The organism is Jatrophihabitans sp. sgz311053 (assembly GCF_056135305.1).
The window spans coordinates 848,242-1,300,263 of record NZ_JBWAXP010000001.1; the positions used below are offsets into that span (position 1 = coordinate 848,242).

Below are 452,022 nucleotides of genomic sequence, written 5' to 3' on the forward strand. Positions count from 1 at the left end.
CGCGACGAGGCGCGACTCGTCCTTGACGAGGTCGGTCCCCAGCAGCAGCGTGTCGCCGGGCCACATCGAACCGGCGAGAGCGGCGAAGAAGCGGGCGCGCTGCGCCGGGTCGAGATTGCCGATGGTCGAGCCGAGGAAGGCGATCAGCCGCGGCGAGCGCCGGGGCAGCGTCGCCAGGTGCCGTTCGAAGTCGCCGACGACGGGCTCGATCTCCAGGTCGCCGAAGCGCTCGGCGACGGCGGCCGCAGCGTCCTTGAGCACCGCCGGGTCGACGTCGAAGGGCACGTAGTGCTCGAGCGTCCCCGCCCGGTGCAGGGCGTCGAGGAGCAGCTGCGTCTTCTCCGACGTCCCGCTGCCCAGCTCGATCAGCGACCGCGCGCCACTGGCGGCGGCGATGTCGGCGGCGCGTTCGCGCAGGATGTCCCGCTCCGCCCGGAACGGGTAGTACTCCGGCAGGCGGGTGATCTGGTCGAAGAGCTCGCTGCCGTGCGCGTCGTAGAAGTATTTCGAGGGCAGCGTCTTCGGCGTCGCGGTCAGGCCCTCGCGGACGTCGGCGGCCAGCTGCGCGCTCAGCGCACCCGGGTCGAGGTGGATCGCGGTGTCGTTGACCGGCACGGGTCAGCCTTCCAGGTCGGTGACGGTGACACCGTGCGGCGTCACCTCGATGAGGTGGTGGTCGGGGACATCGGTCCATCGCGGGTCGTCGTCCCAGGGCTCGCTGGCCACGGCGACGCCGTCGGGCTCGACGAGGTAGCTCAGCTCGTCACCCCAGGTCACGCCGAGGATGCGGGCGCCGTCGGTGAGCAGCACGTTGAGGTAGGCCTCGGGGTCGCGCGCCGCGACGCCCCGCAGGGTCGCCACGACCTGCTCCGGCCCGGCGGCGAAGACATGAGCGGCCAGCAGCGCCGAGTCGCAGACCGACTCCGCCCCCGGTGCCGGCGGGACGGCGTCGCGGGAGACCTTGCCGTTGTGCGACAGCAGCCATCGGCCGCCGTCGCTGAACGGGGCCGCGGCGGTGGCGTCGGCCGGCATGCCGACGGTCGCCGACCGGACGGCCGCGAGGACCGACCCGGACGACAGCACCGGCGCCAGCGAGGCGAAGGAGGCGTCGTTCCAGAGCGGCCGGTCGGACCGCCATCGCCGCACCTCGCCACCGGCGTCGTGGAAACCCACACCCCAGCCGTCGGCGTTGAGCAGTCCCCGCTTCTGCCGCCGCGGCGCGTAGGCCTGCGTCTGCAGGCCCGAAGGCGGGTCGAGCAGCAGCGCCGCCAGCGTCCGCGGCGCGCCCAGCCAGGCGAGGTGCCTACACATGGTCGGTCCGGTCCCAGGCCAGGCGGACGCCGGTGAAGATCTGCCGACGGATCGGCAGGTCCCAGTTGCGGAACGACGGCCGCAGCGAGCTGCCGCTCACCGCCCACGAGCCACCACGCAGCACCCGGAACTCGTCGTCCCGTCCGAAGAAGGGCGCGCTGTACTGCTCGTAGAGCATCGGCGTGAAACCCGGGTAGGCGGTGAAGGGCGAGGACGTCCACTCCCAGACGTCCCCCATGAGCTGCTCGACCCCGTAGGCCGAGGCGCCGGCCGGATAGGCCCCGACCGGTGCCGGCCGTAGCGAATCGCCGCCGAGATTGGCCAGCGACGGGGCGGGGTCCGCGTCACCCCACGGCCAGCGACGCCGACGCCCGGTCGCGGGATCCCAGGCGCAGGCCTTCTCCCACTCCTGCTCGGTGGGCAGCCGCGCCCCGGCCCAGGCGGCATAGGCCTCGGCCTCGAAGAAGGTGACGTGCTGCACCGGCTCGTCGTCCGGGATGGCCTCGACGACGCCGAAGCGGCGCCGCGACCCGTCGGCATTCCAGAACAGCGGCCGCTCGAGGCCGGCAGCGCGGCGGTGGGCCCAGCCTGCGGCGGACCACCAGCGGGGCTCGTCGTACCCGCCGTCGGCGACGAAGCGCCCGTACTCGGCGTTGCTGACGGGGACGCGGCCGATGCGGAAGGAGGGCAGGTCGACGACATGCGCCGAGCGCTCGTTGTCCAGCGACCAGGGCTCCTCGCGGCCGTCCACCCCGAGGACGAACTCGCCAGCGGGTATCAGGACAGCCTCCTCGAGGCCACCGGAGACCGGTCGTCCCGAGGGCAGCGGCGTGCCGGGACCGAGCAGTGGGACACCGTCGCGCAGCTGATGGGTGGCGAGCATGGTCTCGTCGTGCATCTGCTCGTGCTGCTCCGCCATGACGTAGGGGAAGAGTCGTTCCCCGGTGAGGTCGTCGTCACTGAGCGTGTCGAGGCGGTCCAGACTGCGGCCGCGGACGTCCGACAGGTAGGTCCTGGCCTCGCGCGGCGAGAGCAGTGGCAGCGTCGCGCGGATGGCGCGCGGGTTCTCGAAGGCGTTGTAGAGCCGCTCGACCTGGCAGGAGAGGAGCCCCTGCCGTGCCGGGTCGCCGTCGCGCAGCAGCCAGAGATCCTCCTGCTGGCCGATGTGGGCGAGGTCCCAGACCAGCGGACTCATGAGGACGTCGTGCTGGGTCGTCAGCTCGTGGTCGTCGAAATCGGTGAGCCGCAGCGTGCGTTCACGTGCGGCGAGCAGGCCGGCGGCGGCGCGGTCACGCACGGGCCGCCTCCTGCAGCAGCCGCAGCGGCCCGTCGGCGTCGGCGCGGACGCGGAGCTCGTCGCCGGGGGTGTGGCCGGAATCGACGAGCTCGGCCAGCTCGGTGAGCTCCTCCCGGAGTCCGGTGGGGGCATGGCTGAGGGCGAGCTCTACGGCCCGGACCACCGCGCGCCGCAGCGCCGCGTCGCGCAACCCGTGCCGCGCCGCGTCGGCCCAGCGCCCGGCGACCGGCTCGGCGAGCTCGGCGGCCGCATCGGCGGCCGGGCCGTCCACCAGCGTCGTCACGACGGCGGCCACCGCGGGCCACCAGCGGTCCGGCAGTGCGTCCAGGCAGCGGATCTCCACGTAACCGCGCGGCCGCACCGGCGGGAAGAGCGTGGTGAGGTGGTAGTCCAGGTCGGCTCGGGTCGGACGGCGCTCCACCGGCGCCGTCCCGGCCAGCCAAGCGGCGAACGGGACGCGTTCGGTCACGGCGGAGGCCGACCCGTCCTCGCCGCGAACCAGCATCACCGGCGCGTCCAGGGCGTAACCGGCCCAGGCGTGGGTGGGGTCGGTGGCGCCGGTGACCGGGTCGCTGCGGCCGTGGTCGATGCCGTGCCAGATCTGCTGCCGCATCGAATGCCAGCCGGAACTCTCGCCGGCCAGCCAGGGGGAGGCCGCCGACAGCACGACGAAGACGGGACCGAGCGCGGTGATGAGCGAGAGCCGGTCCCGCCAGCCGGCCTCGGGGCCGGCGTCGAGGTTGACCTGGAGCGCGGCGGTGCCGGTCATCATGGCGCGGCCCGGTTCGGCGCAGCCCAGCGCGCCGAAGTGGGCCTCCATGGCGACGTAGCGCTCGGCGGGGTTGATGCGGCGGGTGGGCCGGGCCGGGTCGGTACCGAGGGCGGCGGCGCCGAAGCCCTGCTCGGCCAGGCCGGCGCGCAGCGTGGCGGCGTCGGCCCGCAGCGCGGTCACCGAGTCGACGATGCCGTCGGTGGGCGGGGTGGAGAGCTCGATCTGGCCCCCCGGTTCGAGGGTGACGCTGCTGCCGTGCGGCATCGGCGGCAGTGCCGCGGCGGCGGCCGTCACCGCGGACCACTCCGGCCGCCGCGCCGGCCGGGCGAGGTCGACGAGGTGGAGCTCCAGCTCCAACCCCACCTGCCCGATGCCGGACGGGCGCAGGGCGGTGGCGTGGATGTGCTCCCGGGCGCGATCGAGGGCGCCCACCGGGTCGGTGAAGTCAACCGGGTCGGTGGCCAGTGAGAAAGTCTGAGCGGTCAAGATCCGCCCCCTCCAGGTCCGGACCGGCCGCTCGTGAGAGCGACCGCGGGTCGGTGCGGGGGCGGCCGTGGTTGGACCGTCCTCGTAATGCCGTGCTCATCCAGTGTTGCCCAGAGGTCTGACAACGCCAAACTCGCCGGCGCCGAAGCCCTCCGACGTACGCTCTGCCGATGCCGCCGGTCACCACTGCCGCCGCCATCGCCGCCGCCGTCCGTGACGGCAGCTACACCGCCCGTGAGGCGGTCGAGCGGACGCTGCGTCGGATCGCCGAGGTCGACGACGGCATCGGGGCGTACCGGGTCGTCCGCACCTTCGCCGCGCTGCGCGAGGCCGACGAGGTGGACGCCCGCCCCGACCGCCACGCCCTGCCGCTCGCCGGGGTGCCGGTGGCGATCAAGGACAACGTGCCGGTGGCGGGCGAGACGATGCGGTCGGGTTCGCTCGCCACCGCTGACACCCCGCAGCCGGCCGATCACGAGATCGTCCGACGGTTGCGGGCCGCCGGCGCCGTCGTCGTCGGGCTGACCCGGACTCCCGAGCTCTGTGTCTTCGGCACCACCGACGGCGCCGACGGCGTCACCCGCAACCCGTGGAACCCGCGCCGGACGCCGGGTGGCTCGTCCGGTGGTGCGGCGGCCGCGGTCGCCGCGGCGACCGTCCCGGTGGCGCACGGCAACGACGGGATGGGGTCGATCCGCATCCCCGCCGCCTGCTGCGGCCTGGTCGGGCTCAAGCCCGGCCGCGGGGTGGTGCCGTCCGAGCTCGGGGACGGCTCGTGGTTCGGCATGGCCGAGAACGGGCCGCTCGCCACCACCGTCGCCGACGCCGCGCTGGTCTTCGCCGTCCTGGCCGGCCGACCGGTGAGCACGCTCGAGCCGCCGGCATCGCTGCGGGTGGCGCTCTCGCTCCGGGCCCCGGTGCCGCTGACGCCGGTCCATCCGCGGTGGGCCGACGCCGCCCGGGCGGCCGCGGCCTCGCTGGCCGCGTCGGGCCACCGCGTCGTCGCTGCCGAGCCGCAATACGGGCTCAGCCTCGGCCCGTCGCAGCTGGCTCGCTGGACCGCCGGAGCCGCCCGCGACGCCCGGCTGCTGCCCCGGCCGGACCGGCTGCAGGCGCGGGTACGCCGGCACGCGGCGGCCGGACGCCTCGTCGCCCGCGCCGGCTTCCCGCGCGAGGGCGGACGGTCGGCGTGGCTGCGCCGGGCCGAGCGATTCTTCACCGATCACGACGTGCTGGTGACCCCGGCGCTGGCGCAGCCACCCGTCGCCGCCGCGGCCTGGGCGGAGCGGGGCTGGCTGCGCAATCTCTGGTCCAACGCGCGGTACGCGCCCTTCGCGGCTCCCTGGAACGTGGCGGGCTGGCCGGCCATGACGGTGCCGGTGGGCGGCGCCGGTCCCGGCGGGACCCCGCTGGCGGTCCAGCTGGTCACCCGAGCCGGGGCGCCGGGTGAGGGGGAGGAGCTGCTGCTCGCCGTGGCCCGGCAGCTCGAGATCGCGCTGCCCTGGCGCCGCACCGTCGACGACCTCTGAGCAGGCTGGACGGGCGGTTCAGCGCTGGTTGCCCGGCGCGTCCGGGTGCGCTGGCTCGGTCTCGGCGGTCTCGGCGGTCTCGGCGGTCTCGGTGGGGTCGAGGTCGACGTCGGCGACCTCGTCGGTGTAGCCGTTCGTCTCGCCGGAGACGGCAGGCTCCGGCCGCAGCGTGTGTACGTGGACGTCGGCGACAACCTGCTGCTCGGTCAGCTGCTGCCGCAGGATCTTCAAAACCTGGTCGGCGACGAGGCGACGGGTCAGTCGCGGGGCGAGCGAACCGGCCAGCCCGGCGAGCCGGCCCCGGGTCGCGGCCAGCTCGATCGGGTTGAGCACCTCGATGGTGATGAGGCGGCGGGTCCCTCGGCCGGCGGGAGCCGCGGCGTCCAGCGCCCGGCTGGCGGCCGGGTCGGGGTGGCGCGGCGCGGGCTGCCGGCCGCCGTCGACGAAGCGATAGAGCCAGACCAGCGCCGCCGCCGTGAGCAGGTTGGTGACGACGAGCAGGACGACCAGGATCACCACGGCGTCGTCAGAAGGCGCTCGGCGCGTCGGTGTGGCCGGCGCGTGCCGCGATGACGCCGGCCTGGAAGCGGCTCGACGCCCCGACCTGGGCCATGTAGTCGGCGATGTGGCGGCGGCAGGTCCGCACCGAGATGGAGAGCCGGCGCGAGATGGCCTCGTCCTTCTCCCCCTCGGCCATCAGTCGCAGGATCGCCGCTCTGGTCTGGTCGAGCTCGGTGTCGTCGTGCTGCCGGTTGATGACGTCCTCCAGCGGCGAGGCCTCGGCCCAGAGCTGCTCGAAGGTGGCGATCATCCAGGTCAGCACGTTCGGCTCGCGGACGATGGCCAGGCCGTGCCGTCCCCGGTCGTCGGTGGGGATCGGCAAGAGCGCCACCTTGCGGTCCACGACCAGGCTGCGACCCGGCACCGACGAGGCGAACCGGATCGTGGTGCCGTTCTGGGCCAGCTCGTTGAGGTACGAGCGTGTGGCCCGGTCCCGCAGTGCGGTGTGCTGGTAGAGCGCCCGGGTCTTGATGCCGCGGCGAGCCGAGTAGACGTTGGCCACCCGGGTTCGTCCGTCGATGCGGGTCCAGGGCAGCCGCCCGGGCGCGACGGACATCAGCTCCTGCTCGCACTGACCGGCGTAGTGCATGAGGATGTTGGCCATCGCGCTCTGGTCGTTGATGACTTCGACGGCGGTCTCGTTCATCGCGGTCGTGGAGAACGCGGTGTTCCACTCCGGCACGAGACGGCGGATGGTGTCGCGGCGCTGCTCCACGGCTGCCCGGCGGGCGCCCAGCTCCAAGTCCTCTGCGCCCAGGACGGTCGCCTCGGCCAGCATCGGGCTGACCGCGCTGACGCCGCCGTCGTCGCCGTGTCGCAGCAGCCCCAGCTCCGCGAGCCGTGCGATCGCCTTGTCGACCTCGTCGGTCGTCACGGCGAGCGTCGTAGCGAGCGAGGTGACGCCCTGGCCGGGGGTGGTGAGCACAACGCGGTACAGGGCTGTGTCCGTTTCGGTGAGTTCGCCGAAATCGCCCATGTTTGACCGCCGTAAATTGGTGACAGGCAGCTACCTGCCACGCTCCGAAGTTGAGAACTCGTGGCCCCGCCTCGAATCTTAATGTCAGCCCCACGTGTGGTGTCACGCCGAGAGTGACTGCTCAGCCATCCCGAAACGGACAATGGGGGAGGAATGAGGACAGAATGCGCAAGGCACTGACGAAGGCGATCGCCGGGCTGGCTCTCGTCGCCGGCATCGGGGTGGCAACTGTGGCGCCCGCCACCGCCGCCGCGCCGAAGGCGGGCACCGCGACGGGTGCGGCCAGCAGTTCTGTCTCGACCGTGAAGCTCGGCGGCATCTCCGGCGGCAAGTCCACCCACGACTGGTGGCTCTGAGCACTTCTCCGCGGGTCACCCGCGACGCACTGGACCTCATGTCGGGGTCGTAGTCCTGGCGGCCCCGACGAGCCCGAACCCGATCCCGCCTCCCACAGCAGCGGTGCCGTCCTCGTGACGGTGCCTCGGGAGGCGGGATCGGTGTCGTCGCGGGGTCCGGGAGCGCGCCTGCGAGGATCACGGTCGTGAGCGACATCCCCGCCGGTCTGACCCACGTGCACAGCGGCAAGGTCCGCGATCTCTACCGCGCCCCCGACGACCGGCTGGTCATGGTGGCCAGCGACCGCATCTCCGCCTTCGACTTCGTTCTCGACAGCGTGATCCCGGACAAGGGGCGCATCCTGACCGCGATGTCGGTCTGGTGGTTCGAGCAGCTCGCCGACCTGGTGCCGAACCACGTGCTGGCGGTCGACGATCAGCTCATCCCCGCGCAGTGGCGGGGCCGGGCACTGGTCTGCGCGCCGCTGTCCATGCTGCCGGTCGAGGCCGTCGCCCGCGGCTACCTCACCGGCTCCGGCCTGCTGGACTACCAGAGCACCGGGTCCGTCTGCGGCGTCGCGCTGCCGGCGGGGCTGGTCGACGGCGACCGGCTCCCCGAGCCGATCTTCACGCCGGCGACGAAGGCAGCCGTCGGCGAGCATGACGAGAACGTCTCCTACGAGGCGGTCGCGGCCACCGTCGGTGAGGCCACCGCGGCCCGGCTGTCGGAGCTGACGCTGCAGGTCTACGCCCGCGCCGCGGAGATCGCCCGGCAGCGCGGCATCATCCTGGCCGACACCAAGTTCGAGTTCGGCCGCCGGGCCGGCGCGGGCGAGGACGGTGAGCTGGTCCTCGGCGACGAGGTGCTCACCCCGGACTCGTCCCGCTTCTGGCCGGCCGACGAGTGGCAGCCGGGACGCACGCAGCCCTCCTTCGACAAGCAGTACGTCCGCAACTGGCTGCTCTCGGCCGAGTCGGGCTGGCAGCGCGCCTCGGGTGAGGCGCCGCCCGCGCTCCCCGACGAGGTCGTCGCCGCCACCCGCGAGCGCTACGTCGAGGCCTACGAGCGACTCACCGGACTCTCGTTCGCCGACTGGCCCGGCTGAGCCCTGTCACCCGGCCGATAGGGTGACCCGGTCGTTCCGCCCATCCAGTCGGGAGTAGCCCATGGCCCGCGTCGTCGTCGACGTCGTCCTCAAGCCGGAGATCCTCGATCCGCAGGGCCAGGCCATCCTGGGCGCGCTGGGCCGGCTGGAGATCGCCGGCGTCGAGGCCGTCCGGCAGGGCAAGCACTTCGAGCTCGAGGTCGCCGACGCCACCGACGACGCCACGCTGGAGCGCATCGCCGACACCCTGCTCGCGAACCCCGTGATCGAGAACTACACGATCACCCGCGCCTGACCGCGAGGCGCCGGGGCTCGCCGGTAACCTTGCCGCGTGCCAGCTCGCGTGGGTGTCGTGACCTTTCCCGGCAGTCTCGACGACCGGGATGCCCTCAAGGCAGTCCGGATCGCGGGAGCCGAGGCCGTGCCGCTCTGGCACGCCGACCCGTGGTTGCACGACGTCGAGGCGGTGATCCTGCCGGGCGGCTTCTCCTACGGCGACTACCTGCGCTGCGGCGCCATCGCCCGCTTCGCGCCCGTGATGGAGTCGATCATCGCCGGAGCGCGTGACGGCATGCCGGTCCTCGGCATCTGCAACGGCTTCCAGGTGCTCTGCGAGTCGCACCTGCTGCCGGGCGCGCTCATCCGCAACGCCCGGCAGCGCTTCGTCTGCCGGGACCAGGGGCTGCGGATCGAGAACAACCGCACCCGCTGGACGTCGTCCTACCGCGAGGGTCAGGACGTGGTCATCCCGATCAAGAACATGGAGGGCGGCTACGTCGCCGCCCCCGAGACGCTGGACGCTCTCGAGGCCGAGGGCCGCGTCGTCGCCCGCTACGTGGACGGCAACCCGAACGGCAGTCTCCGCGACATCGCCGGCATCACCAACGAGGCCGGCAACGTCGTGGGACTGATGCCCCATCCCGAGCACGCCGTCGAGCCGCTCACCGGCCCCGGCACGGACGGGCTCGGCTTCTTCCTCTCGCTGACCGGAGTGGCTGTCTGATGCTCGATACCGTCACGCGTGCCGGCCAGACCCCGGAGCAGCCGCAGCCGTTCAAGGAACTGGGCATGGCGCCGGACGAGTACGCCCGGGTCCGCGAGATCCTCGGCCGCCGGCCGACGAGCTCCGAGCTGGCGATCTACTCGGTGATGTGGAGCGAGCACTGCTCCTACAAGTCGTCCATCGTGCATTTGAAGCAGTTCCGCGAGAAAGCGCCGAAGACCGACGCGCTGCTCGTCGGCATGGGCGAGAACGCCGGCGTCGTCGACGTCGGCGACGGCTGGGCGGTGACCTTCAAGGCCGAGTCGCACAACCACCCGTCCTTCGTGGAGCCGTACCAGGGCGCGGCGACCGGGGTCGGTGGCATCGTCCGCGACATCCTCACCATGGGCGCCCGTCCGATCGCGGTGATGGATTCGCTGCGCTTCGGTCCGCTGCAGGCGCCGGACACCGGTCGCGTGCTGCCGGGCGTCGTCGCCGGTGTCGGTGGCTACGGCAACTGCCTGGGCCTGCCGAACATCGGTGGCGAGGTGGTCTTCGACGAGAGCTATATCGGCAACCCGCTGGTGAACGCGCTCTGCGCGGGCGTCATGCGCGCCGACGGCATCAAGCTCGCCAAGGCCGACGGCCCGGGCAACAAGGTGGTCCTCTTCGGTGCCCGCACCGGTGGCGACGGCATCGGCGGGGCATCGGTGCTCGCCTCGGCCACCTTCTCCGACGGCGACGCCAAGCGCCCCGCGGTGCAGGTCGGCGATCCGTTCGCCGAGAAGGTGCTCATCGAGTGCTGTCTGGAGATCTTCGCCGCCGACCTGGTCGTCGGCATCCAGGATCTCGGCGCCGCCGGCATCTCCTGCGCCACCACCGAGCTCGCCGCGGCCGGCACGGGAGGCATGGACGTCCAGCTCGATCTCGTTCCGCTGCGCGACGCGAAGCTCGCTCCCGAGGAGATCCTCATGAGCGAGTCGCAGGAACGCATGATGGCCGTGGTCACCCCCGAGAAGTTGGACGAGTTCCTCGCCGTCTGCGCGAAGTGGGACGTCCTCTCGACCGTCATCGGCACCGTCACCGACACCGGCCGGCTGCGCATGACGTGGCACGGCGAGCAGATCGTCGACCTGCCGCCGACGACGGCCGCGAACGACGGTCCGGTCTACGAGCGGCCCATCGAGCGACCGTTGGACCAGGACATCCTCGTCGAGCACGACGGCGCCGCGCTGCCGCGGCCGCGCCGCGGTGAGGACTTGCGTAACACCCTGCTGCGCCTGGTCGCGTCGCCGAACCTCGCCGACAAGTCCTGGATCACCGACCAGTACGACCGCTATGTCCTCGGCAACACCGTGCTCGCGCAGCCCTCGGACGCCGGCATGGTCCGCCTGGACGAATCCACCGCGCGTGGCATCGCCATCGCCACCGACGGCAACGGCCGCTACACCCGGCTCGACCCGTACACCGGCGCGCAACTCGCGCTCGCCGAGGCGTACCGCAACGTCGCCACGACGGGCGCGACGCCGCTCGCGGTGACCAACTGCCTCAACTTCGGCTCGCCCGAGGACCCCGGTGTCATGTGGCAGTTCAGCGAGGCCGTCCGCGGTCTGGCTGACGGGTGCCGGCAGCTCGGTGTCCCCGTCACCGGCGGCAACGTGAGCTTCTACAACCAGACCGGGTCGACGCCGATCCTCCCCACGCCGGTCATCGGTGTGCTCGGGGTCATCGACGACGTCGCCCGGCGGGTGCCGCACGGGCTGCACTCCGACGGCGCGGGACTGTTCCTGCTCGGTGACACCCGCGACGAGTTCGGCGGGTCGGAGTGGATGTACACCGTCCACGGCTTCCTCGGCGGCAAGCCGCCGGTGGTGGACCTCGATCGCGAGAAACTGCTCGCCGACGTGCTGCTCGCCGCGGCGGGCGACGGCCTGCTCGACTCCGCCCATGATCTCTCAGACGGCGGGCTGGCCCAGGCCCTCGTCGAGGCGTGCCTGCGCGAGAACCTCGGCGCGCGCGTGACGCTGCCCGGCGACGACCCGTTCGTGGCGCTCTTCAGCGAGTCGGCCGGCCGGGTCCTGGTGAGCGTCACCCGAGGCGACGAGGCGGCCTTCACCGCGCTCTGCGCCGAGCGTGGTCTGCCGTGCGTCAAGATCGGCTCAGCCGACGTCCTCGCCAGCGATCTCGAGGTCGAGGGGCAGTTCCGGGTGCCGCTGCGCGAGCTGCGCGCCGCGGCCGGCGGCACGTTCGCGGCGCGTTTCGACCGGTGACCCGCGCCGGGCGGCCGAGGCTCGCGGCGGTCCTGGGCGAGTACGCCGCGCAGGCGGCGGTCCTGGCCGACCGGCTCGAGGGGCTGCCCCCGGACCGCGCCGGGGCCGAGTCGGTGCTGCCCGGCTGGTCGGTGCGCATCCTCGCCGGGCACGTCGCGGGCAGCATGGCGGGCCTGGCCCACCACCTCACCGAGCGTGCCGCGCCGCCGGCCGTGCCCGTGGCCGACTACGTCCGCGCCTACGCCCCGGCCGCCGCGGACATCACCGCCGCCAGCGTCGAGGCGACCGGCAGCGACGATCTCGCCGCGCTCGCGGCCCGGCTCCGCGCCCCGCTGCCGGAGCTGCCGGACCTCGCCGACGCCACCCTGCTGGCCGGGCCACGCGGCCCCATCACCGCGCTGGACTTCGCCCGCACCAGGGTGCTGGACCTCGTCGTCCACTGCGACGACCTCACCCGCTCGCTGCCCGACCTCGAACCGGTGACACTGCTGCGCCCTGGGCTGGCGACCACTGTCCGGCTGCTGGCCGAGATCCTCGCCGCCCAGGCGCCCGGCCGGTCAGTGGAGGTCCGGGTGCCGCCTTTCGTGGCGGTCCAGGCGATCGCCGGGCCCCGCCACACCCGCGGTACCCCGCCGAACGTCGTCGAGACCGACGCCGTCACCTGGCTCCGGGTGGCGACCGGACGGGTGGGATTCGCTGCCGCTGTCGAGACCGGCGCGGTCCGCGCCACCGGACCCCGCAGCGACCTCTCGCCCCACCTCCCCGTCCTCGCCTGATCCCCTCACCCCGCCCGCTCTCACCCCCCGCGGGCCACCCGGGACCCCCGGGTCACCCACCCCACCCCCGGGTCACCGCCACCCCCTCTGGCGCCGAGTGGTCGATTTCCGGTCCCGGTGGTCGCTTCCGTGCGACCACTCGACGCGGAAATCGACCACTCGCGGGTGCCGGGGGTGGACGTGGGACGCAGGGCGGGGGCGACTCGCGGGTGCCGGGGGCGGACGTCGGACGCGGGGGCGAGGGGAAGGTCGGACGCGGCCCCGGCGTTGCACCTGCATGCTCATCGAGATCTGGTCCGACGTCGTCTGCCCGTGGTGCTACCTGGGTAACAACCGGCTGCAGCAAGCGCTCGCCAGCTTCGAGCACGCCGACGAGGTGGAGGTCAGGTACCGGGCCTTCGAGCTGGACCCCGCCGCGACCTCCGAGGGCAAGCCCGTGGTGGACGTCCTGGCGAGCAAGTATAACCTCACCCCCGAGAAGGCGGAGCAGGCGCAGGTCGACATGACCAAGCGCGCTGCCGCCGACGGGCTGACCTTCCGCATGGCCGATCTGGTCAACGGCAATACCCGCGACGCCCACCGGCTGCTGCAGTACGCCCGGGAGCAGGGCAGGCAGGCCGAGCTGGCCGAGGCGCTGCACCGCGCGTACTTCACCGAGCAGCGCTCGGTCTTCGATCACGAGTCCCTCGTCGCGATCGCGGCCGAGCAGGGTCTGGACGCCGCCGAGGCGCGCGCCGTCCTCGCCGGTGACGACTACGCCGACGCCGTGGTGACCGAGGAGGAGACGGCCCGCGACCTCGGGGTCCAGGGCGTGCCGTTCTTCGTCTTCGACCGGAAGTTCGCGGTCGCTGGCGCCCAGCCGGCGGAGGTGCTGCGGACCGCGCTGCAGAAGGCGCACGCCGAGGCCTGACAGCGCGGCCGCCACCGGGGTAGGCCGACCGGATGAGCCTCCACCAGATCCCGGTCCGCGGCGCCGCGCTCGCCGTCGACGTCCTGCCCGGTGACACCGAGCCGGTCCTCGCGATCCACGGGCTGACCTCCAACCGCCGGCTCTGGAACTGGCTGCGGGCCGAGGACCGCGGCATCACCCTCGTCGCGCCGGACCTCCGGGGTCGCGCGGACAGTGTGGCGATCGACAAGGTGGCGGCACCGCACTGCTCGGTCGACCAGCACGTCGAGGACCTCGTCACCGTGCTCGACGTCCTCGGCATCAGGTCTGCCGTGGTCTGCGGCATGTCGCTAGGCGGCTTCGTCGGGGTGGCGCTGGCCGCGCGGTACCCCGAGCGGGTCGCGCGACTCGTCCTGGTCGACGGTGGCCTGCCGATGGCGACGGCGCCCGGTGGCGGGGCCGGCCCAGCGGACGAGACCGCGATCCGGGCCGCCCTTGCCCCTCAGCTGGAGCGGCAGCGCCAGCGGTACCCGAGCGCGGCCGACTACGTCGCCGCCACCGCCCCCGGCCTGCCGCTGCTCCCGGCTGACGACCCGCTGCTGGCCGACTGTCTGGGCCACGACCTGGACCCGACCGGGACGCCCCGGCTCGACGCGGACGTCGCCCTGGACGACGCCGTCAGCGTCTTCGTCGACCACGCGGGACTGCCCGAGCTCACGGTCCCGACCCGGCTGATCCACGCCGAGTGGAGCGTCGGCGCGGATTCCCCGCCCGCCTACCCGGCCGACCGGGTGGACGAGTTCCGCACCCGGCTGCCATCGCTGCAGCACGTCGAGCGGGTCGACGGCAGCGACCACGCGGCCGTCGTGATGAGCCGCGCGGGCGCTGCCGTGGTCGCCCGGCATCTGCGGGCCGCTCTCGACGAGGTCATCGCCGACGACAACGGCGAGTACGACGAGGCGCAGCGCGCCATCGAGGACGACGACAGCTCCCACGGCGGCACCCCCGAGTCCGATCTGCCCGGTAAACGCTGACGGCCGGGTGAGGAGACCGGTCACAACCGCACCGCCGGGCTGGCCGCGCCCCGCGGGATCCGTACACTCGTCCACGTGGCTCGCGGTGACGGCAGGCTGACTCACGATCTCCATCCCGACGACAAGCGGCCCCAGGACGCCTGCGGCGTCTTCGGGGTCTGGGCTCCCGGCGAGGACGTCGCCAAGATGTCGTACTACGGCATCTACGCCCTGCAGCACCGGGGCCAGGAGGCCGCCGGCATCGCGGTGAGCGACGGCAGCTCGCTGGTGGTCTACAAGGATCTCGGCCTGGTCTCGCAGGTCTTCGACGAGGCCACCCTGGCCACTCTCCAGGGGCATATCGCGGTCGGCCACACGCGATACTCCACGACTGGCTCGGTGACCTGGGAGAACGCGCAGCCCAGTTTCCGCACCACGCCGGCAGGCACCGGACTCGCCCTCGGCCACAACGGAAATCTCGTCAACACCGCCGAGTTGGCCGAGGAGGCGCGGGCGGCCGGGGTTCGAACCAGCACCATCGGCGCCACCACCGACTCCGAGCTGCTCACCGCGCTCCTCGCCGCGCACCCCGACGTCAGCGTCGAAGAGGCGGCGATGCAGGTGCTGCCGCGGCTGAGGGGCGCCTTCTCGCTCGTCTTCATGGACGAGCACACCCTCTACGCCGCTCGCGATCCGCAGGGCGTCCGACCGCTGGTGCTGGGGCGCCTGGAGCGCGGCTGGGTCGTCACCTCCGAGACCGCGGCGCTGGACATCGTCGGCGCCAGCTTCGTCCGCGAGGTCGAGCCGGGTGAGCTCGTCGCCATCGACGAGGACGGCCTGCGCTCGGAGAGCTTCGCGACGCCGAAGCCCAAGGGCTGCGTCTTCGAGTACGTGTACCTCGCCCGCCCGGACACCACCATCTCCGGTCGCAGCGTGCACTCCACGCGTGTCGAGCTGGGCCGCCGGCTGGCGCAGCAGCACCCGGCCGAGGCAGATCTGGTGATCCCGGTCCCGGAGTCGGGTGTCCCTGCGGCCATCGGCTACGCCGAGGAGTCCGGCATCCCCTACGGCCTCGGCCTGGTGAAGAACTCCTACGTCGGACGGACCTTCATCCAGCCGTCGCAGACCATCCGCCAGCTCGGCATCCGTCTCAAGCTGAACCCGCTGCGCGACGTCATCCGCGGCAAGCGGCTCGTCGTCGTGGACGACACCATCGTCCGCGGCAACACCCAGCGGGCGCTGGTCCGCATGCTCCGGGAAGCCGGAGCGGTGGAGGTGCACGTCCGCATCTCGGCCCCGCCGGTGAAGTGGCCCTGCTTCTACGGCATCGACTTCGCCTCCCGCGCCGAGCTGGTGGCCAACGGCCTGGACCTCGACGGCATCCGGCACTCCATCGGCGCGGACTCGCTCGGCTACGTCTCGCAGGAGCACATGATCGCCGCGACCGAACAGCCGAAGTCGCGGTTGTGCTGCGCCTGCTTCGACGGCAGCTACCCGATCCCGATCCCCGAAACCGTGGGCAAGCACGTGCTCGAGGGCATCGGCCGCGCCGTCGCCGCGCCGCAGCTGCTCGGCCGCGAGCCGGAGCGCTCCGCCGGCTGGGCCGGCGACGCGCTCACGCGGCCGTGAGCGCGGCCCGATGACCGACGCCTACGCCGCCGCCGGGGTCGATGTCGCCGCGGGTGACCGCGCCGTCGAGCTGATGAAGGACGCGGTCCGCCGCACCAACCGCCCCGAGACGCTGGGCGGGCTCGGTGGCTTCGCCGGGCTCTTCGCCCTCGACCTCTCCCGGCACCCGCAGCCGATCCTCGCCAGCTCCACTGATGGGGTGGGGACCAAACTGGTCATCGCGCAGGCCCTCGACCGGCACGACACCATCGGCATCGACCTCGTCGCGATGGTGGTGGACGACCTCGTCGTCGTCGGCGCCGAGCCGTTGCTGCTCACCGACTACATCGCCACCGGCAAGGTGGTGCCGGAGAAGATCGCGGCCATCGTCTCGGGCATCGCCGAGGGCTGCGTCCAGGCCGGATGCGCGCTGGTCGGGGGCGAGACGGCCGAGCATCCCGGTGTCATGGACCCCGACGACTACGACATCAGTGGCACCGGGGTCGGTGTGGTCAACGCCGACGCCGTCCTCGGCGCGGAGCGGGTCCGTCCCGGCGACGTGCTCGTCGCCATGGCCTCCAGCGGCGTGCACTCCAACGGCTACTCGCTGGTCCGTCGCGTGCTGCTGGACGACGGCGGCTTCAGCCTCGCCGACACCCCGCCGGCGCTCGGTGGCGCCACGCTGGGGGAGGAGCTGCTGACACCGACGCGCATCTACGCCAAGGACTGCCTCGAGCTGGCCGCGACCTGCCAGGCGCATGCCTTCGCCCACATCACCGGCGGTGGCCTGGCCGGCAACCTGGGCCGGGTGCTGCCGGAAGGGCTCGTCGCCACCGTCGACCGGGCGACCTGGGCGCCGCAGCCGATCTTCGACCTCGTGGCGAGCACCGGTTCGGTGTCACGTGCCGACCTGGAGATCGCCTTCAACCTCGGCGTCGGCATGGTTGCCGTCGTCCCGGCCGAGCGCGCGGAAGACGCCCTCGGCCTCCTCGCCGATCGGGACGTGCCGGCCTGGACCCTCGGCACGGTGCGTTCGGAGCCGGGCGACGTCAGCAGCGCAACGTCGGGACCCGACCGCCGCGTGACCATGGTCAGCGACTACGTCGGTACCGCCGCAAACTGGTCATGACGGTGGCGGCACCCGCCGCAACCGTCTGATTCGTGCCATGAGGCTTACTCAAACTGCTGGCACGAATCAGACGACTACGCACGAGTTCGTCTGAGGACGAGAGGTTTGGACCACTGCGACGTGGTCGCGGTGGCCGGCCCGGTCAGCGACTGGTGCCGGTCCATTGGTCGTAGTCGTCGTCGTCGACGTCCGACTCCTCGACGCTGCGCTCGGTGCCAGGGGAGGAAGTCCCGAGCTCCTGGCGAAGGGCATCAAGATCGGTGAAGTGAGTGCTGTACTTCAACTCACGGGCAACTTTTTGCTGCTTTGCCTTGGCACGGCCTCGCCCCATGGCTAGACCCCCTCGCTCGCGCGCTCATCCGGCACCGGGCCGCAGACGCTTCGTCAGCGGGCATAGCGGGCCTCACCGGGGTGCTTGTCATGTCGTAAACACAGCGTACCTCGCGAACAAGTGGCCTCGCACGCCGGTGAAGAACGCCGCACAGATGGCAGCAACGTGTCCGGAAGTGTCCAGATTGGCGAGGTTTGTTGCCCGGAGATATCGGACAGGCAGTTGCTGCATGGCACAGAGTGGACAGTTGAGCGCTTTGCTATGGCAACCAACCTCACGCCCGGCATACTCGATAACGACTCACGAGGAACAGGACTCCCCGTGACAATCCCCCTGAAGGGCGGCACAACTATGACGACGGTTCGCGTTCGTCCCGAGACCGAGGCTCTGCTCACCCCCTCCGAGGTGGCGACCCTCTTCCGCGTCGACCCGAAGACGGTCACTCGCTGGGCCAAGGCCGGCAAGCTCACCTCCATCCGCACGCTCGGCGGCCACCGCCGCTACCGCGAGTCCGAGGTTCGCTCACTGCTCGACGGCAACACCGCCGCTGTCGAGGCCTGATCGGTCTCCGCCACTGCGGCTTCGACGCCGCACCGGAAGCGCTGCTGCTGCGCTCCGGTGCGGCGTCGCCGTTTAAGCGGACGGCTCTGCCGTTAACAATGTGACGGGCACCACCTAGCGTGGCCAGGGTGACGACGCAACCACCCGGAACCGGACAGTCCTACGCCAGCGGCCCGTCGACGATGCCGTTGCTCGGTCAGACCATCGACGCGAACCTCAAGCAGACCGTCGCGGCCCACGGCCGGCGTGACGCCGTGGTCGACGTCGCCGCCGGGCGCCGATTGAGCTACACCGAGCTCGACGCTGAGGTCGAGGCGGTGGCGCGCGGTCTGCTCGGTCGCGGGGTGGCGCGGGGAGACAGGGTGGGCATCTGGGCCCCCAACTGCCTCGAATGGTTCCTGGTGCAGTTCGCCACCGCCCGCATCGGCGCCATCCTGGTCAACGTCAATCCGGCGTACCGGACGCACGAGCTCGAGTACGTGCTGCGCCAGTCCGGCGTCTCCGTGCTGGTCTCGGCCGTCGCCTTCAAGACCAGCGACTACCGCGCCATGGTCGACGAGGTCCGGGGCGGGCTCGCCGCGCTGCGGGAGGTCGTCTACATCGCCGACCCCAGCTGGCAGCAGTTGCTCGACGCCGGCGCCACCGTCGGGGCGGTGGAGGTGGCCGAGCGCGCCGCGCAGCTGTCCTTCGACGACCCGATCAACATCCAGTACACCTCCGGGACGACCGGCTTCCCGAAGGGCGCGACGCTGTCGCATCACAACATCCTCAACAACGGGTTCTTCGTGGGTGAGGGGATGGGTTACACGTACGAGGACCGCGTCTGCGTGCCCGTGCCCTTCTACCACTGCTTCGGCATGACGATGGGCAATCTCGCCGCCACCTCTCACGGCGCCTGCATCGTCATCCCGGCGCCGGGCTTCGACCCCGCCGCCACGCTGCAGGCGGTGCAGGACGAGCGCTGCACCTCGCTCTACGGCGTCCCCACGATGTTCATCGCCGAGTTGGCGCTGCCCGACTTCGCGACCTACGACCTCAGCAGCCTGCGGACCGGCTGCATGGCCGGCTCACCCTGTCCCGTCGAGGTCATGAAACGGGTGATCGCCGAGATGCACATGGACGAGGTCACCATCGCCTACGGCATGACCGAGACCTCTCCGGTCTCGACCCAGACCCGCAAGGACGACTCGCTGGAGCGGCGTACCGAGACCGTCGGCCGGGTCCACCCGCACGTCGAGGTCATGGTCGTCGACCCCGAGACCGACCTGCCCGTCCCGTACGGCGAGCCGGGCGAGCTCTGCACGCGGGCGTACTCGGTGATGATCGGGTACTGGCAGGAGCCCGAGAAGACAGCCGAGGTGCTGCGGCAGGGGTGGATGCACACCGGCGACCTCGCGACGATGGACGCCGACGGCTACGTCAGGATCGTCGGTCGCATCAAGGACATGGTCATCCGAGGCGGCGAGAACGTCTACCCGCGTGAGATCGAGGAGTTCCTCTACACCCACCCGGACATCGTCGACGCCCAGGTGATCGGGGTGCCCGACGCCAGGTACGGCGAGGAGCTGATGGCGTGGGTCCGGCTGCGCGACGGGGTGGAGACCCTCACGGCCGAGCAGCTCCGGGCGTTCTGCTCGGGCAGGCTCGCCCACTACAAGATCCCGCGGTACGTCCACGTCGTCGACGAGTTCCCGATGACCGTTACCGGCAAGGTGCGCAAGGTCGAGATGCGGGAGCGAGCCCTCCGCCTCCTGGCCGCGGATGATCACTAGCTGAGATCGGGCGAAACCCGGTTGAGGCGGCGGACTCCGGGGGTAGATACTTGACCTCAGCAACTAGTTTCCTGTGTCAAGTAGTGGAGCAGTCGATGACCGATGTCGCCGCCGCACCGGCTGCGGCGCGTTTCGACCAGATCGAGGCGCTCGCCGACAGCCTCGCCGGGCTCAACCGCACCCTCAACCGGGCTCGGGCGCAGTGGCTGGCCAAGGCCGAGCGCGACGTCGAGTGGTCGGCCCACGCCGTGCTGAAGGTGCTGCGGGTCGAGGGTCCGATGCGGGCCGGCGCCGTCGCCGAGGCGCTGCAGTTCGACCCCTCCACCGTCAGCCGGCTCACTGCCGCGCTCGTCCGGGACGGACTCATCGAGCGGCGGGCCGACCCCGAGGACGGCCGCGCCACGGTCCTGGTGCCGACACCGGCCGCCGATGCGGTGCTGGCCGATCACCGCAAGGTCCGTGTCGGCTTCTTCGCCGAGATGCTCCACGACTGGACGTCCGAGGACTTGACCACCTTCGCCGCGATGCTGCATCGCCTCACCGCGGCCTACGACCACGCCACGGCGGTGCGTCCCGACGCCGCCCGCACCGAAGTGAAAGGCACCCACACCTGATGTCCGTCGACACCGTTAAGACCTCCGCGCCACCCGCGGCCGACGGGGGCCTCAGCCACCGCCAGATCATGAGCATCCTCTCCGGACTGATGATCGGCATGTTCCTCGCCGCGCTCGACCAGACCATCGTCACCACCGCGATCCGCACGATCGGTGACGACCTCAACGGCCTCTCGGTGCAGGCGTGGGTCACCACCGCCTTCCTCATCACCTCGACGATCTCCACGCCGCTGTTCGGCAAGCTCTCCGACATCTACGGCCGCAAGCCGTTCTTCATGCTCGCGATCGTGATCTTCGTCGTCGGCTCCGCCCTCTGCGGGCTGGCGCAGTCGATGTACATGCTCGCCGGCTTCCGCGCGCTGCAAGGCATCGGCGCTGGCGGCATCATGCCGCTGGCACTGGCGATCATCGGCGACATCATCCCGCCGAGGGAGCGCGCGAAGTACCAGGGCTACTTCATGGCCGTCTTCGCGACCTCGTCGGTGCTCGGGCCCGTCATCGGCGGCTTCCTCGCCGGTCAGTCCAGCATCCTGGGCTTCTCCGGCTGGCGCTGGATCTTCTACATCAACGTGCCGCTGGGCGCCCTCGCCCTCGTCGTCGTGACGAGGGTGCTGAAGCTGGACCACTCGCGCCGCAACCACCGCATCGACTGGTCCGGTGCCGCCGCGCTCGTCGTCGGGCTGGTGCCGCTGCTGATCATCGCCGAGCAGGGCCGGGAGTGGGGCTTCCTCTCGGTGGGCGCCTTCGTCTGCTACGTCATCGGTGCCCTCGGCATTGCCGCCTTCATCGCCAACGAGGCCAGGGCCGGGGACGACGCGCTGCTGCCGCTGCGCCTCTTCCGCGGTCGCAACTTCGCGGTGGGCTCGACCCAGTCGATGATCATCGGTCTCGGCATGTTCGGTGGCCTGGCCGCGATCCCGCTGTACCTGCAGATCGTCAAGGGCGCCTCGCCGACGGAGTCCGGGCTGCTGCTGCTGCCGCTGGTCGGCGGCATCATGACCGCGTCGCTGGTGGCCGGCCAGATCACCTCGCGAACCGGCAAGTACAAGATCTTCCCGATCATCGGCTCGGCCCTCATGATCGTGGGGCTGCTCCTGCTCACCCGCACCGCGGCCGACACGCCGCTGTGGCAGACCGACATCTACATGGCGATCTTCGGTGCCGGCCTCGGCATGAACATGCAGAGCGTCGTCCTCGCGATGCAGAACGCGGTGGAGCCGCGGGACATGGGTGTCGCGACCTCCAGCGTGACCTTCTTCCGACAGGTCGGCGGCTCGCTCGGTACGGCGATCTTCCTCTCGATCCTCTTCTCGCAGGCGGGGCAGAACATCCCGCGCGAGCTGGCCGAGAGCGGACAGCAGCTGCCGGCCAGTGGCGGTTTCAACCTGAACGACACCAGCGGGCTGAGCAAGCTGCCCGAGGCGGCGAAGCAGCCGATCCTGGTCGGTTTCTCCGACGCCATGGACACCGTCTTCCTCGTCGGCGCGCTGGTGTTGATCATCGCCTTCGTGCTGTCGCTGCTGCTCAAGGAGATCCCGCTGCGCACGATGTCCGGGCAGCAGGCGGCCCGCGCCGCGGCCGAGAACGTCGGCGCCGGACCGGCGTCCACCCCGGCGCTCGACCCTGCCGCCACCGCAGCGGCGGCGGTCTCGCCGGAGTCCGAGGGCGGCCGGCACGAGGCTGACGGGGTGTCGGACGCCGACGGGTACGGCCGGCACGAGCGGGGCCGGCACGAGGCGGACGCCCTCCCGGATCGCTGAGCCCGGACGAGGAGCAGGACGGGCGCGCCCGGCACGGATTCACCGCGCCGGGGGCGCCCGTCCTCACTAGGGTGGGGTGACGTCCGACAGGCGGGCACCGGTGCCCGCCCGAACCGATGGAGACCTCATGGCCGGTGGTGGCGAGAAGCGCGAGCTGGTCTCGACGCTGAGCAAGTACGACACGTTCAGTCAGTGCAGCAAGGACGACATCACCGCGCTGGTCGAGGCGGGCAGCCGCTTCACCCTCCCCGCCGGCTGGCCGCTGGTCCAGGAGGGCATCCCCGCTGACGCCTGTTACGTGATCACCGAGGGCAGCGCGCTCGTCTTCCACCAGCGCGAACAGGTCGCGGAGATCGGCCCCGGCGATCTCGTGGGGGAGATGACGCTGCTCGGCGGTGGTCAGCGGCGAGCCACGGTGACGTCGGCGAGTCGCATCGTCGGGCTCCGCATCGAGAACGAGGCGCTGCGTCCGGTGCTTGCTCGACATCACGCCATCGCCGACGCCTTCAAGGCGGTCTACGAGGCGCACAGCGGCTGACAGCCGCGGGATCGGCCGACTATTTGACCGATCCCGCGGTCAGCCCGCCGACCAAGTGCTTCTCGATGCCGGCGAAGAGCACCACCACCGGCACGATGGCGATGAGCGAACCGGCGAAGAGCAGGTCCCAGTGCTGCTCGTAGCCGGTCACGTAGCTGTTGATGCCGACGGTGAGCGGCTTGCGGTCGTCGTCCTGCATGAGCGTCAGGGCGACGACGTACTCGTTCCACGCCGCGATAAAGGTGAAGACGACCGCGGTCACCAGTCCGGGCTTGATCAGCGGCAGCATGACCCGCCAGAGCGTGCCGAACTGCGAACAGCCGTCGAGCTCTGCGGCCTCCTCCACCTCGCGCGGCACGGCCGAGAAGAAGCCGTGCAGGATCCAGACTGCGAAGGCCAGGTTGAAGGCGGAGTTGGTGAGGATCAGCGCCTGGTACGTATTCACCATGCTGAGCTCGAAGAACTCGCGGTAGATGCCCACGACCAGCGAGGTCGGCGAGAACATCTGCGTCACCAGGACGAGGAAGAGGAACGCCGTCCGACCGGGAAACCGGAAGCGGGCGGTGACGAAGGCGGCCGGGACGGCGGCGACCAGCACCACCACCGTCGACGCCCCGGCGACGAGCAGCGAGGTCTTGAGCCAGTTGCGGAAGCGGTCGTCGCCGAGGACGTCGCCGAACGACGAGAAGCGCCACTCGCGTGGCAGCAGGGTGGTCGGCGAGGCGAGGACGTCCGCACTGGGGCGCAGCGCGTCCAGCAGCATCACCAGATACGGCGAGAGCAGGACGAGTGCCAGCACCGCACCGGCGAGCGGCAGCACGATGCGGCGCCATCGGCGCCAACCCTGTGGCCGATGGTGCAGTGCCGTGGCGGTGGTCATCGGGCCGGCTCCTCCTGCCACTTGACCGTCTTGAGGTAGATGACGACGACCACGAGGATCAGCAGCACGTTGAAGACACCGGTCGCGGCCGACATCCCCACGTTCAGCTCGGCGCTCTTGAAGGCGAGCTTGTACATGAAGGTGATGGTGGTGTCGTGGTCGAAGCCGGGGTTGCGCTCGTTGAGGGTGTAGACCACCGGGAACGAGTTGAAGACGTAGATGATGTTGAGCACCGTGGCCACCAGCAGCGCCGGGCGGAGCAGCGGCAGCGTGACGTGCCGATAGCTCTGCCAGCCCGAGGCGCCGTCGATGCGGGCCGCCTCGTGGACCTCGTCCGGGATGCCGTTGAGCCCGGCGAGGAAGACGTACGCGGTGAAGGGCAGTGAGACGAAGACGCCGACGACGATCATGGACGGCATGCCCCAGCTGTCGTCGCCGAGGAAGTCGATCGGCCGGTCGAGCAGGCCCACGCCGACGAGCACCTTGTTGACCAAGCCGTGGTAGAAGTCCAGCAGCAGGGTGAAGAGCCGCGACGTGATCACCAGCGACGCCGCCCACGGCACGATCAGCGCCCAGCGGACCAGCCTGCGGCCGAAGAACTCCTTGGCAAGGAACTGCGCGAGACCCAACCCGAGGAGGATGGTGATCGAGACCGTGGCCACCACCCAGACGGCGGTGTTGACCAGCACGGTGCCGAGGTCCGGGTGCTCGATGACCTTGCGGTAGTTGTCGACGCCGACCGAACCCGTTTCCAGTCCCGTGATGGAGTAGGACTTGGTGGAGGCCTGGACCAGCGCCACGACGGGATAGATCACCACCGCGCCGATGAGCAGCAGCGCCGGCGACAGCCAGAGCAGCGCCTGCCACCAGGGGGTTCGGCCGCGGGGACGCCGCCGCCGGGCCGGTCCGCGACGCGCCGGGTGGGCGGACGTCGCGACGACCGGGCCGGGTGGCGCCGTCGGTGCTGCCGTCACGATCAGCTCGACTCGGCCGTCTGCTGCAGGTCGTCGAGCACGGCCTTGGGGTTGCCGTCCGAGGCGACGCCCTTGCCGATGTTCTGCTGGACGGCGAGCAGCACCTTGTCCCAGGCGGGGTCCTGCGTCGGGGCGAGCTTGATGTTGGGCAGCGTCTGGATGTAGACGCTCAGCGCCTTGTCGCCGGCGAAGGCTTTCAGCCCGGACTTCGTGACAGGCAGGAAGCCCTCGTTACGGACGAACGTGTTGACCTGGTCGGGCTGGTAGTACAGCTCGTAGAAGTCCTTGACTGCCTGCTGGTTGCCCTTCTTCTTGAAGGCGTTGAGGTAGTCGGTGACGCCGTAGGTCGCGGGGGTTCCGCCGCCGTTGACCGGCATCGGGGCGATGCCGTAGTCGACCTTGCCCTGCTTGTCGAGATCGCCGGAGAGCGGGCTGAAGCCGACGATCATGCCGGCCTTACCGGAGGTGAAGAGTGGGAAGGCGCCGTCGGTGCGGTTGGTGCGGCCGGGGTTGTTCTGGGTCACCTTGTCGGAGACGGCGAGCTTGCGCAGGAAGCTCAGCGTCTCGACGTTCTTCGCGGAGTTGATGGTCCACTTGCCCTGGCCGGACTGCCACTGAGCCCCGTTGTTGAAGGCCCAGATCGAGTACTCGGCCTGGGCTTCCTCCTTGCCCAGCGGCATGGCGTAGCCGATGGTGCCGTTGCCGAGGGCCTGCAGCTTCTTGGCGTCCGCCTCGAACTCCGCCCAGGTCGTCGGCGGGGCGGCGATGCCGGCCTGCTTGAAGAGGGTCTTGTTGTAGAAGAGTGCTCGCGCCGACGAGACGTCCGGGAAGCCGTAGAGCTTGCCGTCGAAGGTGCCGCCGGCGGTGAAGGCGTCGATCAGGTCGGAGCGGACGGCGGCGGGCAGCACCTGGTCGGCGTCGTAGAGCAGCTTGTCCTTGGCGTAGCTGGAGAAGTAGTTGATGTTGAGGATGTCCGGCGGGTTGTTGTTCTGGATCATCGTGCGGCTCTCCTGCGCGATGTCGTTCCAGCTGATCACCTGCACGTCGAGCCTGATGCCGTACTTCTTCTGATAGGTCTTGGCGAAGGCGTCCCAGAAGGGCTTGGTCTTCGACGAGTACTCCGCGGCGACGAGCTTGATCGACGAGACGCTGCCCTTGCCGGTGTCGCTCTGGTTCGCGTCGTCGGCGCCGGTTCCGCCGCCGCACGCGGCGAGGGTCAGCGCGGTCGCCGCGAGCAGGCCCGCGGTCATCCTCCGAAAGGTCATGCGCGGACGGTAGTACAGATCACCCGAATGGACTAGACCAGTACAGAGAACGCGAACCGGACGTCCTGCCCTCGTCGTCGGTTGTGGCGGCAGCCGCTCCGATGTGAGCGGCTGCCGCCACAACCGGGAGGGCTCAGTGCCCGGTGACGTGGGCCGAGAGGATGGCCTGCACCTGGTAGACGTCCACGTGCTTGTTGAACTCGAAGCTCATCGGCTCCGGACCGTGGCCGAGCCAGACGCGCAGCTCGGCGTCGAGGTCGAAGTGGCCCGACGTCTCGACGGCGAAGTGGCTGATGGTCCGGTAGGGGATCGAGTGGTACTCGACCTTGCGGCCGGTGACGCCCTGCTTGTCGATGTTGATCATCCGGCTGTTGGTGAACAGCAGTGCGTCTCGGACGAATTGGAACGCGGCCTGGATCTGTTCGCCCTGCGCCAGCAGCCGGCCGTACTCCTGATTGGCCTGGCCGAGGTCCATCGGGCCGGCGTTGCCGGTGATGCTGCTCATGATGCCCATGCGGGAACTCCGTGAGTTTAGTGTGAGGTGGGGGCGGCAACCCTCCCACGGCACCCACGGCCGCACCAGGTCAGGTGGTCCCGTCTGCGCCGATCTCGGCATCTGCCACCAGCGGTTCGACGGTCAGACCGGGATGATTCTGGACAACCGCGCGCAGCCGCCAGCGGGTGGTGAAGACGGCGATCAGCTCGCCGTCGCCGTCCCGGCGGAGCACCTCGACGCCGGAGAGCCCGGCAAGCTCCGTCGCGCTCTGCGCGTCGGTGCGGCGAGCGATGGTGTACTCGAGGTGGTCGAGGGCAACCGGTGAGTTGAACTCGTGCTCGAGCCGGTGCGCGACGACGTCGAACTGCATCATGCCGACGGCGGCGAGCATCGGGGCGTGGTCGCCGCGCAGGTCCGAGCGCAGCACCTGGATCACGCCCTCCTCGGCGAGCTGCTCCAGACCGCGGCGGAACTGCTTGAACCGCCCGGAGTCCTTCGCCCGCACCACGGCGAAGTGCTCCGGGGCGAAGCTGGGGATGCCAGGGAAGCGCACCGGGTCGGACTCGAAAAGGGTGTCGCCGACCTGCAACGCCGTCGCGTTGACCAGGCCGATGACGTCGCCGGGGTAAGCGGTGTCGACGGTGCGGCGGTCCTGGCCGAAGGCCGAGTGGGCGTACTTCGTCGCGAAGGGCTTCCTGGTGCCGGCGTGGGTCGCGATCATGCCGCGCTCGAAACGTCCCGAGCAGATCCGCATGAAGGCGATCCGGTCCCGGTGCGAGGGGTCCATGTTCGCCTGGACCTTGAAGACGAGCCCCGAGAACGGCGCGTCCACGGCGCGTGGGACGCCGTCTTCGGCCAGCCGCGGCCGAGGCGACGGGGCCAGTTCGACGAGGGTGTCGAGCAGCAGGCGGACGCCGAGATTGCTGAGCGCGGCACCGAAGAGCACCGGTGTGGAGGTCCCGGCGAGATAGGACGGCAGGTCCAGATCGGCACCGATCTCGTCCAGCAGTCCGCTCTCCTCGACGGCAGTCGTCCAGGCCTCGCCCTCGAGCTCGGCGGCGGCCTCGGGAGTCATCCGCTCCTCGTGCGCCGCGGTCGCCCCGCTGGTCGTGCGCTCGTAGCGGATGTACTCGCCGGTGCGCCGGTCGATGACGCCGCGGAAGTCGCCGCCGATGCCGACCGGCCAGGTGAGCGGCGTCGGCCGCAGCCCGATGCGCTGCTCGATCTCGTCCAGCAACTCCAAGGGCTCGCGACCGGGGCGGTCCCACTTGTTGACGAAGGAGATGACCGGGATGCGGCTGTGACGGCAGACGTCGAAGAGCTTCAGGGTCTGCGGCTCGAGGCCCTTGGCAGCGTCGAGCAGCATCACCGCACCGTCGACCGCGGCCAGCACGCGATAGGTGTCCTCGGAGAAGTCGGCGTGGCCGGGGGTGTCGAGCAGGTTGATGACGGCGTCGCCGAACTCGAACTGCATCACCGCCGAGGTCACCGAGATGCCACGGGCGCGCTCCATCTCCATCCAGTCCGAGGTCACGCCGCGACGACCGGCCTTGCCGTGGACGGCGCCGGCCTCGGTGATCACCTCGGCGTGCAGCGCCAGCGCCTCGGTGAGGGTCGACTTCCCGGCGTCGGGGTGGCTGATGACGGCGAAGGTCCGCCGGCGGGCTGCCTGCGTCGCGACGCTCTCGTCGAGGGATCTGCCGTCCATGATGGTGGCCAGGGGCGGGGTCGAACCGCCGACCTACCGCTTTTCAGGCGGTCGCTCGTACCAACTGAGCTACCTGGCCGTGCGGGGCAAGACTACCCGACGTCCTCACGTGCCTTGACCGCGTCGTCGTATCGGCGCCAGACGAGCTCGACGAGCGCCGGGTGGACGCCGAGCGGCGGGGCGATCGTCGTCTCGCCGTCGGCGGCCCGGCGCAGCTTGTCCACGAAGTACCCCTCGGCCAACAGGTAGGTCGCGACCGAGAGCGGTCGGGGTAGCGGGGCGAAGCCGGCGGCGAGGTCGTCGGCCATGGTGAGGACGGTGACCTCCCGCTGCGCCCGCTCGCCGAGGCGGGCCGCAACGTCCGCGAGCTCCGCTGCGGCCTCGTCCCGGCTCGACCCGGCACCGACGAGGGCGACGGCGGCGCCGGGCGGCCCCATCCGGTCGAGCAGGGCGTCGACGAGCAGGTCGTCCGGCCCGAGGTGGCGGGCCACCGTGGTCGCCGGAAAGGCTGCGACGGCCTCGGGTATGTCGGACTGCACGTGGTAGCCGGTGGAGAGCAGCAGCGGCACGGCGACGGTGGGGGTGCCGTCGAGGACGTCGGGCAGCCGCGGCTCGACGACATCCAGGAAGCAGAGGTCGACGCGCACGTTGCGGCTGTCGGCGATCGCCGCGACGAGGGCTTCGACAGTGGATCGGCCCGCGACCGAGGCGGTGCCGTGTGCCACCACGAGGAGACGTGGTGGCTGATCGTCCATGGTGGCGACCCTGACGGGACTTGAACCCGCGACCTCCGCCGTGACAGGGCGGCACGCTAACCAACTGCGCTACAGGGCCTTGCTGGTGGTACTTGTTGTGCTGGTCTTGCTGTGCCCCCAACGGGATTCGAACCCGTGCTACCGCCTTGAAAGGGCGGCGTCCTGGGCCTCTAGACGATGAGGGCGTCGAAGCCGCTCATCATGCTAGCCCCGCTGGTGGACGTCACCATCATAGGGGACGGCGCGACCGGCTCTGACCACCGGTGTGCTCAGCGGCGGTAGCGCCCCGAACGCGGCCGGTACAGCAGCCGGAAGACGATCAGCACCAGGACGCTGCCGACGACCGCGCCGATGAAGGTCTGCGACTTGCGCAGGTCGAAGCGGTCGAGGAAGAGCACCGCGTAGAGGCTGCCGCCGGCGTAGGAGCCGATCATGCCGAGCAGCGCGGTGCCCAGGCAGCCGAGCCGCGTCGGGCTGCTGACGAAGAGCCGGGCGATGGCGCCGGCGAGCAGGCCGATGACGAAGAGTCCGACGATGGTCCAGAACATGCGTCGAGTCTGCCCTTCGGTGGTGTGGCTTCGGTGGTGTGGTTTCCGTGGTGTGGCTAGCGGTGCCGGCCGACGATCACCCGGTAGTGCAGCGGGGTCCCGTCGGTGAGGTGGCGGTGCAGAAAGCGCTCGTCGACCAGGAACTCCGCGCTCCCGGCGAAGTCGGTGCGTGCGGCGTCGGCGTGCTGCTCGGGGCAGGTGAAGGCCAGCCAGGAACCCGGCGCGAAGGCCGCCCAGACAGCGGCGAGGGTGGCGGGTGCGATGTGCCCGCCGGTGAGCGCCCCTGCCCCGACGAGGGCGGTGAGACGGTGTCGGGCGACCAGGCCGCCGGGGTCCACGTCGGCGAGCCCGCCCACGACGTACTCGTCATAGGTGCCGGGGCGGTCGCGCGTCACCGCGTCGCGGGCGGCCGCGCTGATGTCCAGACCCACGACGGGGGTGAGCCCTGCCGCGCGGAGCGCCTCGCCGGAGACGCCGTTGCCCGCGCCGACGTCCAGGCAGCGCACGCCGTCGAGCGGCTCACCGGCCGCGGCGACGCAGCGGGCGAGCGCGGCGGCCAGGGTCTGCGGCGACGTGCAGCCGAGACGCTCCTGCACGACATGCTCGTAGAGGCCGGGGACGGCGTAGACGTCGTCGTAGTCGTGGATGCGCAGGGTGCGCCGCTCGCCCTCGCGCACCAGGACGAAGGTCTCCTCCCCCTGCGCCACCGGTGTGCCGGCGTCGATCTCGACCTCGTACTCCGCGGGGTGGCCCATGCGCCCATTGTGGCGTCGGGTGTTCTGCACCCGAATTCGGGAGCAGAACACGGGGCCGAGAAAAGCAGCGTCAGTCGACGGGTCGCATGCCCAACAGTCGGACGCCGTCGTCGTCGCGCAGCACCGCGGTGATCCACCCGCCGGCGCGGCCGTGAGCCACGAGGGACTCCGAGACGGTCGGCACCTCGACGGGTTCGAACCGCCGGTGCTCCCAGTTCGTGCGGGCGGCGTGACCGGCGGTGGCGAGGTCGAGCACGGACCCACCGCCGGCGAGCTCGTCGCGGGCCGAGGTCAGGTGCGCGATGGCGTCGTCCAAGGCGGCGACGAGGGCGGGATTGCCGTCGCACCAGGAGCTGACCAGTCCCGGCCGGGTGCGGGCGACGCGGGAGCCGGACTTGTACGACCCGGCGGCGAGCGAGAGTCCCAGCGGCCCACCGGCGAGGCCGGTGAGGGCCAGCGCCTCGGCCAGCACGTGGGGCAGGCCGATCACCCGGGCGACGGCGGCGTCCTGATCGGCGGCCGCCACCGGGACGGGACGGGCGCCGAGATCGCAGACCAGACCGGCGAGCCGCAGCCACGCCGTGAGCGGGGTGTGGGGTTCGAGCGCGAGGGCCCAGGGCGAGTCGCGGAAGAGGGTGGCGTCCGAGGCGGCCCACCCCGTCTCCTCCACGCCGGCGAGGGGATGCCCGCCGACGAAGGTGGCGTGCGGGGCGTGGCGGGTGACGGCGTCCAGGACGGGCTGCTTCAGCGTCCCGACATCGGTGAGGACGCAGTCGCGGCCGAGGTGGGGCGCGAGGTCCCGTACCGCGTCGGCGACCTGTGGCAGCGGCATGGCGAGGACGACGAGGTCGGCCCCGTGAACAGCAGCGGCGGGGTCGGGGGCCACCGGGAACCCGGCCGCGCTCGCCGCGGCCGTCGCTGCGGGGTCGACGTCGTATCCGACGGTCTCCACCTGCATGTGCCGCAGGGCCTGCAGCAGCGAACCGCCGATGAGGCCGAGCCCGAGGACGGCGACCCGGCGGAAGGGGGGCACGTCCCGGATGACGGTGCCGGCGGCTGAGCTGGACGCGGTCACGGCGCGACGCTATCGCCCGGTGCCGGAGGGTGTGGCGGGCGCCTCGGGCGAGGACTCGCTGAGATCGCTTCCACCGCTGCTGCCGTCGTGCCACGATCGCAGTGCACACGAGCTCCGGGTCGAGGCGGGTGAGACAGGTGACGCAGCGAGGTTTCGGGGTCGCGGCGTTCCGTGACGGCGCCGAGTGGCGGATGGATCCGCTCCCTCCGTCAGTGCTCGACGATCTCAGCGCGTTGGTCTCGGCGCTGCGGGCGCAGCCACCCGAGGGCGGCCCCTTCGTGGTGGCCTGCGTCGAGGACGAGTTCTTCGTCATCGCACGTCAGGACGGCCGACGGATCTCGTTGCTGCTGTCGGACCTCACCGCCGCCGTCGAGTTCCCGCTGGCGGAGCAGGCGATGACGCGGCTGGGGGAGGAGCCGCCGGCCGACGACGAGTTGGACGAGGCCTGGCCCGTCGGCGACCTGGACCTGTTCGACGACCTCGAGCTCGCCGAGGACGAGGTCGAGGATCTGCTGGAGGATCCGGAGCTGCTGCCGGAGGAGATGCTGGAGACGATCATGGACCGCCTGGATCTCGGCGACCTCTACGGTGAGACCTTGGAGCTGGCGGGGGTGCACTGATGTCGTACTTCGCTGCGGTGCTGGCGCGTCGCGACGACATCTGGTCGGCCGAGGAGGTCGATCTCACCGACTGCGAGTCGCTCGAGGATCTCGGCGACGTGCTGCGGGACGTCAAGGGAGAGGTCCGGCTGCTGCTCATCGAGCAGGACGACGAGTACGCCGCCATCGTCAGGCTCGACGACTCCGAGGACGAGCCGCGGGCCTTCCTCACCGACGGTCATGCCGCCGACGAGTTCCCCATGGCCGCCGTGGTGGCCGAAGATCTCCCCGAGATCGGCGGCGACGAGCTGGACGGTGACGAGGACGCGCCGCCCGCCCACGACTCGGCCCCGTTTGGCGATGCCGAGCTCGTCACCGATCTGGGCACGTCGCCGGACGAGCTGCTGGCCCTCTGCGCACACGAGGGCACGCTGCCCGTCGACGTCCTCCTCGCGGTCTGCGAGAAGGCCGGCTGCGGCGAGGCCTTCGACGAGCTGCGAGGGTGATCGCCACCGCGTCCGACCTGGACGCGGTCGGCAGGGCCCTCGAGCTCGCCCGATCGGTCGGGGACGCCGGCGACGTCCCGATCGGGGCGGTGGTCCTGGGCCCGGACGGCGCGCTGCTCGCCGCCGGGGTGAACGAGCGCGAGGCCAATGACGACCCGACCGGCCACGCCGAGGTGGTCGCGCTGCGGCGAGCCGGCGCCGCCCACGGCAGCTGGCAGCTCACCGGCTGCACGCTCGCCGTCACCCTCGAGCCGTGCCCCATGTGCGCAGGGGCGATCGTGCTGTCCCGGGTGTCTCGTGTGGTCTTCGGCGCCTGGGATCCGAAGGCCGGCGCGGCCGGGTCCGTCTGGGACCTGCTGCGCGACCGGAGGCTCAACCACCGACCCGAGGTGATCGGCGGCGTCCGTGCCGACGAGTGCGCCACCCTCCTCGACGACTTCTTCGCCGGACGACGCTGGTAGTGTTCCGCCCGGTGGCGTGTCCGAGCGGCCAAAGGAGCACGCCTCGAAAGCGTGTGTGGGTAACACCACCGTGGGTTCGAATCCCACCGCCACCGCCATACAGGCCCCAGAACACGGGGCCTCTACAGCTTGGCCAGTTAGTTGCCACCCGGGCATCAAGCCGGGGTGGTAGCCATTTGGTAGTCAGCCGAAATCGAACTTGGACGGTTCTGGATGCCCGCCCCGACGGGCCCCGTCGAACGCGTAGCGGCAAACAGGCCTGCCCATCCCGCAGCCCCGTACCCGGATGAGCGTGCCTCGTCTGCGCGCACGCCCGCATCCGCTCGCACCGTCCTCGGCTTCGATGGACGTTCCTGAGCACGCGGTCCTTGGGCTGGTTCGTTATCTGGCCCATCAAGCCGGAGTACGGGTCATGAGCCGGGCCAGTGCTGGCCACGGGTCGGTGTTCCGCAGCGCCGACGGCAAACGGTGGGAGGGCTGCGTCAGCCTCGGCCTCGACCCGGTCAGCGGCAAACGCGTGCGCAAACACTTTCGCGGCCGCACCAAATCGGAGGTACAGCAGAAGGTGGATGAACTCATCAGTCTGGGCAGCGCAGCAACGATGACGCTCGACGCGCGCACCACCTTGTCCCGATGACTCGATGCATGGGTCGAGGAACGCAAGAGCGCCGTCCGACCCAGCACCCTGTCCGCGTACCGCACCGATCTGCTGTACGTCAGCCGGTCAGGGATCGGAGGAGTCGCCTTGAACCGGCTGCACGAGCGCAACCTGGATCGGCTGTTCGACTGGGTCGTGGCCTCCGGCTGCAACCGCGGAACCGTGCAACACCTCAAACGGACATTGAACCCCGCACTGAACACCGCGGTGGCCCACGGCCACCTGCGCCATAACCCACTGCTGCGCGTCGCGGTGCGGGGCGAGCGCGGCCACGTCGCAACGCCCTACGACTTCGAGGAGATCGCACGCCTGCTCCTGGCCGCCCGGAACCGGCGCAACGGAGCCCGCTGGGACCTTGCGCTGCTGGGACCGCGGAGAACTACTAGGGCTGCGGTGGGCCGATGTCGACCTCGACAAGGCAGAACTGAACATCCGCAGCAGTCTGCGGTGGCAGACATGGCAGCACGGGTGTGTGGTCGACGCTGACGGCCGCCCGGTCAGTGGCGAGAGCTGCTGCACCAAACGCTCCCGATGGTGTCCAGGGCGCCACGGCGGCGGGCCCGAGTTCGCCGAGGTCAAGACCACCGCAGGGGTGCGCACCCTCTCACTGCCCGAACCGCTCGTCGCCCGTCTCCACGAGCACCGCGAACGGCAACAACTTGAGCGCGTCGCCGCGGGTTCGGACTGGCAGGACCACGACTGCGTCTTCACGACGTCCACCGGCGCGCCGATCGATCGCACCAGTGACCGCGAGGAATGGCTGGAGCAGGTCGACGCAGCCGGCGTTCGGCGGCTGCGCATCCACGACCTTCGATACACCGCCGCCACCGCACTGCTGCTCTTGGGCGAGGACAGTCGAACCATCATGGCCGTCATGGGTTGGAGCGCACAGTCCCTGGTCGCCCGCTACGCCCGCGTCGTCCCTGAACTACGCCGGCGCGTCGCAGCGAAACAGGCCGCTCTCTACGCGCCGGGACCTCTTCTCGCCGGGCAAACCCAGCCGGTCGCCGCCGTTCACGGGGGTGGCGGCGGCGACCGTCCAGGGTCACCGCATCGTCCGAGCGCCCGCAAGAAACGTCGGTGACGAGCGACGGCGACTCCCACCTCCCACGCTGGGAACAGCGCATCGAAACGGTTCAGCACGTGTGCTCGGTCCCGTGCCTACGCATCTGCCGGGATCAAGCCTCGGTCGCGACTGAGCCGCCGTCCAGGTCTGTCTTAAGGCCGAGTCAGCGGTCGGCTGACTCGTCGTCCAGACGCGGTTGACGTCCACGGCCCATAGCGGCCGTGAGCCGCTTCTCGGCCCCCTCGATGTACTTGGCGCTGATGTCGAAGCCGACGCACTGCCGACCCAGATGAGCGGCGGCCAAGGCTGTGGTTCCCGAGCCGATGAACGGGTCCAGCACGAGGTCACCCTCCCGGCTGGTCAGCGTGATGCATCGACCCGCCAACGCAAGTGGGAACTCCGCGCCATGGCCGTTCTGGCCCGAGGAACTGGCCAGGTGCCAGATGTCGGTCAACTTGGTTCTCGACTCGTACGGCGGGTTCGCGCCGCCGTACCGCGCATCCAGTTCCTGCCAGGCGCTGCGGTCGAAGAAAGGCGTCCGGCTCACGGACAAGTGAAAGATGTACTCGCTCTGCCGCGACACACGGCTCTTCACGGCCTCCGGGGTCGAGGCCAGCTTGCGCCAGGTGATCGAGCTCTTCAGCTTGTACCCGATCCGCGACGCGCGCTCGGCAATACGGGGCGGGATCGAGCTCAGCTCAGCGTCGTCGAGATACATGTGGCCCGCGCTGTGGCGACAAGCGTCATGTTCGGTCCAGCCCTTACGGCTGCCGGCCTTCTCGCTCATCGCGTCGAGCCGTTCACGGGCGTTGATACGGATCGGAGTGCGGGTGTTGTAGGTGTCGCTGATGTTCCACCACACGGATCCGTCGTCGGTGAGCGCTGGTTTCAGCAGATACATGAGTTCGACGGTGTGCCGGATGAACCCCTCAGGGGTCTGCTCGAATCCGTACGGACAGAACTCGTTGTCAGCCCAGCGGATGTTGCGTTGATTGTCGTAGACCCGCATGCCCCAGTAGGGGGAGGAGGTGACGACGCATTGGACCGAGGCAGGGGTGAGAGTCCTCAGCAGATCCCTGGCGTTGCCCACTTCGAGCCGAACATCGCCGATGATCTTGGTGGTTTGTGTCAGAGCGGGGATCTGGGGCGGAGCTTCACCGGCATCTTTCAGCAGGTACCCGGGGATGCGGCTGCGAGGGACGAACGTCTCCTGAAACCCGTCGACCTCGAGCAGGGCGAGGACGTCTCGAAGCTGGATCGTTCTGGGACGCGATCCAGGCCGTTTGAGTGCGCGAGCGATGAAGGCCCGACTCATCCCGACCACGGCGGCCACCAGTTCGGCGTCGAACTCGGTGTCCAGCTCTCGCTTGCTGTACTTCCTACGCGTCAGGTGAGTGATGGGGGACTTCGGAATGATGTCTTTGATCATGACCCTCGGCGCTGCCTCACCGGGTGAGAATACTCAGGCGCCGCAGGCACCCGGCGACATCGTCGACGGTCAGGCCGATGGCACGGAGCCCCCGTCGAGCTCGGTGGGCCGCGCGCCCGAACCTGCGCCAGCGGCCGGCTGCCTCGCGCCGGGCAGGAGCTCGGCGATGAGCCATTCCCGGATGCGGTCCCACTCGGGCTGGGGTTTGCGCTTGTTGGTCCGACGGTCGTCCTGCAACCTCGCGATGCCGTCGACCAGATCCTCGGCACGCGCGAAGAACGCCGAGCGCCCGCTCAACGCCGTACGCGCCTGTTCGAAGGGGACGTAGGGGCCGAGATCGTCGATCTTGTAAGGAGCCAGCCCGGCGGCCTGGATCAGTGAACGCAGCATGACCTTGCCATCGGGATCGACCTGAATCTTGGGATCGTCACCGGGGCGGTACCTGTGCAGTGTTACGTCGAACATCGGCGTGTAGGACTTGCCCGTCGAAAAACGCCATTCCTGTGTGAAGTCCAGGTCGGCGCTCGTCGCGTCCCAGGGCCGTCCGGTCACCGCAGCGACCGCATCGTGCACGCTGGTGACAAGGTCGTCGGTGAGCCGCGCAGCGTTGCTGTTGATCGCGATCAGCACGCGGTTGAGCGGCGTGTCGATCCGGTTCGCCGCTTTGCCCTCCTCCTTGGAGATGTATCGGGCGTACTCGATCTCCAAGCCCAGTTCGGTGGCTGCCTGGCAGCGTGCATGGCCATCGACGATGACGCCGTCGGAGTACTTGACGACGGCGAACTGCCTCAAGAAACCGTGGTCGCGCATCGACTGCACAAGCACGCGGTATGCCCTGGAGTCGGGCTCGGTCGCGATGCTCGGAACGTGCCTGCGTACGTCGAACTTCGACGTACGCAGGCGCTCGTTGTCGCGGTCGAGCCGCTCGCGTGCGAGCTCGAGTCCGGCCGGGTAGGTGCGCAACGGTTGGCCCGCTCCGGGGTAGCGGATCTGCGGCGGTTGATCGGTCACCGTTAGGATTCGGCCGCCCGGGCTCGCTGCGGCCGCGACGATCCCCGCGTCGAGACACACCTGGATCTTGTCCTGGAGATACGTCTTCTCCCCGGCGACATGCAGCTCGCGCGGCACCAACACTCGCAGCCGCGGGATTACACGCGCAAACAGCTCGTCCTCGGTCAGTCCGGCGACGGCGCCCTCGTCGGCCGCCTGCGCGGCATCGTGGAGCACGTCGAAGATGGCCAGCCGGGTCGCGTTGTCCGGCGGCAGTTCGTCAACGGCCTTGGGCTTCGGGACGGACATGATCGTGTCACCTGTTCATCTGGGACGTCGGCGTCGTCTGCAAGGGATGCCAGCGCGGCGGTGTCAGCGCGGCGGTGTCAGCGCGGCGGTGTCAGCGCGGCGGTGTCAGCGCGGCGGTGTCAGGGAAGCGTGGTCGGGTGACCGTTCGGTGTCGGTCATGGCAGGCAGCGGATCGTCGAGGCTCCACTCGGTTCGAGCGCGCGAGAGGGTCTCGTCGATCTGCTGCCGCAGTCGGCTCAGTTTGGCGTACATGTCAGTTTGCTTGTCGGGCGCCACGTCCATGAAATCGGCAACGTCATAGCGCAGCAGACCGCCTAGGTGCATCGCGCATCCGGCGCTACGGCGGCGAGGAGCCTTGAAACCAGCTGCCAGGGCCTTGATCTTCTCGGTTCGGTCCGCACGGGCCTGCGCCACCAGGGCGAGCGCGGCAGATTCCGATGCTGCCGCGTTCGCCCCCGCGACAATGGGGCGCAGTTCGCTCGCGGACAGTCGAGCGTCGTTGGCCAGAGCCGTGGCGTGTTCAAGAACGCTGCTCAGCTTCGCGACCTGCAGTGCTGCACGGACGCTGTCGGAGAGGTTGATCCAGCTTTCCTGACTCAGCCCGCACTGACGCGCCCTCATCTCGAAATGCTTGACAGCCAGCCAGCGCCCCAGCGTGGCCGCCTTTACCCCGGTCATGCGGGCGTAGGCCTTGGCATCGAGGGTTTGACCCTCTTCGGCCGCGCTGGTCACGAAAGCCCGGAGCTCAGACTCGGTCATAGACAGACCGTGGGACTGGTTCAGCTCCACTGACAACGATCGAGCTTGCAGCGCCGAGATGCCCGAACAGACGTAGGCAGCGATCGCGGACCTCTTGTTGCGCTGCGCGGCCATCCACCGGCTGTTGCCGTCAACGATCTCGAACCGCTCGTTGACGACGATCGCAGGGAAGATGGCCCCCGCTTTCATCTGCTCGGTGTATCGCTGGACCGTGAGCTTCGGAGCGCGGTGTTCGGACAACCTGACCTGGTTGCCCTCGACGTCGCGAATCAGATCGATGTTCAGGTTCGGCTCGAACTCCCACAGCACGTGACGTGCGGTCAGCTTGGCCTCGGTCTGGGCCGAGGTTGACGGATGCACGCCCGTGGGTGCAGCGGCGCTGTCGGAAGGCATCGCTCTACCTCGCGTCCACGACGGCCGTGCCCGCCATGTCGGCCGTGTCTGCGGACTGCGTATCGGTGGACGCCGTCTCGATCATCGGCTCTGCGTCAGTCGCATCATTCTCGAGCTCGTCGGCAACAGTTCCGAGATCGGCTTTGTCGCCGGCCGCAGCACCGTCCGGCTGCTCCGGTGGCGGTGTCAGATCCCAGTCCTGCTCGGCACGTGTCACCACCTCGGCGAGCCGATCACGGAGTTCCTTGAGCCGCTGAAACGTGTCGAACTGACGGTCCGGGGCAACATCGAGCAGGTCCTCTGTCTTGAAGCGGATCAGCCCGCCGATGTGCTGAGCTGACCCCTTCGACCTTCGATTGTCGCGCGGCGCGAAACCGGAACCGACGGCGCGGATCTCCTCGATGCGCGCAGCACGCTCGGCGTCGACGATCGCCATCGCGTCGGCCTCCGATGACGCAGCATTCGTCTGCGCGACGAGCTTCTTGACCGCTGCAGCAGGAATTCGGGCCTCGGCTGCCAGCTTCGCCAAGGCGCGGAACACCGCGGCCAGACGCGTCGCCTGCAGGGCGGCACGGGTGCTCGGCGGCAGCGCGCTGATGTGCAGCTCATTGATCCCTTCGCGCTCAGCTCGCGCCTTGAACTGGGCCTCGGCGACCCAACGGGCGATCTTGCTGTCGCGGACGCCGGTCATCCTCGACAGGGTGCGCAGGTCAGCGTGTTCACCCTCCTGGACGGCGGCATCGACGAAGTTGCGGATCTCCTCTTCCTTCATGGCCAAGCCGTTGGACTGGTTCAGCTCCACCGACAGCGACCGGGCCTGCAACGGGGTCAGGTTGTGGCAGATGTAGGCGGGGATGGTCTCCTCGCCGTTCTTCACGGCGGCTGCGAGCCGCGTGTTGCCGTCGATGCGTTCAAGCTGGTCGTTGAGCACGATGGCGGGGAAGGTTGCGCCGTTCTTCATCGCAACCGCGTACTTCGCCACCTGGTCCTTCGGTGCGCGGTTGTGCAGCAGGCGCACCTGATAGCCCTCGGCGTCCCGGATCTCGGCGATGAGCACGTTGGCCTCGAAATCGAAGTCAATCGTGCGGGACTGCAGCATCTGCTCGATCTGCTGCGAGACCGCGGGGTGCGCGGTACGTGAGTTCCGGACAGCCATGCGGCACTTCCTTCGATCGGTGAATGTTGCCGAAACGCTAGCAGATTGTGAGTCCGGCACGCCACCCAGAACTTGACTGACTCGTGTCGCAACGGTCGAGATAGAGCGCGTCGAGGGACAGCTGCCAGTCGCGCAGGTGACCGCCGGCCCGATCGAAGTTCCGCATCTAGTAGACGCTGCGTCGCTGAACCGCTCAAGCTTAGAGGATTGCAAAGACGCGTGCTTTTGGCGCGTTCACTTAGCCGAGACGACATGAGCTGCTAGGGTGACGGTGCGGCTGGGCCGTCGGCTAACTGGCAAGCCACTGGGCCGTCACCCAGACGATGAAGGTTCGAGTCCTTCCCGCCCAGTCGCACCCGGTTCGCTAGACTCGAGCGGACGGCCCAGTGGTTTGCTGTGCAAACCAAACAGCAAGCCCCGCCCTCTGGCGGGGCTTGCTTGCTTTCGTCAGTCCCGACCCGCTCGCCTACAAGTTGACGACGGATGGCGTGCCTGTGTACGCTTACTGTGTAGCTGTAAGGGTCGCAGCGCGTATCTGTTCACGACATACGCGTATGGGACCGATTCGGTACGGGCGCCGCGAACACGGACCACTTCGGCAACGAGGGGTGGTTGCCAGTCGCGTGAAGAGCACACGTTCGACCGAGGGTCAGTTGTTCAGTTACTCCTCTGGATCATCTCCACGCTGGCGATGATCTCTGTCTTCGTTCGAGGAGTAGCCCCGTGTCAGACCGCGCCGACCCCACCCGCGCCGACCTAGTCGACGAGACAGGGGCTGCTCCCGAACCCAACCGCGCAGAAGAAGCCGCCGGCCGGCCGAGCAGCCTGCAACCAGGTCATCCTTTGCCGGCCGACCCCCGAGACCGGGATGCTGCCCGCGCCCTGCTCGTTCACATCGTCACCGCGCAGCGCGACTCCGGACACGCGCAATCAACCGCAGCCGGGGTCAGCTCACACATGCGGGCAGCGTCGCCAACGTTCAACCACGCCGCCTTGGACTTCCGGTCCTTCCGCGACTTCCTCAAAGATGCAGCCGAGCACGGCGCTGTCACCGTGACCTGGCCAGAACCCGGAAGTGGGTTGGACGCCTACATCTGGCTGCCTGGGGAGGAGCAGCGCCGACCGGCGACGCGCCGCGCCGAGCGGCCACCGCGGGTCCGCCCGCAACTGTGGCGAGCGTTCATGAACTGGGCCCCCGCAGTCGATCGCTACTGGGACCAGCAACATCAAGAAGTCGTTGAGCAGACCGCCGGGACCGCCGCCACCCGCGACCTCGTGCCCATCACAACAGTGTCGATCGAACAGCAGATCGAATGGATGCACGCGTTCACAGACAACCTCGACGCCACCGCAGGCGAGCGACCGGCGCTGCAGTCCGCGCTGCAGACCGACCGACCCGCTGCCGCATTCGCTGCCGTGATCCGGCAATTTTCCGCCACCGACAACCAGTGGCGCGACACCCTCGTGCGCCATGTCGCCGACATCATCGAAGCATGGAAGGCGACCCACAACGTCGCCGTCGATATCTTCGAGACCGATGGACCCAAGCCCGTTCCGTCGCAACGAGCAGGTCGTGCGCCGCGGGGATCAGGAGAGCTCAGCGACGGAGAGGTGCGCGAACGCGTGATCGCCGCCGTCCGCGCCATGCCGATGGCCGAGGTTCTCCAGCTGCGCATCCCGGTCGAGTACCTGCTCCGGCAATGACTGCTCCTGCGAGCGGCGGTCACCTGCGCCGACTCGCAGACAACGTCAGGATGCTGGCCGAGGTACCGCCGGCAACCGGGCTCCACCATCCGCTGGGCCTCGGCATCGCAGAAGCCCACCGGTGGACGTTCGGCGCTGCCGGTGACGTGGTGTTGCCGACCAGTCCGGCGGCGTTGATGCAGCTTGCGCAGACCGTCGGCACCCCCATATTCGGGCTGGGTGAAGACGACCGTGAAGCGGCATGGCGTGCATTGCTCACCACGCCGACCCTGGGCTACCTGCTGCCGGGCCCGGACCTGACGCTGTGGGGCACGCGGGGCGTCTCGGCACCGGCACACGTGACGCAAGCGCTGCGCCACATCGTGCTCGCCTGCGCCGTCGCGCGAGGCCGGCCCGACATCATCGACGGCGTGCTGGACTACGAACCCGTGGTCGGGATCGCCGAGCTGCTCATCGCAACAGACCCCGCTGCCACCGGTGCAACACACGCCTGGATCAATGCCCAATGGTCGACATCGGCTGCCGACACCATCGCAGCGCTCGAGTCGGTGCATGCCCAGCTGGCCCAAGCACACGGGCTCACCGTCGGCAGGTCCACGCGCCGCCGGCGTGGAGCGCCCAGTCAGCCGCGCCTGGCAGACCCGATGTCGATGACCATCGTGATGCCGTCGGCGGCGAAGTCACTGCTGGACACGACCGACCTGGCCGCCCGAATGCAGATCGCTGCCGCCATCGCGGGATTCGACGCCACCGTGAGGCGCGTCGGTCCCCGTGGGTCGCGACCGACCCGCATGCTCATCGAACGCCTCACACAGTCGCCGCCGTCGGTCCTGATCGTCGCCGACGTGGCGCTGGACGACGCTGCCGAAGCGATCGGTGCCCACGCGCGATCGGCGACCAATGCACGTATGTTCCCGCTTGCCTACGAAACCGGTGGCGCGGCGTTCCTGCCGCGCTTCCGCGCACTGCTGAGCGCTCTCGCCGGCGTCTCCGCCAACCACCTGCCCCTGAGCCCGAACCGAGCGGTCGCCCCCTCCGCTGCCCCAGCGCCAGCTCGTAACGCCGCCCCAATGCCTGTGACCAGCGTTGCCAAGACGATGGTGCACGCCACCTGGGGTGCGTTCGAGAAAGATGCAGAAACCGGTTATTGGTACTCGCGGGACCGAGCCAAACACGCTGAGCGCAGTGACGACGCGGGTCCCGCCGGCCAGTTCAAGCGGTTCGTCGAAACGGCAACCGGCCTCAGCTGCGACGCAACCGTCGACAGCGCAGGTCGCCCGCTGAACGGGAAACACGAGAGCTACATCGGCAAGTTCATCCCCTGGGGGGATCTGCATGGGTGAGCCGGAGGATGCGTCTGACCGGGCCATCTGCGGCGCAGAGGTCACCAGCACCGCAGACGCGTTCTGCACCGCGGGTCAGCTCACGTGGCGCGCGACGGCCGATGCAGCGGCGCGTGACGGCGATGCTGACAGCAGATGGGCATACCGTCTTGACCCGCAGCCCGTCCCAGCCTGTGGCACGGTGCGGTCCGCAGTCGGTACGGCGTCAGCAATGGAGGTAGGACGTGGCACGCCTCCGACGCATTGAACAGATGGTGGTGCGCGAGCGAGAATCTGTCCGCGAACTCGACCTGTCCGCGGTGCGCTGGCTCGATCCACTGCATCTGGTGTCAGCAGCCGCCGTCGCGCACCAGGCCCACCTCGACGGCGTCCGCTTCGTCCTGCGCGGACTCGACGATGCCCAGGCCGGATACGCCGCCCGCATGCACCTGGACCACGTAATGGAGGAGTTCAACTTCCCGCACAACCTGACACCACGAGGTCGAGAACACGACCGCAGCGACAGCCTGCACGAGCTGCACATCATCCGGACGCCCACGGACGTCCGGACCTTGGCCAACCTCGTCCACGACCGAGTAGCCGGCCACGAGCCGGACACCGCGGCGGCGCTGCACACCGGCGTTGCCGAGATCGGCGGAAACGTGTGCGAGCACTCGCAGGCCCAGGTCGGCTTCGTCGCCGCGCAAGCGATCGAGTCACTGTTCCAGCTGCGTTTCGCGGTGGCCGATGCCGGTGTCGGGCTGCTCGCGACGCTGGTCGGCCGCGGAGCGGCGAACGAGCGGGCCGCACTCCGGATGGCTTTGAACGGCACCAGCGGAACCGGCCGTCGCGGACACGGCACCGGACTGCCATCGACCGTTCGAGCCGTCACCGGCCTCGGCGGAAGCGCCGTGCTGGCCTCCGGGGACGCAGCAGCATTGATCACCACCCAGGGACGTCGCCAGTACACCGCCAGCCGAGCGCTACCGGGAACGCTGTTCGAAGGGCGCTTGCCGATCTCCACAGGCCGACACCATCAACGGACATCGGCCGAATAGCAACCCCGTCTGTGGGTCGGACGGTGTACGCGCCGCCGGGAACATGAAACAATGTCCATAGGTTGACCTAGGTAGGTCCGTGATGGTAGGAGGCTCAGATGGCGAGTAAGAAACTCGAGCTTCCTCGGCTGGTGGCAGGCCGGGACTACGCAGACGAGATGGTCGACACCAATCTCGCGGACATCGCGGGCGACTCGATTGTCATCGACGCGTCCCGTCTGATGAGCGGCACGTCATCATTCGCGGCCCAGCTCGTCGAGAAGATCCTCGTCGACGGCAAAGCCACCGACCTGGTGCTGTCGCAGTCACCGGCGACGTTCGCCGAATACGTCATGCAAGCCGCTCGCGCGCTCAACGTGACCGACAAGGTCGACGTCGTTATGCCCGCGGACGCGCAGTTGGCAGCCAGCTAACCGGTCAGCGGTTGCGCCGCCGCCATCCCCGACGTCGAGGTTTGGCCCGGGCCACTTCGTCGGCTGCAGCAGGAAGACCGTCCTTCGACACCAAGGCCCGACCAATCACGGCGTTCATCGTGTCCCACCGGTCGCGTTCGGTTGCATCGTTGACCGACTCGCCCACCTGAGAGATCGACGCGATCTGCGCAGTGTCACGCCAACTCGCCAACACCCGGAGAACCTCCGGGGAATCGACTCGCGTGATGAGCACATCCAGCAGCGATGCCGCGTCCTCGAAGCGGGCCTCGGCGTCGATGAAGGCCTCGGTGCGCTCACCCCGATCACGCCGACTCACCCGCCCGTAGGTCCGCAGTGCATCCCGTAGCTGACGAGCCGCGTCGTGCGCCTCGTTCAAGGCGACACGTCGGCGCTCATACTGCCGCGCGATGTCCTCTCGTTGCGCCAGGAACCACTGGCTGATCGCGGTGACCACCAAAGACACCACCGCGGCGATCAGCGCTGGTTCCAGCGAGCTCACACGTACTCCCAACGTGCACATGCGCAGGTGTATACGGTCATCGACGGGCCCGCGCCGCCCAGCGACGTACCGAACCTAGCCTTCGTCGACCGTCTCGTTGACAAAGCCTGGACGACCCCATGACTGCGGCACAAGCCTCGTGCGGAGTCTCCGCGCGGATCTTCGCACCGGAGCTTCACCACTGCGGGTAACGCGTCGCGCGGCCCGCGTCAGCGTGCGGCCAGCACGACTCGGACCGCGGCGGCGTCCTCGCTCGTCAGATCTGTGCGCTCGGCGACGCGCTGCAGCAGAAGTCGAGCGGCCGCACCGGTTGCCGCGTCGTCGTCCAATGCGAAGCGCAGCAGTTCGGTGACCACGATCGATCGGCGGGCCTGCTCGTGCGAACCGAACCACTCATCAGCGCTAGCACGCATGCGACGCATCCTGACCCCACTTCGGAACGACCCTGAGCCACCCGGCCTGGGTGGGCTCGCAGGCCAGTGTCGTCGCACCGGCGTCGTCACATCAGCACCGTTGCACCAGCACGGATACCCCAGCACGGATACCCCAGCACGGATACCCCAGCACGGATACCCCAGCACGGATACCCCAGCACGGATACCCCAGCACGGATACCCCAGCACGGATACCCCAGCACCGTGCGCCAAGCAGCGTGGCTGCATCAACCAGCGTGGCTGCATCAACGTCGACGTCCGCACATCGATCCGTCGGCGTCAGTAGGGCACCGTGCCGTCGTNACCAGCACGGATACCCCAGCACGGATACCCCAGCACGGATACCCCAGCACGGATACCCCAGCACGGATACCCCAGCACGGATACCCCAGCACGGATACCCCAGCACGGATACCCCAGCACCGTGCGCCAAGCAGCGTGGCTGCATCAACCAGCGTGGCTGCATCAACGTCGACGTCCGCACATCGATCCGTCGGCGTCAGTAGGGCACCGTGCCGTCGTGAGGCCGATGCGACCCCCCCGCCGAGACGCGGCGATGCCAGCCTGCGCGGTGGCCGCCTGCGACACCACGGCGTGAGGGGACGTCCTACTGCCGATGCTCGATGCGGGGCTGCACCGGCAGCGGACGCTGCGCCATCTCATGTTCGCCAGTCAGTACGCCGCCCGGAAGATCAGCGGCACGCAGCAGCGAGTCGTACTCCACCCGCACGTACGTGTCGCCCACGGCGGGAATACGGCGCCTCGCGATCGGGGGTGACCGAGCCACCGTGCCCTCCCGCGTCGGGCGGTGTGGCTCGTGCTCGAAGTGGCTTGCTTGCGCTTTAGAAGACTCGATGTGATCGAAGCCGCAGCCCACCGCGGATCCTAGCTAGTCAATGCAGGTGCCCGCTGGTAGGGCGCCAACGAAGCCCCAGCATCTGGTCGCTCAACGGCGACATGCGGCAGCAGCCGGTTGACTCAGTGCTCCGCGTCGTACGCCTCTTGCACCGATTGTGCGATTCGGCGAGGTCGTTTCGGGACCGCTTCGTCTGGGATGCAGCGGTGTGCGACCGCGGCTCGGCGTGGCCCGAACTTTGCGGGCGGCAGCGACGTACGGCTGAACAGCTTTCTCGAACGCGCTGATGTTCTTCTTCGAGAGCTCCAGCTCGTAGTTGATGCCGTCGACGCTGAACGAGACCGTCCGCTCGGACCTGGAGCCGTCGAGGTCGTCAGTGAGCGTGACGATGGTTTCGGTCTTTTTTGCCATGTTCCGGACCTTCGCCGGGCATGGCGCGTCTGGCCGGAAAGCTCGGCCAGGTTGAAGCATGGGTCCTCGGCAGTAGCTGCGCCTGTCGGTCGGCGACGTCGACGCGTCCGTGTCTGCGCGGGGGCCGGCCCTGCTCGGATCGGTCGGGATAGCGTCCGTACAGTCGAGGGCTCCGTGTTGGCGCGTTCGGGGGCTTCGTTATGTCTAGTGTGATCACCACTTGGACGCCACTTGTTCTGGCCGTAGTGGCCGCTTCGGCGCTCGTGGTGAATCTGTTTCAGATGCGCCTGACGCGGCGGTCACTGCGAGCGGCCGAAGAATCGATCCAAGAGGCACGCCGTGCTCGTATCGATGCGCTCGCTCCGCGCGTTGTTATCACCGAAGTTCCACCGCCAGTCTGGCCCCCGCGGAGGCGCAACCCGTCGTGACTGGGGCGCGAAACAATCTTCAGTCGGGCACCCGGTACGACCTCCCAGGCCATGCGGACAGGAAACTGCTGATGTCGACGTACGTGTGCGTCACGAACGAATCGGCTACCTCGGCATTCGTGACCCTGCCGCCAGGCGGCATCGTGGTAGCCGAGCGCGGTGGGCGCCCGGAGGCAGCGGGCGTAGAGGTTCTTCGATGGTTCGGCCAGCAGCCAACTACTTTCAGGCTCTGCCCTCACGAGGCGGCGTGGATTTTACTCGAAAATGGTCACACAGTCTCCGAGTGGGCGGCGCTTTGGAAGAAGTTCGAGGGTCGTATTGACGCTGCGTGTTTGGAAGAAGGCGAGACTGTTCCTGGGATTCAGTTTCGTATAGAGGTGCGCTCGCAGTCGCTTCCGGGATGGTGTGACAGCCTCGCCGTCAGTGTCCTCGGCTTCCCGATATCCCCGCGCGAAGGTGCGATGGGCGCTTGGGATGCGGTGACGCATGTGCGGACGACCCTTGAGTCTATAGCGTCCACGCACGTCACCTTTGTCGGCCGCACTTACACCCAACTTGCAGCGCGACATTGCTTTCCGGCAGGTAGGCCTAGTTATGCGTAAGGGAATAGATTCCGGCTTTTCGCTGCTATGCGATTAGGAAGTCGCCAAGAGCGGTGAGCGGGCGATCTCGACGGGAGTCGTCTAGCTGCCTCGGGGCCAGGCTCGTCAGCCGCTCGGTGTTGACACCTCCTTCGTGCTGCCAGGCGCGAAGCGGCGCGGAACACCGCCAGCGCGGTTGGGGTTCCGGCCCGTCATTGCCTACAGCTGAGCGGCAGTCTCAGAACGCGACGCGTCGATCGTGATCTCCATGGTGGTCTGCCACGACTCGCTCAAATGTTTCGTCGTCGCTAGCGTCAGATCACTGCTTCGACCTCGGGAGGTTGCTGTGCCGGTTGAAATGGCACTCTGGCGTATCGGGGACACGCCGCTGCGACTTCGGTCCGCCGGTATGCCCACCGAAGAGCGGCTCGAAGAGCTGATCGAGCAGGACCCGAGCATCCTGGGCACTCGCCTGATGATCGTCGGCCGGCAGGTCAGGACCGACTTCGGTGGGCGCATCGACTTGCTCGCAGTCGACGGCGACGGCGATGTCCACGTCCTCGAGCTCAAACGGGACAGGACGCCACGCGACGTCGCTGCCCAAGCCCTGGACTACGGGCTGTGGGTCAAGGGACTGAGCAACGACGCCGTACGACGAGTCTTCGACGACTACGTGCACCGACCCGGCTCCTTCGACGAACACTTCGAGACCACCTTCGGATACGCGCCTCCTGACGACATCAACTCCACCCACTACCTGACGGTCATCGCCAGCGAGGTCGACGCCGCCACCGAGCGCATCGTGGAATACCTCGCAAGCTACGCAGTACCGATCAACGTGCTGTTCTTCAGGTACTTCGAAGACGGCGACCGCCAGTACCTTGCGCGAACACTGCTTCTCGACCAGGAGCAGTCGGCCGCCTCCCCGCTCAGCACAGCGAACAAGACCAAGGAACCGTGGAACGGCATCGACTGGTACGTGTCGTTCGGCGAGTACGCCGAAGGTCGCTCCTGGAGCGACGCCGTCAAGTTCGGCTTCGTCTCCGCCGGCGGCGGCGAATGGTTTTCCCGAACGTTGCGCAACCTCCCCATCGGCGGCCGAGTGTTCGCATTCATCCCGAAGGTCGGATACGTGGGAGCCGGCATCGTGCACGCACCCGCAGCCCGCTACGACGAAGCCGTCCTGGACGTCGACGGGGCCATGCGACCGTTTGCTGGTCTCCCACTCGAAGGCACCTACGTGCATCCCAACGGCGAGGCCGAATGGGTCGTGGGCGTGCAGTGGATCGCGACACGCACCCGAGATGACCCGATCCGGTTCCCGGCAATGTTTGCCAACCAGAACAGCGCGGCGCGCATGCGAAGTCAGACCACCCTAAAGCGCCTCTATGAAGCCTTCGGGATCGACGATTCCACGGACTGAACTACCGGCGTCACGATCGGCCGGTCGCCGACACGCCCGCCTCGACCGGATCATCGATGCGGACGAAGCTTGACACTGACCATCGGCTAGCGAGGCTTCTTGGTGGCGCCCCGCCACCAGTTGATCAACGCTCCACGCGCCAGATACGCGAAGGTGTGCAGATACATTGGGATGTCCTTCCCTGACCACTGGTTGGCACCGGTCCCGGCCCATGGCCAGGTCGGCACCTCCTCGGGGGGTCCCTCCCTACCGAGCACAGGCAGCAGCGGCGAGCACATCGGATCAGGGAACGGCAGCCCGGCGTGCAGTGCTCGGGAGCGGTAGTTATAGACCTGCGTCAACCGTTCGCGGTAGTCCGACCAATCCAGCTGCGCATCCACTTCCGGGCGCACTGTGGGCGGGCCCGACCGGTACTTGTCTAAGAAGTTCAAGAAGCGGTCGGTCACCCTGACCATTTGGGCCAGCTCTTCTCCGACCTTCTCGGCATGGTCACTACCGCCGGCCGCAAGCAGTTCCTGCCACACCGTCGGGAAGTGTTCGGCGAAGCGCGCGGCCACGGGCTGGGTGCCCCTGGTCTCCGGACGACCATCGATCGCGGCAGCCTCGATGGCCGAGACGAAGTAGATCCACGCCTGGTTGGGGTCGCTGTCAGCTACCCATGTTCCGTTCGAGAACAGCCGCGCAGCCCGAACCAGCGTGCGGGCGTTCGTCCCCGTCAACTGCGGGAACAGGTCCAGCAGGTCGGCCACTCCGCCGATGTCGACGCTGTCTGGAACGGAGTCGAAGAGAATGGTCCTCGTCCGCGGCGCAGGCCCGACCCAGACCGGTTCACGGTGGTTCGCCTCTAGCGGCAGGCCGAGCGCGTCCCTGCCGCTTTGAGTCCAGAGTCTTGTCATGCCGCCGGATCGAAGCCGGGCACCCGTGGCGAGGCAAAGGAGCGCAGCAACCTCATCCTCGCTGCCACCGCCGTGGAAGCCGGCGTCGAAGGTCTCACCCGTTGGCGGAGAGGCCCCGCGCTCGGACATGGACTGCGACTCAGCGATCCGGATCACCGCAATCCGCCTGACTTGGCCAGGAACGCGGTCGACCATAGTCGGGATCACCGAAACGGGAGAGTTATCTGCTGTTAGGCCGCTGTCGAGTTCGCTGTCGGAGTATAGCGAGAACTCGCAACGCTCAGTCACGACGCGCGGATCGAAGCGTCGCCACGCCCTCCACAGAGTGGTTCCTTCTCCGTCTGCGACCGGATTCGCCGGCTCAGTCTGTTCAGGCACGTCAAAGACGATGCCATAACGGCGACCCAAACCGCAGACGCTGCTGTCTCGGAGAGCGCCAGCCGGGTGATGTACGAGATCGTACGAGGTGCGAAAGCGCGCCATCTGCGGTGCGGCAACTCTTGAAGAGTCACCGACCAAGCGCAGAGCCGCCGCGGCGAGCCGGCGGGCCCATGCCAGCTAGACGGGTAACGTAGCGCACGCGGCGGCCTCGGCCTGCCGAGTAGCCGTGCCATACGGAGATCTGGTCAGCCAAGAAGAGGTGTCAAGTGTTGACCACAAGTTTTTGGCGGGTTTTTCTGCACCGATGCCGCGGCTTGTTCACTGCGTGGAGTCCAAGCCTACAGAGGGCGACCAGGCGTTGTCATGAGGGCCAGCGGGTCGAGGCATCCGAAGAAAGGGCTTAAAGCCGACCCAACTCCAGTAGGTTCCTCGTCAAGAGACTAGCGGCGTCGGCAGAGTCTCGTCGTTGGGCGGGTCCTTTCGCAGCCCGTCTCCCAGCCAAGTTGCCAGCGCTGCGCCCTGCCGCCTTCCCAGCGCCTCCAGTGACCGCTCCCACCGCGAGCCCAAGTAGAGACCCTGTTGCGGCGGGAAGCGCCATTGTCAGGACCGCGCTTCGAGAACGGATCCGGTCCAACCTAGCGAGGCAATCCTTGAGAAGGTCCTTTGACGCCTCATTCAGCTCGCGTCGATACTCGGCCCCCGAACCGTTAGGCACGATCGACAGTATTTGGTTCAGCGCGGATCGAAAGATCGCGAAGACCTCCTCATCGGAGCGAACGCGCAATGCCAACGACAGGTCGAGGTCTAGCCTCGGGATGGAAAGGGTCGACGTGAATTCTTCGCCGGTCATCACCTTGTCTGCGTAGCGAGCGTACGCAGTCCCGTACGCCGAGGTGAACAGAGGGACCATCCCGCTCGTCCGAGCAAGATCGTCGATTGCAATGATCCGTTCGAACTCGTCGATATTCACCTTGCCGATTGTTGCGGCACTTGCGCTTCGCCAGGGGTCGTCGCCTCCCATTAACGATTCCCAGTAGAGCAGGGCGTCAGAAGCCGTCGGATTCTCCTCGTTGATCCAGCTGTCCAGCCCGATAGCCTCCCTCACCACCGGATTGTCGATCATCACCGATGGCGAAGAGTACTCACGTGTGCCCAAGTCGGGACGTGGCACAAACTGGAGGGTTCCATCGCGCACCAGCGGCATGAGTTGCACTAGGTCCGCGCAGGTGAACGCCAGGAGGTCGCGTGCTGCGACGAGTTGCATACTATGTGCGTCGATCGGACGATGCGAGATGGTCCTCCCGTGTTCGACGCGCAGCCGCATTAGCGGATCCGGCATCGCAAGAGCTTCGCCATAAAGAACAAAGTTGGGGAGGCCCGCGGCCTGTCGGATCGGCTCATCTCCATCTTGCTCGAGAAGCCAGGGATCAGGCGCACCATCGGCTCGGAGCAGCTCGACAGCCATTTGTGTCCATCCGCCGAGGGGGGCCGTGTACCTCAGTCGATCCAGGAGTTCCTCGATCTGATCCAGCGGGTCACGGATATCCGAGTGGCGAGGTCCCGGGACAGAGCCTCACCATAGAAGTCCTCAACGATCACATGGCCGCTGATCCATACCATTTGAGACTCCAGTCGGACTACGCCCAGGCACGAGTTGAGGTGCCATTTCCTATGATGCTGCACGGCGCAACAGCGTCCGCCGTACCGATACCGCCGCGCAGCCGTACATCCGGCCGAGGCGCTCGTAGCTCCAGCCCTCGGCTCGGAGGGTGCGGGCTTCGTCGAGGCGATCAAGTGGGATAGAGCCCTTGGGTGGACGAATGGTGACGCTATGCTGGCGGAGGCGGATGGCTGCTGTTTCTTGCACGACGCCGTAGCGGCGGGCCGCAGCTGCGATGCTCATACCGGCTTGGTAGTCAGCTGCCATCTGCTGGACCTGGTCGTTTGTGAGGCGGATTTGGACTTGACGGGGCTTCGGGTGTGTCGAGATGGTGTCAGGAACGGATGACACCATCGTCTCGGCGGATAGCTGCATCGCCTGACCCCAGACCTTTTTGTTCCAACGTTGCGTCAGTTGGGCCGCCAACTGATCGACGTGAGAACCCCCGGACGCTGTCATGCGGTCGGGGTTTTTGTCTTGGTCGGCGGCGACATCGAGGTGAGGCCGCCGCACGGTCGAGCGGGCGGCTCTGGTGCGCTCACCAACGTGTCTCGGCATACCGTGATCGCATGTCCTTCGAGGTCTCCGGCATCGACCACGTCGTCCTCAACTGCGCCGATGTCGAGGTGACAGCGCGCTGGTACGAGAAGGCCCTCGGGGTGCGGGTCGAGACCTACGGCGAGGGACGTACCGCGCTCACCTTCGGAAACCAGAAGATCAATCTGCGTCCCGTGGGAGCGCCGCAGTGGGAGACCGCCAGGGTCGAGGCCGCCGGCAGCCTCGATATCTGCTTCGTCACCACTGCCTCGCTCGACGAGGTGGCAGCGGCGTGGCGCGCGGCGGGGATTGCCGTCCACGAGGGACCGATCGCACGCAGCGGGGCCCGCGGTGCCATCACCTCGCTCTACGCGGTGGATCCGGACGGCAACCTCGTCGAGGTCGCCCGCTACGCATGATCACCTGATGTGTCCGGCCCCACCGTCTGCGCTGCGACGAGTCGTGCGAGAGGAGCTCAATGGCGCAAGACCTCCGAGGTTTCCGAAGCCTGCCGGTTGCGACCCGACTGGCCGTGTACCGGGCTGCGAAGGCCGGGCAGCGCTATCCCGATCCGGTCGTGGCGCAGAAGGCATGGGCGTGGGCTCAGGCGCGAGCTACCCGGCGCGGTCGCATCCGCTTCGTCGTCGATGTCGTGGTCATCACCCTGCTTTCGGCCGCGGCGGGACACGTATCGGATGAGTTCGGCCAAGGCTGGTGGTGGCGCGAGGGTCGGACCGCTATCTATCTGTGCCGCATGGGACCCCCGTGAACGCCGGCCACCACGTTCCGCAGAGGCGTTCCGCCACATCGCGGCCCAAGCCGCGCCGCGACTGACCGTCAGGCGGGGGTGAGGGCGGCGCCCACCCAGGTCGCCATCGACGTCATCAGCCGACGTGCCTGCGCCTCCCCGGCGCCGTGCAGGAAGTAGTGATCGACCCCCGGCGCGATGACGTGCTCGACCGGGACGTCGGCCTCGGCGAGGCGAGCGGCGTAGCGGTCACCCTCCCGCCGCAGCGTGTCGTGCTCGGCGGTGGCGATCATGGTCGGCGGCAACCCGGCGACGTCCGGGGCGAGCAGCGGCGACGCGACGGGGTCTCGGCGGGCGGTGACATCGCGGAAGTAGGTCTCGCGCACCAGCGTGAGCAGCCGGGTGTCCACCATTCCGCCGGGGTTGCTGCGCACCTTCTCGCCGGCGTCCTCGGCGACATCGAGCGACGGGACGCCGAGCAGCAATCCGCGAAGCGGAGGCCCGTCCCACCGCATCGCGACCGAGGCAGCCAGGTTTCCGCCGCCGCTGAAGCCACCCACGACCAGGGGGAGATCGGCGAGGTGGCCGGCGACGTCGAGCATCTGGTCGTGGGCGATCGGGAACCGGGCCTGCGGGGCCACGTCGTAATCGGGCAGGACCACCTCGACGCCGGTGGTGGCGACGACGAAGCGGGCCCAGAAATCGTCCATCTGCGGGTACCGGGTGATGAAGGCACCGCCATGGAGGTGGACATAGCGCGCCGGCCGGCTACCGCCGTAGACCAGGCACCGCACCCGGCCGTGGCGGGTGGCGATCCTGATCCGCCGCGGTGCGGGGAGCTCGTCGCCGGCGAGCACGAGCGATCGGCCGTACCGCGGCCGGCTCCGCTGCGCGACGAGCGCGGTGAGGTCATGTCGCAGGCCCATGCCCGGCGTTCGTGGCGGGACACCGCCGCAGATTCGACGAGACGGGAACGGGGGACACCTTCAGCCCGGGACGTGACAACCGTCACTCAGCGAGGCAGACTCATGAACTAACGAAGATTTCACATTGATCGGAGGTCGCCATGCTTCATCATCTGCTCGGCCGGGTCGGGCGCCGACGTGCCTTCTGTCATGGTCGACACCTGTGGACCGACATGGCCATGCCGCCGGCGTGCGTGCGCTGCGGGCGGTCGAAACTGCGCTGACGGACCAACTCCCACGGCGGAGCCCAGCTGCCTCAGCGCTCGCTGCGGAGCAGCCCCGGCACGGCCAGGGCGTCGGCCAGGTCGTCCGGCGTGGCGAGGAGGGCGACGGCGACGCGGGCCATGGTGCGCCGCGCCCAGGCGAGATCCACCGCATCGCCGGGCTCGGCCAACGCGACTCGGAACCCCACGTACTCGAAGGTGTTGAGCAGGGTGTCGACGTCCTCCGGCGGGGGCGGGGTCCGGCCGAGGCGGATGAAGCGGGTGATGAGGCGTTCGCGCAGCAGGGACAGTGTCCGCTCGCGGTGCGGCGACACCGGCGACCCCGGGTCGTGCAGCTCGCTGAAGAGTGGTCGCAGCGCCGGACCGTGGCTGCGAGCCCACTCCAGGTAGGCGTCGATGCCGGCGATCACCATCTGGACCTCGTCGTCGGCGCTGTCCAGGGCCGCCTGCAGGCCGTCGGCGAGTGCGAGGTCGGACTCGTCCAGGATCACCTGCAGCGGCTGCTCGGCGTTAGCGAAGTAGCGGTAGAAGGTGGGGCGGGCGATGCCGGCGAGCTCGATGATGACGGCCACGCTGAGGCCGTGGGAGCCCCGCTCGGCGAAGGCGGCTCGGGTGGCGGCGACGATCCGGGCGCGGACGGCTTCGGCGTCCGCCTCGCTCTGCGGCGGCCGTCCACGTCGCTTGACACCACTCGTCACGGCATTAGGCTAACAGCACTGTTCACTGAACATCACCGTTCAGGTAATTGTTTGCGGAGGCTTCGGTATGACTGCCAGCGTCGATCAGCGTCCCGAACCGCGCCCGCAGCGGCGCCGCAGCGACCGCATCGGTGCCGCTCTCTCGCCCGAGCGGGTGGCCGAGCTGGTCGCGCGCGCGACCGCCGGCGGCGCTCCGGCCGTGACGACGCATGCCCCGGCGACCGGCGCGACGATCGCCGACCTGCCGCAGTCCTCGGCCGCCGACATCGACGACGCCTTCGTCCGTGCCCGCGCCGCCCGGCACGAGTGGGCCGCCCGTCCGGTCGCCGAGCGGGCCAAGGTGCTCGGCAGGCTGCACGACCTCATCCTCGCCCGGCAGGGCGAGATCCTCGACATCCTGCAGACCGAGACCGGCAAGGCTCGCGCGCACGCCTTCGAGGAGGTCGCCGACGTCGCGATCAACGCGCGGTACTACGCCCGGACCGCCGCCTCGCACCTGCGGCGGCACGACCGCGCCGGCGTCCTCCCGCTGCTCACCAGCGCCCGCGAGATCCGCCGTCCCAAGGGCGTCGTCGCCGTCATCTCGCCGTGGAACTACCCGCTGGCCCTCTCCGTCTCCGACGCGCTGCCCGCCTTCGTCGCCGGCAACGCGGTGGTGTCACGGCCGGACAACCAGACGGCGCTCACCACGCTCTGGGCCCACGAGCTCGCCGAGCAGGCGGGGCTTCCGGCCGGGCTCTGGCAGGTCGTCCTCGGCCGGGGCCGCGATGTCGGCGGCCCGATGATCGAGCGCGCGGACTTCGTCGACTACACCGGCTCCACCGCCACCGGCCGTGACATCGCCTCGCAGGCGGCGGCGCGGCTCATCGGCTGCTCGCTGGAGCTCGGCGGCAAGAACCCGATGCTCGTCCTGCGGGACGCGAACCCGCGCAAGGCCGCCGAGGGGGCGGTGCGGGCGTGCTTCTCCTCCGCCGGCCAGCTCTGCGAGTCGATGGAGCGGCTCTACGTCCACACCGACGTCTACGACGAGTTCGTCGACGAGTTCGTCGGCCGGGTGAAGCGGATGCGCCTCGGCGCGGACCTGGCCTTCGACTCCGACATGGGGACGCTCACCTTCCCGCGGCAGCTCGAGACGGTGCAGGCCCACGTCGAGGACGCCGTCGCCAAGGGTGCGACCGTCCTCGCCGGCGGCAAGCCCCGCCCGGACCTCGGCCCGTACTTCTACGAGCCGACCGTGCTGACCGACGTCACCCCGGAGATGCTCGTCCACGGCGAGGAGACTTTCGGCCCCGTCGTCTCGGTGTACCGCGTCGCCACCGACGACGAGGCGATCGACCGGGCCAACGACACCGCCTACGGGCTGAACGCGAGCATCTGGACTCGCGACGCCAAGCGCGGCCGGGCCCTGGCCGAGCGGATCAACGCCGGCGCGGTCAACGTCAACGAGGGTTACACCGCGGCGTGGGCGAGTGTGCAGGCGCCGTGCGGCGGGCTCGGCGACTCGGGTCTCGGCCGCCGCCACGGTGCCGAGGGCATCCTCAAGTACACCGACACCCAGACCGTCGCGGTCCAGCGGCTGCTGCCCATCGCGCCGCTGCCGGGCATGTCGGATGCTGTGTGGGCCAAGACGATGACGGCGGCGCTGTGGGCCTTCCGCCGCGTCGGGATGAAGTAGAGGAGCGGGTAGTGAAGTCGGTAGCCGGCAAGAACGTTCTCGTCACCGGGGCGGCACAGGGGCTGGGCAAGCTCTTCGCGACCCGCGCCGTCCGGGAGAAGGCGGCCAGCGTCGTCCTCTGGGACGTCAACGAGGCCAAGCTCAAGGACACCGCGGCCGAACTGGAGGCCGCCGGCGGCGCCGTCCACACCTACGTGGTCGACGTGTCGGCGCGGACCAAGGTCCAGGCCGCAGCCAAGCAGGTGAGCACGGAGGTCGGTGACATCCACGTCCTCATCAACAACGCCGGCATCGTCCGCGGCAACGGGTACTTCTGGGAGAACGACGTCAAGGACATCGAGGCCACGATGTCGATCAACTCGCTGGCCCCGATGTACACCACTCGCGAGTTCCTGCCGGCGATGATCGCCTCCGGCCAGGACTGCCGGGTCGTCACCATCGCCTCGTCGGCCGGGCTGACGTCGGTGCCGCGGCTCGCGGTCTACTGCGGTTCGAAGTGGGCGGCCACAGGCTGGTCGGACTCGGTGCGCCTCGAGCTGGAGAAGGCCGGGCACAAGCACGTCCGGGTCACCACGGTCTGCCCCACCTACATCAACACCGGCATGTTCGATGGTGCCAAGGGCATCCTCTTCACGCCGATGCTCGAGCAGGACGACGTCGTCGACGACACCTGGAAGCAGATGCTCAAGGGCACGCCGCAGCTGATCCTTCCCTGGACCTCACGCCTCAGCAAGGCCGTCACCGGCGTCCTGCCGACGAAGGCCGCGGACGTCTGGCTGCAGCGCACCGGCGTCTACGACTCGATGGCCAAGTTCACCGGTCACGGTAAATAGCGCGGAGGCGCGCGAACGGCCCGTTCCCCTCGTCGGGGAGCGGGCCGTTCGCGTACGAGCCGGCGGTCAGGCGTTCTTGATGGCCGAGATCTCGAGCTCGAGGGTGATCTTGTCGCTGACCAGCACGCCGCCGGTCTCGAGCGCGGCGTTGAAGTTCACGCCGTACTCGCTGCGGACGATCTGGGTCGAGCCCTCGAAGCCGATGCGGTCGTTGCCGAACGGGTCCTTGGCGGCGCCGGTGAACTCGAGCGGGAAGGTGACCGACTTCGTCGTGCCCTTGATCGTCAGGTCACCGGTGACCTGGAAGTCGTTGCCGCCGTCGTGGCTGATGGCGGTGGAGACGAAGGTCAGCTCGGGGAAGTTCTCGGCGTCGAGGAAGTCGTTGGTGCGCAGGTGGCCGTCACGCTGCTCGTTGCGGGTGTCGATGCTGGCGACGCGCGCGGTGACCGAGACCGAGGAGGCCGACGGGTTCGCGCCGTCGATGGTGGCGGTGCCGTCGAAGTCGTTGAAGTTGCCGCGCACCTTGGTGACCATCGCGTGGCGCGCGACGAAGCCGAGACGGCTGTGCGCGGGGTCGATGGTGTAGGTGCCGGTGAGGGTGGCGAAGTCCGTGGTGGCGGTGGTCATGACGTGCTCCCGAGTGGTTGGTTGAAGTGTCAACGAAGAAGCTACGACGACAAGGATGATGTGTCAACCATGCGGTAGGGTGGGTCTCATGACGAGTGGCGAGCAGACCGGGACGGACGAGGTCCGGTGGCTCACCGACGCCGAGCAGAGCGCCTGGCGCGCCTACCTGGACATGCAGGCTCTCCTCTCCGCGCAGATCAACCGTGACCTGCAGGTGGCGTCCGGGTTGTCGAGTGCCGACTTCACGGTGCTGGTGACGCTCTCCGAGCACCCGGACGGTCGCGTCCGCGTCCTGGAGCTGGCCCGCGGCATGCAGTGGGAGAAGAGCCGGCTCTCGCATCAGCTCTCCCGGATGCAGCAGCGCGGCCTGGTCGAACGCTCGCAGTGCGATGCCGATCGGCGCGGCGCGTGGATAGTCCTGACCGAAGCAGGCCGCGAGGCACTCGAGGCCGCGGCGCCGTCCCACGTGGCGGGCGTCCGGCGCTATCTCTTCGACGCACTGACCCCGGAGCTGATCACCTCGCTCGACGTCATCGCCCGCGGCACGGCCGAGCGGATCACCGCGGCTCGCGAAGCCGACGGCTGCCCCGGTGAGTGCGGCGAGGGCTGACCCACGGCGTGCCCGGCGCGAAGCCGGTGTCCCCTGCCCGCAGCCACGCCGGGTGTAACGGGAGTTAGGGCCCTGTTCCGCTCCGGGCGTCTCGCTAAGGTCGGAAGACCGGCGAGCCGAGGTGAGGAGACACGGGGTGCAACCCTCCGAGTCCGGCATGCTCGATCTCGCCGACGCCCGGATCCTGCTGGTCGAGGACGACCACGGTGACGCCGTCCTGATCTTCGCGGCCCTGGACGAGGCCGGTGTCGCCGACGCGGCCGTGACGTGGGTCCGCACCCTGGCCGACGCGCTGACCGCCCCGCCGGCGGCTTACGACTGCGTCCTGCTCGACCTCGGTCTGCCCGACGCGGCAGGACACGGTGCGGTCCACAAGGTGGTGGACGCGGCTCCGGACACCGCCGTCGTCGTCCTCACCGGACGGGTCGGCAGCGCAGCAGCCGACGACGGCATCAACGCGTTGGCCGTCGGTGCCGAGGACTACCTGGAGAAGAACTCGGCCTCCGGCTCGCTGCTGGGCCGGTCGCTGCGCTACGCGATCGAACGCAAGCGGGCGCAGCGAGTACGGGAGCAGCTGCGCGAGATGAGTCTCAGCGCGGCCGAGCAGGCCCGCCTGGAGCGGGGGCTGCTGCCGCGGCCGCTGCTGCAGACCGAGCGGGTGCAATGCGTGACGCACTACCGGCCGGGGCGCGACGACGCGGTGCTCGGCGGCGACTTCTACGACGTGGTCGAGATCCGTCCCGGCGTGGTCCGCGCCGTCATCGGTGACGTCATGGGGCACGGCGCGGACGAGGCGGCGCTGGGGGTTCACCTGCGCGTGGCCTGGCGCTCGCTGCTGCTCGCCGACGTCCCCGACGCCGAGATCCTCCCCATGCTCGGCCGTCTCTTCGAGGCCGAGGACGAGCGCCGCGCCCGCTTCGCCACCGTCTGTGACCTCACGATCGCCGACGGCTCGGTGACCACCCGGGTGGCCGGGCACCCGGCGCCGATCGTGATGTCGGCGGGGTCCGCGGAGTATCTGCCCGTGCAGGTCGGGGTGCCGCTGGGGGTGCGCGGCCTCGGCGCCGCCGTCACCGGCTGGCCCGACACCACCGTCGCCCTGCCCGCCGACGCGGCTGTCCTGCTCTACACCGACGGGCTGCTGGACGCCTTCGCCGCCGAGCACCGCGGTTCGCTGGGGACCGACGAGCTGCTGGCCGCCACCGCCGCCGCGCCGGTGCGAGACGTGGTCCCGGAGTGGATCGGCGACCTCCTCGGTGCCGCACCTCGTGCCTCGATCGACGACACCGCCATCGTGCTGCTCGGCGGCGCTGCTTGAGCGACTCGGAGGCGCCACCGTCCGGCGGCGTACGTGACTGGACGCTGCGTGGGCGGCTCGGCCTGGCCTTCGGCGCCCTCGGGGTGCTGGTGCTGCTGCTGGTCGCCGCCGTCGCGATCGCGGCGACCCTCTTCACCCGAGCGGGCAACGAGGTCATCTACCGGTGGCAGCCCGCGGCGACGGCGGTCGCCAGGGTTACCGGGGATCTCGTCGATCAGGAGACGGGCCTGCGCGGCTACGCGCTGACGGGTAATCGCACCGCGCTCCAGCCGTACCTTCGGTTCGAGGCCGAGCAGCGTCGGGATCGGGCCGACCTCGCCCGTCACCTCGGCGACGACGCCGAGCTGCGGGCCCGGCTCGCCGCGCTGGACGCCGCCATCGCACGTTGGCGGGCGGACATCGCCGCGCCCGTCATCGCCGCCCTCGATCGTGGCGCGAGCGCCATCGCCAGCCGGACGGCGGCCGGCGACGCTGCCCGGTCACGGTTCGACGCCATCCGGGCGCGGGCTGCCCAGCTCACCGACGGGGTCTCCGCCCGGGTCGAGGATGCCCGGCACCGCCGTCAGATCGACGGCACGGTCTTCCTCGTCTGCGGGATCCTGCTGGTGCTCGTGGTGGTGGCCGCCGGGGTCGTGCTGCGTCGCGGCCTGGACCGCTGGGTGCTGCGACCGGTGAGCAGTCTTGCGCGGCAGACGCGCCTGGTCGCCTCCGGCGAGACCGACCGGACCATCACCCCCGAGGGGCCCCGCGAGCTCACCGCGCTGGGCGACGACGTCGAGGCGATGCGGCGGCAGATCGCCACGGAGCTCTCGCGGATCCGGCAGGTGAGCGATGAGCTGCGCGAGCGCGGTGCGGAGCTGGCGCGCTCGAACGAGGACCTGCAGCAGTTCGCCTACGTCGCCTCGCACGACCTCTCCGAGCCGCTGCGCAAGGTCGCGAACTTCTGCCAGCTGATCGAGCGGCAGTACGGCGGCCAGCTCGACGACCGTGGGCACCAGTACATCGCCTTCGCCGTCGACGGTGCCAAGCGGATGCAGGTGCTCATCACCGACCTGCTCGCGCTGTCGCGGGTGGGTCGGACCACCGAGACCTTCGAACCGATCGACCTCGGGCGCAAGCTCGACGTGGCACTGGGCAATCTCGACCAGGTCGTCGAGGCGAGCGGGGCACAGGTGCGGCGGCTGACCCCGCTGCCCACCGTGCCGGGCGACCGTGCGCTGCTGGTCTCGCTGCTGGAGAACCTGGTGGGCAACGCCATCAAGTACCGGCGCCCGGAGGTCGCTCCCGTCGTCGAGGTCTCGGCCGAGCGGGGTCCCGACGACGGCATGTGGACCATCACGGTCGCCGACAACGGCATCGGGATCGACCCGCAGTACGCCGAGCGGATCTTCGCCGTCTTCCAACGCCTGCACCTGCGCGACGAGTACGGCGGCACCGGCATAGGGCTGGCCCTCTGCCGCCGCATCGTGGAGTTCCACGGCGGGCGGATCTGGCTAGCTACCGTAGAGTCGGACGACGAGACGGTCGGCGCGTCGAGCGCGGGTCCGGCAACCCACACCGGTGCGACTTTCCGGTTCACCCTTCCGGAGGACGATCGTGCCCAACCGCGTGACAGAACAGCCGCGAGCATCGCTGGACGTGCTCCTGGTCGAGGATGACCCCGGCGACGTCCTCATTGCCGAAGAGGCGCTGAAGGCGGGCCAGCTGCAGTCCCGGCTGACGGTCGTGCCCGACGGCATCGAGGCGATGGCCTACCTGCGTCGCGAGAACGGCTATGCCGACGCCAGTCGACCCGACCTCGTCCTGCTCGATCTGAACCTGCCCCGCAAGTCCGGCCACGAGGTGCTGGCCGAGATCAAGGACGATCCGAGCCTGCGGCAGATCCCGGTCGTCGTCCTGACCACCTCCGGCGCCGACGAGGACGTCGCGCGCAGCTACGACCTGCACGCGAACGTCTTCGTCACCAAACCGGTCGACTTCGACCACTTCGCCGAGGTCGTGCGCGAGATCGACAGCTTCTTCCTCCGGGTCGCCAAGCTTCCGCACGAGTAGCGCGTCCGAGCCGCGACCCCGTCCGGACGGCGTGACTCGAGGTGTGCGAACCATAGGAGCCGAGACGGGATCGGCAGCATAGGCAAGATCCTCGTTTAGAGGGGGGATGCCGGGGGAATGGTGCTGCACATGACAGCGCGCGTAGGCACCATGTCCGTCGACGGCACCCCCATCTCGGCGACCGACCTGGCCCGCATCGAGGCCGAAGAAGTTCTGCAGTCCCAGCAGCGCCGCAGTGCGGCCAAGGTGATCGCGGCGTCGGCCACCGACGCCGAGGACTGCCGGATGCTGCTGTCGATCCTGGGGTTGGACGACGCCACCGTGCGCGCCGCTCGCAGCGAGCTGGCCGCCGCGAAGGCGCCGGCGACTGCCGCGGTGAAGCGGCCGCGCAAGCGCCGCGCTGCCTGATCACGTCGCCGGGCCCGCCCTCGGGTCACAGCACCATCGGGTCCGCGCCAGCTCGGCATGACCCCGTCCCCGGGAAGCAGACCCGATGTCCGACGGCCTCCGTCACGAAGCGTTGCCCTATGACGCGCAGCAGGGTTTCGCAGCAGCGTGCCGGGGCGTCGTCCACGAGGGGCTGGCGCGCGACGAGCGCATGATCGTGCTGGCCGGCTCCGGCAAGCTGGCCGAGCTCGCCGACGACCCCGGTATCGACGCGGCGGACGTGACGCTGGTCCCGCTCGATCACCACGGTCGTAACCCCGGTCGGCTGACGACGCTGCTCGCCACCTTTCTCTTCGGTGGCGACGGCCGCCGATGCTGCGGCGTCAGCGAGTCCGTCGTCGCCACCCGCTCGCCAGCGGCGCTGGCCGAGGCGCAGCTCACCGAGTTCGTCCTCAACGAGGCCGCCGTCGCCATCTGGCCGCTCACGCTCGTCTGTCTGTACGACACGGCCAGCCTGCCGCCGAGCGCGCTCGAAGTCATGTCCCAGAGCCACGCCGTGGTGCGGGGCCGGGAGAGCAACCCCGCCTTCGTCCCCGGCCGCGCCGGCGAGCTGCACGCCGGGGGGTTGGACGCGGCACCCGTGACCGCCTCCCGCGTCATCGTCGACGGCGTCGATCTCGCCCCGTTGCGTGACCTCGTGCGGTGGCGGTCCGGCGTGGCCGGCCTGTCGGCCGAGCGCATCGACGACCTCGTGCTGGCCGCCAACGAGATCGTCACCAACAGCATCCGGCACGGCGGCGGCCGGGCGGAGGTCGCGCTGTGGAGCACCGAGGTCGGGATCATCTGCGAGGTGCGCGACGCCGGTGTGGTGGCCGATCCGCTCGTCGGTCGACTGGCCCCGGCTCCGGCGTCGGCCACCGGCCGCGGCGTCTGGCTGGCTCACCACCTCTGCGATCTGGTCCAGTTCCGCTCGTCGGCCGGCGGGACGACGGTCCGGCTGCACGTCGAGCGGTGACGGCCCGGGCGTAGATTTCGACCGTGACCTTCTCGTCGCGGACCGTGCACGCCGGCGGTCACGACATCGCCTACCTCGAGGCAGGCCCGGCCGACGGCCCGGTGGTGGTGCTGCTCCACGGGCTGGCCTCGGACAGCCACACCTGGGACCGTGCGATCGAGCCGCTCGCCGATCACGGCCTGCGCGTGCTGGCGCTGGACCTGATCGGCCACGGCCGGTCGGACAAGCCGGACCGCAGCTACCTGCTCTCGGACTTCGCCGACTCGCTGCGCGCGCTCTTCGACGAGCTGTCGGTCGCCTCGGCGACGGTCTGCGGACACTCGCTCGGCGGCGCCATCGCCGTCCACTTCTGCTCGAGGTTCCCCGAGCGGGTCGAGCGCTTGGTGCTGGTGTCGGCCGGCGGTCTGGGGCGCGAGGTCCATCCCGTGCTGCGCGCCGCGGCCCTCCCGGCGGCACCGACGGTGCTGCGGCTGGCGACACGACCGGCGCTGCGCCGGCTGTACCGCAGTCCGCGGCTGCACCGAGCGCTGCGGCTCACCCCGGACAACCTCGTCAACCTGCGGCGCGCCAGCCGCGCGCTCGGCGATGCGGCCGGCCAGGCGGCGTTCTTCGCCGCGCTCCGAGGGGTCATCGAGCCCGGCGGGCAGCGCGGCAACTTCATGGACATGGGCACCCTCGCCGCCCACGTGCCGACGCTGCTGGTGTGGAACGAGGGGGATCCGGTCATCCCGTTGCGCCACGCCCGCGCCGCGCACGAGCACCTGCCGGGGAGTCGTCTCGTCGTCTTCCCGGACAGGACCCACGAGCCGCACCGTGCCTCCGCGCAGCGCTTCGCCGACGAGGTCGCCGACCTGATCGCGAGCACCAGTCCCGCAATGTGAGATCACATTCTCCCCAGGTGAGAACGGGCGTACGGTGACGGAATGCCGGGGCGCCGCTGGACCATCCTCGCGGTGGGGACGCTCGCGCAGGCGGCGACCTGCTCGTTCATCTACGGCATGCCGATGCTGGTGCCGGCGCTGCGGACCGAGGGGCTGACCCTCTTCCAGTCCAGCCTCGTCGTCTCGGCCCCGGTGACTGGTGTGCTGCTGACGCTGATCGCCTGGGGGGCGGCGGCGGACCGGCACGGCGAGCGGGTCGTCATCGCCACCGGCGTCGGTCTCGCCGGAGTCGTGCTGCTGGCGGCCGGTGCGCTGCACGCCCCGCCGGCCCTCATGGCCCTGCTCGTCCTGGCCGGCGCGGCCGGCGCATCGGTCAACGCCGCCAGCGGACGCATGGTGATGGGATGGTTCCCGGCCCACGAGCGCGGGCTGGCGATGGGCACGCGGCAGACCGCGCAGCCGCTCGGCGTGGCGATCGCGGCGCTGGCCCTGCCGCCGCTCGCGCGGGCGCACGGTCCCTACCTGGCGCTGCTCTTCCCGGCCGCCCTCTGCCTGCTCACCGCGGTGGCCACCCGACTGCTCGTCGCCGACCCGCCCCGACCGCCGCGTGCCGCAGGTGTGGCGCCGGCCGGCTCGCCCTACCGGGGTTCGCGACATCTGCTGCGGGTGCACCTGGCCAGCTCGCTGCTGGTCGTCCCGCAGTTCGCGGTGGCCTCGTTCACGCTGGTCTATCTCGTCGACGTCCGGCACTGGGATGCGGCGGCGGCGGGGCGCCTCGTCTTCGCCTTCCAGGCAGCGGGCGCTGTGGGACGCATCCTCTCCGGGGTCTGGTCGGACCGCGTGGGCAGCCGGCTGCGGCCGATGCGCCAGCTCGCGGTGATGTCCGCAGGGTTGATGATCGTCATCTCGCTGGGGGCGTGGACGCAGCTGTGGTTCGTCCTCGCCGGGTTGGCCCTCGGCGCGGTCGTCACCGTCGCCGACAACGGGCTGGCCTACACCGCGGTCGCCGAGCTGGCGGGTCCGGAGTGGTCCGGCCGGGCGCTCGGGGTCCAGAACACCGTGCAGAACATCGCCGCCGTCGGCACCGCGCCGCTGCTGGCCCTGGTGATCGGGGACTCGCGCTACGCCCTCGGCTACGCCCTCGTCGCGATCGCGCCGCTGCTGGCCATCCCGCTCACGCCCGTCCGAGCGGAGCGGCGCGCGACGGCGGACCGGGCCCGGGATGTGGCACGGGCCGCGCGGGCGTGATGCCCGCGCGGCCCGCGAGTGCGGAGGATATGGGATTTGAACCCATGAGGGGTTTCCCCCAACCCGCGTTCCAGGCGAGCGCCATAGGCCACTAGGCGAATCCTCCGTGGAACAGGATACGGGTCGGGTCCAGCCCGCGTGCACCTGCGTAGACTTCCGGGCAGACCCCCCGTGTGGCGCTCACCCTGCGAACCTCCCCAGGGCCGGAAGGCAGCAAGGATAAGCAGGCTCTGGCGGGTGCGCGGGGGGTCCTCTGCTGTCCGGGTACAGCGGCTCAGTCGGCGGCGCGCGGCAGGCTGACCGTGACGGTCGTGCCCACCCCGAGGGTGCTGTCCAGGCGGACGGTGCCGTCCTGGCGCTCGACCAGGTGCTTCACGCTGGCCAGCCCCAGTCCGGAACCGCCGTCGTCGGCCGAGGCCAGCCGGCCGCGGAAGAACTCGGTGAAGATGTTGGGGATGTCCTCGGCGGCGACGCCCCGGCCGTGGTCGACGATGCGGATGACCGCCCGGTCGTCGACGGCGCGCGCGATGAGGTCGATGGGGGAGCCGTCCGGCGAGTACTTCGCCGCGTTGACGAGCAGGTTGGCCAGCACCCGCCGCAGCGCCACGGGGTCGGCCATGGCGACGACATCGTCGTCGTCGACGGTCACCTCCCGGCCGGTGAGCAGATGGCCGTTCGCGGCCACGATCTCGCGCAGCGCGGGACCGAGCGGCAGCGGATCGGGGTAGATGGCGACGACGCCGGCGCGCAGCCGTGCGTGGTCGAAGAGCGTCCCGATCATGGACTCCAGCTGCTCGGCCGAGTTGAGGATGCGCTCGGCGTACTCGTGGCGCGTCTCGCGGTCCAGGTCGGCGATGAGCCCGGCGTGGATGCCGATGGCGGTGAGCGGCTGGCGGATGTCGTGCGACATCATCGCGAAGAGCGAGCTCTGCAGCTCCTCCAGCCGGTGCTGGTCGGTGCGGTCGCGTGTCACCTTCGCGAAGCCGGTCGGGGTGCCGTCGTCGTCGTGCAGGGCGGTGATGACGACGTCGCCCCAGAAGCGGGTGCCGTCCTTGCGGACCCGCCAGCCGGTGTGGGCCGAGCGCCCCTCGGTGCGGGCGATGTCGAGCAGCTCGTCCGGCAAGCCAGCGTCCCGGTCGTCCGGGACGTAGAACATCGAGAAGTGGCGGCCGATTGCCTCGCTCGCGGCGTAGCCCTTGAGCTGCTCGGCGCCGGCGTTCCAGGAGAGGATCACCCCGTCGAGGTCCAGGGCGATGATGGCGTAGTCCGTCACCTGCGACACCAGCACGCGTAGCCGCGTCTCGCTCTCGGTCAAGGACTGCTGCAGCTCGTGCTCGGCGGTGCGGTCGCGGGTGACCTTGGCGAAGCCGCGGACCGACCCGTCCTCGTCGTGCAGGGCGGTGATGACGACGTCACCCCAGAACCGGGTGCCGTCCTTGCGGACCCGCCAGCCGGTGTTCGTGACCCGTCCCTGCCGGCGTGCGGTCTCGAGCAGCTGCTCCGGCAGCCCGGCGGCGCGGTCCTCGGGGGTGTAGAAGAGGCAGATGTGGTGGCCGGTGGCCTCGTCGGCGCTGTACCCCTTGAGCAGCTGTGCGCCAGCGTTCCAGGAGCGGATCACGCCGTCAGCGTCGAGGCCGATGATGGCGTAGTCCACCACCTCGGAGACGAGGTCGAGTGTGCGGTCGGGACTCAGCCCCGTCGCGCCCCCGGATGCGTCGGAGAGAGACACAGCGCGCAGCGTAGCCGCAAGTCCGTGTGATCGCCTGTTCGTGGCGGGCTGTCATCCCCGCTCTATAGGGTCGCAGCGTGACCAGCGCTGCGACAGAATCCGCCCCGTCAGGGAGCTCGGCGCCCAACCTCGCGCTCTACCGCAAGTACCGGTCGGCGTCGTTCGCCGAGGTCATCGGCCAGGAGCACGTCACCGAGCCGCTGCGGGCCGCCCTCGCGGCCAAGCGCATCAATCACGCCTACCTCTTCAGCGGTCCTCGCGGCTGCGGCAAGACCTCGAGCGCGCGCATCCTCGCCCGCAGCCTGAACTGCGCCCAGGGTCCGACCCCCGATCCCTGCGGCGTCTGCGACTCTTGCCGTGAGCTCGCTCCGAACGGCTCCGGCTCGATCGACGTCATCGAGATCGACGCGGCCAGCCATGGCGGCGTCGACGACGCCCGGGAACTACGCGAGCGGGCCTTCTTCGCGCCGGTTCGGGACCGCTACAAGGTCTACATCGTCGACGAGGCCCACATGGTCAGCACGCAGGGCTTCAACGCGCTGCTGAAGCTGGTGGAGGAGCCACCGGATTTCCTGGTCTTCGTCTTCGCCACCACCGAGCCGGACAAGGTGCTCACCACCATCCGGTCGCGGACGCACCACTACCCGTTCCGGCTGATCCCGCCGGCGGCGTTGCGCGCGCACCTGGAGCACATCACCCGGGCCGAGGGCATCGCTGTCGAGCCCACCGTGCTGCCGCTTGTCGTCCGGGCCGGGGGTGGTTCGGCGCGTGACTCGCTGTCGATCATGGATCAGTTGCTCGCCGGCGCCGGCCCGGAGGGCGTCACCTACGCGCGGGCCGTCGCGCTGCTCGGCGTCACCGACGGTGCCCTGCTCGACGACATGGTGGATGCGCTCGCCGCCGGCGACGCCACCGCGGTCTACGAGACAGTGGATCGCATCGTCGAGGCCGGGCACGACCCGCGGCGCTTCTCGGTGGACCTGCTCGACCGGTTCCGCGACCTGATCCTGCTCGATGCCGTCCCCGACGCCGGCGAGCGCGGCCTGATCGACGTCCCGGAGGACCAGCTCGGTCACATGGCCGACCAGTCGCTGCGCCTCGGCGGCGCCACGCTGACCCGCTACGCCGAGATCGTGCACACCGCACTGATCGAGATGCGGGGCACGACCTCGCCGCGGCTGGTGCTGGAGCTGCTCTGCGCGCGGATGATGCTGCCGGATGCGTCGAGCGATTCCGCGGCGGTCCTGCAGCGGCTGGAGGCTCTCGAACGGCGCATCACGGCAGGCGGCGGCGCCACCACGCCGGTCGCCGCCGTCGCTGCTCCGGTGCGCCGGCCGCCGGCCGAGACGGCCGCAGCCGCGCCGCAGCAGCGACCGGTGACTCAGGGGCGGCCGGTGACTCAGCAGCGGCCGGCGAATCAGGAGCCGGCGAATCAAGAGCCGGCGACCCAGGAGCGGCCGGCGGCGGCTGCGTCTTCCTCGGCTGCCGACCCCGCCGCCGAACGGGCACACGACCACCAGCCGACCGCCTCGGTCCGCCCGGTGGTCGAGCAACGCCCCGCAGCCACCGTCGCCGCCGACCGGGATGCCGCGGCGGAACGAACCCGTGCGCCCGTGTCCCCGCCGGAGTCCGAGCCCGGTGCGTCGCCGGCCGCGCCGGGTGTCCTCGACTCCAACGCCTTGCGGCGGCTCTGGCCGGAGGTCCTGGAGGCCGTCAAGCAGACCAGCCGCCGTACCCGGGCGCTGCTGGACAACGCGCAGATCACCGATGTCGCCGGGGAGCTGCTCACGCTGTCGGCGCCCACGGCGCTGGCGAAGATGATCGCCGAGGACAGCAACACCACCGTCCTGCGGGAGGCGCTGACCAAGGTCGTCGGCGGGCAGTGGAAGGTGGCCGTCGGTGGTGCCGCCCGCCCCGCCGCGTCGCCGGCGCCCTCGTCGTCGCCGGGGAGTATCCCGCCGCCGCCCGAGCCGGACCCCCGCGACGACGAGCCCGAGCCGGACGAGACGGGTGGACGCGGTCCCAGCCGACCGGTGGTCAACCCTGAGGCGGACGCGATCCGGTTGCTCAGCACCGAGCTCGGCGCCCGCCCCGTCGACGGCTGAGCCCTCCGCCTGCCCGCGCGCCCGGCCTGCCGCGCGCCCGGCCTCCCGCGCGCCCGGCCTGCCGCGCGCCCGGCCTGCCCGCGCCCGGGCTCCCGCGCGCCCGGCCTGCCCGCGCCCGGGCTCCCGCGCGCCCGGCCTGCCCGCGCCCGGCCTCCCGCGCGCCGCTGCGCTTGCCCGTGACGGCCCGCCGGGGTGGTTGGCCCCATGCCTGCGCGGTCCGCGACCTCCGCGAGGCGCGCTCAGGTGGGGCCAACCCCGGACGCGAGCCGCGCTCAGGTGGGGCCAACCCCGGACCCGAGGCGCGCTCAGGTGGGGCCAACCCCGGACGCGAGGCGCGCTCAGGTGGGGCCAACCCCGGACGCGAGCCGCGCTCGGGTGGGGCCAACCCCGGACGCGAGCCGCGCTCGGGTGGGGCCAACCCCGGACGCGAGCGCGGACCCGCAGGCCGTCAGCGGTTGCGGAGCCAGGCGAGGATGCCGGCGGTGACAGCGCTGGCGATGCGGGCCCGTCCCGAGGACGAGGAGAGCAGCGCGGCGTCGCCGGGGTTACGCATGTTGCCCAGCTCGAGGAACGTCGTGGGGCGCGTCGCGAGGTTCAGGCCGGCGAGGTCGGAGCGGAAGTAGTAGCCGTCCCGCCCGATGTAGGTGGAGGGCACGAGCCCCGACGAGCGTTCGAGCGTCCGGTGGATCGCGCGGCCGAGGGCCAGGGACTGCGCGGCGACGGCAGCGGTGGCGCCGTCCGGCCGGCGGGAGTCCTGATTCACGTGAAACCCACGTCCGCTCGCCGGGGCGCCGTCGGCGTGCAGCGACACGCTCGCCGTGACATCGGCGCGGTTGCCGATCGCGGCTCGCCGGTTCACGCACGGACCGACGCCGTCGTCGCTGTCCCTGGTCAACCGCACCGTGATACCGGACGCCTCGAGGCCGCGACGGATGCGCTGGGCGAGATCCCAGGTGAAGGCGTGCTCGGGATAACCGGCGTCAGTGTTGGTGCCGGTGGTGTCGCAGGCCTTGCGCTGGCCGTAACCCGCGGGGACCTGCCGATTGATCTCGGCGGGGTGCGAGGCGTTGCCGCCGTTGTGACCTGGGTTGAGGACGATCACCGTGCCACGGCGGACCGGCGGCGCCGGATTGGGGGCCGGCTGTCGTGAGGTCGGCGTGGCCCTGCTGCTCGTCGGCGTCCCGCTGCTCGGCCGTGGGGCGACGGTGGTGCCGGACGCCGTCGCCGACGACGGGGATCGCGGCGCCGACGACGGTGGGACGGACGGCGACGACGGCGCGCTCGTCGTCGCATCCGCCGAGCCGACGGGCGCGCTCGTTGCCGCCGGCTGTGGCCGTGCGGAGCACGCGGCCGGCAGCAGCAGCAGGGCTGTCAGGCCCGCGGCCAGGTGTCGGGAGGGGCGGCGCACCGCCCCACCCTCGCACGTCGCCGGGCAGATCCGGCGTCGGACGGGCCGGTTAGGCTGGGACGGTCCGCGAGACGACCCGTCCGTCGACACCGTCCACGATCGTTCCGAAGGGGCCCACGTTGAGCCAGCGCGGCGCAGGATTTCCCGGCGGCGGCCAGCCGAACATGCAGCAGCTGATGAAGCAGGCCCAGAAGATGCAGGAGCAGCTGCAGGCGGCTCAGGCCGAGCTCGCCGAGGCCACCGTCACCGGCACCGCCGGTGGGGGCCTGGTGACGGCCACGCTCACCGGCTCCGGCGAGCTCACCGCGCTGGACATCGACCCCAAGGCCGTCGACCCCGACGACGTGGAGACGCTGCAGGATCTCGTCGTCGCCGCCGTCCGGGACGCCCACCGCGCCGTGGGCGAGCTCGCGGCCGAGAAGATGGGCCCGGTGACGGGCGGTCTCGGCAGCGGTCTCGGCATCCCCGGCCTGTAACCCGGTTCGGCGTCAGCAGCGGTGTACGAAGGCGCGGTCCAGGACCTCATCGACGAGCTCGGCCGACTCCCCGGGGTCGGCCCGAAGAGCGCGCAGCGCATCGCGTTCCACCTGCTGGCCGCCGAGCCGACGGATGTCGAGCGGCTCGCCGCGACGCTGCTCCGGGTTAAGAACGAGGTCAAGTTCTGCACCGTCTGCGGCAACGTGGCCCAGGACGACATCTGCCGGATCTGCGCCGATCCGCGCCGCGACCCCGCCGTGATCTGCGTGGTCGAGGAGCCGAAGGACGTCGTCGCCATCGAACGGACGCGGGAGTTCCGCGGCCGCTACCACGTGCTCGGCGGCGCCATCAGCCCCATCGACGGGGTCGGCCCCGAGGATCTACGGATCCGGGAGCTGCTCGGCCGGCTCCGCGACGGCGTGGTCACCGAGCTGATCATCGCCACCGACCCGAATCTCGAGGGTGAGGCCACCGCGACCTACCTCGCCCGGCTGCTGCAGCCGATGGGGCTGGCGGTCACCCGGCTCGCCAGCGGCCTGCCGGTCGGTGGCGACCTGGAGTACGCCGACGAGGTGACGCTCGGCCGCGCCTTCGCCGGGCGCCGCCGGATGGACTGAGACGGCTGGTCGCAGGTGAACGCAGCGGCTCCGTCGGCGCTACGCCGGGTCCTCTTCCGGTTCGGCATCGTGCTGGCCGTCGCCCTCGTCGCGGGCGGGGTGCTCATCGCGGTCCGCGGCTGGCTCGCCACCGCCGGTCCCGGCGGCGCGGTCCGCGGCTACTTCGACGCGCTGGCGCGAGGCGATGCGGCGACGGCACTGGGCTACGGCACCATCCCCGGCGGTTCGCGAGCGCTGCTCACCGGCGAGGTCCTGGCCGAGCAGCGCCGGGTGGCCCCGCTCGCGGACATCCACGTCCGCGGCGTGCAGGACGACGGCACCCGAGCGCGGGTGAAGGTCCGCTACGTGCTGCAGTTCCCTGACTCGCCCCGGCTGGTGGAGACCACGGTGGGCGTCCGCCGGGTGGACGGGCAGTGGCGGCTGGACCGCGTCGCCGCCGCCACCCAGGTGCTGATCGCGCAGGCCTCCGATCGCGCCACCTTGGCCGGGCGCGCGGTGCCGGACGGGACCACGCTGCTCTTTCCCGGCGCGGTGCCGGTCCGATTCGACACGCCGTACCTGCGCGTCTCGTCCGCCGACGGCTCCGTCCCGCTGGACGCCGGGCCGTCGACGCAGGTCGGGGTCGAGGCCTCGCCGGCCGGACGCACCGCCGCGCTCGCCGCGCTGCGCCGCGCCCTCACCGGCTGCCTCAGCCGGGCCGGCGACCCGCGCTGCCCGCTGCCGAGCGAGCGCTACGTCCCCGGCAGCGTCCGTGGCACCGTCACCACTCCGCTCGCCGACGCCGTGAAGGTCTCGGTGGGGGTGGCCGACTCCGGCGAGCTCGAGCTCGACGGGTCGGTGACGGTCACCGGGCGGTTCGTCCGCCTCGAGTTCGACAACCGCCGGACCTCCCGGACCGACGCCACCTTCTCGCTGCCCGTGCACGCCAGCGCCTACGCGGTCTCGCCGCTGGTGCTGCGCTGGGATCGCCCGTCATGAGGCGCACCGCGCTCCTCGCCTCGGGGCTGGCCGCCGCCCTGACGGTGCTGCTGCCGGGCGGCCCGGCCGCGGCGGCACCCGGACCGCCGGACGCGCCGCAGTACTACTTCGACGACTGGCGGGTCTACGACCTCTGGAACGACGGCGCCCGCGGTCAGGGCATCACCATCGCCGGGATCGACACCGGCGTGAACGCCGACCTGCCGGAGCTCAGCGGACGGATCCTGCGCGGCACCGACCTCGGTGACGGCGGTGACGGACGCGTCGACCGTGAGATCAACGAGTTCGGTCACGGCACCGCCATGGCCTCGATCATGGTGGCCCGTCCCGGCCTGCTGGACATCACCGGTCTCGCCCCCGGTGCCAAGATCCTGCCGGTGGCGGTCCCGTTGAACGGCACCACGGACGCGGCCAAGCCGGATCGGCTCGCCGATGCGATCCGGTACAGCGCCGACCACGGCGCCAAGATCATCAGCATGTCGCTCGGGGGCAAGCGCAGCCCCGGTGAGGACACCGAGTCGTGCCCGGACGACGAGCAGGCCGCCGTCTTCCACGCCATGGCCAAGGGGGCCATCGTCATGGCGTCGGTCGGCAACACCGGTCCGCGCCGCAACGTCATCGAGGAGCCGGGCGTCTGCCTCGGCGTGGTGTCGGTCGGCGCCGTCGACCGCAGCGGTGACGTCGCCGACTTCTCTGCCCGTCAGCCGTACCTGACGCTGACCGCACCCGGCGTCGACATCCCGTCCCTCGGCCGCGTGCCGCGCAACGCCTACAGCGGTGACGGCACCAGCCAGGCGACGGCGGTCGCCTCGGCCGTGGCGGCGCTGGTGTGGTCGCGCTACCCGCGGGAGTCGGCGCGGCAGATCGTCACGCGACTGCTCGCCACGCTGGACACCCGGGGGGTCTCCGGTCACAGCAACGCCTACGGTTACGGCCGTCTCGACGCGTACCGGGCCGTGACTGCGAGCGTCCCGACCGACGCCCCCAACCCCGTGTACGCCGCCGCGGAACCCTTCCTGCGCCGGGCGGCCGCCTTCGACCAGCGCGGTCCTGCCGCGCCGAGACCGGTCGCTGCCGGACGTGCCGACGACGGCGCGGTCGAGGTGGGCGACGCCTCGCGGTTGACACCGCAGGTGCTGCTCGGTGCGGCCGCCGCCGCGGCGGGACTCCTGCTGCTCGCGGTCCTGACCGTGGTCGGGGTCCGTGGCCGTCGCCGGCGGGCCGCGACGGTGCACGGCTGGCCGATCGAGGCCTTCGACGGGACCGGGACGGCCGGGATGTCAGCGCCCTCGGGTCCGGTCGCGGACGGGGGAAGGGCGGAGCGGGAGATGCCCGGATGACCGACCCCCCAAGGCGGTCACCCGGGCGCGCCCAGCCTGCCGCGGTCTCAGGGAAGACCATCGGATGTTGCGGTGGCGACGATTGAGGAGGGGCGCACGGCCCGCGTCGATGTCGGTGTCGACACAAAACCCCCCGGCGACGATGTCGTCGCTTCAGGTGGCGACGTCCCTCGGTTGCTCAAGCCATGGGTCGTCGGCACGTGCGCGTCTCGATCTGGCGAGACGTTTTCCCCTCCTCAATCGACACCGTTGCAACAACGGCGTGATCGAAAACTAGGTGGGGCCCACCCTGCTTGCCGATACGCAAGCGGTGTCACCATTGCCACCCGATGCCGTAACACCAGCCCGGGACCAGGCCGGTGAATTCCTGACGGCACGCGCCGGGATCGGCGCCGAACGACCGATCCGGCTCCGGGAATTCGGCATCGATGACGTCGGCGACCGAGTACCACCAGGCCGTGGCCGGTCGTGCCGCCGGATCGAAATCGACGGCGAGGGAAAGGTGCTCATAGCCGCGTTCTGCGTGAAAACGCGCAAAAGGGGCCGCGGCTTCGGTGCTGTCGACCGACACCCGGATGGTGAGCTCGTGCGGGTCGGCGTCGGCCACCGCCAGGACTCGGTCCAGCTCCACGAACATGCCGATGGCGCCGGTCGGGCTCTTGCGCTGCACGGCCACCTCGCCACCGCCGAGGGCGCTCACGGCGAGGACGCCGGGTCGGGGATCCGAGGGATACGCGTAGCCGGCGTAGAAGAACCGGACGTCGTCGGAGCGCGCACGCAGCGAGTAGGTGCAGACCAGCTCGCGGATCTCCCCGTGGCGTCCCATCATGAAGTGCGCGGTCTGGGACGGGACGACGTAGTGGCGCTGCACCGCCTCCCGATGGAGGTCCGGGGTGACCTGGTGCGGTGGCCGTTCCGGCAGGCTCTCGGTCTTCCCGGCCCGGCGGGCGCGTCCTGCCGCCACCGACGCCTGCACCGCCTGCGCGTAGAGGGCGTTGAGCTCGGCGCCGTTGCCCCCCAGCGTGGCGTACACCTGAACCAGCTCCGGTGAGGCGGCGGTCCGTCCCTGCTCCACCAGGGAGATGTGGCCGGAGCTGAAGTGCGCCTGACCGCTGTCATCGCTGCGGGGGACGGAGCGGGTGTTGAGTCCCGCATCCGTCCGTGCCCGGCGGAGTGCCTCCCCCAGTCGGCGGTGCGCTTCGCTGATGGCCCGATCGTGCGACGGCATCACGTCCCCCTTCCGTGCTTGCCAATACCAAAGCAGCATATTCGGGCGGGGCGCCGGGCGAGGAATCGCCGTGGTGCCCCGCCCGAACGCTCTTGCCGTCGGCTCGCCGAAAAGGGGATTAGGCTCAGTTCGGCGCACGGTTTACCGGGTGCTGATTGCGCGGTTCGTGGGTCTTGGTCTGGAATCCTCCGGCCCGCGTTCCGTCAATCAGAACCGGCCACCGAGACGCAGCACCAGTCGAACGATGTGCCAGTTCATCTGCTCCTCCTTTCGTGGGACGCCGTGATATGACGTGCCGTGTTGCCTCCCGTCGATGACCGGCGACACCATCGGCACGCGCTCATCAGACGCCCTGTTCCGCGGTGTTCCGCGGGCCGCGGAACCGCTTTGCGAGGGGAAATGGCGATGACGCTCGAGGGGGCGCGCCGGCAATTGCGCGCCGCCTGCGCGAGGGCGGTGGCCGCGCTCGCCGCGGCGGGATTCAGCGGTGGCCAGGTTGCCGTGACGGTGGGTGTGCATCGCTCGGTGATCGCCAAGCTGACCGCCGACGGAGACCTCACCGGGTGGCGTCCACCGTCGCTGCGCACCTGCGAGCTGGTCGACGATCTCTGTGAGCGCAAACTCGGGCGCAGCTTCGAGCTGGCCGGGTTGCGGACGGCCTACGACCGGGCCGGCGGGGGCGTGCAGGGCCGGGCCCGTGTCGACGCCGACGCCCTCGACGGCTATCTGCGGCAGCTGACCGACGTCCTCACCCGAGCGCCGCTCTGGACGCCGTTCGCGACCCTGGGGGAGGGCTTCCAGGACAGGCTGGTGCAGGCGAGCGATCAGCTACGGGCGCCGACGCCGGATGCGGGTTGGCAGGCGGTGCCCCGTGGCGAGGTGCCGTGGTCCGCCGCCCTCATCGAGGCCTCGGTGGTGGTGGTCCTGGGCGACGCCGGCTACGGCAAGACGTGGCAGAGCCGCAACCATGCCGCCGAGCTGGCGAGCCGCGCGATCACCGACGACGATGCGCCGGTCCCGCTCTGGATGCACGCCGCGGACCTCGCCGAGGCCTGGGGGCGTGCGCCGGAATCCGAGGCACTCGCCTCGGCCGCCCTGCGGGTGCTGGGGCGCGAAGGCGTCGACACCTCGATCGCGCACGCCGCCCTCACCCGCCACCTGGACAGCGAGCGCGGCACCGTCGTCATCGTCGACGCCTACGACGAGGTGATGGCGGCGACCCCGCGCGCGATCACCGGTGCGGCCCTGGCCCGGCTGGCCGCGGGCGCCGGGGCCGGCCGGGGCCGGCAGCTCCTCGTCACCTCGCGCGCGGCGGGCTACGACGGCGTGGTCCACGGCGGCGTCGGCCACGGCGGCGACGAGCTCGGCCACACCGTCTTCGTCACGCTCGGCGGCCTCGACGAGTCACAGATCAGGGCCCTCTGGCGGGCATGGTTCGCCCGCCGCCGGCTGCCGGTGCCGCGGGAACGGCTGGACGCGGTGCTCGCGCCGGGGTCGACGCTGCGGCAGTTCGCACGGGTGCCCCTGGTCGCGGCCTTCTGCGCCTGGGTGGCCGAGACCGACACCGTCGCCGCCACCCGGGCCGGCCTCTTCGCGCAGGTCGTGAACCGCTTCCTGGCCCGCGGCTGGAAGAGCCAGGACGACGCCGCTGCCGCCCTCTTCACCGTCGACGACGGCGCTCGGCGCCGGCAGTTCGGCGCGGCCCTGGCGGAGCTCGCGTGGACCATGGCGGTTCGGGACGGCTGGGCCGAGAGCGTCGATGTCGTGGTGGCCGAGGAGGTGCTGCGTCGCCGCGGACCCGGCCCGATGCCCGGCCACAGTCTGGTCTTCGAGGCCGTCCGTGGCTGCGGCGTCCTCGCGCAGGCAGGCGTGGTCCGGGACGCCTTGCCGGGCGACGGGCCGGTGACCTGGATCCACCGCAGCGTGCAGGAGTACCTCGTCGCCACGCATCTGCGGGGCGTCTCGGACGAGGAGCTGGAGGAGTTCGTGCGGCGCAGCTGGTGCCGCCCCGCGGACGCCAATGTCCTGGACTTCGCCCTCGGCTCCGGGGATGCGCGAGTGCATGCGGCGGTCGCCAGGCATGCCCGGCGCGATGACCCACTCGCCTTCTACACCAGCCTGCTGGCTGGGGCGGCGACGGCGTCACCGGTCGATCGCGACCAGCTGCGCGCCGCCTTCGACTGCGGGCTCGTCTCGGCCGAGATGCTGGTGGCCGGAGCGGCCGCGGCCGACGACGCCGAGCGGTCGAGCCTGCTGCAGCCGATCGTCCGGTCGCTGCGCCAACTCGGCCGGCCCGCCGACACCGACCCGTACCGCGCGCTCGTCCGCTGCGGCTCGGCCGGGGTCGAGTACGTCGCGGCGCTCGTGGCCCGCGGCGCCGACCACGCGGCGGCAGCCTCGGAGCTCTTCGACATCGATCCGGCGCGCGCGACCCGGGCGGTCGAGGAGCGGATCGACGCCGGCCTGGACGTCTCCACGGTGGACCGCCGCTGCCTGCGACAGCTCGGTGCCGCGGCGCTGCGACAGCTGCTCGACGCGGTGCTCGCCGACCCGACCTCGGTGTCGGCGGCGCGGGCCCTCGGCCGCACTGGCTCGCCGCTCGCGCTCGGCCAGCTCTCCGCGGCCCTGAACGCGGACGACAGCCGGGTCCGGCACGCGGCGGCGGCCGGCGTGACGAGCTGGTACGGCAACGCCCTGACGCCGGATGCCTTCGAGCAGCTGAGCCGGTTGGCGCGCGAGGACCCCGAGCCCAGCCTGCGGCTCGCCGTCCGTGGCGGCCTCTACGCGGCGAGCCTGAGCCTGCCGTGGGTCCGCCGGGCGCTGGAGGAGCAGTTCGAGGATCTCCACGCGGACCGCAGCGGAGCGCCGCTCTCCTCGACGGCGGATCTGGCGGCCGGCCTGTGGCCGGTCGGCACGGCCACCCACAAGGTCGTCGTCATGTTGGGTGAGGAGCCTCGGCTGATGTCAGCGGCGCTGGACGAGCCGCTGCGTCGGCTGGAGCAGCGGGCCCTGCTCGGGGGTCTGGACGTACCGCTGACCAAGGATCTGATCCGGCTGCGGGGTCGTGATCTGCTGGAGGCTGCGCTGGACGTGCTCAGGCCGCCGAGCCATCTCGCGACCGATGCCCGCGACAACCTCGCCGTCGGCGTGGCCTTCGCCGCGGGCGCCGATCCCGAGGTCTTCGCCGCGCTGCTGCAGGTGCAGGCCGAGGCCCCGACGCTCATGCTGGAGGCCGCGCTGACCGCCTCCTCGCTGGGCGCGGCGGAACGGGTACGGCTCATCGTGCGCGCCGAGCTCGCGTTGACGGCCGAGGACCCGCGCTCGGTTGCCGCCGTCCGCGCCTGGACGCCGATCATGCGCCGCCTGCTGCTGGCCTGCGGTCAGGACGACAGGGACGCCCTGCGCGCCGAGGTCAGCGCCGCCACCCGTCATGTGCTGACGCTGTCGCGGCGCTGACCGTCGGTCCGTCAGACGCGGCGGCGGCGTGCCATCCGGTTCACGGCGCCGACCACGGCCCGCAGCGAGGCCTGCGTGGTCGACTCGCTGATGCCGACGCCCCAGAGCACGGTGTCGCCGATCTCGATCTCCAGGTAGGCGGCCGCCTCGGCGTGCTCGCCGCTGGTGAGGGCGTGCTCGGCGTAGTCCAGCACGCGGACCGGCAGCCCGCCGAGGCCGAGGTCGATGCCGGAGAGTGCGTCGCAGAACGCCGACACCGGACCGTTGCCGATACCGGTGACCTCGTGCTCGTTGCCCCGTGCCCGCAGCGTGGCGGTGATCCGCTCGGTGCCGCCGTCGGAACTGGACGAGGTGCGCACCAGCTCCACCAGGCCCGGCTCCAGGTACTCGGCGGAGAAGATCTCCCACATCAGGGCGCCACCGACCTCGCCGCCCTCGCCGTCGGCGTGCTGCTGGATCACGTGACTGAACTCGATCTGCAGCCGGCGCGGCAGGTCGAGTTTGTGGTCGGACTTCATGATGTAGGCGACGCCGCCCTTGCCGGACTGCGAGTTGACCCGGATGACGGCCTCGTAGGAGCGGCCGACGTCCTTGGGGTCGATGGGCAGGTACGGGATGTGCCACGGCATCTCGCCGACCGGCCGGCCCGCCTCGGCGGCCTGCCGGGCCAGGTCGTCGAAGCCCTTTTTGATCGCGTCCTGGTGCGAGCCGGAGAACGACGTGTAGACGAGGTCGCCGGCGTAGGGGTGCCGCTCGTGGACGCCGATGCGGTTGCAGTACTCGGCCGTGCGCCGGATCTCGTCGATGTCGCTGAAGTCGATCATCGGGTCGATGCCCTGGCTGTAGAGGTTCAGCCCCAGCGTCACCAGGTCGACATTGCCGCTGCGCTCGCCGTTGCCGAAGAGGCATCCCTCGATGCGGTCGGCCCCGGCCAGGACGGCCAGCTCGGCGTCGGCCGTCGCGGTGCCGCGGTCGTTGTGGGTGTGCACCGAGAGCGCGATGTGCTCGCGCCGGGAGAAGTTCCGGCTCATCCACTCGATCTGGTCGGCGTAGACGTTGGGCGTCGACCGCTCGACCGTGCAGGGCAGGTTCAGCACGATCTCGCGCTCGGCGTCGGGCTGCCAGACGTCCATCACCGCCTCGCAGATCTCGAGGCTGAAGTCGAGCTCGGTGTCCATGAAGATCTCGGGCGAGTACTCCAGCCCGAAGGCGGTGTCGCCGAGGTGGATGTCGGCGTACTTCATGATCGCCTGGACGCCGTCCACGGCCACGGCGCGGCACTCGGCACGGCCGTCGCCCTCGAAGCCGAAGACCACCTTGCGGAAGACCGGCGCGGCGGCGTTGTACATGTGGACGGTGGCGTTGGGCGCACCCACGAGCGAGGTGATGGTCCGCTCGATGAGCTCCTCCCGCGCCTGGGTCAGCACGGAGATGCGGACGTCGTCCGGGATGCGGCCACCTTCGATGAGGGAGCGGACGAAGTCGAAGTCGGTCTGGCTCGCGGCCGGGAAGCCGACCTCGATCTCCTTGTAGCCCATGCGGACCAGCAGGTCGAACATGGCGTTCTTGCGGGCGGCGTTCATCGGGTCGATGAGGGCCTGGTTGCCGTCGCGCAGGTCGGTCGAGAGCCACCGCGGTGCCGCCGTGATGCTCTTCGACGGCCACTGCCGATCGGGGAGGTCGACGGCGGGGAAGGGCCGGTAGCGGTGGCAGGGCATGCCGGAGGGCTGCTGCGGGCTGGGGATGGTGCGGGTCATGACGGTCGCTCCTGATGGCGAGGGGGAGCGGTCGGCGCAGAACAACGGCCCGCGACGAGGGGCCGACCGGAGTGAGTTACCGGGCCTCGCCGCGGCTACCAAGAAGCAGCGCACGGGTCATGATGGCTTCAGGCTAGCCGGACCTCGGAGGAGTGGCCAACCCCGGGGCGTCTCGTCGCGCTGCCGGGCGCGGGGCCAGGAAGCGGTGGCGAGCCCGTCCCGGAGACTCGCCCGCGAAGCCAAATCTCCGCTGAGTCTTCCTTCGGGAACTCTCAGCGGTTACGTTCCGTCCCGCACGGCTGTCCGTTATAGGAGGAACAGTCGGCGTGTCACGGGCGGGGGCCTCATACATGCAGTGGCGACGTTGGACGGCCGGAATCGCCGTCACCCTCACGGCCGGAGCGATGGCCGCGGCCCTCGGCCCGGCCGAGGGGGCGCAGGGTCGGCAGGTCTCCGCGACGCCGGCGCGGGTGGACCCGGCGCTCGGCAACGGGCTCGGCCGCCTGGTGCCGTCCTCGGTCGCCCGGGCCCGGATCGCCACCGGCGGGATCAGCATCGACCAGGGACGGTTGGCGATCCGGGACGCGAAGAACCGCGTGCTGGTCGACACCACGCCGGCCGCCGGTGTGGACCGCGCCGCCTTCCGCGCCCGCGCCGCCGCGGCCGGTCTCGCGGTGACCGCGACCGACGCCGCCAGCGGAACCCTCGAGGGCTACGTGGCGACGTCGGACATCCGCGGCGTCGCCGCCGTCGCCGGCACCGGCACGATCAAGCTGGTGCCGCGACCGAAGTCCTTCACCGGCTCCGTCCAGTCGCAGGGTGTCGCCTTCCAGCGCATCGACAAGGTGCTGGCCAAGGGCATCGACGGCAAGGGGATGACCGTCGGCATCCTCTCCGACTCCTACGACACCGCCACCGAGACGGTGAGCGGCGATCCGCTGACCATCCACGAGAAGCAGGACGTCGCCTCCGGCGACCTCCCCGGCAAGGGAAATGCGAAGTACCCGACCCCGGTCGTGGTGCTCGAGGACCTGCCGGCCGCCGGCAACGGCCATGACGAGGGCCGCGCGATGGCGCAGATCGTCCACGACATCGCACCGGCGGCCAAGCTCTGCTTCGCCACCGCCTTCTCCGGCGAGATCCAGTTCGCCGACAACATCCGCAAGCTCGCCGACCCCAAGGGCCGATGCAAGGCCGACGTCATCGTCGACGATGTCGGTTACTTCGACGAGCCGGTCTTCAGCGACGGTCCGGTGGCGCAGGCCGTCGACGACGTCGCCGCGCAGGGCGTCTCGTACTTCTCCTCGGCTGGCAACGCCGACCGTCCCGGCTCGTGGGAGTCGAAGCTGAAGCTGGTCCCGGCCGAGCGTGCGGCCCGCGGCAGCAACCTGAACCTCGACGAGGTCCCGCCGGCGCTGCTCAGCGGCGGCCTGCAGGACATGGACCCCGGCAGCGGGGTGGACGTTGCGCAGTCGGTCACGCTCGGCGACTCGGGCAGCATCGCGCTGCACTGGGACGACCCGCTCGACCGCAACGGGACGACGTTCGGCTCGCCGATCTTCCACGCCGAGGGCGAGCTCACGGCCACCACGCGCTCCGTCGACTACTCCTTCACCCCGGCCGCCGCTGACATCGGCAAGCAGGTCTCGGTCAAGGCCGACGGGGTACCCAGCGGGTCGACCGACCTCATCCTCACCGTGACCCGCCCCGACGGCTCGCAGGTCGGCCCCATCGACACCGGCAGCTCGCCGGAGTTCGCCGGGCTGACGCTGACCCAGTCGGGGACCTACACGATCACCGTCGCCGGCTTCGACTCCTCGGTCGGCGGCTTCACCGTCGACGTGCTGCCGGTGACGAGCCTGTCGAAGGTCACCACGGACTTCAACGTCCTGCTCTTCACCGAGGACGGCGAGTTCGTCGGCTCCAGCGGTGACGACAACCGGCTCACCGGCCTGCCTGTCGACATCCTGTCGCTCGCCGGTCCGGCCAAGCTGCAGATCGCGATCGCCAAGCAGGGAACGGCACCGACGAAGGTGACCCACCTGAACTACATCGCGCAGGACGACTTCTACCAGACCGAGTACTACCGCTCGCTGGCCAACACGATCTACGGTCACCCCGCCGCGGCGGGCGCCAACGCGGTGGCGGCCTACGACCCGTTCAAGCCGTACCTGCCGGAGAGCTTCACCTCGCCGGGCGGCAAGCTGCCGTTCTACTTCGACCGCAACGGCAACCGGCTGCGCAAGCCGGAGGTCCGGCCCAAGCCCGACATCGCCGCCACCGACGGTGGCAACACGACGTTCTTCGTGAGCGACTCGGTGCTCGACCCGGACAGCACACCCAACTTCTTCGGCACCAGCGCGGCCGCGCCGCACGCCGCGGGCATCGCCGCGCTGATGCTGCAGCGGGCGGGCGGACGGAAGTCGCTCACCCCGAAGCAGGTGACGGCGCGGATGAAGCGTGCGGCGTTCCGGCACGACCTGGACCCCGACCACGCCGGCGGATCGGCCGGGGGCGTCACGCTCACGGCGGACGGTCCGCAGGGCAGCGAGGCCGACACGGTGCCGCGCTCCATGAACGACCCCCGGTTCTTCACGCTGCGCTACACCGGCAGGGTCCCGCTGCGTTCGATCACGCTCTACGGCGAGACGGCGAGCCCCTCCGCGCTCGGCAAGCTCGACCCGCCGACCTCGGACGGCATCGTCTTCGACCCGCGTCCCTTCACCGGGCAGGCGCCGTTCACCAGCCAGGGTTATCCGTTCACGGTGGGCTCGGCGACGAAGGTGCGGGCGTCCTCGGTGACGGCCAGCTACGGCGTGCCGTACGGGACCACGGGGACCTACCGCCACCTGCGGGTCAACTTCACGCAGGGGCTGGGCAAGGGTGCCGTGCTGCGCTTCGGCGTCGACCGTGACCTGGCTGTCCCCGCCGGCGGCCTCGCGCCCTCCGGCGGCAACGGCGCCGACGAGCTCGGCGGCGTGGTCTTCCTGCCGCAGGGCAACGCCGTCCGGGGCGGCCTCACCTTCCAGGCCGTCCGGGCCGACGGCTCCGTCGTCCGGGGCACGCTGGTGAACCGGCTCGGCACCGGGTGGACCCCGCTGGACGGCCACGGCGTCGTCAACGCCCAGCAGGTGGTGCTCGGCCGCTAGACGACCTGACCACCGGACGGCCCGTCGCTCTTCCAGCGGCGGGCCGTCCTGTCGCTGGCGTGCCGTCATGACGCCGTCGATGTGAGTGGACCTGGTTTCTAGTCAGGCGCCACACCCATGGTGGGGCCAGAGGCTTACCGCCGGTGCGACACCGATCACGGCGCAGGGTGAAGGTTGTGTCGCAAGGAGAGCTTTGGCTGTGGGTGTTGCCGCCTCGGCTAATTCAGATGTCGGCGGCTGCGTGGGCGCGGAGGTACTCGCGCAGGAACGGCAGCGCGAAGTCGACGTAACCGCGCCGGGTCGGATGGATCAGCTCGGCAGCGATCAGACGGAGCCGGTACTGACTGACGTAGTTGACGTCGACGTTGAGGCGCTGCTGGATGTCGGCCATTTTGGAGGGCCCGTCGTCGTGGGACATCGCGAGCAGGAACGACTTGTCGATGTCGGAGGCGGCACCCAACGCAGGCTCATGGATCAGAGACCCGAGTCGGCGACGTGCGCGCGTGACGCCCTCGATGGCGTCGGCTTCGGTGATCTCTTCCTCGTTGGGGTGCAGCCGCCAGGTCTGTGCGCCGACGAGCTGCAGCAGGAACGGATAGCCGGCTGCGCCGTCGACCATGACCTGCAGGGCCGCGTCGCCCACCTGGCGTCCGGCTGCCTCGATGGGTTCGCGGAAGCCTCGTTCGACGTCGGCTCGGGCAACGGAGCCCAGCGAGTGACGTTCTGCGCGGCGGAGGAATGTGAGGACGTCGTCGTTGACGACATCGCTGACACTCGCGGCCAGGCCGGCGCCGGCGAATGCGAGCTCACGACCCTCGCGGAAGGCGTGCTGGACGGTGGCGGCCAGCTCGCGCAGCTCGGGTAGCTGCTTCTGGTGGATCTCGTCGAGGGTGATCAGGACACCGGTTTCGTGCTCGGCGAGCAGTTCGGTGAGCACCGCGAGCTGATTCCGCAGCCCGGCCTCCACCACGTGGCGTTCGACGGTGTCCCAGTCGAGTCGGCCCAGATTCATCGGGGCGGTGGCACCCTTCACGCGCCGCTGAACGGCCTGCGGGTCGAAGTCGCGCAGCAATCTGGGCAGATGCTGTCGGGTCATTCGTTCCACGAAGCCCGGCGTGGCGGTCTCGCTGATGATCACCCAGCCACGCTCGCGGGCGCGGTCTTCGACCGCGTTGAGCATCACCGTCTTTCCCGCACCGCGGGCGCCGGTGTACAGGGTGGCCCGACCGGATGAGCCCGGGCCGTCTTCCAGAGCTTCGACGAATTCTTCGAGCACCGCTTCACGCCCGACGAGCAGCGGGGGACTGACCCCGAAGCTGGCATGGAACGGGTTCGTCACTCTCACACCGTAGCATCGTCCACTAGAGCCGTTTAGAGTTTTTAGACTCCGCTAGTCGAGTGGGATGGATGCTGCTGGCCTAGTGGTATGCCACGACGGACGGTCCCACCCGTGGTGCGCCAGAGTGGCTCCGTTTCCCCCGGCGGGTCCTCGCGTTGGTGGCCCGGCCCGGGCACGGAAGGGATGTGCCGGCCGGGGCGTGGGTGAAGGTAACACCGACGCTCCGAGCTGCGGCAGTTAGCGGCACGCGCAGCTGCGCGCCCGAGCAAGCGCGGATCTCGACGCCGTGTCGGTCGAGGTCAGCTGGCGTGTTGCAGGCGGTGGCCTGTGAGTCCGGCTCGTGTCGCGCGGAGGACGGCGCCTGTGTCGTAGGAAATGAAGTGGACTGGCTTGCCGGTCAGGGCCTGCAGCGCTTGGCAGCGGTCGACGAGTTCGTCGTCCGGGCGGGGGAGCCGGACGTGTCGCGGGTCGTCGAGGAGCAGCTCTACAGCGACAACGCCCTGGCCCGCTGACCGGTCTGCCGGCCGCAGGACGCTGGGGCGCTCGGGTTCGCGGGCGAAGTGGGTGTAGATGCTCTTCAGCGTGGTGCGCGCCCGGGAACGCACCCGGTCGCTTTTGGCGTCGTCGAGCTCGTCGACGACGAGCATCGGAATGACCACAGCGATCTGGTCCGTCCGCCGCGCCTCGTCTTGCAGGAGTCGGTGCCAGTCGAGTTCGTCGAACGGTTCCTCGTGGTGCAGCCAGACGTTGGTGTCGGCGACTGCGATCAGGCGTGGCGCGTTGTGCGGCTCCCAGCGTTCTACCGTGGCCCTGAGGTCGATGATTGCGGCGCTCAGTTCTATCTGACGCTGCATCACTTCTTCGCCGACGGCAGCATTGGTCACCCCGCTGGCCGCGGGGTTGTTCAGGGTCGCCCAATAGCGGGGGGTGAGCACCAGACGGTCGAGATCCTCCTGCCGCATGACCGCGCGCAGCTTGCTCACCGAGTTGTTCACCCAAGTCAAATACGAGTTGATGACGCTCGAGGTGTCCGACGGAGACGTCGACATTCGATGAACTTCTAGGAGGGCGTCCAAAAGGGTGCGGCCAGATGCGCCGGCCCGCGGGTATAGCGGCATGCACGTCAGCATGCCATTGAGCGTTTGATCGTTCGAGAGTCGATGTGACCTGATCCCAACGGGCTTGTCACCCCAGCGGGACGTCACCTCACGAAACTGTCGCAACTTGTCACGAATCTCAGCTACTAGGTCACCGCGTCACCTTCGATGAGACAGGAGAGCGGGACAGGAGGAGTTCGCTTCTGCACTCATATTTCCCTACGCCGCACCTCCGCAAGATGACATAAGTTTTACTATCGGCGCTCCCACGTTGGGGCGCCCGGGCCAGGGAGTCGAGACCGCACTGCGGGCTTGAGCGCCATCTGCTTGGCCGCACGCCTCGGCAGTCGACCACAGCGGCACCGTCGTGTGGTCGAAGTGGCTATCCGTGGCGGATCCTGGTTTTCCTGTTGGCAACCTCTAGGAGCGCGAGCCGCGGTCGGTTATCGTTTCGCCCACATTGACGCAGAAATCGCCTTGGGGGCCGTTATGCAACGCTTGAAGATGTTCGGTGTGGCAGCCTCTGTGATCGTGGCGAGTGCGGCGTTTGCCCCGGTGGCCGGGGCGGCCGACCCGGCGTCGGCTTACGACTACACCGATCCGAGCGCGACTGGGTGCTCCACCGGTGCGTTTACCTATTGGAGCAAGAACATCATCAGTCCCTCGACCGGTGCCGTGTTGGGCATTCTGGAGTTGCGGGTCTCCAACGCGTGCGGCACTAACTGGGTGCGGGTGAACAACAACGTTGCCGGCGCTACCGCCGAAAAGACCATCGTCCGGTATCGGCAGTACCTGCCCCAGGGCGGTTCTGTCCCGTACGCGGTCGACCAGACCAACGATGCCGGCACTGGCGTGAGCTACGGACTGCAGCTCTACGCGCCTGCCGGCGTCTGCGTCCAGGTAGGCGCCGTGTTGCGGATGTCGGACGGCTCCGTCGCCGGCAACACGGGTCAGTCGCTCAACCAGGTGTGCTGAGCGGCGCTGGCGGCACTTCCCAGGGAGCTGGTCACCGGCGGGTCCGTTTGGGGTAGCGGGGGCCGCACCAGCGCCACCCGTCGGGTGGGTCGAGCTGGCGATCGGCCTCGAGAAGGCCGTAGTGGCCGAGCCGCGATGTCGGCGGCGGTCCCGGCCACCAGCGCCGGTCCGCATCGAGACGCACCCTCGGAACCTGGCTGTAAACCTGGTCCCCGACCTCGCGGGCGGCGGTCCGGCCGGTGCACCACGCCTGCACCGGGTCCTCGAACCGCCTGGCCATCCACCGCTCCCACGTCACGAGCGGCCCCACGAGCCGGCCGGGTCACTCCCCCGCGCCAGCGTATGCACGTCGTGGGTCGGCTGAACCGCCAGCAGAACGTCCGGCGGCCCCCACTCCAGTGTCGAGTCTCAGGACTTCGCTGACGGATTGATGTCTCGGGACATCGCTGACACCTGATCTGCTGTGGGCTGTTGTCCATGGCGCGGAAGGTGACCTCAATGGACGTGCGGATGGCGGCTGCCCTGGCTCAGGGTGTCGACGACGTGGCCGAGTTCTGCCGGGTGCAAGGCATCAGTCGGCAGAGCTACTACAAGTGGAAGAAGCGGTTCGCGATCGAGGGTTTGGACAGGCTGTCCGAGCGCTCCCGCCGCCCGAGCGCTCCCGCCGCCCGAGCGCGACGCCGAACGCGACACCGGTCGAGGTCGAGAACCAACCACGGCCGCTACCGCACCCTCGCCGCGCTCAACCGCGACCTGCAGATCTTCGCCCAGCACTACAACACCCGACGACCCCACCGCGCTCTCGGCGGACGCACCCCCGCGGCAACGTTCGCCGCGACCGTGAAGGCCAGACCCGTCGACCGGCCACTGCCCGACAAAGCCCGGACCTACCACTGCCACGTCTCCACCGGCGGCAGCATCGCCGTCAGCGGGCCACCCGGCGCCGTCACCAACCAACTTCGCGTCCACCTCGGCGGCCGCTACAAACAACTGCCCGTCACCGTCATCCAAGACGGCCTGCGAGTCGCAGTCGTCAGCGGCAACGAACTGATCCGCGCCCTCGACCTCGACCCCACCAAGCACTACCAACGACTGCACCCCTAGACACCGCCCTCAACCAGTCGGCACGCTCTGCTGTCAGCGATGTCCTGAGACATCCCGTGCCAGCGATGTCCCGAGACACGACACGGGCCCTAGTCCATCACCTAGGACTAGAACGTGTATTCGATGATGCTCGTGTGGCGTGCGGAAGGATCTGCGCCTCTGCGTGCGGTCAGGTGGTGTCGTTGCTCCTGAGGGCTGGGTAGTGGCCCGGAGCTGCTGGACCGGGCGCCGAACAAGGTGACCAGCAAGGCTCCCACCAGTGAGCGGCGGCCGGAGGGAGACTCGTAATACTTCGTGATGTGGTGGCGGACCGCGCACCGGCGGGCACCGATCAAGAACGGACGGCCTGGTAATGGCAGATGGAAGCGCGATTGAGTGGACCGAGGCGACCTGGAACCCGACGACGGGATGCGACCGGGTCAGTGACGGTTGTGATCACTGCTACGCGCTGACGCTGGCCAAGCGGCTCAAAGCGATGGGTGCTGCGAAGTACCAGATCGACGGCGATCCGCGCACGAGTGGACCGGGGTTCGGGGTGACGACCCATCCGGGGGCGCTGCAGGTCCCGTACCAGTGGCATCAGCCCCGCCTGGTGTTCGTGAACTCGATGAGCGACCTGTTTCACGCCCGGGTTCCGGTCGCGTTTATCCGCGAGGTTTTCGCGGTTATGGCCGACACTCCGCAACACACGTACCAGCTTCTGACCAAGCGGGCTGCGCGGTTGCGCAAGCTCGCACCATCCCTGGACTTCCCGTCCAATCTGTGGGTCGGGGTGTCGGTGGAATCGATGGAGGTCGTTGGCCGGGTCGAGAACCTGCGCCAGGTGCCGGCAGCGGTGCGGTTCTTGTCCTGCGAACCGCTGCTCGGCCCGCTGGACGGTCTTGAGGTCAGCGGCTTGGACTGGGTGATCGTGGGCGGAGAATCCGGTGTTGGGCACCGCCCGATGGACGTTGGCTGGGCCCGCGGTGTACGGGACAACTGCGATCGGGCAGGTGTGCCGTTCTTCTTCAAACAGTGGGGTGGGCGGACTCCGAAGGCCGGCGGGCGGGAGCTTGACGGCCGCACCTATGACGGCATGCCTGTGCGGCATGCGCCGGCAGCAGTATCAGCATCGGTGTCAGCGGCGCAGGACGTGAAGCGGCGGCCGCCGTCGTCGCCGGGTGCGGCTTCTGCTGGCGTGGTCGCCTAGTTGGCCGGTCGCCTAGCTTGGCAATCCGACGACGGCGCTGATACGAACGTGCCCGGTCTGGTTGTCGTGGCGGGCCAGTTCGCCAGTTTCGACCATTTTATTGACGGCGGCGCTGGCCTGGGCCTCTTTGTAGACGGTGTGCAACAAGGCGAACTGGCGCAGCGCGTACACGGTCGCTCGGTGGTCCGGCTGCTCGCGCAGATGTGCCAGCAGCAGGCGGCGTAGCGGGCCAATCTGGGGGTCCTCCTGGATGAACAGCGTTTCCTGGTTGGGGTCACGAGGGTCGCGGTAGCCGGTGCCATTGACGGGGTCGACACCCCACATCGCGTTCTTCATCACCGTCACTCCCCGGGGATGGCTGGTTCCGAATACGAGGTAGAGGGCCTGACCGCGGTTGTCGATAAGTTCGAAATCGAGGACGTATTGAAAACCGCACTCTTCGATGGTCTGTCGGTAGCGGTCCCGCAGCCACGACGTCTTGCGTGCCGACGGCTGTTTGGCGACGTCACGCCATGTTGTGGAACCGAACACGCGGTCGCCGTTGTCGATGTTGTCGACCTCGGCAAAGCGGGAGAAGTACTGCGGCTGCACGGTCACGATGACTTCGCTGCCGGGGTTGTCGGCGATGCGTTTGATCAGCGAGGCCGACACTCCGCCGCCCCAGGTGTCCAGCACCGCAAGGATTGGATGCCCCCAGGCCTGCTCCTCGGTGAGCAGCTGTTCCAGGGTTGGCTCGCACTTGCCTTTTCGAACCCTCACGCGGACGCGTTCCTCTTTCCAACGATCGAGACTCCGGTGCACGACATTGGGCTCGGCGCTGGGGATGGCCTCGACGAGGCGGCGTTGCAGCAGATCGGTGCAACGCTTGTCGCCGTCGACGAACAGCAGCCGGGCCGGGTTCACTTTCGTGCGCAGTGTCTCGTCCTGAATCAGCGCACGGAACGCGAGGACGGGTGAGCCGGCCTCGCCTTTGTCGTAGACGCCGGGGCCGGCGAACCCCTCGGCGTAGGTGACGTTTCCGCTCCAGCCGCGGACCATGATCGGCCACCACTCGGTGAGGTATTTCTTGTAGATGGCGTGCTTGGCCGCGGTGTGGGGGTCCCGTGGCCAAGGAACCTTTTTCGGCCCCGTCATCGACCGACACCTGACATGCACGCGTCAAAAGAGCACAGAGTCGCTGAGGCGGTCGGCCAGCCGGCCGGCGAGGTGAAAGCGGGTATCACTGCCCTAGCGTGCCGCCAACCGCGGCTTCAATCGAATCCGACACGCGTGGTAACTACGACAACGCGGGGCGGACAGCTCACATGCAGCGGCTCACGAGTGACTTGTCTACCGACCGGTGATCGGTCACAACCATCCACTGTCGGGTTGAAGTTTCGCGACCCGGCCGCAACGGGTGTCAATTGGTGGTCTCAGAACTGCCTCACACCTGACGCGGAGGGACTGGCTGCCCGGCGACCGGTTGACGAAGTGGGGCCGATGACGTCGCAGCGGCATAGACCTGCAGCCGACGTTTAACGACGTCGCCCCTGGTCATAGGAGCGACGCTGATCCACACTTGGACAACAGTTGGTAGTCGCGGGCGGCTGAACGTGACTTCGACCGCATGCAACCAACACCGAAGGGGACCATTCTATGCCGCAGGTATTTTTATCGCACTCTTCCCAAGACAACCACTTCGTCGGCTTCTTATTGGCGCTACTAGAGGCGCACCATGTCGACGTATGGGCAGACTCCCGATTGCAAGCCGGTGATAACTTTATCGAAGAAATTGAGAGCGCCCTGCGCGAGTCCGAAAATCTCCTACTTGTCATATCAATAAACTCGAAAGCATCCGTGCCATGGATTACAAGAGAGATTGCGACGTTTCGCGCATTGCGGCCGGACGGGAAGGTAATTCCGCTGGTCCTAGACGAAGGGGTCGATGTAGGTGAAATCTTCGAAGGGCTGAACCTAGTCAATCAGTTGCGCAGCTATTCTGATTTATTAGGGTCCATGAAGAAATTGCTTGCGCTTCTTGATCGCGAATTGTTCCCAATGGTGGAACGTCGCACCGTGGAGAGAAGAAAGACTTTAGAGGATCGTCGGCGTCCCGAGGCCGTGGCGCGAAGGATGCGAAAAGGACTGACGGACGGTTACCTGACTGAAAGCAGACTCAGAGAGTTCGATCACATTGAGTGGATGTCGGACTTGCACCCTCTGGTGCGATACGTGACCGGAATGAAATCCCCGCTACGCGAGTTCTCCTACCGTTTAAGGCAAGACAACTCGATTGTCGAGTTCCACGATTTGCCGCTCGAAGAGCTTGTAGTGGAGGCGTGGCAAGGCGCCATGAGGCAAGGAAAAGCGGCAATCGTCTACACCTTGGACGGTATTGTTCAATCGCTAATAAAACAGTACGAGGTGGCAAACCTGAGCAGGCGAAGACTGCCCGATAGGCGGGGCTCAAGGTCGTCCGACTCGTAAAGAATTGCACCAATGTGTCTAGAAAAGAATGTGGCGGCTTGCCATCATTCGATGGAGCTTTGGCCAAAGATGGGCGACAAATCAGCCGCGCGATGGGACACCGCCGCGAGCGTGTGCGCTGGCCGCTCGGCAATGTGGAAGCGGATCATATTCGAGGTGACGAGTCTGGAGGAGGCCGTAGTTGGCCACGCCGCGGGACTAGACACCGCCCGAGACGGCTGAGCTGGTCGAGGCCAGGAAGAAGATCGCCCAGCTAGAACGGGCGCTGGGTCGCAAGACCTACGAGCTCGACCTGGCGTTGGGGAAGCATTGCGGAGCTGGGAGTGAACGAGCGCGTCGCCCGGTCCCGCGCCCTGATCGCCAAGGGCCACCGGCCCGTGGTCGTGACGCGCGTGCTGTAGGTGTCTCGCCAGTCGGTCTACCGGCCGATCAGCCGGCGACCTGCCGGTGCTGGTCCCGGTCCCCGCCGTGGCCGACCGGGTGACAAGTCGATCGTCGAGGTGGCGAAGGCGAATCCGACTGACTGCACCCGCATGGTTGCCGCGCCAGCCAGTCGCGACTTGGGCGAGGCGGTGAGCCGCAAGCGGGTGCAGCGGGTCATGCGCGAGCACCGCCTGCTGCAGCGCACCCGCAACGCTGACCGCCGCCGGCCGGGATTCTTCCGGGTCACGCGGCTGCGGCACCGATATGGACAGGCAGAGCATTGCTTTCAGCGCTGGACGTAGAAGTTACCGCGGGTAGGGCCGTGCGGTACTGATGCTCGGCCTGCTGTTCCGGCGCGGCGCTGATGGGTGGTGTGCGGATGTGTGGTGTGCGGATTGGCATGAGTTCGTCCCAGATGAACGCTACGCACAGGGCGATGACGGAGAGGTCTCGGATGTTGCTCAGTGACGGCCGCTTCATGGGGCCAGGTCCTTCCTCGAGGGACTGGGGTTGGTGTTCGACACGAAGATCAGGGATCGGTGATCGTGGCGGGCTGGCCGTAGTTCCAGCTGCCGGCTGTTCGCTGAACGCCGCCCTGGATGGTGATTCGCGCGTGCTTGCCGCAGACGAGCGGCCAGGTGTGTGCGGTGGCAGTGGCGCCGGGGCCGACGATGAACCGTCCGCTGACGGCGCCGGTGACGGTCATGACCATCTTGTGCTTGCTGGCGTTGCGTGCCGGGGTGATGGTGCCGTTGACCTGGCGTCCGAGGACGGCGGTGAACGATGCGGCGCGGCAGTCGTAGGAGATCGCCGCGGCGATCGGCGGGGCGGCGGGGAAGTCAACGACGAAGGTGCCGGCGGCCGCGACCGGAGCGGTCCACCCCTTGCTGGTGCGGAACTGCCACTTCGCTGTGACACGGATTCCGTCGGCGAGAGTGACGGTGCGCTCGAGCAGGTCGACTTCGTTCGCGAGGGGAAGGTGACGCTCTTCGAACCGCCGGGCCACGTGTAGGTCAGACGCGAGGCGAACGAGCTCGGCGGCGCGCACGCTCGCAACGTGCCGGCCGGGTGACCGTTGCACTGCGAGCTGCACCTGCAACTGTTGGGCGTGCTGATCTTGCTGCCGTGGGTGAGCGTGACGGCCGTGACTGCGCCCGTCCGGTAGCGCTGACGCTGCCCGTGCACGTGCCGGATTGGCCGGGGCAGCGCGTCTCAGCGCAGGCTCTCCACCGGCAGCGGACCGCGGCTGCGGACGGTGCGGATCGCGAAGGTGCTCAATGCGGTCGTCACCGGCCCGATCGCCAAGACGTGGTCCAGCAGCAGGCTCTCGTAGGACGCCAGGTCGGGGACTGCCGCCTCCAGGAGGAAGTCCGCTTCGCCGGAGACGGCATGGCACGCCACCACGGCGGGGATTGCCAGAAGCGCCTCCTCGATCCGGTGCGACGTCGCCCGTGAGTGCTGCTCGACGCGCAGTGACATGAAGACCGTGAGACCCAGGCCGAGGCGCTGACGGTCCAACTCGGCGCGATAGCCGGCGATGACCCCGGCCTCCTCCAGTGCCTTCGTCCGGCGCAGGCACGCCGAGGGCGAGAGCTTGACCGCCTCGGCCAGCTCGACGTTGGGGATACGTCCGTCCAGTTGCAGGCGTTCCAGGATGGCGCGATCGATCCGGTCAAAGGTTGGCGGCACAGAATGCAGTCTAGAACTTGATGCACCGCAGATTATTGCTTGGAACGCCTGGCGCGACGCAATCTTCGGCAGCGCATGCCGCACGCCTTGGGTCATCGTTGCGACCATGGCGACGCAACTCGGCACGACTCGCGCAGTGGTGCTCTACGTCGGGGCCCTGCTCGGCCCCGGCGTGCTCATCGTCCCCGGAGTCGCGGTGGAAGCCGCCGGTCCGGCGTCCGTCCTGGCGTGGCTGGGGCTGCTCGGCCTCTCCGGTCTGCTCGCCTGGATGTTCAGTGCGTTGGGCACCCGGTTGCCGGACCGTGGTGGCGTCGCCGGCTACGTCGCACACGCCTTCGGCGCGCGCTGGGGGCGGGTGGCGGCGGGGTGCTTCGTGGCCGGCGCCATCCTCGGCGCACCGGTCGTCTGCCTCGTCGGTGGCGGCTACCTGGCCGAAACGGTGGGAGGCGGCCGGGTGGCGACGGTGGCCGCTGCCTTGCTGATGTTGCTCGTGGTCGTCACGCTGACGGTGGCAGGTGCCCGCGTCTCGGCCACGGCGCAGCTCGCGCTGGTCGCCGTCCTCGTCGCCGTGATCGTGATCGCAGTGCTCGGGGCGGCTCCCGCCGCCGATGCGTCGGGATGGGAGCCGTTCGCTCCTCACGGCTGGCTGGCGGTCGGCCGAGCCGCGGCGCTGCTGATGATGTCCTTCGTCGGCTGGGAGGCCATCGCTCCGCTCGTCGGGCGACTGGCGGACCGGCAACGCCGGCTGCCGCGGGTCATCGGGATCTCCTTCGCCGTCACCGCGGTGCTCTACCTGGCGCTGGCCGTGACGACGGTCGGCGTGCTCGGGCCAGCCGCCGCGAGTCATACGCCGATTGCCGATCTGCTCACCGTCGCTCTCGGGGAGGGCGCGACCGTGGTGGCCGCAGTGGCGGCTGTCGCCCTCACACTGGCCGCGGTCAATGCGTACCTGGCCGGCGCAGCGGCGACGGTGTCCGCCGTCGCCCCCGCCGCGGGGCGTCTCCTGCCGCTCGGCGTGGCAGCCGTGGGGATTGTCGTCCTCAGCGGGGTCGCGGTGGGGTGGTGGAGCGCCGAGGACCTCATCACGGTGCCGACCGCGTGCTTCATAGCGGTCTACCTCGGCTGCGCGGCGGCGGGGGTGATGTCGCTGCGCGGCGGCGCCCGGCGCGCCTCCGCCCTCGCGGGTCTGTTCGTGCTGATCGTCGCCGGTTTCACCGGACCGGCAATGCTGACCCCCGCGCTGGTGACTGCGGCGGTTATGAGCCGTGGCGCGATCCTGCGCGGATTCCGTCGCCGGCGACCACGCATAGAACGAAATCAGTTGTTGAGTGCAGCTGCCGGCACGGCTAGCGTGGCGATGTGGCCGACAAGCGCAAGGTGCAGAACTTCATCGACGGCAGCCTCACCGACGCCCGGGACGGTGGCACCACCGACCTGATCGATCCCACGACCGGCGAGGTCTTCGGCTCGGCGCCGCTCTCGACGCAGGTCGACGTGGACGCCGCGTACGCCGCGGCGACCAAGGCTGCCGAGAGCTGGCGGGACACCACCCCGAGCGAGCGGCAGCAGGCGTTGCTGAAGTTCGCCTCGGCGCTGGAGGATCGCGCCGAGGACCTCATCGCCGCCGAGTGCCAGAACACCGGCAAGCCGGTCGAGCTGATGCGCAGCGAGGAGATCCCGCCGGCCGTCGACCAGCTGCGCTTCTTCGCCGGCGCCGCGCGCGTGCTCGAGGGTCGCAGCGCCGGGGAGTACATGACCGGCTTCACCAGCTACGTGCGCCGCGAGCCGATCGGCGTCGTCGGCCAGGTGACGCCGTGGAACTACCCATTGATGATGGCGGTCTGGAAGTTCGCGCCGGCCCTGGCCGCCGGAAACTGCGTCGTCCTCAAGCCCTCGGACACCACGCCGGTGACGACCTCGATGATGGCCGAGATCGGCGCGGAGTTCCTTCCCGCCGGCGTCTTCAACGTCGTCTGCGGCGACCGCGACACCGGCCGCGCCCTGGTCGCGCACAAGACGCCCGGCCTGGTGTCGATCACCGGGTCCGTCCGCGCTGGCTTCGAGGTGGCCAAGGGAGCCGCCGAGGACCTCAAGCGCGTCCACCTCGAGCTGGGCGGCAAGGCGCCGGTCGTCGTCTTCGACGACGCCGACCTCGCCGACGCGGCCGAGAACATCGCGATCGCCGGGTACTTCAACGCCGGGCAGGACTGCACGGCGGCGACCCGCGTGCTCGTCCACGAGCGGGTGGCCGACGAGTTCGCCGCCCTGCTCGCCGAGCAGGCTCGCAACACCAAGACCGGCGCGCCGACGGACGCCGACGTCCTCTACGGCCCGCTGAACAACCAGTCGCAGTTCGACCGTGTGGCGAGCATGGTGGGACGGCTGCCCGACAGCGCCGAGCTGCTGGCCGGCGGCGAGCGCGTCGGCGAGCGCGGCTACTTCTGGGCGCCCACGGTGATCGGCGGGCTGACGCAGCAGGACGAGCTGAGCCAGACCGAGATCTTCGGCCCCGTCATCACGCTGCAGACCTTCACCGACGAGGACGACGCGGTCCGCTCGGCCAACGGCGTCGACTACGCCCTGGCCTCCTCGGTGTGGACCAAGGACCACGGCACCGCGATGCGGATGAGCCGTCGCCTCGACTTCGGCTGCGTCTGGGTCAACTGCCACATCCCGCTGGTCGCCGAGATGCCGCACGGCGGCTTCAAGCACTCCGGCTACGGCAAGGATCTGTCGATGTACGGACTCGAGGACTACACCCGTATCAAGCACGTGATGCACGCGATCGGGTGAGGCGGAGCGCGCGTCTGCGGGCCCGCCGGGCGATCGGGTGTTCAGCCGCGGAGTGGGGATTATCAGATCCGCCGCTGAGTCCTAGGCTCAGCACATGACCCACCCCATCGTCGCCGAGCTGGTCGGCTCGGTCCTCTCTGTCTCGGTCGAGGTCGGCGATCCCGTCTCGGCCGGCGACACGATCCTTCTCATCGAATCCATGAAGATGGAGATCCCCGTGCTGACCGAGGAGGACGGCGTCGTCCGTGAGATCAAGGTCCGGCAGGGTGACGTCGTCCAGGAGGGCGACGTCATGGCCGTCGTAGGGTGAGAGATGTCGAATCAGGATATTGAGCAGAAGCGCGCGATCGTCACGGAGATCCCGGGACCGCGCTCGAAGCAGCTGCAGGCGCGCAAGCAGGCGGCGGTGTCGTCCGGCGTCGGCACGACGCTGCCGGTCTACGTCGAGCGAGCCGGTGGCGGCATCGTGGTGGACGTCGACGGCAACCAGCTCATCGACCTCGGCTCCGGTATCGCGGTCACCTCGGTGGGCAACAGCAACCCGCGCGTGGTCGAGGCGGTGCGCGACCAGGTCGGCGACTTCACCCACACCTGCTTCATGGTCACGCCGTACGAGGAGTACGTGGCGGTGGCGGAGCGGCTCAACGAGCTGACGCCGGGCGACCACGAGAAGCGGTCGGCGCTCTTCAACTCCGGCGCCGAGGCGGTCGAGAACGCGATCAAGGTCGCCCGCTCGGCCACCGGCCGTCCCGCCGTGGTCGCTTTCGACCACGCCTACCACGGCCGGACCAACCTCACGATGTCGCTGACGGCCAAGAACATGCCCTACAAGCACCGCTTCGGGCCGTTCGCCGGCGAGATCTACCGGGTGCCGATGGCCTACCCCTACCGGTGGCCCACCGGCCCGGAGAACTGCGCCGACGAGGCGTTCGAGCAGTTCGTCTCACTGCTGCACACCCAGGTGGGCGAGGAGAACACCGCCGCCGTCATCGTCGAGCCCATCCAGGGTGAGGGCGGCTTCGTCGTCCCGGCTCCGGGTTTCCTCGCCCGGGTGGCCGAATGGTGCGCGGGCCACGGCATCCTGCTCATCGCCGACGAGATCCAGACCGGCTTCTGCCGCACCGGCGACTGGTTCGCCTGCGAGGCCGAGGGCGTGGTCCCGGACCTCATCACCACGGCCAAGGGCATCGCGGGAGGGTTGCCGCTCGCGGCCCTCACCGGACGGGCCGAGCTGATGGACGCCGTCCACGCCGGCGGCCTCGGCGGCACCTACGGCGGGAACCCGGTCGCCTGTGCCGCCGCGCTGGCGGCGATCGAGAGCATGCAGGCCGACGACCTCTGCGGCAGGGCCCGTCACATCGAGGCGGTCATGCGCCCGCGGCTGGCGGCGCTGGCGGCGAAGTACCCGGCCATCGGGGAAGTCCGGGGCCGAGGCGCGATGCTCGCCCTCGAGCTCGTCGAGCCCGGCAGCCGCGAACCGAACCCGGCGCTGACGGCGGCGGTGACGGCGCACTGTCACCGCAACGGAGCCATCGTGCTCACCGCCGGCAGCTTCGGCAACGTGCTGCGCTTCCTGCCGCCGCTGGTCATCGGCGACGAGCTGCTCGACGAAGGGTTGCAGATCATCGAGGAGGCTTTCGCCGCGCAGGCCTGACGCCGAGCCGGTAGGTTTCGTCCTGCCGGCTCGACGAACGGATCCCGCCATGCGCTTCGCCTTCCTGCAGACGGGCATGACCGGCTACAACGACGCCTGCCTGCGCGCGCTGAAGGCGCACGGCCAGGAGATCCTCAACGTCTTCCCGTCCGGCGAGAAGAACTACGCCTTCGACACCGCGTCCTTCACCTCCTACGGCCGGACGATCACCTGGGACGGCGAGCCGGACCAGGCCGTGCTGGAGCAGGCGATCGACGACTTCGCCCCGGACGTCGTCGTCATGGTGTCCTGGACCCAGCCCGCCTACAAGGCGATCATGAAGCGGGTGCAGGGCAGGGCGCTGCGCATCCTGGTGTCCACCAACGTGTGGGAGAGCCGCGCCCGGCAGTGGCTGGGGCGGGCCACCCACAAGGTCTACATCGACCCCTACTACGACGCGGTCCTGGTCCCCGGCGACCGCTCCGAGTGGTTCGCGCGGCGGCTGGGCTTCACCGCCGAGCAGGTGATCCGGGGCGCCAACACCGCCGACGTGGAGGTCTACGACCGCGGTCCGCGCGACCCGGCCGAGCTGGTCTCGGCCAAGCGGTTCCTCTTCACCGGCCGGCTCATGACCTACAAGGGCGTTGCCGTCCTCGCCGAGGCCTACGACCGTTACCACCGCACCGAGACCGCAGCCGGACGCGAGCCGTGGCCGCTCGACGTCGTCGGGATCGGCGAGCTCGACGATCAGCTGCGCAGCCTGCCCGGCGTGACGATGCACGGCTTCGTCAGCCCCGCCGAGCTCTCCGATCTGATGCACCGGACGACCTGCCTGGTGCTGCCGTCCTTCATCGACTTCTTCGGCGTCGTCGTGCACGAGGCCGCACTGTCGGGGCAGGTGCTGCTCTGCTCCGACGGCGTCGGGGCCACCCCCTACCTGCTGCAGGACGCCTTCAACGGCTGGACCGTCGCCACCGGCAGCGTCCGGTCGCTCGCCGACGGATTGGGGCGGGTCAGCGCGCTGCCGGACGAGCGGCTGGTCGCGATGTCGCAGGGGAGCCGGGCGCTCGCGTCCCGCTTCAGCCCGCGGCAGTGGGCCGAGAACCTCACCGCCGAGGCCGAACGTCGCCTCGCCGCCGGGGACCACCGCCGGTGAGGCACGGGGTGGTCGTCGTCGGGCCGGTGCCGCCGCCGATCCACGGCGCGGCGCGGGTGACGGCGCTGGTGGTGGCCGAGCTGCGCGCCGCGGGTGCGGAGCCCACGGTGATCGACACCAGTGGGACGGCCTCGGGCATCGGCTGGCGGCACCACGCGCTGCGGATCGGGTTGCACCTGCGCGCCGCGGTGACGCTGCTGCTGCGGCGACCCCGAGCCGTCTACGTCACCGGCGCCGGCGGTCTCGGCCTCTGGTACTCGCTGGCGGTGATCGCCGCCGCGCGCCTCGCCGGCAGCCGGGTGGTCTTCCACCATCACTCCTACGCCTATCTGAACGATCCGGCCCGGGTCATGCGGCTCATCACCACCGTGGCCGGGCCGCAGTCGCTGCACGTAGTACTCGCCGAGCGGATGGAGCGCGACCTGCGTGCCCGCTACCCCGCGGTGGGAGAGGTCCTGGTCTGCTCGAACGCCGGACTCTTCCCGCCGCCCGAGATCTCCGACGACGACGATCGGGCGGGGGTGGTGCTCGGGCACCTGGGCAACCTGCACCTGGACAAGGGCTTCGCCGAGATCGTCGACACGCTACGGGCGGTCCGTGCCGCCGGTACCGACGCGCGTCTCGTCCTCGGCGGTCCGGTCCGTCACGACGCGGCGCAGCGACTGCTCGACGCCGCGCAGAGCGAGTTCGGCGACGCCGTGGAGTACGTCGGCCCCGTGCCCCCGGATCGGGTGGACGACCTCTACCGCCGCTGCGACGTCTTCCTGCTGCCGAGCCGGTGGAAGAACGAGGCCGAGCCGCTGGTGGTCCTGGAGGCGGCCCGGCTCGGAGTGCCGTCCATCGCCTACGACGTCGGATGTCTCGGCGATCTCGTGGCAGCCGACGCCCTGATCGACACCGATGCCGACTTCGGCGCCGAAGCTGCGAAGTCGATCATGACCTTGGCCGACATCGATCGCGCCGGACGTCGTGCCGAGGCGGCCCGCCGCTTCGCCGCCCGCCGGGACGGTGCGCTCGCCGCGCAGCGCAGCCTGATCCGGGAGCTGACCGGCTGATGCGGACCGTCGTCGTCGAGCCCAACCCCGCCGGCCACCGCTTCCAGGCCGCGGCCAATGTCGCGTCGCGCGCGCTGCGCGACGGTCCGGTCACGCTGCTCACCGCGGTGGGCGCGCGGCAGCGGACGGAGTTCGCCGAGTACGTCGGTGACCTGGATGTCAGCGTGGCCGAGGCCTTCACCGAGCCTGAACCGGCCACCGCCGTCTTCGTCGCCGAGATCGTGGCGGCGGCGCGTCGCACCGGCGCAACCCGGCTGGTGATCATGGACGGCGACATCGCGCTGAAGCAGTGGTGGCGGGTGGCGCGGGCACCGCTGCGCTCGTTGCCGGGTCGGGTCAAGGTGATCTTCTTCCTCACCCGCTACCCGGCTCGTCTCGAGCTGCGCGAGCCGGGCGATCTCGGTTACTGGAAGGTGCGGCTGGCCAAGGCAGCGCTGCTGCTGCTCTCCCGTCTCACCGGCACGATCCACCGCGCCGCCGGCTTCGCCGCGCGGGACGACGCCACCGTCGGCTGGCTGGTCAAGCGGGCCCGTGACCCTGCGGTGTGCCTCGCGCATTCGCGGGACCGAGCCGCGCTGCGCACCGAGCTCGGCCTGCCGGCCGACCGCCGGCTCGTCGGGATCTACGGCGGGGTGAACGCCCGGAAGAACCCGCAGCTCTGCCTGGCGGCGGCCGAGGCGGCGGGCGAGCAGGTGGATCTGGTCTGCGCCGGCCCCGTCGCCGAGGACATCCGGGACTGGCTCGACGGACTCCCCGCCGAGCGGCGTCGCCGGGTGCACGTGGACGCCGGGTTCCTGTCCAACGAGCGGCTCGACAAGCATCTCGCCGCGGCCGACGTGGTGGCACTCGTCATGACCCTGGAGGGGCCGAGCGGGATCCAGGGCAAGGCCATGGCGGCCGGCGTCCCAGTGGTCACGGCCGGGTCCAAGACCCGCGCCAAGGAGCTCGCCGCCCTCGGCGACGGCGTCGCCGTCGACCCGACCGTCGAGGCGCTCGCCGCCGGTATCCGCAGTGTGCTCTCCGGTGCCGCGCGGCATGCGCCGGGGACGGAGCGGCTCGCGCTGCCCACCGGGGAGACCTTCGCCGCGGCGGTGCTGGGCTGAGTCACGAGCGCTCACGACCCCACCCGTCCTTCTCTTCGGTCCCGCTCCGCCCCTGCCTTCTTTTCGGTCCCGCTCCGCCCGTCCCGTCGAGTGGTCGATAGTTCGGCCGAGTGGTCGCGAATCCGTGACCACTCGGGCTCGACGTGACGGGGCGGGGCGTGACGGGGCGAGGCGTGACGGGGCGTGACGGGGCGAGGCGTGACGGGGCGGGGCGTGACGGGGCGAGGCGTGAAGGGCGAGGCGTGAAGGGCGAGGCGTGAAGGGCGAGGCGGGGCGGTCAGCGGACGAAGGTGAGGTTCCACCCCTCCATCCGGACCAACGCGTACCCGGCCGCGGCGAGGGAGCGGCGGGCCGCGACGATCTTCCGGATCGGGGCCGGTTGGTCGAACTCCACGCAGAGGACGCGCGGCAGCGGTCCGTCGCGCAGCAACGACTCGATGACGCGGTACTCGGCTCCCTCGATGTCGATCTTGAGCAGGTCGACGCGGGGATCTCCACAGGCGGCGACGATCTCGGCCAGCGGCTGCACGTCGGCCAGGAAGTACTCCGCCGTCCCGGCGATGTTCACCGCCGAATGCGAGACGCCGTCGCCGGCGGGCCGGTAGAACCGCAGCCGGTCTGATTCGTCCCAGAGACCGATGGGCAGGAACTGGAAGCGGGGGTCGTCCGGTGCGTGCCTGGTGACGTGGTCGATCGCGCGGGGCGTGGGGTCCAGCGTGCGTACCGTGCAGCCGGCGCGGAACAGCGCGAGGTCGAAGGAGATGTCCTCACCCGCTCCTGCGCAGTAGGCGATTGTCCCCGCCGCCAGCACCGACCGCGGCACCCACCAGCCGCCGTACGCGGTCCCGAGCCGCACCAGCTCCGGTCCCGGGCGCGGTCGGAGCCGTCGTCGCGCGATCTCGCGTCTCGCCCGCCCGACCACACGGGTGCCGAGACTGCGGGCGGGCGCGAGGGGGTTGGTGCTGTACGGCGGGACGCCGATGACCCTCGCGCCGAAGACATCCCCGGCGGGCCCCGCGTCGGTGTCGCCGGTCAGCACCCGTGGCGCCGTGACGACCCAGGGCGGCGCGGTGGTCGGTGCCTGCGCCGGGACCACGGCCACGATCCGGTGAGCGGTGCCGGTGAGTCGCGCGGCCAGCAGCGGCCGGGTGTCCCGGGGGAGACCGTCGGCCAGCAGCAGGACGGTGCGGGGTCGATGCGGCAGCGTCGCGTACCGGCGGCGGGCGGCACGTGCCCACTCGGCGCCGATCTCGCTGCCGTGGCAGACGAGGACGTGCTCGACATCGGGATGGCCACGGCAGAAGTCGGCGACAGCCGCCGCGGTGCGCTCGGCGTCACGCAGGTTCGCGCTTGGCGTCGCCAGCACCTCCACCGGCCCCAGCCGCCACGCCAACCGGACGAGCGGCGCGACGAGAGCACGGCGCTCGCCGGCCGGCTGCGGCTCGACGACAAGGGTGGTCGGCACGAGATGGATCATGGAACGGTTCGGGCCGGACCGCCTCTCGAGAGCCGCTGCCGGCCGGATTCGGAACGCCTTCCCCGCTCGACGAGGAGGAACCGATCGCGAACGCCGCGCGCGCCCCGAGCTTCAGCCGGCCTCGACCCGGGTGAAGTAGGCCGCCCGGCTGACCCAGACGTCGGAGACGAAGAAGACGCCGGGATGGTCCTCGAAGAGCTCCCGCAGCCCCGCGACGACGGCGTCGGCGGCGTCGTCCGGCAGCACGGTGAGGACGAGGGCGAGGCCGTCGGTCTCGTTGAAGAGGAACCGTCCCTCGCGGTGACCGTGATGGCCGAAGCCGGAGACCCCGCTGACGTTGGTGTAACCGGTCGCCCCGGATGCCGTGAGCAGCGCGGTGACGACGTTCGTGTCCGAGCCTCGGACGACGACCTCGAGCTTGGTCATCCGGGTGAGGTGGTCGCGGTTCATACGGTGGCCTCCTGGCCTCGTGCGGTGATGGATGGGGTGGCGGTCGTGACGGCCGGCTGCCAGGGCTCCCAGCCCCCCTCAGGGGTCCGCCGCTGCCACGGGCGTCCGGGTCCCTCGCGCACCACGAGCCCGAGCCACTGGCCGTGGAACCACTGCTGCAGCACGGGGTTGCGCCCGATGACCTCGTCGACCCGCGCGAGCGGCGCCTCGATGACGTAGAGGGCACGGACGGGTTCGTGGTGCAGCTGCTCGCCGACCGCCACCGACTGCCAGGGCAGGCCGAGTCGCAGATCCCCGCTCTGACCCTGCAGCACCCCGATGTCGGCGACGACGTTGTGCAGCGTCTTGTCCCCGGCACCGAGGACGTCCGGGGCGACCGTGGAGAAGTAGTACTGCGCGTTGATCCACTGCACGACCAGCCCGGGCGCGGTGAGGATCGTCTCGAGCACCCGGGCGTCCGGGTCGGCGGCGGAGTCGTAGCTGTGCAGGAAGGTGCGGGTGCCCAGATCGAGACCGCGCACCAGCGACGACGGTCCGATGACGAAGGCGGTGTGGCGGGCCAGTCCCCACTCCGGACGGACCTGCGCCCAGTCGCGGGCGCGCCGGTGCGGGTGGTCGCCGCCGGGCAGCAGTCCGGCCCGCTCGGTGGCGAGCGCCTGGCCGGCGTCGGCGAAGGCCGCCTCCAGCCGGGCCAGGGCCTCGCGATGCCGCTCCGAGACGGCGTGGCGGTCCAGCACGGTCACGACATCGGTGGCGGTGTCGTGCTCCGCAGCGAGGAAGAGGGTGTCGTCGCCGATCACGATGCCGCGGCGCGCGAGCCCGGCTCGGACGTCGGAGCGGTTCAGCACTGCGCAGGCGGCGCGGGCGTTGGGGCCACCGTGCTGTCCGCCGCAGGCGCCGCAGTCCAGGGCCGCCTCGAAGGCGTTGTTCTCCGTCCGGCTGCCGTGCCCGCAGAGGACGACGAGCGGGGCGAAGCCGTCCAGCAGGCCCATCGACCGCAGTGCGAACTCGGCCCAGTCGACCTGCTCCTCGGTGTCGCGACCGGCACCCGCGGCATCGACGACCACCTCCGTCGCGGTGGGACGTAGCCGATCGGAGAGTCGACCGCGCAGGCCGGTGAAGCTCCGCGGCGCGACGGTCTTGGCCAGGGCCAGCGGACCTGCGACCCATCCGGCGGCCTCGGCGAGGGCGAAGGGTGCGGCGAGGTCGTCCTTGGCGGCGTGGAAGGACTGCTGTGCCGCCACGGCGTCGCGCCGGCCGGCACGTGCCGCCGCCACCGACGCCGCGGCGTCCGCCGTCGGCCGCTCCTCGGCGGTCCGGGACGGTGTCAGCGGGACGGGGCAGAGCCGATCCACGAGCGGACTGTCGAAGGCGCGATAGCGCGCGGCGAAGTGGAAGAAGCCGGGGAAGCCGAAGGTCTCGAACGGGCCCCGGCCTTCGAGGTGCCGGCGCAGCCCCTCGGAGCGGGCGTCGATGCAGAAGGCCGCCTGCGCCAGCGCGCCAGCGCGCACCGGTGGCGGCGCCGGCCGGTCGAGCGTGGCGAGCAGCGTGTCGCGCTCGTGCCACTCGTAGGCGTCGAGCCAGACGAAGCCGCGCTGGTTCTCCGGCAGTCGCGTGAGCACGCCGGCCACCGCCGCGGCGGCGCTGCCAGGTGCGTCGAGGGCACGGAGCACCGCGTCCACCCGCAGGCTCGGGTCGGCCGTGGGCCGCGGGGTGGCCGTGCGCCGTGCCACCTCGGCCCGCAACGCGGTCATCCCGCCGGCGAGGTCGGTGACCGCGCGTTCGACGAGCAGCAGCTCGTAGGTCAGGCGGATGGCGAGCAGGTCGACGAGGTCGGCCGGCAGCGCCACCTGATCGGGGTGCTCGGCGCGCCAGCGGATGTGGGCCGCCCAGCCGGGCGTGCGCACCAGCTGGCCGCGGAACTCGGCCCGCCGCGCCTCCTCGGGCACGCGGAGCGCCGACAGCGCCGCGATGAGCGCGTCCTCGGCGCGGTCGGGGAGGGCCCGCAGCCGCGCACGCCCCACCCGCAGCCGCCGGAGCGCGGGGTCGTGCCGCACCAGGCGTCGCCACGCCGACCACAGGCCGTCACTGCCCCCCGGCATCGACCAGGCGGCGGCACCGGCGCCACAGAAGGCGGTGAGCCACTTGCTCACCTGGTCGTCGGTCGCCGCCGCGACGGTGGTGCCCAGCACCGCGTCGCACCACTCACCAGCCCCCCGGGGCGGGATGTCCGGTGCGCCGGACTCCACACCGTGGAGCAGATCGGCGCGCAGGACGTCGACGGCTCCGACGGTGCGCTCGTCCAGCCGGAGGTCGCCGACCGCGTCGAGGTCGGGCAGCCGCCGCCGGAGCGCGGCGTCGAGGTCGGCGTCCCGGACGCGTCCCCGGGCGTGCTCGGCACGGAACCAGGTCAACGAGCGGTGTCCGGTCGTGCCGTAGAGCCCGCCGGCCAGCCGCACCGCCTCGTCGAAGGGGTGGTCCTGCAGCCCGCCGAGGGGATTCACCGCCACGAAGGTCGACAGCGGCCAGGTGGTCGCTACCACCCGGGCCGCCGACGCCACCTGGGCGCGGATGGTGGCACGCTCGGCCGCCGACGGGGGCGCGGACCGGCGCCGGCTGCCGACGGGGCCGGCGGTGGGGGTGCGGTCCATGGCGGGGTGCTCCGTGGTGGTGTGGCTGGTCATCAGTGGGCTCCAACGGTCGGGCGCGAGACGGACGTCGCGGGGTGAGCGGTGACGGGGCCGGCCGGCCACGTCCCGCGTCGGGGCGGGGCGGCGACCGGAACGTGACCGGAGTCCAGGGCACGGACCCATGCCCGGGCACGGAGCCGGCCGAGCCAGTCGGGGCCTGTCGCGGATCCCGACAGCGCCACGGCGACGGCGAGGATCAGCACCAGGACGGCGACGGCTGCCGGCGCGGCGATCGGATGCGCCGCGTCCCGCACCACCGGCGCGAGCAGCTGCGTGGCGGCGGCGAGCAGCCCGGCGTAGGCGACGGCGGCGCCGGTGAGGGCGAGCAGCCCGGCGGCGGCGCGGGCAGGGGTCGCGGCCAGCCAGCCCCACGCGGCTCTGGCGGTGGTGACCCCGGCGAAGGCGACGAGGACGACGGCGCCGGGGTGGTCGAGGGCAGCACCGGCGAAGGTCGCGAAGGCGACGCCCAGCCCGACGGCCGGGACGGCGAGTGCGGCCAGTGCCCGGACCGGGCGCGGCAGTCCGGCGCCCGCCTCGACGCCCGGCACCCGCTGCCGCCACTTGCCGGTGTGGACGACCGAGTCGGCGCCGAGGAAAAGCGTGGCCTTGTAGAGGCTGTGGCCGACGAGGTGGACCATGGCCGCCGCCGGGGCGCCCATCGCGCAGGCCATGACCATGTAGCCCATCTGCGCCGTCGTCGAGTGGGCGAGGGCGCCCTTGACGTCGGGACGGGTGAGCATGGCGGCCGTCCCGACCGCCACCGTCGCCGTGCCGGCGGCGAAGGCCAGCAGCGTGGCGGCGGAGCTCGACCCGAAGATCGCGCCGGTGCGGACGAGCAGGATGCCGCCACCGTTGACGAGGCCCGCGTGCAGGAACGCCGACACCGGCGTCGGCGCGGTGAGGGTCGCGGGCAGCCAGCGGGGCAGCGGGAGCAGGGCGGAGCGACCCGCGGCCGCCACCACCAGCAGGCAGGCGACGACGGTGCTCATCGCGATCTCGGCGCCGCCGAGGTGGATCCGGTGCGCGGCGAGGGCGGCGTAGCCGGCCCCGGCATCGCGCAGATCCACCTCGCCCACGGTGGCGCGGGTCAGCACGGCTGCGGCGACGAGCGCACCGTCGCCGATCGCCATCGCCATCGCCGTCCGCCGCAGCCCGAGCCGGGCGGCGGGGAGGTCGGCGCGGTGGGCGAGCAGGGCGAGCAGCCCGGCGCTGCTGAGCAGCCAGCCGACGACCAGGCTGCTCAGCGTCGCGGCCGCGACGGTCACGGCCACCGCAGAGGTGGTGAGGCCGAGCAGGGTCAGCAGCCGCCGGCGGCGCGGATCGCCCGAGAGGAGCCGATCGGCGTACAGCTGGACGACCGCGCTCACCCCCAGGACGAGCAGGAGCAGGGTCGCGGTGAGCCTGTCGGCGACCAGACCGGCGACCGCCCGGCCGCTCGCCCCCGCCACGACCGCCGAGACCGGACCGCCGGCGACGGCCGAGCCCAGCAGGACGGCGGCGCCGGCCGCGGCCAGTGCCGTCACGACGGCGCCGAACCGGCCGGCCTCGCCCGCCGGCCGCCACGCGATGCCGAGCAGCCCGGCCAGCGCCGGCAGTGCGACGACGAGCACCAGCAGGACGGTCATGTCGACGCGCCGATGATCAGCACTGTCTGCGGGTCAGCGACGGGCTGCACGTCCAGGCCGGCCCGTCGCGCGGCCACCGTGACCGCATCGGCAGTCCCGGTGCCGCCGAGGTGGACGGGCAGGGGATGGACCAGCGCGCCGTCGGCGTCGAAGCAGCGCGCCTCGTCCTGCTGCAGCCAGAAGGCGCAGGAGCCGTCCCCGTCGGGCCACCGCAGCCGCAGTCGCTGCTGCCAGCGGTCGCGGACGGCACCTGCCTCCGCTCCCGATGCCGGCCCGGCGGCGATGGCGTAGCGGCGCAGCACCGACGAGGCGATGTCCAGGCGGGCCCGATCGGTGATCGTGCTTCCCGCGGCGACCATCGGTGGGCTGTCCAGGTCGAGCAGGAACCCGTCGTAACCGGGTTCGTCTGTGTGCGTGAGCGACATCGTCCGCCTCCTCCTCGGCGCCTCCTTAGCGCCTCTCCAGCAGCAAAGCACGAACTCAAAGACGTGTCTAGATATTCATGTAGTGTGATGCACGTGACGTTGTACGCGAATGATGAGGCGTTCTACAGCGGGGAGCGGATCGCGCTCGGCACGCGCCACGGCAAGCAGCGTCAGATCGCTCCGGCCTTCGCAGCGCGGCTCGGAGCGGAGGTCGTCGTGCCGCCCGACCTCGACACCGACTGCTTCGGCACCTTCAGCGGCGAGCGGCCACGGAGCCTCACCGCCCCGGACGCCGCCCGCGCCAAGGCGCGGCTGGCCATGGACGTCCTGGGCCTGGACAAGGGGTTGGCGAGCGAGGCGAGCTACGGCCCGCTGCCCGGCCTGGGCTGGTCCGGCCACGAAGAGCTGCTGCTCTTCGTCGACGACGGTCGCGACATCGAGGTCGTCGAGGGGATCCGTGGCCTGGCGGTGCCGGGGGTGCGGCAGGTGGTGCACGACATCGCCGAGCTGCGCCTCGAGGCGCTCGGGTGGCCCGGACAGGCGCTGATCGTGCGCCCGGCATCGGCCGTCGAGGCGGCGAGTCCCGGCAGCGCTGCAGCCGCTACCGGTCCGGCCGTCGTCACCAAGGGCATCTCATCCCTCGAGCGGCTCGCGGTCGCGGTGGCGCGGGCCGCGACGACGGATCCAAACGGTCGCGTCGCCGTCGAACCCGATCTGCGGGCCCACCACAACCCCAGCCGCCGGGCCGTCCTCGTGCAGCTCGCCGAACGCCTCGCCCGCCGGCTGGCCACCGCCTGTCCGGCCTGCCGGACGCCGGGCTTCGGTCGCATCGGTGCGGAGGCGGGACGGCGGTGCGGGGCCTGCGGCAGCGCCACCGATCAGCCGCTGGCCGACGTCCACGCCTGTCTCCGCTGCGAGCACCGGCAGCTGCTCGGCCGGCAGGACGGTCCCGCCGACCCGCAGTGGTGCCCGCGGTGCAACCCGTGAGGTGGCGGCTCAGTCCGCCTGGCGGGCGCGGCGGGACGAGCCGGTCACGGCCCGCAGCAGATCGCCGACGCTGTGCGGCTGCTCGACCGGATGCCGCACCGAGCGCTGCTCGTCGATCGTGTACTGGTTGCGTCGACCGACCCGTTCGCGACGGACGTAACCCCCCGCCACCAGGTCGGCGACGATCTTCTGTGCCGCCCGCTCGGTGATTCCGACCTGCGCCGCGATGTCCCGGGCCCGGATCCCCGGGTCCTTGGCGATGCAGACGAGGACGTGCCCGTGGTTGCTGAGGAAGGTCCATCCCGAGGCGGCGGTCCCGCCCGCGGCGACACCGTCGTCGTCCGGCATGCGACGACACTACAAGGGACGGTGACGGACGGGCCGTCATTCGGGCCGGCCCCACCCGATGGCCGGCCTGATCGCGGACGAGCCCCCGCTGAGAGCGACACGGAAAGTCGTCAGCGTCCGACCGGTAATCTGAATGCTGCCCGCACACCGAACCGATGGGACTGCGCCGTGTCGTTGGTCGTACAGAAGTACGGCGGCTCGTCCGTCGCCGACGCCGAGCGCATCAAGCGGGTGGCCGAGCGCATCGTCGCCACCAAGCGCGAGGGGCACGACGTCGCCGTCGTCGTCTCGGCGATGGGCGACACCACCGACGAGCTCATCGACCTCGCCGAGCAGATCGTCCCGGTGCCGGGTGGCCGCGAGTTCGACATGCTGCTCACCGCCGGCGAGCGCATCTCGATGGCGCTGCTGGCCATGGCCATCAACTCGCTGGGGTACAAGGCCGAATCCTTCACCGGCTCGCAGGCCGGTGTCATGACGACCTCCGTGCACGGCAAGGCCCGCATCGTCGACGTCACCCCGGGACGGATCGAGAACTCGATCGCCGAGGGCAACATCGCGATCGTCGCCGGCTTCCAGGGCTTCTCCAAGGAGACCATGAACATCACGACGCTCGGCCGTGGCGGCTCGGACACCACCGCGGTGGCCATCGCCGCCGCCCTCAAGGCCGACGTCTGCGAGATCTACACCGACGTGGACGGCGTCTACACCGCCGACCCGCGCATCGTCCCCAATGCCAAGCGGCTCGAGACCGTCACCTTCGAGGAGATGCTCGAGCTCGCCGCGTGCGGCGCCAAGATCCTGCACCTGCGCAGCGTCGAGTACGCGCGCCGGTACGGGCTGGCGATGCACGTCCGCTCGTCCTATTCAGCCAAGCCAGGCACTCTCGTCACCGGATCGATGGAGGACCTCCCCGTGGAGCAGGCGATCATCAGCGGCGTCGCGCACGACCGCTCCGAGGTGAAGGTCACGGTCGTCAACGTGCCCGACAAGCCCGGTCAGGCGTCCGCGATCTTCTCCGAGCTCGCCGCGGCGGAGATCAACATCGACATGATCGTGCAGAACATCTCGACCGGCGGCACCGGCCGGACGGACCTCTCCTTCACGCTGCCGGCGACCGACGGTCCGACGGCGCTCACGGCGCTGAAGCGGGTGCAGGAGAAGATCGGCTTCACCGATCTGCTCTACGACGACCACATCGGCAAGCTGTCGCTGGTGGGCGCCGGTATGCGCTCGCACCCCGGCGTCTCGGCCCGCTTCTTCACCGCCCTCGCCGACGCCGGCATCAACATGGAGATGATCTCGACCTCCGAGATCCGCATCTCCGTGGTGTGCCGCGACACCGACCTGGACAACGCCGTCCGCGCCATCCACGACGCCTTCGAACTCGGCACCGATGAGGAAGAGGCCGTGGTCTACGGAGGCACGGGAAGGTAGTCCGGCGTCATTACGCTGGAAGTGCAGTAGACGTCACCATCCACGCGATGAGCGCTCGCGCGAAGAGCCTGGCCGCCGCGACGCGGCACCCGCCGGAGGCGGGTTGAGGGTCTCCGCCGGGCCCGAGCGCAGCGAGCGGCCCACAGGAGGACCGAAGCATGGCCAGAGTAGGAATCGTCGGGGCCACCGGCCAGGTCGGCGCCGTCGTCCGCAAGCTGCTCGCCGAGCGGCGGTTCCCGGTGGACGAGATCCGCTTCTTCGCCTCGGCGCGCAGCGCCGGCAACACGCTGCCCTGGGAGGGCGTGGACGTCCGCATCGAGGATGCTGCCACCGCCGATCCCGCCGGCCTGGACATCGCGATCTTCTCCGCCGGCGGTGCGACGTCGAAGGAGCTCTCGCCGAAGTTCGCCGCCGCCGGCGTGGTCGTGATCGACAACTCCAGCGCCTGGCGGATGGACCCCGACGTCCCGCTGGTGGTGGCCGAGGTGAACGGCGCCGCCGCGCAGCACCGCCCCAAGGGCATCATCGCCAACCCCAACTGCACGACGATGGCGGCGATGCCGGTGCTCAAGCCGCTGCACGACGCCGCCGGGCTGCGCCGGCTGATCGTCAGCACCTACCAGGCGGTCTCCGGCGCCGGGCTCGCCGGCGTCGACGAGCTCGACGGCCAGGTGCGCAAGGTCGCCGACCAGGCGGCCGCGCTCACCCACGACGGCGACGCGGTGGCCTTCCCGGAGCCGAACAAGTTCGTCCGTCCCATCGCCTACAACGTCCTCCCGCTCGCGGGCTCGATCGTCGACGACGGCGACTTCGAGACCGACGAGGAGAAGAAGCTGCGCAACGAGTCGCGCAAGATCCTCGACCTCCCCGAGCTGCTGGTCTCCGGCACCTGCGTCCGCGTCCCCGTCTTCACCGGACACTCGCTGTCGATCAACGCCGAGTTCGACCGGCCGCTCTCGGTGGCGCAGGCGATCGAGCTGCTGCGCGGGGCGCCCGGGGTGGAGCTGAGCGACGTCCCCACGCCGCTGCAGGCGGCTGGCAAGGATCCGTCCTACGTCGGCCGGCTGCGTCCCGACCCCGGCGTGCCGGACGGCCGCGGCCTGGCGCTCTTCGTCAGCAACGACAACCTGCGCAAGGGCGCGGCGCTCAACACGGTGCAGATCGCCGAACTGCTGGTCTGACTCACCCCACCGGGCGCGCCGGCACCCCCACCACGGAGGTGCCGGCGGGGACGTCCTTGGTGACGACGGCGTTGGCGCCGATGCGCGCGCCGTCGCCGATCGTCACGTTGCCCAGGACCACCGCGTGTGCGCCGAGCACGACGTCGTCGCCGACCGTCGAGCTCGCCCACGTGCCGCCGCCGACGTGCACCGGCTCGCCGAGGGTGACGCCCTGGTGGACGCGGGCCCGCGCGCCGATGACGACGTCCGGCCCGATGACCACGCCGGTGGAGTGGACCAGGTGCAGTCCCGGACCGATGGTGGCGCGGGGATGGATCTCGGCACCGGTCCGGCGTACCGCCCGCGCCCGCAGCAGCATCGCCAGCGGGCCGAGGCCGCGCTGCGCCAGCGCGTGAGAGATCCGATAGGTGATGACGGCTCGCAGGTTGGGGCTGACCGCCAGCTTGGCCAGCACCCGTCCCCAGTAGGCGAGCGGGCCGTAGAGCTTGAAGTTGGGGTGGGTGGTGGCCTCGACGTCGGAGCGGACCAGCGCGACGAGCGAGGCCCGACTCACGTCGCGTTCCACTCGAAGGGGTCCATCTCGCGCAGCACCTTCCGCTTGCGGTTCCGCGGCAGGTGGTCGACGTAGAGGATCCCGTTGAGATGGTCGGTCTCGTGCTGCAGGCAACGGGCGAAGTAGCCGGTGCCGGTAACGGTGATGGGCTTGCCGTCCTTGTCCAGACCGGTGACCGTGGCCTCGGTCGGCCGCTCCAGCTCGTGGTACGGGCCGGGGACCGAGAGGCAGCCCTCGTCGCTCTCCTCCTTCGGCCCGGCGGTGGTCAGTACGGGGTTCACCACGTGACCGCGCTGCCGCACGCCGGAGTCGTCGGGACAGTCGTAGACGAAGACCCGCAGCCCGACCCCGATCTGCGGGGCCGCGAGGCCGACGCCGTTGGCGACCGCGAGGGTGGCGAACATGTCGTCGATGAGCTCGGCGAGCTCGGCGCCGAAGTCGGTGACCTCGCGGGCAGGCTCGTGCAGCACCGGGTCGCCGTACATGACGACCCGTCGGATGGACGCGGGCACCTCGGGCATGCGCTACAGAATAGTTCGGCGGGAAGCGGCGGCCCGGCACCACTAGCATCGCCGCCATGCCGTCCCTCGACACCGGCCGCGCCCGCGAGTACCTCAAGCTCGGCGTCCGATCCGTCCTGCACCGCCGGGGACTGGACCTGGTCAGGGATCCGTTCGGGGTGCGGGTCGCCACCATGCTCAACTGGCTGCCCGCGGCGGCGGTCCTGGACGTCGGGGCCAACATCGGTCAGTACGGCAGCGCGCTGCGCGCCGGCGGCTACCGGGGTCGCATCGTCTCCTGCGAGCCGCTGTCGGACGCCTATGCACACCTGGAACGACGCTCCTCGCGAGACGCCTCCTGGACGGCGGTGCGCACCGCGGTCGGTGACGTCCCCGGCGAGACGACGATCAACGTGTCGGCGAACTCGTACTCCTCCTCGCTGCTGCCGATGACGTCCGCGCACACCGACGCCGCACCCGGCTCGCACTTCGTCCGGACCGAGACGGTGAGCGTCACGACCGTGCGTGACCTCGTCACCGCGCACGGGGTCGACCCCGCCCGGTCGCTGCTCAAGATCGACACGCAGGGCTTCGAGTCGGCCGTCCTCGACGGTGCCGGGGACCTCGTCGGCGACTTCGCCGCGCTCGCCCTGGAGCTCTCCTTCGTCCCGCTCTACGAGGGGCAGGCCCTCTACGACGATCTGGTCGCACGGCTGCGGGACGCCGGGTATGCGCTCTACGGCCTCGACGCCGGGTTCGGCGATCCGGCCACCGGGCGGATGCTGCAGTGCGACGGGCTCTTCCTGCGTCACGATCTGCTGCCCTGAGGCTGCTGCCCGGTTCAGCGGGGGTAGGGCAGCGGGCGTCGTCGGATCAAACCGAGGGACCGGGCGACGATCCGGACCGCCGCCGCGATCTCGGCGACGGACCGGGCCGCGGCCTCGTCGCCGCGTCGGTAGGGGTCGGCGATGTCGTCGGCACCGGTCGGAACGGCCGCCACCCGGCCGCGCCGGGCGGCGACCGCGGCCACGGTGCCGGGCGTCGCGGATCCGGCCGCGTCGATCACGTCGGTCGCGAGCCGCGCGTACTCCTTGAGGGTGAAGACCCGTCGCAGCGCCTGCGGGACGTCTCGGAGCACGGCTGCGGCCTGGGCCTGCGTCGCGGTGAGGACGAGGTCCGCGCGCAGGGTCATCCCGGCGTCGTACTGCCGGCCGCGGTGAGCGCTGAGCGGGACGCCCCGTGAGCTGAGGGCGGCGGCCACGGCGGCGTCCAGGGGTTGGTCCACTAGGGCGGCCAGACCGGCGCTGCGGACCGTGATCGGTGCGCCCGGTGGCAGCGTGGCGGCGAGCAGCAGCTCGGCGGCGGGAGACCGGCAGACATTGCCGGTGCAGAGGAACAGCACGCCGAATGACATGCCCGTCAGTATTCAGCGTGAGGTGGGTCACGCTGGGTGGTGAAGAGTGTTCGTGACGAGCCGGCTAATTTCCGAAGATCGCCGCAACCTCACGCGGGGGGCCTCGTTGCTCTCGATATGCGTGTCAACGTCCACGACTTCAGCGGTCACCCGTTCCAGGTGCAGCTGTCCCGTGAGCTGGCCGCCCGCGGGCACGACGTCCTGCACGAGTACTCCTCCCAGTACGTCTCCGGGCACGGCCGGCTCACCGTCCAGGCCGGCGATGCGCCGACGCTGCGGATCGAGTCCGTCACCGCCGACCGCGAGATCAACAAGTACGAGCCCGTCGGCCGCACCCGCTTCGAGCTCGCCTACGCGCAGGCCTGGCAGCGCCGGCTCGAGACCAGCGAGCCCTTCGACCTCGTCGTGGCCTGCAACGTGCCGCTCTTCGCGCTCACCGCGATGGCCCGCTACTTCGCCCGGACCGAGCAGCCGTGGGTCTTCTGGCACCAGGACATCTACAGCATGGGCGTCGGCTCGGAGATCGACCGCAAGCTGCCGCGCCCGGCGGCCAAGCCGCTGCGCCGCTGGGTGGAGACGCTCGAGCGTGCCCAGGTCCGTCAGGCCGACCGGGTCGTCGCCATCGGTGAGGCCTTCGTGGCGCAGTACCGCGAGTGGGGGCTCTCGACGGCGCATGTCAGCGTGCAGCCGAACTGGGCACCGCTGGAGGATCTGACGCCCGGCCCGCGGGACAACGCCTGGGCCGCCGAGCAGGGACTCTCGCCCGAGCGGCTCCGCTTCCTCTACTCGGGCACGCTGGGCCGCAAGCACAACCCGCTGCTGCTGCTCGACCTGCTCGACGCCGCCAAGGCCCGCGGCATCGCCGCCGACCTCGTGGTCTGCTCCGAGGGCGAGGGTGCCGACGACCTCGCCGCGGCTGCCGGCGAGCGCCCCGATGTCCGCATCCTCGGCTACCAGCCCGCCGAGCGCTTCGCCGAGGTGCTGGCCAGCGCGGACCTCATGGTCGCGCTGCTCGAACCCGAGGCCGCCGCCTTCTCGGTGCCGAGCAAGGTGCTGAGCTACCTCTCCGCCGGCCGCCCGACGATCGCGCTGCTGCCGGCCGGGAACGCCGCCGCCCGCGACGTCCTCGCCGCCGGCGGCTTCGTCGGGGCGCCCAGTCGTGACGGCGCCGTCGCCGCCGCCGACTGGTTGGCGGCCACCCTCACCGACGACCTCGCCCTTGCCCGGATCGGTCATCGGGCCCGCGCCCTGGCCGAGCAGCTCTTCGACATCGAGGCCATCGCCGACCGCTTCGAGCGGGTCTTCCACGACGCCGCCGGCCTGCCGCGGCCCGTGCGACTCCCGGCCCGCCCCGCCGTCCGGCCGAGCACCCCGACGCAACCGCGCACCGCGACCGGCTCGGCTCCCGCCACGCGCGAGCTCGTCTCGTGACGCGCATCGTCTCCCGGCTGGCGGCGACGGAGCTCGACGGCGACGCCGAGGTCACGCTCGCCGCGCTGCGCGATGCGGCGCCGGCGCTGCGCGCCGTCCCGGAACACGCCACCGAGGCACAGCGCGTCGCCGGCCGTCAGACGGTCGCACAGTGGACCCGGACCGTCGTCACCCGCTTGGTCGTGGCCGACTCGCTCTGCGCTGCGGCGGCCGCCGGGATCGGCTTCGGGCTGCAGATCGCGGTCGGCTCCGCCTATCCCGTCGGCACCTACGTGACTACCGCCCTGCTCGTGGTCTTCGGCTGGCTGCTCACGCTCTCGGCCCAGGGCGCCTACGAGATCCGTCGCATCATGACCGGCACCGGCGAGTACCAGCGGGTGCTCCGCTCGGCCGCGACGCTGCTCGGTGCGGTGGCGGTGATCTGCTACCTCTCCAACGCGGTCGTCGGACGGATGTTCGTCGCCATCGTGATCCCGACCGGTGCGGCGCTGATGCTCGTCGCGCGCTTCCAGCTACGGCGGGTGGTGGGCGCCCGACGGCGGCGCGGGGAGTGGTCCAGCACGATCCTGGCCGTCGGCACCAGCGAGTCGGTCGAGCACCTGGCCCGGCTGACCCAGCGCGTCCCGGAGAGCGGCCTGATCGTCGTCGGCGCCTGCGTCGAGGACGCCCGTGAGGGTGACGAGCTGGCGCCCGGCGTCCCCGTGGTCGGCGGTGTCGCCCACGCCGCGCTGCTGGCCGAGCGGCTCGACGTCGACGTGGTGGCCGTCGCCGGCAGCGGCCTGGGTCCGCGCCGCATCCGCGAGCTCGGGTGGGCGTTGGAGGGCACCCGGCGCAACATGGTGATGGCGCCGGGCCTCACCGAGGTGGCGGGCCCGCGGGTGCACGTCAGCCCGGTGGACGGCCTGCCGCTGATGTGGGTGGACCAGCCGCAATTCACCGGAACCCGGCGCGTCGTCAAGCGGGTCATGGACGTCGCGCTCGCCGGCCTCGCCCTGCTCGTCGCGGCCCCCGTCCTCATCCTGCTGGCGTTGGCGGTCCGGCTCACCAGCCGCGGTCCCGCCATCTACCGCAGCACCCGGGTCGGCACCGAGGGGCGCGAGTTCACCGTCTACAAGTTCCGGTCCATGTACCTCGACGCCGAGGCCCGTCGCGCCGAGCTGATGGCCACCAGCGACCAGGACGGCGGCGTCCTGTTCAAGATGCGGCACGACCCCCGCACCACCCCGGTGGGCCGGTTCCTGCGCAAGTTCTCCCTCGACGAGCTGCCCCAGCTCTTCAACGTGCTGCTCGGCTCGATGTCCTTGGTGGGACCCCGGCCGCCGCTGCCGGAGGAGGTCGCCAACTACGACAGCGACGTGCACCGCCGCATGCTGGTGACGCCCGGCCTCACCGGACTGTGGCAGGTCAGCGGCCGCTCGGATCTCTCCTGGGAGGAGGCGGTCCGCCTCGACCTCTACTACGTCGAAAACTGGTCGCTCACCTTCGATCTCGCCATCATCGCCCGGACCGTGTGGGCCGTGCTCGCCCGTCGCGGCGCGTACTGATCGGCGCCTGACGTGAGGATCCCTCGATGACCGAGCCCGACCGACCGCGCCCGCGCCCGCAGGCACCGACCGAGGTGCCCGACGGCGGCATCGCCGTCGCGCTGCCGGCCGCCCGTCCCGCCTCGGCCGCCCGGTCGCATCGCAAGCGGGGCCGGGTGCGCCGCTTCCTCGCCACACCGCGCGGCAAGTGGAGCGTCGCGGCCCTCGTCGCCGTTCTCGCCCTCGTGCTCGGACTGCTCTCCCAGGGCTACTTCTCCTCGCCGGCGCCGCCCCTGGCCGACGCCACCACCGAGCCCGGCGACGGCAGCGAGCTCAGCTCGGTGGCGCCGTCGCCGACGGCATCGGCCTCGGCGGCCGCTGCCGGTCCGGCCACCGCCCAGGACGTGAAGCGTGAGCTGCAGGCGCGCGCCGGGGCGCTGAACAACCCGCTGAACCGGCTCCGCTCGCCGGGCGTCCACACCGTGGCGATCACGGCGTCGTCCTCGCAGCCGCTGTCGGCACCGGTCGGCTACCTCATCCCCACCAGCATCGACACCCGCAACGCCTACGGCACGGTGAAGACGAAGGCCCGCTCCTTCAGCCTCAGCACCAGGGCGGTCGGCCCCGGCTACCTGGCGCTGATCTTCGTCCAGGCCGGTCCCACCGGCGCGCCGGTCACCTGCACCGTCACCATCGACGGCAAGTCCACCAGCACCGAGAGCACCGCCGGGCCCTACGGCCGGCAGGTGTGTCTCGGCTGATCGGCGACACCCGTGCCCGCTAGCCTGGCGCTGCCATGTCCTCGCCCCTGACGCCGGTCCAGCGCCTGGCGCATCGCGCCCGCGTGGCCGTCTACCGCGCTGGCTTCGAGGTGCGCCGCGAGACCTTCAAGCGCCATTTCGTCCACTCGCTGCACCTGCACGGCATCGACACCGTGATCGACATCGGCGCCAACACCGGCCAGTTCGCCCACGAGCTGCGCCGCAGCGGCTTCGCCGGCCGGATCGTCTCGGTCGAACCCCTCGCCGAAGCCTTCGCCGAGCTCTCCACCGCGGCCGCCGCTGACCCGCGGTGGACGGTCGAGCGGGCCGCCGTCGGCGCCGAGTCCGGCACGCTCACCATGAACGTCGCCGGCAACTCGACCAGCTCGTCGGTGCTGCCGATGATGCCGCGGCACACCGAAGCCGCGCCGCACACGGCCTACGTGGCGACCGAGGACGTCCCGGCCATCACGGTGGACGACCTTGTCGCGCGGGAAGGTTTGCCGCCGGCGACCACGCTGCTCAAGATCGACGTCCAGGGCTACGAGGCCCCGGTCCTGGACGGCGCGACCGAGACGCTGGCCTCGGTGGCGGCGGTCCGGACCGAGATGTCGCTGGCGCCGCTCTACGAGGGCCAGGTGCTGTTCAGCGACATCCTCACCCGCTTGGAGGGGTTGGGGTTCGAGCTCTGGTCCCTCGACCCCGGTTTCGTCGAGCCCGGCACCGGCCGGTTGCTGCAGGCCGACGGAATCTTCTTCCGCGCGCCCGGAGAGGTCTCCCATGACTGAGCTGCAGTCCCGCCCGGCACCCGCCCCGTCGGCCAAGCAGCGCGCGCAGCGGCTGCTCCCCGGCTTCGTCGTGGCGTACCTGGACCGTCTCGTCTTCGCGGCGCGGCGGGCGCGCGTGCGCTGGACGCTGCGGTTCTTCGCCAAGCTGGGCTTCACCGTCGTCAAGCGCGCCGACTACTACTCGGTGCTGCCCAACCTCGACGAGATCGAGAAGACCCGGGCCCGCTGGGACAGGCCGAGCGAGCTCGTGGGGGTCTCGGTCGACCTGCCGGCGATGCGCGAGCGGCTCACCGCGCTGGCCGACGCCTGGGAGGACGAGTTCCTCGCCACCGCCGGTGATCACGTCACCAACACCCGCGCCGGCTTCGGTCCCGGCTATCCGCGCTTCGACGCGCGCACGCTGTACTACATGCTCCGCGAGCACCGCCCCGGCAAGTACCTGGAGATCGGCTCGGGCCTGTCGACCTACTACGCCACGCTCGCCGGCACGCGCAATGCCACCGACGGCGCCCCGCTGAGCGTCACCTGCGTCGAGCCGTATCCCTTCGACGCGCTGAAGTCGCTGCCGAACTTCGAGCTGGTGCAGAGCTTCGTCCAGGACGTCCCGCTGTCGCGCTTCGAGGCACTGGACGCCGGCGACGTCCTCATGATCGACTCGTCGCACGCCTTCAAGATCGACAGCGACGTCGCCTTCCTCTTCCTCGAGGTGCTGCCGCGGCTGAAGCCGGGGGTGCTGGTGCACATCCACGACGTGCACTTCCCCTACAACGGTCCCTACCCGGCCGACACCTGGCTCTTCGGTGAACGGTGGCCGGTGTACTGGAACGAGGCGATGGTGGTCCAGACGTTCCTGGCCTTCAACAGCGCCTTCGACGTGCTGCTCTCCACGCCGATGCTGCGCCACGACGACGAGTCGTTCCTGCGGGACCGCTTCGCCGAGTACACGCCGGTGGCCGACGACCCGAACCCGCCGTCCTCGCTCTGGCTGCGCCGCCGCGACTGACGTTGCCGGGGCTGCACCCGCGGGACGCCGCTCACGCCGCGTCCTGACGTGTCTCAGTCGCCGGCCGGCCGGCGAGGACGAAGACGCCGATCGCGGCGATGGCGAGGATCGCCGCCCCGACGAGGGCAGCGCGGTGGTAGCCGTCGAGGGTCGAGCTCGCCGCCGTGGCGCCAGTGGCGGCAGCGGCGGTGGTGGTCGCGGCGATCGCGCCGAGCAGGGCCAGGCCGAGCGAGGAACCGACCTGCTGGGAGGTGCTGGCGACCGCACCTGCAACGCCTGCGGCGGGGCCGGCGCGGTGGGTGGCGGCGCTGTTGGCCGCGGGCTGCACGCATCCGGTGCCCAGGCCGAGCAGGACGAAGACGGGCAGGACGCGTGTCCAGTACGACGCATCGGGTTCGAGTCGAGTCAGGACGAGCAGTCCGGCTGCGAGCAGGACAAGTCCTGCGGCGAGGAAGACGCGCGGAGTGACCAGCCGAAGCGCGGGCCTGACCAGGCGCACGGTGACGAGGATCGCTGCGGTGTAGGGAAGGAAGCCCAGGCCGGTGAGCAGCGGGCTGAGCCCGGCGATCTGCTGCAGGTACACGCTCAGGAAGAGGAACGCGGGCAGGATCGCCACGCCCCAGGCGAGCATCGCGGTGAAGGCCGCGGACCTGAGCCGTTCGGCGAACAGCGACAGGGGCACCAGCGGCTGGACGGCGGTTCGCTGGCGGATCGCGAATCCGCCCAGGACCAGGACGCCTCCGGCCAGCAGGCCGATCGTGAGCGGGGACCCCCACCCCGACGACTCTGCCGTCGTCAGGCCCAGGGTCAGCGCGGTGAGCCCCACCGCGCTGAGCGCGCCCCCGATCAGGTCGACGCGGCCCCGACCGCGCGCATCCGCCGTGAGGGACCGGAGCAGTCCTGTCCCGGCGGCCAGGGCGAAGGGAACGTTGATCAGCAGCGCCCACCGCCATCCCCAGGAGTCGGTGAGCGCGCCGCCGAGCAGGACGCCGATGCCCGAGCCCGCACCCATGATCGTGCCGAACACCCCGAACGCCTTGGCGCGATCGACGCCCTCGGGGAATGTCACCGAGAGCAGGGCCAACGCCGATGGGGTGACCAGCGCCCCGAAGACGCCTTGTGCGGCGCGGGCGGCGATCAACAGCTCTGCCGAGCTGGCCAGCCCCCCGGCGATCGAGGCGAGGGTGAACCCGGTCAGCCCGATCAGCAGAGCCCTGCGTCGTCCGACCAGGTCCGAGACCCGTCCGCCGAGCAGCAGCAGCGACCCGAACGCCAGCACGTAGCCCGTGATCACCCACTGGCGCTGCGCATCCGACAAGCCCAGGTCCTGCTGGGCGGAGGGCACCGCGATGTTCATCACCGTGCCGTCGACGACCATCATCAGCTGGGTCACCGAGATCCACCCGAGCGCCCACCAGCGCGCGACGCCCGAGTCCTGGTGCTGTCTCCCGTGTGCCATCCTCGCTCCACATCGTTGGTCTCACCAATGTTGGTGCGACCAACGGTAGCAGATCGTTGGCCAGGCCAACGGTCCTGATAATCTCGGCGGTGTGGCGGACAGGGCGGGCGGCAGCGGACAGCAGCCGGCGCGACTGCGGCGGACGCCGAGCTGGCTGATCACGCAGACCGCCACCCTGACCCACCGGCTCGTCTCGGCGGCGCTGGTGGACGTGGGTGCCACTCGCTATCACTACGCAGTGCTCGCCGCCCTCGACGAGTTCGGACCGACCAGCCAGGCGGAGCTCGGGCGCCGGTGCCACATCGACCGCAGCGACGTCGTTGCCACCATCAACGCCCTGACCGCGGACCAGTACGTCGAGCGCCGTCAGGACCCCGCCAACCGGCGCCAGAACCTCGTCACCGTCACCGACACCGGCCGGCGCCGACTGGCCGAGATCGCTGGTGTGCTCGACGGCGTCCAGGACGACCTGCTCGGCCACCTGAGCACGAACGAGCGCGACACCCTCGCGACGACGCTGCGCCGCATCCTCGATCAGCAGGCAGTCGAACCGGACGACGCCCAGTAGGCACGTCGATCGGCGAGCACGTCAGCGCTTGACGGCCTCCACCGCAATCTGCGCGCCGCCCTCGGACTTGCGCTGATCGTGGCCGCGGAACTCCGGGTGCTCACTCTCGCCGAGGGCCACCCGGACGACCTCCCTGAAACCGGCGCGGGTCAGCTCGGCCGCCAGCGTCTCGAAGTCGTAGACGTAACCGGTGTGGTGCCCGAAGGAGCCGATCGGGATGCGGACCAGGTCGATGGGGTGCTCCACCACGAGCCCCGAGCTGCGGTAGTGCTCGGCCTCGGGTGAGGTGAGCGACGACTGGCCGGCGAGGTAGAGCTCGACGTGGCCGCGGATGTCCGGGGTGACGATGCGGATCAGTCCGCCCGGCTGCAGGCAGCGGTAGGCCTCGGCGAGCATCGTCCGCCCCTGCGCGAGCGTGATGTGCTCGATCACGTTGTCGCTGAAGACGTGCGAGCAGGCGGCGTCCTCCAGTGGCCAGCGCACGGTGCAGTCCAGGTAGTTGCGGGTGACGGCTCCGACGTTGGTGACGACCCAGCCCGGCCGCTCCTCGATGCCGCCGATCTCCAGCTTCATCGGCCGCGGCGCCTCGGCGAGCACCTTTCCGGCACGCGACTTGGCCAGCGGCGTGTTGACCGCGCTGACGGCGCCGCGCACGACCTTGTACAGGGCGGGGCTGCGGCGGTGGAGCTGATCGCGGAGTGCGTTCACGGCGGTGGCTTCCTTCTCGGCGGGTGCGGCGTCAGGACGGGCGGTGGTCACGGGGTCGGCGGAACGGCGCGACCGGTTGCAGCTTGGCGGTCGGCGATGGCGGCGGGGGCTGCGGTGGGTTCGGTGGCTCGTCGGTGACGTCGGTGGTGGCGCCGAGTCCCGAGGCACCGGACAGTGCCGTGGCCAGCGCGGTGGCGGCGGCGTCCGGACCCGACGGCGAGGAGGCGTGTCTTGGCGCCGCCGTCGCGATGCCTCGACCCGGCCGCGGGCGGGGCCGGGGACGGTCCGCGACGGGCGCGACCTCCGCGACCTCCGCCTCGACGCGCCGGTGCGATCCGGCCCGGGCCGGCGCGGTGGCCGCAGGGAAGGAGCGATAGGGCTGGATCGCCGGCACCTCGCTGGCCGGCACCGGCGGCGTCGACGGCGTCTCGGCGGCGGGGACCGCCTCGTCCGGACCGTAGTCCCCGCGGCGCTGTCGCCGCCGGCTGACGACCAACCCCGGCAGCGCCTGCACCAGCACCCCGACCAGGCACGAGGCCAGCAGCGGCCCGGGCGCGCCGAGGTGGTGGCCCAGCACGATCGACAGGCCGATGTTGAGCGGCAGCGCGATCACCGTGCACCACACCACGACCTTCAGGCCGGCCGGGTACATCAGGCTCATCGCGATCGGCTGCGACAGCGCGGCGGTGAGGACGCCGAGCGCGCCCGCGACGGCGAGCAGCGGCGAGATCTGGACCTGCGACCCCGCCACCAGTCGGGCTACGGGTCCGGAGAGCAGCGCCAGCACCGCGCCGACGGCGATCCCCGCGGCGGCGAAGAGGACGGCGATGCGGACCACGCTCGGTCCCCGCCGCCCCGCCGCGCGGGCCTGCGCCCAGATGGGCCACAGCGGCTGTGCGGAGGCGGCCACCAGCACGAGCGCGGGTCCGAAGATCTGCAGCGCGACCGAGTACTCGGCGACGGCATCGGCGGTGGAGACGTGGCTGAGCACGATCCGGTCGCTCTGCAGCGCGATCGGGGTCGAGAGCGTCAGGATCAGCACGGGTCCCGAGATCGACCGGATGCTGGCGCCCGGGAAGCGGCGCGGCCGCGGCATCCGGCGCGCGATACGCCACCACGAGATGCGGGTGGCCCGGCCGGCGAGGGCGGCGGTGACGAGGTTGACCAGCAGCAGCGAGGCGCTCGGCACCAGCACGATCGGACCGTCGCCGGCGCCGGTGAGGACGATGACCCCGACGAGCAACGCGTTGAGCGGGTTGAAGAACGTCTGGACCAGGATCGTGACGTGGTTGCGGTGGACGCCGAGCAGCATGCTCTGGCCGAGACCGGGCAGGAAGGTCAGCGCGTAGACGACCAGGGCGAGCCCCACCCACAGCTCCGGGCCGGAGGACTCGCCGAGCAGCGGCCGCCAGAGTCCGAGCGCCGAGAGGGCCAGCGCTGCGATCGCGGTCACGGCCGAGGAGATGGCCAGCACCCGCGACGCGGTGAGCACCGTCCGCTCGGCGCGGGTCGAGCCGGCGCCACCGGCGGCGAGGGCGGAGGTGATCGCCGCCCCCACACCGAGGTTGTTCAGCGGGATGAGGTTGATCAGCGACAGGATCAGCGCGAACGAGTTGAAGGCGAGGATGCCGTAGTTCTCGATGATCATCCGGCTCGCGAGCAGCGTCGCCAGGGCGGTCGGGATGAACGAGAGCGCCCGAGCGCCGAAGCTGCGCGCGACGGCGTTCACGGCCGGCGCGGAACCCGTCGGGTCAGCACGTCAGGCCACCGTCCAGGACGATGACCTGCCCGGTCATGTAGTCGTTGCGCGGGTCGGCGAGGAACTGCACGGCGCGGGCGATGTCCTCGGGCTCGCCGAGCCGGCCGGCCGGGGTCCGCCGCACGATCTGCTGCAGCTGTTCGGCGTCCAGGCCGTGGCTCATCTCGGTGCGCAGGTAACCCGGCGCGATGCCATTGACCACGATGCCGCGGGAGCCGAGCTCGCGGGCCATGGCGCGGGTGAAGCCGTCCAGTGCCGCCTTGGTCGCGCTGTAGACCGAGAGGCCGCGGTAGCCGGAGCGACCCACGATGGAGGAGATGTTGACGATGGCGCCACTGCCGCGCGCGAGCATGCGGCGGCTCACCAGCCGCGTCATGTAGACGGTGCCCTTGAGGTTCAGGTCGACGACGACGTCGACGTCCTCGTCCGGGACGAGCGCCAGGATGCCGTCCCGCGCGACCCCGGCGTTGTTGACGAGGACGTCGATCTGCCGCCACTGCGCGACGACGGCCTTGACGAAGGCCTCGGCGTCGGCGGACTTCGACAGGTCCGCCGGGACGAAGAGGAACCGGTCGGGGTACTCCTCGCTCCACGCGTCGGTGTTCTCGGTGGCCGTCCGGGAACAGGTGGCGACCCGGTCACCGGAGGCGAGGAAGGACTCGACGATCCCCGCGCCGAGGCCACGGCTGCCCCCGGTGACGATCACGACTCGGGACTCCGACGCGGTCATGGCGTCCTCCTGACGATCTTGGCACCGGTGGTCGCCACCGTGTCGACGAACCTGATGCTGCGGGGCCGGGCGGCCGGGGCGAGGTCGGCGCAGGCGGCGCGGATCGCCGTCTCGATCGCACGGTGGTCGGCACCCGGCGACGCCACCACCTCGACGGCGACAATGGCGCCGGTCATCGCGTTCGGTCGGCCGTAGACACGCGCCATGTCCACGCCGGGGACGCCGCCGACGCGCTCCTCGACGGGCAGCGGGTGCACCTTCACGCCGCCGACGTTGATCACCTCGGAGGTCCGGCCGCGAAAGTGGATGCGGTCGTCGACGACCTCGACGAGATCGCCGGTGGCGCGCCAGCCGTCCGGGTCGACCGGCTCCTCGCCGTAGTAGCCGAGCATGCCGACCCGCGAGCGGACCCAGAGCTCGCCGTCGACGATCTTCATCGCGACGTCGGCGTCCTCGCCGCGGTGGAGGACGTCGGTCGAGAGCCCGCTGCGACCGTCGCGCTGCGAGCCGCTGGAGCCGAACTCGCTGGCCGCATAGACCTGCGAGACGCGGGTGCCGGGGAAGGTCCGCGCCAGCTCGGGGAGCAGCGGCGCGGGGATGGCCTCCCCGCCGAGCGTGATCTGGCGCAGCGCGGGGACGGGACCGCCGTCGGCCCGCAGCTCGGCGAGCAGGAAACGCCAGTAGGTCGGCGTCGCGCTGGCGTGGGTGACGCCGTGCTCGCGCATCGCGGCGAGACCGTCGGCCGGGCGGCGCGGGAACGGCGCGACGAGCGTGGCGGCCGAGGCCATGACGTGCAGCAGCACCTGCAGCCCGGCGAACTGGTGCGGCCCGTAGGCGAGCAGCCAGCGCTGCTCCGGTGCCGACGTGATGCGACGGGTGGAGCGGACCAGGCGCGTCCAGTCGTGACGCACGCCTCGCGGCGCGCCGGTGGTCCCGGTGGTGAGGACGAGGTGCGGCCGCTCGACCGGCGGGGTCGCGGGCGCGTCGGCCGCGTCGGCGGTGCCGAGCTCGTCGACGGTGATCACCGGCAGCTCGCCGAGGTCGGTGCGACCCGTGACGATCACGTCGTGGTCGAAGCGGGCGGCCAGTGCGGCGACCTCGGCCGGGTCGGCCTCCGGCGGGTACTGGCACGCCTCGACGCCCGCCAGCGAGGCGGCGGCCAGCAGCGTCAACACCTCGATCGCCGCCGGCTCCACGATGCCGATGCGGGTCAGGCCGCGCGAGGCCAGCCCGGCTGCCACGCAGCGGCTGCGCTGCAGCAGCTCGACGTGTCCGACCGACCGGTCGCCGGTGACGACGGCGGCGCCCGCCGCGGTGCCGGCGGCGCGCTCGAGAAGCTCGATCACCGCCGGATCAGGCGGCCGAGTCGGCGCCGCTGTAGAAGCTCAGGATGTCGCCGACCGTCTCGGGCATCTCGGCGGCGCTGTTGAACGGGTCGGTGCCGAACTCGTCCTCGAGCAGCGCAGAGAGCTCGGCAGTCTCGAGTGAGTCGATGCCGAGGCCGTCGGCGAACAGCGGCGTGGTCGCGTCGAAGTCCGACGACTTCTCCACCCGCTCGAGGAACGAGCTGATCGCGGCGGTGACGGCCTGGTCGGTGGCGGCGTCGGACATGGCTGCGCGTCCCCTGATTCGGTCGAGATCGGGTCGGGACCGAGGGCCCCGGGGCATGGAATTCCGGCGAAACCGAGGCTATCCCAACCGGGGCGTTCCCGCGCGCCGACCGCGAGCCGACGGTCTCAGGCCGGCGGCACTCCCGCGGGCTGGGCTCCCGCCGGCTCTGCCCCCGACTGCGGCGCCCCGGCCGGTTCGGCGAGAAGCCGGTTCAGGACGTCGGTGACGGTGACCACGCCCCGCAGCCGACCCTCCTCGACGACCACCGCGAGCTGCGCGCCGGTGCCCTGCATCCGCAGCAGGGTGTCGTGCAGCGTGGTGTCGTGCGGCAGCGTGAAGGCCGGCCGGACGAAGTCGTCCAGCGGGGTGTCGGCGGGCTCGCCGAGGGTGTCGCGGACATGCACCACGCCGGGTACCGAGCCGTCGCCGGTGACGAGGATGCGCAGGTGCCCCGAGCGGCGGGCTGCGTGCCGGACGTCGGCCACCGTCGCGCCGGCCGGGACCGCCGTCGGCGCAGCGCCGGAGACGAGCGAGCCGACGGGCGCCACGTCGAAGTCGAGCACCGTGGTCAGGGCCGCCGACTGCGAGCGGTCCAGGGTGCCGACGTCACCGGAGTGGGCGACGAGCTGCCGCAGCGCGTCGGGGTCCTGGCCGGTGGCGACCTCGTCGACCGGTTCGACGCCGGCTCGTCGCAGACACCAGTTGGCGGCCCCGTTCAGCACTCGCAGGCTGGGCCGGGTCAGGGCCATGAAGGCGCGCATCGGCAGCGCCAGCATGATCGCCGAACGCTCCGGATGGGCGATCGCCCACGACTTCGGCGCCATCTCGCCCACCACGAGGTGCAGGAAGGTGACGATGAGCAACGCCACCACGAAGGCGACCGCGTCCGCGGCCCAGCTGACCAGCCCCCACCCCTCGAAGGTGGGGGTCAGCGCGTAGTGCACCGCGGGCTTGGTGATGGCGCCCAGCGCCAGGGTGCAGACGGTGATGCCGAGCTGCGAGCCGGCCAGCAGCAGCGTCAGCTCCGAGGCGCTGCGCAGCGCGGCCCGCGCCGAACGGCTGCTGGCGGCGGCGTCCTCGAGTCGGTGCTTCTTCGCCGCGATGACGGCGAACTCGACGGCCACGAAGAAGGCGCTCAACGCGATGATCAGCACGCTGATCACCACGACCACGACAGGGTTGCTCATCGGTTCTCCGCCGTCTGGACGGCCGGCATCCCGGCCTCGTCGGTCTGCTCGGCCGGGGTCTGCTCGGCCGGGGGCTGCTCGCGGCGCAGCTGCAGGCCGAGGCGGTGCGGCACGTGGTGGCTGATCTCCTCGACGGTGACGTCGAGGAAGCGGCGAGGTGGCTCGTCCAACAACAGGTCTGCCGGCGTGGCGGCGAGCGGGATCGTCACGGTCTCGCCGCGGGCCGGGAAGCGTCCCAGCACGGCGACGGCCAGCCCCGCGACCGTCTCGTAGTCGCCCTCGGGCAGCTCGACGCCGAGGGTTCGTTCCAGCTCGTCCAGCGGCGCCTCGCCGGGGCTCTGCCAGCCGCCGTCGGCGCGGCGCACCACCATGGCCGGCGTCTCGACGTCGTGCTCGTCGGTGAGCTCGCCGACGATCTCCTCGGCGAGGTCCTCCAGGGTCACCACGCCACTGAACGAGCCGTACTCGTCCAGCACGCAGGCCAGCTGCTCGCGGGCGGCGGTCATGGTCCGCAGCGCCACCGGCAGCGACATGCTGGTGGGGACGACGCAGGCGGGGCGGGCGAGGGCGCCGGCGGTGGTGTCGGGGTCGTCGTCGGCTGCGGCCAGGACATCCACGAGCCGGACCACGCCGATCACGCCCCCCAGCTCGTCGAGGACGGGGTAGCGGGAGTGCCCGGTGCGCATGATCGTGACGAGTTCGGCGACGCTGGTGGTGGCGGCGACCGTCCCGACCCGCGACCGCGGCACCATGGCGTGCCGGACGGTCTCGGTGGGGAAGTCCAGGACGCGGTCCAGCAGCATCGACAGCGAGGCGGGCAGGTCACCGCTGACGCGGGACTCGGCGACGATGCGCTCGAGGTCCCGGGCGCTGGCGGCGTGCTCGACGTCGTGGACGGGCTCGATGCGCAGCAGCTTCAGCAGGGCGTTGGAGGAGGCGTCGAAGACCTTGATCAACCAGCCGGTGACGGCGAGGTAGAGCAGCGTCGAGCGCGACAGCGCCCGCGCCACCGGCTCGGGGCGCGAGATCGCGAGGTTCTTGGGGAAGAGCTCGCCGAAGATCATCTGGACGAAGGTCGAGAAGGCGAGGGCGACCACGGTGCCGATGGCGATGCCGACACCGCTGGGGACGGCGACGCCGCCCAGCAGCGTCCCGATGGACTGCCCGATCAACGGCTCGGCGACGTAGCCGACGACCAGGCCGGTGACGGTGATGCCGAGCTGCGCGCCCGAGAGCATGAACGAGGTGCGACGGGTCACCCGCAGCGTGCGCGCGGCGGCCTCGTCCCCGGCCTCGGCGCGCGACCGCAGGGTGGCGCGGTCGACGGCCATGTAGGCGAACTCCTGGGCGACGAAGTACCCCGTGGCCGCGGTGATGGCCAGGACCACGACGACACCGAGCAGCAACGCGAGAACGGCGGTCACTCGGGCAGCCATCCTTTCCGTGGCGCCGGTGTCAGCCGTGCGCCGTCGAGGTGTTGGCAGTGATGTTCCCGGGTCGGGGTGGTCTCAGTCCGTGTGTCCGCTGAGCGCTGCATGTGAGGGAGTGTCGCCGTAGGCTCTCGCGCGTGACGAGATCGACGGCTCGCGACCGGATGGTGGCGGTGCGCGGCAGGCTGCAGCAGGCCGCCGCCCGCAAGGTGCGGAACTGGGCTTTCGGGGCGGAGCTCAACTTCCCCGGTGATCCCGGCCGGCCCATCGAGATGGACCACACCGTCACGGCCGACTGCCGCGTCGTGCGTTACGGCATGGACGCCGACGCCAAGGTCACCATCGGCCGCTTCTCCGGCGTCACCCAGACCGCGATCCTGCTCCCCGGCGGGCAGCACCGCCCCGACTGGGTCAGTGCCGTGCATGCCTACCGCCGTCCCGAGGGGTGGACATTCGCCGAGGGTGCGCTCCACTCGCGCGGCGGCATCCACATCGGCAGCGACGTCCTCGTCGGCTACGAGGCGATGATCTGCGCGGGCGTGACCATCGGTCACGGCGCGATCGTGGCCTCCCGCGCGGTGGTGATCAAGGACGTCGAGCCGTACTCGATCGTCGGTGGCAACCCCGCCAAGCTCATCAAGTACCGCTTCGACGAGGCGACGCGCGCCGCGCTGCTGCGGATCGCCTGGTGGGACTGGTCGGACGAGAAGGTGCTGGCCCACCGGCACGAGATCGACTCGCCCGACGTCGCCGGCTTCATCGCCCGCCACGACCCGGCGGCGAACTCCTAGCGTTTGTGGCTGCCGACCCGTCGGGCCGGGGCGCCGAAGACCACGGCGTCGTCCGGGACGTCGGAGAGCACCACCGAGTTGGCGCCGACCACGGCGTTGCGACCGATCCGCACCCCGCCGACGAGGACGGCGTTGGCGCCGATGGTCGCGCCGTCGCAGATGGTGGCGAACTCCTGCGGCGCATCGCTCTCGTCGTAGGAGCGGGCGGCGGCGGTGACGCCGCCGGCGAGGGTGACGCCGTCCCCGATGACCAAGCCGTAGCCGATGTTGACGCCGATGGGGTGGGCCAGCAGCAGGCCGGTGCCGACCCGCATGCCGGGTCCGAAATCGGCCCCCAGCAGCACCGTGCTCACCGTCCGCAGCATCGCCGCCGGCCGCAGCCTGCCGGCGCGGAAGAGGCACTGCTGCGACCGGAGCACCAGCGAGGCGATCATGCCCGGCGTGGTGAGGCAGAGCGCCAGCACGCGCAGCCAGCTCGGGGCGCCGGGGCGGTGCCGCGCGAAGTCCGAGAAGACCAGGTCACGCAAGGGCAGCCGGGAGCTGTCGTCGGGGGACGTCACGGCCAAAGCGTAGTGGCCGGACGGGCCTTCGCTCGTTGATAGTGTGCCGAGGCCGCACGACGAGAGGACGACAGTCCGATGCCGACCCCCCTGCCGCTGCCGATCCGCGTGCTCGTCAAGGGCGCGTCGACCGTCGGCTGGTCCTCGCCGATGGGTGACGCCCGCGAGAACCTCTTCTTCCCGCGGGTGATCGAACGCGAGCTGCTGCGCTCCGGCCGTCCGGCGCTGGTGCAGACGATCTCGGTGCCCTCCGAGCGGACGAAGTCCACCCTGCGGCACTGGGAGGACGAGATGATCGGGTACTCACCCGACGTCGTCGTCCTGGTCTACGGCCACTACGAGACGATCCACCTCTTCCTGCCCTGGTGGCTGGAGCGGCACGTCAACAGCCTCAAGCAACGCCCCGGCCGGGTCGGCGCGTGGTACCGCAAGCACGTGCTGCGGCCGATCTGGATGTCGCTGGCCAAGCTGCAGGCGCGGCTGGATCCCCGGTACGCGACCATCCGGCGGCACCGTCCCGAACGGGTCGCCGCCGACCTGGAGCGGCTGATCGGACACATCCAGACGCTGCACAGTCCGCTCGTCTACTGCTTCGAGCTGCTGCCGCCGGCCAAGCGGTTCCAGAGCTGGTTCCCCGGCATGGCGCAGCGCATCGAGGTCATGAACGACACGCTGCAGGCCATGGTGAAGCGGATCGACAAGCCGGAGGTCCGCTACTTCCGGGTCGCTCCGATCGCCGACGAGGTGGCCGGCGGCGATCTCGACACCGCCACGCCGGACGGCTTCCACTACTCCGTCGCGATGCACCGCCGCATCGGTGAGCTGCTGGCGGCCGACATCGCCGCCTGGGCCGAGACCCAGCCGCACCTGGAGCTGCCGGCGGAGCCGGTCGCCGCTCCGCGCCGTCCCGCAGCCAAGACCGCGCGGACCGCACCGGCCGCCAAGACTGCCACCAAGGCGGCTGCCGGACCGGCCGCCAAGACGCCGGTGAAGAAGGCGGTCAGCAAGGCCGTGCGGAAGGCGGCGAAGAAGGCCGTCACGCCCGACCCCGTCCCGGAGCGGCCCGACTCGGCCGGGTGACCACGGTCCGGGCTCGTGATCGGCGGCAGACGCGGCCTGTCCCCACCGCCCGCCCGTCATCACGGCCGGCGCGGCCTGTCCCCAACCCCCGACTCGTGATCAACTTGTCCTTTCCGTCGTCCTGACGGCAGAAAAGACGAGTTGATCACCGATGGCGACAGGCGTGGGAGATGCGACGGGGCACAGGACGTGGCCGGACGGAGGTCACCGGAGGTCCTCTGCCTCGTCCAAGAGCTGTGCCAGCGCGACCAGGTCGACATCGATGTCCCGGACGATGGTGGCGCCGCGGCTGAGGGTCCGGCCCCGGGGATGCGGGCGTGAGAGGTAGCGGTACCGCAGACCGGGGACGCCCGAGGCCAGCCGCCAGAAGTCCGGGAGCAGGCTGCCGGCCGGGAAGAGTTCGATGACCGTTGCGCCCGGCGAGGCGAAGGCAAGATTGGCCAGAGCGGCGCCGTGCGGCGCGACGATCACCGACGCCGAGGCGAAGGCGGTGATCTGCTGGGTCAACGACATGGCGCCGGGGTCGATCGCCTCGAAGCCGCGCCCGGTGAGCAGTCGCAGCACCTCGTCCTCGTTGCGGACCGAGCGATTGTTGCCGGAAGGCCCGCGGGTCACGTACAAACGACGGGTGCCCGGCGCCACCGGCAACCCCGCGAGCAACTTTTCGCGCAGAAATGCGATAACCCACGGCGGGTTCTTCTCCGTCATCGCCGGCGGCCCCGGCACCACCAGCGTCTCGGCCCGGACGTGCAGGTGCTCGGCGGCATCGACGATGCGGTCGGCGAGCCCCAGCAGGGCCACCGCGTCGCGCTGGAACCGGGTCGCAGCCGGCACGTAATAAGCGTCGGGCGGGGCCACCGAGGGTGCCTGTTCCAGCACCCCGAGGCGGGGCAGGACGTCGAAGAGGAAGTGGTAGTAGTTCGAGTCCGCCCGCGAGGCCAGGACGGCGAGCCGCCCCGGCACCTCGAGGGGTGCCGGCACCGAGGGGTGGAGGAAGAGCGGGTGCTGACGGGCCCGCGTCGTCCCGAAGTAGCGGCTCACCTCGTCCACGAACCGCCCGCGACCGGTGACGACGGCGCGGTGCGGCCCCAGCACGCGTCCACCGGGGAACTCGGCGACGGCGACGCGGTCCACGTGCTCGCCGTCGCCGGGGTCGGAGAGCGGCAGATGGGAGGGCAGGCCGATTATGTGCCCGCGGTCGATCACCTCGGCGGGGCGGGCGATGACGCAGCGGCCGCCGTCGCGAGCGGCGTCTTCCAGGGTGCTGGCGACGCCGGTGGGCAGCCAGCCGTCACGCCGCGAGCTGAGCTGCCGGGTCACGGGAGCCACCACCCCGGTAGCCCTGCTGTACAGCGGTTTGAGGTACGGAAAGAGCGGGCGGAGCCGGGGCGGGAGCCGGACCACGGCCGGTCAGGGACGCGGCAGCGGGTCGCGCGAGAGCCAGACGCAGCCGTGCGAGCCGGCGAAGTCCTCGTCCTGCTCGACGAGCCCGACACCGTCGAAGAAGGCGCGCAGCTCCGGCCACGAGTGCCCCTCGACCGGATGGTGCTCAATGACGACGCGCCGCACCGACGCCCAGTCGGCGGGGTCGGACTTCAACACCAGGTCGTACTCGCCACCCTCGCAGTCGATCTTGATCACGTCGACGCTGCCGCCGGCGCGGGCGATGGCGTCGGCGAAGGAGACCGTCTCGACCTCGGTGGCGGTGCCGGTGGTGGTGGCACGGGCCGAGACCAGGCCGTTGAGGCCGCTGCCGGCGCCGTTGTCGTCGAAGACGGCGGTCCCGGACTCGCCCGAGAGCGCGGCCTGGACGACGGTGACGCGGTCACCGACGCCGTTGTGGGCGACGTTGCGGCGCAGGTAGTCGGCTGTCGTCGCCGACGGCTCGAAGGCGGTGACGGTGGCCGAGGGGTGCAGCTGGGTCAGCCGGCAGGTGAACGTGCCGACATGGCCGCCGATGTCGATCACCGTGAGCGGTTCGCGCAGCAGCGGGCCGAGGAACCACTCGAAGCGGTAGGTGTCGTCGGCGAAGACCTCGTAGACCGGCACCCGCGCGCCCGGCCGGTTCGGGGTGTCGATGTGCATACCGGAGCGGGTCCGGAAGGTCAGCGTCTCGGGACCCTTGCCCGCGCGACCCAGCGCCATGTCCTTCAGCACGCCGGGCCAGTTGGCGAAGGTGCGCGGGGTCTGGACCAGCCGGCGCCCCCAGTAGACGCCCTCGCGCAGGGTCTGGTTCTCGATTCTCACTCAGCGGGCCTCTCGGGTGCGGCGGGGGGAACGGCTCAACCAGGCAGTGCCGGTGCGGGGGGCGACGGCCTCGTGACGGACCACGTGCAGGCCGGTCTCGGCGAACCACGCGCCGAGCTCGTCCCAGCTCTCGCCGTCGACCCGGTGGTACTCCATGACGACGCGCTCCACGGAGTCCCACGACGACCGCGACGAGGCGTACACCAGCGGGTACTCGCCGCCCTCGCAGTCGAGTTTGACGACGACGGGCGGTGCGGTGGCGGCGGCGACCACGTCGTCGAAGGTCGTGGTCGGGACCTCGACGGTGTGCCGGGTCTCCAGCGAGTCGGTGCCGTCGACCATCCGGTCGCCGGAGCCCTGCACCAGCCCGTTGTGGACGCTGCCGCCGCTGTTGTCGTCCAGCAGCGCGGTGCCGACGGTGTCCGACAGCGCCGCCTCGTGGACGGTGATGCGGCTGTCCAGGCCGTTGGCGGAGACGTTGCGACGCAGGTAGGCGGCGCTCTCCGGCGACGGTTCGAAGCACTCGACGGTGGCGAGGGGATGCAGCCGGGTCAGGTTGATCGCGAACGAGCCGACGTGCGCCCCGATGTCCAGGGCGTGCAACGGCTGCTGCAGCAGCGGGGCGAGCAGCTCCGGCAGCTGGTAGCTGTCGTCGGCGAACTGCTCGTAGAGCGCGAGCCGCGCGCCGGGCACGTTCGGCACCGTCATCGTCGGCCCGTTCTTCACCCGGAAGGTGAGCTCGGCGGCACCCCGGCCGACGCGCTGCGCCGCCATCTGCGTGAGCAGCTCGCTCCAGTTGTCGAAGGTGGTGGTCGTCTGTCCGACCCGGCGCGCTTCGTAGCGCAGCGTGTACAGCTTCTCGGCCAGGCTCATCGGCTCACCATGATCGTTCGGGGCTCGGCGTCGGCAGGCTCGGCCGGTCCCTGGTAGTCGGGCGCGAACTCGTCGTCGGTGCCCGGATCGCGCTGCGGCAGCAGGACCGCCAGCATCGCCACCAGCAGCGCCTCCTGGACGTAGTAGAGCCGGTCGGTGAGGCTGGTCTCCACGAAGTTCATCGGGATCTTCGAGATGACGGCGGCGCAGACGGCGGCGGCGATCGGGGTGCGCGGAATCAGCCGGAACGACGTCCACGCCGCACCGAGCAGGTAGACCGACATGATCACGAAGAGCAGCAGGCCGCCGGCCGCGAGCTGCTGCAGGTAGACCTGCGAGGCGTCGGTCGAGGACTGCATGCCGATGCCGATGAGCGGCGAGTGGTGGAAGTCCGCCACGCCCTGCGCCGCGACCCAGTCCCGGACGGTGTCGCTGCCGGAGGTGGTGGCGTTGCCGTAGATCCGGGTGACCTTGAGGATCTGCAGGCCGAAGGACGGGAAGATCACCGCGACCACGCCCGAGGCTGCCAGCGTGCCCAGCAGGATCGCCGGTGTGTGCGGCCGGGTGCGGGGCAGCAGGATGAAGGCCGCGGTGATCGAGATGACGATGCAGACGGTGCCGCCGCGCGACCCGCTGGCATAGACGCCGAGCACGGTCGAGGCGAGGACGGCGGCGCCGGCGAGCCGCTCCCACCTGACCCGTGAGGTCAGCAGCCAGCAGGCGAAAGGGGCGGCGAGGACGAGCGCCTCGGCGAGGAAGTTGGGGTGGGTGGTGAAGCCCGCGGTCCGGTCGCTGACACCGGTGACGCGGGTGATGAAGTGGCTGAGGTTCACCACGCCGGTGTGGTCGACGAAGGCCGAGAAGCCCGACAGGCCGGTGCCGAGGGTGAAGGCGAGCGCCAACCAGCGCACCATCCGTCGATCGATGCGGGCCGCCGCGGCAAAGGCGACGGGGATCAGCGCGATGGCCACGATGAACTTGGCGATGATCGAGACGTTCTGGGTCGCGATGTTGCTGTAGTCGACGTGGATGAGCGCTCCGCCGGCATTGCGCACGAGCCGCGAGTTCAAGTACTGCTGCGTGGCCGGGAAGAGCACGGTGAGCGTCAGCAGCAGCACCAGGCCGTAGACCAGTTGCTTGATCCACCACGGTGGCGCCCGGAAGGCCAGCCCCGGCGCGCCGACGAAGAAGCAAGCCAGCGCGAGCAGCGGCAGCACGTCGCCGGGGCGCGCGGGGCCGACGTACCAGCCGTTCCACGTCAGGGTGAAGGCCGACAGCAGCGTGAAGCCCAGCCCGACCTTCACCAGATCGGCGCCGGAGGCGATCACGACGACGAGCAGGCCGCCGACGACACCGAGGACGACCAGGCCCATCGTCTGCGCCCGGAGCGCGAAGAACTCGAGGGCGACCATGGCGAGCAGCGCGACGGCGACGCCGACATTGCTGCTCGTGCTGCTGGTGCGCATGGCGTCCCCGGACGTGGGCTGGCTCGTGGCTCGTTCCGCGAGCGTCGGCAAGTTGGCGGCAAAGGCGGCGATCGGCGGCACCGGCGCGCCACCCGGCCCGGACGATACCGTCCCGACGCCGCGTGCGCGCGTTGACGAGGAGCCCTTCGACGCCCGTCCGCTGAGCCCGTCCACAGCCTCGCGGGATCGGCGAGAAATCGGCGTTCGGAGCGTAACCGACAGCCTTCGCGGCAGTTAACATCTGCGACACCAGGGCTCGCCGGGGCCCTCGCGGCGCTCGCCGCTCACACGTATTGGACGGTTCTCCGTGACGCTTCGTGCCTATCTTCGGATCCTGCGAGAGCGATGGATCACCATCGTCGCTTTCGTGGTGGTCGCCACGGGCGCCGCCGTCGTCGTCACCTTCCTCACCCCGAAGTCCTACGAGGCGACCGCGCAGGTCCTGGTGCAGTCCAGCACCCAGGGCGAGGGCGCGGTCGAGAACCAGGCGAACTCCTTCGTCGCCTACCTGGTGCCCACGTACGCCAAGACCATCAGCGCCCCCGAGGTCGTCAAGTACGTCCAGCAGGATCTCCACCTCGGCCTGTCGGACCGCGCGCTGAAGGGCAAGATCCGCGCCAGCGCCGAGACCGGACAGGCGCTGATCAACGTCACCGCCACCGACGCCGACCCCGATGTGGCCGCCAAGCTGGCCAACTCCGCCGCGAACGGGTTGAAGTCCGCGGTGCAGGGGTTCACGAACTCGGTGAAGCTCTTCGTCACCGGACCCGCCGACCAGCCCGACAGTCCCGTCAGCCCCAAGCCACTGCTCAACGTGCTGCTCGGCCTCGTCCTCGGCCTCGTCTTCGGTGCCGCGGTCGCGGTGATCCGCGACCTGCTCGACAACCGCGTCAAGGACACCGAGGGGCTGGCCAAGCTGGCGTCGGCCCCGGCGATGGGCGTCGTCGTGGACGACCCGAAGACCGAGCGGCACCCGGTCGCCGGCCGGTCGGGGATGAACAACATCCGCGCCGAGAACTTCCGGCAGCTGCGCGCCAACCTGCAGTTTGCCAACGTCGACGACCATCCGCGGGTCATCGCCGTCACCAGCTCCATCCCCGGCGAGGGCAAGACGACGGTCGCGGTCAACCTCGCCTCGACGCTGGCCGAGGCGGGCTTCAGCGTCTGCCTCGTCGACGCCGACCTGCGCCGTCCGAGCGTGGCCTCGGTGCTGGGTCTGTCGGGGGCGGTCGGTCTCACCAACGTGCTGATCCAGCAGGTGAGCCTCACCGACTCGCTGCAGCAGGCCGGCACCAACCTCTATGTGCTGGCCTCGGGTCCCACCCCGCCGAACCCGAGCGAGGTGCTGGCCTCGACCTACGTCCGCGACGCCGTCCGGGCCCTGCTCGAGACGATCGACTACGTCATCATCGATACCGCGCCGCTGCTGCCGGTGGCCGACGGCTCCGAGGTCGCCGCGCTGGCGGACGGGACGCTGCTGGTCGCCCGTCACAGCGTCACGACCGACGCCCAGGTCAAGCACTCGGTGCAGGCGCTGAGCCGCGTCGACGCTCGGATCCTCGGCGTGCTGCTCAACCGCGTCCCCGTGAAGCGGGGCAACCAGGACTACGGCTACGAGTACTACCGGAACCCCGAAGACGATCACTCGTTGCACCAGGACGAGACCCCCTCCGAGAACGACAAGGTCGTGGCAGGCAAGGGCCGCGGCATCGGCAAGCGGGCCAAGCACCGCCCCGCCGACGGGGACCCCCACTAATCGGAAAGGTTCGACCGACGTGACCAGTTCCAGCTCCAGCCGCCCTGTCGACGCGCTCGTCACCGGTGCCGGTGGCTTCATCGGTGGCCACCTCGTGGCCCGACTGCTCGCCGAGGGCAAGTCGGTGCGCGGTGTCGACGTGAAGCCCTTCGACGAGTGGTACCAGGTGCATCCCGACGCCGAGAGCGTGCAGGGTGACATGTCGCTGCTGGAGCCGGCGCGCGACGCCGTCCGCGGCGCGCAGGTGGTCTACAACCTCGCCGCCGACATGGGCGGCATGGGCTTCATCGAGAACAACAAGGCGCTCTGCATGCTCTCGGTGCTCACCAGCACCCACGTGCTGCAGGCGGCCAAGGAGTTCGAGGTGGAGCGCTACTTCTACTCCTCCTCGGCCTGCGTCTACGCCGCCGAGCACCAGACCTCGCCGGGCGTCGTCCCGCTGAAGGAGGCCGACGCCTACCCGGCACAGCCCGAGGACGGCTACGGCTGGGAGAAGCTCTTCAGCGAGCGGATGGCGCGCCACTTCCTCGAGGACTACGGCGTGCAGACCCGCGTCGCCCGCTACCACAACGTCTACGGCCCGGAGGGCACCTGGTCCGGCGGCCGGGAGAAGGCGCCGGCCGCGATCTGCCGCAAGATCGCGACCGCCGCCATCACCGGCGAGCGCAAGATCGACATCTGGGGTGACGGTCACCAGACGCGCACCTTCATGTACATCGACGACTGCGTCGAGGGCACCCGCCGCATCACCGACAGCGACGACCCGCACCCGGTGAATCTCGGCAGCGACGAGCTGGTGACGATCAACGGCCTCGTCGACATCGTCGAGAAGATCGCCGGCATCACCGTCGAGCGCGAGCACGACCTCACCGCGCCGCAGGGCGTCCGCGGCCGCAGCAGCGACAACACCGAGATCAAGCGTCGCTTCGACTGGGAGCCGACGATCACCCTCGCCGACGGGCTCGAGCGGACGTACCGCTGGGTCTACGACGAGGTCAAGAAGTCCCTGGGCTGATGAGCTCGCCCTCCCCGTGGCCGGGTTCCGGTCACGACCGGCGCCCGGCCACGGGGAGGAACCGACGGCGCTCGCCCTGGCACCGGCGGCTGCGTCGCACGCTGCGCCGACGGCGGCGCGGGCTGCGTCGCTGGACGGTGCTGCACCAGCGCCGGCTGCGGATCGGCTTCGGTGTGGTGGGGGGCCTGCTGCTGCTCGGTCTGGTCTGGATCGCCATCACGGCCTTCCTCGCCCGCAACGCGCTGGAGGACCTGGACAACCGCTACGACCGGCTGCGGACCCTCGTCGCCGCCGGTGATCTCGACGGCGCGCGCCGCGTCGCCGCCGACATCCCCGCCGTCGCCCAGCGGGCGGAGGACCTCACCAGTGGCCCCGCCTGGTGGACCGCAGCGCAGCTGCCGTGGGCGGGTGAGCCGGTCGAGGTCACCCGCGCGCTGGCGCAGTCCGCCGGGCAGATCGGCACCCGGGTGGTGCCCGAGCTGATGAACGTGGCGACGGCACTGGACCCCGCCACGCTGCGGGCCGGCGGCACCTCGCTGCGGCTGGCTCCCCTGGCCGACGCGGCGCCGCAGCTGCGCCGTGCCTCGGTCGCGGTCCGGGCGGCGGTGGCGCGGCTGCGCGACGTCCCGGCCGGCACCTGGCTCTCGCCGGTGGATCGGGGCCGGGCCCGGATCGCCCAGACCATGGTCGACCTCGACGGCTACGTCCAGGCGGCGGCGCGGGTGAGCTCCGTCCTGCCGGACATGCTCGGAGCGCAGCGACCGCAGCGCTACTTCATCGGACTGCAGAACGAGGCCGAGCTCCGTGGCACCGGCGGGCTGCCCGGCGCCTTCGCCATCGCGGTCGCGGACAAGGGCGTCCTGCGTTTCACGAACTTCGAGAGCAACGCGCGGCTCGACCCGCCGGGTCCGGGCAACATCCTGCCGACCGGACTGCGCTTCGGCTCCGGTTACCAGGCCGCCTACGGCTCCTCGCTGCCGACGTCGTCGTTCGTCAACTCCAACGTCAGCCCCCACTTCCCGTACGCGGCGCAGATCTGGGCCGCGATGTGGCAGAAGGTGAGCGGCCAGCGCATCGACGGCGTCCTCGCGCTGGACCCCACGTCGCTGTCCTACTTCCTCGCCGCCACCGGACCGGCCACCGTCCCCGGCGGCATCACCGTCGACGCGACCAACGTCGTCTCCCTGCTGCAGCGTGACCAGTACTCGCTCTTCGCGACGAAGTTCCTGCAGCGCAAGCAGTTCAACGTCGACGTGCTGCGCGCGGCGTCGAAGAAGCTCGAGGCGGGCGCCGGCACGGGACTGGCGCTGCTGCAGGCGGCGACCCGGTCGGCGCAGCAGCAGCGGCTGCTGGCGTGGAGCCGGTACCCGTCGGTGCAGCGGGCCATCGTCGCCACGAACTACGCCGGGGCGCTGCCGCCGACGGACCGGCCCTTCGCCGGGGTGGTGCTCAACAACGCCTCCGGCGGCAAGATCGACTTCTACGTCACGCGGTCGCTGGACTACGTCCGCACCGGCTGCGGGTCGACCCGTGACGTGGTGGCCACGATCAAGATCACCAACAACGCTCCTGCGGGCGGTCTGCCGGCCGAGGTCGTGGGACGCGCCGACGTCCCGCCGCCGGGGGCGAGGCCGGGGGACGTCCACGAGCTGCTGGACTACTACGCCAGCGCCGGCGCGCAGCTGCTCAGCGTCGAGGTCGACGGCCGGCTCGCCGCCGCGGGACAGGAGAGCGACCTGGGCCGCCCCATCTTCCGGCTCGACCTGCAGATCCCGCGCGGGACGACCAAGACGATCGTGCTGCACCTCACCGAGCCGGCCGGTCGGGGCCCGGCGGTGATCTGGCGGCAGCCCGGTGTCACGCCGTTGGACGTGGTGTCGCGGCAGCAGCCCTGCGGCTGAGGGTCGGCGGTCAGGAGGAGATCGTCGGCAGCGCGAGCGTCGCCGGCGACGCTCGCGTCGAGGCGGCGAGGATCTGCGCCCCGGCCGGGTTCAGGCCGGTGTAGCGGGGGTCCACGGTGTCGATGACGAGGACGAGCCGGTGGCCGCTGGGCAGCGTCCACGCGATCGGCTGCATGTCGATGGTGACGGGGCGCAGTTCGTTACGTCGCAACCCCGTCAGCGAGTACGGCTGCACCGACATCAGCCGACCCTTCCCGGTGGTGTCGAGGTCGTAGAGGTAGGCGACGACGGTGGCGCGGGAGCTGGTCGAGCCGAGGTTCAGCGTGACCTGCGGGGTGCCGGCGAAGGTCCGTGGCTCACCGGCGGCGGGCCCGGTCCAGACGAAGGCGAACTGCCGCTGGATGTCGAAGAGGTTCGCGGTGGGGGGCGAGTAGTCGCCGAAGGGCGCGACCAGCGGTCCGCTGGTGGCGACGGTGTCGGTCCCGGTGCCGATGCCCGAGCGCCAGGTCGTGGCCCGTCTCGCACCGGTCTGCGCCTTGGAGTTGGGCGCGCCGAGTCCGATCGTCGCGGCCGCGCTCGGTCGGGGCCAACGCTGCAGCGTGTGGACCGCGCCGGTAGCGGCGTCGGAGAGGACGATCGGAGCCTCGTCGGCGATGCCGTTGTCGGCGCCGCGCAGGAAGTGGTCGAGCCAGGCGTCGGCGGCCGTCGTCACCAGCGTCTGCCGGCCCTGCAGGGACGCCGCCTCCGGGCTGCCGTGATCGCCGCCGGCCAGTTGTAACCGCTTCTGGCCGGAGAGTGCCTGGTAGAAGCTGACGAGCTGCTCCGAGCCGAAGAGCGAGTCCTGGTAGGCGTTGCCGATCATGATCGCGGTCTTGTTGCGGTTCAGCTCGTCGACGTAGCTCGCCGGCGAACGGGTCGGCGACAGCCTGCGCAGGAACGGACCGACGGCGGCCGGGTCCTTGCGCAGCAGGCTGCGGAGCCGGGTGACGTCGGCGTCGCCGCGCAGGGCGGTGTCGCCCGAGCCGCTGCCGAGCAGGGTCGCGACACCTCGGGTGCTCGGCGTCCCGTTCGGGTCGTAGGAGGCGGCGAGGTCGGTCCAGGTCGAGAGCGCGACCACGGCCTTGACGCGGGGGTCCTTGGCCGCGGCGAGCAGCGAGACGCCGGCGCCGTAGGACATGCCGTAGAGCCCGACCCGCTTGGGGTCGGCGTCGGTGCGCCGCAGCGCCCAGGTGACGACGCGGCCGACATCGGCCTGCGTCGCCGCGCCGGCGAGGTCCACGGTCCCGCCCGAGCCGCCGAAACCGCGCTGCGCGTAGGCGACGACGGCGAAGCCCTCGGCGGCCAGCTGCCGGGCGATGGGCCGGTACTGGGTGGCCGGCTGCCCCCAGCTCGCCGGCATGACGACAAGCGCGGGCCTGTCGGTGTGCTTCGGGGTGACCACCAGCGCCGACAGCGTCGTCCCGGCCGAGTCGATCCGCACCGACCGCTCGCTGGCCACGCCGCCGGACGAGGTCTGCTCGCTGTTGCCGTTGGCGACGACGAGAACCGCGCCCACGAGCACCAGCACGGCGGCGACGGCGAGCAGCGACAGCCGGGTGCGGGACATGTCGATCAGGGTATGGGCCGCCGCGACGAGCTGTCCCGGTGAGCGTCGGCCGTGCGCAGCCCGGCCTCAGCTCTCGCCGGTCGCGTTCCCGAGTTGCGGGAAGTCCGTAGGTACCTAGGCTGGCCCGACACGTCGTCAGGCCGCGCGGACGCGCGCGGAGGCAGGTGGGTGGACCATGCAACAGACGTTCTCGCGGCTCCTTGCCGCCCTTGCCGCCCTTGCCGCCCTCGTCGTCTCGCTGCTGAGCGTGGCTCTGGTCGGGGCGGCCGCGCCGGCCGGCGCCGTCGCGCCGAGCTCGGCCTGCCTCGGCTCCCGCGGGTATCCCGTCGAGCCCGCGGCGACCGTCCAGGTCAGCTCCACCGGTCCCCGCGTGGACGAGGTCATCGAGGTCTCCGGTGTCCGCTTCTGCGCCGACGAGACCATCGTCATCACCTACCAGGGCAGGCAGGTCGCCACCGCTCGCACCGATGCCACGGGGAGCTTCGACCCGCCGGTGAAGGTCGCCGGTCCGGCCGGACAGAAGCAGATCTGCGCGCGGGGCGAGACCGACATCGCGCAGAACCGCGACTGCATCACCGTCACCTCCCGCGCCGGCGGCGACGACGGCAACCGCACCCCGGACAGCGGGACCACCGCATCGACGGGGACGAATCTCTGGCTCTACGTCGTGCTCGCCCTCGTCCTGCTCGCCGCCGGCGCCATTGCGGTCGCCGCGGGACGACGGCGCCGCCACGCGCTGCGCTGATATCGGCGCTGCGGTATATCGCGGCGCCGGCTGCATTGTCGCCCGCTCTTTCCTCGGCAATTCGAGGTAAATCTCGTCACGAGCGTCGGCCGTGATAACCAGGTAAACTGCACACAATTCAATTGGTTGAGTCAGAGGTGCGGTCCACGGTTCACCGTTGTCGGGGTTAGGTCCGACCGACGGGGGTGGCGCCTCGACCGTCAGCCACGGGGTGTGACGTGAGGGGCTGTGGTGGAGGCTTCGATGGCGCAGCGGCGTGCCGCCGCCCTGGCCGAGCTCGACGTGCTGGACGCGCCCACCGAGGAACTGTTCGATCGCGTCGTCGCCCTTGCCGCGTCGTTGACGCATCGCAGCATGGCCGCGGTGAGCCTGAGTGACGCCGGCCGGCAGTTCTTCCTGGCCGAGATCGGTCTCGGGGTACGGGAGGTTCCCGGCCACCTCGCCTTCTGCCGAGTCGCGGTCGACGGTGACACCGCCGGGACCGAGATCCCGGACACCGCCCTTGACGACCGTTTTCGTGACAGCCCGCTGGTGGTGCACGACCCCGGGATCCGCTCGTACACCGGCGTGCCGCTGCTGCTGGACGGCGGCGTCCCGATCGGCACGCTCTGCGTCATGGACACCGCGCCGGGGGCGCTCAGCGCCGAGCAGCGGCTCACGCTGCGGACGCTGGCCGACGTGGTGACGCAGCTGCTGGCGACCCGCAAGGTGGCCCGCGATCTGGCGGCGGGTGTCGAGGAGCGGGACCGGGCCCTGGAGCGGCAGCAGGTCGCCATGGCGCAGCTGACCGCGACCTTCGACGGTGCCCCCACCGGCATGGTGCTCACCGACGCCAGCGGCGGCGTGGCGCGCGTCAACCCGGCCTTCGCAGCGCTGGTCGGCGGCGAGGCTGCCGACTACGCCGGCCGCCGGTGGTCCGATCTCGTCAGCGAGGGCGACCGAGCCGGCGAGCGAGCCCACTTCGATGATCTGCACGGGTCGCGGCGCGCCGCCGCGGTCCGCGAGATCACCCTGATCGGCGATCACGGTGAGAGCTGCCTGGTCCTCGCGTCGTCGACGACGGCCCACCGATCCGATGGCAGCATCGCCAACGTGGTGACCCGGGTCGAGGACATCCGCGCTCGCCGGCAGGCCGAGATCGAGCTGCGCGAGTCGCAGTCCGCCCTGGACGGCATCATCACGGTCGACGGCACGGCGTCCATCGTGTCGTGGAACGAGGGGGCGACCCGGCTGCTGGGCCACGACCGGCAGTGCGCGATGGGCAAGAAGTTCTCGATCATCGTCCCCGACCGCGATGCCGAGGCATACGCGCGGGGCTTCGCCCGACTGCACCGCGACGGCGACACCCGGCTGCTCGGCAGGATCGTCGAGCTGGAGGCGGTCACCGCTGCGGGGCAGCTGCTGCCGATCGAGCTCTCGCTGTCGCGGTGGTACCGCGGCGACGAACCGTTCTACACCGCCGTGATCCGCGACGTGACCGAGCGCAAGAGGCACGAGGCGGAGCAGCAGTGGCGCGCTAGCCACGACGTGGCGACCGGGCTGCCCAACATGGCCGAGCTCGGCCGGTGGTTCGACGAGCAGACGGCCGACCTCCCCGACGGCCGACCGCGTGCCGTCTTCTGCTTTCAGCTCACCAACCTGAGCAGCGTCTCGGCTGCGCTCGGTGCCGAGGCCGCCGCCGACCTGCTGCAGCGGATCGGCAGGCACTTCGCACTGGTCGGTAAGCAGGCGGACCTCGTCGTCGCGCACCTGCGCGACACCCATTTCGGCGGCGCCGCGGTGCTGGACGAGCAGGCCGGCGCTGCGCTGCCCGACCGTCTCGCGGTGCTGGCTCACGCCGTCGTGGATGCGGGAATCGGGCCGTACCTGGTCGAGGGCATCAACATCGAGATGCAGCTGCAGATCGGGATCGTCGCCACCCGCCGCGCGAACCTGACCTTCGTGGAGCTGCTGCGGCACGCGGAGACCGTCCGCGACAGCAGCGCCCGGCAGATCAACATCGGGGCCGAGATCTTCGGTGCGGCGAGCCCGCTGGCGATCTGCGACCTGACCGTCCTCTCCGAGCTCGCCGAGGCCGTCCCTGCCGGGCAGCTCGAACTGCATTACCAACCGCTCACCGAGCTGCAGCCGCGTCCGATGTCGCGCGACGGCCGTGCCGCGGAGCCGCCGCCGCAGTCGGTCGAGGCCCTGCTGCGCTGGCGCCATCCGGAGCGCGGCCTGGTGCCGCCCGGAGACTTCATCGCACTCGCCGAGGGCAACCGGGTGATCTCCGGCATGACCGAGTGGGTGGTCCGAGAGGCCATGCGTCAGCAGGTGCGGTGGGCACGAGCCGGACTGGACGTCCGGATCTCGGTCAACATCTCGCCGACGGTCCTGCTCAACGACGACGTGGTCGCCATGGTCGCTGCCGCCCTGCGCGACACGGGTGCGGCCCCCGGCCGGATCAAGGTCGAGATCACCGAATCGGCGATCGTCGACGATCCCGAGCAGGCGCGGAGCATCGTGCTGCGGCTGCGCCAGCTCGGCATCCACGTCTCCCTGGACGACTTCGGCACGGGGTACACGTCGCTGCGGCTGCTGCGCGATCTCGCCGTCGACGAGATCAAGCTCGACCGCCTCTTCGTCGCCAACGCCACTGCCAACCCGGCCGACGCCGCCATCGCCAACGCTGTCGGCCAGCTCGGCCAGCGCCTGGGGATCCACACCGTCGCCGAGGGCATCGAGGAGCCCGAGACCCGGAGCCTGTTCCGCGCGCTCGGCTACGACTACATGCAGGGATACCTGGACTCCCGGCCGCTCCCCGCCGAGCTCGCCACCGCGTGGCTGCGTGAGCACGACGTCCGGAACGCGCCGGCAGCCGCCTCGGCTTGAGCCGGGTCGCCATTCGGCGCTGCGCGCCTACGACCCACTCCTGGGCCTCGGGCGAAGGGAGCAAGCTCCCTCGCCTCTCGACCTGCGTCGGGGTGACAGGATTTGAACCTGCGACCTCTTCGTCCCGAACGAAGCACGCTACCAAGCTGCGCCACACCCCGGTGTGACCGTCGTCGAGCATACCTGGCTCGTGAACGGGGTTGCGCCGGTGGGGTCAGCCGGTCAGGACCGCGGGACGAGCGTGAGCAGCGAGGCCTCCGGACGGCAGCAGAAGCGGATCGGCGCGTAGGGGTTGGTGCCGAGTCCGGCGCAGACGTGGAAGTACATCGGCTGGGCGGCGGCGCCACGGGTGACGTCGTCCCAGCGGTGCAGCCAGCGGGCGCGCGTCCGCTCGATGCCGCAGTTGGTGACGAGCGCGGGGCCGAAGGGGATGCGGACCTGCCCGCCATGGGTGTGGCCGGCCAGGGCGAGGTCGTAGCCGTCCTCGGCGAAGGCGCCGAGGACGAACGGCTCGGGGGAGTGCGTCACCCCGATGCGGACCACCGCGTCGGGCTCGGCGGCACCGGCGATGAGGGAGTAGTCCGCCTTGCGCAGGTGCGGGTCGTCGGTGCCGGCGAGGGCGACGCGCGAGCCCCCGGCGGCGAGGACGGTCCGCACGTGCGTGAGGTCCGTCCATCCCGCGCCGGACATCGCCGCCGCCATCCGCGGCCACGGCAGCGGGATGCCGCGCTGCACCGGCCCGGCGGTGGGGCGAAAGTAGCGGGTCGGTGACTTGGGACGCGGCGCCCAGTAGTCGTTGTTGCCGGGGACGAAGGCGCCGGGGAAGGCGAAGAGCGGCTCGAGGGCTTGCATCACCGCGTCGATCCCGTCGACGGCCGACAGGGTGTCGCCGGTGTTGACGACGAGGTCCGGCTGCAGCTCGGCCAGCCGCCGGATCCACGCCTGCTTGCGGCGCTGGGCCGGCGTGATGTGCAGGTCCGAGACGTGCAGCACCCGGATCGGCGACGCGCCCGGAGGCAGGACGGGGACGTCGAAGCGGCGCAGCACGTAGGCATTGCGCTCGATCACCGAGCCGTAGAAGACCGTGCCGGCCCCGAGCGCGCTCACGGCCAGAGCGGTGCGTGCGACGGTCCCCACCGGGTCAGCCTACGGGCCACCGGTGCGCGCTCCGGCGAATCCACGAGCGAGCGCCGATACCGTGGCAGCCATGGCCACCCTCAAGTCCCGACTGCACGACGACCTCAACACGGCGATGAAGGCGCGCGACGAGCTCACCACCGCCACGCTACGGATGGTGCTCGCCGCCGTCACCACCGAGGAGGTGGCGGGCAAGACGGCGCGGGAGCTCTCCGACGACGAGGTGCTCAAGGTCCTGGCGCGTGAGGGCAAGAAGCGCCGCGAGGCGGCTGAGGCCTTCGACGCCGCCGGCCGCGACGAGCTGGCCGCGCGCGAGCGTGCCGAGGGCGGGGTCATCGAGACCTACCTGCCGGCGCAGCTCTCCGACGACGAGCTCGCCGAACTGGTGGCCGCCGCCGTCGCCGAGGCGGGCGCGACCGGACCGCAGCAGATGGGCGCCGTCATGAAGCTCGTCCAGCCGCGGGTGGCCGGGCGGGCCGACGGCAAGCGCGTCAGCGACGAGGTGCGCCGCCGGCTCGCGCAGGGCTGACGGTCACCTCCGGTGCGGAGTGGTCGCCGCCGGGGCGTCCACTCGGCACTGTTCGTCGCCTTCCGTCGCGAGAGCGGGAGCCGGCTCGATCAGCCGCCGGGACGGCTGGGAGCGCCGCCGCCGGGACGGTTGCTGCCCCCGCCGGGACGGTTGCTGTCGCTGCCGCCGCCGTTGCGGCCGCCACTGCCGCGGGTGGAACCGCTGTCGCCGCCGTTACGGCCACCTCGCCCGCTGCGACGGTCGTTGTTCCCGCTGTCGCGCTGCCGGGTCCGCGGGGGCGGCGGCGGGCTGTAGACCTCCGGCGCCACGCCGCTGCTCTGGCAGGCGAGGATGGTGGTGCCGACGGGCGCCTTCTCCGGGCCGTAGTAGCCGATGTCCTCCAGCGGCTCGGTGGACGGGCACAGCACCTGGCTGTCGGCGCCGAAGATCTTCAGCTTGAAGCCGGCCTCCTCCAGGCGTGCCTTGGCGCCGGAGACGCTCAGGCCCTTGATGTCCGGGACGTCGACGCCCTCGACGTCGCCGGGCTGGGGCCACGTCCAGGACTGGCCCTTCAGCGTCGGGCGCAGTGCCTTCAGCCAGACCTTCGCGGCGTACTCGCCGTAGGCCTGCCCCTTCTTCGCGCCGGGCAGGCCGGTGTTCGGACGCAGCGGCTGGTCGAAGTCGATGAGCGCCGCGGTGGCCGCCAGGTCCGGCGTCATGCCCGCGAACCAGATGGCGCCGTTCTTGTTCTTGCCCGAGGCCAGCGCCGTCCCCGTCTTACCGGAGATGTCGCTGCCGCCGTCGGCGTACCAGCTCTGGAACTGGTCGGCCGACGTGCCGCCGGACTTGGTGTCACCCTCCAGGACGCTCACCGCGCGGGTGGCGGCCTGCGCCGAGACGGCCTGCACCGCGGCCGGACGCTTGATGTTGATGGCGTTGCCGTCGCTGTCGTAGACCATGGTGACCGGGGCGGGGGCGTTGAACTTGCCCTGGTTGGCGACGCCGGCGTAGGCGCCGGCCATCTCCAGCGGGCTGGTCTCCACCGAGCCCAGGACGTAGCGCAGTGCCTGCTGCTTGCCCTCGATGTACTGCGCAACCGTCTGGGTCGAGGTCTCCTTCTGGTTGAGCGCGTTGACGCCCAGCCGCTGCGCGATGTTGACCATCTCGTCCAGGTTGCAGCTGAAGAAGGAGTCGGCCAGCGCCACGAAGAACGTGTTGGACGACTTGGCCGCCGCCGACTCCAGCGACTCGTTGCGGGTGAAGCCGGACTCGTCGACGTTGTTCTTGGCCGTCGGCTTGTTGGTCAGGCAGTTCTGGATCTTGTAGCTGTCGTCCGCGCTGCCCCGGGTGGAGTCGAGCAGCTGGTCCCGGTCGACGCCGAGCTCCAGGGCGTTGAGCAGCGGGAAGAGCTTGTACGTCGAGGCCGGGAAGGCGGTCCGCAGCGTGAAGAGCGGCTGCTCGGTCTGGTTCTTGCCGCTGCCGAAGGTCTTGCTGGCGGCCATCGCGAGGATGTTGCCGGTCTTGGGCTCCACGACCGGCAGCACCGCGGTGTACGGCGAGGCGGCGGGGACGCTCTTGGCGATGCCGGCCTGGGTCGAGTCCTGGATCTTGGGGTCCAGCGTGGTGATGATCTTGTAGCCACCGGTCTGCAGCTGCTGGTCGGTGAGACCGGTGACGTTCTTGAGCCAGGTCCGGACGTAGTCGCAGAAGAAGCCGACGTTGGCGACATCGGTCTCGGAGTTGGCGCAGCCCTGCCGCACCGGCGGCGGACCGTCGCTGGCGAGCTGGATCGGCATCGCCTTGTACTTGTTCGCCTCGGCCTGGGTGTACTTGCCGACGGCGACCATGTTCTGCAGCACCTCGTCGCGGCGCTCCTTGGCCGCCACCCGGTTCACGAACGGGTCGTAGGCCGACGGGGCGCGCAGCATGCCGACGAGCAGCGCGGACTCCTGCGGCTGCAGCTGCGAGGCGTTCTTGTTGAAGTACGTCTTGGCCGCGGTCTGGATGCCGTAGGAGTTCTCACCGAAGAAGGCGATGTTGAGGTAGTTCTGCAGGATCGTCTTCTTGGACTCCTTCAGCGTCTCCTCGATGTAGATCGCGCACTTGGCGTCCTCGATCTTGCGGTTGATGTTCTGCGCGATCGCAGCGGCCTGCTTCTTCGGGTCGTCCCCGGCCTCGTAGTAGCGGACCTGCTTGACGTACTGCATGGTCAGCGTGGAGCCGCCCTGGGTGTCGCCGCTGGTGGTGCTCACCGCCGAGCGAAGCAGGCCGCGCATGTCCACGCCGTGGTGGCTGTAGAAGCGGCGGTCCTCGGTGGCGACGAGAGCGTCCTGCAGCGACTGCGGGATGTCCTTCAGCCCGACCTCGACGCGGTTCTGGCTGAAGAGCGTCGCCAGCACGGTCTTGCCGTCCTTGGCGTAGAGCGTGGTGCGCTGCGGTGGCTTGCTCTCCTGCAGGTTGCACCGGGTGTTCTGGAACTTGTCGGCCTCACGTCCGGCGACGAGGCCGAGGCCGCCGACGTAGGGGAGGGCAAGTCCGGCGACCAGGACTCCGGCGGCCACGAGCGCGGCCACCAGCTTCCCGATCGTCTGCCAGGTCTCTGCGCGGGATGCTGCCACGAGGGGCAGGGTACGTGGGTCGCCTGTAAGGGCTGAGTTCGTCTCAGGACGTGAGCAGGCGCCCGATCTCGCGCAGTCCGTCCAGATCGTGCACATCCGTCGGCAGCGCGGGGACCGCGACGAGCGGGACCTCGGGGTGCGCGGCCGAGAACCGGCGGGTCATCCGGGCGTCGTGCTCGGCTGCGGTCGCCACCTCGACATGGACCCGCAGCGCGGCGACCGCGAGCTCCGCCCCCGCCTTCTCGGTGGCGGCGTCGGCCGCGACCAGGGCCTGCGCGGCGGTGAGCGGCTCGGCCTTGGCCACCGGCGCCAGCTGGTGGGTGCGGTTGACGACGATGCCGGCCAGCGGCATGCGTTCGGCGCTGAGCCGGTCGACGAAGTAGGAGGCCTCGCGCAGCGCGTCCGGCTCGGGCGCGGCGACGACGACGAAGGCGGTGCCCGGTGCCTTGAGGCGCTGATAGGTCTGGTCGGCGCGCTCCCGGAAGCCGCCGAACATCGACTCCAGGGCGCTGACGAAGGTCGACAGGTCGTTGAGGAGATCTCCGCCGATGACCTTGGTGAAGACGCGCGCCACCATGCCGACCCCGACGGTGACGACCTTCAGGTAGGCACGCCCGCCGGCCTTGGCCGGGGCGGAGAGCAGCTTGATCATCCGGCCGTCGAGGAAGCGGCCGAGCCGGTTGGGGGCGTCCAGGAAGTCCAGGGCCGAGCGTGACGGCGGGGTGTCGACGACGACGAGATCCCACTCGTCGGTGGCCACCAGCTGCCCGAGCTTCTCCATCGCCATGTACTCCTGCGTCCCGGCGAAGGAGGAGGAGAGCGACTGGTAGAAGGGGTTGGCGAAGATTTGCTCGGCGCGTTCGGGAGTCGAGTTCTCCAGCACGACGTCATCGAACGTCCGCTTCATGTCCAGCATCATGGCGAAGAGCCGACCCTGCGACGCCTCGCCGAGGCCCTTCACCTCGCGGGGGGTGTTGTCGAGCTCGACGAGCCCCAGCGACTGCGCGAGGCGCCGTGCCGGGTCGATCGTCAGCACGACGGTCCGACGGCCGGCCTCGGCGCCGGCCAGGGCGAGTGCCGCGGCGGTGGTGGTCTTGCCGACACCGCCGCTGCCGCAGGTGACGACGACCCGGGTGGCCGGGTCGCGGACCAGCGCGACCGCGTCGAAGGCGGGGGGCTCGGGGCGGCTCGCCGGCGTGGTCACGAGGCGGCGCCGGTGACGAAGCGGGCGGCGAGATCCTTCAGCTCGCCGAGGGCCACCGGCGGGTTGAGCTCCGGCAGCTCGATCCGGGGCAGGTCGAGGGCGTCCAGGCGGGCGACGTTCTCGTCCTGCACCCGCTGCCGCGCCGCGTACTGGGCCATCTCGGCGGCCAGGGCGGGCGCATGCGCCACCGGGACGCCGGCCTTACGCAGCGAGGCGGCGAGCACCTTGGCGTCGACGCCACCGTCCGCGCCGAGGTCGGCAGGGTCCAGCAGCGCGGGACGGGCGCGGTTCACGACGACGGCCCCCAGCTGGAAGCCGAGCCCGGCGAGCTCGCCGGCGGCGTCGATCGTCTCCTGCACCGGCATCTCCTCGAGCAGCGTGACGATGTGGACGGCGGTGCGGGGTCCGTGCAGCAGGTTGATGACGCCGTCGCTCTGGCTGCGGATCGGCCCGATCCTGGTCAGCTTCGCGACCTCCTGCGTGGCGTCGAGGAAGCGTCCGATCCGTCCGGTCGGGGGTGCGTCGAGGACGACGGCGTCGTAGACCGGCTGCTTGGCCGAGTCGACGCGGACGACCGACTCCTTGACCTTGCCGGTGAGCAGGACGTCGCGCAGGCCCGGCGCGAGCGTGGTGACGAAGTCGACGGCGCCGAGCTTCTTCAGCCCCTTCCCGGCGCGCTTGAGGCCGTAGAACATCTCGAGGTACTCGAGCATCGCCTCTTCGGGGTCGATGGCCAGGCCGAAGAGCTCGCCGCCGTTGTCGGTGCCGGTGAGGCGCTCCTCGCCGTAGGGCATCGGCGGGCGGTCGAAGAGCTGAGCCAGGGCCTGTCGGGACTCGACCTCGACCAGCAGCACCTTCTTGCCCTGCCCGGCCAGCGCCAGCGCCAGCGCGGCGGCGACGGTGGTCTTGCCGGTGCCGCCCTTGCCGGTGACGACGTGCAGCCGCGCCTTCGAGGCGCGGGCGAGGGCCGGGACCAGCGCGCCCGGTGGCGCGGCGGTGGACGAGGGCATCATTGCAGCGTATGAGATGTGTCGGGGCCGGCGCCGCTCGGCAGGGATACGGTCACATCATGGTCTCGCCCTTGGCCCGCCTCTCCGAACTCGGTATCGAGCTGCCGGGTGTCGTCCCGCCGCTGGCGTCGTACGTGCCCGCCCGGCGCAGCGGCACCCTCGTCTTCACCGCCGGTCAGCTGCCGATGGTCGACGGGGTGCTGCCGGCCACCGGCAAGGTCGGTGCCGGGGTGGACCCGGCGGTCGCGACGGGGCTGGCCCGCGTCGCCGCGCTGAACGGATTGGCGGCGATCCACGAGCTGGTCGGCCTCGACAGCGTCGCCGGCGTCGTCAAGGTCGTCGGCTACGTCGCCTCGGCGCCGGACTTCACCGGCCACCCCGCCGTGGTGAACGGGGCGAGCGAGCTGCTCGGCGAGGTCTTCGGCGACAAGCACGCGCGCTCCGCGGTGGGCGTCGTCGCGCTGCCGCTGGACGCCCCCGTCGAGATCGAGCTGATCGTCGAGCTGAACCCGTGAGCGAGACCGACGACGTCCCGGTCCGCGACGCGGCGACCGTCGTCCTGCTGCGCGATGGCGAGCAGGGTCTGGAGACCTGGCTGCTGACCCGGGTGCACCAGCTGCAGTTCGCGGCGGGGATGAGCGTCTTCCCCGGCGGCCGGGTCGACGTCGGCGACGCCGACCTCCCGACGACCGGCGCCCTCCCCGACGGGGCCGCGCGGCTCGCCGACGACCCGGCGACGGTGCGGGCGCTGCTCGGCGCGGCGGTCCGCGAGACCTTCGAGGAGACCGGGGTGCTGCTCACCTCGCCACCGGCGGAGCTGCCGGACCTCGTCGCTGACGTCGAGGCCGGGCGGGCCGCATTCGGCGACGTCCTGCGTGAGCACGGGCTGACGCTCGACGCGGCTGCGTTGCGACCCTGGTCGCGCTGGGTCACCCCGCGTGGCGAGGTCCGCCGCTACGACACCCGCTTCTTCGTCGCCGCGCTGCCCGCCGGGGCGACGGCGCGCGACCTCACCAGCGAGTCCAGCCGCGCCGACTGGGTGCCGGTGGCCGAGGCGCTGGAGCGGGGGGAGCGGCAGCTGCTGCCGCCCACCGCGCTGACCCTGGCCTCGCTGCTGGAGTCGACCACCGTCGCCGAGGTCCTGGCCGCGGCGGCGGGACGATCGCTCGAACCGGTCCGGCCCACCCTGGAGGTCGGCGACGACGGTTCGGTCACCGTCGAGCTCCCGGAGGGCCGGCGCATCCTGCTACGGCCGGGGCGCTCGTGAGCAGCCACCCCGCCTACGGCGAACTCAGGCAGGTGCTGCCGCAGGCACGCGTGCTGCTGCAGCGCAACCCCGGCGTGATGACCCTGGACGGCACCAACACCTGGCTGCTCGGCTCGCCGGAGGCCCCGATCATCGTGGATCCGGGGCAGTCGTCCCACGACGGCGAGCCGCTGGCCGACGGCCACCTCGACCGGCTGCTGGCGGCAGCGCCGCACCCGTCGCTGGTCCTGCTGACCCACCGGCACCACGACCACACCGAGCTCGCGGCCGCGGTGCACGAACACACCGGCGCATCGGTGCGCGGCTTCGACCCCGAGCACTGCCGCGACGCCGAGCCGCTGAGCGACGGTGAGGTGATCGCGCTGGGGGACGTCCGGCTCGAGGTTCTCGCCGCCCCCGGCCACACCTCCGATTCCGCGGCCTTCGTCCTGGACGAGGCGGCGGTCCTCACCGGTGACACCATCCTCGGCCGCGGGACCACCGTCGTCGCCCACCCGGACGGCGACCTGCGGCGCTACCTGGCCTCACTGGACCGGTTGCGGAGCTGTGGTGACTTGATGGCATTTCCGGGTCACGGCCCCGAACTGCCCTCGGTGGCGCAGGCGGCGGCCTTCTACCTGGAGCACCGGGCGCAGCGCCTGGACCAGGTCCGCGCCGCCCTGCACCAGCTCGGCGCGGCGGCGACGGCGCGACAGGTCGTCGAGGCCGTCTACGCCGACATCGACCCGGCCCTCTGGCCGGCGGCCGAGCTCAGCGTCGACGCGCAGCTGGCCTACCTGCGCAGCTGACCAACGCACGCTCACGGGCGTCGACAGCGCTGATCCGTCGGAGCCTGTGAGGAGTCGAACGCTCCGCGGTGCTCAGGATCGCGGGCGGCCAGCCGATGAGTTCTCAGTAACCGAGACGCCGCACCCGCGGCGTCGACTGAGGAGTCGTCATGCCCCATGCAGCGTCGGACGAGCGCCGCCACCGCGCGCCGCGCGCATCGGGGTGCAACGGCTGCTCCTGCACAAGCGTCACCAGCCCCACGGGCAATCGGGTGTTGTTGGCCACCGGGATCGGCCACATCGTGGGAGAGCTGCGGACCCTGCTCAGGCACGGCGGCGCCTCGGTCACCCAGCTCGTGCCGGGGTTGCTCGAGGTCTGCGCGGACGATCCGGCTGCCGTCCTCGCCGGCGTGCAGCGCGCGATGTCGAGCGTCGAGACCGCCGAGATCCGGGCGCTGGTCGTTACCGACGACGACCCCGACGCGCTGCTGCTGGCCGCACTCACCGCGCCCACGCTGGCGCAGTACGGCGCGCGCGCCGAGCACGCCGACCTGGTGCCGTTGTTCGGCGACGAACTGAACGCGTTCCATTCGGTCTACCAGCCGATCGTCTCGTTGCAGGCGGGTGCCGGCGATGCGGTCATCGGTTACGAGGCGCTCTTGCGCGCCACGTCGCCCAGCGGGCCGGTGATGCCCGACCAGCTCTTCCACGCCGCGGCCCGAGCCGGGTGGCTGCCCGTCCTGGATCGGATCGGCCGGACCACGGCGCTGCGCTGCGCGGCGGAGTGGCTCGCGGACGAACTGCTCTTCATCAACTTCGTGCCGAGCGCGATCTACCGTCCCGACGTCTGCCTGCGCACGACCGAACAGGCCGCGATCGAGGCGGGACTCGACCTGCGCCACATCGTCTTCGAGGTGACCGAGAGCGAGCAGATCGTCGACATCGACCACCTGGCGCGAGTCTTCGACTACTACCGCGAACGCGGGTGCCAGGTGGCCCTGGACGATCTCGGATCAGGGTTCAGTTCGCTGAACAAACTGGTGCGGCTCCGGCCTGACGTGGTCAAGCTGGACAAGGAACTCGTCCAGGCGCTGCCGGATGCCGTCAGCCGAGCGGTCATCGAAGCGATCGTGAGCATGACGCACAGCTACGGCGGACGGGTACTGGCCGAATGTGTCGAGACCCGCGACCAGGTCGAGGCAGCCAGAGAACTGGGTGTCGACCTGGCCCAGGGCTGGTTCTTCGGCCGGCCGGAGGCGCGTCCGGCCGGGCTCGGTGACCTCGCAGTCGCCTGACCCGGCCGTCGCCCGACCTGGCTCGGACATCGACCGAACGGTCTGACGACCGCACCGGTTGCTGCAGCAGAGCGGCCGGGGCGCTACCGCGCGCGGCGGGCCAGCCGCTCGCGGTCCAGGATGACGACGCTCTTGCCTTCCAGGCGCAGCCAGCCGCGGGAGGCGAAGTCGGCTAGGGCCTTGTTCACCGTCTCGCGGGAGGCGCCGACGAGCTGGGCCAGCTCCTCCTGCGTGAGGTCGTGGGTGACCCGCAGCTGGCCGCCGTCGATGGAGCCGAAGCGCTGCGCGAGCTGCAGCAGCTGCTTGGCGACGCGACCGGGGACGTCGACGAAGATCAGGTCGGCGAGCATGGTGTTGGTCCGCCGCAGCCGACGGGCGACGACCCGCAGCAGCTGCATGGCGATCTGCGGCCGATCGGTCGCCCACTTCTGCAGGGCGGACTTCGGCAGCCGCGCCAGCCGGGCGTCGGTGACGACGGTGGCGGTCGCGGTGCGGGGACCCGGGTCGAAGAGCGAGAGCTCGCCGAACTGGTCGGAGGGTCCGTAGATGGCGACGAGGTTCTCCCGCCCGTCGGGTGAACGGCGCCCCAGCTTCACCTTGCCGCTGAGCACGATGTACAGGCTGTCGCCCGGCTCGCCCTCGTTGAAGAGCACCTGGCCACGGCCGGCCTCGATGATCTCGAACTCACCCGACAGGGCCTCGACGTCGTCGGGGTCGACCCCCTGGAACAGCCCGGCCCGGCGCAGAATCTCGTCCACAAACGCTCCTCGAACGGCCCGCATCACCTCGGCGGGGATGCGAACCACGTCACAGTCGGGGGAAGTCTAGGGCACGCCACAGGATTCGCTGCGCCGAAGGGCTCCGGCGGGGGCTAATCCGAGGCCTTGCGCCAGCCGCGACGCAGCCGGCCGAGGCCCAGCCGGGTCCGGAACCGGGACAGCGCCGAGTCGGTGCCCTCGCGGACGAAGGTGTCGAGCTCCTCGGGGCTGGCGTCGTCCAGGAACTGCTCGATCTGCCGCTCGACGGCCACCGAGCTCAGCGGCTCCTCGACGCGCTGCATCAGCAGCGTGAAGCCGAGCAGCAGGAACGGGAAGAGGAGCAGCGCGAAACCGATCATGGTGCCGGTGATTCTGCCACCCTGCCGCGGTCTCGTCCCGCCACGACATGTCAGCGGCCGGCCGTAGTCTCGGAGCCGTGCCTGCCATGCCTGACGAGACGCCGCTGGCCCTCACTCGCCGTGCGCGCCGCATCAACCGTGAGCTCGCCGACGTGTACCCGACGGCGCACTGCGAACTGGACTTCACCACCCCGCTCGAGCTCTCGGTCGCGACGATCCTGTCGGCGCAGTGCACCGACAAGCGCGTCAACGAGGTGACGCCGGCGCTCTTCCGGCGGTACCCGACCGCCGCCGCCTACGCGGCCGCCGACCGGGACGAGGTCGAGGCGCTCGTCAAGCCCACCGGCTTCTACCGCAACAAGACGACCTCGATCATCAATCTCGGACAGCAGCTGGTCGAACGCTTCGACGGCGAGGTGCCGCGGACGCTGGCCGAGCTCGTCACCCTGCCCGGCTTCGGCCGCAAGACCGCCAACGTCGTGCTCGGCAACGCCTTCGACGTGCCGGGCCTGACCGTGGACACCCACTTCGGGCGGCTGGTCCGTCGCTGGGGGTGGACCGACGAGACCGACCCGGTCAAGGTCGAGGCCGTCGTCGCCGAGCTGATCCCCAAGAAGGAATGGACCATCTTCAGCCACCGCGCCATCTGGCACGGTCGCCGGATCTGCCACTCCCGCAAGCCGGCGTGCGGGGCCTGCCCCATCGCCCGGCTCTGCCCGTCCTACGGCGAGGGGCCGACCGACGCCGAGACGGCCGCGAAGCTCGTCAAGTCCGAGGCGCAGATGGTCGCCGGGAAGTGACAGCCCAGCCTCCCGTTCACCTCCCGGAGTGGCTGCGGACGCTCGACGACGCGGCGGCGCGGTTGCAGGGCACCGATCTCTCCCGGTTCCTGCCCCCCGACGACGGCTCGGGACGACCGTCGGCCGTCCTCATCGCCTTGGCCGACACTGACCGGGGTCCCTCGGTGCTGCTGCTGGAGCGGGCCGCGGATCTTCGCCAGCACGCCGGGCAGACGGCCTTCCCCGGTGGTTCGCTGGATCCCGAGGACGACGGTCCGGCCGCGGCTGCGCTGCGCGAGGCGCAGGAGGAGGTCGGCCTCGACCCGGCCTCGGCCGTCGTGCTGCACGAGCTGCCCTCGGTCTTCATCCCCGTCACCCGGTTCGTGGTGACGCCCGTGCTGGCGTGGTGGCGTGAGCCGCATCCGGTGGCGGCCGTGGATCCGGTCGAGACGGCCCGGGCCGGGCTGGTCCCGCTCGCCGAGCTGGCCGAGCCGGCACATCGCTTCACCGTCTCGCACCCGTCGGGGTTCGTCGGCCCCGGTTTCGAGGTGGACGGCTTCTTCGTGTGGGGCTTCACGGCCGGGCTGCTGGACCGGTTGCTCGTCTTCGGCGGCTGGGATCGGCCCTGGGACCGTTCCATGCGGCGCGAGCTGCCACCGTCGGTGATCGGACGGTGAGAAGCGGTCCGGCCCCCTCAGCCGGGCGCAGGTACGGTCGGGGCATGGGTGTGCGGCTGGGTCGACTCGTGGGCGGGGGCGCGGCCCTGGTCCTCCTCCTCGCCGGCTGCAGCAACACCCAGGCGCCGGCGGCCAGCGGACCGCACAGCGGCACCGAGACGGCGAGCTCCGCCGACGGCGTGCAGACGGTGACCCTCACGACCGGCAACGACTACCGGTTCCACCCGTCCACGATCGTGGTGAAGCCGGGCCGGGTGAAGATCATCCTCAAGAACACCGCCAGGTCCGGCGCGCCCCACAACCTGCAGGTCACCGACTTCCCCGCCGACTTCGTCCCCCTGGCCGGCGCCCGGCAGACCACCACGGCCACCTTCACCGCACCCGCGCCCGGCCGGTATCGATTCGTCTGCACGATCCACGTGCGGCAGGGTCAGACCGGCACCCTGATCGTCCAGGGCTGAGTCGAGGGGCAACGGGGTCGTGAACTGGCTGGACCTCATCATCATCCTGGCCGCGATCGGCTACGGCATCAGCGGTTTCCGCAGTGGTGCGCTGGTCGGCGCCTTCTCCCTGGTCGGCTTCTTCGGCGGCGCCGCGATCGGCGCCCAGCTGGCTCGCCCGCTCGGATCACGGCTCGCCGACGGGCGGGCGCAGATCCCGATCGCCATCGTCTGCGTGCTGCTGCTGGCCATGCTCGGCCAGCTGCTCGGTGTCTTCATCGCCGGCTACCTGCGGCAGCGGTTCATCCGGGCGCGCGGCCGACCGTGGGACTCCGCGCTCGGCGCGGTCCTCGGGGTCCTGGCCGTCCTGCTGGTGTCGTGGATGGTGGCGCTGCCGCTGGCCGTCTCGGCCTATCCGGCACTGGCCTCGCAGGCCAGCCAGTCCCGCATCGTCCGCGGCGTCAACGACGTCGTCCCCGACCCGGTCCGCGGCCTGTACGCCTCGCTGCGCAACTTCTTCAACCAGAGCGGCTTCCCGCCGGTCCTCGGCGATCTGCCCTCGACCTCCGTCGTTCCCGTCGCGCCGCCGCCGGCCGATCTGCCCGCCGAGGTCGCCACTCGCGTCGCGGAGTCACGACAGTCGATCGTCAAGGTCTACGGCCAGGCACCGAGCTGCGGCCGGGGTATCGAGGGGTCGGGCTTCGTCTACGCCCGCAACCGGGTGCTCACCAACGCGCACGTCGTCGCCGGGACCAGCTCGGTGCAGGTAATCCGCTCCAGCAACGGCGCCTCGGTCAAGGCGCGGGTCGTGGTCTTCGACCCCGATCGGGACATCGCCGTGCTCGCCGTGCCCGGCCTGGACGTCCCCGCGTTGCGGTTCGCCTCGAAGCCGGCGGCGCAGGGCACGCCCGCCGTGGTGGTCGGCTATCCCCAGGACGGTCCGTACACGGTGCGCTCGGCGCGCGTGCGGACGCAGACGACGGTCCGCGGCTCGAACATCTACGGCAACGGCGACGTGCAGCGCGAGATCTACTCGGTGCGCGCCATCGTGCGCAGCGGGAACTCGGGTGGGCCGATGCTGGACTACAACGGCAACGTCCTCGGCATGGTCTTCGCCACCGCGCTTGACTCGCGCGACACCGGCTTCGTCCTCACCGACAACGAGGTGCGCGGCCGGGCCGATCAGGGGCGCACCGCCCGGCAGGCCGTCAGCACCGGGGCCTGCACGCCGGAGTAGGGCGTGTCTGACACTCCCGTGCTCGGCTGCGCGGGGCCCGGGCACGCACGCTGCGGCGTTGTCGTCGTCGGCCGTAGCAGGCTACGACCGTCCTCCTCCGCCTTGCATCGCGCGCACCCGACCGCCGCTCGCGACGAGCGAGAACTGTCAGACACGCCCTCGGGCTCAGTGGGTCTTGGCCCAGCGGATCAGCTCGCCGCTGATCAGCTCCGGCGCCTCGTCGTGCGGGAAGTGCCCGACCCCGTCGAGGACTCGCCACTCGTACTCGCCCGAGACGTACTGCCCCGATCCCTGCGCGGTGGCCGGTAGCACGCAGGTGTCCAGCGCGCCGTGCAGGTGCAGCACGGGCGCGGTGATCGGCGTCCGCATCGTCTCGGCGTAGGCCCGGCCGTCCGCTCGCAGCAGCGAGCGTGCCGTCCACCGGAAGTGCTCGGCGGCGCAGAAGGAGACCGGATGGATGCGCATGGCCTGCGCATAGCGCTCGACCTCGGCGACGTAGCCGGAGCTGCGCTGCCACTGCGGCCCGGACCACCGGTCGTAGAGGCTGCGCACCCACGCCGAGTCCCGCGACAGCAGGTGCTCGGGACGCCGCGGCACCTGGAAGGTCCGTAGCGCATAGGCCGAGGCGTGGCGCTGGGCCTTGCCGGCGCCGGGCTTGAGCGCGGCCCGCATCCGCAGCGGGTGCGCCGCGCCGAGGACCACCGCGCTGCGGACCACGCGCGGATGGGCGGCGGCCATGGTCCAGACGAAGCCGCCGCCGATGTCGTGGCCGACGACCATGGCGTCGGCTTCGCCGAGCGAGCTCACCAGCGCGGCGAGGTCCGCGGCGAGGGTGGCGGAGTCGTAACCGCGGGGCGGCTTGTCACTGGCCCCGTAGCCGCGCAGGTCGACGGCCACCGCCCGGTAGCCGGCATCGGCGAGGTCGACGAGTTGCCGGCGCCACCCCCACCAGAACTGCGGGAAGCCGTGGACGAGCAGCACCAGTGGTCCGGTGCCGAGCTCGGCGACGTGCATGGCGATGCCGTTGCCACGGACGACGCGGTGCGTCCACGGCCCCTCGACGAGGACGACCGAGCTGTCCGGCGCGCCGGGCAGCGGTCCGTATCCCATGGCGCGACCCGCTACCCGCGCGACTTCTTGAGGTAGTCGACGGTCTCCTTGGTCGTATCGATCGTCTGCTTCGGCGCCTTCACGCGCTTGACCTTCTTGATGCCGACGACGACGAAGGCCGCCGCGAGCAGCACCAGGAAGGCGAAGACGATGAGGAAGGACAGCCAGCGGTAGATGCCGAGCGCGGCCAACCCCTCGGCGAGGGCGAAGAAGCCGAAGGTCAGCGAGAAGACCAGCACCACCGCGGCCGCGGCGAAGAGGCCGACGCCGGTGCCGGCGTTCTTGACCGACGAGCGCAGCTCCAGCTTCGCCAGCGCGATCTCGCTCTGGATGAGGGTCGAGACCGCCGTCGAGGCGGTCGAGACGAGGTCGCCGATGCTCGGCTCGGCCGGTTCGGCGCCGCCGGCGGCGGCGTGCTTGCCGGCGCCGGCCGTCGCGGCGGCGGGCGGGGTAGCGGGCTGCGGGGTCACCGTCACGCTGGGTCGTCTCCTCATGCTGCTACTGCGGATGACCGTGCGATCCGGTCGGACCCATCGTGTCAGACGTCCGTCCCTGCGCGCCGTGTCGCGGCCGGATGCCCACTGTCGACGACTTTTAACGCTTACGTCCCATTTTCCTCGTTCATCCCTTACTGTTCTCTCAGCGTCACCCACCGGTGACCGTTCGCGAAGGAGAGCACGTGAGACGAAACCGCACTGTTGTCACCGCAGTCGGCGCCGCCACCGCGGCACTGGCTGCGTCCGTCCTGGCCGGCGTCACCCCCGCCGCAGCCGCCCCCGTCACCGGCGTGAGCCGGGCCGCGCTGATCGGCGACGCCCGCGCCGACGCCGCGAGCGTCGCCGGCTCGCTGGGGCTCGCCTCCGGCGAGAAGCTGGTGGTCCGGGACGCGATCCGGGACGCCAACGGCACCGAGCACATCCGCTATGACCGCACCTTCGACGGGCTGCGCGTCCTGGGTGGCGACCTCGTCGTCCACCGCACCGCGAAGGGCGCGACGCAGGTGTCGCGGACCGGGCCGAAGTCCGTCGCGCTCGCCTCGGTGACGCCGACCCTCTCGCGGACCGCCGCGCGCGCCAAGGCCGACGGCGTCCGGCCGAGCCTGGCCGGCGCGCAGTCCGCGCCGGGTGAGCTGGTCGTCTACGCCGGCGGCGCCAAGCCCCGTCTCGCCTACGACGTCGTGACGCGCGGGACCCGCGCCGACCAGACGCCGTCGGTGCTGCACACCGTCGTGGACGCCAAGAGCGGCAAGACCCTCACCTCGTGGGACGAGGTCAAGAACGGGTCGGGCACCGGCATCTTCGTCGGCCAGGTCAGCATCGGCACCACCAAGGGCACGAGCAGCTACTCGCTGCGCGACACCCACGGCAACTACACGACGGATCTGAAGAACCGCACCTCCGGCACCGGCACCACCTTCACCGACGCCGACGACGTCTGGGGCAACGGCAGCAACAGCGACCGCGCCTCGGCCGGCGTCGACGCCCACTACGGCGCCGAGAAGACCTACGACTACTACAACTCCGTCCTCGGCCGCGCCGGCATCTGGAACGACGGCACCGGCGCCCGCTCGCGGGTGCACTACGGCAACAACTACGTCAACGCCTTCTGGGACGGCACGCAGATGACCTACGGCGACGGCGCGAACAACAGTGCGCCGCTGGTCGAGCTGGACGTCGCCGGTCACGAGATGAGCCACGGCGTCACCGAGAACACCGCGAACCTCAACTACAGCGGTGACGCCGGCGGCCTCAACGAGGCGACCTCGGACATCTTCGGCACGGCCGTGGAGTTCTACGCCAACAACGCGAGCGACGTGCCGGACTACCTCATCGGCGAGGAGATCAACATCAACGGCAACGGCACGCCGCTGCGCTATATGGACAAGCCGAGCAAGGACGGCTCGTCGCAGGACTGCTGGACCACCGGCACGAAGAACCTCGACCCGCACTACTCGTCGGGTCCGCTGAACCACTGGTACTTCCTGGCCTCGGTCGGCTCGGGCGCCCGGACGGTCAACGGCGTCTCGTACAACAGCCCGACCTGCAACGGCGCCAGCATCACCGGCACCGGACACCTCACCGTCGAGAAGATCTGGTATCGGGCGCTGTCGGTCTACCTCACCTCGGGCAGCACCTACCTCACCGCCCGTGACGCGGCGATTCAGTCGGCCAAGGACCTCTACGGCGCCGGCAGCTCGCAGTGCCAGACCGTCGCGGCCGCCTTCAGCGCGATTGCGGTGCCGCAGCAGAGCAAGACCTGCTGATCATGGTCGGACGTCGCGTTCTCGCGGCGACCACCGCGGTGCTGGCCGGCGCGATCGTCGTCGCGTCGGCCGCACCGGCGGTCGCCCGTCCCGCCTCCGCTCCCGCGGCTGCCCGCCAGGCTGCGGCGCCGGCGGCGGGCACGCTGGAATCCACCATCGCGCTGAAGAACTGCTCGGCGTCGCTGGTCCGGTACCCCTCCTCGCAGAGCTCCGACCGAGCGCTGATGCTCACCAACGGTCACTGCTACGAGGGCGGCTTCCCGGCGGCGGGTGAGGTGCTGCAGAACCGCAGCAGCAGCCGCACCGGCACCCTGCTCACCGCCTCCGGGGCGAGCAGCGGCACCGTCCGGGCCGATCGGCTGCTCTACGCCACCATGACCGGAACCGATGTGGCGCTGTACCGGCTCACCGAGACCTACGCCGCCCTCGCCTCGCGCACCGGCCGCACTCCGCTGACGCTGGCGGCGAGCGCGCCGGCGGCGGGGACATCGCTCGCGGTCGAGTCCGGCTACTGGAAGCGGGTCTGGACCTGCGCGGCCGAGACGACGGTCGCCACGGTCCGGGAAGGGCAGTGGACCTGGCACGACTCGGTCCGCCACACCCGGCCGGGCTGCGAGATCATCGGCGGCAGCTCCGGTTCGCCGGTGGTCGACACCGCCACCGGGAAGGTCGTCGCCGTCAACAACACCATCAACGAGGACGGCGAGTCCTGCACCGTGAACAACCCGTGCGAGGTCAACTCCTCGGGTGGCACCACGGCGACGCAGGGCTACGGCTACGCGCAGCAGACCTACTGGTTCACCACGTGCCTGACCTCGTCGCGCACGCTGGACCTGTCGGTCAGCGGCTGTCGCTTGACCAAGCCGCAGTAGGACGGGACGGCGGTCACAGGCACCGGGCTCTATAGCCTGCTGCCTGTGACCGCCGATCCGCTCGCCCCCCTGCTCGACCTGCCCGGCGTCGCCGACGGCGTCGGCCGGGCGCGGACCGCGGTGGACGCGCTGCTGGGCAACCGCATGCTGCGCCGCCGCTCTGCCGACGTCTCGTCGGAGTCGTCGCTGCGCGGCGCGTGGGCCTCGGCGGTGCTCTCGGGTTCCGAGGTGAGCCTGGACGAGGTCCGCAGCGGTACTGCGACGGCGGACCCGCTGGTCCAGGGCGCGCTGCGGGCGCAAGCGGGGCTGGCCTCGCTCACCGACACCTGGTCGCACGCGCCGCGGCAGGCGCTGGCGCGGCTGCACGTCCTGGCTGCGGCCGACCTGGTGGAGGACACCGAGGCGCTGGGACGCCCCGCCGCCGGAGCCGCCGAGCGGCTCGACATCCTCGCCGCCGTCCTGGCCGAGACGACCGTCCCGGCGGTGGTGGTGGCCGGCATCGTCCACGGCGAGGTGCTCTCGCTGGACGCCTTCGCCCCCACGTCGGGCATCGTCGCCCGCACCGCGGTGCGGCTCACCCTCATCGAGCGCGGGCTGGACCCCAAGTCGCTGGTCGCCCTCGAGGCGGGCCACTTGGAGTTGCGTGCCGACTACGAGGCAGCCCTGGCGGCCTACCGGACCGGGATGCGGGAGGGGATCGGGCAGTGGCTGGTCCACTGTGCCGACGCCGTCGCGGCGGGGGCGCTGGAGACGACGGCGATCTGCCAGGCGCTGGCCCGCGGCTGACACAGGACGACGGCGTCGTCCGGTCGCGGGCGACGCCGTCGTCGCACGGACGGGACGGGTTACCAAGCGTGCCCTGTGCGGAAGCGTCAGACGCGGTCCGCTCTCGCAGATCCGCGCCGACTCACCTGTGCGTGGTGGGATCGCCGCGTGGGTGCCCGTTCGTCCGTGCCGGACGGATCCCGGCGGGTGCGTCACCGCTCTCGTCGTGCTCCGTTCCTTGCCTGATAGTGGACACCTGTGTGACGGCGGACACAACCCCTCCTCGGCGTGTCCGCGACCGCGCTTCGCGGGTGCACAGCCGGCTGGCCGTCAGGCGCGGGCGCGGCGTCGCGCGAGGTACCACGCCAGGCCGGCCGCGCTGATGCCGGCGCCCATCACCCCGGCCGAGATGACGGGGTGCTCGGGCTTCAGCCCGGAGATGCGCTCGCGCAGCGGGACGGCGTTGCTGAAGGTGAGAACGGGCCAGTCGCGCTCGAGGGCGATCTTGCGCAGTGCCCGGTCGGCGTTCACCGCGTAGGGGTGGCCGACGGCCTCGAGCATCGGGAGGTCGGTGGCCGAGTCGGAGTAGGCGTAGCAGTGCTCGAGGTCGTAGCCGCGTTCGGCGGCGAGCTCACGGATCGCGACGGCCTTCTCCGGGCCGTAGGTGTAGCGGCTGATCTCGCCGGTGTAGCGGCCCTCTTCGACGACCATCTGGGTGGCGACCACGTGGTCGGCGCCGAGCATGGCGCCGATCGGGGTCACGACCTCCTCGCCGGAGGTGCTGACGATGACGACGTCGCGGCCGGCAGTCTGGTGCAGGCCGATGAGGTCGACGGCCTCGTTGTAGACGATCGGGTCGATGATCTCGTGCAGCGTCTCGGCGACGATCTCGCGCACCTGCGCCACATCCCACCCGGTGCACATGCTCGTCAGGTAGGCGCGCATGCGCTCGATCTGGTCGGAGTCGGCACCGGCCAGGGCGAAGACGAACTGCGCGTAGGCGCTGCGGAGCACGGCTCGCCGGTTGATCAGGCCGCCCTGATAGAAGGGCTTGCCGAAGGCGAGGACGCTGGATTTGGCGATGATCGTCTTGTCCAGGTCGAAGAACGCCGCTGTCGGACGACTGTCGGGCGCCGCGGTCACGGCTCCGAGGATACGGACAGCGGGTCTGGCGGTCGCGGGTCTGGCGGTCGCGGGTCTGGCGGTCGCGGGTCTGGCCGCGGGTGTGGCGGCGGTGGTCCGAGCCGTGTCAAGCCGGTCGTCCACAGTCGGGCGTGTCGTCCACAGGCGGGCTCCGGACAGTCCGGCCGGGGCACCCACGGGCCAGGGTCATGGTGTGAGCGCACGAGGCGGCCCGGTGATCGGCGTGATCGGGGGATGCGGCGGTGTCGGGTCGTCCTCGCTCGCCGCTGCCCTCGCCCTCGCGGCCGCGCCGTCGGTGCTGGTCGATCTGCAGCGCTGGAGCGGCGGGGTCGACGTGCTGCTGGGGCTCGAAGCCGCGCCGGGGGCGCGGTGGTCCGGGTTGCGACTCGCCGGTGGCCGGCTCGATCCGGCCGAGCTGCGCTCCGGCCTGCCAGCGATGGACGGCTGCGCGGTGCTGGCAGCTGATTCCGCGGAGGTGGAGCCGGCGGCCGTCGCTCAGGTGATCGGGGCGGCGCGGACCACGGGAGCGGTGGTCGTCGACCTGCCGAGCGCGGATGTCGAGCTGCGCACGGCGTCGCTGGGTCTGCTCGATCTTGTCGTGGTCCTCGTCCGCGCCGACGTCGCCGGCCTGGTCGCCGCCCGTGCCGTTGCCGGGACCGTCGGGGAGGTCCCGGCCGGTGTGGTGGTGCGCCGCGGTGAGATCGGCCCGGCCGAGGCGGCGCGACTGGTGGGGTTGCCGCTGCTCGGGGAGGTGGCCGGCACCGGACGTTCGGTCCCCGACGCGCGCCGACCGACGCGGGCGGTGCTGCGGGTGGCGGCGGGGGTCCTCGCCGGCGTGCCGGCGGCTGCTCCCCGAGGTCAGCGGAACGGGGAGAGCGCGTGATGTCGCGCCCGACGGCCGGGGTGGATCCGGCGCTGGTCGCCCGGGTCCGGGAGCGGGTCGCCTCCGGGCGGGGCGACGTCGCTGCCGCGCTCCGCGCGGAGACCACGCCGGGATCCGGGTCGGTTGTGACCGCGCCGGTCGGCATCGTGGACGACACGGTCTTCGACCGGCTGCGGCGCGACGTCCAGGCCGAGCTGCACGGGGCTGGCCCCCTGGAGTCGCTGCTGGCCCTCCCCGGCGTCACCGATGTGCTGGTCAACGGTCCCGACTCGGTCTGGCTGGACCGTGGACACGGCGTGGAGCCGGCTGCCGTCAGCTTCGCCGACGCGGCGGCGGTCCGGGCGCTGGCGCAGCGTCTCGCGGCGACGGCCGGACGGCGCCTCGACGACGCCATGCCCTTCGTCGACGCGGTGCTGGCCGACGGGACGCGACTGCACGCGATCCTGCCGCCGCTCGTCGCGGCGACGACGATCTCGCTTCGGGTGCTGGCTCGTCGGCGGTTCGGCCTCGGCGATCTCGTCGCTGCCGGGACGCTGCCGCCCGCAGTCGCCGAGACCCTGCGGGAGATCGTCGCCGCCAGGCTCGCCGTCGTGATCGCCGGGGGGACGGGGACGGGAAAGACCACGCTGCTGGGCGCACTGCTCGGTGAGACCGGGCCTGCCGAGCGGCTGGTGCTGGTGGAGGATGCCCCCGAGCTGGTCGTCGATCACCCGCACGTGGTCCGCCTGGTGACGCGCTCGGCAAATGTCGAGGGCGCCGGCGCCATCGGACTGCGTGAGCTGGTGCGGCAGGCGCTGCGGATGCGCCCCGATCGCCTCGTCGTGGGGGAGTTCCGCGGCGCCGAGAGCGTCGACCTGCTCGTGGCCCTCAATACCGGGCACGAGGGCGGAGCCGCCACGCTGCACGCGAACTCCGCAGCCGACGTCCCGGCCCGCTTCGCCGCGCTCGGCGCGTTGGCGGGGCTGCCGGTACCGGCGGTGAGCGCGCTGGTGGCCAGCGCTGTGGATGTCGTCGTGCAGCTGCGTCGGGAACGCGACGGCCGGCGGCGGCTGGTCGAGATCGCGCTGCTCGACCGGGTGGGCGACGAGCTGGTGTCGGCGCCGGCCTGGCGCGCGACAGCCGGTGACGGCCCTGCAGCCGACCGGCTGGAACGCCTGCTGCGCGAGCGGCGGGCCGGGTGACGCCCGTGGTCTGGCTCGCCCTCGCCGGAGCGGCGTGCTGCAGCGCCTTGCCGTCGCCGGTGCACGTGCGTGCCGCGGCGCTGTCGGCCGGGGGTCGGCTGGCAGCCGCGAGGGGGCGTACCGGGATGGGCGGACCGATCCACCCCCGCTCGGCGTCGGCGCAGCGGTTCGGCGTCGCCCTGACGCTGGTGGCGGTGCCGGTGCTGGTCTGCTGGCGTGGGGGTGTCGCCCTCGGGGTGGCCGTGGCCGCGCTCGTCGGTCTGCTCGGACTGCTCACGCGGGACGCCCGCCGCTCGCGGCTGGAGCAGCGCCGCCGCCGGGAGCTGGTGCTGGCGGTCCGGCTCCTCGCCGGTGAGCTGGCGGCCGGGACAGGGCCGGCCGAGGCGCTCGGCGCGGCGGCCGCCGCCGGTCCGACCGTGGCCGCGGTCTTCGGCGACGCCGGGCAGGAGCAGGCGCGAGGCGGCGACGCCGCAGCCGTGCTCGACAGCGCCGGGGGGAGCGAGCTGCGCGGCCTGGCCGCGGCGTGGCGCGTCGCCGACACGACGGGCGCGCCGTTGGCGGAGGTCGTCGACCGCGTCGCGGCCGATCTCGCCGCCGCCGACACGCGCTGTCGCGCCGTCGCCGTCGTTCTCGCCGGGCCGCGGGCCTCGGCGGCGCTGCTGGCGGGCCTGCCGCTGCTCGGCATTGCGCTCGGCACCGCCATGGGCGCCGAGCCGGTGAGGCTGCTTGCCGCCGACCCTGCCGGACGCCTCCTCTGCTGTGCCGGGGTGCTGCTGGACGTCGGCGGCATCCTGTGGATGCGGCGGATCATCCTGCGGTCGCAGCGGCCGTGACCGTCCTCTGGTTGCTGTCGGCCGCCGCCCTGCTCGGGCTCCCGTCGGGGTCGCGGCAGGTGGCGCGGCGAGCTCGTCTGGTTCGGCGAGCTCGCGGGCAGCGACCTGCCGGCGCTGGTCCGCTGGCCCCGATGGCGGCCTGCGCCGCCGGAGCCGCCTGCCTCGTCCAGGTGGACCCGCCGGCGGGAATCGCGCTCGCCCTCGTGGTGACGCCGCTCGCGTGGTGGGGGCTGCGCCGTCTGCTGCGCGCCGAACCCCGGCGTGACGTTGCGGTGGCCGAGCTTCCGCTGGTGCTGGACCTCTGTGCCGCGTCGCTGCGGGCCGGTCGACCGCCGTCCGACGCCCTGGCCGCTGCGGCACCGGCCGCGCCCGAGCCCGTTCGCGCGGCACTGGACCAGGTGGCGAGGCTCATCCGCCTCGGTGCCGAACCGGAACAGGCCTGGTCGGTGTTGTCGCGAGACGGTCCGCTGGGCGAGGTCGCGGCGGTGGCTGTCCGCAGCGCCACCAGCGGTGCGCGCCTCGCCCTGGCTTTCGAACGGCTGGCGGTCGAGATCCGTGCCACGCTCGCCACCACTGCCGAGACCCGCGCCCAGCGAGCCGGGGTGGTGGCGCTGGCCCCGCTGGCGGCCTGCTTCCTGCCGTCCTTCATCGCGTTGGGCGTCGTCCCCGTGATCGTCGGTATGGGACGTCAGGTTCTCGACGGTGGACTGCTCTAGTCATCGAGGCGACGAGGGTTCGCACCGCCGCTGCCGTGCGCGGGTTAGCGCGCTGGTCAGTGCGGAGCGGTCCGTGCCCGGCCGAGCTCGACATCGGTAGTGGTGAGCTCGACCAGCGGCGCGTACCGGGCCATGACGTCGAGGGCCTGTCGATGGGCCGTGTCGTCCGAGCCGGCACAGGCGTCGATGACGACGCGCACTGGAATTCCCGCGTCCGCTGCGGCCAGCACGGTGGAGAGGACGCAGCAGTCGGTGGCCACCCCGACGACGACGAGTTCCTCGCCGATACGTCCGGCCAGCCGAGCGTCCCACTTGCCGAAGGTGGGGTAGTCCAGGGCGGATCGTCCGGTGAACGGGGCGACGAGATCCCACAGCTCGGAATTGCGCGGTTGGCGCGCAAAAGACCAGGCGCGGTAGTAGTCCTGCCACGCGCCGTGCGGCTCCTCGGGTGCGACGAACCGGGTCAGCACGGTCGCCTCGTCGGGCGTCGCCGCGGTGAGCGCGACCACCCTGGGCAGGATCTCGGCGAAGCGAGGCGCTGCCCATGGACTGTCGTGGTCGCCGAAGACCCGTTGCATGTCGACGACGAGCAGCGTCACGAGAACTCCTGGTGCCGCACCGCGGCCCGGCTGCCGACAGCGGTCAGCACGAAGCCGATCGCCAGCGAGACCAGCACCCCCAGCCCGGCGGCGGCCCACGGGCCGGTCTTCCCGCCGAGACCCAGTGGCCCGAGCAGGTAGCCCTGCCAGGCCAGCCAGCTGGCCGCGGTGTTCGTCACCAGGCCCCACCCCGCGACCGAACCGAGCACGAGCGAGACCATCGGCAGCACGCGGATGTCGCCGTACCTACCGCCGACGTCGAAGAGCGCGGCCGGGTCGTAGTCGCGGCGTCGCAGGGCGATGTCGGCGAGCATCACCCCGCACCAGCCGGCGATCGGGACGCCGAGGGTGATGAGGAAACCCTGGAACTGGGTCACGAAATCGGCGGCGAAGAAGACGACGTAGATCGAACCGACGATCATGACCGCGCCGTCGACGAGGGCGGCGAGTGGGCGGGACAACCGCACGCCCGCCGCGAGCAGGGCCAGTCCCGAGGAGTAGATGTCGAGCACCGCCCCGCCCACCAGGCCCAGGATGGCGACCACCAGGAACGGCACCAGCGCCCAGGTGTCGAGCAGGCCCGCCAGCGCCCCCACCGGATCGACGGAGATGGCGTCCTTCAGATCCGTGGACGACCCGGCCAGCAGCAGACCGAAGACCAGCAGCAGGATCGGCGCCAGCGCACCCCCGAAGGTGGTCCAACCGACGACACCGGCGCTGGACGAGCGCCGCGGCAGGTAGCGCGAGTAGTCCGCGGCGGCGTTGACCCAGCTGATGCCGAAGCCGGTGAGGAAGAGGACGAAGCAGCCGACGACGGTCTGCCAGTTGCCGGCCGGCACTGCACTGACGGTGGCCCAGTGGATGTCGCTGGCGACGACCACGAGATAGACGACGGTGAGCACGGCGGTGACGACGGTGATCACCGTCTGCATCCGCATGATGACGTCGAAGCCGGCGAAGCCACCGGCAATGATCAACAGCGCGACGACGACGAGAGCGATGATCTTGGTCGCCACCCCCGAGCTCCAGCCGAGCTCGTCGAAGACGGTGGCCGTCGCCTTCGTGGCGAGGATCGTCAGCGCGGTCTCCCAGCCGACCGTCAGTACCCACGACAGCGCCGCAGGCACGCGATTGCCGCGGACGCCGAAGGCCGCCCGGCTGAGCACCATCGTGGGGGCCGAGCCCCGCTTGCCGGCGAGGGCGACGAAACCGCAGAGCAGGAAGGACGCCACGACGCCGAGCGTCCCGGCGATGAGGGCCTGCCAGAACGACACCCCCAGGTAGAGGCCGAAGGAGCCGTAGCTCAGGCCGAAGACCGAGACATTCGCGCCGAACCACGGCCAGAAGAGGCTGGCCGGTCGCCCTTTCCGCTCGGCGTCGTCGACGATCTCGATGCCCTTGGTCTCGATGCCCTTGGTCTCGATGCCCTTGGTCTCGATGCCCCTGGTCTCGATGCTGCTCGAGGTGGCGAGCGGCGTCACGACGCCCTCGGGTTGCTTGCTCATCGATGTCATCGCTCACCTCGGGCGGACGCGGAGTGCTGGGTGGAACGGGTGGACGTGTGGCGGGGCAGACCTGCCGTCGGGCCTCCGGACGATCTGCCGTCGGGCTCGGGCACGGAGGACCCCGCCGCACCGTAACGCCGCGTCCCGACATTGCGGGCCCCCGCGTCCACAACCCGGTGTGTCGTCCACAGTGCGGCCGCGATCGGCTCCGCTGACGGTCATGCCCGACGAGGCTTCGGGCATGACTCCTCGTGCCCTGCCCGGCCGACTCCGGCCCGTCCTGCCCGTCCTCCTGTCGGCCCTGTCCGTCACGGTCCTACGTCCGACCCTGCGCCTGTCCCGCCGCGTCCGCGCGAGCGTGGATGCGGGCATGTCGACCGCCGAGTACGCCGTCGGCACCGTCGCAGCGGTCGGCTTCGCCGTCGTGCTCTACAAGGTCGTGCGGAGCCCTGCGGTCTCCTCGGCGCTCGCCGGCATCGTGAAGTCGGCCCTCAATGTCCTCTGAGTCATGGTCCGGTCGTCCGGCCCGCCGCCCACGCCGGCGCGGCCAGCGCCGCGACGACGGCATGGCCACGGCCGAGCTCGCCGCCTGCCTCCCGGTCCTCGTCCTGGTGCTCGTCGCCGCCGTTGCGGCCGTCGCCGTCGTGTCGGCCCGGGTCCGCGTCCAGGACGCGGCACGCGAGGCTGCCCGGTCGGCGGCCCGCGACGACACTGCCGCCGGCTATCGCCTCGCCCGTTCGGCCGCACCCGGTGCCAGGCTGTCGTTCAGTCGCGATGACGAGGACGTGACCGCTCGGGTCAGCCTCGCCGTCGAGCCCCTGGGGGGACTCTTCCCGGCTGTCACGGTCACCGCCGTCGCGGTGGCCGCGGTCGAGCCCACCGCGGCGGGGTCATTGCCGTGAGCGGTGACAGGGGTTCTGCCTCGGTGTGGGTGGTGGCCGTCGCGGCGCTGCTGTCCGTGGTCGGCGCGGTCGTGACGATGCGGACCGCGGCCGTGGGCATCCGACATCGGGTCGAGACCGCAGCAGATCTCGCCGCGCTCGCCGGAGCCGGCCGTATCGGGGTCGCCGGCGACCCGTGCGCAGCTGCGCAATGGACGGCTGCCCGCAACGGTGCGACGGTCCGAGGTTGCCAGCTGCAGCTGGCGGCCGACGGGCGCAGCGGCACGGTGACGGTGACGGTCTCGGCCACGGCGCGGTTGCCCTTCGGCGGGGGCACGGTCCGGGCGGCGGCTCGAGCCGGTCGGCTCGCGACGACCGGTCAGGGGCTCGACAGTGCTCGGAGGACGACATCGAGCAGGGCGACCGCGCCCGCCTTGTCCAGCGGCTCGTTGCCGTTGCCGCACTTGGGTGACTGCACGCAGGACGGGCAACCCTCGGGACACTCACACGCCAGGATGGCCTGCCGGGTGGCGCCCAGCCATGCCTCGAGGGCGGCGTGACCCCGCTCGGCGAAACCGGCGCCACCCGGATGCCCGTCGTAGACGAAGACGGTGGGCTGTCCGGTGTCCGGATGCAGCGCCGTCGAGACCCCACCGATGTCCCAGCGGTCGCACACCGCGAAGAGCGGGAGCAGGCCGATCGCGGCGTGCTCCGCGGCATGCGCCGCGCCAGGCACCGACACCTGCTCCAGGCCGACGTCGTCCAGCGCCCCCTGCTCGACGGTGTACCAGACCGCGGTGGTGCGCAGCTCCCGCACGGGCAGGTCCAGTTCGACCTCGTCGATCAGCTCTCCGGTGCCGAGGCGCCGCTTCAGATAGCTCACGACCTGGTTGCTGACGTCGACGGCGCCGATCGACACCCGGACCGGACCGTGCCGGGTGCCGATGCGTTCCTCGACGATGGCGATGTCGGTGACGTCGCGAGCGGAGGTGGACCACGGTGGCGACTCGCTGTGGACGAGCGCCACGCCGCCGCCGGGCCGGTCGTCGTCGTCGAGGTGAAGCTCGTCGACGACGTAGGAGCGTCCCTGGTGCAGGTACACCGCGCCGGGGTGGACGGTCGCATGGGCGGCGCCGGCATCGACGGTGCCGATGAGCGAGCCGGTGGCCGCATCGACGACCGAGACCGGGGCGCCGCCGGTGCCGCGGATGTCGGCCTCGGGTCGCCGGTGCTGGGTCCAGTACCAGCCCGAGCCGCGTCGGCGCAGCGAGCCGTCGGCGACCAGCCGCTCCAGCGCCGCCGTCACCGGTGCGGCCTCGGCGTCCGGTGCGGCGGCGAACAATGCCGGCTCGTCGGCACGGATCGGCAGTTCGGCCGCGGCGCAGCTCAGCTGCGGGCCGAGCACGTAGGGGTTGGTGGGATCGAAGACCGCCGCCTCCACCGGCCGGCCGAAGACCGCCTCGGGGTGGTGGACCAGGTAGGTGTCCAGTGGGTCGTCGCGCGCCACGAAGATCACCAGCGAGGCGTCACCGGCCCGCCCGGCGCGACCGGCCTGCTGCCACAGCGAGGCGAGGGTGCCGGGATAGCCGGCGAGCACCACGGCATCGAGGCCGGCGATGTCCAGGCCGAGTTCGAGCGCGTTGGTGGCGGCGACACCGAGCAGCTCCCCCGACGACAGGGCGGCCTCCACCGCGCGACGCTCCTCGGGGAGGTATCCCGCCCGGTAGGGCGCCACCCGACTGACGAGCTCGTCGAGTCCCGTCTCGCGCAGATGCTGCACGGCACCCAGCGCGGCGAACTCGGCGCCGCGACGGGATCGCACGAAAGTCAGGGTCCGTGCCTGCTCGACCACCAGATCGGCCAGCAACCTGGCCGCTTCGGCGCCGGCGGCGCGACGCACCGGGGCATCGTGCTCGCCGCGGAGCGCTGTCAGCGGCGGTTCCCAGAGTGCGAAGGTCTGCGGCCCGCGGGGCGAGGCGTCCTCGGTCACCGCCTGCACCGGCAGGCCCACCAGTCTGGTGGCGGACTCGGCCGGTCGCGCCGAGGTTGCCGAGGCGAGGACGAAAGTCGGGGTCGCGCCGTAGTGCGCGCAGATCCTGCGCAGTCGTCGGAGGATCTGCGCGACGTGCGAACCGAACAGCCCCCGATACGCGTGACATTCGTCGATGACGACGTACCGCAGCCGCCGCAGGAAGGACGCCCACCGGGCGTGGTGGGGCAGCAGGCTCCGGTGCAGCATGTCCGGATTGGTCAGCACCCAGTTGGCATGGGCACGCACCCAGTCGCGCTCGGTCATCGGAGTGTCGCCGTCGAAGGTGGCGGCGCGCAGCGCCGGCAGCGCGAAGGTGCCCAGGGCGCGGAGTTGATCTCCGGCCAACGCCTTGGTGGGCGAGAGATAGAGGACTCGGGACCGATCGTCGCCCAGGACGGCGGTGAGGGCCGGCAGCTGATAGGCCAGCGACTTGCCCGACGCCGTGCCGGTGGCGACGACCACCGACACCCCGGCGTGCGCGAGGGAGGCAGCCTCGGCCTGATGCGTCCACGGTGCCGCCACGCCCCGGGTCGCGAGCCGGTTGCGCAGCAGGTCCGGCACCCACTGCGGCCAGGTCGTCGTGATGCCCTCGCGAGCGGGCAGGTCGCGTGCGTGGGTCACCGGCGAGTCCCCCGGCGCGGTGCCTGCCAGCACGCGGTCCAGCAGGTGCTGCGGTCGCGAGAATGCGCCTGTCGAGACATCCACCCGCCGACTCACCTCCGGGTCCTGTGGCATTCTTTGTGCGGCACGGTCCAATTGCCAGTGAACCTGTCGTGTCCGACAACCTTCACTGGGACCCAACGGAAAGGTGACGCGCGTGGAGCTTGCGGTCTCACGCCAATCGGTCGGCGGCTTCCCGGTCGTCTCCGTCAGCGGCGAGGTCGACGTCTACTCGGCTCCGGCTCTGAAGGACAGCCTCACCGAGTTGCTCCAGTCAGGCGTCTCGACCGTCGTCGTCGACCTCACCTCGGTCGCCTTCCTGGACTCGACCGGCCTCGGCGCCCTCGTGGAGGCCCGCTCGGCCACGACCGAGGCCGGTGGCGCACTGCCCCTGGTCTGCAACCAGGAGCGCATCCTGAAGCTCTTCGCCATCACCGGGCTGGACGGGGTCTTCTCCATCCACGCCACCGTCGACGACGCGGTGACCGCGCTGCAGGGCTGACCCTGACCGCTGCGCGAGCAGTGAGTGCTGCATCACGTTGCGCTGATCACACCCCGGGGCCGCGACGCTCTCAGCGGCGGCTAAACTCCGCCTCGTCCGCGCCGGACGTCGCAAAATGCGCACATTGTCCGGCGCACCTTCACGTCATCGACTCTGTCGACGCGCGGTGCTCGGCAGGGACGTGAGCTGAACCAGGGGAGTCGTATGGGTTCGCACAGCAGTGCCGTCCTGGTGGCCGCCGACAGTGATGGCCTCCCGGCCATCACCAGCGGTCAGCGTGGTTTCGTCTTCGTCATCGCCGCCCTGTCGGTGTTGGCGCTCGTCTATGCCTTCGTCCTCGTCCGCGAGGTGCTCGCGGCCGACACCGGCACGCCGAACATGCAGAGCATCTCCAAGGCGGTGCAGGAAGGCGCCTCGGCCTACCTCAACCGCCAGTTCCGGACCCTGGGGCTCTTCTCGATCCTGGTCTTCGTCCTCTTGCTGATCTTGCCGGTGAGCGAGGGCGGGGCGAGCGTCCGGGTCGGGCGCGCCATCTTCTTCCTCGTCGGAGCCGCCTTCTCGGCGGCCGTCGGCTACATCGGCATGACGATGGCGACGCGCGCGAACGTCCGGGTGGCCTCGGCGGCCCGCGGCGGCAAGGGCGAGCGTGGCTTCCACCTCGCCTTCCGCACCGGTGGCATCGTCGGCATGCTCACGGTCGGTCTCGGCCTGCTCGGCGCCTCCATCGTGCTCATCGTCTACAACGAGCACGCCCCGACCGTGCTCGAGGGCTTCGGCTTCGGTGGCGCCCTGCTGGCCATGTTCATGCGTGTCGGCGGCGGCATCTTCACCAAGGCGGCGGACGTCGGCGCGGACCTCGTCGGCAAGGTCGAGGCCGGCATCCCCGAGGACGACCCGCGCAACGCCGCCACTATCGCCGACAACGTCGGTGACAACGTGGGTGACTGCGCCGGGATGGCGGCCGACCTCTTCGAGTCCTACGCGGTGACGCTGGTGGCGGCGCTCATCCTCGGCCAGATCGCCTTCGGCGCCCAGGGGCTGCTGCTGCCGCTGATCATCGGCGGCGTCGGCATCATCAGCTCGGTGGTGGGCATCCTCGCCACCAAGCTCCGTGGCAGCGACCGCAACGGCCTGGTGCCGATCAACCGCGGCTTTCTCATCTCGGCCGTCGTCTCGCTGATCCTAGTGGCGATCGTCGCCTTCACCGGATTCCTGCCCGACAACTTCGCCGACTTCAAGGGGGGCATCGCCTCCGACGCCGATCCCCGCGTCATCGCCTTCGTGGCGGTGCTGATCGGCATCGTGCTGGCCGTCCTGATCCAGCAGCTCACCGGTTACTTCACCGACACCATCCGCCGGCCCGTCCGGGACGTCGCCAAGACGTCGCTGACCGGCCCCGCCACCGTGGTGCTCTCCGGCATCTCGCTGGGTCTCGAGTCCGCCGTCTACACCGCGGTGCTCATCGGCCTCGCCGTCTTCGGCGCCTTCCTGCTCGGCAGCGGCTCGCTCTTCGTCGCGCTCTTCGCGGTGGCCCTCGCGGGCTGCGGCCTGCTCACCACCGCGGGTGTCATCGTCTCGATGGACACCTTCGGTCCCATCAGCGACAACGCCCAGGGTGTCGCGGAGATGTCCGGCGACATCGACGAGGCCGGCGCCCGCGTCCTCACCGACCTCGACGCCGTCGGCAACACCACCAAGGCCATCACCAAGGGCATCGCCATCGCCACGGCAGTGCTCGCAGCGACGGCGCTCTTCGGCTCGTACACCAGTGCCGTCGCCCGCGCCGGTGCCGATTCCAACGCCGGGATCGGTGCGCCCGGCGACGGCGCGTTCGACAAGTTGTTCTCGATCTTCTCGCCCAACCTGCTCGTCGGCGCCATCATCGGTGCCGCCGCGGTCTTCCTCTTCAGCGGCCTGGCCATCAGCGCTGTCGGTCGTGCCGCCGGCCGGGTCGTCTACGAGGTGCGCGAGCAGTTCCGCACCAAGCCGGGGATCATGGACTTCAGCGAGAAGCCCGACTACGCGCGTGTCGTCGACATCTGCACCAAGGACTCGCTGCGCGAACTGGCCACGCCGGGCCTGCTCGCGATCTTCGCGCCGATCACGATCGGCTTCGCCTTCGGTGTCGGCCCGCTGGCCGGCTACCTGGCCGGCGCCATCGCCGCCGGTGTGCTGATGGCGGTGTTCCTGGCCAACTCCGGTGGCGCGTGGGACAACGCCAAGAAGATGGTCGAGGACGGCGAGCACGGCGGCAAGGGCAGTGAGGCCCACGCCGCCACCGTCATCGGCGACACCGTCGGTGACCCGTTCAAGGACACCGCCGGCCCCGCCATCAACCCGCTGATCAAGGTCATGAACCTCGTGGCCGTCCTCATCGCTCCGGCCGTCGTGCAGTTCAGCATCGGCGAGGACAAGAACAACGGCGTCCGCGCCGTGATCGCGATCATCGCCTTCCTGGTGATCGCCGGGGCGGTGATCGTCTCCAAGCGACGCCAGGTGTCGATGGGCGACGCCCCCGCCGCCAGCAAGGCCTGAACCGCCAGCTGACACGACGACGGCCCCGGTCCGAGTGGACCGGGGCCGTCGTCGTCTCGCCACCGGGGCGGACGTGCTGGCGCGAATTTGTGCACTTTGCCCGCTAATGCCGCCGGGGAGGGGTCCCCTCCCCAACCGAAATCGATCTTCTCAGCTTGATGGGTGTAAGGGCCGCTGCCAATCTGGGCACACCTTGAACCGCGCCGGGCCACCGGATCTCCGGCGACCCTCCGACGACGAAGAAGTGAGCCAGACATGACCGACTACCCACCACCGCAGAACCCCGGCCAGGGTGGCCAGGGTGACCAGTACGGCCAGCAGGGCGGTTACGGCCAGCAGGGCGGACAGCCGGGCGGCGACCAGTACGGCCAGCCGGGGCAGCAGGGTGGCTACGGCCAGCCCGGCCAGCAGGGTGGCTACGGCCAGCAGGGCGGGCAGCCGGGTGGCGAGCAGTACGGCCAGCCGGGGCAGCAGGGTGGCTACGGCCAGCCGGGTGGCGAGCAGTACGGCCAGCAGGGCGGTTACGGTCAGCCCGGCCAGCAGGGTGGCTACGGTCAGCCCGGCCAGTACGGTCAGCCGGGTCAGTACGGCCAGGGTGGTGAGCAGTACGGCCAGGGCGGCTACGGCCAGCCGGGCCAGTACGGTCAGCCCGGCCAGTACGGCCAGCCGGGTCAGCCCCAGTGGGGCGGACCGCCGGCGCCGCCGAAGAGCAACCGTCGCAACGCGATCATCGCCGCGATCGTCGCGGTGGTCGTGATCGCCGGCGGCATCATCGCCCTCGTCGCCTTCACCGGCGACGATGACGACAAGACCGCCGGCCCGGCGCCGACGGCGTCGCAGAGCGGCTCGCCGACCAGCGACTTCCCCTCCGGCTCGCCCACGACCGGGTCGTCCAGCTACTCGCTGCCGTCCTCGTCGAGTTATTCGCTGCCGTCGTCCTCGGGCGTACTGCCCAGCTACGCCAAGGCGACCCCGTACCTGGCGGCGTCCTCGTACTTCAGCGCGCTGCGCAACAAGAACCTGCCGCAGGTGCAGGCGCTGGTCTGCTCGGGCGTCCCGGTGAAGCTGACTCAGGCCGACCTTGCGAAGATCCAGTTCGCGTACGCCACCGGCACCGCCAACCAGACCGGCAGCACCGCGACCGTCGACGGCCGCGTCACCCTCACCGACGGCAGCCGCTTCGAGCTGGTCGTCACGGTCCGGCAGGAGGCCGAGCGCAGCTGGTGCCTCGTCAAGGATCAGCGCAAGTAGCAGCCGAGGCCGGGCGCGACGCCCGGATCACGACGAGCCATGGTGCCCGACGAGCGAGCTCTCGTCGGGCACCATGTCGTTCGTGACCCAGTTCTCGCTCTTCGGCGCGGCCGCCGCGGCGCCGGGCATCGGCGACCTGGACGGCCTGCTGCTCGCCGGGGGTGGCTGGGTCCGCGGCGCCGGTGGGGCCAGGGTCTCGGTGGTGGTCGCCGATCGCTGGCGGGCCGAGGCCCTCTGCGGCGTCTTCGCCGAGCTGGCGATCGCGGCCGAGGACCCGATCGTCGAGGCGCCGAGCGGCCTCGGCGTCCGAACCGCCTTCTCGCCGTTGCTGGTGCCCCACGCCGAGCGCTGGACCCGCGGCGCCAACCAGGGCCTGCCCCGCCCCTTCGAGCTCGGCCCCGGCGGGTTGCGGGTCTGGGCGATGGCGGCCGGCCGTCGCGACGAGGCGGGATACGTCCTGGCGACGGCCGAGCACCAGCATCCGGACGAGAACCCGGTGCATCAGGCGGCGGGGGCGCAGCTGGCCCGGCTGGGAGTGGCCGCGGTGTCGCTGGGGCGTCGCGGCGGGCCCGGCTGGCGGGTCACCTCCGCCCGGCGCCTGCGTCGCCTGGTCGAGTTGCTCGGCCCGGCGCCGGAGGGCGGTGCGGCGCAGTGGCCGGCGCCGATCAGCTGACACGGCGGTAACTCGGGAAGTGGCGCGTTGGCCGCCGTCCTGTACCGTCCGCCGTTGGACAGCCCGACGAGCGACCGGGCGCGAACGGAGATCACGTGGCAGGCAAGAACGGACAGACGGGCACCAAGCTGGTGATCGTCGAGTCCCCTGCCAAGGCCAAGACCATCGGTGGTTACCTCGGCAAGGGATACGTCGTCGAGGCGTCCATCGGGCACATCCGCGACCTGCCGCGCAACGCCGCCGACGTCCCGCCGAAGCACAAGGGCGAGTCGTGGGCGCGCCTCGGTGTCGACACTGAGCACGACTTCGAGCCGCTCTACGTGGTGAGCGCCGACCGCAAGCAGCAGGTCACCAAGCTCAAGTCGCTGGTCAAGGACGCCGACGAGCTCTACCTCGCCACGGACGAGGACCGTGAGGGCGAGGCCATCGCCTGGCACCTGGTCGAGACCCTCAGCCCGAAGATCCCCGTTCGCCGCATGGTGTTCCACGAGATCACCCCGCAGGCCATCGCCGCCGCCGTCGCCAATCCGCGCGAGATCAACGACGCCCTCGTCGACGCGCAGGAGACCCGCCGCATCCTCGACCGGCTCTACGGCTACGAGGTCAGCCCGGTGCTGTGGAAGAAGGTGCTGCCGGGGCTGTCGGCCGGGCGCGTCCAGTCCGTGGCCACCCGCATGGTCGTGGAGAAGGAGCGGGAGCGGATGGCGTTCCGCTCGGCGTCCTACTGGGACGTCGTCGGCACCTTCGCCCCGCAGCAGCCGAAGCAGGGCGACCCGGAGACCTTCACCGCCACCCTGGTGAGTGTCGACGACACCCGATTGGCCACCGGCCGGGACTTCGACCCGTCGACGGGGCGGGCGCCGTCCAACGTCATGCACCTGGACGAGTCCGGGGCCCGGGGTCTCGCCGCCCGTCTCGAGGGACGTGCGTTCTCGGTCCAGGGCGTGGACGAGAAGCCCTACCGCCGCCGGCCCTACCCGCCGTTCATGACGAGCACGCTGCAGCAGGAGGCGGGACGGAAGTTCCGCTGGTCGGCGCAGCAGGTCATGCGCACCGCGCAGCGGTTGTACGAGAACGGCTACATCACCTACATGCGGACGGACTCGACGAACCTGTCCGAGACCGCCCTCACCGCGGCCCGCTCGCAGGCGCGTGACCTCTACGGCGACAAGTTCGTCCCGGCCGAGCCGCGGACGTACACGCGGAAGGTCAAGAACGCGCAGGAGGCGCACGAGGCGATCCGCCCCGCCGGCGACAGCTTCCGCACGCCCGGCCAGGTCGCCAACGAGCTCTCCAGCGACGAGTTCCGGCTCTACGAGCTGATCTGGCAGCGGACGCTCGCCTCGCAGATGGCCGACGCGGTGGGCACGACGGTCACCATCCGTCTCGGTGGCGTCTCGGCCTCGGAGGAGGCCGTCGTCTTCACCACGTCGGGCCGGACCATCACCTTCCCCGGTTTCCTCCGCGCTTACGTCGAGGACACCGACGAGGCGGCCGAGAAGGACGACGCGGAGAAGCGGCTGCCGCAGCTGACCCGCGGCGACGGCCTGGACCCGCGCGAGTTCGTCCCCACCGGCCACACCACCTCGCCGCCGGCCCGCTACACCGAGCCGTCGCTGGTCAAGGCGATGGAGGAGCTCGGGGTGGGGCGGCCGTCCACTTACGCCTCGATCATGCAGACCATCCAGGACCGCGGCTACGTCTGGAAGAAGGGGCCGGCTCTGGTCCCCACCTGGACGGCCTTCTCGGTCATCGGCCTGCTGGAGTCCTACTTCAGCCGGCTCATCGACTACGGCTTCACCGCCTCGGTGGAGAACGACCTGGACGAGATCGCCAACGGCGAGCGGTCGCGGATCGAGTGGCTGACCAAGTTCTACTTCGGCTCCGGCGACGACGAGAAGGACTCGGCGCGGATCTCCGCCCAGGGCGGGCTGAAGCGGCTCATCGCCCACCGGCTCGAAGAGATCGACGCCCGCGGCGTCAACTCCATCCCGCTGCGCGACGTCCCGGACACCGTCGTGCGCGTCGGCCGTTACGGGCCCTACCTGCAGGAGGGCGAGGGTGATGACAGCCGTCGGGCGTCGCTGCCCGAGGACCTCGCCCCCGACGAGCTGACTCCCGAGAAGGTCGAGGAGCTGCTCTCGGCGCCCTCGGGTGACCGCGAACTCGGCCTCGGCGCGGACGGCCTCATGATCACCGCCAAGGCGGGGCGATACGGCCCCTACGTCACCAACGGCGAGAAGACGGGCTCGCTGTTCAAGTCCATGAGCCTCGACACCGTCACTCTCGAGGATGCCGAGAAGCTGCTGACGCTGCCGCGCACGCTGGGTCAGCTCGACGGCGAGGACGTCACCGCACAGAACGGTCGTTACGGCCCCTACATCAAGAAGGGGACGGACTCCCGCTCCATCGAGTCCGAGGAGCAGCTCTTCACGATCACGCTCGAGGAGGCGCAGGCCATCCTCGCCCAGCCGAAGCAGCGTGGCCGTCGTGCCGCGGCCGCCCCGCCGCTGCGCGAGCTCGGTGTCGACCCGGTCTCGCAGGCCAAGATGGTGATCAAGGACGGCCGCTTCGGCCCCTACGTCACCGACGGCGAGACCAACGCCTCGCTGCGCAAGGGCGACGAGATCGAGTCGATCACCGACGAGCGCGCCTCCGAGCTGCTCGCCGACCGGCGCGCTCGTGGCCCGGCCAAGAAGTCGCCGCGCAAGGCGGCCAAGAAGGCCGCGAAGAAGGCGCCGGCGAAGAAGGCGGCCGCGAAGAAGACCGCGGCCAAGAAGGCGGCGGCGAAGGCCCCGGCCACGAAGGCTGCGGCGAAGGCCCCGGCCACGAAGGCTGCGGCGAAGAAGGCGGCCGCGAAGGCTGCCCCGCCACCGGGCGACCCGGCCTGAGCGATCGCCGGGAAGGGCCGGTCCCGCGCGGCAGCCGGAAACGGAGGCGGCGCCACCGATACACTGCCGCGGTGCCTCAGGACCTCCGTCCCACCGCCGTGGCGGTGACGTGAGCTCCGCGTCGTCGGCCGACAGTCCGGACGGCACCTCGCGGCCGCGGCGGGAGAACGCGCTGCTGACCCTCGCGCGCATCCCCGTGGTGCGGCGCCTCTGGGCGGCCATCACGCTCTCCAGCCTCGGTGACTGGCTGGGGCTGCTCGCGAACACGGCGCTGGCCCAGCAGCTGACGAGGGAGGAGTCCAAGCTCGCGCAGGGGGCGGCCATCTCCGGCGTCATCCTCGTCAAGCTGGCCCCTGATCTGCTCTTCGGGCCCATCGCGGCAGCGGTGGCCGACAAGCTGGACCGTCGCAAGATCGTCATCATCGGTGACACCGCAGCGGGGATCCTCTACGCCTCGATCGCCTTCGGCTACAACCTGATCTGGCTCTACGTCGCTCAGTTCGTCATCGAGGCGATCGGGCTCTTCACCCAGCCCTGCAAGCAGGTCATCCAGGTCTCCGTCGTCCCGAAGCGGCTGCTGGCGACGGCCAACCAGATCTCGCTCTTCTCCGTGTACGGCACCGTGCCCGTCGCCGCGGGGCTCTTCGCCCTGCTCTCGGCCGTCAACCGGCTCATCACCGAGAAGTCGACCGTCGATCCCGGCGACGTGAACGCCGCGATCGTCATCGCGCTGCTGATCAACACCGTGACGTTCTTCGTCAGCGCCGCCAACATCTTCTACAGCCGGCACGACATCCCCGGTGTCCCGGCGGAGCGAGAACGCGGACAGAGCATCCCGGGACTGCTGCGCGAGGGCATCTCCTACGTCCGCGGCAACGACCTCATCCGCGGGCTGTACGTCGGCATCATCGGCGCCTTCGCCGCCGGAGGTCTCACCGTCGGCGTCGCGCAGTTGTGGGTCCAGACCCTCGGCGGCGGCGACGCCGGCTACTCGATTATGTTCGGCACGGTCTTCACCGGCCTGGCGGTGGGCATGCTCGTCGGGCCGCGGGTGCTGCCGTCCTATGCCCGCAGCCGGGTCTTCGGCATGGCGATCGGCGCCGCGGGGCTGTCGCTGCTGACGATGTCGCTCATCCGGGACTTCACCCTCGCCGCCGTCTTCGCCGCGCTGGTGGGCCTCTTCGCCGGCATGGCGTGGATCATCGGCTACACGATGATCGGCCTCGAGGTCGACGACCGGCTGCGCGGCCGCATCTTCTCGTTCGTGCTGTCGTCGGTGCGGATCATGCTGCTGCTGACGATCGCGGTCGGCCCCGTCCTGGCCGGCCTCATCGGCTCGCATCGCTTCAAGGTGAGCGCGACCTCGTCGCTGCGTTTCTCGGGTCCGGGGTTGACGCTGCTGCTCGGCGGCGTCCTCGCCCTGGCGGTGTCGTTCTACGCGACGTCGCGGGCCGGACAGTCGCGCAAGCGGCTCCGGGACATCGTGCGGCAGCGGGTGCTCTCCAGTGCACCGGTCCGCTATGCCGACCAGCGCTCGGGCCTGCTCGTCGTGGTGGACGGTCTCGACCGGGAGGCCACCTCCCGCTACGCGGCTCTGCTCGCCGAGGCCGCCCGCGGGCTGAACCTCGTCGTCGTCGAGACCGCCGAGCCGAGCAACACCGCGCCGGGGCGACGGATCGCCGAGATGCTCGCCGCGCCGGAGGTGCACGCGCTCGAGCCGGAGACGACGGCGTTGCTGTCGGCCGCGGACCGCGCCGAGCACGTCGCACTGCTCATCCGTCCCGCCCTGGAGCGCGGTGAGGTCGTGGTCTGCGACCACTTCCTGCTGACGTCGCTGGCCGTCCACGGTGGTGGCCGGGGGGCCGACACCGACCGCATCCGCGAGGTCAATCAGTGGAGCACAGGTGACCTGCGCGCGGACCTCAGCGTCATCGTCGATGTCGGCGACATCTCCCGGTTCGCCGGCGCGTTCGGCGACATCGACCTCGACGGCGTGCGCCACGTCTACGACGACGAGCTGGAGGCGCACCCGGGCAGCACGGTGCGCTGCACCGTCGCCGCTCCCGAGGTGCTGCCCGAGCCGGTCCGGCAGCGGTTGGAGCGGCTGGTCCGCACCCGGGCCTCCCTGCTCGCCCCGGCCGGTGCGGTAGCCGCCGAGGACGACCCCGCCGCCGCGACCCCGTGACCGGGCTGTTCGTCGCCTTCGAAGGCGGGGAGGGCGCGGGCAAGTCCACCCAGATCCAGCGGGCCGCCGCCTGGCTGCGGGCGCGGGGTCGCGAGGTGGTGACGACCCGCGAGCCCGGCGGCACCGATCTGGGGTCCGAGCTGCGCCGACTGCTGCTCGACCCTGACGGCCATGTCACGCCGCGCGCCGAGACGCTCATCTACGCCGCGGACCGGGCCCACCACGTCGACACCGTCATCGTCCCGGCGTTGGCACGGGACGAGGTCGTCCTCACCGACCGGTTCGTTGACTCGACGCTGGCCTACCAGGGCGCCGGGCGTGGGCTGGGTGACGGCGCCCGCGGGGTCACCGAGTGGGCCACCGGCGGGCTGCTGCCGCACCTGACCGTCCTGCTGGATCTCGATCCGGAGGTGGGGCTGGCGCGGGCGGGAGCGCGGGCGAGCCTCGACCGGCTGGAGGCGGCGTCGCTGGAGTTCCATCGTGCGGTCCGGGCCGGTTTCCTCGCCCTCGCGGCGGCCGACCCGACGCGCTATCTCGTCCTCGACGCCACGCTGGAGGCCGACAGCCTCGCCGCCCGGGTGCAGCAGGAGCTCGCTCGCCGGCTCTGACGAGACTCTCTCGGCGTCAAGAGATATGCGAGCATGGAGTGATGGGTGAGCCGGCGGACGAGGTCGACGCGATCGTCGCCGCCTGGCAGCGGGAACGCCCCGACCTGGACGTCGAGCCGCTGCAGGTGCTCTCCCGGCTGGACCGGCTCGCCGGCCTGCTGGCCGAGCGCCGCTCCCGCATCTTCGCCGGGCACGGCCTGCGCACCCACGAGTTCGACGTGCTGGCGGCGCTGCGGCGCGAAGGCGAGCCGTTCCAGCTCACCGCCGGTGAGCTGGCAGCCCGGACGTACGTCACCTCCGGGACGATGACCAGCCGGCTGGACGGGCTCACCGAGCGTGGCCTCGTCACCCGGGCGCCGGACCTCACCGACGGCAGGCTCGTCCGCGTCGCACTCACCCCCGCCGGCCGCGAGCTGGTCGACGACGCCTTCCGCGGCCTGCTCGAGGCGGAGCGGGAGCTCCTGACGCCGCTGCCCGAGACCGCCCGCGGTCCGCTCGCTGCGGCGCTGCGCACGCTGCTCCTCGCCGCCACCAACCCGTCGTCGGGGGCGTCGGCGAGAATGGGCCGATGAGCGTCTGGGAGCAGCTCGTCGGCCAGGACGAGGCCGTCGACACGCTGCGGCAGGCTGCCGTGGCCGCCTCGCAGGTGACCGCCGGGGACGCCGCCCCGGCCGGTGCGATGACGCACGCGTGGCTCTTCACCGGGCCGGCCGGTTCCGGCCGGTCGGTGGCGGCCCTCGCCTTCGCCGCCGCGCTGCAGTGCGAGCGGACGGGCGCCTACGGCTGCGGCGAGTGCGCGCAGTGCCGGACGGTCGCCGCCCGCACCCACCCCGATGTCCGCACCGTGGTGCCGCAGGGGCTGTCGATCAGCGTCGCCGACATGCGCGAGACGGTGAGTCGCGCCAGCCGCCGGCCGCAGCTCGGCCGCTGGCAGGTGATCGTCATCGAGGACGCCGACCGGCTCACCGAGCAGGCCTCCAACGCCATCCTCAAGGCGATCGAGGAGCCGCCGCCGCGGACGGTCTTCCTGCTCTGCGCACCGTCGCTGCATCCTGACGACGTCATGGTCACCATTCGATCGCGCTGCCGACTGGTCACGCTGCGGACGCCCTCGGCCGAGGCCGTCGCCGGGGTGCTCCGGTCCGAAGGCTTCGACGCCGACACCGCGACCTGGGCCGCCGCCGCCGGGCAGGGCCACGTCGGTCGGTCGCGCCGCCTGGCCCGTGACGCCGACGCCCGCGATCGACGGGCTGAGGTGCTGGCCATCCCGGCCTCGCTCACCTCGCTACGTGCCTGCCTGGAGGCCGCCGACCACCTCGTCGGCGCCGCCGAAGCCGAGGCGAAGGCGCTCTCGGCCGAGCGGGACAGCGTGGAGACCGAGGAGCTGCAGGTGGCGCTGGGGCAGGGCGCCACCGGCAAGGGCGTCGCCACCTCCGTCCGCGGCTCGGCCGGGGTGCTGAAGGAGCTGGAGCGGCGGCAGAAGTCCCGTGCCACCCGCACGCAGCGCGACGCCCTCGACCGGGCCCTCGTGGATCTCGCGGCCTTCTACCGGGACGTCCTGCTCGTGCTCGCCGGCTCGCCCGTCGCGCCCGCCCACCCCGATTTCTCCAGGGACGTGCACAGAGTCGCCGCCGTCCTCGACGCTCCCGCCGTGCTGCGGTGCCTCGACGCCGTCCTGGGCTGCCGGCAGGCGATCGAGGAGAACGTCAAGCCCCGCATCGCGGTCGAGGCCATGACCGCGCGGCTACGGTTGGGTGAGTGACATGCCCATGATGTGCGCGGTGGTGTTCCAGCCGCAGGGACGGTTGTACTACGCCGACCCCGGCACCCTCACGCCCGCCGTCGGCGATCACGTGCTCTACCCGACCGACGACGGCGCCGAAGTGGCGCAGGTGACCTGGGCGCCGGAGTACGTCGCCGACGACGTGGCCGGACTGCCGGTACTCGTGGGAATGGCGACGGCTGCCGATATCGAGGCGGCCGCCGCCTCCCGGCGCCGGCGGGCGCACGCGCGGGTGGCGTCACGTCGGCTCATCCGTGAGCACGAGCTGCCCATGAAGGTCGTCGGCGTCGATCACGTGGCGGCCGAGAACCGGACGACGATCTACTTCACCGCGCCACAGCGGGTGGACTTCCGCGCGCTGGTACGCGATCTCGCCGCGACCTTGCACGGCCGGGTCGAGCTGCGGCAGCTCTCCGCCCGCGACGAAGCGCGGCTCACCGGCGGCGTCGGCAGCTGCGGTCGGGAACTCTGCTGCTCCACCTTCCTCGTCGACTTCGAGCCGGTCACCGTGCGGATGGCCAAGGACCAGGACCTCCCCGCCAACCCGATGCGCATCTCCGGCGCCTGCGGCAAGCTGATGTGCTGCCTGAAGTACGAGCACCCGCTGTACCAGGACTTCGCCGAGCAGGCGCCGGCCGTGGGGGAGCGGGTCGACACCCCGGACGGCCCCGGCACCGTCGTCGGGCACGACGTCCCCCGCGAGAACGTGGTGGTCAGGCTCGCCGCGGACGGCCGCCGGACCCCGTGCGCCCTCGCCTCGGTCTGCAGCAGCCGGAAGGCCTACGAGTCGCGGTAGCCGGCATGGTTACCGCAGCACCGGCTCGTCCGCGCCGTAGGTGTCGGGGGAGTGCCACTGCCCGCGCGCGATGAGGACCTCGCGCAGCAGGTCGGGACGGTCGGTGATGACGCCGTCCACGCCGTGGTCGAGCAGCCGGTGCATGGTGTCGGCGTCGTTCACCGTCCAGACGACGAGGCGGACGCCGGCGTCGTGGGCGCGGGCGACGAGGTCGTCCCGGAAGACCGGGATCCGCCCGAGCCGCAGCGGGAGGTGCGCGAAGCCGGCCGTCCCGTAGGCGCGACGGGACCGGGTCGAGGTGAGCAGCGCGAGCTCACGCCACGACAGCGCCGTGGAGAGGTCCGGGCCGACCGCCTCGGCGAGGCTGCGCAGCCACGAGCCGCGCGCCCCGGCGACGCAGACCCGCCGAGCGAGGTCCCCGGTCTGCAGCAGTTCGGCCAGCGCCGGCACGGTGGCCGGATCCTTGACGTCGATGGTGAAGCAGGCGCCGGGGTAGCCGGCGAGCAGGTCGGTCAGCGGCAGCACCGTCCCGCCGCCGAGGACGGGGAGCCGGGTGAGGTCGGCCAGGGTGAGGCTGCGAACCCGGCCGTGCGCCGGGGTCACCCGATCAACGCGGGAGTCGTGGAAGGCGACGAGGTGGCCGTCGGCGGTGCGCTGGACGTCGGTCTCGAGGTAGCGGACGCCGAGGGCGTAGGACCGGTCGAAGGCCTCGCGGGTGTTCTCGGCCGCCAGCCCTGCCCCGCCGCGGTGTGCGACGGCCAGCGGTCCGGGACGGTCGCGATACGGATGACGCGCGCTCACCGGTCCAGGGTGGGACGTGGGCACTGAGAATGCGTCACATCGGGTCAGCGTTCACTCAACCTTCGCCGCCGGGCAGCCCAGCGTCCCGTGCTGGTCGTCCGCTGTTTCCGCTGCGCCCCTCCCGGCTGCTGCCGGTGGCGTCGACCCGATAGACTCGGCAACCGCGTGCGGCTCGACCCGCGCACGCCGCCTTAGCTCAGTCGGCAGAGCACCTCACTCGTAATGAGGTTGTCCGGGGTTCGATTCCCCGAGGCGGCTCCATCCTTCAGTCGGCGCCTGCGCCGGCCACCGCGGCGGCGCCGAGGAGCGCGGCCCGCTCGGAGTCCGGCGAGCGGATGAGCTCGACCGAGTCGTCCAGCCCCGCCCGCAGTGCGGGCGCGACGAGGTCCCAGGACCGCGCGATCGAGCCGCCGACGACGAGGGCGGTGGCGCCGAAGTCCCGCAGCGACGGTCGCAGCACCTCGCAGAGTCCGGTGAGCGCGCCGGTGATGACCTCGGCGGCGACGGGGTCGCCGCCGCGGGCGAGCTCGGCGATCTCGCGGACGTCGTACCCGGTCGCCGTCGGTACCCGCCCCGCGTAGCCGCGCAGCAGGGCGCGTCGCGACATGATCTCCTCCAGTGGCACGCCGTCGCGGGTCAGCGTGTAAACCTCGGCGTCGCGCGGAACCCCCGGACCGGAGTTGACGAGCCGGCCGTCGACGACGAACGCCGAGCCGACGCCGGTGCCGAGGGTGATGCCGACGCAGCGTCGGTGACCGGCGCACCGTCCGGCCGCGACCTCGCCCAGCAGTGCGGCGTCAGCGTCGTTGACGAAGCGGATCGAGGTGGCGCGCGCGCCCAGTCGCTCGCGCAACGCGACACCGACGTCGACCCCGTTGAGCGACTCGAACTTGCCCACGCCGTGGTAGCGCCCGACGCCGGTCCGATAGTCGAAGGGGCCGGGCACGGCCGCGCCCCAGCTCGTTGACTCGACCCGCACCGTCGACATCGCCTCGGCGAAGCGGTCGAGCAGCTCGGCTGCGGAGGTGAGTCCGGCCAGGCCCAGGGTGGTGCTCTCGGCGACCTCCGGACCCGCCGGGTCGACCGCGGCCGCGGTGACGTGCGTGCCCCCGATCTCGAGGACGGGGACGAGCTGCGGGGTCAGGACTCCTCGACCTGGAGGACACCCACCAGGCCGGTGGCGGCGAGGACGCGCTGGACCTGGTGCTGCAGGTTGCGCAGGCGCAGCGAGACGCCGACGTCCTGCGCCTGCTGGTTCAGGCCGACGAGGAAGCCGATGCCGACGGAGTCGAGGAAGCTGACCTGTTCGAGGTCGACGACCAGGACGTCGGGCTTCTCGGCGGTGAGGGCATCGGTCACCTTGGTCTGGGCATCCGAAGCCGTACGGATGTCGATCTCACCCGCGAGGTGGACTGTAGTGACACGAGGCGAACTCACTTGATCGACACTAACGGTCCGGGAATCCCCCGGACAGGGCCGGGGGACGGCGTCCGACAGGGTCGAATGTCCTTCATTCGGCCAGCGTGAAGTCGGCGAAGACGAAGCCCGGACTGACCACGCACGCCACCAGCACCGCCTCGTCACCGGCCGGACGGGCGGTCTGCCACTCCTCCGGCGCCACGAGCTGCTGCCCGCCGACCGAGAGTGTGTGCTCCGCGGCGGCGATCGGGGTCGATCCGGTGCCGCCGAGGGTGAGCGTCACCGGACCACCGCCCTGCCAGAGCCAGAGCTCGGCCGAGGCCACCCGGTGCCACGCGCTCACCTGACCGGGCTCGAGCAGGAAGGCGACGCAGGTGGCCAGGGCGCGCGGACCGCGCGGAGTCTGCAGCGTCTCGTCGTGCCGCCAGGTCTCGCGATACCACCCGCCCTCGGGATGCGGCTGCATGCCGAGAGCGGCGGGATCGAGGCCGACCGGATCGGCGGTCATCGCTTCACGACGACGCGCGTCCCGACGTCGACCCAGCGGTAGAGGAACGCGACGGCGCGCAGCGGCGTCCGGACGCAGCCGTGGGACCCGGCGGTCCGGTACTTGCTGCTGCCGTAGGCGAACGTCTGCCACGGCGCATCGTGCATGCCGTAGCCGCGGTAGAAGGGCACCCAGTACTTCACCTTGAACGCGCCGCCCGTGCTCGGCCGGAGCGTGGCGTTGCGATGCTTGGCGTAGACGCGCCACCGACCCGTCGGCGTCGCGGTGCTCCTGGCGCCGGTGGTGACGTAGGTGGCACGGATCTGGTTTCCGTTCGAGCACATCCGCGCGAACTGCGAGCTGATGTCGACGACGAACGTCTTCCCGCCGCCGCGGGGGCACGCGTTGCCGGTGCGCGTGTTCCACACCAGCAAGCGCGCGGCTCGCAGCGCGAGGACTCCGTCGTTGCCGAGAGTCAGCCGGACCCGGCCCGCGCCGGCCGTCCGTGAGGACCAGTACGTCCGCCGGCCGTCGGTCAGCCGGAGGTTGCCACTGCGATCGAGCTGGACGGACGTGGCCCCGGTGGACGTGCGGCCGCTGGCCCACACCGTCCGCCCGGCCTTCGTGGCGATCACCAGCCGGCCCCGGGACAGCTGCGCCTGGTAGGCGCCGTTCGGCGAGCTCGCGATCGCGCGGGGCGCGGGAGCAGCCGTGGCCGGGCTCGCCACCGCCAGTCCGCCGGCCAGCAGCGTGCCCGCCACCGCCAGTACCGCGCCGGATCGTGTGGTCGGCATGTCAGCCCCTCTCGGTCCGGTGAAGTCTAGGTGCTCGCGGGCCGCCGCATCGGGGTGTGCGGGATACCGTCCTCGTCGTAGTCGGCGCCGTCGCGGACGAAGCCGAAGCGCGCGTACCAGTCGTAAAGGTGCGCCTGCGCACCGAGGACCGCCTCGCGGTCGCCGACGAGCTCGAGGGCTCGCCACATCAGCGCGGCCGCCAACCCGCGGCCCCGCGCCGCCGCGGCGGTCGCGACCCGGCCGATCCGCAGCACGCCGTCGGGCTCGGTGAGCAGCCGCAGCGTCGCCACGACCTCGCCCGCCTCCTCGATCCACAGCTGCCGCGCGTCGGGCTCGAGATCGCGGCCGTCGGGGTCGAGGTAGGCACAGTCCTGTTCCAGGACGAAGACCTCCGACCGCAGTGCCACGATCCGGTAGAGCGTCGCCGCGTCCAGGTCGGTCAGCACGGCATCACGGACGTCCACGCCGTCACCGTATCGCCGTCGTATCGCCGTCGTGTTGGATGGGAGTCATGACCAAGCCTGTGATCGAGTACCCGGGCGGCGAGCCGCCGGCCGACCTCACCATCTCCGACATCACCGTCGGCGACGGCGCGGAGGCCCAGCCGGGCGACCGCGTCGAGGTGCACTACGTCGGTGTCGAGTTCGAGACGGGCGAGGAGTTCGACGCCTCGTGGAACCGCGGCCAGTCGATCGAGTTCCCGCTGCAGGGGCTCATCCAGGGCTGGCAGGAGGGCATCCCCGGCATGAAGGTCGGCGGTCGCCGCCAGCTCACCATCCCGCCGGCCAAGGCCTACGGTCCCGCCGGGGCGGGCCACCGACTGTCGGGCAAGACGCTGGTCTTCGTCATCGACCTGCTCGACGTCAAGTAACCGCCAGCCGGTCCTCCTCGACGAGGGCGTCGGCCTGCTTGATCTGCCGGGACACCGGGCTGATCGCCAACGCCTGCACGCCGGGGATCGCACCCACCTGATCGGTGGCGAAGCGGTACAGGTGCTCGATGTCGCGGCAGACCACGCTCGCCATCAGGTTCTGCGCGCCGGTGATCGCTCCGGCGAAGCCGACCTCGGGGCAGGCCGCCAGGCGTGACCCGGCCTCGTGCAGGTGCGCCGGCGGGACGGCGAGCCAGAGCAGCGCCGACACCTCCAGCCCCAGCGCCCGGGTCGCGATGTCGACGTCCAGGTAGGCGGCACCCTCGGCGACGAGGGCGCGGAGCCTTCGCGCCGCGCTCGTCTCCGTCGTCCCCGCCGCCGCGGCCAGGGCAGAGAGCGGTGCCCGGCCGTCGCGCGCGAGGACCTCGAGAAGCTCGGTGTCGCCGGGTCGGAACTCCATCCTCCGGTCCTCCGCGCAGGGGATCAGCGTCATCGTCTGTGTCACCGCGCGGTGCTGCTCGTCGTCGAGTACCCCCGCCAGCTCGGCCCAGTCGTCCGACGGGCTCTGTCCCGGCCCGACGAAGCGGTGCAGCAGCATCGCCGCGCTGATGTCCAGCACCGGCGCCGAGCGGGGCAGCCGCTGCATCAGCAGGTCGTCGCGGGATTCGCGGGAGCGGGCCCGCAGCACGCAGACGACCTCGGCGCCGCCCGAGGTCACCGTGACCCAGCTGACGTCGTCGCGCTGGGCGAGCGCTCGGGCGAGCGAGGCGGAGCCGCTGGGCCGGCACTTGACCCGGAGCGCCCAGTTGGTCTGCCCGAAGGCGGTCGGACGCAGCACCGCCGTCACCCGGATGACGCCGTCGCGGACCAGCCGGCGATACCGGCGTGCCACGGTCTGCTCCGAAAGCCCCAGGATGTCGGCGGCCCGGCGGAACGGAATGCGCGGCGACAGTTGCAACACTCGAATGATCTGAGCGTCAGCGGCGTCGATGTCGGCGGATTCCTGCAACACGTCGCCAATGATGGCGGATGCCTGCGGCCATCGCCGCAGACGCTCCTGTGTGTCAGACCCGGGGTTCACAGTGGCAGCGAACTCGCACCCGGAAAGTGAGAACCCCTCATGCGTAAGTGGCTGCCCCTGCTGACCGTCTGCCTCGGCACCTTCATGCTCCTCATCGACGTGACGATCGTGAACGTCGCGCTGCCGGACATGGTCACCGATCTCGACACCTCGTTCGCGTCTCTGCAGTGGGTTGTGGACGCCTATGCCCTCGTCCTCGCCGCGCTGGTGCTCGGCACCGGCTCGATCGCCGACCTCGTCGGCCACCGCCGCGCCTACGTGGCCGGCCTGCTGCTCTTCGCCGTCGCGTCGCTGGTCTGCGGCCTCGCGCCGAACGCCGGCGCTCTCATCGCCGCCCGGGCGGTGCAGGGCCTCGGCGCGGCCGCCATGTTCGCGACGACCTTCGCCCTGCTCAACAGCAACTACCAGGGCCGCGACCGCGGCGTCGCCTACGGCATGTGGGGTGCGGTGGCCGGCGCCTCCGCGGCGATCGGCCCGATCCTGGGCGGACTGCTCACCCAGGGCGTCTCGTGGCGATGGATCTTCTTCGTCAACCTGCCGGTGAGCGTCGTCGCCGTCGCGCTCTGCCTCGCCGTGCTCAGCGACACCCAGGCCCCGGTCCGCGCCCGCGTCGACCTCGCCGGCATCGTCCTGTTCACCGGCGCCGCTGCCTCGCTCACCTACGGCCTCATCGAGTCCAACGAGCAGGGTTGGGGTGCCTTCGGCAGCTGGGGCTGGCTGGTCGCCGCGCCGATCTTCCTGCTCGTCTTCGCGGTCGTCGAGCGGCGCCTCGCCAGCCCGATGCTGGATCTCGACCTGCTCCGGAACCGCTCGTTCAGCGGTGTGCTGCTGGCCGCCTTCGCCGTCAGCCTCGCGGCGTTCGCGGCGCTGACGTACACCACCATTTGGCTGCAGTCGGTGCAGGGTCTGAGCCCGATCGAGGCCGGGTTGACCGGCCTGCCGCTCTCGCTGGCCTCCTTCGCCGTCTCGGCCGGCATCGGACGCTTCCTGCATGACATCGCCCCCGGCCCGGTGATCGGTGGCGGACTGCTGCTGATCGGTGCCGGTGGTCTGGTCGGCTTCGCCCTGGTCCACGGCGGCGCCGGCTGGCCCGCGCTGGTCCCCGGCTTCGTCCTCATCGGGATCGGGGTCGGGCTGGCCACCCCGACGCTCAGCTCGGCAGCGATGGGGGCCGTGCCCATCCAGCGTGGCGGCATGGCCGCCGGTGCCGTGAACACCGCTCGGCAGCTCGGCTTCGCCCTCGGCATCGCCGCGCTGGGCTCGGTCTGCGCGGCGCGGGCGTCGCACGTCCTCTCCGAGCGTGGCGTCCCGGCGCCCGACGCCGTGGGCCAGGCGGTCTCCGGCGGCCAGGCCCGCGCCGTCGTCTCGGCCGCTCCGGAGTCGGTGCGCCAGAGCCTGACCGACGCCGTCCACGCCGCAAGCGTCGGGGGAGTGCAGTGGACCCTGCTGGTCAGCGGCCTGCTCGGCGTCGTCGCCGGCCTCGCGGTGCTGTTCCTGGTCCGCCCGGCACGGCAGCCCGAGCGGAGCGACGCCACCCCGGAGCTCGCCACCGCCTGACCACCCACCTCCGGCGACGCCGCGGCTCGCAGACGGGCTCGAATGACGCCGCGGCGTCGCCGGATGTGGGCGCGGAGCAGGGTCCGACCACGCTGAGACGCGGCGTAGAGTGAGACCGAACGCTCGTGAATGCGTTCACAAAGTCTTCCGAGCCGCGCAGGAGCCGTGCATGTCCGTGCCGACCGCCGCCGTCCGTCCCGACACCGAGGCCGCCGACTCCGCGAACACCGCGGACGTCGTGGTCGTCGGCGCCGGCCCGGCGGGCAGCAGTGCCGCGTACTGGCTGGCGACGGCCGGTCTGGACGTTGCGCTCGTCGAGAAGACCTCCTTCCCCCGCGAGAAGGTCTGCGGCGACGGGCTGACCCCCCGCGGGACGCGGGCGCTGGTCGACATGGGTATCGACGTCAGCGAGGCCAACGGCTGGCTGCACAACCGCGGGCTGCGCGTCATCGGCGGCGGGCAGCGGCTTCACCTGGACTGGCCCGAGCTCACCAGCTTCCCGCCCTTCGGGCTCGTCCGCCCCCGCGCGGACCTCGACGCGATGCTGGCCAACCAAGCCGTCAAGGCCGGTGCCCGGCTCTACGACAACACCAGCATCACCGACCCGATCGTCGAGAACGGTCGCGTCGTGGGCGTCACCGGCAAGACGACGGACAAGCAGCCGGTCAGCTTCCGCGCGCCGCTCGTGCTCACCTGTGAGGGTGTCAGCGGCAAGCTGGCCCAGAAGCTCGGCGTCCACCGCAACGACAAGCGGCCGCTGGGCGTGGCGGTGCGCCGGTACTACACCAGCCCCAAGACCCACGACGACTACCTCGAGTCCTGGCTGGAGCTCTGGGACGGCAAGCCCAACGAGTCGCAGCTGCTGCCCGGCTACGGCTGGATCTTCGGCATGGGCGACGGGACGGTCAACGCCGGCCTCGGTGTGCTGAACTCCAGCGCTGGCTTCGGCAAGACCGACTACCGCGCCATGCTCACCCGCTGGCTGGACAACACTCCCGAGGAGTGGGGGTTGCGGGAGGAGAACGCCACCTGCCCGACCCGCGGTGCGGCGCTGCCGATGGGCTTCAACCGCACCCCGCACTACGTCGACGGCCTGCTCATCGTGGGCGACTCCGGCGGTTCGGTGAACCCGTTCAACGGCGAAGGCATCCCCTACGCCATGGAGTCGGGCAAGTTCGCGGCCGAGGCCGTGGTCCAGGCCCTGGCCCGCCCCGAGGGCGCCGGCCGGGAACGTGCCCTGCAGCAGTACCCGGTGCGGATGCGCGAGGAGTGGGGCGCGTACTACCGCCTCGGCGGTGTCTTCGTGAAGCTCATCGGCAACCCGGCGGTGATGCGGGCCTGCACCCGGCATGGGCTGCCGCACCCGCGTTTGATGCGTTTCGTGCTCAAACTCCTCGCCAACCTCACCGACCCGTCGGACGTCTCGCAGCGGGACCTGTCGGACCGGGTGATCACCACCCTCACCAAGCTCACCCCCGCGGTGCGGTGATAAGGCATGCCTAAGCCCCAGTGGTGTGCAGGTGCGGGGATAGCCTGTGAAACGCGCCCAATCTGTCTGTTGTCGAAGGGAGTGCAGCGCTAGATGCTCGCGCCCTATCTGCCGATCGTCCTGCTGTTCGCGCTGGCGTTCGCGTTCGCGTTCTTCTCGGTGGCCATCGCGCCGTTCACCGGACCGCGTCGCTACAACAAGGCCAAGCTCGACTTCTACGAGTGCGGCATCGAGCCGACGCCGCAGCCGCGGGGTCCGCAGCGGTTCCCGATCAAGTACTTCCTGACGGCGATGCTCTTCATCGTCTTCGACATCGAGATCATCTTCTTGTACCCGTACGCGGTATCGAACAAGTCGCTGGGGCTCTTCGGCCTCGTCGAGATCATCCTGTTCATCGTCGTCGTGTTCTCCGCCTACGCCTACGTCTGGCGTCGCGGTGGACTGGACTGGGACTGAGAATCCAGTGAGCGAACGAAGTGAGCGAACCAATCGACGCAGTCAATTTCGGGCCCCGTGTCAGCCCGGAGCGAAGCGAGGACTGACATGGGTCTAGAGGAAAAACTTCCGGACGGCGTCCTGCTCGCCTCCGTCGAGAAACTCGTCAACTGGACGCGCAAGTCGTCCCTCTGGCCGGCCACCTTCGGGCTGGCCTGCTGCGCCATCGAGATGATGACGTTCGGGGCGCCGCGCTTCGACTCCGGCCGCTTCGGCATGGAGGTCTTCCGGCCGTCGCCGCGACAGGCCGACCTCATGATCGTCGCCGGCCGGGTGAGCCAGAAGATGGCGCCGGTGCTGCGGCAGATCTACGACCAGATGCCCGAGCCCAAGTGGGTGCTCGCCATGGGTGTCTGCGCCTCCAGCGGTGGCATGTTCAACAACTACGCGATCGTGCAGGGCGTCGACCACGTCGTCCCGGTGGACATGTACCTGCCCGGCTGCCCGCCGCGGCCGGAGATGCTCATCGACGCGGTGCTCAAGCTGCACCACAAGATCATGAACGAGCCGCTCGGCCCGAAGCGTGCTGCCAAGCTGGCCGACCAGAAGGTCGAACTGGTGCCCTCCTCGTACAAGTACGGCCGCTAGTGATGAGCGCTTGCGCGAAGAACCATGGTCACAGTGAACTTCGAGCCTCATTGGCGCCCGGAGCGAAGCGAGGACGTCAATGAGTAGCCCGACCGAGCGCCCCGTCCCGGAGGACAGCACGCCCGAGCAGGCGGCCTCCGACGTCGCACGCGCGACCGTGGGCACGGGCAGCGCCTACAAGGCCGACTCGCCGTACGGCGTCGAGCGGCACGGCATGTTCGGTGTCGCCGGCAGCGGCGACACCTCCGGCTTCGGCGGCCTGGTCCGCGAGCCCTGGACGCCGCCGACCGCCGAGCGGCCGTACGGCAGCTACTTCGACGAGATCGTGGACGCCCTCTTCGAGGCCTATCCGCAGGCGGCCGAGGGCGTGCTCAAGGTCGTCGTCGACCGCGGCGAGCTCACCCTCTACATCGCGCGCGAGCACCTGATCGGCGTCGCCACCGCGTTGCGCGACGACGAGAATCTGCGCTTCGAGCTCTGCTCCAGCGTCTCCGGTGTCGACTACCTCGGCTCGGTGAACCGGCTGCACTCAGTGGCCCACCTGACCTCGATGACCTACCGCCGCCGGGTGCGGCTCGAGGTCGCGGTGCCGGTGGACGACCCGCACGTGCCGTCCCTGACGCCGCTCTACCCGACGGCCGACTGGCAGGAACGCGAGACCTGGGACCTCTTCGGCATCGTCTACGACGGCCACCCCGCCCTCACCCGGATCCTCATGCCGGACGACTGGGACGGCCACCCGCAGCGCAAGGACTACCCCCTCGGCGGAATCCCCGTGCAGTACAAGGGCGCGACGATTCCCCCGCCGGACACCCGGAGGGCCTACAAGTGACGAACGTTCGCAACGACGAGTACGCGCCGTCACGGTCGACGACCGAGGGGCGTGTCTACAACCTCACCGGTGGCGACTGGGACCAGGTCTTCGGCGGCACTGACCCGATCTCCGACGAGCGGCTCGTCATCAACATGGGCCCGCAGCATCCGTCCACGCACGGCGTGCTGCGGCTGGTGCTGGAGCTCGAGGGCGAGACCGTCACCGACGCCCGGGTCGTCATCGGCTACCTGCACACCGGCATCGAGAAGAACACCGAGTACCGGACCTGGACGCAGGGCGTCACCTTCCTGACCCGCGCGGACTACCTCTCGCCGATGTTCAACGAGACGGCCTACTGCCTGGGTGTCGAGCGGCTGCTCGGCATCGAGGCGCCGCCCCGCGCGCAGCTGATCCGCGTGCTGATGATGGAGCTGAACCGGCTCTCGTCGCACTGGGTGTGGCTCGCCACCGGCGGCATGGAGCTCGGCGCGCTGACCGCGATGACCAACGGCTTCCGGGCCCGCGAGCGCTGCCTGGACGTCTTCGAGGCCGTCACCGGCCTGCGCATGAACAACGCCTACGTCCGCCCCGGCGGCGTCGCGCAGGACCTCCCGGACGGTTACGAGGAGATCTTCCGCGAGTTCCTCAAGGGCCAGAAGGAGGAGCTGCTCGGCGTCGACCGCCTGCTGCGCGGCCAGCCCATCTGGATCAACCGCCTCAAGGACGTCGGCTGGATCGGCGTCGAGGGGTGCATCTCGCTGGGCATCACCGGGCCGCTGCTGCGCGCCGCCGGCCTGCCGTGGGACCTGCGCAAGACCGAGCCGTACCTGGGTTACGAGACCTTCGACTTCGAGGTCCCGACCGACGACCGCGGCGACTGCTGGTCGCGCTTCGTGGTCCGCGTGGCCGAGATGCACGAGTCGATCAAGATCATCGAGCAGGTGCTCGACCGGCTGGAGCCGGGCGAGACGATGCACGACGACCCGAAGATCGCCTGGCCCGCCAAGCTCGCGCTGGGTCCCGACGGCATGGGCAACTCGCTCGAGCACGTGCAGAAGATCATGAACACGTCGATGGAGTCGTTGATTCATCACTTCAAGCTCGTCACCGAGGGCTTCCGCGTACCGCCGGGTCAGGTGTACTCGAAGCTCGAGTCGCCGCGCGGCGAGCTGGGCGCCCACGTCGTCAGCGACGGCGGCACCCGGCCCTACCGCGTGCACTTCCGCGAGCCGAGCTTCATCAACCTCCAGGGCGTCGCGGCGCTGTCGATCGGCGGCCAGGTCGCCGACGTCATCGCCTCCGTCGCCTCGATCGACCCCGTCATGGGTGGGTGTGACCGCTGATGAGCCCCGACTACACGCACGAGACGTTCGGCGGCGCCGCACCGGCGTCCGCGCCGACCAACTCGGCCTCCGAGCGGACGAACTTCCGGACGTCGGTGATCAATCTCGAGCGCCCCGGCGACCCGTCGGTCTTCAGCGACCGGACTCGCGCCGACGCCGCCGAGCTGATCTCCCGCTACCCGGCCGGACAGTCCCGCTCGGCGCTGCTGCCGCTGCTGCACCTGGTGCAGGCCGAGCAGGGTTACGTCTCGCCGGACGGCATCGCCTTCTGCTCCGACATCCTCGGCATCACCAAGGCCCAGGTGGCGGCGGTGGCGACCTTCTACACGATGTACAAGCGGCACCCCACCGGTGAGTACCTCGTCAGCGTCTGCACCAACACGCTCTGCGGCATGCTCGGCGGCGACGAGATCTTCGAGGCCGTCAAGGAGCAGCTCGGCGTCGAGAACAACCAGACGACGCCGGACGGCAAGATCACGATCGAGCACGCCGAGTGCCTCGCCGCCTGCGACTACGCGCCGGTCGTCACCGTGAACTACGAGTTCTTCGACAACCAGACGGTCGGCTCCACCCGCGCGCTGGTGAGTCAGCTGCAGTCCGGTGAGCGGCCGCACCCGACCCGTGGCGCCCCGCTCTGCTCGTTCAAGCAGATCGAGCGGCAGATCGCGGGCATCTTCGACGAGGCTGACGAACACCTGGACGCCCCCGCCAGCGGCGCCCCCAGCGAGGCGGGCGTCAAGCTCGCCCTCGAGCGGGGCGAGACCGCGCCGTCCTACGCAGTGGACAGCTCCACAGGCGGCGGACAGGCGCAGGCCGCCGACAAGGTCACGCGCGGCCAGACCGAGGGCCCGAGCGAGAGCGATGCCCCGCTCGAGACCGCCGAGTCGGACAGCGCGAACACCACCAAGCCCGCCGGCCAGACCGAGAAGGGGGACTGATCGTGAGCTTGAGTCCTGTTCTCACCAAGCGCTTCGGCACCTCGCAGCCGTGGCTCATCGACAACTACGAGCGGCTGGACGGTTACATCGGCCTCCGCAAGGCGCTGACCCTGGAACCCGACGCGATCGTCGGGATGGTCAAGGACTCCAACCTCCGCGGTCGCGGCGGCGCGGGCTTCCCGACCGGCATGAAGTGGTCCTTCATCCCGAAGGACAACCCCAAGCCCACCTACGTCGTCGTCAACGCCGACGAGAGCGAGCCGGGCACCTGCCGTGACCTGCCGCTGATGATGAACGACCCGCACTCGATGATCGAGGGCATTATCATCGCCTGCTACGCGGTACGCGCGAACCAGGCCTTCGTCTACATCCGCGGCGAGGCGGCTCACGCCATCCGGCGGGTGCACGCCGCCGTCCGGGAGGCACGGGCCAAGGGTTACCTCGGCACCAACATCCTCGGCTCCGGCTTTGACTGCGACATCGTGGTCCACGGCGGGGCGGGTGCGTACATCTGCGGCGAGGAGACGGCGCTGCTCGACTCGCTCGAGGGGCGTCGCGGCCAGCCGCGGCTCAAGCCGCCGTTCCCCGCCACCAACGGCCTCTACGACTCGCCGACCGTCGTGAACAACGCCGGCACGCTGGCCAACGTCCCCTACATCGTCCTGGGCGGTGCGGACTGGTTCAAGCAGATGGGTCCCGAGGGCTCGCCCGGTCCGTGCATCTACTCGCTCTCCGGACGTGTCGCCAACCCCGGCCAGTACGAGGCGCCGATGGGCACCACGCTGCGGGAGCTGATCGCCATGGCCGGCGGCATGAGCCGCGGCAAGGAGGTCAAGTTCTGGACGCCGGGTGGCTCGTCCACCCCGATGCTGACCGCTGAGCACCTCGACGTCCCGCTCGACTTCGACGCCGCCGTCAAGGCCGGGTCCATGAACGGGACCTCGGCGCTGATGATCTTCGATGAGGACGACTGCGTCGTCCGCGCCACCAAGAAGTGGTCGGAGTTCTACCGGCACGAGTCCTGCGGCAAGTGCACGCCCTGCCGCGAGGGCACCTACTGGTACGTCGGCATCTACGACCGGCTCGAGGCCGGCCAGGGCACCGAAGAGGACCTGCAGACGCTGCTCGACCTGTCGGACAACATCCTGGGCCGCTCGTTCTGCGCCCTCGGTGACGGTGCCACCAGCCCGGTGTCGTCCTCGATCAAGTACTTCCACGACGAGTACGTCGCCCACATCCAGAACAAGGGCTGTCCCTTCACCGGGGCCAAGGCCCTCGCCGGAGCGCACTCATGACCGAAGCCCCTCCGAAGCAGGACCTCGTCACCGTCACCATCGACGGCATCGAGGTCTCCGTGCCCAAGGGCACGCTGCTGATCCGCGCGGCCGAGCAGCTCGGCATCTCCATCCCGCGCTTCTGCGACCACCCCCTGCTCGACCCGGCCGGTGCCTGCCGGCAGTGCCTGGTCGAGGTCACCGACATGGGCAACGGCCGCGGGATGCCCAAGCCCGCGGCCTCGTGCACCACCACGGTCATGCCCGGCATGGTGATCAAGACGCAGCTCACCTCCCCGGTCGCCGACAAGGCGCAGCAGGGCGTGATGGAGCTGCTGCTCATCAACCACCCGCTGGACTGCCCGGTCTGCGACAAGGGCGGCGAGTGCCCGCTGCAGAACCAGGCCATGAGCAACGGCCGGGCCGAGTCCCGCTTCCACGAGACCAAGCGCACCTTCCCCAAGCCGGTGGCGATCTCGTCCAATGTGCTGTTGGACCGCGAGCGCTGCGTGCTCTGTCAGCGCTGCACCCGCTTCTCCCTGCAGATCGCCGGTGACCCGTTCATCGACCTGCTCGAGCGCGGTGCGCAGCAGCAGATCGGCACCAGCGAGGAGGTGCCGTTCCAGTCCTACTTCTCGGGCAACACCGTGCAGATCTGTCCGGTCGGTGCCCTCACCGGTGCCTCGTACCGGTTCCGGGCTCGCCCCTTCGACCTGCAGTCCACCGACTCGGTCTGCGACCACTGCTCGTCGGGCTGCGCCCAGCGCACCGACTGGCGGCGCTCCAAGGTCACCCGTCGCCTCGCCGCGAACGACCCCGAGGTCAACGAGGAGTGGAACTGCGACAAGGGTCGCTGGGCCTTCCACAACGCCGAGCAGCGTGACCGCCTCACGGCGCCGCTGGTCCGCAACGAGGCCGGCGAGCTCGTCGAGACGAGCTGGCCCGAGGCGCTCGAGCGTGCCGCCCGCGGCCTCGCCGAGGCCCGCGAGCGCGGCGGTGTCGGCGTGCTTCCCGGCGGACGGCTCACCGAGGAGGACGCCTACGGCTACGCCAAGTTCGCCCGGCTCGCCCTCGGCACGAACGACGTGGACGCCCGCACCCGGCCGGTCTCGGCCGAGGAGCTGGACTTCCTCGCCGCGCACGTGGCCGGCGTCGGCCCCGCCCACGTCGCCTACCGCGACATCGAGGCTGCGCCCGCTGTCCTGCTCGTCGGCTTCGAGCCGGAGGAGGAGTCGCCCATCGTCTTCCTGCGGCTGCGCAAGGCGACCCGCGACCACGATGCCCGGGTCTTCTCCGTCGCGGCGTGGGCCTCGCGAGGCCTCACCAAGCTGGACGGCGCGCTGCTGCCCACCGTTCCCGGTGCGGAGGCCGAGACCCTGGAGTCCCTCGACGGCGACATCGTCGGCGCCCTGGGACAGCCCGGTGCGCTGATCCTCGCCGGTGAGCGGCTCGCCTCCTCACCCGGTGCCTACCGGGCCGCCGCCGCCCTGGCCGGCGAGACCGGTGCCAAGCTCGCCTGGGTGCCGCGGCGCGCCGGTGAGCGCGGCGCGATCGACGCCGGCGCCGTCCCGTCGCTGCTGCCCGGCGGTCGCCTCGTCACCGACGCCGCCGCCCGCGCCGAGGTCGCCGAGGCGTGGGGCGTCGAGAGCTCCGCTATTCCGGCCCAGCCCGGCCGGGACATCGACGCGATCCTGCAGGCCGCCGTGGACGGGGCGATCAGCGCACTCGTCGTCGGCGGTGTCGACCCCGCGGACACCGCGGACCCGGCGCTCGCCGGGCAGGCACTGGCCGCCGCGGGCTTCGTGGTGAGCCTGGAGATCCGGCGCAGCGCCGTCACCGAGCACGCCGATGTCGTGCTGCCGGTGGGGCCGCAGGCCGAGAAGGCCGGCCGGTACGTCACCTGGGAGGGGCGCCGCCGGCCGTTCGAGCTGACGATCCGCGGCACCGGCGCCCTCCCCGACGCCCGCGTCCTGGACGCGCTGGCCGAAGAGCTGGACGTCCAGGTCGACCTCAACTCCCTCGACGGCGTCCGCAGCGAACTGCTGCGGCTCGCCCCGAGCGGTCGCCGTCCGAAGGTCGCCATCACCGCGGCGCCGAGCCGCAGCGCCGTCCCCGGCGACGGCGAGGCGGTCCTCGCCACCTGGCAGGAGCTCATCGACGCCGGCCGGATGCAGGACGGTGACGAGCACCTGGCCGGCACCGCCAAGCCGGTCTTCGCCCGCCTCAGCGCGGCGACCGCCGCCGGTGTCGGCATCGCCGACGGCGAGCTGCTCTCGGTGAGCACCGCTCACGGCAGTGTCGTCGTCCCCTCGCGGGTCGAGACCATGCCCGACGGCGTCGTCTGGCTGCCCACCAACGCCCGGGAGTGCGCCGCGCGGCGCACGCTCGGCGCCGTGGCCGGCGACGTGGTCACCCTGACGCGCGGAGAGGACAGCTGATGGACGTTCTTGCCTCAGGGCAGAACCTGCCCGGCTTCGGCGACCTGCCGATCTGGCTGGTGCTCATCAAGGTGCTCGGCGTCTTCGTCTTCCTCGTGGTGATGACGCTCTTCACCATCGTCTTCGAGCGCAAGGTCGTCGGGCGGATGCAGAACCGCATCGGCCCGAACCGCGTCGGGCCGTGGGGTGTGCTGCAGTCGCTGGCCGACGGCGTGAAGCTGGCCTTCAAGGAAGAGATCATCCCCGTCCTGGCAGACAAGCCGGTGTACTACATCGCGCCGATCGTCTCCGCCGTGCCGGCCTTCCTCGCCTTCTCGGTCATCCCGTTCGGGCCCGAGGTCTCGATGTTCGGGCACAAGACGCACATCCAGCTCACCGACCTGCCGGTCGGCACGCTGGTCGTCTTCGCCTGCTCGGCGCTGGGCGTCTACGGCATCGTGCTCTCGGGCTGGGCGTCGGGCTCGACGTACCCGCTGCTCGGCGGCCTGCGTTCGGCGGCGCAGATGATCTCCTACGAGGTCGCGATGGGACTCTCCATCGTCGCGGTCTTCCTCTTCTCCAACACCATGTCGACCTCGGGGATCGTCGCGTCGCAGCACGATCTCTGGAACGTGGTGCCGCTCTTCGTCTCCTTCGCGATCTACTCGGTGTCGGTGGTCGGCGAGACCAACCGGGCGCCCTTCGACCTCCCCGAGGCCGAGTCCGAGCTGGTCGGTGGCTTCCACACGGAGTACTCGTCGTTCAAGTTCGCGATGTTCTTCCTGGCCGAGTACATCAACATGGTGACCGTCTCGGCGCTGGCCACGACGCTCTTCCTCGGTGGCTGGCGGGCACCGGCGCCGCTCTCCTTCTGGGACGGCGCGAACTCCGGCTGGTGGCCGATGCTCTGGTTCACCCTGAAGGTCATCGCCATCCTCTTCGTCTTCGTCTGGCTCCGCGGCACGCTGCCCCGGCTGCGCTACGACCAGTTCATGGCCTTCGGCTGGAAGGTCCTCATCCCGATCAACCTGGTCTGGATCCTGGCCGTCACCGCCATCCACGTCCTGCGCGATCGCGGTTGGCCGGCCTGGCAGGCCACCGGAGTCCCGCTGGCCATCGTGCTCGTCGTCATCGTCATCCCGGCCCTCATGGTCTGGGAGGGCGCCTCGGCCCGGCGTGCCGCGCTGCTGGAGGACGACGAGGACGAGGCCGCCACCTACGAGCCCACGTTCCCGACGCCCCCGCTGGACCTCGTCGTCCCCACCCCGCCGCGCAGCCTCGCGTCGGCGACCGCGGGCCGGCGTCCCGCCGAGATCGAAGGCGAAGACTGACATGACCGACGAGAAGTTGCCCGTACCGGCGCCGACCGCGAAGGAGCTGGCGTCGACGGTGCCCAAGAAGTCCGCACCGCTGCACGAGCCGCAGGGCAGTGCCGTCGGCTTCGCCAAGGGCTTTGGGCTCACCTTCGCGACGATGTTCAAGAAGGTCTACACCGAGCAGTACCCCTTCGACTATTACGGCACCAAGCCGCGGTACCACGGCCGGCACGTGCTCAACCGGCACCCGGACGGCCTGGAGAAGTGCGTCGGCTGCGAGCTCTGTGCCTGGGCCTGCCCGGCCGACGCGATCTACGTCGAGGGTGGCGACAACACCGACGAGGCCCGCTTCTCGCCGGGCGAGCGCTACGGCGCGGTGTACCAGATCAACTACCTGCGCTGCATCTTCTGCGGGCTCTGCATCGAGGCGTGCCCGACCCGGTCGCTGACGATGTCCAACGAGTACGAGCTCGCCCTGGACGACCGACAGCAGCTGATCTACACCAAGGAGCAGCTCATGGCCCCGCTGCTGCCGGGCATGGAGGCTCCGCCGCACCCGATGCGCCTCGGCGACGACGAGAAGGACTACTACACCGTCCGCTCGCAGGCGCCGCTGCAGCAGGGCGAGCCGCAGAGCACCGCCAACGTCGCCGGACGTCCCATCACCGGCGTCGCGAACCGAACGGGGCACCACAATGGCAGTTGAGGTGGTCGCCGCCCCGCTGATGAACGGCACCGTCCCGCTCGGCGAGGCCGTGGCGTTCTGGATCCTGGGCCCGCTCGCGCTCGCCGGCGGTATCGGCATGGTGCTGCTGCGCAACGCGGTGCACTCGGCGCTGTCGCTGGTGACGACGATGATGTGCCTGGGCGCGTTCTACGTGATCCAGCAGGGGCCCTTCCTGGGTCTGGTGCAGATCATCGTCTACACCGGCGCGATCATGATCCTGTTCCTCTTCGTGCTCATGCTCGTCGGCCGTGACTCCTCGGACTCCATCGTGGAGACGCTGCGCGGGCAGCGGACCGCGGCCGCGCTCTTCGGGCTCGGCTTCGCCGCCCTTGTCGCCATCGGCGTGGGCAAGGCCTTCGAGGGCGACCAGACGCCGGTCAACCTGGACATCCCCAACGCCAACGGCGGCAACGTCCAGTCCATCGCGCGGCTGCTCTTCACCAAGTACCTCTTCGTCTTCGAGCTCACCTCGGCGCTGCTGATCATCGCCGCGGTCGGTGCGATGGTGCTGGCCCACATCGAGCGGGAGGGCCGCAAGCCGACGCAGAAGACGCTGGCCCGCGAGCGGATCCGCAGCCGCCGGCCGCAGCCCTTGCCCGGCCCCGGCGTGCTGTCGACGGGCAACTCGATCGGCACCCCGGCGCTGCTGCCCGACGGCTCGATCTCGCACGAGTCGACCATGGTCGGCAACGAGGAGTTCCCGCCTTACACGGGTATCCCCGGCGTCCTCGAGACCTCGGACTACGACGACAGCGAGGTTCGTTCATGAACCCGAGCTACTACCTGATCCTCTCGGCGGCGCTCTTCACCATCGGAGCCGTCGGCGTCCTCGTGCGACGCAACGCGATCGTCGTCTTCATGTCCGTCGAGCTGATGCTCAACGCGGTGAACCTCTCGCTGGTCACCTTCTCGCGCATCAACGGCGATCTCGAGGGGCAGGTGATGGCCTTCTTCGTGATGGTCGTCGCGGCCGCCGAGGTCGTCGTCGGGCTCGCAATCATCATGGCCATCTTCCGCACCCGCAGGTCCGCGTCGGTCGATGACGCCAACCTGCTGAAGTACTAGGAGACGTGTCGGTGACCTCGACGTCACTCGCCGAAGGCGCGCTGGATTACACCAGCGCCTCCGGCATCCAGTCCGGCGTGTGGCTGCTGGTGGCGATCCCCGCCCTGTCGGCGCTGATCCTGCTGACGGTGGGCAAGCGCGGCGACAAGTGGGGCCACCTGCTCGGCACGCTGGTGCCGATCGCCCTCTTCGTCTACACCGTGATGCTCTTCTTCTCGGTGCGGGATCTGCCGGGCGAGCAGCGTCATGTCGCTCGTGACCTCTTCAACTGGGCACCGGTCGGCAACTTCGAGATCAAGGTCGGCTTCCTGCTCGACCCGCTCTCGCTGACCTTCGCGCTGCTCATCACCGGCGTCGGCTCGCTGATCCACATCTACGCCATCGGCTACATGGATCACGACGCGGGACGCCGTCGCTTCTTCGGCTACTTCAACCTCTTCATCGGCGCGATGCTGCTGCTGGTGCTGGCCGACAGCTACCTGCTGCTCTACATCGGCTGGGAGGGCGTCGGTGTGGCGTCCTACCTGCTGATCTCGTACTACTTCACTCGCAACGAGGCGGCGACCGCCGGCAACAAGGCGTTTTTCGCCAACCGCGTCGGCGACGTCGGCCTCTCCATCGCCATCATGCTGATGTTCACCTTCACCGGGACGTCGGCGTTCAACACGGTGCTCGGGACGAATTTCTCCACCGGTGCGGCGACGGCGATCGCCCTGATGCTCGTCCTCGGCGCCTGCGGCAAGTCCGGACAGTTCCCGCTGCAGACCTGGCTGCCGGACGCCATGGCCGGCCCGACCCCGGTCTCGGCGCTCATCCACGCCGCGACGATGGTCACCGCCGGCGTCTACCTCATCGCCCGCTCGGCCCCCATCTTCGACGCCTCCGAGGCGGCCCGGACGGTCGTCACCATCATCGGCGCGATCACGCTGCTCTACGGCTGCATCGCCGGCTGCGGCCAGGACGACCTGAAGAAGGTGCTGGCCAACTCGACGGTGAGCCAGATCGGCTACATGTTCCTCGCCGTGGGTCTCGGCCCCGGCGTCTACGCGATCGGCATCATCCACCTGCTGGGTCACGGCTTCTTCAAGGCGGCGCTCTTCCTGTCGGCCGGCTCGGTCATGCACGCCATGAACGACCGCATCGACATGCGTCGTTTCGGCGGGCTGGCCAAGGTCATGCCGATCACCTTCGGCGTCTTCCTCTGCGGCTACCTCGCCATCCTCGGCATCCCGCCGTTCACCGGCTTCTTCACCAAGGACAAGATCATCGAGTCCGCCTTCGACAAGGGCGGGACCTCAGGCTGGATCCTCGGCATCTGCGCGCTGCTCGGCGCCGGCCTCACCGCCTTCTACATGACCCGAGCCCTGTGCATGACCTTCTTCGGCAAGCGCCGGTGGGAGGACGACGTGCACCCGCACGAGTCGAAGCCGATCATGTGGGCGCCGATGGCCGTCCTGGCCGTCCTCGCGCTCGCCGGCGGGTTCGTGATGTACCTCGGCAGCGGCGTCCAGAACTGGCTGGAGCCCTCCGTCGGCCCGGCCGAGGAAGCCGGCATCCACACCATCTCGCCGGTGGTGCTCTCGATCATCACGGTGATCGTGGTGCTCTTCGGCGCGGCGGGCGCCTTCGTCGCCTTCGGTCGCAAGCCGGTGCCGATCGAGCAGCCGCCCGGATCGCCGGTCACGGTGTTCGCGCGCAACAACCTGTTCGCGGACAGGTTCAACGAGACCTTCCTGATGCGTCCCGGGCAGTGGCTCACGAGGACGCTGGTGTATTTCGACAACCGAGGGGTGGACGGGGCAGTGAACGGACTCGCGGCCGGACTCGGCGGCAGCTCGTCGCGGGCCCGGCGGACGCAGACCGGCTTCGTGCGGAGCTACGCGCTGTCCATGCTCGCCGGAACCGTCGCGATCGTGGCCGTGCTGCTGGCGGTGCGGTTCCAGTGAGCAACAACTACTCGCTGCTGATCCTGGTCCTCATCCCGCTGGTGGCCTCCGTCGTCATCTTCTCGATGAAGGAGGCGCAGGCGAAGCTGGCCAAGGTGGTCAGCCTCGTCGTCTCTCTCGGCGTCGTCGTCTACGCGCTGATCCTGCTCTTCGGCATGAACACCGACATGCCGAAGACCGCGGCCCAGCGCTACCAGTACGGCTTCGAGGTCGACTGGATCAAGGCCTTCGGCGTCCACATCGCCTTCGGCGCCGACGGCATCGCCATGGTCCTGGTGGCGATGTCGGCGCTGCTCGTCCCGGCGGTCATCCTCGCGTCCTGGAACGCACTGGACAGCAAGACCGGCGCCGAGGAGAACGTCGCGCCGAAGCGCTCGGTGAAGAACTACTTCGCGCTGCTGATGCTGCTCGAGTTCTTCATGATCGGCGTCTTCACCGCCACCGACGTCTTCCTCTTCTACGTCTTCTTCGAAGCCATGCTGGTGCCGATGTACTTCATCATCGGCAGCTTCGGTGGTCCGCGGCGCCAGTACGCCGCGATGAAGTTCTTCCTCTACTCCCTCGTCGGCGGGCTGCTCATGCTCGCCTCGGTGATCGGTCTCTACGTCACCAGCGGCAGCCGCAGCTTCCTGATGACCGACCTCATCGCCCACCCGCTGCCCAACGACGCGACCCAGAAGTGGCTCTTCCTCGGCTTCTTCATCGCCTTCGCGATCAAGGCGCCGCTGGTGCCGTTCCACACCTGGCTCCCCGACGCCGGTGCCGAGGCCCCGGCCGGTGGCGCGGCGCTGCTCGTCGGCGTGCTGGACAAGGTCGGCACCTTCGGCTTCCTGCGCTACTGCCTGGTGCTCTTCCCTGGCGCGTCGAAGTTCTTCGCGCCGACGATCCTGGTGCTGTCGGTGATCGGCATCCTCTACGCGGCGTTCCTGGCCATCGGTCAGCGCGACATGAAGCGGCTCGTCGCCTACACCTCGGTGGCCCACTTCGGCTTCATCGGTCTCGGAATCTTCGCCTTCACCACACAGGCGGGCTCCGGCGCCGTGCTCTACATGGTCAACCACGGCTTCTCGACCGGCGCCCTCTTCATCGTCGTCGGCCTGCTCATCGCCCGTGGCAAGAGCCGGAACGTCGACGACTACGGCGGCGTCGCCAAGGTGGCGCCGCGGCTGGCGGGACTCTTCCTGCTCGCCGGACTCTCGGCGCTCGCGCTGCCGGGCATGAGCACCTTCATCAGCGAGTTCCTCGTGCTGGTGGGTGTCTTCAGCCGCTACAAGGGCTACGCCATCATCGCGACCACCGGCATCATCCTCGCCGCGATCTACGTGCTCTACCTCTATCAGCGGACCTTCCAGGGCACGGTGAGCGAGAAGGTCACCAAGTTCCGTGACCTGAACGCCCGCGAGGTGCTCTCGGTCGCGCCGCTGATCGCGATCATCGTGTTCCTCGGCGTCTACCCCAAGCCGGTGCTGGACGTCATCAACCCCGCCGTCAAGGTGACGCTGCAGCAGGATCTCGGCAAGACCGATCCCACGCCCAGCTACCAGACGGCCAACGGAGGTCAGAAGTGATCGGCTCGCTGGCCGCGGCGCCCGACCTGCCCACCATCGACGCGCCCTCGCTGTCGTACGCGGCGCTCTCGCCGATCCTCATCGTGCTCGGCGCGGCGATCCTCGGCGTCATCGCCGAGGCGGTGCTGCCCCGCAACGACCGCTACGGTGCGCAGGTCGGCATCTCGCTGCTCGGCATCGTCGGCGCCATCGTCGCCGTGGGGGTGAACCACGACGTCAAGGTCGCCACCCCCTCCCCGTCGGGGACGAACACCTTCTTCTCCGGTTCGCTGGCCATCGACTCCACCGGGCTCTTCATCCAGGGGACGGTGCTCGCGCTCGCCCTGATGGCCGTCCTGCTCATGGCCGAGCGCAGCGTCGACCGCAGCCCGATCGTGGCCTCCGCCGCCATCGTGGTGGGCTCGCCGGACGACCGCCGGCTGGCCCGCAGCGACCGGATGCAGACCGAGATCTTCCCGCTGATGATGTTCGCCGTCGCGGGCATGCTGATCTTCCCGGTCGCCAACAACCTGCTGCTGATGTTCGTGGCCCTCGAGGTGCTGTCGCTGCCGCTCTACCTGATGGCGGGCATGGCCCGCCGGCGTCGCCTGCTCTCGCAGGAAGCCGCGGTCAAGTACTTCCTGCTCGGCGCCTTCGGCTCGGCGTTCTTCCTCTACGGCGTCGCGCTGCTCTACGGCTACGCCGACTCTGTCGACCTGCCGCAGATCCTCGCGGCCACCCGCAGCTCGACGAAGTCGGACATCCTGCTCTACGCCGGGCTGGCGCTGCTGCTCGTCGGCCTGCTCTTCAAGGCCGGCGTCGCGCCGTTCCACTCGTGGACCCCCGACGTCTACCAGGGTTCGCCCACCCCGGTCACCGCCTTCATGGCCGCCTGCACCAAGGTCGCCGCCTTCGGCGCGCTGATCCGCGTCCTCTACGTCGGCTTCTCGACGACGTCCTACGACTGGCGGCCGATCATCTGGGGCGTCGCCATTGCCTCGATGGTGGTCGGCGCGATCTTCGGCCTGACCCAGACCGACATCAAGCGGATCCTCGCCTACTCGTCGATCGCCCACGCCGGCTTCATCCTCGTCGGCTTCCTCGCCATCGACCGCAACGGCCGGCTCTCGGCCGACGGCATCTCGAGCATCCTCTTCTACGTCCTGACCTACGGCTTCACTACGCTGGCGGCCTTCGGCCTGCTGATGGTGGTCCGCGACTCCGAGGGTGAGGCCACCCGGCTCGCCCAGTGGTCCGGCCTGGCGAAGAAGAGCCCGGTCGTCGCGATCACCATGACGCTGCTGCTCATGTCGATGGCCGGCATCCCGCTGACGTCCGGCTTCACCGGCAAGTTCTTCATCTTCCGGGCCGCCTACAGCGACGCCGGTCCGCTGGTGGTCATCGCGCTCATCAGTTCGGCGGTCGCGGCGTTCTTCTACCTGCGCATCGTCGTGCTGATGTTCTTCGCCGAGCCGCCCGAGAACGCGCCGACCATCGCCATCCCCGGCTGGTCGACCTCCATCGCGCTGACCGTCGGCGTGGTCGTCACCGTGGTCCTCGGCGTCTTCCCGCAGCCGATCCTGGACCTCGCGACGAACGCCGCCCAGCTGGTCGGCTGACGGCCGCGGTGCGATGACGTCCACCACGCCGGCGTCGCTGTCCGTCGAGTTCCACGACGCGCAGTTCGAAGCCTCGGTCCGGGCCGGCCTCGCCGCGGTCGAGGCCTCGCTGCACGAGTCGGTGCGCGCCGACGACGGCCTCGTCGACGACGTCGCTCGGCACCTGGTCGACGCGGGCGGCAAGCGGTTCCGGCCGATGGTGTCGGTCCTCGCCGCCCACTTCGGCGACCCGAGCCGACCGGAGATCGTGCCGGCGTCGGTGGTCTGCGAGATCACCCATCTGGCGACGCTGTACCACGACGACGTGATGGACGAGGCGCCGGTGCGACGGGGGGCTCCCTCGGCCAATGCCCGGTGGACGAACACCGTCGCCATCCTCACCGGCGACTTCCTCTTCAGCCGGGCGTCCAACATCCTCGCCGACCTCGGCCCCTACGCCGTCCGGCTGCAGGCCCGGACCTTCGAGCGGCTGGTGCAGGGGCAGATCCGCGAGACCGTGGGTCGTGGGCCCGACGACGACCCCATCGAGCACTACCTGTCGGTGGTCGAGGACAAGACCGGGTCGCTCATCGCCGCCGCCGCTCAGTTCGGCAGCTACTTCGCCGGGGTGGACGACCACCACATCGAGCTGTTGCGTCAGTTCGGCGAGCAGATCGGCGTGGCGTTCCAGCTCTCCGACGACATCATCGACGTGGCCTCGGAATCCGGCGACACCGGCAAGACGCCCGGCACTGATCTGCGCGAGGGGATCCCGACGCTGCCCGCGCTGTACGCGCTGCGGTCCGGCTCCGGCGCCGATGCCCGGCTCCGGGAGCTCGTCTCGCGACCGTTGCCGGACGACGACGAGCACGCGGAGGCACTGGCGCTGCTGCGGACCTCCGAGGCCATGGTCGAGGCACGCCGGACACTGGCGGGTTACGCCGACAGCGCTCGCGCGACGCTCTCCGGGCTGCCGGCGGTCCCGGCCCGCGATGCGCTGGAGACCCTCACCGAGCTCGTCATCGCCCGCACCGGCTGAGACCGCCGGATGGGCTGTACGGGGTTGGTCCTGGTCGGCCTGCTCGCACTGGCCGTCCCCGCCTCGATCGCGCCGGCGAGCCTCGTCGGGGCGCTGGTGGTGATCGCCCTGCTCGCCGTCTTCGCCGTGGCCGGTGTGGTTGCGCGGGCGCGGCAGCGTCCCGGCAGCGCTGACGGGGGCGGCGCTGACGGGGGTGACGCCGACGGGGGTGACGCTGACGGGGGCGGCGCTGACGGGGGCGGCGGCGGGAACGGCCGGACGGTGCGCTCCCGCATCACGCTCATCGTCGCGCTCGCCGCCGCGTACGCGGCGATCGTCGTCGGGATTCACGCGGCGACATGAGGTGGCGCGCGTCGGGCGAGGTGAGTGCGCGCCGGTAACCGAGCCCCGCCCGCGTCCGCTGGCGGACAACCGGCTGCGGTGCAGCGCTGCGATGCGTATCCCTCTCTCGTCTCCCTTTTTCGTCCCCGTGTTCTGCACCCGAATGTGGGTGCAGAACACGGGGAGCAAAAGTGGGAGTTCCGGGCGCGCGCCTCGTACGCCGGAAATGCTGCCACCGGGCGCACCGGCCCGCCCACGGGCGACGGCGGTAGGGACCTGGGGCGCGCGCCGGTTGTAGGGAACTGGCGCGGGCGCCGGCGGTAGGGAGCTGGGCGTGCGCCGGCTACGGGGAGCCGGAGCGCGTCGGTCAGGGGTAGAGCAGCCGTAAGCCCCTCGGCGGCGTGAACGGCACGGCACCCGGCTCTGGTTGCGCGAGGCGGTCGGCGACGAGCCAGAGCGTTGCGGGGTCGGCGCCGAAGGCGAGGTGTGCGCAGCGGACCTCGACGTTCTGGTGCCACTCGGACTCCGGTTCGATACAGGTGCGCCAGTGCACGACGCCGTCGCGGCGGGAGTAGACCGCGGTGGAGGGCACCGGGATGGGGCGTGCCGTCTTCAGGCTGGGGCCGGTGCTGGCGACATGCTGGCGCTCGTTGCGCCGCCATGCAAAACCCGCCCTGCTCTGTGCCGGATCGCTCAGCGCGAAGGGGCTGCCCAGCGTGATGACCTGCCGGACGAGCTCGGGCCGGCGCCGCGCCAGCTCGCGGGAGAAGACGCCGCCGAGGCTCCACCCGATGAGCGAGACCGGGCCGCCGGTCCGCTCGGCCAACAGCTCGGCGGCGCGGGGGATGCCGTCCAGGATGGCCTTGGTCGGACCGAGGTTGCGCCCCAGCCGCCACCCCCACGCGGTGTGGCCGAGGCCGTAGACGAAGCGACGCAGCAGGGCGGTCGAGGCATCGGTCGTCATCAAGCCGGGGAGCACGAGCACACCGTGTCCGCGGCCGCGCTCGGGACGTGGGGCGTGGCGCAGCCAGGGTGTAGCCAGCGGCAGCTGGGCCAGTCGGGTCGCGGACCGCGCCGGCTCGGTGAGGAAGAGCGCGAGCGAGGGCGGCTCGGCAGGGGCGGTGGTCGTCACGGACGCCATTCAACCCGCAGGCGCCGTGGCACCCCACCCCGAGCGGCCGACCGTGAGTGTCACGGGTGCCTCGTTAGCGAAGCTGCGGACCCACGCCCCGGCCCAGGACAGACCCGCGGCCTCGGGTGTGGCCAAGTGAGGAGAACTCGGCAGGAACCCCACAGCACCAAGATCTACACCGCCCAGCCCCGGGGACTGGACCGCGACCGCGACGGCGTGGCCTGCGAGCAGCGCTAGAGCAGCGCCAGAGCTGCGCTAACTCAGCGCCAGGGCGCGAGCTCGGGCAGGTCGGGACCGAGGCGGTCGGCGACGGCCTGCCCGCGCCCGGCGAGCCAGGCGAGCAGCGCCCAGTCCGGACCGCGCACCTCGATCGGTTCACGTGAACCGATCGTCCACTCGCGGCCGGCCAACGACGGCACCACCGACTCGGCCTCGTCGACGACCAGGCGCAGTGCGGCCGGAGTCCGATGGCTGACGCCCCCGGCGACCTCGGGGAGCAGGGAGGAGACGAGCAGCGGCGGCCAGCGGTCCGGGGTGTAGTCGCCGCCCAGGTCGACCCGGTGCAGCTCGATCTCGACGAGCCGGAAGCGCACCCGGTCGGCGACGGTGTGACCGTCCCCGGCGGGGACGTCCCAGCGTCCTGCCTCGGCGACGGCGCCGAGCACGCGGTCCAGCCGCTCGGTCGCCTCGGTGACATCGCTGAGGACCTCGGCGACGGGGCGATGCGCGCCCGCCTCGATGTCTGCGTTGCGCGCCTCGGGGCCGCCGGGGTACAGCGGGATCTCCTCGCCGCGGAGCACCCCGGACAGCAGGCCCGCGGTGGCGTCGGCGTTGCGGGCCAGGTGGGTGAGCAGATGCCCCCTGGTCCAGCCGTCGCAGAGCGATGGCTCAGCCAGCTCGCCGTCGGCCCAGCGGTGCTCGGTCAGGCCCTTCAGCAGGTCAGCGGTGGAGGCCCGGAGCGCATGCAGGACGGCGGACGGTTCAGGCACAGTGTCGGACACGATGTCGATCGTGGCATGCCCGCGGCCGTGCGGTGATCAGGGCGTGCCCGCCTCGAGCGACGCGACCCGTGCCGACCGTGGCCGGCGCAACCCGTCGACGGTCAGCACGATCAGTGCCACCCACACCAGGACGAAGCCGATGAGCTCGGCGGTGGGGAGCGACTCGTGGCGGATACCGACCCCGACGGCGAACTGCAGCACCGGGGTGAGGTACTGCAGCAGTCCCACGACGCTGAGCGGCAGACGGCGGGTGGAGGCTGCGAAGAGCAGCAACGGCACCGCCGTGACGATCCCGCTGGTGGCGATGAGCAGCGAGGTCGACCACCGGGTCCCGAAGACAAGATCGCCCTGCGCGCCGACAACGGTCAGCGCCACGATCGCGGGGACGAAGAGCACCGTCGTCTCGACGGCGAGCGAGTCGGCCGCACCGACGTCGGCCTGCTTCTTGCAGAAGCCGTACATGCCGAAAGAGAAGGCGAGCACCAGCGCGATCCAGGGTGGCCGGCCGTAGTCCACGGCGATGACCACCACGGCGACGACGCCGATCCCGACCGCCGCCCACTGCGCCGGACGCAGCCGCTCGCCGAGCACCACCACGCCGAGCAGGATCGTGAAGAGCGGATTGATGAAGTACCCGAGACTGGACTCCACGACATGCCCGGAGTTCACGCCGTAGATGTACGTCCCCCAGTTCGAGGTGACGAAGACGGCGCCCGCCGAGAGCAGCAGCAAGGACCGCCGATTGCGCAACGCCGCGCGAAAGCCGGCGAAGCCGCCGGAGAAGCGCAGCACCACCAGCACGACGACCAGCGTCCACGCCATCCGGGACGCCAGGATCTCGATCGTCCCTGCGGGTTCCAGCAGCGGGAAGTAGAGCGGGAAGATGCCCCAGAGGAAGTAGGACGAGATGCCGAAGGCTAGCCCGCGGCGGCGTTCCCTCTCGTCCGTGGCGGTGTCGCCGGTGATCAGGCGACCGACCAGGTGTCCGAGCCGAGCAGCAGCTGCTGCAGCGCGGCGTCGTCGCCGTCGGCCTTTGCCGCCGCCTCGTCCAGCTGCGCCGCCATGGCGGCGTCGTAGGTCGGCCGCTCGACCGAGCGGAAGACGCCCATCGGCGCGTACCGCGAATCCTGCGACTGCAGCCGCGAGAGCGCGAACGCGTAGCTCGGGTTGTCGGTGTGCGCGTCGTGGACGACGACCCGCGGGTCACCCTCGGCGACGCCGTCCTCGATGGTGAGGTTTCCCAGCGCATCCCGGACGACCGCCTTGGAGCCGTCGGCTCCGAAGCGCAGCGGCTCGCCGTGCTCCATCCGGATCGTCCAGTCGTCGCGGGTCTCGGCGTCCTTGAGGACGTCGAAGGCGCCGTCGTTGAAGATGTTGCAGTTCTGGTAGATCTCCACCAGCGCGGCGCCCTCGTGGTCGGCGGCCGCGCGGAGCACCGACTGCAGGTGCTTGCGGTCGCTGTCCAGGGTGCGGCCGACGAAGGTCGCCTCGGCGCCGAGGGCCACGGACACCGGGTTGAACGGGTTGTCCAGTGACCCCATCGGCGTCGACTTGGTGATCTTGCCGATCTCGGAGGTCGGCGAGTACTGCCCCTTGGTGAGGCCATAGATGCGGTTGTTGAAGAGCAGGATCTTGAGGTTCACGTTGCGGCGCAGCGCGTGGATGAGGTGGTTGCCACCGATGGAGAGCGCGTCACCGTCGCCGGTCACCACCCACACCGACAGGTCGGTCCGCGACGTCGAGAGGCCGGTCGCGATTGCCGGGGCACGCCCGTGGATCGAGTGCATCCCGAAGGTGTTCATGTAGTACGGGAAGCGCGAGGAGCAGCCGATGCCACTGATGAAGACGATGTTCTCGCGCGGCACCCCCAGCTCGGGCATGAAGCCCTGGACCGCGGCGAGGATCGCGTAGTCACCGCAGCCCGGGCACCACCGCACCTCTTGGTCGGTCTTGAAGTCCTTGGCCTTGAGGCCGAGGTCCTTGGGAGACACGTCAGTCATGCGTGATCACTCCTTGCAGCATCTCGGCGAGCTCGTCGGCCTTGAAGGGCAGCCCGCGCACCTGGGTGACGCTGATGGCGTCGACGAGGTATTTCGCGCGGATCAGCATGGCCAGCTGGCCGAGGTTCATCTCGGGGATGACGACCTTGTCGTAGCGGCGCAGCAGGTCGCCGAGGTCGTTAGGGAAGGGGTTGAGGTGCCGCAGGTGGGCCTGCGCGACGGCGAAGCCGGCGTCACGGACCTGGCGGCAGGCTGCCCCAATCGGACCGTAGGTCGAGCCCCAGCCCAGCACCAGCACGGACGCCTCACCGGACGGGTCCTCGACCTGCATCGGCGGGATCGTCGCGGCGATGCCGTCCACCTTGGCCTGCCGGGTGCGGGTCATGAAGTCGTGGTTGTCGGGGTCGTAGCTGATGTTTCCGGTGCGGTCGGCCTTCTCGATACCGCCGATGCGGTGTTCGAGTCCCTTGGTGCCGGGCACGGCCCACGGCCGGGCGAGGGTCTCGGGGTCGCGCAGGTAGGGCAGGTACTCGCCCTCGCCGCCGTTGGCCTCGGGGTCGCCGTTGCGCTCGGTGGCGAACTCGACGCGCAGGTCGGGCAGCTCGTCCACGGACGGCACCGGCCAGGGCTCGGAGCCGTTGGCGATGTAACCATCCGACAGCAGGAACACCGGGGTCCGGTAGGTGAGCGCGATCCGGGCCGCCTCGACCGCGGCGTCGAAGCAGTCGCCGGGGGACTGCGCCGCCACGATCGGCACCGGCGCCTCACCGTTGCGGCCAAACATGGCCTGCAGCAGGTCGCTCTGCTCGGTCTTGGTCGGCAGGCCGGTGGAGGGGCCACCGCGCTGGATGTCGATGACGATCAGGGGCAGCTCGAGCGACACCGCCAGGCCGATGGTCTCGCCCTTCAGAGCGATGCCGGGACCGGAGGAGGTGGTGACGGCCAGCGAGCCTCCGAAGGCGGCACCGAGGGCGGCGCCGATGCCGGCGATCTCGTCCTCGGCCTGGAAGGTCCGCACGCCGAAGCGCTTGTGCTTGCTGAGCTCGTGCAGGATGTCCGACGCCGGGGTGATCGGGTACGCGCCGAGGAAGAGCGGCAGCCCCGAGCGCTGGGCCGCCGCGACGAGACCGTAGGCGAGCGCCAGGTTGCCACTGATGTTGCGGTACGTGCCCTTCGCGACCGCGGCCGGCTTCACCTCGTAGCTGACGCCGAAGGCCTCGGTCGTCTCGCCGAAGTTGTAACCGGCCTTGAACGCCGTGATGTTGGCGTCGGCGATGTCGGGCTTGCTCTTGAACTTGGTCTTGATGAAGTTCAGCGTCCCCTCGGTGGGGCGCGAGTACATCCACGACAGCAGCCCGAGGGCGAACATGTTCTTCGAACGGCCGGCGTCCTTGCGGGAGAGCTCGGTGCCCTCCAGCGCGTCCAGCGTCAGCTGCGTCATGTCGAAGGCGTGCAGGTTGTAGCCGTCGAGCGTGCCGTCCTCGAGCGGGTTGCTGCTCCACCCCACCCGCGCCAGCGCCCGCGTCGTGAAGTCGCGGGTGTCGACGATGAGGGTGGCGCCCTTCGGCACCTCGGCGAGGTTGGCCTTCAGCGCCGCCGGGTTCATGGCGACGAGGACGTCGGGACGGTCGCCCGGCGTGAGGATGTCGTGGTCGGCGAAGTGCAGCTGGAAGGACGAGACGCCGGCGAGCGTGCCCTGGGGCGCCCGGATCTCGGCGGGGAAGTTGGGGAAGGTCGCGAGGTCGTTGCCGAAGACGGCCGTTTCCTGCGTGAACCGGTCCCCGGTCAGCTGCATCCCGTCGCCGGAGTCACCGGCGATCCTGATGACGACCTTGTCCAGCTGTTCGACCTGCTTGTTGGTCATGCCTGCGCGATGCCTCCGCCGCGTGGAGTGGGTTGTGGCAGGACTTCGGCAGTACCGAGACCACAACCGTCTCATCTTACGTTTGGGCGACACTCCGCGCCGGTGTCGTGGCTCACGGCGGCCGCCAATGGGCGTCAATCCGGGCAGATCAGACGCCGACCCGGTGCCTGCCTGCCGTCCTCGAGCCGGTCGTGAGCGGCCTGGCTGCGTCGGGTAGAAAGTCCCGCAAGCGTTCGGGACCTAAGTCCCGACGGGGTGCCCGAGGAGGCGTCATGACGGACCTGGTCCTTCCCGCGTTCGAGATGGACTGCCGCGACTGGATCGTCACCGGTCCGGCCGAGGCCGGGCTCCCCGAAGAGGTCGCCGGCGCGCCGCTGCTGGCGGTGCTCTCCACCATGGTCATCGACGGTGACATCCGCGAGGCGACGGGCGCGCTCACCGTCGGCATCCTGGACGCCGACGATGACCTGGAGATCCGGCAGGTCGCGCCGGGCTCGTTCGCCCACGAGTTGGTCGAGGTCGACGGCGTCCCCAACACCCGCCGCTATGTCATGCCGGCGCCGGGTCAGCAGCTGGCGCTGCTGGCGGAGTTCGTGGTCGCCCAGGGCGATGCCGACGCCGAGCTGGACCGCCGGGTCGAGGCACTCATGACCAGTTTCCGGTGGCAGGACGCCGCTTGAGGCTCAGTCGGCCGTCACCTCGGTGATGGCGGCGGTGGCGACGTCGAAGACGAAGCCGCGGATTGAGTCGCGATGCGGCAGCCACGGACAGGTGCGGATCCGCTCGATGGAGCGCCGGGTGTCCTCCTGCAGATCGGTGAAGCCGTCAACCCGCCACGGCGGCTCCTCGCCGCTCTCGCGCGTCAGCTCGGCGCGGAAGGCCGCGTCGTCGAAGTTGTCCATCCCGCACTGCGTGTGGTGGATGACCACGATCTCGCGGGTGCCCAGTGCCCGTTGGCTCAGCGCGAGCGAGCGGAGGACGTCGTCGGTGGGAATGCCACCGGCGTTCCGGATCAGGTGCGCGTCGCCGATGTCGAGCCCGAGCGCGCCGAAGAGGTCCAGCCGCGAGTCCATGCAGGTCACGACCGCCAACCGCAGCTTGGGCTTGACGGGTCGGGCGCCGGGGAAGGTCTCGGTGTAGCGGACGTTCGCATGCACCAGGTGGTCTATGGCTGACATGAGTATCAGCCTGGCAGAAGGCGTCGGCGGGAACGAGCCGGAGTGACTGGGGCGTTGATGTGACATGCACGGCTTACGCAACAACCTCAAGACCGCACTCCTGTTCGGGGTGCTCGGCGCGATCCTGGTCGTCGGCGGCGGACTGATCGCCGGCCGGGGCGGCCTCGTCGTCGGCCTGCTGCTGGCGGTGGGCATCAACGCCTACAGCTACTTCAACTCCGACAAGATCGCGCTGCGCTCCATGGGCGCCCGTCCGGTCGGCGAGATCGAGCAGCCGGCGATGTATCGCATCGTGCGGGAGCTCGCGACCGCCGCGCGGCAGCCGATGCCGCGGCTCTACGTCTCACCCACGGCGCAGCCCAACGCCTTCGCGACCGGGCGCAATCCCCGTCACGCCGCGGTCTGCGCCACGGAGGGGATCCTGCAGGTCCTGGACGAGCGCGAGCTGCGTGCCGTCCTCGGCCACGAGCTCTCCCACGTCTACAACCGCGATATCCTCATCTCCTCGGTCGCCGGCGCCCTGGCCGCGGGCATCACGATGCTGGCCAACTTCGCGATCTTCTTCTCGCCCGGCGGCGACCGGGACCGCAACCCCTTCGCGGCGCTGCTGATGGTCTTCCTGGGCCCGCTCGCCGCCTCCATCGTGCAGCTGTCGATCAGCCGGTCGCGCGAGTACCAGGCCGACGCCTCGGGGGCCGCGCTGACCGGTGATCCGCTCGCGCTCGCCTCGGCGCTGCGCAAGCTGGACGCCGGGACGCAGCGCATCCCGCTGCAGAAGACGCCGCGGCTGCAGTCCAGCAGCGCGCTGATGATCGCCAACCCGTTCGGCGGGCTGCGCAGCCTCTTCTCCACCCACCCACCGATGGCCGACCGGATCGCCCGGCTGGAGGCGATGGCGCGTCAGCGGTAGTTGGTGAACTGCAGCGGGACGTCGAGGTCTGCACCCCGCAGCAGCGACTGCACCTCCTGCAGCGCGTCCTTCTTCTTGCCCGAGACCCGGACCTGGTCGTCCTGGATCGCCACTTGGACGCCCTTGGGGCCCTGGTCCTTGATGAGCTTGACGATCTCGCGGGCGTGGTCGCGGTCGATGCCCTGCCGCATCGTCCCGGCGATGACGTAAATCTTCCCGGACGACTTCGGCTCGCCGGCGTCGAAGGCCTTCATCGAGATGTCGCGCTTGACGAGCTTCTCCTTGAAGACGTCGAGGGCGGCCTTGGCCCGCTCCTCGGTGTCGGCCTTGATGGTGACGCCCAGCTCGCCCGACCACTCCACGCTGGCGTTGACGCCGCGGAAGTCGAAGCGCGTGGCCAGCTCCTTGGCGGCCTGGTTGAGGGCGTTGTCGACCTCTTGCCGGTCGATCTTGCTGACGATGTCGAAGGACGGGTCGGCCATGACTGCACCGTAGCCGAGGTGCGCGGTGGCCGAGGGAGCGGCGGCGCGCGGCGTCCGGTAAGGTCTCGGGTTGGCCGCAGCGATGCGGTTGCTTCACCCCTGGCGGGTTGCCCGAGTGGCCAAAGGGAGCGGACTGTAAATCCGCCGGCTCAGCCTACGTTGGTTCGAACCCAACACCCGCCACGCTCCGCCCCCGGCAGCCTCGCTGCGCGGGGGCGTCGGCGTCTTGGCAGGTAGACGGCGATAGCCTGCCGGGCAGACCCCCTCCGGGTGCCGCGACCGTTGCGCCCGGCGTCGAGCGAGAGGAGACCCCGCGATCATGACGTCGTCCGGTGCGCAGCCCGAATCGCGACTGCGCACGGTGGCGGTGGTCCTGGCCGGGGGGACCGGTTCGCGGGTGGGGCTGGACCGCCCCAAGCAGCTGCTGAAGGTGGCGGGCCGGACCGTCATCGAGCACACCGTGGCCGCGCTGAACGACTGTCCCGAGATCGACGAGATCCTCGTGATGATGGCCTCGGACTTCGTGGCCGACGCCGAGGAGCTGCTGCTCGGCAAGCCTGCCCTTCCCAAGGTGAGCCGGGTGCTGCCCGGCGGTGCCGGCCGCAACGAGTCGACGATCGCCGCGCTGGCCGCGCTCGGTCCCGAGGAGTGCAATGTCCTCTTCCACGACGCGGTGCGGCCGCTGCTGCCGCCCGGCGTGGTAACCGAGTGCGTCCGGGCACTGCAGACGCACGAGGCGGTGGACGTCGCGATCGCCTCGGCCGACACCGTCATCGAGGTCGACGACGAGCAGCGCATCGTCGCGATCCCCGACCGCAGCCACCTGCGCCGGGGCCAGACCCCGCAGGGCTTCCGGATCTCGGTGATCCGGCGGGCCTACGAGCTGGCCGCAGCCGACCCGGACTTCCGCGCCACCGACGACTGCGGCGTGGTGCTGCGCTACCTGCCCGAGGTGCCGATCCACGTGGTGCCCGGCGACGAGCAGAACATGAAGGTCACGTACCCGATCGACCTCTTCCTCGTCGACAAGCTCTTCCAGCTGAGCTCCCACGGTGTCGAGGCGCGGAGCCCGGAGAAGGTCGCCGAGACGCTGCGCGGCCGCACTGTGGTCGTCTTCGGCGGCAGCTACGGCATCGGGGCCGATGTCGTCCGCTTCGCCGAGGCGATGGGGTGCCGGGTCTTCTCCCACAGCCGCTCCACCACCGGCACGCACGTCGAGGACGCCGCCGCCGTGGCCGAGGCCCTCGCCGCCGCGGCGGCCGAGACCGGCCGGATCGACGCCGTGGTGCTGAGCGCCGCGCAGCTGCTCACCGGACCGCTGGCCGAGATGGACGACGAGACGATCCGCGCGCAGCTCGACATCAACCTGCTCGGGCCCATCCTGGTGGCCCGCGCCAGCGCGCCGTACCTGCGGCAGAGCCGGGGTCACCTCGTGCTCTTCACCTCCAGTTCCTACACCCGCGGTCGTGCCGACTACTCGCTCTACTCGGCCACCAAGGCCGCCTGCGTGAACTTCGCCCAGGCGCTCGCCGACGAATGGTCCGACGACGGGATCCACGTCAATGTCGTCAACCCGGAGCGGACGCGGACCCCGATGCGGGTGGCGGCCTTCGGGCCCGAGCCGGAGGGCACCCTGCTCGACAGCGAGACCGTCGCCTCGACCGTGCTCGGGCTGCTCGCCTCCGACATGACCGGCCACGTCGTCGACGTCCGTCGGCACGACGCGTCGTGAGCGAGCCCGAGGGCGGCGCCTCCGGCGGGGCCGCCATCGGTTACGGCCTCGGTGCGGCCGCCGTTCTCGGCGCGGGCTTCGTCGCGCTCTTCGCCGGCGCCGTGGCCGGCCTCGGTGGCCTCACGGTGGCCGGCGCCCTCGTGGTCTGGCTGGCCGACGTCGCGCTGTACCGCGTCGGCGACCGCCGCGTCGTCGGTGCCCTGAACACGGTCAGTGCCGGCATCACCTGGCGAGCCTTCATCCGCCAGCTCCTGCTCGTCGCGTACCTCTGGTTCTCCGGCTGCGCCGGTCACGGTGCCACCGGGGTGCTGCTCGCCCTGGTCCTGCTGCACCACCTCGTGCTCGGGCTGTACCTGGGGCTGCGGACGGTGGTCCGGACCCGGCGGCTACGTCGCCTGGAGACCCGCAACCTCGACGTCCCCGGTGCCGAGCTCCCGCCGGCGCCGTCCGAGCTGCTGATGGCCCGCGGGACGCAGCTCCTGCTCAACCTCGACCTGCTGCTCATCCTCGCGGTCGGCTGGGGGTGGCTCGACGGCGACTACGGGCTGGTCGTCCCGGCCGCAGTCGTCATGGTCGTCCTGGCACTGCTCGTGCCGGTGGCGCTGCTGCCGCAGGTGCTCGCGCTCGTCCGGCTGCCGGACGACGAGACGCGGATGCGGGCCGCGCAGCGGGCCGTGCTGGCGGTTCAGCCGCGCGTCATCCTGTACTTCTCCGGCGGTGCGGCCGACATCTATCAGGCCAACATGTGGTTCGAGACGATGGCGCGCCTCGACCGCCCGGCGCTGATCCTGCTCCGCGAACGTCGCTATCTCGACGACCTGGCGCCCACCTCGGTCCCGGTGCTCGTCCTGCCCTTCACCGCCGACGTGATGAACCTGGACATGCCGAGCGCCCGGGTGGGGCTCTACGTCGCCAATGTCGGCCGCAACATCCACCTGCTCCGCGAGCCGGGCGTCAAGAGCGCCTTCATCGGCCACGGCGACAGCGACAAGACCGCGAGCTTCAACCCCGCCACCAAGGTCTACGACGAGGTCTGGGTGGCGGGCGAGGCCGGCCGCGACCGGTACCGGCGCGCCAACGTCGGGGTGCGCGACGAGGACATCGTCCTCGTCGGACGTCCCCAGCTGGACGGCATCGCCGCGCTGGGCGATCGCCCGGTCGGCGACCCCTTCACTGTGCTCTACGCGCCCACCTGGGAAGGCTGGACCGACGACCCGTTCCAGACCTCCGTGACGGCGATGGGCGAGGGAATCATCGCCGAACTGCTGGCGACGCCGGGGGTCCGGGTGGTCTACAAGCCGCATCCGCTCACCGGGCGGGTCAACCGTCGCACCGGCGCCGCCAGCGAACGGATCATCGCCGCCGTCCGGGCGGCCGGTGCGCCGCACGAGGTCATCGCGAACAACGAGAAGGCCCTCTTCGACGCCTTCAACGAGGCCGACGCCCTGGTCAGCGACATCAGCAGCGTGGTGTCGGACTTCCTGCGCTCGGGCAAGCCCTACTTCGTCTCCAACCCGAGCGGGATCGCCGACGACGAGTTCCGCGACCGGAATCCCTCGGTGCGTGCGGCGTACCTCGTGCGCCCCGACATCGCGGGTCTGCGCGACGGTCTCGCCGCAGCTCGGGGCGACGACCCGATGCGCGCCCGCCGCGACGAGGTGCGCACCTACCTCATCGGACCGCCCTCCCAGGACTCGATGTCACTGTTCCGAGACGCCGTCGACGCTCTCGCCGCGAAGGCCGAGGCGCAGTACGGCAGCCACGGCCTGCGCAGCAGCCAGGTCGACGACGACTCCGAGGAGACGGGATAACGGTCATGTCGATCCGCGTGAGTGTCGTCGTCGCCGTCTACAACACCGGCGAGTACATCGAGCCGCTGATCCGGTCGCTGATCGGGCAGTCCCTGCCCGCCGACCAGTTCGAGATGATCTTCGTCGACGACGGGTCGAACGACGGCGTCACCCCGCAGCGACTCGACCGCCTCGCCGCCGAGCGGGACAACGTCGTCGTTCGCCACATCCCCAACAGCGGCTGGCCGGGCAAGCCGCGCAACATCGGCATCGACCTCGCCCGCGGCGACTACGTCTTCTTCGCCGACCACGACGACTGGTTCGCCCCCGAGGCCCTCGAGCGACTGGTCCGCTACGCCGACGACAACGCCTCCGACGTGGTGATCGGCAAGTACGCCGGCCACCACCGCGGGGTCGCGAAGATGCTCTTCGCCAAGTCCCGGCCGGACGCGACGCTCGAGAACGCCCCGCTGATGGACTCCCTCACCCCGCACAAGCTCTTCCGGGTGGCGTTCCTCAACGAGATCGGACTCCGCTTCCCGGAGGGCAAGCGGCGCCTGGAGGACCACGTCTTCGTGGTCGAGTCCTACTTCCGGGCGACGAAGATCTCCGTCTACGCCGACTACCACGTCTACTTCCACATCGGCCGCGCCGACGCCGGCAATGCCGGGTACCAGCGCATCGACCCGCCGTCCTACTACGGCTACGTTCGCGAGACGATCGACATCGTCCTGCGTCACACCGAGCCGGGACCGCTGCGCGACCGCTGCCTGCGCCGGCCGATGCGGCAGGAAGTCCTCGGCCGCCTGGACGGGATGAAGTTCGCGGCGCAGGATCGTGACTACCAGCGGCTGCTCTTCGACTCGGCGCGCACCGTCGCGGTGGAGACCGTCCCGCCGCAGGTGGACGACGGCCTGTCGGTGCGGCAGCGCGTCGCCGCCGAACTGCTGCGCGACGACCGCTTCGAGGACCTGCTGACCTACAACCGCATGCAGGCGGCGGTTCGCTGCCGGGCCCGCCTCACCTCACTGCAGTGGCGCGAGGACGGCACCCTCGCGGTCGGCTTCACCGGCGCGCTCTACGACGGCGACGAGCCGTTGCGCTACGACCGCGACGGCGAGGAGTGGTTCTCGCCGGTGCCGCTGACGCGCGGAGTCCGGGACGACACCCGGCGGGCCACCCGCGACATCGCCGCCATCAAGATCGCGTTGGTCGCCCGCCGCCGCAGCGACAGCAAGGAGTTCACGCTCGCCACGAAGGTGACGCGGACCGTGCACGACGACGTCGTGGCCGGCGGTCGCCGGTCGTGGCTCGAGCTCGCCGGCGAGGCGGTGGTCGACCACCGCACCTTCGGACGCGACCAGCGCTCGTTCTGGGACTTCTACGTCAAGATCAATCAGACCGGCTGGGCCAAGGAGGCCCGGCTCGGCCGCGAGAAGGCCGACGGCGTCGAGGCGGTGCTCGCGCTGGTGCGGGGGACGACGGTGGTCCCGTACTGGACCACCCCGAGCGGCGACCTCACGCTGCGAGTCGGGGTGGACGGCCGCACCTTCGCCCGGGCGCTGCGCCCCGCCGCGACCCGAGCCGTGGCCGGCGAGGTCGAGGTGGCCCTGCCGCTGCGGGTGCTCGGTGGGGACGCCCCCGAGGCCTCGCTGCGCTTCGCCCCGCTGCGGGGCGCGGCGGTGTCGCGCCCCGCGCAGCTGCGGGTGGCGGTGGCGGGCTCGCTGCTCGCCGCCGCGCTGCCCCGCCGGGGGCCGGCGGTCTACCGGCTGCGCTTCGCGCTGCGCCTGCCCGGCTGGGGACGGCCCCGCCCCACGGGTTCGCTGGTGGTGGGTGTCGGGTCCCGGGCGGTGGCGGTGCTGCCGGATCCCGCGGTCTGGCTCGGCAGCGTCCGAGGTCGTGCCGGTGCCCATGTCGCCCGGCTCCGGGCGACCCGCAGGAGGCTGCGCGGCGGCCTCGCGCGACGGCTGGCGCCGCTGCTCAGTAAGGGACGGCGGCGCTGACGAGCACCGGGTTGTGGTCCGAGGGGATGACGCCGCGGAACCGCCCGCCGACCAGGTCGAGGACCACCGCCCGCGACGAGATCGCGATGCCCGGCGGCGCGAAGACGTAGTCGATGCTCTGGGCGACCCGTGGCGGCGTCCGCAGGTACAGGTTCGCACTGTTGTAGGCGCCGTTGACCAGCTGCTGCGCCACCTCCCGGGAGTCCCGGATGCCGGCGGCGGCCATCACCTGACCGGCGGCGTCGTAGACGTGGTTGCGGTTGCGCACCGAGTTGAAGTCGCCGGCGTAGAAGAGCGGAGCGCCGGCGGCGCGGGCGACGGCGCCGGCCCGGGAGAGCAGCAGTCGCGTCTCCGCCGCGCGCTGGTCGTCGGCGGCCTTGCCGGAGCCGTAGTTCAGGTGCACCGACACCGCCAGCACGAGCGCCCCCGAGCCCCGGTGCCGCAGCAGCTGGTACGCCGCCGTGCGCCCGTCGCCAAGGTCCCAGTGTCCGCCGGCGCCGACGGCTCGGTAGACCGAGCTGCGGAAGAGGACGTAGTTGCCGAAGCGCTGGTACCAGTGCTCGCTCGGCGGGGTCTCGGTGCGCGCCAGGGTGTAGTCGCCGAGGGCCGAGTCGATGTCGTCGACCTGTCGTCGTCCGCCGTAACCGGTGGGTGTTCCCACCCAACCTCCGCCCTCCTGCAGGCAGAGGATGTCCGGAGCCGACCGCCGGACGAGCGCCAGCACGCCGGCGCGCCGCTGTGACCACGGCGCGATCGTCTCGCCCGAGGTCCGGGTGCCGTCGGCCGCACTGGTCAGCACGTTGTAGGTCATGATCCGCACCGGTTGCAGTCGGGACCGCACCACCGCCGACGTCGGTGCCGACCATGCCGAGGGCGTCGACCCGTTGCGGGTGCGGACCTGCCACCAGTGACGCCGGCCGGCGGTGGTGCCGAGCGGGGTGAAGCCGGTGACGGTGCCGCGGAGCGCGAAGACCCTGCGGCCGGCCGTCATGGCTGCGTTCGTCGCCTGGGCGACCTCCGTGAGCTGGTATCCGGCCGGGGTTCGCCAGCGCAGCGAGGTCCCCGTCGTCGCCGAGGTGGCGGTGAGGCCGGTGGGGGTCGAGGGGCGCAGGGAGAACGAGCCGAGCCCGCTGCTGTAGCGCGTGTGCGTGCCGTTGCTGGTCCGCAGCCGGAACCAGTAGCGCGAGGTCGAGTACGGCAACGACCCCACGGTCAGCCGCGGCACCCGTGATGTCGGGGATCGCCGCGCCTCGGCGAGGCGCGCCACCGCGAGGGCGCCGCGGTCTGTCGCCACGTAGAGGCGGTAGCCGGTGGCGTGTGCGACCTTCGGCAGCACCACGGTGACCGAGTCGTGCCCGAGCGCCACCACCCGCCCGACCGTCGGTCGTGCCGGTACCGCCGCGGCAGGCCTCGCCGTGGCGGCGGGGGCGACGATCGTGCCGGCCAGCGACAGTCCGGAGACGGCCAGCCCGGCGGTGAGCAGGGCGGACGCAGAGCGCAGGCGCATCGAGGCAGTCTCCGGGGGAGGCGGGTCGGCGCCGAGCATGCCGGCCCCGACGACGATCGTCCGCACCATCGACGAGCTCGTCGCCGATCTGAAGCCCAGCGGCGCTCAGTAACCCCAGGCGCGGATGAGCGGGTGAAGCGCGTCGGGTACCTCGGCCGGCTCCGGCAGCGGACGGCCCTGCTGGACGCGACCGGAGCGGATCTTCTCCGACCAGTCACCGAGGCCGCCACGGTTGCCGCTGCGGCGGTAGGTGAGCATCTTGGCCTGGTAGCGGACGCCGAGGTAGTCGCAGACCTCCCGCAGCACGGCCTCGGGTTCGACGGTCAGCCGCTCGTAGGAGACCGTCGGTCCCGGCAGCGCGGCGCGCGCCTCGTCCAGCCAGCTGCCGTAGCGCAGGACGTTGGCGACGTGCGTGGCTGCCGGCTGGTCCGGACGCGCCTCCACCAGCGACTGGAAGACGCTGCCCGGGTGCCGCCGCAGGTGCAGGTAGCGCGCCTGCGGCCAGAACGCATGGATCCGTCGCCAGATCTCGACGTTCTGCGGCGTCTTGTCCACGACGTGGCGGCCACCGCCCCGCACCATCGCCAGGTGCAGCGCCCGGTCCCAGAGAACGTCCTGCATGTCGGCGAGGGAGAGACCCAGCTCCTCCCAGGCGCGGACGGCGTACTCCTTCTCCGAGCTCACCCGCATCGTGCCGAGGTGGAGCTCGTGCGGCGCCACGATCCGGGTGTGGGTGTCGAGCATGGAGCGCAGCAGGGTCGACCCCGACCGCACCGAGCTGAGGACGAAGACCGGGCTGGGGACGAGGTGCAGGCCCGCGGCGTCCACGCGCAGTCCCCGCTCCAGGGCGAAGGCGCGACGTCGGACGGCCCGACGGGCATCGCCCAGCCGCGCCCGCAGCGCCGAGGGTTCGACCGACGGCCGCGGGTCCGGAGCGGTGTCGGTCATGTGATGGCCGCCGCGGGCGTCACCGCGGTACCGCCGTGACGCGCCGGATCGGCGACACCGGCGAGCCGGTCGAGTTCGGCGCGGAAGCGACGCTGGGCCTCGGGTCCGGGCGGCCCGAGCAGGTGGTGCCGGGCCCGGGCCCGGCCGCCGGCCGTGGGATCGCGTCGCGGGTCGACGGCCGCCGCGAGGAGGTCGTCGATGCCCGCCAGGTCGGGACCGATGACGAAGCCGCCCGCCGATGTCGGGACGGCGTCGCGGAAGTCGTGCTCGTCGCCGGCGGTGTTGTTGACGATGCCGTACGGGCGGTCGGCGGCGAGGAAGTCGGTGACGACACTGGAGATGTCGGCGATGAGCGCGTCGGCGGCCCGGAAGCTGGCGTAGAGGTCGGGGGAGTCGCCGGTGAGGATGCAGTGGCCGGGGTGCTCGTCCCAGAACTGCTCGTCGCGGGCTGCCCGCTCACCAGCGGTGAGGATGGGCGCCTGCGTCCGCATGCAGACATCCAGCGCGTCGCCGACCGCCAGGGCGGGGTCCACGACGACCGGCGGTGGCTCGACTGCGCCCGCCCGCTCCAGCAGCTCGACGACCTGCCGGTGCGCGCGCATCATCTCGGCCCGGATGTGGCCGGTACGCGGGTGCGGGCGGTACATCACCCGGACGCCGGGCCGGGCGAGCAGCTCCCGGACGATGTCGACGCCCAGCAACGCCAGCGAGCTGTGGTTGGGGCTCTCGCCCCACCCCTCCCAGGTCGGGGCGTAGAGAACGCAGATGCGATCGTCGCCCGGACTGCGCCGTCGCTCGAGCTCGACCAGCTGCGGTCGGCCGATCTCGCGGAAGGCGTGCTCGCTGACCCCCACCCCGGCGACCCGGTAGCGCTCGCGTCCGGCAGGGCCGGCGACCCAGATCTGGCCGTAGGCACGGGTGAAGGGATTGCGGCTGGCGTCCTTGTCGCTGTCGCCGTGGCCCAGGAAGACGGTCGTGACGCCGGGGCGTCGCAGCATGTGCAGGTTGTTGGAGTTGTTGCCGACGAAGAGCGCGCCCCGCAGCGATGGCAGGTCGAGCTGCATCAGCTCCCGGCTGGCGGGGATGCAGACGATCGGCATGGTGGTCGGCGGCAGGGTCTGCAGCAGATCGCGGTCGCGGACCACGATCGGGACCACGTGCCCGGTCGCTTCCAGGGCGTCCAGCCACACCTCGACCTGGTACTGCCAGGCCGGCCCCTCGCCGAAGTAGAGGACGATCCGAGGGTCCAGCTCGGCCAGCCGGCGGGCGGCGGCGCGGCTGACCTGCTGGCGCAGACGCATCCGTCGCACCCGCAGCGTGTGGCCGACGACGACGAACGGGATGACGAGCGAGGCCACCGCGTAGAGGCCGAGCCCCACGAAGCCGTAGACGTCCGGACCGCGCTTGAAGGCGGCGAGCGCGAGCCCGACGGCGGCCAGGATGTCGACCAGCCGCTCCGCGCCGTGCGGGCGCAGGATGCGAGGCGGCAGCGCCGCGGGCGCGGGCGGGAGGCCGAGGTCCAGGCCCCGGGTCATCACCGGCGGCCGGCGCAGGTAGTCGATGGCCTGGGCCGCCGCGCTGCGGGCCATGGCCGCTGCCAGCGCGACGAGCACGGCCGTCATGGCGCTGATGACCATGTGGGGGCCGTTGGTCTGGACGGCGAAGACGACGAGGGTGGCACCCATGACCATCGCCCGCGGCACCGGGCCGGCGCCGACCCGGTTGAGGCCCCAGGCGACGAACGGCGCGTAGCGGTCGACGAGGATCTCGAAGAGGCAGACCGCGAGGACGCTGCCCACGTAGATGCGCACGGAATACGACAGCGCCGCGCCGGCCGCGAATCCGACGGCGACCACGAGCAACGCGAAGAGGACCGCGGCGCGCACGACGGAACCCACCGGCGGGACGTACTCCACCGTGGTGACGGTGCGCGGCTTGCCGACGGTCGGCGTTGGCGCGCTCACCGCCACGTCGCGGCGCGTCGTACCGACTGCATGAGAGGCCTTCCTTGCGCGATCGCCCGGCCGGAGTTGGCTCGGGTCCGCGGTGCTGAGTCCACCCACACTAGCGAGTCGACCCCGGTCCGCCCGCCCGGTTCTCGGCGGATGCTGCGGTGTTGCTCAGCTGTGGCCGGGCCGTTATCCGATCGTCGGGTGATAGCTGTCGAGGCGGACCGGCGGCGCCGGGGTGGGACGGCGCTCGGCACCGACGCCGGTGTCCACCCTGCGACGCCGTCGTCCGGCATTGACCGGTGCGACCAGGCGCTGACTCGCAGGACGCCGGTCGAATCTCAACAGCTGGTAACGATCCGATCACGTCACGTGCGCCGATTCGCACTGATCGTCCCGTCCGCGCATGGTTCGGAACGAACGGATCGTGGACAAAAGCCGCGCACGGGCGCGATCTGTGAAGCGGGTGCCGTACGTGAAGGTATGTCGTCCTCGCAGGCTGGCTCATGACGCAGCACTTCGCGCGAAATGCTTTATGGCTCAACCACATTTCACAAGGGTGATTCTCGTTGCGATTCCGGGCCGATCGGTCGCATCCTGGTGGTGTCCAGGCGGCCGTCCCCCCCGTACGGCCGCCTGGACATCGCTCTGTCCGGGGCGGGTCGACCGGGGCCGGATCACCCCGCGAAGACCACGCCGCCGAGTCGTGTAGGCTGACAGGTCGGCGCAGGGTGCTTGTCCAGGCCCATGGCTCCGCCCCCTTAGCTCAGTCGGCAGAGCGTCTCCATGGTAAGGAGAAGGTCTACGGTTCGATTCCGTAAGGGGGCTCTGACAGGCCCGTGATTGCGGGCTTGTCCGCGGCGGGGTAGCTCAGGTGGTTAGAGCACACGGCTCATAATCGTGGTGTCGCGGGTTCGAGTCCCGCCCTCGCTACACCAGGTCACCACCACCGGCGACCGATCCAGATGTTCCCGATCGTTTGAGAGGCACGACCAGTGGCAGCCACCGACGTCCGTCCGAAGATCACCTTGGCGTGCCAGGAGTGCAAGCACCGCAACTACATCACCAACAAGAACCGGCGCAACGACCCCGACCGGCTCACCATGAAGAAGTTCTGCAACAACTGCGGCAAGCACACCGAGCACCGCGAGACGCGCTAGTCGCGTCCGGTTCGTCGACGAAGACCCCGCCCTGGTGCGGGGTCTTCGTCGTTCTGCTCTGCCCTCGGTGACGTAGGGTGCCTGTCACAGGTACTTTGCCGGGCCGGAGTCGGGGGAGGGTGACGTGAGCGGACGCGATGACAGTGCCGCCGACGGGCGTCGCCTGCGCTGGACCGAGCACCGCGCGCAGCGGCGGGAGGCCTTCGTCGCGGCGGGCGCCGAGGCCGTCGACAAGTACGGTCCGGCGGCCTCTGCCGAGCAGATCGCCGACGAGGCGGGCGTCAGTCGCACCGTGCTGTACCGCTACTTCCGCGACCGGGAGGATCTACGGCAGGCCATCGCCGCGCACGTGGTGCAGGCGGTCCTGGACAGCGTGCTGCCCAAGCTCGAACTCAGCGCGGAGAGCACCCCGCGCGAGGTCATCGGGGCGGCGATCGGCACGATCATCGGCTGGTTGGACGAGCACCCGAACCTGTACCACTTCCTGCGGTTGCGCGGTGACGGCGGCCTGGAGTCGGTGGAGAACACCCTGGCCGACAACGTCGCCGCGCTGTTGAAGATCCTGATGGTCTTCTTCGGCATCGACGGCAACGAGGCCGACCCCGGCGCGTACGGCATCGTCGGCTTCGTCGAGGCGGCCGGCGGCTGGTGGCTGCAGCACCGCTCGATCCCGCGCGAGACCTTCACCGAGATCGTCTGCTCGGGCGTCTGGCACCTGCTCGAGGGCACTGCCCGCGACCACGGCCTGCACGTCGAGTACGACGCCCCCCTGCCGATCGGCGCCCTCGTCGCCGACGGCGTGACCGAAGGACCGCGATGACGGATCTCGACGACGACGGCTACGACGGCCCCGCCGAACTGGTAGCGGACGGCGGCGATCCCGTGCCCGTCACCGTGACGCTGCGCGGTCAGTTCGACCCCATCAGCGGCAAGTACCACTGGTACGGCCGGGTCGCTGCCGATCCCGCCGTCTCCGAGCTGGTGGCGCGCGCCGGGCGCGGGGTCACGCTCCGGACGCCGCACGGCGAGGTCACGACCCGGCTCGCCGACGTCGACCCCTGGGGACGGCCACGGGTGGAGGGCTTCGGGCCGACGCCCTTCCCCGTCCTGGACACCGTCACCGACGAGTGACGACGAGCACGCCTGCATGCAATAGCCTGCCGGGCATGCCCGTGGACACCTCGTTGGTCGGCCGCAGCTATCCGCCTACCCCGGCCTACCGGGTGAGCCGGGAGAAGATCCGGGAGTTCGCCGAGGCGATCAAGGATCCCAACCCCGCTTACCGGGACGCCGCCGCGGCCCGGGCTCTCGGCTACCCCGATGTGGTCGCGCCGCCGACCATGGCGATCCGGCTGACCCTGGACGCCGGTGCGCAGGTGGTGCTCGATCCCGACCTCGGCCTGGACTTCAGCCGGGTCGTCCACGGCGAGGAGCGCTTCGTCCACCACCGGCCCATCACCGCCGGGGACCTCCTGGAAGTGGTCGCGACGCTCGACGACGTCAAGGTGCTGGCGGGCAACGACGTCGTCACCACCCGCTACGAGGTCCGCACCGTCGACGGCGAGGCCGTGACCACCGCCTACGAGACGCTCGTCGCGCGGGGCACCGCGTGACCGCCGCCGGCGACACTATCCCGGCGCGGGACTTCCCGGTGAGCCGAGCAGACCTGGTCCGTTACGCCGGCGCCTCCGGCGACTTCAACGAGATCCACTGGAACGAGCGGGTCGCCACCTCTGTCGGCCTGCCCGGCGTCATCGCCCACGGCATGTACACCATGGCCACGGCCGGCCGGCTGCTCACCGACTGGGCCGGGGACCCCGGCGCCGTCGTCGAGTACGGCGTCCGCTTCACCCGCCCGGTGCCGGTCCCGGACCCCGGGACGGCGGTCATCACCGTCTCCGGTGAGGTCCGCGAGGTCCGCGACGACGGGCTCGCCGAGGTGGTCCTCACCGCCACGGTCAACGGGAAGACCGTGCTGGCCAAGGCCCGCGCGCTGGTCCGGCCCCCGCGCGGATGACCCGCCGCCGGGGCATCCGCGCCGGGGTGGTCGCCGCCGGGGTGGTCGCCGGTGCGCTCGGCGGCTGCACCGGCTCGGTGGACGGCGCCGGGACCTCCGCGGCCGTGAGCACGGCACCGGCTCCCGGCTCGGTCTCGTCGGTGCCCTCCCGGAGTGGCTCGACCACCTCCGCCGACGCCGCCGGTCCGCTCTGCCCGGCGCGCTACGCCAGCCCGGACCCGGCCCGGCCGCGCATCTCGCTGGACTTCACCATCGCTGCCGACCACCGGAGCGTGACCGGGGTCGAGGAGGTCACGTTCACCCCGGACCGTCCCGTCACCGAACTGGTCTTCCGGCTGACGGCGAACACCCGGCCCAGCGTCGAGCAGGGCAACGGCATCCGCATCGACTCCGCTACGGCGACCCCGGCCGGCGGCCGGCCCGGCTTCAGCCGAGCCAACGCCGCGGCGGCCACGCAGGGTGGGTTGCTGCGCATCCCGCTGGGGCGTGAGGTGCCGGCGGGCGGGACGGCGAGCGCCCGTGTCGCCTTCACCCTCACCCTGGGTCAGGACTCCTTCGACCGCTTCGGGACGGCGGGCGACTTCGCCTACTTCGGCTCCGGCCAGCCGCTCTTCGCCTGGGAACGCGGCTACGGCTGGCACACCGAGGACCTCATCGACTTCACCGCCGAGAGCGCCACCAGCGAGGCGGCGGACGTCCGGTTGCGGGTGACCGCGCCCGCGGCCGACACCGTCGTCGCCTCCGGCAACCCGGCCGATCCGCCGCGGAGCAGCGCCGCCACGCGTACGTGGACCTCGCGGTTGAGCGCGGCGCGCGATGTCGCCGTCGCCGCGGGGCCGTTCCGCATCGCCGATACCAAGGTCGGGGACGTGGCGCTGCGTGTCGGCGCCTACTCCTCCGCCGAGCGCGATGCTCTCGTTCCCGAGTTCCGACGGGCCATCCGCGAGCTGTCGCGCCGCTTCGGCCCGTTCCCGTTCCCGTCGCTGGCGGTCGCGCGGCTGCCCGCGCAGGGCGGCGGCATCGAATACCCCGGCGCCATCCTCATGCTCGACAGCTCGCGGCTGGTCGCCGTCCACGAGACTGCCCACGAGTGGTTCTACGCGATGGTCGGCGACTCGCAGTCACTGCATCCGTGGCTGGACGAGGCCTTCGCGTCCTACGCCCAGGAACTCGTCGACGGCAGCCCGACCCATCCCGAGGACCTGCAGGCGCCGGGAGCGGTCGACCGATCGGTGCAGTCCTACGGCGACGACGAACGCCGCTACTACTTCACCACCTACGACAAGGGGGCGGCGGCATTGCACGCGGCGCGCGCCGCCGCGGGCGCCGCCCGCTTCGACGCCGCGATCCGGTGCTACGTCAACCGGAACGCCTGGCGCATCGCCAACCCGGTCGACCTGCAGCGTCAGCTCCAAGGTCTACCCGCAGCGGTCACGGTGCTCGAACGGGCCGGCGCGCTGCGCTGAGCGGGCCGGTCGCTGCGCTCAGCCCTCGGCGACGAGGCGGGCGATGCGGGCCACGCCCTCGGCGAGGTCGTCGTCGCCCAGCGCATAGGACATCCGCAGGTAGCCGGGCGTGCCGAAGGCCTCGCCGGGCACCACGGCCACCTCGACCTCGTCGAGGATGATGCCGGCGAGCTCGGCGGAGTTCTCGGCGGTCTTGCCGCGCAGCGAGACGCCGAGCAGGCCCTTGACCGAGGGGTAGGCGTAGAAGGCGCCGAGCGGCTCGGGGCAGACCACGCCGGGGATGTCGCTGAGGGCGGCGACGATCGCCTTGCGGCGCCGGTCGTAGACCGCGCGCATCTCGGCGACCGCCGAGAGGTCGCCCGACACGGCGGCCAGCGCCGCCACCTGGGCCACGTTGCTGACGTTCGACGTCGCGTGCGACTGCAGGTTGCTCGCGGCCTTGATGACGTCGGTGGGACCGATCATCCAGCCCACTCGCCAGCCGGTCATGGCGTAGGTCTTCGCGACGCCGTTGAGGACGACGACCTTCTCGCCCGCCGAGTGGACGATGGAGACCATCTCGGCGTCACCGTAGATCAGGTGCTCGTAGATCTCGTCGGTGACGACCCAGAGGTCGTGGTCCTTGGCCCAGGCGCCGATGGCCTCGACCTGCTCGCGGGGATAGACCGCGCCGGTGGGGTTGGAGGGCGAGACGAAGAGCAGCACCTTGGTGCGCTCGGTGCGGGCAGCCTCGAGTTGCTCGACCGAGGCGAGGTAACCGGTGGTCTCGTCGGTGACGACCTCGACGGGCACGCCGCCGGCGAGCTTGATGGCCTCGGGGTAGGTGGTCCAGTACGGCGCGATCAGCAGCACCTCGTCGCCGGGGTCCAGCAGAGCGGCGAAGGTGTTGTAGACGGCCTGCTTGCCGCCGTTGGTGACGAGCACCTGAGCCGCCTCGACGTCCCAGCCGGTGTCGCGCTTGGTCTTGCCCGCGATGGCGGCCTTGAGCTCGGGCTGCCCGCCCACCGGCGTGTAGCGGTGGTTCTTCGGGTCACGGGCCGCCGCGACGGCGGCCTCGACGATGTAGTCCGGCGTCGGGAAGTCCGGCTCGCCGGCGCCGAAGCCGATGACGGGACGGCCGGCTGCCTTGAGCGCCTTCGCCTTGGCGTCGACGGCCAGGGTGGCGGACTCGGCGATGGCGGCGACTCGGTCGGATACGCGTGCTCCCATGCACCCCATCGTTCCAGACGCGTCACGACGAGATGTCGGCGTGGCCGACCGGCTCTCAGTGAGCCGCGGTTTGGAATGGCACGGGCCGGACCCGTAGAGTGGCAGCTCGGGTCCATCGGGGCCGTGCGTCAGCATGCGTGCGCACGGGTTCGGCGGGCTCGCGCAGGCCCCTAGGGGCGTGGCTCAATTGGTAGAGCACCGGTCTCCAAAACCGGCGGTTGCAGGTTCGAGTCCTGTCGCCCCTGCGTACGACGAACCATCACAGCAGCACCGTCCAGCACCGACCAGCACCGACACGTGATCGAACGACGAAGGCGAGGAGCGCTCGTGGCGACGAAGACCGAGTCCCCGGCGGCACGGCCGTCCAAGGGCCGCGGCGGCGCTCCGACCCGGTTCGTGCGCGAGAGCGTGTCGGAGCTGCGCAAGGTGCTCTGGCCCTCGCGCAACGAGCTCGTCACGTACTCGATCGTGGTCATCGTCTTCGTCGTGATCATGACCGCGCTCGTCGCCGGGCTCGACCTCGGGTTCGCGAAGCTGGTCATCGCCCTGTTCGGCTGATGCCCCGGCGGGTGACCCGATCGCCCGCCGGCCGCGAACCGCAGTCCGCTTTCGAGCAAGAAGAGAAGAGAATCGTGTCCGAGAACGACGCCGAGAACGCCGCCGTCGAGACCGACGCCGCCGACCTGCCGACCGACGAGTCGCTCGGCAGCGAGTCCGCCGACTCCGTGGAGTCCGGCGACTCCGACGACTCCGACGACGCCGCCGAGACCGAGTCGGTGCAGGAAGCCGACGCCGACGTCGACACCGTCGTCGCCGCCGAACCGACCGAGGAGACCGTCGAGGCCCTCGCCGGCGACGCCGCAGACGAGATCGACGAGGACGAGGACCCCATCGAGGCGCTGCGCCGCGAGCTGAAGACGCAGTTCGGCGACTGGTACGTGGTGCACAGCTACGCCGGTTACGAAAACAAGGTCAAGACCAACCTCGAGACGCGCATCCAGAGCCTGGACATGGAGGACTACATCTTCCAGGTCGAGGTCCCCACCGAGGACGTCGTCGAGATCAAGAACGGCAAGCGCCAGCAGGTGCAGCGCAAGGTCTTCCCCGGCTACATCCTCGTCCGCATGGACCTCAACGACGAGTCGTGGGGCGCGGTGCGGAACACCCCCGGCGTCACCGGCTTCGTCGGCGCCACCTCACGCCCCTCGCCGCTGACCGAGGACGAGGTCGTCAAGATCCTCGCGCCGGCGGTCCAGAAGGCGGAGGTCGTCGCCAAGGGCGGCGAGAAGGCGGCCGGTGCCGGCGCCGGTGCCGAGAAGCCCGCCGTCGAGGTCGACTTCACCGTCGGCGAGTCCGTCACCGTCATGGACGGTCCGTTCGCCACCCTGCCTGCCACCATCAGCGAGATCGACGCCATGCACCAGAAGCTGCACGTGCTGGTCTCGATCTTCGGCCGGGAGACTCCGGTCGAGCTGTCGTTCAGCCAGGTCGCCAAGATCTGATCCACCCGTGGGAGGGACCGGGGAGAGCCCCCGGACCCGCCTGACCACTAGAGAAAGAGAAAGCAATGCCTCCCAAGAAGAAGCTCGCTGCGGTCATCAAGCTGCAGATCCAGGCTGGTGCCGCCAACCCGGCGCCGCCGGTCGGCCCCGCGCTGGGCCAGCACGGCGTGAACATCATGGAGTTCTGCAAGGCGTACAACGCGGCCACCGAGTCGCAGCGCGGGCAGATCGTCCCGGTCGAGATCTCGGTCTTCGAGGACCGCTCCTTCACCTTCATCACCAAGACCCCGCCGGCCGCGCGGCTGCTGCTCAAGGCCGCCGGTGTCGACAAGGGCAGCGGCGAGCCGCACACCAAGAAGGTCGCCAAGGTGACGATGGCGCAGGTGCGCGAGATCGCCGAGACCAAGATGGAAGACCTCAACGCCAACGACATCGACCAGGCGTCCAAGATCATCGCCGGCACCGCCCGCTCGATGGGCATCACGGTCGAGGGCTGAGCAGCAGCTCCCTCGACCCCACGAATGCGTGGGAGGACGGCGTCGCCGTCCGCCTGACCACTGACCAGAGAAGAGAACGAACATGGCACAGCGCAGCAAGGCCTACCGCAAGGCCGCGGAGCTCATCGAAGAGGGCCGCATCTACTCGCCGCTCGAGGCGGCCACCATCGCCCGGCAGGCCACCTCGGCCAACCTCGACGGCACCGTCGAGGTCGCGATGCGGCTCGGCGTCGACCCCCGCAAGGCCGACCAGATGGTCCGCGGCACGGTCAGCCTGCCCCACGGCACCGGCAAGACCGCCCGCGTCATCGTCTTCGCCACCGGCGACAAGGCCGAGGAGGCCCGTGCGGCCGGCGCCGACAAGGTCGGCAGCGACGACCTGATCCAGGAGATCACCGACGGCTTCCTCGACTTCGACGCCGCCATCGCGACGCCGGACCAGATGGCCAAGGTCGGCCGCATCGCCCGTGTCCTGGGCCCGCGCGGTCTCATGCCGAACCCGAAGACCGGCACCGTCACCCCCGACGTCAGCAAGGCCGTCGCCGACATCAAGGGCGGCAAGATCAGCTTCCGCGTCGACAAGCAGGCCAACCTGCACCTCGTCATCGGCAAGGCCTCCTTCTCGCCGGAGCAGCTCGTCGAGAACTACGCCGCGGCGCTGGACGAGGTGCTGCGCGCCAAGCCGTCGGCGGCCAAGGGCAAGTACGTCAAGAAGGTCACCTTCGCGACGACGATGGGTCCCGGCGTGCCGGTCGACACGAACCGCACCCGCAACCTCCTCGAGGATGGCGCTCCGCAGGCCTGATCCCTCGCTCGTCTGAGAGCCCGGTACGCACGGCGTACCGGGCTCTCGGCGTTCTCTCACCCGAATCGGCTAGTTTCGTCCGATTGCACGCCCGGCGCCCGCCGGGTTGTTGGAGGGGCAACTGTGAATCGACTCGTCGCTGCCGCGACCACCGCCGCCGTCGTCGGTGCGCTGGCGGTGGCCGTCGCTCCCGCCGGCGCCGCGACCCCGTCCGCCGGGGCCTTCACCCCGGTCGCGCCGAAGCGGGTCCTCGACACCCGTGGTACCACCCCGGTCGGGGCCGGCAAGTCGGTGACCGTCACGGTCGCCGGCACGGGCCGCGCCGCGCCGGCCGGCGTCTCGGCCGTGGCGGTGCTCCTCAACGCCGCGGGCAGCAAGGGCGGATACCTCACCGCCTTCGCCGGCGGTAGCGCTCGTCCCGGGACCTCCAATCTCGTCTACGCCGCGAGTCCCTACGTCTCCAACGTGGCGATCGTCCCGGTCTCGGCCGCCGGAACGATCGCCGTGTACAACGGCTCCACCGGTTCGGCCACCGTCATCGCGGACGTCACCGGGTACTACTCCGGCGGGACGGCGAGCCAGACCCAGCAGGGCGCGTATCGCCCCGTGACGCCGTCCCGGCTGCTCGACACCCGCAAGACCGCGGCGGTGAAGGCGGGAGCAACCGTGACGGTCGCCGTCGAGGGCCGTGGCGGTGTGCCGAGCGGCGCAGCGGGCGGCGTCTCGGCAGCGGTGCTCAACGTGACGGCGATGAGCGGCAGCAAGGGCGGTGCCGTCACCGCCTATGCCACCAAGGCGGCTCGCCCCGCCGTCACCACGGTCAGCTACGGCGCCGGTGGGAGCCGCGCCGCGGCGACGATCGCCCAGACCGGCGCTGACGGCTCGGTGACGCTGTGGAACAACTCCACCGGCACCGTCCAGCTCACCGTCGACGTGCAGGGCTACTTCACGCCCGGTGACCCGCTCACGCCCGGTGCCCTCGGGGTGCTGCCGCCGGTCCGGGCGGTGTCGGCCCGGACGATCCCGGCCCGGAGCACCATCACGCTTCCGCTGGTCGGGAGCGTCGGCATCCCGCGGACGCGGGTCTCGTCGGTGCCCATGACCGTCACCGTCACCCGCCCCACGGCGGCCGGGTCGCTCTGGGCCTACGGCGGGACGACCCGTCCCGGTGATGCGAACCTGGCCTTCACCGCCGGCAAGGCGGTCTCGGTACCCGTCGTCACCGGCCTGTCGACCGCCGGCTCGATGAGCTTCTACAACAGCTCGAGCGCCGCAGTGACGCTCTACGTGGACGTCGTCGGCTACGTCGGGACTGCAGCGCTCACCCCGCCGTCGACCACGGTCAGCCGGTACGTCACCAGCATCGCCGCGATCTCGGGGAGTGGGGACGGCAGCGAGGGGTGCAGTGACGGTGCCTCAGGCGCGAGTCTGGTGCTGCTGGACATCGGCGCGCAGACCATCACCTCGCTCGGTGCGGCCAACCCGGGTGTCGCACTGGTCTTCTCCAACCCCACGGTGCGCGTGCGGTATCCCGACCTGGTCGCCGCACTGAAGACTTATCTGAGCGAGTTCGCCCGCTGCAAGACCGACGGGCAGACCTCCCGTGTCGCGATCGGCACCAACAACAGTGGAGCCTTCAGCGGCGCGAACGCCTACGCCGCGACCACGCGCGGCATCGACTGGGCCGACGACGTGGTGCTCCCGCTTCGCAACGCCTCCCCCGACGGCGTCGACGTGGTCGGCGCGATCGACCTCGAGGCCGGTTTCGCGAGCAGCGAGACCCAGGCCGAGCAGTGGATCACCAGCTTCCTGGCCGCCGACGCCAATCTGAGGCTCATCAACAACGGCTCGGCCGACAACTGCCCGGCGACCTTCGGGTCCGGTGCCGAGTGCGGCTCGGTCTCTGACGAGAACGGCGTCGCCAAGACCTGGACCCGGGCGCAGTACGTCCGGATGTCCTACGGGCTGGCGCCGGGCCGCATCAGTGTGCTGCCGCAGATCTACTACGCGATCCCGAACCAGGCGGCGCAGTGGGCCAACATCCAGGCCACCGCGTCCGGCCGGTTGACCTTCGAGGGCGTCCTGACCCAGCGCGGGCAGTGCGGCTGCGGGCAGACGCCGACGCAGGCGTGGGCGGCGCTGTTCCACGCGCAGTCACTCTTCACCAACGTGCCGGCGCTGCCGATCGCCACCGACCTGCAGCCGAGCTGACGCGTCCCGCCGTGGGCGATTGGCGCAATCGCTGTCGGCTCGCGTAGTCTCGTCCACGATCCAACCGAAGACCGCTGGTCGTCGCGTGCCTACGCGACTGAAAGCCTGACGAACGCGTCAGACGGCCCGCGCAGGATGGCATCGGTTCGGCCCGCCTCGGACTTTCTCCGGGTTCCCGCCGCCCCGTGCGCCCTGCGCCGGGGCGTTTCTCGTCTCGCCGGCTGGCCGGCTCGAGATGAGAGACGAAAGGAGGGAGCACATGCCGAACTCCGAGAAGATCGACGCCGTCGCCGAGCTCAAGGAACAGTTCGCCACCGCCACTGCGGCGGTGGTGACCGAGTACCGCGGCCTCAGCGTCAAGCAGATCAGCAACCTGCGTCGCGCGCTCGGCCGCGACACCACGTACGCCGTCGTCAAGAACACGCTCACCAAGCGTGCCGCCGCCGACGCGGGGGTCGCGATCGACACCGACCTGCTGGTCGGTCCGACCGCCATCGCCTTCGTCCGTGGCGACGCCGTCGAGGCGGCCAAGGGGCTGCGGGACTTCGCGAAGGCGAACCCGCTGCTGATCGTCAAGGGCGGTGTGCTGGACGGCAACCCGGTCAGCGCGGCCGACCTGGCCAAGATCGCTGACCTCGAGACGCGTGAGGTGCTGCTCGCCAAGGTGGCCGGTGGCCTCATCGCGCTGCCGTCGCGTGCGGCGGGTCTGTTCCAGGCCCCGCTGTCGCAGTTCGCCCGCTTGGCTGCTGCCCTGCAGGAGAAGAAGCCCGCCGACGCCGCAGCTGCGGCCGAGGCCCCCGCCGACGCCGCTCCCGCGGCCGACGCAGAGACCGAGACTCCCGCCGAGCCGGCGGAGTAGTAACCCTACTGCCGGCTTTCCCGGCGATTGATGAGAAAGGACGCCATCATGGCGAAGCTCAGCACCGACGAGCTGCTCGACGCTTTCAAGGAGATGACCCTCCTGGAGCTCAGCGAGTTCGTGAAGCAGTTCGAAGAGACCTTCGATGTCACCGCGGCCGCTCCGGTGGCCGTCGCGGCCGTGGCCGGCGGCGGTGCCGGTGGCGGCGAGGCCGCTGTCGAGGAGAAGGACGAGTTCGACGTCATCCTCGAGTCGGCCGGCGACAAGAAGATCCAGGTCATCAAGGAGGTGCGCACCCTCACGAGCCTGGGCCTGAAGGAGGCCAAGGACCTCGTCGACGGCGCGCCCAAGCCGCTGCTGGAGAAGGTCAACAAGGAGACCGCCGACAAGGCCAAGGAGGCCCTCGAGGGCGCCGGCGCCACGGTGACCGTCAAGTAGTTCTCGCTTCACCGCCTAGGGGCGGTCCGCTACGGCGGGCCGCCCCTGCGTCGTTGCGTGGGCACTTCCCCTGGCCGGCTGGCAGTGGCCGTGCCGGCTGCAGGAGGGAACCGTCCGATCGGGAACACCGGCCGGGGACGGTCAGGACGACAGCTCAGGCGGTTAGGCCCAGCAGGGTGCGGAGCGGTTCGGCCCAGCGCACCTCGCCGACGATCTCGCCACCGCCGGTGACGGCGGGCGCGGCATGCCGATCGACCACAGGGTTCGAGAACCCCCACGAAGCCAGCACCGCCGCCAGCAGCGGAGGCAGGGCGCGGGCGGCGCCGTCGTCCACCTTCGCGGCGAAGGCGCGGCCATCGGGCAGCGCGGCCGCCCAGACACCCTCGGCGCCGTCCTTGGCGATGAGCCCGCCGCAGGCGTCCATCAGCTCGGAGACAGCACGTCCGGTGCCGCCCAGCAGCTGCGGGTGAGCCCGCATCGCCGCGGCGACATCGCCCTCGGGGGTGCCCTCCGCGGCGACGGCGAGCCGGGCGAAACCCCGGGCGAGTGCGGTGAGGCTGACGGCGTGGGCCGGCGCGCCGCAGCCGTCGGTGCTGGTGACGCCGATCGGTTCGCCGCACTGCCTCTCGATCTCGACGACGATGGCCCGCTGCAGCGGGTGCGTCCGCTCGAGATAGGTCGCGACGTCCCAGCCTGCCGTCACGCAGGTCGCCGTCATCGCGGCATGTTTGCCGGAGCAGTTGTGGCAGAGCGGGGTCGCGACGCCGCCGCCGGCGACATAGTCGACGAGTGCCGGCTCGGCTGGCAGTGCCGCCGGGCAGCCCAGGGCATCAACCGTCAGGCCTGCCGCCGCCAGCGTCCGCGTCGCGCCGTCTCGGTGGAGCTGCTCACCGTTGTGACTTGCCGCCGCCAGGGCCAGCGCCTCCGTGGTGCCGGACCATCCCGCCCGCACCAGGGCGGTCGCCTGCAGGGGTTTCAGCGACGACCGGGCGTAGGTCGGACCCGTGACGTCGCCGGCGGTGACGGCGACCTCGCCGGTGGCGTCGAGCAACACCAGCCTGCCGTGGTGCAGCGACTCGACGATCCCGCCGCGGGTGACCTCGAGCAGGACGGGCGAGGCGGCCACCTGGTCGCCCCTCACCCGCGACGCAGCCGGTCCAGCTCGGCGGCCTCCAGCTCGCCGCCGGCGACCGCTGCCTCGTAGCTCGCCCGCACGGCGTCGGAGGTGGCGGCGTAGCGGGTCGTTAGCCGCTCGATGCGCGGCGGCTGCAGGTGCTGCAGCAGGGTGGTGAGCTGCGGCCAGAGGCCGTGCGCCGGGGCGGCGGCGAGGATCTCGTCCAGTTGCTGGTCCGACAGCATGCTGCCGATGAGGTCGAGCCGGGACAGGTCGTCCATGACGAAGGCGATGCGCAGCAGCTGCTCGCCGTCGTACTCGGCGATGCTGGTGCGCAGTGCCTCCTCGCTGATGTGCGAGACGAAGCCACCGATCACCACCCACTCGCCACGCCGGGCGAGCTCCGCACCCACCATCGCCACCTTGGCCGGTGGGATCGCGGCCACGACCTCCGGGGCGCGACCGGCGTCCATCGCGGCGGAGACGTCGGCGAGGTACCTCTCCGACACCTTGCCGACCAGCTCGGCCGCCTTGGACGGCTCGAGCAGCTCGGCGGTCCGCGCCGCCAGCAGCGGGGGCAGGACGGCCTCGGTGAGCTTGGCCGCCACCGAGACCGGCACCGTCTTCGACAGGTTGGCCACCCGCGCGAAGAGGTGCTTGTCGGCCTTGAAGAGCGCGTCGGCGGTCTGGTGACGCAGCGTGCGCAGGTCGTTGGTCGGCACGGTGTCGAGGAACGCCAGCCGCGCCGGGTCGACGTCCAGAGTCTTGGCCAGCTTCAAGATCTCAGCGTCGCTCATCGATTCTCACCCCTGTTCGCTCGGCTAGCGTCGCTCATCCCAACAACACCTTCTTCACGATCTTGCGGACCGGGAACGGCACGTGCTTCAGCGTCGCGGTGAAGGACTCCTCCAGGCTCGCGGCCTGGTGCGCGCGGGCGCCGGCGACGAGGTCGGCGAGGCTCTCGCGGTCAGCAGCCGGCAGGGCCAGGACGCCGGGCGGCGGCGTGGCGCCGAGCAGCTCGGTCAGGCGGGCGTCGGGATCGGGCACGGTTCCCCCGAGAGTGGGCCGCCCCGTGACGGAAGCGGCGGACGGGCACAGGACAGAGATCGAACTGCAGCTGCCGACACCGGCAGGCCGCACCAGAGCGTAAACCGGCGGTCCGACCTGGCCTACCGCCGTCGGCTTCCAGCCCACGCCCGGGTTCGTCACAGCCGGCACGAGGGTGCCGCACGGCGTCCCATCCGCCGCTCGCGGCCGGCCGGTAACGGTTGTGCACCACGAGGACGAAGGGACCGCGCAGACCGGCCGAAGGTGTGCGAGTGTGGTCTCCGACTCACCGTTACCAATCGGTAGACGACTCGTTACATTGATAGCTCCGGTCACTGTGTGCTGCGCGTCACCGGGGCGCGGTTCTGTCGAAGGGGGCCTTGCGTGGGTGTCGAGGTGGCTGTAAACGACCTGACGAAGTCGTTCGGGCGTCAGCGCATCTGGGGCGACGTCACGTTGACCCTTCCTCCCGGTGAGGTCTCGGCCCTGCTGGGGCCGTCCGGTACCGGCAAGTCGGTGTTCCTGAAGTCGTTGATCGGGCTGCTGAAGCCGGACAAGGGCTCGATCGTCATCCGGGACGTCGACATCGCCCGCTGCTCGGAGGGCAAGCTCTACGAGACCCGGAAGCTCTTCGGTGTCCTCTTCCAGGACGGCGCCCTCTTCGGCTCGATGACGCTCTTCGACAACGTGGCGTTCCCGCTGCGGGAGCACACCCGCAAGGGTGAGCGCGAGATCAAGGACATCGTCCTCGAGAAGATGGACATGGTCGGCCTGGCCGGCGCCGAGGGCAAGCTGCCGGGCGAGATCTCCGGCGGTATGCGCAAGCGCGCCGGGCTGGCCCGCGCCCTGGTGCTGAACCCCGAGATCATCCTGGTCGACGAGCCGGACTCCGGCCTGGACCCGGTCCGCACCACCTACATCAGCCAGCTCTTCCTCGACATCAACGCCGCGACCGACGCGACGTTCCTCATCGTCACGCACAACATCAACATGGCGCGGACGGTCCCGGACAACCTGGGCATGCTCTTCCGTCGCGAGCTGGTGATGTTCGGCCCGCGCGAGGTGCTGCTCACCAGCGAGGAGCCGGTCATCAAGCAGTTCCTCAACGGCAACATGAACGGCCCCATCGGCATGTCCGAGGAGAAGGACGCCGCCCAGGTCGCCGCCGAGCAGGCCGCCTTCGCCGCCGGTCACCGCGACGGTGGCGAGGAGGTCGAGGGTGTCCCGCCGCAGATGGAGTGCTCGCCGGGAGTTCCCGAGCGTCGTGCCGTCCAGCGGCGGCGGCAGCGGGTGCTCGACATGATGCACACGCTCCCGGAGGCGGCGCAGGAGGCGATCAAGCGCCTCATGGCCGAGGAGGACGCGCACAAGCGCAAGCTGGCCAACGCCACCTCAGGCATGGGCAACGACGTCAGCAACGGCGCGGGCCACGGCGCGGGCGAGCGTCCGCAGCCCAGCCCCTCCGGGCGAGGCTAGGCCACAGCTCTATGCCCTCGCTCTCTCCCATCGGCGGTGTGCGGCAGGCGGGAAGCCTCTTCGCGCTCTTCCTGGACTCCTTCCGGATGACCTTCAAGCGCCCTTTCCAGGTGCGCGAGTTCATCCAGCAGGCGTGGTTCGTCGCCGGCGTCACCATCCTGCCGACGATCCTGGTGACCATCCCCTTCGGTGCCGTCATCGCGCTGCAGCTGGGCACCCTGGCGCGGCAGATCGGCGCACAGTCGTTCACCGGCTCGGCCAGCGTGCTCGCCATCATCCGCGAGGCCAGCCCGATCGTGGTGGCGCTGCTCATCTCCGGTGCCGGTGGCTCTGCCATCTGCGCCGACCTCGGCAGTCGCAAGATCCGCGACGAGATCGACGCCATGGAGGTGCTGGGCATCTCGCCGATCCAGCGGCTCGTCGTGCCGCGGGTGTTGGCCTGCATGCTCATCGCCACCGCCCTGAACGGCCTGGTCTCGGTCGTCGGTGTCATGGGCGGCTACTTCTTCAACGTGGTGCTGCAGGGCGGCACGCCCGGCGCCTACCTGGCCAGCTTCTCGGCCTTGGCGCAGCTCCCCGACCTCTACGTCGGTGGCATCAAGGCGTTGATCTTCGGCCTGCTCGCCGGCGTCACCGCCTGCTACAAGGGGCTGAACGCCGGTGGCGGTCCGAAAGGCGTCGGCGATGCGGTCAACCAGTCCGTGATCATCACGTTCATGCTGCTCTTCGCCGTCAACTTCGTGATCACGGCCGTGTACTTCCAGGTCGTCCCGGCGAAGGGCACGTAAGTGGCCGCGACTGTCGAATTCACGCTCTGCTGCGCGTCGCCCGGAGGCACGACCTGATGGCCACGGACATCATCGCCTCGGCACGCAAGGTGGTCACCAAACCCCTCGACGTGCTCGACAACATGGGCGAGCAGCTCTCCTTCTACGGCCGGTCGCTGGCGTGGACGCCGCGCACGATCCGCCGGTACAAGAAGGAGACGATGCGGCTGCTCTCCGAGGTCGTCTTCGGCAGCGGTTCGCTGGCCATCATCGGCGGCACAGTCGGCGTCATCGCCTTCCTCACCTTCTTCACCGGCACCGAGGTGGGGCTGCAGGGTTACGCCGCACTCGACCAGCTCGGTGTCGCCTCGTACTCCGGCTTCATCACCGCGTTCTTCAACACCCGCGAGATCGCTCCGTTGCAGTCCGGCATCGCGCTCTCGGCCACGGTCGGCTGCGGCTTCACGGCGCAGTTGGGCGCCATGCGGATCAGCGAGGAGATCGACGCCCTCGAGGTGATGGCGGTGCCGAGCCTGCCGTTCCTCGTGACGACCCGGATCATCGCCGGCTTCATCGCCGTCATCCCGCTCTACATCATCGGGCTGCTGTCGTCCTACCTGGCGTCCTACGTCATCGTCGTCTACTACTACGGCGACTCGGCTGGCACGTACTCGCACTACTTCCATCTCTTCCTGCCACCGGTGGACGTGATCTGGTCCTTCTTCAAGGTCCTCGTCTTCGCCGTGATCATCATCCTGACGCACTGCTACTACGGCTACACGGCCTCCGGCGGTCCCGCCGGCGTGGGCGTGGCCGTGGGTCGTGCCGTCCGGTTCGCCATCATCGCCGTGATCGTCGTCGACTTCTTCCTGTCGTTCGCGATCTGGGGCTCCACCACCAACGTCCGGATTGCTGGCTGACATGCCCAAGGAATCGGTCGCCGCCGTCACCAAGCGCCGCCTGCTGGGCGTGCTCTTCCTCGTCATCGCCGTGGGGCTGGTCGGGCTCTCCATCGCGATCTACGCCAAGGTCTTCACCAAGACCACGGACGTCACGCTCGAGCTCAGCCAGGCCGGCAACCAGCTGCTCGACGACTCGGACGTCAAGATCCGGGGCCTGATCGTCGGCTCGGTCAAGGACATCAGCGTCAAGGGCGACCAGGCCCGGGTGACGCTCGCCCTCGAGCCGGACAAGGCGAAGCTGATCCCGCGGAACGTCTCGGCGCAGATCCTGCCCAAGACGCTCTTCGGTGAGCAGTACGTCTCGCTGATCCTGCCCAGCCGCAGCGAGGGCACCATCCAGGCCGGCGACGTCATCCCGCAGGACCGGTCGAAGGGCGCCCTGGAGGCTCAGACCGTCTTCAACAACCTGCTGCCGGTGCTCACTGCCGTGCAGCCGGCGGAGCTCAACGCGACGCTGACCGCGATCGCCACGGCTCTGGCCAACCGGGGCGAGAAGCTGGGCGAGACCCTGGTCAACGCCAACCGGTACCTGACCGCGATCAACCCCTACACCCAGTCGATCGTCTCGGATCTGGAGAAGCTCGGCCGGGTCGCGCTCGAGTACGACAACGTGGCGCCGGATCTGTTCGACTCGCTCACCAACCTGCAGACCACGGTCCGGACGGTCGTCCAGAAGCGGCAGCAGATCGACGAGCTCTTCACCACCGGGGCCGACACCGCCGTCACCGTCCGCGGCTTCCTCGCCCAGAATCGGGAGCGCCTGATCGCCACGGTCGGTCAGACGGCCAAGATCTATCCGGTACTGGCGGAGTACTCGCCGGAGTTCCCCTGCCTGTTCCAGGGCGTCTCGGATCTGAACGACGGTCTCACCAAGGCCATCTACGACAACTCGATCCACCTCAGCACCACGCTGGACACCACCAACCAGGGCAAGTACGTGCCGGGCAACCAGCCCCGACTCGTGACCGGCTACGGCCCGAACTGCTTCGGCCTGCCGGACAACCCCACGCCGACGATCACCGACGCCAACGGCAACAAGCTCTTCCAGATCCCGGACAAGTACAAGTGCCTCAACGACGGCGCCGCCCTCACCGACGATCCCTGTGGACGGCGTCCCAACGCGGCCGCGATGCGCTCGCTCAACTCGTCGGCCGAGAACGCGCTGGTCAACACCCTCATCGCCGGTGAGATGCACACGTCGGCGGCCAAGGTGCCGGCGGCGGCCACGATCCTCGCCGCGCCCCTGCTCCGAGGCAATCAGGTGGTGGTCAAGTGACCCGCTTCGTCCCGCAGCTGATCAAGCTCACCATCTTCCTGGTCGTCACCTCGGCCATCACCTACGTCCTCGGCGCGACGATCTCCAACCAGTCCTACGGCGACGTCAGCACCTTCAAGGCGCAGTTCTCCGACGTCACCGGCCTCAACGAGGGCGACGACGTCCGGATCGCCGGCGTGCGGGTGGGGACGGTCGACAGCATCCAGCTGGCCAAGCGCGACAACGGTCGCAGCACCAGCATCGCGATCGTCACCTTCACCGTGCAGAAGTCGCGACCGCTGCCGAAGTCCGTCACCGCGACGCTGCGCTACCGCAACCTCGTCGGGCAGCGCTACATCGACGTCGAGCGCGGGGCGAGCAGCAGCACCAGCATGATGAAGAGCGGCGACACCATCCCGCTTTCGCAGACCCGGCCGGCCGTCGATCTCACCGTGCTCTTCCAGGGCTTCCAGCCGCTCACCGAGGGGCTGGACGCGAGCACGCTGAACCAGCTCTCGCTGGAGATCATCAAGACGCTGCAGGGTGAGGCGGGCAGCCTGGAGACCCTGCTGGCGAACCTGGCGGATCTCACCAACACCCTCGCCGACAAGGACCAGGTGATCGGCAGCGTCGTCGACAACCTGTCGTCGGTGCTGGACGCCGTCGGCCAGCGCGACCAGCAATTGAGCCAGCTCATCATCCAGCTGAAGAACTTCGTCTCGGGCCTGGCGCAGGACCGCAGCACGATCGGCAACGCCATCGACGGCATCAACAACCTCGCCACCTCCACGGCGGGACTGCTGACCCGTGTCCGCGCGCCGCTGCGCAGCGACGTGGTCCAGCTCAATGCCGTCGTCGCCAACCTCAACAAGAACAGCGACTCCACCCAGTTCGTGCTGCGGCAGATCCCGCCGACGGTGGCAGGCCTGATCCGCACCGCCTCCTACGGCTCGTGGTTCAACTTCTACCTCTGCCAGCTGCAGGGTGAGATCCAGATCCCCGGACTGACCAAACCCATTCCGATCCCCACCCTGAAGACCGACACCGCGAACAGGTGCGGCTGATGAGCGAGCGGAACCAGAACGTGACCGACCAGGGCCACTCCGACGACGGCGTGAACAGCACCCCGGTGCAGACTCGCCGGGCACCACGCATCGGCAAATCGTTCTCGTCGCGCAACCCCACCCCGATCGGCGCGATCGGTCTTGTCTTCATCCTCGTGCTGCTCTTCGCGGCCTTCAACGCCAGCTCGCTGCCCCTCATCGGCGGCGGGACGACCTACACCGCGCAGTTCAAGGAGTCGGCCAACCTCAAGGCCGACGACGACGTGCGGATCGCCGGCGTCCGGGTGGGCCAGGTCGACGACGTCACGGTCCACAACAGCACGGTGACGGTGAAGTTCACGGTCAAGGACGGCTTCGTCGGCGACCGCAGCACCATCGACATCAAGCTGCGCACCCTGCTCGGTGCCAAGTACCTCTCGATCGACTCCATCGGAACCCGGCCGCAGGACTCGGGCAAGATCATCACCACCGACCGCACCACGTCGCCCTTCGACGTCTACCCGGCCTTCACCAAGCTCACCGACACCATCGACGAGATCGACACCGGCCAGCTGCAGAAGGCCCTCGGCGTGCTCGCCGACGACTTCCGCAACACCCCGGACTCGGTGGCACCGGTGGTGCGGGGCCTGTCGCGGCTGTCGCTCACGATCTCCTCGCGCGACCAGGCGCTGCGTACCCTGCTGGCCCGGGCCAACCAGGTGACCGGTGTCCTCGCCTCCCGCGACTCGGACCTGCAGCGCATCCTCAGTGACGGCAGCCTGCTGCTGCAGGAGCTCAACGCCCGCCGGGACGCCATCCGCTCGCTCTTCGTCAACACCCAGCTGCTGTCGGTCCAGCTGCGCGGTCTGGTGGCCGACAACGAGAAGACGCTGGGCCCGCTGCTGAACAACCTCAACGAGCTGCTCGCGCTGCTCCGTCGCAACGAGGACAGCCTGGACCGTGGCCTGGCACTGCTCGGCCCGTTCTACCGCGTCTTCAACAATGTCATCGGCAACGGGCGCTGGTTCGACAACTACATCCAGAACTTCAACGCCTCGACCGTGGCAGGCATCCTCGGCAACCTTCTCAAGAAGGGGGGCACCTGATGGCCGGCAAGCTCGGGAAGAACCTCGCCCGGATCGTCACCCTCGTCGTGGTCGTGGCCATCGTCGCGACCGGGGCGTACTTCATCCTCAGCGGCTCGGACGAGAAGAAGGTGACCGCCCGCTTCACGGCGGCCGTCGGCATCTACAACGGCACCCCGGTGCGCCAGCTCGGCGTCAACGTCGGCAAGGTCACCAGCGTCTCGCCCAAGGGCGGCTACGTCGAGGTCGAGATGACCTATGACAGCCAGTACACGCTGCCGAGCAACGCCACCGCCGTCGAGGTCGCGAACTCGCTGGTCAGCGACCGCTACATCCAGCTCAGCGCCTACAGCGGCTCCGGCCCCAAGCTCGCCGACAACGCCACCATCCCGATGGATCGGACCGCGGCGCCGGCCGAGCTCGACGACATCTACAAGGCGCTCAATAAGATCTCGGTCGCGCTCGGGCCGAGCGGCGCCAACAGCAACGGGGCACTCAGCGATCTCATCCGGGTCGGCGCGGCCAACCTGAAGGGCAACGGTGCCGCCCTCGGGCAGAGCATCCAGAACCTGTCCCGTGCCGCGACGACGCTCTCCGACGGTCGCAAGGACCTCTTCGGGACCGTCACCAACCTGCGCAAGTTCACCGGTGCGCTGAAGCAGAGCGACACCCAGGTGCGCCGCTTCAACACGCTGCTGGCCAGCGTGGCCGGGGACCTCGCCTCCGAGCGCGGCGACCTCGGTGCGGCGTTGAAGCAGCTGGGCCTGGCGCTCAACGAGGTGAACACCTTCGTCACGGCGAACGCGAGCAAGTTCAAGACCAGCGTCACCGGGCTGCGCCGCGTCACCGACGTCCTCGTCCGGCAGAAGGCCTCGCTGGAGGAGACGCTGGCGATCGCGCCGGTCGCGCTCGCCAACATCGTCCACGCCTACCAGCCGAACCTCGGCGTCATCGCGACGCGGTCGAATCTGGGCTCGCTCACCGATCCCGGTCAGCTCTGTGTGGTGATCGACGTCTTGGCCAACAAGGTCGTCGGCGGCCTGCTCGGCTCGGGCCTGCTCGGCGGCCTCACCGACACGATCGTGAACACCTGCCAGAGCCTGGTGAAGCGAAGTCCCGACCTGCTCAAGCTGCTGGACGACTCCGGAGTGCTGAAGATCGTGAACGGCATCATCAACGGCCTGGGCGCGCTCAGCGGCAACCCCTTCGTGGGCGGGTGATCGAGATGCGACTGTCCCGGATTAAGGTCGTGGCTGCGCTGACGGCCGCCGCCGTCACGCTCTCCGGCTGTGGCTTCACCGGTCTCTACGGTGCTCCGCTGCCCGGCGGCGCCGATCTCGGCGACCACCCCTTCGAGGTGACCGCCTACTTCGACGACGCGCTCGACCTCGTGCCCCAGTCGGCGGTCAAGGTCAACGACGTGGCGGTCGGCAAGGTCACCAAGATCAGTCTGGACGGCTGGTCGGCCAAGGTGCAGATGGAGGTCAACGGCGAGGTCAAGCTCCCGTCGAACGCGACGGCCGAGATCGCCCAGACCTCGCTGCTCGGCGAGAAGTACGTCTCGCTGGATCCACCCACCGTCGCGCCTGCCTCGACGGCGCTGCGTAACGGCTCACAGATCAGACTCGACCACACCCGGTCGGCGGCCGAGGTCGAGCAGGTGCTCGGCGCGCTCTCGCTGCTGCTCAACGAGGGTGGACTGCGGCAGATCCGGACCATCGGCGAGGAGCTCGTCACCGCGCTCAAGGGTCGCGAGCCGCAGGTCAAGAGCCTGCTGGGTCAGCTCAACACCTTCGTCGGCACGCTCGACGACCAGAAGGACAAGATCACCACCGCGCTCGACCGCATCAACAAGCTGGCCATCACCCTGAACCGCCAGAAGTCGGTGCTCACCGAGACGCTCGACACCTTTCCCGCGGCACTGCGGGTGCTGGCGCAGGAGCGGACGAAGTTCACCCGGCTGCTCACCAGCCTGGACCGCCTCGGCAGCGTCGCCACCAACGTCATTAACAACACGCAGGACAACCTGGTGAGCTCGCTGAAATCACTGGAGCCCACCCTGGTGCAGCTGAAGAACAGCGGCGACTTCTTCCCCAAGTCGCTCAAGATCCTCGGCACCTTCCCGTTCCCGCTCGGCGCGACCCGGCAGCTGGTGAAGGGCGACTACGCCAACCTGACGGCGTACCTCAACCTGGACCTCTCCGACACGCTCTGCGGCCTGTCCAAGGCGCTCTGCCCGACGAAGAAGACCGGCGCCACGAACTCGGCCACCGCCACGGGCCGCAAGTCGCCGGACTCCGCCGATCCCGGCGTCCTCGTGCAGTCGGGGCGGTGAGGTAGCCATGTTGCGACGTTCCACCAAGATCCAGCTGATCCTCTTCGTCATCCTGACGCTGGTCGGCGTCTCCTACGTGTCGGCCGAGTACGTCGGGCTCACGAAGGGGCTCTTCAACAACGAGTGCACCATCTCGGCCGACTTCGCCGACTCCGGCGGGATCTTCACCAACGCCGAGGTGACCTACCGCGGCGTGACCGTGGGCAAGGTCGGCGAGATCCACCTGCGCCGGGACGGCATCCGGGTCGACCTCGATCTGGACAACTGCGACGAGAACCGCATCCCGCAGAGCGCCGACGCGCGCGTCACCAACCGCTCGGTGGTCGGCGAGCAGTACGTCGACCTGGTGCCGCCGAACGGCAACGGTCCGTTCGTCAGCTCCGGCTTCGTGATCCCACAGCGCCGCACGTCGATCCCGACCGCGACGAACGTGCTGCTGAACAACCTCAACAAGCTGCTCACCTCGCTGCCGCTGAGCGATCTGCGCACCACCGTGACCGAGCTCGGCAAGGCCTTCGACGGCCGCGGCAACGATCTCGGCCGGCTCATCGACTCCTCCAGCAGCCTGCTCCAGGCCGCCCAGAAGAACCTGCCCGACACCATCGCCCTCATCCAGAACTCCGGCACGGTGCTGCAGACGCAGCTGGACGTGGAGCCGTCGCTGCGAAGCTGGACCCGCAGCCTGAACCTGCTCAGCCAGCAGCTCAAGACCAGCGACCCCGACATCCGCAGGCTGCTGGACACCGGCCCGGACGCGTTGAACACGGTGCAGAAGCTCGTCAACGACAACAAGACCGACCTCGGTCTGGTGCTGGCCAACCTGGTCACGGTGGGCGACATCATCGTCCGGCGCCTCGACGGCGTCGAGCAGGTCTTCGAGCTGTACCCCGCGCTGGCCGCCGGCGGCAAGAGCGTGGTGCGCCCCAACCCGTTCGACCCCGGCCACAACTTCGGCGCGCTGGGTCTGGTCCTGAACAACCTCAACGACCCGTCGGACTGCGGTGGGACCAAGGGTGGCCAGCAGGGTTACAACCGGACCAAGCTCCGCGACCCCGCCGAGCTCGGCCCGATCGCGCCGAACGTGGCGGCGAGGTGCACGGCGCCGGCGAGCAGCGGCATCAACGTCCGCGGTTCGCAGAACATCGCGGGCGCTCCGGCGCCGGCCACCGGCGCCGGCGGCACCGTCTACCCGCGGGTCATCACCAAGGACATGGTCCAGATCGACACGTCGCTCAAGCACGTCAACCTCGGTGACGCCGGCTGGTTGGCCGTGCTCACAGCTTCGCTCCGTTGACTCATACCGCCGCGCCGTAGAGTTCCGGCCAGCGTCGTGCCGCGACGCGGGCCGCATCCACCAGACGAGCAGGGAGACTGCCGCAGCATGCCCGACGCCACGAGACGACACGCGCTGATCTTCACGGCGGTGACCGCAGTCGCGATGGTCGCCGCGATCTGTGTCTACGTCTTCGTGGGCGACGGCTCGGCCAGCGCGGACGGCGGCAACAGCACCTTCACCGCCCAGGAGCAGGCGGCGATCTCGGCGGCCCAGACCGAGGTGGCCAACCTCGCCAGCTTCCGCCGGGCGAAGTTCAACGCAGACTTCCAGCGCGCCCTGAACGGGGTCACCGGCTCGCTCGTCGACGACATCAAGGCCAAGCGGGCCACGACCCTCAAGGCGCTGACCGACGGCAAGTTCGACCTCTCCGCCGAGGTCACGCACACCGCGCTCATCGGCCCGGTCGACGACGACAAGGTCACCGGCTACGACGTGCTGGTCAGCTTCAACGGTTTCCGGTCGACACAGCAGAACCAGCCGACGCAGCAGAATCTGACCGTCACCGTCGTCCGCAAGAACGGCAAGTGGCTGATCAGCCAGCTGACCTCGATCGGGGTTTCGTGATGACCGGGCGTCCCGACCAGACCAGCCCCGAGGCGAACAACGAGGCGAACGACGACGTCAGCGAGCAGTCGTCGCCGCCCTCGTCACCTGCCACGGGTGACGAGTCCGGACCCAAGCCGGCCCCGCGACCCCGCTCGGCCGCATCCCGCGCCCGCCGGATCGGCGGGGCCGCTGCCGCTCGGCCCGGCACGGAGGCCGGCACGGCGGCGACCTCGGGGTCGGCGCTGGCGGGGTCGGCGAGCACGACAGCAGCCACGGTCGGTCTGACCAAGGCAGGCAGCACGCCGGCCACCGCATCAGACACCAAGACGGGGGCGAAGGGCGACGCAGACGCCACGGACGGCGACGCCGGAAAGGCGCGGACCGTCACGGTCTCGCTCCCCGGCTGGCTGCGCTGGGTGCCGGGCTTCGCCTTCGCCGCGGTGGCCGTCGTCTTCCTGACCCTCTTCATCGTGGCGCGGCTGGGTAACGACGCGGCCGCGACGACCTCCTCCGAGCAGCGGCAGAAGGTGCTGGCGGCGGCCAAGACCTGCCTGGCGACGCTGAACACCTACAGCTACGCCAAGCTCGACGAGGCCGAAGCCGCGGGCGTGAAGTGCACCACCGGCAAGCTCACCAGCGATTACCGCAGCACGGTCACCAACGTCATCAAGAAGAACGCGCCCCGCCTCAAGGCGGTGCAGCTGGCCAAGATCACCACCGCTGGCATCGAGTCGGTGACCAAGAACGGCAAGCAGTGGACCGTCCTCGCCTACGGCCAGCTCAACATCACCACCGTCAACAACAAGCAGGGCCGCATCGACCCCTTCGCGGTCATCGCGCGACTGCAGCAGGCGGACGGCAAGTGGGTGCTGTCGAAGGTCGACACGGTCTCGTCCGCCTGAGCTCCGGCCAGGGTGGGTCGCCGCGCAACACGCGAAACCAGCGGCGATGCTTGACGCCGCCGCATCCGCGGGGCACAGTTTTCCCAGCAAGTACGCCGAGAAAGGCCGCTCCACCGCGGGTACCCCGGTACCACGAGGCAGCGAAGCAGCCGATCGAGGGCACGCGAGCATAGGGCGTGCTTGCTTGTCGCGCAATCGCGCGTTACTCTTCTTGTTTGCGCTGCCCTTTTTCCGCTTGAGGCCCGTCGAGGGTCTGTTTCCACGCGTCTCGGGGCAGGGCGAAGGCCATTTGAACCTGGTTCGAGTCCTTGGAAGGACGCATCTTGGCAGTCTCGCGCTCCGGTAGTAAGTCCCGCTCCGCCCTCCGGTCCGGTATCCCCGGCGCTCCGCCCCGGACCTCATTCGCAAAGATCCGCGAGCCGCTGGAGGTCCCGAACCTCCTCGCGTTGCAGACCGAGTCGTTCGACTGGCTGGTCGGCAACGACCTGTGGCGGGCCCGGGTCGGCGACAACCCCAACGCCCAGTCCGGTCTGGAGGAGATCCTCACCGAGCTCTCCCCGATCGAGGACTTCTCGGGCTCGATGAGCCTCTCCTTCTCCAACCCGCGCTTCGAGGACGTCAAGGCGTCCATCGAGGAGTGCAAGGACAAGGACATGGTCTACTCGGCGCCGCTCTTCGTGACGGCCGAGTTCACCAACAACACCACCGGCGAGATCAAGTCGCAGACGGTGTTCATGGGTGACTTCCCGATCATGACCCGCAAGGGCACCTTCATCATCAACGGCACCGAGCGTGTCGTGGTGTCGCAGCTGGTCCGCTCGCCGGGCGTCTACTTCGACCGCTCGCTGGACAAGACCTCCGACGTCGACGTCTACGGCGTCAAGGTCATCCCCAGCCGCGGCGCATGGCTCGAGTTCGACATCGACAAGCGCTCGACCGTCGGTGTCCGCATCGACCGCAAGCGCCGCCAGCCCGTCACCGTGCTGCTCAAGGCGCTGGGCTGGACCGAGGACCGCATCCGCGAGCACTTCTCGTGGTCCGAGACGCTGCTGGCCACCCTGGAGAAGGACCACATCGCCTCGCCCGACGAGGCGCTGCTGGACATCTACCGCAAGCTGCGGCCGGGCGAGCCGCCGACGCGCGAGTCGGCGCAGGCGCTGCTGGAGAACCTCTTCTTCAACAACAAGCGCTACGACCTGGCCAAGGTCGGCCGTTACAAGCTGAACAAGAAGCTCGGGATCGACGCCTCCGAGGTCGCGATCGAGACCGGCACGCTGACCGAGGACGACATCGTCAAGACGATTGAGTACCTGATCCGCCTGCACGCGGGCGACGAGGGCTACGAGACCGACGACATCGACCACTTCGGCAACCGTCGCCTGCGCACCGTCGGCGAGCTGATCCAGAACCAGATCCGGGTCGGCATGTCGCGCATGGAGCGCGTCGTCCGGGAGCGCATGACGACCCAGGACGTCGAGGCCATCACGCCGCAGACCCTGATCAACATCCGCCCGGTCGTCGCCTCGATCCGTGAGTTCTTCGGCACCTCGCAGCTGTCGCAGTTCATGGACCAGACCAACCCGCTCGCGGGCCTGACCCACAAGCGCCGGCTCTCGGCGCTGGGTCCGGGCGGTCTGTCCCGTGACCGTGCCGGCATGGAGGTCCGCGACGTCCACCCGAGCCACTACGGCCGCATGTGCCCCATCGAGACCCCGGAAGGCCCGAACATCGGCCTGATCGGCTCGCTGGCGTCCTACGGTCGGGTCAACGCGTTCGGCTTCATCGAGACGCCGTACCGCCGGGTCGACAAGGGCCGCGTCACCGACGAGATCGCCTACCTCTCCGCCGACGAGGAGGACCGCTACGTCATCGCGCAGGCCAACGCCGTCATCGACGCGCAGGGCAACTTCGCCGACGCCAAGGTCCTGGTCCGCCGTAAGGGCGGCGAGGTCGAGCTGATCGACGCCGACGAGATCGAGTACATGGACGTCTCGCCGCGCCAGATGGTGTCGGTCGCCTCCGCGATGATCCCGTTCCTCGAGCACGACGACGCCAACCGCGCGCTCATGGGCGCCAACATGCAGCGGCAGGCGGTGCCGCTGCTGCGCAGCGAGGCCCCGCTGGTCGGCACCGGCATGGAGCTCCGCGCCGCGGTCGACGCCTCTGACGTCGTGACAGCCGACAAGGCCGGCGTGGTCACCGAGCTCTCGGCCGACTACATCACGATCATGGCCGACGACGGCACCCACCAGACGTACCGGCTGGCGAAGTTCGCGCGCTCCAACCAGGGCACGAGCTACAACCAGAAGCCGATCGTGGACGAGGGCGACCGCGTTGAGGTCGGCGAGGTCATCGCCGACGGTCCCTCCACCGACGACGGCGAGATGGCGCTGGGCAAGAACCTGCTCGTCGCCTTCATGCCGTGGGAGGGTCACAACTACGAGGACGCCATCATCCTCAACCAGCGCATCGTGCAGGACGACGTCCTCACCTCGATCCACATCGAGGAGAAGGAGGTCGACGCCCGCGACACGAAGCTCGGTGCCGAGGAGATCACCCGCGACATCCCCAACGTCTCCGAGGAGGTCCTCGCCGACCTCGACGAGCGCGGCATCGTGCGCATCGGTGCCGACGTCGTCCCCGGTGACGTCCTGGTCGGCAAGGTCACGCCCAAGGGCGAGACCGAGCTGACCCCCGAGGAGCGGCTGCTCCGCGCCATCTTCGGTGAGAAGGCCCGCGAGGTGCGCGACACCTCGCTGAAGGTGTCGCACGGTGAGGGCGGCAAGGTCATCGGCGTCCGCGTCTTCTCGCGCGAGGACGGCGACGAGCTGCCGCCGGGTGTCAACGAGCTCGTCCGCGTCTACATCGCGCAGAAGCGCAAGATCCAGGACGGTGACAAGCTCGCCGGCCGTCACGGCAACAAGGGCGTCATCGCCAAGATCCTGCCGCCGGAGGACATGCCCTTCCTGCAGGACGGCACCCCGGTCGACATCGTGCTCAACCCGCTCGGCGTGCCGAGCCGGATGAACGTCGGCCAGGTCCTCGAGACGCACCTGGGCTGGGTCGCCAAGACCGGCTGGGACATCGAGGGTGACCCGGAGTGGGCCAAGCGCCTCGGCGACCACGCCCGTAAGGGCGAGCCGAACACCAATGTCGCGACGCCGGTCTTCGACGGTGCCCGCGAGGGTGAGATCACCGGTCTGCTCGACTCCACGCTGAAGACGCGTGACGGTCAGCAGCTGATCGGCTCCAGCGGCAAGGCGAACCTGCTCGACGGTCGTTCCGGCGAGCCGTTCCCCGAGCCGATCTCGGTGGGCTACGTCTACATCCTCAAGCTGCTGCACCTCGTCGACGACAAGATCCACGCTCGCTCGACCGGCCCGTACTCGATGATCACGCAGCAGCCGCTGGGTGGTAAGGCGCAGTTCGGTGGCCAGCGCTTCGGTGAGATGGAGTGCTGGGCGATGCAGGCCTACGGCGCCGCCTACGCGCTGCAGGAGCTGCTGACGATCAAGTCCGACGACATCCTCGGCCGCGTGAAGGTGTACGAGGCGATCGTCAAGGGCGAGAACATCCCCGAGCCCGGCATTCCCGAGTCGTTCAAGGTGCTGCTCAAGGAGCTGCAGTCGCTCTGCCTGAACGTCGAGGTGCTCAGCTCGGACGGCTCGACCGTCGAGATGCGCGACAGCGACGACGACGTGTACCGCGCCGCCGAGGAGCTCGGCATCGACCTGTCGCGCCGCTTCGAGCCCAGCTCGGTCGAAGAGGTCTGATACGCACCCGAGCCGCGTCGGCCGCCAGCCGGCCGACGCGGCCCGTGCGCCCCGCTTGAATCGCAAGACCCATAGGGAAGAAGGAAAACCTTGCTCGACGTCAACGTGTTCGACGAGCTGCGTATCGGCCTGGCCACCGCCGACGACATCCGGCAGTGGAGCCACGGCGAGGTCAAGAAGCCCGAGACCATCAACTACCGGACGCTCAAGCCGGAGAAGGACGGTCTCTTCTGCGAGAAGATCTTCGGTCCCACCCGGGACTGGGAGTGCTACTGCGGCAAGTACAAGCGCGTGCGCTTCAAGGGCATCATCTGCGAGCGCTGTGGCGTCGAGGTCACCCGCGCCAAGGTGCGCCGTGAGCGCATGGGCCACATCGAGCTCGCCGCCCCGGTCACCCACATCTGGTACTTCAAGGGTGTGCCGTCGCGGCTGGGCTACCTGCTCGACCTCGCGCCCAAGGATCTCGAGAAGATCATCTACTTCGCGGCGTACCTGATCACCTCGGTCAACGACGAGGACCGCCACCGGGACCTGCCGACCATCGAGGCCGAGATGAGCGCCGAGAAGGGCGTTCTGGAGAAGAACCGCGACGCGGCCATCGACGCCCGTGCCAAGAAGCTCGAGACCGACCTGGCCGAGCTCGAGGCCGAGGGCGCCAAGAGCGACGTCCGCCGCAAGGTGCGTGAGGGCGGCGAGCGGGAGATGCGCCAGATCCGCGACCGCGCGCAGCGCGAGATCGACCGGCTCGACGAGGTCATCGACACCTTCCGCAAGCTGGAGGTCAAGCAGCTCATCGGTGACGAGCTGCTCTACCGCGAGCTGCGCGACCGCTTCGGCGACTACTTCGAAGGCGGCATGGGTGCCGAGTCGCTGCAGACCCTGCTGAAGAACTTCGACCTCGACGCCGAGGCCGAGAGCCTGCGCGAGACCATCCGCTCGGGCAAGGGTCAGAAGAAGATCCGCGCCCTCAAGCGGCTCAAGGTCGTGGCCTCCTTCCTCGCCACCACCAACAGCCCGCAGGGCATGGTGCTCGATTGCGTCCCGGTCATCCCGCCGGACCTGCGCCCGATGGTGCAGCTCGACGGTGGCCGCTTCGCCACCAGCGACCTCAACGACCTGTACCGCCGGGTCATCAACCGCAACAACCGCCTCAAGCGACTGATCGACCTCGGCGCGCCCGAGATCATCGTCAACAACGAGAAGCGGATGCTGCAGGAGTCCGTCGACGCCCTCTTCGACAACGGCCGCCGCGGCCGCCCGGTCACCGGGCCGGGCAACCGTCCGCTGAAGTCGCTCTCGGATCTGCTCAAGGGCAAGCAGGGCCGGTTCCGCCAGAACCTGCTCGGCAAGCGCGTCGACTACTCCGGCCGTTCGGTGATCATCGTCGGCCCGAAGCTCAAGCTGCACCAGTGCGGCCTGCCCAAGGGCATGGCGCTGGAGCTCTTCAAGCCGTTCGTGATGAAGCGCCTGGTGGACCTGAGCCACGCGCAGAACATCAAGTCGGCCAAGCGCATGGTCGAGCGTGCCCGTCCCGTGGTGTGGGACGTCCTGGAAGAGGTCATCCGCGAGCACCCGGTGCTGCTGAACCGTGCGCCGACGCTGCACCGCCTGGGCATCCAGGCCTTCGAGCCGCAGCTGGTCGAGGGCAAGGCCATCCAGATCCACCCGCTCGTCTGCACCGCCTTCAACGCGGACTTCGACGGTGACCAGATGGCGGTCCACCTGCCGCTGTCGGCCGAGGCGCAGGCCGAGGCGCGGATCCTGATGCTGTCGACGAACAACATCCTCAAGCCCGCCGATGGTCGTCCGGTGACCATGCCGACGCAGGACATGATCCTGGGTCTGTACCACCTGACCGCCGTGAAGCCGGAGGCCGACGGCGCGGGTCGCGTCTTCGGCTCGCCGGCCGAGGCGATCATGGCTCGCGACACCGGCACGCTGCACCTGCAGGCTCCGGTGAAGATCCGGCTGCCGCACGTCACGACGGTGGACAACGGCCAGGGTCAGCCGAAGTGGGAGTCCCCGGAGGAGTGGGAGGCCGGCTCTCCGGCGCTGGTGGAGACCACGCTGGGTCGCTGCCTGTTCAACGACGCCCTCCCGGCCGACTACCGGTTCGTCAACTACCCGGTCGTCAAGAAGGAGCTCGGCCAGATCGTCAACGACCTGGCGGAGCGCTACCCCAAGGTCGTCGTGGCCAACACCCTCGACGCCCTCAAGGCGGCAGGCTTCCACTGGGCGACTCGTTCGGGCATCACCATCGCCATCGACGACGTCGTGACGCCGCCGCGCAAGGCCGAGATCCTCGAGCGGTACGAGTCCGACGCCGAGAAGATCGAGAAGCAGTACCTGCGCGGTGTCATCACCGCCGACGAGCGCCGGCAGGAGCTCGTCGAGGTCTGGACCAAGGCGACCAGCGAGGTCGCCAAGGAGATGGAAGGCAACTTCCCGAAGACCAACCCGGTGTACATCATGGTGAACTCCGGTGCGCGCGGAAACATGATGCAGATGCGGCAGATCGCCGGTATGCGCGGTCTGGTGGCCAACCCCAAGGGCGAGATCATCCCGCGTCCGATCAAGGCCAACTTCCGTGAGGGCCTGTCGGTGCTGGAGTACTTCATCGCCACCCACGGTGCCCGCAAGGGTCTGGCCGACACCGCGCTGCGGACCGCCGACTCGGGTTACCTGACCCGTCGTCTGGTCGACGTCTCGCAGGACGTGATCATCCGCGAGGAGGACTGCGGCACCGACCGCGGCCTCAAGCTGACGATCGCCGAGGACGTCAACGGCACCCTGGTCAAGGACCCGCACGTGGAGACTTCGGTCTACGCCCGCGTGCTGGCCGAGGACATCACCAACGGCAAGACAACCGTCGCGACGGCCGGCACCGACCTCGGTGACGTCCTGATCGACGAGCTCGTCGAGGCGGGCGTGAGCGAGGTCCGGGTCCGCTCGGTCCTCACCTGCGAGTCCTCGCTGGGCACCTGCGCGACCTGCTACGGCCGCTCGCTGGCCACCGGCAAGCTCGTGGACGTCGGCGAGGCGGTCGGCATCATCGCCGCCCAGTCGATCGGTGAGCCGGGCACCCAGCTGACCATGCGTACCTTCCACACCGGCGGCATCGCCGGTGACGACATCACGCACGGTCTGCCGCGTGTCGGCGAGCTCTTCGAGGCCCGCGTCCCGAAGGGCATGTCGCCCATCGCCGAGACCTCTGGTCGGGTCCGCTTCGAGGAGTCCGACGGCTCCAAGGGCTCCAGCCGGCGGATCATCATCACGCCCGACGACAGCGACGAGGAGAAGGAGTACCCGATCACCCGGCGTGCTCGTCCCCTCGTCAACGACGGCGACCACGTCGAGGCGGGCACCCAGCTCATCTCGGGTGCGGTCAACCCGCACGACGTGCTGCGCATCATGGGCCCGCGCGAGGTGCAGCTGCACCTGGTGCGCGAGGTCCAGGAGGTCTACCGCAGCCAGGGTGTGGCGATCCACGACAAGCACATCGAGGTGATCATCCGGCAGATGCTCAAGCGCATCACGGTGATCGAGTCGGGTGCCACCGAGTTCCTGCCGGGCTCGCTGGTCGAGCGGACGCTCTTCGAGTCCGAGAACCGGCGCGTGGTGGCCGAGGGCAACGAGCCGGCTTCGGGCCGCCCGGTGCTCATGGGCATCACGAAGGCCTCGCTGGCGACCGAGTCGTGGCTGTCGGCGGCCTCCTTCCAGGAGACCACCCGCGTGCTCACCGACGCCGCCATCTCCGCCAAGTCCGACTCGCTGGTCGGCCTGAAGGAGAACGTGATCATCGGCAAGCTGATCCCGGCCGGTACCGGCATCTCGAAGTACCGCAACGTCGACGTCAACCCGACCGAAGAGGCCCGCGCCGCGGCGTTCTCGATGTCCGGGTACGACGAGAACGACTACTACGGTTTCGGCAACAACGCGCTCGGCCCGGCCGTCCCGCTCGACGAGTTCGGGTACGACGACTACCGCTGAGCCGATCGAAGCATGTTGAGGCGGGTAGCGCCGATCATCGCTGAGCAGTGACCAACGAAGGGCCGACCCCCGTCAGGGGGCCGGCCCTTCGTCGTCTGCCCCGTCCGTCCCGCCCCGACCGACCCGCCCGACCCGCCCGGTCCAGCCCCCCGACTGATGAGTGGGCCAAAATCCGATGAGTGGGCCGGAATGTTGGCCCACTGAGCCGATATCGGCCCACTCATCAGACGGACCCGCTATCGCGCGCTCATCAGGAGCGGGGACGGGGGTGCACCGGGCCGGGCGGGGCGTCGACGTCGGCGCCGTCCGGCCGCAGCGAGCGCTGCACCCAGGTGACGTCGTGCCAGGCGCCGTGTTTCCACCCGATCCGCCGCCAGGTGCCGACCGGCTCGAAGCCGAGCGCCCGGTGCAGGCCCTCGCTGGCCGGGTTGGGCACGGTCATGCCGGCGACGGCGGTCCGGTAGCCGCATGCGGCGAGCCTGGCGAGAAGGGCGTCGTAGAGCGCCCGCCCCAGCCCCTCACGGTGCAGCCCCGGTCGCAGGTAGACCGACACCTCACAGCTCCACCGATAGGCGGCACGGGACTTGTACTCCCCGCCGTAGGCGTAGCCGACCACCACGCCGTCGCGCTCGGCCACCAGCCAGGCATGACGCCGCTGCGCGGTGACGATGCGGCGGGCCAGCTCCGAAGCGTCAGGTGCCTCCTCCTCGAAGGTGATGACGGTGTCGCGGACGTAGGGCGCATAGATCGCGGCACAGGCGGCGGCGTCGTCCTCGGTGGCGTCGCGGATCGTCATCGCGCCAGTCTCCGCCGCGGGGGAGTGGCTCAGGCGAGGTTGCGTCCGACCCGCTGAGCAAGACCGATCCCCACCGAGACCGAGACGTTCAGCGACTCCGCGCCGGGATGCATCGGGATTGAGACACGACGCGAGCCCGAGAACCCTTCGGACGGTCCGCGCTTCTCGCTGCCGAAGACCAGCGCCAGGCGCCCCGGCAGCTGCGACAGACCGGACAGCGCCAGATCTCCGTCGGCTTCGAAGCTGACCTGCTCGATGCCGTTGTCCGCCAGGAACGCGGCGGCCTCGTCGTGACCGGTCAGGACGACCGGCAACGAGAAGACGTAGGCGCGGCTGGCCCGCACCAGCCGGCGATCGGCCACCGAGGCGAGCTCGCTGTCCACGAGGACGATGCCGCCGGCGCCGAGGGCATAGGACGTCCGCACGATGGCGCCGATGTTGCCGACGATCCGCACCCCGTCGAGCAGCACGAGGTCGCGTCCGGTGGCGAGCAGGTCGTCGAGGCGGTGCGGCCGCGGCACCCGGGCCAGGCCGAAGGTCTTCGGCCTCCGGTCACCCTTGAAGACGGCGTTGACGACCGTCGGCGACACCAGGCGCATCGGCACGTCGTGGCGCAGGCACGCCTCCAGCACCGGCCCGGGGACCGGCTGGCCGGCCAGCGAGAAGACCTCGTGGAAGCGGACCCCGGCAGCGACGCTGGCGGCGATGGGCTCGGCGTCCTCGATCAGCGCGGTACGGGGAATGCCACGGCCGGGCTTCATGACGTCGAGCACGCGGCGGATCGCCGGGTGCGAGTCGCTGTCGATGAGCTCCGGCGTCGTCACCGCCCGAGCCTAGCCCGTGGCCGGGACGGCGCCGGGTCCTCCCCGGACGAGCGAAGGGCCGGTCCCGCGGGGGAACCGGCCCATCGTCGGAGCGTCGCCTACTTGACGAGCTGCCTGAGCTCGTCGAGCGCCTTCAGCACCTGGGTCACCTTCGGCAGGACGTCGGAATCGGTCTTGGGACGGAAGGTGTCTTGGGCCATCGGGCGCCAGTTCTTCTGGTTCCAGGCGATCCAGTCGTCGTTCTTGCTGCGGTCCAGGGCGGCCGCCATGCCGCGGACGTTCTGGTGGAACCCCTTGCCGGCGTCGCCGTTGTAGGTGCTCACGGTCGGGGTCGCACGGACCACATCGGCGTTGGCGCGCAGGGACTTGAAGATGCTCGCGATGGCCTCCAGGCCGATCTTGCGCTGCCGCTCCTCCTCCTTGGCGATGGCCTCGCCCGCCGCCGCCCAGTCACGGTCGTAGCTCCGGAGGGCGATGAACAGCGTGTCGGCCGTCTTGGCCATGTCGGCGACGTACTTAGTGGAGGAGGCGGGGATGACCTTGCTGGCCTTCCACTTGGTCTGCAACGTCGTGGCGAGATCCCGGACGGCCTGCACCTCCTTGCGAGCAGACTCGACCGAGGACTTGGCCGACGCGGCCTTGCCCTTCAAGGTCTCGAAGTTCGCCGTCGTCCGCTTCACCTTCGCCGTCTCGAAGGCCTGGTTCGGGTCCAGGGCCTCGGCCGGCACCTTCGCCCATGCCGCGTCCAGCTTCTTCAGGGCAGCGCCCATGCCGGTCTCGCCGGCCATCTTCGCGATGACGCCCTTCTTGGCGTCCCACTCCTTGGCCGTGAGGGCCTTGGGCATTTCCTTCTTCACGCTGTACTCCTCCGCATTCCGCCCGCCGGGAATCCCACCGCCAAGTCGTGCGCATCCTCTCCCCGCGCGCGGGGAGAGGACAGGGACATCGGACCTTCGTTCGTTGCGCCCGCGCAGGGGAGCGACCGGCCGCAGCCGACCGCGCCACCGAGTGCCCTCAGGGGGCAATTTGGAGTGGCGCGCAGACCTGAGTACAGTTGCTCCTTGTGCCCGGAGCTATCCGGGTCGTCAGGTGTGCCGCAGCCGTGGTCGCACCGAGCTCCACCCCCGTAGGTCAGCATGATTCCGGCCGGCGGGGATCCGAGGTAGCGCGACACGCCCGACCTCGGGGACCGGAGGTCGGCCCACAGGCGTGGCCGCCCCACACAACAGCACAGCAGATTCGCCGGAGCGCGCCCGCGTCCCGGAAGCAGGACAGATTCGACGAACGAGGAGATTGCAGGCCGCATGCCTACGATCCAGCAGCTGGTCCGCAAGGGCCGCGAGGACAAGGTCGACAAGACCAAGACGCCGGCGCTGAAGGGTTCCCCGCAGCGCCGTGGCGTGTGCACCCGCGTGTACACGACCACGCCCAAGAAGCCGAACTCGGCCCTGCGCAAGGTCGCCCGTGTCCGGCTGACCAGCCAGATCGAGGTCACGGCCTACATCCCCGGCGTCGGCCACAACCTGCAGGAGCACTCGATCGTGCTCGTCCGCGGCGGTCGCGTGAAGGACCTGCCCGGCGTTCGCTACAAGATCATCCGTGGCTCGCTGGACACCCAGGGTGTCCGCGGCCGCAAGCAGGCGCGCAGCCGTTACGGCGCGAAGAAGGAGAAGGGCTAATGCCTCGCAAGGGACCCGCCCCCAAGCGACCGCTGGTCGTCGACCCGGTCTACGCCTCCCCGCTGGTCACCCAGCTGGTGAACAAGGTGCTGCTGTCGGGCAAGAAGTCGACCGCCGAGAGCATCGTCTACGGCGCCCTCGAGGGCACCCGGGACAAGACCGGCACGGATCCGGTGGTGACCCTCAAGCGCGCGCTCGACAACGTCAAGCCCGCCCTCGAGGTGAAGAGCCGCCGCGTCGGTGGCGCCACCTACCAGGTGCCGATCGAGGTCAAGCCGGGCCGCAGCACCACGCTGGCCCTGCGTTGGCTCGTCGGCTACTCGCGTTCGCGTCGTGAGAAGACCATGACCGAGCGCCTCATGAACGAGATCCTCGACGCCAGCAACGGCCTGGGCGCCAGCGTCAAGCGTCGCGAGGACACCCACAAGATGGCCGAGTCGAACAAGGCCTTCGCGCACTACCGCTGGTAGTGCTCGATCGCTCAGCTCGCAAGCTTCGCTGAAGCCGGGTCACCCCCGACCTACAGCACCCGCCCGCCAGCAAGGAAGAGAGACCATGGCAAACGCAGCCGAACTCGCCAAGACCCGCAACATCGGGATCATGGCGCACATCGACGCGGGCAAGACCACGACGACCGAGCGCATCCTCTTCTACACCGGTATCAACTACAAGATCGGTGAGGTCCACGACGGCGCAGCCACGATGGACTGGATGGAGCAGGAGCAGGAGCGTGGCATCACGATCACCTCCGCCGCGACGAAGTGCTCCTGGAAGGGGCACACCATCCAGATCATCGACACCCCCGGTCACGTCGACTTCACCGTCGAGGTCGAGCGCTCGCTGCGCGTCCTCGACGGCGCGGTCGCCGTGTACGACGGTGTCGCCGGTGTCGAGCCGCAGACCGAGACCGTCTGGCGGCAGGCCGACAAGTACTCCGTGCCGCGGATGTGCTTCGTCAACAAGCTCGACCGCACCGGCGCTGACTTCTTCCGCTGCGTCGACATGATGCGCGAGCGGCTGAACTCCAACGCGCTGGTGCTGCAGCTGCCCATCGGCAACGAGGCCGACTTCATCGGTGTCGTCGACCTGGTGCAGATGCGCGCGCTCGTCTGGCGCGGCGAGACCAAGCTCGGTGAGGACTACGAGGTCGAGGAGATCCCGGCCGAGCTCGCCGACCAGGCCGCCGAGTACCGCGAGAAGCTGCTTGAGCAGCTCGCCGACGTCGACGACGAGATCGCCGAGAAGTACCTCGAGGGCGAGGAACTCGACGTCGCCACCATCAAGGCCGCGATCCGCAAGGCGACGCTGGCCGACCTGGTGAACCCGGTCCTCACCGGCACCGCCTTCAAGAACAAGGGCGTGCAGCCGCTGCTCGACGCGGTCGTGGACTACCTCCCGTCGCCGCTGGACGTCGGTGGCGTCACCGGCACGCTGCAGGACGGCGAGACGCCGGCCGAGCGCAAGGCCGACGAGTCCGAGCCGCTGGCGGCGCTGGCCTTCAAGATCGCCACCGACCCGCACCTGGGCAAGCTGACCTTCGTCCGCATCTACTCCGGCGTGATGGAGCAGGGCTCGCAGGTCCTGAACTCCACCAAGGACCGCAAGGAGCGGATCGGCAAGATCTACCAGATGCACGCGAACAAGCGCGAAGAGCTGTCGCGTGCCGGTGCCGGCGAGATCATCGCCGTCGCGGGTCTGAAGCAGACCACCACCGGTGAGACGCTCTCGGACGCGCAGAAGCCCGTCGTGCTGGAGTCCATGACCTTCCCGGCGCCGGTCATCGACGTCGCGATCGAACCGAAGACCAAGGCCGACCAGGAGCGTCTGGGCACCGCGATCCAGAAGCTGGCCGAAGAGGACCCGACCTTCCGCGTCCAGAACGACGAGGAGACCGGTCAGACGGTCATCTCCGGCATGGGCGAGCTGCACCTGGAGATCCTCGTCGACCGCATGAAGCGCGAGTTCCGCGTCGAGGCCAACGTCGGCAAGCCGCAGGTGGCCTACCGCGAGACGATCAAGCGTGCCGTCGAGCGCGAGGACCTCACCTACAAGAAGCAGACCGGTGGTTCGGGTCAGTACGCGAAGGTCCAGGTGGCGCTCGAGCCGCTGGAGATGACCGCGGACGGCCCCTCCTACGAGTTCGAGAACAAGGTCACCGGTGGCCGTATCCCCAAGGAGTTCATCCCCTCGGTGGACGCGGGCGCGCAGGAGGCCATGCAGTACGGCATCCTCGCCGGCTACCCGATGGTGGGCGTGAAGTTCAGCCTGCTCGACGGTGGCTACCACGACGTCGACTCCTCGGAGATGGCGTTCAAGATCGCCGGCTCCATGGTCTTCAAGGCCGCGGCCAAGAAGGCGAACCCGGTGCTGCTCGAGCCGCTGATGGCCGTCGAGGTCACCACGCCCGAGGACAACATGGGCGACGTGGTCGGCGACATCAACTCCCGCCGTGGCCAGATCCAGGCCATGGAGGAGCGTGGCGGCGCCCGTGTCGTCCGCGCCCTGGTGCCGCTGTCGGAGATGTTCGGCTACGTCGGCGACCTGCGGTCCAAGACCCAGGGCCGCGCGAGCTACTCGATGCAGTTCGACAGCTACGCCGAGGTCCCGGCCAACGTGGCCAAGGAGATCGTCGCCAAGGTCACCGGCGAGTAGTCAGCACCACCAGAGTTTCAAGACAACAGTCAACACAAGCCGGACCAAGAAGACCGGCAAACCAGCCCGAGAGGACAGGGATCCACAGTGGCGAAGGCCAAGTTCGAGCGGACCAAGCCGCACGTCAACATCGGCACCATCGGTCACATCGACCATGGCAAGACGACGCTGACGGCAGCGATCTCGCGCGTGCTGCACGACAAGTACCCGGACATGAACCCGAGCACCGAGGCGTTCGACCAGATCGACAAGGCGCCTGAGGAGCGGCAGCGCGGCATCACGATCTCGATCGCGCACATCGAGTACCAGACCGAGAACCGGCACTACGCGCACGTCGACTGCCCCGGTCACGCCGACTACATCAAGAACATGATCACCGGTGCCGCGCAGATGGACGGCGCCATCCTGGTGGTCGCCGCCACCGACGGCCCGATGCCGCAGACCAAGGAGCACGTGCTCCTGGCCCGCCAGGTCGGTGTCCCGTACATCGTCGTCGCGCTCAACAAGGCCGACATGGTCGACGACGAGGAGATCATGGAGCTCGTCGAGCTTGAGGTCCGCGAGCTGCTGACCCAGTACGAGTTCCCGGGCGACGACGCCCCCATCGTCAAGGTCTCGGCGCTGAAGGCGCTCGAGGGCGACGCCAAGTGGGGCGAGTCGGTCCTGGAGCTCATGCAGGCCGTCGACGACTCGATCCCGCAGCCCGAGCGTGACACCGACAAGCCGTTCCTCATGCCGATCGAGGACGTCTTCACGATCACCGGTCGTGGCACGGTCGTCACCGGCCGTATCGAGCGCGGTGTGCTCAAGGTGAACGAGACCGTCGACATCGTCGGCATCCGCACCGACAAGCAGACCACCACGGTCACCGGCATCGAGATGTTCCGCAAGCTGCTCGACGAGGGCCAGGCCGGTGAGAACGTCGGTCTGCTGCTGCGCGGCATCAAGCGCGAGGACGTCGAGCGCGGCCAGGTCGTCATCAAGCCGGGCACGACCACCCCGCACACGAAGTTCGAGGCGAACGTCTACATCCTCTCCAAGGACGAGGGTGGCCGTCACACGCCGTTCTTCAACAACTACCGCCCGCAGTTCTACTTCCGCACCACCGACGTGACCGGCGTCGTGACCCTCCCCGAGGGCACTGAGATGGTCATGCCGGGTGACAACACCGAGATGTCGGTGGAGCTCATCCAGCCGGTAGCCATGGAGGACGGCCTGCGCTTCGCGATCCGCGAGGGTGGCCGCACCGTCGGTGCCGGCCGCGTCACGAAGATCGTCGAGTAGTAGCACCACCAGCTCCACCCCGTCCGGGTGGAGCCGGGCCGATCCGTCGGACCCGGTACTCCACCCGGACGGGTGCCCTCCGCCCCATCGGGCGGGCGGGCTCGAACCTGCAGCAGCACCGAAAACAGTGAAGGTGAGTCAGCCACTATGGCGGGACAGAAGATTCGCATCCGGCTCAAGGCCTACGACCACGAGGCCATCGACGCCAGTGCGCGCAAGATCGTCGAGACGGTGACCCGTACCGGCGCCCGGGTGGTCGGCCCGGTGCCGCTGCCGACGGAGAAGAACATCTACTGCGTCATCCGTTCGCCGCATAAGTACAAGGACAGCCGCGAGCACTTCGAGATGCGCACCCACAAGCGGCTCATCGACATCCTCGACCCCACGCCGAAGACGGTCGACGCGCTCATGCGCATCGACCTCCCGGCCTCGGTCGACGTCAACATTCAGTAAGCGGAGATCTGAACCAATGGCTAACGACAGAACTGGGATCCTGGGCGAGAAGCTCGGCATGACCCAGGTCTTCGACGAGAACAACCGGATCGTTCCGGTCACCGTCGTCAAGGCCGGGCCGTGCGTCGTCACCCAGATCAGGACTCAAGAGAAGGACGGCTACACCGCCGTCCAGCTCGCCTACGGGCAGATCGACCCGCGCAAGGTGACCAAGCCCGTGGCCGGCCACTTCAAGGCCGCCGACGTCACGCCGCGCCGACACCTCGTCGAGCTGCGCACCGACGCCGTCGAGGGCTACACGGTCGGCCAGGAGATCACCGCCGACGTGTTCGCCGCCGGCGCCCGCGTCGACGTCTCGGGCACCACCAAGGGCAAGGGCACCGCCGGTGTCATGAAGCGCCACGGCTTCCACGGCGTCTCGGCCTCGCACGGTGCGCACCGCAACCACCGCAAGCCCGGCTCGATCGGTGGCTGCGCCACCCCGGCGCGTGTCTTCAAGGGCATGCGCATGGCCGGTCGCATGGGCGCGGTCAAGGCGACCACCACCGGCCTCACCGTCCACGGAGTGGACGCCGAGAACGGCCTCATCCTCATCAAGGGCGCCGTGCCGGGGCCCAAGGGCGGCCTGCTGGTCGTCCGCAGCGCCGGCAAGTCCGGTGAGCTCAACCCGGTCGAGAAGGGGCTGTAAGGCGATGACGCTCTCCCTCACGATCCAGAACCCGACCGACGGCGGCGCCAGCGGCGACACCGTCGAGCTGCCTGCCGAGATCTTCGACGTCGAGACCAACGTCGCGCTGATCCACCAGGTCGTCGTGGCCCAGCTCGCTGCGGCGCGCCAGGGCACGCACAAGACCAAGACGCGTGGCGAGGTCCGCGGTGGCGGCAAGAAGCCGTACCGCCAGAAGGGCACCGGCCGCGCCCGTCAGGGCTCGACCCGCGCGCCGCAGTTCGCCGGCGGTGGCACCGTGCACGGCCCGGTGCCGCGCAGCTACGTGCAGCGCACGCCCAAGAAGATGAAGGCAGCCGCCCTGCGCGGTGCCCTCTCCGACCGGGCCCGCAACGACCGCGTCTTCGTCGTCTCCGCGCTGGTGGGTGGCGAGCTGCCCTCCACCAAGGCCGCGGCCGAGGCGCTCAAGTCGGTCAGCACCTCGCGCCACGTCCTCGTGGTCGCGCAGCGCACCGACGAGCTGACCTGGAAGAGCCTGCGCAACGTCGAGACGGTGCACCTGCTCGAGCCGACGCAGCTCAATACGTACGACGTCCTCGTCAGCGACGACCTGGTCTTCACCAAGGCGGCGCTCGACGAGTTCATCGCCGGACCGGCCAAGGGCAAGTCGGCCACCGCGTCGGCGACCGAGTCCGAGACGGTCTCCGTCTCGAAGGGTGATGACGACTGATGTTCGACGATCCTCGCGACGTGTTGCTCGCTCCGGTCATCTCGGAGAAGAGCTACAGCCTGCTCGACGACAACAAGTACACGTTCGACGTGCACCCGCAGGCGAACAAGACCCAGATCAAGATCGCGGTCGAGAAGGTGTTCGGCGTCAAGGTCACCGACGTCAACACCCTCAACCGGCAGGGCAAGCGCAAGCGCACCCGCTTCGGCTACGGCACTCGCAAGAGCGTCAAGCGCGCCGTGGTCACCCTGCGTGCGGGCGACCGCATCGACGTGTTCGGACAGATTGGCTGAGTTGAGCTATGGCTATCCGTAAGTACAAGCCGACGACGCCGGGCCGGCGTGGCTCGTCCGTCGCCGACTTCGCCGAGGTCACCCGCGACCACCCGGAGAAGTCGCTGGTCCGCCCGCTGCACAACAAGGGCGGCCGCAACAACTCGGGCAAGGTCACGACGCGTCACCAGGGTGGCGGTCACAAGCGCGCCTACCGCGTGATCGACTTCCGTCGTCACGACAAGGACGGCGTGCCGGCGAAGGTCGCGCACATCGAGTACGACCCGAACCGCACCGCGCGCATCGCGCTGCTGCACTACGCCGACGGCGAGAAGCGCTACATCCTCGCGCCGCGGCTGCTCAAGCAGGGCGACAACATCGAGAACGGTCCGGGCGCGGACATCAAGCCGGGCAACGCCCTACCGCTGCGCAACATCCCGGTCGGCACCGTGGTCCACGCCATCGAGCTGCGGCCCGGTGGCGGCGCGAAGATCGCCCGCTCCGCCGGTGCCAGCGTGCAGCTGGTGGCCAAGGAGGGTGCGTACGCCCAGCTGCGCATGCCCTCCGGTGAGATCCGCAACGTCGACGTGCGCTGCCGCGCCACCGTCGGCGAGGTCGGCAACGCCGAGCAGAGCAACATCAACTGGGGCAAGGCCGGCCGCATGCGGTGGAAGGGCAAGCGCCCCACCGTCCGCGGTGTCGCGATGAACCCGGTGGACCACCCGCACGGCGGTGGTGAGGGCAAGACGTCCGGTGGTCGCCACCCGGTGAACCCGAACGGACGCCCCGAGGGCCGCACCCGTCGCCGCAAGGCCAGCGACCAGATGATCGTCCGCCGTCGTCGTACGAACAAGAAGAGGTAAGACCGATGCCACGCAGCCTGAAGAAGGGCCCGTTCGTCGACGACCACCTGCTCAAGAAGGTGGACGCACAGAACGACAAGAACACCAAGAACGTGATCAAGACCTGGTCGCGGCGCTCGACGATCATCCCCGACATGCTCGGGCACACGATCGCCGTGCACGACGGCCGCAAGCACGTCCCGGTCTTCGTCACCGAGGGCATGGTCGGGCACAAGCTGGGCGAGTTCGCCCCGACGCGCACCTTCAAGGGGCACGTCAAGGACGACCGTCGCGCACGGCGCGGCTGAGCCGGCTGAACACGGAGACAGGACATGACTGAGCCAGACACCGAGGTCCGCGGCGCCTACGCCAAGGCCTCGCACGTGCGCGTCACGCCGATGAAGGCGCGTCGCGTCATCGACCTCATCCGCAACCGGCCCGCGCAGCAGGCCCTGGCGGAGCTGAAGTTCCAGCCCCAGGCCGCGGCGGAGCCGGTGGCCAAGGTGCTCGCCAGCGCGATCGCCAACGCCGAGAACAACTTCGACCTCGACCCCGAGACGCTGATCATCTCGCGGGCCTACGTCGACGAGGGCCCGACGATGAAGCGGTTCCGGCCGCGTGCCCAGGGCCGGGCGTACCGCATCCGCAAGCGCACGAGCCACATCACCATCGAGGTCGAGAGCATCGACCGGCCGACGACCAAGAAGGGACGGGGCCAGTAATGGGTCAGAAGATCAACCCGAACGGCTTCCGCCTCGGTATCACCACCGACTTCAAGAGCCGCTGGTTCGCCGACAAGCAGTACGCGGAGTACGTCGCCGAAGACGTCAAGATCCGCAAGCTGATGTCGACGGGCATGGAGCGCGCCGGCATCGCCAAGGTCGAGATCGAGCGCACCCGCGACCGCGTCCGCGTGGACATCCACACGGCGCGTCCGGGCATCGTCATCGGCCGCCGTGGCGCCGAGGCCGATCGCATCCGCGGCGAGCTGGAGAAGCTCACCGGCAAGCAGGTGCAGCTCAACATCCTCGAGGTGAAGAACCCCGAGAGCGATGCTCAGCTCGTGGCCCAGGGCGTGGCCGAGCAGCTCTCCAACCGCGTGAGCTTCCGCCGCGCGATGCGCAAGTCGATGCAGTCGACCCTCAAGGCTCCGGGCGTCAAGGGCATCCGGGTGCAGTGCGGTGGCCGCCTCGGTGGCGCCGAGATGTCGCGCTCGGAGTTCTACCGCGAGGGTCGCGTGCCGCTGCACACGCTGCGCGCGAACATCGACTACGGCTTCTACGAGGCCAAGACCACCTTTGGCCGTATCGGCGTCAAGGTGTGGATCTACAAGGGCGAGGTCCCGACCGGTTCGCGCAGCGAGCGCGAGGCCGCGGTCGCCGCCGAGGCGCTGCGCCAGCGTCGCGACCGGCCCGCGGGTGGCGGCCGTCCGCGCCGCTCCGGCTCGCAGGGCACGACGGGTGTCAGCACCGACGCCGGCCGCGCCGCCTCCGGTGAGGGTTCGGTCGCGACCGCCCCCGCCGAGACCGCGACCGAGGCCGTCGAGCCCACGGTCACGACCGAGCCCACGACTGCCCCGGTCACCTCCGAGGCCGTCGCCGACACCGCTGGTGCCGAGGGCATCGTGGCGCAGGCGCCGCAGCCCGACGGCGAGTCCGCCCCCGCGACCGAGGCCGCTCCGGCCGAGGCCGCAGAGAACACGGAGAGCTGATCATGCTCATTCCCCGTCGAGTCAAGCACCGCAAGCAGCACCACCCCACCCGCCGTGGCATGGCCAGCGGCGGCACGCAGGTGGCCTTCGGTGAGTACGGTGTGCAGGCCCTGGAGCCGGCGTACGTGACCAACCGGCAGATCGAGTCGGCGCGTATCGCGATCAACCGGCACATCCGTCGTGGCGGCAAGGTGTGGATCAACATCTACCCCGACCGTCCGCTCACCAAGAAGCCCGCCGAGACCCGCATGGGTTCCGGGAAGGGCTCGCCGGAGTGGTGGATCGCCAACGTCAAGCCGGGTCGCGTGCTCTTCGAGCTCTCCTTCCCGAACGAGAAGGTGGCCCGTGAGGCGCTGACCCGCGCCATTCACAAGCTGCCGATGAAGTGCCGGATCGTGACGCGAGAGGGCGAGGTCTGATCCCCGTGTCGACCACTACCAACGAACTGCGCGAGCTCAACGACGACGAGCTCGCCACCCGGCTGCGGGAGTCCAAGGAAGAGCTGTTCAACCTGCGCTTCCAGATGGCGACCGGGCAGCTGGACAACAACCGGCGACTGCGCACCGTGAAGCACGACATCGCACGGATCTACACGATCTTGCGCGAGCGTGAGCTCGGCCTGTCGGTCGCCCCGAGCGAGGGTGTGACCGCGTCATGACCGAGGCAACCGAGACGGCCAGCGAGCACGGCCGCAACTATCGCAAGATCCGTGAGGGTCTCGTCGTCAGCGACAAGATGGACAAGACCGTCGTCGTCGAGGTCGAGGACCGCGTCAAGCACCCCCTCTACGGCAAGGTGCTGCGTCGCACCAACAAGATCAAGGCTCACGACGAGTCCAACGAGGTCGGCATCGGCGACCGCGTGCGGCTGATGGAGACCAAGCCGCTCTCGGCCACCAAGCGCTGGCGCGTCGTCGAGGTCCTCGAGAAGGCCAAGTAAGCGCAGCACGGCACCGCCGCACCACAGTGAAACCGTCCCCGTGCAGGGGAACAGGTCCTATCTCTCAGGAGTAAGCAGTGATTCAGCAGGAGTCGCGACTTCGGGTCGCCGACAACACCGGAGCCAAGGAGATCTTGTGCATCCGGGTGATGGGCGGCTCGGGACGTCGCTACGCCGGCATCGGCGACATCATCGTCGCCACGGTCAAGGACGCGCTGCCCGGCGCCGGTGTGAAGAAGGGTGACGTCGTCAAGGCGGTCATCGTCCGCACCGTCAAGGAGCGCCGGCGTCCGGACGGCAGCTACATCCGCTTCGACGAGAACGCCGCCGTCCTCATCAAGACCGACGGCGAGCCCCGCGGCACCCGCATCTTCGGCCCGGTGGGCCGCGAGCTGCGCGACAAGCGGTTCATGAAGATCATTTCTCTCGCTCCCGAGGTGCTGTAGTCATGAAGGTAAAGAAGGGCGACGAGGTCGTCGTCATCGCGGGCAAGGACCGCGGCGTGAAGGGCAAGGTCATCGCGGCCAACCCCGAGACCAACAAGGTCATCGTCGAGGGCGTCAACCGCGTCACCAAGCACACTCGCGTCTCCCAGACGAACCGCGGTGCGAAGGCCGGCGGCATCGAGCACATCGAGGCCCCGATCAGCGCCAGCAACGTCATGGTGATCGACGGCGAGGGCAAGGCCACCCGCGTCGGCTACCGGCGTGACGAGGAGAGCGGCCGCAACGTGCGCGTGTCCCGCCGCTCCGGGAAGGACATCTGATGACCGCGGCTACCGAGGTCCCCACGCCTCGCCTCAAGACGCGTTACCGCGACGAGATCGTCCCGGCGCTGACGAAGGAGTTCTCCTTCGCCAATCCGATGCAGGTCCCCGGCCTGACGAAGATCGTCGTCAACATGGGTGTCGGCCAGGCGGCCAAGGACAGCAAGCTCATGGACGGAGCCGTCCGCGACCTGACCCTCATCACCGGTCAGAAGCCGCTGGTGCAGCGCGCCCGCAAGTCCATCGCGCAGTTCAAGCTGCGTGAGGGCATGCCGATCGGCGCGAAGGTCACCCTGCGCGGCGACCGGATGTGGGAGTTCCTGGACCGCCTGCTCTCGCTGGCGCTGCCCCGCATCCGCGACTTCCGCGGCCTGTCCGACCGTCAGTTCGACGGCAACGGCAACTACACCTTCGGCCTGACCGAGCAGTCGATGTTCCACGAGATCGACCCCGACTCGATCGACCGGCAGCGTGGCATGGACATCACCGTGGTCACCACCGCCACCAACGACGACGAGGGACGCGCCCTGCTGCGGGCGCTCGGCTTCCCGTTCAAGGAGAACTGACATGGCCAAGACCGCTCTGAAGCAGAAGGCGGCTGCCAAGCCCAAGTTCGCCGTGCGCGGCTACACCCGTTGCCAGCGCTGCGGGCGCGCGCACTCGGTCTACCGCAAGTTCGGCCTCTGCCGTATCTGCCTGCGCGAGATGGCCCACGCGGGCGAGCTCCCCGGCGTCACCAAGTCCTCCTGGTAATCCTCCTTCGCCACAGGCCCGGCCGATGATCCGGCGGGGAACCAGGGCGAGAAAGAAGAACACATCATGACCATGACCGACCCCATCGCGGACATGCTGACGCGCGTCCGCAACGGCAACACGGCCTACCACGACACCGTCGACATGCCGCACTCCAAGCTCAAGGGGCACATCGCCGAGATCCTGAAGCAGGAGGGCTACATCGCCGGCTTCAAGATCACCGAGGCCCCGGAGGGCCAGGTGGGCCGTGTCCTCACGCTCGAGCTGAAGTACGGCCCGAACCGTGAGCGCAGCATCGCCGGTGTCCGGCGCGTGTCCAAGCCCGGCCTGCGGGTGTACGCCAAGTCCACCGGACTGCCGCGCGTACTCGGTGGCCTGGGTACCGCGATCATCTCGACGTCGTCCGGCCTGCTGACCGACAAGCAGGCCGCGAAGCGTGGCGTGGGCGGCGAAGTCCTCGCCTACGTCTGGTAAGGGAGAGCTTCCAATGAGTCGAATCGGACGGCTTCCCGTCGCCGTGCCGTCAGGCGTCGATGTCACCGTCGCCGGCCAGGACGTCACCGTGAAGGGGCCCAAGGGCACCCTGAGCCACACCGTGGCCACGCCCATCACCGTCAGCAAGGGCGAGGACGGCACCATCGTCGTCGACCGCCCCAACGACGAGCGTGAGTCGAAGGCGCTGCACGGCCTGTCGCGCACCCTGATCGCCAACATGGTGGTCGGTGTGACCGAGGGCTACGTCAAGAAGCTCGAGATCACCGGTACCGGTTACCGCGTCACCGCCAAGGGCAGTGACCTCGAGTTCGCGCTCGGCTACTCGCACCCGGTCGCGGTCAAGGCGCCCGAGGGCATCACGTTCCGCGTCGAGGCCCCGACCCGCTTCAGCGTCGAGGGCATCGACAAGCAGCAGGTCGGCGAGGTCGCCGCCAAGATCCGCAAGCTGCGCAAGCCCGACCCGTACAAGGGCAAGGGCGTCCGTTACGCGGGCGAGGTCATCCGCCGCAAGGCCGGTAAGGCAGGAAAGAAGTAATGGCTGCATCCACCATCACCCGTCAGGCCCGCAGCTCGGCCAACATCTCGGCCAAGCGCCGGGCGGCCCGTTCGCGGCGCCACTTCCGGCTGCGGAAGAAGGTCGTCGGCACCGCCGAGCGTCCCCGCCTCATCGTGACCCGCTCGGCGCGACACCTCTTCGTGCAGGTCGTCGACGATGCCAAGGGCGTCACGCTCGCCTCGGCCTCGACCTTCAAGGCCACCGACGGCGACAAGACCGCGCAGGCCAAGGCCCTGGGCACGACCCTCGCCGAGGCGGCCAAGGCGGCCGGCGTGACCAAGGTCGTCTTCGACCGTGGCGGCAACACCTACACCGGGCGGATCGCGGCCTTCGCCGACGCCGCCCGTGACGCTGGATTGGAGTTCTGACATGCCCGGACCTCAGCGTGGCCGTACCGGTGGACCCGGCGGCAACGAGCAGGGCGGCGGCGGTCGTGGCGACCGGCGTGACCGTCGTGACGGCGGCCGTGGCGGCAACGCCCCGGAGAAGAGCACGCACCTCGAGCGTGTCGTAACCATCAACCGCGTCGCCAAGGTCGTCAAGGGCGGTCGGCGCTTCAGCTTCACCGCGCTGGTGATCGTCGGCGACGGCGACGGCACCGTGGGTGTCGGCTACGGCAAGGCCAAGGAGGTTCCGGCCGCCATCGCCAAGGGTGTCGAGGAGGCCAAGAAGAACTTCTTCAAGGTCCCGCGGATCCAGTCGACGATCCCGCACCCGATCCAGGGCGAGGCCGCGGCCGGCGTCGTGCTGCTCAAGCCCGCCAGCCCCGGTACCGGCGTCATCGCCGGTGGTCCGGTGCGCGCGGTCCTCGAGTGCGCGGGCATCCACGACGTGCTCTCCAAGTCGCTCGGCTCGGACAACCCGATCAACATCGTGCACGCCACCATCACCGCCCTGAAGGGCCTGGTGCGTCCCGAAGAGGTGGCGGCCCGCCGTGGCCTGCCGCTCGAGGACGTCGCCCCCGCAGGCATGCTGCGTGCGCGCGCCGGCCAGGGAGTCTGACGTCATGGCCAAGCAGCTCAAGATCACGCAGACGAAGTCGGGCATCGGCTACAAGCAGAACCAGAAGGACACGCTGCGGTCGCTGGGTCTCAAGCGGATGCACGACACCGTCGTCAAGGAGGACCGGCCCGAGATCCGCGGCATGGTCAACACCGTCACTCACCTCGTGACGGTCGAGGAGGTCGACTGACATGGCTGGCACGCTCAAGGTTCACCACCTGAAGCCGGCACCGGGCTCGCACACCAAGAAGACCCGTGTGGGTCGTGGTGAGGGCTCGAAGGGCAAGACGGCCGGCCGCGGTACCAAGGGCACGGGCGCGCGCTACCAGGTGCCGTTCGGTTTCGAGGGTGGCGCGACGCCGATCCACATGCGGCTGCCGAAGCTGAAGGGCTTCAAGCCGCGCAACAAGGTGGCCTTCCAGGTCGTCAACGTGGCCCAGCTCGCCTCGCTCTTCCCCGAGGGCGGCACCGTCGGTGTCGACGAGCTCGTCGCCAAGGGCGCCGTCCGCAAGGGCGAGCCGGTCAAGGTCCTCGGCAACGGCGAGCTGACCGTCAAGCTCGATGTCACCGCCGACGCCTTCTCCGGTTCCGCCCGCGAGAAGATCACCGCCGCCGGCGGTAGCGTCACCGCCCACTAGCCGTCCCGCGCGCCGGAGTGCCGCAGCCGCCGACCGTCACGGTCCCGGCCGCAGCGCCCCGGCGCGCGAACGCATAGAGTGAGGCGGTTCGCCGGGAGCCTCCCGGTGTTCCGCGGGCCCAGCCGGGCCGTGCACCGTCACGGTGCCGGCCGGAACGAGGGCCCGAACCCACGACAGCAGTCCAGCAGGAGGACCAGTGCTCAGGGCGTTCGCATCGGCCTTCCGCACGCCTGATCTGCGGAAGAAGATCCTCTTCACGCTCGCCCTGATCGCGCTGTACCGGTTGGGTGCGTCGATCCCGACGCCGAACACCAACACCTCGGCGATCAACGCCTGCCTCAACGCCGCCGAGGCCGGGCAGAACCGTGACGTCTACTCGCTGATCAATCTCTTCTCCGGTGGCGCGCTGCTCAAGCTCGCCGTCTTCGCGCTCGGCATCATGCCGTACATCACCGCGAGCATCATCATCCAGCTGCTCGTCGTGGTCATCCCGCGCTTCGAGCAGCTGAAGAAGGAAGGCCAGTCGGGTCAGAACAAGCTGACCCAGTACAGCCGGTACCTCACCATCGGCCTGGCCATCCTGCAGTCCACGGGCTTCATCGCCCTCGCCCGCTCGGGGCAGCTCTTCCAGGGCTGCAGCCAGAACATCCTCTACAAGCAGGACGTGTGGACGCTGGCGACCATGGTCATCACGATGACCGCCGGTACCGCCGTCATCATGTGGCTGGGCGAGCTCATCACCGACCGGGGTGTCGGCAACGGCATGTCCGTGCTGATGTTCACCTCCATCGCTGCGCGCATCCCGTCCGAGGGTCGCGTCATCCTGCAGAACGCCGGCGGCTTCATCTTCACCCTGATCCTGGCCCTGGGGCTGGCCATCATCGTGGCCGTGGTCTTCGTCGAGCAGGCGCAACGGCGGATCCCGGTGCAGTACGCGAAACGGATGGTCGGCCGACGCCAGTACGGCGGCACCTCGACCTATCTGCCGCTGAAGGTGAACCAGGCCGGCATCATCCCGGTCATCTTCGCCTCGTCGCTGCTGTACATCCCGCAGCTGATCAGCCAGCTCACGAGCAGCAACTCCAACACCGGATTCGCCCGATGGGTCAACCAGCACCTGCTGACGCAGACGGACCCCATCTACCTGACGGTGTACTTCCTGCTGATCATCTTCTTCGCCTACTTCTACGTCGGCATCACCTTCGACCCCGTCGAGCGGGCCGACGACATGAAGAAGTACGGCGGCTTCATCCCGGGTATTCGACCGGGACGTCCCACGGCCGAGTACCTGCAGTTCGTCCTGTCCCGGCTGACCTTCCCGGGGTCGCTGTATCTGGGCTTCATCGCCGTCCTGCCGAGCTTCTTCTTCAACCTCACCAGCGGTAACAACCAGAACTTCCCCTTCGGCGGGACCGCGGTGCTGATCATGGTGGGCGTGGGTCTGGACACGGTGAAGCAGATCGAGAGCCAACTCATGCAGCGCAACTACGAAGGCTTCCTCCGTTGAGGCTGGTGCTCGTCGGCCCACCGGGCGCGGGTAAGGGCACGCAGGCCGAATTCATCGCCCAGCACTTCGGCATCCCCAAGATCTCGACCGGCGACATCTTCCGCGCCAATGTCTCCGGCGGGACCGAGCTCGGCCGCCAGGCCAAGAAGTACATGGATGCCGGCGACCTGGTCCCCGACGAGGTCACCAACGCGATGGTGAAGGACCGGCTCGCCGAGCCCGACGCCGCCGAGGGCTTCCTGCTCGACGGCTTCCCGCGCAATGTCGCCCAGGCCGGCGTCCTCACCGACATCCTCGACGCGATCGGTTCGCCGCTGTCGGTGGTGCTCGATCTGGAGGTCGACTTCGAGGAGGTTGTTCGCCGGCTCTCCGGCCGACGCACCTGCAAGCAGTGCGGCCACGTCTGGCATCTGGAGTACGACGCGCCGAGCACGCCGAACGTCTGCGACCGCTGCGGCGGCGAGCTGTACCAGCGGGACGACGACAAGCCCGAGACGGTCCGCCACCGCCTCGATGTCTACGCCCAGCAGACGGCGCCGCTGATCGACTTCTATCGCGAGCGCGGCCTGCTGGAGTCCATCGACGCCCTGGGCGCAGTGGAGGACATCACCGAGCGGGCCATCGCCGCACTCACGCCGTACGCGGGCTGACATGCGCAGAACCGAGCGGATCCAGATCAAGACGCCGGAGCAGATCGCGATCATGCGCGAGGCCGGTCTCGTCGTCGCGCGGGGTCTGGCGGCCATGCGCGAGGCGGCGGCGCCCGGTGTCTCGACCGCCGACCTGGACGAGATCGCGCGCGGCGTGCTGCGGGAGGCCGGCGCGACGCCGTCCTTCCTGAACTACCACGGCTTCCCCGCCGTGATCTGCGCGTCGGTGAACGACCGCATCGTCCACGGCATCCCGTCGTCGCAGGAGAAGCTGGCCGACGGTGACCTCATCTCGATCGACTTCGGCGCCATCGTGGACGGCTGGCACGGTGACTCGGCGATGTCCGTGGCCGTGGGTGAGGTCGCTGCTGATGTCGCGCGGCTGTCGCAGGTCTGCGAGGCCTCCATGTGGGACGGCATCGCCGCCGTCCGCGCCGGTGGCCGGCTGACCGACATCTCGCACGCGGTGGAGACGTCGATCCGGCAGGCGGGGCCGTACGGCATCGTCGCCAATTACGGCGGCCACGGCATCGGCTCCGAGATGCACATGGAGCCGCACGTCTTGAACTACGGCAAGGCCGGCCGGGGTCCCAAGCTGGTGCCGGGTATGGCGCTCGCCATCGAGCCGATGGTGACTCTCGGCGACCCGGAGGCCCGGGAGCTCGAGGACGGCTGGACCGTCACGACCGTCGACGGCTCGTACGCCGCCCACTGGGAGCACACCGTCGCCCTGCTCGACGACGGACCGTGGGTGCTCACCGCGCTCGACGGCGGCCGGGCCGAGCTGGCCGCGCGGGGTGTGCAGCTCTCTGCCGCTGCCGCCTGAGCCGACGACCTTCACCGGTACTGCCGGTGTTCGTCCCGCCGGTAGCCGACCGCGGCCAAGACCGCGAAGAGGACGGTGTAGCAGGCGAGGGCGAGCACCTGATGGCTCGGCCAGGAGTTGCGCAGCCCCCATTCGGTGAGCAGGTCCGACCACTGCCGGGTGGGCAGCCAGGGCGACACCGAGGCGACGACCGAGGGGAGCGACTGCGGCGGCGTGCCGAAGAGTCCGCCGGCGTAGGAGAGCGGGAGGTAGAGCAGGTTGGTGACCGGCACCGCGCCGCGTTCGGAGAGCAGGTACCCGAGCATCAACCCCAGCAGGCCGAGGGGAATCGACCCCACCAGCAGGCTCACGCCCACCCGCATCCAGGTGGCCAGGTCGAGCGAGACCGGCGTGAGCAGCGACGCGCAGACACAGAGCGGCAGGAGCGCCCCCACGCCGAAGCCGGCGGCCACCAGCAGCCGCGCGCCGAAGCGATGACCTGCCCCGGAAGGCAGCGTCCGCAGGAAGCGCTCCCACGCCGACTCGCGTTCGACGGCGATGCCGACCCCGAACTGGAACATGACGATGCCCAGCAAGGCGAAGGCGCCGTAGCCGACCAGGGTCCCGGCCGCGATCGCCGATGAGCCGTTCACCGTCGGCGCACCGAAGATCACGTACGTGACCAAGGGCAGCGCCAGGGACGGCACCGTCACCGCGGGCAGGTGGATGAGCTCGTCCCACTGCGTCCGCGCATTCAGCAGCACCCACCTCATCGGCCTTGCTCCTCCCCGACGCCGGCAGCGACCTCGTCTCCGCTGAATTCCAGGACGTCGGCCAGCGGTACCGGACCCACTACAAGCTCGCTGATGGTCAGGCCCGCCGTCTGCAGCGCCGCGACAAGACCGGCGGGATCGTGGGTGTGCCACCGCAGCCGCCCCGGCGGCGCCGGCAGTGGCTCGACCTCGGATCGCGCAGCCGTCAACTCGATGCTCGCCGCACGCTCGGCCGGGGGCACCGCGAGCTCCACGCTGTACCCACCGAGGCGCCCGCGCACCTCGTCCAGGCCACCGGCGAAGGTGACGTGTCCGTCGGCGAGGGTCACTACGCGGTCGGCGTGGCGGTCGATGTCGGCGAGGATGTGACTGGTGACCAGGACGCAGCCGCCCCGAGCGCCGTGCTCTCGCAGCAGCTCCCAGGTCCGCGCCCGGTACTGCTCGTCGAGGTTGGTCGTCGCCTCGTCGAGCACCAGCACCGGTGGGGCGGCCAGCAGCGCCAGCGCGAGGGCAAGCCGGCGACGCTGCCCCCCGCTCAGCCCGCCAATCCGTCGACCTGCGAGGCCGGCGACCCCGAGCCGGTCGAGGATGTCGGCGTCCTCGCCCGAATAGCGGCTCGTCCGTCGCTGTCCGCGCACCAGGGCGAGACACGTGTCGACGCCGAGCGCGGGCGGAAAGCCGATCTCCTGCGGCGCGAGCGCGACGAGCGAGCGGGCGGCTGCACTGCCGGCTGGTTCGCCGGCGACGACGACGCTGCCCGAGTCGATCCGACGGGTACCGCACACCAGGCCGACCGTCGTGCTCTTGCCGGCGCCGTTGGGACCGAGCAGTGCGGTGACCGCCCCCGCCGGACAGCTGAAACTGATGTCGTCGAGGATAATGCGTCCGGCCAGCGCCTTGGTGACACCGACGACCTCGATCAGATCGTCCGTCATGACCGAACCTCCTGCGTCTGGCGAGCGCGCAAGCCGTGGGCTGCGATGTTGTACGCGGTGTGGGCCGCGGCGGCGGGACCGAGCTGGCCGGTCAGCAGTGTCGCCGCCGTCCAGCCGAGGGTGTTCGGCACGTGGACCGCGGCTGACGTGGCACCGTCGCGGCGGAGGTGGAGGGCGCTGAACCCGGCGGCGCTGGCCGCGGCGGCGACCCACCGCAGCGGTCCACGGCGTGCGACGAGCAGTGGACCGCGCCAGAGCACCTCCTCCACCACCACGCCGGCAGAGATCCAGCCCAGCAGCCACGCCGTGCCGATGCCGGAGGTTGGCCACCACCACTGCGCCCTGGGACTGACGCGAGCAACCGCAACCGCGGGTGCGGCGGTGGCGAGCAGCAGGCCGGCCGTCATGGCGGGCCGGCGGCACCGGCCGGTCTCGAACCGAGCCGCCACGCGCCGGTGACCGGCGAGCAGGACGACGGCTGCCATCAGCCGCGGAGCGAGGCGAGGGGCAGATGGCGTCACCCGGCACCGCCGGAGAACGCGACCAGGTACAGACACGCCCTGTCGAGGCCGTCGAGCTCTAGGTGCCGATGCACCGCGTCGTCGATGAAGCCACCCCAGGGCTGGGTCGCCATACCCATGGCGGTCGCGCCGAGCAGGGCAGCGTGGGCGACGTGCCCCGCCTCGAGGAGCGCGAATCGGTATCCGCGAAGGCCGTACTTCGTCCGGCTCCGTGCGAACGTCGCCACGACCGCGATGGTCACCGCCGGAAGCGGCGGGATGAAGAGATTCTCCCCGGCGTCGAGGTGGAAGCGGCGAGGATCGACGTCGAGCCGCGGCAGGAGCGCATGCGTCACCGGCTCGTACAGGTACGCGCCCGGCGCGAGCCCCGGCACGGCATGCGCCACCACGACGAGATCGAGCGGGTACAGCGCGCCCGCGGAGGGATTGACCCGCTGATCCGGCCGCCCCGGAATCGTCGCCGCGCTGCAGGCGAGGAGTGTCGACAGCTGTTTGAGCGAGACCTCGCCGCACTCCTCGGGCAGGCCGCTACGGCGATCCCGGGACAGCGAGACCAGGTCCGTCACGATCTCGGCCGGTGGTGGCAGCGCCGTCGTCGGCCCGGTGAAGGCCAAGGCCTTGCGTCCCAAGGCCAGCCGGGCGGTGGGTGAGGTGACGAGCTCCTGTCCGCCGGGACCCAGCGCCGCCGAGGGGAATGCGGCGTGCATCTTGCTCGCCTCGTGGTATTCCTCGGCCCAGTCGCTCGACTCCTCGTCGGGATCGGAGAGCGGTCCGCGCGGATCGCGGGCGTAGTCGCGGCTCGACGCCTCGAAGCGCGGCACCACCGGCGAACCCGGCCGGTCGAATGGCATGGCTGTCACGGGAACGGGTGGGGGTCGGGGTTGAGCTCAATGTCGCCGAGCAGCGGGCGAGCCAACCGGGTCAGGGTGCCGGGGTGGAGCGGGTACAGGCCCGGGACCGCGGCGCGGATCACCCAGAGGCCAGCCTCCCGCACGTCGGGAGCGGTGACGTCCACGGCGAAGGCCATCAGCCCGGCGTCGTCGATGCGCCGGACGAGGGTGCGGACGCGATCGGCCGGTGACGATTCCGGGGCGGGAGCGTCGAGGTCCACGGAGCGGGCGGGGCGGTCGGTGTCGAGCAGGAAGTCGAAGGCTCGGCGCCGTGACGGGTCGAGGTAGTAGGTCACGTGGTCGTCGAAGTCGTGCAGTGCAGTGGGATCAGCCGGGATGGCTCTGCCCTCGGCCCGCAGGTGCAGTGCCCAGTGAAAGGTCTGGAAGCACTCGACGAGTGCGCGACGGCAGGCGCGAGCAAGATCGAGGGCCGCGGCCGCCCCCACCGCGACCGCCGGCTGGCCCGCAGCGCCCCACGCAACGGCGAGGACGACCGGGATGCCCACAACCGACTCCACCGCGAAGAGCCGGTAGGTCTCGACGGCGCGATCGAAGTGCACCCTGCGGCCGTCGTCCTCTCGCCACTGCAGGGCGGTCTCGAGCGGAACCGGCGCGGAGCGGGACAGCCACGTGCGCATGAACGCGTCCCGCTCGACGAGCTCGGTGAGACCGCTGCCGAGTGCTCGCCACGGATCGGTGTGGCTCGCCAACCCCGACGAGGTCGGCGGGAGGAGCGGTGCGCGCCGGTCGAGGTTAGTGAGCAGGGCGCGGCTGGCTGCGACGCTGGCGCGCCGCGCGGTCAGGCCGGGTCGGAGAGCGACGCCCTCGATCCAGTGGACGGCAGGTCGCTCGCTGCTCCCGGCCAGCCACTCCGGCTCGGCGACCGGTCCGGAGAGCTCGTCGACGCGAGCGCGGCGGACCCGTGTGAGGGGGACGTGCAGTGCGGAGTAACGCTCCACCGCTTCGCCGATCGCGGCGTGCCGGGCCGCGGCCGGATCGGCGGCGAGACCGCCGGGCCGCGCGTCGAGGGAGTCACCGAAGATCGGGAGCGTGTCGGCGAGGACGGTGAATGCCGGTGCGAGTCGGGGATGGTCCCAGCGAGTGACCCCCGGCGTCGCCGCGTGCACCAGCCCCACATCCTCGGAGACCACCGCGTCGTGCGGATGACCGTCGGCGAGGACGCCCACCGGGGGAAGGATCGCGGTGGCCCCGGTGAAGGCCGGCCGCGGCCGGGGGGAGCGGTGTTCAGTAGTCACGGGCGGGCTCCCAGGGCGCGGCGGTCAGGACGTGGTCCGGGGGTGCGCAGACGCCGCAGCGCGGGACGCGGAAGACCCTGGCGCGTCGCACCTGCAGCAGCGCCGGATCGAGCGTGAAGAGCTGGCCGGGGAGCTGTTCGTTGCGATTGCCGAGCCAGTGCAGCAGCACCAGGCTCGCGGTGCTGTAGGACCAGGACCGCAGTGCCTGCGGGGTCGGCGCTGCCGGCGTGCCGGCGAGCAACGAATACATGTCGGCGTACGAGCTGTTGGCAGCGAGCCGCCGCAACAGGCAGGCGTAGCAGGCAGTGGTCCCCGGCAGGATCAACGGCCCGACCCGGACGGCGGCGCCGTCATAGGCCGTGATGGGCAGCCAGGGGACGCCGGTGTCGAGCGTAAAGAGATTGACCAGCGCGAGGAGGGTGCCGGGCTCGTCGTCGCGGTCGACGGCCAGGACGACGGAACGTTCGGCGTCCAGGTCGTCGATCGCCCCGACGTCGTCGAGTCGAACGCACCGCAGGCCGGATTCGCGCAGCATCGTCACGGGCGCCTCGTCGGCGGCGAGCACATAGACCGTCGAGTCGGAGAGGCGTTCGCCGATGGCAGGTAGGTCGGGCGGTCCGTAGGAGACCGTGGCGGAGTACTCCGCCGCGATCCCGCCGGGCGGGGTCACTCCTCCGGCGGGCGCGACGAGCCCGAGGCGGTCGAGCAGGGCCCACGCGTCGCGGTCGCCGTCGTCGTCGGTCTCGTGACGCTGCCCGGTGCACGCCCGCCGCAGCGCTACCCGCGTGGCGTCTTCGGTCACCTCGAAGCTCACCAGCCGACGGCCGGTGTAGACGTGCAGCGCGTCTGGTGTCTCCACCAATCGTGCACCGGGCAGCAGCATGGGTCCGCCCCTACCGCGGCCGGCTCGAGCTGCTGCACGAGCAGGAGCACGAGCAGCAGGCGCCGGTGTCGGCGGTGGGCAGGAGCTTGCCGTCCTGGATCGAGACGATGACGCGAGCGTCGCCGACTTCGGCGACCTCGGAACGGGATGAACGCATTCGCTGTCTCCTTTCTGATACGACGTCCGACATCTTCGGACAGGAAAAGAATGCAGATGCCCGATTTGGGTGTCAAGTGCGCTAAAGCGGGCTTGTGGATATTCGATGTCACGCGGCGGCGAAGTCATCGCTCGCCGCCACTTCGATCGCCCGGCGTTCGTCGGAGGTCAGGGACTCCAGGCGGGCGGCGAGCAGCTGGCGATCGACCTCCAGGGCCCGGGCCAGGGCAGTAGACGAGGCGCCCGGCCCCAGCTCGCGGGCGGCGCGGGCAAGGTCGTGCAGCGGTATGAGGCGCGATGCGGCGATGCGCTCGACCTGGAGTTCTTCTCGGGCGCGGTGGGCCGACGAGGGCCACTCGTCCCAGGGCAGCACGCCGCGCTCGAGGTGCACGATCTCGTGGGCGAGCGTGCACCGGCGCTGGGAGGCCGTGGAGCCGGCGCGCAGCACGATGACCGGGTAGCGGACGAGGCCGAGCAGGTCGCCGGGTAGCGGACTGATGTGGACGGTGACCTCGGGCCAGTTCGTCGCGAGGTCCTGCCACGGGTCGTAGGACAACTCAGGGTGCGCGGAAGGGGGCATGTGCCGACCCTTGCGAGGGGGTCCGACGAGAGTGAGCGCGGCCGTGGCTGGTTGTGGAAAAGCCTGTGGACGAGAGCGGTGGACGTCTGGGACTCAGGCGTTGCGGCTGCCGGGCGGGTTCTCGGACGACGGGCTCGGGTCCGCGTCGGAGCGCGTTGCCTGCTCGGCCGGCGCGGTCTCGGTGGACGGTGACTCCGTCGTGGGCCGGTCGGGCTCACCGCGTCGCGCCGCCTGTCGGCGCGACGGAGCCGGATCGAGCATGGCCCGGATGATCTCGTCCACGGCGCGCCGCTGCCTGCGGGTGAGTCGGCTCGACTCCGGCGGCGGCTCGTACGGCTCGACCAGCTCGGACGGCAGGTCCGCCGCGGCGCGCAGCCGCGTCATCGGCACCTCGAAGACGTCGGCGAAGGCACGCAGCGTCGCCTCGTCAGGGACGCCGTGGGCGCCACGCAGGTAGCGAGCTGCGGTGTCGTGGTTCAGCGTGTGCCCGCGCAGCTGCGCCTCGCGGGAGACCGATCGTGCCGAGAGGCCGCGGGTGTTCGCGGCCGTGAGCAGATCGGAGAGCGCGCTCACGAGACCGCGCCCGGTGCGTCGGCCGGCGTCGACTCGAGCCTCGACAACATTGCAGCCACGGTGCAGACACTATCGCCACGAAGGTGCCGCTTTGCCTGGTGTCGAGAACGGGCTGCGCAGCCACCGCGCAGGCGTCAGACTCGAGCTGTGGATGATGTCGGACGAAATGACAGACGTGTGCGCTACATTCGCCCCGATTTCGCTACGGAGGGGGCGGTCTCGGTGCAGATGCAGGTGCGTGACGTGCAGGCACTGCGTGCCTACGTGCGCCTGCTCGGCCTGTCGCAGCGGCAGCTCGCCGCGGCTGCGGGCGTCGGTCATGCCACGCTGAACCACCTGCTCAGCGGTCGGCGACGCCGGTGTTCGAGCGCCACCGCGGAGGCGCTGGAGCGGGCGCTGGGCTGCCCTCCCGGACTCTTCTTCAGTCCGATCGAGCCGGTCCCGGACCGCGTTTTGGAGACTGGGCCACGTACTCGGTAGACTGCAACGTTGGCGCACGCCGTCCTCCCGTTCTCCGCTGTGGCCGCGGAGGGAGGACGGGTCCCTACGACGCGCCGAGCAGCATCGAGCGGCGGATTCCCGCCTGCCCGCAGTACCGAGCAGCAGACGAAAAGCGGAGGTCATGGCCAAGAAGGAAGGCGCCATCGAGGTCGAAGGTCGCGTGGTCGAGCCGTTGCCGAACGCGATGTTCCGTGTGGAACTGACCAACGGCCACAAGGTGCTCGCCCACATCAGCGGCAAGATGCGGCAGCACTACATCCGCATCCTTCCCGAGGACCGGGTCGTCGTGGAGCTCTCGCCCTACGACCTGACCCGCGGCCGCATCGTCTACCGCTACAAGTAGTCCACCGCTTCACGAGCAAGAAGGGGCCACGACCGTGAAGGTCAAGCCGAGCGTCAAGCCGATCTGCGACAAGTGCAAGGTCATCCGTCGTAACGGCCGCGTCATGGTCATCTGCGACAACCTGCGTCACAAGCAGCGGCAGGGCTAGTACCTGCCGATCGCAGTTGACAGGGTCATCCGACCCGGTCTCACGCGCGTACCTGTCGTCGTTCCTCCGAACGGCTACCACCTCCGGACGAAGGCCGGAGCCCTCACCCGGGCGGGTGTGGGACGGACGCGCACCGACACCTTCGACACAACAGAATCAGGAGCACCGCCCGTATGGCACGTCTTTCCGGCGTGGACCTCCCCCGCGAGAAGCGGCTGGAGATCGCACTCACCTACATCTACGGCATGGGCCGTACCCGCGCGAAGGAGACGCTCGAGGCGACCGGCGTGAGCCCGGACGTCCGCGTCCGCGACCTCGTCGAGGCCGACATCGTCAAGCTGCGCGACCACATCGACGCGAACTACCGCGTCGAGGGTGACCTCCGTCGCGAGGTCGCCGCCGACATCCGCCGCAAGGTCGAGATCGGCTGCTACGAGGGGCTGCGGCACCGTCGCGGCCTGCCCGTCCACGGTCAGCGCACCAAGACGAACGCCCGCACGCGCAAGGGTCCGAAGAAGACCATCGCGGGCAAGAAGAAGGCAGGTAAGAAGTAATGCCGGGTCCCGCGCGCAAGGGCGCAGCCAAGAAGGTCCGCCGCAAGGAGAAGAAGAACGTCACCTTCGGCCAGGCCCACATCAAGTCCACGTTCAACAACACGATCGTCTCGATCACCGACCCGCAGGGCAACGTCCTGAGCTGGGCCTCGGCGGGGCACGTCGGGTTCAAGGGCTCGCGCAAGTCCACGCCGTTCGCGGCGCAGATGGCCGCCGAGAACGCCGCCCGCAAGGCCCAGGAGCACGGCGTCAAGAAGGTCGACGTCTTCGTCAAGGGCCCGGGTTCGGGTCGCGAGACGGCGATCCGCTCGCTGACCGCCGCCGGCCTCGAGGTCGGCAACATCGCCGACGTCACGCCGCAGCCGCACAACGGCTGCCGTCCGCCGAAGCGCCGTCGGGTCTGAGGGGAGACTGAATCATGGCTCGTTACACCGGACCCGCCACGCGTATCTCGCGCCGGCTCAACGTCGACCTGGTCGGCGGTGACGCCAGCTTTGAGCGTCGCCCGTACCCGCCCGGCCAGCACGGCCGCTCGCGCATCAAGCAGAGCGAGTACCTGCTGCAGCTGCAGGAGAAGCAGAAGGCGAAGTACAGCTACGGCGTGCTGGAGAAGCAGTTTCGCCGTTACTACGAGGAGGCCAACCGCGGCCAGGGCAAGACGGGTGACAACCTGCTGCAGATCCTGGAGTCGCGGCTGGACAACGTCGTCTACCGCGCCGGCCTTGCCCGCACCCGCCGTCAGGCCCGGCAGCTGGTCAGCCACGGCCACTTCCTGGTCAACGGCCAGAAGGTCGACATCCCCAGCTTCCGCGTCACGCCGTACGACATCATCGACGTGAAGCCCAAGTCGCTGGAGACCACGCCGTTCCTCATCGCCCGCGAGACCCAGGGCGAGCGCCCGGTTCCCGCGTGGCTGCAGGTCGTGCCGAACACGCTGCGGGTGCTCGTCCACTCGCTGCCGGTGCGTGCGCAGATCGACATCCCGCTGCAGGAGCAGCTGATCGTCGAGCTCTACTCGAAGTAGGCCTGACCCGTCCGGGCCGTCTCGCACGGCCCGGACGGTGCACCACCCCCGTCGGACGTCATATAGCGGTCGTCCACGAACCCAAGGAGAAACCCTGTGCTGATCTCTCAGCGCCCCTCGCTCAGCGAGGAATCCATCTCGGAGAGCCGCTCCAAGTTTGTCATCGAGCCCCTGGAGCCGGGCTTCGGCTACACGCTCGGCAACTCGCTGCGGCGCACCCTGCTCTCGTCCATCCCCGGCGCGGCCGTCACCAGCATCCGCATCGACGGCGTGCTGCACGAGTTCACGACCGTCGAGGGCGTCAAGGAGGATGTCACCGACATCATCCTGAACCTCAAGGAGCTGGTCGTCAGCTCCGAGAGCGACGAGCCGGTCGTCATGTACCTGCGCAAGCAGGGCCCCGGCGCCGTCACGGCCGCCGACATCGCGCCGCCGGCCGGTGTCACGGTCCACAACCCGGACCTGCACATCGCCACCATCAACAAGAAGGGCCGGCTCGAGATCGAGCTGGTCGTCGAGCGGGGCCGCGGTTACGTCACCGCCACGCAGAACAAGCAGCCCGGCCAGGAGATCGGCCGCATCCCGGTCGACTCGATCTACTCGCCGGTGCTCAAGGTGACCTACAACGTCGAGGCCACCCGTGTCGAGCAGCGCACCGACTTCGACCGCCTCGTGGTCGACGTCGAGACCAAGAGCTCGATCAGCCCCCGCGACGCCGTCGCCTCGGCCGGTCACACCCTCGTCGAGCTCTTCGGGCTCTTCAAGGAGCTCAACGACGAGGCCGAGGGCATCGACGTCGGCCCCTCGCCGACCGAGGTCGCCGACCTGGCCGCCTTCTCGATGCCGATCGAGGACCTCGACCTGACCGTCCGGTCCTACAACTGCCTCAAGCGCGAGGGCATCCACACCGTGGGTGAGCTCGTGGGACGCAGCGAGGCCGACCTGCTCGACATCCGCAACTTCGGCTCGAAGTCCATCGACGAGGTCAAGGTCAAGCTCCACGGCCTGGGCCTGGCGCTCAAGGACAGCCCGCCCGGATTCGCGCTGCCGAGTTCGGTCGAGTCCTACGGTGACGACGACTTCACCGAGGACCAGGACTTCGCCGAGACCGAGCAGCTCTAACCAGCTCTCACCACCCATCACCCGACGGCCGGCGTACCTGACACGGCGCCCGGTCGCAGAGAAAGGCTCACCATATGCCCACGCCCACCAAGGGTCCCCGCCTCGGCGGCGGTCCGGCTCACGAGCGGCTGCTGCTGGCCAACCTGGCCACCCAGCTGTTCGAGCACGATCGCATCACCACCACCGAGGCCAAGGCCAAGCGGCTCCGTCCGCTGGCCGAGCGGCTGATCACCTTCGCCAAGCGCGGCGATCTGCACGCCCGCCGTCAGGTCATGACGGTCGTCCGGGACAAGGACGTCGTGCACAAGCTCTTCGCCGAGATCGGGCCGAAGATGGCCAACCGCCCCGGTGGCTACACGCGGATCATCAAGACCAACCCGCGTAAGGGCGACAACGCGCCGATGGCCGTCATCGAGCTCGTCGAGGAGCTCAAGTCGATCGTCGCCGAGGCGGAGAAGGCGCGGGGCACCAAGACCGCGCCGTCGAAGGCGCCGACCGGACGCACCAAGGAGATCGCCGAGGACGCGAAGGCTGAGTCGGCCACCGCGGCCGCGGTCGCTGCCGAGGACGCTCGCGACGACGACGCGGACGACTCCGACGAGGGTCTGGCCGCCATCGGGCTCTCCGGCGAGGAGGCCGAGGAGGCGGCGGAGGCCCAGGAGGAGACGCTGGGTGGCGAGCCGGAGGCCGGTGGCCAGGAGGCCAACGCCGAGGACGCGTCCTCCGATGCCGACAACGCCGAGGGCACCGGCGCGGCCGACGACAAGAAGTAACTCCTGCACGACAGCACGATCGAGGCGGGCCCGCTCCGGCGGGTCCGCCTCGACGTCTCTTACGACGGCTCGGATTTCTCCGGCTGGGCCCGTCAGCCGGAGCGGCGCACCGTGCAGGGGGTCCTCGAGGAGGTCCTCGCCACCGTGCTGCGGCTGCCGTCGGTGGCGCTCACCGTCGCCGGCCGCACCGATGCCGGCGTCCATGCCACAGGGCAGGTGGTTCACGCCGACCTGCCGCTGCTCCCGGACGCGCGGCGGCTGAACCGCGCCCTGCCTGCTGACGTCCGGGTGACAGCGGTCCGGACGGTGCCGGCGGCGTTCGATGCCCGCTTCGGCGCGCTGTGGCGGCGCTACGAGTACCACCTCACCGACGATCCGGCCGGCGCGCCGCCGTTGCAGCGCGGTCACGTCGTGGCCTGGCCCCGCCCGCTGGACGTCGAGGCGATGGCCCGGGCGGCAGCAGGGCTGGTCGGCCTCAACGACTTCGCGGCGTTCTGCAAGCGCCGCGAGGGCGCCACCACGACGCGGACCCTGCTCTCCTTCGATGTCGCCCGGCGCGACGGCCGGATCGTGGCCACCCTCGTCGCCGACGCCTTCTGCCATTCGATGGTCCGCTCGCTGATGGGGGCGCTCGTCGCGGTGGGGGAGGGGCGACGCCCCGTCGAGTGGCCGGCCTCGCTGCTGACGCTGGGGCAGCGGGCCAACGACGTCACCGTCGCCCCTGCGCACGGGCTGACGCTGGTCGAGGTTGGCTATCCCGCCGACCACGAGCTCGCCGCCCGCGCCGAGCAGGCGAGGGCGCGCCGGGACTGACCGCCGCCGATCGTGGACTCACCTGCCGTCATGTTCGGCGTGTCGGTCCACGATCGCCGCTCAGGTGAGGATGGCGCCGAGGAGCCGCTCGCAGCGGGCCACCATCGCGGCGGCGGACTCGTCCGGATGATCGAGCCACCACTCGACCAGCGAGCCGACCAGCCCCATCCAGACGGCGGTGAGGGCCGAGGCGTCCTTGCGGCTGCGGATCCCCCGGGCGGCGAGGAAGCGGGCCGAACCGCTGGCGGCCAGCTCCTGCAGATGCGCGCGGTAGTCCGTGACGGCGCGGGCGATGGGGCCCGCCGGCGGCAGGGTCGAGTCGAAGAGCAGCCGCCAGGCCTCGCGCTGCGGCGCGAGGGCCTCGAAGACGGCGCGCAGCGGGTAGATCCGGGAGGCGACGGTGTCGTCCACCGCCAGCTCGGCGTCGTCGAGCCGGGCCCGCAGGCCGCCGGCAACGCTGTGCAGGCAGGCGAGGAAGAGGCCGTCCTTGGAGCCGAAGTACTGGTAGATCAGCGGCTTGGAGATGCCGGCAAGGGCGGCGATCTCCACCATCGACGCGCCGGCGTAGCCGCGCCGCGCGAACTCGCCGACGGCGGCGGTGACGATCTGTGCCTCGCGCTCGGGGCGGGGCACGCCCTTCGTCCCGATGGCGGTAGACACGGCGGCGATCTTACCCTACGGTAAGTGACTCAAAGGTCAGTTCGACGGAGGTGGCTGGTGTCCTTCACCGAGAACCTGCATGATCCGGTCGTCTTCGCGATCCCGGTCTTCGCGATCTTCATGGGGCTGGAGCTGCTGGCGCTGCGCCTGCTGGACGAGGAGGAGGCCGGTGCCGGCGGTTACGAGGTCAGGGACACTCGCACGAACCTGATCATGGGGCTGGGCTCGGTGCTCATCAACGGCACTGCCCGGCTGGCGGCCCTGCTCGGCTACGCCGCGCTCTACGTGCTCACGCCGCTGAAGCTGGACTCACACCACTGGGCCACCTGGGTGCTGGCCTTCCTGCTCGTCGACCTCATCTGGTACCTGTACCACCGAGCCTCGCACCGGGTGCGCATCATGTGGGCCGCCCACCAGGCGCACCACAACAGCCAGCGCTTCAACCTCTCCACGGCACTACGGCAGAAGTGGAACCCGTGGGGCGAACTGCTCTTCTGGACGCCGCTGCCGCTGCTCGGGATCCCGCCGTGGCTGATCTTCACGGTCTTCTCGTGCAACCTCATCTTCCAGTTCTTCGTCCACACCGAGCGCATCGACCGGATGTGGCGACCGGTGGAGTTCGTCTTCAACACCCCGTCGCACCACCGGGTGCACCACGCCTCGGACCGGGAGTACCTGGACAAGAACTACGCCGGCATCCTCATCGTCTGGGATCGGCTCTTCGGCAGCTACGCCGAGGAGGCGCACCGCCCGACCTACGGGCTGACGAAGAACATCGACAGCTTCAACCCGTTCCGGCTGCAGTACCACGAGTACGGGGCCATCGCCCGCGACGTCCGCCGCAGCCACAGCTGGCGGGAGCGCCTGGGATACGTCTTCGCCCCGCCGGGCTGGACCCCGGCGCCGCGCGCCTCAGAAGAACGCGAGGTTGTCCCGGTTGCACCATGACAGCATCGCCGGCCACTCGCCGTATCCGGAGTCGGTGGTGAGGTGCCCGCCGGCCTCGACGATGGTGGTGGCCATCTTCAGCGGGACACCGTAGGCCGCGGCCACGCCCTCGGGCAGGTACGGGTCGTCGCTCCCGGCTACCAGCACGGTGCCGTCGGCCGCGGCGCGGACGGCGTCGACGTCCAGCGGCGGCGGCAGGAACTCGGCGATCTCGGCGTAGTCCACGGCCGGTGACGGCGGCGAGACGAGCGCGACCCGCGCCGGTCGGGGACCCTGCGGATCGGCGGTGTGGTGCAGCCAGAGGACGGCACCGAGCGAGTGCGCGACGACGTCGAAGCCATCGGCGGGAAGCGGGGCCAGGGCGGCCCGCAGCGCCGCCAGCCACTCGATGAGGTCGGGACGCTCCCAGTCGCTCACCTCCGGCCGGATGGTGTCACGACCGGCCGCACGCAGCTCGTCCTCCAGCCAGGTCTGCCAGTGCCCCTCACCGGAGCCGTGCCATCCCGGCACGACGACGACGGGGACGGCACGGTTCGGACGGCGCGGCATGGGTCCGAGCCTAGAGTCGGCGACGGGTCAGCCGCGGACCAGGTCCGCTGCCCGCTCGGCGATCATCACGGTCGGCGCGTGGGTGTGACCACGGATGATCCGGGGCATCACCGAGGCGTCGACGACCCGCAGTCCCTCGACGCCGCGGACGCGTAGCTCGGGATCGACCACCGAGGCGTCGTCGCTGCCCATGCGGCAGGTGCCGGTGGGGTGGTAGAGCGTCTCGGCCGTCGCCCGGACGTGCTCGGTGATGTCGAGCTGCTCCGCGGTGGGCAGCATCGGGTCGGTGACGTCGTTGCGCAATGCGGTCGTCCCGAAGAGGTCCCGGGCTTGCTTGGCGCCCGAGACCAGCCGATCCAGGTCACGGCTGTCGGAGAGGTAGCCGGGCTCGATCACCGGCGGCCGGGTCGGGTCGGCGGAGTGGATCGTCACCGAGCCCGACGACTCCGGCTGCAGCAAGATGACGCCGATGGTGATGCCGTGGCCGGCGGGCTCGTCCTGGCCGTGGTTGATGAAGGGCACCGGCGCGAAGATGAACTCCAGATCGGGGTGCTCCAGGCCGGGCTCGGAGCGGCCGAAGAGCACGGCCTCACCGACGTTGGACGTCAGCATGCCGCGACGCCGCAGCACGAAGTCCAGCAGCTCCTTCGGCTTCTCGGCGTCGACCAGCGTGTTGGCCTCGCGGGTGAACATGACCATCGGCGCCGAGAGGTGGTCCTGCAGGCCGCGGCCAACGCCTGCGTGAGCGACGGTCGTCTGGACGCCGGCGGCCGCGAGTACGTCGGGGTCGCCGATGCCCGAGAGCTGCAGCAGGTGCGGCGAGTGCACGGCACCGGCCGACAGCAGCACCTCCCGGGCCGCCGTGAGGGTCTGCCGGGATCCCTTGGCGGGCTTGACGACGACACCGGTGGCGCGGTCGCCGGTGAGGACGATCTTCTCGGTGAGGGTGTCGGTCAGCAGCGTGACGTTGTCCCGCTTGAGCGCGCGGCGCAGGTAGCCGTCGGCTGCCGACCAGCGCCGGCCGCGCTTCTGGGTGACCGGAGTCGGGGCGTACCCGGCGATGTCGGGCTCGTTGAGCTCGGCCAGCCGGCGGTGGCCGAGCTCGGCGCAGGCCTCGAAGAACGTGGACCGCAGCGGGTGCGGATCGCGCAGCTCCTCGATGTGCAGCGGGCCGCCGACGCCATAGACGTCGTGGGTGTTGCTGCCCACCCGGTGCTCGGCGCGGTGGAAGTAGGGCAGCACGTCGGCGTACGACCACCCCGGCGCCGTCTCGGCCCAGCCGTCGTAGTCCGCGCGCGCGCCACGGACCCACATCTGCGCGTTCAGCGAGGACGAGCCGCCGAGCGTCCTGCCACGCGGCCAGTAGAGCTCGCGGGCCTTCAGCTCGGGCTGGGACGTGGTGAAGAGATCCCAGTCGTACTTGGTGTGGAAGAGCTTCGGGAAGCCCGCCGGGAGCTTGATCTCCAGCTTGCGGTCCGGCGGCCCGGCCTCGACCACCGCGACACGCACGGTGGGATCGGCACTGAGCCGATCGGCGAGGACGCAGCCGGCCGAGCCGGCACCGATCACGATGAAGTCGAAGTCCGCCACACCCTGCACCGTAGTGCGACCTGCGTCACTATGTCGCGTGAACGAGCAGGCCGATCACGATGCCGAACTGCGCCAGGTGGTAAGTCACGGCCACGACGAGAGGACTGCGGGGCAGTGCGGTGGCGAACCGCTCACGCGCCAGCACGGCGTCCGAGACGACGAAGAGCACACCACCGAGGGCGACGAGCAGCAGCTGCGTCCCGGCCGCCAGCGCGGCCATGGCCCCGACGGCCAGCGAGTAGCCACCCACGGCCGCGACCAGCGCAGGGCTGTCGAGGCGACGCAGCACCGCGGGCAGGATGAGCCCGCCGATGCCGGCGGCGACGAGCAGGCCACCGAGCAGGGGCAGCAGGTGCAGCCCGACCAGCGCGAAACCGACGCCGTAGGCGACGTGGCCGAGCAGGAAGGCGCCGAGTCCTACCGCGAAGGGAAGGTCCGCGCCGCGCGGCGCCGCGAGCATGATCGCGACGTCGCCGACCAGCCCGAAGGCGAGGGCGACGATGACGAAGGGTTTGGCCTCGCCGAGATCGGTGCTCGCCGCCGCGGCGACGAGCAGGGCGAGCGTCAGCGGCTTGCAGATGCGCTCGGCGGTGACGGCGTGGCGCCCCACCGCGACCCAGTCGGCGATCGCGGCGACCCCCGCCACGAGCAGCAGCACACCCGTGGCGGTCACGGGGCGAGTATGCCGGGCGCCGCGGTCCGCTCAGTCGGTGGCGCCCAGGACGACGCCGGGGTTGAGGATGCCGTCGGGGTCCAGGGCGTCCTTGATGCGACGGGTCAATGCCATGACCTCGGGACCAAGCTGGTCGCCCAGCCTCGGCGCCTTGAGCCGCCCGACGCCGTGCTCGCCGGTGATGGTCCCGCCGAGGGAGAGCGCCAGGTCCATGACCTCGCCGAAGGCGAGCCGGGCGCGCGCCTCGGCGGCGGTGTCGGCGGGGTCGTAGGCGATGATCGGGTGGGTGTTGCCGTCCCCGGCGTGCGCCACCACGACGATGCGGGTGTCGTGGCGCCGAGCGATCTCCCCGATGCCGTGGACCAGGGCGGGCAGCTCCGGCACCGCCACCCCGACGTCCTCGAGCAGCAGCGCCCCGAAGGCCTCCATCGCAGGGAAGGCGGCCCGGCGGGCGACGGCGAAGGCCTCGCCCTCGGCCGGGTCGTCGGTGGTGAAGACGTCCTGTGCGCCGTGCTTCTCGCAGGCCGCTCGGATCGCCTCGATCTCGACTCCGGCGGCCGCGCCGGGGGCGTCCGAACGGGCGAGCAGCAGCGCGCCGACGCTCCGGTCCAGCCCCATCTTCAGATGGTCCTCGACGGCGTTGATGCTGCCGTTGTCCATCAGCTCCAGCATGGCCGGACGAATGCCGGCGGTGATCGCGACGACGGCGTCGGCGGCGAGCTCGACGCTGGGGAACATCGCCACCAGCGTCGAGGCCGGCGGCGGAGTCGGCAGCAGTCGGAGCGTCAGCTCGGTGATGACGCCGAGCGTGCCCTCGGAGCCCACGAAGAGCTTCGTCAGCGACAGTCCGGCGACGTCCTTCAGGCGCGGCCCGCCGAGGCGGACGGCCGTCCCGTCGGCGAGGACGACCTGCATGCCGAGGACGTAGTCGGTGGTGACGCCGTACTTCACGCAGCAGAGGCCGCCGGCGTTGGTGGCGGCGTTGCCGCCGATGGAGCAGATCTCGAAGGACGACGGGTCCGGCGGGTACCAGAAGCCGGCCGCCGCGGCCGCCTGCTTCACCTCGGCGTTGAGGGCGCCGGGCTGGACGACGGCGACCCGGGTCACCGGGTCGATGGTGATCGTCCGCATCCGCTCGGTGGAGAGCGTGATGCCGCCGTCCACCGCGGTCGAGCCGCCGGAGAGGCTCGATCCGGCGCCGCGCGGGACCACCGGCACGCGGTGTTCGGTGGCCCAGCGCATCGTCGCCTGCACGTCGTCGGTGCTGCCGGCCCGGACCACGGCGAGCGGGGTCCCGGCGTCGGGGTCGCGGGCCCAGTCCTGCCGGTAGCCGGCGACGATGTCGGCGTCGGTGATCACGGCCCCGTCGGGGAGCGCCGCGACGAGCTGCTGCAGGTCGGCCATGGCTCGATTGTGCTCTGCGTCTCCTTCGACGGCTCGGCGGTGGCTCGGCGGTGGCTCGGCTGTTCGACGGCGGGTGGCGGAATCCGGATGCGCCGACATGGTGTCGGCCGGGAGACTGTGCGGGTGGGATACGTGGAGGTCGCCGGGGTGGGGCACGTCCTCGCCGACGGCAGGGTGCTGCTGGCCGATGCCGGCTTCCGGGTCGGCGACGGCGCCAAGGCGGCGCTGGTCGGCGCGAACGGGGCGGGCAAGACGACCCTGTTACGGATGGTGGCCGGCGACGAGCAGCCGCAGTCCGGGACCATCAGCCGCGCCGGCGGCGTCGGGGTGATGCGGCAGTTCATCGGCTCGGTGCGCGACGAGACGACGGTGCAGGACTTCCTCGTCTCGATCAGCGCCCCGCCGGTCGAGCGGGCGTGGCAGGCGCTGCAGGCCGCCGAGCTCGCGATGATGGAGGTCGACGACGAGGCCACCCAGCTGGCCTACGCGCACGCCATCGCCGAGTGGGGTGACGCCGGCGGTTACGACGCCGAGGTGCTCTGGGACGTCGTCACCGTCGCCGCGCTGGGCGTGCCCTTCGACCGCTGCAAGTACCGCGAGCTCGCCACGCTCAGCGGTGGCGAGCAGAAGCGGCTCGCGCTGGAGCTGCTGCTCCGCGGGCCGGACGAGGTGCTGCTGCTCGACGAGCCCGACAACTACCTCGACGTCCCCGGCAAGCGCTGGCTGGAGCAGCGGCTGCGCGAGACGCCGAAGACCGTCCTCTTCGTCAGCCACGACCGGGAGCTGCTGGCCACCGTCGCCGACCGCGTGATCACGGTCGAGGGCGGCACGACCTGGACACACGGCGGCGGCTTCGCCTCGTACCACGAGGCGCGCGCGGCCCGTCACGAGCGGATGGCCGAGCTGCGCCGGCGCTGGGACGAGGAGCATGCACGCCTCAAGGACCTCGTGAACACGCTGAAGATCCAGGCCCGCATCAGCGAGGACATGGCCCAGAAGTACCGCGTGATGGCCCGGCGGCTGGAGCGCTACGAGGCCGAGGGTCCGCCCCCGGACAAGCCCGAGGACGAGAAGGTCGCCATGCGCATCCGGGGCGGCCGGACCGGGGTGCGCAGCGTGACCTGCGAGCGCCTCGAGCTCACCGGGCTGATGCAGCCCTTCGACACCGAGATCTTCTTCGGCGAGCGGGTCGGGGTGCTCGGCGCCAACGGCGCGGGCAAGTCGCACTTCCTGCGGCTGCTCGGTGGTGAGGACGTCGCCCACACCGGCAGCTGGCGGCTCGGCGCGCGCGTCGTGCCGGGGCTCTTCGCGCAGACGCACTCGCACCCCACCTGGCTGGCGCGCACCCTGCTCGAGCTGCTCTGGGACGGCGACGAGGGGCGCCGCGGCGTCGACCGCGGGGCGGCGATGGCGCTGCTGCGGCGCTACGGACTCGGCAGCCAGGCCGAGCAGCGCTTCGGCACGCTCTCCGGCGGCCAGCAGGCGCGCTTCCAGATCCTGCTGCTGGAGCTCGGCGGCGTGACGCTGCTGCTGCTCGACGAGCCCACCGACAACCTCGACGTCCTCAGCGCCGAGGCGTTGGAGGAGGCGCTGGAGCGCTTCGAGGGGACCGTCGTCGCCGTCACCCACGACCGCTGGTTCGCACGCTCCTTCGATCGGTTCCTCGTCTTCGGCGCCGACGGCCGGGTGCGGGAGTCCGACGAGCCGGTCTTCGACGAGACCCGGGTGCAGCGCGCCCGGTGATCCGCGGGTAGACCGCCGGGGTGAGTGCCGCCGACGAGACCTTCGACCTCGACTTCGCCTTCGCCTTCGAACGCCGCTACGCCGTAGCGTCGCGGCCGTTCGGGATCTCACCGGCGACCACCGGGATCAGCGTCGCGGACGGGTGGCTGCGGGCACGGTTCGGACCGTGGCGGGTCGAGACGGAGCTGGCCAACGTGGCGCGGGTGTTCCTGACGGGGCCGTACCTCTTCGTGAAGACGGCGGGGCCGGCGCGACTCGGGATCACCGATCGGGGCCTGACCTTCGCGACGAACTCGCGGGCCGGCGTCCAGCTGGACTTCGTCCGTCCGATCCGCGGCATCGACCCGTTCGGCGTGCTGCGGCACCCCAACCTGACGCTCACCGCTGCGGACTGCGCAGGGCTCGCCGACGCCGTCCGGACGGGGGCGGTCAGGCGGTCGACGCGCTGACCGGGACGCCGTAGACGACGATGTTGTCGAGGTAGTTGCCGGTGGAGGCGTCGAAGGGACCGCCGCAGGTGACGAGGGCGATCCGGCCGGCGATCTTCTGGTCGAAGATCTCGCGGTAGGGCAGCGAGGTCTTGTGGTACGTCCGCACCGCCGTCACCCGGAAGGTGACCTTGCGGCTGCTGGCGTTGTACTTGCCGTAGACGTCGACGGCGTCGCCGGTGCGTAGCTTGCCGATCGAGCCCAGCGTTCCCTGCACCCCGCGGAAGTTGATGTGGCCGGCGATGACGGCCGTGCCCTTCGACGCGCCGGGACGGGCGCCGGGGCTCCACCAGCCGACGATCTTCGGATTCTCGGGGATCTCGAGCTCGCCGTTGGGCTCGGTCGCGACCTTGACGATGGGCGCCGTGGCCTTGAGGCGAGGGATGGTGATACGGGTCGGCGCGAGCGAGATGCCGTAGGTCCCGGTGGCCGAGGGGACCGGCTTGGCCGACGGCGTCGCCGCCACCACGGTGGCCTTCTTGTGGCCGTAGTAGGGCGAGGTGTTCCAGGCGATTCCGGCGATGGAGGCGACGATGACGGCGACGATGAGGCAGGCGAACGGCACCCAGCCGACCCGTTCCAGGACGGCGCGCGAACTCAGCTTCATCGGTACTCCCGTGGCCCCCGGCGGGGTCGCCCGGGTGCCGTCAGCGTAGACGAGCCGCCTGGATTTGGTCGCGGCGAAGGGGAGCCGGTAGCCTCGGACCCTGGCGTGCGATCCTCGCGCGCCCCGGCCATGCCCCGGGGTCCCTCGTGACCGCGGGGGCGCATCCGCGTGAAGACCGACCGAAAGGCAGCACCATGCCGTCCCGCAGTGCCCGCAGCGGCACCTACTCCCCGCGTCCGGGGGACATCGAGCGTCACTGGCACGTCATCGACGCCAACGACATCGTCCTCGGCCGCCTGGCCAGCCAGGCCGCCACCCTGTTGCGCGGCAAGCACAAGCCGACCTTCGCCAACCACGTCGACACCGGCGACTTCGTCGTCATCGTCAACGCCGACAAGGTCGCCGTGGCTCCCAGCAAGCTGGGCGAGCTGCGCTACCGCCACTCGGGTCACCCCGGTGGCCTGAAGCAGGTCACCGTCGCCGACCTGCTGGAGCGCCGCCCCGAGCGGCTCGTCGAGCTCGCCGTCCGCGGCATGCTCCCCAAGAACAGCCTCGGCCGCGCCCAGCTGAAGAAGCTGAAGGTCTACGCAGGCCCGGACCACCCGCACGCGGCCCAGAAGCCGCAGCCGTTCGAGATCAAGCAGGTGTCGCAGTAATGACCGCTCCCGGTAGTGCAGCTCCCGTCGTCGGCCGCCGTAAGGAGGCGATCGTCCGCGTTCGCCTCGTCCCCGGCACCGGCGAGTTCAAGCTCAACGGCCGCACGATCGAGGCCTACTTCCCCAACAAGGTGCACCAGCAGCTCATCAAGGAGCCGTTCGTGACCCTGGAGAAGGAAGACCAGTTCGACGTCATCGCGACCCTCACCGGTGGCGGCGTCAGCGGTCAGGCCGGTGCGCTGCGCCTGGCCATCGCCCGTGCGCTGATCGGCCTCGAGCCCGACGACCGTCCGGCCCTGAAGAAGGCCGGCTTCCTCACCCGTGACCCGCGGGCCAAGGAGCGCAAGAAGTACGGCCTGAAGAAGGCCCGCAAGGCACCGCAGTACAGCAAGCGCTGAGCAACGTTTGCGGAGCGAACCAGGAACCTCGTCCGCCACGTCAGGAGCGGAATCGGCCGACGCCGGACCCGAGCGGAGCGAGTGGTCCTCCAGGAGGCCGATGCAGGTGAGCTCGAAGCTTTTCGGAACCGACGGGGTCCGCGGCCTGGCCAATGCGGATCTGACCCCGGAGCTCGCGCTCGCGGTGGCCTCGGCCGCTGCACGCGTGCTCGTGGCTCACAGCGATGACGGCGCCGCGTCCCACCGCCCGGTGGCGGTGGTGGGACGCGACCCGCGCGCCAGCGGCGAGATGCTCGAAGGGGCCGTCGTGGCGGGGTTGACCTCCGCCGGCGCAGACGTGCTGCTGGTCGGGGTGCAGCCGACGCCGGCGGTCGCGTTCCTCACCGCGGCCTACGACGCCGATCTCGGGGTCGTGCTGTCGGCGTCGCACAACGCCATGCCGGACAACGGCATTAAGCTCTTCGCCCGTGGCGGCCACAAGCTGGCCGATGACCTCGAGGCCGAGATCGAGGCCGCGGTGTCGGCCGGTCCCGCGCGCCGGCCGACAGGCGCCGGCATCGGCAGGGTCCGGTCCGCCGCTGACGCCGCCGACCGCTACATCGCGCACCTGCTCGCCGCGCAGCCCGCCCGCCTCGACGGCCTGCACGTCGTCGTCGACTGCGCCCACGGCGCGGCCTCGCACGTCGCCCCGGCGCTCTACGCCGCTGCCGGCGCGAAGGTCACCGCCATCGGGGCCAGCCCGGACGGGCTCAACATCAACGACGGTGTGGGCTCGACACATCTGGACGTGCTGCAGGCCGCGGTCCGCGCGCACGGCGCCGACCTCGGCATCGCCCACGACGGCGACGCCGACCGGTGCCTGGCCGTCGATGCCCACGGCGAGGTGGTGGACGGCGATCAGCTGCTGGCCATCTGTGCCCTGGCGCTGCGGGAGGCCGGGACGCTGCGCAGCGACACCGTGGTGGCCACGGTCATGAGCAATCTCGGCTTCCACCACGCGATGCGCGACGCCGGCATCACGGTGCGGACGACAGCCGTGGGGGACCGCTACGTCCTCGAGGCGCTCCGCGCGGAGGGACTGAGCCTCGGTGGCGAGCAGAGCGGGCACCTGGTCTTCTCCGACGCTGCCACCACCGGCGACGGCCTGCTCACCGCGCTGCACGTCATGGCCCGGATGACCGGGACCGCATCCTCCCTGGCCGAGCTCGCTGCGGTGGTCCAGCGGCTGCCGCAGACCCTCGTCAACGTCAAGGTGAGCGACCGGGCCGCGGTGGCGGCGTCCACCGATGTGGCCGCCGCGGTCGCCGCGGTCGAGGCCGAACTCGGCGACGGCGGCCGGGTGCTGCTGCGCCCCTCCGGCACCGAGCCGCTGGTCCGGGTCATGGTCGAGGCCGGCACCCAGGACGACGCCGACGCCCACGCCCGACGCCTCGCCGACGTCGTCGGCGCCGTCTGACCCTTTAAGTACCGCGAGTGGTCGAATGTGCCGCCCAGTGGTCGCCGAGGCGGCGACCACTGGGGGCAGAATTCGACCACTCGCGAGTTGTGGTGGGGGGTGGTGGTGCAGGTGCGTCCGCTGGTGTTCGTGCGGGACTACGCGGCGGCGGACTTCTTCGCCGCCGCCGAGAGCTTCGCGACGATGCTCGGCAGTGCGTCCGGCAGCGAGAGCGCGGTGGGCGGCGAGATGGCCGAGACGTTCTCCACCCCGACCACGTTGGCGACGGCGCCGCGCTTGACGGCCGGGATGGCCTTGGCGTAGCCCTTGCTCAGGAAGTCGTTGGCCTGGGCCTGGGTGTCGAAGTAGGTGACCAGGATGTCGCTGCTGAGCTCGCCGAGCTTCTCGGTGCTGAGCGTGTAGTAGAACGACGAGTCGCCGTTGGCGAGCTTGTCCACGCTCGGGGCGATGACCGGGCCGAGGTCGAGCAGGAAGTCCACGCGGGCGTCGGCGGCGCGGTAGACGTAGAACGTCCCCTTCACCGGCAGGACGGCGGCCAGGGTCTTGCCCTTGAGCTCGGGGTGGGCGGCGGCCGCGGTGGAGATGTCCTTGTCCAGGCCGGCGATGACCCTGGCGCCCTCGGCCGAGCGGCCCAGGGCCTTGGCCACCTGCTGGATGTTGGTGCGCCACGGGGTGGTGTACGGCTGGCCGGTGTACGCGACGGTGGGGGCGATCTGGCTCAGCGTCTTGTACTGCTCGGCCGTGATGCCGCTGTAGGTGGCCAGGATGAGGTCCGGGTTGGCCTTGCGGATCGCGTCGTAGGCGGGCGCCTCGGTCGTCTGCGGCAGCACCGTCGGCATCTTCACGCCGAGGGAGTTGATCTTCTTCTCGACCCACGGCAGCACGCCGTCGGAGCCACCGGCGTAGGCCTGGTACTCCATGGCGGTCGGGACGACGCCGACCGCGAGGGCGGCCTCGGTGACACCCCAGCCGAGGGTGACGACGCGCTTGGGCGCCGCCTTGATGGTGGTCGTGCCGAGGGCGTGCTTCATGGTGACGGGGAAGGCGCCGGTGTCGGCGGCCGCGGTGTTGGTGGGGCCGTCGTCCGTCTTGGACGTCGAACAACCGGCGACGACGAGCGCGGCGAGGGCCACCAGGACGGTGGCGAGGCGGGCGCGGCGGGTGCGCGGGAGGGGGCGGGGCATGAACTCGTCCTCTCGAAGGGTTAGGTGAGGCTAACCTATCTTGACGTTGACGGCGCGGTGCAGCCGCCCCATCGGGACGACCATCGGGGCCCCGGTCACCGGGTCGTCGACGACCAGGCTGTCGAGGCCGAAGGTCTCGCGGATCGTCTCGGCCGTCACCACCTCGGCCGGGGTGCCGCCGCGGATCAGCCGGCCGGCCCGCATCAGGCAGATGTGGTGGGCGTAGCGGGCGGCCAGGTTGAGGTCGTGCAGGACCATCACGATCGTCGTCCCGCGCTCGCGGTTGAGGTCGGCGAGCAGGTCGAGCACCTCGATCTGGTGGGTGAGGTCGAGGAAGGTCGTCGGCTCGTCCAGCAGCAGGATGTCGGTCTGCTGCGCCAGCGCCATAGCGATCCAGACGCGCTGCCGCTGTCCGCCGGAGAGCGCGTCGACCGACCGGTCGGCGAGGTCCAGGGTGCTGGTGGCGGCGAGGGCGTCGGCGACCACGGTGTCGTCGGAGCCCGACCACGCCGAGAACCAGCTCTGATGGGGGTGCCGGCCCCGCCCCACCAGCTCGGCCACGGTGATGCCGTCCGGGGCCACCGGCTGCTGCGGTAGCAACCCCAGCGTGCGGGCCACGTCCTTGGTCTTGAGCGTGTGGATGTCGCTGCCGTCGAGGACGACCTGGCCGGCGCTGGGGCGCAGCAGCCGGCCGAGCCCGCGCAGCAGGGTCGACTTGCCGCAGGCGTTCGGGCCGGCGATGACGGTGATGCGTCCGCCGGGGACGTCGAGATCCAGCTCGTCGACCACCCGCCGGTCGTCATAGCCGAGGCTGAGCCCGGCGGCCCGGAGCTCATGGGGACGGGCGTGGCTCACGAGGATCCTCCCGAGGTGCGTGTTCCGACGGCAAGCAGCCAGAGCAGGTAGGGCGCGCCGATGGCGCCGGTGAGGACCCCGGCCGGCAGCTGTGCCCCGCCGGGGACGAGATGCACCGAGACCACGTCGGCCAACAGCACCAGCAGCGAGCCGGTGAGCGCGGCCGGGACGAGGGCCGGCGAACCGTCCCGGAGCAGCCGGCGAGCGATCGGCCCCGACATGAAGGCGACGAAGGCGAGCGGACCGGCGCCGGCGACCCCGGCGGCGGCGAGCAGGACGGCGAGCCCGAGCAGCAGGCGGCGGCGTCCGTCGGCGGGGACGCCGAGGCCGTTGGCGGTCTCGTCGCCGAGCTGCAGGATGCGCAGCGACGGCGCGACGATCACCACGGCCACGAGCAGGACGGCGAGGCTCACCGCCGCGATGGCGTTGCCGGCCCACGTCGCGTTGCCGACGCCGCCGACCAGCGCGCCGAGGGCGACCTGGGCCTGCTGGATGTCGGCTCGGGTGAGGAGGTAGCCGAGAACGGAGGAGACGACGAAGGCGGCGCCGATGCCGACGAGGACGAAGCGATTGCCGGCCAGGGTGCCGTCCCACGCCAGCAGGTAGATCGCCACGGAGACCGCGATCGCCCCCGCGGCCGCGAGTCCGGAGAGGGCCAGCCCGGACCAGCCCAGCAGCAGGGTGCCGACGGCGATGCCCACGCTCGCGCCGCCGGTGATGCCGAGGATGTCCGGGCTCGCCAGCGGGTTGTGCAGCAGCGACTGGAAGATCGCGCCGGCCAGCGCCAGGGCAGCGCCGGCGGTCACCGCCAGCACCACGCGGGGCAGCCGGAGGTCCAGGATGAGGAAGTCGGTGAGCTTCGTGCCGTCCCCGAGCAGGACCCGGACGATGTCCGGCGCGGAGACCGTGAGATCCCCGGCGCTGAGGTCCACGGTGGCCAGCGCGACGATGGCGACGACCAGGCCGCCGACGAGGAGCGTGTAGCGGCGCCGGCGGGCCAGCCGGGGCCGGCGGACCGCCGCGACGGCCTCCGCGGCAGGGTCGGGTCGTCCGGTCAGCAGTGTCATCGGACGGGCACCTGACCCCGGCGAACCAGCGCGATCATCACCGGCGCGCCCAGGAAGGCGACGACGATGCCGGCCTCCAGCTCGCCGGGGCGCGCCACGAGACGGCCGATGACGTCAGCGAGCAGCAGCATGGCGGGGCCGAGCAGGGCGGCATAGGCCAGCGTCCAGCGGTAGTCGGTGCCGGCGAGGCGGCGGGCGATGTGGGTGACGGTGAGCCCGACGAAGGCGAGCGGTCCGGCCAGCGCCGTCGCCGAACCGCAGAGCAGGATGATCGCTGCTCCCAGCACGAGCCGGGCGCGGCGCAGGTCCTGGCCGAGGCCGCGGGCGGCGTCCTCGCCGAGGGCGAGGGCGTTCATGGTCCGGCCGCCGGCGAAGGCCAGCACCGCGCCGAGGAGCAGGAACGGCGTGACGGTGGCGAGGCTGGTCGGGTCGGGGTCGGCCAATGACCCCACCGACCAGAAGCGGAACTGTGCCAGCGTCGTCCGGCTGGTGAGCAGGACGAGGGTGACCAGCGAGGTCGCTGCGGCGGTGACGGCCGCGCCGGCCAGCGCGAGCCGGAACGGTGTCGCGCCGCCGGGCCCGCGCGAGGCGATGGCGTAGACGAGCAGGGTGGCCAGCGCCGCGCCGAGGAAGCCGAACCAGACGTAGCCGAGCGGGCTGGCGATCCCGAACCAGGTGATAGCGGCGATGACGAGCAGCGAGGCACCGGCGTTGACGCCCAGCAGGCCGGGGTCGGCCAGCGGATTGCGGGTGACGCCCTGCATCACGGTGCCCGCCAGTCCCAGGGCGACCCCGGCGGCGAGCGCGGTCAGCGTCCGGGGCACGCGCAGGCCGCGGACGATCTCGGCGAAGGGTGAGGCGGGATCGACGAGGGCGTGCCAGACCTCGCCGGGGGCGATGCTGCGCGCCCCGAGCGCGAGGCTGAGCGCGCAGGCGACCAGCACCAGCGCAGCGCAGAGCGCCAACCCCACGGGTCGGCGCAGGTGCCGTCTCCCCGGCGTCGCCACCGGTGCCGGCTTCCTGGTGCCGAGAGTCGTGCTCATGGCTCAGTTCTGCTCGGCGCGCCCGTGCCGCCAGTAACCCATGAAGGCGACCCGCTTGCGGTCGACGCCGGCGTCAGTGACGAGCAGCCGCCGCAGCTTCTTGATCATGGCGGCCTCGCCGGCGAGCCAGGCGTGGAAGCGGCCCGCCGTCTCCTCCGGCGAGTCCCAGAGCAGCTCGGTGTCGACATCGACGTCCTCGAGCGGCTGGGCCACGCTGGCGGCCGCGGCGCGGATGATCTCGGGGTTGGCCGAGGCCCACTGGGCGACGGCGGCGCAGAGTCGGCCACCCCGGTCCGCGGGGTCGCGGGTCAGCCAGCGGACCTCCGCGCGGGCGGCGGTCGGCAGTGGCTGCGCGTCGGCGGTGTCGGGGACCTCGACGAGGACGGTGACGCGATGATGCGGCTGCAGCGAGGCGAGGATGCCGGCGATGGCGGGGACGGCGGTCTCGTCGCCGGCCAGCAGGAAGACCTCGGCGGGGCCCGGACGCCAGTCGATGCCGCTGGCCGAGTGCAGGCTGCGGACGTCGGGGCCGACGATGACGATCTCGTCCCCCACGCCGGCGCCGGCCAGCCAGCGGGCAGCCGGGCCGTCGACGTGCCCGTTCGGCCCGTGGTCGGGGTGGATGACGAAGTCGACGTCGAGCTCGCGGCTCTCGGGCCGGACGGCGCGGACGGTGTAGGTCCGTAGAGGCGGGCGCTGCTCGTCCGGCATGCCGAGCCAGGACGAGTACCAGTCCGCGGTGTCGACGATCTCCGGGACGCGCGTCGCGCCGCTCGGCGGGAGCAGCAGCTTGATGCGCTGGTCCAGGCCGTCCCGACCGAAGAGGTCGAGGTCCGCGCCGGTGAAGGTGACCCTGGTGAAGTGCGGGCTCACCGGGCGTTTGGCCGCCACCTGGACGCGAAAGGGTCGGTAGGGCGGACGGTCGTCCCGAACCAGCTCAGCCTGCGCCAGTGAGGTTAGCATTGCCTAACTTTGTCACATCAGGCCGCCGAGAAGCGAATGATTCCGGTCTCGTCTCGCTGTGAATCGAGTCGCCCGCGCTCGTCGAGGACGAAGAGGTGGGCCATCGTCTCCTGCACCGCAAGCAGCTGGTTGAAAAAGTCCAGCTCGTCGAAGCGTCGCCGTCGCCGCGTCCACCCCAGCGCCCGAGCCACGTCGTCACCGCTGCTGGCCCCCGCCCGCACCGCCGCCTCGGTCTCGTCCAGCCGGCGCGCGTGGTGGTCGAGCAGCTCGTCGATGCGCTGGTGGACGCTCACCGAGACGGGGCCGTGCGCGGGCAGCAGCCGCGCGTCCGGCAGCGCCCGGACGAGCTCCAGCGAGGAGAGGTAGTCGCGCAGCGGTGAGGGTGGGCGGTTCAGCTCGACGCCGAGGGATGGGGTGATGTGCGGCAGCACGTGGTCGCCGGCGAAGAGCAGGCCGTGGCCGACGTCGTGGAAGACGACGTGGCCGCGGGTGTGGCCGGGGGTGGCGATCACGCGGAGCGTGCGGGTACGCAGCGGCAGGTCGACGCCGTCGGTGAGCCAGGTGTCGGGGTCCTCGTAGTCGGTGAGGTCCCAGGTGTCGTGCAGCTCTGCCAGCGTCCGGGCCAGCTCCACGGCGCCCGCGGCCAGCAGTCGGGGGACGTCCGGGTGCTCGTCGCCGAGGCCCCGCATCATCTCGAAGCTCTCGCGCTCGCCCTCGCCCAGACGGACGGTCGTGCCCAGCGTGCGCCGGATTGCGACGGCCTGGGTGTAGTGGTCGCGGTGGTGGTGCGTGCAGAGGAACTCGCGAACCTGGTCCAGGCCGAAGCCGAGGCCGGCCAGCGACTTCTCGAAGAGCTCGCGGGACTCCGTCAGGGCCCAGCCGGCGTCGATGCAGACGACGTCGTCGCCGTCGACGACGGCGTAGACGTTCACCGCCTTGAGACCGTCGTTGGGCAGGGGCAGCGGGATCCGGTGGATGCCCGGAGCGACCTCGAAGGCGCCCGGCCGTTCCCAGGCGTGACGCTCGTCGCTCTGCACTGCTGCACCGTAGGACACGCCCGATGCGGCGTGTCGGTGACCCGTCTTAAAGGCCGGTGAGCGCTCCGGTTTAGCTCCTGAGAGACGTTGGGATGCTGGAGGGCGCCATGACTTCGACACGCACCTTGCCTGCCCGGACCGAGGACGCGAAGTCGAGCAAGGAGACGCGGTTCGGACTCTCATGGACGCAGATCGCCGCCGCGGGCTTCGCCTCGATCACCGCGACCGTCATCCTGTCGTTCTTCTCGATCAGCGGCACGCTGATCGGCGCGGCGGTCTTCAGCATGATCACGGCGATCGGCAACGCCGTCTACAACCAGTCGCTGAAGACGACGCAGAGCCGGGTGCTGGACGTGCTGCCGGTGCTGCCGGTGGTCGGCAAGGCCGACCCCGCGTCGCCGACGGTGGTGCTGCCGGTGAGCGACGCGCCCGAGACGAGCGAGGAAGACCCGGAGCGCGAGCCCGTCCTGCCCGCCGCGCGACCCTCGCCCGTCCCGCCGGAGGGTCCGGTCTCGCCTGCCGCCTTCAGCCGCCGCGCCTGGAAGCGGATCGCGATCCTCGCCCTCGGCCTCTTCCTCTTCGTGATGGCGGTCGTGACGACCGTCGAGCTGGCCTTCGGGCGCCCGCTCACCGACATCCTGCGGGGCGACAACGGGACCGGGACCTCGATCGGGGGCGGCGGCCGTGCACCCGCGCCGACTGTGACGGTGACGGTGACGCCGAAGGTGGTCATGACGACGCCGACGGTGACCCAGACGGCCACGCCGGCCACGACCACGACCACGCCCAGCCCCACCGCCGGCAGCACGACCGCGACGCCGTCCGGGACCACCTCGGCGGCGCCCGGAAACGACACCGGCAGCGCGACATCGGGCACGCCGAGCCCGACGGAGAGCCCCTCGCCGTGAGGGCGCGGTTACGCTTCCGGCCATGTGCGGAATCGTCGGATACGTAGGCCACCGGCCGTCCCTGGAGGTCGTGGTCGAGGGGCTGCGTCGCCTCGAGTATCGCGGTTACGACAGCTCCGGCGTCGCGATCATCGGTCCTGACGGCCTGCAGGTCGCCAAGAAGGCGGGCCGGATCGAGAACCTGGACAAGGAGCTGGCGGCGCACGCCATCACCGGGACGACCGGGATGGGCCACACGCGCTGGGCCACCCACGGCCGGCCCAACGACCGCAACGCCCACCCGCACACCGACACCTCCGGACGGGTCGCGGTGGTGCACAACGGGATCATCGAGAACTACGCGCAGCTGCGGACCGAGCTCGAGGCGGCCGGCGTGGAGCTGGTCAGCGACACCGACACCGAGACGGTGGCCCATCTGGTGGCCGCCGAGCTGCGGGGCGGCACGGAGTCCCTGGCCGACGCGCTCCGCGCCGTCTGCCGGCGGCTACACGGAGCCTTCACCCTCGTCGTCCTCGACGCCGAGCAGCCCGACGTCGTGGTGGCGGCCCGCCGCAACTCGCCGCTCGTCCTCGGCGTGGGCGACGGCGAGACCTTCCTGGGCAGCGACGTCGCCGCCTTCATCGAGTACACCCGTGAGGCCGTCGAGCTGGCGCAGAACCAGGTCGTCGAGATCCGGCGCGACGGCTACACGATCACCGACTTCACCGGGGCCCCCGCCGAGGGGACGCCCTTCACCATCTCGTGGGACCTCACCGCCGCCGAGAAGGGCGGCTACGACCACTTCATGCTCAAGGAGATGGACGAGCAGCCGCAGGCCGTCCGCGACACCCTGCTCGGGCACCTCGTCGGGGGGCAGATCGTGCTCGACGAGCAGCGCCTCGACCAGCAGGAGCTGCGCGACATCGACAAGGTCTTCATCGTCGCCTGTGGCACCGCGTACCACTCCGGGCTCATCGGCAAGCAGGCCATCGAGCACTGGACCCGGGTCCCCGTCGAGGTCGAGATGGCCTCGGAGTTCCGCTACCGCGACCCGGTCCTGGACCGGCAGACACTCGTCGTCCCCATCAGCCAGTCCGGCGAGACCGCGGACACGCTGGAGGCGGTGCGCTACGCCGTGGAGCAGAAGGCCAAGGTGCTGGCGATCTGCAACACCAACGGTGCGCAGATCCCGCGGGAGTCCGATGCGGTGCTCTACACCCACGCCGGACCGGAGATCGGCGTGGCGGCGACCAAGACCTTCCTGGCCCAGGTGGCCGCCGTCGAGCTGGTGGGGCTCGCGCTGGCCCAGGCCCGTGGCACGAAGTACGGCGACGAGGTGATCCGGGAGTACGACGCGCTCTGCTCGATGCCCGACGCCATCGCCGAGGTGCTCAAGACCATGGACCCGGTGCGTGAGCTGGCCCGGGAGATCGCGTCGTCGCAGGCGGTGCTCTTCCTCGGCCGACACATCGGCTACCCGGTCGCGCTCGAGGGTGCGCTCAAGCTCAAGGAGCTCGCCTACATGCACGCCGAGGGCTTCCCCGCCGGCGAGCTCAAGCACGGTCCCATCGCGCTCATCGAGGACGACCTCCCGGTCGTCGTCGTCATGCCCTCGCCGCACGGCCGGCCGACGCTGCACCAGAAGATGCTCTCCAACGTGGCCGAGATCAAGGCCCGCGGCGCCCGGACCATCGTCATCAGCGAGGCGACCGACGACGAGGCGCGCGCCGTCGCCGCCGACTTCATCGAGGTGCCGCGGGTGCCCACCCTGCTGTCGCCCTTCGTCGCCACCGTGCCGCTGCAGGTGCTGGCCGCCGAGATCGCCTCAGCCCGCGGCTACGACATCGACAAGCCCCGCAACCTGGCGAAGTCCGTCACCGTCGAGTAGAAACCTGGTCCGGTAGCGGGAAGGTCCGGCCGCGCCGAGACCGCGGACGCCCCCTTTTTCCGTTCGGGTGTTCTGCACCCGGATGCGGGTGCAGAACACCGGCGACTTGCACCCGGATGCGGGTGCAGAACACCGGCGACTTGCACCCGGATGCGGGTGCAGAACACCGGGTCCTTCGTAGGGGCCGCGTGGGGAGCGGCGCGGCCGCTGAGGGTCGGGCCGAAGGTGGCCGAATCGGGCGCCGGCGACGCTAGAGTCGCCGGTGTGACCAGCGCCTCGGTGAAATCGGTCGATCTGCTCATCGTCGGAGCAGGCCCGGTCGGGCTTTTCGGCGCCTACTACGCCGGCGTGCGAACGCTGTCGACGGCAGTGCTCGACTCGCTGGAGGAGCCGGGCGGGCAGATCACGGCCATGTATCCGGAGAAGGCCATCTTCGACGTCGCGGGCTTCCCGGCCATCAGGGGACGTGAGCTGGTCGACAACCTGCTGCAGCAGGCGGCACCCTTCGACCCGCATTACCTGCTGGGCCACCAGGCGGTGGGGCTGGAGCGAGGCTCCACCGACGACGGGTCAGGCGGCTTCGCCGTCACCACCGCGACGGGCCACCGCATCGAGTGCCGCGCGATCGTCATCACCGGGGGGATCGGCACTTTCACGCCCCGCCCGCTGCCGACGGGCTCGGAGTACCTGGGTCGGGGTCTGGTCCACTTCGTCCCCGAGCCGCAGGCCTACGCCGACCGCGACATCGTGGTGGTCGGCGGGGGTGACAGCGCCCTGGACTGGGCGCTCATGCTCGAGCCGATCGGACGCTCGGTCACCGTCGTCCACCGGCGCGGCGAGTTCCGGGCCCACCAGCATTCCGTCGAGCTGCTGCGGCAGTCGTCGGTGCGGGTGCTGACCGACGCCCAGATCTCGGCCGTTCACGGCGACCCGGACGTCAGCTCGGTCGAGGTGACGGTGGCCGGCGACGACGAGCCCGTCACGATCACCTGCGACCGGCTCGTCGCCGCGCTCGGCTTCACCGCGAACTTGGGGCCGCTGATGGAGTGGGGCATCGACATCCGGAAGCGGCAGATCATGACCAGCACCACCGGACAGACCTCGGTCCCCGGCATCTACGCCGCCGGCGACATCGTGGACTACGAGGGCAAGGTGAAGCTCATCGCCACCGGCTTCGGCGAGGTCGCCACTGCGGTCAACAACGCCTACGCCTATCTCAACCCCGGCAAGTCTGCCTTTCCCGGTCACCTCTCCGACTACGCCCCGGCCCCCGGCGAACCCGCCGCAGCCTCGCCGCGCGCATGATCAGCCCCGTGATCGGCGCATGATCGTCGACGGGAGCTCGCGCGCATGATCATCGGTCTCGGGGTCGACGTCTGCTCGATCGAGCGGTTCGGCGCAGCGCTGGAGCGCACGCCCGGGCTGGCCGAGCGGCTCTTCACCGCGGCCGAGCAGGTGACCTCCTCCGGGTCGGCGCGCAGCGTGGCGTCGCTGGCAGCCCGGTTCGCGGCGAAGGAGGCGCTGGCCAAGGCCCTCGGCGCCGGTGGCGGCATGCTCTGGACCGACGCCGAGATCGTCTGCGACGCGCGTGGCCGGCCCGGTATCGAGGTCCGCGGGACGGTGGCGGAGCGGGCCGAGGCCCTCGGCGTCACCCGCTGGCACGTCAGCCTGACCCACGACGCCGGCGTTGCCAGCGCCACCGTGATCGCCGAATCCGACTGAGCCGTCCGACTGACCTCGATCCGGGTAGGAACAGCCGCGTGCGAGGTGTCTACGGCGTCGACCAGATCCGTGCGGCCGAAGCCGCCCTGATGGCGCAGTCGCCGGAGGGGGCTCTGATGGCGCGCGCCGCCACCGGACTGGCGGTGGAGTGCCGCCGGCTGCTGCCCCGCAACTACGGCGCCCGCGTGGTCGTCCTGGCCGGGGCCGGTAACAACGGGGGTGACGCCCTCTTCGCCGGGGCGCAGCTCGCCGCCGGGGGCGCCCAGGTGCAGGCCGTCCTGCTGGCACCGGAGAAGGCGCACGCCGGCGGTCTCGCCGCCCTGCGCGCGGCCGGCGGTCGCGTCGTCGACGCTGATCCGGCGGTGGTCGCTGCCGCCGACCTCGTCCTGGACGGCATCGTCGGCATCGGCGGCTCGGGCGGCCTGCGAGACGACGCGGTGCCCCTCGCGGCAGCCGCTCGCGACACCCTCACCGTCGCCGTGGACGTTCCGTCCGGCGTGGCGACCGACACCGGCGCCGTCACCGGCGAGGCGGTGCGGGCCGACGTCACCGTCACCTTCGGCGCCCTCAAGCCCGGCCTGATCACCGGCTCGGGAGCAGAGCACGTCGGCGAGCTGCGACTGGTGGACATCGGCCTGGAGGCGACGCTGCCGGAGCCGGAGGTCCGGGTGCTCGAGGCCGCGGACGTCGCCGCGCTACTGCCCACCCCCGCCGCGACCGACAACAAGTACACCCGCGGGGTCCTCGGCGTCATCGCCGGCAGCTCGGCCTACGGCGGTGCCGGCGTCCTCTGCACCGGCTCGGCGATCAGCGGCGGCGCCGGGATGATCCGCTACGCCGGGACCGCCGCCGACGCGATCCGCGCCGCGTACCCCGAGGTCGTGGTCCAGGCGGGGGCCGACCCCGCCGACCTGCACGTGCAGGCCTGGGTGGCCGGCCCCGGCATGGGGACCGACGACGCTGCCCGTGACCTGCTCGCGGCGGTCCTGGACACCGACCGTCCGGTGATCGTGGACGCCGACGGCATCACGCTGGTCTCGCAGCACCGCGAGCTGCTGCGACGCGACGCACCCACCGTCCTCACGCCGCACGACGGTGAGTTCGCGCGCCTGGTCGGCGAGTCGTCGGCGGATCGGCTCGGCTCGGCCAGGGCGGCGGCTCGCGAGCTCGGCGCGACCGTCCTGCTGAAGGGCAATGCGACGATCGTCGCCGCGCCGGACGGCCGCGCCTGGATCAACCGCACCGGCACCCCGTGGCTCGGGACCGCCGGCAGCGGCGACGTCCTGAGTGGCCTGCTCGGCTCGCTGCTCGCCTCCGGCCTCGATGCACCGGAGGCCGCCGCCGTCGCCGCCTATGTCCACGGCGTCGCCGGCCAACTCGCCGCGACCGACGGTCCGCCGTCGGCCGTCGATGTGCTGCACGCCGTCCGGCCCGCCCTCCGGACGGTCGCGCAGGACTGACCTGCGAGATACTCGACCGCGTGCTCCGCACCGAAGCTCACGTCGACCTCGCCGCCCTCCGCGCGAATGTCGCCGCGCTGAAGGCCGGGACGCCCGCCGAGGTCATGGCCGTGGTGAAGGCCGACGGCTACGGGCACGGGCTGGTGCCCTCCGCCCGGGCCGCGCTGGCCGGCGGGGCGACCTGGCTGGGGACCGCCATCGTCGACGAGGCCCTCGCGCTGCGGGCCGCGGGCATCACGGCGCCACTGCTGTCCTGGCTCTGGACGCCGGGCGAGGCCGACACGGTCGCCCGCGCGATCGCCGCCGACATCGACCTGTCGGTGTCGAGCAACTGGCAGCTGGACGCCGTCCGTGCCGCAGCCGCCGGCCGAACCGCCCGGATCCACCTCAAGATCGACACCGGGCTCTCGCGCAACGGCGCGTACAGGACCGACTGGCCGGGAGTGGTCGCTGCGGTGGCGCGGGCCCGAGCGGCCGGCGAGGTCGAGGCCGTCGGCATCTGGAGCCACTTCGCCTACGCCGACGAACCCGGTCACCCCACGATCGCCAAGCAGATCGAGGCCTTCGGCGACGCCGTCGCCGTCGCCGAGCGCGCCGGCCTCGACGTCCCGCTGAAACACCTCGCCAACTCGGCCGCGACCCTCACCCTGCCGGCGGCGCACTTCGACCTCGTCCGCCCCGGCATCGCCGTCTACGGTCTGCCGCCGGTCCCCGGCGACTTCGGCCTCACCCCGGTGATGACGCTGCGGGCGGCGGCTGCCTCGGTGAAGCGGGTGGCGGCCGGCGAGGGGGTCTCCTACGGCCACGAGCACGTCACCGCCCGCGAGACCACGCTGGTCCTGGTCCCGCTCGGCTACGCCGACGGCGTGCCGCGGCACGCGTCGCGGGTCGGCCCGGTCTGGATCAACGGCCACCGGACCACCGTCGCGGGCCGGGTCTGCATGGACCAGATCGTCATCGACGTCGGTGACACCGAGGTCGCCCCCGGCGACGAGGTCGTCCTCTTCGGTCCGGGCAGCCGCGGTGAGGCCACCGCGCGGGACTGGGCCGAGGCCGCGGGCACCATCGATTACGAGATCGTCACCCGCATCGGACCGCGCGTGACCCGCACCTACACGGAGCAGGCGTGAGCCCCATGCTCGGACCCGGCCGTCCCGTCCACATGACGGGTAAGACGCTCGGGCTGCCCACCGCCGCCGACACCCACGACCTCGGTCGCCGGCTGGCCGGGGTGCTGCGGCGCGGCGATCTGATCATCCTGGACGGCCCCCTCGGCGCGGGCAAGACAGCGTTGGTCCAGGGGATCGGTGCGGGGCTGGGCGTCCGCGGTCACGTCGTCTCGCCCACCTTCGTCATCGCCCGGGTGCACCCCCCGCAGGCCGACGGCGGCATCACGCTGGTCCACGTCGACGCCTACCGCCTCGGCTCGCTGGCCGAGGTCGACGACCTGGACCTCGACGTCGACGCCGCCGGCGTGGTCACCGCCGTCGAGTGGGGGGCGGGCATCGCCGAGCAGCTCGCCGAGTCGCATCTGGCGGTGTCGCTGAGCCGCGCGGCCGACTCCGAGGAGCGCACCGTCACCCTCACCCCGCACGGCGGCGACTGGGCGCAGCGACTCGCCTCGCTGGGTCTCTGAATAGGCTGGTCGGCGTGTACGTCCTCGCCATCGACACCTCGTCGCCGGCCGTGACGGCCGGGATCGTGCTCGTCGAGCGCGCCCACGACCGCACCGAGGTCACCCTCGCCGCGGAACGTGCCCCGCTGGCCGCCCGCGGTCACGGTGAGCTCCTCTCGCCCGCGATCGCCGACTGTCTCGGCGACGCCGGGATCGCGGCCGCCGAGCTCGGCGCCGTCGTCGCCGGTCTCGGCCCCGGACCCTTCACCGGACTGCGGGTGGGGCTGGTCACCGCCGCCGCGATCGCCGACGCGGTTGGGGTCCCGAGCTACGGCGTCTGCTCGCTGGACGCCCTCGGCGTCGCCGCCGCGGACGAGCCCGAGCTGCTCGTCGCCACCGATGCCCGCCGGCGCGAGGTCTACTGGGCGCGCTACCGCGCGGGCGCCCGCCTGACGCCACCCGCCGTGGCGCGGCCGGCCGACATCGACCTCGCGGGGGTCTCCGCCATCGCCGGCGCCGGCGGCGAGCTCTACCAGGACCTCTGGCCGCAGCTGCCGCGCCGCAGCGAGCGCTACCCGGACCCCGTCGCCCTCGTCGGCCTGGCGCTCGACCGCGTCGTCGCCGGCGCGCCGGGCGAGGTGCTCGACCCGATGTACCTGCGGCGGCCGGACGCCGTGGTGCCGGGTGCACCGAAGCCGGTGACGGCGTGACGACGGTCCGCATCGTGGCGATGACGGGCGCGCACGTCGATGCGCTGCTGCCCTTCGAGCGCGAGATGTTCGGCCCCGAGGCGTGGAGCGGCAGCGGCTACCGCGGCGAACTCGCCGACACCCGCACCCGCTACTACGTCGCTGCCGAGGACGACGGCGGCCTGCTCGGCTGGGCCGGGGTCATGGTGCTCGGCGAGCCCTCCGACGCCACGGCCGAGATCCTCACCGTCGGCACCGTTCCGGCGGCCCGTCGCCGCGGCATCGGACGCCGGCTGCTCACCGAGCTGCTGGCCGAGGCGACGCGTCGCGGCGCGGTCGAGGCCTTCCTGGAGGTCCGGCAGGACAACGACGCCGCGATCGCGCTGTACGAGAGCGACGGCTTCACCCGCGTCGGCGTGCGCCGCGGCTATTACGAGAACGGCCGCGTGGACGCGCTGACCATGCGGAAGGAGCTTGCGTCGTGACCATCGTGATGGGGATCGAGACGTCCTGCGACGAGACCGGCGTCGGCTTCGTGCAGGACGGCGTGCTGCTCGGCGACGCGCTGGCCAGCAGCATGGACCAGCATGCCCGCTTCGGCGGGGTCGTCCCGGAGATCGCCGCGCGGGCGCACGTGCAGGCGATGGTCCCGACCGTGCACCGGGCGCTGGAGAACGCCGGCATCACGCTGCACGACGTCGGCGCGGTCGCCGTCACCGCCGGTCCGGGACTGGCGACCGCACTGCACGTCGGCGTCGCCGCGGCCAAGGCGTACTCGCTGGCGCTCGGCGTCCCGCTCTACGGCGTGCACCACCTCGCCGGCCACGCCGCCGCTGACACCCTGGAGCACGGCCCGCTGCCGGAGCGCTCGGTCGGCCTCATCGTCTCCGGCGGGCACACCTCGCTGCTGGGCGTCCGGGACCTGGTCCGGACCCCGATCGTCCACCTCTCCGACACCGTCGACGACGCCGCCGGCGAGGCCTTCGACAAGGTCGCCCGGCTGATCGGACTGCCGTACCCCGGCGGTCCGTCCATCGACAAGGCGGCCAAGGCCGGCGACCCCGAGGCCATCCGCTTCCCCCGCCCGCTCACGGGTCGCAACGACCCGCCGCTGGGCTTCTCCTTCTCGGGGCTGAAGACGGCCGTGGCGCGCTACGTCGAGGCGCATCCCGACGTCAGCGCCGAGGACGTCGCCGCGTCGTTCCAGGAGGCGGTCGCCGACGTCCTCACGACGAAGGCGCTGCGGGCCTGCCGTGACCAGGACGTCGAGACCCTCGTCATCGTCGGCGGCGTCGCGGCCAACAGCCGGATCCGGGCGCTCGCCGCCGAGCGCTGCGAGGTCGCCGGCATCGAGCTGCGCATCCCGCCGATGCGGCTCTGCACCGACAACGGCGCCATGATCGCCGCCATCGGCGACCTGCTCGTCCGCGACGGCGCGACGCCCTCGCACCCCGATTTCTCAGCCATCCCTACCGTGGAGCTGGAGAAGGCGCAGCTGTCGTGACGTCCCACGCTCTGCTCGACTCGGCTCCCACCCCCGGCCCCCTGCATGCCCCTGACGCTGTGCCCGCCCCCCGCGCCGAGTGGTCGATTCCGGACCCGAGTGGTCGCCCCCGGGGCGACCACTCGGGCCGGAAATCGACCACTCGCGAGACGGGTGGGGTGACGGCGCCACGCGGGACGGGTGGGGTGACGGCGCCACGCGGGACGGGCGGGGAGATGGCGCCACGCGAGACGGACGGGGTGACGGCACCTCGCGAGACGGACGGGGAGAAGCGGTGAATCGCGCCGGCCGGACGGTGATGTGGGAGGCGAAGGCGCTCCCCGGCCGTGCCTCCGAGCTGCTGGCGTACGCGGTCGAGCACGCGCCGGCCGCTGCGCGGGTGTACCGCAGCGCGGACGATCGGGTCGTCGTCATCGACCCCACCGGGCAGGGACTGCCCGACGCCCCCGCCGAGCTCATGGCCCGGCCACCGCACGCGTGGCCCTTCGAGCGCGTCCGCTGAGGCATGCTCTGAGCAGCTCCGCACACCGGCTTGCCCCGGGCCCGCTCGCCTAGCAGAGTCGGTGTGTGGCGAAATCCGAGGAGAGCAGCAGCAAGGACGTCGCACGCCCCCGCCGGGGTGGTGTCGTCGCCCTCCCCGGCGCCGCCGCGAAGTACGCCAAGCGCGTCACCCACACCGCGCGCAACGTCGCCGAGGTCGTCCGCTTCGGCGGGCTGGAGACCGACGACGAGGAGTCGCCGTTCGCGGTCGTCGCCGAGAAGAACATCTACCGGCTGCGGCACTACTTCCCCGACGACGTCCCCGCCGGCGCCATGCCGATCCTGCTGGTGCCGCCGCTGATGATGACGGCCGAGGTCTGGGACGTCTCGCCGGCGACGTCAGCGGTCGCGGCCCTGCACGAGGCGGGCATCGACCCCTGGGTCATCGACTTCGGCGACCCCGGCCACGAGCCCGGTGGGCTGGAGCGCAACCTCACCGACCACATCCTGGCCGTCAGCGAGGCGGTGGACTTCGTCGCGTCCGCTGCCGGCGCCAAGGTGGTCCTCTCCGGCTATTCGCAGGGCGGCATGTTCGCCTACCAGACCGCCGCCTACCGCCGCGGCAAGGACATCGACTCCCTGGTGACCTTCGGCTCCCCGGTAGACACCACCGCGCCGCTGCCGATCCCGGTGGCGCCGGACGTGGCAGCCCGCCTGGCCCGCGACATCGTGGACTCGGGGCTGCTGCGCAGCCGCGCGGTGCCGAGCTGGTTCATCCGGCTGGGCTTCAAGGCGCTGACCCCGGCCAAGTCCATCCAGGGGCGGATCCAGTTCCTGCTGCAGCTTCACGATCGCGACGCCCTGCTGCCGCGCGAGAAGCAGCGCCAGTTCCTGGACAGCCGCGGCTGGACGGCGTACTCCGGTCCTGCCATCGCCGAGCTGCTGGAGCAGTTCGTCGCCCACAACCGCATGCTGCAGGGCGGCTTCGTCATCGACGACGAGCTGGTCACGCTGGCCGACATCGACCTGCCGGTGCTCACCGTCATCGGGACCTCGGACACCTTCGGCCACCCCGACTCGGCTCGCGCCATCCGCCGCGCCGCGCCGCGCGCCGAGGTCTACGAGGTGACCATCAACGCCGGTCACTTCGGCCTCGTCGTCGGCAGCAACGCCACCACCATCACCTGGCCGGCCGTCGCCGACTGGGTCGCCTGGCGCTCGGGAAGCCGGACGCTGCCCGACAGCATCGTCATGGCCGACACGGTGGACACCTCCCGCACGCTGCGTCCTACCACCGCCGCCACCGCACTCGCGCAGGCGACCGAGCTCTCCATCGGCCTGGGCCGCGCCGTGGTGGGCAACGTGCGACGGGCGACCAACCTGGCCCGCAGCGTCGCCCGCGAGGCGCCGGCGCAGCTGCCCAAGCTCGCCCGGATCCAGCAGCTGGAACCCTCCACGCGCATCTCCCTCGGCCTGCTGCTGGACGAGCAGGCCCGGCGCGCGCCGGGCGACATCGCCTTCCTCTTCGGCGACCGCGCGCACCGGCAGCACGACGTCAAGGCCCGCGTGGACAACGTCGTCAAGGGCCTCACCAGCATCGGCGTGCGGCAGGGCGACCGGGTGGGCGTCCTCATGCGGACGCGTCCCTCGGCCTTCACTCTGCTCGCCGCGCTCAGCCGGCTCGGCGCCACCGCGGTGCTGCTGCGTCCGGACGCCGACGTGGCCCGCGAGGTGGAGCTGGGTCGCGCCACGTGGGTGATCAGCGACCCCGAGCACACCGAGCTGATCGACAAGATCGAGAACGTCAGCTGGGCGGTGCTCGGCGGTGGCGGCGAATGGCGCGAGGTGCACCCCGACGCCGTGGACATGGAGCGCATCGACCCCGACGAGGTGGCGCTGCCGGCCTGGTACAGCCCGAACCCGCACCGCGCGGGCGACGTCGCCTTCGTCCTCTTCACCGGCGAGGGCACCGGCACCAAGGCGCTGCACATCACCAACCGGCGGTGGGCGCTGTCGGCCCTCGGAACGGCCTCGGCCGCCTCGCTGCGCCCCGGCGACACCATCTTCTCGACGACGCCGATCTACCACTCCTCGGCGCTGTTGATGAGCATCGGCGGCGCCGTGGCCAGCGGCGCCCGCTTCGCCATGGCCAGCGACCACGACCCGGACACCTTCTGGACCGAGGTCCGCCGCTACGGCGCCACCCACGTCTCCTACACCTGGGCCTCGCTGCGGGAGGTCGTCAACGCGCCGCCGCACCCGGCCGAGCAGTACCACCCGATCCGGATGTTCATCGGCTCCGGCATGCCCCGCAACCTGTGGCGCCGTGTCACCGAACGCTTCCCGACCACCAAGGTGCTGGAGTTCTACGCCTCGGCCGAAGGCGAGACCATCCTGGCCAACGTCACCGGCCGCGCCCCCGGCTCCATGGGACGTCCGCTGCCCGGCACCGCGGAGGTGAAGGTCGCCGCCTACGACCTGGAGGTCGGCCGGCTCGTCACCGACGACCACGGTCTGGCCCGCGAGTGCGCCACCGACGAGCTCGGACTGCTGTTGAGCCGGGTGCGACCGGGTGACGCCTACGCCGGCGTGCCGCTGCGCGGCGTCTTCGAGCCCGGCGACGCCTGGCGCTCGACCGGGGACCTCTTCCTGCGCGACGAGCACGGCGACCTGTGGCTGGCGGGCTCGGCGGCCGAGGTCGTCCACACCGCGTCCGGTCCGGCCGTCCCCTCCGGCGTGCGGTTCGCGCTCGGCGGTGTCCCCGCGGTGGACCTCGTCGTCTCCTACGGCGTCCGCGACGACTCCGGCGAGGAGGTGCTCGTCGCCGCCTTCACCCTGCGCGAGGGCGATAGCATCACCGCCGCCGATCTTCAGCGCGTCCTGGACAAGCTCCCCGCCTCGCAGCGGCCCGGCTATGTCCAGCAGGTGCAGGCGCTGCCGCTCACGACCTGGCACCGCCCGCAATGGCGTGCGCTGCAGGCCGAGGGCGTGCCGCAGCCGGGGGAGGGTCGGGTCGTCTGGCGGCGGGGCGAGACCGGGTACGTCGAGATTTCCTGAAATTTTCCTCGCGGTGCAACGCGCGCGGCCCCGGCGCTGTCAACTCGTATGTGGAGGCCGTGCACGTGGACCGAGGGGCCGGTGTCAGTGACGACACCGAGTTCAGCGCATTCGTCAGAGACAACACCCCGGCGTTGCTGCGTACCGCGTATCTGCTGACCGGCAGTGCGCAGGGCGCCGAGGAGCTCGTCCAGGACACCCTCGTCCGGCTGTATCCGAAGTGGGACAGGGTGCAGGCGGCGGACGTCCCGCTGGCCTACGTGCGCCGATCGCTGTCCAACGCCTTCGTCAACACCACGCGGCGGGCGTCGCGGCGCGAGCTGGCCTTCGCCGACGTCCCCGACCAGATCGACGACCACGACCCGTTCGGGCGGATCGCCGATCGCGACCAGCTCACCGACATCCTGGCCGGCCTCCCCGACCGGCAGCGTGCGGCACTCGTGCTGCGCTTCTTCGAGGATCTCGACGACCGCGACACCGCCGATGCGCTCGGCTGTCGGGTCGGCACGGTCCGCAGCCTCGTCAGCCGCGGTCTCGCAACCCTGCGCGACCGCCTCGACCCGCCGCTCGCGGGGAGGACATCATGACCGAACACGATCACGACGCGCACGTCGCCGAGCTGCGGCGACGGCTGGCCGAACAGGCCGAACGGGCCCCGGCGGGGGACCTCGTCGCCGCGCGTGTCCTCGCCCGCACCGGGGCCGCCGGCAGCAGGACGCACCGCCGGCGTCGTCGCACCGAGCTCCCCTGGTTACGGCTCATGGCCGTCGCCGCGGCGGTGGTCGCGGTGGCCGGGATCGCGCTGGGGATCGCCCGCTCCGGCCAGGACGGTCCCGACCGGCCGGTCGCCGAGCAGCCGGCCACGACCTCGCCCGCCCCGACGACGGGGCCGCCGTCGTCCGCGCTGAACTCGGTGGAGAGCAGCAGCTCGGCGCAGCCGTCCCCGCTGTCGAGCCAGGCCCGGCGCATCACCGTCCCGACGCTGACCAACGTCCGCGTCGCCGCGATCACCTTCACCGGCGGCGGCAACGGCTGGGCCCTGGGCTCGGCCGACTGCCTGCAGACCTCCGGGCGCTGCACGGCGCTGCTGCACACCGACGACGGCGGGCTGAGCTGGAAGGGGCGCCCCAACACCCCGTTCCAGGTCCCCGGTGTCCGTGGCTGCGCCGGTCCGTGCGTGACCGACCTCCGCTTCGCCACCGACGACATCGGCTACGCCTTCGGCCGGGACGCGCTCTTCCTCACCACCGACGGGGCGCAGAGCTGGCAGCGGCTCCCCGGCGGCGCGGACGCGCTCGAGACGCTGGACGGCACCGTGATCCGCGTCAGCAGCGACGCCGCGCAGTGCCCGCCCGGCTGTGACTACCGGGTGCAGGTCAGCGACGTCGGGTCGACCTCCTGGAAGGGCGTCGACCTGCCCGGCCCGGCCGGCGCCGGCGACGGCGTGGCTCTCTCCCGCACCGGCAGCCAGGCCTACCTGCTGGAGTACGGGAACCCGGCCGGTGGTGCCGGTCGCGCGACCTCGTCGCTGTGGTCCTCCGACGACGGGGGCCGCAGCTGGGGCAGGTTGGGCGAGCCGTGTCCGCAGACCGGCGGCGAGGTCGACTCGGTCGCGCTCACGACCGCTGCGGACGGGTCCGTCGCGGTGGTGTGCCGGGCCCGGACCGGGGGTGCGCAGTCCGTCGCGATCTCCACCGACGACGGCGCGACCTTCACGGCCGAGGCCGCCGCACTCGGCGCCGGTGACATCACCGCCTTCGGCGCCGCGAGTGCCGAGACGCTGCTGGTGAGCTCGGACGACACGTACCGCACCACCGACGGTGGCGCGACCTTCCGTCGTGCCGCCGACGTGGGGCAGCTGACCTACCTCGGCTTCGCGTCGGCGCAGGTCGTGCACGCCATCGCCGCCGACGGCCGCACCATCTACACCTCCACCGACGCGGGGAAGTCCTGGCGGGCGGCCCGCTTCACCTGACCCACCCGATCGTGGACCGACACGCCGAACAGTTCGGCGTTTCGGTCCACGATCGTCGCGGGCCAGACCCGGCGTCGACACGCTGGCACTCACCGCGTTAGAGTGCCAATCAGGAGGAGGCTGATCCCCGCGACGGCAGCCGCCCCCGACCACTAGCTACTTAGTGAACTGACTTCATCGCGAAGGGGAGCCATACCGTGACCGCCACCAAGGTCAGCATCAAGCCGCTCGAGGACCGCATCGTCGTCCAGACGAACGAGGCCGAGACCACCACCGCGTCCGGCATCGTCATCCCGGACACCGCCAAGGAGAAGCCGCAGGAGGGCACCGTCCTCGCCGTGGGCCCGGGCCGTGTCGACGACAACGGCAACCGCGTCCCGCTGGACGTCGCCGTGGGCGACGTCGTGCTCTACAGCAAGTACGGCGGCACCGAGGTTCGCTACGGCGGGGAGGACTACCTGGTCCTCTCTGCCCGCGACGTCCTCGCCATCATCGAGAAGTAGGACCGCCTCCGTCACCGCCCCGGCCGCGCACCCGCGTGCGCCGGGGCGTTTCGGTTGTGCCCTCACTCGCTCAGGAAGGAAGAATCATGGCGAAGACCCTCAGCTTCGACGAGGACGCCCGCCGCGCGCTCGAGCGCGGTGTCGACAAGCTCGCGAACGCCGTCAAGGTCACCCTCGGCCCCAAGGGCCGCAACGTGGTGCTCTCGAAGTCGTTCGGCGCGCCCACCATCACCAACGACGGCGTCACCATCGCCCGTGACATCGAGCTGGACGACCCGTACGAGAACCTCGGCGCCCAGCTGGCGAAGTCGGTGGCGACCAAGACCAACGACATCGCCGGCGACGGCACCACCACCGCCACCGTGCTGGCCCAGGCGCTGGTCAACGCCGGCCTGAAGAACGTCGCCGCCGGTGCCAACCCGACGGCCCTCAAGCGCGGCATGGACGCCGCCGTCGAGGCCGTCAACGGCGCGCTGGACAAGGCGGCCCAGCCGGTCAACGGCGAGAAGGAGATCGCGCACGTCGCGACCATCTCGGCCCAGGACGCCGTCATCGGCGGCCTCATCGCCGAGGCCTTCACCAAGGTCGGCAAGGACGGTGTCATCACCGTCGAGGAAGCCCAGACGATGAACACCGAGCTCGAGTTCACCGAGGGCATGCAGTTCGACAAGGGCTACATCAGCCCGTACTTCGTCACCGACGCCGACGCCTCCGAGGCGGCCTTCGACGACCCGTACCTGCTCATCACCACGCAGAAGATCTCCGCGGTCAGCGACCTGCTGCCGCTGCTGGAGAAGGTGGCGCGGGCCGGCAAGCCGCTGGTCATCGTGGCCGAGGACGTCGACGGCGAGGCGCTCTCCACGCTGGTCGTCAACTCGATCCGCAAGACCTTCACCGCCGTCGCGGTCAAGGCGCCGTTCTTCGGTGACCGCCGCAAGGCGTTCCTGCAGGACCTCGCCATCGTCACCGGTGCCGAGGTCGTGGCCCCCGAGGTCGGCCTCAAGCTCGACCAGGTCGGCCTGGAGTCGCTCGGCACCGCCGGCCGCGTCGTCGTCACCAAGGACACCACCACGGTGACCCACGGCTCGGCCGCGCAGAGCGAGATCGACGCCCGGGTCGCGCAGATCCGTCGCGAGATCGAGGAGACCGACTCCGACTGGGACCGCGAGAAGCTGCAGGAGCGGCTGGCCAAGCTCGCCGGCGGCGTCGGCGTCATCAAGGTCGGCGCGGCCACCGAGGTCGAGATGAAGGAGCGCAAGCACCGCATCGAGGACGCCATCTCGGCCACCCGCGCCGCGGTCGAAGAGGGCATCATCGCCGGTGGCGGTGCTGCTCTCGTCCACGCCTCGAGCGCCCTCGAGGGCGACCTGGGACTCTCCGGCGACGAGGCGACCGGTGTCGCGGTCGTCCGCACGGGCCTGGTCGAGCCGCTGCGCTGGATCGCGCAGAACGCCGGCGACGAGGGTTACGTCGTCGTCGCCAAGGTTCGCGAGCTCGAGGCCAACCACGGCCTCAACGCCGCGACCGGCGAGTACGGCAACCTGCTCGAGGCCGGCGTCGTCGACCCGGTGAAGGTCACCAAGGCTGCGCTCTCCAACGCCGCCTCGGTCGCCTCGCTGGTGCTCTCGACGCAGTCCGCCATCGTCGAGAAGCCCGCCGAGCCGGAGGACGACGGCCACGGTCACGGCCACTCCCACGGCCACGGTCACGGCCACTCGCACTGACGCACCACACGACGACGGCCCCGCAGCGACTCGCTGCGGGGCCGCTGTCGTCAGCGGGTGTCAGTGCAGCTCGGCCTCGTGCTCGACGTGTCCGGCGGGCTCGAGCTGGAAGGTGGAGTGCTCGACGTCGAAGTGCCCGGTGAGGCAGGTCTGCAGCGTGTCGAGGATCTGCGGGGCGTGGCCGTCGGTGAAGCACTCCTTCTCCACGACGACGTGGGCCGAGAGCGCCGGCAGGTTGGAGGTCACGGTCCAGACGTGCAGGTCGTGGACGTCGAGCACGTGGTCGTTGCCGAGCAGGTGGTCGCGCAGCTCGTCGAGGTCGACGTGCTCGGGCGCGGCCTCGAGCAGCACCCGGCCGGAGTCGCGCAGCAGGCTCCACGCGGCTCGGAGCATCAGCGCCACCACCAGCAGCGAGGCGATGGCGTCGGCCCGGGTCCACCCGGTGAGAAGGATGACGACACCGGCGACGGCCGTGCCGATGAAGGCGTAGAGGTCGGTCAGCACGTGCTGGTACGCACCCTCGACGTTGAGGCTCGTCCGGTTGGCCCGTGCCAGCACGGCAGTGGCGGCGATGTTGACGGCCACGCCGACGAGGGCGACCACCAGCACCGCCAGCCCCGCCACGGGGGGCGGATCGGCCAGCCGCTGCACCGCCTCGAAGGCGATGAGCGCGCTGACGACGAGCAGCGTGATGCCGTTGCCGGCGGCCGAGAGGATCTCCGCGCGCTTGAGGCCGTAGGTCCAGGCGCCGGCGGCCGGCCGCGCCGCGAGCCGCATCGCCCATAGCGACCCGGCGATGGCGCCGACGTCGGAGAGCATGTGACCGGCGTCGGAGAGCAGGGCCAGCGAGCCGGAGGCGATCGCCACCACGACCTCGGTGACGAGGAAGCCGCCGAGCAGGGCCAGCGCGACGACGAGGTAGCGGCGGTCCGCGTCGGCGGCGACGCCGTGGGAGTGGCCGTGGTGCCCGGTCCCGCTCTTGCCGTGGTCGCTGTGGTCGTGTGCGCGGCTCATCACGCACCCTCGTCCTGCGTGTGCGTCATGCCGATGTCCAGCAGCATCCGGACGTGGGCGTCCTCGAGCCGGTAATAGGCCATGCGGCCGCGCCGGCTCACCGAGACGATCCGGTGCGCCCGCAGCAGCCGCAGCGCGTGGCTGACGCCGCTCTCGCTCTGTCCCGTCGCGGCGGCGATGTCGCAGACGCAGAGCTCGCCGCCCTCGAGCAGGGCGATGACGAGCCGCAGCCGGCCGGGATCACCCAGCAGCGCGAAGACGTCGGCGGCGTCCCGGACGACCTCCTCGCCCGGCATGGCCGCCCTGACGTCGCGGACCCGCTCGGCGTCCACGACGCGGACGTCGCAGTCGTCCACGGTGATCGGTGTCGCCACGGCCGCCTCCCTTGTTGACATCTGAACAATCGTTCAGGCGTCGACTGTAGCGCCGAGAGGGCAGCGGAAACGAGGGGTGGGCCGAACCGGCAGCGGCCGCAGCTGGTGGTGCGGGTGGATCAGGCGGACTGCTTGGTGAGCAGCTGCTCGCGCTCCTCGACCGAGAGGCCGCCCCAGACGCCGTAGGGCTCACGGGCCGCCAGTGCCCAGCGCAGGCAGTTCTGGACCACGGGGCAGCCCGAGCAGACGGCCTTGGCCTGCATCTCGCGGCGTGCGCGTGAGGGGCCGCGCTCGTTCTCCGGGTGATAGAAGGTGGCGGTGTCCTTGCCGCGGCAGGCGGCATCGACCTGCCAGTCCCAGTCGCCCTCGCGCGGGGCGGGGAGCCGTCGAATCTCGGCCATGGCTGTTCGTCCTTCCGGACTCCGGGGACCACGCACCCGCATGCGTGGTCCGTCTGGGGAGTCCAAAGAGCGACCGGGCCAAAGGTAACGGCGGCTACACGAGATTCGGTCCGGTGAGCAACACCTGAGGGGACAAAAGCCGGCGATCCGGACGAACGTGTGCCCGGGGGAGGCGCCGCGGCAGTCGAGCCGCGGCCGGGTCAGGCGCGCTCGGTGAGCGCGTCCACGGCGTCGGCGTAGCCGCGGGCGTAGTCCCAGGTGACGTAGGCGTGCGGGTCGGGGGCGAAAGCCGGCTCGTGGACGTGGGTGCGTCCCTCGCCGAGCAGGGCACGCAGGTTGGCGGCCATGAGGTCCCAGCCGAAGAAGTGCTGCTCGCCGCAGTCGCCGCAGTCGACCACGATGCCGTCGACGCCCTGCGGCTCCAGGACGCTGCGGAACGCGCCGAGGTCGGTGAGGTCGGCCAGGACATCGGCCCGTTCGTCGTCGCTCAGCGGGGCCGGCGGCTCGTCACCGTCGAGCAGTGACGCCGGGTCGTCCGGGTCCCCCAGGAAGGGGTCCAGCGGGCCGTCGTCGAGGTTCATCGGGCACCGGTCGCTTCGGTCACGCGGCCCACGGTAATTCCCGAAGGCCCCGCCGCGCCAACCGGCTCACAGAGCTGGCACCACGAGCACGGGACGCTGCCGGCCGCTGCGTACGATGGCGTTTCGACGCGCTCCGCGGCGAACACCCGGCCAGCACAGGGAGTTCTCGTTGCCTGACGACTTCTCGTCCGACGATCTGTCCGCCGGTCTGCCGGCCAAGTTCGCGGCCGTCGGGCTCACCTACGACGACGTGCTGCTGATACCCGGCGAGACCGACGTCATCCCCAGCGAGGTCGACACCACCGCGCGGTTGACCCGCGAGATCGACATCGCCGTGCCGCTGTTGTCGGCCGCGATGGACACCGTCACCGAGGCGCGGATGGCGATCGCCATGGCGCGCGAGGGCGGCATCGGCGTGCTGCACCGCAACCTCTCCATCGACGACCAGGCCCGACAGGTCGACCTGGTAAAGCGGACGCAGACCGGTCGCATCCCCAACCCGGTCACCATCGGCCCGGACGCCACCCTCGAGGAGCTGGACGAGGTCTGCGGCGAGTACCGCATCTCCGGCCTGCCCGTGGTGGACGGCGACCAGCGGCTGCTGGGCATCATCACCAACCGCGACCTGCGCTTCGTGCCGGTGGGCGAGTGGGCCAGCACCAAGGTGAACGAGGTGATGACGCCGACGCCGCTCATCACCGCGCCGGTCGAGATCGGTCACGACGAGGCCACCGCGATCCTGCGGCAGCACAAGCGCGAGCGACTGCCGCTGGTGGACGCCGAGGGGCGCCTTGCCGGGCTCATCACCGTCAAGGACTTCGTGAAGTCCGAGCAGTTCCCGAACGCGAGCAAGGACGCCCACGGCCGGCTGATGGTCGGGGCGGCCATCGGTTACTTCGGCGACGCCTGGGAGCGCGCCACCACCCTCATCGACGCCGGCGTGGACGTCCTCGTGGCCGACACCGCGCACGGGCACGTCCGGCTGCTGCTGGACATGGTCGCCCGGCTGAAGTCCGATCCGGCCACCAGGCACGTCCAGGTGATCGGGGGCAACGTGGCCACCCGCTCCGGCGCGCAGGCCTTCGTCGACGCCGGCGCCGACGCGGTGAAGGTCGGCGTGGGGCCGGGGTCCATCTGCACCACCCGCATCGTCACCGGTGTCGGCGCGCCGCAGATCACCGCCGTCTACGAGGCCGCCCGCGCCTGCAAGCCCGCGGGCGTCCCGGTGATCGCCGACGGCGGACTGCAGTACAGCGGCGACATCGCCAAGGCCATCGTCGCCGGCGCCGACACCGTCATGGTCGGCTCGCTGCTCGCCGGCTGTGACGAGTCGCCGGGTGACCTGATCTTCGTCAACGGCAAGCAGTTCAAGAGCTACCGCGGCATGGGTTCGCTCGGTGCGATGAGCTCGCGCGGCAAGAAGTCCTACTCCAAGGACCGCTACTTCCAGGCCGAGGTCACCAGCGACGACAAGCTCGTCCCCGAGGGCATCGAGGGGCGCGTCGCCTATCGCGGTCCGCTCTCGGCGGTGGTCCACCAGCTCATCGGCGGGCTGCGGCAGTCCATGTTCTACGTCGGCGCCCGGACCGTCGGCGAGCTCGCCGACCGCGGCCAGTTCGTCCGCATCACGCAGGCCAGCCTGAAGGAGTCGCACCCCCACGACATCCAGATGACGGTGGAAGCGCCCAACTACTCGGCCTAATTGCTCCGCCTGGTACGGATCTTGTCTGGCCCGCTCACCGCGTTCGGGGCCGTCCTTCGATCCGCGCGCGAGTTCGGCTCACTCCGTTCGCCGTCGCGCAGGCGGGGTCGGGGCTGACCCACCCTCGCCCGGAGGGCTCGGCCGCGGCACCCCTCGCCGTGCCCTTCCGCCGGTACGGATCTTGTCTGGCCCGCTCACTGCGTTCGGGGCCGTCCTTCGATCCGCGCGCAAACTCGGCTCATTTCGTTCGCCGTCGCGCAGGCGGGCTCGGGGCTGACCCGCCCTCGCCCGGAGGGCTCGGCCGCGTCACCCCTCGCCCGGAGGGCTCGGCCGCGTCACCCCTCGCCCGGAGGGCTCGGCCGCGTCACCCCTCGCGTGCGTCCCCGGTTTGCACCCCGAAGCGCTGCTATCGGCCCCCTGCAGCTGGGCGTTGGCGACGCTGCCAGGTGCAAACGGGCGAGGGCGGCGCAGGGAGCGGGCCAGGCGAGCTCGTTACCGGCGGATCAAGAACAGCGGGTCAGAAGCTCTCGGGCGTGTCCTTGAGGTTGGCGCCGAAGACGGCGGCCTGGGTGCGACGCTGCATGCCGAGCTTGGCGAGCAGGCTGGAGACGTTGTTCTTCACCGTCTTCTCGGCGAGGAAGAGGCGCTCGCCGATCTGCCGGTTGGTGAGGCCCTCGGCGATGAGCGCGAGGATCTTGCGCTCCTGCGCGTTCAGGGACGCCAGGCGCGCGTCCTCCTGCTTGCCCTCGCGGATGCGGCGCAGCACGCGATCGGTGACCGACGGGTCGAGCAGCGACTGGCCGGCGGCGACCTGGCGGACGGCGTCGATGAGGTTCGAGCCGCGGATCTGCTTCAGGACGTACCCGGCGGCACCGGCGAGCACGGCGGCGAAGATCGCCTCGTCGTCGTCGTAGGAGGTGAGGATGAGGCAGCGGACATTCGGCTGCTCCTCGCGGACGGTGCGGCAGACCTCGATGCCGCTGCCGTCGGGGAGGCGGCCGTCCAGGATGGCGACATCGGGGGCGACGGCCGGGATGCGGCGCAGTGCCTCGGCGACGGTCCCGGCCTCACCGACGACCTCGAAGTCCTCGACGCTGTTGAGCAGCTCGGCCAGACCGCGACGCACGATCTCGTGGTCGTCGAGCAGGAAGATGCGCGTCACCGACGTCGTCGAATCCGCTGCCGTCATGGTTCGAGGTCTCCTCTGGGTGCTTCCGGCGAAAGCGTACGGGTCGCTCTGCCCGGTGTGGTGCGCCCGTGAGGGCATCGTCACGAACCTAGTCAGCGCGAGGGTTCGTGTCGATCCGCAGGGGGTACGGCGCGACGTCGAACCGCCTGCCGCAGGCTACCGCCGGACGTCCGCTTCGTCCCTTACCCCTGGCGGACAGCGGGCCCGACGCGGGGGAAGCGCGGTACCGGAGGTGAGTCCTCGGCCCCGTTGCGCAACCCGAAGACGCGTTCCCGCACCTCGTCGATCGTGTCGTCCAGGTCGCTGACGTGACGCGACAGCCGCTCGCCGACGCCCGCGGGCAGCCCGTCCAGGGCGGCGAGGCTGTGCAGTCCCATGCCGGTGGCGAAGAGCCGCTGGATGACGTTGTCCGACAGATCCTGGGCGAGCTGGTGACGCAGCTGCAGCTCGCGCAGCCGCGCCCCGTCGCTACGGGTGTCGTCGAGCTCGAGGGCCAGCGCGACCTGGTCGGCGAAGGACGCCAGCTGTGCCAGGTCGTCGGCGGTGAAGGGCTGCCGGTCGGCGGTCCGCAGCAGCAGCAGCGAGCCCCGCACGCCCTTGGCGTCCGACAGCGGGGCGACCAGCACCGGACCGAAGTTCTCGGCGTTGTCGAAGGTGGGGCTGGTCACGGCCGGGAAGTCGGGGCGCAGTACGCGCTCGCCGGCCACCAGCAGGGCGGCCAATCGGGACCGCTCGGGGTCGAAGACCCAGTTGCGGAAGCGTCCGGCACCGAGCCCGACCGTCTTCACGGCGCGGAGCACGCCGTCCTGGCCGGGGAGGGCGAGCAACCCGGTGTCGGCCCCGGCGGCGCTCAGCGCCTGGGAGACGATCTCCAGGACGAGGTCGACATCGGCCTCGGCGAGCAGGGCGCGGGTGATGTCGTGCGACGAGCGCGACCACTCGGCGGTCCGCCGGGTCTGCTCGTAGAGCCGGGCGTTGACGATGGCGCTGCCGGCGGTGACGGCCAGCGCGCTGACCAGGTCGCGGTCGTCGTCGGTGAAGGCGCCGTGCAGCGGATCGGCGAGGTAGATCTCGCCGACGGTCTCGCCGCGCGCGACGATGGGGACGACGAGGAAACTCACGCCCTCGGGCCGGAACGCCTCGGCCGGGTCGTGGCAGGGATCGGTGCCGTAGTTGCTTTGCACCAGCTGCTCGATCCGCTCGCCGGGGCCGATGGCGCCGAGGGCTCCGTAGCGGGCGCCGGCCAGCTCGCAGGCCGCCCCGACGATGCGCGTCAGCACGTCGGTGAGCGACAGGTCGCTGGCGATGACGGCCTGCGCCTCGATCAGCCGGCGCAGCCGGGCCGTCTCGGAGGTCGGGTGGGCGAGGGTCCCGGTGACCTGGTTGCCGTCGAGACCGGCATAGGGACGACGCGAGCGGCCGGGACCTCGCGGGCTGCGCGGAGCCTGGCGAGCGCTCACGTGGGGCGTTCGGTCGGGCGCTGCGGTCACAAGTCGACCTCGGGGATGTCGGGCGTTCGGGGGTGATCGCCGCACCGACGATTCCGGTTCCCCCGAACCGCGACGCTGGTGAGACCTGCTCACCTTGCCGGTCCACATCGACCGCACCGTCTGCAGGACGACCCGCGTCCGGCAGCCGTTGGTCCCGTCTCCGGCCGCTGCGAGCACCGACGGTGGGGTACGGCACACTCGGACGCATGCCCGAGACCGTCGAGATCGGCCTGGGCCGCAGCGCGCGCCGCGGCTACCACCTCAGCGAGATCGCCCTCGTGCCCACCCGGCGCACCCGGGGCTCGGCGATGGTGTCGACCTCCTGGCAGATGGACGCGCACGCCTTCGAGCTGCCCTTCGTCGCCGCGCCGTCGGACGCGGTCGTCTCCCCGGAGACGGCGGTCGAGATCGAGCGCCTCGGCGGTCTGGCCGTGCTGGACGGCGAGGGACTCTGGGCCCGTTACGAGGATGCTGCCGCGCAGCTGGATCGGCTCCCCGGCGACACCGCCGAGCTGCAGCGGGTCTACGCCGCACCGGTGGTTCCCGAGTTGCTGCGTCAGCGCATCGCCCAGCTGCGGGCCTCGGGTGTGCGGGTGGCGGTCCGGCTCTCGCCGCAGCACACCGCCGAGCTGGCGCCCCACGCGCTGGCCGCGGGCATCGACCTGCTCGTCATCCAGGGCACCGTGATCTCGGCCGAGCACGTGATGGCCGACGACGCCTCCGGCCTGAACCTCAAGACCTTCATCGCCGACCTCGACGTCCCCGTGCTGGTCGGCGGAGTCTCGAACTACCAGACCGCACTGCATCTCATGCGTACCGGCGCCGCCGGCGTGATCATCGGCTACGGCGCGCACCTGGGCTCCACCACGCACTCGATGCTCGGGATCGACGTCCCCATGGCCACCGCGCTCATCGACGCCGCCGCCGCGCGCCGGGACTACCTGGACGAGACCGGTGGACGGTACGTGCACCTGGTCGCCTACGGCGATCTCGCCACGGGCGGAGACGTCGCCAAGGCCTTGGCCTGCGGCGCCGACGCAGTCATGCTCGGTGAGCCGCTGGCCGCGGCGGCGGAGTCACCGGGCAAAGGCCGTTACTGGGACGCGACCGCCGCGCACCCGCGGGTGCCGCGCTCGGCCGTGGTGGACCTCGCCTTCGCCGACGAGCGGCCGTCGCTGGAGCAGCTGCTGCTGGGCCCGACCGATGACCCGTCCGGCGAGCAGAACGTCTTCGGCGCGGTACGGCGCGTCATGGGCAAGTGCGGGTACAGCACTCTGAAGGAATTCCAACGCGCGGAATTGATCGTCACCGGGGAGCGCTGACATCACCATGGCCAGGGAACTCAAGCTCGGTTACAAGGCGTCCAACGAGCAGTTCGCCCCGCGCGAGCTGCTGGACTACGGCGTGCTCGCCGAGGAGAACGGCTTCGACTCCGTCTTCATCAGTGATCACCTGCAGCCCTGGCGGCACGACGGGGGTCACGCGCCCTTCGCGATGACCTGGCTGGGTGCGCTGGGCGCTCGCACGGAGCGGATCACCATGGGGACCTCGGTGCTGACGCCGACCTTCCGCTACCACCCGGGGATCGTGGCGCAGGCCTTCGCGACGCTGGGCTGTCTCTATCCGGGACGCGTGATCCTCGGCATGGGCAGCGGCGAGTCGATGAACGAGGTGCCGCTCGGGGTGGAGTGGCCCGACGGCAAGGAGCGCTTCGCCCGCTTCCGCGAGGCAGTCAAGCTCATCCGCGAGCTCTGGCACGGCGAGCGCGTCACCTTCGAGGGCGACTACTACTCCACGGACAAGGCGACCATCTACGACCGTCCGGAGCAGGAGGTCCCGATCTGGCTCGCCTCCTCCGGCCCCGCCGCGACGCGTTTCGCCGGCCGGCAGGGCGACGGGTGGATCACCACCTCCGGCAAGGACCCGGCCCTCTACACCGACACGCTGATGCCGGCCATCGCCGAGGGCGCCGAGAAGGCCGGGCGCTCGACGGCCGACATCGACATGATGATCGAGGTCAAGGTGAGCTTCGACCACGACCGGGACGAGGCCATGAAGGCCACCCACTTCTGGGGCGCGCTGGGGCTGACGCCGGAGCAGAAGTCCGGCGTCGAGGACCCGGTGGAGATGCAGCGACTGGCCGACGCGCTGAGCGTCGAGCAGACCGCCAAGCGCTTCATCGTCTCGACCGATCCCGACGAGCACGTCGACAAGATCAAGACCTACCTCGACCTCGGTTTCAACCACCTCGTCTTCCACGCCCCCGGCCCCGACCAGGCCAAGTTCCTCAAGCTCTACGGCGACGAGATCCTGCCGAGGCTCCGCGCGTTGTAACGTGGGCGGCGGGCCCGGACGGGAAGTCCGTCCGACAGGGGCCCGGACGTGATCGACGAGGCGGAAGTCGCCGAATTCTGCAGGAGCACCGTGACTTCCGAGCTGTCCAGCGGCATGCGCCGCGCTCTGCGTCGCGCCCGTGACGGCGTCGCCCTCGACGCCGCCGAGGCCGAGATCCTTCTCGGCGCCCGCGGCGACGCGCTCGTCGACCTCTGCGCCTCCGCAGCGCGGGTCCGCGACCAGGGACTGGCCGACGCCGGCCGTCCCGGTGTCGTCACCTACTCGCGCAAGGTCTTCGTCCCGCTGACCAGACTCTGCCGCGACCGTTGCCACTACTGCACCTTCGCGACCGCGCCGCACAAGCTCGAGTCGATGTTCCTCAGCCCGGACGAGGTCCTCGCCATCGCCGAGCAGGGCGCGGCGTTGGGCTGCAAGGAGGCGCTCTTCACGCTGGGCGACCGCCCCGAGGACCGCTGGCCGCAGGCCCGCGAATGGTTGGACGCGCACGGCTACGACTCCACACTCGCCTACGTCCGCGCCATGGCGATCATGGTCCTCGAGAAGACCGGCCTGCTGCCCCACCTGAACCCGGGCGTGCTGAGCTGGGCGGACTTCCAGCGCCTCAAGCCAGTCGCGCCGTCGATGGGGATGATGCTGGAGACGACCTCGCGCGAGGTCTTCGACAACGGCGCCCACCGGGGTTCGCCAGACAAGGACCCCGCCGTCCGGCTGCGGGTGCTCGAGGACGCCGGCCGCTCGAACGTCCCCTTCACCACCGGCATCCTCATCGGCATCGGCGAGACCGTCGCCGACCGGGTCGAGTCGATCTTCGCGATCCGCCGCGTGGCACGCGCCTACGGCGGCATCCAGGAGGTCATCGTCCAGAACTTCCGCGCCAAGCCCGACACGGCGATGGCCCGGATGCCCGACGCCGAGATTGCCGAGCTCGCCGCGACCGTCGCGGTGACGCGACTGGTGCTCGGCCCGCGGATGCGCATCCAGGCGCCGCCGAACCTCATCGGCGAGGAGTACCGGCTGCTGCTGGGGGCCGGGATCGACGACTGGGGTGGCGTCTCCCCGCTCACCCCGGACCACGTCAACCCCGAGCGGCCGTGGCCCCAGATCGACGAGCTCGCTGCCCGATCAGCCGAGGCGGGCTTCGAGCTGGTGGAGCGGCTCACGGTCTACCCGCCCTACGTCACGGCGGGGGAGCCGTGGCTCGATCCCCGGGTGATGCCGCACGTGCAGGCGCTCGCGGGACCCGACGGCTTGGCGCGGGCCGACGCCGAGGTGACGGGCCGCCCCTGGCAGGAGCCGGAGGAGGTGTGGGACGCCTCCTCGGGGCGTACCGACCTGCACACCGCGATCGACAGCGAGGGACGGACCTCGGATCGGCGCGAGGACTTCGACTCGGTCTACGGCGACTGGGCCACGGTGGCCGAGGCTGCCGTGCGCATCGAGACGTCCTCCGGATACTCCGGCACGACCGCGCCCGTCCGGCTCGACGCCGACGTGGCGGCGGCGCTGCGCTCAGCCGAGCGCGACCCGGCCGGCATCAGCGACGACGAGGCGCTGGCGCTGCTGCACGCCGACGGCCCCGAGCTGGACGCGGTGGCGGCACTGGCCGACTCGCTGCGCGCCTCGGTCAACGGCGACGACGTCACCTACGTGGTGAACCGGAACATCAACTTCACCAACGTCTGCTACACCGGGTGCCGCTTCTGCGCCTTCGCGCAACGGCGGACCGACGCCGACGCGTACACCCTGTCGATGGACGAGCTCGCCGGCCGCGCCCGCGAGGCGTGGGAGCTGGGCGCCACCGAGGTCTGCATGCAGGGCGGTATCCACCCCGACATGCCCGGCACGGCGTACTTCGACATCGTCCGTGCTGTGAAGCAGGCGGTGCCGCAGATGCACGTCCACGCCTTCAGCCCGATGGAGATCGTCAACGGCGCCGCGCGGACGGGGCTGTCGGTGCGGGAGTGGCTGCAGACGGCCAAGGACGCCGGCCTCGACACCATCCCGGGGACGGCCGCCGAGATCCTGGACGACGACGTCCGATGGCTGCTGACGAAGGGCAAGCTGCCGGCGTCGGAGTGGATCGACGTGGTGACGACCGCGCACGAGGTGGGGCTCCGGTCGTCGTCGACGATGATGTATGGCCACGTCGACAACCCCGCGCACTGGCTAGGACATTTTCGCACTCTTGCGAGAATTCAGGACCGCACCGGTGGCTTCACCGAGTTCGTCGGCCTGCCGTTCATCCACACCAACGCGCCGATCTACCTGGCAGGTGTCGCCCGTCCCGGACCGACCCATCGCGAGAACCGGGTCGTGCACGCGATGGCGCGCATCCTGCTCCACGGCCGTATCGACAACATCCAGTGCTCGTGGGTCAAGCTCGGCGTCGACGGCTGCCGGCAGGTCCTCGCCGGCGGCGTCAACGACCTCGGCGGCACCCTGATGGAAGAGACGATCAGCCGGATGGCGGGGTCCCAGCACGGTTCGGCCAAGACCGTCGCCCAGCTGAACGAGATCGTCTCCGGCCTGCCGGGTCGGGTGGCCCGGCAACGCCTCACCGAATACCGCGAGGTCCCGGCCGAGCGGCTCGCCGCTGCCGCGAACTGGACCGGAGTGCTGCCCAGCCTGGCGTGACCCTCTCCCCGCCCGGAGCTCGGAGCGCGACCCGGCCTCGGGGCCGGACCCGGCCTTCGGGCGGACCCGGCCCCGGGGCGCTGCGGCTGGCCGACCGGCCATCGCCCGAGGTCCGGCAACGGGGACCGCCCGGAAGACAGACCTTTTTTGCTTCGGGTGTTCTGCACCCGAATTCGGGTGCAGAACACCCGAAGCAAAGAAGGGCTCAGCCCCAGCGGCCGTAGACCAGCCGCAGCACGGCCTCGACCACGTCGTCCACGGCGTGCTCGGCGTCCCGGTCGGTGGTGACGGCGGCATCGCCGGTCTCGCTGGTCACGCGCGCCATCCGGGCGTCGCGCAGGTCGAGGACGAGCTCGGCCAGCGTGGTCGCGTCGATTCCCTCCGGGGCGTCACCGGCGGCGCGGTCGCGGTGGATCTTGGCTGCGAGGCCGTCGACGAACCGGCTCCGTGCCCGGCTGGCGAACTGCTCGAGGGGCGGGTAGCGCTCGTCGTCCGCGGCGAGGGTGCAGGCCAGCACGGGGCCGTGCTCGCGCCAGACGGCCAGGACGGCGGTCACCTGCTCGCGCAGGACGCTCGGTGAGGGTCCGTCGGTGTCGAACCAGGCATGGGTCGCGCCGAAGTCGGCCCAGACCTGCTCGATGAGCGCGGCGAGGACGGCCTGCTTGGTCGGGAAGTAGAAGTAGAAGCCGGTGCGCGAGATCCCCGCGGCCGAGGCGAGATCGTCGATGGTGACGGCGCCGAAGGGACGTTGCCGGAGCAGCGCGCGGGCCGCGTCGAGGATCTGGGCCTCGCGACGATCGCCCTTGCTGCGGCCGCCGCGCCGTCGTACCCCGGCGGCGTCGTCGGTCTGCGCTGCGGTCACGCGGCCGAGAGTAGCCCGGTGTCCCGCGGGGACGCAGCGCGATCGACATCACGTCGGCAAAAATCGACACGATGTCAATTATTGGTCTACCGTCGCCGGGTGACCTCGCTTCGCGCCGCCGAGCCCAGCCCGCGGCTCGCTCCCACCCGCACCGCCTCACCCGCCGCCATCACCGCGACAGCGGCCGTGGCGGTGTTGCTGCTCTCGGCGATCCAGTCGGTGGTGATCCCCGTGCTGCCGCAGATCGGCACGCAGCTGCACGCCGGTGTCACCGCGACCGGCTGGGTGACGACGGCGACGATGCTCACGGCGTCGGCGGTGACGCCGCTGCTCGGCCGGCTCGGCGACGTCCGTGGTCAGAAGCCGGTGCTGATCGCCGCGCTCGTGCTGACGCTGGCCGGCAGCCTGCTCGCCGCCACCACGCACTCCATCGGCCTGCTCATCGTTGCCCGCGCGCTGCAGGGCTTCAGCTTCGGCCTCTTCCCGCTGGCAATCTCGGTCTTGCGCACCGAGTTGCCGCCGGCACGGCTCACCGGCGCCATGGCGATCACCGCGTCCGGCCTGGGCGTCGGCAGCGGCCTCGCGCTGGTGGCGACCGGGCTCCTCACCCGCGGCGACGCGGACTACCGCCGCGTCTTCTGGCTCTGCACGGTGCTCACCGTCGTCGTTCTCGCCCTCGTCACGCGGCTGCTGCCGGGCCGCCCCGGTCAGGGTGGCCGCGTCGACTACCTCGGTGCCGTGGTGCTGTCGGCCGGACTGGTGGCGCTGCTGCTACCGGTCTCGCAGGGACACGAGTGGGGCTGGAGCTCGCTGCGTGTCATCACCCTCTTCGTGGCCGCGGTGGTGCTGCTCGTCGGCTTCGTCGCGCTGCAGCGACGGACGCGGACCCCGCTCGTCTCGCCGGCCCTGCTGGGACGCCGTCCTGTCCTGGTCACCAACCTCACCGCGCTCTGCGTCGGCTTCGGCATGTTCGCCGTCTTCGTCGGCGCCACCTACTTCGTGCAGAGCCCCGAGGCACTCACCGGCTTCGGCTTCACCGCCTCGACGCTGGAGACGAGCGTCGTCTTCATGCTCCCCGGCGCGCTCGCTGGCCTGGTGGCCGGACCGATCGCGGGGCGGCTCGTCGCGGCGCTGGGGCCGCGCCGCGTACTCGTGCTGGCCTGCGGCATCGGCATCGTCGGCATGCTCGGGCTCGCCTTCCTGCACAGCGCGCGCGGCGAGGTGGTGGCTGCACTGCTGATCGCGAACGTCTCGATCGCGGTGGCCTATGCCGCCATGCCTGCACTGCTCGTCGCCTCGGTGGCCCATCACGAGACCGGCATCGCCAACTCGATCAACTCGATCATGCGGACCGTCGGCGGCGCCATCGGCAGTGCCCTGGTCGTCACCATCCTCGCCTCCGAGGTCGTCACGCACGCCACCCCGGCCGGACCGCTCGCCCTGCCGTCCGAGAGCGCCTACCGGCTGGTGTTCCTGCTCGGTGCCGGCTTCTTCGCCGTCAGCGCCTTGCTGATGACCTTCGCGATGCCGAAGGCGGGACGGCCGCTGTCCGCCCGTGCCCTCGCCGAGGACGAGGCGCTGGGCGCGGCGGGCGAGTTCGCCCTCACCTCCATCGACATCGACGCCGACACGGACATCGGTGCGGACACCGACGCCGGCGCAAGCGACGAGAAGCGTCGCGCCGGCACGTCCGCCTGAATCAGGCCGCGGCCGCCAGCGCGGGCAGCCGCAGCGTGAAGGTGGCGCCGTGCCCCGGCCGGGAGGTCACCTTGACCGTGCCGCCGTGCTGGGCGACGAGCTCGCGGACGATCGCCAGCCCCAGTCCGGAGCCGGGGACGCGGTCGGCGCGGGCACTGTCGGCGCGGTAGTAGCGCTCGAAGATCCGCTGCTGCTCGCGCAGCGGGATGCCGGCGCCGGTGTCGGTCACCGTGATCACGGCACTGCCCTGCTCCATGCCGGCGCGCAGCGTGATGGTGCCGCGCTCGGGCGTGAACTTGACTGCGTTGGTGAGGAGGTTGACCAGCACGCGGTCCAGCGCAACGGCGTTGCCGACGACCCGCGCCTCACCCAGGGCGGACTCCACCTGGAGCGTCAGCTGCCGACTGTGGGCCACCGGACCGAGCGCGCGGACGGCCCGGTCCACGACATCGGCCAACCGCACCGACTCGTGCCTGGCGGTGTCGACGCCCCGCAGCTCGACCAGGTCGTCGGCGAGGGCGTAGGCGCGCTGCACGTTCTCCTCGACGACGTCGAGCATCTGCCTCATCTCGCCGCTGAGCTCGCCGGCGTCGCCGGCCTCCAGCAGTTCGACGTACGCCCCGATCGTGGCCAGCGGCGTGCGCAGGTCGTGCGAGACCGCGGCGATGAGGTCGGTGCGGGGGACGTCGGGCTCGGCGTCAGGCAGCGGGACCACCGTCGGACCGGCGCTGTGGGCCCCGAGCTGCCACGCGGCGACGAGGGCGAAGGCGATCGCGGCGGCGACGGCCAGCACGGTGGTGGTCCAGCCGGGGGTGGTGATCGCGGCGACCGCGGCGGCGAGCGCGACGACGACGAGCAGCAGGACCAGCGGCCCCGGCCCCTGTCCGCGTCGGCCAACGCCGGCCCGACCGCCGTCAGCACCGGGCCGCCGCACGCGTCGTCGTGTCATCGGCCCCCCGCCTCGGCGTCGCATGTCGTCTCCTCCAGTGTCACATGGCGGCTCCGGCAGCCGACCGCGGGTTCGCGCGCTCCTCAGAACCAGTCGCGTTTCTTGAAGGAGAGATAGAGGGCGACCGCGATGACGACCATCACCACCGTGCTCAGCCAGAACCCCCAGTGCTGCGAGAAACCGGGGTAGGGCACGTTCTGGCCGAAGTAGCCGGTCACGGCGGTCGGTACCGCGATGATCGCCGCCCACGCCGTCAGCTTCTTCATGATCGTGTTCATGCGGTTGTCGGCCAGCTGCATGTTGGTCTCGAAGATGGACGTCACCATGTCCCGCAGCGAGTCGGTCCACTCCGAGGCGCGCAGCACGTGGTCGTAGAGATCGTCGTAGTACGGCGCGAGATCGGGGGAACGGTCGTCGGCGGTGGCGCGACGGCTGACGGTGTTGACCACCTCCCGCATCGGCAGGATGGCGCGGCGGGCCTGCACCAGGGAGCGTCGCAGCACGAAGGTCCGGTGCGAGACCTCGCGCGGCGAGCTCGCCGCGTCGTCGAAGAGGACGTCCTCGATCTCCTCGATCTCGTCGTCCAGTGACTGCACGCGGACGAAGTAGTCGTCGACGACCTGGTCCAGCAACCCGTGCAGCAGCGCCCGCGAGCCGTACTTGAGCAGGTCGTCGTTCTCGTCCCAGCGGCGGATGACGGAGTCGATGTCGATGCTGTCGTCCAGACGGACCGTGACGAATCCCTGGTGGGTGCAGAACACCGAGAACCGTCCGACCGCCAGCTGGCCCTCGGGTGTCGTCGTGACGGTGTACGCCGTGACGAAGAGGTGGGTCGCGAACCGTGTGGCCTTCGGACGCTCCTTCTCGGCCAGGGCGTCCTCGACCGCGTGCTGGTCGAGGCTGAGCTCCTCGGCGAGCTGGCAGACGGTCGCCTCGTCGGGTGAGACGAGATCGGCCCAGACGAGGGTGTCGGGCTGTTCGAGGTAGTCCGAGACCTCCTCGAAGGGGAAGTTCTCCCGTTCCAGGGTGCCGTTGCGCCACACCCTGGTGCGGATCCCGTCGGAGCTCATGCGCCCATTGTGGTGACCAGCCCCTGCCGAGCAGGTGAGGACGCGCGTACGTTCGAGGGATGGCGTGGACCGCGGAGGACCTGCCGGATCTCAGCGGCCGGACAGCCGTGATCACCGGAGCGAATTCCGGCATCGGGCGGCAGGCGGCTCGCGCGCTCGCCCGACACGGTGCCCGGGTGGTGCTGGCGGGACGGAACGAGAGCGCCGTCGCCACGGCCGCGGCGGAGCTGACTGCGGCCGGTCACCTCGCCGAGCCGGCCGTCCTCGACCTCGCCGACATGGCCTCGGTCCACGCCTTCGCCGACGGCTGGAGCGGGCCGCTGGACCTGCTGATCAACAACGCCGGCGTGATGGCGCCGCCCCGTCGCGCCAGCACCGTCGACGGCTTCGAGCTGCAGTTCGGGGTGAACCACCTCGGCCACTTCGTCCTCACCGGCATGCTGCTGCCCGCGCTGACCGCCGCCGGCAGCGCGCGGGTGGTCACCGTCAGCTCGATCGCGCACCGCAGTGGCGACGAGTCCGTGCTGGACGGCAACGCCGGCCCCTACGACGCCCAGCAGGCATACGGCAACTCCAAGCTCGCCAACCTGCTCTTCGCGCTGCAGCTGCAGCGCGAGCTCGCCGAGCGGGACTCGAGCGTCACCTCGACCGCTGCCCACCCCGGCGTCTCGGCGACCCGGCTCTTCACCAGCCGGCAGGGGATGGGCGCCAGCGCGGTGGTCCGGATCGTCGCGCCACCGCTGCTGCGGCTGGCCACCCAGTCCCCGACGGCAGGTGCGCGGCCGGTGCTCTACGCCGCGACCGTCGCCGAGCCCGGCTCCTACACCGGACCGCAGCGCTTCGGCGAGACCCGCGGACCGGTGGGGCGGGCGCGGCCCTCGCCGGCGGCCGCGGACGAGAAGCTGGCCCGCCGGCTGTGGCACGTCGGCGAGGAGCTCACCGGCTACCAGTACCCCTGGTGACCGTCCGGCTTCTCTAGACTCTGCGCGTGGACCAGGACCTCGTTCTCGTCGTCGACTACGGCGCTCAGTACGCCCAGCTGATCGCGCGGCGCGTCCGCGAGGCGCACGTCTACTCCGAGATCGTGCCGAGCAGCATGCCGGTCGAGCAGATGCTGGCCCGCAAGCCGAAGGCGATCATCCTCTCCGGTGGGCCGTCCTCGGTCTACGTCGACGGCGCACCCCGCACCGACCCGGCCCTCTTCGACGCCGACGTCCCCGTCTTCGGGATCTGCTACGGCTTCCAATCCATGACGCTCGCCCTCGGCGGCGAGGTCGCGCACACCGGCGGCTCGGAGTTCGGCCGCACCGGGCTGACCGTCGTCGATCCCGGCGTGCTGCTGCGGGGGCTGCCACCGGCACAGCAGGTGTGGATGAGCCACGGTGATGCCGTGACCCGGCCGCCGGACGGCTTCACCGTCACCGCCGCCACCACCGGTGCACCGGTCGCCGCCTTCGAGCACGTGGACCGGCGGCTGGCCGGCGTCCAGTTCCACCCCGAGGTGCTGCACACCGAGCACGGCCAGGCCATGCTGACGCACTTCCTGCACGACATCGCCGGGCTGCGGCCGTCGTGGACCGAGGCCAACATCATCGACGACCAGGTCGAGGCCATCCGGTCCCAGGTCGGCGGCAAGCAGGTCATCTGCGCCCTCTCCGGCGGCGTCGACTCGGCCGTCGCCGGCGCCCTCGTCCAGCGGGCGATCGGCGATCAGCTCACCTGCGTCTTCGTCGACCACGGCCTGCTGCGGGCCGGCGAGGCCGAGCAGGTCGAGCGGGACTTCGTCGCCGCCACCGGCGTCAAGCTCAAGGTCGTGGACGCCACCGAGCAGTTCCTCTCCGCGCTCGCCGGCGTCAGCGACCCGGAGACCAAGCGCAAGATCATCGGGCGCGAGTTCATCCGCTGCTTCGAGGCAGCCGCGCGCGAGATCGTGGCCGAGGGGGAGGCCGTCGACTTCCTCGTGCAGGGCACGCTCTACCCGGACGTCGTCGAGTCCGGCGGCGGCGAGGGTGCGGCCAACATCAAGAGCCACCACAACGTCGGCGGACTGCCCGACGATCTGCAGTTCGCGCTGGTCGAGCCGCTGCGCACGCTCTTCAAGGACGAGGTCCGCCGCGTCGGCGAGCAGCTCGGCCTGCCGCCGGAGATGGTGTGGCGCCAGCCCTTCCCCGGCCCCGGCCTCGCGATCCGAATCGTCGGCGCCGTCGACGCCGAGCGGCTGGAGATCCTGCGCCGCGCCGACGCCATCGCCCGCGCCGAGCTCTCCGCCGCCGGCCTGGACCGTGACATCTGGCAGTGCCCGGTCGTGCTCCTCGCCGACGTCCGTTCGGTGGGCGTCCAGGGCGACGGGCGCACCTACGGCCACCCGATCGTGCTGCGGCCGGTCTCCAGCGAGGACGCCATGACCGCCGACTGGACCCGGGTTCCCTACGAGGTCCTGGAGAAGATCAGCACCCGCATCACCAACGAGGTCCGCGAGGTGAACCGGGTCGTCCTGGACGTCACGTCCAAGCCGCCGGGCACCATCGAGTGGGAGTAGACCGAGCGGGAGACCCCGAAATTGCAGGGTCAGATTAGCATCGGTCGTACTCGGGGAATCCCTTTGAGTCCGAGCCGCCTGGGCGTGCCAACATCAACGGGTGGCCGAGAGCATGGGGTTCTTCTCAGAACGCGAGCGAGAGAACGACTTCCTCTGAGAGGTGCTGACCTGGGACTATGCGCGTCGAGCCGAGACGCTAAAGAGCACGCGTGAACTGCTAATGCTCGGAGGAGCAGATGCGCCTCCGAGCCGAGGCCGTCCGTCGTGCGCACCAGCGATGCTGACAAAGTCTGGCCCAGGCGCGGGTCGTCATCGGCGACTGCAAAGAAGACTACAACCACGGCCAAAGGCACAGCTCGCTCGGCGACCGGGGCCTAGCGGTCTATCCTGCAGCCGCCACCCATTGTTGATCGACTCTCGCCGTCCCAAATGGATCAGTTCTCGGGTCCGGCCAGTGGCGTCACGTGGCGATACGTCGTCATCATCGCGGAGCTAGGACCGCTTGAGCCACTTCTCTACCTGCTGACGACGAGTGCGTGTCGATTGGATGAGCGCCGCTAGTAACAACACTGCGCCAGCCCCGTACGCGGCGGTAAGTTGGATCCAGTAGTGGTGCGCCACTGCGCTAGTGACGCCAACAACCATGTATGCAACTGCCACGACGCTCGCGATGATCGATAGGTTCGCCAACCTGCGATTCTGCTGTTCGCGCTGCCTCTCGCTGTCGTCCGCTGGCCGTGCTACGCCAACAAACGCTCGGTTCTGCCGCCGGATGCTTTCCCCTTGTTCCTTTTCTCGCACCCAGGGAAGTCCGGCCGCGAATACCCCTGCGGCTAGCGCTGGAAGGAGTACCGCAACGATGCCCCATGTCAAAGTTGGCGAGAATGGGACGGCGACGAAGATGGCGGGAACGGTAGCCACCGCAAGTGGGCTTGCAATCCGTGCGGAGGTCCGCATCTTGAAACCGACACCGCTACCGAAGCTGGCTCGTTCGACGACTGTCTGTCGCCGTTCTCGGGCAACCGCGAATAGGTGGAGGGCGACGTACCCGCCTAACGTGAGGCCAAGCAAGGTCCGGGTCGTTGTGCCGATCGGAACCGGCGCGGTGGCGTCCCCGCTCGCCGGACTGGCCGTGATCCCGCGAATAACCAAGATGACCGACAGTGCCAATGACAGCAGCGCGAACGTAAGTACGGCGACGGCTTCCTTCGTCTGCTGGTACTTGAAATCGGTACGCACAGCGAGGTTGTGTGTCTCGCGCACGAGGGCGCCGCGCCGTTCACGGATGAGCTCGGACGCGGAGCCATCCCACTTGCGGTACCACTCTTGCGGCGAGCTACTCGCAATCTCTGTGAAGTAGATGGGGCTGACCGTGCCTACTTTGCCTGCGTATCTGATCGGCGGCATCGCCGACTTCGTCCCGCCGGGGTACCGAAGAGGAGTTGTCAGGCTGGTGATCAGCATGACTACCGAAGCAACGACGCCGACCAGGAAGACACCAAGCACCACAAGCCCTAGCGGGGGGCTAACGCCGTCACCTAGGGCGAAACGCGTTCGTATGCCAGCCGCTGCGTCCAAATTCCCTAGGGCCAGTGAGCCTGCGGTCAGAAACGCGATAGCGCTGAGCAGTCGGTTGATCTTGTCGTCCTGGTGCTTAGTTGCGTCCAGTACCTCCTGATAGGTAAACCTCAAGAGCGCGTCTACGGCCTTGTCGTCGTCGGGGTCAGTCGATCCCCGAAAGCCGCCGGGGTCGGTGGGGTCTCCGGGGTCTCCGGGGTCTCCGGGGTCTCCGGGGTCTCCGGGGTCAGCCGCTTCCGGGGGGTCAGCCGGGTCGCGAGGCCCAGCCGCTTCCGGGGGGCCGGCGGGATCGCAGGGGTCAGCGGCATCGCCGGGACCGCTCACCGGCTCTTCACTGCCTGTAGCCGAGGCGTCATCGGTGGGCGGCGAGGACGACATGATCGGCAGGATAGCGCCGCCACGCCCCGCGTCTCGGCAACTTGTCGGTGGTCCGAGGACAATGCTCTGTAGTGTCCGTGCACGAGGCACGTCTCAAGCGATCCGAGGAGCGACATGCCCATCTCTGCTGGCGGCGGCATCGCGGATGTTCTCCAGTCAGCCCGACCGGCGAGCTGGACTGAACAGGAAGCTACTGGTCAGGCTCGGATCCTGGTCGACGCGATCGACACGGTGCTGCACGGGGCCCGCAGGGCCGTTTATGTCAGCACGCCGATCACCACGGGTCCTGAGTTCGTGCGGTGGTGGCGGGCGAGTTCGGTTCCTGAGCGCTCAGACGAGGCGACGCATCGGCGTGCCTTGAAAGCTGTGATGGAGAAGAACATAAGCGCGGTGCGCCCGCTCGTTGACCGAGTCGAGGCGGCGTTCCGGGCGCCCGTCATCGATCCGACTCGCTTGGACTCCATTCCGGGTTGGAGTCAGCCGGACTACCACCGGTTCTGGGTGGAAGTGATTGACAGGTTCGTGACTACGGTGATCTTCGCTGACGGATGGCCGTACAGCAGCGGATGCGCTCTGGAGTATGCGGCGGCGCGGTCAGGTGGCCTGCCAACCCTCGACTCTGAGCTGAGCGTTATCACGCCGGGGACCGCTTGCAAGGCGTTGACACAAGCCGTGAACGACATCGAGGACAGTGGTCTCGACGCCGCCGCGCAGCGATCCGCCCTGGCTTCGCTCGATGATCTTGCTCAAGTCGGTGCAGTCGGCAGCCGATGAGGTCGGATGTGGTGGAAGCAAACTTGCTCAAGGATGATCGACTAGATCAGCTGGCCGACCGTGGCAACGTTGCCCGGTTCGTGAGTTTCGCTCCCGGAGTCAGCCCTGTGGTCAGACGGTTTCGTGTGGACTCACTGGCTGAGGTCGATGTGTCTACGCCTCGTCGGGCAGTCGAAGCACTCTTGGCGGCGTCGGTCGCTCGCAGCGTGAACGTGCGCAGTTTTTTGCTAGACCGGGATAAGGGGTGCCCATTCCATTACGGCCTGACTGAGCCCGGTGAGGTCATGAGGTTGGTGACCGCGCTTGCCGCGCGGGGCTACTACACGATCGTCAACGAGACCATTGACGTGCGAGACGGGGGTGTGTCAGGCGTTGTGCTGGGCGGTGTCGTGGAGTTCGGCCCGAACGCAACCCCCCGCATCGTCGAAGAGCAGGGCACGGCCGCGTTGCCCCACGCCATCGCCACACGCTTACTCAGGTTGGTTTATGGATTCGAGCCCGATGTCCCGGATGACCGGTCGATACGTCTCGAGTTTTCGATCCATCCACGCAGAGTCGGCTATCGGCGAACCCACACGATTTGGTGGGAGGCGGGAGACGAGACTGAGGGTGTGCAGGTCGAGGCGCCCAACGTCTGGCCCAATCGATTCAGCCACCACCTCGGCGACAAGGCTTACGGCCTGCTGATGGCCCACTGCCTCGATCTGCCTGTCCCGCGCACGTCGGTCATAGGTCGACGCGTTGCACCGTTCACGTTCGGTGTGCCGACCGGCACAGGCGACACATGGCTGCGTACCTGTCCGTCTGAGCAGGCACCCGGCAAGTACACGACGGTGCCTTACTGGACGGACCCCTACGCATTGCTCGCCGCAGAGGATCCATCGGGAACCGAGATCTCCGCTGTACTTGCTCAAGAGGGAGTCGACGCGCTTTGGTCCGGTGCCACGATGCCGGTCGGAGCTGGTGACGATTTTGTTCAAGGCCTCCAAGGTTCGGGTGACGCATTCATGGTGGGCGAAGCGGCGCCGGCGGACCTGCCGGGCAACGTCACGGAGGACGTCCAGGCGCTCGCTCGGCGCGCGCGCGAGGTGCTCGGGCCCGTCAGGCTCGAATGGGCTCACGATGGCCGAAAGGCTTGGGTCGTGCAGATGCACATCGCCAGGCACTTCTTTGCCGGCACGCGTGTGCTGAGTCAGGGTGACGCTGCCGAGTGGATTGACTTTTATAGCGACGACGGTTTGGACAGTTTGCGCGATCTGCTACCGAAAGCGGCTGAGCGATGTGCCGGGATCCTCGTCCACGGAAACATCGGCATCACAAGTCATGTCGGTGATCTGCTCCGCAAGGCGGGCGTTCCGGGACGACTAAAGGCGGCCGCAGGTGGATGCGGCAACTCTCGGCTGAGTGATTCTCAGCAGTTTGAGGGGCGAGAACGAATCTGAATGCATAAGCAGCCAGCAGGTCGGTGCGATGCCCAGGCCTATCGCCGACGACGGAGCGCTACTCAACTGCCCATTGGTTCATTGATGTGCTGGCGGTCCTCTTCGATGAGTGACCTTGCGGGGCTGGACGACCTCGATCAGGGTGAAGCCGCACGCACTCGTGAAGGTCGCCAGGCTGGTCCGGCCTTCGCTCGATGACCATTCAATCCTGTCGGCGTCTGGGTCGAAATTTGATCGCGCCACGGTGGCCGCCTTCCCAAAACGGTTGGCCATCGCGGGGTCGTCGAGTTGCTGCACGGCGGCGCCTGGCCATATAGTTCTCTCGGTCAGTCGTCCTGCCGGTGTGCGCAGTCGATGCCGCAGTCGTTTTGGAGGGTTGGTCACGCGACCGCTCGGGAGGGGCCGACGAACGCCACTACGGCGCGTCCAGATCCGTCACTTGTACGAGTCCCGTGTCAGCGGCAGGACACGACCAATCCGAGAGGTGAGCCGTGGCGCTTGGACGACGAACCTGCCGTACCTGCCGCGTTCGATGGCGGTCTCTGGTGACGTCCCGTCCGGTGGTGTAACTGGCCTTCATCGTGGTCGGGTCAGTAAGTCGTTTAAGATCATGCCGTGAGCAACGCTGGTGGGACCACCTCCTCGGTGCCGGTGGTGGTCTTGTTGAGCAGATCTATCGAGGTTTCGGACAGGTAGCGGCGGTCGCTGACCTGCCACTGGTCGTGGGTCTCGACTAGCACCGAGCTGGCCAGGCGGAGCAGCGCGGCGGGGTTGGGGAACACGCCGACGACGTCGGTGCGGCGCTTGATCTTCCTGTTCACCCGTTCCAGCGGGTTGGTCGACCAGATCTTCTTCCAGTGGCTGACAGGGAAGTCGGCGAACGCGGTGACGTCATCGGCCGCCTCGCGAAGCATCGTTTCGACTTTGCTGAACTGGCGGCCGAGCATGCCGGCGATCACGTCAAGTTGGGCGCGGACATGCTCGGCGTCGGGCTGGGCGAACACGGTGCGGATCGGCGGCGACCATCTCGGCGTGGCCCTTGGGGACCTGGGCGAGCACGTTGCGCAGGAAATGCACCCGGCAGCGCTGCCAGGCCGCGCCGAGCAGCACTGCCTCGATCGCGGCCTTCAGCCCGGCGTGAGCGTCGGAGATGACCAGTTGGACACCGTGCGGGCCGCGGGTCTTCAACGAGGCTGCGGCCGAGTGTCGGAGGGCTGACGATGATCTCTGACGTCTCGACGTAGCCTGACCGCGTCCCTGCCTTGGCGTGGTGCGGCCGCCGCGCGCGAAGAAGCCGGTGAGAGCCGGCGGCTGCGAGATGCGTGGCCGTCGCCGGTTGTTCACGTCCCCGTCGCCGTCACGTCGGGGGCCGGTCGGACCGTGCCGTCATGACCCTCGTCCGTGCCGCGCGATCCGGCCCGAGCACCCCGGCGGCGCACGACGCGGCGGCGGACGACGCGGGCGGGGCCGTCCAGACTCCCGCCCACCTCGTGACGCCGGCGGCCCCCACACCGGAGCACCGGGTCGTCACACTGCTCGCCGCGATCTCGCTGCTCTACTTCGTCGGCGGCGCCTGGAGCACCCTGGTTGTCGGCAGCCCCGCCGGTGGCACCGCCTTCGGCGCGGTCTTCCCGCTGCTGCTGGTGACGGTCGCGGTGGTCCTGGGCGCCCGCCGCCGGCGCACCCTGGTGCTGGTCGACGCCGGCCTCATCGTGTTGGCGCTGGGTGTCACTATGGTCCGGATCGCTCCGCCGCTGTGGCATCCGCACTACGCGGTGGACGAGAGCGTGATCATGTACCGCGCCATCCAGGCGGTGGCGCACGGGCACAACCCCTACGCCGGTGACTGGTCGGCGCAGGTCGCGCGCGTCCCCACGCTGCTGCTGGACGGCAGCCATCCCGGCCGTTTCGGCTACCCGCCGCTGTCGGCGGTGCTCGGCGGCGGGCTGGCCCGGCTCGTCGGCAGCGAGCGTGCCCCCATCCTGCTGATGACGCTGTCGATGCTCGCAACCGCGGCGATCCTCTACCGGGTGCTCCCGGTCGCGCGACGCGGCCTCGTCGTGCCGGCCGTCGGGACCATCACCGTGATGCCCTTCCTGGCCGCGATGGCGTACCCGGCGGCGCTGATGATCCCGCTGCTCGTCGTCGCCTGTCACCGCTCGGCCCGGATCGGCCGGGGCGGCGAGCTGGGGCGTCGCGGTCTGCTGCAGGGCACAGCGCTGGGGCTGGCACTGGCCACGCAGCAGCTCGCCTGGTTCGTGGCGCCGTTCCTGCTCGTGGTGGTGTGGCGGGCGCGGCGAGGCGAGCTGGACCGCCGTCCGGCCGCCCTGGTGGTGCTGCGGCTCGGCGGTACAGCACTTGCCGCCTTCGCGGTGGTCAACCTGCCCTTCGTGGTGGTCGCACCTCACCTCTGGCTGCGCGGCATCACCGACCCGCTGCTGCAACACGCCATGTTCAACGGCCCCGGCCTGCCCAACCTGACGCTGCGCGTGGTCGGCGGCGGCGGGCAACTGGGCTACTGGTCGGTGGCTGCCGTGGTCGTCTTCGCCGGCCTGCTCGTGGCGACGGCGTCCTGGCCCCGGCTGCTCGGGGCCGGCGCCGTCGTCCTGCCGTTCATCGCGCTCTGGGCTTCGATGCGCGCCCAGACGCTGTACTACAACACCGCGCTGCCGCTTGTCTTCGCCGCCGCCGCGACCAGCGGCACGGACTTCGCCGCCGCACGGCCGCTGCGCTTCGGCCGGCTGCCACGCTGGGTGGTCCCCGGCGCCGCGGCCGTCGCGGTGGTGGGGCTGGCCGCCGCCGCGATGCTCACCCCGGCGCCGCTGCGGGTGCAGGTCGACGCCGTCGAGGTGCGGGCCGCCAACTCGAAGCTGCTGCGCTCGCTCTCGGTCTTCGTCCGCAACACCAGCGACCACGACGTCACGCCCCACGTCACCACGGACACCGGAGCCAAGTTCGGACCGTTCCTGCGGCAGGTCTTCGGGCCTCGGACGCTCCGGCCGGGCCAGGCCGCCGAGCTGGTGCTGGTCCCGCCGTCGATCCGTCCGAAGGTGCCGCGGCCGCACATCGTCTACATCGTCTCGGACGACCCGGCGACCGTCTCTACGGCTCGCGTTCCCCGCTGAGGGCCGCCCGCACCCGGGCGACGGTCCGCTCGGTCGGCTCGTGCTCCCAGGCCCGGACGACGCGCCAGCCGTGGCGGTGCAGCAGGGCATCGGACTCCTCGTCGCGGGCTGCGTTCCGATCGAGCTTCTCGCGCCACCAGTCGGCATTGGTGGCGGGGGCGGTGCCGTGCTCGGGACAGCGGTGCCAGAAGCAGCTGTCCACGAAGACGGCGACCCGCGCACGGGTGAAGACCACGTCGGGACGCACGGCGCCGTCGTCGAAGCGCAGTCGCAGGTCCACCCGGTAGCGCAACCCGGCCGCGTGCAGGGCTCGCCGGAGCCGCCATTCGGGTTTCGTGTCGCGACGCCGGACCGCACGCATGTTGCACGCCCTGGCCTCGCTCGAGGCGGGTGGCCGCGCCCGGCTCACGCCGCGACGGGGGCGGCGGGGAGGATGTCGTCGGCCCGCAGGTGGGTGCCGGGCAGGATCAGCGACGGCAACGACGGCCGGATCCCGCAGAGCATCCAGGACGTCAATCCCGCCAGCTGGTGGCTGATCAGCGGCGGCACGGCGTCGCCCACATGCCGGTAGCGGTTGACGAGACTGCGCCCGCCGAACCGGTAGTCCGCCGGGAACCCGTTGATTATCGCCATCTCGCGCAAAGTCAGCAGCCGGTCCTGCTCCGGGTGGCTGTACCGGCCATTGCCGACGTGCCCGCACTCGCGCTTGATGGTGGCCATCGGCGCGTCCCAGCGGGCGCGGCCGTAGACGTCCGGGTGGCTGCCGAGCTTGTTGCGCCGAGCGAGGTCCAGCATCGCCGGCGTCAGATGACGACGGAGTCGAGCGGTGGCCAGCAGGTCGCGCCACGAGCCGCCGTCGTGCGGGATCGCGGCGATACGAGCGCGGGTAGCGGCCGAGCCGAAGCGGGGCGCGAGGTGCGCGGGATCGTCCGGGTGGACCTCGCCTGCCGCGACCGGCGGCAACGCACCGATCGCGCGGCGGACCGTCACCGCGGCGGGGTCGACGACGTGACCGGACCACAGCTCGTCCAGGCTGTGCAACGGCCCGCGGGCGGCGACGACGACGGCGCGCTCGCGTAGCTGCGGCAGTCCGAAACGGGTGAGCAGATGCGCCTCGGCGTGCACCGCATAACCCTGCTCGGTCAGCGCGTCCCGCAGCAGCCGGAAGTGATGGCCGAAGTTGCCGGTGAGCAGCTCCCGCGCGTTCTCCATCACGATCACCCGCGGCTGCAGCGCGGCCGCGAAGCGGGCCACCCGGCCGACGAGGCTGTTGCGGGCGTCGTCGACCAGGTGGTTGCGGGCGTTGGTCCGACTGAAGCCTGTGCAGGGCGGGCACGCGGCGAGCACGTCCACCGGCCCGTCCAGCTCCAGCACGTCGGCGAGCTCCGCCGGCGCCACCGCCGCCAGATCCACCTGTCTCGGCCGGATCCCGATGTTCAACTCGTAGGTGTCGTTGCATCCCAGCGACCCGCGCCGGCTGCTCGGCTTGCCCAGCTGCGCGTCCGCGGCGGCGACCACCTCGAAGGACGGATGTGCCGCGAAGCCGTAGCTCATCCCGCCGCCGCCGGAGAAGAGGTCGACGACGCGCCACCTGCCGCCGGTCACGCCCGTCACTCTAGGGTCTGCGCCGAGCCCGGCCGGGTCGGACACGCCCCAGCCTCCGCCGGGCGGAGACGCCCGGCGTCAGTCGCGGGCCAGTTCGACGTAGCCGTCGGCCAGCTGGACGACCACGGTCGTCCGAGCACCGGTCGCGCCGGTGGGGGCCGGGACGTCGTAACCAGGGTCGCTGCCACTCGCGCTGATCTTCACCGTCGAGCCCTCACGGGTCTCGACCAGGCCGAAGCGGACCTTGGCGCTGAAGGCCACGTTGGCGTCGCGCCTTGTGAGGACCCGGACCTGCCCGACGGCCATCGTGACGTGAATCGTGCGTGGCGTCGCCTGCTCGGGCAGGTTTCGCAGGTCCAGGACGCCCTTGCCGATGGCGAGGCGGTACTGCGTTGCGGGGCGGACCGTCGGCTTCCAGTCACGCGTGCCGACGCCGTCGTGCAGGCTGGCGTGGCTCCCGGCGAAGGCCACCAGCCCGGCGCCGGCGATCACGAGCAGGGCGGTCAGACCCCACGGGGTCCGCCGCAGTGCTATGCCCGTGAGCAGGGCGACGCCGACGATGCCCAGGGTGACCCAGAGGTAGACCGGCAGGGCGATGCCGGTGGTCGCGTCGACGGCCGCGAGCACCGCGAGCGTCACCACCAGCACGCCGAGCGCTGTTAGTTTCACCGGCAACGCCCGGCGGCGACGACGTCGCGACGCCTCTCGAGCTTCGTCGAACCAGGCGCGCCCCTCGTCCAGCCAGGCCGGCCCGGCCGGGGACCCCGGCTGCGCGGTCGCCGGCTTGGTGAGGTCGACCCGCCCGTCACCGGCATCCGGTTGCCGGCCCTGCAGGTCGCGCCGGCCGAAGATGATCGCGAAGATCACCACGACGGCGACGATGGGGACGAACGGTCCCGGCGCCCACCAGCTGAAGGAGACCAGCCACAGCAGCAGGCCCGCGCCCACGGCCACCACCCACGGCGAGATGCCGCGGCGTCGCAGCTCGGCGATCATCCCGTCGATCGGCGCCCGCTCGGTGCCCGTCTCGGGGATCGCCGCCCACGCGACCAGGTACGCCAGGATGCCCGCGCCACCGAAGAAGGCCGAGACGGCGAACAGGACGCGAAAGAGGACGGGGTCGACGCCGAAGTAGTCGCCGAGGCCACCGGAGACGCCGGCGGCGACGCGGTCGCTCCGGCTGCGCCGCAGCACGCGCGGAGGTGCCGGCGGTGGACCGGGCGGGGGCGGGAGGTCGGTGGGCACGTCGGTCGGGGTGTCAGTCGTGGTCATGCCGACGACGGTCTCGTGCCGGCTGGTGCCAGGGCATCGGGCAGCCCCCTGAAGCAGACCCTGAACCGGACCCTCGGGGAGCATCCGGATGCGCGCGACCGGCCATGCCCGCAATCATGGTCGAGTGACGACGACCGCGGCACCCGTGCACCGGCTGAAGCGCCGGCCGGACACCGGCGTGATCTTCGGCGTCGCCCGTGGCATCGCCGATCACGTGGGGCTGCCGGTCAAGTACGTCCGGGCTGCCTTCGTCGCGCTCGCCTTCGCCAGCGGCCTCGGCGTCGCCCTCTACTTCGTCTTCTTCATCGTCCTGCCGGTCGACGCCCCGCCGACCCGGCCGCGGACGGGACGGCTGCTCGAGACCGTCCTCGCGGTGATCCTCGCGATGAGCGTCGTCGGCATCGCCGGCTCGACGCTGCCGCACGCCGGGCTCGTGCTGCCCGCCATGCTCGCCTGCCTCGGCGGCGCGCTGATCTGGCGGCAGGCCTCGGACGTCGACCGCTCCCGGCTGCTGACCCTCTCGCGGACGTCGCTGCTGGCCGGTTCGGACGACCGCCTCGGTCGGCTGCGGCTGCTGGCCGGGGCCGCGCTGGTGGTCGCCGGCGGCGTGCTGGTCCTGGCCCGCGCCGACGTCACCGCGCTGCGGGACGGCTTCATCGCGGTCGTGGTGGCGGTCGTCGGTGTCGCCCTCATCACCGGGCCCTGGTGGATGCGGTTGGTGACGCAGCTGTCGGCCGAGCGGGAGGAGCGCGTCCGCAGCCAGGAGCGCGCCGACATCGCTGCCCAGCTGCACGACTCCGTCCTGCAGACCCTCGCGCTGATCCAGCGCAACGCCGACTCGCCGCGGGAGGTGGCGCGGCTGGCCCGGGGTCAGGAGCGTGACCTGCGCAGCATCCTCTACGCGACACCGGCCGCCGGTCACTTCGCCGACCGGCTCCGCTCGCTGGCCGGCGAGGTCGAGGACGCCTACGCGGTGAACGTCGAGGTCGTCGTGGTCGGGGAGGCCGAACTGGACGACCGGCTCACCGCGGTCGCGGCGGCCGCCCGCGAGGCGATGGTCAACGCGGCCAAGCACTCCGGCGTCGCCGACATCTCGCTCTACGCCGAGATCGAGGCCGAGGAGGTGACCGTCTTCGTCAAGGACCGCGGCAGCGGCTTCGCCATCGAGGACGTCGCCGCCGACCGGCAGGGCGTGCGTGGTTCGATCATCGGCCGGGTCGAGCGGCACGGCGGCGAGGTCCGGCTGCGCTCGCAGCCCGGCAGCGGCACCGAGGTCGCCATCACCATGCCGCGGCCGGCCGCGCCGCGCGCGACGACGGAGGAGCAGGTGTCATGACGAGGGTGGTGCTGGTCGACGACCACGGCATGTTCCGTGCCGGTGTGCGTGCCGAACTGGGGGAGCGGGTGGAGGTCGTCGGCGAGGCCGGATCGGTCGACGAGGCGCTCGCGGTGATCTCCGCCCGGCGTCCCGATGTCGTGCTGCTCGACGTCCACATGCCCGACGGCGGCGGGCTGGCCGTCCTGGAGGGGGTGGGCGACACGCTGCCCAAGACCCGCTTCCTGGCGCTGTCGGTCTCCGACGCCGCCGAGGACGTCATCGCCGTCATCCGCGCCGGGGCCAGCGGCTACGTCACCAAGACGATCTCGGCGACGGATCTCGCCGACGCCATCGAGCGGGTCGCCGACGGTGACGCCGTCTTCAGCCCGCGGCTGGCCGGTTTCGTGCTGGAGGCGTTCCGGGGGGCGCCGGTGGTGCCGTCGGTCGACCCCGAGATGGATCAGCTCACCCCGCGGGAGAAGGAGGTGCTCCGGCTGCTCGCCCGCGGCTACGCCTACAAGGAGATCGCCGCGGAGCTGTTCATCTCGGTGAAGACGGTCGAGACGCACGCCTCGAACGTGCTGCGCAAGCTGCAGCTGTCCAACCGGCATCAGCTGACGCGCTGGGCGGCGGACCGCCGGATGCTCTGAGCCAGCCTCAGCGCGCGCCGCGGCAGACGGCCAGGACGGCGTCGGCGAGCTCGGGCCCCTGCTGGCCCAGGGCGCCCCGGTAGGTGTCGCGGATGACCCGCTCCCGGCCGAGCTCGACGCGGGTGCCGCCGGCGTTCATGCGGGCGGTCTGCACGCGGGTCGAGAGCTTGGCCCGCTCGACGATGAGCCGGAGGATGGCCTCGTCCAGGCTGTCGATCTGGGTGCGGAGCACCCGGATGGAGTCGACGGCGTCGGCGGTGGTGGCGGTCTCGGTGACGGTCATGGTTCCTCTTCTCGGACGGCGGCCGGTCCCGGACACGCAAAACGCCCCGGGCACCGGCCCGGGGCGTTGGATGGTCGAACTTCAGCCAGCAACGACGGGCACCGGTCGGTACCCGTAGAAAAATCGCGCGCTGCTGGACACAGGGGCATGGTTGCACGGATCCGGTCCTGTGGGCAACCGAGCGCTGTCGGCGTCCCGACGTAGGCTGGACCGGCGATGAGTCAGCCCGCCCTCTTCACCCCAGACCGCACGGCCGGCAAGCCGCACAGCCTGCTCGACGGCCTCAATTCGCAGCAGCGCGCCGCCGTGGTCCACGAGGGCGGTCCGCTGCTCATCGTGGCCGGCGCCGGCTCGGGCAAGACCCGGGTGCTCACCCATCGCGTCGCCTACCTGCTCTCCGAGCGGGGTGCAACGCCCGGCCAGATCCTCGCCATCACCTTCACCAACAAGGCCGCGGGCGAGATGAAGAACCGCGTCGCCGCCCTGGTGGGGGCCAGGGCCAAGGCGATGTGGGTCTCGACCTTCCACTCGATGTGCGTCCGGCTGCTGCGCGCCGAGGCCAAGAACCTGGACCTGAAGACCTCCTTCTCGATCTACGACGCCGACGACTCCCGGCGGCTGCTCACCCTGGTGGCGCGGGAGCTGGAGCTGGACGCCAAGCGGTACCCGGCCCGGTCACTGTCGGCGCAGATCAGCAACCTCAAGAACGAACTCGTCACGCCGCAGATGTGGGCCGACAAGGCCAGCGGACAGGCCGAGAAGGCGCTGGCCGACGTCTACCTGCGCTACCAGACGCGGCTGCGCGAGGCCCACGCCCTGGACTTCGACGACCTGATCATGACCTCGGTGCGGCTGCTGCAGAGTCACCCCGACGTCGCCGACCACTACCGCCGCCGGTTCCGGCACGTGATGGTCGACGAGTACCAGGACACCAACCACGCGCAGTACATGTTGGTGCGCGAGCTGACGATGCCGGAGCCGAACGCCCCGTACGAGCCGGCCGAGCTGGCGGTGGTGGGTGACGCCGACCAGTCGATCTACGCCTTCCGCGGCGCCTCGATCCGCAACATCCTGGAGTTCGAGCGCGACTACCCGGACGCCACCACGATCCTGCTGGAGCAGAACTACCGCTCGACGCAGACGATCCTGAACGCGGCCAACGCGGTCATCTCCCGCAACGCCGACCGCCGGCCGAAGAACCTGTGGTCCGACGCGGGGCAGGGCGAGAAGATCGCCGGCTACGTCGCCGAGAACGAGCACGACGAGGCCGCCTGGGTGGCGCAGCGCATCGACGAGCTCGGCGACGCCGGTGCCGCCAAGCCGCAGGATGTCGCGATCTTTTATCGCACCAACGCGCAATCACGCGTCTTCGAAGAGGTCTTCATCCGGGTGGGGCTGCCGTACCGCGTCGTCGGCGGCGTCCGCTTCTACGAGCGCAAGGAGGTCCGCGACGCGCTGGCTTACCTGCGCGTCATCGCCAATCCCGCCGATGTCGTCTCGCTGCGTCGCATCCTCAACACGCCACGGCGGGGCATCGGTGACCGCGCCGAGGCCTGCGTGGAGATCTTCGCCGAGCAGGAGCGCATCCCGTTCGCCGCAGCTCTCGAGCGGGCCGATGTCGTCCCCGGCCTCGCGGCTCGTTCGCGCAGCGCCATCCAGGGTTTCACCGAGCTCATGACCGAGCTGCGGGGCATGGCGGCCGGCCCCGACGGCGTCCCCGGCGCCATCCTGGAGGCGGTCCTCGACCGCACCGGCTACCTCCGCGAGCTGGAGGCCTCCCGCGACCCGCAGGACGAGTCCCGCGTCGACAACCTGCGCGAGCTGATCAACGTCGCCCGCGAGTTCGAGGAGCAGCGCGCCGCAATCGACGAGGAACCCACCCTCGACGCCTTCCTCGAGCAGGTGTCGCTGGTGGCCGACGCCGACTCGATCCCGGACTCCGACGGCGGCGTCGTCACGCTGATGACGCTCCACACCGCCAAGGGGTTGGAGTTCCCGGTCGTCTTCCTCACCGGACTCGAGGACGGCGTCTTCCCGCACATGCGCTCCCTCGGCGACCCCGGCGAGATGGCCGAGGAGCGTCGCCTGGCATACGTCGGCATCACCCGCGCCGAGCAGCGCCTCTACCTGTCGCGGGCGCTGTCGCGCTCGGCCTGGGGTGCGCCGCAGTGGAACCCGCCGTCGCGCTTCCTCGACGAGGTGCCCGGCGAGCTGGCCGAGTGGTCCGGCGCGGTCGAGCGGACACCCTTCGTCGACCCGTACGGCGACGACCCACCCGGTCGCCACGGCGACCACGGCTACAAGTCGCGGCCCCGGCGCTCGGCGCAGGAGCAGCTGGCGGCCTCGGGTCGAGCCCGCGGTGGCGTCGGCAACCGCGCCATCCCCTCGCTGGACGTCGGCGACCGTGTCACCCACGACCAGTTCGGCATGGGGTCGGTGGTGGCAACCCGCGGCAGCGGTGAGGGATCGCAGGCCCAGATCGACTTCGGTGGCGACACCGGGCTGAAGTGGCTGATGCTGCGCTACGCGCCGGTGCAGAAGCTGTGATCCGGCCCTGAGCTGACGACCTCGGCCTGCAACACGACGGCGGGTACTCGCGTCATCCTCTCGACGGGGCCCGGCCGGGGCCCCCGTGACGGGGGAGCGGGACGATGGAGATCACGAGGCGGCGGGCGCTGCTGGCGGGCCTGGCGACGGCAGGGGCGGTGACGGTCGGGACGTGGCCGTCCCACGGGGATGCTCCGACGTCGGCTTTCTCGCCGGCCGCCTCGGCCAGGACGGCAGCGGCCCGCCCGGTGCCGCGCCCGGCGCCGGCTCGCCCCGCGGCCTGGACCAGACGCTGGCACGAGCCGGTCAGCAGCATCACCGACTTCGAGCGCCGGGTGCCGAGCAGCCGCTTCCCGCATCGCGCCGTGATGCTCACCGTCGACGACGGTCCGAGCCCGGAGTGGACGCCGAAGTACCTGGCGCTCTTCGCCCGCCACGGCGTCACCGCCACCTTCTGCATGATCGGCCGGCAGGTGCCGGCGAACCGGGGGCTGGTGCGGGACGTCGCCGACCACGGTCACGTCATCGCCAACCACACCTGGACCCACGACGAGCAGCTCACCTACCGGCCCGCCGCGCGGATCCGGAGTGAGATCGAGCGCACCAGCCACGCGATCGGCCACGCCACGGGCCGGCTGCCCACCCAGTTCCGGGCGCCGGGCGGCACCTGGGGGTCGGCGCTGTTCGCCGAGCTCGCGCGGCAGCGGATGATGCCGCTGGGCTGGGACGTCGACCCCGCCGACTGGTCGCTGCCGGGGACGGCGGCCATCACTCGCACCATGCTCACCGCCCGTCCGCGCGACATCATCCTGTGCCACGACGGCGGCGGTGACCGGGACGAGACCTACCGGGCGCTGCGCCGGGTCATCCCCGCCCTGCTCGACCGCGGCCTGACCTTCGTGTCGCTGCCGACCGCGGCGCCGTCCTGAGCCCGCCGGCCAGCCCGGCCGCTGGCCGGGTTGGCCCCATGGGACCGCGGTCCGACGCCGCCTCGAGCCGCGCTCGAGTGGGGCCAACCGGGCGCGTCCTAGGCTCGGAGGGGTGACAGCGTCGCTGCGTGTCGTCGTGGCCGGGCCCCCCGAGGACCAGGGACCCGCGCGGGCGCTGCGTGACGCCGGGATCGAGGTGGTGCTGATAGGCGAGCCCGCCTCGGCGTCGGAGGCGGCCCGCGCCGCCGTCCACGAGGACGCCGACGCCCTCCTGCTCGCCGATCCCGGTCTGGTCGAGTCGGTGACCGCGGCACTGGCGGAGCAGGACGCCGCCGACGTGCTCGTGGCAACGGTCGCGCAGCTACCCGCCGAACGGCCCGGGCAGTGGCTGCGGGACCACCTGATCGAGCCCGGCTGAGCCTCCGGGTCTAGGTTGCGAAGGCAGCTGCCACCGCGTGAACCCGGTCTCAGCGCGCGACCCCGCGCGAGCCGGGGTGGCTAGGGTCGGAAAGTTGGACCCCGATAAGAGAACTGTCGATGAGGACGTGCCAGCGTGGATCTGTTCGAGTATCAAGCCAAGCAGCTGTTCAAGGAGCACGGCGTCCCCGTGAGCCTCGGTGAGGTCACCGAGAACGCCGACGAGGCCAAGGCGATCGCCGAGCGCATCGGCGGGGTGACCGTCGTCAAGGCGCAGGTGAAGATCGGTGGCCGCGGCAAGGCCGGCGGCGTCAAGGTGGCCAAGACCCCGGACGACGCGAAGGCCAGCGCCGAGCAGATCCTGGGCATGGACATCAAGGGGCACACCGTGCACCGCGTCCTCGTCGACCCCGGCGCGGACATCAAGGAGGAGTACTACGTCTCCTACCTGCTGGACCGCTCGAACCGGACCTTCCTGGCCATGGCCTCCTACGAGGGCGGCATGGAGATCGAGCAGCTCGCCGTGGAGCGGCCCGAGGCGCTGGCCAAGGTGCCCGTCGACGCGATCCAGGGTGTCGACCAGGCCAAGGCCGAGGAGATCGCCCGCGCCGCCAAGTTCCCCGACGACCTGATCGCCCCGGTCGCCGACGTGCTCGTCAAGCTCTGGGACGTCTTCGTCAAGCAGGACGCCACGCTGGTCGAGGTCAACCCGCTGGCCAAGGTCGGCGACGGCAGCATCGTCGCCCTCGACGGCAAGGTCAGCCTGGACGACAACGCCGACTTCCGGCAGCCGAAGAACACCGAGTTCTACGACCTCAGCGCCACTGACCCGCTGGAGCTGAAGGCCAAGGAGAAGCACCTCAACTACGTCAAGCTCGACGGCGAGGTCGGCATCATCGGCAACGGCGCCGGGCTCGTCATGAGCACCCTGGACGTCGTCGCCTACGCCGGCGAGAAGCACGGCGGCGTGAAGCCGGCCAACTTCCTGGACATCGGCGGCGGCGCCAACGCGCAGGTCATGGCCGACGGCCTGGACGTCATCCTCGGCGACAGCCAGGTCAAGAGCGTCTTCGTCAACGTCTTCGGTGGCATCACCGCCTGCGACGAGGTCGCCAACGGCATCAAGGGCGCGCTCGAGATCCTCGGCGACCAGGCCACCAAGCCGCTGGTCGTCCGCCTCGACGGCAACAACGTCGACAAGGGTCGCGCGATCCTGAACGAGCTGAACCACCCGCTCGTGACGCAGGTCGACACCATGGACGGCGCGGCCGACAAGGCCGCCGAGCTGGCATCGAAGGGCTGACGCAGATGTCGATCTACCTCAATAAGGACTCCAAGATCATCGTCCAGGGCATCACGGGCGGGATGGGGTCGAAGCACACCACGCTCATGCTCGAATCCGGCAGCACCATCGTCGGCGGCGTCAACGCCCGCAAGGCCGGCACGCAGGTCGAGCTCGCCGGCAAGTCGCTGCCGGTCTACGGCACCGTCGAGGAGGCGATGAAGGAGACCGGCGCCGACGTCTCGGTCGTCTTCGTCCCGCCGGCCTTCACCAAGGACGCCTGCATCGAGGCCATCGACGCCGGCATCGGCCTGCTCGTGGTCATCACCGAGGGCGTGCCGGTGCAGGACACCGCCGAGATCTGGTCCTACCTGGACGGCAAGAGCACCCGGATGATCGGTCCGAACTGTCCCGGCATCATCACGCCGGGCGAGTCGCTGGCCGGCATCACGCCGCACACCATCGCGGGCAAGGGCCCGATCGGCCTGGTCTCGAAGTCCGGCACGCTGACCTACCAGATGATGTACGAGCTCAAGGACTACGGCTTCTCCACCGCCATCGGCATCGGCGGTGACCCGATCATCGGCACGACGCACATCGACGCCCTCGAGGCCTTCGAGAAGGACCCGGAGACCAAGGCGATCGTCATGATCGGCGAGATCGGCGGCGACGCCGAGGAGCGGGCGGCGGCCTACATCAAGGAGAACGTCACCAAGCCCGTCGTCGGCTACGTCGCGGGCTTCACCGCCCCGGAGGGCAAGACGATGGGCCACGCCGGTGCCATCGTCTCCGGCTCGTCGGGCACCGCGCAGGCGAAGAAGGAGGCCCTCGAGGCCGCCGGGGTCAAGGTCGGCAAGACGCCGTCGGAGACGGCGCAGCTGATGCGCGAGATCCTGGGCTGATCATGTTCTGAGCAACGACACAGCGACGCACGGACGCCGCCGGAACGGTCATCGGGACCGATTTCCGGCGGCGTTCGTCCGTTTCGGACCGGTATGCCCGGCCGGCGGGGAGAGCTGCCCGGGGCCGAACCCGGTCTTTCCCGGCGTGCTTGGTTCCCCCGTCCCGGTGGGAACGCTAGCGTGGATTTTCAGTACTTCATCAGGAACAGTCACCGCTAGGAGAAGTCATGACGTACCAGCCTCCGCCCCCGCCCCCCGGCGCCGGCGGACCCCCGGCCAAGTTCGACCCGAAGACGGTCAACCCGCTCGACTGGGGAATCGTGGGCGCGGGTGTGCTCGCGTTCATCTTCTCGCTCTTCCCGTACTACACGGTCAGCGCGAACCTCGGCCGCTTCGGTGGCGAGGTGAGCGAGAGCTCCACCGCGTGGTCGGGCTTCTTCGGCTGGGCCTCGACCCTGCTCGCCATGGCCGGTGCCGCCGCCGTGGCCATCGCGCTCTTCGCCCCGCAGGTCAACCTGCCGGTCCCCGGCCGCAAGCTCGGTCTGGGCCTCTTCGCCGCCGCCACGCTCTTCGTGATCCTGGCGATGTTCCTCAACGGCTACGACGACCAGGGCATCGCCGGTGTCGACACCGGCCGCGGCTTCGGCTACTGGGCCAGCCTCATCGTCATCATCGCCGGCCTCGTGCTGTCGCTGATGCGCTTCCAGGCCACCGGCGGCAAGCTGCCGGGCAAGCTCGAGGGCAAGGTGCCCAACGTCGGCGGCTACGGCCCGCAGGGTGGCATCAACCCCGGCCAGCACCCCGGTCAGCACCCCGGACAGCCCGGCCAGTACCCCGGCCAGCAGCCCCCGCCGCCGGCCGGTGGCACGCCGCCGCCCCCGCCCGGCTACGGCCCGCCGCAGTAACGAACGACATCGCGGACATTGCGCGTCGATGCGTGTAAGTCCGCTGACGAAGGCCGGGACACCGTGGGTGTCCCGGCCTTCGCGCGTTCGTCGTCGAGGCCGCCAGATCGCCGCGCTGGGATCGACCCCGGTTCGGGGAGCACTCCCCGTGGGTAAAGCGGACAGAGCCCACCCGGTGCCCTAGGGTCGGGCCGAGAACGATCATCAGTACGACAGCGCGAACATTCGCTGCCCGCATGGCAGAGAGGAACGGTGCGATGACCTACGGTTCGCCTGGAGGCCCGCCGAGTGGCCCGCCCAGTGGTCCGCCCGGCGGTGGCTACGGTTCGCCGCCGCAGCAGGGTGGCTACGGCCAGCCGCAGCAGGGTGGCGGTTACGGTTCGCCGCCGCAGCAGGGTGGTTACGGTCAGCCGCAGCAGGGTGGTGGCTACGGTCCGCCGCCGCAGCAGGGTGGTTACGGTCAGCCCGCCTCCCAGCCGCAGCAGGGTGGTGGTTACGGTCCGCCGCGGCAGGGTGGCTACGGCCAGCCTGGCGGTTACGGTCCGCCGCCGCAGCAGGGTGGTTACGGCCAGCCCGGTTACGGCCCCGGTCAGGCAGGTCCCGGCCAGAGTGGCGGCGTCAACTTCCCAGCGGTGAACCCGCTGGACTGGGCGGCCATCGGCGCCGGAGTGCTGGCGCTCATCTTCTCCTTCTTCGAGTACTACTCCTACGACGCCAAGGGTCAGTTCTCCAGCGGCCAGTCGGAGTCGGAGAGCGCGTGGCACGGCTTCTTCGGCTGGTTCGGAGTGCTGCTCGCCCTGGTCGCGGCCGCTGCCGTCGCAGTCACGGTCTTCGCGCCGCAGGTCAAGCTCCCGGCCCCGGCTCGACTCGTCGCGCTCGGCGGCTACGCGCTGGGCGCCGTGATGACCCTGATCGCGCTGTTCGTCGTCCCGAACATCAGCAGCGCGCCGGACAACATCAGCGATGACGAGTACAGCCGCTACATCGACGACGGGCACGGTTTCTCGTACTGGATCGTCCTGATCCTGATCATCGCCGGGGCCGTCGCGTCCTTCCTCGCGTTCCAGAAGAACGGCGGGAACCTCTCGGCCGCGCTCAAGGGCGGCAGCCCGGGTCAGGGCCAGGGCGGCTTCGGTCCGCAGGGCGGCTACGGCCAGCCGGGTGCCTCGCAGGGTGGCTACGGCCAGCCGCAGGGTGGCTACGGTGCCCCCGGTGGCGGGTACGGTCCGCCGTCGCAGCAGGGTCCCGCGGCGGGTTACGGTCCGCCGCCCCAGGGCCCGCCCGCGGGTTACGGTCCGCCGCCGTCGTCGCAGGGCCCGTCCTCGGACTTCAGCCGGCCGACGCAGTCCGGTTCACCGGCAGGTGACGCCTTCACCCGCGGCGAGCCGGGCCCCTCTGGCCACGGCGCGTCGTCTGACTCCGGTTCGGACGCTGGCTCGGACCCCGGTGCGACACAGTCGGGTGCCGGCTCGACCGCGGCGCTGCCGACCTCCGGCGGGGACGACGACACGCCCCTCGAGTCCGGTCCGGACGAGCGCACCACCTTCCAGCGGCCGACCTACACCCCGCCGCCGTCGCAGCAGGGTCCGCCGCCGGGGTACAGCCAGCCGCCGTCGCAGAACCCACCGCCGGGTTACGGGCAGAACCCGCCGCCGGGATACAGCAGCAACCAGTAACCCGTCGCACCGACGGCACCATCCGATGCCGGGACGCTGTGCAGCGTCCCGGCATCGGCGCGTCGTTCCCCGTTCCCGGCCGCGATTTGTCAGCCTGGACGGATGCCCGCCCCGCGCTCGTCGACTCGCCTCACCGGGTCGCCGACGCGCCCGCTCCCGTTGCTCGCCGCCTGGGCGGGACTGGCGGGCGCCCTGGTCAGCAGCGTCATTGCCATCGGCGTTGTCGCCGTGCTGTGGCTGCCGGCCTCGGGGGGCTCGGGCAGTGCCGGATCGGCGATCCGCGCCGGCGTGATCACCTTCCTCGCCGGAGTCCACGGCGGGGTCACCGTCGACGGCGTGCCGACCGCCTTCGTCCCGCTGGGACTGACGGTGCTCGTCGTCCTCGTCATCCGCCGGGCCGCCGGAGCGGTGCTGGCCGCAGCCGACGAGCGCAGCGACGGTGGCGCCGACCTCCGTTCCCTCGGCCTTGCCCTGTTGGCGCAGAGCTGCGCATTCTCCGTGGCCTGTGGGCTGCTCGCGGCGATCTCCGATCTGGGGACCTCCGGTGCGTCGGTACCGGGTGCCCTCCTCGCGGGGCTGCTGCTCGGCGCGCTCGCGGCCGGGTCGGTCCTGCTGCGGCACCCCGCCGTGACCGAGGTCCGCGACGGCCTGCTGCCCGTGTGGCTCGGTACCGCCTGGCGGTGTGCCGTGGCCGCGCTGGCGGTCCAGGTGGCCGCGGGCGCCCTGCTGGTGGGCGGCTCGCTGATCGTCCACCGGGAACAGGCCGTCGAGATCTCCCGCCAGGTGGGGGGAGGCTGGTCCGGGGTCCCCGTCCTGGTGCTGGGCGTGCTCGCCGCGCCCAACGCCGCACTCGCCGGGGCGGCGTACCTCTCCGGCGCCGGCTTCGCCGTCGGCGCGGGGACGACGGTGTCGCTGACCGGCTCCACCACCGGGCTCGTTCCCGCGTTCCCGCTGCTGGCAGCGCTGCCGAGCGGTCCGGGAGGGACGGCGCCGGGGTGGCTGCTCGCCGTGGTCACCCCGATCGCCGCAGGAACGGTGGTGGCCGTGCTGGCCGGGCGCGCCGCATCGTCCGCCGACCGCTGGCGCACCCTCGGAGCGGGACTTGTCGGCACGGCGGTGCTCGGCGCGTTGCTCGCCTGGCAGGGCGGCGGGGGCGTCGGCAGCGGCCGGCTCCACGTCGTCGGGGCCTCGCCGTGGCAGTTCGGCCTCGTGGCCGCGCTCTGGACCGGAATCGCGGCGGCGGTGCTCCTCGGCCTCCGCGCGGGGGTGGAGCGCCTCCGGAGCTCGGAGCGCCCTGACCGGCCGTCCCTGCGGGAGACCCTCAGCGCCCTGACCTCCGTCGAGGACTACGGCGACGTCAGCGACGACAGCGACGGGGACCGCTCCGAGCGCGACCGGGACGAGGCCGGCAGGCGGCCACGGCGGGCCGGATAGTGTTGTCCGGTGCCGCGCCGCGTCGTCGTCCTCGCCTCGGGAAGCGGTAGCACCCTCCAGGCCATCCTCGACGAACCGCGGCTACGCCCCCTGGTGGTGGCCGTCGGCAGCGACCGGCCGGGCTGCCGTGCCCTGGAGCGGGCGCGGGACGCCGAGGTGTCGACCTTCGCCGTCGCGCCGGCCGAGCATCCCGACCGTCCCGCCTGGAACCGCGCCCTCGAGGCGGCGGTAGCCGCGCACGAGCCCGACCTCGTCGTCCTCGCCGGCTTCATGCGCATCCTCGACGCCGGTGTCGTCGGGCGCTTCCGGATCGTCAACACGCATCCGGCGCTGCTCCCGGCCTTCCCCGGCGCGCACGCCATCCGCGACGCGCTGGCCGCGGGCGCGAGCACCACCGGCGTCACCGTCCACTGGGTGGACGAGGGCGTCGACACCGGTCCGGTGATCGCGCAGGTCAGCGTCCCCGTCCATCCCGGCGACGACGAGGACTCGCTGCGCGAGCGTGTCCAGGCCGCCGAAAAACCCCTCTACGTCCGCACCCTGCTCGATCTCGTCTCGCCACCTTCGGAAGGGCCCTCGTCATGACCAAGATCGCCGTCCGCCGCGCGCTCGTCAGCGTGTACGACAAGACCGGGCTGGACGACCTCGCCCGCGGTCTGCACGACGCCGGTGTCGAGATCGTCTCGACCGGGTCGACCGCCGCCCGCATCCGTGACCTCGGCGTCCCGGTGACCGCGGTGGACGAGGTCACCGGCTTCCCGGAGATCCTGGGCGGGCGGGTGAAGACGCTGCACCCGCACGTGCATGCCGGCCTGCTGGCCGACCAGAACGACGCCTCGCACCTGGAGACGATCGAGGGGTTGGGCATCCAGTCCTTCCAGCTGCTGGTCGTCAACCTCTACCCCTTCCGCGAGACCGTCGCCTCCGGGGCGTCGGCGCCGGAGGTCATCGAGCAGATCGACATCGGCGGCCCGGCGATGGTCCGGGCCAGCGCCAAGAACCACGGCTCGGTCGCCGTCGTCACCTCGCCCGAGCGATACGCGGACGTCCTCACCGCGGTCGGCGCCGGCGGCTTCGAGCTGGCCGAGCGGCAGCAGTACGCCCGCGAAGCGTTCCGGCACACCGCCTCCTACGACATCGCGGTGGCCTCCTGGCTCGGCGACACCGTCGCCCCGGACGACGAGCACGCCGGCACGTCCAGCGGCTTCCCCGGCTGGATCGCCGCCGACTACGAGCGCGCTGCGGTGCTGCGCTACGGCGAGAACCCGCACCAGAAGGCGGCTCTCTACGTCACCCCCGGCAGCGAGGAGGGCCTCGCCAACGCCGAGCAGGTCAGTGGCGCCGAGATGAGCTACAACAACTACGTCGACGCCGACGCCGCCTACCGGGCCGCCTACGACTTCGACGAGCCGTGCGTCGCCATCATCAAGCACGCCAACCCCTGCGGCATCGCCGTCGGCACCGACATCGCCGACGCCCATCGCAAGGCTCACGACTGCGATCCGGTGAGCGCCTACGGCGGCGTCATCGCCACCAACGGCACCGTCACCGACCAGTTCTGCGAGCAGATCGCGAAGGTGCTCACCGAGGTCGTCGTCGCCCCGGCCTACGAGCCCGACGCTCTGGCGCGGCTCTCCAAGCGGAAGAACACCCGCATCCTCATCGCCAAGCCGCGTCCGGCCGGTCCCGGTCTGGAACGTCGTCCGATTTCCGGCGGCATGCTGCTGCAGACCGCCGACGGCATCGACGCCCCCGGCGACGACCCGTCCCGCTGGGAGCTCAAGGCCGGCGCCGCCGCCGACGAGGCCACGCTGCGCGATCTGCGGTTCGCCTGGCGCGCGGTGCGCGCGGTGAAGTCCAACGCGATCCTGCTCGCCCACGACGGCGCGACCGTCGGCGTCGGCATGGGTCAGGTCAACCGCGTCGACTCCTGCCGGCTCGCGGTCTCGCGGGCAGGCGAGCGGGCCGCCGGCTCGGTCGCGGCCTCGGATGCGTTCTTCCCCTTCGCCGACGGCGCACAGGTGCTCATCGATGCCGGTGTTAAGGCCATCGTCGAGCCGGGCGGCTCCATCCGGGACGACGAGGTCGTCGCGGCAGCCGAGGCCGCCGGGATCACGCTCTACTTCAGCGGCACCCGCCACTTCGCGCACTGACCGCCGGGCAGTGGTGCCCGCCCTCCCGGCTTGCGCGTGTGGGGGTAGGTACGGCACGTTCGGCTTGCTCACCCCGTTCACAGCATCGGAAGGACCCCGTGACCAGCACCCCGCCGCCACCCCCGCCGCCCGGCGCGTACCCGCCGCCCCCGCCCGGTGGCGCGTACCCGCCGCCCCCGCCCGCTGCGGCCCACCGGATCGTGGAGAAGCCGCCCGTCACGGCGTGGCTCGTCCCGCTCGCCGGCATCCTGGCGCTGGTGGGCCTCTTCGCGCCGTGGTTCCGGCCCGAGCTGACCGCCACCTTCCAGGGACGGACCGAGTCGGACTCGGCTGACTCGGCCGTGCACGCGTGGGACGACGGCAAGATCGGCCTCGTCGGTCCCATCCTGCTCGTCGCCGTCGGGATCGGCGTGCTGCTGCTCCTGCTGGGCCGGAGCGTCTCCCGCTTCGAGACCGGCTCCTCCGGTCCCGTCGTGGGCGCCGCCCGCGCGGCGCTGATCGCGGGCGGCGTCGGCATCGTGGTCTGCATCGTCGCCTTCTTCCTGCTCAAGTCGCAGTACAAGTTCGAGACGCCGCAGGGGGAGAAGGACTGGGGTGACTTCGAGTCACTGCTGCGGCAGAGCGGCGTGACCAACATCGATCTCGGCCGGGGTCCGCAGCTCGGCTTCTTCCTCACCGCGGCCGCCTCGGTGCTCGCGCTGATCGGCGGTGCGCTCATGCTGACGATGCGCACCAAGCCGGCGGCCGGCGGTCCCGGTGGTGGCCCGGCGCAGGGCTACGGCCAGCCAGGACCGGGTTACGGCCAGCCGCAGGGTTACGGCCAGCCGCAGGGCTCCGGCCAGCCGCAGGGCTCCGGCCAGCCGCAGGGCTCCGGCCAGCCGCAGGGCTACGGGACCCCGCTGGGGTACAGCCCGCCGCAGCAGGGCGGGTACGGCACGCCGCCGCAGCAGGGCGGGTACGGCACGCCGCCGCAGCAGGGCGGGTACGGCACACCGCCGCAGCAGGGCGGCTACACGCCACCCCCGCCGCCGACGACATCGTGACGTAGGGCGCGTCTCCCCGTCCCACGCTCCGCTGCGTGACGCTCGCGACGAGCAAGGACGGGCAGGCGCGCCCCGCGCGACCGGTCTTTCGCGCAAAAGCGCGTAAATCGTACGCGGCCACTGGCGTCGTCGAGTAAATCTCCCTTAAGGTCCGGCGACGCTCAACCCCCCCGTCGACGATCGGAGACCGTCCATGAGTTACCCGCCCCCGCCCGGCACTGCGTCGGTACCGCCCCCGCCAGCCGCGCCGGGACCGAAGGTCTCCGCGACCTGGACCGGTCTGCTGCTTGCCCTCGGCGCCCTGGTCGCGGCCGTCGGCACGCTGCTGCAGTACGAGAAGATCACCGTCGACGGCGGGTCCTACAGCTTCACCGGGCTCGGCTCCGAGAAGGCCTCGGGGAGGATCGACGCCACCGCGCTGACCCCCGGCAATGCCGGCAAGACGATCATCGTGCTCGGCGTCGTGGCGCTCGTGCTCGGCCTGCTCATCGCCGTGCGCAAGGGGCGGCTGTGGGTGAGCATCGTGGCGCTGGTGGTCTCGGCCCTCGGACTCGTGTTGGGGATCGCGGCCATCGGTGCCGCGAAGAGCGACGCGGACAAGCTCACCAACCAGTCCGGTATCGATGTCACCGGCAGCGTGGGCATCGGCGCCGTCCTGGGCGCGGCGGGAATGGGCGTCGCCCTGGTCGCGGCGATCCTCGCCCTGGTGCTCCGCCGGCGTACGGCCTGAGCTGCTTCACCACCCTCACTGAACGGCCGTCCGGTCTTCACCGGGCGGCCGTTCGGCGCTGTCGGGGCCTGGTGGCAGCATCGCCGGCGTGAGCGCACCCTTCGACGCCCCCGGCGAGACCTGGACGGCCCGCGAGTTCGAGGACGAGGACTTCACCGAGGCCGATCTGGAGGAGCTGCGCACCGTCGACTGCTCCTTCGTCCGGTGCGATTTCTCCGCCGCACGGTTGACCCTCTCGCGTCACGAGAGCACCGCGCTCGTCGCCTGCAGCTTCGACGACGCCCGGCTCACCGGCGCCGCCTTCACCGGCTGCAAGCTCACCGGCTCCTCCTTCGTCGGCGCGCAGCTGCGCGACGCCACCTTCACCGACTGCGACCTCAGCTCCGCCGCGCTGGGCGGCGTCGTCCTCACGGGGCGGATGCTGGCTAACACGCGACTCGCCGAGGCGAACCTCGTCGACGCGAACCTCACCGGCTGCGACCTCAGCGGTGCCGATCTGCGCGGGGTGCGGCTGGGGGGCACGGTGCTGCGTGACGCCGACCTGCGCGGCGCGCGGCTGGACGGCTTCGACCCCCGCCGGGCTGATCTGCGCGGGGCCCGGATCGATGTCGAGCACGCGCTCGCCTTCGCGGCCGTCTTCGGTGTCGTCATCGGCTGACCCGGCGGTGCTCGCCGCAACGGACGGCGATGCTGGCACTATGCAGGGCGTGGTGGCGACGACACTGGACGGCGCGGCGACCCTGGCCGCGATCAAGACCGAGCTCAAGGAACGGGTCGCGGCTCTCACCGCGGCGGGGCTGCAGCCGGGACTCGGGACCGTCCTGGTCGGCGACGATCCCGGCAGCCGCTGGTACGTCAACGCCAAGCACAAGGACTGCGCCGAGATCGGCGTCGCCAGCATCCGGCACGACCTGCCGGCCGGCACTACCCAGGCCGAGGTCGAGGCGGTCGTCGGGCAGCTCAACGCCGATCCGGCCTGCACCGCCTTCCTCGTGCAGCAGCCCACCGGTCTGGACGAGTTCGCCATCCTCTCGGCCGTCGACCCCGTCAAGGACGTCGACGGGCTCCACCCGGTCAACCTCGGCTGGCTGGTGCTGGGCAAATCCGCGCCGCTGCCGTGCACGCCCACCGGCATCATCGAGCTGCTGCGGCGCTACGACGTGCCCTTGGCCGGAGCCCGGGTCGTCGTCGTCGGCCGCGGCATCACGGTGGGGCGGCCGCTGGCGCTCATGCTCACCCGTCGCAGTGAGAACGCCACCGTGACGATCTGCCACACCGGCACCCGTGACCTGGCGGCGGCGGTCCGCGAGGCCGATGTCGTCGTCGCCGCGGCGGGGTCGCCCTCGCTCATCACGGCCGACATGGTCAAGCCCGGCGCCGCCGTCCTGGACGCCGGCGTCAGCCGCGTGGACGGCAAGATCGCCGGCGATGTCGCCGCCGACGTGGCCGAGGTCGCGGGCTGGCTCAGCCCCAACCCCGGCGGGGTGGGACCGATGACGCGCGCCATGCTGCTGTCCAATGTGGTCGAGGCCGCGGAGCGTGCTCTCGCCGAACGGTCCTGATTTGGCGGCCCGATGGTGGCGGTGGCTGGTCGAACAGGCCGCCTTCGTCGCCGTCCTGGCTGGTCTGGCAGTGGGCTTCCTGCTGCTGCTGGTGCAGCCGGAGCGGTGGCGTGGTGGCCTGGCCGTCCTGGCGCTGACCGCGGTTGCCGCCGGCCTGCTGCGGCTCTTCCTGCCCACCCTTCGGGTGGGTTTCCTGGCCGTGCGGGGCCGGACGGCGGACAGCCTGCTCTTCCTCGTGCTCGGTGGCGTGGTGCTCGCGGTGGACATCCGGCTGCGGAGCTGAGGCCGGTCCGGGCTAGCCTGCGAAAGCAGATACCGCCGAGAGTTCGAGGGAGAAGTCAATGGCTGACCGTCACGGCAAGGTGACCGTCGTAGGAGCCGGGTTCTACGGATCGACGACCGCGCAGCGGCTCGCCGAGTACGACGTGTTCGAGACCGTGGTGCTCACCGACATCGTCGAGGGCAAGCCCGAGGGTCTGGCGCTCGACCTCAACCAGTCGCGCCCCGTCGAGGGCTTCGAGACCACCGTCGTCGGTGCCACCACAACGCCTGAGGGCGACGGCTACGAGGCCACCGCGAACTCCGACGTCGTCGTCGTCACCGCGGGCCTGCCGCGCAAGCCCGGCATGAGCCGCATGGACCTGCTCGAGGTCAACGCCAAGATCGTCCGTGGCGTTGCCGAGAACATCGCCAAGCACTCGCCGAACGCCGTCATCATCATCGTCTCCAACCCGTTGGACGAGATGACCGCGCTGGCCCAGCTGGCCTCGCAGTTCCCCAAGGACCGCGTCTTCGGTCAGGCCGGTGTCCTGGACACCGCGCGCTTCACCAACAACGTCGCGACCGAGCTCGGCGTGCCGGTCGGCTCGGTGCAGACCCTCACCCTCGGCTCGCACGGCGACACCATGGTCCCGGTCCCGTCCGCCTGCTTCGTCGACGGCAAGCCGCTGGCCGACGTCATGGCCGCCGACAAGATCGAGGAGCTCGTGACCCGGACCCGCAACGGTGGGGCCGAGGTCGTCGCGCTGCTCAAGACCGGCTCGGCGTACTACGCGCCGTCCGCCGCCGCGGCCCGCATGGCCAAGGCCGTCATCGAGGACTCCGGCAAGACCATCCCGGTCTGCGCCTGGGTCGACGGCGAGTACGGCATCAGCGGCGTCTACCTCGGTGTCGAGGCCGAGATCGGCCGCGAGGGCGTCAAGAAGATCGTCGAGCGCGACCTCACCGACTCCGAGCTCGCCGGCCTCAAGGAGGCCGCCGAGGCCGTCCGCGCCAAGCAGGCGGACGTCGCCGACCTCTGACCTCCCCGCGATTCGGGAGCGTTAGTCCCGCTCAGCGGGACTAACGCTCCCGAATCGGCGCAGGACGGCGACCACGTAGCCGGGACGCTCGGTGAGATCCGCCCAGGTGAAGCGGACGACGGTCCAGCCGAGGGCTACCAGCTCGTTCTGGCGGTGCCGGTCACGCTGGAACCGCTCGGGGTCGGTGTGGAACGCCATGCCGTCGACCTCGATGGCCACCCGCTGTCGTGGCAGCGCGACATCGACGACAGCCACCAGCTCGCCGTCCACCCAGATCGGATGATTCGGCGCCCACCCCGAGATGCCGGCCGACCGGATGAGCCGGTGCAGGACGCGCTCGGAGTGCGCGGCAGCGCCGTCGGCGAGCGTGGCCGCGACGAGGCGGAGCTGCCGGTTCCCCGTTCGTCCCGGCTGGCGGCGTAGGCGCCGGTCGATGTCGGCCGCCGTCAGCCAGCCGCGTTGTACGGCGCGGTCTGCGAACTGGCCGACGTGCCACGGCGGCAGCGACGCCACGAGGTCGAGCGTCGTCCAGGTTCGGCTGGTGATGGCGACGCCGCTGCGCGCCGCGCGCTCGCCCGGCGGAACAGGTACTCGGTGTAAAACGGCGCCGGGCGGGCGCGCGACGCGGCGAGAGTGCGGGATCGTGACGTGGACCGCACCGCCGTCGTCGCGAAGTCCCCAGAGCTGGCCGGCGGTGGCGAAACTGATCAGTCCCCCGGTGGCGAGCGTGGCACCGTGGAGCCGGGCGTGGTGGGTCAGCGGAGCTGCCCCCGCCCGGTAGACGCTGCGACAGAACGGCACCAGTTCCCCGGAGTCGACGAGTCGCTGGATGGCCGACCCCGACAGGCCTGCCGTCCGCAGCTGCGGGTGGGACACCATGCCCGCCTGCGACTCGGCAATCTCCCACCACGGCATGCGCGACAGGGTGCCGTATCAGCGTCGGACGCAGCGGTGGTTGTCCACAGGGCCCTCCCCCGCCGCGATTCGGGAGCGTTAGTCCCGCTCAGCGGGACTAACGCTCCCGAATCGCGGCGGGGGAGGGGGCGGGGGAGGGGTCAGCCCAGGACGCCGAGCCGGAGCGCGTCGAGGCCGACCGACCCGACGTCCAGGGCCCGGCGGTGGAAGGCCTTGAGGTCGAAGTCGTCGCCGGCGGCGGTGCGGGCCTCGTCGCGCAGCTGCAGCCAGAAGCGCTCACCGAGCTTGTAGGACGGCGCCTGGCCCGGCCAGCCGAGGTAGCGGTCCAGCTCGAAGCGCAGGAAGCCCTCGGCCATGCCGGCGTGGGCGTCCAGGAAGCGCCAGGCCTTCTCGTAGTCCCACCGTCCGCCGCCGACCTCGGCCGGGGCGGGGAGCTCGCAGTGGATGCCGATGTCCAGGACGACCCGGGCCGCGCGCATCGACTGCCCGTCGAGCATGCCGAGATGATCGGCCGGGTCGTCGAGGAAGCCCAGGTCGGCCATCAGCTTCTCGGCGTAGAGGGCCCAGCCCTCCCCGTGGCCGCTGACCCAGGACCCCAGTCGCCGCCACCGGTTGAGCAGGGCGCGACGGTAGGCCGTCTGCGCAATCTGCAGGTGATGTCCGGGGACGCCCTCGTGGTAGACGGTGGTGCGCTCGCGCCAGGTGCCGAACCGGGTGACGCCCTTCGGCACGGACCACCACATCCGACCCGGCCGGGTGGTGAGGTCCTCCGACGGTCCGGTGTAGTAGATCCCGCCCTGCTGGGTCGGCGCGATCATGCACTCGATGCGCCGGATCTCGTCCGGGATGTCGAAGTGCGTGCCGGCCAGCGCGGCGGTCGCCTCGTCGGCCGTCGTCTGCATCCACTCGCGCAGCGCGTCGGTGCCGTCGAGCAGGTAGTCCGGGTCGGTGTCCAGATGAGCCACCGCATCGGCGACCGTCCCGCCGGGGACGATGCGCTGCGCCGTCGCCGCCATCTCCGCGGCGATGCGGGCCAGCTCCTCCTGGCCCCACGCGTAGGTCTCGTCCAGGTCGATGCGGGTGCCGAGGAACGAGCGGGAGTGCAGCGCGTAGCGCTCCCGTCCGACCGGGTCCTCGTCGCGGGCGCGCGGCATCATCTCGTCGCGGAAGAAGGCCGCCAGCTCGCCGTAGGCGGCGGCTGCCGCCGCCGCGCCGGCGGTGAGGTCGCGGCGGACGGAGTCCGGCAGCTCCCCCTCGTCGGCGGCGGCATCGCGGGCGAAGCGGGCGAAGAAGCCCTCGCTGCCGGCGTTGGCGTCGCTCTGCTCGGCGCCGATGCGGACCTGGCGCCGCGCCGGGGCCGCGCCGGCGTCCGCGGCCGCGAGCAGGGACTGCCGGTACCCGGCGACCGCCTGCGGAATCGCCGAGAGGCGGGTGGCGATGGTGGCCCAGTCGTCCGCGGTGGCCGTGGACATGAGGTCGAAGACGTCGCGCAGCCGTTGGACGGGTGAGTCGATGTTGTTCAGCGTGGCGGCGTCGAGCCGCGCTTCGTGCAGCGCCTCCTCGGTCTCGAGCTGCTCCCGCAGGGCGGCGACGGTGACCCGGTCGACGTCGTCGGCCGGAGCCGCCGCGGCGGCGAGGGCGGTGAGGGTCTCGCGTCGCAGTGCGCTGAGCTCGGCGAGCCCGTCCGGCGAGAGGTCGGGCATGCGGTGGTCGTGACCGCTCACGCCCGCCTGGGTGGCCCAGAGCGGCTCCAGCTCAGCGAAGCGGTCGAGATAGCCGTCGGCGAGGGCGTCGATCGGACTGGCGGGGCGCGAGGGGGTGGGGCGCGCGGCGTCGGGAACCCCGGCATCAGTGGTCATTCCTGCACCCTAGAAGCGCCGGACCTTCGGTACGAGCCCGCCCCGATCGGACACACGTCGAACCGATTCCGTCCGGTAGATGTAACAATCTGTCACGATGTGATCGCGGTCACGCGTAAGTCGGTGTCACCCGGGTAACTTGCTCGTTACCTCTGGATGTCCCCAGCCATCGACGAAGGGATGCGCCGTGCTTGCTCACGAGCGTCACGGGCACGGCGAACCGCTCGTGCTGGTGCACGGGGTGACCCACCGCAGGCAGGCCTGGTATCCCGTTCTCGACGCCCTGGCCGAGGAGCGCGAGGTCATCCTCGTCGACCTGCCGGGCCATGGGGAGAGCCCCGACCTGGACCTCGCCGGTCGCACGGTGCCGGACGCCCTGCGCGACGAGTTCAAGCTCTTCCTCGACGAGCTCGGCCTGGACCGTCCCCACGTCGCCGGCAACTCGCTCGGCGGTCTGGTGGCGCTGTACGCCGGGGCCAACGGTCACGCCCGCTCGGTCACGGCGCTGTCGCCGGCGGGATTCTGGCGCAACGGTGCCGAGTTCGGCTACACCAAGCAGATCTTCTCCAACGCCTGTCGCGTCCTGGACCGGGTCGGCCCGCGCGCCGAGCTGCTGGCCCGCAGCCGTGCTGGTCGCAAGGTCATGTACGGCATCCTCACCGCCCACCCGTCGCGGGTCTCGGTGGATCAGGCCGCCGGCGACATCCGCGGCTTCCTGCGCGCCCGGCCGGCGCTGCGCACGCTGCTCGCCGCCGCCGAGCCGTTCCAGGGTGAGATCCCGATCGACGTGCCGGTGACGATCTCGTGGGCTGCCCGCGACATGGTGCTGCCGCCCTGGCAGGCCGAGCAGGCTCGCCGCGTGCTGCCGTTCGCCGACCACCTCACCATGCGCGGCGTCGGGCACGTACCGATGACCGACAACCCGCGCTTCGTCGCCGAGGTGCTGCTGCGCGGCAGCCAGCCGGCGGCCACGATCACCCGCTTCGACCGCCAGAAGATCCGGGCGGTCAAGGGCGTTCGCGCCGCCACGGCGTGAGCCCACGGGGGCGTCGCGCTCCCTAGACTGACCCGGTGGGCGAGCTGTGGCTGAACATCGGCATCGTCTTCCTGCTCATCCTCATCGAGGGACTCTTCGTCGCGGCCGAGATCGCGTTGGTCTCCCTGCGCGAGGGGCAGGTGCGGGCGCTGGCCGCGTCCGGCCGGCGGGGAGCCGCGGTGGCCCGCCTCGTGGGCGACCCCAACCGATTCCTGGCCGCCGTCCAGATCGGCGTCACGTCCACGGCGCTGCTCTCCTCGGCCTTCGGCGCGGTGACGATCTCCGACGAGGTGAAGGAGTTCCTCGTCGGGTACGGGTGGAGCGACGGCCTCGCCGCCGCGACCGGCGTCGTCGGGGTGACGCTGGTGATCTCCTTCGTGACACTCGTCGTGGGGGAGCTCGCGCCCAAACGGCTCGGCCTGCAGCGTGCCGAAGGCGCCGCTGTCTTCTTCGCCCCGCCGCTGGAGCGGATCGCCAAGATCTTCCGTCCCGTCATCTGGCTGCTCTCCCGCTCCACCAACGGGGTGGTGCGGCTGCTCGGGGGTGACCCGCAGGCCAGTCGCGCCCCCATCACCGACGAGGAGCTGCGCGGTCTGGTGGCGGCCCACGAGACCCTCGGCAGCGACGAGCGAACGCTCATCGACGACGTCTTCGCCGCCGGCGAGCGGGCTATCGACGAGGTGATGGTGCCTCGGACCGAGGTGACCTTCCTCGAGGCGACGATGTCGCTGCGCCGCGCCGCCAAGATCGCCGCCGAGAGCCCGCACTCGCGCTATCCCGTCACCGGCCGTCATCACGACGACGTCGTCGGCTTCCTGCACATCCGCGACCTGCTGCTGCCGGCCGTCCGGCACGACGACGAGGCGACGATCGCCGGCCTCGTCCGCGAGGTGAAGGCGTTGCCGGGCAGCAAGCACGTCCTCGCCGCGATGTCGGAGATGCGGCGCGAGGGCCACCACCTCGCCATCGTCGTCGACGAGTACGGCGGCACCGACGGCATCGTCACCCTCGAGGACCTCATCGAGGAGGTCGTCGGTGACATCAGGGACGAGTGGGATCCCGACGCCGCGCCCAGCTCCCGGCTGGCCAGCGGCGAGATCGAGGTGGCGGGGCTGCTCAACCTAGACGAGGTCGAGGAGGTCTCCGGCGTGACGCTGCCCGAGGGCCCCTACTCGACCCTCGGCGGCTGGATCATGGCAGAGCTCGGCCGGCTGCCGCAGCCGGGTGACACCGTCTCGGCCGAGGGCATGGCGGTCACCGTCGTCCGGGTGGAGGGCCGGCGGGCGGCGCGGGTCCGGCTCACGCCGACGGCGTCGCAAGCCGCTTCGAGGCCAGTGGAAGAATCGAGCGCGTGAGTCCTGCCGCCGCGTCCCGCCCGCGCGTGCTGTCCGGCATCCAGCCGACGTCCGCGTCCTACCACCTCGGCAACTACATCGGGGCGCTGCAGCAGTGGGCCAAGCTGCAGGACGAGCCGTACGACGTCTTCTACTTCCTCGCCGACCTGCACGCGATCACGCTCAACCCGCCGGAGCCGGCGGTCCTCACCGAGCGCAGCCGGGGTGCCGCGGCGCAGCTGCTGGCCGCCGGGGTGGATCCCGAGCGCAGCGCGATCTTCCTGCAGAGCCAGGTCACCGGTCACACCGAGCTGTCCTGGGTGCTCGAGTGCTTCACCGGTGAGGGTGAGGCCAAGCGGATGACGCAGTACAAGGACAAGTCGTCCCGCGGCGAGTCGGTGAGCGTCGGGCTGCTGACCTACCCGATCCTGCAGGCCGCCGACATCCTGATCTACCAGGCCAACCTGGTGCCGGTGGGCGAGGACCAGCGCCAGCACGTCGAGCTCACCCGCAACCTGGCGCAGCGCTTCAACGGCCGCTACGGCGAGACCTTCGTGGTGCCGGACGCCTACATCCCTAAGGCGGCGGCCCGGATCCTGGACCTGCAGGACCCGACGTCGAAGATGAGCAAGTCGCTGCCCGACGCCGGCACGCTGAACCTCACCGACGACGCGAAGACGCTGACGAAGAAGATCAAGCGGGCGACGACCGACTCCGAGACCGAGATCCGGTACGACCCGCAGGCCAAGCCGGGCGTGTCGAACCTGCTGGCCATCCTCGCCGCCGTCACCGACTCCGACCCCGAGAGCGTCGCCGCGGGCCTGGCCGGGCAGGGTTACGGGGCGCTGAAGGGGGCGGTGGCCGACGCCGTCGTCGCCTTCGCCGAGCCCTTCGCCTCCCGGTACGCCGAGTACATGGCCGATCCCGCCGAGCTGGATCGCGTGCTGGCGCGCGGTGCCGAGCGCGCCCGTCCGATCGCCGCCGAGACGGTCCGGGACGTCTTCCAGCGGGTCGGTTTCGTCCCGCCGATCTCGTGAGCGGGACCGCCGACGCGGACGCCGACGATGCCGTGATCATCGGGGTCGCCGTCGCGATCCCGCAGCCGCACGCCACCGTCCTGACCAACTGGCGCCGCCAGGTCGGCGACCCCGCCGCGGACCTGGTCTTCCCGCACGTCACGCTGCTGCCCCCGACGCCGGTCCCGGCCGGGGAGCTGCCGGCGGTCGAGGAGCACCTGCGGCAGGCCGCCGCGGCGTCCGCGCCGTTCTCGATGCACCTCTCGGGGACGGGGACGTTCCGTCCGCTCTCGCCGGTGGTCTTCATCCAGGTCGCCAACGGCGTCTCGCAGTGCGAGCTGCTGGAGCGTGCCATCCGCCGCGGTCCGCTGGAGCGTGAGCTGGACTTCCCGTACCACCCGCACGTCACCGTGGCCCACGGCATCTCCGACGCCGGGCTGGACGAGGCCTACGAGGGGCTGAGCGGCTACGTGGCCCGCTTCACTGTCGAGAGCATCGTGCTCTTCTCCCGCGATGCCGACGGCAGCTGGCAGTGGCGCTCGCCTTTCCCGCTCGGCACCGGCGGCTAACGGACGGCCTCAGCCGGGTACCACCGAGGTCATGAACGTCCAGGCCGGGGTCGACGAGGCGAAGAGCCGGTGGCAGCGCGTGCAGGACCGGTATCGCTGGATCCGCCACGTGGTCGAGGCCTACCAGCTGCTGACCCGCAACCACGGCAACCAGTACGCCGGGGCGATCACCTACTTCAGCTTCCTCGCGCTCTTCCCGCTGCTGCTGTTGGCGGTGTCGGTCACCGGGTTCGTGCTCAGCGCCCACCCCGGCGCCGAGGCCGACCTCTTCAACCGCATCACCGACGAGGTACCGGGGCAGTTCGGGCAGACCCTGAGCGAGGCGGTGCAGACCGCCATCGACAAGCGGACCGGCGTCGGTCTGGTCGGCCTGGCCGGCGTCCTGCTCACCGGGCTGGGCTGGATCGGCAACCTGCGCGAGGCCATCGACGCGGTCTGGGGGCGGGTCAAGCCGCAGCGGAACTTCCTGGCCGAACGGGGCGCCAACCTGCTGGTGCTCGGCGGCCTGGGCCTGGGCCTGATCGTCTCGCTCGGCCTCACCGTCATCGGCACCTCGCTCACCGACCAGCTGCTGCGCGCCGTCGGCTTCGGTGACGTGCCCGGCGCGGGGGTGGTGCTGAAGATCCTCGGCATCGCCATCGCCGTGGTGGGCGACTCGGTCGTCTTCTTCTGGCTGCTGGTACGGCTGCCCGACGTCACCGTCGACCGGCGGACGGGCATTCAGGGCGCGCTGCTGGCCTCGGTCGGCTTCGAAATCCTCAAGATCGTCGGGACCTTCACCATCGCGCACACCGCGGACAGCCCCACCGCGGGTCCGTTCGCCGGCATCGTCGCGGTGCTGGTCTGGATCCAGCTCGTGGTGCGCTTCATGCTCTTCTCCTGCGCGTGGATGGCCACCGGGAACACCGCAGACCGCACCGCCAACAGCGTCCCGATCATGCCCGTCACCGCGGTCGCCGCTGAGGAGCCGGAGGAGGAGCGGCCGGCGGTCCGGCCGGCGACGGTCGGTGCCGGTCTCGTCGGGGCCGGTGCCGTTGCCGGTGCCGTCGCGACCTGGGCCGCCACCCGATCGCGCGAGCGCGACTGAGACGACGCGGGAGGCGACGCGGGCGACGTCAGCGGCGGCGCCCCACCAGCCGCGAGGCCCCGAGGACACCGGCGAGGAGCGCGGCGGCGATGGCGAGCTGGGCCCAGATCGGGACGCCACCACCCCCACCGCCGTCGCGGCGGGCGGCAGCGGCAGGCGACGTCCGGTCCGCCCCGGCCGACGGCGATGCCGACGCGGGCTTCCGCGGCGGCGTCGCGAGGGTGCCGACCCGGGCGGTGGCGGGCAGCTTCCGGGCCCAGTCGACGAGGTGTCGCGCCTGGACCCACTGGTCGTCCGGCCAGCGCTGCGCACGGAGCAGGACGACGCCGTAGCGGTGACCGCCCCGTTCGATCGCGCCCAGGAAGGTGTGTTGCGCGGCGTCGGTGTATCCGGTCTTCGCCGCGAGCGCGCCCTTCACCGTCTGGAGGAACTGCTCGTTCTGGTTGTAGAGCGTCACCTTGCCGACGATCTTCTGGAACGGCAGCGAGGTCTTGGCCACCCGGTCGTAGGCGAGGAAGCGGGGCTGGGCCAGCGCCGCACGCAGCACCAGGGTCATGTCGTAGGCGCTGGTGAGCTGCTGCCAACCGTCCAGCCCGGACGGCGTCTGCACGAAGGTGTCGTAGGCGCCGAGCTCGCGGGCCTTGGCGTTCATCATGGCGACCGTCGTGGCGCGTCCGCCCGCGGCGGCGGCGAGCGCCTCGGCGCAGTCGTTGCCCGAGACGAGCAGCAGTCCCTCGAAGAGGTCGTCGATCGTGTAGCGGCCACCGCCGATGAGTCCCGCGTGCGAGCCCTCGGTCTCGGCCGAGCGGCGTGAGACGGTCACCGTCCGCGAGCCGGGCAGGTGCGGCAGCAGGGTGACGGTGGTGAGCACCTTCTGGATGCTGGCCGGCTGGTAGCGGCCGTGGGCGTCGCGCGCGGCGATGATCCGGCCGGTGTCGAGGTCGGTGACCATCCACGCCCGGGCGGTGAGGTTCTCCGGCAGCGCGGGCGCCCCCGCGGGCAGGACGGTCTTGCGGCTCAGCAGCCGCTCGCCGCCGACCGGACGGCCCTGCGGGTCCAGCCCGCCGCGCGGCGGCCGGGGGTCCGGTGCCGCGGGGGAGTTTCCGCTGTCGGTGGGGCTCGGTGCCGGCGGCGGGACGGGGATCGCCGCGGCCGGGCCCGTCGTCAGCGTCAGCGCGAGCATCGCGGCCGAGACCGTACCGACGGCCGTCCGTCCTCGTCGTCGCTGCGCTCGCACTCGGTCGAGGGTAGGTGCCGCGTCCGGACGCTCCGGGGACCGACCCGCCGGAGAGCTCTCAGCCCGCAGCCATCCGTGATGCACCGCGCCCCCGTCCGCGTGACGGACGGGGGCGCGGCTCGCGTCGGGTCGGCTTAGCAGCGACCGTCGATGTCGCAGATCAGGCCCGAGACCTTCGGCGTTCCGAAGCCGGTGACGTAGTCCCAGCCCGGCTGGGTGGCGTACGCGCCGTTGCTGGCGGGCAGGCCGGTCGCCGGGTCGGTCGAGGAGACGTCGAAGAAGTCGCGGGCGTAGCTCGTCGGGGCCTTGCCCACCCGGTACAGCGCGTAGTTGGCGAAGCCGTTGCCGCCGCGCCGCGTGCTGGCGGACTGCACCCGCGCCCACATGCCCTGCCAGAGCGGCGCCGACAGCGATGTCCCGCCACCGCCACCGTCGGTGAAGGTGCCGCCTTCGACGATGTCGTAACCGTTGCCGAGGACGTCACCGGACTGCGCCGAGACGTCGGCGATGCCGCGGCAGACGGTGAGCGGGTCAGTGACGCAGTCCAGGCTCAGGCCCGGCGTCCCGCGCTGGTAGTCCGGCGCCGGCGTGAAGAGCGTCGAGCCGCCACCGCTGAAGGCCCAGCCGTACTCGCGGGCCCGGTGACCGGCGCCGTCGGTGTAGAGGACGGTGCCGCCGACGGCGGTGACGTAGGGCAGCGAGGCCGGCGAGTTGGTGACCGGCACCCCCTGGTTCACGACGCCGTTGCCGGCCCCGATGACGGGGGCGAAGACGACCGGGCAGGAGGAGCCGGTGTCGCCGGTCGAGACGAAGATCGTCTTGCCCTCGGCGGCTGCCTGCCGGGTGATCTGGTCCAGCGTGTAGTCGCTGTTGTTGCCCAGCCCCTGTCCGATCGGCAGCGAGGGGTTGAGCAGCGGCGTCCCTGCGATCGGGCTGACGACCGGGATCGTCTCGCACTCGCCGTAGCTGGCCGAGGCCTGCTTCGGACCGAAGGTGTCGTCGGTGAACTGGCTAAAGACCCGGGCGACGTCGGCATCGGAGAGATCGGAGCCGAAGTAGAGCTTGAGCTGGGAGGCATCCGGCGCCATCCCCGTCGAGCCCTGGGTGTCGATGTTCCACTCGACGCTGCCGGCGTTGTCGCTGAAATCAGTGTCACCCTTGGGGTGGACGACGCTCACCGGCACCTGCGGCAGGCCGAAGTGCGCCTCGAAGGCGCGCAGGTCGGAGATGACGCCGGCGGTCTGGCCCTCGCCGAAGACCGCGACCGACTGTCCCTTGCCGCGGTAGGCCGGCGGCTGCTGGTAGACGCTCCACAGGTCCGAGGGCGTGGTCCCGCCGGTGCAGGTGCCGGCGGTGCAGCCGCTCTGCGATGTCTGCGCCTTGGCCGGCACGGAGTACTTCTGCAGCGTGTTCAGGCCGAGGACGTTGGTGATCCCGAGCGCGTACGGCAGCACCGGCGCCGAGGTGTTGGCGACGAAGCTCGTCCCGTCCAGCGAGTAGGAGTGGAAGGTCGTCCGGAAGAGGCTGCCGACCTGCGCGGCGGTGCCGTGCACCGAGACGACGTCGCCCGCCGTCGAGACGCCGTCCACGGTGAGCCCGCCGCCGGTGAGGAACGAGGTCACCGCCGAACGGCGGTCGGCGGGGACGCCGAAGCGGGCGGCGAACTCGTCCGGTGTCAGGAACTGACCGTAGGACGAGCTGGACGGGTCGTGCGCGGCGGCGATGAAGGCCTTCTCGGCGGCGACGTCAGGTCGCGCCAGGGTGACGGTGAGCGACAGCGGCGTCGTCGCCGGCGCGGTGCCGAGGTCGGTGGCGTTGGCCAGACCGGGCAGGACGTTCTGGGTGACGGTGAGGGTTGGGGCGTCATCCGCACGTGCGCCGACGGCCGGCACGACGAGGGTGGCGAGGAGCGCGGCCGCGCTGAGCGCGACCCTCGTCCGGCGACAACCGAGATCCACAGGTTCCTCCTAAGCTTGGGCGGTACCCGGAAGAACGAACGACATGTCCGGCAGGAAACGGCCGATGCGCACCTGTTCGAGGTGGCCTGTCCCACCGCGTCGCGGACTTGTGCGGCGCCGTTCGTCGTGCTGGCTAGTCGACGAAGACCTGGAAGGTGATGGAGCGTCCGGCGGGGAAGGCGTCTGCGCCCGCGGCGTCCACGATCCGGAACCGCGCGTAACAGAAGCCGCGGTTCGGGGGAGCGGTGACCTCGGTGCGGACGTCCACCATCTGGCCGGGCGAGGTCGTGGCGATGGGGACGTCGGTGATGGTCTGGCAGGTGCCGCGGCGGGCCGGGTCGACGCGGTGCAGCGAGTAGTCGCGCCACGGCACGCTGCCGGCGTTCTTGAACCGCCACACCTTGAGGAACGTGGAGCCGCGCGCGACATGGCTGCAGTCGGGATAGGTGACGTCGGTGATGAAGCGCCCGTGGTCGCCGGGGTGCCGCGGCGGGGCCGGTGGCGGGTTGCGCTGCAGCCGCGGACAGTCGTCTGCCGCCGGGGCCACCTCGGCGACCGACGGCCGGCGCGCCGGCTGCCGGTCGTCCGACCCGGCGGTCAGCGCGACGATGCCGCCCGCGATGCCGACGACGGCGGCCACGGCCAGGCCGACCGGAAGCAGGCGACGGCGTCGGGACGGCGCGGTGGCGACGGGCGGGACCTCCGCGATGCCGGCGGCATCGTCCTCGGCCGGCTCCGTCGCCGGCTCCGCGACGTCAGCGGTGAGGTCGGCTGCGGGCTCGGTGGCGGGCCTCTCGTCCGAGGGCGGAGGCTCGCGTAGCGCCCGGTCGGCCTCTTCCCACTGCTGCCGGAAGGCGGCGGGATCGCCGTCGCAGGCCTTGACGAACTCGACGACGGTGGGCCAGCTCGGCAGCCGGTGGCCGCGGGCGGCTTCGTGCAGCGTGGTGTGGGAGATGGCGCGCGAGCGACCGGACATCTCCCGGAAGGACGGGTTGCCGGCCGCCTCGCGCAGGGTGCGCAACGCGGCGGCGAATCCGGTGACGGCCGCGGCCCTGCGATCGCCGATCACCTCTGCGCCGTCGCGCATCCTCACGCTCCGTCCCTCCGGCGGCCCGCCGGGCCGTCGCTGTCGACAGCGAGGGTATATCGCATGTGCGTCCGAAGCAGAACAAAACGGTCCCCGGAGACGCCGACGGGCCGCCCGTCGCACGACGCGACGGACGGCCCGTGGGGCTGCCGCGGGTCAGGACGCCAGCGAGATCCCGTCGTAGTACGCCCGCAGGATGGCCTGGTAGCCGGAGCCCGCGTTCGCCTTGTCGCGGGAGCCGTACTGCGACATCCAGTCACCGTCGACCCAGGCGCCGCAGGCGGTGCTGGTGGAGCAGTAGTGCGCCTGCAGGATGCCGCCGCTGCGGGTCATGCGGGTGCCCCAGGTCGCGTCGACGGCGTTGCTGGTGCTGGCCACCGCCGAGCCCGGCTTGTAGACCTGGCTCGAGGTGTTGTCGTAGACGTCGAAGCAGGCACCGCCGGAGGTCTTGCGGGTGGAGTGCAGCGCCCACCACCAGCCGAAGCTCTTGACCGCCATGGCGCCGGCCTTGAGCGACTCGGCGGGCCAGCTGCTGACCCACTCGTTGGGCAGGACGTTCTTGACGTAGGTCTTGAAGTCCACCCGGTCGACCCGGCCGAGCGAGACCCGGTACACCAGGATGCTGCTGGGCAGCGTGCTGTTCGACCCGTCGGACGAGCAGCCCCCACCGCCACTGTCGCCACCGCCGAGGATCTGATGCGAGGCGTTGTTGTTCTTCAGCGTCGAGTTCAAGTTCGCCTTGGCGCCGGCGGCGAAGTCCTGGGTGGCGCCGGCGAAGTTGCTGTTGAAGTAGACCCGGACGGTGTGCCCGGTGCGGTTCCACACCGAGGCCGCGTTGTTCTTGACGCAGACGCCCTGCCCGTTACCCGAGCTCTTGAACTCGTAGCAGCTGGGCTGGGTGGCGCCGTAGTCGTCCAGCGAGTCGGTGAAGTCCGAGACGGACCCCGCGTTGTCGCTGTTGTAGTAGTAACAGAACTCGCCGCTGTCGCAGACGCCGTCACGAGCGGCTGCCGCCGCCGGCTGGGCCAGGACAACCGTCCCGAGGGCCGCAAGTGCCAGCGTGGCCAGCGTCGCGGCGAGGGTGGTGAATCGTGATCGCATGGGTCAGTCCCTGTCCTAGAAGTGGATGATCCACTGGAAGTTCGGGTCGACGTTGCTGACCCGCATGTGGGACCGCGTCCCGTAGCCGTGGCTGACGTTCCAGTTGTATTCCTCGACGTCGAACGAGCCGTCGCTGTAGACCTTGTTGATGTACGCGACGTGGCCGTAGCGGATGCCGCTCGAGCTCTGCACGTGGATGTCGTTGACCGCGATGGCGCCGACCTTCGGCGTCTTGTTCACCGTGATGCCGGCGGCGCGAGCGGCATCGTCCCAGTGCTCGGCGTTGCCGAAGACCTGACCCCGATAGCTGTTCTTGAATCCGGTGCGCGAGGTGCGGGAGGCGACGCGCCATGCCGCGAAGGAGGTGCAGTTGTTCTGTGCGAAACCCCGGGCGTTGCCGTCGTAGTCGTTGCGCGGGGTCTGGGCTCCGCCGCCGCTGCTCGCGCCGATCCGGTGCGCGGCGTTGTTGTTCTTCAGCGTGCTGCTGAGATTGCCCTTGGCGCCGGAGGCGAAGGTCTGCGACGAGCCGCCGTACCCGCTGTTGTAGTAGACGGTGACGCTCTTGCTCGTCCGGTTCCAGACCGAGGCCGCGTTGTTCTTGACGCAGAGCCCCTTGCCGTTACCGCTGCCCTTGAAGTCGTAGCAGCTGGGCTGGCTGGTGCCGTAGTCGTCGATGGACGTGGTGAAGTCCGAGATCGACCCGGCGTTGCCGGAGTTGTAGTAGTAGCAGAACTCGCCGCTGTCGCAGTGCCCGTCGCGGGCGGCCGCCAGGGCCGGCTGGGCCACGGCCAGGCCGGTCACGAGCAGGCCGGAGGTGGCGAGCAGGGACGAGAAGATCTTCTTTTTCGTCATCGTGATCAACCGTCCCGGCTCAGTGGTTGAACCAGGGCTGGGTCCAGCCGAGGTAGGTCTCGTTGAAGCTGGACTCGATCGTCGCGATCGTCGTCTTGTTGTAGTGGTTCGGGCTGTAGCGGCCGTCCGAACCGACGTCGGTCGAGGCGAACTGGCCGCCGCCGAGCGAGATCATGACGTGACCGGCCCCGGTGGAGCCGCCCTTGAAGAAGGCGAGGCCGCCGGCCGGGACGGTGCGGTCCCCGGCGTGCTTGTAGGTCGACGGGACCTGCGTCCAGTGGACGTAGGCGGTCGTCGAGCCGCTGTTGGACCAGCCGTAGGCGACACCGACGTAGTGGTCGCAGGCCCCGTAGTAGGCGCTGTTCGTGGTGCCGAGGTGGTTGTTGGCCCAGGCGACGGCCTGCGCGCAGGTATTCGGGTTGTTGCCGCGGTAGGTGCAGCTGTCGCCGCTGGTCGAGCCGCCGATCATGTGCGACGCGTTCTCGTTCTTCATCGTCGCGTTGAGGTTGGTCTTGGCGCCGGCGGCGAAGCTCTGCGAGGTGCCCGCGTAGCCGCTGTTGTAGTAGACGGTGACCGTCTTGCCGGTGCGGTTCCAGACCGAGGCGGCGTTGTTCTTGATGCACTGCCCCTGGCCGTTGCCGGCACCCTTGAACTCGTAGCAGCTGGGCTGCGTCGTGCCGTAGTCGTCCTCGGAGCTGGCGAAGTCCGAGATCGAGCCGGCGTTGTCGGAGTTGTAGTAGTAGCAGAACTCGCCGCTGTCGCAGACGCCGTCGCGGGCGGCCGCCTGCGCCGGGCTGGCGAAGGTGAGCATCGGGGCCGCCACGGCAGCGGCGGCGACGGCCAGCGAGGCCGCTCGGGTGGAGATCTTCATGGTCTTGCCTCTCGGTCGGGGTGAGGTGTGTCGGGTGCGGGGCGGGTCAGGCGCGCTGGTACTCCTCCCAGGTGCGGATGGGGGAGACCGCGGGACCGTCGTCGGCGGCGCGGTTGGCCAGGCCGTTCATGCCGAGGTAGTAGTCGCCGATCTGGTGCTGCGCCTGGCTGGACAGATCCGTGTCGCTGATCGCGGCGGCGTGGATGTGGTACGGCCAGTCACCCTGGCTCGGGGTCCTCGACCACGCCGCGAATCCGACCTTGCGCAGCGCTCGCACGACGGTGGTCTTGGTGGCGTTGCTCATGCCGTCGACGTTGATGTCGACGACGCCGCCGCCGTCGTGGGTGCCGGCCGACGTCGGGTCGCCGCCGGGGTTGTACGACCCCTGGTCGAGGGTCAGGTCGCGGCCGAGGAGTCGCTCGGCTTCGGTGAGCATCGCCTTGGTGCGGGTGTTGACGGTCTTGCCGTCCAGGGTGGTCTTGGTGCCGGGGCCGATGGTCCGGGTGACGGTGAAGCGGTTGCTGCCGAGCTTGGTGAGTGAGGTCGTCCCCGGCAGTCCGTTGGCGGCGAGGCCGCTGTAACCGAGGGACTGCTGGTACTTCGCGTAGGCGGCCACGGTCTCGGTGCCGAAGTAGCCGTCGACCCACTGCGCCGCGAGCAGGCCCTTGGCGCGCAGCGCCTGCTCGACGAGCAGCACGCTGTCGTGCGCGCCGGGGGTCTGGGTGTCGTCGGCGCGACGAGGGTCGATCTGGGCCGCCTTGACCGTCGCCTCCATGTCGACCGTGGGCAGGGCCGCGACGGCCGGGGCGTGGCCGGCGACGAGGGGAACGAGCGAGGCGACGGCCAGGACGGCCAGGTTGCGGACCTTCACGGGACCTCCGAGGTGAGCGGTGTGGAGCGCGCTCACTCTGGACCGGTGCCCGAGCTGTCCGAAAGGTGGAGTTCTCCCCGGTTGTCCGTCAGGCGCTGTCAGGCCCGAGAATCCGGCGTTGTCAGATCGCAGCGACCGTGGACTGACACGCCGAACTATTCGGCGTTGGGGTCCACGATCCGCGGGGTCAGGCCGGCGAAGGCGAAGCTGACGATGGCGTCGGCGAGGGCGTCGCCGGAGGTGCCGGAGCGTCCCGGCCGGTACCACTCGACGAGCGAGTTCACGAGACCGAAGAGCAGGTGGGCCGTCATCGTCGGGCTGAGCTCGGCGCGGAGGTCGCCGTCGGCCTCGGCCTGGCGGACGAGCTCCGCGGCGAAGCGATCGAAGCGGCGGCGGCGCTCCAGCGCGTCGCGCTCGGTGGCGGTGTTGCCGCGCACGCGCAGCAGCAGCGTGACGTGGGGGAGCTCGCGCTGCAGGACGCGGACCGACCCGCGGACCAGACTCTCGAGCTGGACCACCGCGGGTGCGTCGGTGGCGCGCACCTCGTCGGCGACCGCGAAGAGGCCGTCGAGGGCGCGGTCCAGGGAGAGCCGCAGCAGCTGCTCCTTGCTCGTCACGTGGTGGTAGATGGCGGACTTGGCGATGCCGAGCCGCTTGGCGAGATCCTCCATGCTCGTGCCGTCGTAGCCGCGCTCGTTGAAGACCTCGACGGCGACCGCGAGCAGGCCTTCGAGGTCGTAACCGGGGCGCCCCGGCCGGCGGGCGGCGGTCACGCCGGGGACTTCGCGAGCCGGTGGCTGCGGCCGCGGAACTCGGCGATGACGTCGTCGCCGCGGCGGACGGTGACGTCGTAGATCCCGGAGCGGCCGAAGCTGGTGCGCTCGGTGGCCTCCGCGACGAGGACGTCGCCCGCACGGGCCGGCGCGACGAAGGTGATGTCGGCACCCGCCGCCACCGTCACCGGACCGTGGCTGTTGCAGGCGCAGGCAAAGGCGGTGTCGGCGAGGGCGAAGACGAGCCCACCGTGGGCGATCGCGTAGCCGTTGCAGTGCGACGCCGTGACGGTCATGGCCACCCGCGCCGTGCCCGGGCCGCACGTCAGGACCTCCATGCCGAGCCACCGGGAGGCCTCGTCGTCGGCCATCATCGCCGCGACGCTCTGGGGAAGCTGTGCGTCCGACGTGCCCCTCGACTCGGCCATGGCGGTAGCGTAACTTACTGAACGATCGGTCTGTAATGATGCGAGGGAGCTCGGCATGGCAGTACTGCGCAGCTACGTCGGCGGCCGCTGGGTCGCCCCGGCCGACGGTGATCCGGTGCGCGATGCCGTCACCGGTGACGAGGTCGCCCGGGTTTCCTCCGACGGGGTTGATTTCGCCGCCGCCCTGCAGTGGGGCCGGACGACCGGGGGCGCCGCGCTGCGGGAGCTGACCTTCCACGAGCGCGCCGCGCAGCTCAAGGCCGTCGGCCTGATGCTCCGCGAGCACCGCGACGAGCTGTACCAGCTCTCCTTCCGCACCGGCGCCACGCTCGGGGACTCCAAGTTCGACATCGACGGCGGCATCGGCGTGCTGCTGAGCTACGCCAGCAAGGCCAAGCGCGAGCTGCCCAACGACCGCATCGTCGTCGAGGCGCCGCTGGAGCAGCTGGGCAAGGGTGGGCAGTTCCTCGGCCAGCACGTCCTCACCTCGCTGCGCGGCGTGGCCGTCCAGATCAACGCCTTCAACTTCCCCGTCTGGGGTCCGCTGGAGAAGCTGGCCCCGGCCGTCATCGCCGGCGTCCCGTCGCTCATCAAGCCCGGCTCGCAGACCGGGTACCTCACCGCCCGGGTCGTCGAGCTGATCCTGGAGTCCGGGCTGCTGCCCGAGGGGGCCCTGCAGCTCGTCAACGGTTCGGCCGGGGACCTGCTCGACCACCTCACCGAGCAGGACCTGCTCGGCTTCACCGGCTCGGCCTCGACTGCGCAGCGGCTGCGGTCCCACCCGAACGTGGTGGCGCGCTCGGTGCGGTTCAACGCCGAGGCCGACTCGCTGAACATGTCCGTGCTCGGCCCGGACGCCGTGGCCGGCTCACCGGCCTTCGACCGCTACGTCAAGCAGCTCGTCGTCGAGATGACGACCAAGGCCGGGCAGAAGTGCACCGCAATCCGGCGGGCGTTCGTCCCGGCGACGGTGGTGGACGCCGTCGCCGAGGCGGCGGCGGCGCGGCTGGCCAAGGTCGTCGTCGGCAACCCGGCCGACGAGTCGGTGCGGATGGGGGCGCTGGCCTCGCTCGAACAGCGCGAGGAGGTCCGCCGCTCGCTCAAGGCACTGCAGGCCAACGCGACGATCGTCTTCGGCGACCCGGAGCAGGTCGAGGTCGTCGGCGCGGACGTCGAGCGCGGCGCCTTCCTCTCGCCGGTGCTGCTGCAGGCCGCCGAGAGCCGCCGTCCCGAGCTGCACGAGGTCGAGGCCTTCGGCCCGGTCAGCACCCTCATCCCGTACAGCGACACCGCGGACGTCATCGAGCTGGCCGGCCTCGGCAAGGGCTCGCTCGCGGGGTCGATCGTCACCGACGACCCGGACTTCGCCCGTGACGTCGTGCTCGGCACCGCCCACTGGCACGGCCGGCTGCTCGTCCTGGACGGTGCCGCCGCGCCGGAGTCGACCGGGCATGGCTCGCCGCTGCCGATGCTCGTCCACGGTGGCCCCGGACGCGCCGGTGGCGGTGAGGAGATGGGCGGCATGCGCGGGGTGTTCCACCACCTGCAGCGGACGGCCGTCCAGGCCTCGCCGCGGATGCAGCAGGCCATCACCGGCCGTTGGACGCCCGGCGCCCCGCGCACCATCGGCGGCCCGCACCCCTTCACCAAGTCGCTGGCGGAGCTGCAGATCGGCGACACCGTCATCGGCGGACCCCGGGTGGTGACCGAGGCGGACGTCGCGCACTTCGCCGAGTTCACCGGCGACACCTTCTACGCCCACACCTCTGAGGCGGATGCCGCGAAGAACCCGTTCTTCGGCACCCGGGTCGCGCACGGCTACCTGATCGTCTCGTTCGCGGCGGGGCTCTTCGTCCAGCCGGACTTCGGGCCGGTGCTGGCGAACTACGGCATCGACAACCTGCGCTTCGTCACGCCGCTCAAGCTCGGCGACGCGATGACGGTGACGCTCACCTGCAAGCAGATCAGCCCGCGGCCGGGGGAGTACGGCGAGGTCCGCTGGGACGCCGTCGTCACCAACCAGGACGACGCGACGGTCGCCACCTACGACGTGCTGACCATGGTCGCGAAGGAGTGGGGCGAGTCATGACCGGACCACAACGCGATGAGCGCTCGCGCGAAGAGCCCTCGAGCGCGCGAGCGACAGCGAGCTTGCGCACGAAGCTCGAGACGGACCCGAGCGGAGCGAGCGGTCCAGATCGAGATTCGTACTTCGAGGATGTGATCGTCCACTCACGCGTCGAGCCGCGCGACTGGATGCCCGAGGGCTACCGCAAGACGATGATCCGGCAGATCGCGCAGCACGCGCATTCGGAGATCATCGGCATGCAGCCCGAGGGCAACTGGATCACCCGGGCGCCGTCGCTGCGGCGCAAGGCGATCCTGCTGGCGAAGGTGCAGGACGAGGCCGGCCACGGCATGTACCTCTACAGCGCTGCCGAGACCCTTGGCGCCGACCGCGAGGACATGACGCAGAAGTTGATCACCAGCCGGCAGAAGTACTCGTCGATCTTCAACTACCCGACGCTGAGCTTCGCCGATGTCGGCGTGATCGGGTGGCTCGTCGACGGCGCGGCCATCTGCAATCAGGTGCCGCTCTGCCGGTCGTCCTACGGTCCCTACGCGCGCGCCATGATTCGCGTCTGCAAGGAGGAGTCGTTCCATCAGCGGCAGGGTTACGAGCTGCTGATGACGATGATGCGGGGCACCGAGGCGCAGCGGGCGATGGTCCAGGAGGCGACGAACCGGTTCTGGTGGCCGTCGCTGATGATGTTCGGCCCGCCCGACGCCGACTCGCCCAACACCGAGCAGTCGATGGCGTGGGGCATCAAGCGGCACACCAACGACGAGCTGCGGCAGCGCTTCGTCGACATGTCCGTGCCGCAGGCCGAGAAGCTCGGCGTCACGCTGCCGGACCCGGAGCTGCGCTGGAACGAGGCACGGGGTCACTACGACTTCGGCGCCATCGACTGGGACGAGTTCAAGGCCGTGCTGAAGGGCAACGGTCCGTGCAATGCGCAGCGGCTGGAACACCGCCGCCGCGCTCACGAGGAGGGGCAGTGGGTCCGCGACGCGGCGGCCGCCCATGCCGCGAAGGGAGCCCGGAGGTGAGTGACAACGCGATGAGCGCTCGCGCGAAGAGCCCGGCGGTGCGCGAGCGCAGCGAGCTTGCACAGGACTCGCAGGACGGCCCCGAGCGGAGCGAGCGGGCCAGACAAGAGGCCTACACGCCGGGGAGTGGATGGCCGCTGTACGAGGTCTTCCTGCGCGGCAAGCGTGGACTGAATCACGTCCACGTCGGGTCGCTGCATGCGGCCGATCCGCAGATGGCGCTGCACCACGCGCGGGATCTCTACACCCGCCGCAACGAGGGTGTCTCGATCTGGGTCGTCGCCTCGGCCGACATCACCGCCTCGAGCCCGGACGAGAAGGACCCGTTCTTCGCCCCGGCCGGCGACAAGGTGTACCGCCACCCGACGTTCTACGACATCCCCGACGACGTCCCGCACATGTGAGCACTTCGATGAGCGCTCGCGCGAAGAGCCAGGAAGCACAGGCCGCGACGGGAGGAGCGGCTCGGCCGACGCCGGGCCCGAGCGGAGCGAGCGGCCCCAAGGAGGTCGAACAACCATGAACGACGACAACCCGTACGACCTGCTCGGCGCGGACGACGACGGCGACCGCTGGGCCTTCGGTACCGGCTTCACCGATCCGCTCGAGGGCATCGACACCTCTGTTCCCGAGGGGGTGGACGCCGACGCGCTCGCCCGCTTCTGCCTCGCCCTCGGCGACGACGCGCTGATCTACAGCCACCGGCTGCAGCAGTGGATGACGCGGATGCCGGAGCTGGAGGAGGAGACGGCGATCGCCAACATCGCCCTGGACCTCCTCGGCCAGGCGCGGATGCTGCTGGCCCGCGCCGGCGGCATCCTGGGCCGCAGCGAGGATGATCTTGCCTTCCTGCGGACCGAGCCGGAGTTCCGCAACGTCCGGCTCGTCGAGCGGGCGGACGAGAACTTCGCCGACCTCGTCGGACGGCTGCTGCTCGTCGCCTCGTGGCGGCTGGCGCTCTTCGAGGAGCTGACGCGCTGCCCCGATCCGGTGCTCGCTGCCATCGCGGAGAAGGGCGTCAAGGAGCTCACGTACCACCGCGACTACGCCGCGCAGTGGGTCGTCCGCCTCGGTGACGGGACGGAGCTCTCGCACCAGCGGATGCAGCAGGCCATGGACGACGTCTGGCCGCTGCTCGGCGAGGTCTTCGCCCCGGACCCCGACGCCCTCGCCCTGGTCGAACCGGCCGCGGTGGACGCGGTGCTCGACATCGTCCTCGCCACCGCGCAGCTCGATCGCCCCACCGCCGCGCCGCTGGCCGCAGTCGGTGGCCGGGCGGGACGGCAGGGCGTCCACACCGAGGCGCTGGGATACGTGCTGGCCGAGCTGCAGTCCGTGGCGCGCCAGCTCCCGGACGCGACATGGTGACCGCGACGGTGACCGCGACCGTCACCGCGTGGGACGTCGCCGCCGCCACCCCGGACCCCGAGCTGCCGATGGTGACGGTGGCCGATCTCGGCATCCTGCGCGATGTCACCGTCGTCGATGGGACCGTCGTCGCCACGATCACTCCTACCTACAGCGGCTGTCCCGCGATGCGCGAGATCAGCGCGGACGTCCGGCGCCGGCTGCAGCGGGCCGGCTACGAGCAGGTCGAGGTCCGGGCGCAGCTCGCCCCGGCGTGGAGCAGCGACTGGATCACCGCCGAGGGCCGGCGCAAGCTGGCCGAGGCAGGCATCGCCCCGCCCTCGTCGGTGGGGCCGCGCACCGGCCCGGTGCCGCTGACGCTGGGCCTGCCGCCAACGCCGTCCTGCCCGCGCTGTGGCTCGGACCGCACCCGCCGCTCGGCCGAGTTCGGCGCCACCGCCTGCAAGTCGCTCTTCCGCTGCGAGGCCTGCGACGAGCCGTTCGAGGGATTCAAGACGCTGTGACTCGCACCGATTTCCGCCCACTCACGGTGGCCCGCGTCGACCGGCTCACCGACGACGCGGCCGCCGTCACCTTCGCCGTCCCGGACGAGGCGGCGGGCGACTTCGCCTTCCGCGCCGGGCAGACGCTCACCGTCCGCCGGGGCGAGGAGCGGCGCTCGTACTCGATCTGCGCCCCGGTCGGCGCGGCGCCGCGGATCGGCGTCCGCGAGGTGGCCGGCGGGCACGTCTCGGGCTGGCTGGTCCGGGAGCTGCGGGCCGGCGACACCGTCGAGGTGCAGCCGCCGTCCGGGTCGTTCACCCCCGATCTCGCGACGCCGGGACATCACGTGCTCATCGCGGCAGGCTCGGGCATCACGCCGATGCTCTCGATTGCCGCCTCCGCGCTCGCCGCGCACGCCGAGTCGACGGTGACGCTGCTCTACGGCAACCGCCGCAGTGACACCGTGATGTTCGCCGACGAGGTCGCCGACCTGAAGGACGCGGACCCCGCGCGGATGCGGCTCGTCCACGTGCTCTCGCGCGAGGCGCAGGAGGTCGAGCTCTTCAACGGTCGGCTGGACGCCGAACGGCTGCGGACGCTGCTGCCGGTCACGGTGGACGTCGCCGCCGTGGACCACTGGTGGCTCTGCGGTCCGTTCGCGATGGTCACCGGGGCCGTGGACGTCCTCACCGAGTTCGGTGTCGACCGCGGTCGCATCCACCGCGAGCTGTTCTGGGTCGGCGACGAGCCCCCGGTCGAGGCCAGCCACGTCGAGGCACCGGTCGGGGATGGCGCGCAGGTGACGATCGTCTTGGACGGCCGCTCGTCCAGCCTCACCCTCCCGCCGGGGACGACCGTTCTGGACGGCGCGCAGAAATCCCGCCCCGACCTGCCGTTCGCCTGCAAGGGCGGGGTCTGCGGGACGTGCCGGGCGCTATGCACGTCGGGTGAGGTGTCGATGCGCCGCAACTTCGCGCTGGAGGACGACGAGGTCGCCGCCGGCTACGTCCTCACCTGCCAGGCCGTCCCCGTCACCGAGGAGGTCACCGTTGACTTCGACGCCTGAGGGTCTTGACCCGATCGAGCGGGCTTCGACCGACGAGCTGCGCGCGCTGCAGCTGTCCCGGTTGCAGTGGTCGCTGCGCCACGCCTACGACAACGTGCCGCACTACCGGGCGGCGTTCGAGGCGGCCGGGGTCCATCCGGACGACTGCCGCGGGCTGGCGGATCTGGCGAAGTTCCCCTTCACTGCCAAGGCGGACCTGCGCGACAACTACCCGTTCGGGATGTTCGCCGTGCCGCGCGAGCAGGTGGTGCGGGTGCACGCCTCGTCCGGGACGACGGGCCGCCCCACCGTGGTCGGCTACACCGCCGACGACATCGACACCTGGGCCACGGTGATGGCGCGCTCGATCCGCGCCGCCGGCGGACGTCCGGGACACGTGCTGCACAACGCCTACGGTTACGGCCTCTTCACCGGTGGGTTGGGGGCGCACTACGGCGCGGAGCGGCTCGGCTGCACCGTCGTGCCCGTCTCGGGTGGCATGACGGAGCGGCAGGTGATGCTCATCCGCGACTTCCGCCCCGACGTGATCATGGTGACGCCGTCGTACATGCTCGCCGTCGTCGACGAGATGGAGCGGCAGGGGATGGACCCGGCCGACTGCTCGCTGAAGTACGGCATCTTCGGCGCCGAGCCGTGGACCAACGAGATGCGCGCCGAGATGGAGGCCCGCGTCGGCATCGACGCCACCGACATCTACGGCCTGTCGGAGGTGATGGGCCCCGGTGTCGCGCAGGAGTGCGTCGAGACCAAGGACGGCCTGCACATCTGGGAGGACCACTTCTACCCCGAGGTCGTCGACCCGCTCACCGGTGAGGTGCTGCCCGACGGTGAGGAGGGCGAGCTGGTCTTCACGTCCCTGACCAAGCAGGCGATGCCGGTGGTCCGGTACCGGACGCGGGACCTCACCACGCTGCGGCCGGGGACGGCCCGTCCCATGCGCCGGATGGACAAGATCACCGGGCGCACGGACGACATGATCATCCTGCGCGGCGTCAACCTCTTCCCGACTCAGATCGAGGAACTGATTTTGCGCACGCCCGCGCTTTCGCCGCACTTCCAGCTGCATCTGTCCCGTTCGGGGAGGTTGGACGAGCTGGCCGTCCACGTCGAACGCCGGGTGGACGCCGCCGCTGACGTCGCGGCCGACGCTGGTCTCCAGCTGCGGACGCTGATCAAGAACACGATCGGTGTCACCACTGCCGTGGTCGTCACCGAGCCGGACAGCATCGAGCGGTCCCTGGGCAAGATGCGGCGGATCGTGGACTCGCGCTGACAACCGGGCGCTGTCGACTGGTCAAGCGTGCGCCGGCGTCGCCGCGCCGATCAGGACCGCCGCCGCCGCGCGAGCGGCGACGGCCGGGTCAGGCGTCCCGGCAATCGCGGCCGTGGTCTGGGCGCCTTCGGCGAGGATGGCGAGCTGGACGCCGAGTGAGGGCGGGCCACCCGCCTCGGTGACGAGTCCGTCCACGTAATCCTGGAAGGACTGCTTGTGCGCCCGCACAGCCTCGGCGACGCGGGGATGGGCCGCGCCGAGTTCGCCGAAGGCGTTGATGAAGCCACACCCACGGAAGTCGCTCTCGCCGAACCACTCGGCGAGGTGGTCGTAGATCGCGAGCAGCCGTGCGCGAGGGTCGATGATGCCGATGGCGGCCCGCTGGATGCCCGTCGCCCACAGTTCGTGACGCCGTTCCAGGACCGCGAGCACGAGGTCTTCTTTGGAGGGAAACTCGCGGTAGATCGCCTTGAGGGAGAGCCCGGCATCGTCGCGGACCGCGTCCATGCCGACCTTGCTGATCCCGTTGGCGTAGAAGAGACGATCCGCCGCGTCGACGATGCGACGGCGCACGTCGGGGTCCGCCATGGTGGTCAAGGTACCGAAGCGCCCGGGCGGGGCCCGCGGTGTCCGCAGGCCCCGCTCGATCAGGCCCGCACGAAGTCGAGCAGGGCGGTGTTGACCTCGTCGGCATGGGTCCAGAGCAGGCCGTGGGGCGCGCCGTCCACCTCGACGTAGGTGGCCGCGGGGACCAGGTCGCGGAAGCGGCGCGCGGTGGCGTCGATGGGCAGGATCTGGTCGGCGGTCCCGTGCAGGATCAGCGTGGGGAGGGCGGCGTCGCGGACGGCCTCGACATCGGGGCGGAAGTCCTCGATCCACGTCGGGACGACGGCGTAGGCCGCCACGGGTGCGCTTCCCGCCGCGGTGTTCCAGCTGGCGCGGACTGCCTCCTCGCTGATGCGGGACCCGAGCGTGTCGTCGAGGTTGTAGAAGTTCGTGAAGAACGAGGTGAACCACGAGTACCGGTCGGCGCGGGCGGCGTCGATGATGCCGTCGAAGACGTCCTGCGGCACGCCCTCGGGGTTGTCGTCGCGCTGCACGAGGTACGGCTCCAGCGAGGCGAGGAAGGCGAGCTTGGCGATCCGCTCGGAGCCGTGATTGCGGATGTAGCGGGCGAGCTCGCCGGTGCCCATCGAGAAGCCGACGAGGATGACATCGCGGAGATCGAGGGTGTCGAGGACGACGTTCAGGTCGGCGGCGAAGGTGTCGTAGTCGTAGCCCGTCCCCACCTTCGTCGACTCACCGAAACCGCGCCGGTCGTAGGTGATGACGCGGTAACCGGCGGCGAGCAGCTCGCGGGACTGCCTCTCCCAGCTGACACCGCTGAGCGGATATCCGTGGATCAGCACGACAGGCTGGCCGGTGCCGTGGTCCTCGTAGTGCAGCTCGATCGGGGTGGAGTTCTCGTCGCCGACGCGGATGGAGCCCATGGTGTCTGTCCTCTCATCGGGAGAACGAACGTTCTCCGGTGGGATCAGCCTAGAGAACGTGCGTTCTCCGCGCAAGGGGGAGCGAGTCGTGCGATCGGCGGGTGGCGGACGTAGCCGCGTCGACGGCCTGCGCATACTGCAGGGATGGTCGTCTCGAAGCGCGTCGCCTGGTTCCTCATCGCCTTCGGCGTCTGGTCCTGGATCATCTGGCCGACGTTCCTGAAGAACATCTGGGCCGACAAGCGCTCCTGGGACGACGGCATGACCGCGTTCTTCGGTGTGCACTTGGTGCTGGTGATCGTCTCGTTGACGCTCGGGACGATCATCGGTGGGCTGGGGGTTCGTGCGCTGCTGTCCCTTCGGCGAGGGGATCAACCGTCTGCGGGTTGGCCCGGTGGGGTACGCGGAACCTCAGGCGTGGTCGGGTAGAACCAGGACCCGGCGCGGTGGCGGCCGCATACGTGACGCGCATATCGCCGATTTTGCTTCACCTAGCCGCTTGAGTTGTCGGCACTTGAGTGCTTGACATGCGTCGCTAACAAACTCGCTGGCGGTCTGCACTTCGGTGCCGGCCGCATGTGTCTTGGCCTTTTCCACCTCTGAAATGCTGGATGTACCTCCGGTTTCAAACGGCGGAGCGTCAGATGTCGCCGGTATCCAATCGGCGGTGGGTCCCGCTGCGGTGAGACCCACCGCCGGGCCTCCATGCTGCCGGGAGATGCGATGCTGTGGATGGACCAGGAGCACGCGAGTACGGCACCGGCAGGCTATTGGCTTTGTTCGCGCTCGCGCGCGGGATGTGACTCGTCACTTTGGTTGAACAGCCGGGATGGGGCGTCATTTCGCGCGCGGAAAACTCCTGTCGGTTCAGTTGAGCAAAGACGCGGAACCCTCTGACGGCTCCCAAGAGGAGGTGTCATGGCTCGAAGGTTGGACGATGCTCCAATGGCTGGACACGCGGGACGCGGCAATCCGCCGAGGGCGGCGTGCCTCAACCGCGGCGACGAAACTGGTACCAGAATGGCGGTGCCATCGGCGCTGCTGGGCGTCCTATGCCGCGGCCCATGGGGAGTAGAGGCTACGGCACGCCGCCTGCCTTAAGGTTGATCTGTTGGCCCGACCTTCGAGACAAGAACCCTTGCATCCGCTACAACTATGGGTGTGTCCCGCATCCTGCACTTATCCGACCTGCACCTCGGCAACGAATCGTCCGAGGATGAGGTCGGCGACTACAAGATAGAAGCGATCGATGAAGGCAACCGGGTCACGCGGCTTCGCCATCTGAAGACCACGCTCAGCGCGCTTGGAAAGCGTCTCGCTGCTCGTGACGAGTCGCTCGACGCGATCGTGATCACTGGTGATATCACCACTCAATCGCGTCCTGACGGCTTCGAGCGGTTGCCGGAATTGCTGGGACAGCTCGGCGAGGCCTTGCCGGAGCGCGGACGGATCGTTGTCGTGCCTGGCAATCATGACGTCGCCTGGTACACGGCTCAAGGCTCACCGGAGCGGTACGAGAACTTCATCAAGAAGATCCGAGACCAGGGATACGTGACGCCGCTGCTGGACGGGATCGACTACGCCTCCGGCGGGTCGCCCAAGAACAGCGCGCACCCGTACCTTGAGGGTGACGACTTCATGATCTTGGCTGTCAACAGCGCTGACTACTGCGGCGTGGTGGAGCCCTTCGCGGAAGATGCGCAATCGAGCCTGGATCACTTGATCGATGCTGGCGTCATCAACGACGATCTTGCTCGCGCGATCAAGAGAGTGCGTACCTACGACATGCCCCGGCTGTCGCCTAACCAGGTGACCGCGCTAAGCGATATTGTTGACCGGCTACACAACACCTCAAAGGTCCTGTTCGTGGCCATGCATCATCACCTTCTCCCCGTTACTCCCGAGGAGGAGGCGAAGCCGTTCGAATCGTTCGCGAACCTGGGTGCAGTCCTCCGGTTCCTCGGAGCGATGCACGCCGATGTGGTCTTGCACGGACACAAGCATGTCGAGGGCACGATGCCGCTCGCGCTACGCGACGAAAACCATGGCGTCTACGAAGCTCTCGTCGCGTCTTGCGGAACCATCGGCGGCATGCAGGGTGTCGATCAGGAGATCGCCAAGCTCGTCGAGGTCAACTCGACGCTGCCAACCCTTCGTAGTGTCACGGTTTCCAGCGTCAGGGTCCCAAGTACGCCTGCCAAACTTGCCGACGCCAACATCAGGCCCAGCGATCCTGTGCCGGTTCGACGTGTCACCGCTCCCGCTTCGCGAATAGTGTCCGGCCAGAGTGCCTCCGACGTTCACGAGCGACTGGTCGAGATCTCCGCCAGCAACGGACGTGGGATGGACCAACCGTTGCTGTGCACCATCATCGACGGCTCGACCGCCCTGAATCCCCCCGCCACCTACCCATGGCCCGACGAAGTCGACGATCGGGTGGAATGGTTTGGGGAGTTGGTCGACTGGTGGCAGGACGCCGATTTCGCTGACGGAAAACCCTTCACTCACGGGCAGCGCCTCAAGGACTACAGAAGCTCTGGGTGCGACCAGATCGCGCACGCTGTAGACGCGCTGGCCAACGCTGACACCACCCGAGCCGTTGCGGTTTTGGTCGATCCAGTAGGCGATTTTGCTTCACCGGACGGGCAGATTAGTCGCGCAGAGTTTCCATCGTTCAGCCTTGTCCAGTTTCAACTCCGGAATGACAGGCTTGACTGCACCGCGTATTTCCGGAAGCAAGAGATGCGGTATTGGTGGCCGATCAACGTTGCCGAGATTGCACGATTGCAGGCCGAGGTTCTGGAAAAACTTGGCAAGGACTCAGCTCGCGCCGGGTCCATTACCACGATCACGAATGTGGCGGTATTCAGCGGAAAGGTCCCGAAGGTCAACGTTCCTGAGATCGATCGAGTTGCGTGGCGCGACGAGAACGAGTTGAGGGTTCTTGCGATGGCCATCTTCGATCCGCGTGCTCCCAGGCGATCAGCCAGCCTCGCAACGCTCAGGCGCTACCTCCTGGACTGGGTACCGACCAGCCAGCAAAGCCCCACCGACGGTGCGCCAGTGCCAGTTCGCGGCATCAAGGTCGTAGCCGACTTCCTGGAGTCCGCCCGCGCTACGTACGGGGGTCGTGGGGGCCTCCGCAACGATTTCTTCGACGCCTTGATGAACCTCGACGAGGCCGCGCAGACCTACACGATGGACCGCGCCGACGAGACCAAGAACGCCGCGGATGCATACAAATCTCTCAAAGGTAAGCTCGCCCGCCGGATCCCGCGCGTCGAGAAACTCTTCGACGACCTGTCGTAGGCGTGCCCATCGCGACCGGTGACGAGATTTTCACCGCGTGCTCCGGCCGCGTTCCAGTCCACGCCGACCAGCGCCGATACATTGGAAGGCATGAGCACGATGAGGGGTGACATGGACCACGATCAGGCCACGATCGTTCAGGCGCTGGTTACCGCCAACGGTCGGCTAGCGCAGTTCTGCGACCGGGCAGAGCACAACGAGGCCGCCGATCGAACCGTCATCGTTGAGTCGAGTGAGCGTCTGCGTCTTCTCGCCGCAGGAGTGCTTCGCGTGCAACGCCTCGACCCCGTAGGCGTGTACGCCGACCGGCTCTCCGCGATTGAGCACCGCCATCCGATTGCCGGATCAGGTGCCTTCGACGCAGCCGAGCAGGTGCCGCTGTCCAAGACTTGGCGTGACCTGCAGAGATGCCAGGCGCAGCACGACGGCACCTACCACCCAGACGTGAATGGCCTGTCGAAGCTCGACCAGTTGAGGCATTACACGCAGCATCTCGGGAAGCTGGCCTGGTACTTCCAAGACCACGTTGACGGCACCGGCATCGACACTGACCTGACCGTCACCCGTGTCGCCGACATTCTCGTGTTTGGTGTCAAGCTCGCGACCGTTTGCGGACACCTGCTCCCGGACGAACCCATCGACTCGTTAGGTTGATCGCTGCGGCACGTTGAGCCCCCATTTCGGCGGGAAGAACGGCTCAGGGACAGTCTCGCGTACTTTTGTGCTAACGAAGCGCTGCTTTATCCGAGTTCGTCCGGAGCGTCCGGCGATGTCCGGACGGGCGCCTCGAAGGTACTTGCTGATCTCGCAGTACAGGTTCTGACAATCAATCAGCTTCAACGGTCTCCCCCACAAGCCAGTGAAGGGTCGACCGTCGATGCCAAGCTGATCATGCTGCTCTGCTGCGGTTTGCCGGATCAGTTGGGTTGCGTCCTTGGCTGGGGCGCCGGACCACACCTTGGACAAGCCGTCCAGAGCGCCCGGCCCCGCGACGACGAACTCGTCTTCGTCATGGTCGGTCAACGTGGAGTAGTTGATATCTATGGCGAACTGAAACGCGAGGAACGGGCCCATGCCTGGGCACGCCAGCAAGATTCGGTATAGGTCTTCCAACGAGGCACTGCTAACAACCCGCTCCGCCAGACCCGACTCCATCAGGTGGGCAATCAAGCGTAGGTGTCCCAAGTGTTTCGGCCGCGGGTGGATCGCGGAAGGCGGCACTATATAGGCTGCCGAGTAGATCCGCTCGCCACGAGTTTGCGCATCGCGAAGGACACGATCGGCAGCGTTCAGGTCAAATGAGCGAAACGCCACCCGACCTAACTCCCGTTCGAGCAGCTCCCAAGTTCCGATCCGGTTGAACCACTTGAACAGCAGCACCCGGAACAGCGTCTCTCGCGGGTCAGGATCACCGGCGTAGATGACGGTCCGGATCAGGTATTGGCTGACACGGTCCGCGGCACGGAACACGTTCGTGAACCGCCAGCGATCCAGTATCGGGTCGTCAGTCCACGGTGGAGACTGACCGGCTACGCGACGCTCGTAGATAGATTGCCGCTCTCTCGTGAACTCCCAGAACAGCTCCCAAGCGTCACTGGACAGAGCGTGCACGCCCACACTCTGCCACGTCGAAGACTGTCGAACCGCATCACAACCGTTGCTCACGGCGGTGCGGGTCGCTCCGACGGTTCCGAGGTTCGGCAACTAGCGTTCGCGCCATCCCGGTTCAACAGGAGGCTTTGCTGTGCCGTACGAGCTGTCTGATCGGTTGGTGATCGGGGTCGCCTCCAGCGCTCTGTTCGACCTAGAGGAAAGCGACGCGGTCTTTCGTGAGCAGGGCGAGGACGCCTACCGGCAGTACCAGGAAGCGCACCTTGACGACACGCTGCAGCCTGGTGTCGCGTTTCCTTTCATACGGCGGCTGCTCTCACTCAACGATCTTGCCGAGTCTCCGTCAGAGTCCTTGGTTGAAGTAATCGTTCTCTCCCACAATGACCCTGACACGGGCTTGCGAGTGATGCGGTCGATCCGCTCCCACGGGCTAGGCATGTCGCGCGCGATCTTCACGCAAGGTCAGTCACCACACGCCTACATCCCGGTGCTGAACATGTCGCTGTTCTTGTCGGGGAACGGCGACGACGTACGGGACGCCGTACGGGCCGGATTTCCGGCAGGTCAAGTTCTCGGTGCAGCCTCTGCTGACGACGGCACTGATGACCTTCGAATAGCTTTCGACTTCGACGGCGTTCTGGCCGACGATGCCGCCGAACGGGTCTACGCCGAGGGCGATCTCGCCTCGTTCCGTGAGAACGAGGCGACCAACTTCGCCACCCCTCTCGACCCTGGTCCACTGCACGGCCTACTGACCAAGATCAATGACATACAGAGGATCGAGAACACGCGCGCGGAGGTAGACAACACATACGATCCGCGTCTTCGCGTTTCTATCGTCACCGCGCGGGACGCACCAGCCCACGAGCGAGCGGTAATGAGCCTCAAATCCTGGGGAGTGACTGTGAACGACGCGTTCTTCCTTGGCGGGATCGACAAGGGGCGGATCGTTCAAGTGCTAAAGCCGCACATCTTCTTCGACGACCAGCTACCGCATCTGAGGACAACCGCCGACGCGGCGCCGAGCGTCCACGTGCCATTCGGGGTCCGCAATCCCCCAATGGTCGACACGGAGGCACCGCAACCTATGACTCAGCCGACTAAGGAATCCGGAGAGTAGGTCGCCCAAGCGTGGAAAGCCGGGCAGTCGCTCGCGGAGGCCCTAAATAGGAACGATTCCGGCTTAAGGAACCACGATCTCCTCCTGCGAATGCGTTTAGTGCGACGCGGTGTCTGTCTGACCACGCGACCACCGAGCCTTCGGCTGAGGGCTTCGGCCCCCGGTCTAGTTAACTTCGACTGAGTCGCAACCGACCCGGATCGCCCGCGTGACGCTCGCCGCCGGCGAGTGGTCGGCGCGGACCCTGAGTGGTCGCGGAACCGTGACCACTCAGGGGATGAATCGACCACTCGCGAGTAGGCCGGGATCACCAGGGCTGCGGACCGCTCTCGTCCCCGAAGGTTCCGGACGGCCCACCGTCCGGGAGGGTGGCCAGCTCCAGGAAGACGGCGGCACCCTGCTCCGGTGTCCGGAAACCCTGGTGGCCGTTGAGGTCGGTGGCGACGTAGCCGGGGCAGCCAGCGTTGATGAGGATGTTGGTGTCGGCGAGTTCCTTGGCGTAGTGGATCGTGATCGCGTTCAGGTACGCCTTCGTCGGTGAGTACACCGCCGAGATCGGGCCGACCGCCTCCGGCTGTGCCGTCTGCAACGCCATGGACCCGACCGTGCTCGACACGTTGACGATGCGCGGCGACGCGGACCGGCGCAGCAGCGGCAGCATCGCGTTGGTGACCCGGACGACCCCGACGACGTTCGTGTCGACCGTCCGCAGGATCTGTTCGGCCGTGGCCTTGGACGGCTCCTGCGGCGAGCCGCCGGTGATCGCGGCGTTGTTGACGAGCACGTCCAGGCCGCCCTCGCGCTCGATCAGCTCGGCAGCGGCAGCGACGCTGGCGTCGTCGGTGACGTCGAGCGGGACGCCGAAGACGTCCAGACCTGCGGCCCGCAGCTTCTCGACCGCCGCCTCCCGCCGCCCCGCATTCCGTGCGCCGACGCCGACGCGGAAGCCCAACCGGGCCAGGCCGGCCGCGATCTCGTACCCGATTCCCTTGTTGGCGCCGGTGACCAGCGCCGTCTTCTTCTCGCTCATGACTCGATCCTGCGTCGCCGCCCCCGCAGGCGGCCAAGACCGATCGGGTCGCCGGCGATACCCCACGGGTATGGCACGCGACGTAGGCTCGACGGCATGGAGGCCCGCGAGCTGCGCTACTTCGTCGCCGTCGCCGAGGCGGCGAATGTCAGCCGCGCCGCCGAACGGCTGCAGATGGCGCAGCCGCCGCTCTCCCGCGCGATCGCGCAACTCGAACGGCGCCTCGACGCCCGGCTCTTCGACCGCACCCCGCACGGCGTCACGCTCACCGCCCCCGGCGAGGTGCTGCTGCGGGAGGCGCGGGTCGCGCTGGCGGCGATGGAGGCGGCCGAGCGGCGCACCCGCCGCAGCGTCCAGGACGGCGACCGACCCTCGCTCGTCCTCACCGCCAAGGCGGGAGCGTCCAGCGAGATCATGGCCAAGCTGCTGGACGCCTACGCCACCGAGCCCGACGCCGTCCACGTCGAGGTCGTCCTCAGCGCCCCCGGCCACCAGGCGCTGATGCTGCGCGACGGCCGTGCCGATGTCGCGATCCTGCACGACCCCTTCGACGACCTCAGCGGCTTCGACACCGACGTGCTGACGGTGGAGGACCAGATCGTCGTCCTCCCCTCGGGCCATCCCGCCAGCACCCGTGCCGCCATGACGGAGGCCGAGGCGCGCTCCATCCCGGACCTCCCGCCGCCGCGCTGGCCGAGAATCGACGGCAGCTATCCCGAGGGTCCCGGTCCCGAGCTGCGGGACCTGACCCAGGTGCTGCAGCTCGTCCGGCTGGGGCGGACCGCCCTCGTGCTGCCGGAGTCCGCCCGCGTCAACCTGCGCGACGGCCTCGCCGTCGTCCCGCTCTCCGACGCGCCGCCGGTCACGACGGTCATCGCCTGGCCACCGCACAGCACGTCGCCGGCGGTGGCAGGACTCGTGCGGACGGCCGCCCGGCTCTGACCCGAGTCGACGGTCAGCCCGGGGTGGCGGCCATCCCTGCCGGCCAGTACCGCGCCCACGCCTCCCGCAGAAAAGACACGAGACTCGCCCCTGCCGAGTCAGCGCCGTCACGAGCGCGCCAGACGACATGCGTGTCCGGGCGGACCACCACGGCCCCGACCGGGCCGATCTCCAGCCGGTCCGCGATCGACGACGGCAGGTCGTCCGCCACCGCGAGCTGCCGGACGGCGACCAGGACGGGGAGGTCGGCGAGGTGCCGCCCCCAACCTTCGGCGTCGAAGGTGAGCAGCGTCAGGCCGCTGTTGCGGACGAGCCTCCGGACCGGGACGCTGCGGCCCTCGTCCAGCACCGGGACGTGCGGGAGCCGGTACCCCGGCCAGGTCGTCGGGACGTGGTGGCGGATACCGTCGCCGACCCGGCGCGGCTCACCGGGCTCGGTCGCGGTGAGGCTGCCGGTGTAGCCGTAGCCGAACTCCAGACCGGTGGCGACGAAGTGCTCGATCTGGCCGGGCACGGCGTCCCGGACATGCTGTCGCAGTCGCTCGCTGCGACGCGAGGACGGATCCAGACCGGCCGTCCGACCGAGCTGCAGCCGGGTCGCGCGCTCCAGGACCGGCGCCGCCAGCTGGCGCGGCAGCCAGGACAGCGGTGGTCTGGCTACCACGCGGGTGGCGTCATACAGCGCCTTGTTCGAGACCCCGAAGGGTCGGGTCACCTCGTCGAGCTTGAAGTGGTTGCGGACGCTGTACTCGGCGAAGCGGGTGACGACCGGTCGCCGCTCCTCCTCGTAGCTGTCCAGCAGCGCCGGATCGGCTCCCTCGCGCAGCACCGCGTGCAGCTTCCACACCAGGTTCTCGGCGTCCTGGACGCCGCTGTTGAGACCGAAGCCGCCCGTGTGCGGGAAGCGGTGGGCCGCGTCGCCGACCAGCAGCAGTCCCCGGTCGCGGAAGCGGGTGGCCAGCTGCGAGGTCATCGTCCAGGTGCCGGTCGAGCGGATCGTCACGTCGTCACGGCCCAGCACCTTCGGCACCAGGCGCTGCCAGTAGCTCCGCGGCGAGCGGGCGATCTCCTGTCCCGGATGGAGGTAGACGGTCATGAGGATGTAGCAGTCGTCGGCGTGGGCGATGAGGACGCCGGCGAAGTCGGGCTGGTAGATCCAGGTCAGCAGCGGGCGATTCTCACCCGGCGCGTAGAGGCCCGGCGCATGCAGGAAGGCGCTGCCCATGTGAGCCAGGACCGGACCGTCCAGCGTGATCCCCGCGCCCTCGCGCAGTCCGCTGTGGGCGCCGTCGGCAGCCACCGCGAACCTGCCGACGTGAGTCCGCCCCGACTGCTCGGAGACGAGGACGGAGCCGTCGTGGGAGTGGGCCAGGCCGTCGACCGTGATGCCGCGACGGAAGTCGACGAGCGGTTCGCGCTCGAGCGCGTCCCAGAGCTTCGGCATCAGCAGGTGCTGCCCGACGTGCGAGCGCAGGTAGGTGCTGAACGTCCGGACGAGGGCGAGCTCCTCGGGGTCCCCGGTGAGGAAGTCCAGGTCGGCGATGGCGTCACCGACCCGCGAGGCCCAGCGGATCGTCCGGATCTCCTCCAACGGCGGACTCTCGGCGGCGATCGCGGCGGCGAGGTCGGGGTCGATCCGCTCCCAGGTCTCCAGCGAGGTGGCGTTGACGACGTGCGCGGCCGGGTGCTCCAGCGGGGTGGTGCGGCGTTCGAGCACCGTGGTGGCAATGCCGTACCGGGCCAGCAGCAGGGCGATCGTCGAGCCGGCCGCCCCGGCGCCGACGACAACCACCCGCGCGGCCGGCTCGCTCACAGCGTCTTCCAGGTCAGCGTCCGCTTGTTGGTGCGCAGCTTCTGACCGGGAGGCGTCCCGGCGCCGGGGACGAGCAGCTCCGCCGGGTCGTCACCGCGCTTGAGGCGCAGCAGCAGGTAGTCGGGGTCGAAGAGCGTCCCGATGGGGTTCTTCTCGAACTCCGCGGTACCGAAGAACGCCGCGGTCTGCTCGATGGTGGGGAAGTTGTCGACCTGGAACTCCAGGCGGATGCCGTCCGGGTCCTCGTAGTAGAGCGAGGTCGTGGGGCCGTGGTTGATCGCCCAGACCGGGTCGATGCCGAGCCCCTTGAGGCGTTCGTAGGTGAGGAGCAGCTTCTCCAGGGAGAGGAACTGCACGGCCAGGTGATCGACGCCGTAGACCTTGCGCTTGTACCGGGCCAGCGGGAAGAGGTACTTCACGAACCCCGGAACACCGACGAGCGCCAGGCGGTGGTGCTCGTGGTCCCAGGTGAGGAACGTCAGCTCCTTGTCCCGGTGCACGATCCGGGCGCCGAAGACCTTGCCGTACCAGTCGGCCATCTCGTCGCGTCGCGCCGTCTTGACGACCCAGTGCGCCAGGAAGTCCGGGGCCTTGTCCGGCGCCCCCGGCTCGCGTTCGGCCGTGCGGTTCGTCTCCACCATGATCGTCCTTCCGGTTCTCGTCGTCAGATCGTCGGCGGACCGACGATGGTGGTGCGCTGCGTGCCCAGCTCGACGAGGCCGTCGGGGTGGCTGATGCTCGCCGTGACGACATCGCCCGGCGCCAGGTAGGGCCGGCCCTGCTGCCGCTTGACGAAGGCCCGCCACAGCTGCTGCTCGCTCAGCAGCGCCGTCGCGATCCGCCGGACCAGTGGCGGCGGCGAGGAGGCCGTGATGCCTGACGGTGTCCCCGTCAGCAGCAGATCGCCGGGGTCCAGGTCGCAGAAGGTGCTGAGCTCGGTGAGGGTCTCGGCCGGCTTCCAGAGCAGGTTCGCGCTGGAGTCGCGCTGCCGCGTCTCGCCGTTGACCTCCAGGTGCAGATCCAGCTCGTCGATCAGGCCCATCTCGTCCGGGTCGAGCAGCGCCAGGTACGGGCCGACGGGACAGAAGCCGCGGTAGCTCTTGCCCTTGAGGAACTGTCCCTGCGGGAGCTGCACGTCGCGGGCCGAGAGGTCGTTCGCGATCGTCACCCCGGCCACGTAGTCGGCCAGGTTCGCGGCGGTGACGGTCACCGCCTCCCGCACCTGCGTGCGCAGGACGAGGGCCAGCTCGATCTCGTAGTCGAGCAGCCGCACGTGCGCGGGACGCACCACCGGATCGCTCGGGCCCGTGACGGCGGCGTCGGTCTTGTCGAAGAAGAGGTTGAAGCTGCGGGCGTCGGGGTCCATCCCGGACTCGATCGCGTGCTCGCGGTAGTTGACGCCCTGGCACATCACGCGACACGGCGTCGTGACGGGGGAGAGCAGGTGGACGTCTCCGATCGCGACCGTGCCGGGCTCGGTGCTGCGGCTGCGCCAATCCGCCTCGCCGTGCTCGATGAGCTCCCCGGTGGTGGCGTACTCGCCCTGGAGCGGGGCGATGGTCTCGCCGTGGACCACGCCCCAGAGCGCCACCGCGTCGTCCGCCGTCGCGCTGGCGGGGCGAAATCGGGCGAGGTGCGTGACCACGGGAGCTCCTGTCGTCGGTGACCCGAGCGTAGGCAGCGTTTTGATTTTCAGTCAAATTCTTTGACGGCGAATCAGGAGCAAGCGGTCGGGTCCGGATCGCCTACCGTTGCCCCGTGACGACCGAACCGCGCACCCCGGCGGCGCGGACGCGTCGGCGCCGTGTCGACACTCCCGTTGCCGACGAACCCGTCGTCAACAACTCCGGTGGCGGCAGGCCCCGTGTCGACAAGCCTCGCGTCGACAAGCCTCGCGTCGACAAGCCCCGCGTCGACAAGCCCCGCGTCGACAAGCCCCGTGTCGACCGGCGCCGCGCCATCGTCGACGCCGCCATCGAACTCGCCGGGGAGCGGCCCTTCGACGAGGTGAACGTCGCCGACATCGCCGACCGCGCCGGGGTCTCCCACGGCCTGCTCTTCTACTACTTCAGCGACAAGTGGGCCGTCACGACCGAGGCGCTGCGGCTCATGCTCGACGAGCTGCGCGACTTCCAGTGGCCGCGCCTGACCGAGACGACCCCCCGTGGCCGGATGACGGGCTTCGCCCGGCGCCACATCGAGTTCGCCCGGCAGCGGCGGGACGCCTATCTGGCGCTGATGCGCGGCGGGCCGATGAGTCGCAGCGAGGTCCGGACCATGGTCGAGGAGGCGCGGCGTGACGGGGTCGCCGTCGTCGCCGACATCGTCGGGCTGCCGGCCCCGCGCAGCCCCATGGTCGATCTCGCCCTGCTGAGCTGGGTCGCCGGCCTGGATGTCTGCACCGAGCAGGTGTTGACGCGCGACGACCTCGATCTCGACGAGGTCGTCGCCTGGCTGGTCGACCGCCTCTTCCGTGATGTCGAGGCGGTCGCCGGGCAGCCGGTGGACGATTCCCCGCCATGACGAGGTCCGCCGCCGTCCGCCCGTGGCCTGTGAAGCCGGTCTCGCCCGGAACTTAACAGGCGGCCCGGGCGACTGTGGGGGTGAAGAGCCGAGCGAGGAGGGCACGTGAGCAAGAGCAAGCAGGGCCGACCGGGTGGCAGCAAGCCCACGGCGGCGACGCAGCGCGCGTCGGCCGAGCGGGCCGCCGCCGCCCGCGCCCGCATCGAGCAGGCCCACCGGCGGCGCCGTCTCGTCGTCGTCGGTTCGATCGGCGCGGCCGTCGTGCTGGTGCTGGCGATCCTCGTCGTGGTCCGCCTCGCCGTCGACACCGGTCCGAAGTCCGGGCAGCGGGCCGCCGCGGCGAACAACTCCGTCGTCGCCGACGTGACCTCCGTTCCGGCCGCCACGCTGAACCAGATCGGCGCCGGCACGGTGCGGACGCTGCCCAAGGCCATCTCGGCCCCCGCGCTCACCGCCGACGGCAAGCCGAGTGTCCTCTACGTCGGCGCCGAGTACTGCCCGTTCTGCGCCGCCGAGCGCTGGGCCGTGACGGTGGCGCTCTCCCGCTTCGGCACCTTCACCGGCCTCGGTCAGACGGCGTCCTCGCCGAGCGACGTCTATCCCAACACCGCCACGCTCACCTTCCATGGCGCGAGCTACCGCAGTGACGTCGTCAGCTTCACCGGCAAGGAGCTGCAGAGCAACCAGGTGGACGGCGACACCTACGCCACGCTCGACAAGCTCACCGCTGCCGAGAACACCCTGGTCGAGAAGTACAACGCGCCGCCCTACGTCTCCAGCAAGGGTGCGATCCCGTTCATGGACATCGGCGGTCGGTACGTCCTCAGCGGGGCCAGCTACGACCCGCAGGTGCTCGCCGGCAAGAGCCACGAGCAGATCGCGGCGGCGCTGAAGGACCCGCAGAGCGCCATCGCCAAGGCCGTCGACGGCACGGCGAACGTCCTCACCGCAGCCATCTGCCGGGTGACCGGCGGAAAGCCCGCCACGGTCTGCTCTGCCGCCGGGGTGACCGCCGCGGCCGCCAGGCTCGGCTCGACGTGACGACGGTTCGGCCCAGCGGGGCTCGCATGGTCGCGCTCGTCACCGCCGTCGCCGGGCTGGCGTTGTCGATCTACCTCACGATCGAGCACTACACCGGCTCGACCACGCTGGCCTGCCCGGCCAGTGCCACGGTGAACTGCGAGAAGGTCACCGAGAGCAGCTATGGCGTCATCGCCGGCATCCCGGTGGCACTGCTCGGGTTGATCTTCTTCGTGGTCGCGATCGCAGCCCTGCTCGTTCCGGTTCGGACGCGGCCAGTGCTCGTCGGCCGGGCCGCCGGTGCGGGCATCGGGGTGATCTTCGTCTTCTGGCTCGTCTACGTCGAGCTCTTCCGCGTCGAGGCGATCTGCCTCTGGTGCACCGGCGTGCACCTGCTGACCCTGCTGCTCTTCGTCGCCACGCTCTGGGACGCCCTCGCGCCGCCGGCCGCGGAACCGGCCGGGTGACACGCGGAAAAATGTCAAAGGGGCTTTCACGTCTCGTCGTTCTCGGTTAGCGTCACCGTCGCACCCGGTGGTCGTCGAGCAGAGGAAACCCCGTGATCAGAAGGACAGTTGTCGTCGTGGCCACGATGCTGGCGGCGACCGCGGGCGTCGCGGCCCCCGCCACGGCTACGGCCCCGGCTCCCATGGCGAGCAAGCCGGCCGCGACCGCGCCGGCCGCCGCCAAGCCGACGTCCTGGACGTTGGGGAAGGCCACGTCCACGGCGGCCGCCCCGACCGTGAAGGGCGCGCGCCTCGCCTTCGCCGCCCCGGCCGCCGACACGGCCGACATCACCGTCTCGCCGTCGTCGATCGAGACCTACACCTACTGGTCGACCGGGGTGGAGGTGACCGGCACCGGCTTCGCACCGGGTGAGCCGGTCGTCGTCACCGACACCGCGCCGAGCGGCCGGAAGCTCACCTACGAGACGGTCGCCGCCGATGCCGACGGCCGGCTCGACCACGTCTACCGGACCGAGACCAACGGCGCCCCTGTCGGCGTCCACCAGCTGCGCGCCACCGGCCAGCGCAGCGGGCGGATCGCCACGGCCTCGCTGACGGTGACGGCCAACGCCCTGCAGACGCTGCGGGTCTCCACCTCGCCCACGACGATCAGCCAGGACCAGTTCATCCGCACGCCGATCACCCTCACCGCCTACGGCCTCGCGCCGCACGAGCGGCTCTTCGTCAACCTCTTCGGTCCCGACGGCTCGGGACAGGCGGTGGCCGGGGATCAGGTGCTCTACGCCGACGCGACCGGCACCTTCCGCTACGCGTTGGGGTCGGCCACCGTCGCGATCCCCACCGGCGACTGGATTTTGAGCGTCATCGCGCAATCCGGCGCCTACGGCTCGGCGACCTACCGGGTCACCAACGGCAAGCCCCGGACGAGCAAGGGCTCGTTGACGTTCTCGCCGCGCAAGCTCAGCGAAGCGGCGCTGCGCGCGACTCCGCTGCCGTGGCAGATCGCTGGCGTCGGCGCCTTCGACGCCATGGACGTCACCATCTCGACGCCGCTCGGTGCGGTCGCGCCGATCGGCACGGTCCGGAGCAACGGTGAGGGGCGCTACAAGGACACGCTGCGGGCCAACGGCAGCCTTCCCCTCGGCACCTACCGGATGACGGCGATCTCGCGAGTCACCGGCAACACCGTCTCGGGAACCTTCATCCTCACCGACGCCGCGGGCAACTACCCCCCGAACGCGGCGCTCGCGGTCTCGCCCGGCCTGCTCACCGCAGCCGATGCGAACACCGACGGCAAGGGCGCGGTCGTCTTCGTCAGCAACGCCCCCGCCGGCTCCTTCGTCAACCTGTCGGTGACTGCTCCGGACCTGCACTTCCCGGCGCTGCGTGACGGCCAGGCACCCGAGGGTTCGATGATGCTGTCGAGCACGGTCGACGACGACGGCACCGCGCGGTTCCGCGCCGTCTTCGCCCGGCCGCAGCCGGCCGGCCGGTACCTCGTCGAGGTCTTCTTCAGCGGCGGACACCTCTCCGCACCGCTCGTCGTCACCGCCTGACGCTTCCCGCGGCCGCGCCGTCCGTCGGCGCGCCGGTTCGTCGTCCCACTCTGCTCGTCCCACCCGGCTCGTCCCACCCGGCCAGAAAGGCCTCGCCATGCCGTCCTGCCCCTCTTCTCGCCGTCGTGCTCTCGCAGCGGGGGTTGCCCTCACCGCGGTCGTCGGCGTGACCGGTGCCGTCAGCCCCGCCGCCGCGGCCACCCCGTCGCTCCCCGGCGTCGGCTTCGCCGCGGCGAGCCGGCATCCGGCGAGCAACCCGGTCGCCGCCCTCGCCGGTCGCACCGGACGCATCGCCGCCTTCGTGCGGCTCTCCGGTAACGGCGGCCTCGCCGTCGCCGCGGCCGCCGGTGTCCGCGCGGGCCGAACCGTGTCGCGGGCGGCGGTGCAGGCCGCGAAGGCGCCGGTGGCGGCGCGGGTCGCGCAGATCACCGGCGCGGCGACGCAGGTCCGTGCGGCGGTCCGCGCCGAGGACCCGAAGAGCAGCGTGCTCTACACCAGCCGTTACACGGTGCCGGGCGTCGCGGTCTTCGCCGACGTGGCTGCGCTGCGGCGGCTGGCGGCGAACCCGTCCGTGGTGTCGGTGACCCCGCTGGTCACCCGGACCGCCAGCGACGCACCGGGTTCCCCCGCCGGCGGCGCGACACCGGCCAACGCCGCGTCCGATGCGTTCACGCAGGCACTCAAGGTGTGGCAGCAGACCGGCCGGACCGGCGCCGGCGTCCACGTCGCGGTGATCGACACCGGCATGGACTACACCCACGCCGACTTCGGCGGTCCCGGGACGACGGCGGCCTACGAGCAGGCGCTGGCCAGCACGGCGGCGCCGAACCCGGCCTGGTACGACCCGGAGAAGTTCCTCGGCGGCTACGACTTCGCCGGTGCCCACTACAACGCCGACTCCACCAATCCGACGGCGTACGACCCCTACCCGGTGCCGGACGCCAACCCCCTCGACGGACCCGGCGGCAACCACGGCACGCACGTGACCGGCACGGCTGTCGGCTACGGCGTCACCGCGCAGGGCACCACCTTCCGCGGCGACTACCGCACGCTGGACGCGGCCACGCTGAAGACGATGGCCGTCGGTCCGGGTGCTGCCCCCGGCGCAGGCGTCTACGCCCTCAAGGTCTTCGGCGACAACGGCGGCTCCACCGACCTCACCGGCGCCGCGCTGGACTGGATCGGCGCGGCCATCGCCGGCGGCACCCGGATCGACGTCGTCAACCTCTCGCTCGGCAGCAACTACGGCGCCCCCGACGACCCGGACAACGCCAAGCTGCAGGCGCTGGTCGCCGCCGGCGTGCTGCCGGTGCTCGCGGCCGGCAACGCCGGCGACCTCACCGATGTCGCCGGTAGCCCCGGCAACACCGCCGACGCCCTCGCCGTCGCCGCCAGCTCCAGCGGGCACGTCGTCCAGGACGCCTTCTCCGTCGACGCTCCGAGCTCGCTCGCCGCGAAGAACCCGTGGGTCGGCCAGTACTCGCTCAACCAGTCGAGCATCGGCGCGACGGCTGACGTCGTGCAGCCGGCCGCGGACCGGGACGGCTGCCAGGCCTTCAGCAGCGCCGACGCCGCCACGATCGCGGGCAAGATCGTCTGGCTGACCTGGGCCGACGAGAACCGCGCCTGCGGCTCCGCGCCGCGCTGGCAGAACGCCGCAGCCGCGGGTGCGGCGGGGGTCCTGCTCACCTCGACCGACGACATCTTCGACGGCGGCATCGCCGGTGACGGTGACCTGCCGGGCCTGCAGATGACGGCCAAGACGACCAACGCACTCGCCCCGGCGCTCGCCGCCGGCACCCTGCGCGTCACCCTCGACCCCACCCGGGCCGGCGTCGTCGGCGCGGACGACCCGCGGCTGGCCGACACCCTCGCGTCGTTCTCGTCGCGGGGTCTGCACGGCTCGTTCGACGACATCGTCAAGCCCGACGTCAGCGCCCCCGGCGAGAGCATCGTCTCGGCCGGTAACGGCACCGGCACCAAGTCGCTCGTACTGTCGGGCACCTCCATGGCCTCGCCGCTCGTCGCGGGCATCGCCGCGCTGGTGAAGCAGGCCCACCCGACCTGGAAGGCCTCCGACGTCAAGACCGACGTCATGAACGCCGCCAACCACGACATCACCACCGGGGGTCAATCGCCGATCGCGTACGCCCCGGCACGTGCCGGCACCGGTCGGGTTGACGCCGCCGCGGCGGTGACCAACCAGGTGCTCGTGGCCAGTAAGGTCGACCCCGGCCTGGTCACCGGCTCCTTCGGTGTCGTCGAGGTGGACCGGAAGTTCGTCCGCACCCTGCCCTTCACCGTCCGCAACACCGGATCGGCGACGCGGAGCTTCGGCCTCAGCTACCGGTCGCGGTCCGCGCTGCCGGGCGTGACGTACACGCTGTCGCGCAGCTCGGTCACCGTGCCGGCCCGCGGCCAGGCGAGCTTCTCCGTCACGCTCTCCATCCCGAACGCGGCCACGCTGCGCCGCGTCCTCGAACCGACGATGCAGGCAACGCAGTCCGGTGTCGCGCGGCAGTTCGTCCCGGACGCCTCCGGCGTGGTCCAGCTGACCGCCCGTGACAAGGGGCAGCCCAACCTCCGCGTTGCCGTCTTCGCCGCCCCCAAGCCCGTCTCCAAGACCACTGCCTCCGCCGTGACCTTCGGCAAGCGGGCCACGACAGGGCAGCTGCGGCTCACCGGACGGGGCGTCTCGCAGGGCAGCGGCACCGGTCGCTACGCCTCGCTGCTCGCGCCGATGCAGTTCGGCACCAGCGACCCGCGGGAGAGCTTCCCGGCGGGGACGGCGAAGCACACCCTCGCCTCGGTCGACATCCGCGCGGTGGGAGCCTCGAGCACGGCTCCGCAGCTGCGGGACCCGTCCAAGGGCATGCTCAGCTTCGGTATCCAGATGGACGGTCAGTGGGGGAGCCTGGTGCCGAGCAGCACGCCGTCGGTCTACCTCGACGTCAACGGCGATGGCATCACCGACTTCGTCACCACGGTGACGTTCTCGCCCGGCATCGACCAGCCGTTCGCGACCACGTTCGACATGGCGACCGGCGCGATTGTCGACCAGCGTCCGGTGAATGGTCTGGCCGGCAACGTCGACACCAACGTCTTCGACACCAATGTCATGGTCCTGCCGGTGTCGCTGGCCGCGCTCGGGTACACGAAGGGGACCAAGGCGACCACCATCGCGTACAAGGTGGCGACGTCGTCCTACTACGCCCCCGGACGGTCCAAGGCCACCCCCGACTACACCGTCGACAGCACCGCCACGGTGAAGTTCGACGTCTACCGCCCCACCGTCTGGTTCGGCTCGGCCGCGCGCAGCGGTAACGGCGCCGCACTCTTCGCCGACCGGGCCGGGTACGTCACCGTGCACCGTCGCGGCACCGCCCTGCCGAAGCTGCTCGTCCTGCACCTGCAGGGCGCGGCGGGTGCGCGGTCGCAGGTCGTGACGACCCGGAACGCGGGCGGACGCACCCTCGGCGGAGGCCGCGCGCAGTAGTGTCCGTCACGGAGGTGGTCGAGCTGCGCACGCCGAAGCCGCGGGTGCTCGTCCTGGACCGGGTCGAGCAGTTCCAGTGCCTGGCGCTGCCGGCCCGGTTCGCGGCCTTCGACGATCTCTTCACCACCCAGCGCCGGGCTACCGCCACCGACCTGTCGGAGGGGGCGGGGGTCAGCCCCAGCTCGATGAGCTACCACCTGCGTGAGCTGGAGCGGCACGGCCTGGTGCAGCGTGCCGGCGGCGAGGTGGACGGCCGCCAGCGGCTCTGGGAGGCGCCCGCCGAGGTCTATGACATCGTGGCGAGCGGGCTCACCGACCCCGCCGCTCGGGCCGCCGTGATCGACGCCCAGCTCGGCCCGATGCGGGCGCGGATGGTGCAGCGGCTGGAGGCTCGTAGCCAGGTCGGCGACGACGGCGCGGACTCGCCCGAGACCGTCCTGGCCCGGGGATCGCTCCGGCTCACCCTGGCGCAACAGCGGGAGCTGCAGGCTGAGCTGGTCGAGCTCTGGCGCCGCTGGGAAGAGCTGAGCTGGGACCAGTCCGGGGAGGCCGACGTGCCGCTGGTGGACCTGCACTACTTCTGGTCGCTGCTGGAGGCCTGAGGCTCCGCCCTGGCGGTCGCGAGGGCGGGGTCCGGTAGATTCGCACCTCGTTTGTGCCGGAGCTCTGCGGCGGCGCGGCGTCCCTCTGACAGGTAGGCGGTAACACCGATGGTCGACGACGGCGGCACGGGCGGCGGTCTGCTCCGCGGACGCTTCGGGGCCGATCTCGCCGAGGTCATGGAGCAGATCAACGCCTCCATCGGCTTCGACCGGCGCATGGCGATGCAGGATCTCGACAACTCCGTCGCCCACGCCACGATGCTGCGCGAGCAGGGCATCATCCCGGCCGACGACGCCGAGGCCATCCTCACAGGGCTGGAGTCGGTCCGGGCCGAGATCGCCGCGGGGGACTTCCCGTTCTCGGTCGCCCTCGAGGACATCCACATGAACATCGAGGCGCGCCTCGGCGAGCTCATCGGTCCGGCCGCGGGGCGGCTGCACACCGCGCGCAGCCGCAACGACCAGGTGGCGACGAGCTTCCGGCTGTGGGTGCGTGACGCCGAGGACCGTGCGCTGGACCTGCTGCAGCAGTTGATCTTCGCGCTGCTAGATCACGCGGAGAACCATGCCGCGACGATCATGCCTGGCTACACGCACCTGCAGAGTGCGCAGCCGGTCTCCTTCGGCCACCACCTGATGGCCTACGTCGAGATGTTCGGCCGTGACCATGGGCGGTTGTCCGACGCTCGGGCGCGGATGAACGAGGCGCCGCTGGGTGCCGCAGCGCTGGCCGGGACGAGCTTCCCCATCGACCGGGAGCGGACGGCCGAGCTGCTCGGTTTCGCCGGGCCGATGCACAACTCGCTCGACGCTGTCTCCGACCGTGACTTCGCGCTCGAATACCTCGCCTCGGCGTCGCTGGCCATGACGCACCTGTCCCGGCTGGCCGAGGAGATCGTGCTCTGGATGTCGCCGCAGTTCGGCTTCGTCGAGCTGTCGGACGCGTGGACGACGGGGTCGTCGATCATGCCGCAGAAGCGCAATCCGGACGCCGCCGAGCTGGTGCGCGGCAAGGTCGGCCGGGTGCACGGCCACCTGGTGGGACTGCTGACGGTGATGAAGGCGCTGCCGCTGACGTTCTCCAAGGACATGCAGGAGGACAAGGAGGCCACCTTCGACGCGGCCGACACCTTCGAGCTCTGCCTTAAGGCCATGGTCGGGATGGTGGGCGACCTCGTCGCCAAGCCCGAGAAGATGGCCGCTGCCGCTGGCTCGGCCCACGCCACCGCCACCGACCTCGCCGACTGGCTGGTGCGCGCGCTCGGCATGCCGTTCCGCGAGGCGCACCACGTGACGGGACGGCTGGTGCGGCTGGCCGACGAGCACGATGCGACGTTGGCCGAGTTGACGCTGGAGCAGATGCAGGGCGTGGACGAGCGCATCACCGACGACGTCTTCACCGTCCTCGGCGTGACGGACTCGGTCCACTCCCGGCGCAGTCTCGGGGGCACGTCGCCCGAGCGGGTCGCCGAGGAGGTCGCCCGCTGGCGGTCCCGGCTGGGGGATCTCACCTCGCGCTGAGGTCCCGCGTTGATGTCCCGCACCGGACGGTGATCGACGGGTCGCGCGCTGAGGCTGGTGATCAACAGGCGGTTGTGGTCGTCATAGCGACCACAACCGCCTGTTGATGATGAGTGGGGAGGCTTACTCGCCGGAGGAGCCGGCGTCGGCACCGCCGAGGTCGCTGGACCCGCCGAGGTCGCTGGACCCGCCGAGGTCGCTGGACCCGCCGAGGTCGCTGGACCCGCCGAGGTCGCTGGACCCGCCCAGGTCGCTGGACCCGCCCAGGTCGGACGACCCGGTGTTCAGTTCTGACGACCCGGATCCGTTCGGGTCGACCTCTGCGGGCGTGTTCGGGTTGACGCCGGTGCTGGACGACACCGGATCAGGGGTCGAGATCTCCGGAGTCGAGATCTCCGGGGTGCTGGGCTCGGCGATCGCCGGTGCGGGGACCGCCGGAGCCGACACCGCCGGCTGCTCGATGGCGGGCGGAGCCGCCACCGGAGCCGCCACCGGTGCCGCAACGGGCGCCGCCGCAACGGGCGCCGCCGCTGCGGGCGCGGTGTCGGCCGGGGTGGTGTCGGGCGTGGTGGTGTCGGGCGTGGTGGTGTCGGGCGTGGTGGTGTCGGCCGGGGTGGTGTCGGCCGTGGTGGTGTCGGCCGTGGTGGTGTCGGGCGTGGTGGTGTCGGGCGTGGTGGTGTCGGCCGGGGTGTCTGCGGGCGGGGTGGTGTCGGCCGGGGTGGTGTCGGCCGGGGTGGTGTCGGCCGGGGTGGTGTCGGGCGGGGTGGTGTCGGCCGGGGTGTCTGCGGGCGGGGTGGTGTCGGCCGGGGTGTCTGCGGGCGGGGTGGTGTCGACCGGCGTGTCGGCGGGCGGGGCAGTGTCGACGGGCGTGTCGGCGGGCGGGGCGGTGTCGACGGGCGTGTCGGCGGGCGGGGCGGTGTCGGGCGGGGTGGTGTCGGCCGGGGTGGTGGTGTCGGCCGGGGTGGTGGTGTCGGGCGTGGTGGTGGTGTCGACCGGGGTGTCGGCCGGGGTGGTGTCGGCCGGCGGGGCAGTGTCGACCGGCGTGTCGGCCGGGGTGGTGTCGGCCGGCGGGGCAGTGTCGACCGGCGTGTCGGCCGGGGTGGTGGTGTCGACCGGCGTGTCCGCGGCCGGCGGGGCAGTGTCGACCGGCGTGTCGGCGGGGGTGGTGGTGTCGACCGGCGTGTCGGCCGGCGGCGCAGTGTCGACGGGCGTGTCGGCGGGCGGGGCGGTGTCGACCGGGGTGTCGGCGGGCGTGGTGGTGTCGACCGGCGTCTCGACGGCGGGCGTGGTGGTGTCGACCGGCGTCTCGACGGCGGGGGGCGCCGGAGCCGGTGACGGGACACCAGGCAGCCCGAGGGCGTCCGACTGCACGGCCTGCTGCCGGTTCTGCTCCCGCAGCGCGGCCTGTGCCGGCGTGTCAGGGAGGCCGAGGAGGGCGTTGATCGCGAGCATCATGTCGTCGCTGACCGAGAACGTCCAGTTGTTCTCCAGCTGCAGCTTGGCGTCCGGCAGCTTGCCGGTGTACGGCGGCGTGAAGCCGATCTTGCTCGACTCCGACGTGGTGGTCGTCCCGTCCGCGCTGGTGCTCTCCTTGATGCTGTTGCGTACCGGTCCCAGCGGGATCGCCGAGGTGACCCTCGCGCTGCGGTCGGTGTAGGTGCCGACGCTGCCGTCCGGGCCGACGGTCACGCCGACGGTGTTGTCCCCCGCGCCGACCTGCGCCGAGACGGTGGGCCCCTCCTTGGGCAACGAACCGCCCGTGGTCATGCCGATCTCCGCCTTCGGCTGCGTGGTCAGCACCGGGCCCAGTCCGACGGAGACCTGGCGGTGGTCCGGGTCGACGGTGAACTGTGCGGTTCCGCCCCACCACCCGCTCACCGTTCCCCGGATCTGCACGGTGTGCGGCGACGCCGGCAGGCTGGGCAGCGAGGGCGCCGGGCCGGCGGGGTCGGCCGCGCCATCGACGCCGGGCAGGCCCAATTCGTCGGAGAGGCTCGGCGAGGCGGGCTGTTGCGCCGAGACCGGATCGGCCACCGCCGAACCGGGGTTGGCGAGCGCAACGCCGATCATCGTGGCGAGTGCGGCGGTGGCTGCGGCTGATCGTCGCGCCCAGACCGAGGCCGGTGGAGCCTCCACGTCAGCGACGCTGCGACGTCGGGTGAAGATACGTCCGTGTCCGTTCCGTGAGGTAGTCATGTGTCGATAGTCCGAAATGTCGCACTGAGAGGTCAACGACGGGGCGGTGAACAGCAGGCCGCCGCACAGCTGGTTCTCATGCATCGATCGATGCGTCTTGCTCCCCGTGATCAAGTTGTGCTTTCCGCTGTCGGAACGACGCAAAGTACAAGTTGATCAGCGGGACGGCAGGGCGGGACGGCAGGGCGGGACGGCAGGGCGGGACGGCAGGGCGGGACGGCAGGGCGGGACGGCAGGGCGGGACGGCAGGGCGGGACGGCAGGGCGGGACGGCAGGGCGGGACGGGACGGTGTGACGAGCGCGGCAGGCGACGAGGGTGCCTCGGTGAGTCCGCCGCCGGCACCGTTGTCGGTCCCGGACGGCAGGATCCCGGGCATGACCACCCTCGGCGTGATCTTCCCGCCCGACCAGCCGCCCGAGCAGCTGCGTGCCGTCGCGACCGCGGCCGACGACGCCGGGCTCGACCAGCTGTGGCTGTGGGAGGACTGCTTCTTCGAGAGCGGCATCGCTGCCGCCGCGGCGGTGCTGGCGTGGACGCAGCGCCTGCAGGTCGGGATCGGCCTGCTCCCCGTCCCGCTGCGCAACGTCGCGCTCACCGCGATGGAGCTCGCCACCCTGGAGCGGCTCTTCCCCGGCCGGATCGTCCCCGGCGTCGGGCACGGCGTCCTCGACTGGATGGCGCAGGTGGGTGCGCGTGTCGACTCGCCGATGACGCTGCTGCGCGAGTACACGACCGCGCTGCGCGCGCTGCTGCACGGTGAGCGGGTCACCACTGCCGGTCGCTACGTGAGGTTGGACGACGTCGCCCTGGACTACCCGCCCGACCCCGCGCCGCCGCTGCTGGTGGGGGCCGTCAAGCCGAAGACCCTGCAGCTCGCGACCGAGCTGGGCGACGGCGTCATCCTGACCGGCAGCACCCAGCCGGAGGACCTGCTGGAGGCACGCGACCCCCTTGATGCCGGGCGGCGGGCCAGCGGCCGGCAGGGCGACGTCGTCGTCTTCGTGACGATTGCCGACCGGCAGCCCGCCACCGCGGTCGCGGAGCAGGTCCGGGAATTCGCCGGGGCGGGCGCCACTCACGTCGCGCTGCACGCCGTCGGTGACGACCCGTACCCGCTCGCGGACTTCGTCCGCTTCGTCGCCACCGAGGTGAACGCGGCGCTGGTGTGACCGATGACAACCGGTCTAGGCAACGATCGCGTGACGATCGTGGCGGCGAATCCGAGGCCGCCCGGTGGGGGTTAGGCTCCCGAGGTCCGCGATTGCCCGGCGGTTCGCTACCACCCCTCGCGCACCTGTCGTCCGGGCCTGTAACAGAGGAGTAGCTCTATGCGATCGATTCGGTTGACGGCCGCGGTGGCCGGGTGCGCGATCACTGCGCTCATGCTGGCCGCGTGTGGCAGCAAGCCGAGCGACGAGTCGAAGTCCGGCGGTGCGTCCGGTACGGGCAGCGCGACCGGCGCCAAGTTCAAGGCCTGCATGGTGCTCGACACCGGCGGCGTCGACGACAAGTCCTTCAACGAGTCGTCCTACGCAGGTCTGCAGGCCGCGAACAAGAAGAACTCGAACATCTCGATCAGCTACATCCCGTCGAACTCGGGCAACGACTACACGCCCAACCTCAAGGCAGAGGTCCAGAAGGGCTGCAACACCGTCATCGCCGTCGGTGGTCTGATGGCCGACGCGGTCAAGAGCGTCGCCGCTGCCAACCCCAAGTCCCAGTTCGCCGAGGTCGACGCCCCGTCGTCCGGCAGCAACGTCTACGGCCTGCAGTTCAACACCGCGCAGGGCGCCTTCCTCGGTGGGTACCTCGCTGCGGGAATGACGAAGACGGGCAAGGTCGCGACGTGGGGTGGTCTCAACATCCCGCCGGTGACCATCTACATGGACGGCTTCTGGGAGGGCGTCCAGTACTACAACAAGCAGAAGAGCAAGAACGTCCAGGTGCTCGGTTGGAACGAGAACAAGCCCAAGGCGGGCACGTTCTCGCAGTCGTTCACCGACCAGAACAAGGGCAAGCAGATCAGCCAGACCTTCGTTCAGCAGGGTGCGGACATCATCTTCCCGGTCGCCGGTGGCGCGGGTCTCGGTGCTGGCGCCGCGGCGCAGGCCTCGGGCGGCAAGGCCAACGTGATCTGGGTGGACACCGACGGCTGCGTGTCGGCGTCGCAGTACTGCAAGTACTTCATCACCTCGGTCACCAAGAACCTGAGCGGTGCCGTGCAGGAGTACGTGGAGAAGGCCGCTGGCGGCACGTTCCCGACTGGTTCCTACGTCGGCAACCTGGCGAACAACGGCACCGGCCTGGCGAGCTACCACCAGTTCGCCTCCAAGGTGCCTGCCAGCCTCACCTCCGAGCTGAACCAGGTGAAGTCCGACATCGCCTCCGGCAAGATCAAGATCACCTCCAAGAGCCAGCCGTCCGCCTGAGCGCGACGAGTTAGGCCCGACCGTTCCGGGCGGGGTCCGGCGACGCCACCGCGTCGCCGCCCCGCCCGTCCGGTCGTGACAAGGGGAGAACCACCCGTGGACCACCAGCAGTGAAGCTCGAGCTGCGAGGCATCACCAAGCGCTTCGGCTCGTTGACCGCGAACGACGGCGTCGACCTCGTCGTCGAACCCGGTGAGATCCATGCGTTGCTCGGCGAGAACGGCGCCGGAAAGTCAACGCTGATGAATGTCCTCTACGGCCTGTATCGGCCGGACGAGGGGCAGATCCTGGTCGACGACAAGCCTGTCGTCTTCGACGGACCGGGCGATGCGATGCGCGCGGGCATCGGCATGGTGCACCAGCACTTCATGCTCATCCCGGTCTTCACCGTCACCGAGAACGTCATGCTCGGCCACGAGCACGTCAAGGCGAACTTCCTCTCCCGCCGCCGCGCCCGCCGCGAACTCGTGGAGATCTCGGAGCGTTTCGGTCTTGACGTGCCGCCCGACGCGTTGGTCGAGGACCTTCCCGTCGGCGTCCAACAGCGCGTCGAGATCCTCAAGGCCCTGAGCCGCGACGCCAAGCTGTTGGTGCTCGACGAGCCAACCGCCGTCCTGACGCCGCAGGAGACCGAAGAGCTGATCACGGTCATCCGATCGCTGCGCGACAGCGGCACCTCCATCGTCTTCATCAGTCACAAGCTGCACGAGGTCCGCGCCATCGCCGACCGCATCACGGTCATCCGCCGCGGCAAGGTCGTCGGCAGTGCCGAGCCGAGCGCCTCGACGGCCGAGCTCGCCGCGTTGATGGTGGGACGCCCCGTCAAACTGCTCGTGGACAAGCAACCGGCCGAGCCCAAGGAACCGGTGCTCGAGGTCGACAAGCTGCGGATCGTCGACGACCAGGGCGTCGTCCTCGTCGACGACGTCTCCCTCTCGGTCCGGGCCGGGGAGATCTACGCGATCGCCGGCGTCCAGGGCAATGGTCAGACCGAACTCACCGAGGCCCTCGTCGGACTGCGCACGCCGACCAGCGGCAGCATCGCGATCAACGGCACGCAGGTCGCGTCGCTCGACACCGCCGGTGTCCTGGAACTCGGCGTCGGCTACGTCCCCGAGGACAGGCTGCACGACGGTCTCGTCGGCAGCTTCACCGTGGCGGAGAACCTCGTGCTGGACATGGTCCGGCGTCCGCCGTTCGCCAAGGCCGGCAATCTGCAGCTGGACGAGATCGCCAAGAACGCCGCGCATCGTGTGACGGAGTTCGACGTCCGGCCGGCGAACCCGAACGCGGCGGGAAGCACGCTCTCCGGCGGAAATCAGCAGAAGGTCGTTCTCGCCCGCGAGCTGTCGCGGCCGCTGAAGCTGCTCATCGTCGCCCAGCCCACGCGGGGACTGGACGTCGGCTCCATCGAGTTCGTGCACCGTCGCATCGTGGAGGAGCGGGACAAGGGCACCGCCGTCGTCCTCATCTCGACCGAACTGGACGAGGTGCTCGGCCTGGCTGACCGCATCGCCGTCATGTACCGCGGCGGCGTGGCCGGTGAGGTCCCCGGTGGGACGCCGGCCGAGCAGATCGGCATGCTCATGGCCGGCAGCAGCGTGGCCGAGGCCCGGGCCGAGGCGACGCCGCTCAGCGCCGCGGCGGCCAATCCCGAGACAGGGGGCGTGCTCTAGATGTCCATGCTCGACAAGTCACCCGCCCCGGCCGAGCCGGCGCCGGAGCCGTCCGAACCGGCGCGGCCGTCACTCGGTCGACGACTGCTCGACGCCTACCTCTACGGCAACCAGGTCGTCGTCACCATCCTCGCGTTCCTGGTGGCGCTCGTCTTCGGGGCGCTGCTCATCGCCATCGCCGATGCGCCGACCCGTGAGGCGCTGGGCTACTTCACGGCCTCGCCGGGCGACACCTTCAGCCGGGCCTGGTCCGCCATCTCGGCCGGCTACTCCGCCCTGTTCCGCGGCTCGGTCTTCGACACCGATTCGCTGTACTCCAACGGCGGCGTCGGCGTCTTCGAGCCCATCTCCGGGACGCTGCTCAACGCGGCACCGCTTATCCTCGGCGGCCTGGCCGTCGGTGTCGCCTTCCGCGCCGGTCTCTTCAACATCGGCGTGCAGGGCCAGATCATCTTCGGCGCGATCTGCTCGGGCTACGTCGGTTTCGCCTGGCATCTGCCGGCCGGCCTCCATGTTCTGGTCGCCATCGCTGCCGGCATCGTCGGCGGGGCGTTCTGGGGCGGGCTGGTGGGCGTGCTCAAGGCGCGCGCCGGTGTTCACGAAGTCATCTCGACGATCATGCTCAACTACGTGGCCTACTACCTGCTCGGTTACCTGCTCACGCTGAACGGTTTCCAGGCCGCGAATTCCACCGAGGCCATCAGTTCACCGATCGACTCGTCGGCGCAGCTGCCCCATCTGTTCGACCAGGTGCACTTCGGTCTGATCATCGCGCTCCTCGCCGCCGTCTTCTGCTGGTGGCTGCTCTCCCGTTCGACCCTGGGCTTCAGCATCAGGGCGATCGGCGCCAACGCCTTCGCCGCCCGCACCGCCGGCATGAACGTCGAGCGCGGTTTCGTCAAGGTCATGCTGATCTCAGGCGCGCTCGCCGGCCTCATCGGCGTCTCGCAGGTGCTCGGCACCCGTCACGTCGTGACGCAGGACATCGACGCCGGGTTCGGTTTCGACGGCATCACCGTGGCTCTGCTCGGGCAGGCAACCCCGGTGGGAACGGTGCTGGCCGGCCTGCTCTTCGGCGCGTTCCGGGCCGGCGGCGTGGTCATGAACTCGGAGACCACGACCCCCTCCGACGTGGTCTCGGTGATCCAGCCGATGATCGTGCTCTTCGTCGCAGCTCCGGCCCTGATTCGCGGCATGTTCCGGCTGCGGGCGGCCCGCGCCGGCACCGGAGCCAGCGTTCTGGCGAAGGGGTGGAACGGATGACCGCCACGATGTCCGACGCGCAGGCTCCGGACGGACCGGAGGTCGCTGCACACGAGGTCGAGGAACCGCCACTGTCGCGACGCAAGCAGCTGCTCACCGGTCTGGGCTTCGTCCTCACCGGGCTGGTGATCTTCGTGGCCTGGGGGGTGGGCGCCAAGAACGGCAACGCCAGCCTGGCGTTCTCGCAGGGCGGCGACCGATGGATGATCCCGGTGGTGCGTATCCCCGGCGGCGGCGTCGCCATGGCGATGGGCGTGGTCGTCATGCTCCTCGGCGTCGGGCAGCTGGCCCGCGGATACACCAAGCTGCAGATGCAGTGGGCGCTCGCCGTCTCCGTCCTGCTCTTCATCTTCGCCTTCATCATCTGGGCGGCGACCGGCTCGCCGAACACGGACGTCAACATCACCGGCCTTGTCAGCAACTCGGTCGCGGCCTCGATCCCGTACATCCTCGGAGCCCTCGCCGGCATCGTCTGCGAGCGGTCGGGCGTCATCAACGTCGCGATCGAGGGGCAGATGCTGCTGGGGGCCTTCGCCGGCGCCTTCTTCGCCTCGTCTGCCGGGAACCTCGGCGTCGGCTTGCTCGGCGCCATCCTGGGCGGGGCGCTGATGGGACTGCTGCTCGCGCTCTTCGCCATCCGCTTCCTGGTCAACCAGGTCGTCCTCGGCGTCGTGCTCAACACCTTCGCGCTGGGCCTGACCAACCTGGGCTACCACTCGTTCATGCAGGACGACCAGAACTCGTACAACGCCGGGGCGACGCTCTCGCCGATCAAGATTCCGTTGCTGAGCAACATCCCCGTCTTCGGTCAGGCGCTCTTCAACGTCAACATCATCGTGTACCTGACCTACGGGCTCGTGGTGGCGGTGCAGATCGGCCTCTTCCGTACCCGCTGGGGACTGCGGACCCGCGCGGTCGGCGAGCACCCGAAGGCGGCGGACACCGTCGGAATCCGGGTCAATCGCATCCGCTACCGCAACGTACTGCTCGGCGGATTGATCGCCGGTCTCGCGGGTGCGGCGCTGACCATCGGCGGCTCGGGGCAGTTCAACAGCAACATCTCGTCCGGCAAGGGATTCATCGCGCTCGCAGCGGTGATCTTCGGGCGCTGGAGCCCGCGCGGGGCGATCGCCGCCGCGCTGCTGTTCGGGTTCACCGATCAGCTGCAGATCCTGCTCGGCATCATCGCGCCGCCGGTCACCGTGCCGTCGTCGTTCCTGTCCATGGCGCCCTACATCGTCACCATCGTCGCCGTGGCCGGGTTCGTCGGACGGGTACGGGCCCCCGCGGCCGACGGCGAGCCCTACGTCAAGGGATGACAATGAGCACCATCGACTGGTCCGGGCTGCGTCGCGCTGCCTTGGAAGCCATGGGCAACGCCTACGCCCCCTACTCGCAGTACCCGGTGGGCGCCGCGGCGCTCGTGGACGACGGCCGGACGGTCGTGGGCTGCAACGTGGAGAACGCGTCGTACGGGGTGGGACTCTGCGCCGAGTGCGGGCTGGTGTCCGCGCTCCACGCCTCCGGCGGTGGATCCCTCGTCGCCTTCGCCTGCGTCGACTCGCACGGCGACGTGCTGATGCCCTGCGGCCGGTGCCGGCAGCTGCTGTGGGAGCACGGTGGTCCCGACCTGCTACTCGACACCCCTGAGGGGATCAAGCAGATGATTGAGGTCCTGCCGATGGCGTTCGGGCGCGAAAATCTTGGCTGACGCCTGAGTTTCGAATTCCCCCGTATTGCAGTAACGTCCCCCACCAAATCTAGTTGGGAGGCATTGCAATGACGGTGGGTCGTCTCTTTCTTGCTGTACTTGTGGCCAGCAGCAGCTTTTGTTTCGCCTCCGCTCCCGAAGCTGACGCGGCCGCAGCGTTCACGTGTTATGGGATCACGCGATCTCCGGACGGACACCAAGCGACTGTGCTTTGCACCTCGGGTCCCGACAAGGCCTACGGGTTGCGGGCTCAAGCGTGTACGGCAGGCGGATGTCGGACGATCGCATCTGGACCCACTGCCTACGGAAAGCAGACTTACTTGAATGCCGGCTCGTCGGCATACATAAATCAGAAGACATTCGAAATTATCTCCTACGGCTAGCCTCGCTCGTCCGCGCGTCGGCCGCCTCGATCGCAACGCGGATGGCGTTGCCGACTGCGGTGTCCTTGAGGCTGAGATCCGGCGCCTCGGCCTCGGAGCGCTGCGCGACGATGCCGCAGACGCAGCCCGCGGCGAAGCCGTAGACGACACCCATGGTGAAGAGCGTCCCGGCCTCCATCTCGAAGCCCAGCACGTTGAGGTGGACGTATTCCTCGATCATGCCGCGCTGCCGACGGATCAGATGCGGGTTGGCCGAGGACTCGAAGCGCTCCTGCCCCTCGAAGAAGGTGTCGGTCGAGGCCATGACCCCGACATGGTGCGCGGCGCCGATCCGGGTTGCGGCCTCGGCGAGCCCGACCGTGACGAACGGGTCGGCGACGGCGGGGAACGCCGTCGGCGCGATGTCGGCCGCCGCGCCCTGATTGGTGACGGCGCCGGAGGCGATCACCACCTGCCCGGCCCGGACCGAGTCCTGGATCGAGCCGGCCGTGCCGATGCGGATGACGGTCTCGACGCCGAGCGACACCAGCTCGTTGACGACGATGCTCAGCGACGGCGCCCCCATCCCGCTCGTCGCGCAGATCACCGGCGCCCCGCCGGGCAGGGTACCGACGAAGGCGTCCAGCCCGCGGTTGCGGGCCAGCACCCGGCCGTCGCGCAGGTACTTCTCCGCGATCAGCCGCGACCGGTCCGGGTCGCCGCTGAGCAGGACGGTCGTCGCGCCCTCCGGGAGGTCGGCCTTGCCGAAACCGATGTGGTACTTGCGGTCGCCGTCGCTCACGGGGGCGACTCTACTTTTCCCGACCCGGCCCGCTCGGCACCCGCGGGGCGGATACGGTGAGCGCATGCCCGCGCCGCTCACCGTCGAGAACATCCGCCAGGCACCGAAGGTGCTGCTGCACGACCACCTCGACGGCGGCCTGCGGCCGGCCACCATCATCGATCTGGCCCAGCGCATCGGCTACGAGGCGCTGCCGACGACGGACGTCGCAGGGCTCGCGGAGTGGTTCCGCGCGGCCTGCACCTCCGGCTCGCTGGAGCGCTACCTGGAGACGTTCTCGCACACCGTGGCCGTGATGCAGACCGTCGAGGGGCTCACCCGGGTCGCCCGCGAGGCGGTCGAGGACCTCGCCGCCGACGGTGTCGTCTACGCCGAGATCCGCTGGGCGCCCGAGCAGCACACCGACGGCGGGCTCAGCCTGGAACAGGTCGTCGAGGCCGTCCTCGCCGGGTTCCGGCAGGGCGAGGCCGCGGCGGCCGCCGAGGGGCACACCATCCGCGCCGTCGCCCTGGCCACGGCGATGCGCCATGCCGCGCGTTCCCGGGAGATCGCCGAGCTGGCCGTGCAGTACCGCGACGACGGTGTGGTCGGCTTCGACATCGCCGGCGCCGAGGCGGGCTTCCCGCCCACCCGCCACCTCGACGCCTTCGAGTACCTGCGGCGCGAGAACGCGCACTTCACCATCCACGCCGGTGAGGCCTTCGGGCTGCCGTCCATCTGGGAGGCGCTGCAGTGGTGCGGTGCCGATCGGCTGGGCCACGGCGTCCGCATCGTCGACGACATCACCGCGGGCGGCAAGCTCGGCCGGCTCGCCCGGTACGTCCGCGACAAGCGCATCCCGCTGGAGCTCTGCCCGTCGTCCAACGTCCAGACCGGGGCGGCGAACTCGATCGAGGAGCACCCGATCGGCATGCTGCGACGGCTGCAGTTCCGGGTCACCGTCAACACGGACAACCGGCTGATGAGCCAGACCTCGATGACGCGCGAGATGTCGCTGCTGGCCGACGCCTTCAACTACACCTGGGCCGACCTGCAGTGGTTCACCGTCAACGCCATGAAGAGCGCCTTCATCGGCTTCGACGAGCGCCTCACCATCATCAACTCCCTCATCAAGCCCGGCTACGCCCGGCTGCAGGCCTGACCGGGGTCGCCCACCGGGTGCCTCAGCCGCAGGGGGCGACGTAGGAGGCGTCCGGGACGTAGCGCGCCCACTCGGCGCGGGTCAGCGCGTCACCACCGCGGGCGCAGAGCATGCGTGCGGTGGCGGCGAGGTCGACGGTCCAGACCGGCGCGGAGTCGGCGCGGCCGCTCCCGACCAGGTGCCGGCCGTCGGGACTGAACCGGGCGGCGAAGGCGGGACCGCCGGCGTCGAGGGTGACCTGCGCCGTCCGCTCCCGTCCCCGGACCTGGTAGATCCGCACCGTGGCGTCGTTGCTGGAGACGGCGAGCAGCCGGCCGTCCGGGCTGAAGCTGACGCCGTTCGCCGCGTCGGTGGGGCCGACGAAGGGCTTGCCGAGCGGACGGGGGACGGCCGAGTCGAGCTCCCAGACGCGGGTGCGGCCGCCGGATCCCGAGGCGGCGAGCAGCCGGCCGTCCCGGCTGAAGGCGACTCCGCCGCCGCTCTCGGCCAGCACCGGCAGCCGTGCCCGCAGCGTCGGCGCGCGCCGGTCGGCCACCGACCAGAGCGAGACCACGCCGGCGTTGCCCGTCACGGCCACGAGCCGGCCGTCCGGACTCCAGGTGACGTCGTAGAGCTCGCCGGAGCCGGAGACCCGGGAGAGCAGCTGCGGTCGGGCGGCCTGCCTGACGTCCCACAGCGAGAGGCTCTTGTCGTCGCTGGCCAGGGCCAGCACCGACCCGTCCGGGCTGAACGACAGTGACTCGACCAGTTCCTTCGCGGCCTGGAACGGGGCCGCCCACGGTCGGGGCGCAGCTGCCCGGCGCAGGTCGAAGAGCTGCACCTGTCCGCCGAAGTTGTTGAGGGCGGCGAGACGGCCGTCCGGGCTGAGCGCCCCGCCCCCGCTGGCACCGTCGTCGCGGTCGGTCATGCGGAAGAACGGTGTGATCGCAGTCGGCGTCGCGCCGCGGATGTCCCAGATGCGCCCGCCGCCACCGTCGCCGCTGGTGATGGCGAGCAGCCGGTTGCCGCCGCGGTCGAAGGAGAGGTTGTAGGTCGTCGCGGGCGTCGGCACCCGGTCGCCGGCGGCCGGCAGCAGGTAGGTCGCGCCGTCGGTGCAGGTGAGGACGACCGCCGAGCCGCCATCGACGTAGGCGGCGCCGACGACCTCCTTCGGGGTTCGCTGTCCGCCGCGCAGCGCCAGCGTCCCGGCGTCGAAACGGCGCAGGATGCTGTCGCCGTACCCGACGGCGACCGTCCCGCCGTCGGGGGAGACGGCGATGGCCTGCGCCCACCCGGCCGCGGTGACCCGACCCTGCGCCACCCGGCGACCATCGGCCGGGTCGATCCGGCTGACGACGCCCTGGCTGTCGCCGACGTAGAGCCGGTCGCCGCCTTGGCCGGCGACGAAGCGGAGCGCCAGCTGCCGGTGTGCGCCGGTCTCGATCCGCCGTAGCGCACCACTGCCGCGCGTGTCGAGGAGCAGCAGCCGGTCGAAGTCGCCGCCGGCGGCCAGGTACCGGCCGTCCGGGCTCCAGGCCAGCGAGTAGAGCTCGCCGCCCTTCGGCACCGCCGAGGCCAGGACCGCCGGCACGTCACCCGGCCGCGGTCGCTGCCGGTCACGCAGGTCGAAGGCCTGCAGCGGCCGCTCGCCGGCGCCGCCGACCATGATCTCGGGGTTGCCGGGGGCGACGGTGATGGCGGCCGGCACGAGGTCGGAAGCGAGGGCGACGTCGCCGGCGCGCGACGGCTTGGCGGGTCGGCTGACATCCCAGAGCTGCAGCCGACCGGCGTTACCGGCCAGGACCGTGCGGGCGTCGAGCCACGCCACCGCGGTGACCGGGTCACGGCGGTCGTCCGCGGCCGGGAGGGTGGCCAGCGGTGCGAGGTCGCCGGGCGAGGTACGGAAGAGCCGGACCACGCCGTCGGCACCACCCACGGCCACGATGGCACTGTCCGGGGAGACCGCCAGCGGCGTGGGGCCCGCGGCGCCGAGGCGACGGGTGACGACGGGGGCAGCCGAGGTCTCCATCAGAGCTGCCCGGGCCGCCGGGGTGGGAGCGGTCCGGTACGCCGCCAGCGCGAACTGCTGGGCCATCGCGGGGTCCGTGGCGCGGAGCTCCCGCGACTGCAGCGCGAGCTGGCCGGAGAGCGCGTTGTCCCGCGAGGAGGCCGCGTCACGCTGGGCCTCATCGGCCGACGACCGGGCCCGGAACGCCGAGACCGCCAGCCCCGAGGCGACGAGGAAGAGCACCGCGACCGCAGCCAGCAGGCGCCGCAGTGAGCGGGTGCGGCGCCGCTCGGCGAGCAGCTGCGCGTCGCGGGCGGTGACCGCGGCCGTGACGAACTCGCGCTCCAGGCTGGTCAGCGGGGTACGCGTCGACGTCCGGTCGAGCAGCTCGGCGGCGGCGTCCAGCCGGGTGCCCCGCGGCAGCAACGTGTCGTCCCGCCCGGCATCGGCCCAGGCGTTGGCCGCCTCGGTCACCTGGCGGTGCAGCGCGAGCTCGAGGCGGTCCTCGTCCAGCCAGGACCGCAGCCGCGGCCAGGCCGCCAGCAGGGCCTCGTGACTGACCTCGACGCTGTCCGCGCCCGCGGTGAGCAGCCGCTGAGCGACGAACTCGTCGATGACGGGCCCGAAGTCGGCGGCGCGCAGCGCGGCCAGCTCAGCCCCGCCGATCCGGCGGCGCGTCACCGCGACATCGTCGATGTTGACCAGGCGCAGCAGTAGTCCCCGCGCGAGGTGCTGCTGAGCGGGGTTGAGCCGGCCGTAGGCCTCTTCGGCGGTGCGCGCGACGGCCCCGTCGATACCCCCGGCCTCCTGGTAGTCGGCCAGGGTGAGCACTGTGCTCTTGCCCCGCTGCCACGCCGCCCGCAGCGCATGCGACAGCAGCGGCAGCGCGCCCGGATCGTGCCCGGCACCCGATGCGTCCCGCGGCGCCATCGCGGCCAGGACGACACCGAGCAGCGCGGGTTCGACGGTGAGCCCGGCAACGGTCGCCGGACCTTCGATGGCCTGGCGCAGGTCGTCGGGGGCGAGCGGACCGAGCAGGAACTGCTCGTCCTGCAGGGCCGGGACGAGCACCGGCTCGCGGGCGGCGACGGCGTAGAAGTCGGCTCGCATGCCGAGCACGACGACCGTCTCCGCCGAGATCTCGGCGAGCCGGTCGAGGACGAAGGGCCGATCCGCGTCGGCGACGGAGGTGAAGACCTCTTCGAACTGGTCCAGCACGAGGACCGGCGTGCCGTCCCCGAAGGCGGTCAGCGCCGCATCGAGGACGGGAAGCGGGGTGGCCGTCGGGGTGCGGACGACACAGCTCCAGGAGTCGTCGCCGGCCAGGGCCGCGGCGACCCCGGCACGCAGCAGCGAGGTCTTGCCCGAGCCGGACGGTCCGACGACGGCGAGCAGGCCGCCCCGGACGCCGGCGCGGCGCCGCTCGTTCAGCCGCTCGACGATGCGCTCGGTCTCGCGGGTGCGTCCGAAGAACGTCTGCGCGTCGTTGATGTCGTAGGAGGTCAGCCCCGGGTAGGGCGCCGCTCCCCGGGCGCGGTCCTGCGCCGGTGTCGCGCGGGCACGGTCGGCTGCCTCCAGCCAGGCCTCGATGTCGTCCTCGGCCAGTCCGCAGGCGGCCAGCACAGCGCGGAGCCGGCCGATCTGGCCCGGCTGGGGCAGGTTGCGGCCACTGAAGTACCCGCCGAGGGTGGCCGACGGGATGTCGGTGAGCCGGCTGAGCTCGCGGATGGAGCGATCGGCGCGCCGCCGCAGCTCCGAGAGTCCGGCCGCGAAGTCGTCGCGCGTCATCACGGAACTCGGGTCGGGGGTCGGACCGCTCACGCTGCGATTCTGCCGGAAGCGGCCGAAGCCGTCGCAGGCTAGGGACAAGTGGGGCAATAACCTCATCCGGACCGTACGGGCTCGTACGGGCTTGTACGGAAACGGCTGTCGATCACCCACCGTGCGCACGCGCCGCGCATAGTCGTGTTGCGCCGGAATCGCCGCCGGCTCGAGCTCCGAGGGGGGATGGTGACGGTAGGCATCGGGGGCCTCCCGTCGCCGCTCGAGAGCCGGCGGCGAACTGGGGCCCACGGTGGCCCTCGTGCCTGACCTCTGGGCCGAGTTGAGCGCGACCATGCGTCTGCTGCGCCGGTCGGCGGGCGTCTCGCTGCGCCAGGCCGAGGCGCGTTCGGGCACCGGGCGGGGAACGCTCTCCCAGATCGAGACCGGGAAGGCGCGGCCCAACCGTCACCTCGTCGAGTGGTACGACAACGCCCTCGGCGGCGACGGCCTGCTGCTCAGCATCTACGCCGAGGCGCGCGGCGTGCGCGGTCCTGACCGGACGAGCCGCCCGCGGCGAGGCGCCGGCCCTGCGGAGCCCCGGCGCTACGAGGTCGTCGGCGGCAGCATCCCGTTCGGGCGCATCGCGACGGCGGGCGCCACACTGCGGGCGGCCTGGACGCTGCGCAACATCGGGTCGCAACCCTGGGCGGGGTGGCGGCTCGTGCGGATCGGAGCCCTCGGCGGCCCGCGCCTCATCCGGAGTCAGCCGTGGTCAGCCGTACCCGACTGCGCCGTCGGCGCGGAGGTCAGCGTCAGCCTGGATCTCGTCCTGCCCTCGGTCGCCGCCACGTACGCCGCCTACTGGGTCCTCGTCGACGGCGACGGCCACCCGGTCCGGGACTTCGACGTGCTGCTCTCCGTGGTGGTCGTGGCGCGCTGACCTCCGACAGCGCTGCACGCCGTCGGATGCTTCTCAGCCGAGGAGCCCGGCCGCCTGCTTGGCCGACAGCACCCGTAGCGCTGCGGCGTCGACCCGCGCGCGGAAGCTGCGGTCGGACTTGGCCTCGGCGACCAAGGCCGAGGTGAGCTCGCCGGACTGGCTGCCGACGACGCTGAGGACGACGTCGCCACCGGCCCGGACGAAGCGGACGGCGCGCTGGCCGGGGGAGTAGGCGCTGACCTGGTCGGCGGCGCCGAGGTCGTCGCTGATGACGACGCCGCGGAAGCCGAGCTGGTCGCGGAGCAATCCGGTGACGATCCGCCTGCTGAAGGCTGCCGGCGTGCCGGGGTCGATACGGCTGTAGATCGCCGTGGACATCATCACGAAGGGCACGCCTGCCCTCACCGCGGCCCGGAACGGGGCGAGGTCCGGGTCGTCGGCGGTCGTCACCGTGTCCGTGACTCCGCTGGCGACATCGGTGTTGCCGGTGACGCGGCCGAGGCCCGGGAAGTGCTTGACGACCGGCACGACGCCGGCTGCCGTCATGCCGGCGGCGAAGGCCAGGCCGTGCGACGTGACGGTCGCGGGGGTCGAGCCGTACTGCCGGTCGAGGTCCCCGATCGGCGGGTTGGCACCACCCCCGGCCGGGACGACGTCCAGCACGGGTGCGAGGTTGACGTTCACCCCGGCCCCGCGCAGTTGGCGGCCCCACGAGCGGGCGTCGGAGCGCAGCGCCGCGGGCGAGAGTCGGCCCTGCTCGACGCCGCTGGGGATCCGGTCGAAGCCCTGTCCCTGCAGCCGCTGGACCAGGCCTCCCTCCTGGTCGGTGGCGATGAAGAGTCCGGTCTTGCCTCCGGCGAGCGACCGGAGCGCGCTGGTCACGCCGGAGACTGCGCTGCGCCCGGACTGCGTGGTGCCGTCGAGGATCACCGAGCCGACGTCGTCGCGGGTCAGCGCCGTGCGGGTGGCGGCCGTGACCCCCGTGCTCGGGCAGTCGATCATGATCAGTTGTCCGACACGCTGCCGGAGGCTCATGCTCGCCAGCACGCGCGCCGCCGTCGAGCTCGGCGCGGTGGCGGAGGCCGACGGCGCCGCAGTGGCGGTCGACGGCGCCGAGGAGGTCACCGTGCTGCTCGGCGCCCGCGTGATCGGCGGCGTCGCCGAGCCGGTGGGCGCTGGCGGTGCGCTGCTCGACCCGCCCCCGTCGGACGAGCAGGCAGACGCCCCGACGGCGACCAGGGCGACAGCGAGCACGGCCAGGCGACGTCGACGCATTCCCCGACCCTAGAACGCCGACGGAGATCAGCCCTGCTGCAGCCCCAGCGGCACGTCGGCGAAGAGCTCGCGGGTCAGCTCCAACGATCGGGTCCGGTCGGCGATGTCGTAGACCTGAGTCGTGATCATCAGCTCGTCGGCCTCGGTCGCCCGGAGCAGGTCGGCCAGCGCTCCGCGGACGGTCTCGGGCGAGCCGACGGCCTGCCCGAGCCGCCGTTCGCGCACGAAGTTCTGCTCCGCCGGCGACCAGGGGTACTGCGCGGCCTGCTCCGGGCTCGGGAGCTTGCCCGGATTGCCCTGCCGCAGCCGCAGGAACGACAGTGCCGAGGGGAGGGCGAGACGGTCGGCCTCCTCGTCGGTGGGGGCGCAGACGACCTGGGCGGTGACCATCGCGTACGGCTTGGTCAGCAACCCGCCTTCGCGGAAGGCAGCGCGGTAACGCTCGAGCGCGGGGAGCGTGTGCCCGCCGCTGAAGTGATGGGCGAAGGCGAAGGGCAGGCCCAGCAGCCCGGCCAGCTCGGCACTGAAGAGGCTGGACCCGAGCAGCCACAGCGGCGGCTGCAGATCGCCGGTCGGCACGGCCCGTACCCGGTTGCGGTACATGTGGTCGGCGGGGAAGTCGTCGGCGAGGAAGGCGGCCAGCTCGCCGAGCTCCTCGGGGAAGGTGTCGGCCTGCAGGTCCGCGCCGCGACGGAGCGCGTGGGCGGTCAGCGGATCGCTGCCGGGGGCGCGACCGAGGCCGAGGTCGATGCGGCCCGGGTACAGCGCGGCGAGCGTGCCGAACTGCTCGGCGACGGCCAGTGGCGCGTGGTTCGGCAGCATGACGCCACCGGAGCCGACGCGGATCCGCGTCGTCGCCCCCGCGATCGCGCCGATCAGGACCGCCGGCGCGCTGCTGGCGATGCCCGGCATGCTGTGGTGCTCGGCGACCCAGAAGCGGCTGAAACCCAGCTCCTCAGCCCGTTGCGCAGTGGCGATGGTCGCGCGCAGGGCGTCACCGGAGGTGACGCCCTCGGCAACGGGGGCGAGATCGAGGACGGACAGTGGAACGGGCGGCAACTGCTCCATATCGGCCACAACACCGCGGCCAGGGACGGTGTTCCGTCAGCTGCTCTCGTCGCGCAGGCAGGTGCGGACCTCGGCGACGAGCGTGTTCCAGTCGTCCTTGTCCACGGTGGCCCCGTCCAGGACGTCGGTGTCGGCGCCCAGCCCACAGAACTCGGCGAGCTCGCGCAGGATCTCGGCGCCCACCGAGGACGGCTTGCGCAGGTCGTAGGCCGCGTCCTCGGCGGGTGCGAACTCGTCGTCGTCCGCGACGTCGGCAAGGTCACGCCAGCCGGGCAGCCGGGTGAGACGGTGCTCCGTGGCCTCGCGACAGAAGCGGGCGAGGTCGCTCACCTCGCTGAAGACGACGATGTGCTGATCGCTGCCGAGGAACTCGACGTCGACGTACTCGACGTCCTCCTCGTCGTCGGCGTCGGCCGGGGCGTCGACCACCAGCTCGCCGCGGACGGTGAGCAGCGTGGCGTCGGCGAAGCGCAGCTCGATCGGCTCGGCACCGACCCGCGCCCAGACCGAGTCGTCCTCGTCGAGGTCGTTGGCGCTGAAGTCGCCCTGCCAGTTCAGCCAGTCCTCGACGCGCTTGAGCGCCCGCTCCCACGAGTCGGCGATCGTGTCGCCGAGCTCGTTCCAGCGCTTGCGGCCGTCCCGCCCCTGGTAGGTGTTGTCCTCGTCGACGAGATCGACGAAGGCAGGCGTCCCTTCGACCAACCTGCGGAGCTTGCCGTCGTCGCAGCAGTCGGCGATGCGGCCGACCATGTCGACGATGTTGGCGAGCTGCGACACGTTCATCGGGTCCGGTTCGCCCCCGGCCCACTCGTAGACGGCGTCGAGGTCGTAGCGGTCCTCGCTCGCCGGGCGCAGCTCGTCCGGCGTGGCCTTCAGGATCTGGCCCCACCCCGGGTGATCGGAGAGGTCGTTCTCCTCGCCCGACGCGATGAAGGCGGCAAGATCAGCAGTGTTCGGGTACAGCAGGATCTTCGCGCCGTCACCGAGGAAACCCTGCCACTCATCGCCGTCCTCGTCCTCCCACGGCGGCGCATACAGCGTGATGCCGGTGCGGTCGTTGACCGTGAGGGTGATCGGGATGATGGCGGCGGCCATGGACGTCATGCCCCGCAACTTACCGGGGTTGTCGGTGCCCCGGCCCGCCTCCCCAGCCGACAGCAAGCACGACGGCGGCACCGGTCGAGCTCGGGACGGGGTCCCAATTGCGGTCGATGGTGACTTGACAGCGAAAGCGGGTCACGGACGCCTGCGCGGTCGATGGTGACTTGACAGCGAAAGTGGGTCACGGACGCCTGCGCGGTCGATGGTGATTTGACAGCGAAAGTGAGTCACGGGTGCTGACCCTGAAAGCGGATCAAGTCACCATCGCGCGGAAGAGTCGCCCTGACTCCGAATTGGTGTCAAGTCACCATCGCGCGCGAGAGTCGCCCTGACTCTGAATCGCTGTCAAGTCACCATCGCGCGCGAAGCGGTGTGCCAGTGCCAGTGCCCGGGAGGTTGTCCACAGGCAGGCGTCTGCGCCGGAAGCGAGTGCTTCGACGCGGGACACTGAGGCAATGACAGCCGGGGGGATGATCGACGGGGGCGCGTGGGTGCGGGCGGCGCGGCGGCAGCGACGATTGAGCCAGCGCGAGCTTGCGGCACGGGCCGGCGTCCCGCAGCAGACGATCGCCCGAGCGGAGAACAGCCGGCGGGGGCCGCAGCTGCCGCTCTTCGTCCAGCTCTTGGCGGCGGCGGGCTTCGGGCTGGTTCTCGTCGATCTCCGGGGGCGGCCCTTGATCGTCGACGAGGAGCACGACCGCATCCGGGACGCTGCGGGACGTCACCTGCCCGCTCACTTGAGCTGGCGCGGTAAGCCCAGCTACTTCGACGACTGGTGGGGTTGGCACCGCATCGCCTGGCTGAACAGCGACGTGCCCGAACACATCTGGTATCACCGCCGCCGGCAATACCAGATCATTCCCGACCCGGAGAGCCACGAAGTCGGCTACGTCTGGGACGACGCGACCTGAGTCGTCAGACCCCGACCGGGTGCCAGACGGTCTTGGACTCGGTGAACGCCGCCAGCCGGGTGAGGCCGGGGTCGCCGTCGAAGGACGCGCTTCGTGGGACGAAGACCCGTTTGACGTTGTCAGCGGCGGTGCGCTGCAGGGCGGCGCGGTCCTCCGGCGCGGCGCCGGTGAGGTCGAGGGCGTTGACGTCGCGGTGCGAAGCCAGCCAGGGCGCCAGCTCGGCGGTGAACCCGGTGAGCAGGTTGACCACGCCGCCGGGGAGATCGGAGGTCGCCAGGACCTCGCCCAGCGTCACCGCGGGGAGCGGCCGACGCTCGGCCGCGACGACCACGGCGGTGTTGCCCATGGCGATGACGGGCGCGACGACGGAGACGAGCCCGAGCAGGGAGGAGTCCTGCGGGGCGAGCACGCCCACCACCCCGGTCGGCTCGGGCAGCGTGAACGTGAAGTAGGGGCCGGCGACTGGATTGGTGGAGCCGGCGACCTGGGCGTACTTGTCCGTCCACCCGGCGTAGTGCACCCACCGGTCGATGGCGGTGTCCACCTGCGCCGCGGCGCGCGCGGCCGACAGTCCCTCGCCGGCGGTGAGCTCGGCGACGAACTGCTCCCGGCGACCCTCGAGCACCTCGGCGACCCGATACAGCACCTGTCCCCGGTTGTAGGCGGTGGCGCCGGACCAGGCTCCGAAGGCGCCGCGGGCAGCGACGACTGCGTCGCGGACGTCCTTGCGGGAGGCATGCGCGGCATGGGCGAGCAGCGCGCCCTCGCCGTCCGTCACCGGGTAGGACCGGCCGGACTCCGAGCGGGGGAACTTGCCGCCCACGTAGAGCTTGTAGGTCTTGCGGACGTCCAGCCGTCCACTCGATCGCTCAGACATCGAGGTACGCCTCCAGCCCGTGCCGGCCGCCCTCGCGACCAAAGCCGGACTCCTTGTAACCACCGAACGGAGCGGTGGGGTCGAAACGGTTGAAGGTGTTGGCCCACACCACGCCGGCGCGGAGCTTGGCGGCCATGGCGAGGATGCGCGAGCCCTTCTCCGTCCAGACACCGGCCGAGAGGCCGTAGGGCGTGTTGTTGGCCTTCGCGATCGCCTCATCCGGGGTGCGGAAGGTCAGCACCGAGAGCACCGGACCGAAGATCTCGTCCTGCGCGATGCGATGCGCCTGGGTCACGTCGGTGAAGACGGTGGGCGGGAACCAGAAACCGCGATCGGGCAGGTCGCACGGCGGGGACCAGCGCGTCGCCCCTTCCGCCTCGCCGGCGTCGGTCAATGCGCGGATCCGCGCCAATTGCTCGCCGGAGTTGATGGCCCCGACGTCGGTGTTCTTGTCCAGCGGGTGTCCGACGCGCAGCGTGCCGAGACGCCGCTTCAACGCGTCGACCAGCTCGTCGGCGACGGACTCCTGGACCAGCAGCCGCGACCCCGCGCAGCAGACCTGACCCTGATTGAAGAAGATGCCGTTGACGATGCCCTCGACGGCCTGGTCCAGCGGGGCGTCGTCGAAGACGATGTTGGCCGCCTTGCCGCCCAGTTCGAGGGTGACCTTCTTGCCGGTCCCGGCGACCGACCGCTGGATGATCTTGCCGACCTCGGTGGAGCCGGTGAAGGCGATCTTGTCGACATCGTCGTGCTCGACGATGGCCTGGCCGATGGCAGGACCACCGGCGAGGATGTTCACCACGCCCGGCGGCAGGTCGGCCTCGGCGATGATCTCGGCCAGGACCAGGGCAGTGAGCGGCGTCGTCTCGGCGGGCTTGAGGACCACGGTGTTGCCGGTCGCCAGCGCCGGCGCGATCTTCCAGGCCGCCATGAGCAGCGGGAAGTTCCACGGGATGACCTGGCCGGCCACGCCGAGCGGACGCGGCGCGGGGCCGAAGCCGGCGTAGCCGAGCTTGTCCGCCCAGCCGGCGTAGTAGAAGAAGTGCGCGGCTGCGGTGGGGATGTCGACGTCACGCGACTCCCGGATGGGCTTGCCGTTGTCCAGCGACTCCAGGACCGCGAGTTCGCGGCCCCGCTCCTGGATCGCGCGGGCGATGCGGAAGAGGTACTTGCCCCGCTCCGCCCCGGACATCGCCGACCACGGCCCGTCGAAGGCCCGCCGCGCGGCCCGCACGGCGTCCTGCACGTCGGACGGGCCGGCTTCGGCGACCTCGGCCAGCGGCTGCTCGTCGGCGGGGTCGATCGTCTTGATCGCCTCGCCCGCGCCGTCGCGGAACTGCCCGTCGACGAAGATCTGGTAGCTCGGCTTGAGCCGCGCGATGTCACGCGACTCGGGGGC

The 452,022-nt window shown here is 70.7% G+C and carries 432 protein-coding genes, 12 tRNA genes, 1 other RNA gene and 4 pseudogenes (2 of these 449 cut by a window edge); 282 read left to right on the forward strand and 167 right to left on the reverse strand.

Annotated elements, in window-relative coordinates; translation table 11 throughout:
* The 4 genes in view from egtD to egtA are tightly spaced (at most 3 nt apart) and all read right to left on the reverse strand, a layout consistent with a single transcriptional unit that may run on beyond the window.
* On the reverse strand, positions 1-615 hold the 5' portion of the coding sequence (gene egtD / locus AC0NZQ_RS03715) for an L-histidine N(alpha)-methyltransferase (protein ID WP_474528292.1). Its footprint begins 366 nt before the window's first position; the window shows 615 of its 981 coding nt (coding positions 1-615); its start codon is at positions 613-615; the stop codon falls past the left edge of the window.
* A gap of 3 nt (positions 616-618) precedes the next feature.
* Positions 619-1,311, reverse strand: coding sequence for an ergothioneine biosynthesis protein EgtC (gene egtC, locus AC0NZQ_RS03720; protein WP_474528293.1), 693 nt, complete (start codon positions 1,309-1,311; stop codon positions 619-621).
* Complete coding sequence (gene egtB, locus AC0NZQ_RS03725) at positions 1,304-2,608, reverse strand: ergothioneine biosynthesis protein EgtB (protein WP_474528294.1); 1,305 nt, start codon at positions 2,606-2,608, stop codon at positions 1,304-1,306. The genes egtC and egtB overlap by 8 nt, the downstream gene beginning before the upstream one ends.
* Positions 2,601-3,866 (reverse strand): ergothioneine biosynthesis glutamate--cysteine ligase EgtA, encoded by a 1,266-nt coding sequence (gene egtA / locus AC0NZQ_RS03730; RefSeq protein WP_474528295.1) that lies wholly within the window; start codon positions 3,864-3,866, stop codon positions 2,601-2,603. The genes egtB and egtA overlap by 8 nt, the downstream gene beginning before the upstream one ends.
* 170 nt (positions 3,867-4,036) lie before the next feature.
* On the opposite strand from egtA, the gene AC0NZQ_RS03735 reads away from it, so the two are divergent.
* A complete protein-coding gene (locus tag AC0NZQ_RS03735) occupies positions 4,037-5,395 on the forward strand; it encodes an amidase (protein ID WP_474528296.1) in 1,359 nt (452 codons plus the stop codon).
* An 18-nt stretch (positions 5,396-5,413) separates the two neighbouring features.
* Here the strand turns inward: AC0NZQ_RS03735 and AC0NZQ_RS03740 are convergent, their stop codons facing one another.
* Complete coding sequence (locus tag AC0NZQ_RS03740; protein WP_474528297.1) at positions 5,414-5,911, reverse strand: hypothetical protein; 498 nt, start codon at positions 5,909-5,911, stop codon at positions 5,414-5,416.
* Positions 5,912-5,921: 10 nt separating this feature from the next.
* A complete protein-coding gene (locus tag AC0NZQ_RS03745; RefSeq protein WP_474528298.1) occupies positions 5,922-6,881 on the reverse strand; it encodes a helix-turn-helix transcriptional regulator in 960 nt (319 codons plus the stop codon).
* A 215-nt stretch (positions 6,882-7,096) separates the two neighbouring features.
* Between AC0NZQ_RS03745 and AC0NZQ_RS03750 the strand changes: the two genes are divergently transcribed.
* From AC0NZQ_RS03750 to purM, 10 genes are all read left to right on the forward strand, one after another.
* Complete coding sequence (locus AC0NZQ_RS03750; protein WP_474528299.1) at positions 7,097-7,288, forward strand: hypothetical protein; 192 nt, start codon at positions 7,097-7,099, stop codon at positions 7,286-7,288.
* A 194-nt stretch (positions 7,289-7,482) separates the two neighbouring features.
* Positions 7,483-8,373, forward strand: a complete 891-nt coding sequence (locus AC0NZQ_RS03755) for a phosphoribosylaminoimidazolesuccinocarboxamide synthase (protein WP_474529413.1) — start codon at positions 7,483-7,485, stop codon at positions 8,371-8,373.
* A 61-nt stretch (positions 8,374-8,434) separates the two neighbouring features.
* Entirely contained in the window at positions 8,435-8,668 is a 234-nt protein-coding gene (gene purS, locus AC0NZQ_RS03760; protein ID WP_474528300.1) for a phosphoribosylformylglycinamidine synthase subunit PurS, read from the forward strand.
* A gap of 36 nt (positions 8,669-8,704) precedes the next feature.
* Complete coding sequence (gene purQ / locus AC0NZQ_RS03765) at positions 8,705-9,376, forward strand: phosphoribosylformylglycinamidine synthase subunit PurQ (protein ID WP_474528301.1); 672 nt, start codon at positions 8,705-8,707, stop codon at positions 9,374-9,376.
* Positions 9,373-11,625: a phosphoribosylformylglycinamidine synthase subunit PurL gene (purL, locus tag AC0NZQ_RS03770; protein ID WP_474529414.1), complete on the forward strand. Its 2,253-nt coding sequence runs from the start codon at positions 9,373-9,375 to the stop codon at positions 11,623-11,625. Before purQ ends, purL begins: the two co-directional genes overlap by 4 nt.
* A complete protein-coding gene (locus AC0NZQ_RS03775; protein WP_474528302.1) occupies positions 11,622-12,401 on the forward strand; it encodes a sterol carrier family protein in 780 nt (259 codons plus the stop codon). The genes purL and AC0NZQ_RS03775 overlap by 4 nt, the downstream gene beginning before the upstream one ends.
* 277 nt (positions 12,402-12,678) lie before the next feature.
* Entirely contained in the window at positions 12,679-13,311 is a 633-nt protein-coding gene (locus tag AC0NZQ_RS03780) for a DsbA family oxidoreductase (protein ID WP_474528303.1), read from the forward strand.
* A 32-nt stretch (positions 13,312-13,343) separates the two neighbouring features.
* The gene (locus tag AC0NZQ_RS03785; RefSeq protein WP_474528304.1) at positions 13,344-14,324 is read left to right on the forward strand and encodes an alpha/beta fold hydrolase; all 981 of its coding nucleotides are present in this window, start codon (positions 13,344-13,346) and stop codon (positions 14,322-14,324) included.
* A 75-nt stretch (positions 14,325-14,399) separates the two neighbouring features.
* Positions 14,400-15,932, forward strand: coding sequence for an amidophosphoribosyltransferase (purF, locus tag AC0NZQ_RS03790; protein WP_474528305.1), 1,533 nt, complete (start codon positions 14,400-14,402; stop codon positions 15,930-15,932).
* 10 nt (positions 15,933-15,942) lie between these two features.
* Entirely contained in the window at positions 15,943-17,040 is a 1,098-nt protein-coding gene (purM, locus tag AC0NZQ_RS03795) for a phosphoribosylformylglycinamidine cyclo-ligase (protein ID WP_474528306.1), read from the forward strand.
* A 142-nt stretch (positions 17,041-17,182) separates the two neighbouring features.
* Here purM and AC0NZQ_RS03800 read toward each other — a convergent pair whose 3' ends face one another.
* A complete protein-coding gene (locus tag AC0NZQ_RS03800) occupies positions 17,183-17,371 on the reverse strand; it encodes a DUF3073 domain-containing protein (RefSeq protein WP_474528308.1) in 189 nt (62 codons plus the stop codon).
* 351 nt (positions 17,372-17,722) lie between these two features.
* Between AC0NZQ_RS03800 and AC0NZQ_RS03805 the strand changes: the two genes are divergently transcribed.
* The 5 genes from AC0NZQ_RS03805 to AC0NZQ_RS03825 all read left to right on the forward strand — a co-directional run bounded on the left by AC0NZQ_RS03805 (position 17,723) and on the right by AC0NZQ_RS03825 (position 22,616).
* A complete protein-coding gene (locus tag AC0NZQ_RS03805) occupies positions 17,723-17,932 on the forward strand; it encodes a BldC family transcriptional regulator (RefSeq protein ID WP_474529415.1) in 210 nt (69 codons plus the stop codon).
* Positions 17,933-18,114: 182 nt separating this feature from the next.
* Positions 18,115-19,704 (forward strand): AMP-binding protein, encoded by a 1,590-nt coding sequence (locus AC0NZQ_RS03810; protein ID WP_474529416.1) that lies wholly within the window; start codon positions 18,115-18,117, stop codon positions 19,702-19,704.
* 95 nt (positions 19,705-19,799) lie between these two features.
* Positions 19,800-20,318, forward strand: a complete 519-nt coding sequence (locus AC0NZQ_RS03815; protein ID WP_474528309.1) for a MarR family winged helix-turn-helix transcriptional regulator — start codon at positions 19,800-19,802, stop codon at positions 20,316-20,318.
* Positions 20,318-22,078, forward strand: a complete 1,761-nt coding sequence (locus AC0NZQ_RS03820) for an MDR family MFS transporter (protein WP_474528310.1) — start codon at positions 20,318-20,320, stop codon at positions 22,076-22,078. The genes AC0NZQ_RS03815 and AC0NZQ_RS03820 overlap by 1 nt, the downstream gene beginning before the upstream one ends.
* A gap of 127 nt (positions 22,079-22,205) precedes the next feature.
* A complete protein-coding gene (locus AC0NZQ_RS03825) occupies positions 22,206-22,616 on the forward strand; it encodes a Crp/Fnr family transcriptional regulator (RefSeq protein ID WP_474528311.1) in 411 nt (136 codons plus the stop codon).
* Positions 22,617-22,635: 19 nt separating this feature from the next.
* On the opposite strand, the gene AC0NZQ_RS03830 is transcribed toward AC0NZQ_RS03825, so the two are convergent.
* The 12 genes from AC0NZQ_RS03830 to AC0NZQ_RS03885 all read right to left on the reverse strand — a co-directional run bounded on the left by AC0NZQ_RS03830 (position 22,636) and on the right by AC0NZQ_RS03885 (position 31,072).
* Complete coding sequence (locus tag AC0NZQ_RS03830; RefSeq protein ID WP_474528312.1) at positions 22,636-23,496, reverse strand: carbohydrate ABC transporter permease; 861 nt, start codon at positions 23,494-23,496, stop codon at positions 22,636-22,638.
* Positions 23,493-24,470: a carbohydrate ABC transporter permease gene (locus AC0NZQ_RS03835; protein WP_474528313.1), complete on the reverse strand. Its 978-nt coding sequence runs from the start codon at positions 24,468-24,470 to the stop codon at positions 23,493-23,495. Before AC0NZQ_RS03835 ends, AC0NZQ_RS03830 begins: the two co-directional genes overlap by 4 nt.
* Positions 24,471-24,472: 2 nt before the next feature.
* Entirely contained in the window at positions 24,473-25,735 is a 1,263-nt protein-coding gene (locus AC0NZQ_RS03840; protein ID WP_474528314.1) for an extracellular solute-binding protein, read from the reverse strand.
* Between the two features lie 133 nt (positions 25,736-25,868).
* The gene (locus AC0NZQ_RS03845; protein WP_474528315.1) at positions 25,869-26,249 is read right to left on the reverse strand and encodes a PH domain-containing protein; all 381 of its coding nucleotides are present in this window, start codon (positions 26,247-26,249) and stop codon (positions 25,869-25,871) included.
* A gap of 70 nt (positions 26,250-26,319) precedes the next feature.
* Positions 26,320-27,939, reverse strand: coding sequence for a peptide chain release factor 3 (locus AC0NZQ_RS03850; protein ID WP_474528316.1), 1,620 nt, complete (start codon positions 27,937-27,939; stop codon positions 26,320-26,322).
* A gap of 2 nt (positions 27,940-27,941) precedes the next feature.
* Positions 27,942-28,018: transfer RNA gene (locus AC0NZQ_RS03855), tRNA-Phe, on the reverse strand.
* A gap of 13 nt (positions 28,019-28,031) precedes the next feature.
* Positions 28,032-28,694: a sirohydrochlorin chelatase gene (locus AC0NZQ_RS03860; protein WP_474528317.1), complete on the reverse strand. Its 663-nt coding sequence runs from the start codon at positions 28,692-28,694 to the stop codon at positions 28,032-28,034.
* Positions 28,695-28,696: 2 nt separating this feature from the next.
* Positions 28,697-28,773, reverse strand: a tRNA-Asp gene (locus tag AC0NZQ_RS03865).
* 33 nt (positions 28,774-28,806) lie between these two features.
* Positions 28,807-28,879: transfer RNA gene (locus tag AC0NZQ_RS03870), tRNA-Glu, on the reverse strand.
* Positions 28,880-28,963: 84 nt separating this feature from the next.
* On the reverse strand, positions 28,964-29,242 hold the full coding sequence (locus AC0NZQ_RS03875; RefSeq protein ID WP_474528318.1) for a GlsB/YeaQ/YmgE family stress response membrane protein: 279 nt from the start codon (positions 29,240-29,242) through the stop codon (positions 28,964-28,966).
* A 56-nt stretch (positions 29,243-29,298) separates the two neighbouring features.
* Complete coding sequence (locus AC0NZQ_RS03880; protein ID WP_474528319.1) at positions 29,299-29,997, reverse strand: class I SAM-dependent methyltransferase; 699 nt, start codon at positions 29,995-29,997, stop codon at positions 29,299-29,301.
* 70 nt (positions 29,998-30,067) lie between these two features.
* On the reverse strand, positions 30,068-31,072 hold the full coding sequence (locus AC0NZQ_RS03885; RefSeq protein ID WP_474528320.1) for a prephenate dehydrogenase/arogenate dehydrogenase family protein: 1,005 nt from the start codon (positions 31,070-31,072) through the stop codon (positions 30,068-30,070).
* Positions 31,073-31,209: 137 nt separating this feature from the next.
* Here AC0NZQ_RS03885 and AC0NZQ_RS03890 point away from each other — a divergent pair, with 137 nt between their 5' ends.
* From AC0NZQ_RS03890 to AC0NZQ_RS03920, 7 genes are all read left to right on the forward strand, one after another.
* The gene (locus AC0NZQ_RS03890; RefSeq protein WP_474528321.1) at positions 31,210-31,692 is read left to right on the forward strand and encodes a tRNA adenosine deaminase-associated protein; all 483 of its coding nucleotides are present in this window, start codon (positions 31,210-31,212) and stop codon (positions 31,690-31,692) included.
* On the forward strand, positions 31,692-32,177 hold the full coding sequence (locus tag AC0NZQ_RS03895; protein WP_474528322.1) for a tRNA adenosine deaminase-associated protein: 486 nt from the start codon (positions 31,692-31,694) through the stop codon (positions 32,175-32,177). Before AC0NZQ_RS03890 ends, AC0NZQ_RS03895 begins: the two co-directional genes overlap by 1 nt.
* Positions 32,174-32,638, forward strand: coding sequence for a nucleoside deaminase (locus AC0NZQ_RS03900; protein WP_474528323.1), 465 nt, complete (start codon positions 32,174-32,176; stop codon positions 32,636-32,638). Before AC0NZQ_RS03895 ends, AC0NZQ_RS03900 begins: the two co-directional genes overlap by 4 nt.
* A gap of 10 nt (positions 32,639-32,648) precedes the next feature.
* Positions 32,649-32,736 (forward strand) — tRNA-Ser (locus tag AC0NZQ_RS03905).
* 188 nt (positions 32,737-32,924) lie between these two features.
* Positions 32,925-33,275, forward strand: coding sequence for a hypothetical protein (locus AC0NZQ_RS03910; RefSeq protein WP_474528324.1), 351 nt, complete (start codon positions 32,925-32,927; stop codon positions 33,273-33,275).
* 108 nt (positions 33,276-33,383) lie between these two features.
* On the forward strand, positions 33,384-33,782 hold the full coding sequence (locus AC0NZQ_RS03915) for a hypothetical protein (protein WP_474528326.1): 399 nt from the start codon (positions 33,384-33,386) through the stop codon (positions 33,780-33,782).
* Positions 33,769-34,380, forward strand: a complete 612-nt coding sequence (locus AC0NZQ_RS03920) for a tyrosine-type recombinase/integrase (protein WP_474528327.1) — start codon at positions 33,769-33,771, stop codon at positions 34,378-34,380. Before AC0NZQ_RS03915 ends, AC0NZQ_RS03920 begins: the two co-directional genes overlap by 14 nt.
* A gap of 145 nt (positions 34,381-34,525) precedes the next feature.
* Here the strand turns inward: AC0NZQ_RS03920 and AC0NZQ_RS03925 are convergent, their stop codons facing one another.
* The 4 genes from AC0NZQ_RS03925 to AC0NZQ_RS03940 all read right to left on the reverse strand — a co-directional run bounded on the left by AC0NZQ_RS03925 (position 34,526) and on the right by AC0NZQ_RS03940 (position 39,398).
* Positions 34,526-35,791: a DNA-methyltransferase gene (locus AC0NZQ_RS03925; RefSeq protein WP_474528328.1), complete on the reverse strand. Its 1,266-nt coding sequence runs from the start codon at positions 35,789-35,791 to the stop codon at positions 34,526-34,528.
* Positions 35,792-35,860: 69 nt separating this feature from the next.
* Complete coding sequence (locus AC0NZQ_RS03930) at positions 35,861-37,090, reverse strand: ParB N-terminal domain-containing protein (protein ID WP_474528329.1); 1,230 nt, start codon at positions 37,088-37,090, stop codon at positions 35,861-35,863.
* A gap of 105 nt (positions 37,091-37,195) precedes the next feature.
* Positions 37,196-38,242 carry a hypothetical protein gene (locus AC0NZQ_RS03935; protein ID WP_474528330.1) on the reverse strand — a complete coding sequence of 349 codons (1,047 nt, stop codon included), beginning with the start codon at positions 38,240-38,242 and terminating at the stop codon, positions 37,196-37,198.
* A 4-nt stretch (positions 38,243-38,246) separates the two neighbouring features.
* Positions 38,247-39,398: a ParB N-terminal domain-containing protein gene (locus AC0NZQ_RS03940; protein ID WP_474528331.1), complete on the reverse strand. Its 1,152-nt coding sequence runs from the start codon at positions 39,396-39,398 to the stop codon at positions 38,247-38,249.
* Between the two features lie 278 nt (positions 39,399-39,676).
* Between AC0NZQ_RS03940 and AC0NZQ_RS03945 the strand changes: the two genes are divergently transcribed.
* The 5 genes from AC0NZQ_RS03945 (at position 39,677) to AC0NZQ_RS03965 (ending at position 43,895) form a co-directional block, all read left to right on the forward strand.
* Positions 39,677-39,748 (forward strand) — tRNA-OTHER (locus tag AC0NZQ_RS03945).
* A 373-nt stretch (positions 39,749-40,121) separates the two neighbouring features.
* On the forward strand, positions 40,122-41,102 hold the full coding sequence (locus AC0NZQ_RS03950) for a hypothetical protein (RefSeq protein ID WP_474528332.1): 981 nt from the start codon (positions 40,122-40,124) through the stop codon (positions 41,100-41,102).
* A gap of 50 nt (positions 41,103-41,152) precedes the next feature.
* Entirely contained in the window at positions 41,153-42,445 is a 1,293-nt protein-coding gene (locus AC0NZQ_RS03955; RefSeq protein WP_474528333.1) for a hypothetical protein, read from the forward strand.
* A gap of 224 nt (positions 42,446-42,669) precedes the next feature.
* Positions 42,670-43,482 carry a hypothetical protein gene (locus AC0NZQ_RS03960; protein WP_474528334.1) on the forward strand — a complete coding sequence of 271 codons (813 nt, stop codon included), beginning with the start codon at positions 42,670-42,672 and terminating at the stop codon, positions 43,480-43,482.
* 98 nt (positions 43,483-43,580) lie between these two features.
* Positions 43,581-43,895 (forward strand): hypothetical protein, encoded by a 315-nt coding sequence (locus tag AC0NZQ_RS03965; RefSeq protein WP_474528335.1) that lies wholly within the window; start codon positions 43,581-43,583, stop codon positions 43,893-43,895.
* A 4-nt stretch (positions 43,896-43,899) separates the two neighbouring features.
* Here the strand turns inward: AC0NZQ_RS03965 and AC0NZQ_RS03970 are convergent, their stop codons facing one another.
* The 4 genes from AC0NZQ_RS03970 to AC0NZQ_RS03985 form a co-directional block, all read right to left on the reverse strand.
* Positions 43,900-44,415, reverse strand: coding sequence for a hypothetical protein (locus tag AC0NZQ_RS03970; protein ID WP_474528336.1), 516 nt, complete (start codon positions 44,413-44,415; stop codon positions 43,900-43,902).
* A 209-nt stretch (positions 44,416-44,624) separates the two neighbouring features.
* Positions 44,625-44,828 carry a hypothetical protein gene (locus AC0NZQ_RS03975; protein ID WP_474528337.1) on the reverse strand — a complete coding sequence of 68 codons (204 nt, stop codon included), beginning with the start codon at positions 44,826-44,828 and terminating at the stop codon, positions 44,625-44,627.
* 628 nt (positions 44,829-45,456) lie between these two features.
* On the reverse strand, positions 45,457-45,594 hold the full coding sequence (locus tag AC0NZQ_RS03980) for a hypothetical protein (RefSeq protein ID WP_474528338.1): 138 nt from the start codon (positions 45,592-45,594) through the stop codon (positions 45,457-45,459).
* A gap of 201 nt (positions 45,595-45,795) precedes the next feature.
* Complete coding sequence (locus AC0NZQ_RS03985) at positions 45,796-46,116, reverse strand: histone-like nucleoid-structuring protein Lsr2 (protein WP_474528339.1); 321 nt, start codon at positions 46,114-46,116, stop codon at positions 45,796-45,798.
* Positions 46,117-47,534: 1,418 nt separating this feature from the next.
* Here AC0NZQ_RS03985 and AC0NZQ_RS03990 point away from each other — a divergent pair.
* Complete coding sequence (locus AC0NZQ_RS03990; RefSeq protein WP_474528340.1) at positions 47,535-48,548, forward strand: hypothetical protein; 1,014 nt, start codon at positions 47,535-47,537, stop codon at positions 48,546-48,548.
* An 86-nt stretch (positions 48,549-48,634) separates the two neighbouring features.
* Here AC0NZQ_RS03990 and AC0NZQ_RS03995 read toward each other — a convergent pair whose 3' ends face one another.
* From AC0NZQ_RS03995 to AC0NZQ_RS04005, 3 genes are all read right to left on the reverse strand, one after another.
* Entirely contained in the window at positions 48,635-49,822 is a 1,188-nt protein-coding gene (locus AC0NZQ_RS03995; protein ID WP_474528341.1) for a hypothetical protein, read from the reverse strand.
* A gap of 403 nt (positions 49,823-50,225) precedes the next feature.
* Complete coding sequence (locus AC0NZQ_RS04000; RefSeq protein WP_474528342.1) at positions 50,226-51,290, reverse strand: hypothetical protein; 1,065 nt, start codon at positions 51,288-51,290, stop codon at positions 50,226-50,228.
* A gap of 204 nt (positions 51,291-51,494) precedes the next feature.
* Positions 51,495-52,043 carry a hypothetical protein gene (locus AC0NZQ_RS04005; protein ID WP_474528343.1) on the reverse strand — a complete coding sequence of 183 codons (549 nt, stop codon included), beginning with the start codon at positions 52,041-52,043 and terminating at the stop codon, positions 51,495-51,497.
* An 11-nt stretch (positions 52,044-52,054) separates the two neighbouring features.
* On the opposite strand from AC0NZQ_RS04005, the gene AC0NZQ_RS04010 reads away from it, so the two are divergent.
* Complete coding sequence (locus tag AC0NZQ_RS04010; protein WP_474528344.1) at positions 52,055-52,441, forward strand: VOC family protein; 387 nt, start codon at positions 52,055-52,057, stop codon at positions 52,439-52,441.
* 418 nt (positions 52,442-52,859) lie between these two features.
* On the opposite strand, the gene AC0NZQ_RS04015 is transcribed toward AC0NZQ_RS04010, so the two are convergent.
* Complete coding sequence (locus AC0NZQ_RS04015; RefSeq protein WP_474528345.1) at positions 52,860-53,696, reverse strand: alpha/beta hydrolase fold domain-containing protein; 837 nt, start codon at positions 53,694-53,696, stop codon at positions 52,860-52,862.
* Positions 53,697-53,991: 295 nt separating this feature from the next.
* Positions 53,992-54,657: a TetR/AcrR family transcriptional regulator gene (locus AC0NZQ_RS04020; RefSeq protein WP_474528346.1), complete on the reverse strand. Its 666-nt coding sequence runs from the start codon at positions 54,655-54,657 to the stop codon at positions 53,992-53,994.
* Positions 54,658-54,724: 67 nt separating this feature from the next.
* Between AC0NZQ_RS04020 and AC0NZQ_RS04025 the strand changes: the two genes are divergently transcribed.
* Complete coding sequence (locus AC0NZQ_RS04025) at positions 54,725-56,332, forward strand: succinic semialdehyde dehydrogenase (RefSeq protein ID WP_474528347.1); 1,608 nt, start codon at positions 54,725-54,727, stop codon at positions 56,330-56,332.
* Between the two features lie 11 nt (positions 56,333-56,343).
* Positions 56,344-57,165 carry an SDR family oxidoreductase gene (locus tag AC0NZQ_RS04030; RefSeq protein WP_474528348.1) on the forward strand — a complete coding sequence of 274 codons (822 nt, stop codon included), beginning with the start codon at positions 56,344-56,346 and terminating at the stop codon, positions 57,163-57,165.
* A 66-nt stretch (positions 57,166-57,231) separates the two neighbouring features.
* Here the strand turns inward: AC0NZQ_RS04030 and AC0NZQ_RS04035 are convergent, their stop codons facing one another.
* Positions 57,232-57,792 carry a YceI family protein gene (locus AC0NZQ_RS04035; RefSeq protein ID WP_474528349.1) on the reverse strand — a complete coding sequence of 187 codons (561 nt, stop codon included), beginning with the start codon at positions 57,790-57,792 and terminating at the stop codon, positions 57,232-57,234.
* 88 nt (positions 57,793-57,880) lie between these two features.
* Here AC0NZQ_RS04035 and AC0NZQ_RS04040 point away from each other — a divergent pair, with 88 nt between their 5' ends.
* From AC0NZQ_RS04040 to AC0NZQ_RS04075, 8 genes are all read left to right on the forward strand, one after another.
* Entirely contained in the window at positions 57,881-58,402 is a 522-nt protein-coding gene (locus AC0NZQ_RS04040) for a MarR family winged helix-turn-helix transcriptional regulator (protein WP_474528350.1), read from the forward strand.
* Positions 58,403-58,538: 136 nt separating this feature from the next.
* On the forward strand, positions 58,539-59,720 hold the full coding sequence (locus AC0NZQ_RS04045) for a PP2C family protein-serine/threonine phosphatase (protein ID WP_474528351.1): 1,182 nt from the start codon (positions 58,539-58,541) through the stop codon (positions 59,718-59,720).
* Complete coding sequence (locus AC0NZQ_RS04050) at positions 59,717-61,378, forward strand: sensor histidine kinase (RefSeq protein WP_474528352.1); 1,662 nt, start codon at positions 59,717-59,719, stop codon at positions 61,376-61,378. The genes AC0NZQ_RS04045 and AC0NZQ_RS04050 overlap by 4 nt, the downstream gene beginning before the upstream one ends.
* Positions 61,353-61,772: a response regulator gene (locus AC0NZQ_RS04055; protein WP_474529417.1), complete on the forward strand. Its 420-nt coding sequence runs from the start codon at positions 61,353-61,355 to the stop codon at positions 61,770-61,772. Before AC0NZQ_RS04050 ends, AC0NZQ_RS04055 begins: the two co-directional genes overlap by 26 nt.
* A gap of 129 nt (positions 61,773-61,901) precedes the next feature.
* Entirely contained in the window at positions 61,902-62,180 is a 279-nt protein-coding gene (locus AC0NZQ_RS04060; RefSeq protein WP_474528353.1) for a hypothetical protein, read from the forward strand.
* Positions 62,181-62,265: 85 nt separating this feature from the next.
* Positions 62,266-63,174 carry an anti-sigma factor RsbA family regulatory protein gene (locus tag AC0NZQ_RS04065; RefSeq protein WP_474528354.1) on the forward strand — a complete coding sequence of 303 codons (909 nt, stop codon included), beginning with the start codon at positions 62,266-62,268 and terminating at the stop codon, positions 63,172-63,174.
* A 23-nt stretch (positions 63,175-63,197) separates the two neighbouring features.
* Positions 63,198-64,055: an alpha/beta fold hydrolase gene (locus AC0NZQ_RS04070; RefSeq protein ID WP_474528355.1), complete on the forward strand. Its 858-nt coding sequence runs from the start codon at positions 63,198-63,200 to the stop codon at positions 64,053-64,055.
* 42 nt (positions 64,056-64,097) lie between these two features.
* On the forward strand, positions 64,098-65,303 hold the full coding sequence (locus AC0NZQ_RS04075; protein WP_474528356.1) for an MFS transporter: 1,206 nt from the start codon (positions 64,098-64,100) through the stop codon (positions 65,301-65,303).
* 21 nt (positions 65,304-65,324) lie between these two features.
* Here AC0NZQ_RS04075 and AC0NZQ_RS04080 read toward each other — a convergent pair.
* Positions 65,325-65,409, reverse strand: a tRNA-Ser gene (locus tag AC0NZQ_RS04080).
* A 54-nt stretch (positions 65,410-65,463) separates the two neighbouring features.
* Here AC0NZQ_RS04080 and ffs point away from each other — a divergent pair.
* Positions 65,464-65,560, forward strand: an RNA gene (gene ffs, locus AC0NZQ_RS04085) — signal recognition particle sRNA small type.
* A gap of 17 nt (positions 65,561-65,577) precedes the next feature.
* Here the strand turns inward: ffs and AC0NZQ_RS04090 are convergent.
* Positions 65,578-67,032, reverse strand: a complete 1,455-nt coding sequence (locus AC0NZQ_RS04090; RefSeq protein ID WP_474528358.1) for a PAS domain-containing sensor histidine kinase — start codon at positions 67,030-67,032, stop codon at positions 65,578-65,580.
* 77 nt (positions 67,033-67,109) lie between these two features.
* Between AC0NZQ_RS04090 and AC0NZQ_RS04095 the strand changes: the two genes are divergently transcribed.
* Entirely contained in the window at positions 67,110-69,137 is a 2,028-nt protein-coding gene (locus tag AC0NZQ_RS04095) for a DNA polymerase III subunit gamma and tau (protein WP_474528359.1), read from the forward strand.
* 448 nt (positions 69,138-69,585) lie between these two features.
* Here the strand turns inward: AC0NZQ_RS04095 and AC0NZQ_RS04100 are convergent, their stop codons facing one another.
* A complete protein-coding gene (locus AC0NZQ_RS04100) occupies positions 69,586-70,545 on the reverse strand; it encodes an N-acetylmuramoyl-L-alanine amidase (RefSeq protein ID WP_474528360.1) in 960 nt (319 codons plus the stop codon).
* A gap of 164 nt (positions 70,546-70,709) precedes the next feature.
* Here AC0NZQ_RS04100 and AC0NZQ_RS04105 point away from each other — a divergent pair, with 164 nt between their 5' ends.
* From AC0NZQ_RS04105 to AC0NZQ_RS04120, 4 genes are read left to right on the forward strand one after another with little or no spacing between them, the layout of a single operon-like run.
* The gene (locus AC0NZQ_RS04105; RefSeq protein WP_474529418.1) at positions 70,710-71,021 is read left to right on the forward strand and encodes a YbaB/EbfC family nucleoid-associated protein; all 312 of its coding nucleotides are present in this window, start codon (positions 70,710-70,712) and stop codon (positions 71,019-71,021) included.
* Between the two features lie 21 nt (positions 71,022-71,042).
* Positions 71,043-71,639 (forward strand): recombination mediator RecR, encoded by a 597-nt coding sequence (recR, locus tag AC0NZQ_RS04110; protein ID WP_474528361.1) that lies wholly within the window; start codon positions 71,043-71,045, stop codon positions 71,637-71,639.
* Positions 71,640-71,654: 15 nt separating this feature from the next.
* A complete protein-coding gene (locus tag AC0NZQ_RS04115; RefSeq protein WP_474528362.1) occupies positions 71,655-72,617 on the forward strand; it encodes a hypothetical protein in 963 nt (320 codons plus the stop codon).
* A complete protein-coding gene (locus tag AC0NZQ_RS04120) occupies positions 72,614-73,957 on the forward strand; it encodes a S8 family peptidase (RefSeq protein WP_474528363.1) in 1,344 nt (447 codons plus the stop codon). The genes AC0NZQ_RS04115 and AC0NZQ_RS04120 overlap by 4 nt, the downstream gene beginning before the upstream one ends.
* 313 nt (positions 73,958-74,270) lie before the next feature.
* Here the strand turns inward: AC0NZQ_RS04120 and AC0NZQ_RS04125 are convergent, their stop codons facing one another.
* Positions 74,271-75,185: a hypothetical protein gene (locus AC0NZQ_RS04125; protein ID WP_474528364.1), complete on the reverse strand. Its 915-nt coding sequence runs from the start codon at positions 75,183-75,185 to the stop codon at positions 74,271-74,273.
* A 405-nt stretch (positions 75,186-75,590) separates the two neighbouring features.
* Between AC0NZQ_RS04125 and AC0NZQ_RS04130 the strand changes: the two genes are divergently transcribed.
* A complete protein-coding gene (locus tag AC0NZQ_RS04130) occupies positions 75,591-78,641 on the forward strand; it encodes an NACHT domain-containing protein (RefSeq protein ID WP_474528365.1) in 3,051 nt (1,016 codons plus the stop codon).
* Positions 78,642-78,652: 11 nt separating this feature from the next.
* Here the strand turns inward: AC0NZQ_RS04130 and leuA are convergent, their stop codons facing one another.
* Positions 78,653-80,398: a 2-isopropylmalate synthase gene (leuA, locus tag AC0NZQ_RS04135; protein WP_474528366.1), complete on the reverse strand. Its 1,746-nt coding sequence runs from the start codon at positions 80,396-80,398 to the stop codon at positions 78,653-78,655.
* A 350-nt stretch (positions 80,399-80,748) separates the two neighbouring features.
* Between leuA and AC0NZQ_RS04140 the strand changes: the two genes are divergently transcribed.
* The gene (locus tag AC0NZQ_RS04140) at positions 80,749-83,547 is read left to right on the forward strand and encodes a S8 family serine peptidase (RefSeq protein WP_474528367.1); all 2,799 of its coding nucleotides are present in this window, start codon (positions 80,749-80,751) and stop codon (positions 83,545-83,547) included.
* Positions 83,548-83,770: 223 nt separating this feature from the next.
* On the opposite strand, the gene AC0NZQ_RS04145 is transcribed toward AC0NZQ_RS04140, so the two are convergent.
* Together AC0NZQ_RS04145 and AC0NZQ_RS04150 are read right to left on the reverse strand one after the other, a co-directional pair.
* On the reverse strand, positions 83,771-84,886 hold the full coding sequence (locus AC0NZQ_RS04145) for an ATP-binding protein (protein ID WP_474528368.1): 1,116 nt from the start codon (positions 84,884-84,886) through the stop codon (positions 83,771-83,773).
* Between the two features lie 299 nt (positions 84,887-85,185).
* Complete coding sequence (locus tag AC0NZQ_RS04150) at positions 85,186-85,869, reverse strand: PIN domain-containing protein (protein ID WP_474528369.1); 684 nt, start codon at positions 85,867-85,869, stop codon at positions 85,186-85,188.
* Between the two features lie 627 nt (positions 85,870-86,496).
* On the opposite strand from AC0NZQ_RS04150, the gene AC0NZQ_RS04155 reads away from it, so the two are divergent.
* Entirely contained in the window at positions 86,497-86,958 is a 462-nt protein-coding gene (locus AC0NZQ_RS04155) for a DUF2690 domain-containing protein (RefSeq protein WP_474528371.1), read from the forward strand.
* 31 nt (positions 86,959-86,989) lie between these two features.
* On the opposite strand, the gene AC0NZQ_RS04160 is transcribed toward AC0NZQ_RS04155, so the two are convergent.
* A complete protein-coding gene (locus AC0NZQ_RS04160) occupies positions 86,990-87,238 on the reverse strand; it encodes a hypothetical protein (protein ID WP_474528372.1) in 249 nt (82 codons plus the stop codon).
* A gap of 218 nt (positions 87,239-87,456) precedes the next feature.
* Between AC0NZQ_RS04160 and AC0NZQ_RS04165 the strand changes: the two genes are divergently transcribed.
* Both AC0NZQ_RS04165 and AC0NZQ_RS04170 read left to right on the forward strand, forming a co-directional pair.
* Positions 87,457-88,062 carry a helix-turn-helix domain-containing protein gene (locus AC0NZQ_RS04165; protein WP_474528374.1) on the forward strand — a complete coding sequence of 202 codons (606 nt, stop codon included), beginning with the start codon at positions 87,457-87,459 and terminating at the stop codon, positions 88,060-88,062.
* A gap of 352 nt (positions 88,063-88,414) precedes the next feature.
* Positions 88,415-89,251, forward strand: a complete 837-nt coding sequence (locus tag AC0NZQ_RS04170; RefSeq protein WP_474528376.1) for a DUF5131 family protein — start codon at positions 88,415-88,417, stop codon at positions 89,249-89,251.
* A gap of 12 nt (positions 89,252-89,263) precedes the next feature.
* Here AC0NZQ_RS04170 and AC0NZQ_RS04175 read toward each other — a convergent pair whose 3' ends face one another.
* Positions 89,264-90,385, reverse strand: coding sequence for a three-Cys-motif partner protein TcmP (locus AC0NZQ_RS04175; RefSeq protein ID WP_474528377.1), 1,122 nt, complete (start codon positions 90,383-90,385; stop codon positions 89,264-89,266).
* Positions 90,386-90,886: 501 nt separating this feature from the next.
* On the opposite strand from AC0NZQ_RS04175, the gene AC0NZQ_RS04180 reads away from it, so the two are divergent.
* Positions 90,887-91,717, forward strand: a complete 831-nt coding sequence (locus tag AC0NZQ_RS04180; protein ID WP_474528379.1) for a toll/interleukin-1 receptor domain-containing protein — start codon at positions 90,887-90,889, stop codon at positions 91,715-91,717.
* A gap of 952 nt (positions 91,718-92,669) precedes the next feature.
* On the opposite strand, the gene AC0NZQ_RS04185 is transcribed toward AC0NZQ_RS04180, so the two are convergent.
* Both AC0NZQ_RS04185 and AC0NZQ_RS04190 read right to left on the reverse strand, forming a co-directional pair.
* On the reverse strand, positions 92,670-93,188 hold the full coding sequence (locus AC0NZQ_RS04185) for a hypothetical protein (protein WP_474528380.1): 519 nt from the start codon (positions 93,186-93,188) through the stop codon (positions 92,670-92,672).
* Positions 93,189-93,352: 164 nt separating this feature from the next.
* Positions 93,353-93,829: an Lrp/AsnC family transcriptional regulator gene (locus AC0NZQ_RS04190; RefSeq protein ID WP_474528381.1), complete on the reverse strand. Its 477-nt coding sequence runs from the start codon at positions 93,827-93,829 to the stop codon at positions 93,353-93,355.
* A 106-nt stretch (positions 93,830-93,935) separates the two neighbouring features.
* Here AC0NZQ_RS04190 and AC0NZQ_RS04195 point away from each other — a divergent pair, with 106 nt between their 5' ends.
* From AC0NZQ_RS04195 to AC0NZQ_RS04225, 7 genes are all read left to right on the forward strand, one after another.
* Complete coding sequence (locus AC0NZQ_RS04195; protein ID WP_474528382.1) at positions 93,936-95,267, forward strand: APC family permease; 1,332 nt, start codon at positions 93,936-93,938, stop codon at positions 95,265-95,267.
* Positions 95,189-96,622 (forward strand): gamma-aminobutyraldehyde dehydrogenase, encoded by a 1,434-nt coding sequence (locus AC0NZQ_RS04200; protein ID WP_474528383.1) that lies wholly within the window; start codon positions 95,189-95,191, stop codon positions 96,620-96,622. Before AC0NZQ_RS04195 ends, AC0NZQ_RS04200 begins: the two co-directional genes overlap by 79 nt.
* 94 nt (positions 96,623-96,716) lie before the next feature.
* The gene (locus AC0NZQ_RS04205) at positions 96,717-96,932 is read left to right on the forward strand and encodes a biotin/lipoyl-binding carrier protein (RefSeq protein ID WP_474528384.1); all 216 of its coding nucleotides are present in this window, start codon (positions 96,717-96,719) and stop codon (positions 96,930-96,932) included.
* Between the two features lie 3 nt (positions 96,933-96,935).
* Positions 96,936-98,276 carry a 4-aminobutyrate--2-oxoglutarate transaminase gene (gene gabT / locus AC0NZQ_RS04210; RefSeq protein ID WP_474528385.1) on the forward strand — a complete coding sequence of 447 codons (1,341 nt, stop codon included), beginning with the start codon at positions 96,936-96,938 and terminating at the stop codon, positions 98,274-98,276.
* A 49-nt stretch (positions 98,277-98,325) separates the two neighbouring features.
* Positions 98,326-99,411, forward strand: a complete 1,086-nt coding sequence (locus AC0NZQ_RS04215) for a glycosyltransferase family 4 protein (RefSeq protein ID WP_474528386.1) — start codon at positions 98,326-98,328, stop codon at positions 99,409-99,411.
* Positions 99,408-100,466 carry a glycosyltransferase family 4 protein gene (locus AC0NZQ_RS04220; RefSeq protein ID WP_474528387.1) on the forward strand — a complete coding sequence of 353 codons (1,059 nt, stop codon included), beginning with the start codon at positions 99,408-99,410 and terminating at the stop codon, positions 100,464-100,466. The genes AC0NZQ_RS04215 and AC0NZQ_RS04220 overlap by 4 nt, the downstream gene beginning before the upstream one ends.
* Positions 100,466-101,569, forward strand: a complete 1,104-nt coding sequence (locus AC0NZQ_RS04225) for a glycosyltransferase (protein ID WP_474528388.1) — start codon at positions 100,466-100,468, stop codon at positions 101,567-101,569. Before AC0NZQ_RS04220 ends, AC0NZQ_RS04225 begins: the two co-directional genes overlap by 1 nt.
* 277 nt (positions 101,570-101,846) lie before the next feature.
* Here AC0NZQ_RS04225 and AC0NZQ_RS04230 read toward each other — a convergent pair whose 3' ends face one another.
* The 5 genes from AC0NZQ_RS04230 to AC0NZQ_RS04250 all read right to left on the reverse strand — a co-directional run bounded on the left by AC0NZQ_RS04230 (position 101,847) and on the right by AC0NZQ_RS04250 (position 108,236).
* Positions 101,847-103,034 carry an FkbM family methyltransferase gene (locus tag AC0NZQ_RS04230; protein WP_474528389.1) on the reverse strand — a complete coding sequence of 396 codons (1,188 nt, stop codon included), beginning with the start codon at positions 103,032-103,034 and terminating at the stop codon, positions 101,847-101,849.
* A 123-nt stretch (positions 103,035-103,157) separates the two neighbouring features.
* Positions 103,158-103,496, reverse strand: coding sequence for a P-II family nitrogen regulator (locus tag AC0NZQ_RS04235; RefSeq protein WP_474528390.1), 339 nt, complete (start codon positions 103,494-103,496; stop codon positions 103,158-103,160).
* Positions 103,493-106,180, reverse strand: coding sequence for a DUF2309 domain-containing protein (locus AC0NZQ_RS04240; protein ID WP_474528391.1), 2,688 nt, complete (start codon positions 106,178-106,180; stop codon positions 103,493-103,495). Before AC0NZQ_RS04240 ends, AC0NZQ_RS04235 begins: the two co-directional genes overlap by 4 nt.
* Complete coding sequence (locus tag AC0NZQ_RS04245) at positions 106,180-107,811, reverse strand: proton-conducting transporter transmembrane domain-containing protein (RefSeq protein ID WP_474528392.1); 1,632 nt, start codon at positions 107,809-107,811, stop codon at positions 106,180-106,182. The genes AC0NZQ_RS04240 and AC0NZQ_RS04245 overlap by 1 nt, the downstream gene beginning before the upstream one ends.
* Complete coding sequence (locus tag AC0NZQ_RS04250; RefSeq protein WP_474528393.1) at positions 107,808-108,236, reverse strand: hypothetical protein; 429 nt, start codon at positions 108,234-108,236, stop codon at positions 107,808-107,810. The genes AC0NZQ_RS04245 and AC0NZQ_RS04250 overlap by 4 nt, the downstream gene beginning before the upstream one ends.
* 93 nt (positions 108,237-108,329) lie before the next feature.
* On the opposite strand from AC0NZQ_RS04250, the gene AC0NZQ_RS04255 reads away from it, so the two are divergent.
* Positions 108,330-109,223, forward strand: a complete 894-nt coding sequence (locus tag AC0NZQ_RS04255; RefSeq protein WP_474528394.1) for a DUF6671 family protein — start codon at positions 108,330-108,332, stop codon at positions 109,221-109,223.
* A gap of 9 nt (positions 109,224-109,232) precedes the next feature.
* On the opposite strand, the gene AC0NZQ_RS04260 is transcribed toward AC0NZQ_RS04255, so the two are convergent.
* The gene (locus tag AC0NZQ_RS04260; protein ID WP_474528396.1) at positions 109,233-109,571 is read right to left on the reverse strand and encodes a helix-turn-helix transcriptional regulator; all 339 of its coding nucleotides are present in this window, start codon (positions 109,569-109,571) and stop codon (positions 109,233-109,235) included.
* A gap of 168 nt (positions 109,572-109,739) precedes the next feature.
* On the opposite strand from AC0NZQ_RS04260, the gene AC0NZQ_RS04265 reads away from it, so the two are divergent.
* Together AC0NZQ_RS04265 and AC0NZQ_RS04270 are read left to right on the forward strand one after the other, a co-directional pair.
* The gene (locus AC0NZQ_RS04265) at positions 109,740-111,008 is read left to right on the forward strand and encodes an aspartate kinase (protein WP_474528397.1); all 1,269 of its coding nucleotides are present in this window, start codon (positions 109,740-109,742) and stop codon (positions 111,006-111,008) included.
* A gap of 158 nt (positions 111,009-111,166) precedes the next feature.
* A complete protein-coding gene (locus tag AC0NZQ_RS04270) occupies positions 111,167-112,189 on the forward strand; it encodes an aspartate-semialdehyde dehydrogenase (RefSeq protein WP_474528398.1) in 1,023 nt (340 codons plus the stop codon).
* Between the two features lies 1 nt (position 112,190).
* Here AC0NZQ_RS04270 and AC0NZQ_RS04275 read toward each other — a convergent pair whose 3' ends face one another.
* Both AC0NZQ_RS04275 and def read right to left on the reverse strand, forming a co-directional pair.
* Positions 112,191-112,742, reverse strand: coding sequence for a serine O-acetyltransferase (locus AC0NZQ_RS04275; RefSeq protein ID WP_474528399.1), 552 nt, complete (start codon positions 112,740-112,742; stop codon positions 112,191-112,193).
* Positions 112,739-113,263, reverse strand: a complete 525-nt coding sequence (def, locus tag AC0NZQ_RS04280; RefSeq protein WP_474528400.1) for a peptide deformylase — start codon at positions 113,261-113,263, stop codon at positions 112,739-112,741. Before def ends, AC0NZQ_RS04275 begins: the two co-directional genes overlap by 4 nt.
* A gap of 56 nt (positions 113,264-113,319) precedes the next feature.
* Here def and AC0NZQ_RS04285 point away from each other — a divergent pair, with 56 nt between their 5' ends.
* Complete coding sequence (locus tag AC0NZQ_RS04285) at positions 113,320-114,069, forward strand: FkbM family methyltransferase (RefSeq protein WP_474528401.1); 750 nt, start codon at positions 113,320-113,322, stop codon at positions 114,067-114,069.
* A gap of 14 nt (positions 114,070-114,083) precedes the next feature.
* Here AC0NZQ_RS04285 and AC0NZQ_RS04290 read toward each other — a convergent pair whose 3' ends face one another.
* Positions 114,084-114,656 (reverse strand): arsenate reductase/protein-tyrosine-phosphatase family protein, encoded by a 573-nt coding sequence (locus AC0NZQ_RS04290; RefSeq protein WP_474528402.1) that lies wholly within the window; start codon positions 114,654-114,656, stop codon positions 114,084-114,086.
* A 117-nt stretch (positions 114,657-114,773) separates the two neighbouring features.
* Between AC0NZQ_RS04290 and AC0NZQ_RS04295 the strand changes: the two genes are divergently transcribed.
* Genes AC0NZQ_RS04295 through AC0NZQ_RS04315 form a run of 5 tightly spaced genes read left to right on the forward strand, consistent with a single transcriptional unit; the run spans position 114,774 to position 120,162 of the window.
* Complete coding sequence (locus AC0NZQ_RS04295; protein WP_474528403.1) at positions 114,774-116,087, forward strand: glycosyltransferase family 4 protein; 1,314 nt, start codon at positions 114,774-114,776, stop codon at positions 116,085-116,087.
* A complete protein-coding gene (locus tag AC0NZQ_RS04300; protein WP_474528405.1) occupies positions 116,084-117,631 on the forward strand; it encodes a sugar transferase in 1,548 nt (515 codons plus the stop codon). The genes AC0NZQ_RS04295 and AC0NZQ_RS04300 overlap by 4 nt, the downstream gene beginning before the upstream one ends.
* A 26-nt stretch (positions 117,632-117,657) precedes the next feature.
* Positions 117,658-118,371: a hypothetical protein gene (locus tag AC0NZQ_RS04305; RefSeq protein ID WP_474528406.1), complete on the forward strand. Its 714-nt coding sequence runs from the start codon at positions 117,658-117,660 to the stop codon at positions 118,369-118,371.
* Positions 118,372-118,406: 35 nt separating this feature from the next.
* Complete coding sequence (locus AC0NZQ_RS04310; protein ID WP_474528407.1) at positions 118,407-119,159, forward strand: FkbM family methyltransferase; 753 nt, start codon at positions 118,407-118,409, stop codon at positions 119,157-119,159.
* Complete coding sequence (locus AC0NZQ_RS04315) at positions 119,152-120,162, forward strand: class I SAM-dependent methyltransferase (RefSeq protein ID WP_474528409.1); 1,011 nt, start codon at positions 119,152-119,154, stop codon at positions 120,160-120,162. The genes AC0NZQ_RS04310 and AC0NZQ_RS04315 overlap by 8 nt, the downstream gene beginning before the upstream one ends.
* Before the next feature lie 31 nt (positions 120,163-120,193).
* On the opposite strand, the gene AC0NZQ_RS04320 is transcribed toward AC0NZQ_RS04315, so the two are convergent.
* Entirely contained in the window at positions 120,194-121,621 is a 1,428-nt protein-coding gene (locus AC0NZQ_RS04320; RefSeq protein WP_474528410.1) for an MFS transporter, read from the reverse strand.
* A 91-nt stretch (positions 121,622-121,712) separates the two neighbouring features.
* Here AC0NZQ_RS04320 and AC0NZQ_RS04325 point away from each other — a divergent pair, with 91 nt between their 5' ends.
* Complete coding sequence (locus tag AC0NZQ_RS04325; protein ID WP_474528411.1) at positions 121,713-122,189, forward strand: MarR family winged helix-turn-helix transcriptional regulator; 477 nt, start codon at positions 121,713-121,715, stop codon at positions 122,187-122,189.
* 21 nt (positions 122,190-122,210) lie between these two features.
* Here the strand turns inward: AC0NZQ_RS04325 and AC0NZQ_RS04330 are convergent, their stop codons facing one another.
* The 7 genes from AC0NZQ_RS04330 to AC0NZQ_RS04360 form a co-directional block, all read right to left on the reverse strand.
* Positions 122,211-122,897 (reverse strand): class I SAM-dependent methyltransferase, encoded by a 687-nt coding sequence (locus AC0NZQ_RS04330; RefSeq protein ID WP_474528412.1) that lies wholly within the window; start codon positions 122,895-122,897, stop codon positions 122,211-122,213.
* 31 nt (positions 122,898-122,928) lie between these two features.
* On the reverse strand, positions 122,929-124,626 hold the full coding sequence (locus tag AC0NZQ_RS04335) for a lipopolysaccharide biosynthesis protein (protein WP_474528413.1): 1,698 nt from the start codon (positions 124,624-124,626) through the stop codon (positions 122,929-122,931).
* 22 nt (positions 124,627-124,648) lie between these two features.
* The gene (locus AC0NZQ_RS04340; protein ID WP_474528414.1) at positions 124,649-125,386 is read right to left on the reverse strand and encodes an SDR family NAD(P)-dependent oxidoreductase; all 738 of its coding nucleotides are present in this window, start codon (positions 125,384-125,386) and stop codon (positions 124,649-124,651) included.
* On the reverse strand, positions 125,383-126,732 hold the full coding sequence (locus tag AC0NZQ_RS04345; protein ID WP_474528415.1) for a class I adenylate-forming enzyme family protein: 1,350 nt from the start codon (positions 126,730-126,732) through the stop codon (positions 125,383-125,385). Before AC0NZQ_RS04345 ends, AC0NZQ_RS04340 begins: the two co-directional genes overlap by 4 nt.
* Before the next feature lie 7 nt (positions 126,733-126,739).
* Positions 126,740-126,997, reverse strand: a complete 258-nt coding sequence (locus AC0NZQ_RS04350; protein WP_474528416.1) for an acyl carrier protein — start codon at positions 126,995-126,997, stop codon at positions 126,740-126,742.
* A gap of 125 nt (positions 126,998-127,122) precedes the next feature.
* On the reverse strand, positions 127,123-128,184 hold the full coding sequence (locus AC0NZQ_RS04355; RefSeq protein ID WP_474528417.1) for a CNNM domain-containing protein: 1,062 nt from the start codon (positions 128,182-128,184) through the stop codon (positions 127,123-127,125).
* On the reverse strand, positions 128,181-129,608 hold the full coding sequence (locus AC0NZQ_RS04360) for a hemolysin family protein (RefSeq protein ID WP_474528418.1): 1,428 nt from the start codon (positions 129,606-129,608) through the stop codon (positions 128,181-128,183). Before AC0NZQ_RS04360 ends, AC0NZQ_RS04355 begins: the two co-directional genes overlap by 4 nt.
* 143 nt (positions 129,609-129,751) lie before the next feature.
* Here AC0NZQ_RS04360 and AC0NZQ_RS04365 point away from each other — a divergent pair, with 143 nt between their 5' ends.
* Positions 129,752-130,405 carry a CatB-related O-acetyltransferase gene (locus tag AC0NZQ_RS04365; RefSeq protein WP_474528419.1) on the forward strand — a complete coding sequence of 218 codons (654 nt, stop codon included), beginning with the start codon at positions 129,752-129,754 and terminating at the stop codon, positions 130,403-130,405.
* Here the strand turns inward: AC0NZQ_RS04365 and AC0NZQ_RS04370 are convergent.
* Positions 130,402-130,965: a serine O-acetyltransferase gene (locus tag AC0NZQ_RS04370; RefSeq protein WP_474528420.1), complete on the reverse strand. Its 564-nt coding sequence runs from the start codon at positions 130,963-130,965 to the stop codon at positions 130,402-130,404. The two genes, AC0NZQ_RS04365 and AC0NZQ_RS04370, sit on opposite strands and share 4 nt — an antisense overlap.
* A 78-nt stretch (positions 130,966-131,043) precedes the next feature.
* Between AC0NZQ_RS04370 and AC0NZQ_RS04375 the strand changes: the two genes are divergently transcribed.
* Complete coding sequence (locus AC0NZQ_RS04375) at positions 131,044-132,045, forward strand: SGNH/GDSL hydrolase family protein (RefSeq protein WP_474528421.1); 1,002 nt, start codon at positions 131,044-131,046, stop codon at positions 132,043-132,045.
* A 204-nt stretch (positions 132,046-132,249) separates the two neighbouring features.
* Here AC0NZQ_RS04375 and AC0NZQ_RS04380 read toward each other — a convergent pair whose 3' ends face one another.
* The 4 genes from AC0NZQ_RS04380 to AC0NZQ_RS04395 all read right to left on the reverse strand — a co-directional run bounded on the left by AC0NZQ_RS04380 (position 132,250) and on the right by AC0NZQ_RS04395 (position 136,631).
* Entirely contained in the window at positions 132,250-133,365 is a 1,116-nt protein-coding gene (locus tag AC0NZQ_RS04380; RefSeq protein ID WP_474528422.1) for a glycosyltransferase family 61 protein, read from the reverse strand.
* A 90-nt stretch (positions 133,366-133,455) separates the two neighbouring features.
* Positions 133,456-134,292: an FkbM family methyltransferase gene (locus AC0NZQ_RS04385; protein ID WP_474528424.1), complete on the reverse strand. Its 837-nt coding sequence runs from the start codon at positions 134,290-134,292 to the stop codon at positions 133,456-133,458.
* A complete protein-coding gene (locus tag AC0NZQ_RS04390) occupies positions 134,293-135,165 on the reverse strand; it encodes an FkbM family methyltransferase (protein WP_474528425.1) in 873 nt (290 codons plus the stop codon).
* Complete coding sequence (locus AC0NZQ_RS04395) at positions 135,162-136,631, reverse strand: O-antigen ligase family protein (RefSeq protein ID WP_474528426.1); 1,470 nt, start codon at positions 136,629-136,631, stop codon at positions 135,162-135,164. The genes AC0NZQ_RS04390 and AC0NZQ_RS04395 overlap by 4 nt, the downstream gene beginning before the upstream one ends.
* Before the next feature lie 307 nt (positions 136,632-136,938).
* Here AC0NZQ_RS04395 and AC0NZQ_RS04400 point away from each other — a divergent pair, with 307 nt between their 5' ends.
* The 3 genes from AC0NZQ_RS04400 to AC0NZQ_RS04410 are packed head-to-tail and all read left to right on the forward strand — an operon-like array spanning position 136,939 to position 141,303.
* Positions 136,939-138,387 (forward strand): tyrosine-protein kinase domain-containing protein, encoded by a 1,449-nt coding sequence (locus tag AC0NZQ_RS04400; RefSeq protein WP_474528427.1) that lies wholly within the window; start codon positions 136,939-136,941, stop codon positions 138,385-138,387.
* Between the two features lie 19 nt (positions 138,388-138,406).
* Positions 138,407-139,402 (forward strand): NAD-dependent epimerase/dehydratase family protein, encoded by a 996-nt coding sequence (locus AC0NZQ_RS04405; protein ID WP_474528428.1) that lies wholly within the window; start codon positions 138,407-138,409, stop codon positions 139,400-139,402.
* Positions 139,402-141,303 (forward strand): DUF4012 domain-containing protein, encoded by a 1,902-nt coding sequence (locus AC0NZQ_RS04410; RefSeq protein WP_474528429.1) that lies wholly within the window; start codon positions 139,402-139,404, stop codon positions 141,301-141,303. The genes AC0NZQ_RS04405 and AC0NZQ_RS04410 overlap by 1 nt, the downstream gene beginning before the upstream one ends.
* A 10-nt stretch (positions 141,304-141,313) precedes the next feature.
* Here AC0NZQ_RS04410 and AC0NZQ_RS04415 read toward each other — a convergent pair whose 3' ends face one another.
* On the reverse strand, positions 141,314-142,909 hold the full coding sequence (locus AC0NZQ_RS04415; protein ID WP_474528430.1) for a CocE/NonD family hydrolase: 1,596 nt from the start codon (positions 142,907-142,909) through the stop codon (positions 141,314-141,316).
* A gap of 175 nt (positions 142,910-143,084) precedes the next feature.
* Here AC0NZQ_RS04415 and AC0NZQ_RS04420 point away from each other — a divergent pair, with 175 nt between their 5' ends.
* Positions 143,085-143,654: a hypothetical protein gene (locus AC0NZQ_RS04420; RefSeq protein ID WP_474528431.1), complete on the forward strand. Its 570-nt coding sequence runs from the start codon at positions 143,085-143,087 to the stop codon at positions 143,652-143,654.
* Between the two features lie 243 nt (positions 143,655-143,897).
* The gene (locus AC0NZQ_RS04425) at positions 143,898-146,525 is read left to right on the forward strand and encodes a sensor domain-containing phosphodiesterase (protein ID WP_474528432.1); all 2,628 of its coding nucleotides are present in this window, start codon (positions 143,898-143,900) and stop codon (positions 146,523-146,525) included.
* Positions 146,526-146,612: 87 nt separating this feature from the next.
* Here AC0NZQ_RS04425 and AC0NZQ_RS04430 read toward each other — a convergent pair.
* Both AC0NZQ_RS04430 and AC0NZQ_RS04435 read right to left on the reverse strand, forming a co-directional pair.
* Positions 146,613-146,686 (reverse strand) — tRNA-Pro (locus AC0NZQ_RS04430).
* 61 nt (positions 146,687-146,747) lie between these two features.
* Entirely contained in the window at positions 146,748-147,662 is a 915-nt protein-coding gene (locus AC0NZQ_RS04435) for a metallophosphoesterase (RefSeq protein WP_474528433.1), read from the reverse strand.
* A 70-nt stretch (positions 147,663-147,732) separates the two neighbouring features.
* Between AC0NZQ_RS04435 and AC0NZQ_RS04440 the strand changes: the two genes are divergently transcribed.
* The gene (locus AC0NZQ_RS04440) at positions 147,733-148,191 is read left to right on the forward strand and encodes a GatB/YqeY domain-containing protein (RefSeq protein ID WP_474528434.1); all 459 of its coding nucleotides are present in this window, start codon (positions 147,733-147,735) and stop codon (positions 148,189-148,191) included.
* 89 nt (positions 148,192-148,280) lie between these two features.
* Here AC0NZQ_RS04440 and AC0NZQ_RS04445 read toward each other — a convergent pair whose 3' ends face one another.
* From AC0NZQ_RS04445 to bagA, 3 genes are read right to left on the reverse strand one after another with little or no spacing between them, the layout of a single operon-like run.
* The gene (locus AC0NZQ_RS04445; protein WP_474528435.1) at positions 148,281-150,788 is read right to left on the reverse strand and encodes a transglycosylase domain-containing protein; all 2,508 of its coding nucleotides are present in this window, start codon (positions 150,786-150,788) and stop codon (positions 148,281-148,283) included.
* A 43-nt stretch (positions 150,789-150,831) separates the two neighbouring features.
* Positions 150,832-151,992, reverse strand: coding sequence for an ATPase BagB (gene bagB, locus AC0NZQ_RS04450; protein WP_474528436.1), 1,161 nt, complete (start codon positions 151,990-151,992; stop codon positions 150,832-150,834).
* The gene (gene bagA / locus AC0NZQ_RS04455) at positions 151,989-153,002 is read right to left on the reverse strand and encodes an ATPase BagA (protein WP_474528437.1); all 1,014 of its coding nucleotides are present in this window, start codon (positions 153,000-153,002) and stop codon (positions 151,989-151,991) included. Before bagA ends, bagB begins: the two co-directional genes overlap by 4 nt.
* A 59-nt stretch (positions 153,003-153,061) precedes the next feature.
* Here bagA and AC0NZQ_RS04460 point away from each other — a divergent pair, with 59 nt between their 5' ends.
* From AC0NZQ_RS04460 to AC0NZQ_RS04475, 4 genes are all read left to right on the forward strand, one after another.
* Positions 153,062-153,517, forward strand: coding sequence for a RidA family protein (locus AC0NZQ_RS04460; protein WP_474528439.1), 456 nt, complete (start codon positions 153,062-153,064; stop codon positions 153,515-153,517).
* The gene (locus AC0NZQ_RS04465) at positions 153,514-154,269 is read left to right on the forward strand and encodes an NUDIX hydrolase (protein ID WP_474528440.1); all 756 of its coding nucleotides are present in this window, start codon (positions 153,514-153,516) and stop codon (positions 154,267-154,269) included. The genes AC0NZQ_RS04460 and AC0NZQ_RS04465 overlap by 4 nt, the downstream gene beginning before the upstream one ends.
* Positions 154,266-155,057 carry an MBL fold metallo-hydrolase gene (locus tag AC0NZQ_RS04470; RefSeq protein WP_474528441.1) on the forward strand — a complete coding sequence of 264 codons (792 nt, stop codon included), beginning with the start codon at positions 154,266-154,268 and terminating at the stop codon, positions 155,055-155,057. Before AC0NZQ_RS04465 ends, AC0NZQ_RS04470 begins: the two co-directional genes overlap by 4 nt.
* A 149-nt stretch (positions 155,058-155,206) precedes the next feature.
* Positions 155,207-156,331: an EAL domain-containing protein gene (locus tag AC0NZQ_RS04475; protein ID WP_474528442.1), complete on the forward strand. Its 1,125-nt coding sequence runs from the start codon at positions 155,207-155,209 to the stop codon at positions 156,329-156,331.
* Positions 156,332-156,414: 83 nt separating this feature from the next.
* Here AC0NZQ_RS04475 and AC0NZQ_RS04480 read toward each other — a convergent pair whose 3' ends face one another.
* Together AC0NZQ_RS04480 and AC0NZQ_RS04485 are read right to left on the reverse strand one after the other, a co-directional pair.
* Entirely contained in the window at positions 156,415-157,089 is a 675-nt protein-coding gene (locus tag AC0NZQ_RS04480) for a Crp/Fnr family transcriptional regulator (protein ID WP_474528443.1), read from the reverse strand.
* Positions 157,090-157,202: 113 nt separating this feature from the next.
* Positions 157,203-157,448 (reverse strand): hypothetical protein, encoded by a 246-nt coding sequence (locus tag AC0NZQ_RS04485; RefSeq protein WP_474528444.1) that lies wholly within the window; start codon positions 157,446-157,448, stop codon positions 157,203-157,205.
* Positions 157,449-157,495: 47 nt separating this feature from the next.
* Here AC0NZQ_RS04485 and nth point away from each other — a divergent pair, with 47 nt between their 5' ends.
* Genes nth through AC0NZQ_RS04505 form a run of 4 tightly spaced genes read left to right on the forward strand, consistent with a single transcriptional unit; the run spans position 157,496 to position 160,581 of the window.
* Positions 157,496-158,248: an endonuclease III gene (gene nth / locus AC0NZQ_RS04490; protein WP_474528445.1), complete on the forward strand. Its 753-nt coding sequence runs from the start codon at positions 157,496-157,498 to the stop codon at positions 158,246-158,248.
* The gene (locus tag AC0NZQ_RS04495; RefSeq protein WP_474528446.1) at positions 158,245-158,904 is read left to right on the forward strand and encodes an NUDIX hydrolase; all 660 of its coding nucleotides are present in this window, start codon (positions 158,245-158,247) and stop codon (positions 158,902-158,904) included. Before nth ends, AC0NZQ_RS04495 begins: the two co-directional genes overlap by 4 nt.
* Positions 158,905-158,948: 44 nt before the next feature.
* Positions 158,949-159,365, forward strand: coding sequence for a cupredoxin domain-containing protein (locus tag AC0NZQ_RS04500; protein WP_474528447.1), 417 nt, complete (start codon positions 158,949-158,951; stop codon positions 159,363-159,365).
* Positions 159,366-159,384: 19 nt separating this feature from the next.
* Positions 159,385-160,581, forward strand: coding sequence for a MarP family serine protease (locus AC0NZQ_RS04505; RefSeq protein ID WP_474528448.1), 1,197 nt, complete (start codon positions 159,385-159,387; stop codon positions 160,579-160,581).
* Between the two features lie 165 nt (positions 160,582-160,746).
* On the opposite strand, the gene AC0NZQ_RS04510 is transcribed toward AC0NZQ_RS04505, so the two are convergent.
* Positions 160,747-161,691 carry an alpha/beta fold hydrolase gene (locus AC0NZQ_RS04510; RefSeq protein WP_474528449.1) on the reverse strand — a complete coding sequence of 315 codons (945 nt, stop codon included), beginning with the start codon at positions 161,689-161,691 and terminating at the stop codon, positions 160,747-160,749.
* An 11-nt stretch (positions 161,692-161,702) separates the two neighbouring features.
* Positions 161,703-162,185 carry a phage holin family protein gene (locus tag AC0NZQ_RS04515; protein ID WP_474528450.1) on the reverse strand — a complete coding sequence of 161 codons (483 nt, stop codon included), beginning with the start codon at positions 162,183-162,185 and terminating at the stop codon, positions 161,703-161,705.
* Between the two features lie 185 nt (positions 162,186-162,370).
* Between AC0NZQ_RS04515 and AC0NZQ_RS04520 the strand changes: the two genes are divergently transcribed.
* From AC0NZQ_RS04520 to AC0NZQ_RS04530, 3 genes are read left to right on the forward strand one after another with little or no spacing between them, the layout of a single operon-like run.
* On the forward strand, positions 162,371-163,954 hold the full coding sequence (locus tag AC0NZQ_RS04520) for a M4 family metallopeptidase (protein ID WP_474528451.1): 1,584 nt from the start codon (positions 162,371-162,373) through the stop codon (positions 163,952-163,954).
* Between the two features lie 2 nt (positions 163,955-163,956).
* On the forward strand, positions 163,957-164,826 hold the full coding sequence (locus AC0NZQ_RS04525; RefSeq protein WP_474528453.1) for a S1 family peptidase: 870 nt from the start codon (positions 163,957-163,959) through the stop codon (positions 164,824-164,826).
* Between the two features lie 45 nt (positions 164,827-164,871).
* Positions 164,872-165,612 carry a Fic family protein gene (locus AC0NZQ_RS04530; RefSeq protein ID WP_474528454.1) on the forward strand — a complete coding sequence of 247 codons (741 nt, stop codon included), beginning with the start codon at positions 164,872-164,874 and terminating at the stop codon, positions 165,610-165,612.
* A 309-nt stretch (positions 165,613-165,921) separates the two neighbouring features.
* Here AC0NZQ_RS04530 and AC0NZQ_RS04535 read toward each other — a convergent pair whose 3' ends face one another.
* On the reverse strand, positions 165,922-166,746 hold the full coding sequence (locus tag AC0NZQ_RS04535) for an HAD family hydrolase (protein ID WP_474529419.1): 825 nt from the start codon (positions 166,744-166,746) through the stop codon (positions 165,922-165,924).
* A gap of 181 nt (positions 166,747-166,927) precedes the next feature.
* Between AC0NZQ_RS04535 and AC0NZQ_RS04540 the strand changes: the two genes are divergently transcribed.
* Genes AC0NZQ_RS04540 through AC0NZQ_RS04555 form a run of 4 tightly spaced genes read left to right on the forward strand, consistent with a single transcriptional unit; the run spans position 166,928 to position 170,347 of the window.
* Entirely contained in the window at positions 166,928-167,617 is a 690-nt protein-coding gene (locus AC0NZQ_RS04540) for a CpaE-like family protein (RefSeq protein ID WP_474528455.1), read from the forward strand.
* Positions 167,617-168,798 carry a TadA family conjugal transfer-associated ATPase gene (locus AC0NZQ_RS04545; RefSeq protein ID WP_474528456.1) on the forward strand — a complete coding sequence of 394 codons (1,182 nt, stop codon included), beginning with the start codon at positions 167,617-167,619 and terminating at the stop codon, positions 168,796-168,798. The genes AC0NZQ_RS04540 and AC0NZQ_RS04545 overlap by 1 nt, the downstream gene beginning before the upstream one ends.
* A 5-nt stretch (positions 168,799-168,803) precedes the next feature.
* Positions 168,804-169,631, forward strand: a complete 828-nt coding sequence (locus tag AC0NZQ_RS04550) for a type II secretion system F family protein (RefSeq protein WP_474528457.1) — start codon at positions 168,804-168,806, stop codon at positions 169,629-169,631.
* Positions 169,628-170,347 (forward strand): type II secretion system F family protein, encoded by a 720-nt coding sequence (locus AC0NZQ_RS04555; RefSeq protein WP_474528458.1) that lies wholly within the window; start codon positions 169,628-169,630, stop codon positions 170,345-170,347. Before AC0NZQ_RS04550 ends, AC0NZQ_RS04555 begins: the two co-directional genes overlap by 4 nt.
* A 56-nt stretch (positions 170,348-170,403) precedes the next feature.
* On the opposite strand, the gene AC0NZQ_RS04560 is transcribed toward AC0NZQ_RS04555, so the two are convergent.
* A complete protein-coding gene (locus AC0NZQ_RS04560; protein ID WP_474528459.1) occupies positions 170,404-170,946 on the reverse strand; it encodes a cysteine hydrolase family protein in 543 nt (180 codons plus the stop codon).
* Positions 170,943-172,451, reverse strand: a complete 1,509-nt coding sequence (locus AC0NZQ_RS04565; RefSeq protein ID WP_474528460.1) for a purine-cytosine permease family protein — start codon at positions 172,449-172,451, stop codon at positions 170,943-170,945. The genes AC0NZQ_RS04560 and AC0NZQ_RS04565 overlap by 4 nt, the downstream gene beginning before the upstream one ends.
* A gap of 241 nt (positions 172,452-172,692) precedes the next feature.
* Here AC0NZQ_RS04565 and AC0NZQ_RS04570 point away from each other — a divergent pair, with 241 nt between their 5' ends.
* From AC0NZQ_RS04570 to AC0NZQ_RS04580, 3 genes and pseudogenes are all read left to right on the forward strand, one after another.
* Complete coding sequence (locus AC0NZQ_RS04570) at positions 172,693-172,956, forward strand: DUF4244 domain-containing protein (RefSeq protein ID WP_474528461.1); 264 nt, start codon at positions 172,693-172,695, stop codon at positions 172,954-172,956.
* The gene (locus tag AC0NZQ_RS04575; RefSeq protein ID WP_474528462.1) at positions 172,946-173,353 is read left to right on the forward strand and encodes a TadE family type IV pilus minor pilin; all 408 of its coding nucleotides are present in this window, start codon (positions 172,946-172,948) and stop codon (positions 173,351-173,353) included. The genes AC0NZQ_RS04570 and AC0NZQ_RS04575 overlap by 11 nt, the downstream gene beginning before the upstream one ends.
* A gap of 23 nt (positions 173,354-173,376) precedes the next feature.
* Positions 173,377-173,634, forward strand: a pseudogene (locus tag AC0NZQ_RS04580) (Rv3654c family TadE-like protein); the annotation flags it as partial.
* Between the two features lie 77 nt (positions 173,635-173,711).
* Here AC0NZQ_RS04580 and AC0NZQ_RS04585 read toward each other — a convergent pair.
* A complete protein-coding gene (locus tag AC0NZQ_RS04585; RefSeq protein ID WP_474528463.1) occupies positions 173,712-176,099 on the reverse strand; it encodes a DEAD/DEAH box helicase in 2,388 nt (795 codons plus the stop codon).
* 82 nt (positions 176,100-176,181) lie between these two features.
* Between AC0NZQ_RS04585 and AC0NZQ_RS04590 the strand changes: the two genes are divergently transcribed.
* The 10 genes from AC0NZQ_RS04590 (at position 176,182) to AC0NZQ_RS04635 (ending at position 189,248) form a co-directional block, all read left to right on the forward strand.
* Positions 176,182-176,526, forward strand: a complete 345-nt coding sequence (locus AC0NZQ_RS04590; protein ID WP_474528464.1) for an STAS domain-containing protein — start codon at positions 176,182-176,184, stop codon at positions 176,524-176,526.
* Positions 176,527-176,730: 204 nt separating this feature from the next.
* Positions 176,731-179,061, forward strand: a complete 2,331-nt coding sequence (locus AC0NZQ_RS04595; protein WP_474528466.1) for a sodium-translocating pyrophosphatase — start codon at positions 176,731-176,733, stop codon at positions 179,059-179,061.
* A 255-nt stretch (positions 179,062-179,316) separates the two neighbouring features.
* Positions 179,317-180,312, forward strand: coding sequence for a hypothetical protein (locus AC0NZQ_RS04600; RefSeq protein ID WP_474528467.1), 996 nt, complete (start codon positions 179,317-179,319; stop codon positions 180,310-180,312).
* A gap of 82 nt (positions 180,313-180,394) precedes the next feature.
* Positions 180,395-180,985 carry a hypothetical protein gene (locus AC0NZQ_RS04605; RefSeq protein ID WP_474528468.1) on the forward strand — a complete coding sequence of 197 codons (591 nt, stop codon included), beginning with the start codon at positions 180,395-180,397 and terminating at the stop codon, positions 180,983-180,985.
* Positions 180,986-181,080: 95 nt separating this feature from the next.
* The gene (gene topA / locus AC0NZQ_RS04610; protein WP_474528469.1) at positions 181,081-183,876 is read left to right on the forward strand and encodes a type I DNA topoisomerase; all 2,796 of its coding nucleotides are present in this window, start codon (positions 181,081-181,083) and stop codon (positions 183,874-183,876) included.
* Positions 183,877-183,985: 109 nt separating this feature from the next.
* Positions 183,986-186,061 carry a bifunctional MFS transporter/dTMP kinase gene (locus AC0NZQ_RS04615; protein ID WP_474528470.1) on the forward strand — a complete coding sequence of 692 codons (2,076 nt, stop codon included), beginning with the start codon at positions 183,986-183,988 and terminating at the stop codon, positions 186,059-186,061.
* Positions 186,058-186,669, forward strand: coding sequence for a dTMP kinase (gene tmk / locus AC0NZQ_RS04620; RefSeq protein ID WP_474528471.1), 612 nt, complete (start codon positions 186,058-186,060; stop codon positions 186,667-186,669). Before AC0NZQ_RS04615 ends, tmk begins: the two co-directional genes overlap by 4 nt.
* Before the next feature lie 41 nt (positions 186,670-186,710).
* Positions 186,711-187,241, forward strand: a complete 531-nt coding sequence (locus AC0NZQ_RS04625; protein ID WP_474528472.1) for a MarR family winged helix-turn-helix transcriptional regulator — start codon at positions 186,711-186,713, stop codon at positions 187,239-187,241.
* On the forward strand, positions 187,238-188,431 hold the full coding sequence (locus AC0NZQ_RS04630) for a DNA polymerase III subunit delta' (RefSeq protein WP_474528473.1): 1,194 nt from the start codon (positions 187,238-187,240) through the stop codon (positions 188,429-188,431). The genes AC0NZQ_RS04625 and AC0NZQ_RS04630 overlap by 4 nt, the downstream gene beginning before the upstream one ends.
* Position 188,432: 1 nt before the next feature.
* Entirely contained in the window at positions 188,433-189,248 is an 816-nt protein-coding gene (locus AC0NZQ_RS04635) for a PSP1 domain-containing protein (protein WP_474529420.1), read from the forward strand.
* A 9-nt stretch (positions 189,249-189,257) separates the two neighbouring features.
* On the opposite strand, the gene AC0NZQ_RS04640 is transcribed toward AC0NZQ_RS04635, so the two are convergent.
* Positions 189,258-190,049, reverse strand: coding sequence for a glycerophosphodiester phosphodiesterase (locus tag AC0NZQ_RS04640; RefSeq protein ID WP_474528474.1), 792 nt, complete (start codon positions 190,047-190,049; stop codon positions 189,258-189,260).
* Positions 190,050-190,234: 185 nt separating this feature from the next.
* Here AC0NZQ_RS04640 and AC0NZQ_RS04645 point away from each other — a divergent pair.
* Positions 190,235-190,310 (forward strand) — tRNA-Thr (locus AC0NZQ_RS04645).
* 4 nt (positions 190,311-190,314) lie between these two features.
* On the opposite strand, the gene AC0NZQ_RS04650 is transcribed toward AC0NZQ_RS04645, so the two are convergent.
* The 5 genes from AC0NZQ_RS04650 to AC0NZQ_RS04670 all read right to left on the reverse strand — a co-directional run bounded on the left by AC0NZQ_RS04650 (position 190,315) and on the right by AC0NZQ_RS04670 (position 193,213).
* Positions 190,315-191,193, reverse strand: coding sequence for an ROK family protein (locus AC0NZQ_RS04650; protein ID WP_474529421.1), 879 nt, complete (start codon positions 191,191-191,193; stop codon positions 190,315-190,317).
* The gene (locus AC0NZQ_RS04655; RefSeq protein WP_474528475.1) at positions 191,190-191,486 is read right to left on the reverse strand and encodes an STAS domain-containing protein; all 297 of its coding nucleotides are present in this window, start codon (positions 191,484-191,486) and stop codon (positions 191,190-191,192) included. The genes AC0NZQ_RS04650 and AC0NZQ_RS04655 overlap by 4 nt, the downstream gene beginning before the upstream one ends.
* Positions 191,487-191,559: 73 nt before the next feature.
* Positions 191,560-191,976 (reverse strand): cupin domain-containing protein, encoded by a 417-nt coding sequence (locus AC0NZQ_RS04660; RefSeq protein ID WP_474528476.1) that lies wholly within the window; start codon positions 191,974-191,976, stop codon positions 191,560-191,562.
* Entirely contained in the window at positions 191,973-192,749 is a 777-nt protein-coding gene (locus AC0NZQ_RS04665) for a L,D-transpeptidase family protein (protein WP_474528477.1), read from the reverse strand. The genes AC0NZQ_RS04660 and AC0NZQ_RS04665 overlap by 4 nt, the downstream gene beginning before the upstream one ends.
* A gap of 26 nt (positions 192,750-192,775) precedes the next feature.
* Positions 192,776-193,213 carry a GNAT family N-acetyltransferase gene (locus AC0NZQ_RS04670; RefSeq protein WP_474528478.1) on the reverse strand — a complete coding sequence of 146 codons (438 nt, stop codon included), beginning with the start codon at positions 193,211-193,213 and terminating at the stop codon, positions 192,776-192,778.
* Positions 193,214-193,260: 47 nt separating this feature from the next.
* On the opposite strand from AC0NZQ_RS04670, the gene AC0NZQ_RS04675 reads away from it, so the two are divergent.
* Complete coding sequence (locus AC0NZQ_RS04675; RefSeq protein ID WP_474528479.1) at positions 193,261-193,620, forward strand: FKBP-type peptidyl-prolyl cis-trans isomerase; 360 nt, start codon at positions 193,261-193,263, stop codon at positions 193,618-193,620.
* Here the strand turns inward: AC0NZQ_RS04675 and AC0NZQ_RS04680 are convergent.
* Positions 193,613-194,632, reverse strand: a complete 1,020-nt coding sequence (locus AC0NZQ_RS04680) for an Lrp/AsnC family transcriptional regulator (protein WP_474528480.1) — start codon at positions 194,630-194,632, stop codon at positions 193,613-193,615. The genes AC0NZQ_RS04675 and AC0NZQ_RS04680 overlap by 8 nt on opposite strands.
* A 108-nt stretch (positions 194,633-194,740) precedes the next feature.
* On the opposite strand from AC0NZQ_RS04680, the gene AC0NZQ_RS04685 reads away from it, so the two are divergent.
* The 18 genes from AC0NZQ_RS04685 to AC0NZQ_RS04770 all read left to right on the forward strand — a co-directional run bounded on the left by AC0NZQ_RS04685 (position 194,741) and on the right by AC0NZQ_RS04770 (position 215,196).
* Positions 194,741-196,258 (forward strand): MFS transporter, encoded by a 1,518-nt coding sequence (locus AC0NZQ_RS04685; RefSeq protein WP_474528482.1) that lies wholly within the window; start codon positions 194,741-194,743, stop codon positions 196,256-196,258.
* Positions 196,259-196,427: 169 nt separating this feature from the next.
* The gene (locus AC0NZQ_RS04690) at positions 196,428-197,747 is read left to right on the forward strand and encodes a geranylgeranyl reductase family protein (protein WP_474528483.1); all 1,320 of its coding nucleotides are present in this window, start codon (positions 196,428-196,430) and stop codon (positions 197,745-197,747) included.
* A 93-nt stretch (positions 197,748-197,840) separates the two neighbouring features.
* Positions 197,841-198,203, forward strand: a complete 363-nt coding sequence (locus tag AC0NZQ_RS04695) for an NADH-quinone oxidoreductase subunit A (protein ID WP_474528484.1) — start codon at positions 197,841-197,843, stop codon at positions 198,201-198,203.
* Between the two features lie 87 nt (positions 198,204-198,290).
* Positions 198,291-198,830, forward strand: a complete 540-nt coding sequence (locus tag AC0NZQ_RS04700; protein WP_474528485.1) for a NuoB/complex I 20 kDa subunit family protein — start codon at positions 198,291-198,293, stop codon at positions 198,828-198,830.
* Positions 198,831-198,909: 79 nt separating this feature from the next.
* Positions 198,910-199,662, forward strand: coding sequence for an NADH-quinone oxidoreductase subunit C (locus AC0NZQ_RS04705; RefSeq protein ID WP_474528487.1), 753 nt, complete (start codon positions 198,910-198,912; stop codon positions 199,660-199,662).
* Positions 199,659-200,987 carry an NADH-quinone oxidoreductase subunit D gene (locus AC0NZQ_RS04710; protein ID WP_474528488.1) on the forward strand — a complete coding sequence of 443 codons (1,329 nt, stop codon included), beginning with the start codon at positions 199,659-199,661 and terminating at the stop codon, positions 200,985-200,987. Before AC0NZQ_RS04705 ends, AC0NZQ_RS04710 begins: the two co-directional genes overlap by 4 nt.
* The gene (gene nuoE / locus AC0NZQ_RS04715; protein WP_474528489.1) at positions 200,987-201,925 is read left to right on the forward strand and encodes an NADH-quinone oxidoreductase subunit NuoE; all 939 of its coding nucleotides are present in this window, start codon (positions 200,987-200,989) and stop codon (positions 201,923-201,925) included. The genes AC0NZQ_RS04710 and nuoE overlap by 1 nt, the downstream gene beginning before the upstream one ends.
* Before the next feature lie 2 nt (positions 201,926-201,927).
* Positions 201,928-203,220: an NADH-quinone oxidoreductase subunit NuoF gene (gene nuoF / locus AC0NZQ_RS04720; protein ID WP_474528490.1), complete on the forward strand. Its 1,293-nt coding sequence runs from the start codon at positions 201,928-201,930 to the stop codon at positions 203,218-203,220.
* Positions 203,217-205,637: an NADH-quinone oxidoreductase subunit G gene (locus AC0NZQ_RS04725; RefSeq protein ID WP_474528491.1), complete on the forward strand. Its 2,421-nt coding sequence runs from the start codon at positions 203,217-203,219 to the stop codon at positions 205,635-205,637. Before nuoF ends, AC0NZQ_RS04725 begins: the two co-directional genes overlap by 4 nt.
* Entirely contained in the window at positions 205,637-206,947 is a 1,311-nt protein-coding gene (gene nuoH, locus AC0NZQ_RS04730; RefSeq protein WP_474528492.1) for an NADH-quinone oxidoreductase subunit NuoH, read from the forward strand. The genes AC0NZQ_RS04725 and nuoH overlap by 1 nt, the downstream gene beginning before the upstream one ends.
* Before the next feature lie 142 nt (positions 206,948-207,089).
* Complete coding sequence (gene nuoI / locus AC0NZQ_RS04735; RefSeq protein ID WP_474529422.1) at positions 207,090-207,638, forward strand: NADH-quinone oxidoreductase subunit NuoI; 549 nt, start codon at positions 207,090-207,092, stop codon at positions 207,636-207,638.
* A complete protein-coding gene (locus AC0NZQ_RS04740) occupies positions 207,628-208,428 on the forward strand; it encodes an NADH-quinone oxidoreductase subunit J (RefSeq protein ID WP_474528495.1) in 801 nt (266 codons plus the stop codon). Before nuoI ends, AC0NZQ_RS04740 begins: the two co-directional genes overlap by 11 nt.
* A complete protein-coding gene (gene nuoK, locus AC0NZQ_RS04745; RefSeq protein WP_474528496.1) occupies positions 208,425-208,724 on the forward strand; it encodes an NADH-quinone oxidoreductase subunit NuoK in 300 nt (99 codons plus the stop codon). The genes AC0NZQ_RS04740 and nuoK overlap by 4 nt, the downstream gene beginning before the upstream one ends.
* Before the next feature lie 65 nt (positions 208,725-208,789).
* The gene (nuoL, locus tag AC0NZQ_RS04750; RefSeq protein WP_474529423.1) at positions 208,790-210,670 is read left to right on the forward strand and encodes an NADH-quinone oxidoreductase subunit L; all 1,881 of its coding nucleotides are present in this window, start codon (positions 208,790-208,792) and stop codon (positions 210,668-210,670) included.
* Positions 210,667-212,238: an NADH-quinone oxidoreductase subunit M gene (locus tag AC0NZQ_RS04755; RefSeq protein WP_474528497.1), complete on the forward strand. Its 1,572-nt coding sequence runs from the start codon at positions 210,667-210,669 to the stop codon at positions 212,236-212,238. Before nuoL ends, AC0NZQ_RS04755 begins: the two co-directional genes overlap by 4 nt.
* Positions 212,235-213,836, forward strand: coding sequence for an NADH-quinone oxidoreductase subunit NuoN (nuoN, locus tag AC0NZQ_RS04760; RefSeq protein ID WP_474528498.1), 1,602 nt, complete (start codon positions 212,235-212,237; stop codon positions 213,834-213,836). The genes AC0NZQ_RS04755 and nuoN overlap by 4 nt, the downstream gene beginning before the upstream one ends.
* A gap of 13 nt (positions 213,837-213,849) precedes the next feature.
* A complete protein-coding gene (locus AC0NZQ_RS04765; RefSeq protein ID WP_474528499.1) occupies positions 213,850-214,854 on the forward strand; it encodes a polyprenyl synthetase family protein in 1,005 nt (334 codons plus the stop codon).
* Positions 214,855-214,863: 9 nt separating this feature from the next.
* Entirely contained in the window at positions 214,864-215,196 is a 333-nt protein-coding gene (locus AC0NZQ_RS04770) for a hypothetical protein (protein ID WP_474528500.1), read from the forward strand.
* Positions 215,197-215,542: 346 nt separating this feature from the next.
* Here AC0NZQ_RS04770 and AC0NZQ_RS04775 read toward each other — a convergent pair whose 3' ends face one another.
* The 5 genes from AC0NZQ_RS04775 to AC0NZQ_RS04795 form a co-directional block, all read right to left on the reverse strand.
* Complete coding sequence (locus tag AC0NZQ_RS04775) at positions 215,543-216,307, reverse strand: hypothetical protein (RefSeq protein ID WP_474528501.1); 765 nt, start codon at positions 216,305-216,307, stop codon at positions 215,543-215,545.
* Positions 216,308-216,567: 260 nt separating this feature from the next.
* Positions 216,568-217,308, reverse strand: a complete 741-nt coding sequence (locus AC0NZQ_RS04780; RefSeq protein WP_474528502.1) for a maleylpyruvate isomerase family mycothiol-dependent enzyme — start codon at positions 217,306-217,308, stop codon at positions 216,568-216,570.
* A 36-nt stretch (positions 217,309-217,344) separates the two neighbouring features.
* On the reverse strand, positions 217,345-218,289 hold the full coding sequence (gene rarD, locus AC0NZQ_RS04785; protein WP_474529424.1) for an EamA family transporter RarD: 945 nt from the start codon (positions 218,287-218,289) through the stop codon (positions 217,345-217,347).
* Positions 218,274-219,308 carry a 2-oxoacid:ferredoxin oxidoreductase subunit beta gene (locus AC0NZQ_RS04790; protein ID WP_474528503.1) on the reverse strand — a complete coding sequence of 345 codons (1,035 nt, stop codon included), beginning with the start codon at positions 219,306-219,308 and terminating at the stop codon, positions 218,274-218,276. Before AC0NZQ_RS04790 ends, rarD begins: the two co-directional genes overlap by 16 nt.
* Complete coding sequence (locus tag AC0NZQ_RS04795; protein WP_474528504.1) at positions 219,301-221,172, reverse strand: 2-oxoacid:acceptor oxidoreductase subunit alpha; 1,872 nt, start codon at positions 221,170-221,172, stop codon at positions 219,301-219,303. The genes AC0NZQ_RS04790 and AC0NZQ_RS04795 overlap by 8 nt, the downstream gene beginning before the upstream one ends.
* A 272-nt stretch (positions 221,173-221,444) precedes the next feature.
* On the opposite strand from AC0NZQ_RS04795, the gene AC0NZQ_RS04800 reads away from it, so the two are divergent.
* On the forward strand, positions 221,445-221,852 hold the full coding sequence (locus AC0NZQ_RS04800; RefSeq protein WP_474528505.1) for a hypothetical protein: 408 nt from the start codon (positions 221,445-221,447) through the stop codon (positions 221,850-221,852).
* Positions 221,853-221,855: 3 nt separating this feature from the next.
* Here AC0NZQ_RS04800 and AC0NZQ_RS04805 read toward each other — a convergent pair whose 3' ends face one another.
* Positions 221,856-222,350, reverse strand: a complete 495-nt coding sequence (locus AC0NZQ_RS04805) for a beta-class carbonic anhydrase (RefSeq protein WP_474528506.1) — start codon at positions 222,348-222,350, stop codon at positions 221,856-221,858.
* Positions 222,351-222,414: 64 nt separating this feature from the next.
* On the opposite strand from AC0NZQ_RS04805, the gene htpX reads away from it, so the two are divergent.
* Complete coding sequence (htpX, locus tag AC0NZQ_RS04810; RefSeq protein ID WP_474528507.1) at positions 222,415-223,260, forward strand: zinc metalloprotease HtpX; 846 nt, start codon at positions 222,415-222,417, stop codon at positions 223,258-223,260.
* On the opposite strand, the gene AC0NZQ_RS04815 is transcribed toward htpX, so the two are convergent.
* Positions 223,251-223,742, reverse strand: a complete 492-nt coding sequence (locus AC0NZQ_RS04815; protein ID WP_474528508.1) for a YajQ family cyclic di-GMP-binding protein — start codon at positions 223,740-223,742, stop codon at positions 223,251-223,253. The genes htpX and AC0NZQ_RS04815 overlap by 10 nt on opposite strands.
* 101 nt (positions 223,743-223,843) lie before the next feature.
* Between AC0NZQ_RS04815 and AC0NZQ_RS04820 the strand changes: the two genes are divergently transcribed.
* From AC0NZQ_RS04820 to AC0NZQ_RS04835, 4 genes are all read left to right on the forward strand, one after another.
* Positions 223,844-223,925: transfer RNA gene (locus AC0NZQ_RS04820), tRNA-Tyr, on the forward strand.
* Positions 223,926-224,061: 136 nt separating this feature from the next.
* Entirely contained in the window at positions 224,062-225,474 is a 1,413-nt protein-coding gene (locus AC0NZQ_RS04825) for an SDR family NAD(P)-dependent oxidoreductase (RefSeq protein ID WP_474528509.1), read from the forward strand.
* Positions 225,471-227,285, forward strand: a complete 1,815-nt coding sequence (locus AC0NZQ_RS04830; RefSeq protein ID WP_474528510.1) for a CDP-glycerol glycerophosphotransferase family protein — start codon at positions 225,471-225,473, stop codon at positions 227,283-227,285. Before AC0NZQ_RS04825 ends, AC0NZQ_RS04830 begins: the two co-directional genes overlap by 4 nt.
* Before the next feature lie 5 nt (positions 227,286-227,290).
* Positions 227,291-229,267 carry a glycosyltransferase family 2 protein gene (locus tag AC0NZQ_RS04835; protein WP_474528511.1) on the forward strand — a complete coding sequence of 659 codons (1,977 nt, stop codon included), beginning with the start codon at positions 227,291-227,293 and terminating at the stop codon, positions 229,265-229,267.
* Here the strand turns inward: AC0NZQ_RS04835 and AC0NZQ_RS04840 are convergent.
* Genes AC0NZQ_RS04840 through AC0NZQ_RS04850 form a run of 3 tightly spaced genes read right to left on the reverse strand, consistent with a single transcriptional unit; the run spans position 229,245 to position 233,686 of the window.
* Positions 229,245-230,843 carry an endonuclease/exonuclease/phosphatase family protein gene (locus tag AC0NZQ_RS04840; protein WP_474528512.1) on the reverse strand — a complete coding sequence of 533 codons (1,599 nt, stop codon included), beginning with the start codon at positions 230,841-230,843 and terminating at the stop codon, positions 229,245-229,247. The genes AC0NZQ_RS04835 and AC0NZQ_RS04840 overlap by 23 nt on opposite strands.
* Before the next feature lie 36 nt (positions 230,844-230,879).
* The gene (locus AC0NZQ_RS04845; RefSeq protein WP_474528513.1) at positions 230,880-231,722 is read right to left on the reverse strand and encodes a sulfotransferase family protein; all 843 of its coding nucleotides are present in this window, start codon (positions 231,720-231,722) and stop codon (positions 230,880-230,882) included.
* Entirely contained in the window at positions 231,719-233,686 is a 1,968-nt protein-coding gene (locus AC0NZQ_RS04850) for a hypothetical protein (RefSeq protein WP_474528514.1), read from the reverse strand. The genes AC0NZQ_RS04845 and AC0NZQ_RS04850 overlap by 4 nt, the downstream gene beginning before the upstream one ends.
* A gap of 740 nt (positions 233,687-234,426) precedes the next feature.
* On the opposite strand from AC0NZQ_RS04850, the gene AC0NZQ_RS04855 reads away from it, so the two are divergent.
* The 8 genes from AC0NZQ_RS04855 to AC0NZQ_RS04890 all read left to right on the forward strand — a co-directional run bounded on the left by AC0NZQ_RS04855 (position 234,427) and on the right by AC0NZQ_RS04890 (position 238,314).
* Positions 234,427-234,499: transfer RNA gene (locus AC0NZQ_RS04855), tRNA-Thr, on the forward strand.
* A gap of 31 nt (positions 234,500-234,530) precedes the next feature.
* Positions 234,531-234,604, forward strand: a tRNA-Met gene (locus tag AC0NZQ_RS04860).
* 62 nt (positions 234,605-234,666) lie between these two features.
* The gene (rpmG, locus tag AC0NZQ_RS04865; RefSeq protein WP_474528515.1) at positions 234,667-234,831 is read left to right on the forward strand and encodes a 50S ribosomal protein L33; all 165 of its coding nucleotides are present in this window, start codon (positions 234,667-234,669) and stop codon (positions 234,829-234,831) included.
* Between the two features lie 124 nt (positions 234,832-234,955).
* Positions 234,956-235,651, forward strand: coding sequence for a TetR/AcrR family transcriptional regulator (locus AC0NZQ_RS04870; RefSeq protein ID WP_474528516.1), 696 nt, complete (start codon positions 234,956-234,958; stop codon positions 235,649-235,651).
* Positions 235,648-235,962 (forward strand): DUF4873 domain-containing protein, encoded by a 315-nt coding sequence (locus tag AC0NZQ_RS04875; RefSeq protein ID WP_474528517.1) that lies wholly within the window; start codon positions 235,648-235,650, stop codon positions 235,960-235,962. Before AC0NZQ_RS04870 ends, AC0NZQ_RS04875 begins: the two co-directional genes overlap by 4 nt.
* A gap of 35 nt (positions 235,963-235,997) precedes the next feature.
* On the forward strand, positions 235,998-236,444 hold the full coding sequence (locus AC0NZQ_RS04880) for an FAS1-like dehydratase domain-containing protein (RefSeq protein WP_474528518.1): 447 nt from the start codon (positions 235,998-236,000) through the stop codon (positions 236,442-236,444).
* Positions 236,441-236,848 carry a MaoC family dehydratase gene (locus AC0NZQ_RS04885; RefSeq protein ID WP_474528519.1) on the forward strand — a complete coding sequence of 136 codons (408 nt, stop codon included), beginning with the start codon at positions 236,441-236,443 and terminating at the stop codon, positions 236,846-236,848. Before AC0NZQ_RS04880 ends, AC0NZQ_RS04885 begins: the two co-directional genes overlap by 4 nt.
* Entirely contained in the window at positions 236,845-238,314 is a 1,470-nt protein-coding gene (locus AC0NZQ_RS04890) for a M1 family aminopeptidase (RefSeq protein WP_474528520.1), read from the forward strand. Before AC0NZQ_RS04885 ends, AC0NZQ_RS04890 begins: the two co-directional genes overlap by 4 nt.
* A gap of 18 nt (positions 238,315-238,332) precedes the next feature.
* On the opposite strand, the gene AC0NZQ_RS04895 is transcribed toward AC0NZQ_RS04890, so the two are convergent.
* Positions 238,333-239,523 (reverse strand): pyridoxal phosphate-dependent aminotransferase, encoded by a 1,191-nt coding sequence (locus AC0NZQ_RS04895; protein ID WP_474528521.1) that lies wholly within the window; start codon positions 239,521-239,523, stop codon positions 238,333-238,335.
* Positions 239,524-239,695: 172 nt separating this feature from the next.
* Here AC0NZQ_RS04895 and AC0NZQ_RS04900 point away from each other — a divergent pair.
* From AC0NZQ_RS04900 to rplL, 8 genes are all read left to right on the forward strand, one after another.
* A tRNA-Trp gene (locus AC0NZQ_RS04900) sits at positions 239,696-239,768 on the forward strand.
* An 82-nt stretch (positions 239,769-239,850) separates the two neighbouring features.
* Positions 239,851-240,081, forward strand: a complete 231-nt coding sequence (gene secE, locus AC0NZQ_RS04905) for a preprotein translocase subunit SecE (protein WP_474528522.1) — start codon at positions 239,851-239,853, stop codon at positions 240,079-240,081.
* A 71-nt stretch (positions 240,082-240,152) separates the two neighbouring features.
* Positions 240,153-241,025 carry a transcription termination/antitermination protein NusG gene (gene nusG / locus AC0NZQ_RS04910; protein ID WP_474529425.1) on the forward strand — a complete coding sequence of 291 codons (873 nt, stop codon included), beginning with the start codon at positions 240,153-240,155 and terminating at the stop codon, positions 241,023-241,025.
* Between the two features lie 65 nt (positions 241,026-241,090).
* Entirely contained in the window at positions 241,091-241,522 is a 432-nt protein-coding gene (rplK, locus tag AC0NZQ_RS04915; RefSeq protein WP_474528523.1) for a 50S ribosomal protein L11, read from the forward strand.
* A gap of 82 nt (positions 241,523-241,604) precedes the next feature.
* Positions 241,605-242,327: a 50S ribosomal protein L1 gene (rplA, locus tag AC0NZQ_RS04920; RefSeq protein WP_474528525.1), complete on the forward strand. Its 723-nt coding sequence runs from the start codon at positions 241,605-241,607 to the stop codon at positions 242,325-242,327.
* A gap of 123 nt (positions 242,328-242,450) precedes the next feature.
* Entirely contained in the window at positions 242,451-244,538 is a 2,088-nt protein-coding gene (locus AC0NZQ_RS04925; RefSeq protein WP_474528526.1) for a hypothetical protein, read from the forward strand.
* Positions 244,539-244,797: 259 nt separating this feature from the next.
* Positions 244,798-245,397: a 50S ribosomal protein L10 gene (rplJ, locus tag AC0NZQ_RS04930; RefSeq protein WP_474528527.1), complete on the forward strand. Its 600-nt coding sequence runs from the start codon at positions 244,798-244,800 to the stop codon at positions 245,395-245,397.
* A gap of 48 nt (positions 245,398-245,445) precedes the next feature.
* Positions 245,446-245,835, forward strand: a complete 390-nt coding sequence (rplL, locus tag AC0NZQ_RS04935) for a 50S ribosomal protein L7/L12 (RefSeq protein WP_474528528.1) — start codon at positions 245,446-245,448, stop codon at positions 245,833-245,835.
* Between the two features lie 154 nt (positions 245,836-245,989).
* Here the strand turns inward: rplL and AC0NZQ_RS04940 are convergent, their stop codons facing one another.
* Genes AC0NZQ_RS04940 through AC0NZQ_RS04950 form a run of 3 tightly spaced genes read right to left on the reverse strand, consistent with a single transcriptional unit; the run spans position 245,990 to position 247,996 of the window.
* Complete coding sequence (locus AC0NZQ_RS04940) at positions 245,990-246,961, reverse strand: asparaginase (protein ID WP_474528529.1); 972 nt, start codon at positions 246,959-246,961, stop codon at positions 245,990-245,992.
* Between the two features lie 11 nt (positions 246,962-246,972).
* Positions 246,973-247,746, reverse strand: coding sequence for a hypothetical protein (locus AC0NZQ_RS04945; RefSeq protein ID WP_474528530.1), 774 nt, complete (start codon positions 247,744-247,746; stop codon positions 246,973-246,975).
* A gap of 34 nt (positions 247,747-247,780) precedes the next feature.
* Entirely contained in the window at positions 247,781-247,996 is a 216-nt protein-coding gene (locus tag AC0NZQ_RS04950; protein ID WP_474528531.1) for a hypothetical protein, read from the reverse strand.
* 384 nt (positions 247,997-248,380) lie between these two features.
* Between AC0NZQ_RS04950 and AC0NZQ_RS04955 the strand changes: the two genes are divergently transcribed.
* The 13 genes from AC0NZQ_RS04955 (at position 248,381) to AC0NZQ_RS05015 (ending at position 267,466) form a co-directional block, all read left to right on the forward strand.
* Positions 248,381-249,472, forward strand: a complete 1,092-nt coding sequence (locus AC0NZQ_RS04955; RefSeq protein WP_474528532.1) for an ABC transporter ATP-binding protein — start codon at positions 248,381-248,383, stop codon at positions 249,470-249,472.
* A gap of 11 nt (positions 249,473-249,483) precedes the next feature.
* Positions 249,484-250,260, forward strand: a complete 777-nt coding sequence (locus tag AC0NZQ_RS04960; RefSeq protein WP_474528533.1) for an MlaE family ABC transporter permease — start codon at positions 249,484-249,486, stop codon at positions 250,258-250,260.
* A gap of 56 nt (positions 250,261-250,316) precedes the next feature.
* Complete coding sequence (locus AC0NZQ_RS04965) at positions 250,317-251,159, forward strand: MlaE family ABC transporter permease (protein WP_474528535.1); 843 nt, start codon at positions 250,317-250,319, stop codon at positions 251,157-251,159.
* A gap of 1 nt (position 251,160) precedes the next feature.
* Complete coding sequence (locus AC0NZQ_RS04970; RefSeq protein ID WP_474528536.1) at positions 251,161-252,477, forward strand: MCE family protein; 1,317 nt, start codon at positions 251,161-251,163, stop codon at positions 252,475-252,477.
* Positions 252,474-253,520, forward strand: coding sequence for an MCE family protein (locus AC0NZQ_RS04975; RefSeq protein WP_474528537.1), 1,047 nt, complete (start codon positions 252,474-252,476; stop codon positions 253,518-253,520). Before AC0NZQ_RS04970 ends, AC0NZQ_RS04975 begins: the two co-directional genes overlap by 4 nt.
* Entirely contained in the window at positions 253,520-254,605 is a 1,086-nt protein-coding gene (locus AC0NZQ_RS04980) for an MCE family protein (protein ID WP_474528538.1), read from the forward strand. The genes AC0NZQ_RS04975 and AC0NZQ_RS04980 overlap by 1 nt, the downstream gene beginning before the upstream one ends.
* Positions 254,605-255,804, forward strand: a complete 1,200-nt coding sequence (locus AC0NZQ_RS04985; RefSeq protein ID WP_474528539.1) for an MCE family protein — start codon at positions 254,605-254,607, stop codon at positions 255,802-255,804. Before AC0NZQ_RS04980 ends, AC0NZQ_RS04985 begins: the two co-directional genes overlap by 1 nt.
* Before the next feature lie 29 nt (positions 255,805-255,833).
* A complete protein-coding gene (locus tag AC0NZQ_RS04990; protein WP_474528540.1) occupies positions 255,834-256,919 on the forward strand; it encodes an MCE family protein in 1,086 nt (361 codons plus the stop codon).
* A 7-nt stretch (positions 256,920-256,926) separates the two neighbouring features.
* A complete protein-coding gene (locus AC0NZQ_RS04995) occupies positions 256,927-258,213 on the forward strand; it encodes an MCE family protein (protein ID WP_474528541.1) in 1,287 nt (428 codons plus the stop codon).
* An 87-nt stretch (positions 258,214-258,300) separates the two neighbouring features.
* Entirely contained in the window at positions 258,301-258,819 is a 519-nt protein-coding gene (locus AC0NZQ_RS05000) for a hypothetical protein (RefSeq protein ID WP_474528542.1), read from the forward strand.
* Positions 258,819-259,703 carry a hypothetical protein gene (locus tag AC0NZQ_RS05005; RefSeq protein WP_474528543.1) on the forward strand — a complete coding sequence of 295 codons (885 nt, stop codon included), beginning with the start codon at positions 258,819-258,821 and terminating at the stop codon, positions 259,701-259,703. Before AC0NZQ_RS05000 ends, AC0NZQ_RS05005 begins: the two co-directional genes overlap by 1 nt.
* Before the next feature lie 323 nt (positions 259,704-260,026).
* Entirely contained in the window at positions 260,027-263,476 is a 3,450-nt protein-coding gene (rpoB, locus tag AC0NZQ_RS05010; RefSeq protein ID WP_474528544.1) for a DNA-directed RNA polymerase subunit beta, read from the forward strand.
* A gap of 90 nt (positions 263,477-263,566) precedes the next feature.
* Complete coding sequence (locus AC0NZQ_RS05015) at positions 263,567-267,466, forward strand: DNA-directed RNA polymerase subunit beta' (protein WP_474528545.1); 3,900 nt, start codon at positions 263,567-263,569, stop codon at positions 267,464-267,466.
* 250 nt (positions 267,467-267,716) lie between these two features.
* Here the strand turns inward: AC0NZQ_RS05015 and AC0NZQ_RS05020 are convergent, their stop codons facing one another.
* The 3 genes from AC0NZQ_RS05020 to AC0NZQ_RS05030 all read right to left on the reverse strand — a co-directional run bounded on the left by AC0NZQ_RS05020 (position 267,717) and on the right by AC0NZQ_RS05030 (position 269,943).
* On the reverse strand, positions 267,717-268,262 hold the full coding sequence (locus AC0NZQ_RS05020) for an N-acetyltransferase family protein (RefSeq protein WP_474528546.1): 546 nt from the start codon (positions 268,260-268,262) through the stop codon (positions 267,717-267,719).
* Positions 268,263-268,291: 29 nt separating this feature from the next.
* Positions 268,292-269,086, reverse strand: coding sequence for a TrmH family RNA methyltransferase (locus tag AC0NZQ_RS05025; RefSeq protein WP_474528547.1), 795 nt, complete (start codon positions 269,084-269,086; stop codon positions 268,292-268,294).
* Between the two features lie 98 nt (positions 269,087-269,184).
* Complete coding sequence (locus AC0NZQ_RS05030) at positions 269,185-269,943, reverse strand: hypothetical protein (RefSeq protein WP_474528548.1); 759 nt, start codon at positions 269,941-269,943, stop codon at positions 269,185-269,187.
* A gap of 447 nt (positions 269,944-270,390) precedes the next feature.
* Between AC0NZQ_RS05030 and rpsL the strand changes: the two genes are divergently transcribed.
* The 28 genes and pseudogenes from rpsL to map all read left to right on the forward strand — a co-directional run bounded on the left by rpsL (position 270,391) and on the right by map (position 287,508).
* Entirely contained in the window at positions 270,391-270,765 is a 375-nt protein-coding gene (rpsL, locus tag AC0NZQ_RS05035; RefSeq protein WP_474528550.1) for a 30S ribosomal protein S12, read from the forward strand.
* Entirely contained in the window at positions 270,765-271,235 is a 471-nt protein-coding gene (gene rpsG, locus AC0NZQ_RS05040) for a 30S ribosomal protein S7 (protein WP_474528551.1), read from the forward strand. Before rpsL ends, rpsG begins: the two co-directional genes overlap by 1 nt.
* Before the next feature lie 85 nt (positions 271,236-271,320).
* Positions 271,321-273,417 carry an elongation factor G gene (fusA, locus tag AC0NZQ_RS05045; protein ID WP_474528552.1) on the forward strand — a complete coding sequence of 699 codons (2,097 nt, stop codon included), beginning with the start codon at positions 271,321-271,323 and terminating at the stop codon, positions 273,415-273,417.
* A gap of 87 nt (positions 273,418-273,504) precedes the next feature.
* On the forward strand, positions 273,505-274,701 hold the full coding sequence (gene tuf, locus AC0NZQ_RS05050) for an elongation factor Tu (RefSeq protein WP_474528553.1): 1,197 nt from the start codon (positions 273,505-273,507) through the stop codon (positions 274,699-274,701).
* 147 nt (positions 274,702-274,848) lie between these two features.
* A complete protein-coding gene (rpsJ, locus tag AC0NZQ_RS05055) occupies positions 274,849-275,154 on the forward strand; it encodes a 30S ribosomal protein S10 (RefSeq protein WP_040804197.1) in 306 nt (101 codons plus the stop codon).
* 16 nt (positions 275,155-275,170) lie between these two features.
* Complete coding sequence (gene rplC, locus AC0NZQ_RS05060; RefSeq protein WP_474528554.1) at positions 275,171-275,842, forward strand: 50S ribosomal protein L3; 672 nt, start codon at positions 275,171-275,173, stop codon at positions 275,840-275,842.
* Between the two features lie 4 nt (positions 275,843-275,846).
* On the forward strand, positions 275,847-276,551 hold the full coding sequence (gene rplD, locus AC0NZQ_RS05065; protein WP_474528555.1) for a 50S ribosomal protein L4: 705 nt from the start codon (positions 275,847-275,849) through the stop codon (positions 276,549-276,551).
* Positions 276,551-276,844, forward strand: coding sequence for a 50S ribosomal protein L23 (gene rplW, locus AC0NZQ_RS05070; RefSeq protein ID WP_474528557.1), 294 nt, complete (start codon positions 276,551-276,553; stop codon positions 276,842-276,844). Before rplD ends, rplW begins: the two co-directional genes overlap by 1 nt.
* 8 nt (positions 276,845-276,852) lie before the next feature.
* Positions 276,853-277,686 carry a 50S ribosomal protein L2 gene (gene rplB / locus AC0NZQ_RS05075; protein WP_474528558.1) on the forward strand — a complete coding sequence of 278 codons (834 nt, stop codon included), beginning with the start codon at positions 276,853-276,855 and terminating at the stop codon, positions 277,684-277,686.
* A gap of 5 nt (positions 277,687-277,691) precedes the next feature.
* Positions 277,692-277,973 carry a 30S ribosomal protein S19 gene (gene rpsS, locus AC0NZQ_RS05080; RefSeq protein WP_474528559.1) on the forward strand — a complete coding sequence of 94 codons (282 nt, stop codon included), beginning with the start codon at positions 277,692-277,694 and terminating at the stop codon, positions 277,971-277,973.
* A gap of 24 nt (positions 277,974-277,997) precedes the next feature.
* A complete protein-coding gene (gene rplV / locus AC0NZQ_RS05085; RefSeq protein WP_474528560.1) occupies positions 277,998-278,387 on the forward strand; it encodes a 50S ribosomal protein L22 in 390 nt (129 codons plus the stop codon).
* Positions 278,387-279,205 (forward strand): annotated as a pseudogene (gene rpsC, locus AC0NZQ_RS05090) (30S ribosomal protein S3); the annotation flags it as partial. The gene rplV and the pseudogene rpsC, both read left to right, overlap by 1 nt.
* Positions 279,206-279,378: 173 nt before the next feature.
* Positions 279,379-279,795, forward strand: a complete 417-nt coding sequence (rplP, locus tag AC0NZQ_RS05095; protein ID WP_073387647.1) for a 50S ribosomal protein L16 — start codon at positions 279,379-279,381, stop codon at positions 279,793-279,795.
* Entirely contained in the window at positions 279,795-280,034 is a 240-nt protein-coding gene (gene rpmC, locus AC0NZQ_RS05100; protein WP_474529426.1) for a 50S ribosomal protein L29, read from the forward strand. The genes rplP and rpmC overlap by 1 nt, the downstream gene beginning before the upstream one ends.
* A complete protein-coding gene (gene rpsQ / locus AC0NZQ_RS05105; RefSeq protein ID WP_474528561.1) occupies positions 280,031-280,315 on the forward strand; it encodes a 30S ribosomal protein S17 in 285 nt (94 codons plus the stop codon). The genes rpmC and rpsQ overlap by 4 nt, the downstream gene beginning before the upstream one ends.
* A gap of 77 nt (positions 280,316-280,392) precedes the next feature.
* Entirely contained in the window at positions 280,393-280,761 is a 369-nt protein-coding gene (gene rplN, locus AC0NZQ_RS05110; protein ID WP_073387636.1) for a 50S ribosomal protein L14, read from the forward strand.
* Between the two features lie 2 nt (positions 280,762-280,763).
* Complete coding sequence (gene rplX / locus AC0NZQ_RS05115) at positions 280,764-281,081, forward strand: 50S ribosomal protein L24 (RefSeq protein ID WP_474528562.1); 318 nt, start codon at positions 280,764-280,766, stop codon at positions 281,079-281,081.
* The gene (rplE, locus tag AC0NZQ_RS05120; protein WP_474528563.1) at positions 281,081-281,647 is read left to right on the forward strand and encodes a 50S ribosomal protein L5; all 567 of its coding nucleotides are present in this window, start codon (positions 281,081-281,083) and stop codon (positions 281,645-281,647) included. Before rplX ends, rplE begins: the two co-directional genes overlap by 1 nt.
* Position 281,648: 1 nt before the next feature.
* Entirely contained in the window at positions 281,649-281,834 is a 186-nt protein-coding gene (locus AC0NZQ_RS05125; RefSeq protein ID WP_474528564.1) for a type Z 30S ribosomal protein S14, read from the forward strand.
* A gap of 66 nt (positions 281,835-281,900) precedes the next feature.
* Positions 281,901-282,308 (forward strand): 30S ribosomal protein S8, encoded by a 408-nt coding sequence (gene rpsH, locus AC0NZQ_RS05130; protein WP_474528565.1) that lies wholly within the window; start codon positions 281,901-281,903, stop codon positions 282,306-282,308.
* Positions 282,309-282,321: 13 nt separating this feature from the next.
* On the forward strand, positions 282,322-282,864 hold the full coding sequence (gene rplF, locus AC0NZQ_RS05135; protein ID WP_474528566.1) for a 50S ribosomal protein L6: 543 nt from the start codon (positions 282,322-282,324) through the stop codon (positions 282,862-282,864).
* Complete coding sequence (rplR, locus tag AC0NZQ_RS05140) at positions 282,864-283,253, forward strand: 50S ribosomal protein L18 (RefSeq protein ID WP_474528568.1); 390 nt, start codon at positions 282,864-282,866, stop codon at positions 283,251-283,253. The genes rplF and rplR overlap by 1 nt, the downstream gene beginning before the upstream one ends.
* Before the next feature lies 1 nt (position 283,254).
* On the forward strand, positions 283,255-283,887 hold the full coding sequence (rpsE, locus tag AC0NZQ_RS05145) for a 30S ribosomal protein S5 (protein ID WP_474528569.1): 633 nt from the start codon (positions 283,255-283,257) through the stop codon (positions 283,885-283,887).
* 4 nt (positions 283,888-283,891) lie between these two features.
* A complete protein-coding gene (gene rpmD / locus AC0NZQ_RS05150) occupies positions 283,892-284,077 on the forward strand; it encodes a 50S ribosomal protein L30 (protein WP_474528571.1) in 186 nt (61 codons plus the stop codon).
* Position 284,078: 1 nt separating this feature from the next.
* On the forward strand, positions 284,079-284,525 hold the full coding sequence (gene rplO, locus AC0NZQ_RS05155) for a 50S ribosomal protein L15 (RefSeq protein ID WP_474528572.1): 447 nt from the start codon (positions 284,079-284,081) through the stop codon (positions 284,523-284,525).
* Positions 284,526-284,721: 196 nt separating this feature from the next.
* A complete protein-coding gene (gene secY / locus AC0NZQ_RS05160; RefSeq protein WP_474528573.1) occupies positions 284,722-286,032 on the forward strand; it encodes a preprotein translocase subunit SecY in 1,311 nt (436 codons plus the stop codon).
* Positions 286,029-286,682 (forward strand): adenylate kinase, encoded by a 654-nt coding sequence (locus AC0NZQ_RS05165; protein WP_474528574.1) that lies wholly within the window; start codon positions 286,029-286,031, stop codon positions 286,680-286,682. The genes secY and AC0NZQ_RS05165 overlap by 4 nt, the downstream gene beginning before the upstream one ends.
* 1 nt (position 286,683) lies before the next feature.
* Entirely contained in the window at positions 286,684-287,508 is an 825-nt protein-coding gene (gene map, locus AC0NZQ_RS05170; RefSeq protein WP_474528575.1) for a type I methionyl aminopeptidase, read from the forward strand.
* 11 nt (positions 287,509-287,519) lie between these two features.
* Here map and AC0NZQ_RS05175 read toward each other — a convergent pair whose 3' ends face one another.
* From AC0NZQ_RS05175 to AC0NZQ_RS05215, 9 genes are all read right to left on the reverse strand, one after another.
* Positions 287,520-288,260, reverse strand: coding sequence for an ABC transporter permease (locus AC0NZQ_RS05175; protein ID WP_474528576.1), 741 nt, complete (start codon positions 288,258-288,260; stop codon positions 287,520-287,522).
* The gene (locus AC0NZQ_RS05180; RefSeq protein WP_474528577.1) at positions 288,257-289,195 is read right to left on the reverse strand and encodes an ATP-binding cassette domain-containing protein; all 939 of its coding nucleotides are present in this window, start codon (positions 289,193-289,195) and stop codon (positions 288,257-288,259) included. The genes AC0NZQ_RS05175 and AC0NZQ_RS05180 overlap by 4 nt, the downstream gene beginning before the upstream one ends.
* Positions 289,192-289,680 (reverse strand): CPBP family glutamic-type intramembrane protease, encoded by a 489-nt coding sequence (locus tag AC0NZQ_RS05185; protein WP_474528579.1) that lies wholly within the window; start codon positions 289,678-289,680, stop codon positions 289,192-289,194. The genes AC0NZQ_RS05180 and AC0NZQ_RS05185 overlap by 4 nt, the downstream gene beginning before the upstream one ends.
* 32 nt (positions 289,681-289,712) lie before the next feature.
* Entirely contained in the window at positions 289,713-290,567 is an 855-nt protein-coding gene (locus AC0NZQ_RS05190) for a SagB/ThcOx family dehydrogenase (protein ID WP_474528580.1), read from the reverse strand.
* Between the two features lie 5 nt (positions 290,568-290,572).
* Positions 290,573-291,862, reverse strand: coding sequence for a YcaO-like family protein (locus tag AC0NZQ_RS05195; protein WP_474528581.1), 1,290 nt, complete (start codon positions 291,860-291,862; stop codon positions 290,573-290,575).
* The gene (locus AC0NZQ_RS05200; RefSeq protein WP_474528583.1) at positions 291,852-292,745 is read right to left on the reverse strand and encodes a TOMM precursor leader peptide-binding protein; all 894 of its coding nucleotides are present in this window, start codon (positions 292,743-292,745) and stop codon (positions 291,852-291,854) included. Before AC0NZQ_RS05200 ends, AC0NZQ_RS05195 begins: the two co-directional genes overlap by 11 nt.
* 10 nt (positions 292,746-292,755) lie before the next feature.
* Positions 292,756-292,902 carry a hypothetical protein gene (locus tag AC0NZQ_RS05205; protein ID WP_474528584.1) on the reverse strand — a complete coding sequence of 49 codons (147 nt, stop codon included), beginning with the start codon at positions 292,900-292,902 and terminating at the stop codon, positions 292,756-292,758.
* 108 nt (positions 292,903-293,010) lie between these two features.
* Positions 293,011-293,481: an ImmA/IrrE family metallo-endopeptidase gene (locus tag AC0NZQ_RS05210; RefSeq protein ID WP_474528586.1), complete on the reverse strand. Its 471-nt coding sequence runs from the start codon at positions 293,479-293,481 to the stop codon at positions 293,011-293,013.
* A gap of 93 nt (positions 293,482-293,574) precedes the next feature.
* Positions 293,575-294,054 carry a hypothetical protein gene (locus AC0NZQ_RS05215; protein WP_474528587.1) on the reverse strand — a complete coding sequence of 160 codons (480 nt, stop codon included), beginning with the start codon at positions 294,052-294,054 and terminating at the stop codon, positions 293,575-293,577.
* Positions 294,055-294,231: 177 nt separating this feature from the next.
* Here AC0NZQ_RS05215 and AC0NZQ_RS05220 point away from each other — a divergent pair, with 177 nt between their 5' ends.
* The 9 genes from AC0NZQ_RS05220 (at position 294,232) to truA (ending at position 299,332) form a co-directional block, all read left to right on the forward strand.
* Positions 294,232-294,534: a helix-turn-helix domain-containing protein gene (locus AC0NZQ_RS05220; protein ID WP_474528588.1), complete on the forward strand. Its 303-nt coding sequence runs from the start codon at positions 294,232-294,234 to the stop codon at positions 294,532-294,534.
* 142 nt (positions 294,535-294,676) lie between these two features.
* Positions 294,677-294,898: a translation initiation factor IF-1 gene (gene infA, locus AC0NZQ_RS05225; protein WP_460606780.1), complete on the forward strand. Its 222-nt coding sequence runs from the start codon at positions 294,677-294,679 to the stop codon at positions 294,896-294,898.
* A gap of 34 nt (positions 294,899-294,932) precedes the next feature.
* The gene (gene rpmJ, locus AC0NZQ_RS05230) at positions 294,933-295,046 is read left to right on the forward strand and encodes a 50S ribosomal protein L36 (protein WP_061960951.1); all 114 of its coding nucleotides are present in this window, start codon (positions 294,933-294,935) and stop codon (positions 295,044-295,046) included.
* A gap of 173 nt (positions 295,047-295,219) precedes the next feature.
* Entirely contained in the window at positions 295,220-295,600 is a 381-nt protein-coding gene (gene rpsM, locus AC0NZQ_RS05235) for a 30S ribosomal protein S13 (protein ID WP_474528589.1), read from the forward strand.
* Positions 295,600-296,004, forward strand: a complete 405-nt coding sequence (gene rpsK / locus AC0NZQ_RS05240; protein WP_474528590.1) for a 30S ribosomal protein S11 — start codon at positions 295,600-295,602, stop codon at positions 296,002-296,004. Before rpsM ends, rpsK begins: the two co-directional genes overlap by 1 nt.
* A 14-nt stretch (positions 296,005-296,018) precedes the next feature.
* The gene (rpsD, locus tag AC0NZQ_RS05245; protein WP_474528591.1) at positions 296,019-296,624 is read left to right on the forward strand and encodes a 30S ribosomal protein S4; all 606 of its coding nucleotides are present in this window, start codon (positions 296,019-296,021) and stop codon (positions 296,622-296,624) included.
* Between the two features lie 96 nt (positions 296,625-296,720).
* Positions 296,721-297,746 carry a DNA-directed RNA polymerase subunit alpha gene (locus tag AC0NZQ_RS05250; protein WP_474528592.1) on the forward strand — a complete coding sequence of 342 codons (1,026 nt, stop codon included), beginning with the start codon at positions 296,721-296,723 and terminating at the stop codon, positions 297,744-297,746.
* 74 nt (positions 297,747-297,820) lie between these two features.
* The gene (rplQ, locus tag AC0NZQ_RS05255) at positions 297,821-298,519 is read left to right on the forward strand and encodes a 50S ribosomal protein L17 (protein ID WP_474528593.1); all 699 of its coding nucleotides are present in this window, start codon (positions 297,821-297,823) and stop codon (positions 298,517-298,519) included.
* A 3-nt stretch (positions 298,520-298,522) separates the two neighbouring features.
* Positions 298,523-299,332, forward strand: a complete 810-nt coding sequence (gene truA / locus AC0NZQ_RS05260) for a tRNA pseudouridine(38-40) synthase TruA (protein ID WP_474529427.1) — start codon at positions 298,523-298,525, stop codon at positions 299,330-299,332.
* A gap of 60 nt (positions 299,333-299,392) precedes the next feature.
* Here the strand turns inward: truA and AC0NZQ_RS05265 are convergent, their stop codons facing one another.
* Positions 299,393-299,992: a TetR/AcrR family transcriptional regulator gene (locus AC0NZQ_RS05265; RefSeq protein WP_474528594.1), complete on the reverse strand. Its 600-nt coding sequence runs from the start codon at positions 299,990-299,992 to the stop codon at positions 299,393-299,395.
* Between the two features lie 54 nt (positions 299,993-300,046).
* Between AC0NZQ_RS05265 and AC0NZQ_RS05270 the strand changes: the two genes are divergently transcribed.
* Positions 300,047-300,940 carry a sterol desaturase family protein gene (locus AC0NZQ_RS05270; RefSeq protein WP_474529428.1) on the forward strand — a complete coding sequence of 298 codons (894 nt, stop codon included), beginning with the start codon at positions 300,047-300,049 and terminating at the stop codon, positions 300,938-300,940.
* Here AC0NZQ_RS05270 and AC0NZQ_RS05275 read toward each other — a convergent pair.
* Genes AC0NZQ_RS05275 through AC0NZQ_RS05290 form a run of 4 tightly spaced genes read right to left on the reverse strand, consistent with a single transcriptional unit; the run spans position 300,905 to position 305,156 of the window.
* Complete coding sequence (locus AC0NZQ_RS05275; protein ID WP_474528595.1) at positions 300,905-301,489, reverse strand: RBBP9/YdeN family alpha/beta hydrolase; 585 nt, start codon at positions 301,487-301,489, stop codon at positions 300,905-300,907. The genes AC0NZQ_RS05270 and AC0NZQ_RS05275 overlap by 36 nt on opposite strands.
* Positions 301,490-301,516: 27 nt before the next feature.
* Positions 301,517-303,079, reverse strand: a complete 1,563-nt coding sequence (locus AC0NZQ_RS05280; protein ID WP_474528596.1) for a GMC family oxidoreductase — start codon at positions 303,077-303,079, stop codon at positions 301,517-301,519.
* 28 nt (positions 303,080-303,107) lie between these two features.
* A complete protein-coding gene (locus AC0NZQ_RS05285; protein WP_474528597.1) occupies positions 303,108-303,752 on the reverse strand; it encodes a lysoplasmalogenase family protein in 645 nt (214 codons plus the stop codon).
* A gap of 30 nt (positions 303,753-303,782) precedes the next feature.
* The gene (locus AC0NZQ_RS05290) at positions 303,783-305,156 is read right to left on the reverse strand and encodes an FAD-binding oxidoreductase (RefSeq protein ID WP_474528598.1); all 1,374 of its coding nucleotides are present in this window, start codon (positions 305,154-305,156) and stop codon (positions 303,783-303,785) included.
* 123 nt (positions 305,157-305,279) lie between these two features.
* Here AC0NZQ_RS05290 and AC0NZQ_RS05295 point away from each other — a divergent pair, with 123 nt between their 5' ends.
* Positions 305,280-306,899, forward strand: a complete 1,620-nt coding sequence (locus AC0NZQ_RS05295) for an ABC-F family ATP-binding cassette domain-containing protein (RefSeq protein WP_474528600.1) — start codon at positions 305,280-305,282, stop codon at positions 306,897-306,899.
* A gap of 20 nt (positions 306,900-306,919) precedes the next feature.
* Positions 306,920-307,348: a hypothetical protein gene (locus AC0NZQ_RS05300; protein ID WP_474528601.1), complete on the forward strand. Its 429-nt coding sequence runs from the start codon at positions 306,920-306,922 to the stop codon at positions 307,346-307,348.
* On the opposite strand, the gene AC0NZQ_RS05305 is transcribed toward AC0NZQ_RS05300, so the two are convergent.
* Complete coding sequence (locus AC0NZQ_RS05305) at positions 307,329-307,994, reverse strand: class F sortase (protein WP_474528602.1); 666 nt, start codon at positions 307,992-307,994, stop codon at positions 307,329-307,331. The genes AC0NZQ_RS05300 and AC0NZQ_RS05305 overlap by 20 nt on opposite strands.
* A 194-nt stretch (positions 307,995-308,188) precedes the next feature.
* Between AC0NZQ_RS05305 and rplM the strand changes: the two genes are divergently transcribed.
* The 3 genes from rplM (at position 308,189) to glmM (ending at position 310,504) form a co-directional block, all read left to right on the forward strand.
* On the forward strand, positions 308,189-308,650 hold the full coding sequence (gene rplM / locus AC0NZQ_RS05310) for a 50S ribosomal protein L13 (RefSeq protein ID WP_474528603.1): 462 nt from the start codon (positions 308,189-308,191) through the stop codon (positions 308,648-308,650).
* Positions 308,650-309,048 (forward strand): 30S ribosomal protein S9, encoded by a 399-nt coding sequence (gene rpsI, locus AC0NZQ_RS05315; RefSeq protein ID WP_474528604.1) that lies wholly within the window; start codon positions 308,650-308,652, stop codon positions 309,046-309,048. Before rplM ends, rpsI begins: the two co-directional genes overlap by 1 nt.
* A gap of 106 nt (positions 309,049-309,154) precedes the next feature.
* The gene (glmM, locus tag AC0NZQ_RS05320) at positions 309,155-310,504 is read left to right on the forward strand and encodes a phosphoglucosamine mutase (RefSeq protein ID WP_474528605.1); all 1,350 of its coding nucleotides are present in this window, start codon (positions 309,155-309,157) and stop codon (positions 310,502-310,504) included.
* A gap of 137 nt (positions 310,505-310,641) precedes the next feature.
* On the opposite strand, the gene AC0NZQ_RS05325 is transcribed toward glmM, so the two are convergent.
* From AC0NZQ_RS05325 to AC0NZQ_RS05350, 6 genes are read right to left on the reverse strand one after another with little or no spacing between them, the layout of a single operon-like run.
* On the reverse strand, positions 310,642-311,688 hold the full coding sequence (locus AC0NZQ_RS05325) for an iron-siderophore ABC transporter substrate-binding protein (protein WP_474528606.1): 1,047 nt from the start codon (positions 311,686-311,688) through the stop codon (positions 310,642-310,644).
* A gap of 30 nt (positions 311,689-311,718) precedes the next feature.
* Positions 311,719-312,543 (reverse strand): ABC transporter ATP-binding protein, encoded by an 825-nt coding sequence (locus tag AC0NZQ_RS05330; RefSeq protein WP_474528607.1) that lies wholly within the window; start codon positions 312,541-312,543, stop codon positions 311,719-311,721.
* Complete coding sequence (locus tag AC0NZQ_RS05335) at positions 312,540-313,610, reverse strand: FecCD family ABC transporter permease (RefSeq protein ID WP_474528608.1); 1,071 nt, start codon at positions 313,608-313,610, stop codon at positions 312,540-312,542. Before AC0NZQ_RS05335 ends, AC0NZQ_RS05330 begins: the two co-directional genes overlap by 4 nt.
* Complete coding sequence (locus AC0NZQ_RS05340) at positions 313,607-314,653, reverse strand: FecCD family ABC transporter permease (RefSeq protein WP_474528609.1); 1,047 nt, start codon at positions 314,651-314,653, stop codon at positions 313,607-313,609. Before AC0NZQ_RS05340 ends, AC0NZQ_RS05335 begins: the two co-directional genes overlap by 4 nt.
* Before the next feature lie 3 nt (positions 314,654-314,656).
* A complete protein-coding gene (locus AC0NZQ_RS05345; RefSeq protein ID WP_474528611.1) occupies positions 314,657-315,616 on the reverse strand; it encodes a siderophore-interacting protein in 960 nt (319 codons plus the stop codon).
* Between the two features lie 17 nt (positions 315,617-315,633).
* Positions 315,634-316,653 carry an MBL fold metallo-hydrolase gene (locus AC0NZQ_RS05350; RefSeq protein WP_474528612.1) on the reverse strand — a complete coding sequence of 340 codons (1,020 nt, stop codon included), beginning with the start codon at positions 316,651-316,653 and terminating at the stop codon, positions 315,634-315,636.
* A gap of 107 nt (positions 316,654-316,760) precedes the next feature.
* On the opposite strand from AC0NZQ_RS05350, the gene AC0NZQ_RS05355 reads away from it, so the two are divergent.
* The 16 genes from AC0NZQ_RS05355 (at position 316,761) to groL (ending at position 334,157) form a co-directional block, all read left to right on the forward strand.
* Complete coding sequence (locus AC0NZQ_RS05355; protein WP_474528613.1) at positions 316,761-317,561, forward strand: hypothetical protein; 801 nt, start codon at positions 316,761-316,763, stop codon at positions 317,559-317,561.
* 22 nt (positions 317,562-317,583) lie between these two features.
* Positions 317,584-319,428 (forward strand): glutamine--fructose-6-phosphate transaminase (isomerizing), encoded by a 1,845-nt coding sequence (gene glmS, locus AC0NZQ_RS05360; RefSeq protein WP_474528614.1) that lies wholly within the window; start codon positions 317,584-317,586, stop codon positions 319,426-319,428.
* A gap of 264 nt (positions 319,429-319,692) precedes the next feature.
* A complete protein-coding gene (locus AC0NZQ_RS05365; protein WP_474528615.1) occupies positions 319,693-320,733 on the forward strand; it encodes an NAD(P)/FAD-dependent oxidoreductase in 1,041 nt (346 codons plus the stop codon).
* 45 nt (positions 320,734-320,778) lie between these two features.
* On the forward strand, positions 320,779-321,150 hold the full coding sequence (locus AC0NZQ_RS05370; protein WP_474528616.1) for a holo-ACP synthase: 372 nt from the start codon (positions 320,779-320,781) through the stop codon (positions 321,148-321,150).
* A gap of 38 nt (positions 321,151-321,188) precedes the next feature.
* Positions 321,189-322,610: an NAD(P)H-hydrate dehydratase gene (locus tag AC0NZQ_RS05375; RefSeq protein WP_474528617.1), complete on the forward strand. Its 1,422-nt coding sequence runs from the start codon at positions 321,189-321,191 to the stop codon at positions 322,608-322,610.
* A gap of 20 nt (positions 322,611-322,630) precedes the next feature.
* A complete protein-coding gene (gene alr / locus AC0NZQ_RS05380; RefSeq protein WP_474528619.1) occupies positions 322,631-323,740 on the forward strand; it encodes an alanine racemase in 1,110 nt (369 codons plus the stop codon).
* Between the two features lie 5 nt (positions 323,741-323,745).
* The gene (tsaE, locus tag AC0NZQ_RS05385; RefSeq protein WP_474529429.1) at positions 323,746-324,246 is read left to right on the forward strand and encodes a tRNA (adenosine(37)-N6)-threonylcarbamoyltransferase complex ATPase subunit type 1 TsaE; all 501 of its coding nucleotides are present in this window, start codon (positions 323,746-323,748) and stop codon (positions 324,244-324,246) included.
* 14 nt (positions 324,247-324,260) lie between these two features.
* Positions 324,261-324,935, forward strand: coding sequence for a tRNA (adenosine(37)-N6)-threonylcarbamoyltransferase complex dimerization subunit type 1 TsaB (gene tsaB, locus AC0NZQ_RS05390; RefSeq protein ID WP_474528620.1), 675 nt, complete (start codon positions 324,261-324,263; stop codon positions 324,933-324,935).
* Positions 324,932-325,399 (forward strand): ribosomal protein S18-alanine N-acetyltransferase, encoded by a 468-nt coding sequence (gene rimI, locus AC0NZQ_RS05395; RefSeq protein ID WP_474528621.1) that lies wholly within the window; start codon positions 324,932-324,934, stop codon positions 325,397-325,399. The genes tsaB and rimI overlap by 4 nt, the downstream gene beginning before the upstream one ends.
* Positions 325,400-325,407: 8 nt before the next feature.
* Positions 325,408-326,418, forward strand: a complete 1,011-nt coding sequence (tsaD, locus tag AC0NZQ_RS05400) for a tRNA (adenosine(37)-N6)-threonylcarbamoyltransferase complex transferase subunit TsaD (RefSeq protein ID WP_474529430.1) — start codon at positions 325,408-325,410, stop codon at positions 326,416-326,418.
* A 274-nt stretch (positions 326,419-326,692) separates the two neighbouring features.
* Positions 326,693-326,920: a hypothetical protein gene (locus tag AC0NZQ_RS05405; RefSeq protein WP_474528622.1), complete on the forward strand. Its 228-nt coding sequence runs from the start codon at positions 326,693-326,695 to the stop codon at positions 326,918-326,920.
* A gap of 65 nt (positions 326,921-326,985) precedes the next feature.
* Positions 326,986-329,955, forward strand: coding sequence for an alpha/beta fold hydrolase (locus AC0NZQ_RS05410; protein ID WP_474528623.1), 2,970 nt, complete (start codon positions 326,986-326,988; stop codon positions 329,953-329,955).
* Between the two features lie 65 nt (positions 329,956-330,020).
* On the forward strand, positions 330,021-330,542 hold the full coding sequence (locus AC0NZQ_RS05415) for a SigE family RNA polymerase sigma factor (protein ID WP_474528624.1): 522 nt from the start codon (positions 330,021-330,023) through the stop codon (positions 330,540-330,542).
* The gene (locus tag AC0NZQ_RS05420; RefSeq protein WP_474528625.1) at positions 330,539-331,930 is read left to right on the forward strand and encodes a WD40/YVTN/BNR-like repeat-containing protein; all 1,392 of its coding nucleotides are present in this window, start codon (positions 330,539-330,541) and stop codon (positions 331,928-331,930) included. Before AC0NZQ_RS05415 ends, AC0NZQ_RS05420 begins: the two co-directional genes overlap by 4 nt.
* Positions 331,931-332,127: 197 nt before the next feature.
* On the forward strand, positions 332,128-332,433 hold the full coding sequence (gene groES, locus AC0NZQ_RS05425) for a co-chaperone GroES (protein ID WP_474528626.1): 306 nt from the start codon (positions 332,128-332,130) through the stop codon (positions 332,431-332,433).
* An 86-nt stretch (positions 332,434-332,519) separates the two neighbouring features.
* Positions 332,520-334,157: a chaperonin GroEL gene (groL, locus tag AC0NZQ_RS05430; RefSeq protein ID WP_474528627.1), complete on the forward strand. Its 1,638-nt coding sequence runs from the start codon at positions 332,520-332,522 to the stop codon at positions 334,155-334,157.
* Between the two features lie 60 nt (positions 334,158-334,217).
* Here groL and AC0NZQ_RS05435 read toward each other — a convergent pair whose 3' ends face one another.
* The 4 genes from AC0NZQ_RS05435 to AC0NZQ_RS05450 form a co-directional block, all read right to left on the reverse strand.
* Positions 334,218-335,171: a cation diffusion facilitator family transporter gene (locus tag AC0NZQ_RS05435; RefSeq protein WP_474528628.1), complete on the reverse strand. Its 954-nt coding sequence runs from the start codon at positions 335,169-335,171 to the stop codon at positions 334,218-334,220.
* Positions 335,171-335,566: an ArsR/SmtB family transcription factor gene (locus tag AC0NZQ_RS05440; RefSeq protein ID WP_474528629.1), complete on the reverse strand. Its 396-nt coding sequence runs from the start codon at positions 335,564-335,566 to the stop codon at positions 335,171-335,173. The genes AC0NZQ_RS05435 and AC0NZQ_RS05440 overlap by 1 nt, the downstream gene beginning before the upstream one ends.
* 98 nt (positions 335,567-335,664) lie before the next feature.
* Positions 335,665-335,946 carry a WhiB family transcriptional regulator gene (locus AC0NZQ_RS05445; RefSeq protein WP_474528630.1) on the reverse strand — a complete coding sequence of 94 codons (282 nt, stop codon included), beginning with the start codon at positions 335,944-335,946 and terminating at the stop codon, positions 335,665-335,667.
* A 200-nt stretch (positions 335,947-336,146) separates the two neighbouring features.
* Positions 336,147-336,527 carry a DUF5319 domain-containing protein gene (locus AC0NZQ_RS05450; protein WP_474528631.1) on the reverse strand — a complete coding sequence of 127 codons (381 nt, stop codon included), beginning with the start codon at positions 336,525-336,527 and terminating at the stop codon, positions 336,147-336,149.
* Between the two features lie 115 nt (positions 336,528-336,642).
* Between AC0NZQ_RS05450 and guaB the strand changes: the two genes are divergently transcribed.
* Complete coding sequence (gene guaB / locus AC0NZQ_RS05455) at positions 336,643-338,229, forward strand: IMP dehydrogenase (protein ID WP_474528632.1); 1,587 nt, start codon at positions 336,643-336,645, stop codon at positions 338,227-338,229.
* A 517-nt stretch (positions 338,230-338,746) separates the two neighbouring features.
* Here the strand turns inward: guaB and AC0NZQ_RS05460 are convergent.
* Both AC0NZQ_RS05460 and AC0NZQ_RS05465 read right to left on the reverse strand, forming a co-directional pair.
* On the reverse strand, positions 338,747-339,418 hold the full coding sequence (locus AC0NZQ_RS05460; RefSeq protein WP_474528634.1) for a response regulator: 672 nt from the start codon (positions 339,416-339,418) through the stop codon (positions 338,747-338,749).
* A gap of 182 nt (positions 339,419-339,600) precedes the next feature.
* Entirely contained in the window at positions 339,601-340,878 is a 1,278-nt protein-coding gene (locus AC0NZQ_RS05465; protein WP_474528635.1) for a GAF domain-containing protein, read from the reverse strand.
* Between the two features lie 236 nt (positions 340,879-341,114).
* Between AC0NZQ_RS05465 and AC0NZQ_RS05470 the strand changes: the two genes are divergently transcribed.
* From AC0NZQ_RS05470 to AC0NZQ_RS05480, 3 genes are all read left to right on the forward strand, one after another.
* Positions 341,115-342,230 carry a GuaB3 family IMP dehydrogenase-related protein gene (locus tag AC0NZQ_RS05470; protein ID WP_474528636.1) on the forward strand — a complete coding sequence of 372 codons (1,116 nt, stop codon included), beginning with the start codon at positions 341,115-341,117 and terminating at the stop codon, positions 342,228-342,230.
* A 7-nt stretch (positions 342,231-342,237) separates the two neighbouring features.
* Complete coding sequence (gene fgd / locus AC0NZQ_RS05475) at positions 342,238-343,242, forward strand: glucose-6-phosphate dehydrogenase (coenzyme-F420) (protein WP_474528637.1); 1,005 nt, start codon at positions 342,238-342,240, stop codon at positions 343,240-343,242.
* 114 nt (positions 343,243-343,356) lie between these two features.
* Positions 343,357-345,897 carry a bifunctional FO biosynthesis protein CofGH gene (locus AC0NZQ_RS05480; RefSeq protein ID WP_474529431.1) on the forward strand — a complete coding sequence of 847 codons (2,541 nt, stop codon included), beginning with the start codon at positions 343,357-343,359 and terminating at the stop codon, positions 345,895-345,897.
* A gap of 205 nt (positions 345,898-346,102) precedes the next feature.
* On the opposite strand, the gene AC0NZQ_RS05485 is transcribed toward AC0NZQ_RS05480, so the two are convergent.
* The gene (locus AC0NZQ_RS05485) at positions 346,103-346,759 is read right to left on the reverse strand and encodes a TetR/AcrR family transcriptional regulator (protein WP_474528638.1); all 657 of its coding nucleotides are present in this window, start codon (positions 346,757-346,759) and stop codon (positions 346,103-346,105) included.
* 99 nt (positions 346,760-346,858) lie between these two features.
* Here AC0NZQ_RS05485 and AC0NZQ_RS05490 point away from each other — a divergent pair, with 99 nt between their 5' ends.
* A complete protein-coding gene (locus AC0NZQ_RS05490) occupies positions 346,859-348,457 on the forward strand; it encodes an MFS transporter (protein WP_474528639.1) in 1,599 nt (532 codons plus the stop codon).
* Position 348,458: 1 nt separating this feature from the next.
* Here AC0NZQ_RS05490 and AC0NZQ_RS05495 read toward each other — a convergent pair whose 3' ends face one another.
* Both AC0NZQ_RS05495 and AC0NZQ_RS05500 read right to left on the reverse strand, forming a co-directional pair.
* Positions 348,459-349,406, reverse strand: coding sequence for a sensor histidine kinase (locus AC0NZQ_RS05495; protein WP_474528640.1), 948 nt, complete (start codon positions 349,404-349,406; stop codon positions 348,459-348,461).
* Positions 349,407-349,489: 83 nt separating this feature from the next.
* On the reverse strand, positions 349,490-350,476 hold the full coding sequence (locus AC0NZQ_RS05500; protein WP_474528641.1) for a magnesium transporter CorA family protein: 987 nt from the start codon (positions 350,474-350,476) through the stop codon (positions 349,490-349,492).
* Between the two features lie 59 nt (positions 350,477-350,535).
* On the opposite strand from AC0NZQ_RS05500, the gene AC0NZQ_RS05505 reads away from it, so the two are divergent.
* The 3 genes and pseudogenes from AC0NZQ_RS05505 to AC0NZQ_RS05515 all read left to right on the forward strand — a co-directional run.
* Complete coding sequence (locus AC0NZQ_RS05505; protein ID WP_474528642.1) at positions 350,536-351,438, forward strand: oxidoreductase; 903 nt, start codon at positions 350,536-350,538, stop codon at positions 351,436-351,438.
* A gap of 26 nt (positions 351,439-351,464) precedes the next feature.
* On the forward strand, positions 351,465-353,015 hold the full coding sequence (gene guaA / locus AC0NZQ_RS05510; RefSeq protein WP_474528644.1) for a glutamine-hydrolyzing GMP synthase: 1,551 nt from the start codon (positions 351,465-351,467) through the stop codon (positions 353,013-353,015).
* 287 nt (positions 353,016-353,302) lie between these two features.
* A pseudogene (locus tag AC0NZQ_RS05515) lies at positions 353,303-353,425 on the forward strand (integrase core domain-containing protein); the annotation flags it as partial.
* 82 nt (positions 353,426-353,507) lie between these two features.
* On the opposite strand, the gene AC0NZQ_RS05520 reads toward AC0NZQ_RS05515, so the two are convergent.
* The gene (locus tag AC0NZQ_RS05520; RefSeq protein ID WP_474528645.1) at positions 353,508-354,971 is read right to left on the reverse strand and encodes a Pycsar system effector family protein; all 1,464 of its coding nucleotides are present in this window, start codon (positions 354,969-354,971) and stop codon (positions 353,508-353,510) included.
* Positions 354,972-355,085: 114 nt separating this feature from the next.
* Between AC0NZQ_RS05520 and AC0NZQ_RS05525 the strand changes: the two genes are divergently transcribed.
* Together AC0NZQ_RS05525 and AC0NZQ_RS05530 are read left to right on the forward strand one after the other, a co-directional pair.
* A complete protein-coding gene (locus tag AC0NZQ_RS05525) occupies positions 355,086-355,745 on the forward strand; it encodes a hypothetical protein (RefSeq protein WP_474528646.1) in 660 nt (219 codons plus the stop codon).
* Between the two features lie 284 nt (positions 355,746-356,029).
* A complete protein-coding gene (locus AC0NZQ_RS05530) occupies positions 356,030-357,187 on the forward strand; it encodes a hypothetical protein (RefSeq protein WP_474528648.1) in 1,158 nt (385 codons plus the stop codon).
* A 78-nt stretch (positions 357,188-357,265) separates the two neighbouring features.
* Here the strand turns inward: AC0NZQ_RS05530 and AC0NZQ_RS05535 are convergent, their stop codons facing one another.
* Both AC0NZQ_RS05535 and AC0NZQ_RS05540 read right to left on the reverse strand, forming a co-directional pair.
* Positions 357,266-357,484 (reverse strand): hypothetical protein, encoded by a 219-nt coding sequence (locus tag AC0NZQ_RS05535; RefSeq protein WP_474528649.1) that lies wholly within the window; start codon positions 357,482-357,484, stop codon positions 357,266-357,268.
* A 311-nt stretch (positions 357,485-357,795) separates the two neighbouring features.
* Positions 357,796-358,378: pseudogene (locus tag AC0NZQ_RS05540) on the reverse strand (IS256 family transposase); the annotation flags it as partial.
* A gap of 197 nt (positions 358,379-358,575) precedes the next feature.
* On the opposite strand from AC0NZQ_RS05540, the gene AC0NZQ_RS05545 reads away from it, so the two are divergent.
* A complete protein-coding gene (locus AC0NZQ_RS05545) occupies positions 358,576-360,312 on the forward strand; it encodes a hypothetical protein (RefSeq protein ID WP_474528650.1) in 1,737 nt (578 codons plus the stop codon).
* On the opposite strand, the gene AC0NZQ_RS05550 is transcribed toward AC0NZQ_RS05545, so the two are convergent.
* From AC0NZQ_RS05550 to AC0NZQ_RS05560, 3 genes are all read right to left on the reverse strand, one after another.
* Positions 360,290-360,721, reverse strand: coding sequence for a very short patch repair endonuclease (locus tag AC0NZQ_RS05550; RefSeq protein ID WP_474528651.1), 432 nt, complete (start codon positions 360,719-360,721; stop codon positions 360,290-360,292). The genes AC0NZQ_RS05545 and AC0NZQ_RS05550 overlap by 23 nt on opposite strands.
* A complete protein-coding gene (locus tag AC0NZQ_RS05555; protein WP_474528652.1) occupies positions 360,718-361,917 on the reverse strand; it encodes a DNA cytosine methyltransferase in 1,200 nt (399 codons plus the stop codon). Before AC0NZQ_RS05555 ends, AC0NZQ_RS05550 begins: the two co-directional genes overlap by 4 nt.
* A gap of 78 nt (positions 361,918-361,995) precedes the next feature.
* Complete coding sequence (locus AC0NZQ_RS05560) at positions 361,996-363,189, reverse strand: PspC domain-containing protein (RefSeq protein WP_474528653.1); 1,194 nt, start codon at positions 363,187-363,189, stop codon at positions 361,996-361,998.
* A 124-nt stretch (positions 363,190-363,313) separates the two neighbouring features.
* On the opposite strand from AC0NZQ_RS05560, the gene AC0NZQ_RS05565 reads away from it, so the two are divergent.
* The gene (locus AC0NZQ_RS05565) at positions 363,314-364,525 is read left to right on the forward strand and encodes an ATP-binding protein (RefSeq protein ID WP_474528654.1); all 1,212 of its coding nucleotides are present in this window, start codon (positions 363,314-363,316) and stop codon (positions 364,523-364,525) included.
* A complete protein-coding gene (locus tag AC0NZQ_RS05570) occupies positions 364,522-365,157 on the forward strand; it encodes a LuxR C-terminal-related transcriptional regulator (RefSeq protein ID WP_474528655.1) in 636 nt (211 codons plus the stop codon). The genes AC0NZQ_RS05565 and AC0NZQ_RS05570 overlap by 4 nt, the downstream gene beginning before the upstream one ends.
* 7 nt (positions 365,158-365,164) lie before the next feature.
* Here AC0NZQ_RS05570 and AC0NZQ_RS05575 read toward each other — a convergent pair whose 3' ends face one another.
* Positions 365,165-365,440: a chorismate mutase gene (locus tag AC0NZQ_RS05575; protein WP_474528656.1), complete on the reverse strand. Its 276-nt coding sequence runs from the start codon at positions 365,438-365,440 to the stop codon at positions 365,165-365,167.
* A 216-nt stretch (positions 365,441-365,656) separates the two neighbouring features.
* Here AC0NZQ_RS05575 and pcrA point away from each other — a divergent pair, with 216 nt between their 5' ends.
* The 16 genes from pcrA to mdh all read left to right on the forward strand — a co-directional run bounded on the left by pcrA (position 365,657) and on the right by mdh (position 382,321).
* A complete protein-coding gene (gene pcrA, locus AC0NZQ_RS05580; protein ID WP_474528657.1) occupies positions 365,657-367,987 on the forward strand; it encodes a DNA helicase PcrA in 2,331 nt (776 codons plus the stop codon).
* A 104-nt stretch (positions 367,988-368,091) separates the two neighbouring features.
* Positions 368,092-368,916 (forward strand): polysaccharide deacetylase family protein, encoded by an 825-nt coding sequence (locus tag AC0NZQ_RS05585; protein ID WP_474528659.1) that lies wholly within the window; start codon positions 368,092-368,094, stop codon positions 368,914-368,916.
* A 112-nt stretch (positions 368,917-369,028) separates the two neighbouring features.
* A complete protein-coding gene (locus tag AC0NZQ_RS05590) occupies positions 369,029-369,334 on the forward strand; it encodes a hypothetical protein (protein WP_474528660.1) in 306 nt (101 codons plus the stop codon).
* Positions 369,335-369,469: 135 nt separating this feature from the next.
* Positions 369,470-370,636, forward strand: coding sequence for an ADP-forming succinate--CoA ligase subunit beta (gene sucC / locus AC0NZQ_RS05595; protein WP_474528661.1), 1,167 nt, complete (start codon positions 369,470-369,472; stop codon positions 370,634-370,636).
* 5 nt (positions 370,637-370,641) lie between these two features.
* Entirely contained in the window at positions 370,642-371,517 is an 876-nt protein-coding gene (gene sucD, locus AC0NZQ_RS05600) for a succinate--CoA ligase subunit alpha (protein ID WP_474528662.1), read from the forward strand.
* Positions 371,518-371,744: 227 nt separating this feature from the next.
* On the forward strand, positions 371,745-372,422 hold the full coding sequence (locus AC0NZQ_RS05605; RefSeq protein ID WP_474528663.1) for a hypothetical protein: 678 nt from the start codon (positions 371,745-371,747) through the stop codon (positions 372,420-372,422).
* A 257-nt stretch (positions 372,423-372,679) separates the two neighbouring features.
* Entirely contained in the window at positions 372,680-374,098 is a 1,419-nt protein-coding gene (locus AC0NZQ_RS05610) for a hypothetical protein (RefSeq protein WP_474528664.1), read from the forward strand.
* Between the two features lie 102 nt (positions 374,099-374,200).
* Positions 374,201-375,532, forward strand: a complete 1,332-nt coding sequence (locus AC0NZQ_RS05615; RefSeq protein ID WP_474528665.1) for a cell division protein PerM — start codon at positions 374,201-374,203, stop codon at positions 375,530-375,532.
* 9 nt (positions 375,533-375,541) lie between these two features.
* Positions 375,542-376,117 carry a phosphoribosylglycinamide formyltransferase gene (gene purN / locus AC0NZQ_RS05620; RefSeq protein ID WP_474528667.1) on the forward strand — a complete coding sequence of 192 codons (576 nt, stop codon included), beginning with the start codon at positions 375,542-375,544 and terminating at the stop codon, positions 376,115-376,117.
* The gene (gene purH, locus AC0NZQ_RS05625) at positions 376,114-377,685 is read left to right on the forward strand and encodes a bifunctional phosphoribosylaminoimidazolecarboxamide formyltransferase/IMP cyclohydrolase (protein ID WP_474528668.1); all 1,572 of its coding nucleotides are present in this window, start codon (positions 376,114-376,116) and stop codon (positions 377,683-377,685) included. The genes purN and purH overlap by 4 nt, the downstream gene beginning before the upstream one ends.
* 98 nt (positions 377,686-377,783) lie before the next feature.
* Complete coding sequence (locus AC0NZQ_RS05630; protein WP_474528669.1) at positions 377,784-378,728, forward strand: hypothetical protein; 945 nt, start codon at positions 377,784-377,786, stop codon at positions 378,726-378,728.
* Positions 378,729-378,921: 193 nt separating this feature from the next.
* The gene (locus AC0NZQ_RS05635) at positions 378,922-379,458 is read left to right on the forward strand and encodes a hypothetical protein (protein ID WP_474528670.1); all 537 of its coding nucleotides are present in this window, start codon (positions 378,922-378,924) and stop codon (positions 379,456-379,458) included.
* 88 nt (positions 379,459-379,546) lie between these two features.
* A complete protein-coding gene (locus AC0NZQ_RS05640; RefSeq protein ID WP_474528671.1) occupies positions 379,547-380,116 on the forward strand; it encodes a pentapeptide repeat-containing protein in 570 nt (189 codons plus the stop codon).
* A gap of 49 nt (positions 380,117-380,165) precedes the next feature.
* Complete coding sequence (locus AC0NZQ_RS05645) at positions 380,166-381,020, forward strand: bifunctional methylenetetrahydrofolate dehydrogenase/methenyltetrahydrofolate cyclohydrolase (protein ID WP_474528672.1); 855 nt, start codon at positions 380,166-380,168, stop codon at positions 381,018-381,020.
* 1 nt (position 381,021) lies between these two features.
* Entirely contained in the window at positions 381,022-381,303 is a 282-nt protein-coding gene (locus AC0NZQ_RS05650; protein ID WP_474528673.1) for a DUF3017 domain-containing protein, read from the forward strand.
* Between the two features lie 58 nt (positions 381,304-381,361).
* Positions 381,362-382,321 (forward strand): malate dehydrogenase, encoded by a 960-nt coding sequence (gene mdh, locus AC0NZQ_RS05655; RefSeq protein ID WP_474528674.1) that lies wholly within the window; start codon positions 381,362-381,364, stop codon positions 382,319-382,321.
* Positions 382,322-382,342: 21 nt separating this feature from the next.
* Here the strand turns inward: mdh and AC0NZQ_RS05660 are convergent, their stop codons facing one another.
* A complete protein-coding gene (locus AC0NZQ_RS05660) occupies positions 382,343-383,236 on the reverse strand; it encodes a DUF559 domain-containing protein (protein ID WP_474528675.1) in 894 nt (297 codons plus the stop codon).
* A gap of 140 nt (positions 383,237-383,376) precedes the next feature.
* Positions 383,377-385,095: a DUF885 domain-containing protein gene (locus tag AC0NZQ_RS05665; protein WP_474528676.1), complete on the reverse strand. Its 1,719-nt coding sequence runs from the start codon at positions 385,093-385,095 to the stop codon at positions 383,377-383,379.
* 187 nt (positions 385,096-385,282) lie between these two features.
* On the opposite strand from AC0NZQ_RS05665, the gene AC0NZQ_RS05670 reads away from it, so the two are divergent.
* From AC0NZQ_RS05670 to AC0NZQ_RS05690, 5 genes are read left to right on the forward strand one after another with little or no spacing between them, the layout of a single operon-like run.
* Positions 385,283-386,131, forward strand: a complete 849-nt coding sequence (locus AC0NZQ_RS05670; RefSeq protein WP_474528677.1) for an alpha/beta fold hydrolase — start codon at positions 385,283-385,285, stop codon at positions 386,129-386,131.
* Positions 386,132-386,166: 35 nt separating this feature from the next.
* On the forward strand, positions 386,167-387,486 hold the full coding sequence (locus AC0NZQ_RS05675) for a hemolysin family protein (RefSeq protein WP_474528679.1): 1,320 nt from the start codon (positions 386,167-386,169) through the stop codon (positions 387,484-387,486).
* Positions 387,483-388,502, forward strand: coding sequence for a tryptophan--tRNA ligase (gene trpS / locus AC0NZQ_RS05680; protein ID WP_474528680.1), 1,020 nt, complete (start codon positions 387,483-387,485; stop codon positions 388,500-388,502). Before AC0NZQ_RS05675 ends, trpS begins: the two co-directional genes overlap by 4 nt.
* Positions 388,499-389,050, forward strand: coding sequence for a 2'-5' RNA ligase family protein (locus tag AC0NZQ_RS05685; protein ID WP_474528682.1), 552 nt, complete (start codon positions 388,499-388,501; stop codon positions 389,048-389,050). Before trpS ends, AC0NZQ_RS05685 begins: the two co-directional genes overlap by 4 nt.
* Positions 389,051-389,081: 31 nt before the next feature.
* Positions 389,082-390,137, forward strand: a complete 1,056-nt coding sequence (locus AC0NZQ_RS05690; RefSeq protein ID WP_474528683.1) for a YhjD/YihY/BrkB family envelope integrity protein — start codon at positions 389,082-389,084, stop codon at positions 390,135-390,137.
* A 28-nt stretch (positions 390,138-390,165) separates the two neighbouring features.
* Here the strand turns inward: AC0NZQ_RS05690 and AC0NZQ_RS05695 are convergent, their stop codons facing one another.
* The 9 genes from AC0NZQ_RS05695 to paaI form a co-directional block, all read right to left on the reverse strand.
* A complete protein-coding gene (locus AC0NZQ_RS05695; RefSeq protein WP_474528684.1) occupies positions 390,166-391,320 on the reverse strand; it encodes a D-alanyl-D-alanine carboxypeptidase family protein in 1,155 nt (384 codons plus the stop codon).
* A gap of 188 nt (positions 391,321-391,508) precedes the next feature.
* Positions 391,509-393,332 (reverse strand): S53 family peptidase, encoded by a 1,824-nt coding sequence (locus AC0NZQ_RS05700; RefSeq protein ID WP_474528685.1) that lies wholly within the window; start codon positions 393,330-393,332, stop codon positions 391,509-391,511.
* Between the two features lie 133 nt (positions 393,333-393,465).
* Complete coding sequence (locus AC0NZQ_RS05705; RefSeq protein WP_474529432.1) at positions 393,466-394,419, reverse strand: NBR1-Ig-like domain-containing protein; 954 nt, start codon at positions 394,417-394,419, stop codon at positions 393,466-393,468.
* A gap of 156 nt (positions 394,420-394,575) precedes the next feature.
* A complete protein-coding gene (locus AC0NZQ_RS05710) occupies positions 394,576-395,520 on the reverse strand; it encodes a peptidase inhibitor family I36 protein (protein WP_474528686.1) in 945 nt (314 codons plus the stop codon).
* Between the two features lie 15 nt (positions 395,521-395,535).
* Positions 395,536-396,372, reverse strand: coding sequence for a CHAP domain-containing protein (locus tag AC0NZQ_RS05715; RefSeq protein ID WP_474528687.1), 837 nt, complete (start codon positions 396,370-396,372; stop codon positions 395,536-395,538).
* A gap of 19 nt (positions 396,373-396,391) precedes the next feature.
* Positions 396,392-397,243, reverse strand: a complete 852-nt coding sequence (locus AC0NZQ_RS05720) for a peptidase inhibitor family I36 protein (protein WP_474528688.1) — start codon at positions 397,241-397,243, stop codon at positions 396,392-396,394.
* Positions 397,244-397,289: 46 nt separating this feature from the next.
* Entirely contained in the window at positions 397,290-398,114 is an 825-nt protein-coding gene (locus AC0NZQ_RS05725) for a peptidoglycan-binding domain-containing protein (protein ID WP_474528689.1), read from the reverse strand.
* Positions 398,115-398,269: 155 nt separating this feature from the next.
* Positions 398,270-398,887, reverse strand: a complete 618-nt coding sequence (locus tag AC0NZQ_RS05730) for a TetR/AcrR family transcriptional regulator (protein ID WP_474528690.1) — start codon at positions 398,885-398,887, stop codon at positions 398,270-398,272.
* Positions 398,884-399,315 carry a hydroxyphenylacetyl-CoA thioesterase PaaI gene (gene paaI, locus AC0NZQ_RS05735; protein WP_474528691.1) on the reverse strand — a complete coding sequence of 144 codons (432 nt, stop codon included), beginning with the start codon at positions 399,313-399,315 and terminating at the stop codon, positions 398,884-398,886. The genes AC0NZQ_RS05730 and paaI overlap by 4 nt, the downstream gene beginning before the upstream one ends.
* 55 nt (positions 399,316-399,370) lie before the next feature.
* Here paaI and paaZ point away from each other — a divergent pair, with 55 nt between their 5' ends.
* The 7 genes from paaZ (at position 399,371) to paaK (ending at position 406,616) form a co-directional block, all read left to right on the forward strand.
* Positions 399,371-401,404 carry a phenylacetic acid degradation bifunctional protein PaaZ gene (gene paaZ / locus AC0NZQ_RS05740; protein ID WP_474528692.1) on the forward strand — a complete coding sequence of 678 codons (2,034 nt, stop codon included), beginning with the start codon at positions 399,371-399,373 and terminating at the stop codon, positions 401,402-401,404.
* Between the two features lie 131 nt (positions 401,405-401,535).
* Entirely contained in the window at positions 401,536-402,426 is an 891-nt protein-coding gene (gene paaA, locus AC0NZQ_RS05745) for a 1,2-phenylacetyl-CoA epoxidase subunit PaaA (RefSeq protein ID WP_474528693.1), read from the forward strand.
* 11 nt (positions 402,427-402,437) lie between these two features.
* Positions 402,438-402,830, forward strand: coding sequence for a 1,2-phenylacetyl-CoA epoxidase subunit PaaB (gene paaB, locus AC0NZQ_RS05750; RefSeq protein ID WP_474529433.1), 393 nt, complete (start codon positions 402,438-402,440; stop codon positions 402,828-402,830).
* Positions 402,831-402,945: 115 nt separating this feature from the next.
* Positions 402,946-403,794, forward strand: a complete 849-nt coding sequence (gene paaC, locus AC0NZQ_RS05755; RefSeq protein ID WP_474528694.1) for a 1,2-phenylacetyl-CoA epoxidase subunit PaaC — start codon at positions 402,946-402,948, stop codon at positions 403,792-403,794.
* A complete protein-coding gene (paaD, locus tag AC0NZQ_RS05760) occupies positions 403,788-404,297 on the forward strand; it encodes a 1,2-phenylacetyl-CoA epoxidase subunit PaaD (RefSeq protein ID WP_474528695.1) in 510 nt (169 codons plus the stop codon). The genes paaC and paaD overlap by 7 nt, the downstream gene beginning before the upstream one ends.
* The gene (gene paaE, locus AC0NZQ_RS05765; RefSeq protein ID WP_474529434.1) at positions 404,282-405,343 is read left to right on the forward strand and encodes a 1,2-phenylacetyl-CoA epoxidase subunit PaaE; all 1,062 of its coding nucleotides are present in this window, start codon (positions 404,282-404,284) and stop codon (positions 405,341-405,343) included. Before paaD ends, paaE begins: the two co-directional genes overlap by 16 nt.
* Positions 405,327-406,616, forward strand: a complete 1,290-nt coding sequence (gene paaK / locus AC0NZQ_RS05770) for a phenylacetate--CoA ligase PaaK (protein WP_474528696.1) — start codon at positions 405,327-405,329, stop codon at positions 406,614-406,616. Before paaE ends, paaK begins: the two co-directional genes overlap by 17 nt.
* Positions 406,617-406,637: 21 nt before the next feature.
* On the opposite strand, the gene AC0NZQ_RS05775 is transcribed toward paaK, so the two are convergent.
* The gene (locus AC0NZQ_RS05775; protein WP_474528697.1) at positions 406,638-407,204 is read right to left on the reverse strand and encodes a TetR/AcrR family transcriptional regulator; all 567 of its coding nucleotides are present in this window, start codon (positions 407,202-407,204) and stop codon (positions 406,638-406,640) included.
* A gap of 59 nt (positions 407,205-407,263) precedes the next feature.
* A complete protein-coding gene (locus AC0NZQ_RS05780; protein WP_474528698.1) occupies positions 407,264-408,106 on the reverse strand; it encodes an alpha/beta fold hydrolase in 843 nt (280 codons plus the stop codon).
* Positions 408,107-408,250: 144 nt separating this feature from the next.
* Here AC0NZQ_RS05780 and AC0NZQ_RS05785 point away from each other — a divergent pair, with 144 nt between their 5' ends.
* The 3 genes from AC0NZQ_RS05785 to AC0NZQ_RS05795 all read left to right on the forward strand — a co-directional run bounded on the left by AC0NZQ_RS05785 (position 408,251) and on the right by AC0NZQ_RS05795 (position 412,069).
* Positions 408,251-408,535 carry an SCO4848 family membrane protein gene (locus tag AC0NZQ_RS05785; RefSeq protein ID WP_474528699.1) on the forward strand — a complete coding sequence of 95 codons (285 nt, stop codon included), beginning with the start codon at positions 408,251-408,253 and terminating at the stop codon, positions 408,533-408,535.
* Positions 408,536-409,267: 732 nt separating this feature from the next.
* On the forward strand, positions 409,268-411,415 hold the full coding sequence (locus AC0NZQ_RS05790) for a metallophosphoesterase (protein ID WP_474528700.1): 2,148 nt from the start codon (positions 409,268-409,270) through the stop codon (positions 411,413-411,415).
* Positions 411,416-411,505: 90 nt separating this feature from the next.
* Positions 411,506-412,069, forward strand: coding sequence for a hypothetical protein (locus tag AC0NZQ_RS05795; RefSeq protein WP_474528702.1), 564 nt, complete (start codon positions 411,506-411,508; stop codon positions 412,067-412,069).
* On the opposite strand, the gene AC0NZQ_RS05800 is transcribed toward AC0NZQ_RS05795, so the two are convergent.
* The gene (locus AC0NZQ_RS05800; RefSeq protein WP_474528703.1) at positions 412,061-413,026 is read right to left on the reverse strand and encodes a nucleotide kinase domain-containing protein; all 966 of its coding nucleotides are present in this window, start codon (positions 413,024-413,026) and stop codon (positions 412,061-412,063) included. The two genes, AC0NZQ_RS05795 and AC0NZQ_RS05800, sit on opposite strands and share 9 nt — an antisense overlap.
* Positions 413,027-413,159: 133 nt before the next feature.
* On the opposite strand from AC0NZQ_RS05800, the gene AC0NZQ_RS05805 reads away from it, so the two are divergent.
* Positions 413,160-414,146, forward strand: coding sequence for a 5'-nucleotidase (locus AC0NZQ_RS05805; RefSeq protein WP_474528704.1), 987 nt, complete (start codon positions 413,160-413,162; stop codon positions 414,144-414,146).
* 307 nt (positions 414,147-414,453) lie between these two features.
* Here AC0NZQ_RS05805 and AC0NZQ_RS05810 read toward each other — a convergent pair whose 3' ends face one another.
* Complete coding sequence (locus AC0NZQ_RS05810; RefSeq protein WP_474528705.1) at positions 414,454-415,176, reverse strand: SDR family oxidoreductase; 723 nt, start codon at positions 415,174-415,176, stop codon at positions 414,454-414,456.
* Between the two features lie 96 nt (positions 415,177-415,272).
* Between AC0NZQ_RS05810 and AC0NZQ_RS05815 the strand changes: the two genes are divergently transcribed.
* Positions 415,273-416,118 (forward strand): LysR family transcriptional regulator, encoded by an 846-nt coding sequence (locus tag AC0NZQ_RS05815; protein WP_474528706.1) that lies wholly within the window; start codon positions 415,273-415,275, stop codon positions 416,116-416,118.
* A 13-nt stretch (positions 416,119-416,131) separates the two neighbouring features.
* Here AC0NZQ_RS05815 and AC0NZQ_RS05820 read toward each other — a convergent pair whose 3' ends face one another.
* The 3 genes from AC0NZQ_RS05820 to AC0NZQ_RS05830 are packed head-to-tail and all read right to left on the reverse strand — an operon-like array spanning position 416,132 to position 419,576.
* On the reverse strand, positions 416,132-417,931 hold the full coding sequence (locus tag AC0NZQ_RS05820; protein ID WP_474528707.1) for an FAD-dependent monooxygenase: 1,800 nt from the start codon (positions 417,929-417,931) through the stop codon (positions 416,132-416,134).
* Positions 417,928-418,572 carry a VOC family protein gene (locus AC0NZQ_RS05825; protein WP_474528708.1) on the reverse strand — a complete coding sequence of 215 codons (645 nt, stop codon included), beginning with the start codon at positions 418,570-418,572 and terminating at the stop codon, positions 417,928-417,930. Before AC0NZQ_RS05825 ends, AC0NZQ_RS05820 begins: the two co-directional genes overlap by 4 nt.
* Positions 418,573-418,595: 23 nt before the next feature.
* A complete protein-coding gene (locus AC0NZQ_RS05830) occupies positions 418,596-419,576 on the reverse strand; it encodes a fumarylacetoacetate hydrolase family protein (protein ID WP_474528709.1) in 981 nt (326 codons plus the stop codon).
* Between the two features lie 113 nt (positions 419,577-419,689).
* On the opposite strand from AC0NZQ_RS05830, the gene AC0NZQ_RS05835 reads away from it, so the two are divergent.
* From AC0NZQ_RS05835 to argH, 7 genes are all read left to right on the forward strand, one after another.
* The gene (locus tag AC0NZQ_RS05835) at positions 419,690-420,454 is read left to right on the forward strand and encodes a TetR/AcrR family transcriptional regulator (protein WP_474528710.1); all 765 of its coding nucleotides are present in this window, start codon (positions 419,690-419,692) and stop codon (positions 420,452-420,454) included.
* Between the two features lie 105 nt (positions 420,455-420,559).
* On the forward strand, positions 420,560-421,495 hold the full coding sequence (locus tag AC0NZQ_RS05840; protein WP_474528711.1) for a DUF929 family protein: 936 nt from the start codon (positions 420,560-420,562) through the stop codon (positions 421,493-421,495).
* Positions 421,492-421,941, forward strand: coding sequence for a vitamin K epoxide reductase family protein (locus tag AC0NZQ_RS05845; protein WP_474528712.1), 450 nt, complete (start codon positions 421,492-421,494; stop codon positions 421,939-421,941). The genes AC0NZQ_RS05840 and AC0NZQ_RS05845 overlap by 4 nt, the downstream gene beginning before the upstream one ends.
* A 116-nt stretch (positions 421,942-422,057) precedes the next feature.
* Positions 422,058-423,497, forward strand: a complete 1,440-nt coding sequence (locus AC0NZQ_RS05850; protein ID WP_474528713.1) for a hypothetical protein — start codon at positions 422,058-422,060, stop codon at positions 423,495-423,497.
* A gap of 166 nt (positions 423,498-423,663) precedes the next feature.
* Entirely contained in the window at positions 423,664-426,993 is a 3,330-nt protein-coding gene (locus tag AC0NZQ_RS05855) for a S8 family peptidase (protein WP_474528714.1), read from the forward strand.
* Entirely contained in the window at positions 426,993-427,595 is a 603-nt protein-coding gene (locus AC0NZQ_RS05860; RefSeq protein WP_474528715.1) for a helix-turn-helix domain-containing protein, read from the forward strand. Before AC0NZQ_RS05855 ends, AC0NZQ_RS05860 begins: the two co-directional genes overlap by 1 nt.
* Before the next feature lie 108 nt (positions 427,596-427,703).
* Positions 427,704-429,116, forward strand: a complete 1,413-nt coding sequence (argH, locus tag AC0NZQ_RS05865) for an argininosuccinate lyase (protein ID WP_474528716.1) — start codon at positions 427,704-427,706, stop codon at positions 429,114-429,116.
* Positions 429,117-429,239: 123 nt separating this feature from the next.
* On the opposite strand, the gene AC0NZQ_RS05870 is transcribed toward argH, so the two are convergent.
* Positions 429,240-431,252 (reverse strand): hypothetical protein, encoded by a 2,013-nt coding sequence (locus AC0NZQ_RS05870; protein ID WP_474528717.1) that lies wholly within the window; start codon positions 431,250-431,252, stop codon positions 429,240-429,242.
* A gap of 435 nt (positions 431,253-431,687) precedes the next feature.
* On the opposite strand from AC0NZQ_RS05870, the gene AC0NZQ_RS05875 reads away from it, so the two are divergent.
* The 6 genes from AC0NZQ_RS05875 to AC0NZQ_RS05900 all read left to right on the forward strand — a co-directional run bounded on the left by AC0NZQ_RS05875 (position 431,688) and on the right by AC0NZQ_RS05900 (position 438,392).
* Positions 431,688-432,482, forward strand: coding sequence for an LLM class flavin-dependent oxidoreductase (locus tag AC0NZQ_RS05875; RefSeq protein WP_474528718.1), 795 nt, complete (start codon positions 431,688-431,690; stop codon positions 432,480-432,482).
* Between the two features lie 159 nt (positions 432,483-432,641).
* A complete protein-coding gene (locus AC0NZQ_RS05880) occupies positions 432,642-433,742 on the forward strand; it encodes a BMP family lipoprotein (protein ID WP_474528719.1) in 1,101 nt (366 codons plus the stop codon).
* A 110-nt stretch (positions 433,743-433,852) separates the two neighbouring features.
* A complete protein-coding gene (locus AC0NZQ_RS05885) occupies positions 433,853-435,418 on the forward strand; it encodes an ABC transporter ATP-binding protein (protein WP_474528720.1) in 1,566 nt (521 codons plus the stop codon).
* The gene (locus AC0NZQ_RS05890; RefSeq protein WP_474528721.1) at positions 435,419-436,681 is read left to right on the forward strand and encodes an ABC transporter permease; all 1,263 of its coding nucleotides are present in this window, start codon (positions 435,419-435,421) and stop codon (positions 436,679-436,681) included.
* On the forward strand, positions 436,678-438,000 hold the full coding sequence (locus AC0NZQ_RS05895; protein ID WP_474528722.1) for an ABC transporter permease: 1,323 nt from the start codon (positions 436,678-436,680) through the stop codon (positions 437,998-438,000). Before AC0NZQ_RS05890 ends, AC0NZQ_RS05895 begins: the two co-directional genes overlap by 4 nt.
* Before the next feature lie 2 nt (positions 438,001-438,002).
* Positions 438,003-438,392 carry a cytidine deaminase gene (locus AC0NZQ_RS05900; RefSeq protein WP_474528723.1) on the forward strand — a complete coding sequence of 130 codons (390 nt, stop codon included), beginning with the start codon at positions 438,003-438,005 and terminating at the stop codon, positions 438,390-438,392.
* Positions 438,393-438,758: 366 nt separating this feature from the next.
* Here AC0NZQ_RS05900 and AC0NZQ_RS05905 read toward each other — a convergent pair whose 3' ends face one another.
* Positions 438,759-439,556, reverse strand: coding sequence for a nucleoside phosphorylase (locus AC0NZQ_RS05905; protein WP_474528724.1), 798 nt, complete (start codon positions 439,554-439,556; stop codon positions 438,759-438,761).
* 64 nt (positions 439,557-439,620) lie between these two features.
* On the opposite strand from AC0NZQ_RS05905, the gene AC0NZQ_RS05910 reads away from it, so the two are divergent.
* Positions 439,621-440,697 (forward strand): adenosine deaminase, encoded by a 1,077-nt coding sequence (locus tag AC0NZQ_RS05910; RefSeq protein ID WP_474528725.1) that lies wholly within the window; start codon positions 439,621-439,623, stop codon positions 440,695-440,697.
* A 22-nt stretch (positions 440,698-440,719) separates the two neighbouring features.
* Here AC0NZQ_RS05910 and AC0NZQ_RS05915 read toward each other — a convergent pair whose 3' ends face one another.
* Positions 440,720-444,505 carry an nSTAND1 domain-containing NTPase gene (locus tag AC0NZQ_RS05915; protein ID WP_474528726.1) on the reverse strand — a complete coding sequence of 1,262 codons (3,786 nt, stop codon included), beginning with the start codon at positions 444,503-444,505 and terminating at the stop codon, positions 440,720-440,722.
* Between the two features lie 262 nt (positions 444,506-444,767).
* Here AC0NZQ_RS05915 and AC0NZQ_RS05920 point away from each other — a divergent pair, with 262 nt between their 5' ends.
* Positions 444,768-445,388, forward strand: coding sequence for a helix-turn-helix domain-containing protein (locus AC0NZQ_RS05920; RefSeq protein WP_474528727.1), 621 nt, complete (start codon positions 444,768-444,770; stop codon positions 445,386-445,388).
* A 33-nt stretch (positions 445,389-445,421) separates the two neighbouring features.
* Here the strand turns inward: AC0NZQ_RS05920 and AC0NZQ_RS05925 are convergent, their stop codons facing one another.
* The gene (locus AC0NZQ_RS05925; RefSeq protein WP_474528728.1) at positions 445,422-446,423 is read right to left on the reverse strand and encodes a glycoside hydrolase family 3 N-terminal domain-containing protein; all 1,002 of its coding nucleotides are present in this window, start codon (positions 446,421-446,423) and stop codon (positions 445,422-445,424) included.
* Here AC0NZQ_RS05925 and AC0NZQ_RS05930 point away from each other — a divergent pair.
* A complete protein-coding gene (locus tag AC0NZQ_RS05930) occupies positions 446,422-446,676 on the forward strand; it encodes a hypothetical protein (RefSeq protein ID WP_474528729.1) in 255 nt (84 codons plus the stop codon). The genes AC0NZQ_RS05925 and AC0NZQ_RS05930 overlap by 2 nt on opposite strands.
* A 14-nt stretch (positions 446,677-446,690) precedes the next feature.
* Here AC0NZQ_RS05930 and AC0NZQ_RS05935 read toward each other — a convergent pair whose 3' ends face one another.
* Both AC0NZQ_RS05935 and AC0NZQ_RS05940 read right to left on the reverse strand, forming a co-directional pair.
* On the reverse strand, positions 446,691-447,731 hold the full coding sequence (locus AC0NZQ_RS05935; protein ID WP_474528730.1) for an LLM class flavin-dependent oxidoreductase: 1,041 nt from the start codon (positions 447,729-447,731) through the stop codon (positions 446,691-446,693).
* Positions 447,732-447,767: 36 nt separating this feature from the next.
* Positions 447,768-448,835: a hypothetical protein gene (locus tag AC0NZQ_RS05940; RefSeq protein ID WP_474528731.1), complete on the reverse strand. Its 1,068-nt coding sequence runs from the start codon at positions 448,833-448,835 to the stop codon at positions 447,768-447,770.
* A gap of 452 nt (positions 448,836-449,287) precedes the next feature.
* Between AC0NZQ_RS05940 and AC0NZQ_RS05945 the strand changes: the two genes are divergently transcribed.
* On the forward strand, positions 449,288-449,743 hold the full coding sequence (locus tag AC0NZQ_RS05945; protein ID WP_474528732.1) for a helix-turn-helix transcriptional regulator: 456 nt from the start codon (positions 449,288-449,290) through the stop codon (positions 449,741-449,743).
* Between the two features lie 4 nt (positions 449,744-449,747).
* On the opposite strand, the gene AC0NZQ_RS05950 is transcribed toward AC0NZQ_RS05945, so the two are convergent.
* A complete protein-coding gene (locus AC0NZQ_RS05950) occupies positions 449,748-450,620 on the reverse strand; it encodes an aldehyde dehydrogenase family protein (protein WP_474528733.1) in 873 nt (290 codons plus the stop codon).
* Positions 450,613-452,022: the 3' portion of an aldehyde dehydrogenase family protein gene (locus tag AC0NZQ_RS05955; protein ID WP_474528734.1), read on the reverse strand. It continues 24 nt past the right edge of the window; only the last 1,410 of its 1,434 coding nucleotides appear in the window; its start codon lies off the right edge, out of view; the stop codon is at positions 450,613-450,615. Before AC0NZQ_RS05955 ends, AC0NZQ_RS05950 begins: the two co-directional genes overlap by 8 nt.

Coding starts and splice junctions, on each gene's coding strand:
- purM (WP_474528306.1), top strand. CDS start 15,943: ATGACCGACGCCTACGCCGCCGCCGGGGTCGATGTCGCCGCGGGTGAC.
- AC0NZQ_RS04840 (WP_474528512.1), bottom strand. CDS start 230,843: ATGGTGCGGACGATCGTCGTCGGGGCCGGCATGCTCGGCGCCGACCCG.
- AC0NZQ_RS03860 (WP_474528317.1), bottom strand. CDS start 28,694: ATGGACGATCAGCCACCACGTCTCCTCGTGGTGGCACACGGCACCGCC.
- AC0NZQ_RS05125 (WP_474528564.1), top strand. CDS start 281,649: ATGGCCAAGACCGCTCTGAAGCAGAAGGCGGCTGCCAAGCCCAAGTTC.
- AC0NZQ_RS04795 (WP_474528504.1), bottom strand. CDS start 221,172: ATGACCAACAAGCAGGTCGAACAGCTGGACAAGGTCGTCATCAGGATC.
- mdh (WP_474528674.1), top strand. CDS start 381,362: ATGGCTGACCGTCACGGCAAGGTGACCGTCGTAGGAGCCGGGTTCTAC.
- AC0NZQ_RS05305 (WP_474528602.1), bottom strand. CDS start 307,994: ATGAAGCTGAGTTCGCGCGCCGTCCTGGAACGGGTCGGCTGGGTGCCG.
- AC0NZQ_RS04695 (WP_474528484.1), top strand. CDS start 197,841: ATGCTCGCGCCCTATCTGCCGATCGTCCTGCTGTTCGCGCTGGCGTTC.
- AC0NZQ_RS04565 (WP_474528460.1), bottom strand. CDS start 172,451: ATGAGCAAGCAACCCGAGGGCGTCGTGACGCCGCTCGCCACCTCGAGC.
- AC0NZQ_RS04295 (WP_474528403.1), top strand. CDS start 114,774: ATGCGTGTCAACGTCCACGACTTCAGCGGTCACCCGTTCCAGGTGCAG.
- AC0NZQ_RS05665 (WP_474528676.1), bottom strand. CDS start 385,095: ATGACCACTGATGCCGGGGTTCCCGACGCCGCGCGCCCCACCCCCTCG.
- rplF (WP_474528566.1), top strand. CDS start 282,322: ATGAGTCGAATCGGACGGCTTCCCGTCGCCGTGCCGTCAGGCGTCGAT.
- rplX (WP_474528562.1), top strand. CDS start 280,764: ATGAAGGTAAAGAAGGGCGACGAGGTCGTCGTCATCGCGGGCAAGGAC.
- AC0NZQ_RS05525 (WP_474528646.1), top strand. CDS start 355,086: ATGCCCATCTCTGCTGGCGGCGGCATCGCGGATGTTCTCCAGTCAGCC.
- AC0NZQ_RS03785 (WP_474528304.1), top strand. CDS start 13,344: ATGAGCCTCCACCAGATCCCGGTCCGCGGCGCCGCGCTCGCCGTCGAC.
- AC0NZQ_RS03750 (WP_474528299.1), top strand. CDS start 7,097: ATGCGCAAGGCACTGACGAAGGCGATCGCCGGGCTGGCTCTCGTCGCC.
- AC0NZQ_RS05615 (WP_474528665.1), top strand. CDS start 374,201: ATGCCCGCCCCGCGCTCGTCGACTCGCCTCACCGGGTCGCCGACGCGC.
- AC0NZQ_RS05175 (WP_474528576.1), bottom strand. CDS start 288,260: ATGAGGTGGGTGCTGCTGAATGCGCGGACGCAGTGGGACGAGCTCATC.
- AC0NZQ_RS04890 (WP_474528520.1), top strand. CDS start 236,845: ATGACCCGCCGCCGGGGCATCCGCGCCGGGGTGGTCGCCGCCGGGGTG.
- AC0NZQ_RS04250 (WP_474528393.1), bottom strand. CDS start 108,236: ATGTCGCTCACGCACACAGACGAACCCGGTTACGACGGGTTCCTGCTC.
- AC0NZQ_RS04970 (WP_474528536.1), top strand. CDS start 251,161: ATGCCCAAGGAATCGGTCGCCGCCGTCACCAAGCGCCGCCTGCTGGGC.
- rplB (WP_474528558.1), top strand. CDS start 276,853: ATGGCTATCCGTAAGTACAAGCCGACGACGCCGGGCCGGCGTGGCTCG.
- AC0NZQ_RS04225 (WP_474528388.1), top strand. CDS start 100,466: ATGCGGACCGTCGTCGTCGAGCCCAACCCCGCCGGCCACCGCTTCCAG.
- AC0NZQ_RS05460 (WP_474528634.1), bottom strand. CDS start 339,418: ATGACGGCAGCGGATTCGACGACGTCGGTGACGCGCATCTTCCTGCTC.
- AC0NZQ_RS05775 (WP_474528697.1), bottom strand. CDS start 407,204: ATGGCGGACCCCGACGTGCGCCGTCGCATCGTCGACGCGGCGGATCGT.
- rplV (WP_474528560.1), top strand. CDS start 277,998: ATGACTGAGCCAGACACCGAGGTCCGCGGCGCCTACGCCAAGGCCTCG.
- AC0NZQ_RS05345 (WP_474528611.1), bottom strand. CDS start 315,616: ATGCTAACCTCACTGGCGCAGGCTGAGCTGGTTCGGGACGACCGTCCG.
- AC0NZQ_RS05000 (WP_474528542.1), top strand. CDS start 258,301: ATGCCCGACGCCACGAGACGACACGCGCTGATCTTCACGGCGGTGACC.
- sucD (WP_474528662.1), top strand. CDS start 370,642: ATGTCGATCTACCTCAATAAGGACTCCAAGATCATCGTCCAGGGCATC.
- AC0NZQ_RS05480 (WP_474529431.1), top strand. CDS start 343,357: ATGCGCCGCGCTCTGCGTCGCGCCCGTGACGGCGTCGCCCTCGACGCC.
- AC0NZQ_RS04660 (WP_474528476.1), bottom strand. CDS start 191,976: ATGACCGCCGATCCGGTCGGCCTCGATCCCGCCGCTCTCGGCATGCAG.
- AC0NZQ_RS05785 (WP_474528699.1), top strand. CDS start 408,251: ATGGTCGTCTCGAAGCGCGTCGCCTGGTTCCTCATCGCCTTCGGCGTC.
- paaC (WP_474528694.1), top strand. CDS start 402,946: ATGAACGACGACAACCCGTACGACCTGCTCGGCGCGGACGACGACGGC.
- gabT (WP_474528385.1), top strand. CDS start 96,936: ATGTCGAATCAGGATATTGAGCAGAAGCGCGCGATCGTCACGGAGATC.
- AC0NZQ_RS05895 (WP_474528722.1), top strand. CDS start 436,678: ATGACCGCCACGATGTCCGACGCGCAGGCTCCGGACGGACCGGAGGTC.
- AC0NZQ_RS04895 (WP_474528521.1), bottom strand. CDS start 239,523: ATGGGAGCACGCGTATCCGACCGAGTCGCCGCCATCGCCGAGTCCGCC.
- argH (WP_474528716.1), top strand. CDS start 427,704: ATGGTCGACGACGGCGGCACGGGCGGCGGTCTGCTCCGCGGACGCTTC.
- groL (WP_474528627.1), top strand. CDS start 332,520: ATGGCGAAGACCCTCAGCTTCGACGAGGACGCCCGCCGCGCGCTCGAG.
- purS (WP_474528300.1), top strand. CDS start 8,435: ATGGCCCGCGTCGTCGTCGACGTCGTCCTCAAGCCGGAGATCCTCGAT.
- rpsG (WP_474528551.1), top strand. CDS start 270,765: ATGCCTCGCAAGGGACCCGCCCCCAAGCGACCGCTGGTCGTCGACCCG.
- fusA (WP_474528552.1), top strand. CDS start 271,321: ATGGCAAACGCAGCCGAACTCGCCAAGACCCGCAACATCGGGATCATG.
- AC0NZQ_RS04140 (WP_474528367.1), top strand. CDS start 80,749: ATGCAGTGGCGACGTTGGACGGCCGGAATCGCCGTCACCCTCACGGCC.
- AC0NZQ_RS04270 (WP_474528398.1), top strand. CDS start 111,167: ATGGCCAGAGTAGGAATCGTCGGGGCCACCGGCCAGGTCGGCGCCGTC.
- AC0NZQ_RS04460 (WP_474528439.1), top strand. CDS start 153,062: ATGGTCTCGCCCTTGGCCCGCCTCTCCGAACTCGGTATCGAGCTGCCG.
- leuA (WP_474528366.1), bottom strand. CDS start 80,398: ATGACCCGCACCATCCCCAGCCCGCAGCAGCCCTCCGGCATGCCCTGC.
- AC0NZQ_RS05780 (WP_474528698.1), bottom strand. CDS start 408,106: ATGGGCTCCATCCGCGTCGGCGACGAGAACTCCACCCCGATCGAGCTG.
- AC0NZQ_RS04105 (WP_474529418.1), top strand. CDS start 70,710: ATGCAGCAGCTGATGAAGCAGGCCCAGAAGATGCAGGAGCAGCTGCAG.
- AC0NZQ_RS04420 (WP_474528431.1), top strand. CDS start 143,085: ATGCAACAGACGTTCTCGCGGCTCCTTGCCGCCCTTGCCGCCCTTGCC.
- AC0NZQ_RS04065 (WP_474528354.1), top strand. CDS start 62,266: ATGTCCGACGGCCTCCGTCACGAAGCGTTGCCCTATGACGCGCAGCAG.
- AC0NZQ_RS03895 (WP_474528322.1), top strand. CDS start 31,692: ATGTCGTACTTCGCTGCGGTGCTGGCGCGTCGCGACGACATCTGGTCG.
- AC0NZQ_RS04035 (WP_474528349.1), bottom strand. CDS start 57,792: ATGACCACCGCCACCACGGACTTCGCCACCCTCACCGGCACCTACACC.
- AC0NZQ_RS04350 (WP_474528416.1), bottom strand. CDS start 126,997: ATGTCCGACGCCGCCACCGACCAGGCCGTCACCGCCGCGATCAGCTCG.
- htpX (WP_474528507.1), top strand. CDS start 222,415: ATGCACGGCTTACGCAACAACCTCAAGACCGCACTCCTGTTCGGGGTG.
- AC0NZQ_RS04985 (WP_474528539.1), top strand. CDS start 254,605: ATGGCCGGCAAGCTCGGGAAGAACCTCGCCCGGATCGTCACCCTCGTC.
- AC0NZQ_RS05435 (WP_474528628.1), bottom strand. CDS start 335,171: ATGAGCCGCGCACACGACCACAGCGACCACGGCAAGAGCGGGACCGGG.
- glmS (WP_474528614.1), top strand. CDS start 317,584: ATGTGCGGAATCGTCGGATACGTAGGCCACCGGCCGTCCCTGGAGGTC.
- rpsK (WP_474528590.1), top strand. CDS start 295,600: ATGCCGGGTCCCGCGCGCAAGGGCGCAGCCAAGAAGGTCCGCCGCAAG.
- AC0NZQ_RS04635 (WP_474529420.1), top strand. CDS start 188,433: ATGCCCATGATGTGCGCGGTGGTGTTCCAGCCGCAGGGACGGTTGTAC.
- paaD (WP_474528695.1), top strand. CDS start 403,788: ATGGTGACCGCGACGGTGACCGCGACCGTCACCGCGTGGGACGTCGCC.
- guaB (WP_474528632.1), top strand. CDS start 336,643: ATGGCGTTTCGACGCGCTCCGCGGCGAACACCCGGCCAGCACAGGGAG.
- AC0NZQ_RS03735 (WP_474528296.1), top strand. CDS start 4,037: ATGCCGCCGGTCACCACTGCCGCCGCCATCGCCGCCGCCGTCCGTGAC.
- AC0NZQ_RS05190 (WP_474528580.1), bottom strand. CDS start 290,567: ATGCCATTCGACCGGCCGGGTTCGCCGGTGGTGCCGCGCTTCGAGGCG.
- AC0NZQ_RS05695 (WP_474528684.1), bottom strand. CDS start 391,320: ATGCTCGCGCTGACGCTGACGACGGGCCCGGCCGCGGCGATCCCCGTC.
- paaB (WP_474529433.1), top strand. CDS start 402,438: ATGAGCGCTCGCGCGAAGAGCCCGGCGGTGCGCGAGCGCAGCGAGCTT.
- AC0NZQ_RS05795 (WP_474528702.1), top strand. CDS start 411,506: ATGAGCACGATGAGGGGTGACATGGACCACGATCAGGCCACGATCGTT.
- AC0NZQ_RS04600 (WP_474528467.1), top strand. CDS start 179,317: ATGACCGACTACCCACCACCGCAGAACCCCGGCCAGGGTGGCCAGGGT.
- AC0NZQ_RS05530 (WP_474528648.1), top strand. CDS start 356,030: ATGAGGTTGGTGACCGCGCTTGCCGCGCGGGGCTACTACACGATCGTC.
- AC0NZQ_RS05440 (WP_474528629.1), bottom strand. CDS start 335,566: ATGTCAACAAGGGAGGCGGCCGTGGCGACACCGATCACCGTGGACGAC.
- AC0NZQ_RS03825 (WP_474528311.1), top strand. CDS start 22,206: ATGGCCGGTGGTGGCGAGAAGCGCGAGCTGGTCTCGACGCTGAGCAAG.
- AC0NZQ_RS03990 (WP_474528340.1), top strand. CDS start 47,535: ATGCCCACCGAAGAGCGGCTCGAAGAGCTGATCGAGCAGGACCCGAGC.
- AC0NZQ_RS04175 (WP_474528377.1), bottom strand. CDS start 90,385: ATGACGGGGCCGAAAAAGGTTCCTTGGCCACGGGACCCCCACACCGCG.
- AC0NZQ_RS05950 (WP_474528733.1), bottom strand. CDS start 450,620: ATGTCTGAGCGATCGAGTGGACGGCTGGACGTCCGCAAGACCTACAAG.
- AC0NZQ_RS04845 (WP_474528513.1), bottom strand. CDS start 231,722: ATGACCGACACCGCTCCGGACCCGCGGCCGTCGGTCGAACCCTCGGCG.
- AC0NZQ_RS04770 (WP_474528500.1), top strand. CDS start 214,864: ATGGGCTGTACGGGGTTGGTCCTGGTCGGCCTGCTCGCACTGGCCGTC.
- AC0NZQ_RS04725 (WP_474528491.1), top strand. CDS start 203,217: ATGACCGAAGCCCCTCCGAAGCAGGACCTCGTCACCGTCACCATCGAC.
- AC0NZQ_RS05935 (WP_474528730.1), bottom strand. CDS start 447,731: ATGGAGCAGTTGCCGCCCGTTCCACTGTCCGTCCTCGATCTCGCCCCC.
- AC0NZQ_RS04595 (WP_474528466.1), top strand. CDS start 176,731: ATGGGTTCGCACAGCAGTGCCGTCCTGGTGGCCGCCGACAGTGATGGC.
- AC0NZQ_RS04395 (WP_474528426.1), bottom strand. CDS start 136,631: ATGCGCACCAGCAGCACGAGCAGCAATGTCGGCGTCGCCGTCGCGCTG.
- AC0NZQ_RS04675 (WP_474528479.1), top strand. CDS start 193,261: ATGACCAAGCCTGTGATCGAGTACCCGGGCGGCGAGCCGCCGGCCGAC.
- AC0NZQ_RS03955 (WP_474528333.1), top strand. CDS start 41,153: ATGCTGGCCGAGGTACCGCCGGCAACCGGGCTCCACCATCCGCTGGGC.
- AC0NZQ_RS05890 (WP_474528721.1), top strand. CDS start 435,419: ATGTCCATGCTCGACAAGTCACCCGCCCCGGCCGAGCCGGCGCCGGAG.
- AC0NZQ_RS04980 (WP_474528538.1), top strand. CDS start 253,520: ATGAGCGAGCGGAACCAGAACGTGACCGACCAGGGCCACTCCGACGAC.
- AC0NZQ_RS04170 (WP_474528376.1), top strand. CDS start 88,415: ATGGCAGATGGAAGCGCGATTGAGTGGACCGAGGCGACCTGGAACCCG.
- AC0NZQ_RS05340 (WP_474528609.1), bottom strand. CDS start 314,653: ATGAGCACGACTCTCGGCACCAGGAAGCCGGCACCGGTGGCGACGCCG.
- AC0NZQ_RS04880 (WP_474528518.1), top strand. CDS start 235,998: ATGCCCGTGGACACCTCGTTGGTCGGCCGCAGCTATCCGCCTACCCCG.
- rplL (WP_474528528.1), top strand. CDS start 245,446: ATGGCGAAGCTCAGCACCGACGAGCTGCTCGACGCTTTCAAGGAGATG.
- AC0NZQ_RS05705 (WP_474529432.1), bottom strand. CDS start 394,419: ATGCGCGACGGCGCAGAGGTGATCGGCGATCGCAGGGCCGCGGCCGTC.
- AC0NZQ_RS04515 (WP_474528450.1), bottom strand. CDS start 162,185: ATGAGGAGACGACCCAGCGTGACGGTGACCCCGCAGCCCGCTACCCCG.
- AC0NZQ_RS05575 (WP_474528656.1), bottom strand. CDS start 365,440: ATGACCGTCACCGAGACCGCCACCACCGCCGACGCCGTCGACTCCATC.
- AC0NZQ_RS05325 (WP_474528606.1), bottom strand. CDS start 311,688: ATGCCCCGCCCCCTCCCGCGCACCCGCCGCGCCCGCCTCGCCACCGTC.
- fgd (WP_474528637.1), top strand. CDS start 342,238: ATGGCCAGGGAACTCAAGCTCGGTTACAAGGCGTCCAACGAGCAGTTC.
- AC0NZQ_RS03930 (WP_474528329.1), bottom strand. CDS start 37,090: ATGTCCGTCCCGAAGCCCAAGGCCGTTGACGAACTGCCGCCGGACAAC.
- rpmD (WP_474528571.1), top strand. CDS start 283,892: ATGGCCAAGCAGCTCAAGATCACGCAGACGAAGTCGGGCATCGGCTAC.
- AC0NZQ_RS03940 (WP_474528331.1), bottom strand. CDS start 39,398: ATGGCTGTCCGGAACTCACGTACCGCGCACCCCGCGGTCTCGCAGCAG.
- AC0NZQ_RS03815 (WP_474528309.1), top strand. CDS start 19,800: ATGACCGATGTCGCCGCCGCACCGGCTGCGGCGCGTTTCGACCAGATC.
- AC0NZQ_RS04965 (WP_474528535.1), top strand. CDS start 250,317: ATGGCCACGGACATCATCGCCTCGGCACGCAAGGTGGTCACCAAACCC.
- AC0NZQ_RS05495 (WP_474528640.1), bottom strand. CDS start 349,406: ATGACACGACGACGCGTGCGGCGGCCCGGTGCTGACGGCGGTCGGGCC.
- AC0NZQ_RS05560 (WP_474528653.1), bottom strand. CDS start 363,189: ATGACCACGACTGACACCCCGACCGACGTGCCCACCGACCTCCCGCCC.
- AC0NZQ_RS05210 (WP_474528586.1), bottom strand. CDS start 293,481: ATGCCCCCTTCCGCGCACCCTGAGTTGTCCTACGACCCGTGGCAGGAC.
- rplR (WP_474528568.1), top strand. CDS start 282,864: ATGGCTGCATCCACCATCACCCGTCAGGCCCGCAGCTCGGCCAACATC.
- AC0NZQ_RS03845 (WP_474528315.1), bottom strand. CDS start 26,249: ATGGGCATCATGAGCAGCATCACCGGCAACGCCGGCCCGATGGACCTC.
- AC0NZQ_RS03850 (WP_474528316.1), bottom strand. CDS start 27,939: ATGGACGGCAGATCCCTCGACGAGAGCGTCGCGACGCAGGCAGCCCGC.
- AC0NZQ_RS04245 (WP_474528392.1), bottom strand. CDS start 107,811: ATGACCGTCCTGCTGGTGCTCGTCGTCGCACTGCCGGCGCTGGCCGGG.
- rplQ (WP_474528593.1), top strand. CDS start 297,821: ATGCCCACGCCCACCAAGGGTCCCCGCCTCGGCGGCGGTCCGGCTCAC.
- AC0NZQ_RS05710 (WP_474528686.1), bottom strand. CDS start 395,520: ATGCGATCACGATTCACCACCCTCGCCGCGACGCTGGCCACGCTGGCA.
- rplA (WP_474528525.1), top strand. CDS start 241,605: ATGGCACAGCGCAGCAAGGCCTACCGCAAGGCCGCGGAGCTCATCGAA.
- rpsI (WP_474528604.1), top strand. CDS start 308,650: ATGACCGCTCCCGGTAGTGCAGCTCCCGTCGTCGGCCGCCGTAAGGAG.
- AC0NZQ_RS05945 (WP_474528732.1), top strand. CDS start 449,288: ATGACAGCCGGGGGGATGATCGACGGGGGCGCGTGGGTGCGGGCGGCG.
- AC0NZQ_RS03875 (WP_474528318.1), bottom strand. CDS start 29,242: ATGTTCTGGACCATCGTCGGACTCTTCGTCATCGGCCTGCTCGCCGGC.
- AC0NZQ_RS04015 (WP_474528345.1), bottom strand. CDS start 53,696: ATGGGCCTGCGACATGACCTCACCGCGCTCGTCGCGCAGCGGAGCCGG.
- AC0NZQ_RS03965 (WP_474528335.1), top strand. CDS start 43,581: ATGGCGAGTAAGAAACTCGAGCTTCCTCGGCTGGTGGCAGGCCGGGAC.
- rplC (WP_474528554.1), top strand. CDS start 275,171: ATGGCTAACGACAGAACTGGGATCCTGGGCGAGAAGCTCGGCATGACC.
- AC0NZQ_RS05635 (WP_474528670.1), top strand. CDS start 378,922: ATGAGTTACCCGCCCCCGCCCGGCACTGCGTCGGTACCGCCCCCGCCA.
- AC0NZQ_RS03810 (WP_474529416.1), top strand. CDS start 18,115: ATGCCGTTGCTCGGTCAGACCATCGACGCGAACCTCAAGCAGACCGTC.
- AC0NZQ_RS04825 (WP_474528509.1), top strand. CDS start 224,062: ATGACGTCGTCCGGTGCGCAGCCCGAATCGCGACTGCGCACGGTGGCG.
- AC0NZQ_RS04690 (WP_474528483.1), top strand. CDS start 196,428: ATGTCCGTGCCGACCGCCGCCGTCCGTCCCGACACCGAGGCCGCCGAC.
- rplK (WP_474528523.1), top strand. CDS start 241,091: ATGCCTCCCAAGAAGAAGCTCGCTGCGGTCATCAAGCTGCAGATCCAG.
- AC0NZQ_RS04205 (WP_474528384.1), top strand. CDS start 96,717: ATGACCCACCCCATCGTCGCCGAGCTGGTCGGCTCGGTCCTCTCTGTC.
- nuoE (WP_474528489.1), top strand. CDS start 200,987: ATGAGCCCCGACTACACGCACGAGACGTTCGGCGGCGCCGCACCGGCG.
- AC0NZQ_RS04835 (WP_474528511.1), top strand. CDS start 227,291: ATGTCGATCCGCGTGAGTGTCGTCGTCGCCGTCTACAACACCGGCGAG.
- AC0NZQ_RS05180 (WP_474528577.1), bottom strand. CDS start 289,195: ATGACGGACGATCTGATCGAGGTCGTCGGTGTCACCAAGGCGCTGGCC.
- AC0NZQ_RS03830 (WP_474528312.1), bottom strand. CDS start 23,496: ATGACCACCGCCACGGCACTGCACCATCGGCCACAGGGTTGGCGCCGA.
- AC0NZQ_RS04525 (WP_474528453.1), top strand. CDS start 163,957: ATGGTCGGACGTCGCGTTCTCGCGGCGACCACCGCGGTGCTGGCCGGC.
- AC0NZQ_RS05610 (WP_474528664.1), top strand. CDS start 372,680: ATGACCTACGGTTCGCCTGGAGGCCCGCCGAGTGGCCCGCCCAGTGGT.
- AC0NZQ_RS04570 (WP_474528461.1), top strand. CDS start 172,693: ATGACTCCTCGTGCCCTGCCCGGCCGACTCCGGCCCGTCCTGCCCGTC.
- AC0NZQ_RS04805 (WP_474528506.1), bottom strand. CDS start 222,350: ATGTCAGCCATAGACCACCTGGTGCATGCGAACGTCCGCTACACCGAG.
- AC0NZQ_RS03840 (WP_474528314.1), bottom strand. CDS start 25,735: ATGACCTTTCGGAGGATGACCGCGGGCCTGCTCGCGGCGACCGCGCTG.
- AC0NZQ_RS04195 (WP_474528382.1), top strand. CDS start 93,936: ATGGCGACGCAACTCGGCACGACTCGCGCAGTGGTGCTCTACGTCGGG.
- AC0NZQ_RS04130 (WP_474528365.1), top strand. CDS start 75,591: ATGACGCTCGAGGGGGCGCGCCGGCAATTGCGCGCCGCCTGCGCGAGG.
- nth (WP_474528445.1), top strand. CDS start 157,496: ATGTCAGCGGCCGGCCGTAGTCTCGGAGCCGTGCCTGCCATGCCTGAC.
- AC0NZQ_RS05875 (WP_474528718.1), top strand. CDS start 431,688: ATGACCACCCTCGGCGTGATCTTCCCGCCCGACCAGCCGCCCGAGCAG.
- AC0NZQ_RS04000 (WP_474528342.1), bottom strand. CDS start 51,290: ATGGCTGTCGAGCTGCTCCGAGCCGATGGTGCGCCTGATCCCTGGCTT.
- rpsE (WP_474528569.1), top strand. CDS start 283,255: ATGCCCGGACCTCAGCGTGGCCGTACCGGTGGACCCGGCGGCAACGAG.
- rpsM (WP_474528589.1), top strand. CDS start 295,220: ATGGCACGTCTTTCCGGCGTGGACCTCCCCCGCGAGAAGCGGCTGGAG.
- AC0NZQ_RS04390 (WP_474528425.1), bottom strand. CDS start 135,165: ATGAGCCTGGCCGAGAAGCTGTACACGCTGCGCTACGAAGCGCGCCGG.
- AC0NZQ_RS05335 (WP_474528608.1), bottom strand. CDS start 313,610: ATGACACTGCTGACCGGACGACCCGACCCTGCCGCGGAGGCCGTCGCG.
- AC0NZQ_RS05185 (WP_474528579.1), bottom strand. CDS start 289,680: ATGGCAGCCGTCGTCCTGCTCGCCGGTCACCGGCGCGTGGCGGCTCGG.
- AC0NZQ_RS03975 (WP_474528337.1), bottom strand. CDS start 44,828: ATGCGTGCTAGCGCTGATGAGTGGTTCGGTTCGCACGAGCAGGCCCGC.
- AC0NZQ_RS05660 (WP_474528675.1), bottom strand. CDS start 383,236: ATGCCGTGGTGGGAGATTGCCGAGTCGCAGGCGGGCATGGTGTCCCAC.
- AC0NZQ_RS04235 (WP_474528390.1), bottom strand. CDS start 103,496: ATGAACCGCGACCACCTCACCCGGATGACCAAGCTCGAGGTCGTCGTC.
- AC0NZQ_RS04340 (WP_474528414.1), bottom strand. CDS start 125,386: ATGACCGCGTCGGAGTCCCGAGTCGTGATCGTCACCGGGGGCAGCCGT.
- rpsL (WP_474528550.1), top strand. CDS start 270,391: ATGCCTACGATCCAGCAGCTGGTCCGCAAGGGCCGCGAGGACAAGGTC.
- AC0NZQ_RS04500 (WP_474528447.1), top strand. CDS start 158,949: ATGGGTGTGCGGCTGGGTCGACTCGTGGGCGGGGGCGCGGCCCTGGTC.
- nuoI (WP_474529422.1), top strand. CDS start 207,090: ATGTTCAAGAAGGTCTACACCGAGCAGTACCCCTTCGACTATTACGGC.
- AC0NZQ_RS03820 (WP_474528310.1), top strand. CDS start 20,318: ATGTCCGTCGACACCGTTAAGACCTCCGCGCCACCCGCGGCCGACGGG.
- rpsJ (WP_040804197.1), top strand. CDS start 274,849: ATGGCGGGACAGAAGATTCGCATCCGGCTCAAGGCCTACGACCACGAG.
- AC0NZQ_RS03910 (WP_474528324.1), top strand. CDS start 32,925: ATGAGCGTGCCTCGTCTGCGCGCACGCCCGCATCCGCTCGCACCGTCC.
- AC0NZQ_RS04630 (WP_474528473.1), top strand. CDS start 187,238: ATGAGCGTCTGGGAGCAGCTCGTCGGCCAGGACGAGGCCGTCGACACG.
- AC0NZQ_RS05205 (WP_474528584.1), bottom strand. CDS start 292,902: ATGCGTTCATCCCGTTCCGAGGTCGCCGAAGTCGGCGACGCTCGCGTC.
- AC0NZQ_RS04585 (WP_474528463.1), bottom strand. CDS start 176,099: ATGCCACAGGACCCGGAGGTGAGTCGGCGGGTGGATGTCTCGACAGGC.
- AC0NZQ_RS05355 (WP_474528613.1), top strand. CDS start 316,761: ATGACTTCGACACGCACCTTGCCTGCCCGGACCGAGGACGCGAAGTCG.
- AC0NZQ_RS04040 (WP_474528350.1), top strand. CDS start 57,881: ATGACGAGTGGCGAGCAGACCGGGACGGACGAGGTCCGGTGGCTCACC.
- AC0NZQ_RS04800 (WP_474528505.1), top strand. CDS start 221,445: ATGACGGACCTGGTCCTTCCCGCGTTCGAGATGGACTGCCGCGACTGG.
- AC0NZQ_RS04290 (WP_474528402.1), bottom strand. CDS start 114,656: ATGTCATTCGGCGTGCTGTTCCTCTGCACCGGCAATGTCTGCCGGTCT.
- AC0NZQ_RS04320 (WP_474528410.1), bottom strand. CDS start 121,621: ATGGCACACGGGAGACAGCACCAGGACTCGGGCGTCGCGCGCTGGTGG.
- rplO (WP_474528572.1), top strand. CDS start 284,079: ATGGCTGGCACGCTCAAGGTTCACCACCTGAAGCCGGCACCGGGCTCG.
- AC0NZQ_RS04510 (WP_474528449.1), bottom strand. CDS start 161,691: ATGGGATACGGACCGCTGCCCGGCGCGCCGGACAGCTCGGTCGTCCTC.
- pcrA (WP_474528657.1), top strand. CDS start 365,657: ATGAGTCAGCCCGCCCTCTTCACCCCAGACCGCACGGCCGGCAAGCCG.
- rplE (WP_474528563.1), top strand. CDS start 281,081: ATGACCGCGGCTACCGAGGTCCCCACGCCTCGCCTCAAGACGCGTTAC.
- AC0NZQ_RS04355 (WP_474528417.1), bottom strand. CDS start 128,184: ATGAGCAACCCTGTCGTGGTCGTGGTGATCAGCGTGCTGATCATCGCG.
- AC0NZQ_RS04545 (WP_474528456.1), top strand. CDS start 167,617: ATGTCGCGCCCGACGGCCGGGGTGGATCCGGCGCTGGTCGCCCGGGTC.
- AC0NZQ_RS04010 (WP_474528344.1), top strand. CDS start 52,055: ATGTCCTTCGAGGTCTCCGGCATCGACCACGTCGTCCTCAACTGCGCC.
- AC0NZQ_RS04765 (WP_474528499.1), top strand. CDS start 213,850: ATGACGTCCACCACGCCGGCGTCGCTGTCCGTCGAGTTCCACGACGCG.
- AC0NZQ_RS05940 (WP_474528731.1), bottom strand. CDS start 448,835: ATGACGTCCATGGCCGCCGCCATCATCCCGATCACCCTCACGGTCAAC.
- purH (WP_474528668.1), top strand. CDS start 376,114: ATGACCAAGATCGCCGTCCGCCGCGCGCTCGTCAGCGTGTACGACAAG.
- AC0NZQ_RS04240 (WP_474528391.1), bottom strand. CDS start 106,180: ATGACCAGCCACACCACCACGGAGCACCCCGCCATGGACCGCACCCCC.
- AC0NZQ_RS04995 (WP_474528541.1), top strand. CDS start 256,927: ATGTTGCGACGTTCCACCAAGATCCAGCTGATCCTCTTCGTCATCCTG.
- rpsQ (WP_474528561.1), top strand. CDS start 280,031: ATGACCGAGGCAACCGAGACGGCCAGCGAGCACGGCCGCAACTATCGC.
- AC0NZQ_RS05815 (WP_474528706.1), top strand. CDS start 415,273: ATGGAGGCCCGCGAGCTGCGCTACTTCGTCGCCGTCGCCGAGGCGGCG.
- AC0NZQ_RS04215 (WP_474528386.1), top strand. CDS start 98,326: ATGCGCTTCGCCTTCCTGCAGACGGGCATGACCGGCTACAACGACGCC.
- AC0NZQ_RS03925 (WP_474528328.1), bottom strand. CDS start 35,791: ATGATCAAAGACATCATTCCGAAGTCCCCCATCACTCACCTGACGCGT.
- AC0NZQ_RS04410 (WP_474528429.1), top strand. CDS start 139,402: ATGAGCTCGCCCTCCCCGTGGCCGGGTTCCGGTCACGACCGGCGCCCG.
- rplP (WP_073387647.1), top strand. CDS start 279,379: ATGCTCATTCCCCGTCGAGTCAAGCACCGCAAGCAGCACCACCCCACC.
- AC0NZQ_RS05570 (WP_474528655.1), top strand. CDS start 364,522: ATGACGAGGGTGGTGCTGGTCGACGACCACGGCATGTTCCGTGCCGGT.
- AC0NZQ_RS05690 (WP_474528683.1), top strand. CDS start 389,082: ATGAACGTCCAGGCCGGGGTCGACGAGGCGAAGAGCCGGTGGCAGCGC.
- infA (WP_460606780.1), top strand. CDS start 294,677: ATGGCCAAGAAGGAAGGCGCCATCGAGGTCGAAGGTCGCGTGGTCGAG.
- AC0NZQ_RS04575 (WP_474528462.1), top strand. CDS start 172,946: ATGTCCTCTGAGTCATGGTCCGGTCGTCCGGCCCGCCGCCCACGCCGG.
- paaZ (WP_474528692.1), top strand. CDS start 399,371: ATGGCAGTACTGCGCAGCTACGTCGGCGGCCGCTGGGTCGCCCCGGCC.
- rpsH (WP_474528565.1), top strand. CDS start 281,901: ATGACCATGACCGACCCCATCGCGGACATGCTGACGCGCGTCCGCAAC.
- AC0NZQ_RS04665 (WP_474528477.1), bottom strand. CDS start 192,749: ATGCCGACCACACGATCCGGCGCGGTACTGGCGGTGGCGGGCACGCTG.
- AC0NZQ_RS05545 (WP_474528650.1), top strand. CDS start 358,576: ATGACCCTCGTCCGTGCCGCGCGATCCGGCCCGAGCACCCCGGCGGCG.
- AC0NZQ_RS04285 (WP_474528401.1), top strand. CDS start 113,320: ATGCCGTCCCTCGACACCGGCCGCGCCCGCGAGTACCTCAAGCTCGGC.
- AC0NZQ_RS04315 (WP_474528409.1), top strand. CDS start 119,152: ATGACTGAGCTGCAGTCCCGCCCGGCACCCGCCCCGTCGGCCAAGCAG.
- nuoK (WP_474528496.1), top strand. CDS start 208,425: ATGAACCCGAGCTACTACCTGATCCTCTCGGCGGCGCTCTTCACCATC.
- AC0NZQ_RS03805 (WP_474529415.1), top strand. CDS start 17,723: ATGACGACGGTTCGCGTTCGTCCCGAGACCGAGGCTCTGCTCACCCCC.
- AC0NZQ_RS05420 (WP_474528625.1), top strand. CDS start 330,539: ATGACCGAACACGATCACGACGCGCACGTCGCCGAGCTGCGGCGACGG.
- AC0NZQ_RS05605 (WP_474528663.1), top strand. CDS start 371,745: ATGACGTACCAGCCTCCGCCCCCGCCCCCCGGCGCCGGCGGACCCCCG.
- AC0NZQ_RS04305 (WP_474528406.1), top strand. CDS start 117,658: ATGACCGAGCCCGACCGACCGCGCCCGCGCCCGCAGGCACCGACCGAG.
- AC0NZQ_RS05370 (WP_474528616.1), top strand. CDS start 320,779: ATGATCATCGGTCTCGGGGTCGACGTCTGCTCGATCGAGCGGTTCGGC.
- rplM (WP_474528603.1), top strand. CDS start 308,189: ATGCCGTCCCGCAGTGCCCGCAGCGGCACCTACTCCCCGCGTCCGGGG.
- AC0NZQ_RS05930 (WP_474528729.1), top strand. CDS start 446,422: ATGCTCGCCAGCACGCGCGCCGCCGTCGAGCTCGGCGCGGTGGCGGAG.
- AC0NZQ_RS05500 (WP_474528641.1), bottom strand. CDS start 350,476: ATGAGCTCCGACGGGATCCGCACCAGGGTGTGGCGCAACGGCACCCTG.
- AC0NZQ_RS05720 (WP_474528688.1), bottom strand. CDS start 397,243: ATGAAGATCTCCACCCGAGCGGCCTCGCTGGCCGTCGCCGCCGCTGCC.
- AC0NZQ_RS04685 (WP_474528482.1), top strand. CDS start 194,741: ATGCGTAAGTGGCTGCCCCTGCTGACCGTCTGCCTCGGCACCTTCATG.
- AC0NZQ_RS04945 (WP_474528530.1), bottom strand. CDS start 247,746: ATGAGCGACGCTGAGATCTTGAAGCTGGCCAAGACTCTGGACGTCGAC.
- AC0NZQ_RS03935 (WP_474528330.1), bottom strand. CDS start 38,242: ATGCCTTCCGACAGCGCCGCTGCACCCACGGGCGTGCATCCGTCAACC.
- AC0NZQ_RS05910 (WP_474528725.1), top strand. CDS start 439,621: ATGCCCGCGCCGCTCACCGTCGAGAACATCCGCCAGGCACCGAAGGTG.
- AC0NZQ_RS05290 (WP_474528598.1), bottom strand. CDS start 305,156: ATGGCCGACCTGCAGCAGCTCGTCGCGGCGCTCCCCGACGGGGCCGTG.
- AC0NZQ_RS04790 (WP_474528503.1), bottom strand. CDS start 219,308: ATGACTGACGTGTCTCCCAAGGACCTCGGCCTCAAGGCCAAGGACTTC.
- rplJ (WP_474528527.1), top strand. CDS start 244,798: ATGCCGAACTCCGAGAAGATCGACGCCGTCGCCGAGCTCAAGGAACAG.
- AC0NZQ_RS05020 (WP_474528546.1), bottom strand. CDS start 268,262: ATGACGATCCGCGACGCCACCGAGGACGACGCCGCCGCCTGTGCCGCG.
- map (WP_474528575.1), top strand. CDS start 286,684: ATGCGCAGAACCGAGCGGATCCAGATCAAGACGCCGGAGCAGATCGCG.
- rplD (WP_474528555.1), top strand. CDS start 275,847: ATGACGCTCTCCCTCACGATCCAGAACCCGACCGACGGCGGCGCCAGC.
- AC0NZQ_RS04375 (WP_474528421.1), top strand. CDS start 131,044: ATGCCGACCCCCCTGCCGCTGCCGATCCGCGTGCTCGTCAAGGGCGCG.
- AC0NZQ_RS04125 (WP_474528364.1), bottom strand. CDS start 75,185: ATGCCGTCGCACGATCGGGCCATCAGCGAAGCGCACCGCCGACTGGGG.
- AC0NZQ_RS05900 (WP_474528723.1), top strand. CDS start 438,003: ATGAGCACCATCGACTGGTCCGGGCTGCGTCGCGCTGCCTTGGAAGCC.
- AC0NZQ_RS04700 (WP_474528485.1), top strand. CDS start 198,291: ATGGGTCTAGAGGAAAAACTTCCGGACGGCGTCCTGCTCGCCTCCGTC.
- def (WP_474528400.1), bottom strand. CDS start 113,263: ATGCCCGAGGTGCCCGCGTCCATCCGACGGGTCGTCATGTACGGCGAC.
- AC0NZQ_RS04485 (WP_474528444.1), bottom strand. CDS start 157,448: ATGATCGGTTTCGCGCTGCTCCTCTTCCCGTTCCTGCTGCTCGGCTTC.
- AC0NZQ_RS04120 (WP_474528363.1), top strand. CDS start 72,614: ATGAGGCGCACCGCGCTCCTCGCCTCGGGGCTGGCCGCCGCCCTGACG.
- tsaD (WP_474529430.1), top strand. CDS start 325,408: ATGGGGATCGAGACGTCCTGCGACGAGACCGGCGTCGGCTTCGTGCAG.
- AC0NZQ_RS05445 (WP_474528630.1), bottom strand. CDS start 335,946: ATGGCCGAGATTCGACGGCTCCCCGCCCCGCGCGAGGGCGACTGGGAC.
- AC0NZQ_RS05005 (WP_474528543.1), top strand. CDS start 258,819: ATGACCGGGCGTCCCGACCAGACCAGCCCCGAGGCGAACAACGAGGCG.
- AC0NZQ_RS04960 (WP_474528533.1), top strand. CDS start 249,484: ATGCCCTCGCTCTCTCCCATCGGCGGTGTGCGGCAGGCGGGAAGCCTC.
- paaI (WP_474528691.1), bottom strand. CDS start 399,315: ATGGCCGAGTCGAGGGGCACGTCGGACGCACAGCTTCCCCAGAGCGTC.
- AC0NZQ_RS04160 (WP_474528372.1), bottom strand. CDS start 87,238: ATGGCCAGGCGGTTCGAGGACCCGGTGCAGGCGTGGTGCACCGGCCGG.
- AC0NZQ_RS05520 (WP_474528645.1), bottom strand. CDS start 354,971: ATGTCGTCCTCGCCGCCCACCGATGACGCCTCGGCTACAGGCAGTGAA.
- AC0NZQ_RS04475 (WP_474528442.1), top strand. CDS start 155,207: ATGCCCCATGCAGCGTCGGACGAGCGCCGCCACCGCGCGCCGCGCGCA.
- AC0NZQ_RS04310 (WP_474528407.1), top strand. CDS start 118,407: ATGTCCTCGCCCCTGACGCCGGTCCAGCGCCTGGCGCATCGCGCCCGC.
- AC0NZQ_RS03985 (WP_474528339.1), bottom strand. CDS start 46,116: ATGGCAAAAAAGACCGAAACCATCGTCACGCTCACTGACGACCTCGAC.
- AC0NZQ_RS05825 (WP_474528708.1), bottom strand. CDS start 418,572: ATGGTGGAGACGAACCGCACGGCCGAACGCGAGCCGGGGGCGCCGGAC.
- AC0NZQ_RS05200 (WP_474528583.1), bottom strand. CDS start 292,745: ATGCTGCTGCCCGGTGCACGATTGGTGGAGACACCAGACGCGCTGCAC.
- AC0NZQ_RS04815 (WP_474528508.1), bottom strand. CDS start 223,742: ATGGCCGACCCGTCCTTCGACATCGTCAGCAAGATCGACCGGCAAGAG.
- AC0NZQ_RS04165 (WP_474528374.1), top strand. CDS start 87,457: ATGGACGTGCGGATGGCGGCTGCCCTGGCTCAGGGTGTCGACGACGTG.
- AC0NZQ_RS03800 (WP_474528308.1), bottom strand. CDS start 17,371: ATGGGGCGAGGCCGTGCCAAGGCAAAGCAGCAAAAAGTTGCCCGTGAG.
- AC0NZQ_RS04060 (WP_474528353.1), top strand. CDS start 61,902: ATGACAGCGCGCGTAGGCACCATGTCCGTCGACGGCACCCCCATCTCG.
- tsaE (WP_474529429.1), top strand. CDS start 323,746: ATGCTCGGACCCGGCCGTCCCGTCCACATGACGGGTAAGACGCTCGGG.
- AC0NZQ_RS04075 (WP_474528356.1), top strand. CDS start 64,098: ATGCCGGGGCGCCGCTGGACCATCCTCGCGGTGGGGACGCTCGCGCAG.
- AC0NZQ_RS04005 (WP_474528343.1), bottom strand. CDS start 52,043: ATGCCGAGACACGTTGGTGAGCGCACCAGAGCCGCCCGCTCGACCGTG.
- bagA (WP_474528437.1), bottom strand. CDS start 153,002: ATGCCCTCGTCCACCGCCGCGCCACCGGGCGCGCTGGTCCCGGCCCTC.
- AC0NZQ_RS05585 (WP_474528659.1), top strand. CDS start 368,092: ATGGAGATCACGAGGCGGCGGGCGCTGCTGGCGGGCCTGGCGACGGCA.
- AC0NZQ_RS05715 (WP_474528687.1), bottom strand. CDS start 396,372: ATGACGAAAAAGAAGATCTTCTCGTCCCTGCTCGCCACCTCCGGCCTG.
- rpsS (WP_474528559.1), top strand. CDS start 277,692: ATGCCACGCAGCCTGAAGAAGGGCCCGTTCGTCGACGACCACCTGCTC.
- AC0NZQ_RS04740 (WP_474528495.1), top strand. CDS start 207,628: ATGGCAGTTGAGGTGGTCGCCGCCCCGCTGATGAACGGCACCGTCCCG.
- AC0NZQ_RS05275 (WP_474528595.1), bottom strand. CDS start 301,489: ATGCCGCGCCGTCCGAACCGTGCCGTCCCCGTCGTCGTCGTGCCGGGA.
- AC0NZQ_RS05470 (WP_474528636.1), top strand. CDS start 341,115: ATGCCCGAGACCGTCGAGATCGGCCTGGGCCGCAGCGCGCGCCGCGGC.
- AC0NZQ_RS04025 (WP_474528347.1), top strand. CDS start 54,725: ATGACTGCCAGCGTCGATCAGCGTCCCGAACCGCGCCCGCAGCGGCGC.
- AC0NZQ_RS04705 (WP_474528487.1), top strand. CDS start 198,910: ATGAGTAGCCCGACCGAGCGCCCCGTCCCGGAGGACAGCACGCCCGAG.
- AC0NZQ_RS04875 (WP_474528517.1), top strand. CDS start 235,648: ATGACGGATCTCGACGACGACGGCTACGACGGCCCCGCCGAACTGGTA.
- AC0NZQ_RS05810 (WP_474528705.1), bottom strand. CDS start 415,176: ATGAGCGAGAAGAAGACGGCGCTGGTCACCGGCGCCAACAAGGGAATC.
- AC0NZQ_RS03780 (WP_474528303.1), top strand. CDS start 12,679: ATGCTCATCGAGATCTGGTCCGACGTCGTCTGCCCGTGGTGCTACCTG.
- egtC (WP_474528293.1), bottom strand. CDS start 1,311: ATGTGTAGGCACCTCGCCTGGCTGGGCGCGCCGCGGACGCTGGCGGCG.
- AC0NZQ_RS04425 (WP_474528432.1), top strand. CDS start 143,898: ATGGCGCAGCGGCGTGCCGCCGCCCTGGCCGAGCTCGACGTGCTGGAC.
- AC0NZQ_RS04180 (WP_474528379.1), top strand. CDS start 90,887: ATGCCGCAGGTATTTTTATCGCACTCTTCCCAAGACAACCACTTCGTC.
- rpsD (WP_474528591.1), top strand. CDS start 296,019: ATGGCTCGTTACACCGGACCCGCCACGCGTATCTCGCGCCGGCTCAAC.
- nuoH (WP_474528492.1), top strand. CDS start 205,637: ATGGACGTTCTTGCCTCAGGGCAGAACCTGCCCGGCTTCGGCGACCTG.
- AC0NZQ_RS05925 (WP_474528728.1), bottom strand. CDS start 446,423: ATGAGCCTCCGGCAGCGTGTCGGACAACTGATCATGATCGACTGCCCG.
- AC0NZQ_RS05880 (WP_474528719.1), top strand. CDS start 432,642: ATGCGATCGATTCGGTTGACGGCCGCGGTGGCCGGGTGCGCGATCACT.
- AC0NZQ_RS05450 (WP_474528631.1), bottom strand. CDS start 336,527: ATGAACCTCGACGACGGCCCGCTGGACCCCTTCCTGGGGGACCCGGAC.
- AC0NZQ_RS04260 (WP_474528396.1), bottom strand. CDS start 109,571: ATGCCGGACGACGACGGTGTCGCCGCGGGCGGGACCGCCGCCTCGGGA.
- AC0NZQ_RS04625 (WP_474528472.1), top strand. CDS start 186,711: ATGGGTGAGCCGGCGGACGAGGTCGACGCGATCGTCGCCGCCTGGCAG.
- AC0NZQ_RS04415 (WP_474528430.1), bottom strand. CDS start 142,909: ATGTCCCGCACCCGGCTGTCGCTGCTCGCCGTCGCCGCCGTGCTGGTG.
- AC0NZQ_RS04440 (WP_474528434.1), top strand. CDS start 147,733: ATGGCCACCCTCAAGTCCCGACTGCACGACGACCTCAACACGGCGATG.
- rplW (WP_474528557.1), top strand. CDS start 276,551: ATGTTCGACGATCCTCGCGACGTGTTGCTCGCTCCGGTCATCTCGGAG.
- AC0NZQ_RS03880 (WP_474528319.1), bottom strand. CDS start 29,997: ATGGGCCACCCCGCGGAGTACGAGGTCGAGATCGACGCCGGCACACCG.
- AC0NZQ_RS05505 (WP_474528642.1), top strand. CDS start 350,536: ATGGCGTGGACCGCGGAGGACCTGCCGGATCTCAGCGGCCGGACAGCC.